Annotated in this window: 404 protein-coding genes, 17 tRNA genes and 1 riboswitch (1 of these 422 only partly in view); of the genes, 198 read left to right on the top strand and 223 right to left on the bottom strand. The window is 55.0% G+C overall.

Annotated features, from left to right (window positions below):
* Nucleotides 1–220, top strand: the 3' portion of a protein-coding gene (locus NAI64_RS02105) for a hypothetical protein (protein ID WP_269297299.1). 302 nt of this gene lie to the left of the window's left edge; the window shows 220 of its 522 coding nt (coding positions 303–522); its start codon lies off the left edge, out of view; it ends in the stop codon at nt 218–220.
* A gap of 172 nt (nt 221–392) precedes the next feature.
* Here NAI64_RS02105 and NAI64_RS02100 read toward each other — a convergent pair whose 3' ends face one another.
* Nucleotides 393–1,394, bottom strand: a complete 1,002-nt coding sequence (locus NAI64_RS02100) for a glycosyltransferase family 2 protein (RefSeq protein ID WP_269297297.1) — start codon at nt 1,392–1,394, stop codon at nt 393–395.
* Between the two features lie 279 nt (nt 1,395–1,673).
* Nucleotides 1,674–4,433 (bottom strand): autotransporter outer membrane beta-barrel domain-containing protein, encoded by a 2,760-nt coding sequence (locus NAI64_RS02095; RefSeq protein WP_269297296.1) that lies wholly within the window; start codon nt 4,431–4,433, stop codon nt 1,674–1,676.
* A 428-nt stretch (nt 4,434–4,861) separates the two neighbouring features.
* On the opposite strand from NAI64_RS02095, the gene NAI64_RS02090 reads away from it, so the two are divergent.
* The 16 genes from NAI64_RS02090 (at nt 4,862) to NAI64_RS02015 (ending at nt 20,343) form a co-directional block, all read left to right on the top strand.
* Nucleotides 4,862–6,805 carry a tetratricopeptide repeat protein gene (locus tag NAI64_RS02090; protein ID WP_269297295.1) on the top strand — a complete coding sequence of 648 codons (1,944 nt, stop codon included), beginning with the start codon at nt 4,862–4,864 and terminating at the stop codon, nt 6,803–6,805.
* Nucleotides 6,806–6,875: 70 nt separating this feature from the next.
* Complete coding sequence (locus NAI64_RS02085; RefSeq protein ID WP_269297293.1) at nt 6,876–7,709, top strand: thymidylate synthase; 834 nt, start codon at nt 6,876–6,878, stop codon at nt 7,707–7,709.
* Nucleotides 7,710–7,907: 198 nt separating this feature from the next.
* Nucleotides 7,908–8,762 (top strand): SDR family NAD(P)-dependent oxidoreductase, encoded by an 855-nt coding sequence (locus tag NAI64_RS02080; RefSeq protein ID WP_269297291.1) that lies wholly within the window; start codon nt 7,908–7,910, stop codon nt 8,760–8,762.
* Between the two features lie 150 nt (nt 8,763–8,912).
* Complete coding sequence (locus tag NAI64_RS02075) at nt 8,913–9,476, top strand: hypothetical protein (RefSeq protein WP_269297289.1); 564 nt, start codon at nt 8,913–8,915, stop codon at nt 9,474–9,476.
* A 667-nt stretch (nt 9,477–10,143) separates the two neighbouring features.
* Nucleotides 10,144–10,425, top strand: coding sequence for a DUF5334 family protein (locus NAI64_RS02070; protein WP_269297287.1), 282 nt, complete (start codon nt 10,144–10,146; stop codon nt 10,423–10,425).
* Nucleotides 10,426–10,521: 96 nt separating this feature from the next.
* Entirely contained in the window at nt 10,522–10,992 is a 471-nt protein-coding gene (locus NAI64_RS02065; RefSeq protein ID WP_269297286.1) for a cyclophilin-like fold protein, read from the top strand.
* A gap of 57 nt (nt 10,993–11,049) precedes the next feature.
* A complete protein-coding gene (locus tag NAI64_RS02060; RefSeq protein WP_269297284.1) occupies nt 11,050–11,718 on the top strand; it encodes a YdcF family protein in 669 nt (222 codons plus the stop codon).
* 34 nt (nt 11,719–11,752) lie between these two features.
* Entirely contained in the window at nt 11,753–12,166 is a 414-nt protein-coding gene (locus NAI64_RS02055; protein ID WP_269297282.1) for a rhodanese-like domain-containing protein, read from the top strand.
* Nucleotides 12,167–12,259: 93 nt separating this feature from the next.
* Nucleotides 12,260–13,624 (top strand): sensor domain-containing diguanylate cyclase, encoded by a 1,365-nt coding sequence (locus NAI64_RS02050; RefSeq protein ID WP_269297280.1) that lies wholly within the window; start codon nt 12,260–12,262, stop codon nt 13,622–13,624.
* Nucleotides 13,625–13,797: 173 nt separating this feature from the next.
* Nucleotides 13,798–14,214, top strand: coding sequence for an EamA family transporter (locus NAI64_RS02045; RefSeq protein WP_269297278.1), 417 nt, complete (start codon nt 13,798–13,800; stop codon nt 14,212–14,214).
* Between the two features lie 82 nt (nt 14,215–14,296).
* Complete coding sequence (locus tag NAI64_RS02040; protein WP_269297277.1) at nt 14,297–14,977, top strand: tetratricopeptide repeat protein; 681 nt, start codon at nt 14,297–14,299, stop codon at nt 14,975–14,977.
* 189 nt (nt 14,978–15,166) lie between these two features.
* Entirely contained in the window at nt 15,167–16,690 is a 1,524-nt protein-coding gene (locus NAI64_RS02035) for a hypothetical protein (protein ID WP_269297275.1), read from the top strand.
* Nucleotides 16,691–17,039: 349 nt separating this feature from the next.
* A complete protein-coding gene (locus NAI64_RS02030) occupies nt 17,040–17,357 on the top strand; it encodes an ArsR/SmtB family transcription factor (RefSeq protein WP_269297273.1) in 318 nt (105 codons plus the stop codon).
* Nucleotides 17,358–17,413: 56 nt separating this feature from the next.
* Nucleotides 17,414–18,493, top strand: coding sequence for a permease (locus NAI64_RS02025; protein WP_269297270.1), 1,080 nt, complete (start codon nt 17,414–17,416; stop codon nt 18,491–18,493).
* A 22-nt stretch (nt 18,494–18,515) separates the two neighbouring features.
* Entirely contained in the window at nt 18,516–18,767 is a 252-nt protein-coding gene (locus NAI64_RS02020) for a thioredoxin family protein (RefSeq protein WP_269297268.1), read from the top strand.
* A gap of 82 nt (nt 18,768–18,849) precedes the next feature.
* Nucleotides 18,850–20,343 (top strand): SEL1-like repeat protein, encoded by a 1,494-nt coding sequence (locus NAI64_RS02015; protein WP_269297266.1) that lies wholly within the window; start codon nt 18,850–18,852, stop codon nt 20,341–20,343.
* A 3-nt stretch (nt 20,344–20,346) separates the two neighbouring features.
* Here the strand turns inward: NAI64_RS02015 and NAI64_RS02010 are convergent, their stop codons facing one another.
* On the bottom strand, nt 20,347–20,616 hold the full coding sequence (locus tag NAI64_RS02010) for a hypothetical protein (protein ID WP_269297265.1): 270 nt from the start codon (nt 20,614–20,616) through the stop codon (nt 20,347–20,349).
* Between the two features lie 328 nt (nt 20,617–20,944).
* Here NAI64_RS02010 and NAI64_RS02005 point away from each other — a divergent pair, with 328 nt between their 5' ends.
* Nucleotides 20,945–21,217 carry a hypothetical protein gene (locus tag NAI64_RS02005; protein WP_269297263.1) on the top strand — a complete coding sequence of 91 codons (273 nt, stop codon included), beginning with the start codon at nt 20,945–20,947 and terminating at the stop codon, nt 21,215–21,217.
* 8 nt (nt 21,218–21,225) lie between these two features.
* Here NAI64_RS02005 and NAI64_RS02000 read toward each other — a convergent pair whose 3' ends face one another.
* The gene (locus NAI64_RS02000; protein WP_269297261.1) at nt 21,226–21,450 is read right to left on the bottom strand and encodes a hypothetical protein; all 225 of its coding nucleotides are present in this window, start codon (nt 21,448–21,450) and stop codon (nt 21,226–21,228) included.
* 1,156 nt (nt 21,451–22,606) lie between these two features.
* Between NAI64_RS02000 and NAI64_RS01995 the strand changes: the two genes are divergently transcribed.
* From NAI64_RS01995 to NAI64_RS01980, 4 genes are all read left to right on the top strand, one after another.
* Nucleotides 22,607–23,035, top strand: a complete 429-nt coding sequence (locus tag NAI64_RS01995) for an RrF2 family transcriptional regulator (protein ID WP_269297259.1) — start codon at nt 22,607–22,609, stop codon at nt 23,033–23,035.
* A gap of 185 nt (nt 23,036–23,220) precedes the next feature.
* Nucleotides 23,221–24,156, top strand: coding sequence for a cysteine synthase A (gene cysK / locus NAI64_RS01990; protein ID WP_269297257.1), 936 nt, complete (start codon nt 23,221–23,223; stop codon nt 24,154–24,156).
* Nucleotides 24,157–24,189: 33 nt separating this feature from the next.
* A complete protein-coding gene (locus tag NAI64_RS01985; RefSeq protein ID WP_269297255.1) occupies nt 24,190–26,556 on the top strand; it encodes a PatB family C-S lyase in 2,367 nt (788 codons plus the stop codon).
* Between the two features lie 120 nt (nt 26,557–26,676).
* Nucleotides 26,677–27,975 carry a KAP family P-loop NTPase fold protein gene (locus NAI64_RS01980; protein WP_269297253.1) on the top strand — a complete coding sequence of 433 codons (1,299 nt, stop codon included), beginning with the start codon at nt 26,677–26,679 and terminating at the stop codon, nt 27,973–27,975.
* A 14-nt stretch (nt 27,976–27,989) separates the two neighbouring features.
* Here NAI64_RS01980 and NAI64_RS01975 read toward each other — a convergent pair whose 3' ends face one another.
* The 4 genes from NAI64_RS01975 to NAI64_RS01960 all read right to left on the bottom strand — a co-directional run bounded on the left by NAI64_RS01975 (nt 27,990) and on the right by NAI64_RS01960 (nt 31,287).
* Nucleotides 27,990–28,595, bottom strand: a complete 606-nt coding sequence (locus NAI64_RS01975; RefSeq protein ID WP_269297252.1) for a hypothetical protein — start codon at nt 28,593–28,595, stop codon at nt 27,990–27,992.
* Between the two features lie 5 nt (nt 28,596–28,600).
* The gene (locus NAI64_RS01970; protein ID WP_269297251.1) at nt 28,601–29,920 is read right to left on the bottom strand and encodes an AAA family ATPase; all 1,320 of its coding nucleotides are present in this window, start codon (nt 29,918–29,920) and stop codon (nt 28,601–28,603) included.
* A gap of 139 nt (nt 29,921–30,059) precedes the next feature.
* Nucleotides 30,060–30,500, bottom strand: a complete 441-nt coding sequence (locus tag NAI64_RS01965) for a hypothetical protein (RefSeq protein ID WP_269297250.1) — start codon at nt 30,498–30,500, stop codon at nt 30,060–30,062.
* A 529-nt stretch (nt 30,501–31,029) separates the two neighbouring features.
* The gene (locus NAI64_RS01960; RefSeq protein WP_269297249.1) at nt 31,030–31,287 is read right to left on the bottom strand and encodes a hypothetical protein; all 258 of its coding nucleotides are present in this window, start codon (nt 31,285–31,287) and stop codon (nt 31,030–31,032) included.
* A 196-nt stretch (nt 31,288–31,483) separates the two neighbouring features.
* On the opposite strand from NAI64_RS01960, the gene NAI64_RS01955 reads away from it, so the two are divergent.
* Nucleotides 31,484–32,848 (top strand): KAP family P-loop NTPase fold protein, encoded by a 1,365-nt coding sequence (locus NAI64_RS01955; RefSeq protein WP_269297247.1) that lies wholly within the window; start codon nt 31,484–31,486, stop codon nt 32,846–32,848.
* 115 nt (nt 32,849–32,963) lie between these two features.
* On the opposite strand, the gene NAI64_RS01950 is transcribed toward NAI64_RS01955, so the two are convergent.
* Nucleotides 32,964–33,377: a hypothetical protein gene (locus tag NAI64_RS01950; protein WP_269297245.1), complete on the bottom strand. Its 414-nt coding sequence runs from the start codon at nt 33,375–33,377 to the stop codon at nt 32,964–32,966.
* A gap of 355 nt (nt 33,378–33,732) precedes the next feature.
* Between NAI64_RS01950 and NAI64_RS01945 the strand changes: the two genes are divergently transcribed.
* From NAI64_RS01945 to NAI64_RS01930, 4 genes are all read left to right on the top strand, one after another.
* Nucleotides 33,733–36,615 carry an EAL domain-containing protein gene (locus tag NAI64_RS01945; protein WP_269297243.1) on the top strand — a complete coding sequence of 961 codons (2,883 nt, stop codon included), beginning with the start codon at nt 33,733–33,735 and terminating at the stop codon, nt 36,613–36,615.
* A 101-nt stretch (nt 36,616–36,716) separates the two neighbouring features.
* Entirely contained in the window at nt 36,717–38,243 is a 1,527-nt protein-coding gene (locus NAI64_RS01940) for an LA2681 family HEPN domain-containing protein (RefSeq protein ID WP_269297241.1), read from the top strand.
* Nucleotides 38,240–38,944, top strand: coding sequence for a YjjG family noncanonical pyrimidine nucleotidase (locus tag NAI64_RS01935; RefSeq protein WP_269297239.1), 705 nt, complete (start codon nt 38,240–38,242; stop codon nt 38,942–38,944). Before NAI64_RS01940 ends, NAI64_RS01935 begins: the two co-directional genes overlap by 4 nt.
* 73 nt (nt 38,945–39,017) lie before the next feature.
* Nucleotides 39,018–40,358 carry an MATE family efflux transporter gene (locus NAI64_RS01930; RefSeq protein WP_269297237.1) on the top strand — a complete coding sequence of 447 codons (1,341 nt, stop codon included), beginning with the start codon at nt 39,018–39,020 and terminating at the stop codon, nt 40,356–40,358.
* 52 nt (nt 40,359–40,410) lie between these two features.
* Here the strand turns inward: NAI64_RS01930 and NAI64_RS01925 are convergent, their stop codons facing one another.
* From NAI64_RS01925 to NAI64_RS01915, 3 genes are all read right to left on the bottom strand, one after another.
* Nucleotides 40,411–42,423 carry an ATP-dependent DNA helicase gene (locus NAI64_RS01925; protein ID WP_269297235.1) on the bottom strand — a complete coding sequence of 671 codons (2,013 nt, stop codon included), beginning with the start codon at nt 42,421–42,423 and terminating at the stop codon, nt 40,411–40,413.
* A 282-nt stretch (nt 42,424–42,705) separates the two neighbouring features.
* Nucleotides 42,706–43,050 (bottom strand): hypothetical protein, encoded by a 345-nt coding sequence (locus NAI64_RS01920; RefSeq protein ID WP_269297233.1) that lies wholly within the window; start codon nt 43,048–43,050, stop codon nt 42,706–42,708.
* A gap of 113 nt (nt 43,051–43,163) precedes the next feature.
* On the bottom strand, nt 43,164–43,556 hold the full coding sequence (locus NAI64_RS01915; RefSeq protein ID WP_269297231.1) for a winged helix-turn-helix transcriptional regulator: 393 nt from the start codon (nt 43,554–43,556) through the stop codon (nt 43,164–43,166).
* Nucleotides 43,557–43,695: 139 nt separating this feature from the next.
* On the opposite strand from NAI64_RS01915, the gene NAI64_RS01910 reads away from it, so the two are divergent.
* The 13 genes from NAI64_RS01910 (at nt 43,696) to NAI64_RS01850 (ending at nt 67,258) form a co-directional block, all read left to right on the top strand.
* Nucleotides 43,696–46,278 (top strand): heavy metal translocating P-type ATPase, encoded by a 2,583-nt coding sequence (locus tag NAI64_RS01910; protein ID WP_269297229.1) that lies wholly within the window; start codon nt 43,696–43,698, stop codon nt 46,276–46,278.
* A gap of 12 nt (nt 46,279–46,290) precedes the next feature.
* The gene (locus tag NAI64_RS01905) at nt 46,291–46,827 is read left to right on the top strand and encodes a cysteine hydrolase family protein (RefSeq protein ID WP_269297227.1); all 537 of its coding nucleotides are present in this window, start codon (nt 46,291–46,293) and stop codon (nt 46,825–46,827) included.
* Between the two features lie 632 nt (nt 46,828–47,459).
* Nucleotides 47,460–48,563 (top strand): porin, encoded by a 1,104-nt coding sequence (locus NAI64_RS01900; protein ID WP_269297225.1) that lies wholly within the window; start codon nt 47,460–47,462, stop codon nt 48,561–48,563.
* A gap of 1,239 nt (nt 48,564–49,802) precedes the next feature.
* Nucleotides 49,803–51,092, top strand: a complete 1,290-nt coding sequence (oxlT, locus tag NAI64_RS01895) for an oxalate/formate MFS antiporter (RefSeq protein ID WP_269297223.1) — start codon at nt 49,803–49,805, stop codon at nt 51,090–51,092.
* A gap of 388 nt (nt 51,093–51,480) precedes the next feature.
* Entirely contained in the window at nt 51,481–53,088 is a 1,608-nt protein-coding gene (locus tag NAI64_RS01890) for a sigma 54-interacting transcriptional regulator (protein ID WP_269297221.1), read from the top strand.
* A gap of 153 nt (nt 53,089–53,241) precedes the next feature.
* Nucleotides 53,242–54,474 (top strand): FAD-dependent oxidoreductase, encoded by a 1,233-nt coding sequence (locus NAI64_RS01885; protein WP_269297220.1) that lies wholly within the window; start codon nt 53,242–53,244, stop codon nt 54,472–54,474.
* 11 nt (nt 54,475–54,485) lie between these two features.
* Nucleotides 54,486–55,742: an NAD-dependent dihydropyrimidine dehydrogenase subunit PreA gene (preA, locus tag NAI64_RS01880; protein ID WP_269297219.1), complete on the top strand. Its 1,257-nt coding sequence runs from the start codon at nt 54,486–54,488 to the stop codon at nt 55,740–55,742.
* A 45-nt stretch (nt 55,743–55,787) separates the two neighbouring features.
* Entirely contained in the window at nt 55,788–56,654 is an 867-nt protein-coding gene (locus NAI64_RS01875) for a hypothetical protein (RefSeq protein WP_269297218.1), read from the top strand.
* Between the two features lie 57 nt (nt 56,655–56,711).
* Complete coding sequence (locus tag NAI64_RS01870; RefSeq protein ID WP_269297216.1) at nt 56,712–57,596, top strand: hypothetical protein; 885 nt, start codon at nt 56,712–56,714, stop codon at nt 57,594–57,596.
* A gap of 403 nt (nt 57,597–57,999) precedes the next feature.
* Complete coding sequence (locus NAI64_RS01865) at nt 58,000–59,358, top strand: MdtA/MuxA family multidrug efflux RND transporter periplasmic adaptor subunit (protein WP_269297214.1); 1,359 nt, start codon at nt 58,000–58,002, stop codon at nt 59,356–59,358.
* A 12-nt stretch (nt 59,359–59,370) separates the two neighbouring features.
* Entirely contained in the window at nt 59,371–62,472 is a 3,102-nt protein-coding gene (locus tag NAI64_RS01860; protein ID WP_269297213.1) for an MdtB/MuxB family multidrug efflux RND transporter permease subunit, read from the top strand.
* Nucleotides 62,473–62,484: 12 nt separating this feature from the next.
* Nucleotides 62,485–65,586, top strand: coding sequence for a multidrug efflux RND transporter permease subunit (locus tag NAI64_RS01855; protein WP_269297212.1), 3,102 nt, complete (start codon nt 62,485–62,487; stop codon nt 65,584–65,586).
* A 19-nt stretch (nt 65,587–65,605) separates the two neighbouring features.
* Nucleotides 65,606–67,258: an efflux transporter outer membrane subunit gene (locus tag NAI64_RS01850; RefSeq protein ID WP_269297210.1), complete on the top strand. Its 1,653-nt coding sequence runs from the start codon at nt 65,606–65,608 to the stop codon at nt 67,256–67,258.
* 79 nt (nt 67,259–67,337) lie between these two features.
* On the opposite strand, the gene NAI64_RS01845 is transcribed toward NAI64_RS01850, so the two are convergent.
* From NAI64_RS01845 to NAI64_RS01835, 3 genes are all read right to left on the bottom strand, one after another.
* A complete protein-coding gene (locus NAI64_RS01845; RefSeq protein WP_269297208.1) occupies nt 67,338–68,006 on the bottom strand; it encodes a DJ-1 family glyoxalase III in 669 nt (222 codons plus the stop codon).
* A gap of 66 nt (nt 68,007–68,072) precedes the next feature.
* Entirely contained in the window at nt 68,073–68,870 is a 798-nt protein-coding gene (locus NAI64_RS01840) for a hypothetical protein (RefSeq protein WP_269297207.1), read from the bottom strand.
* A gap of 117 nt (nt 68,871–68,987) precedes the next feature.
* Nucleotides 68,988–71,123, bottom strand: a complete 2,136-nt coding sequence (locus NAI64_RS01835; protein WP_269297206.1) for an FUSC family protein — start codon at nt 71,121–71,123, stop codon at nt 68,988–68,990.
* Between the two features lie 173 nt (nt 71,124–71,296).
* Between NAI64_RS01835 and NAI64_RS01830 the strand changes: the two genes are divergently transcribed.
* Complete coding sequence (locus NAI64_RS01830) at nt 71,297–72,247, top strand: AraC family transcriptional regulator (RefSeq protein ID WP_269297204.1); 951 nt, start codon at nt 71,297–71,299, stop codon at nt 72,245–72,247.
* A 26-nt stretch (nt 72,248–72,273) separates the two neighbouring features.
* Here NAI64_RS01830 and NAI64_RS01825 read toward each other — a convergent pair whose 3' ends face one another.
* Nucleotides 72,274–73,269, bottom strand: coding sequence for a tyrosine-type recombinase/integrase (locus NAI64_RS01825; protein WP_269297202.1), 996 nt, complete (start codon nt 73,267–73,269; stop codon nt 72,274–72,276).
* Nucleotides 73,270–73,416: 147 nt separating this feature from the next.
* Here NAI64_RS01825 and NAI64_RS01820 point away from each other — a divergent pair, with 147 nt between their 5' ends.
* Nucleotides 73,417–73,749, top strand: coding sequence for a hypothetical protein (locus NAI64_RS01820; protein WP_269297200.1), 333 nt, complete (start codon nt 73,417–73,419; stop codon nt 73,747–73,749).
* Here the strand turns inward: NAI64_RS01820 and lpdA are convergent.
* From lpdA to NAI64_RS01785, 7 genes are all read right to left on the bottom strand, one after another.
* Nucleotides 73,739–75,163: a dihydrolipoyl dehydrogenase gene (gene lpdA, locus NAI64_RS01815; protein WP_269297199.1), complete on the bottom strand. Its 1,425-nt coding sequence runs from the start codon at nt 75,161–75,163 to the stop codon at nt 73,739–73,741. The two genes, NAI64_RS01820 and lpdA, sit on opposite strands and share 11 nt — an antisense overlap.
* A gap of 21 nt (nt 75,164–75,184) precedes the next feature.
* On the bottom strand, nt 75,185–76,549 hold the full coding sequence (odhB, locus tag NAI64_RS01810; protein ID WP_269297198.1) for a 2-oxoglutarate dehydrogenase complex dihydrolipoyllysine-residue succinyltransferase: 1,365 nt from the start codon (nt 76,547–76,549) through the stop codon (nt 75,185–75,187).
* A gap of 55 nt (nt 76,550–76,604) precedes the next feature.
* Complete coding sequence (locus NAI64_RS01805; protein ID WP_269297197.1) at nt 76,605–79,466, bottom strand: 2-oxoglutarate dehydrogenase E1 component; 2,862 nt, start codon at nt 79,464–79,466, stop codon at nt 76,605–76,607.
* A gap of 276 nt (nt 79,467–79,742) precedes the next feature.
* A complete protein-coding gene (locus tag NAI64_RS01800) occupies nt 79,743–81,713 on the bottom strand; it encodes a DUF2075 domain-containing protein (protein WP_269297985.1) in 1,971 nt (656 codons plus the stop codon).
* A 154-nt stretch (nt 81,714–81,867) separates the two neighbouring features.
* On the bottom strand, nt 81,868–83,172 hold the full coding sequence (gltA, locus tag NAI64_RS01795; RefSeq protein ID WP_269297196.1) for a citrate synthase: 1,305 nt from the start codon (nt 83,170–83,172) through the stop codon (nt 81,868–81,870).
* A gap of 239 nt (nt 83,173–83,411) precedes the next feature.
* Nucleotides 83,412–84,209, bottom strand: coding sequence for a Cof-type HAD-IIB family hydrolase (locus tag NAI64_RS01790; RefSeq protein ID WP_269297194.1), 798 nt, complete (start codon nt 84,207–84,209; stop codon nt 83,412–83,414).
* Nucleotides 84,210–84,274: 65 nt separating this feature from the next.
* Nucleotides 84,275–85,054 (bottom strand): helix-turn-helix domain-containing protein, encoded by a 780-nt coding sequence (locus NAI64_RS01785; protein ID WP_269297192.1) that lies wholly within the window; start codon nt 85,052–85,054, stop codon nt 84,275–84,277.
* Between the two features lie 305 nt (nt 85,055–85,359).
* Between NAI64_RS01785 and NAI64_RS01780 the strand changes: the two genes are divergently transcribed.
* Nucleotides 85,360–86,034: a transglutaminase-like domain-containing protein gene (locus NAI64_RS01780; protein ID WP_269297190.1), complete on the top strand. Its 675-nt coding sequence runs from the start codon at nt 85,360–85,362 to the stop codon at nt 86,032–86,034.
* Between the two features lie 72 nt (nt 86,035–86,106).
* Entirely contained in the window at nt 86,107–86,904 is a 798-nt protein-coding gene (locus NAI64_RS01775; RefSeq protein WP_269297188.1) for a radical SAM protein, read from the top strand.
* Nucleotides 86,905–87,059: 155 nt separating this feature from the next.
* On the opposite strand, the gene NAI64_RS01770 is transcribed toward NAI64_RS01775, so the two are convergent.
* The 5 genes from NAI64_RS01770 to NAI64_RS01750 all read right to left on the bottom strand — a co-directional run bounded on the left by NAI64_RS01770 (nt 87,060) and on the right by NAI64_RS01750 (nt 88,932).
* Entirely contained in the window at nt 87,060–87,644 is a 585-nt protein-coding gene (locus NAI64_RS01770) for a DUF2589 domain-containing protein (RefSeq protein ID WP_269297186.1), read from the bottom strand.
* A gap of 21 nt (nt 87,645–87,665) precedes the next feature.
* Nucleotides 87,666–88,172, bottom strand: coding sequence for a DUF2589 domain-containing protein (locus NAI64_RS01765; RefSeq protein WP_269297184.1), 507 nt, complete (start codon nt 88,170–88,172; stop codon nt 87,666–87,668).
* On the bottom strand, nt 88,165–88,410 hold the full coding sequence (locus NAI64_RS01760; RefSeq protein WP_269297182.1) for a hypothetical protein: 246 nt from the start codon (nt 88,408–88,410) through the stop codon (nt 88,165–88,167). Before NAI64_RS01760 ends, NAI64_RS01765 begins: the two co-directional genes overlap by 8 nt.
* Before the next feature lie 119 nt (nt 88,411–88,529).
* Complete coding sequence (locus tag NAI64_RS01755) at nt 88,530–88,745, bottom strand: response regulator transcription factor (RefSeq protein ID WP_269297180.1); 216 nt, start codon at nt 88,743–88,745, stop codon at nt 88,530–88,532.
* On the bottom strand, nt 88,723–88,932 hold the full coding sequence (locus NAI64_RS01750; protein WP_269297178.1) for a LuxR C-terminal-related transcriptional regulator: 210 nt from the start codon (nt 88,930–88,932) through the stop codon (nt 88,723–88,725). The genes NAI64_RS01755 and NAI64_RS01750 overlap by 23 nt, the downstream gene beginning before the upstream one ends.
* Before the next feature lie 215 nt (nt 88,933–89,147).
* Between NAI64_RS01750 and NAI64_RS01745 the strand changes: the two genes are divergently transcribed.
* From NAI64_RS01745 to NAI64_RS01735, 3 genes are all read left to right on the top strand, one after another.
* Nucleotides 89,148–89,582 carry a hypothetical protein gene (locus tag NAI64_RS01745; protein WP_269297176.1) on the top strand — a complete coding sequence of 145 codons (435 nt, stop codon included), beginning with the start codon at nt 89,148–89,150 and terminating at the stop codon, nt 89,580–89,582.
* Nucleotides 89,579–89,815, top strand: coding sequence for a hypothetical protein (locus tag NAI64_RS01740; protein WP_269297174.1), 237 nt, complete (start codon nt 89,579–89,581; stop codon nt 89,813–89,815). Before NAI64_RS01745 ends, NAI64_RS01740 begins: the two co-directional genes overlap by 4 nt.
* 114 nt (nt 89,816–89,929) lie before the next feature.
* On the top strand, nt 89,930–91,102 hold the full coding sequence (locus NAI64_RS01735; protein WP_269297172.1) for an MFS transporter: 1,173 nt from the start codon (nt 89,930–89,932) through the stop codon (nt 91,100–91,102).
* A gap of 102 nt (nt 91,103–91,204) precedes the next feature.
* On the opposite strand, the gene NAI64_RS01730 is transcribed toward NAI64_RS01735, so the two are convergent.
* Complete coding sequence (locus tag NAI64_RS01730; protein WP_269297171.1) at nt 91,205–91,783, bottom strand: thermonuclease family protein; 579 nt, start codon at nt 91,781–91,783, stop codon at nt 91,205–91,207.
* Between the two features lie 268 nt (nt 91,784–92,051).
* Here NAI64_RS01730 and otsB point away from each other — a divergent pair, with 268 nt between their 5' ends.
* The 3 genes from otsB to NAI64_RS01715 are packed head-to-tail and all read left to right on the top strand — an operon-like array spanning nt 92,052 to nt 95,686.
* Complete coding sequence (otsB, locus tag NAI64_RS01725) at nt 92,052–92,861, top strand: trehalose-phosphatase (protein ID WP_269297169.1); 810 nt, start codon at nt 92,052–92,054, stop codon at nt 92,859–92,861.
* Nucleotides 92,858–94,645, top strand: coding sequence for a glycoside hydrolase family 15 protein (locus NAI64_RS01720; protein WP_269297167.1), 1,788 nt, complete (start codon nt 92,858–92,860; stop codon nt 94,643–94,645). Before otsB ends, NAI64_RS01720 begins: the two co-directional genes overlap by 4 nt.
* Before the next feature lie 51 nt (nt 94,646–94,696).
* Nucleotides 94,697–95,686: an aldo/keto reductase gene (locus NAI64_RS01715; RefSeq protein ID WP_269297165.1), complete on the top strand. Its 990-nt coding sequence runs from the start codon at nt 94,697–94,699 to the stop codon at nt 95,684–95,686.
* A 69-nt stretch (nt 95,687–95,755) separates the two neighbouring features.
* On the opposite strand, the gene NAI64_RS01710 is transcribed toward NAI64_RS01715, so the two are convergent.
* From NAI64_RS01710 to pstS, 9 genes are all read right to left on the bottom strand, one after another.
* Nucleotides 95,756–96,358, bottom strand: coding sequence for a hypothetical protein (locus NAI64_RS01710; RefSeq protein ID WP_269297163.1), 603 nt, complete (start codon nt 96,356–96,358; stop codon nt 95,756–95,758).
* Between the two features lie 118 nt (nt 96,359–96,476).
* Complete coding sequence (locus tag NAI64_RS01705) at nt 96,477–97,646, bottom strand: ATP-grasp domain-containing protein (protein WP_269297161.1); 1,170 nt, start codon at nt 97,644–97,646, stop codon at nt 96,477–96,479.
* Between the two features lie 98 nt (nt 97,647–97,744).
* The gene (gene phoR / locus NAI64_RS01700; protein ID WP_269297160.1) at nt 97,745–99,040 is read right to left on the bottom strand and encodes a phosphate regulon sensor histidine kinase PhoR; all 1,296 of its coding nucleotides are present in this window, start codon (nt 99,038–99,040) and stop codon (nt 97,745–97,747) included.
* On the bottom strand, nt 99,037–99,738 hold the full coding sequence (gene phoB, locus NAI64_RS01695; protein ID WP_269297158.1) for a phosphate regulon transcriptional regulator PhoB: 702 nt from the start codon (nt 99,736–99,738) through the stop codon (nt 99,037–99,039). Before phoB ends, phoR begins: the two co-directional genes overlap by 4 nt.
* Nucleotides 99,739–99,815: 77 nt before the next feature.
* Nucleotides 99,816–100,568 carry a phosphate signaling complex protein PhoU gene (gene phoU / locus NAI64_RS01690; RefSeq protein WP_269297156.1) on the bottom strand — a complete coding sequence of 251 codons (753 nt, stop codon included), beginning with the start codon at nt 100,566–100,568 and terminating at the stop codon, nt 99,816–99,818.
* A 9-nt stretch (nt 100,569–100,577) separates the two neighbouring features.
* On the bottom strand, nt 100,578–101,381 hold the full coding sequence (gene pstB / locus NAI64_RS01685) for a phosphate ABC transporter ATP-binding protein PstB (RefSeq protein ID WP_269297983.1): 804 nt from the start codon (nt 101,379–101,381) through the stop codon (nt 100,578–100,580).
* Nucleotides 101,382–101,464: 83 nt separating this feature from the next.
* Nucleotides 101,465–102,325: a phosphate ABC transporter permease PstA gene (pstA, locus tag NAI64_RS01680; RefSeq protein WP_269297154.1), complete on the bottom strand. Its 861-nt coding sequence runs from the start codon at nt 102,323–102,325 to the stop codon at nt 101,465–101,467.
* A gap of 1 nt (nt 102,326) precedes the next feature.
* A complete protein-coding gene (gene pstC, locus NAI64_RS01675; RefSeq protein WP_269297152.1) occupies nt 102,327–103,292 on the bottom strand; it encodes a phosphate ABC transporter permease subunit PstC in 966 nt (321 codons plus the stop codon).
* A 193-nt stretch (nt 103,293–103,485) separates the two neighbouring features.
* Nucleotides 103,486–104,520, bottom strand: coding sequence for a phosphate ABC transporter substrate-binding protein PstS (pstS, locus tag NAI64_RS01670; protein ID WP_269297150.1), 1,035 nt, complete (start codon nt 104,518–104,520; stop codon nt 103,486–103,488).
* Between the two features lie 194 nt (nt 104,521–104,714).
* Between pstS and miaB the strand changes: the two genes are divergently transcribed.
* The 3 genes from miaB to ybeY all read left to right on the top strand — a co-directional run bounded on the left by miaB (nt 104,715) and on the right by ybeY (nt 107,803).
* On the top strand, nt 104,715–106,052 hold the full coding sequence (gene miaB / locus NAI64_RS01665) for a tRNA (N6-isopentenyl adenosine(37)-C2)-methylthiotransferase MiaB (protein ID WP_269297148.1): 1,338 nt from the start codon (nt 104,715–104,717) through the stop codon (nt 106,050–106,052).
* A 99-nt stretch (nt 106,053–106,151) separates the two neighbouring features.
* Nucleotides 106,152–107,267: a PhoH family protein gene (locus NAI64_RS01660; protein ID WP_269297146.1), complete on the top strand. Its 1,116-nt coding sequence runs from the start codon at nt 106,152–106,154 to the stop codon at nt 107,265–107,267.
* Entirely contained in the window at nt 107,264–107,803 is a 540-nt protein-coding gene (ybeY, locus tag NAI64_RS01655) for an rRNA maturation RNase YbeY (RefSeq protein WP_269297144.1), read from the top strand. The genes NAI64_RS01660 and ybeY overlap by 4 nt, the downstream gene beginning before the upstream one ends.
* Nucleotides 107,804–107,867: 64 nt before the next feature.
* Here ybeY and NAI64_RS01650 read toward each other — a convergent pair whose 3' ends face one another.
* Complete coding sequence (locus tag NAI64_RS01650) at nt 107,868–108,755, bottom strand: GIY-YIG nuclease family protein (RefSeq protein ID WP_269297142.1); 888 nt, start codon at nt 108,753–108,755, stop codon at nt 107,868–107,870.
* A 162-nt stretch (nt 108,756–108,917) separates the two neighbouring features.
* Here NAI64_RS01650 and NAI64_RS01645 point away from each other — a divergent pair, with 162 nt between their 5' ends.
* The 11 genes from NAI64_RS01645 to NAI64_RS01595 all read left to right on the top strand — a co-directional run bounded on the left by NAI64_RS01645 (nt 108,918) and on the right by NAI64_RS01595 (nt 120,425).
* Nucleotides 108,918–109,517 (top strand): FUSC family protein, encoded by a 600-nt coding sequence (locus tag NAI64_RS01645; RefSeq protein ID WP_269297140.1) that lies wholly within the window; start codon nt 108,918–108,920, stop codon nt 109,515–109,517.
* Between the two features lie 147 nt (nt 109,518–109,664).
* A complete protein-coding gene (locus NAI64_RS01640; protein ID WP_269297138.1) occupies nt 109,665–110,426 on the top strand; it encodes an FUSC family protein in 762 nt (253 codons plus the stop codon).
* 239 nt (nt 110,427–110,665) lie between these two features.
* Nucleotides 110,666–111,274 carry a YrbL family protein gene (locus NAI64_RS01635; RefSeq protein WP_269297136.1) on the top strand — a complete coding sequence of 203 codons (609 nt, stop codon included), beginning with the start codon at nt 110,666–110,668 and terminating at the stop codon, nt 111,272–111,274.
* A gap of 128 nt (nt 111,275–111,402) precedes the next feature.
* The gene (locus NAI64_RS01630) at nt 111,403–111,993 is read left to right on the top strand and encodes a YrbL family protein (RefSeq protein WP_269297134.1); all 591 of its coding nucleotides are present in this window, start codon (nt 111,403–111,405) and stop codon (nt 111,991–111,993) included.
* Between the two features lie 173 nt (nt 111,994–112,166).
* Nucleotides 112,167–113,081 carry a porin gene (locus tag NAI64_RS01625; protein ID WP_269297132.1) on the top strand — a complete coding sequence of 305 codons (915 nt, stop codon included), beginning with the start codon at nt 112,167–112,169 and terminating at the stop codon, nt 113,079–113,081.
* Between the two features lie 55 nt (nt 113,082–113,136).
* Entirely contained in the window at nt 113,137–113,376 is a 240-nt protein-coding gene (locus NAI64_RS01620) for an RNA-binding protein (RefSeq protein ID WP_269297130.1), read from the top strand.
* 26 nt (nt 113,377–113,402) lie between these two features.
* A complete protein-coding gene (locus NAI64_RS01615) occupies nt 113,403–113,807 on the top strand; it encodes a pyridoxamine 5'-phosphate oxidase family protein (protein ID WP_269297128.1) in 405 nt (134 codons plus the stop codon).
* A gap of 265 nt (nt 113,808–114,072) precedes the next feature.
* A complete protein-coding gene (locus NAI64_RS01610; protein ID WP_269297126.1) occupies nt 114,073–115,170 on the top strand; it encodes a porin in 1,098 nt (365 codons plus the stop codon).
* A gap of 241 nt (nt 115,171–115,411) precedes the next feature.
* Nucleotides 115,412–116,467: a porin gene (locus NAI64_RS01605; protein ID WP_269297124.1), complete on the top strand. Its 1,056-nt coding sequence runs from the start codon at nt 115,412–115,414 to the stop codon at nt 116,465–116,467.
* Nucleotides 116,468–116,765: 298 nt separating this feature from the next.
* A complete protein-coding gene (locus tag NAI64_RS01600; RefSeq protein WP_269297122.1) occupies nt 116,766–117,881 on the top strand; it encodes a porin in 1,116 nt (371 codons plus the stop codon).
* Between the two features lie 279 nt (nt 117,882–118,160).
* Nucleotides 118,161–120,425: an arginine/lysine/ornithine decarboxylase gene (locus NAI64_RS01595; RefSeq protein WP_269297120.1), complete on the top strand. Its 2,265-nt coding sequence runs from the start codon at nt 118,161–118,163 to the stop codon at nt 120,423–120,425.
* Between the two features lie 69 nt (nt 120,426–120,494).
* Here NAI64_RS01595 and NAI64_RS01590 read toward each other — a convergent pair whose 3' ends face one another.
* The 4 genes from NAI64_RS01590 to NAI64_RS01575 all read right to left on the bottom strand — a co-directional run bounded on the left by NAI64_RS01590 (nt 120,495) and on the right by NAI64_RS01575 (nt 122,238).
* Complete coding sequence (locus tag NAI64_RS01590) at nt 120,495–121,259, bottom strand: substrate-binding domain-containing protein (protein WP_269297118.1); 765 nt, start codon at nt 121,257–121,259, stop codon at nt 120,495–120,497.
* A 125-nt stretch (nt 121,260–121,384) separates the two neighbouring features.
* Nucleotides 121,385–121,618 carry a hypothetical protein gene (locus NAI64_RS01585; RefSeq protein WP_269297116.1) on the bottom strand — a complete coding sequence of 78 codons (234 nt, stop codon included), beginning with the start codon at nt 121,616–121,618 and terminating at the stop codon, nt 121,385–121,387.
* A gap of 81 nt (nt 121,619–121,699) precedes the next feature.
* Nucleotides 121,700–121,993 carry a hypothetical protein gene (locus tag NAI64_RS01580; protein WP_269297114.1) on the bottom strand — a complete coding sequence of 98 codons (294 nt, stop codon included), beginning with the start codon at nt 121,991–121,993 and terminating at the stop codon, nt 121,700–121,702.
* 89 nt (nt 121,994–122,082) lie between these two features.
* Nucleotides 122,083–122,238: a hypothetical protein gene (locus NAI64_RS01575; protein WP_269297112.1), complete on the bottom strand. Its 156-nt coding sequence runs from the start codon at nt 122,236–122,238 to the stop codon at nt 122,083–122,085.
* 303 nt (nt 122,239–122,541) lie between these two features.
* Between NAI64_RS01575 and dapC the strand changes: the two genes are divergently transcribed.
* The 5 genes from dapC to NAI64_RS01550 all read left to right on the top strand — a co-directional run bounded on the left by dapC (nt 122,542) and on the right by NAI64_RS01550 (nt 128,727).
* Complete coding sequence (dapC, locus tag NAI64_RS01570; RefSeq protein WP_269297110.1) at nt 122,542–123,738, top strand: succinyldiaminopimelate transaminase; 1,197 nt, start codon at nt 122,542–122,544, stop codon at nt 123,736–123,738.
* Nucleotides 123,739–123,765: 27 nt separating this feature from the next.
* A complete protein-coding gene (gene dapD, locus NAI64_RS01565; RefSeq protein WP_269297109.1) occupies nt 123,766–124,611 on the top strand; it encodes a 2,3,4,5-tetrahydropyridine-2,6-dicarboxylate N-succinyltransferase in 846 nt (281 codons plus the stop codon).
* 14 nt (nt 124,612–124,625) lie between these two features.
* Nucleotides 124,626–125,753, top strand: coding sequence for a succinyl-diaminopimelate desuccinylase (gene dapE / locus NAI64_RS01560; RefSeq protein WP_269297108.1), 1,128 nt, complete (start codon nt 124,626–124,628; stop codon nt 125,751–125,753).
* Between the two features lie 104 nt (nt 125,754–125,857).
* Nucleotides 125,858–126,766 carry a 50S ribosomal protein L3 N(5)-glutamine methyltransferase gene (gene prmB, locus NAI64_RS01555; RefSeq protein ID WP_269297106.1) on the top strand — a complete coding sequence of 303 codons (909 nt, stop codon included), beginning with the start codon at nt 125,858–125,860 and terminating at the stop codon, nt 126,764–126,766.
* Complete coding sequence (locus NAI64_RS01550; RefSeq protein ID WP_269297104.1) at nt 126,763–128,727, top strand: ATP-binding cassette domain-containing protein; 1,965 nt, start codon at nt 126,763–126,765, stop codon at nt 128,725–128,727. The genes prmB and NAI64_RS01550 overlap by 4 nt, the downstream gene beginning before the upstream one ends.
* 128 nt (nt 128,728–128,855) lie before the next feature.
* Here the strand turns inward: NAI64_RS01550 and NAI64_RS01545 are convergent, their stop codons facing one another.
* Together NAI64_RS01545 and rnhA are read right to left on the bottom strand one after the other, a co-directional pair.
* Entirely contained in the window at nt 128,856–129,125 is a 270-nt protein-coding gene (locus NAI64_RS01545) for a hypothetical protein (protein WP_269297102.1), read from the bottom strand.
* A 17-nt stretch (nt 129,126–129,142) separates the two neighbouring features.
* Nucleotides 129,143–129,577 (bottom strand): ribonuclease HI, encoded by a 435-nt coding sequence (gene rnhA / locus NAI64_RS01540; RefSeq protein WP_269297981.1) that lies wholly within the window; start codon nt 129,575–129,577, stop codon nt 129,143–129,145.
* A gap of 84 nt (nt 129,578–129,661) precedes the next feature.
* On the opposite strand from rnhA, the gene gloB reads away from it, so the two are divergent.
* On the top strand, nt 129,662–130,459 hold the full coding sequence (gene gloB, locus NAI64_RS01535; protein ID WP_269297101.1) for a hydroxyacylglutathione hydrolase: 798 nt from the start codon (nt 129,662–129,664) through the stop codon (nt 130,457–130,459).
* Here the strand turns inward: gloB and NAI64_RS01530 are convergent.
* Complete coding sequence (locus NAI64_RS01530) at nt 130,450–131,709, bottom strand: MFS transporter (protein ID WP_269297099.1); 1,260 nt, start codon at nt 131,707–131,709, stop codon at nt 130,450–130,452. The two genes, gloB and NAI64_RS01530, sit on opposite strands and share 10 nt — an antisense overlap.
* Nucleotides 131,710–131,941: 232 nt before the next feature.
* On the opposite strand from NAI64_RS01530, the gene NAI64_RS01525 reads away from it, so the two are divergent.
* Nucleotides 131,942–133,684 (top strand): putative bifunctional diguanylate cyclase/phosphodiesterase, encoded by a 1,743-nt coding sequence (locus tag NAI64_RS01525; protein WP_269297097.1) that lies wholly within the window; start codon nt 131,942–131,944, stop codon nt 133,682–133,684.
* Between the two features lie 54 nt (nt 133,685–133,738).
* On the opposite strand, the gene NAI64_RS01520 is transcribed toward NAI64_RS01525, so the two are convergent.
* The gene (locus NAI64_RS01520; RefSeq protein WP_269297095.1) at nt 133,739–134,191 is read right to left on the bottom strand and encodes a CBS domain-containing protein; all 453 of its coding nucleotides are present in this window, start codon (nt 134,189–134,191) and stop codon (nt 133,739–133,741) included.
* A gap of 329 nt (nt 134,192–134,520) precedes the next feature.
* On the opposite strand from NAI64_RS01520, the gene NAI64_RS01515 reads away from it, so the two are divergent.
* Nucleotides 134,521–135,372 (top strand): class I SAM-dependent methyltransferase, encoded by an 852-nt coding sequence (locus NAI64_RS01515; protein ID WP_269297093.1) that lies wholly within the window; start codon nt 134,521–134,523, stop codon nt 135,370–135,372.
* Nucleotides 135,373–135,596: 224 nt separating this feature from the next.
* The gene (locus tag NAI64_RS01510) at nt 135,597–135,974 is read left to right on the top strand and encodes a DUF4870 family protein (protein ID WP_269297091.1); all 378 of its coding nucleotides are present in this window, start codon (nt 135,597–135,599) and stop codon (nt 135,972–135,974) included.
* A gap of 55 nt (nt 135,975–136,029) precedes the next feature.
* Here the strand turns inward: NAI64_RS01510 and NAI64_RS01505 are convergent, their stop codons facing one another.
* From NAI64_RS01505 to rimP, 11 genes are all read right to left on the bottom strand, one after another.
* Nucleotides 136,030–136,494, bottom strand: coding sequence for a PaaI family thioesterase (locus tag NAI64_RS01505; RefSeq protein ID WP_269297089.1), 465 nt, complete (start codon nt 136,492–136,494; stop codon nt 136,030–136,032).
* Nucleotides 136,495–136,513: 19 nt separating this feature from the next.
* Nucleotides 136,514–138,457 carry a SurA N-terminal domain-containing protein gene (locus NAI64_RS01500; protein ID WP_269297087.1) on the bottom strand — a complete coding sequence of 648 codons (1,944 nt, stop codon included), beginning with the start codon at nt 138,455–138,457 and terminating at the stop codon, nt 136,514–136,516.
* Between the two features lie 75 nt (nt 138,458–138,532).
* Nucleotides 138,533–138,609: transfer RNA gene (locus NAI64_RS01495), tRNA-Asp, on the bottom strand.
* A 23-nt stretch (nt 138,610–138,632) separates the two neighbouring features.
* Nucleotides 138,633–138,708, bottom strand: a tRNA-Val gene (locus NAI64_RS01490).
* Nucleotides 138,709–138,856: 148 nt separating this feature from the next.
* Nucleotides 138,857–139,129 carry an HU family DNA-binding protein gene (locus tag NAI64_RS01485; RefSeq protein ID WP_269297085.1) on the bottom strand — a complete coding sequence of 91 codons (273 nt, stop codon included), beginning with the start codon at nt 139,127–139,129 and terminating at the stop codon, nt 138,857–138,859.
* A gap of 433 nt (nt 139,130–139,562) precedes the next feature.
* Nucleotides 139,563–141,395 carry a translational GTPase TypA gene (gene typA, locus NAI64_RS01480; protein ID WP_269297083.1) on the bottom strand — a complete coding sequence of 611 codons (1,833 nt, stop codon included), beginning with the start codon at nt 141,393–141,395 and terminating at the stop codon, nt 139,563–139,565.
* Nucleotides 141,396–141,490: 95 nt separating this feature from the next.
* Nucleotides 141,491–142,447, bottom strand: coding sequence for a tRNA pseudouridine(55) synthase TruB (truB, locus tag NAI64_RS01475; RefSeq protein ID WP_269297081.1), 957 nt, complete (start codon nt 142,445–142,447; stop codon nt 141,491–141,493).
* Nucleotides 142,448–142,489: 42 nt separating this feature from the next.
* A complete protein-coding gene (gene rbfA / locus NAI64_RS01470) occupies nt 142,490–142,879 on the bottom strand; it encodes a 30S ribosome-binding factor RbfA (RefSeq protein ID WP_269297079.1) in 390 nt (129 codons plus the stop codon).
* 70 nt (nt 142,880–142,949) lie between these two features.
* Complete coding sequence (gene infB / locus NAI64_RS01465; protein WP_269297077.1) at nt 142,950–145,907, bottom strand: translation initiation factor IF-2; 2,958 nt, start codon at nt 145,905–145,907, stop codon at nt 142,950–142,952.
* 56 nt (nt 145,908–145,963) lie between these two features.
* Nucleotides 145,964–147,523: a transcription termination factor NusA gene (nusA, locus tag NAI64_RS01460; RefSeq protein WP_269297075.1), complete on the bottom strand. Its 1,560-nt coding sequence runs from the start codon at nt 147,521–147,523 to the stop codon at nt 145,964–145,966.
* Nucleotides 147,520–148,038 carry a ribosome maturation factor RimP gene (rimP, locus tag NAI64_RS01455; RefSeq protein WP_269297074.1) on the bottom strand — a complete coding sequence of 173 codons (519 nt, stop codon included), beginning with the start codon at nt 148,036–148,038 and terminating at the stop codon, nt 147,520–147,522. The genes nusA and rimP overlap by 4 nt, the downstream gene beginning before the upstream one ends.
* Before the next feature lie 374 nt (nt 148,039–148,412).
* Here rimP and NAI64_RS01450 point away from each other — a divergent pair, with 374 nt between their 5' ends.
* Together NAI64_RS01450 and parC are read left to right on the top strand one after the other, a co-directional pair.
* Nucleotides 148,413–150,389: a DNA topoisomerase IV subunit B gene (locus NAI64_RS01450; protein WP_269297072.1), complete on the top strand. Its 1,977-nt coding sequence runs from the start codon at nt 148,413–148,415 to the stop codon at nt 150,387–150,389.
* Between the two features lie 27 nt (nt 150,390–150,416).
* A complete protein-coding gene (gene parC, locus NAI64_RS01445) occupies nt 150,417–152,735 on the top strand; it encodes a DNA topoisomerase IV subunit A (protein ID WP_269297070.1) in 2,319 nt (772 codons plus the stop codon).
* 68 nt (nt 152,736–152,803) lie between these two features.
* On the opposite strand, the gene NAI64_RS01440 is transcribed toward parC, so the two are convergent.
* On the bottom strand, nt 152,804–153,262 hold the full coding sequence (locus tag NAI64_RS01440; RefSeq protein WP_269297068.1) for a RidA family protein: 459 nt from the start codon (nt 153,260–153,262) through the stop codon (nt 152,804–152,806).
* Between the two features lie 143 nt (nt 153,263–153,405).
* On the opposite strand from NAI64_RS01440, the gene NAI64_RS01435 reads away from it, so the two are divergent.
* Nucleotides 153,406–153,795, top strand: a complete 390-nt coding sequence (locus tag NAI64_RS01435; protein ID WP_269297066.1) for a hypothetical protein — start codon at nt 153,406–153,408, stop codon at nt 153,793–153,795.
* Nucleotides 153,796–153,799: 4 nt separating this feature from the next.
* Here NAI64_RS01435 and NAI64_RS01430 read toward each other — a convergent pair whose 3' ends face one another.
* Nucleotides 153,800–154,579, bottom strand: coding sequence for a YaaA family protein (locus tag NAI64_RS01430; RefSeq protein ID WP_269297064.1), 780 nt, complete (start codon nt 154,577–154,579; stop codon nt 153,800–153,802).
* A gap of 29 nt (nt 154,580–154,608) precedes the next feature.
* Between NAI64_RS01430 and NAI64_RS01425 the strand changes: the two genes are divergently transcribed.
* The 10 genes from NAI64_RS01425 to gloA all read left to right on the top strand — a co-directional run bounded on the left by NAI64_RS01425 (nt 154,609) and on the right by gloA (nt 166,039).
* Nucleotides 154,609–155,061, top strand: a complete 453-nt coding sequence (locus tag NAI64_RS01425; protein WP_269297062.1) for a putative toxin-antitoxin system toxin component, PIN family — start codon at nt 154,609–154,611, stop codon at nt 155,059–155,061.
* A 258-nt stretch (nt 155,062–155,319) separates the two neighbouring features.
* Nucleotides 155,320–155,610: an H-NS histone family protein gene (locus NAI64_RS01420; RefSeq protein ID WP_269297060.1), complete on the top strand. Its 291-nt coding sequence runs from the start codon at nt 155,320–155,322 to the stop codon at nt 155,608–155,610.
* Nucleotides 155,611–156,326: 716 nt separating this feature from the next.
* Nucleotides 156,327–158,984, top strand: a complete 2,658-nt coding sequence (pepN, locus tag NAI64_RS01415; RefSeq protein ID WP_269297058.1) for an aminopeptidase N — start codon at nt 156,327–156,329, stop codon at nt 158,982–158,984.
* A gap of 27 nt (nt 158,985–159,011) precedes the next feature.
* On the top strand, nt 159,012–160,025 hold the full coding sequence (locus NAI64_RS01410; protein WP_269297056.1) for a class 1 fructose-bisphosphatase: 1,014 nt from the start codon (nt 159,012–159,014) through the stop codon (nt 160,023–160,025).
* 210 nt (nt 160,026–160,235) lie between these two features.
* A complete protein-coding gene (gene glyQ, locus NAI64_RS01405; protein WP_269297054.1) occupies nt 160,236–161,147 on the top strand; it encodes a glycine--tRNA ligase subunit alpha in 912 nt (303 codons plus the stop codon).
* Between the two features lie 74 nt (nt 161,148–161,221).
* Nucleotides 161,222–163,306 carry a glycine--tRNA ligase subunit beta gene (gene glyS / locus NAI64_RS01400; protein WP_269297052.1) on the top strand — a complete coding sequence of 695 codons (2,085 nt, stop codon included), beginning with the start codon at nt 161,222–161,224 and terminating at the stop codon, nt 163,304–163,306.
* A 15-nt stretch (nt 163,307–163,321) separates the two neighbouring features.
* Nucleotides 163,322–163,903: a D-glycero-beta-D-manno-heptose 1,7-bisphosphate 7-phosphatase gene (gene gmhB / locus NAI64_RS01395; protein WP_269297050.1), complete on the top strand. Its 582-nt coding sequence runs from the start codon at nt 163,322–163,324 to the stop codon at nt 163,901–163,903.
* A gap of 16 nt (nt 163,904–163,919) precedes the next feature.
* Nucleotides 163,920–164,714 carry a lysophospholipid acyltransferase family protein gene (locus NAI64_RS01390; RefSeq protein WP_269297048.1) on the top strand — a complete coding sequence of 265 codons (795 nt, stop codon included), beginning with the start codon at nt 163,920–163,922 and terminating at the stop codon, nt 164,712–164,714.
* 7 nt (nt 164,715–164,721) lie between these two features.
* Nucleotides 164,722–165,573: a M48 family metallopeptidase gene (locus tag NAI64_RS01385; RefSeq protein WP_269297047.1), complete on the top strand. Its 852-nt coding sequence runs from the start codon at nt 164,722–164,724 to the stop codon at nt 165,571–165,573.
* A gap of 79 nt (nt 165,574–165,652) precedes the next feature.
* A complete protein-coding gene (gene gloA / locus NAI64_RS01380; protein ID WP_269297045.1) occupies nt 165,653–166,039 on the top strand; it encodes a lactoylglutathione lyase in 387 nt (128 codons plus the stop codon).
* Nucleotides 166,040–166,115: 76 nt separating this feature from the next.
* Here gloA and NAI64_RS01375 read toward each other — a convergent pair whose 3' ends face one another.
* Nucleotides 166,116–166,580, bottom strand: coding sequence for a MerR family transcriptional regulator (locus NAI64_RS01375; RefSeq protein ID WP_269297978.1), 465 nt, complete (start codon nt 166,578–166,580; stop codon nt 166,116–166,118).
* Nucleotides 166,581–167,059: 479 nt separating this feature from the next.
* On the opposite strand from NAI64_RS01375, the gene NAI64_RS01370 reads away from it, so the two are divergent.
* The 3 genes from NAI64_RS01370 (at nt 167,060) to NAI64_RS01360 (ending at nt 170,440) form a co-directional block, all read left to right on the top strand.
* Nucleotides 167,060–167,401, top strand: a complete 342-nt coding sequence (locus tag NAI64_RS01370) for a hypothetical protein (RefSeq protein WP_269297044.1) — start codon at nt 167,060–167,062, stop codon at nt 167,399–167,401.
* 145 nt (nt 167,402–167,546) lie between these two features.
* A tRNA-Ser gene (locus tag NAI64_RS01365) sits at nt 167,547–167,640 on the top strand.
* A 322-nt stretch (nt 167,641–167,962) separates the two neighbouring features.
* Nucleotides 167,963–170,440 carry a DUF262 domain-containing protein gene (locus NAI64_RS01360; RefSeq protein WP_269297042.1) on the top strand — a complete coding sequence of 826 codons (2,478 nt, stop codon included), beginning with the start codon at nt 167,963–167,965 and terminating at the stop codon, nt 170,438–170,440.
* 97 nt (nt 170,441–170,537) lie between these two features.
* Here the strand turns inward: NAI64_RS01360 and NAI64_RS01355 are convergent, their stop codons facing one another.
* Both NAI64_RS01355 and NAI64_RS01350 read right to left on the bottom strand, forming a co-directional pair.
* Nucleotides 170,538–171,530: a helix-turn-helix transcriptional regulator gene (locus NAI64_RS01355; RefSeq protein WP_269297040.1), complete on the bottom strand. Its 993-nt coding sequence runs from the start codon at nt 171,528–171,530 to the stop codon at nt 170,538–170,540.
* Between the two features lie 300 nt (nt 171,531–171,830).
* Nucleotides 171,831–172,166 (bottom strand): hypothetical protein, encoded by a 336-nt coding sequence (locus NAI64_RS01350; protein ID WP_269297038.1) that lies wholly within the window; start codon nt 172,164–172,166, stop codon nt 171,831–171,833.
* 282 nt (nt 172,167–172,448) lie between these two features.
* Here NAI64_RS01350 and NAI64_RS01345 point away from each other — a divergent pair, with 282 nt between their 5' ends.
* The 6 genes from NAI64_RS01345 (at nt 172,449) to NAI64_RS01320 (ending at nt 180,193) form a co-directional block, all read left to right on the top strand.
* Complete coding sequence (locus NAI64_RS01345) at nt 172,449–172,904, top strand: outer membrane lipoprotein (protein ID WP_269297037.1); 456 nt, start codon at nt 172,449–172,451, stop codon at nt 172,902–172,904.
* Between the two features lie 142 nt (nt 172,905–173,046).
* Nucleotides 173,047–174,840, top strand: coding sequence for a cation:proton antiporter (locus tag NAI64_RS01340; RefSeq protein ID WP_269297035.1), 1,794 nt, complete (start codon nt 173,047–173,049; stop codon nt 174,838–174,840).
* A gap of 203 nt (nt 174,841–175,043) precedes the next feature.
* Entirely contained in the window at nt 175,044–175,730 is a 687-nt protein-coding gene (rpiA, locus tag NAI64_RS01335; RefSeq protein ID WP_269297033.1) for a ribose-5-phosphate isomerase RpiA, read from the top strand.
* Nucleotides 175,731–175,833: 103 nt separating this feature from the next.
* Nucleotides 175,834–177,519, top strand: coding sequence for a transglycosylase SLT domain-containing protein (locus NAI64_RS01330; protein WP_269297976.1), 1,686 nt, complete (start codon nt 175,834–175,836; stop codon nt 177,517–177,519).
* Nucleotides 177,520–177,713: 194 nt separating this feature from the next.
* The gene (gene fabI / locus NAI64_RS01325; protein ID WP_269297031.1) at nt 177,714–178,523 is read left to right on the top strand and encodes an enoyl-ACP reductase FabI; all 810 of its coding nucleotides are present in this window, start codon (nt 177,714–177,716) and stop codon (nt 178,521–178,523) included.
* A gap of 293 nt (nt 178,524–178,816) precedes the next feature.
* Nucleotides 178,817–180,193, top strand: coding sequence for a DEAD/DEAH box helicase (locus tag NAI64_RS01320; protein WP_269297029.1), 1,377 nt, complete (start codon nt 178,817–178,819; stop codon nt 180,191–180,193).
* Between the two features lie 75 nt (nt 180,194–180,268).
* On the opposite strand, the gene NAI64_RS01315 is transcribed toward NAI64_RS01320, so the two are convergent.
* On the bottom strand, nt 180,269–181,756 hold the full coding sequence (locus tag NAI64_RS01315; RefSeq protein ID WP_269297026.1) for a beta-barrel assembly-enhancing protease: 1,488 nt from the start codon (nt 181,754–181,756) through the stop codon (nt 180,269–180,271).
* A gap of 99 nt (nt 181,757–181,855) precedes the next feature.
* On the opposite strand from NAI64_RS01315, the gene moaC reads away from it, so the two are divergent.
* The gene (gene moaC / locus NAI64_RS01310; protein ID WP_269297023.1) at nt 181,856–182,353 is read left to right on the top strand and encodes a cyclic pyranopterin monophosphate synthase MoaC; all 498 of its coding nucleotides are present in this window, start codon (nt 181,856–181,858) and stop codon (nt 182,351–182,353) included.
* A 76-nt stretch (nt 182,354–182,429) separates the two neighbouring features.
* Here the strand turns inward: moaC and NAI64_RS01305 are convergent, their stop codons facing one another.
* The 6 genes from NAI64_RS01305 to NAI64_RS01280 all read right to left on the bottom strand — a co-directional run bounded on the left by NAI64_RS01305 (nt 182,430) and on the right by NAI64_RS01280 (nt 187,630).
* Nucleotides 182,430–183,680 (bottom strand): DUF2863 family protein, encoded by a 1,251-nt coding sequence (locus NAI64_RS01305; RefSeq protein ID WP_269297021.1) that lies wholly within the window; start codon nt 183,678–183,680, stop codon nt 182,430–182,432.
* Nucleotides 183,681–183,805: 125 nt separating this feature from the next.
* Nucleotides 183,806–183,881: transfer RNA gene (locus tag NAI64_RS01300), tRNA-Glu, on the bottom strand.
* A gap of 25 nt (nt 183,882–183,906) precedes the next feature.
* Nucleotides 183,907–183,982: transfer RNA gene (locus NAI64_RS01295), tRNA-Glu, on the bottom strand.
* 5 nt (nt 183,983–183,987) lie between these two features.
* Nucleotides 183,988–184,063 (bottom strand) — tRNA-Ala (locus tag NAI64_RS01290).
* Nucleotides 184,064–184,240: 177 nt separating this feature from the next.
* On the bottom strand, nt 184,241–185,629 hold the full coding sequence (gene gltX, locus NAI64_RS01285; RefSeq protein WP_269297019.1) for a glutamate--tRNA ligase: 1,389 nt from the start codon (nt 185,627–185,629) through the stop codon (nt 184,241–184,243).
* Between the two features lie 336 nt (nt 185,630–185,965).
* A complete protein-coding gene (locus tag NAI64_RS01280) occupies nt 185,966–187,630 on the bottom strand; it encodes an OFA family MFS transporter (RefSeq protein WP_269297017.1) in 1,665 nt (554 codons plus the stop codon).
* Between the two features lie 158 nt (nt 187,631–187,788).
* Between NAI64_RS01280 and NAI64_RS01275 the strand changes: the two genes are divergently transcribed.
* Nucleotides 187,789–188,868 (top strand): substrate-binding domain-containing protein, encoded by a 1,080-nt coding sequence (locus tag NAI64_RS01275; RefSeq protein ID WP_269297015.1) that lies wholly within the window; start codon nt 187,789–187,791, stop codon nt 188,866–188,868.
* 12 nt (nt 188,869–188,880) lie between these two features.
* On the opposite strand, the gene apbC is transcribed toward NAI64_RS01275, so the two are convergent.
* Nucleotides 188,881–189,966 carry an iron-sulfur cluster carrier protein ApbC gene (gene apbC, locus NAI64_RS01270; protein WP_269297013.1) on the bottom strand — a complete coding sequence of 362 codons (1,086 nt, stop codon included), beginning with the start codon at nt 189,964–189,966 and terminating at the stop codon, nt 188,881–188,883.
* A 111-nt stretch (nt 189,967–190,077) separates the two neighbouring features.
* On the opposite strand from apbC, the gene metG reads away from it, so the two are divergent.
* From metG to panC, 5 genes are all read left to right on the top strand, one after another.
* Entirely contained in the window at nt 190,078–192,162 is a 2,085-nt protein-coding gene (gene metG, locus NAI64_RS01265) for a methionine--tRNA ligase (protein WP_269297011.1), read from the top strand.
* Nucleotides 192,163–192,171: 9 nt separating this feature from the next.
* Entirely contained in the window at nt 192,172–192,651 is a 480-nt protein-coding gene (locus NAI64_RS01260) for a GNAT family N-acetyltransferase (RefSeq protein WP_269297009.1), read from the top strand.
* A gap of 66 nt (nt 192,652–192,717) precedes the next feature.
* Complete coding sequence (locus NAI64_RS01255; RefSeq protein ID WP_269297007.1) at nt 192,718–192,912, top strand: hypothetical protein; 195 nt, start codon at nt 192,718–192,720, stop codon at nt 192,910–192,912.
* Between the two features lie 5 nt (nt 192,913–192,917).
* Nucleotides 192,918–193,769, top strand: a complete 852-nt coding sequence (locus tag NAI64_RS01250; protein ID WP_269297005.1) for a segregation and condensation protein A — start codon at nt 192,918–192,920, stop codon at nt 193,767–193,769.
* Nucleotides 193,770–193,838: 69 nt separating this feature from the next.
* On the top strand, nt 193,839–194,678 hold the full coding sequence (gene panC / locus NAI64_RS01245; RefSeq protein ID WP_269297003.1) for a pantoate--beta-alanine ligase: 840 nt from the start codon (nt 193,839–193,841) through the stop codon (nt 194,676–194,678).
* Between the two features lie 74 nt (nt 194,679–194,752).
* Here the strand turns inward: panC and NAI64_RS01240 are convergent, their stop codons facing one another.
* Genes NAI64_RS01240 through NAI64_RS01220 form a run of 5 tightly spaced genes read right to left on the bottom strand, consistent with a single transcriptional unit; the run spans nt 194,753 to nt 201,377 of the window.
* The gene (locus tag NAI64_RS01240; protein WP_331282602.1) at nt 194,753–195,649 is read right to left on the bottom strand and encodes a cobalamin-binding protein; all 897 of its coding nucleotides are present in this window, start codon (nt 195,647–195,649) and stop codon (nt 194,753–194,755) included.
* A gap of 10 nt (nt 195,650–195,659) precedes the next feature.
* The gene (locus tag NAI64_RS01235; RefSeq protein ID WP_269297001.1) at nt 195,660–196,424 is read right to left on the bottom strand and encodes an ABC transporter ATP-binding protein; all 765 of its coding nucleotides are present in this window, start codon (nt 196,422–196,424) and stop codon (nt 195,660–195,662) included.
* Nucleotides 196,415–197,446, bottom strand: a complete 1,032-nt coding sequence (locus NAI64_RS01230) for a FecCD family ABC transporter permease (RefSeq protein ID WP_331282606.1) — start codon at nt 197,444–197,446, stop codon at nt 196,415–196,417. Before NAI64_RS01230 ends, NAI64_RS01235 begins: the two co-directional genes overlap by 10 nt.
* 41 nt (nt 197,447–197,487) lie before the next feature.
* On the bottom strand, nt 197,488–199,422 hold the full coding sequence (locus tag NAI64_RS01225; protein ID WP_269296997.1) for a TonB-dependent receptor domain-containing protein: 1,935 nt from the start codon (nt 199,420–199,422) through the stop codon (nt 197,488–197,490).
* Between the two features lie 44 nt (nt 199,423–199,466).
* Entirely contained in the window at nt 199,467–201,377 is a 1,911-nt protein-coding gene (locus tag NAI64_RS01220; RefSeq protein WP_269296995.1) for a TonB-dependent receptor plug domain-containing protein, read from the bottom strand.
* Nucleotides 201,378–201,521: 144 nt separating this feature from the next.
* Nucleotides 201,522–201,760: riboswitch (cobalamin riboswitch) on the bottom strand.
* A gap of 181 nt (nt 201,761–201,941) precedes the next feature.
* Here NAI64_RS01220 and NAI64_RS01215 point away from each other — a divergent pair.
* The gene (locus tag NAI64_RS01215; protein ID WP_269296993.1) at nt 201,942–202,871 is read left to right on the top strand and encodes an MBL fold metallo-hydrolase; all 930 of its coding nucleotides are present in this window, start codon (nt 201,942–201,944) and stop codon (nt 202,869–202,871) included.
* Between the two features lie 297 nt (nt 202,872–203,168).
* Here the strand turns inward: NAI64_RS01215 and NAI64_RS01210 are convergent, their stop codons facing one another.
* Together NAI64_RS01210 and NAI64_RS01205 are read right to left on the bottom strand one after the other, a co-directional pair.
* Nucleotides 203,169–203,996, bottom strand: coding sequence for a hypothetical protein (locus NAI64_RS01210; protein WP_269296991.1), 828 nt, complete (start codon nt 203,994–203,996; stop codon nt 203,169–203,171).
* Between the two features lie 146 nt (nt 203,997–204,142).
* Nucleotides 204,143–204,436: a KGG domain-containing protein gene (locus NAI64_RS01205; protein ID WP_269296989.1), complete on the bottom strand. Its 294-nt coding sequence runs from the start codon at nt 204,434–204,436 to the stop codon at nt 204,143–204,145.
* Between the two features lie 464 nt (nt 204,437–204,900).
* Here NAI64_RS01205 and NAI64_RS01200 point away from each other — a divergent pair, with 464 nt between their 5' ends.
* Nucleotides 204,901–205,761, top strand: coding sequence for a Crp/Fnr family transcriptional regulator (locus NAI64_RS01200; protein ID WP_269296987.1), 861 nt, complete (start codon nt 204,901–204,903; stop codon nt 205,759–205,761).
* Between the two features lie 53 nt (nt 205,762–205,814).
* On the opposite strand, the gene ybgF is transcribed toward NAI64_RS01200, so the two are convergent.
* The 7 genes from ybgF to ybgC all read right to left on the bottom strand — a co-directional run bounded on the left by ybgF (nt 205,815) and on the right by ybgC (nt 210,966).
* A complete protein-coding gene (gene ybgF / locus NAI64_RS01195) occupies nt 205,815–206,528 on the bottom strand; it encodes a tol-pal system protein YbgF (protein ID WP_269296984.1) in 714 nt (237 codons plus the stop codon).
* A gap of 26 nt (nt 206,529–206,554) precedes the next feature.
* Complete coding sequence (gene pal / locus NAI64_RS01190) at nt 206,555–207,070, bottom strand: peptidoglycan-associated lipoprotein Pal (protein ID WP_269296982.1); 516 nt, start codon at nt 207,068–207,070, stop codon at nt 206,555–206,557.
* 21 nt (nt 207,071–207,091) lie between these two features.
* Nucleotides 207,092–208,381: a Tol-Pal system beta propeller repeat protein TolB gene (gene tolB, locus NAI64_RS01185; protein WP_269296980.1), complete on the bottom strand. Its 1,290-nt coding sequence runs from the start codon at nt 208,379–208,381 to the stop codon at nt 207,092–207,094.
* Nucleotides 208,378–209,298, bottom strand: coding sequence for a cell envelope integrity protein TolA (locus tag NAI64_RS01180; protein ID WP_269296978.1), 921 nt, complete (start codon nt 209,296–209,298; stop codon nt 208,378–208,380). Before NAI64_RS01180 ends, tolB begins: the two co-directional genes overlap by 4 nt.
* A gap of 18 nt (nt 209,299–209,316) precedes the next feature.
* The gene (locus NAI64_RS01175) at nt 209,317–209,760 is read right to left on the bottom strand and encodes an ExbD/TolR family protein (RefSeq protein ID WP_269296976.1); all 444 of its coding nucleotides are present in this window, start codon (nt 209,758–209,760) and stop codon (nt 209,317–209,319) included.
* 11 nt (nt 209,761–209,771) lie between these two features.
* Nucleotides 209,772–210,455, bottom strand: coding sequence for a protein TolQ (gene tolQ / locus NAI64_RS01170; protein ID WP_269296974.1), 684 nt, complete (start codon nt 210,453–210,455; stop codon nt 209,772–209,774).
* 88 nt (nt 210,456–210,543) lie between these two features.
* Nucleotides 210,544–210,966, bottom strand: coding sequence for a tol-pal system-associated acyl-CoA thioesterase (gene ybgC, locus NAI64_RS01165; RefSeq protein ID WP_269296971.1), 423 nt, complete (start codon nt 210,964–210,966; stop codon nt 210,544–210,546).
* Nucleotides 210,967–211,526: 560 nt separating this feature from the next.
* Here ybgC and NAI64_RS01160 point away from each other — a divergent pair.
* The gene (locus tag NAI64_RS01160; RefSeq protein ID WP_269296969.1) at nt 211,527–213,278 is read left to right on the top strand and encodes a SulP family inorganic anion transporter; all 1,752 of its coding nucleotides are present in this window, start codon (nt 211,527–211,529) and stop codon (nt 213,276–213,278) included.
* A gap of 168 nt (nt 213,279–213,446) precedes the next feature.
* On the opposite strand, the gene dcd is transcribed toward NAI64_RS01160, so the two are convergent.
* Nucleotides 213,447–214,013 carry a dCTP deaminase gene (dcd, locus tag NAI64_RS01155; RefSeq protein ID WP_269296967.1) on the bottom strand — a complete coding sequence of 189 codons (567 nt, stop codon included), beginning with the start codon at nt 214,011–214,013 and terminating at the stop codon, nt 213,447–213,449.
* Between the two features lie 218 nt (nt 214,014–214,231).
* Here dcd and NAI64_RS01150 point away from each other — a divergent pair, with 218 nt between their 5' ends.
* Genes NAI64_RS01150 through NAI64_RS01125 form a run of 6 tightly spaced genes read left to right on the top strand, consistent with a single transcriptional unit; the run spans nt 214,232 to nt 218,859 of the window.
* Entirely contained in the window at nt 214,232–214,834 is a 603-nt protein-coding gene (locus NAI64_RS01150; RefSeq protein ID WP_407946899.1) for a YqgE/AlgH family protein, read from the top strand.
* 45 nt (nt 214,835–214,879) lie between these two features.
* A complete protein-coding gene (gene ruvX, locus NAI64_RS01145; RefSeq protein ID WP_269296962.1) occupies nt 214,880–215,281 on the top strand; it encodes a Holliday junction resolvase RuvX in 402 nt (133 codons plus the stop codon).
* Nucleotides 215,262–215,774 (top strand): bifunctional pyr operon transcriptional regulator/uracil phosphoribosyltransferase PyrR, encoded by a 513-nt coding sequence (gene pyrR / locus NAI64_RS01140; RefSeq protein ID WP_269296959.1) that lies wholly within the window; start codon nt 215,262–215,264, stop codon nt 215,772–215,774. The genes ruvX and pyrR overlap by 20 nt, the downstream gene beginning before the upstream one ends.
* Complete coding sequence (locus tag NAI64_RS01135; RefSeq protein ID WP_269296957.1) at nt 215,767–216,726, top strand: aspartate carbamoyltransferase catalytic subunit; 960 nt, start codon at nt 215,767–215,769, stop codon at nt 216,724–216,726. The genes pyrR and NAI64_RS01135 overlap by 8 nt, the downstream gene beginning before the upstream one ends.
* Before the next feature lie 30 nt (nt 216,727–216,756).
* Complete coding sequence (locus tag NAI64_RS01130) at nt 216,757–218,049, top strand: dihydroorotase (protein ID WP_269296955.1); 1,293 nt, start codon at nt 216,757–216,759, stop codon at nt 218,047–218,049.
* A gap of 12 nt (nt 218,050–218,061) precedes the next feature.
* The gene (locus NAI64_RS01125; protein ID WP_269296953.1) at nt 218,062–218,859 is read left to right on the top strand and encodes a lysophospholipid acyltransferase family protein; all 798 of its coding nucleotides are present in this window, start codon (nt 218,062–218,064) and stop codon (nt 218,857–218,859) included.
* On the opposite strand, the gene NAI64_RS01120 is transcribed toward NAI64_RS01125, so the two are convergent.
* A complete protein-coding gene (locus NAI64_RS01120; protein WP_269296951.1) occupies nt 218,762–219,610 on the bottom strand; it encodes a symmetrical bis(5'-nucleosyl)-tetraphosphatase in 849 nt (282 codons plus the stop codon). The two genes, NAI64_RS01125 and NAI64_RS01120, sit on opposite strands and share 98 nt — an antisense overlap.
* A 209-nt stretch (nt 219,611–219,819) precedes the next feature.
* Between NAI64_RS01120 and NAI64_RS01115 the strand changes: the two genes are divergently transcribed.
* The 4 genes from NAI64_RS01115 to dksA all read left to right on the top strand — a co-directional run bounded on the left by NAI64_RS01115 (nt 219,820) and on the right by dksA (nt 223,261).
* Nucleotides 219,820–220,500 carry a DUF484 family protein gene (locus NAI64_RS01115; RefSeq protein WP_269296949.1) on the top strand — a complete coding sequence of 227 codons (681 nt, stop codon included), beginning with the start codon at nt 219,820–219,822 and terminating at the stop codon, nt 220,498–220,500.
* Nucleotides 220,501–220,509: 9 nt separating this feature from the next.
* Complete coding sequence (gene xerC / locus NAI64_RS01110; RefSeq protein ID WP_269296947.1) at nt 220,510–221,487, top strand: tyrosine recombinase XerC; 978 nt, start codon at nt 220,510–220,512, stop codon at nt 221,485–221,487.
* 146 nt (nt 221,488–221,633) lie between these two features.
* Nucleotides 221,634–222,650 carry a CobW family GTP-binding protein gene (locus NAI64_RS01105; protein WP_269296945.1) on the top strand — a complete coding sequence of 339 codons (1,017 nt, stop codon included), beginning with the start codon at nt 221,634–221,636 and terminating at the stop codon, nt 222,648–222,650.
* A gap of 167 nt (nt 222,651–222,817) precedes the next feature.
* Nucleotides 222,818–223,261 carry an RNA polymerase-binding protein DksA gene (gene dksA, locus NAI64_RS01100; RefSeq protein ID WP_269296943.1) on the top strand — a complete coding sequence of 148 codons (444 nt, stop codon included), beginning with the start codon at nt 222,818–222,820 and terminating at the stop codon, nt 223,259–223,261.
* A gap of 96 nt (nt 223,262–223,357) precedes the next feature.
* Here the strand turns inward: dksA and NAI64_RS01095 are convergent, their stop codons facing one another.
* The 6 genes from NAI64_RS01095 to NAI64_RS01070 form a co-directional block, all read right to left on the bottom strand.
* On the bottom strand, nt 223,358–224,362 hold the full coding sequence (locus NAI64_RS01095; protein WP_269296941.1) for a septal ring lytic transglycosylase RlpA family protein: 1,005 nt from the start codon (nt 224,360–224,362) through the stop codon (nt 223,358–223,360).
* Between the two features lie 191 nt (nt 224,363–224,553).
* Nucleotides 224,554–225,663: a rod shape-determining protein RodA gene (gene rodA, locus NAI64_RS01090; RefSeq protein ID WP_269296939.1), complete on the bottom strand. Its 1,110-nt coding sequence runs from the start codon at nt 225,661–225,663 to the stop codon at nt 224,554–224,556.
* A 6-nt stretch (nt 225,664–225,669) separates the two neighbouring features.
* A complete protein-coding gene (gene mrdA, locus NAI64_RS01085; protein ID WP_269296937.1) occupies nt 225,670–227,637 on the bottom strand; it encodes a penicillin-binding protein 2 in 1,968 nt (655 codons plus the stop codon).
* Nucleotides 227,638–227,722: 85 nt separating this feature from the next.
* The gene (mreD, locus tag NAI64_RS01080; RefSeq protein WP_269296935.1) at nt 227,723–228,238 is read right to left on the bottom strand and encodes a rod shape-determining protein MreD; all 516 of its coding nucleotides are present in this window, start codon (nt 228,236–228,238) and stop codon (nt 227,723–227,725) included.
* 5 nt (nt 228,239–228,243) lie between these two features.
* Complete coding sequence (gene mreC, locus NAI64_RS01075) at nt 228,244–229,167, bottom strand: rod shape-determining protein MreC (RefSeq protein WP_269296933.1); 924 nt, start codon at nt 229,165–229,167, stop codon at nt 228,244–228,246.
* 93 nt (nt 229,168–229,260) lie between these two features.
* A complete protein-coding gene (locus NAI64_RS01070) occupies nt 229,261–230,304 on the bottom strand; it encodes a rod shape-determining protein (protein WP_269296931.1) in 1,044 nt (347 codons plus the stop codon).
* Between the two features lie 184 nt (nt 230,305–230,488).
* Between NAI64_RS01070 and gatC the strand changes: the two genes are divergently transcribed.
* The 3 genes from gatC to gatB all read left to right on the top strand — a co-directional run bounded on the left by gatC (nt 230,489) and on the right by gatB (nt 233,845).
* Nucleotides 230,489–230,791, top strand: a complete 303-nt coding sequence (gatC, locus tag NAI64_RS01065; RefSeq protein WP_269296929.1) for an Asp-tRNA(Asn)/Glu-tRNA(Gln) amidotransferase subunit GatC — start codon at nt 230,489–230,491, stop codon at nt 230,789–230,791.
* Between the two features lie 57 nt (nt 230,792–230,848).
* Nucleotides 230,849–232,300 (top strand): Asp-tRNA(Asn)/Glu-tRNA(Gln) amidotransferase subunit GatA, encoded by a 1,452-nt coding sequence (gene gatA, locus NAI64_RS01060; RefSeq protein WP_269296927.1) that lies wholly within the window; start codon nt 230,849–230,851, stop codon nt 232,298–232,300.
* Nucleotides 232,301–232,366: 66 nt separating this feature from the next.
* Complete coding sequence (gene gatB / locus NAI64_RS01055; RefSeq protein ID WP_269297973.1) at nt 232,367–233,845, top strand: Asp-tRNA(Asn)/Glu-tRNA(Gln) amidotransferase subunit GatB; 1,479 nt, start codon at nt 232,367–232,369, stop codon at nt 233,843–233,845.
* A gap of 67 nt (nt 233,846–233,912) precedes the next feature.
* Here gatB and NAI64_RS01050 read toward each other — a convergent pair whose 3' ends face one another.
* The 5 genes from NAI64_RS01050 to NAI64_RS01030 all read right to left on the bottom strand — a co-directional run bounded on the left by NAI64_RS01050 (nt 233,913) and on the right by NAI64_RS01030 (nt 241,132).
* Entirely contained in the window at nt 233,913–237,242 is a 3,330-nt protein-coding gene (locus NAI64_RS01050; protein ID WP_269296925.1) for a bifunctional diguanylate cyclase/phosphodiesterase, read from the bottom strand.
* A gap of 136 nt (nt 237,243–237,378) precedes the next feature.
* Nucleotides 237,379–237,774: a DUF192 domain-containing protein gene (locus NAI64_RS01045; protein ID WP_269296924.1), complete on the bottom strand. Its 396-nt coding sequence runs from the start codon at nt 237,772–237,774 to the stop codon at nt 237,379–237,381.
* A gap of 776 nt (nt 237,775–238,550) precedes the next feature.
* Complete coding sequence (locus tag NAI64_RS01040; protein ID WP_269296923.1) at nt 238,551–238,814, bottom strand: hypothetical protein; 264 nt, start codon at nt 238,812–238,814, stop codon at nt 238,551–238,553.
* A gap of 692 nt (nt 238,815–239,506) precedes the next feature.
* Complete coding sequence (locus NAI64_RS01035) at nt 239,507–239,866, bottom strand: hypothetical protein (protein ID WP_269296920.1); 360 nt, start codon at nt 239,864–239,866, stop codon at nt 239,507–239,509.
* 150 nt (nt 239,867–240,016) lie between these two features.
* Nucleotides 240,017–241,132: an alkene reductase gene (locus NAI64_RS01030; RefSeq protein ID WP_269296918.1), complete on the bottom strand. Its 1,116-nt coding sequence runs from the start codon at nt 241,130–241,132 to the stop codon at nt 240,017–240,019.
* Nucleotides 241,133–241,337: 205 nt separating this feature from the next.
* Here NAI64_RS01030 and NAI64_RS01025 point away from each other — a divergent pair, with 205 nt between their 5' ends.
* Entirely contained in the window at nt 241,338–241,838 is a 501-nt protein-coding gene (locus NAI64_RS01025) for an alpha/beta hydrolase (RefSeq protein ID WP_269296916.1), read from the top strand.
* A 57-nt stretch (nt 241,839–241,895) separates the two neighbouring features.
* Here the strand turns inward: NAI64_RS01025 and NAI64_RS01020 are convergent, their stop codons facing one another.
* From NAI64_RS01020 to NAI64_RS00980, 9 genes are all read right to left on the bottom strand, one after another.
* Nucleotides 241,896–242,228 carry a hypothetical protein gene (locus NAI64_RS01020; RefSeq protein WP_269296914.1) on the bottom strand — a complete coding sequence of 111 codons (333 nt, stop codon included), beginning with the start codon at nt 242,226–242,228 and terminating at the stop codon, nt 241,896–241,898.
* 383 nt (nt 242,229–242,611) lie between these two features.
* Nucleotides 242,612–243,163 (bottom strand): alpha/beta fold hydrolase, encoded by a 552-nt coding sequence (locus NAI64_RS01015; RefSeq protein WP_269296912.1) that lies wholly within the window; start codon nt 243,161–243,163, stop codon nt 242,612–242,614.
* Nucleotides 243,164–243,346: 183 nt separating this feature from the next.
* Nucleotides 243,347–243,423: transfer RNA gene (locus NAI64_RS01010), tRNA-Ile, on the bottom strand.
* 17 nt (nt 243,424–243,440) lie between these two features.
* Nucleotides 243,441–245,918, bottom strand: a complete 2,478-nt coding sequence (gene rpoD / locus NAI64_RS01005) for an RNA polymerase sigma factor RpoD (RefSeq protein WP_269296910.1) — start codon at nt 245,916–245,918, stop codon at nt 243,441–243,443.
* A gap of 170 nt (nt 245,919–246,088) precedes the next feature.
* Nucleotides 246,089–247,906 (bottom strand): DNA primase, encoded by a 1,818-nt coding sequence (dnaG, locus tag NAI64_RS01000; protein WP_269296908.1) that lies wholly within the window; start codon nt 247,904–247,906, stop codon nt 246,089–246,091.
* A gap of 54 nt (nt 247,907–247,960) precedes the next feature.
* Nucleotides 247,961–248,404: a GatB/YqeY domain-containing protein gene (locus NAI64_RS00995; RefSeq protein ID WP_269296907.1), complete on the bottom strand. Its 444-nt coding sequence runs from the start codon at nt 248,402–248,404 to the stop codon at nt 247,961–247,963.
* Between the two features lie 109 nt (nt 248,405–248,513).
* Nucleotides 248,514–248,726 carry a 30S ribosomal protein S21 gene (rpsU, locus tag NAI64_RS00990; protein WP_269296905.1) on the bottom strand — a complete coding sequence of 71 codons (213 nt, stop codon included), beginning with the start codon at nt 248,724–248,726 and terminating at the stop codon, nt 248,514–248,516.
* Between the two features lie 135 nt (nt 248,727–248,861).
* Nucleotides 248,862–249,797, bottom strand: coding sequence for a histone deacetylase family protein (locus NAI64_RS00985; protein WP_269296903.1), 936 nt, complete (start codon nt 249,795–249,797; stop codon nt 248,862–248,864).
* A gap of 249 nt (nt 249,798–250,046) precedes the next feature.
* Nucleotides 250,047–250,628, bottom strand: a complete 582-nt coding sequence (locus NAI64_RS00980; RefSeq protein WP_269296901.1) for a superoxide dismutase — start codon at nt 250,626–250,628, stop codon at nt 250,047–250,049.
* A gap of 387 nt (nt 250,629–251,015) precedes the next feature.
* Between NAI64_RS00980 and NAI64_RS00975 the strand changes: the two genes are divergently transcribed.
* Nucleotides 251,016–251,315 carry a helix-turn-helix domain-containing protein gene (locus NAI64_RS00975; protein WP_269296899.1) on the top strand — a complete coding sequence of 100 codons (300 nt, stop codon included), beginning with the start codon at nt 251,016–251,018 and terminating at the stop codon, nt 251,313–251,315.
* A 593-nt stretch (nt 251,316–251,908) separates the two neighbouring features.
* Here the strand turns inward: NAI64_RS00975 and NAI64_RS00970 are convergent.
* The 25 genes from NAI64_RS00970 to truA form a co-directional block, all read right to left on the bottom strand.
* A tRNA-Cys gene (locus NAI64_RS00970) sits at nt 251,909–251,982 on the bottom strand.
* 51 nt (nt 251,983–252,033) lie between these two features.
* A tRNA-Gly gene (locus tag NAI64_RS00965) sits at nt 252,034–252,109 on the bottom strand.
* Between the two features lie 80 nt (nt 252,110–252,189).
* Nucleotides 252,190–252,265: transfer RNA gene (locus NAI64_RS00960), tRNA-Gly, on the bottom strand.
* A gap of 57 nt (nt 252,266–252,322) precedes the next feature.
* Entirely contained in the window at nt 252,323–252,886 is a 564-nt protein-coding gene (gene pgsA / locus NAI64_RS00955; protein WP_269296898.1) for a CDP-diacylglycerol--glycerol-3-phosphate 3-phosphatidyltransferase, read from the bottom strand.
* A 77-nt stretch (nt 252,887–252,963) separates the two neighbouring features.
* The gene (uvrC, locus tag NAI64_RS00950; protein WP_407946907.1) at nt 252,964–254,820 is read right to left on the bottom strand and encodes an excinuclease ABC subunit UvrC; all 1,857 of its coding nucleotides are present in this window, start codon (nt 254,818–254,820) and stop codon (nt 252,964–252,966) included.
* 53 nt (nt 254,821–254,873) lie between these two features.
* Nucleotides 254,874–255,947, bottom strand: coding sequence for a beta-N-acetylhexosaminidase (gene nagZ, locus NAI64_RS00945; protein WP_269296897.1), 1,074 nt, complete (start codon nt 255,945–255,947; stop codon nt 254,874–254,876).
* Nucleotides 255,948–255,959: 12 nt separating this feature from the next.
* Nucleotides 255,960–256,373: a holo-ACP synthase gene (gene acpS, locus NAI64_RS00940; protein ID WP_269296895.1), complete on the bottom strand. Its 414-nt coding sequence runs from the start codon at nt 256,371–256,373 to the stop codon at nt 255,960–255,962.
* 16 nt (nt 256,374–256,389) lie between these two features.
* Entirely contained in the window at nt 256,390–257,160 is a 771-nt protein-coding gene (gene pdxJ / locus NAI64_RS00935) for a pyridoxine 5'-phosphate synthase (RefSeq protein WP_269296894.1), read from the bottom strand.
* A 47-nt stretch (nt 257,161–257,207) separates the two neighbouring features.
* Nucleotides 257,208–257,972 carry a DNA repair protein RecO gene (gene recO / locus NAI64_RS00930; protein WP_269296891.1) on the bottom strand — a complete coding sequence of 255 codons (765 nt, stop codon included), beginning with the start codon at nt 257,970–257,972 and terminating at the stop codon, nt 257,208–257,210.
* 72 nt (nt 257,973–258,044) lie between these two features.
* Nucleotides 258,045–258,944, bottom strand: coding sequence for a GTPase Era (era, locus tag NAI64_RS00925; protein ID WP_269296889.1), 900 nt, complete (start codon nt 258,942–258,944; stop codon nt 258,045–258,047).
* A gap of 10 nt (nt 258,945–258,954) precedes the next feature.
* Nucleotides 258,955–259,755, bottom strand: a complete 801-nt coding sequence (gene rnc, locus NAI64_RS00920; protein ID WP_269297970.1) for a ribonuclease III — start codon at nt 259,753–259,755, stop codon at nt 258,955–258,957.
* Between the two features lie 63 nt (nt 259,756–259,818).
* A complete protein-coding gene (gene lepB, locus NAI64_RS00915) occupies nt 259,819–260,736 on the bottom strand; it encodes a signal peptidase I (RefSeq protein ID WP_269296887.1) in 918 nt (305 codons plus the stop codon).
* Nucleotides 260,733–262,526, bottom strand: a complete 1,794-nt coding sequence (gene lepA, locus NAI64_RS00910) for a translation elongation factor 4 (protein ID WP_269296885.1) — start codon at nt 262,524–262,526, stop codon at nt 260,733–260,735. The genes lepB and lepA overlap by 4 nt, the downstream gene beginning before the upstream one ends.
* 155 nt (nt 262,527–262,681) lie before the next feature.
* Nucleotides 262,682–263,893, bottom strand: a complete 1,212-nt coding sequence (locus NAI64_RS00905; protein ID WP_269296883.1) for an MFS transporter — start codon at nt 263,891–263,893, stop codon at nt 262,682–262,684.
* Nucleotides 263,894–263,941: 48 nt separating this feature from the next.
* Entirely contained in the window at nt 263,942–266,170 is a 2,229-nt protein-coding gene (locus NAI64_RS00900; protein WP_407946906.1) for a YgiQ family radical SAM protein, read from the bottom strand.
* 98 nt (nt 266,171–266,268) lie between these two features.
* The gene (gene greB / locus NAI64_RS00895) at nt 266,269–266,823 is read right to left on the bottom strand and encodes a transcription elongation factor GreB (RefSeq protein ID WP_269297966.1); all 555 of its coding nucleotides are present in this window, start codon (nt 266,821–266,823) and stop codon (nt 266,269–266,271) included.
* A 92-nt stretch (nt 266,824–266,915) separates the two neighbouring features.
* Entirely contained in the window at nt 266,916–268,436 is a 1,521-nt protein-coding gene (gene purF, locus NAI64_RS00890; protein WP_269296881.1) for an amidophosphoribosyltransferase, read from the bottom strand.
* Nucleotides 268,437–268,495: 59 nt separating this feature from the next.
* Nucleotides 268,496–268,984, bottom strand: a complete 489-nt coding sequence (locus NAI64_RS00885) for a CvpA family protein (protein WP_269296879.1) — start codon at nt 268,982–268,984, stop codon at nt 268,496–268,498.
* Nucleotides 268,985–269,005: 21 nt separating this feature from the next.
* Nucleotides 269,006–269,917 carry an SPOR domain-containing protein gene (locus NAI64_RS00880; RefSeq protein WP_269296877.1) on the bottom strand — a complete coding sequence of 304 codons (912 nt, stop codon included), beginning with the start codon at nt 269,915–269,917 and terminating at the stop codon, nt 269,006–269,008.
* 4 nt (nt 269,918–269,921) lie between these two features.
* Nucleotides 269,922–271,250, bottom strand: coding sequence for a bifunctional tetrahydrofolate synthase/dihydrofolate synthase (gene folC / locus NAI64_RS00875; RefSeq protein ID WP_269296876.1), 1,329 nt, complete (start codon nt 271,248–271,250; stop codon nt 269,922–269,924).
* 84 nt (nt 271,251–271,334) lie between these two features.
* The gene (gene accD / locus NAI64_RS00870; protein WP_269296874.1) at nt 271,335–272,204 is read right to left on the bottom strand and encodes an acetyl-CoA carboxylase, carboxyltransferase subunit beta; all 870 of its coding nucleotides are present in this window, start codon (nt 272,202–272,204) and stop codon (nt 271,335–271,337) included.
* A 117-nt stretch (nt 272,205–272,321) separates the two neighbouring features.
* A complete protein-coding gene (gene trpA / locus NAI64_RS00865) occupies nt 272,322–273,119 on the bottom strand; it encodes a tryptophan synthase subunit alpha (RefSeq protein ID WP_269296872.1) in 798 nt (265 codons plus the stop codon).
* A 55-nt stretch (nt 273,120–273,174) separates the two neighbouring features.
* On the bottom strand, nt 273,175–274,419 hold the full coding sequence (gene trpB / locus NAI64_RS00860) for a tryptophan synthase subunit beta (protein ID WP_269296870.1): 1,245 nt from the start codon (nt 274,417–274,419) through the stop codon (nt 273,175–273,177).
* A gap of 68 nt (nt 274,420–274,487) precedes the next feature.
* Nucleotides 274,488–275,153 (bottom strand): phosphoribosylanthranilate isomerase, encoded by a 666-nt coding sequence (locus NAI64_RS00855; RefSeq protein ID WP_269296868.1) that lies wholly within the window; start codon nt 275,151–275,153, stop codon nt 274,488–274,490.
* A 39-nt stretch (nt 275,154–275,192) separates the two neighbouring features.
* Nucleotides 275,193–275,978 (bottom strand): tRNA pseudouridine(38-40) synthase TruA, encoded by a 786-nt coding sequence (gene truA, locus NAI64_RS00850; RefSeq protein ID WP_269296866.1) that lies wholly within the window; start codon nt 275,976–275,978, stop codon nt 275,193–275,195.
* Nucleotides 275,979–276,198: 220 nt separating this feature from the next.
* Between truA and NAI64_RS00845 the strand changes: the two genes are divergently transcribed.
* The 4 genes from NAI64_RS00845 to NAI64_RS00830 all read left to right on the top strand — a co-directional run bounded on the left by NAI64_RS00845 (nt 276,199) and on the right by NAI64_RS00830 (nt 279,299).
* Nucleotides 276,199–276,663: a Fur family transcriptional regulator gene (locus NAI64_RS00845; protein ID WP_269296864.1), complete on the top strand. Its 465-nt coding sequence runs from the start codon at nt 276,199–276,201 to the stop codon at nt 276,661–276,663.
* Nucleotides 276,664–276,790: 127 nt separating this feature from the next.
* Nucleotides 276,791–277,735, top strand: a complete 945-nt coding sequence (locus NAI64_RS00840) for a metal ABC transporter substrate-binding protein (RefSeq protein WP_269296862.1) — start codon at nt 276,791–276,793, stop codon at nt 277,733–277,735.
* Between the two features lie 24 nt (nt 277,736–277,759).
* A complete protein-coding gene (locus tag NAI64_RS00835; RefSeq protein ID WP_269296860.1) occupies nt 277,760–278,479 on the top strand; it encodes a metal ABC transporter ATP-binding protein in 720 nt (239 codons plus the stop codon).
* Nucleotides 278,460–279,299 carry a metal ABC transporter permease gene (locus NAI64_RS00830; protein WP_269296859.1) on the top strand — a complete coding sequence of 280 codons (840 nt, stop codon included), beginning with the start codon at nt 278,460–278,462 and terminating at the stop codon, nt 279,297–279,299. The genes NAI64_RS00835 and NAI64_RS00830 overlap by 20 nt, the downstream gene beginning before the upstream one ends.
* Nucleotides 279,300–279,405: 106 nt before the next feature.
* Here the strand turns inward: NAI64_RS00830 and NAI64_RS00825 are convergent, their stop codons facing one another.
* Nucleotides 279,406–280,083 carry a TetR/AcrR family transcriptional regulator gene (locus NAI64_RS00825; RefSeq protein WP_269296857.1) on the bottom strand — a complete coding sequence of 226 codons (678 nt, stop codon included), beginning with the start codon at nt 280,081–280,083 and terminating at the stop codon, nt 279,406–279,408.
* 91 nt (nt 280,084–280,174) lie between these two features.
* Here NAI64_RS00825 and NAI64_RS00820 point away from each other — a divergent pair, with 91 nt between their 5' ends.
* From NAI64_RS00820 to NAI64_RS00810, 3 genes are read left to right on the top strand one after another with little or no spacing between them, the layout of a single operon-like run.
* Nucleotides 280,175–281,662 (top strand): efflux transporter outer membrane subunit, encoded by a 1,488-nt coding sequence (locus NAI64_RS00820; protein WP_269296855.1) that lies wholly within the window; start codon nt 280,175–280,177, stop codon nt 281,660–281,662.
* A 33-nt stretch (nt 281,663–281,695) separates the two neighbouring features.
* Nucleotides 281,696–282,673, top strand: coding sequence for an HlyD family secretion protein (locus tag NAI64_RS00815; RefSeq protein WP_269296854.1), 978 nt, complete (start codon nt 281,696–281,698; stop codon nt 282,671–282,673).
* Between the two features lie 43 nt (nt 282,674–282,716).
* Nucleotides 282,717–284,225 (top strand): DHA2 family efflux MFS transporter permease subunit, encoded by a 1,509-nt coding sequence (locus NAI64_RS00810; RefSeq protein WP_269296852.1) that lies wholly within the window; start codon nt 282,717–282,719, stop codon nt 284,223–284,225.
* A gap of 82 nt (nt 284,226–284,307) precedes the next feature.
* Here the strand turns inward: NAI64_RS00810 and asd are convergent, their stop codons facing one another.
* The 21 genes from asd to ndhC form a co-directional block, all read right to left on the bottom strand.
* A complete protein-coding gene (gene asd, locus NAI64_RS00805) occupies nt 284,308–285,423 on the bottom strand; it encodes an aspartate-semialdehyde dehydrogenase (RefSeq protein WP_269296850.1) in 1,116 nt (371 codons plus the stop codon).
* A 33-nt stretch (nt 285,424–285,456) separates the two neighbouring features.
* Entirely contained in the window at nt 285,457–286,524 is a 1,068-nt protein-coding gene (gene leuB / locus NAI64_RS00800; protein WP_269296848.1) for a 3-isopropylmalate dehydrogenase, read from the bottom strand.
* Nucleotides 286,525–286,593: 69 nt separating this feature from the next.
* Complete coding sequence (gene leuD / locus NAI64_RS00795; protein ID WP_269296847.1) at nt 286,594–287,241, bottom strand: 3-isopropylmalate dehydratase small subunit; 648 nt, start codon at nt 287,239–287,241, stop codon at nt 286,594–286,596.
* Nucleotides 287,242–287,346: 105 nt separating this feature from the next.
* Nucleotides 287,347–287,433: an entericidin A/B family lipoprotein gene (locus NAI64_RS00790; protein ID WP_407946905.1), complete on the bottom strand. Its 87-nt coding sequence runs from the start codon at nt 287,431–287,433 to the stop codon at nt 287,347–287,349.
* 51 nt (nt 287,434–287,484) lie between these two features.
* Nucleotides 287,485–288,888 (bottom strand): 3-isopropylmalate dehydratase large subunit, encoded by a 1,404-nt coding sequence (gene leuC / locus NAI64_RS00785; protein ID WP_269296846.1) that lies wholly within the window; start codon nt 288,886–288,888, stop codon nt 287,485–287,487.
* 86 nt (nt 288,889–288,974) lie between these two features.
* Nucleotides 288,975–290,138, bottom strand: coding sequence for an MFS transporter (locus NAI64_RS00780; RefSeq protein ID WP_269296844.1), 1,164 nt, complete (start codon nt 290,136–290,138; stop codon nt 288,975–288,977).
* 21 nt (nt 290,139–290,159) lie between these two features.
* On the bottom strand, nt 290,160–291,284 hold the full coding sequence (gene aroC / locus NAI64_RS00775; RefSeq protein ID WP_269296842.1) for a chorismate synthase: 1,125 nt from the start codon (nt 291,282–291,284) through the stop codon (nt 290,160–290,162).
* 66 nt (nt 291,285–291,350) lie between these two features.
* Nucleotides 291,351–292,841, bottom strand: coding sequence for an NADH-quinone oxidoreductase subunit NuoN (nuoN, locus tag NAI64_RS00770; RefSeq protein WP_269296840.1), 1,491 nt, complete (start codon nt 292,839–292,841; stop codon nt 291,351–291,353).
* 18 nt (nt 292,842–292,859) lie between these two features.
* A complete protein-coding gene (locus NAI64_RS00765) occupies nt 292,860–294,353 on the bottom strand; it encodes an NADH-quinone oxidoreductase subunit M (RefSeq protein ID WP_269296838.1) in 1,494 nt (497 codons plus the stop codon).
* A gap of 18 nt (nt 294,354–294,371) precedes the next feature.
* On the bottom strand, nt 294,372–296,573 hold the full coding sequence (gene nuoL / locus NAI64_RS00760; protein WP_269296836.1) for an NADH-quinone oxidoreductase subunit L: 2,202 nt from the start codon (nt 296,571–296,573) through the stop codon (nt 294,372–294,374).
* A 48-nt stretch (nt 296,574–296,621) separates the two neighbouring features.
* Nucleotides 296,622–296,930, bottom strand: a complete 309-nt coding sequence (gene nuoK, locus NAI64_RS00755; protein ID WP_269296834.1) for an NADH-quinone oxidoreductase subunit NuoK — start codon at nt 296,928–296,930, stop codon at nt 296,622–296,624.
* Nucleotides 296,927–297,586, bottom strand: a complete 660-nt coding sequence (locus tag NAI64_RS00750; protein ID WP_269296833.1) for an NADH-quinone oxidoreductase subunit J — start codon at nt 297,584–297,586, stop codon at nt 296,927–296,929. Before NAI64_RS00750 ends, nuoK begins: the two co-directional genes overlap by 4 nt.
* Nucleotides 297,587–297,609: 23 nt before the next feature.
* Complete coding sequence (gene nuoI, locus NAI64_RS00745) at nt 297,610–298,098, bottom strand: NADH-quinone oxidoreductase subunit NuoI (RefSeq protein WP_269296830.1); 489 nt, start codon at nt 298,096–298,098, stop codon at nt 297,610–297,612.
* Between the two features lie 7 nt (nt 298,099–298,105).
* Nucleotides 298,106–299,179, bottom strand: a complete 1,074-nt coding sequence (nuoH, locus tag NAI64_RS00740) for an NADH-quinone oxidoreductase subunit NuoH (protein ID WP_269297962.1) — start codon at nt 299,177–299,179, stop codon at nt 298,106–298,108.
* Nucleotides 299,179–301,557: an NADH-quinone oxidoreductase subunit NuoG gene (nuoG, locus tag NAI64_RS00735; protein ID WP_269296828.1), complete on the bottom strand. Its 2,379-nt coding sequence runs from the start codon at nt 301,555–301,557 to the stop codon at nt 299,179–299,181. Before nuoG ends, nuoH begins: the two co-directional genes overlap by 1 nt.
* A 5-nt stretch (nt 301,558–301,562) precedes the next feature.
* On the bottom strand, nt 301,563–302,864 hold the full coding sequence (nuoF, locus tag NAI64_RS00730; RefSeq protein ID WP_269296826.1) for an NADH-quinone oxidoreductase subunit NuoF: 1,302 nt from the start codon (nt 302,862–302,864) through the stop codon (nt 301,563–301,565).
* The gene (gene nuoE / locus NAI64_RS00725) at nt 302,864–303,340 is read right to left on the bottom strand and encodes an NADH-quinone oxidoreductase subunit NuoE (RefSeq protein ID WP_269296824.1); all 477 of its coding nucleotides are present in this window, start codon (nt 303,338–303,340) and stop codon (nt 302,864–302,866) included. Before nuoE ends, nuoF begins: the two co-directional genes overlap by 1 nt.
* 20 nt (nt 303,341–303,360) lie before the next feature.
* A complete protein-coding gene (locus NAI64_RS00720) occupies nt 303,361–304,614 on the bottom strand; it encodes an NADH-quinone oxidoreductase subunit D (RefSeq protein WP_269296822.1) in 1,254 nt (417 codons plus the stop codon).
* Entirely contained in the window at nt 304,611–305,216 is a 606-nt protein-coding gene (locus tag NAI64_RS00715; protein ID WP_269296820.1) for an NADH-quinone oxidoreductase subunit C, read from the bottom strand. Before NAI64_RS00715 ends, NAI64_RS00720 begins: the two co-directional genes overlap by 4 nt.
* Nucleotides 305,217–305,228: 12 nt before the next feature.
* Nucleotides 305,229–305,708 carry a NuoB/complex I 20 kDa subunit family protein gene (locus tag NAI64_RS00710; RefSeq protein WP_269296819.1) on the bottom strand — a complete coding sequence of 160 codons (480 nt, stop codon included), beginning with the start codon at nt 305,706–305,708 and terminating at the stop codon, nt 305,229–305,231.
* Between the two features lie 3 nt (nt 305,709–305,711).
* Nucleotides 305,712–306,071 (bottom strand): NADH-quinone oxidoreductase subunit A, encoded by a 360-nt coding sequence (ndhC, locus tag NAI64_RS00705; RefSeq protein ID WP_269296817.1) that lies wholly within the window; start codon nt 306,069–306,071, stop codon nt 305,712–305,714.
* A 412-nt stretch (nt 306,072–306,483) separates the two neighbouring features.
* Between ndhC and NAI64_RS00700 the strand changes: the two genes are divergently transcribed.
* Entirely contained in the window at nt 306,484–306,813 is a 330-nt protein-coding gene (locus NAI64_RS00700; RefSeq protein WP_269296815.1) for a hypothetical protein, read from the top strand.
* 37 nt (nt 306,814–306,850) lie between these two features.
* Here NAI64_RS00700 and NAI64_RS00695 read toward each other — a convergent pair whose 3' ends face one another.
* The 5 genes from NAI64_RS00695 to NAI64_RS00675 all read right to left on the bottom strand — a co-directional run bounded on the left by NAI64_RS00695 (nt 306,851) and on the right by NAI64_RS00675 (nt 309,737).
* Nucleotides 306,851–307,594 (bottom strand): tyrosine-type recombinase/integrase, encoded by a 744-nt coding sequence (locus tag NAI64_RS00695; protein WP_269296813.1) that lies wholly within the window; start codon nt 307,592–307,594, stop codon nt 306,851–306,853.
* Nucleotides 307,595–307,768: 174 nt separating this feature from the next.
* Nucleotides 307,769–307,853, bottom strand: a tRNA-Leu gene (locus tag NAI64_RS00690).
* A 72-nt stretch (nt 307,854–307,925) separates the two neighbouring features.
* Complete coding sequence (gene secG, locus NAI64_RS00685; RefSeq protein WP_269296811.1) at nt 307,926–308,327, bottom strand: preprotein translocase subunit SecG; 402 nt, start codon at nt 308,325–308,327, stop codon at nt 307,926–307,928.
* A 38-nt stretch (nt 308,328–308,365) separates the two neighbouring features.
* Complete coding sequence (gene tpiA, locus NAI64_RS00680) at nt 308,366–309,118, bottom strand: triose-phosphate isomerase (protein ID WP_269296809.1); 753 nt, start codon at nt 309,116–309,118, stop codon at nt 308,366–308,368.
* An 88-nt stretch (nt 309,119–309,206) separates the two neighbouring features.
* On the bottom strand, nt 309,207–309,737 hold the full coding sequence (locus tag NAI64_RS00675; protein WP_269296807.1) for an FKBP-type peptidyl-prolyl cis-trans isomerase: 531 nt from the start codon (nt 309,735–309,737) through the stop codon (nt 309,207–309,209).
* Nucleotides 309,738–310,333: 596 nt separating this feature from the next.
* Here NAI64_RS00675 and NAI64_RS00670 point away from each other — a divergent pair.
* Nucleotides 310,334–310,627, top strand: a complete 294-nt coding sequence (locus NAI64_RS00670) for a hypothetical protein (protein WP_269296805.1) — start codon at nt 310,334–310,336, stop codon at nt 310,625–310,627.
* Between the two features lie 74 nt (nt 310,628–310,701).
* On the opposite strand, the gene NAI64_RS00665 is transcribed toward NAI64_RS00670, so the two are convergent.
* The 6 genes from NAI64_RS00665 to NAI64_RS00640 form a co-directional block, all read right to left on the bottom strand.
* Nucleotides 310,702–311,481, bottom strand: coding sequence for an MBL fold metallo-hydrolase (locus tag NAI64_RS00665; protein WP_269296803.1), 780 nt, complete (start codon nt 311,479–311,481; stop codon nt 310,702–310,704).
* Between the two features lie 27 nt (nt 311,482–311,508).
* A complete protein-coding gene (gene bamC, locus NAI64_RS00660) occupies nt 311,509–312,684 on the bottom strand; it encodes an outer membrane protein assembly factor BamC (protein WP_269296802.1) in 1,176 nt (391 codons plus the stop codon).
* A gap of 63 nt (nt 312,685–312,747) precedes the next feature.
* Complete coding sequence (gene dapA, locus NAI64_RS00655; RefSeq protein WP_269296801.1) at nt 312,748–313,629, bottom strand: 4-hydroxy-tetrahydrodipicolinate synthase; 882 nt, start codon at nt 313,627–313,629, stop codon at nt 312,748–312,750.
* Nucleotides 313,630–313,788: 159 nt separating this feature from the next.
* Nucleotides 313,789–315,243 (bottom strand): glutamate synthase subunit beta, encoded by a 1,455-nt coding sequence (locus tag NAI64_RS00650; protein WP_269296800.1) that lies wholly within the window; start codon nt 315,241–315,243, stop codon nt 313,789–313,791.
* Nucleotides 315,244–315,283: 40 nt separating this feature from the next.
* Entirely contained in the window at nt 315,284–319,978 is a 4,695-nt protein-coding gene (locus NAI64_RS00645; protein ID WP_269296799.1) for a glutamate synthase-related protein, read from the bottom strand.
* A gap of 181 nt (nt 319,979–320,159) precedes the next feature.
* Nucleotides 320,160–320,843 carry a transposase gene (locus tag NAI64_RS00640; protein WP_269296797.1) on the bottom strand — a complete coding sequence of 228 codons (684 nt, stop codon included), beginning with the start codon at nt 320,841–320,843 and terminating at the stop codon, nt 320,160–320,162.
* A gap of 240 nt (nt 320,844–321,083) precedes the next feature.
* Here NAI64_RS00640 and NAI64_RS00635 point away from each other — a divergent pair, with 240 nt between their 5' ends.
* The 3 genes from NAI64_RS00635 (at nt 321,084) to NAI64_RS00625 (ending at nt 325,940) form a co-directional block, all read left to right on the top strand.
* A complete protein-coding gene (locus NAI64_RS00635) occupies nt 321,084–321,533 on the top strand; it encodes an Hsp20/alpha crystallin family protein (protein ID WP_269296795.1) in 450 nt (149 codons plus the stop codon).
* A 173-nt stretch (nt 321,534–321,706) separates the two neighbouring features.
* The gene (ppk1, locus tag NAI64_RS00630; RefSeq protein ID WP_269297960.1) at nt 321,707–323,995 is read left to right on the top strand and encodes a polyphosphate kinase 1; all 2,289 of its coding nucleotides are present in this window, start codon (nt 321,707–321,709) and stop codon (nt 323,993–323,995) included.
* 220 nt (nt 323,996–324,215) lie between these two features.
* The gene (locus NAI64_RS00625) at nt 324,216–325,940 is read left to right on the top strand and encodes a SulP family inorganic anion transporter (protein ID WP_269296794.1); all 1,725 of its coding nucleotides are present in this window, start codon (nt 324,216–324,218) and stop codon (nt 325,938–325,940) included.
* Between the two features lie 9 nt (nt 325,941–325,949).
* Here the strand turns inward: NAI64_RS00625 and NAI64_RS00620 are convergent, their stop codons facing one another.
* Together NAI64_RS00620 and NAI64_RS00615 are read right to left on the bottom strand one after the other, a co-directional pair.
* Nucleotides 325,950–327,404, bottom strand: a complete 1,455-nt coding sequence (locus tag NAI64_RS00620; protein WP_269296793.1) for a Ppx/GppA phosphatase family protein — start codon at nt 327,402–327,404, stop codon at nt 325,950–325,952.
* A 135-nt stretch (nt 327,405–327,539) separates the two neighbouring features.
* Nucleotides 327,540–328,424 carry a ZIP family metal transporter gene (locus NAI64_RS00615; protein ID WP_269297959.1) on the bottom strand — a complete coding sequence of 295 codons (885 nt, stop codon included), beginning with the start codon at nt 328,422–328,424 and terminating at the stop codon, nt 327,540–327,542.
* 311 nt (nt 328,425–328,735) lie between these two features.
* On the opposite strand from NAI64_RS00615, the gene NAI64_RS00610 reads away from it, so the two are divergent.
* Entirely contained in the window at nt 328,736–329,992 is a 1,257-nt protein-coding gene (locus tag NAI64_RS00610; RefSeq protein WP_269296791.1) for an MFS transporter, read from the top strand.
* Nucleotides 329,993–330,026: 34 nt separating this feature from the next.
* On the opposite strand, the gene NAI64_RS00605 is transcribed toward NAI64_RS00610, so the two are convergent.
* Together NAI64_RS00605 and ssb are read right to left on the bottom strand one after the other, a co-directional pair.
* Nucleotides 330,027–331,211: an MFS transporter gene (locus NAI64_RS00605; protein WP_269296789.1), complete on the bottom strand. Its 1,185-nt coding sequence runs from the start codon at nt 331,209–331,211 to the stop codon at nt 330,027–330,029.
* A gap of 114 nt (nt 331,212–331,325) precedes the next feature.
* Complete coding sequence (ssb, locus tag NAI64_RS00600; RefSeq protein WP_269296787.1) at nt 331,326–331,790, bottom strand: single-stranded DNA-binding protein; 465 nt, start codon at nt 331,788–331,790, stop codon at nt 331,326–331,328.
* A 208-nt stretch (nt 331,791–331,998) separates the two neighbouring features.
* Here ssb and uvrA point away from each other — a divergent pair, with 208 nt between their 5' ends.
* A complete protein-coding gene (gene uvrA, locus NAI64_RS00595) occupies nt 331,999–334,872 on the top strand; it encodes an excinuclease ABC subunit UvrA (RefSeq protein WP_269296784.1) in 2,874 nt (957 codons plus the stop codon).
* 50 nt (nt 334,873–334,922) lie between these two features.
* Here uvrA and NAI64_RS00590 read toward each other — a convergent pair whose 3' ends face one another.
* Nucleotides 334,923–336,908 (bottom strand): monovalent cation:proton antiporter family protein, encoded by a 1,986-nt coding sequence (locus tag NAI64_RS00590; protein WP_269296781.1) that lies wholly within the window; start codon nt 336,906–336,908, stop codon nt 334,923–334,925.
* A gap of 286 nt (nt 336,909–337,194) precedes the next feature.
* Between NAI64_RS00590 and NAI64_RS00585 the strand changes: the two genes are divergently transcribed.
* From NAI64_RS00585 to NAI64_RS00550, 8 genes are all read left to right on the top strand, one after another.
* Complete coding sequence (locus NAI64_RS00585; RefSeq protein ID WP_269296779.1) at nt 337,195–338,211, top strand: KpsF/GutQ family sugar-phosphate isomerase; 1,017 nt, start codon at nt 337,195–337,197, stop codon at nt 338,209–338,211.
* Nucleotides 338,211–338,738: a KdsC family phosphatase gene (locus tag NAI64_RS00580; protein ID WP_269296777.1), complete on the top strand. Its 528-nt coding sequence runs from the start codon at nt 338,211–338,213 to the stop codon at nt 338,736–338,738. Before NAI64_RS00585 ends, NAI64_RS00580 begins: the two co-directional genes overlap by 1 nt.
* Nucleotides 338,735–339,340, top strand: a complete 606-nt coding sequence (gene lptC / locus NAI64_RS00575; protein WP_269296775.1) for an LPS export ABC transporter periplasmic protein LptC — start codon at nt 338,735–338,737, stop codon at nt 339,338–339,340. Before NAI64_RS00580 ends, lptC begins: the two co-directional genes overlap by 4 nt.
* Before the next feature lie 15 nt (nt 339,341–339,355).
* Entirely contained in the window at nt 339,356–339,910 is a 555-nt protein-coding gene (lptA, locus tag NAI64_RS00570) for a lipopolysaccharide transport periplasmic protein LptA (RefSeq protein ID WP_269296773.1), read from the top strand.
* Nucleotides 339,907–340,650, top strand: coding sequence for an LPS export ABC transporter ATP-binding protein (gene lptB, locus NAI64_RS00565; RefSeq protein WP_269296772.1), 744 nt, complete (start codon nt 339,907–339,909; stop codon nt 340,648–340,650). Before lptA ends, lptB begins: the two co-directional genes overlap by 4 nt.
* Nucleotides 340,651–340,664: 14 nt before the next feature.
* A complete protein-coding gene (locus NAI64_RS00560; protein ID WP_269296771.1) occupies nt 340,665–342,143 on the top strand; it encodes an RNA polymerase factor sigma-54 in 1,479 nt (492 codons plus the stop codon).
* Nucleotides 342,144–342,197: 54 nt separating this feature from the next.
* Nucleotides 342,198–342,545: a ribosome hibernation-promoting factor, HPF/YfiA family gene (gene hpf, locus NAI64_RS00555; protein ID WP_269296770.1), complete on the top strand. Its 348-nt coding sequence runs from the start codon at nt 342,198–342,200 to the stop codon at nt 342,543–342,545.
* Between the two features lie 259 nt (nt 342,546–342,804).
* Nucleotides 342,805–343,665, top strand: a complete 861-nt coding sequence (locus tag NAI64_RS00550; RefSeq protein WP_269296768.1) for an SEL1-like repeat protein — start codon at nt 342,805–342,807, stop codon at nt 343,663–343,665.
* Nucleotides 343,666–343,724: 59 nt separating this feature from the next.
* On the opposite strand, the gene NAI64_RS00545 is transcribed toward NAI64_RS00550, so the two are convergent.
* Nucleotides 343,725–343,801, bottom strand: a tRNA-Pro gene (locus tag NAI64_RS00545).
* Nucleotides 343,802–343,878: 77 nt separating this feature from the next.
* Nucleotides 343,879–344,976: a linear amide C-N hydrolase gene (locus tag NAI64_RS00540; RefSeq protein ID WP_269296766.1), complete on the bottom strand. Its 1,098-nt coding sequence runs from the start codon at nt 344,974–344,976 to the stop codon at nt 343,879–343,881.
* Nucleotides 344,977–345,250: 274 nt separating this feature from the next.
* On the opposite strand from NAI64_RS00540, the gene NAI64_RS00535 reads away from it, so the two are divergent.
* Nucleotides 345,251–345,742, top strand: coding sequence for a DUF2059 domain-containing protein (locus NAI64_RS00535; protein WP_269296764.1), 492 nt, complete (start codon nt 345,251–345,253; stop codon nt 345,740–345,742).
* Nucleotides 345,743–345,865: 123 nt separating this feature from the next.
* Here NAI64_RS00535 and NAI64_RS00530 read toward each other — a convergent pair whose 3' ends face one another.
* The 10 genes from NAI64_RS00530 to NAI64_RS00485 form a co-directional block, all read right to left on the bottom strand.
* Nucleotides 345,866–346,354, bottom strand: a complete 489-nt coding sequence (locus tag NAI64_RS00530) for a hypothetical protein (RefSeq protein ID WP_269296762.1) — start codon at nt 346,352–346,354, stop codon at nt 345,866–345,868.
* Between the two features lie 67 nt (nt 346,355–346,421).
* Nucleotides 346,422–347,069: an SAM-dependent methyltransferase gene (locus NAI64_RS00525; protein WP_269296760.1), complete on the bottom strand. Its 648-nt coding sequence runs from the start codon at nt 347,067–347,069 to the stop codon at nt 346,422–346,424.
* A gap of 54 nt (nt 347,070–347,123) precedes the next feature.
* Entirely contained in the window at nt 347,124–347,300 is a 177-nt protein-coding gene (locus tag NAI64_RS00520) for a hypothetical protein (protein ID WP_269296758.1), read from the bottom strand.
* A 69-nt stretch (nt 347,301–347,369) separates the two neighbouring features.
* A complete protein-coding gene (locus tag NAI64_RS00515) occupies nt 347,370–349,826 on the bottom strand; it encodes a glycogen/starch/alpha-glucan phosphorylase (protein ID WP_269296756.1) in 2,457 nt (818 codons plus the stop codon).
* A 221-nt stretch (nt 349,827–350,047) separates the two neighbouring features.
* Nucleotides 350,048–351,532, bottom strand: coding sequence for a glycogen synthase GlgA (glgA, locus tag NAI64_RS00510; protein ID WP_269296755.1), 1,485 nt, complete (start codon nt 351,530–351,532; stop codon nt 350,048–350,050).
* Nucleotides 351,533–352,834, bottom strand: a complete 1,302-nt coding sequence (gene glgC / locus NAI64_RS00505) for a glucose-1-phosphate adenylyltransferase (RefSeq protein WP_269296754.1) — start codon at nt 352,832–352,834, stop codon at nt 351,533–351,535.
* A 195-nt stretch (nt 352,835–353,029) separates the two neighbouring features.
* Nucleotides 353,030–354,655: an alpha-D-glucose phosphate-specific phosphoglucomutase gene (locus NAI64_RS00500; RefSeq protein ID WP_269296753.1), complete on the bottom strand. Its 1,626-nt coding sequence runs from the start codon at nt 354,653–354,655 to the stop codon at nt 353,030–353,032.
* Nucleotides 354,656–354,751: 96 nt separating this feature from the next.
* Nucleotides 354,752–356,794, bottom strand: coding sequence for a glycogen debranching protein GlgX (gene glgX / locus NAI64_RS00495; protein ID WP_269296752.1), 2,043 nt, complete (start codon nt 356,792–356,794; stop codon nt 354,752–354,754).
* Nucleotides 356,794–358,974 carry a 1,4-alpha-glucan branching protein GlgB gene (gene glgB, locus NAI64_RS00490; protein WP_269296751.1) on the bottom strand — a complete coding sequence of 727 codons (2,181 nt, stop codon included), beginning with the start codon at nt 358,972–358,974 and terminating at the stop codon, nt 356,794–356,796. The genes glgX and glgB overlap by 1 nt, the downstream gene beginning before the upstream one ends.
* Nucleotides 358,975–359,115: 141 nt before the next feature.
* Nucleotides 359,116–360,795, bottom strand: a complete 1,680-nt coding sequence (locus NAI64_RS00485; protein WP_269296750.1) for an electron transfer flavoprotein-ubiquinone oxidoreductase — start codon at nt 360,793–360,795, stop codon at nt 359,116–359,118.
* Between the two features lie 120 nt (nt 360,796–360,915).
* Between NAI64_RS00485 and NAI64_RS00480 the strand changes: the two genes are divergently transcribed.
* Both NAI64_RS00480 and NAI64_RS00475 read left to right on the top strand, forming a co-directional pair.
* Complete coding sequence (locus NAI64_RS00480; RefSeq protein WP_269296748.1) at nt 360,916–361,335, top strand: acyl-CoA thioesterase; 420 nt, start codon at nt 360,916–360,918, stop codon at nt 361,333–361,335.
* Nucleotides 361,336–361,639: 304 nt separating this feature from the next.
* The gene (locus tag NAI64_RS00475) at nt 361,640–362,857 is read left to right on the top strand and encodes an MFS transporter (RefSeq protein ID WP_269296746.1); all 1,218 of its coding nucleotides are present in this window, start codon (nt 361,640–361,642) and stop codon (nt 362,855–362,857) included.
* 176 nt (nt 362,858–363,033) lie between these two features.
* On the opposite strand, the gene NAI64_RS00470 is transcribed toward NAI64_RS00475, so the two are convergent.
* Nucleotides 363,034–363,237 carry a cold-shock protein gene (locus tag NAI64_RS00470; protein ID WP_269296744.1) on the bottom strand — a complete coding sequence of 68 codons (204 nt, stop codon included), beginning with the start codon at nt 363,235–363,237 and terminating at the stop codon, nt 363,034–363,036.
* A gap of 141 nt (nt 363,238–363,378) precedes the next feature.
* Nucleotides 363,379–363,972, bottom strand: coding sequence for an NUDIX domain-containing protein (locus tag NAI64_RS00465; RefSeq protein WP_269296742.1), 594 nt, complete (start codon nt 363,970–363,972; stop codon nt 363,379–363,381).
* Between the two features lie 208 nt (nt 363,973–364,180).
* Between NAI64_RS00465 and NAI64_RS00460 the strand changes: the two genes are divergently transcribed.
* A complete protein-coding gene (locus NAI64_RS00460) occupies nt 364,181–365,473 on the top strand; it encodes a replication-associated recombination protein A (RefSeq protein WP_269296741.1) in 1,293 nt (430 codons plus the stop codon).
* A 251-nt stretch (nt 365,474–365,724) separates the two neighbouring features.
* Here the strand turns inward: NAI64_RS00460 and NAI64_RS00455 are convergent, their stop codons facing one another.
* Entirely contained in the window at nt 365,725–370,989 is a 5,265-nt protein-coding gene (locus NAI64_RS00455; RefSeq protein WP_269296739.1) for an ESPR-type extended signal peptide-containing protein, read from the bottom strand.
* Nucleotides 370,990–371,543: 554 nt separating this feature from the next.
* Complete coding sequence (gene gdhA, locus NAI64_RS00450) at nt 371,544–372,884, bottom strand: NADP-specific glutamate dehydrogenase (protein WP_269296737.1); 1,341 nt, start codon at nt 372,882–372,884, stop codon at nt 371,544–371,546.
* 383 nt (nt 372,885–373,267) lie between these two features.
* Here gdhA and serS point away from each other — a divergent pair, with 383 nt between their 5' ends.
* A complete protein-coding gene (gene serS, locus NAI64_RS00445; RefSeq protein ID WP_269296735.1) occupies nt 373,268–374,575 on the top strand; it encodes a serine--tRNA ligase in 1,308 nt (435 codons plus the stop codon).
* A gap of 189 nt (nt 374,576–374,764) precedes the next feature.
* Here serS and ggt read toward each other — a convergent pair whose 3' ends face one another.
* Nucleotides 374,765–376,477: a gamma-glutamyltransferase gene (gene ggt / locus NAI64_RS00440; RefSeq protein ID WP_269296733.1), complete on the bottom strand. Its 1,713-nt coding sequence runs from the start codon at nt 376,475–376,477 to the stop codon at nt 374,765–374,767.
* Nucleotides 376,478–376,802: 325 nt separating this feature from the next.
* Here ggt and NAI64_RS00435 point away from each other — a divergent pair, with 325 nt between their 5' ends.
* Nucleotides 376,803–377,393: an LOG family protein gene (locus NAI64_RS00435; RefSeq protein ID WP_269296730.1), complete on the top strand. Its 591-nt coding sequence runs from the start codon at nt 376,803–376,805 to the stop codon at nt 377,391–377,393.
* Here the strand turns inward: NAI64_RS00435 and NAI64_RS00430 are convergent.
* From NAI64_RS00430 to NAI64_RS00415, 4 genes are all read right to left on the bottom strand, one after another.
* Complete coding sequence (locus NAI64_RS00430) at nt 377,390–378,562, bottom strand: cystathionine beta-lyase (protein ID WP_269296728.1); 1,173 nt, start codon at nt 378,560–378,562, stop codon at nt 377,390–377,392. The two genes, NAI64_RS00435 and NAI64_RS00430, sit on opposite strands and share 4 nt — an antisense overlap.
* A gap of 23 nt (nt 378,563–378,585) precedes the next feature.
* The gene (gene rimO / locus NAI64_RS00425) at nt 378,586–379,968 is read right to left on the bottom strand and encodes a 30S ribosomal protein S12 methylthiotransferase RimO (protein ID WP_269296726.1); all 1,383 of its coding nucleotides are present in this window, start codon (nt 379,966–379,968) and stop codon (nt 378,586–378,588) included.
* 61 nt (nt 379,969–380,029) lie between these two features.
* The gene (gene pgeF, locus NAI64_RS00420) at nt 380,030–380,797 is read right to left on the bottom strand and encodes a peptidoglycan editing factor PgeF (RefSeq protein WP_269296724.1); all 768 of its coding nucleotides are present in this window, start codon (nt 380,795–380,797) and stop codon (nt 380,030–380,032) included.
* Nucleotides 380,778–381,800 carry an RluA family pseudouridine synthase gene (locus NAI64_RS00415; protein WP_269296722.1) on the bottom strand — a complete coding sequence of 341 codons (1,023 nt, stop codon included), beginning with the start codon at nt 381,798–381,800 and terminating at the stop codon, nt 380,778–380,780. Before NAI64_RS00415 ends, pgeF begins: the two co-directional genes overlap by 20 nt.
* A gap of 68 nt (nt 381,801–381,868) precedes the next feature.
* On the opposite strand from NAI64_RS00415, the gene NAI64_RS00410 reads away from it, so the two are divergent.
* The 4 genes from NAI64_RS00410 to NAI64_RS00395 all read left to right on the top strand — a co-directional run bounded on the left by NAI64_RS00410 (nt 381,869) and on the right by NAI64_RS00395 (nt 385,939).
* Nucleotides 381,869–382,666, top strand: coding sequence for an outer membrane protein assembly factor BamD (locus NAI64_RS00410; protein WP_269296720.1), 798 nt, complete (start codon nt 381,869–381,871; stop codon nt 382,664–382,666).
* A 39-nt stretch (nt 382,667–382,705) separates the two neighbouring features.
* Nucleotides 382,706–383,359, top strand: a complete 654-nt coding sequence (gmk, locus tag NAI64_RS00405) for a guanylate kinase (RefSeq protein ID WP_269297957.1) — start codon at nt 382,706–382,708, stop codon at nt 383,357–383,359.
* Between the two features lie 33 nt (nt 383,360–383,392).
* Nucleotides 383,393–383,596, top strand: a complete 204-nt coding sequence (gene rpoZ, locus NAI64_RS00400) for a DNA-directed RNA polymerase subunit omega (RefSeq protein WP_269265052.1) — start codon at nt 383,393–383,395, stop codon at nt 383,594–383,596.
* Nucleotides 383,597–383,674: 78 nt separating this feature from the next.
* Complete coding sequence (locus NAI64_RS00395) at nt 383,675–385,939, top strand: RelA/SpoT family protein (RefSeq protein WP_407946898.1); 2,265 nt, start codon at nt 383,675–383,677, stop codon at nt 385,937–385,939.
* Nucleotides 385,940–385,962: 23 nt separating this feature from the next.
* On the opposite strand, the gene tyrS is transcribed toward NAI64_RS00395, so the two are convergent.
* On the bottom strand, nt 385,963–387,210 hold the full coding sequence (gene tyrS, locus NAI64_RS00390; RefSeq protein WP_269296717.1) for a tyrosine--tRNA ligase: 1,248 nt from the start codon (nt 387,208–387,210) through the stop codon (nt 385,963–385,965).
* Nucleotides 387,211–387,339: 129 nt separating this feature from the next.
* Here tyrS and NAI64_RS00385 point away from each other — a divergent pair, with 129 nt between their 5' ends.
* The 14 genes from NAI64_RS00385 to NAI64_RS00320 all read left to right on the top strand — a co-directional run bounded on the left by NAI64_RS00385 (nt 387,340) and on the right by NAI64_RS00320 (nt 398,201).
* Nucleotides 387,340–388,701: a M23 family metallopeptidase gene (locus NAI64_RS00385; RefSeq protein ID WP_269296715.1), complete on the top strand. Its 1,362-nt coding sequence runs from the start codon at nt 387,340–387,342 to the stop codon at nt 388,699–388,701.
* A gap of 18 nt (nt 388,702–388,719) precedes the next feature.
* Nucleotides 388,720–389,847, top strand: coding sequence for an anhydro-N-acetylmuramic acid kinase (locus NAI64_RS00380; protein WP_269296714.1), 1,128 nt, complete (start codon nt 388,720–388,722; stop codon nt 389,845–389,847).
* A 311-nt stretch (nt 389,848–390,158) separates the two neighbouring features.
* Nucleotides 390,159–390,626, top strand: coding sequence for a D-aminoacyl-tRNA deacylase (gene dtd / locus NAI64_RS00375; protein ID WP_269296713.1), 468 nt, complete (start codon nt 390,159–390,161; stop codon nt 390,624–390,626).
* A 70-nt stretch (nt 390,627–390,696) separates the two neighbouring features.
* The gene (locus tag NAI64_RS00370; protein WP_269296711.1) at nt 390,697–391,332 is read left to right on the top strand and encodes a YbhB/YbcL family Raf kinase inhibitor-like protein; all 636 of its coding nucleotides are present in this window, start codon (nt 390,697–390,699) and stop codon (nt 391,330–391,332) included.
* Nucleotides 391,333–391,340: 8 nt separating this feature from the next.
* On the top strand, nt 391,341–392,006 hold the full coding sequence (locus NAI64_RS00365; protein ID WP_269296710.1) for a histidine phosphatase family protein: 666 nt from the start codon (nt 391,341–391,343) through the stop codon (nt 392,004–392,006).
* 62 nt (nt 392,007–392,068) lie between these two features.
* On the top strand, nt 392,069–393,055 hold the full coding sequence (gene dusB / locus NAI64_RS00360) for a tRNA dihydrouridine synthase DusB (RefSeq protein ID WP_269296709.1): 987 nt from the start codon (nt 392,069–392,071) through the stop codon (nt 393,053–393,055).
* Between the two features lie 57 nt (nt 393,056–393,112).
* Nucleotides 393,113–393,346: a Fis family transcriptional regulator gene (locus NAI64_RS00355; RefSeq protein ID WP_269296707.1), complete on the top strand. Its 234-nt coding sequence runs from the start codon at nt 393,113–393,115 to the stop codon at nt 393,344–393,346.
* Between the two features lie 45 nt (nt 393,347–393,391).
* Complete coding sequence (gene purH, locus NAI64_RS00350) at nt 393,392–394,957, top strand: bifunctional phosphoribosylaminoimidazolecarboxamide formyltransferase/IMP cyclohydrolase (RefSeq protein ID WP_269296705.1); 1,566 nt, start codon at nt 393,392–393,394, stop codon at nt 394,955–394,957.
* 57 nt (nt 394,958–395,014) lie between these two features.
* Nucleotides 395,015–395,560 carry a crossover junction endodeoxyribonuclease RuvC gene (gene ruvC / locus NAI64_RS00345; protein ID WP_269297954.1) on the top strand — a complete coding sequence of 182 codons (546 nt, stop codon included), beginning with the start codon at nt 395,015–395,017 and terminating at the stop codon, nt 395,558–395,560.
* Between the two features lie 35 nt (nt 395,561–395,595).
* Nucleotides 395,596–396,177, top strand: coding sequence for a Holliday junction branch migration protein RuvA (ruvA, locus tag NAI64_RS00340; RefSeq protein ID WP_269296704.1), 582 nt, complete (start codon nt 395,596–395,598; stop codon nt 396,175–396,177).
* A gap of 24 nt (nt 396,178–396,201) precedes the next feature.
* Nucleotides 396,202–397,266 carry a Holliday junction branch migration DNA helicase RuvB gene (gene ruvB / locus NAI64_RS00335; RefSeq protein WP_269296703.1) on the top strand — a complete coding sequence of 355 codons (1,065 nt, stop codon included), beginning with the start codon at nt 396,202–396,204 and terminating at the stop codon, nt 397,264–397,266.
* Entirely contained in the window at nt 397,263–397,673 is a 411-nt protein-coding gene (mutT, locus tag NAI64_RS00330) for an 8-oxo-dGTP diphosphatase MutT (RefSeq protein WP_269296702.1), read from the top strand. The genes ruvB and mutT overlap by 4 nt, the downstream gene beginning before the upstream one ends.
* 80 nt (nt 397,674–397,753) lie before the next feature.
* Nucleotides 397,754–398,059, top strand: coding sequence for an antibiotic biosynthesis monooxygenase family protein (locus NAI64_RS00325; RefSeq protein ID WP_269296699.1), 306 nt, complete (start codon nt 397,754–397,756; stop codon nt 398,057–398,059).
* A gap of 55 nt (nt 398,060–398,114) precedes the next feature.
* Nucleotides 398,115–398,201, top strand: a tRNA-Leu gene (locus NAI64_RS00320).
* 244 nt (nt 398,202–398,445) lie between these two features.
* Here the strand turns inward: NAI64_RS00320 and NAI64_RS00315 are convergent.
* The 12 genes from NAI64_RS00315 to rquA form a co-directional block, all read right to left on the bottom strand.
* Nucleotides 398,446–400,632 carry a malate synthase G gene (locus NAI64_RS00315; protein ID WP_269296697.1) on the bottom strand — a complete coding sequence of 729 codons (2,187 nt, stop codon included), beginning with the start codon at nt 400,630–400,632 and terminating at the stop codon, nt 398,446–398,448.
* Between the two features lie 405 nt (nt 400,633–401,037).
* Nucleotides 401,038–402,348: a hypothetical protein gene (locus tag NAI64_RS00310; protein WP_269296695.1), complete on the bottom strand. Its 1,311-nt coding sequence runs from the start codon at nt 402,346–402,348 to the stop codon at nt 401,038–401,040.
* Between the two features lie 187 nt (nt 402,349–402,535).
* Complete coding sequence (locus NAI64_RS00305) at nt 402,536–402,907, bottom strand: hypothetical protein (RefSeq protein ID WP_269296693.1); 372 nt, start codon at nt 402,905–402,907, stop codon at nt 402,536–402,538.
* A 79-nt stretch (nt 402,908–402,986) separates the two neighbouring features.
* The gene (locus NAI64_RS00300) at nt 402,987–403,181 is read right to left on the bottom strand and encodes a hypothetical protein (RefSeq protein ID WP_269296691.1); all 195 of its coding nucleotides are present in this window, start codon (nt 403,179–403,181) and stop codon (nt 402,987–402,989) included.
* A gap of 135 nt (nt 403,182–403,316) precedes the next feature.
* The gene (locus NAI64_RS00295) at nt 403,317–405,557 is read right to left on the bottom strand and encodes a RelA/SpoT family protein (RefSeq protein ID WP_269296689.1); all 2,241 of its coding nucleotides are present in this window, start codon (nt 405,555–405,557) and stop codon (nt 403,317–403,319) included.
* 55 nt (nt 405,558–405,612) lie between these two features.
* Nucleotides 405,613–406,554 (bottom strand): CobD/CbiB family protein, encoded by a 942-nt coding sequence (locus NAI64_RS00290; protein WP_269296688.1) that lies wholly within the window; start codon nt 406,552–406,554, stop codon nt 405,613–405,615.
* A 134-nt stretch (nt 406,555–406,688) separates the two neighbouring features.
* Nucleotides 406,689–407,357 carry a CoA pyrophosphatase gene (locus tag NAI64_RS00285; RefSeq protein ID WP_269296686.1) on the bottom strand — a complete coding sequence of 223 codons (669 nt, stop codon included), beginning with the start codon at nt 407,355–407,357 and terminating at the stop codon, nt 406,689–406,691.
* A gap of 68 nt (nt 407,358–407,425) precedes the next feature.
* On the bottom strand, nt 407,426–407,803 hold the full coding sequence (gene rplS, locus NAI64_RS00280; protein ID WP_269296684.1) for a 50S ribosomal protein L19: 378 nt from the start codon (nt 407,801–407,803) through the stop codon (nt 407,426–407,428).
* Nucleotides 407,804–407,905: 102 nt separating this feature from the next.
* Nucleotides 407,906–408,673 carry a tRNA (guanosine(37)-N1)-methyltransferase TrmD gene (gene trmD, locus NAI64_RS00275; protein ID WP_269297953.1) on the bottom strand — a complete coding sequence of 256 codons (768 nt, stop codon included), beginning with the start codon at nt 408,671–408,673 and terminating at the stop codon, nt 407,906–407,908.
* A gap of 46 nt (nt 408,674–408,719) precedes the next feature.
* Entirely contained in the window at nt 408,720–409,265 is a 546-nt protein-coding gene (gene rimM, locus NAI64_RS00270; protein WP_269296682.1) for a ribosome maturation factor RimM, read from the bottom strand.
* Between the two features lie 14 nt (nt 409,266–409,279).
* On the bottom strand, nt 409,280–409,519 hold the full coding sequence (gene rpsP / locus NAI64_RS00265) for a 30S ribosomal protein S16 (RefSeq protein WP_269296680.1): 240 nt from the start codon (nt 409,517–409,519) through the stop codon (nt 409,280–409,282).
* Nucleotides 409,520–409,654: 135 nt separating this feature from the next.
* A complete protein-coding gene (gene rquA / locus NAI64_RS00260; protein WP_269296678.1) occupies nt 409,655–410,416 on the bottom strand; it encodes a rhodoquinone biosynthesis methyltransferase RquA in 762 nt (253 codons plus the stop codon).
* A gap of 245 nt (nt 410,417–410,661) precedes the next feature.
* Between rquA and NAI64_RS00255 the strand changes: the two genes are divergently transcribed.
* Nucleotides 410,662–411,894: an acetate/propionate family kinase gene (locus tag NAI64_RS00255; protein WP_269296676.1), complete on the top strand. Its 1,233-nt coding sequence runs from the start codon at nt 410,662–410,664 to the stop codon at nt 411,892–411,894.
* Between the two features lie 13 nt (nt 411,895–411,907).
* Here the strand turns inward: NAI64_RS00255 and tsaD are convergent, their stop codons facing one another.
* The gene (gene tsaD / locus NAI64_RS00250) at nt 411,908–412,936 is read right to left on the bottom strand and encodes a tRNA (adenosine(37)-N6)-threonylcarbamoyltransferase complex transferase subunit TsaD (RefSeq protein WP_269296674.1); all 1,029 of its coding nucleotides are present in this window, start codon (nt 412,934–412,936) and stop codon (nt 411,908–411,910) included.
* Nucleotides 412,937–413,021: 85 nt separating this feature from the next.
* On the opposite strand from tsaD, the gene NAI64_RS00245 reads away from it, so the two are divergent.
* From NAI64_RS00245 to putP, 4 genes are all read left to right on the top strand, one after another.
* A tRNA-Lys gene (locus tag NAI64_RS00245) sits at nt 413,022–413,097 on the top strand.
* A 291-nt stretch (nt 413,098–413,388) separates the two neighbouring features.
* Nucleotides 413,389–414,318 carry an NAD-dependent epimerase/dehydratase family protein gene (locus NAI64_RS00240; RefSeq protein WP_269296672.1) on the top strand — a complete coding sequence of 310 codons (930 nt, stop codon included), beginning with the start codon at nt 413,389–413,391 and terminating at the stop codon, nt 414,316–414,318.
* Nucleotides 414,319–414,508: 190 nt separating this feature from the next.
* On the top strand, nt 414,509–415,405 hold the full coding sequence (locus tag NAI64_RS00235; protein ID WP_269296670.1) for a radical SAM protein: 897 nt from the start codon (nt 414,509–414,511) through the stop codon (nt 415,403–415,405).
* Between the two features lie 210 nt (nt 415,406–415,615).
* Nucleotides 415,616–417,106: a sodium/proline symporter PutP gene (gene putP, locus NAI64_RS00230; protein ID WP_269296668.1), complete on the top strand. Its 1,491-nt coding sequence runs from the start codon at nt 415,616–415,618 to the stop codon at nt 417,104–417,106.
* 152 nt (nt 417,107–417,258) lie between these two features.
* Here putP and NAI64_RS00225 read toward each other — a convergent pair.
* Nucleotides 417,259–417,335: transfer RNA gene (locus tag NAI64_RS00225), tRNA-Met, on the bottom strand.
* A gap of 255 nt (nt 417,336–417,590) precedes the next feature.
* Between NAI64_RS00225 and NAI64_RS00220 the strand changes: the two genes are divergently transcribed.
* The 5 genes from NAI64_RS00220 (at nt 417,591) to NAI64_RS00200 (ending at nt 421,697) form a co-directional block, all read left to right on the top strand.
* Entirely contained in the window at nt 417,591–418,145 is a 555-nt protein-coding gene (locus NAI64_RS00220; protein WP_269297952.1) for an NUDIX hydrolase, read from the top strand.
* Nucleotides 418,146–418,197: 52 nt separating this feature from the next.
* The gene (locus tag NAI64_RS00215) at nt 418,198–418,641 is read left to right on the top strand and encodes a TIR domain-containing protein (protein ID WP_269296666.1); all 444 of its coding nucleotides are present in this window, start codon (nt 418,198–418,200) and stop codon (nt 418,639–418,641) included.
* Nucleotides 418,642–418,689: 48 nt separating this feature from the next.
* Nucleotides 418,690–419,445, top strand: coding sequence for a leucyl/phenylalanyl-tRNA--protein transferase (aat, locus tag NAI64_RS00210; RefSeq protein ID WP_269296664.1), 756 nt, complete (start codon nt 418,690–418,692; stop codon nt 419,443–419,445).
* A gap of 125 nt (nt 419,446–419,570) precedes the next feature.
* Nucleotides 419,571–420,611, top strand: coding sequence for a quinone-dependent dihydroorotate dehydrogenase (locus NAI64_RS00205; protein WP_269296662.1), 1,041 nt, complete (start codon nt 419,571–419,573; stop codon nt 420,609–420,611).
* 42 nt (nt 420,612–420,653) lie between these two features.
* The gene (locus tag NAI64_RS00200) at nt 420,654–421,697 is read left to right on the top strand and encodes an aldo/keto reductase (protein WP_269297950.1); all 1,044 of its coding nucleotides are present in this window, start codon (nt 420,654–420,656) and stop codon (nt 421,695–421,697) included.
* A gap of 21 nt (nt 421,698–421,718) precedes the next feature.
* Here NAI64_RS00200 and gstA read toward each other — a convergent pair whose 3' ends face one another.
* On the bottom strand, nt 421,719–422,327 hold the full coding sequence (gstA, locus tag NAI64_RS00195) for a glutathione transferase GstA (protein WP_269296660.1): 609 nt from the start codon (nt 422,325–422,327) through the stop codon (nt 421,719–421,721).
* A 230-nt stretch (nt 422,328–422,557) separates the two neighbouring features.
* On the opposite strand from gstA, the gene NAI64_RS00190 reads away from it, so the two are divergent.
* The gene (locus NAI64_RS00190; RefSeq protein WP_269296658.1) at nt 422,558–423,400 is read left to right on the top strand and encodes a M48 family metallopeptidase; all 843 of its coding nucleotides are present in this window, start codon (nt 422,558–422,560) and stop codon (nt 423,398–423,400) included.
* Between the two features lie 63 nt (nt 423,401–423,463).
* On the opposite strand, the gene NAI64_RS00185 is transcribed toward NAI64_RS00190, so the two are convergent.
* A complete protein-coding gene (locus NAI64_RS00185; protein WP_269296656.1) occupies nt 423,464–425,221 on the bottom strand; it encodes a glutamine--tRNA ligase/YqeY domain fusion protein in 1,758 nt (585 codons plus the stop codon).
* 131 nt (nt 425,222–425,352) lie between these two features.
* Between NAI64_RS00185 and NAI64_RS00180 the strand changes: the two genes are divergently transcribed.
* Complete coding sequence (locus NAI64_RS00180; protein ID WP_269296654.1) at nt 425,353–425,997, top strand: response regulator; 645 nt, start codon at nt 425,353–425,355, stop codon at nt 425,995–425,997.
* Between the two features lie 12 nt (nt 425,998–426,009).
* Here the strand turns inward: NAI64_RS00180 and plsY are convergent, their stop codons facing one another.
* Complete coding sequence (gene plsY / locus NAI64_RS00175; RefSeq protein WP_269296652.1) at nt 426,010–426,621, bottom strand: glycerol-3-phosphate 1-O-acyltransferase PlsY; 612 nt, start codon at nt 426,619–426,621, stop codon at nt 426,010–426,012.
* Nucleotides 426,622–426,753: 132 nt separating this feature from the next.
* Between plsY and NAI64_RS00170 the strand changes: the two genes are divergently transcribed.
* Entirely contained in the window at nt 426,754–427,713 is a 960-nt protein-coding gene (locus NAI64_RS00170) for an endonuclease/exonuclease/phosphatase family protein (RefSeq protein WP_269296650.1), read from the top strand.
* A gap of 16 nt (nt 427,714–427,729) precedes the next feature.
* On the opposite strand, the gene xerD is transcribed toward NAI64_RS00170, so the two are convergent.
* Together xerD and queG are read right to left on the bottom strand one after the other, a co-directional pair.
* Complete coding sequence (gene xerD, locus NAI64_RS00165) at nt 427,730–428,683, bottom strand: site-specific tyrosine recombinase XerD (protein ID WP_269296648.1); 954 nt, start codon at nt 428,681–428,683, stop codon at nt 427,730–427,732.
* A 64-nt stretch (nt 428,684–428,747) separates the two neighbouring features.
* On the bottom strand, nt 428,748–429,797 hold the full coding sequence (gene queG, locus NAI64_RS00160; protein WP_331282600.1) for a tRNA epoxyqueuosine(34) reductase QueG: 1,050 nt from the start codon (nt 429,795–429,797) through the stop codon (nt 428,748–428,750).
* 149 nt (nt 429,798–429,946) lie between these two features.
* On the opposite strand from queG, the gene tsaE reads away from it, so the two are divergent.
* The 3 genes from tsaE (at nt 429,947) to NAI64_RS00145 (ending at nt 431,944) form a co-directional block, all read left to right on the top strand.
* Nucleotides 429,947–430,432, top strand: a complete 486-nt coding sequence (tsaE, locus tag NAI64_RS00155) for a tRNA (adenosine(37)-N6)-threonylcarbamoyltransferase complex ATPase subunit type 1 TsaE (protein ID WP_269296644.1) — start codon at nt 429,947–429,949, stop codon at nt 430,430–430,432.
* 70 nt (nt 430,433–430,502) lie between these two features.
* Nucleotides 430,503–431,744 (top strand): N-acetylmuramoyl-L-alanine amidase, encoded by a 1,242-nt coding sequence (locus NAI64_RS00150; RefSeq protein WP_407946904.1) that lies wholly within the window; start codon nt 430,503–430,505, stop codon nt 431,742–431,744.
* A 124-nt stretch (nt 431,745–431,868) separates the two neighbouring features.
* Nucleotides 431,869–431,944 (top strand) — tRNA-Arg (locus NAI64_RS00145).
* Nucleotides 431,945–432,682: 738 nt separating this feature from the next.
* Here the strand turns inward: NAI64_RS00145 and oxlT (NAI64_RS00140) are convergent.
* Together oxlT (NAI64_RS00140) and purM are read right to left on the bottom strand one after the other, a co-directional pair.
* A complete protein-coding gene (oxlT, locus tag NAI64_RS00140) occupies nt 432,683–433,942 on the bottom strand; it encodes an oxalate/formate MFS antiporter (protein WP_269296641.1) in 1,260 nt (419 codons plus the stop codon).
* A gap of 590 nt (nt 433,943–434,532) precedes the next feature.
* The gene (gene purM / locus NAI64_RS00135) at nt 434,533–435,576 is read right to left on the bottom strand and encodes a phosphoribosylformylglycinamidine cyclo-ligase (protein WP_269296639.1); all 1,044 of its coding nucleotides are present in this window, start codon (nt 435,574–435,576) and stop codon (nt 434,533–434,535) included.
* A gap of 76 nt (nt 435,577–435,652) precedes the next feature.
* Here purM and NAI64_RS00130 point away from each other — a divergent pair, with 76 nt between their 5' ends.
* The 8 genes from NAI64_RS00130 (at nt 435,653) to NAI64_RS00095 (ending at nt 441,632) form a co-directional block, all read left to right on the top strand.
* Nucleotides 435,653–436,732, top strand: a complete 1,080-nt coding sequence (locus NAI64_RS00130) for an AI-2E family transporter (protein ID WP_269296638.1) — start codon at nt 435,653–435,655, stop codon at nt 436,730–436,732.
* A gap of 8 nt (nt 436,733–436,740) precedes the next feature.
* Nucleotides 436,741–437,415, top strand: a complete 675-nt coding sequence (hda, locus tag NAI64_RS00125; RefSeq protein WP_269296636.1) for a DnaA regulatory inactivator Hda — start codon at nt 436,741–436,743, stop codon at nt 437,413–437,415.
* Nucleotides 437,412–438,092, top strand: coding sequence for a histidinol-phosphatase (locus NAI64_RS00120; protein WP_269296634.1), 681 nt, complete (start codon nt 437,412–437,414; stop codon nt 438,090–438,092). Before hda ends, NAI64_RS00120 begins: the two co-directional genes overlap by 4 nt.
* Nucleotides 438,085–439,467 carry a polynucleotide adenylyltransferase PcnB gene (gene pcnB / locus NAI64_RS00115; RefSeq protein ID WP_269296632.1) on the top strand — a complete coding sequence of 461 codons (1,383 nt, stop codon included), beginning with the start codon at nt 438,085–438,087 and terminating at the stop codon, nt 439,465–439,467. Before NAI64_RS00120 ends, pcnB begins: the two co-directional genes overlap by 8 nt.
* 1 nt (nt 439,468) lies before the next feature.
* Entirely contained in the window at nt 439,469–439,948 is a 480-nt protein-coding gene (folK, locus tag NAI64_RS00110) for a 2-amino-4-hydroxy-6-hydroxymethyldihydropteridine diphosphokinase (protein ID WP_269296630.1), read from the top strand.
* Nucleotides 439,949–439,974: 26 nt separating this feature from the next.
* Nucleotides 439,975–440,325, top strand: coding sequence for a DMT family protein (locus NAI64_RS00105; protein ID WP_269296628.1), 351 nt, complete (start codon nt 439,975–439,977; stop codon nt 440,323–440,325).
* Nucleotides 440,326–440,418: 93 nt separating this feature from the next.
* The gene (panB, locus tag NAI64_RS00100) at nt 440,419–441,231 is read left to right on the top strand and encodes a 3-methyl-2-oxobutanoate hydroxymethyltransferase (protein WP_269296626.1); all 813 of its coding nucleotides are present in this window, start codon (nt 440,419–440,421) and stop codon (nt 441,229–441,231) included.
* A gap of 191 nt (nt 441,232–441,422) precedes the next feature.
* Nucleotides 441,423–441,632 (top strand): TOBE domain-containing protein, encoded by a 210-nt coding sequence (locus tag NAI64_RS00095; protein ID WP_269296624.1) that lies wholly within the window; start codon nt 441,423–441,425, stop codon nt 441,630–441,632.
* Nucleotides 441,633–441,717: 85 nt separating this feature from the next.
* Here NAI64_RS00095 and NAI64_RS00090 read toward each other — a convergent pair whose 3' ends face one another.
* The 3 genes from NAI64_RS00090 to oxc form a co-directional block, all read right to left on the bottom strand.
* Nucleotides 441,718–442,428, bottom strand: a complete 711-nt coding sequence (locus tag NAI64_RS00090) for a carbonic anhydrase (protein ID WP_269296622.1) — start codon at nt 442,426–442,428, stop codon at nt 441,718–441,720.
* A 33-nt stretch (nt 442,429–442,461) separates the two neighbouring features.
* Nucleotides 442,462–443,274: a spermine/spermidine synthase domain-containing protein gene (locus tag NAI64_RS00085; RefSeq protein WP_269296620.1), complete on the bottom strand. Its 813-nt coding sequence runs from the start codon at nt 443,272–443,274 to the stop codon at nt 442,462–442,464.
* Between the two features lie 258 nt (nt 443,275–443,532).
* Nucleotides 443,533–445,242: an oxalyl-CoA decarboxylase gene (gene oxc, locus NAI64_RS00080; protein ID WP_269296618.1), complete on the bottom strand. Its 1,710-nt coding sequence runs from the start codon at nt 445,240–445,242 to the stop codon at nt 443,533–443,535.
* A 542-nt stretch (nt 445,243–445,784) separates the two neighbouring features.
* Between oxc and NAI64_RS00075 the strand changes: the two genes are divergently transcribed.
* The gene (locus NAI64_RS00075) at nt 445,785–446,894 is read left to right on the top strand and encodes an SEL1-like repeat protein (protein WP_269296616.1); all 1,110 of its coding nucleotides are present in this window, start codon (nt 445,785–445,787) and stop codon (nt 446,892–446,894) included.
* Between the two features lie 81 nt (nt 446,895–446,975).
* Here the strand turns inward: NAI64_RS00075 and NAI64_RS00070 are convergent.
* Nucleotides 446,976–447,050 (bottom strand) — tRNA-Arg (locus NAI64_RS00070).
* 133 nt (nt 447,051–447,183) lie between these two features.
* On the opposite strand from NAI64_RS00070, the gene NAI64_RS00065 reads away from it, so the two are divergent.
* Complete coding sequence (locus NAI64_RS00065) at nt 447,184–449,091, top strand: ATP-binding cassette domain-containing protein (protein ID WP_269296614.1); 1,908 nt, start codon at nt 447,184–447,186, stop codon at nt 449,089–449,091.
* 12 nt (nt 449,092–449,103) lie between these two features.
* Here the strand turns inward: NAI64_RS00065 and murJ are convergent, their stop codons facing one another.
* Nucleotides 449,104–450,654, bottom strand: a complete 1,551-nt coding sequence (gene murJ / locus NAI64_RS00060; RefSeq protein ID WP_269296613.1) for a murein biosynthesis integral membrane protein MurJ — start codon at nt 450,652–450,654, stop codon at nt 449,104–449,106.
* Between the two features lie 185 nt (nt 450,655–450,839).
* On the opposite strand from murJ, the gene rplU reads away from it, so the two are divergent.
* From rplU to proB, 4 genes are all read left to right on the top strand, one after another.
* Complete coding sequence (gene rplU, locus NAI64_RS00055; RefSeq protein ID WP_269264976.1) at nt 450,840–451,151, top strand: 50S ribosomal protein L21; 312 nt, start codon at nt 450,840–450,842, stop codon at nt 451,149–451,151.
* Between the two features lie 63 nt (nt 451,152–451,214).
* The gene (gene rpmA / locus NAI64_RS00050; RefSeq protein WP_269296611.1) at nt 451,215–451,481 is read left to right on the top strand and encodes a 50S ribosomal protein L27; all 267 of its coding nucleotides are present in this window, start codon (nt 451,215–451,217) and stop codon (nt 451,479–451,481) included.
* Between the two features lie 93 nt (nt 451,482–451,574).
* The gene (gene cgtA, locus NAI64_RS00045) at nt 451,575–452,684 is read left to right on the top strand and encodes an Obg family GTPase CgtA (RefSeq protein ID WP_269296609.1); all 1,110 of its coding nucleotides are present in this window, start codon (nt 451,575–451,577) and stop codon (nt 452,682–452,684) included.
* 21 nt (nt 452,685–452,705) lie between these two features.
* Nucleotides 452,706–453,824 carry a glutamate 5-kinase gene (gene proB / locus NAI64_RS00040; RefSeq protein ID WP_269296606.1) on the top strand — a complete coding sequence of 373 codons (1,119 nt, stop codon included), beginning with the start codon at nt 452,706–452,708 and terminating at the stop codon, nt 453,822–453,824.
* Here the strand turns inward: proB and NAI64_RS00035 are convergent.
* Nucleotides 453,821–454,345: a CNP1-like family protein gene (locus NAI64_RS00035; protein WP_269296604.1), complete on the bottom strand. Its 525-nt coding sequence runs from the start codon at nt 454,343–454,345 to the stop codon at nt 453,821–453,823. The two genes, proB and NAI64_RS00035, sit on opposite strands and share 4 nt — an antisense overlap.
* Before the next feature lie 37 nt (nt 454,346–454,382).
* Nucleotides 454,383–455,000 carry an RNA pyrophosphohydrolase gene (locus NAI64_RS00030; protein ID WP_269296602.1) on the bottom strand — a complete coding sequence of 206 codons (618 nt, stop codon included), beginning with the start codon at nt 454,998–455,000 and terminating at the stop codon, nt 454,383–454,385.
* Nucleotides 455,001–455,196: 196 nt separating this feature from the next.
* Here NAI64_RS00030 and NAI64_RS00025 point away from each other — a divergent pair, with 196 nt between their 5' ends.
* On the top strand, nt 455,197–456,936 hold the full coding sequence (locus NAI64_RS00025) for a proline--tRNA ligase (protein WP_269297948.1): 1,740 nt from the start codon (nt 455,197–455,199) through the stop codon (nt 456,934–456,936).
* 221 nt (nt 456,937–457,157) lie between these two features.
* Here NAI64_RS00025 and NAI64_RS00020 read toward each other — a convergent pair whose 3' ends face one another.
* Together NAI64_RS00020 and ffh are read right to left on the bottom strand one after the other, a co-directional pair.
* On the bottom strand, nt 457,158–457,478 hold the full coding sequence (locus NAI64_RS00020) for an SWIB/MDM2 domain-containing protein (protein ID WP_407946897.1): 321 nt from the start codon (nt 457,476–457,478) through the stop codon (nt 457,158–457,160).
* Between the two features lie 194 nt (nt 457,479–457,672).
* Nucleotides 457,673–459,040, bottom strand: coding sequence for a signal recognition particle protein (ffh, locus tag NAI64_RS00015; RefSeq protein ID WP_269296598.1), 1,368 nt, complete (start codon nt 459,038–459,040; stop codon nt 457,673–457,675).
* 308 nt (nt 459,041–459,348) lie between these two features.
* On the opposite strand from ffh, the gene NAI64_RS00010 reads away from it, so the two are divergent.
* Nucleotides 459,349–461,022, top strand: a complete 1,674-nt coding sequence (locus tag NAI64_RS00010) for a formate--tetrahydrofolate ligase (protein ID WP_269296596.1) — start codon at nt 459,349–459,351, stop codon at nt 461,020–461,022.
* Between the two features lie 11 nt (nt 461,023–461,033).
* Here the strand turns inward: NAI64_RS00010 and NAI64_RS00005 are convergent, their stop codons facing one another.
* The gene (locus NAI64_RS00005) at nt 461,034–461,276 is read right to left on the bottom strand and encodes a hypothetical protein (RefSeq protein ID WP_269296594.1); all 243 of its coding nucleotides are present in this window, start codon (nt 461,274–461,276) and stop codon (nt 461,034–461,036) included.
* Nucleotides 461,277–461,373 lie beyond the last annotated feature (97 nt).

Below are 461,373 nucleotides of genomic sequence, written 5' to 3'. Positions count from 1 at the left end.
TGCCGCATGGAAAACCTTCGAAGCCCGCTACCCCGATACCGTCATCTGGGAAACCGTCACCCCCCTGTTTCAAGGAGCGCAACATGCATTTTTACGTGAACAAATGCGGTTTTCATATCGTGGAATGTTTCAACCGCCACCCTGCCGCCCGGAAAGGCCGCACGGCGAATCGGCTTCACCGCTCGACACGTTTTTCCGCTTCGAAAAAATCATGAAATGAACGGTCGGCATACCCGGAAACACACCCGGAACAGACAAAACGCACCCATGCCACAACCGGAGAAACCGCGCTGGCAAACCCGGTGCGGAATGACATACGCGCGACATCCTCAGGCGTCACCGCCTGCCGCCGGCAAACCGCATCCCGCATAACGGCATCGCCTGCTGGCCACCTACTCCTGCAACTTGTTTTTTCTCGCCTTGTGGCGACGCCAGACGAAGCTGCCGTAATCGTACAGACGGCACATCAGCGGACTGTGCGCCGCACTCCAGCGAAGCCAGCGGTATTTCCGTCCGATTTTCACCGTCCGTTTCCGTTCCAGATACTGTGCCAGCTCCTGACGCTGCGATGGCGTGAGCACATCATGTGCTACATCGCCCACCAGCGCGCTGACCGCGCTCTTGAGCGCACGACTTTCGGCATAGTCCGCCACATCCGACCCCATTTCCCGCGCGACGGTTTCATGTTCTTTCCATGCCGCAAACAAACCGAACTTGGTTTCGACATTGAGTTCCGGCCGGTGATTGAACACCGCCGTCAGCGCCCCCATATTCATGCAGTTGTAGTAATACCCGGCATGAGGCACATACACCACCTTTCTCGCCCGCTGGAAAAGGCGCGGCGTAATCTGCAAATCCTCGAACCCGCGTATCCGCTCATACCGGATCCCGTCGAACAGGCTGCGGCGGTAAATCTTGTTCCAGACATAACTCGGAATCCGGTCCGCCAGCACCATTTCCTGCACCTGACGCAACGGCGTATCGACCGTCATCCGGCTGTAACGGCGCGAAATCCCCGTCTCCAGAATCATGTAAAAATCGCCGATCACGATATCGGCCGATTCCCCGACAGCCGCCGCCATCAGCTGCGCATACATGTCCTGTTCGAGATAATCATCCGAATCGACGAATGCGACGAACTCCCCGCGTGCATGGTCAAGCCCGGTATTGCGCGCCCCGCTCAATCCGCGGTTTTCCTGATGAATCACCCGGATACGCCCGTCACGCGCCGCATACGCATCGCAAATCGCCCCGCACGTATCCGGCGAACCGTCATCGACCAGAATGATTTCCAGATCACGGTACGTCTGGTTCACCAGCGAATCCAGACACTTGTGCAAATACTGCTCTACCCGGTAAACCGGAACAATGACCGACAAAAGAGCGCTTGGCAACGGAAACTCCCCTGAACAAAACTGGACAAAACAGCAGAAGCATCATTCTATCAACAAGTGTTCCCGACAGAACATACCTGCCCGCAACCTGTCTTTCGGCAACCCTTGCCGGCTTGCCGCATGTCCTGCCCCGTTTTTCCGTCACCTCGTCCGACAGCGCGTCCGGCACATCCATCCGGACACCGGCATCCGCCAACCGTCACGACAGCGATGCCCATGCCCTTTCCGGCACGACCAATATGGGAAAAATACGATTTTTCCCTGCATAGTCCCTGCCCGTCAGAACGCAACACGATAACCTGCACGAACCTGAATATCCTTGCGATAGCCACTTCCCTCGGCACGGTCAAGCTGTACATACAACTTCTGCGCCTGACCGCACTGCCAGTCGATATCCAGCCCATAATAAAAAACATTGTCCGCGACATTTCCCGTAAACCGGCGGCCGTTCATATCAAGCGACTGCTCGCCATCGAATTCATGAATCCATCCGGCCCGTCCAGCGATCTGCATATAGCGTTCATCCGGACCGTTTGTTCCGCCATAACCGAATTTTTTGCCCAGTACACCGCCGATGCGCCCCGTCAGAAAATCGACATCCTTTTGCCGGACATGAATGGCATTGCTGGTATCGTAATCCCGGCCATCGACATGAAAAAAGGACAACTGGAACTGCGGCTCAAAAAACCAGTAATCGTGCCTCCGGCGGTCATCCGCCTCCCCGCCCCACCTCAACATATGCCCCGTTTCCGCGGAAACGCCATATCCCCAGTTCGAAAAATCACCATGCATGTATCCCGCACGCTCATTATGAAAACCGCTGAAATCCGTCTGGAAATGACCGACGGCACCGACGATATCCGCATAGCTGCCCTTCGCATTCATGTAGGTGCCATAAGCCTTCAGCGTATAGTGATCCATATCCGCGCTGCCGTCATAGCGCGCGGCTTTCATATCCGACTGGCCGCCACGAAACGACAGGCCGGCAAGCCAGGAATGATCCTCGCCTTTGCCGACCAGCCGATCCACACCGACATGCATGCTGTAATCGTCCGTCCTGACACGACTGTCAGCCAGCCCCTTTGCGTGATAACGGGAATAAATCACTTTTCCCCAGACACCGTCCTGCGCACCGTAACGGACTTCACCCAACCGGTGACGGAGATCCGAAATATCCGACAGCCAGCCATAATAAATATGGCTCAGGCTGCCCAGATCCTCGACAATGCCGACAGCATTGGATGCCCGCGAAGACACCATCACATAACCGTTATCGTTATCTTCCTCGACACGGGCGAACTCGAGCATCGGATTGCCGCTTAGCAGATTCACATTCTTCCATGCCGTTTCCTCATGGGAAAACCCCTGCGAGGTCATCGTCACCGCCCTGGCTGCGCGCAACATGACTTGCGGCTGCTCGTTATAGGCAACCAGATACGTCTTGCCAGGCTCGCTGTTCTTGATCGTGACATGCAACACGGCATCCTTGTCCAGTACCATACCGCCACTGGTATGGATCATGAACCCGCTATTGCCGATGGCATCCAGTGCCTTGTCCTTTCCGTTTCGTACCCCGTCGTCAAGCTCGCTGAAATGCTTGATACCCGCGGTCTGCACAAGATGTTTTTCACTGAGGGTAATATATGTGACCGTACCCGCCCCTGCATGGAAGCTGTTCTGTTGAATCTGACGATCCTGGCCCAAAACAAGGATTCCCTGATTCAGATACATCTCGCCGGAACCGGAAACCCCCTCGTTCAGTACGGTCACCACATGCTTCATGCTATCCGAACCGAAATGAAATATGCCATCGTTGCTGATATCATTGGCCAGCCCGCCAGCCGTATTGCCTGCGAAAAAACTCGAACCTGACAATACCACCTGCCCCGCCGCGCTGTTGTGGATGGCTCCGCCTGATACCTTTGCCGAATTACCGGAAAAATTCGCATCCGATATCGTCAATGAACCGCTATTGTAAATGGCGCCGCCATACACACTGGCCGAATTGCCGGAAAACCGGCCGGCAGACGCCGAGAGCGAACCACTGTTGAAAACAGCGCCACCGGAATACCCCTGATTACCGGTATAAACCGATCCCGAATCCGTCAGGATTCCTGCATTGAAAACCGCCCCGCCCCCGGTATTGGTCGCCGAATTGCCTGAAAAAACATCATTGGTGACAGAGCCGGTCGCCCCCTTGTAAATACGGAACGCCCCACCTGAATAGCTGGCCACATTACCATCATAAGTCGACCCCGTATCCGAAAACGTACCGCCGGTTACCGCAATCGCGCCGCCATGCGACGATGTATTCTGCCGGAAAACATCTCCATTGACAGTCAGCGAAGGCATCTTGCCATTGGCCACCGTCAAAACAATCGCCCCGCCCTGTGTGTTGGCGCTGTTCCCCGCATAAGTCGATCCGGAATCCGTCATCGTGCCGTAATTCATGACGGCACCACCGAATCGCGTATCCAGCCCGGCAACCCGGCCATTCCCGTCAAATGTCGAACCGGAAACCGTCATGTTCCCATCGGAATAATTGGTAATCGCACCCCCGGCAAAATTGTCTGTATTGCCCACGAAACGCGAATCATCGACCTTGAGATTACCGGCATTAAACACCGCACCGGCAGACTTGTCCCCGATAACCTTGTTGAAATAGTAATCCCTGTTTCCTGAAAATTCCGAACCGGCAATACTTGCCTGTGTCCCGCTATTGAGATAAATCACACCGGCGCCCGGCTTGACCAGCTCGCCGTTCGTCGAAGACGTTCCGTTCCGGTTATTGCGGAATACCGATCCCGAAACCTGCAATACCCCGTTGGCCGTCACCTCAACAGCGCCTTTTTCCTGCCGGTTACTCACTGTTGAAACATAATCGTTCAACCGGCTGTCCACGATGACCAGATTATTGCTTTTGAACGGAGCGTCACCGCTGATATCACTGCCGTCACTCTGGGCGTTGGCCAGATTGCACAGAAAAACGGCAGCAAACAGAAAATATTTCCGCCAATACGGTAAGTCGCCTTTTTGCATACACCTCCCAGGCCGGTTTCAAACATATGGAAATGACCATCTGCCGCCATATTCCGCACACAACGTATCCAGCCGGGAGAACAAGCGACTTTTCCCGAAGTCGCCCCATCTTCCTCGTAAAACAGACCTGCACAGCGAAAACCATCCGCCGGCAGCGATTTGTCAAACTGAACTGAAATATCGATAACGTTCCGTTTGATAAAGGCGAATCACGAAAAGTTCGCCATCGCAAAAGCCGTTTTCCCTGTATCCGGTCATACATTGACACACATCAGAAAACACCCCACCGACATTCCGGACAGCCTGCCTCCGTCCACGCCCTCCACGTCACAAAAAATCCGTGTATTGCCTTATCCTGAACACTTCCCGTTGCGAAAGAAAAACTTTCGAACTAACATGAAAACGTCATTTCCACCCTTTCCGGATTTATGTTGCGCCGATTTATCCTGCTTCTGGCCGTACTCTCCCTTTCAGCCGCCCACCTGACCAGTCACGCCGACGACAGCACACATGGCACCACAACGCCTGCCAGTGAAAACACCCCGTCCGTATTCGGCACCCTCATCGACGTCATCACATCCGGCAAGGCCGTCGATACCCGCGAGGATATCCTCAAATACGACAACAAACCCGATACCTCGCCCGGAAACCCGTTCGGCACCCTCATCGACGCCATCACATCAGGCAAAGCCGTCGATACCCGCGAAGACATCCTCAAATACGACGGACCGGAAAACCAGCCAGCACCCGAACCAGCCGCAACGGCCACACCTGCCACCGTGACACCTGCGGCACCTGCTACCGCAACGCCAACCGTACCCGCTGCCGCCGCACCATCCGCACCTGCTGCCGTCACACCATCCGCACCTGCCGCTCCGGCAAAAACCGGTGAAGAAGCGTCCGGCACACGCCCCGAACGGCAAACCGTGCAGGAAGAAGGCCGGGCCGTCGCAAACGACATGCCGGAAACGGAAGAAGCGCTGGCGGCACGCTGTGCCGGTATCGTCGCCATTTTCGAAGCCAATCCCGAAACGGCCAACCCCAATGAACAAACCGATCGCGGCATGCTTTACCGCAAGGGCATCTGTGTCGAACGCGATCCCGCCAAAGCCATCGCCCTGTTTTCGCAAGCCGCCGCAGCCGGTCATCCCGTCGCCGCATGGCAACTCGGCAGCATGACCGCCGCCGGTGAAGGCGTCGCCGCCGACGAACAAAAAGCCATGCAATGGTTCGGGCAAGCCGCCTCCGACGGCTACGCCCCCGCCATGACCGCCATCGGTATCCTGTATCTGCGAGGCAAAACCATTCCCGCCGATCCGGCGCAAGCCCGGCAATGGCTGGAAAAAGCCGCCGCGCAAAACGATGCCGCCGCATGGTTCGAACTCGGCATGATGGCGAAAAACGGCACGGGACTGCCTGCGCCGGACCATACCGCCGCATGGAAATGGTTTGAAAAAGCCGCGGCAGCCGGACACCCGCATGCCGCCTACCAGCTCGCCCTCTTGCAATTCGCGGGACATGGCGGCCCCGCCGACAAGGCGCGCGCCATCGCAAGCTTTGAAAAACTTGCCGCCAACAACTTCCATCCTGCGCAATACACCCTCGGATACCTCATGCTCAAGGGAGACGGCATGCCCGCCGACCCGGTGGCAGCCGCCGCATGGTTTGAAAAAGCCGCCTCCGGCGGGGATATCCGCTCGATGGCGTCGCTGGGCTACCTGCACCTGACGGGCATCGGCAAACCCAAAGACGACACCCGCGCCCTGTTCTGGTTCGAAAAAGCCGCCAGGGCAAACGACCCCTATGCGCAAGACCAGTACGCCCTCATGATCGCCAAGGGACGCGGCACATCACCCGACGCAGAAAAAGCCCGCCACTGGTTCCGGCAAGCCGCACAACAGGGCTACACCCCCGCGCAATACCATCTCGCACTTTCGCTGCTTGCCGGCAAACCGACCGCAGAACAGGCCGCCGAAGCCGCCGACTGGCTTAAGCAAAGCGCCGACAGCGGCTATACCGACGCCAGCTATTTTTATGGCAGCATCCTGTATGTCGGTGTCGGCGTCGAACAAAACGTCAGACAGGCCATCCGCTATTTCACCCGCGCCGCCAACGCCGGACACGCCGAATCCTGCTTTCTGCTCGGCACGATCTACGCCAACGGCAACGGCGTGGCACGCGACAACGACCGTGCACGCTTCTGGTTCGAAGCCGCCCGCACCGCAGGCCACCGCGAAGCCGGAAAAGCGCTGGCGAAACTGGACGAACTGACCGCCGCCCCCGCGAAACCCGCGACACCTGCCGCTCCTGCGCCAGCCACTGCGCCCGAATCGCCCGCAGTACCGGCGACACAGCCCGCGACACCGTCATGATGCCGGATACATCCTCGCATCCGGATACGCTACAATGCATGTTTTCCCGTTTACCCCGACAGACCGCACGATGGAACGCCAATACCTGAACCTGCTCAAAGAAATACTCGAAACCGGCATCGACAAGGGCGACCGCACCGGCACCGGCACCCGCGCCGTATTCGGCCGCATGATGCGCCACGACCTGAAAAACGGCCTGCCGCTGTTGACCACCAAGCGCCTGCACATCCGCTCCATCGTTTGCGAACTGCTCTGGTTCTTGCAGGGCGGCACGAACATCGGCTACCTGCATGACAACAAGGTCACGATCTGGGACGAATGGGCAACCGAAAACGGCGACCTCGGCCCGATCTACGGCGCACAATGGCGGGCATGGGAAGGTTCCGACGGCAAAATCTACGATCAGGTCTCCGCCGTCATCGACTCCATCCGCACCAACCCGGACAGCCGCCGCCACATCATCAGCGCATGGAACGTCGCGCTGTTGCCAAGCGAAAAAAAATCCCCGCAAGACAACGTCCGTGACGGCAAGATGGCGCTGGCACCCTGCCATGTCATGTACCAGTTCCAGGTCGCCGCCGGACGGCTTTCCTGCATGATGACCCAGCGCTCCGGCGACATCTTTCTGGGCATCCCCTACAACACCGCCTCGACCGCGTTCCTGACCCACATGATCGCCCAGCAATGCGACCTCGAACCCGGCGACATCATCCATGCCATCGGAGACTTGCACCTGTACAAAAACCACTTCGAACAGGCGAAACTCCAGCTCTCGCGCGAACCGCGGCCGCTGCCGCGCCTGACGCTCAGGCGCAAACCGTCCATCTTCGACTACACCTTCGAAGACTTCACCATCACCGGCTACGATCCGCACCCGGCCATCGCCGCCCCCATCGCCGTCTGAACCCCCTGCAGCGCCGCATCCCCGCCCGCGATGCCGTGCGACGCCCATGCCTCGCACCTGTGCATCCTGTCTGTCTTCCGGCATGTCCGCCCGTGCGAAAAAACAGGCAAGACACGCAGCAAAAGCCCCCGGACAATAGCCGAATCCGTTACACTTTCAGGAAAAATCCCTCAACCTCCACCCTGCAAGGAAACACCCATGGAAAACACCCGCCCGACTGACAAAAAAGTCTGGTTCATCACCGGTGCCTCACGCGGTTTCGGACTGGAACTGACCCGTCTGCTCCTCGAAAAAGGCTACCGTGTCGCCGCGACCACCCGCAAACTCGCCAACCTCGTCCTGGCGGCAGGCCGCGAAAGCGACCGGTTTTTGCCCCTTGAAACCGACATCGTCAACGAAGACTCCGTCCGTGACGCGCTGGCCAAAACCGTCGCCAAATTCGGCACGCTCGACGTCGTCGTCAACAACGCCGGATACGGCCAGTTCGGCTATGTGGAAGAAATCAGCGATGCGCTCGTCCGCAAGGAATTCGACGTCAACTTCTTCGGCACTTTGAACGTCATCCGCCATGCCCTGCCCTACATGCGCGCACAAGGCTCCGGCCACATCTTCAACCTCTCGTCTATGGCTGGCTTCACCGGCTTTCCGGGCAGCGGTATCTATTGCGCCTCCAAATTCGCCGTCTCCGGCCTGTCCGAATCCCTGCGCGACGAACTGGCCGACTTCGGCATCCGCGTCACCTGCGTCAAACCCGGCAACTTCCGCACCGACTTTCTGGCCGACTCCATGCGATTCGAGGATTCCGCCATCCCCGCCTACGCCGAAAAACGCGAAGCTTTCCACATGTTGCTGAAAAAAATGAACCACCAGCAGATCGGCGACCCGGTACGCGGCGCGGAAATCATCCTTTCCGTCTCCGAAATGGCCGCCCCGCCGCTGCACCTGTTTTTGGGCCCCGACGCCTACAAGGTCGCTTCCCGGCAAATCCGGAAAATACAGGCCGACATGGAAAGCATCGAACCCGTCGCCATCGACACCAACTATCCGGAATGAACCGGCCCGCGCGGCAGGCTCCACATGCGACTTCACGAACAAAGCCGAAAAGGCCTGCCCGCACACGCACAAGTTTGATAAAATAGCTTTTTTCCCCGTGCTGCCCGGTCATCCGTTGCGGCACCTTTTGTTTGTGTACGAGCCGCCACCATGCCAAAACAGCCACTGTCGTTCATCCTCTGCCTGCTTTTTTCGATCACCTTCATCGCCATCAGCCCCTTCCCGGCAGCCCATGCCGACGACCTCTCGCAAGGCATGCAACTGTACCAGGCCAAAAAATACCGCGAAGCCGTCCCCTATCTGGAAAAAGCCGCGAAAGAAGGTCATGAAGAAGCCCTGAAAGCCCTCGACGAAATCTATGCCGACGAAACACCGGCCGTCGACATGACCGACAAGGCCGACAAGACTGCCAAAGCCGGAGGCAAGACCGCAGCGAAAACCGCCGACGCCGCCAAACCGGCCGATGCAGCAACCGCCGGCGCCGAAAAAGTCCCGGCCCCCATGTACGAAAAAGCCACCGTCGCCGAAGACCCGAAAGAAGCCGCCGACCGTGCCTTCATGCGCAAGGTTCTCTTTCTCAGCACCGCCGTCATCATCGTCCTGATCTGGGTCATCCAGTACTTCCTGTTGCGCAAGCTCAGAAACCGCAACTTCCGCAAGGAAACCCCGGCCGACGCCGCCAAAACCGGCAAAACGGGCAAACCCGGCAAATAACCCCGTTTCCTGTGCCGCGCCCGCAAAGGCGCGGCACCTTCGCACCCCCCGTCACGGTTGCCCGCACAAAACCCGTATCCGACAGACGAACCGGATGCGCCGGCAAGCGCATGAACCGCCCGGTCCGCCCTGCCACGAGCACCATCCCCGCATACCGCCCAAAACGCCCTCGAACCTGTCGCCGCCCCGCATGCGTCGCCATCATGCCAGCGCGAAAAATCCCTCGAAACGCGACACCTTCCCCGCCATCCGGCCTGTTCCACACATAGGGAAACGGCAGCGGCCTTATCCCCGTTTTCTGTGGACAAGTCCGTGAACAGCGCGGTTTTTCCCTTGCCCGACAACAACTTGCCCCCATTGCCCATCCGGAAAGCAATTTCACCATTCCCGTTTATCCGGCACACCGCCATCCGGCCCCGTGCCATACCGCCACCGTTTCCGTTTTTCGCCGGCACAACACATCTTCCGTCATTTGCAGGCAAATCAGGACAAAACGCCTTCATCTCCATTTATCTGTCATCATCCACACCGATCCGGCGAATACATCCCGGACACCCCATCCTTTTCGAAAACAACACATACACAGGGAAACGGCACGATTTGTTGCTATCATAAAAACTGCCCGGAACACATCCGCAAACCCCGACATTCCGACATCATCGACATCATGAAAAAACTGCTCTTCATTCTTTTGTCGCTCCCGCTGACCACCGCGCTGGCATGGTGGGACGGCATCGAACCTTCCACCGGCACAAAAGTCGAAATCACCTCCAAGCGCAACAAAATCCGGAAAAACGGCATCATCGAAATATTCGACCACGGCAACAACGCCTACCATGAAGTCGAAATCTACCGGATCTCCAGCCAGGGCAAGGACGTGAAATTCGAAGTCTATGACATCGACACCGGCGAAGACCGCACATTCATCATGGAAAGCCTCAGCAAATAACCCCGCATGCATGCCGCCGGCATCGCATGAATGCATGCACGCCCCGCACCGCATGCGCTATCATGTCGGCCGTCGCCACACGCAAACGGCCGACATATGAGACGAACCCGGAACATCCTCATCTCCCTGTGCCTCTGGCTTGCCTGTGGCCTGCCACCGGTCGCACAGGCCAACCCGCAAGGAAACACCACCATGATCATCACCATCGGCACCACATCCTTTCCCGTCGAACTGTACGATACGCAAGCCGTGAAAAGCCTGCGCAGGCATCTGCCGCAAACCATCCGCATGCACAGCTGGGGAAACGAATACTACGGTGAACTTTCCGGACGGATCGACACGACAGGCGACGCCATGCGCGACGTGTTCGAAGTCGGCGAAGTCGCCCTCTGGCCCGCCGGCAACGCATTGTGCATCTTTTTCGGCCCGACCCCCGCCAGCATCGGCGACGAACCGAGAATGGCATCCGACGGCGTGCCGCTGGGCAAAATCACAGGCGACATCTCCGCCCTGAAAAAACTCAAGGGGTCCCTCGGACACGTCAGGATCGCCGAAGAAGTCCGGTAACACCGTCACAACGCGCCCGCGCGCACGGGAAACGCACAGGCGCGGTACAATAGCGCGATGAAAAGAAGCATCAAGATCCTGCTCGCCGCCGTGATCGTCTTTCTGGCCTATACCGCCTGCTCGATCGCCCTGTTTTCGACCGTCGACCAGAAAAAAAGCGCCGACGCCGCCATCATCCTCGGCGCTGCGGCATGGTACAAGCGCCCGTCCCCCGTCTTCGAGGAACGCATCCGCCACGGCATCTGGCTCTATGAAAACGGCTATGTCGGCAAACTGATCCTCACCGGCGGCAAATCGAAAAACGCACCGTTTTCGGAAGCCTACGTCGCACGGCGCTACGCCCTGCGTCACGCCATTCCTGAAAACGACATCCTCATCGAGGAATCCTCGCTGACCACGCGTGAAAACCTCATCAACGCGAAAGCCCTCATGGACGCCAACGGGCTGAAAACCGCCCTCATCGTCAGCGATCCCATCCACATGAAGCGCGCCATGCAAATCGCAGGCGACATCGGCATCACCGCCTGGTCGTCCCCCACCCCTTCGACACGTTACGAAAGCATGAGCGCCAAGCTCTCTTTCCTCATCCAGGAAACCTGGCACATGATCGGCTACTTCCTGTACCCGAAAGGATTGTCCGAAACGCCTCGTTCAGACAACACTTCCGCCATCACACCGCACCGGAATACGGCATTTTTCTCCATCTGCCGTTACAATAAACAGTGACGTCATTTTGTTTATCTGACCAGCCGGAGGCATTATGCAACGCACGTTAAACCGTCACGGGCTGTACGCCCTCATGATCGCCCTGTTCATCTCGCTGTGTGGTCTGGCGCACGCCGCAGACCCCCTGCCGAAATCGGGACCGCTGCTTCCGGAAAAAGCCAAGGCACTCATCGCCTCGCAGGGCAAAAAACTGGCCATCGTCGATGTGCGGACACAAAAAGAATACGACACGAACCACATCAAGGGCGCGAAACTCATTCCCGTCGAAGTCATCGAACAAAACCTCGACAAACTGCCTGAGGGCCCCGTCCTCATCGTCTGCCGTACCGGCCGGCGAGCCGGCATCGCCTACGACATCATCATGAAGGCACAGCCGCAACGCCAGAACCTGTGGTATCTGCAAGGCACACCGGTTTATCATCCGGACGGAACCTGGGAGTTCCTCTGACAAACCAGACCCGCCGCTTTCACGCTGCCTGCCGCAGTGGCGCAAAAGCGGCGAAAATCCGACAAATAACGCCAGCCTGATCCGATTACGTCTATGCCACATTCCGCCGCTTTCCCCACACCGGACGACATCTTCTCGCTGCTTGACGCCCTGCTCAAAACCAACCACGGCATCTGGCAATGGGAACCGCCAACCGGCGAATTTCATTTCAACGACACGTTCCTGACCATGCTGGGCTATCCCGCCGACGGCTACGCGCGAGACATCGCGACCTGGCACGCCCTGATCCATCCGGACGACCTGCAACCCGTCATCGCAAAACAGGATGCCCTTGCCGCCTCCCCCGCGGCCGGAGAACGCCAGATCATCCGGCTCCGGCTCAAAACCGCGACAGGAGACTATCTGCCCGTCCTGCTGTGCACCTTCGTCGTCAGCCGCGACGCCCTGGGAAAAGCCACCCGCATCACCGGCATGCATATCGACCGCAACACCGCCGACGCGCTCGTTCATGATTTCGCCATGCAACACGAACGCATGCGCCTCGCGCTTGAGGCCGCACGCGACGGCATCCTCGACTGGATACCGGCGACCGGAGAAGCCTACTTCAGCCCACGCTATCTCGCCATGTGCGGCTACATCCCCGCCGATTTCCCGCCGCATATCGACAGCTGGACAAAACGCATCCATCCCGACGACCTCGATATCGCCATCAACCGGCAGCGTGAACTCATCGAAAGTCCCGCGCACGGCGACATGTACGAATGCATCTACCGCTTCCGTACCGTCCACGGCGACTACAAATGGATGCTGGGACGCAGCAAGATCATCGCGCGCGACCGCAACGGCAAAGCCCTGCGCATCATCGGATTGCATACCGACATCACCGAACTGCGCAACCGTCAGGAATCCCTGACCCACCTCATCAACCACGACACCCTGACCGGACTGTACAGCCGCTTCTACTTCGACGACCAGCTCGCCCGCCTGCATGAAGAACACTATCCCTTAAGCATCATCTACGGCGACATGGACGGCCTCAAGCTCGTCAACGACCATCTCGGACACGCCACCGGCGACATCCTGCTGCAAACCGCCGCCACCCTCATCCGGCACGGCACCCGCGCCAACGATATCGTCGCCCGTACCGGCGGCGACGAATTCATCATCCTGCTGCTGCGCTGTCCCGAAGAAGCCGCCAGCAAGGTCCTGCAACGCATCCGGACCGTGATGAACATGCACAACAACGCGCCGGATACCATGCCGGTTTTCATCTCGTTCGGACTGGCCTGCGCACGGCAAAAAACCCCGATCAGCGCCCTGATCGCACAAGCCGACCGGCAAATGATCGAGGAAAAGGCGAAAAACCGCCCCTCGAACCTCGGCACCATCAAACACTGGATCGAATCGAAAACCGGTACGACCATCGACCTGTCCGACACCCGGCTAAGACTCCAGTAACCCCGGGAAAAGCCATTCCTGCCCCGTCATGCATGAACGGGCATTCCGTGCGCATCCCTTTCCCCTTGCGCGTCCGGAACCGCCGGTATATAACGGCAGGTGACCCTCACGACAACGCGCCGCCCATCCTGCACCGGCCGACGCATCCGATACCACCCGAAACGGATACCGCCATGTGGAAAACCTACGCCCTGCTCTCGGCGTTTTTCGCCGCCCTGACCGCCATCTTCGCCAAACTCGGCGTCAAGGACATCAACGCCGACCTCGCCACCGCCATCCGCACCCTCATCATCCTCTTTCTGACCTGGGGCATCGTACTGGCAGGCAACCATCTGGGAGAAATCCGCAGCATCGGCCGAAACACCTGGATATTCCTGCTGCTCTCCGGCGTCGCCACCGGCCTGTCCTGGCTGTTCTACTTCAAGGCGCTGCAAAACGGCAACGTCTCCTTCGTCGCCCCGATCGACAAACTGAGCGTCGTCATCACCATCATCCTCTCCTGCATCATCCTCAAGGAACCGCTCACCTGGCGCACCATCGCGGGCGGCCTCATGATCGCCGGCGGCAGCCTCGTTTTGCTGACGAAATGAAACCTCAGGAAGGCAGCAGCCGGACACACCGGAAAACGTTTTCAGGTTTACAATAACATTCTTTACCGACCACGAGAGAGCCATGTTCTTTTCTTCCGGAAAACCGGCCGCCCTGCTTGCCACCAGCCTGCTGGTGATATCGGCCATGGCTTCTCTTGCCGGCTGCCAGCGCGAACAGGCGACATCTCCCGACAAAACGGCCGCCGTCCGCCCCTCGGATCCGGCGACCGAACTCGCACGTGCCCACAACGGCGACGCGCGCGCCCAGTTCAACGTCGGATTGCTCTACCTCAAGGGCGAAGGCGTCCCGCAAGACTACAAGGAAGCCCGCTTCTGGATCGAAAAAGCCGCCCGGCGCGGACTGGCAGACGCACAAACCAGCCTCGGCGCACTCTACCGCGACGGACTCGGCACATCCGCCGACCTCACGCAAGCCATGCAATGGTTCGAAAAAGCCGCGCAACAGGGCAACGCCGATGCACAGATCAGCATGGCACGCCTGCTGCTCAACGAAAACCTCAGCCGCGAAAACATGGACAAGGCACGGCAATGGCTCGAAATGGCTTCCTCGCAAGGCACCGAAGAAGCCACCCGGCTTCTCTCCTGCTTTTCCGGCGACGGCCACCCCACCGATCTCGGCAATATCCGCACCTGGCTGGCGACCTGCCGCACCCCCGACCAGACACCGCCCGACACCCCGCCGACCGCCACACCGGCCAAAACACTCGACACCGCACCGGCAGGCAAACCCGCATCCCGCTGACCGGTCGCATCCGCTCCCGTCATCCACTTTCGTCCCATTTCCCGCACCGCCCCCGCCACGCCTGCTGGCAGGAATGACCGGCGCACTTTCCCGGTTGCACGGATTGACCCCATCCGCTGATCCCGCCTATGCTTTGCGGATACACACCGATGGCGGATCGCACCACACCAGACAAAGGAGGAGAAGAACATGAAACATTTCCTTCATTCCGGCAGTCGATGGATCCGGCTGGCAGGTCTGGCCCTGTTAACGCTCCCGATGCTTTCCCTGACCGCCGGAGACAGCACGGCCGCCGACGACACGCCCGCTGCCCTGTCGCCTCCGAAGGGCTTCATCATGGACATGACGCCGCTTCTTGACGAACGGACCGGCCGACTCCGGGCCATCGCCCCGGGATGTCGCGCCGTCACCGGCATCATCGAAAGTCAGCCCTTTGTCTGGAGCCGGGATTTCGGCATGGTTCGCATCCCGGTCCCAAGACCGGACTACGGCATGGGCGTCTTTCTGGGCGACGACGGCCGCACCATGACAGGCTTTCTCTCACGCGACGACCAAACCCATCCCGCCGGCTACAGTCAGACGTGGGCACAGGCCGGCTTTATCTGGCATTACAAGGGCAAAAAACATTTCATGTCCCGGCACGGGCTGATTGACGTGAACTGGCGCGGCCTGTCGGCCGACGGCCGCGTTGCCTTCGGCCAGGGAAAGGAACCCGTCCCCGGCGCACCCTTGCCTGACGCTCCCGGGGAAGAATGGGATCGGTTCATCGGAACACCGCAAGGCAAAAAGGCCATGGAAAGAGGCTATGTCTTCAACAGGCCGCTGTGGTTCATCCGGGAAGGAACACGCTACAGAGAACTTCCCCGATTCATGAACGAGCGAGAGCTTCCCCAGAGAATCATGAGCCGCGACGGGAAAAAAATCATACGCTTTCATGCGCGCAACAGTTCCGTTTTCAATCTCGAAACCGGCAAAAACCGACAGCTGACCTTCGGCGGCGCCGTCGCGGACGGCACTCCCGATGAAGAACGCACCATCCTCCGGGCGGGCGATCCGGACAGCCCCCTGTTCCGCTGGGGGAGAAGCAAGTATGCGATGGACAACCGCCTCTATACCGACGCGGAAATAGCCGCTTTGCAAAAGGAGAAGCGACTCTCCCCCGAAAGCCCGATGCTCCGTAACTGGCACGTCGATGAAATCAGCCACTGCGTGCCGAACTTCGACGCGCGCTATAACCTGTGTTATATCTGGCTGAAGCCATACCGGCCGGACATAAGCCGTGACAGGGCGCTGCCGAGTGGTCCCAGGTTGCTGGCCAGGCTGGACGACAAGGGCGGGGCCATCCCCATTGCCGACGATTCCGGCTATGCGGGACCGCTGCACCTGGGAGACATCAGCGACGACGGCAAGATCGTCCTTTACAATCAGGATCGCGAAATGTGCATCTGGAACGAGGACATCCCGACTCCCCGCCAGCATCGCAACGCGTGGAAACTCCGGGACTATCTGGCCTCGTTCGGGCTTGTTCTTCCTCCGGACCGGAGAATCCAGGACGCCATCATGAGCCCGGACGGACGCTGCTTTTTCGGCATGCTCTCTGCCTTAGAAGGCGAAAAGAGGTTCCCTTATCAGGAATTTCTCGCCTGCACGGGCGAGGACATCAAACCGCCGTACTGGTCCCTGAAGACAGACGTAAAAAACAAACGCCCGTAAGGCACGGCGGAAACGGAAAAAGCCCTGAAAAAAACATGCCTGCACCGCCCTTTGTCTATACTCCCTCCTGCCGCCAAGGGGTGGAACCGGCAGATACGCTATCCTGAGGGGATAGTGGCAATGGCCATGCCGGTTCGAGTCCCGTCCCCGGCCGAAACGGCAAGCCCGGCATCTCCCATCTGTGTCATCACGTATCCCGTTTGACCGGCACGTTTTCCCCGTCCACTTCCGCCCCCCTTTTCATCCACGCTTTCACCGCTTTCCGGCACATCGTCCTGTCCGAACCGCTTGACACGCCCCTGTTATTTGGCTAAATTGCCAAATAACGATACACCGACTGCATCCGTCCATGACCGAATACCGTCCCTACATCACCGAACAGGCCAAAATCTTCAAGGCACTGGGCCATCCCAGCCGCCTGACGATGGTGGACGCCCTGCGCGACGGAGAAAAATGCGTCTGCGAACTGCGCGAACTCGTCGGCGACGACATGTCAACCGTCTCCAAACACCTGTCCGTTCTCAAGTCGGCAGGTATCGTCACATCCGAAAAACGTGGCACCAACATCTACTACCGCCTTGCCATGACCTGTCTGGGCCAATTCCTGCAATGTACCGCCCAAACCATCCGGCAACGCGCAGCCGACAGACTGTACCAGCTCTCATGAAAAATTTTTACCCTTTATTTGGCTATTCAACCAAATAGAAAACAAAAGGAAACCCGATGACAGGACACACCCCCCAAGAAACATCCCACAGCAACACACTGCGCCATGCGGCAGCCGGGTTGCTCGCGGTCATATGCTGGCTGGCCGTCTATTCCTTTCTGGAAGCGGCCGCAAACCGGCTGACCTTCACGCTGGCCGGTTTCGACCCCGAATCCCCGTCAGGACAAGCCATCGCTTTCTTTCTCTACGACACCGCCAAAATCTTCATGCTGCTTGCCGCCATGGTCTATGCCGTCAGCTGGCTGCGCGCCGGGCTGGATGCCGGACGGATACGCCGCTGGCTGACCGGAAAACCGCGTATCGCCGGTTATGCGCTGGCAGCCCTGTTCGGCGCCATCACCCCGTTTTGTTCCTGCTCCAGCGTCCCGCTTTTCATCGGATTCGTCACGGGCGGCCTGCCCATCGGCCTGACCATGACCTTTCTGATCACCTCGCCGATCATCAACGAAATCGCCATCGTCATGCTTTGGGACATGATGGGCTGGCCATTCACCGCCCTATACATCCTGACCGGCCTTTTCGCCGGACTGGCAGGCGGGCTGCTCATGGACAAACTCTCGGCCGGACGCTGGCTGCAACCCTTCTTGCTGCAAGCCATCCAAAACCGCATTCTGCCATCCGACAACGACGCCCCGCAGGCACGCCTCACCCTCGCGATACGCCATGCATTCGCCATCCAGGAAACCAAAACCATTTTCCGACGAGTCTGGCTCTGGGTCATCATCGGCGTGGCCATCGGTGCCGTACTCCACGGTTACGTCCCGCAAGACTGGTTCACCGAACACCTCGGCACAGGCCAATGGTGGAGCGTGCCGGCAGCCGTCGCCGCCGGCATCCCGCTCTACGCCAACGTCACCGGCATCATCCCTGTACTGGGCAGCCTGCTTTCCAAAGGCATGCCGCCCGGCACCGCGCTGGCGCTGTGCATGAGCACCGTCGCCATCAGCCTGCCGGAAATCCTCATGCTGCGGCAAGCCATGCGCCTTCCCCTGCTCGCGTGGTTCATCGGATGGCTGCTCGCCTGTTTCACGCTGGCCGGCTGGCTGCTCAATTTTTTCTCACATCTTTTTTTCTGAACTTCAACAAAAGGAGACCATCATGCATATCCGCATCTACGGCCCGGGCTGCGCCCGCTGTCATGAAACCGAACGCGTAGTCGAAGACGTCGTGCGCGAAAGCCGAAGCGACGCCACCCTCGAAAAAATCTCCGGCCTGATGGAAATCGCCACCAGCGGCATCCTTTCCGTTCCTGCCGTGACCATCGACGGCAAAATCATGTGTCAGGGCAGAGTTCCATCCCGTGCCGAAGTCCTCGGCTGGCTGGAAACGAGGCGGCAAGACAAGTCCTGATACAAACCATTCCCAACGGGCGGCATGCCTGTCATAATGAAAGTTTCCCCGTTGGTACAACTGGACAACCCGAACGGACCCGATGCAAAACGGAATTTTCCCGCCGCTCACACGCCTTGCCGCCCTCGTTTTGATGGCGGTCGGCCTGTCCGCACACGCCGCCGAACCCGCCGGAGAAAATACCGGCGCCGTCACGACGCCCGCGGCCGAAACGGCGGAAAAAACGCCGGCTTCGCAACCCCCGGCCAGCCCGCGCGACGAAGGCCTGCGGCTCTACGGACAGCGCAAATATGAGGAGGCCCTGCCCTACCTCATGACGCCGGAAGCGCAAACCGATCCGCTCGTCCAGACCGCACTGGGCAACATGTACAACCTCGGCCTCGGTGTCGAAGCCGATCCCGAAAAGGCTCACGACTGGTACACCAAAGCCGCACGGCAAGGCAACACCGTCGCCCAGCTCTATGCAGCCTATGCACTGGAAAAAGGGCGCGGCACAAACAAAAACCTGCGCGAAGCCATCCGCTGGTACACCAAAGCCGCCAACGGCGGCTTGCCGGCCGCCCAATTCAGACTCGGCTACCTCTATGAAAAAGGCATCGGCGTGCGCGCCAGCCTCAAACAGGCCAACACCTGGTATCTCAAGGCCGCCGAGGCAGGACACCCCGGTGCGCAAACCCGTCTCGGACGCGCCTACAACGAAGGGATCGGCGTCAAACGCGACCACCTCGAAGCCGCCCGATGGTTCTACCGCGCCGCCGAACAGGGCAACGCCCTGTCCCAGACCGCGCTGGCATGGCTGTATGAAACCGGGCTGGGCGTCGGCAAGGATGAACAGCGTGCCGCACGCTGGTACACCAAAGCCGCCGAACAGGGCTATGCCCCCGCCCAAAACAATCTGGGCTACCTCTACGACACCGGCACAGGCGTCCCGCAAGACTTCGGACAAGCCATGAAATGGTATGAAGCCGCCGCACGGCAAGGCAACGTCTCCGCCATGTACAACCTTGGCCAGCTGTATTACCTCGGCCGCGGTACCCCGCAAGACTATGCACGCGCCGCCCAATGGTTTTCCAGAGCTGCCGACAAGGGACACGCCCGCGCCATCAACAACATGGGCATGGCCTATCTGGACGGCATGGGCGTCGAAATGGACCCTGTCCGGGCCGGTGAATACTTCCTGAAAGCCGCCAATATGGGCAACGCACCCGCCCAGTACAATCTGGCGACCCTCTACGTCCAGCGCCCCGACGTCCTCACCACGGCAAACCGTGCCAAAACCGACGCCCTCGCCCTGAAATGGTTCCGCAAAAGCGCGGCCAACGGCCATCCCGCCGCCATGGAATATCTGGCCGACGTCTACCGCTACGGCAAGCTAGGACAGCGACCCAACGCGAAACTCGCCGCCAGCTGGCAGGAAAAAGCCGATGCCGCGCAGGAAAAAGAACTTGCCACCCAAACCCCTGTCGCCCTGCCGCAAAGCGCACCCGACGATACCGACACCCCTGCCGCGAAACCCGCTACCGCCACGAGCGATACCAGCCAATCCAACCCCTACGAAGCGGAATACCTGCGCTGACCCTCACATCCGGTTACGCCAAACAGGACAACCACCGCCCTGCCGCATACCGCATGCCATCCGCACATCCCGCACATCCCGCTTACCGGCAGCAGAAACGGCGAATACGACCGCGACACAACCGCAATTCATCCCGATCGCAGAGACCCGCCCGATCCACCATCCTGCACCGGACACAAGCCGGTTCCGGTCTTCGGCGAACAGGCCCGTGAGCACCCCGTTTTCCCCTGCTGCAAGCGCATGCATCGCCGCATGACCGACAGGCTTTCCCATACCGGCAACCCGCCCTATCCCCTTCCCGAATGGCCATACTTTGACGCCGTCACGACAAAATCGCATGCCCGTACATAAATAATCGGCAAAACCGAAAAGAAAATCAGAAAAAACCGAAAAACAAAACGCAAACAAAAACCGAAACAACACACAAATAAAACCGAACAAAAAAAACCGGATTAAAAAAAACAGAACAGAAAATCAGTCATTCACGAAAAAAGATGCAGAAAGGAACATAAACAAAAAACGAAACGACCGGCAAATAAAACCGAAGAAAAGAAAAACCTTGACGGCATTCGGTTACATGACGGCACGTCCGGATCGGTTCATGCCAAAATACCGTCATGGCGATACGGGCAGATACCATACCGTCAACAAAAAAAGAACGGAATATCAAAAAAAACCGGAGTCTCCGGAAAAAAAGCGTGATGAATCCGTAAAAAAACGCGGAAAGGAAAATAAAAGAAAAACTGAAAAGAAGAAGAGAAATGAAAAAAGGGAACCGGAAAGGAAAAAGCGCAGGAGCCGTTCGGTCACTGGACCACGAACTCCTGCGCCTTGTTTCATACCCGCAGGGTCAGCAGCGCGGGAAACACTGTAAGTAATTGATTAACCGCGATTTGCGTCGGCGTTTACATCAACGCTGGCATGGCGGGTATTCTGGCTCTGGAATACATCGGCATCATAGACGTTGCCGAATGCATACGGCAGCGGATTGAACGATGCTTTTTCTTCGGCATTATAGGACACACCCAGAATGACACCGATTGCCATAAAGCAAATGAAAATGGACATGATAAATTCGCCGACAACATGGGATTTTTGAGTAGACATTATATTCACCTTAATCAATTAAAATTTTTGCTCTCCATCATCATTTTTGAAACATCAAATAACTACGCTCCGTAAGGTTTAATGTTGAACTCAATCTGGCGTTTCATTCACCGGAGAGATTAGTGAAGGCCACGGGTTACTTTTTAAAACAACTCCCATTTTGCAGCAATAAAGTTTTCTATACATATTCGTTCATGTTTTTTTATAAGCCTTCCGAAAATCAATTGTCCGTATTTTCATTTCCCAATCTATCATCATGATTTACCTTCGATTTTCCGGTACGGACACAACCTTGTCGCACCTTTTCCTGCCAGATCTCCGGCCATATACAAACCGGCACGATTTGCGGAAAAAATCGCTTGCAGCAAAAAAAACAACATCTTCGTCACCAGCAGAAAAAGCGGATTTCTGGCCGAAAAACACTACAAAAACGATGCAAGCCCCCCAGGAACATCCATCCCGACACCCTCCTGATACCCTTCCCATACATGAAAACAGGTCAGGCCGGACAACCGGACAACCGGACAAACAGGCAAACAGCCAGACAAACAGGCAAACAGACAGACGACGATACACGTGCGGCAAGCCGTCAGACAAATACAAGGGGAAAAACAGGTACCGAAAAAAGAAGGGAAAAAGAAAGGGGAAACGGTCAGGCGACACGTTTCGCACAAAAGAAAACGCGGCTCTGGCGAAGCCGCGTATGGGGTTTTCGATCGGTTTTTCCAGCTTCGCGAAGCTGACCATCAAGTCCCCGCAATTTCATTGTAGCCACAGTCCCGTCCGTTTTCAAGCCTTTTTCCCGGCAAATTTCACACAAAAATCCCGGTACGCCCGCCCCCGGTTTCCCGCCTGCCGTACTGCATGGTCTTATCCCCGTTTTCTGTGGACAACCTCGTGAACAAAGCGCCTTTTTCCTTCCCGATCAACGTATTGCACCCGATGCCCATCCATAAGGCATTTTCCCTGCTCGCCCTGTTCCCGCGCACTGCCGAACACACAGGCACAGGCGAAACGACACAAGGGCCGCACCGGCCGCCGCCCCTCCTGCAACACCTCACGATTTATTTCCTACCATATAAATAGGAAATAGGTATAATAGAAAAAAACGACGGCAGGCGGATTCCGCCATGCTGGTGAAACCGGAACCAACACCATGAAAATCTCGACCCGTGGACGATATGCCCTGCGCTTCATGATCGACCTTGCCCGGTATGGCAACGGTCAGTATGCCCTGCTCAGGGATATCGCCGCACGCCAGCGGATTTCGCTCAAGTATCTGGAACAGATCGCCACCGCACTGGGAAAAGCGGGACTGATCGACAGCATGCGCGGCCCGCAAGGGGGATACCGGCTCACCCGTTCGCCGCAGGAATATACCGTCGGCGACATCCTGCGCCCCATCGAAGGCCATCTGGCATGTGTGGCATGTCTGGAAACACATCCGAACCCCTGCCCGCAATACAGCCAATGCCAGACCGTCCATTTCTGGGAAGGACTCCAGCGCGTCATACTGGACTATCTCGACGGCACCACCCTGGCCACGCTCGCCGGGCAACACGAAAACACACCGTTTCCCTGCTGAAAGCTGCCAAATGGACAAAACCTTTCTATACTGCACACACGACGACAGGAACCGTCCTGCCAGCACCGGCTGCCAGACCGGCAGGTCATGCCGCGCCGGTGCGGTTCCGCCGGGAAACGCGCCATCACGCGTCCCCACCCGTTTTGACAGACTTTACCGATAAAACAGACCATCAAGGAGAACACATGTCCCATATCGCCAAAAGCGCCACCGACCTGATCGGCAACACCCCGTTACTGGAACTGGGCCGCTATTGCGCCGCCCACGCCCCCGACGCGACCATTCTGGCCAAGCTGGAATTTCTCAACCCGGCCGGCAGCGCCAAGGACCGTATCGCCAAATCCATGATCGAGGCGGCCGAAGCCGAAGGCAAACTCGGGCCGGGCGCGACCATCATCGAACCGACTTCCGGCAACACCGGTATCGGACTGGCCGCCGTCGCCGCCGCCCGTGGCTACCGTATCATCATCACCATGCCGGAAACCATGAGCGTCGAACGCCAGAAACTCATCCGCGGCTATGGTGCCGAACTGGTCCTGACCGAAGGTGCCAAAGGCATGAAAGGCGCGATCGACAAGGCGCTGGAACTGGCGAAAACCATTCCGGGCAGCTTCGTGCCGCTGCAATTCGACAACCCCGCCAACCCCGCCGCCCACAAGGCCACGACAGGCCCCGAAATCTGGCGCGACACCGATGGCAAGGTCGATATCTTCGTCGCGGGTGTCGGTACCGGCGGCACCCTGACCGGCACGGGAGCCTACCTCAAGGAACAGAATCCCGCCGTGCGCGTCGTCGCCGTCGAACCGGCCACCTCTCCGGTCCTTTCCGGTGGCAAGAGCGGCGCACACCAGATACAGGGCATCGGTGCAGGCTTCATCCCCGCCGCACTGGACACCAGCATCTATGATGAAGTCATGCCGGTCCCCAACGAAGCGGCTTTCACGACCGCCCGCGCTCTCGCCCATACCGAAGGCGTACTCGTCGGCATCTCATCCGGCGCGGCGCTCTGGGCAGCGACCGAACTGGCCAAACGGCCGGAAAACCGCGGCAAAACCATCGTCGCACTCCTGCCCGACAACGGCGAGCGTTACCTTTCCACCGCCCTGTTTCCGGACGCCTGAAACAGCCGAAAAACCTTTTTGAAACAAGACACTATGGAACAGGACACCCTCTGCATCCATGGCGGAACGACCGGCACCGACACAAGCGGTGCCATCGCCGTCCCGATTTACCAGACCGCCACATTCGCCCACCCCGCGCCGGGCGAAAGCACCGGCTACGACTACACCCGCGACACCAACCCGACCCGTGACGCGCTGGAAGCGGCCATGGCGAAACTCGACGATGGTGCGGCCGCGCTGGCCTTCACCTCCGGCATGGCCGCGGCTGCCGCCATCATGGAACTGTTTTCGCCGGGCGAGCACATCATCGCCACCGACGACCTTTACGGCGGCACCTTCCGCCTGTTCGCGCGTATATCCGCCAAAAACGGTATCGCATTCGACTGCACGGCCACCACCGACATCGACAACATCCGCGCCCTGATCCGCCCGGAAACCCGCGCGATATTCATCGAAACGCCGACCAACCCGCTCATGCATGTGAGCGACATCGCCGCCATCGCCGAACTGGCGAAACGGCACCGGCTCCTGCTGATCGTGGACAACACTTTCCTGTCCCCCGTTCTCCAGCGCCCGATCGCGCTCGGCGCGGACATCGTCCTGTACAGTGCGACAAAATACATCGCCGGCCACAACGACACCGTCGCCGGCGTACTGGTTACCCGTACCCCTGAACTCGCCGACAAACTGCGCTTCATCCGGCTGACCACCGGCGCGGCGCTCGCCCCGTTCGACAGCTGGCTGGTCATGCGCGGCCTGAAAACCCTCGCCGTGCGTATCGAGAAACAACAGGCCAGCGCCCGCGAAATCGCCGGCTGGCTGGCATCGCGCCCGGAAATCGGACGGGTTTACTACCCGGGCCTGCCCGATCATCCCGGATACGCCACCAACCGCCGTCAGGCCGACGGCCCGGGCGCCATGATCGCCTTCGAAGTCAGCGAAGCCGCCGGCGGCGAGACACTCGCCCGCGCCATCCTCGCGCGCGTCAGGCTCATCCGCTTCGCCGAAAGTCTGGGTGGTACCGAAAGTCTCATCACCTACCCGCTCACCCAGACACACGCCGCCATTCCCGAAGCCGACCGCATCGCACGCGGCATCACCAACCGCCTGCTACGCCTGTCAGTCGGACTGGAAAACGTCCGCGACCTCATCGCCGATCTGGCGCAAGCCATCACCGGCGAAACACCCGACACCGCGCACACCGGCCATGGCTTCGATGAAATCATCGACCGCAAGGGCACCGGCTCACTCAAATTCGACGCCGCCCTGTCCCGCGGCAAACCGCAAGACGTCCTGCCGATGTGGGTCGCCGACATGGATTTCCGTTGTCCACCCGCCGTCACACAAGCCCTGCACGCCATGGCGGAACACGCCATCTACGGCTACACCGAACCCCGCGACGGCTACTTCGAAGCCATCCGCGACTGGTTCGCCCGCCGCCACCACTGGCAAGTCAACAAAGACTGGCTCGTCATGACACCGGGCGTCGTATTCGCATTGTGCGCCGCCATCCGCGCCACCACGCGCGAAGGCGATGCCATCCTCATCCAGCCGCCCGTCTATTACCCATTCGCCAGCTCCGTCACCGACAACCGGCGACGCCTCGTCCACAACCCGCTGGTACTCAAAGACGGACGCTACACCGTCGATCTGGCCGACTTCGAGCGCAAAATCATCGACAACGACGTCCGGCTGTTCATCCTGTGCAACCCGCACAACCCCGTCGGGCGCGTCTGGCGCCGTGACGAACTCGCCGCCATGGCCGACATCTGTCTGGCACACGGTGTCACCGTCATCGCCGATGAAATCCACGCCGACTTCACCTTTGCCGGACACACCTTCACCCCGTTCGGCACCCTGGGCGAAGAACATCTGGCCAACGCGATCATCTGCACATCACCCGGCAAAACCTTCAACCTCGCCGGCCTGCAAAACGCCAACATCTTCATCGCCGACGAAGCGAAACGCCGCGCCTTTCGCCGTGAAATCGACGCCACCGGATACAGCCAGATGAACACCGCCGGACTGGTGGCCACACAGGCCGCCTATGAAAACGGCGAAAACTGGTTCGATGCGCTCCTTGCCTATCTGACGGCAAACCTCGCCATCCTGCGCGAGTTCACCGCCACCCGACTGCCGGGCGTGACTCTTGTCGAACCGGAAGGCACCTATCTGCCCTGGCTGGACTTCTCCGGCACCGGCCTGCGCGGCAAGGCGCTCGATGACTTCGTCACGCACAAGGCCGGACTGTGGCTCGACGACGGCGAAATCTTCGGGCCGGGCGGCGAAGGCTTCGCCCGCATCAACATCGCCTGTCCCGCCGCCACCCTCAGACGGGCACTCATCCGGCTGGAAAAAGCGCTTGCCAGCCTGAAAGGCAATCGCACATCCGCCCCCTGACGGATGCCGCAACGAAAAAGCCGGACGCAAGTCCGGCTTTTTTCATCATACCTGCATATCCCAAAACCGGCTGTTTCTCATCCGCTGTTTACGTCAAAATAATGGGAAAAAGGAATCGCCATGCACCATAATCCAGCTTTGCCTCCGCTTGCCGTCGGCAAAAACCTGACCGATATCGGCATACCATTCGAAAACGATCTTCTGGATCGTAAAAAACTGGCCGACAAACTGACCGGCTATATCGACCGTCTGGCTGCAGGTGCCGTCATCGCCATTGACGCACCATGGGGCGAAGGAAAAACATGGTTCGGCAAAAACTGGGCAAAACAACTGGAAAACGACCATCGTGTCATCTATCTCGACGCATTCAAGGGTGACTACATGGATGATCCGTTTTTGCTCATATCTGCTGAAATCACCCGTTTACTCGACAAGAACGGACAATCCGATTTCAAATTGAAAATCGCGCGTGCCATGAACCTGCTGCTGCCGATCGGCAAAACAGCCTTCCAGATAGCAGCCGGTACTCTGACCGGCATACCCGATATCACCGCAAAAACCGCCCATCTGCTCGATACTTTGCAAGCGGCTGCCAGCGATTCCACCGAAAAGCTGATTCAGAAAAAAATAGAAGAATATATCGCCGAAGAATCGTCCCTGACCGCTTTCAGAAACCGGCTGGCTTCCATCGCATCAACAGAAGAAAAACCGATCGTCTTTTTCATCGACGAACTGGATCGCTGCTCACCGGTCTTTGCCATTGCGCTGCTGGAAAGAATCAAACACTTTTTTGAAGTGCCAAATCTGGTCTTTGTCCTGCTGATTCATCGTGACCAGTTATATGAAGCCATCCGCGGCGTTTATGGACAAAATACGGATGCTGTGGCTTATCTGCACAAATTCGTCCATCTTTTCATGACGTTGCCAGTTCACAGACTTCCCCCAGGACACAAACTGCGTCTGATGCAAAAATTCATCGCTACGCTTCTGACACGACACAAAATCGACAGTAGAAACAATATCCGCTATTTGTTCGTCGAACACTTTTCGCTATGGGCATACATTGCATCCCTGACATTGCGAGACATGGAAAAAGGGGTGGCATTGTACCTGCTGGCCGATCACCTTTTTACCCATCCCGACAATTTTTTCAACATCAACCTTTTCTGCTTCCTGATCGTCCTGAAACTGCAACACCCCCAATGGCTCGACCGTATTCTGGACAGTGACGGAACGCTCTATGCCGAACTTCAGACAAACTATTTTTCAAAAACCGAACACAGCCGCCCGATTCACAAAGAAATTCAGGAACTTTTGAGCCATTGCATCGAACTGTTCCACAAGGCGCTGGTTGAATATGATCCCTCGTCCATTGAAGAATTGAAACGGTTTATCAACGAACTGGATCTGTCCGTCTGAAACCGCCCTTTTCCCTACTCCTCGATGCGCTGCTCGGCCATCAGCAAGCGTTCTTCCAGAAACTTGCCGAAGTCGCAGCCGAAGCGCACCTGTTCGCGTTTCTGGTTCGCGAACAAACGACCCAGCGTTTCGTCGTTGATCTTGAACGGCAGGCGCCCTTTTCGGTAATGCGGAAAACAGGCCACACGGTACAGCGGCAGATACATCGCGGACGGCAGCGGTTCGGAAAAATGGTTGTATTCCTCGCATACCGCCTGCCAGCGCATGAGCGTTTTCCTGTCCATATGCATGACGAGAAAATCCTCGAAATTCATCCGCGAGAACAGAAAGTCGGGAATGGTCCCGGGCTTGTTTTCATAGAGCTTTTTCTGGCTGTTCATATAGATGTCGCGGTCGACCCAGATCACGATTTCCGCATGCCGGTTTTCGCGCCGCACATCGCGGTAACGGTTCACCGCCGCCTTGTACACTCCGCTGCCGATGACGTTCGTCGCAAACGCCAGCGGAATCTTGTGTTCGCGGAAAAAACGGTTGAGCTCCTGCAAATAACCGTTTTCGGACGCGCCCTCGCAAATGACCACGACCGTATCGACCAGAGGTTTTCGTTTCTTTCGGCTCATAGCGTTCAGATATACGGAAAAGGAATCCCTGAAAAGCGTCCCGTCAGATACTGCCGCCGGAAGTTCTCGACCTTGTCGACACCGGAAAAATCCGAGATCCGCGCGATCGTCGAACCTTCCTGCAAGGTCTTGCTGATGATGCCCACCTCGGAAATGCGCAACAGATTGGCATCCAGAATATCGGTATTGTGAACCGTACAGATCAGCTGCGCCCCCCGGCTGTTGTAACGCTTGTCCTTGAACAGGCGGATCAGCTCGATGAGCAGCAACGGATGCAGTGATCTGTCCAGCTCATCGACGGCGACCACCCCGCCGGACTCCAGTGCCGCCAGAAACACACCCAAAAGCCCCGCCACGATCTGCGTGCCGCTGGACTCTTCGGTGCTGAAATCGAACTCGACTTCATTGCCCTGCGCATCCTGATGAAACGAACAAATCCTGTCCGTATTGAGCACGATACTGTCGCCCTCTTTCTCGAAACTCGTCAGCCGCCGCAAAAATTCCGGATCGACATCCAGATAATTGCGTTCATGCGTATCGCGGTCGAGCCGCATGCGCTTGCGATGCAATTCCATCCGGCAGATATGGATATCGAGATTTTCCAGCAAGGCGGTGATCCGTGCGAACGCGTTTTTCATCGGATCAGGATCGTCGGCCTTTTCCAGCACCGACGCGAACAAATCCACCCCGCGCGAAATATGAATCGTATTGTCGTTCAGGACAATGATCCCCTCGTTGAAAAAATCGAATACCGCCGTCACCAGCGGATTGAGCCCGGGATAACGCTTGCCGATGACCGACAGGAAAGACGCCGTCTGCTTGTGCTGCGGCGTGCTGCATTCGACACGGAAAATTTCCTGCAACCTTTGCTCCGGATAGGATTCGGTCGCCAGCGGCCCGAACATCTGTCCATCCTGCCCGACGGAAAACAGCAATTGGCCATCGGCAGAGAGCGATTCTTTCACGAACTCATCCCGGTCATACTCGATGGCATACACGAAACGGTGCCCCTGCCGGACAATCGTCGCAGCAAACGACGTCGTTCGCAATTCCGGATGCAACTTGTCGGGACGGAACTTGCCCTGCACCCCTGACACGGCACAATCGCGGAACGCTCCCAGCGCCATCAACACATTGGATTTGCCCGATGCATTCGAACCATACAGCGCCAGCGTCGGCACCAGCCGCACCTTCGGTGCCGGCTCGATGAAAAACACCCTGTCGGAATCCCGGAAACCTGCCGGTGCCCGCTTTTCGGCGAAAGCGAAACTGACCGTCATATCCAGAATGGAACGGAAATTGCGGATCGTCAGCGAAGACAGCATACACCCCTCCTTCAGATGTCATGCACCGGAAAACGGCACTAACAATACCATGCAGTATAACCGATGCCCGCCTGCCATCATGCCTCTTCCGCGACAGAACAGCCCCTTTGCCCCGACAAGGCCAATATCATGCGCCCAATCATTCGATAAAACAGAAGAAACCATCCCATTTTATTTGATTTATATGAAGCAAAACGTCACGTAATATGAAAACGTCGTAGAGAAAGTATGCCGTGGCCTGTAGGGGGAAAGCAGTGTATGCGGCAAGATGCTTGCTCCACGGCACAGCAACACACTCCTTCTTCATCAAGCCCCGGTAACACGGGGCTTTTTTTTTGGCCGCCGCGTCACCCGTAACCGCGATACCCGCCGCTATCCCGCAAGGCTTTTCCAAAATACCGTTTTGCGACACCACGTTACGACACATTTTCGCAACACTGCCTTTTTCGCTATCGGACAGCATCATGTCCTTGCCATCGGCCATATTCATCCGGCGAACCTTGCCGCAGACCACCGGAAAAAAACGGAATCCCGCCTGATTCCGGCAACGGAAACGGCATATCCATGCCGTCCGAACCATCCGGCATTTTCCTTTTCGCCAGGCTTTTCGGAACCTTTTCAGAGGGGAATTCAAAAACTTCGATAAAAACGAACAAATAATCCTATTTTTTGTTGTTTATTTGAAGGGTAAGGTTGCGTACAATGACAATCATTGAGACGTTGATGAATAGCCATAGATTCTGAAACGCACTCTTTATCAAAAATGCATCTACTCTCTCCGAAAAGCCCCTCTTGCCAAGGGGCTTTTGTTTTGTCCGTCCTGTTCCGTCAATCATCGCCGCCATACTCTGACAAGTCCCTGTTTCATCAGGTTTTCCGGCCGGCGGGCCTTGCCTGTGTCCGTACAGTCCGGAAGCGTTTGCCCATCGCACCGTTACCGGTTTTGGCCAGACACGCACCGGAACCGTTCCTTGCCGAAACACCCCGTCCGACGCTGCGCCGCACCGGATTCGCACCGGCTTCCGGATATTCCGTTTTTATTACGCTATCGGCCGAAAGCGCCCCAAAAAACGGAAGAGCGCAAAAAACGTTCCCCGGTGCAACGTGCATCATCCCAGACGGAAGCCTTCGCTGCTGTACAGGCCGTCGTCCTTGAGACGCTGCACCTGTTCGTCCGAGAGCGGCACTTCGATGGAATCGATCATGATCATCAATGGCCCCGGACTGTCGCCCGTATCCATCGCCTCGATATACAAGGTCTTGTCCTTCACATAAAAGCCCAGCGCATCTTCGGGCACCTCGATACCGAGGGCTTCCAGTTTCTTTTTCGATACGAACTGATCGCCGAGCTGATCCGGTTCACGCATAGTCACTCCTGTCGGTGTTGTTCAAGATGCGCTATTGTACAGGCAAATCCGCCGTTTTCCGTGACGTGCAGGGTACCCGCCCGCATGCCCGCGCCATTCATCCTGTATATACCGACGGCACATTTCCGTCATTTTGGGGTAAAGTAACCCCTGACAGAAACCCCACCTCTCTTTCCCCCATCCACGGAGGTTTTGCATGAACCGCAGTGCACGGTTGGCCGGCCGCATGCCGGAAAACGCCCTTGATGACATCGCACGCCCGTTCGCGGGCGATCTGCTGGAGCGAACCCATCTTGCCGACAGGCTCACCACCTATATCGACCGGCTGCGCGAAGGCGCCGTCATCGCCATCGACGCTTCATGGGGTGAGGGAAAAACATGGTTCGCGCGCAACTGGGCCGCCAGTCTGCAACGCACAGGCCACCCGGTCGCCTATCTGGACGCCTTTTGCCAGAACGACGAACTCGACCCGTTTTTCATCATCGCCGCCGAACTGGCGATCCTGCTGGATGACGGACAAGGTACCGGCGACACCATCCGTGGCGAAGCGGCACGTCTGATGAACGCGCTGGTTCCCCTCACCGGACGTCTTGCCGCACTCAAAACCGTCGCATTGCAGGCATCGGGAACTCCCCTGCACGATCCGGCGGCCGGAAAGGCTTCGTTCAGAACCGCCAGCGAAGATACCGAAAACTGGATCGAAAACCGGCTCAGGGCCTACCCGTCGGAAAAAGCCCTGTTCGCCAACTTCCGGCAATCGCTCGGGCGCATCGTCGCCGCCAGCGGAAAACCCGCCGTCATCGTCCTCGACGAACTCGACCGGTGCCGCCCATCGTTCGCCATCCGCTTTCTGGAACGTATCCGGCACTATTTCGACATGCCCAATCTGGTATTCGTTTTGCCGGTGACCCGCATCCAGCTCTACGAAGCCGTCAAAAGCGTGTACGGCCCCGATACCGATGCCGGTGCCTATCTGCACAAATTCGTCAATTTTTTCCTGTCCCTGCCGGCATTTCCGCAAAACGACCCGTCACGGCTGGCACACATCCGCGCATTCATTGGTGCCGTTTTCACGCGACATGGCATGGACACGACCGAAAAAAAACGGCAACGCTTCACCGAACTGATGACCGCATGGGCAGCGCTGGTTCCGCTTTCCCTTCAGGAAATCGAACGCGCCACCACCTTTTACATTTTCGCGGACGAACCGCCGGAACCCGGCATCGCCACCTTCCTGATCGTTCTGAAAATCCGCAAGCCGGAATGGCTCAAACCGCTTCTCGAAAACGACCGGCAGACACTGGCCGCCCTCTCGCAAGGCTTTCTCTCGAAAATCGTTGCGGGCAGCCGCAAGCTGCCCATGTCGCCTGACGGATACTTCAACGCACTCAAAACCTTTTTCGACAGCGAAACCAGCAATCGCATGCAGGATCGGGAAGTCATCAACCGGTTCCAGAACGATGTACTCGACCCCAATTCGTTTTATATCGAATCGCTGGAAGAAATCGCCTACCTGATCCGCATGATCGCGGGCAATCTCAATATGGACATCACGGGATAGCGTCGCCGCAAACGGCATTTTTGCCGCAAGCACACAAAAACATGAAAAAAGGCGGCACTTTCATGAAGATGCCGCCTTTTTCGATAAAGTTGTCCACAGATGGCAAACCGGATGCCTATGCCCCATCCGGCCCCAGACAATGCACCGCATAACGCGCTGCGCCGTCCGGTGCGCCGCTTTCTCTCTCCACGGCGAAGCGGTAACCGTCATGCACTCCCTCGGCTTTCCGGGCGGCTTGCAACCGTGCCGGAAAATCCGCGCCGAACACATCCGCCAGCGCCGCCTCACCTTCCAGCACGCAATCGGCATACGTCACATCGCTTTCATCGAGTTCCAGCGATTCCTGATCCCCCGTCAGGGAAAAGCACATCGAAATTTCCAGACACGGCAAGCCGCCGTGAATTTTCATCTGGCTTTCGGCCATCCCGACATAAGCCGCGATCGTCTCGTCGCTGACGCGACCGGCAAGATTTTCGCGGACAAACGCCTCGATCGTCCGTTTGCCGCTTTCACTGATGATTTTCTGCATGCTCGTCATCCCGTTCATGAATACACACGGCCGCAGCCGTCCCGAAAGGAAATCATACAATCATTTCCGCGCATCGCGCAAAAAACGGGCAACCGCGTCCGAAACCCCGTCGGCAATGGCATCCGTTCATGTTATCCACGCGGTTATCCACAGAAAAAGTGCACAAACGCACAACATCCGGCATACGCCTGTCCCGTCAGCATGAAACGGTCCCGGCCGTGAAATGAATACGATTATGTGTTTAAATGTTAAAAAAGTGTCCATTCATGCAGGGACACGGTACACTTCGCAGACCGGTCCGTACATCCGGACGCCAACCTGACCGCCCACGCGCCAGACGCGGGGCATCCGATACATGGAAAAGAAACCGGACATCCTTGCCAGACTGCTCCTTTTCCTGCTGGCCTTTCTGTTCGCCGGCTCTTTCGCCGTCGCCCAGGAAAACGCAAACCGCGCGGCACACACCATCCGCGCCGGTTTCCCCGTCATCGCCGGTTTCGGACACATCAACGAAGACGGGACATACAGCGGCTACAACTACGACTATCTCCAGAAACTCGCCCAGCATACCGGCTGGAAATACGAATTCGTTCCCTGCACCTGGGACGAATGCATCCGGATGCTCGACAACGGCGAGATCGACCTGCTGGGCGGTATCCAGCGTACACCGGCACGCGAAAAACAGTTCCGTTTCGCCGAACTGGAATCTTTCCTCAACTACAACGTCCTGCTGGCACGCGACGGCGACCAGCGCTTTCAGGACAAAAACCTGGACGAACTCGGTACGCTCACCGTCGGTGCCCTCAAAGGCCGCTATGAAACCGTCCTGTTCCGCAAATACGCGCGCCGCTACCATATCCGCTACCGCCTGATCACTTATGATTCTCCTGCCGACATGCAGCGTGCCATGGAAAACGGCGATATCGACATTCTGCTCAGCAGCTCCATCAGCAAGGTCAACGGCATGCGCATTCTGGCGACTTTCGCGCCGTCCCCATTGTTTTACGCCGTCAGAAAAGACAACAAGAAACTGCTCGACGAACTGGATATGGCGCAATCCATTCTCAAAAGCCATGATCCTTTCTTCGACTTCCGGCTCTACGAAAAGCACTACGGCTTCAACGAAACCAACTTGCCGACTTTGACCCGTGCCGAGCGCGATGCCCTGAAAAAAAATCCCGTACTGCGCGTCGGCTGTATCGAGGGCTGGCGCCCGTTTTCATACAGCGGGCATGAAGGCATCGTCACCGACATGCTCTCCTACATCGCCAGCAATACCGGTATCGACATCCAGTACATCGATCTTCCCTCGCATGAAGCGGCCTACCAGAAACTGCAAGACGGCGAAATCGACGCAGTGGGCTTCGCCGAAACCGACAGCAGCGTGATCACCCTGCGCAACCTCAAGCCCACGACCGCTTTCCTTCAGGTCCCCGTCGTACGCGTCGCCATGGCCGGAAGAGCCGCCTCGACCCCGATCGACCGTGTCGCCCTCACCCACTACGCCAACGACCACCTGCTCGATGAACTGCGCAAGCAACACCCCAACATCGAGATCGTATACAAGGATTCGCCACACCAGATATTCGATGCGCTCATCTCCGGTGAAATCGACGCCGGCTACGTCAACGTATACAGTGCAAACGCCCTCATGTCATGGCCGGAATACTCGTCGCTGGCGGTGAGCGAAACCGCGCCCCATACCGCGGAATTTTCCGTCGTGTTCGCTCCCGGCATCAACACGCAAATCATCAGCGTCTTCAACAAATACATCCGCCAGCTGCGCAACTACAAGCTGCACGAATTCACCATCACGCACATCGCCCGGCAACCCAAACGCAACCTGTTCACCCTCATCCGCGAACGGCCGGCGCTCGCCTTCTACGGATTCGCCTGTATCCTCATCCTGACCGTCGGATTCTTCACCAGCCTCATCATCATCCGGAACCGCGCCCACAGACGGATCACCGACCTGCTCTTTTTCGACCAGCTCACCGGCCTGCCCAACCTCGTGCGCTTTTCGCAGGACGCGACCCGCCTGCTCCAGCATCCGGTATCCGGCAAGCAATACAGCCTCGTCTATATCAACATCAACAACTTCAAATACATCAACGACATCCACGACTTCAGCAAAGGCAACGACCTGTTGCGCACCGTCGCCGGACGGCTCAAGACCTTCATCCATCCGGAGCGCGGCGAAATGGTCTGCCGCCAGTCAGCCGACCATTTCATTCTCTTGCTGGCCTCGCCGGATGAAACCGTGCTGCGGAAACGCATCGACGAACTGAACACGGCACTGGCCGGGCTGAACCGTGCCGCCGGCAACTATCACGTCACTTTCAGCTGCGGCATCTACCAGCTCCGGCAGGGCGATACCATCGACGCCGCCATCAACTACGCCCATTACGCCCAGTTCTCCAAGAGCAAGGCCAGCTACAACACCTACACATGGTTCGACAACCAGACCATCGCCCACATCCGCGACAACCGCCGCATCGAACAGGAAATGAACCAGGCGCTGGCCAACGGGCAATTCGTCCCCTACTTCCAGCCAAAGGTCGACATGAAAACCGGCGCCATCGTCGGTGCCGAAGCGCTGGCACGCTGGATCACCCCCGAACACGGCATCATCTCCCCCGAACGCTTCATCGATTTGTTCGAGAAAAACAACTTCATCATCCGGCTCGACCTGTCCATCTTCGAACAGACCTGCCGCATCCTGAAACAACGGCAGGACGAAGGCAAGGCCGTCATTCCGGTATCGTGCAACTTCTCGCACAACCACTTCACCGACCTGTCGCTGCCTGCAAAGCTCACCGAGATCACCAGACGCTACGGCATCACCCCCGCCCTGCTCGACATCGAAATCACGGAAACCAGCGTCATCAACGACATCGATACCGTCATCGAAGCCACACGGCAACTGCGTCACAGCGGCTTCAAAATCTCGCTGGACGACTTCGGCGTCGGCTATTCATCCGTCAACCTGCTTTGCCAGATCGATGTGGACACCATCAAGATCGACAAAAGTTTTCTGGAACACGCCTCGATACTGCCCTGCAAGCGCAACCTGATCGAGGGTATCGTCGCCATCGCCGACAGTCTGGGCATCGACATCCTGTGCGAAGGCGTGGAAACCCAGCAACAAATCGACTTCCTGACCCGTGCAGGCTGCACGCTTGCGCAAGGCTATTACTACGGACGTCCCGTCCCGTTCGACGAATTCGCGCGCCTGTGACCCCTGTTTGCCGCCATCCGCGTTTTTTTCGGCAAACCTCATGCACAACGCGCCATGACATGGCATCATAACCCACATACCGACACACACAGACCGACACCATGGCACGCCAACCGACATCCCATCGCAACCGTCCGTCCAGACAACCGGCATCATCCGCCCTTGCCAAAAAACACCCGTCGCGCAACACCGACACCCTGCTGGCCGACATCGCCGCCATCAACGATGCCGCATACGAAACCGGCGCGACCGACAAGGCGCTTGCCTGGTGCCACATCGCGGCACGGCGCAAACTCGACGACACCCGCCGCTGCCTGCTCGACTTCCATACCGCCAACGCCTTCATCTGCCGCCACCGCGAAACGCAAGGCAACGGCAGCGGCACATGGGAACATCCCGACATCGAAAACGCGATAGCCCACCTCAGGAAAGCCATCGCCAACCCGGCATTCCCGCTCCTTGACGAATTGCCGCGCTGTCGCATACTCACCCTGCTGGGCAACCAGTACGGTTACATGGGACACTTCACCGAAGCCCTTGCCTGCTGGAACCGCGCCCTCGCCATCGACAGCCGCTTCGGCATGGCGCTGGGCAACCGCGGCAAAAGCATCGCCGAATACGCCGAACTGCCCGCCATGGCCCCGCAGAAAACGGCATTTCTCAAGGTCGCCTGCGAAAATCTGGCCGACGCCACCGCCGACAATGCCCGCTATTACGGCGACGAACAGGGAAAACAATACTTCCTCGCCGAACGCGAAAAAACCGAAATGACCCTGTTGTCCGACGATGCCGCATTGCCCGACGTCGCGCCCGGCAAGAAAAACGCCAAGACCGGCAAAGACAAACCCTACCGGAAATGGTGTGCCGAAAACACCTTGTGCCTGAATCCGTACAACGACCTCGGCAAAGGCACGGCCGCATCCGGCGACCTGCCCGAATGGACAAACACCGATACCCCGGGCATCGTCACCCCCACCGCGCGCACCCTCTCGCACCTGTACCGCGAATACACCGCCATCCGGCGACTTTGCCACGATGCCATCCATGCCAGGGCATTGCGCGGCGCGGGCAAGAAAAACGCACCCGGAAACCCGTCGTCGCCCCCGTCGCCAGCAGCGATACAAGCCATCGAAACCGTCAAACTCGCCTGCCGCGCCGGCTGGGCGCTCCTGCCGAAAATCGCGCGTCTGGTCAACGACCATTTCGGAGCCAGGCTGCCCGACGGAAAATACACCCTCAAAACCGTCTGGTATACCGGCGGCAACCCCGCCGAAGGACTGGCCGCTCCCTTCGCCGAGTCGACGAACTGGCCCCTGCGCGGTCTGTTCTGGCTTTCCAAATCACTGCCGCCGGAACGGCACCTGAACACTCTCGAACCCGACAGCATCCTCTGGAAAACCGTCGCCACCACACTGGAAACCGGCAGCCTGCGCATCATCGAACACGATGGCGCGACCCCGAACATCGTCGAAGGCACCCTCTCGCGCCGCCAGCTGCAAACCTGCACCCTGGCCATCCTGCGGCTCGCCAGAAACGCGCTCGTCTATCTCACCCTCGCCATCGCGGAAGGCACTCCGGCCAGTTCCGGCAAACATACCCCCGACAGAAACGACACCATAACACCATGAGCCGACCGTACGACATCCTGCTGCTCGACGCCGACAACACCCTCCTCGACTTTTCGCGCAGCGAAAAAAACGCGCTCGACATCACCTTCAGACATTACGGGCTGACCATCACCGACGAAATCCGCGCCCTGTACCACACCATCAACCGCAGTCTGTGGGCCGCTTTCGAGCGGGGAGAAATCTCCAAGGAAACCATCACCGCCACGCGCTTCACCCGTCTTTTCGCCGAAACGGGCTATGCCGTCGACGGCGCCGCCTTCAGCCGCGACTACCAGAAAACCCTCGGCGAAGGATACGACCTCATCGACGGCGCCAAAGCACTCTGCGAGGCGCTCGCCGGAAAATACCGGCTCTATTGCGTCACCAACGGCGTGGCAGTCACCCAGTACAGCCGCCTTGCACGCAGCGGTCTGGACACCTGTTTCGACGGCATCTTCGTCTCGGAAACCATCGGCCACCAGAAACCCGACATCGCCTACTTCCGCGCCGTATTCAACGCCATCCCGCACTTTTCCCCCGACAAAACCCTGATCGTCGGCGACTCGCTCACTTCCGACATCCAGGGCGGCAAAAACGCGGGCATCGCAACCTGCTGGTATAACCCGGGCGGCCAGAAAGCCGCACCGCCCCTTGCACCCGACCACGAAATCCGTACCCTTAACGAACTGCACGCCATCCTGGAAAATCATCGTCCCCTTTGACGGCAACGCAAAACCCGGCTACGATTGCCCGTCCCGCACATGCCGGCCGATGCCGGCGAACATCCAGACACACATGAAACAGCCCGTCTCCATCTCCGACCACATCCGCCGACTGATCGTACTGGGCACTCCCATCATCATCGGCCAGATCGGCATCATCATCCTGGGATTCGCCGACACCATGATGATCGGGCACTACGACACCGAATCGCTGGGCGCCGCCAGCTTCGTCAACAACCTGTTCAGCCTCGTCATCATCGGCAGCACGGGCTTTGCCTACGGACTCACCCCCGTCATCGGCGAACTCGCCGGAACAGGCGACCGTGCAGGTATCGGCGGCAAACTCAAGAACGCGCTTGCCGTCAACGCCGCCACAGGCGTTTTTTTCACCCTCTGCATGGCCATCCTGTACTGCAACCTCGACAAACTCGGCCAGCCCCCCGAGCTCATGCCGCTCATCAGGCCGTACTATCTGACCATACTGGCGTCCCTCGTATTCGTCCTGCTGTTCAACGCCTTCAGGCAATTCGCCGACGGCATCATGGATACCCGCACATCCATGTGGATTCTGCTCGGCGGCAACCTGCTCAATATCGCCGGCAACTGGCTGCTCATCTACGGCGTGGGCGGATTTCCCGAACTGGGCCTGACCGGCGCGGGCATTTCCACACTTTTCTCGCGCATCGTCATGCTGCTCGTTTTCGCCGTCCTCTTCTTCAAACTGCCCCGCTACCGCACCTACCGAGACGGCTTCGCCCGCGCAACCGTCAACCGCACCGACTTTTACCGGCTCAATGCCCTGGGCTGGCCGCTCGCCCTGCAAATGGGTATGGAAACCGCCTCGTTCTCGCTGACCACCATCATGGTCGGCTGGATCGGCACCATCGCCCTGGCCGCCCATCAGGTCATGCTGACCATCAGCACCCTCTTTTTCATGATGTACTACGGCATGGGCGCCGCCACCGCCGTGCAGGTCAGCCATTTCAGGGGACAAAACCGTCCGACGGACGTCCGCCGCGCCGCCTTCACCGGCTTCGGCCTCATCACCGTCATGGCCATCATTTCCAATACCCTGTTCTGGCAGTTCAGACCCCATATCGGCGAATGGTTCACCGACAACCCCGACGTCATCCTCGCACTGGGCGGCCTGTTTCTGCCGATGATGCTCTACCAGTTCGGCGACAGCCTCCAGATCGCCTTCGCCAACGCCCTGCGCGGCATCCTCGACGTCAAAATCATGATGCTGTACTCCTTCATCGCCTACTTCATCATTTCCCTGTCGGCCAGCTACCTCTTCGGCTTCATCATGAACGGCGGCCTGCCCGGTATCTGGATGGCCTTCCCCCTGGGCCTGACCAGCGCCGGCATCATGTTCTGCCTGCGCTTCCTGTACAAGACACGGAAAACCGCATAAAAAACGCGCCGTCAAATGATGGCGCGCCCGGCACGACATCACGACAAATCCCTCAAGGCGTCACGTCATCTTGCTCCGGTTCGTCGAAAAACGCCCGCGCCGTCGCCTCGTCGCGCGTGCGGGCAAAAGGCGGCAGACTTTGCCAGATACGGCGACCATAAGGACGCGACACCAGCCGCGTGTCGCAAATCATCAAAACCCCGCGATCGCCGGCATCGCGTATCAGACGCCCCGCCCCCTGTTTCAGGCTCATGATCGCTTCGGGCAGCTGGAAATCCATAAATCCGTTGCCGCCGTCCTTTTCCAGCGCGCGGATACGTGCCGCCAGCACCGGATCGTCCGGCGGCGCGAACGGCAGCTTGTCCACGACCACCAGCGACAAGGCCTTGCCGCGCACGTCCACCCCTTCCCAGAAACTCTGGCTGCCGACCAGCACCCCGTTGCCCGACTTGCGGAAACGTTCCAGCAAATCCGTCTTGCCGGACTCGCCCTGCACGAACAGCGGAAACGACCATTCCCGTTCCTTGAATTCCGCCCGCAGCCGCGCCGCGATCTGCCCGACCGCCCGCAATGTCGTACACAACACGAACGTGCGTCCGCCCGCCGCCCCGATCAGCGGCAAGGCCGCATCCACTACCGCATCCGAATAATGCGGCGACTGCGGCAACGGCATCTTCTGCGGCACATACAGCAAGGCATTCTCGCCATAATCGAACGGACTCGGCCAGGTTTTCGAAACCGCGTCATCCAACCCCATGCGCGATGAAAAGTAACTGAAATCCTGCCTGATCGCCAACGTCGCCGACGTGAAAATCCATGCACGCGGCGTTCCTTCCCGCTGCTTGCGAAACACATCCGCCACCGACAGCGGCGTCAGATGCAACTGCATCGACAAACCGAAAGTCTCCACCCACAACACATCGTCGGTCTTTTCCTCGCCTTTGGCCAGCGCCAGCCACCGGCGCACAAAGGTCTCCATATCAGCGGTACGCACCTGACACGACGCCAGTACTTCCGAACGCTCCGCCTGCGCCTGCAACACCTCATCCAGCGAAGCCAGCACCCCGATGAACGTCTCCACCGCCGCCATGAACGCATCCTGCTTCGGGATCTGGTGCAAGGCCATCCGGTTCGTCCCTTCCGGCAAGGTCAGGCGCAAATCCTTCACCGCCTTGTCCAGCGCGCCGACCAGCGCCACCCAGTCCGCCCCGTCGCGCGCTTTCGACAAACCCTCCACTTGCGTATCGCGACACAATTCATGAATCCTGGACGTCGAGACGAACTCTCCGAAAAACGTCGTCGCCGTATCCGGCAACTGGTGCGCCTCGTCGAAAATCACCGTATTGGCCGTCGGCAGCAATTCCGCCACCCCCGTATCTTTCAGGACCACATCCGCGAAAAACAGATGATGATTGACCACCACCACATCGGCCTGCTGCGCCGCCTTGCGCGCCTTCATCACGAAGCAGTCCTGATAATGCGGACACTCCGTTCCCTGGCAATTCTCTTTCGTGGAAGTCACCTGATTCCAGATCGCCGCCGTCTCGGGTACCGTCGGCAAATCCGACTTGTCACCCGTTTCCGTCACCTTGGCGAAGCGGACGATCTCGCGCAGATAATAGGTATCGGCCCGCGATTCCATCCGGCCGTATTCCGCCGTGCGCGCCAGATGGAAAGGACAGACATAATTGGCACGCCCCTTGAGCAATGCCACCGTCACCGGCGCGGACAAGGCCTGCCGCACGGTCGGAATGTCGCGGAAAAAAAGCTGGTCCTGCAAATTGCGCGTCCCGGTGGACACGATCACCTTGCCGCCCCACATCAGCGCAGGCACCAGATATGCGAATGTCTTGCCCGTACCCGTTCCCGCCTCGGCGACGAATGTCTCGCAATTGACGATCGCCCGGGCGACCGCTTTTGCCATCTCCAGCTGCATCGGCCTGTCGCCATAGCCCTCGACGACCGAAGCCAGCGGCCCGTCGACAGCCATCAGACGCGCCAGATCCTCCTCATACGCCGCGAGGTTATCCGACCAGACCAGACTGGAAGACGATTCGGCATCCATGCCACACTCCGGAAAACGAACGCCCCACCGGCCCGACACGCCACCAGGACAGACCGGAAAGACAAAAACGCAGAAACGACAATTGAACAGACACGCGGTATTTTACCCCATCGTCCCGATGCCGCCCGTCACAGCCGCTGCACACGGCAACCGTACCGTCTCCCGACCGGGCATACACATCCGCCCGCGAAAACACGGAAAAGCGGCAACAGACAATGCGACAACGAAACGGCGACGCGACCGCCACAACCGCCGGGAAAAACGAAAAGCGTCAACCGCCGATCAGAGCCAGACCGCCAGCGACTTGAGCGTCATCACCGTCGTGATCAGCATGCCGAGCACCCATACCGACAGCGGAATCCAGAAAGTCCCCATGAACTGCCCCGAATACCCCGACTGCTTTTCCTTGTAACGGTAATACAGAAAAAAACCGATCCCGGCGATCAGATACCAGAACATCGACGAATTGTTTGACTGGAGAATGCGGATGATCACCGTCGTGCGTTCCTCGGCCGGCTGCTGTTGCAAATAAAACTGCGACAACTGTGCGATCAGCAGCAACACCGCATTGGCGACCACCACCCATTTGAACTGCAAACGCTTGAGATAAGGAATCAGAAACTTCATAAACACCGCACCCGTTCAACACATCGTGCCATTATAGACGGACGATACGACAAACGCCCGTCCATCCCGTCCGCACAGACCAGCACATACCATCCTGCCCCACCGACCGCGCATCATTCCCGCCCATCCGGCAAAGCCTTCATCGAACAATTCACAGACACACCCTGCCTCGCCAGATACGCGCTGCCCCAGTCATACATCGCCTCGAGAACCGGCATGATACTGCGCCCGAAAGGCGTCAGCGAATACTCCACACGTGGCGGCACCACGGCGAACACCTTGCGGCACACCAGCCCGTCCGCCTCCAGCTCACGCAACTGCTGCGTCAGCATTTTCGGTGTCGCACAAGGCACTTCCTTTCGCAGCTGCGAAAACCGCAAGGTACCGCCCGCCAGTTTCCACAGAATCAGCGACTTGTATTTGCCCCCGATCATGGCGATCGTCGCTTCGACAGGGCAATGTACCGTTTCCGGTATCGCACCGGCGTCCCTTTCAATACCGGACATGGCCATCCTTTCGCGGAAAAACAATAGTATCTTTTTGGGTACTATATACCAAAAAAGTGCATTCTTGCGAAAAAAACACCAAAAGATACAATAACAACACGACAAACGGTACCGGACGCCCCGGCGCGCCGAAAACACCATGGAAAACAAGCGATTCGACATCACCGGTATGACCTGTTCCGCCTGCTCCAGCCGGGTGGACAAAGCCGTTACCGCGCTTGACGGTATCGGAGAAGTCAGTGTCAATCTGCTGAAAAACAGCATGAGCGTGTCATTCGACCCGTCCATCACCGGCACGCAGGCCATCATCGACGCCGTCGAAAAAGCGGGTTACGGCGCGACTCTTCATGCCACAAAACCTGTTGGCGACACCGCAGCCGGCCGGAAAACGAGCGATACTGCCGACACCGAAAAACACGCCATGCAAAAGCGGCTGATCCTTTCGTTGCTTTTTACGGTACCGCTTTTTTATATCAGCATGGGCCACATGGCGGGATTGCCGCTGCCCGGCTTTCTCGCCGGAGCGGAAAACGCCCTCGTTTTCGCCCTCACCCAGTTTTTGCTGACACTGCCCGTCCTCATCGCCAACGGCGCCTGCTTCGCCAAAGGCATCCGCACCCTAATCGCACGCGCGCCGAATATGGATTCCCTCATCGCCATCGGCTCCGGCGCAGCCGTCCTCTCCGGCATCGCCAGCCTCTACGGCATGGCGCACGCACTCGGACACGGCGACACAGCCCGCGCCGCCGTCCTCGCCGGCAATCTCTACTTCGAATCCGCAGCGACCATCCTCACCCTGATCGCACTCGGACGCTACCTCGAAGCCCGCGCCAAAGGCAAAACCTCCGAAGCCATCACCCGGCTGCTCGCTCTCGCTCCCAAAACCGCGCGGCGCATCGACAACGGCACCGAAACCATCATCCCGGCCGAACAAGTCGCCGTCGGCGACATCCTTGCCGTCAAGGCCGGCGATACCGTTCCAGTGGACGGCATCATCACCGAAGGCGCGGGATATCTGGACGAATCCACCCTGACCGGTGAATCCATCCCCGCCGAAAAACAGCCCGGCGACAAGGTAACCGGTGCCACCATCAACCGCAGCGGTCATTTCCTCATGCGAGCCACCCATGTCGGCGACGATACCGCGCTGGCACAGATCATCCGGCTGGTTGACGAAGCCACTTCGTCGAAAGCTCCCGTCGCCCGACTGGCCGACACCGTCAGCGGCTACTTCGTCCCCGTCGTCATCGGGATCGCCATCCTCACCGCCGCCGTCTGGCTATGGCTCGGCCAAAGCGTCGCATTCGCCCTGTCCGCCAGCATCGCCGTACTGGTCATCTCCTGCCCCTGCGCCCTCGGGCTGGCCACACCGACCGCCATCATGGTCGGCGCAGGACGTGGCGCCGCCGCCGGCATCCTCTACAAAACCGCCGAAGCCATCGAAACCACCCAGACCATCACCACCGTCATCCTCGACAAGACCGGCACTGTCACCGAAGGCAAACCCGCCGTCACCGACATCATCCTCACCAGCGACATGGACGAAACCGCCCTGCTTTCCGTCGCCGCCTCGCTGGAAAACCTCTCCGGCCACCCGCTGGGTCAAGCCATCATCGACGAAGCCAAAAAACGCGGCATTGCGTTCTCCCTTGTCACCGGATACACCCAGACGCCCGGACAAGGTATCGGCGGCACGATCGGCGGCAGATACTGCCAAATCGGCAACCGTCGCCTGCCCGACACACTCGGCATCACGACAGGCGAACCGATCGACCACACCGCGCGCACACTGGCCGAACAGGGCAAAACCGTCCTCTACATCACCCGAGGCGACGCCCTGTGCGGCCTCATCGCCGTCGCCGACACCATCCGCCCCACCAGCGCAAGCGCCGTCGCCGAACTCAAAAACATGGGACTGGACACCCTCATGCTCACCGGCGACAACCCCATCACCGCCGAAGCTGTCCGGCGCGCCACCGGCATCGACGACGTACAAGCCGAAGTCCTGCCGCAAGACAAGGAAAACGCCATCCGCGCCCTTCAGGCAAAAGGCAAGCGCGTCGCCATGATCGGCGACGGCATCAACGACGCCCCCGCACTGGCGCGCGCCGACATCGGCATCGCCATCGGTGCAGGCACCGACATCGCCATCGAATCCGCCGACATCGTCCTGATGCGGAGCGATCTGACCGACGCCGTCACCGCCATCCGCCTAAGCCGCGCCGTCATGAAAACCATCCGGCAAAACCTGTTCTGGGCATTCTTCTACAACCTCATCGGTATTCCCGTCGCCGCAGGCATCCTCTACCCTTTCACCGGCATCACCCTGAACCCCATGATCGCCGCGGCCGCCATGAGTTTCAGCTCCGTCACCGTCGTCGCCAACGCATTGCGCCTGCGCTTTTTCCGGCCATCCGCCACCGCCGACATCATGCAATCCGCAACGGACACGCCAGCTGCCGTCAAGATTTTCCGGATACCCCTACCTGCAACCATCGAAAGGAAACACACCATGCAAAAAACCATCGGCATACAAGGCATGAACTGCAACCACTGCGCCGCCTCAGTCGAGAAAGCTCTCAAGGCCATTCCGGGCGTTTCCGCCGTCACCGTCGATCTCGCCGGCAAATCCGCCACCCTGACGGCCCAAGCCAGTGTGACAGACCAGGCACTGACCGGCGCCATCACCGAAGCAGGCTTCGAAGTCACCGGCATCCGCTGAAAAAGGCACACCATGAAAACCGCATCTGCCCCGTCCCGCGCCCTGATCGTCATCGACGTCCAGAACGATTACTTTCCAGGGGGCAAGCTGCCGCTCTGGCAGGCAAACGACACCTTGCGAAACATCCTTTCCGCCATCGAGCGCGCGAAAAAACAGGCCATCCCCATCATCATCGTCCAGCACATCGTTGATCCGGCTCTGGGATTCACCCGCTTCTTCGTCCCCGACACACCCGGCGTACAACTCCATCCTGCGCTGGTCGAAGCCCTGCCCGACGCACCTGTCATCGTCAAACATCATACCGACGCCTTTTTTGGAACCGGTCTTAACGCGCTGCTGGCCGACATGGGTATCCGCGAAGCCCTCTTCTGCGGCATGCAGACCCAAAACTGCGTGGGACTCACCGCCATTTCACACCATGCGGAAAACATCCGTACCGTCATTCTGTCGGACTGCTGCACAGCGGAAACCGAAATGGTTCACCAGCTGGCACTCTACGGATTCGGCGACATCACGACCGTCACCGACAGCATTCACGCCCTCGGCTGATCCGCTACCGGAATCAGCCACCGGCGACACGTTCCTGCCGGTCACCACCGGCAGGAACACGTCAATCCAAACCATGACCAGTCCTTCGGCATGACATAGATACCGTTTTGCCCGATCCACCCCTTTCCTGCCCCATCCATTCCGCCATAACGGACTGCAGAACACCCCCGTCATCCTTCCTTTGCCTGAATCGGCCTGCCCAGAAAAACGCGAAAAATGACCTTTCAAACAAAAAATCAAAAAATGCAAAATTTTTCATTATCTCATCATTTATAGCCAACAAACTGAAAATCCAGGCCAGTTTTATCAAGGATGCACCACCACGGTGCCGCGTGCACCATATCAATGCACATCGGAATAACCTGTTTTTTTGTTTAAAAACAACAAATTAAACAACAAAAAAACAAAGGTGCAACCAAGATATGTTGCATGATTCATGCCAACCGAAAATTCGTTGTTTGTTGGCAACAAAACACTTTCCGGAAAGAAAAAAGTCCGCCACGACACTTGCCGGCTTCCGCCACATATTTCTAAATAAAAACACATGCAGATGCCATGGAAAAGACACCTTCCCTCGACGCCCTGGCATGGTGCATTTCAAAAGCAAAACGAAAAAACGAAAGAGGACGAACATGAAAAAAACACTGATAGCACTGGCTGTACTCGGCGCCTGCACAGGCGCGGCACACGCCCAGACCAACGTCACGATATACGGTCTCGTCGATACCGGCCTCATCAAGGAAAGCGGCTCAGACGTGCGCATGGGCGGCAATGAAGACAGCCGCATCGGCTTTAAGGGAACCGAAGACCTCGGCTCCGGACTGAAAGCCACCTTCCAGCTCGAACGGCGATTCAACCTCAACAACGGCACGCGGATCGCCGGCAACAACGCGCTGGACAAACTTCAGGGCGCCGACAACGGTGAAGACGGCGTCGACTGGCAGGGAGCCGCCAACGTCGGGCTCTCAAGCGACACATGGGGCGCACTCCGGCTCGGCCGCGTCAACGACATCGCCATCGAAAACTTCGGTGCACTCGACCCGTTCATCTATTACGGTGTCGGCTCATCCTTCGGCGCATACAACCTGCTGTACTCCGAAGAACTCGCCAACACCGTCCGCTACGACAGTCCCGCATGGGCAGGCTTCAGCCTCAACCTGAGCTACACCCTCGGCAATGACACTCATCACGGCAACGGCGAAGGCATCTACGGCAACGATACGGGCGGCTATGACGACTACGGCAACGACGGCTTCGGCATCGGCCTGAAATACGATAACGGCCCCCTGATGCTGACTGCCAACTACGAACGCATCGCCGACTCCGACAACTCGCGCCTGTGGGACATCGGTGGCGCATGGACATGGCAAGGCTTCAAGGTTTCCGTCGGCTATCAGGACACCACCGTCGAACGCGCGGCGGCACGCGCCCTGGGCATCGCCGACATGAACATCGACCAGAAAGACTGGCTCGTCGGTCTGCAATACAATACCGGACCGCACACCGTCAAATTCTCGTACAACCGCGGCGAAGTCGAAAGCCACGGCGACTATGACGGCAAAGCCAACAAATACTCGTTAGGCTACACCTACGACATGTCCAAACGGACAAGCCTGTATGCCATGGTCGCCTACACCGACAGCGACAACAACTTCGTCGGTGAAATCTACAACAGCAACCATGTCGCCGACGACTCCGTCACCGGCGTCCAGCTGGGTATTGCCCATCGTTTCTGATCACCCGCCTTCCCTGACCGGGGAAACAGACGCCATCCCCTGTTTCCCCGATTTTCCCCATCCGCTTCCCCATCGCCCCCCCCTGAAAACCGCCTGATTCCGGACAGTCGCACAATATACTGGCACACACCGGCACATCCCGCCGAAATCGGCACTCCATCCGGAGCGTCACGACACGACAGGTCATCAGGACATCACCATTGCCACGGGCGACAGCATCCGAGCCGTCCGCCACAGTCCACACGCGCAAGCGACAAGCACCCGCCATTCCCCACCGTATCACGACATCGCCCCGCCAATAGCATACCCGGTCATACCATCACAGATACAATCAGGACACCCGCCTATCGTGACGGCACCGACATCAGAAGCACCGCCATATCGACGGCACCAAGACACCGCCAGATTCGATAAAATTGACGGAAATCGGCGAACCTCACCCCCTATTTATCGTGGCATCGATACCGAACCGGTCATTCATGCAACCGTTTCGTTGTTACAGAAAGTTACAGAAAAACTTCGAAAACGACCGCATCCATCCCCGACCCGCCGCACTCATGGCAGCGCCAGCACGTTTTTCAACTGTCAAAAAGCGTTAATTTGGTGTCATTGACGTGACAATTGACACGTCAATGACACCAAAAACAGCAATTTGACACCTGAAAGACACCGGCAATACAGGGGAAACCTCACCAGCCTGGGCGAAAGACGGCCAAAAGAAAAAAGGCGATTCCTGACAAAACCACCCGCTTTCCACCACGTCCGACACCCGCCGAAAGAGGCTGCGCCACAGAGAGAAACCGGTGCGCGAAGCCCGGAAAAGGCGCATACATATTGACAACAGGCTGCAAAAGGAACATCCTGTTTTTTAACGAAAAAAAAGACCGCCCCCTGTCAGTCATCCATCAGATATTTCCGGCGGGAACAATACAAAAAAAAGAGAGGACTCCCGTTCGGCGAGTCCTCTCGAAAAAAGAGAATAGATCTGATATCTCAGTCCGATCTTCATGATGCATATTCCATGCCAATTTTTCAGCACTCTTGACCAAGGTCAAAATTCGCCAGCATTTTTCCGCCCCCACCCTTGAGCTGGCACAAAAAATGCAGAATACAGTCCGATCTTTGTTTCTTTTGCAAAGAGCGGTACTGTCAGACATGTTTTCTTCTATGGCAAACCAGAAGGCGTGTTTGCAGAAAAGTATTTCCTTTCTGGAAAGTTAGATTTAGGAGAGTAGATCTATGGCTACACAAGAAAAGTACCCAAATCGGTGGGTGCAGCTAGCTCTTGGTATCATCTGTATGGCAACGATCGCGAACTGCCAGTATGGCTGGACGTTGTTCGTTGCGCCGATTGAAGACAAATATCACTGGGCCCGTACGGCCATTCAGTTGTCGTTCACCATCTTCCTGTTCTTTGAAACCTGGCTGGTTCCTCTGGAAGGATGGGGCGTCGATAAATTCGGTCCGCGTCCGGTCATTATCTTCGGTGCTATTCTGAGTACCATCGGCTGGATTCTCTGTTCCTACGCTTCCAACCTGGGCTTCCTGTATTTCGCACAGGTTCTGACGGGTGCTGGCGCCGGTGCTGTTTACGGTACCTGTTCCGGTAACTCCCTGAAATGGTTCCCGGACAAACGTGGTCTGGCTGCCGGTGCAACCGCTGCCGGTTTCGGTGCTGGTGCTGCAGTTACCGTTATTCCGGTTGCAAACATGATCAACAGCTCCGGCTATGAACAGGCATTCTTCGTCTTCGGTATCATCCAGGGCGTTATCATTACCGCTTGCGCACTGTTCATGCCTCGTGCAAAACTGCCACCGGGAACGAAAGCCATTCCGAAGGTCATTTCTTCCAAGAAGAACTATTCCCAGACCCAGATGCTGCGCGAACCTCTGTTCTGGCTCATCTACATCTGCTTCGTCGGTGTTGCTTCCGGCGGTATTATGGCAACGGCATCCTTCGGCCCGGTTTCCCGCGACTACGGTCTCGACAAGATCCCGGTCACCTGCCTGGGCGTTACCCTGCCACTGTTGACGATGGCAATGTCTATCGACAATATCTGTAACGGTGCAACCCGTCCTATCATGGGTTACCTCTCCGACCACTTCGGCCGTGAAAACCTGATGCTCGTCGTCTTCGGCGGTGAAGCTCTGGCTCTGCTGGGTCTGGTCTTCTGGGGTCGTCAGCCACTCGGCTTCATGTTCTTCGCTGCTATGACGTTCGCATGCTGGGGTGAAATCTTCTCGCTGTTCCCATCCATGTGTGCCGACACGTTCGGTTCGAAGTTCGCAGCCGGTAACGCTGGTACGCTGTACACCGCAAAAGGTACTTCTTCCCTGCTCGTTCCGCTGGCTGCCGGTCTGGCTAAAGGCGGTAACTGGAACCGTACCTTCATTCTGTCGGCATGTATCGCTGCCACCTGCTCGCTGTTGTCGTTCTTCGTCCTGAAACCATGGCGCAGACGCTTCATCGAAAACAACAACAAGGAAATCGAAGCTCAGGAAGCAGCAGCTGCCGCAGCAGCCAAGTAATCCTCTGACGGAGACGGGAAACCACTTTCCCGCTCCCAAAAACTTCAAAACGGCAATACAAACGTATTGCCGTTTTTTTTGTTCCTGCCCCGCCAGTCCGCTCCATACCGCCAAGGCACACCCCGCATCAGCCCTTTTCCTCTTTCCGCAAAAAGCCTTTGTAAAAAAAGAACCTTTGCATCACAGGAAATCCAAAACATATGGTAAAATATCAATTATGCATATCACAACATATTTCATCCTATCGAAAACAGAGTCCCACCGATACAGGCATCGCTCCATCATACTGGACAACCTGACCTGTCTGGCTGCAACCTGCTTCCGGTAATCCATAAGGAACGCTCAGGACATGACAGCATTTCCCAGCCGTCGTAACGGTTTATACAGTATGGATGACCCTCACGATCACGACTATTTCCATTTTCTGGCTGATCTGACAGACGCCGTGATGGCCGTTCGTGACATTCCGCATCTGGCCAGCGAAACCGCCGATTATCTGCATGCATTCTTCGGACTCGACTACATCAGCCTGGAAATATACGATCCGGAAGCGATCCGGCTCAATACCCATTCCGTCACGTATGACCGGCAAAATCACCGCTCATACAGCAACGTCAGTAAATCATTGCATGCCTCGACGCTGGGAAAAGCGCTGCAAAACCATGAAACCATCCTGTTCAACCGTCAGGTCATGGTTGAAAACACGGGCAAATACCCTTTTATCGATGCACTGCTCCAGCAGGGACTTCAGGTATTGCTTCATATTCCGCTGGTCGCCAACGGCATTTTGCTCGGATCGCTGGCGATCGGCAGTTTCCGGCATTCGCGCTTTTCGCCGGACATCATGGAACTGCTCGCCCGCGTCGCCCTGCGGCTTTCCGGCGCGCTGGACGTCATCCAGTCCAGAAACGGCGGTGATTTGTCCGGACACGGCAATCCCATGACGGATGAAAACGTCCTTTCCGGAAACGGTCACCCCAGTGCCTTGCATGATGTCATCGGCGACAGCCCGGCGATCCATGCCATTCTCAAGCAGATCGAAATCGTCGCATCCAGCAACGCGACCGTCCTGCTTCAGGGAGAAACCGGTACCGGCAAGGGACTGGTCGCCCAGACCATCCACAACATGTCCGACCGTCGTGACCGCGAAATGATCAAGATGAATTGCACGGCCATTCCGTCCGAACTGATGGAAAGCGAATTGTTCGGTCATGAAAAAGGCGCGTTTACCGGCGCGATGAACCGGCGCATCGGGCATTTCGAACTGGCCGACAAAAGCACCCTGTTCCTCGATGAAATCGGCGACATGCCGCTCGACTTGCAACCGAAACTGCTAAGCGTCCTTCAGGAACACCAGATCCGCCGTTTGGGCAGTACCGGCGTCATTCCCGTCGATGTCCGCTGTATCGCCGCGACGAACTGCAATCTGGCACGCAAGGTCGAGGACAAGACTTTCCGCAGCGACCTTTTTTACCGTCTCAACGTCTTTCCGATCACGATTCCGCCGCTTCGCGAACGGGCCGGAGACATTCCGCTTCTGGCCAAATTCTTCGTGCGCAAATACGCCGGCCAGATGAAACGTCACATCACGACGATCCCCCGCGAAACCCTGGCCATGATGACCCGCCTGCCATGGCCCGGCAATATCCGCGAACTCGAAAACGTCATGGAACGCGCCGTCATTCTCACCGGCGACAGCCCGGTACTGAACCTCACGCCGGAGACGCTGCTCAACTTCACCACGTCATCCATGCCATCGGCGATCTGCGTCACGGAACCCCCACCGGCTCCCGCAGCGCCTGCCGTACCGCCGACAGACCGCGATGCCATCATCGCCGCCCTTCGCGCCACCGGCGGACAGATCGGCGGAAAATCCGGTGCGGCCGCGATGCTCGGACTGAAACGCACCACCCTGCTGGCACGGCTGAAAAAACTCGGCATCGACGCGGACGCTTTCCGTGACAAGCCCGATACCGAACCGGCCATCGCCGGCTGAAAATCCTCCCTTGCCGACGGCCTCCGTTCCCGGAAAACACACTTTCGCCCGCGGATACAAACGGTTTGCCGTCAGCATGCGGTACGGTATGTCACGTGCCCCGCACTTTCCCTTATACTGACGGTATTGCCATCCGGAAAAGAAGGAAACAGTATGAGCCGCACTATCCGTGTCATGGAAAACCGTGAACTGGGAAAAGGTTTCGATGCACGTGCCGCCATCGCCGAGGCATCCCGCTGCCTGCTCTGCCATGATGCACCATGCAGCCGCGCTTGCCCCGCCGGTACGGATCCCGCCCGATTCATCCGCTCCCTGCGTCTCGGAAACATCAAAGGCGCAGCGGAAACCATCCGCGAAAACAACCCGCTGGGCGCAAGCTGTTCCCGCATCTGTCCCGCCAACGAGCTGTGCGAAGGTGCCTGCATCCGTGCCCGACTCGATGAACCCGTCAAAATCGCCAAACTCCAGCGATTCATCACCGATGAAGAACGACGTCTGGACATGCACATCCTGACCGGCGCCGACACCAACGGAAAAAAAGTCGCCTGCATCGGTGCAGGCCCCGCTTCGCTGGCCTGTGCCGTCACCCTCGCGCGCGAAGGCTGTCATGTTGACATCATGGAAGCCGCCGGACATCCGGGCGGCATGCTCTCGCTGGGCATCCCGCCTTTCCGGCTCCCGCAGGAAATCGTCGATTTCGACCTCTCCCGTCTGGACGATCTCGACATCTCCTTCTTTTGCGACACACCGATCTCCAGCCAGGACATCGACAACCTGCTGACCCGATACGACGCCGTTTTCGTCGGCACCGGCCTGTGGAAACCCAAAACCCTCGATTTGCCCGGCAAGGAACTCGACGGCGTCTGCCACGCATTAAACTGGCTCAAAACCGCACGACTCGAAAAACCGTCCGAAGCAGGCAACCGGATCGTCATCATCGGCGACGGCGACGTAGCCATGGACTGCGCCACCACCGCCGCCGCCCTCCTGGCCGCCAACGTCAAACTCGTCTATTGCCGCCCCATCGCCTTCGCATCGGCCAACATGGCCGAAACATTGCTGGCCGTCAACATGGGCATTCCGGTACTGGCCGAATTTTTCCCCAAGGCCATCCGTGGTGAAAACGGCAAAGTCACCGCCATCGACTTCACCGGTGCCGACGGCATCTCGCACATGACGCTGGCCGCCGACAAAATCATTCTCGCCGTCGGTCAGGAACAACAGCCAGACATCGCCAGCCTGCCCGTCCACCCGCGCCTGTTCGCGGGCGGCGACAGAACCAACGGCGGCGCCACCGTCGTCGCGGCGATCGCATCCGGCAAACGCGCGGCAGCCGCCATACTGGAAGCCATCGGCGAAACACCCCTGGCGGAAACCCGACTTTGAGGAGACACACCATGGCGCTGAAAAAAGACCTCTCCATCGACTTTCTGGGCGTTCACTGCGAAAACCCGTTCTTTTTGTCCTCGTCCCCCGTATCCAGCGACTACGAAATGGTCGCCCGTGCCTTCGAGGCAGGCTGGGGCGGCGTCGCCTACAAAACGCTCGGCATCTTCATCCCGGACGAATGCTCTCCGCGATTCGACACGACCGGCATGCCCGGCGGCCCCTGGACCGGCTTCAAGAACATGGAAATGATTTCCGACAAGCCGCTGGAAACCAATCTCGCCAGCATACGCCGCCTCAAACGCGAATATCCCGGAAAAGTCATCATCGCATCCATCATGGGCAGCGACGAGGATGAATGGAAGACACTGGCGAAAAAAGTCAGCGACGCCGGCGCGGACATGATCGAATGCAACTTCTCCTGCCCGCAAATGACCTCATCGGCCATGGGTTCCGACGTCGGCCAGAGTCCCGAACTCGTCGCACGCTATACAGAAGCCGTATGCAGCACCACCCGCCTGCCCGTACTGGCGAAAATGACCCCCAACATCGGCCACATGGAAGAACCGGCCATCGCTGCCGTACAGGCCGGCGCACGCGGCATCGCCGCCATCAACACCGTCAAGGCCATCACGAACATCGACACGACCCACATGACCGCCATGCCCGTCGTCAACGGCAAGTCATCCATCTCCGGTTACTCGGGCCCCGCCATCAAGCCCATCGCCCTGCGCTTCATCACCCAGATGAAACAGCACCCGCAACTGGCGAACGTCCCCGTCTCCGGCATCGGCGGCATCGTCACCTGGCGCGACGCCCTCGAATTTCTGCTCGTCGGCTCATCCACCGTCCAGATCACGACCGCCGTCATGGAATACGGCTACCGCATCATCGACGACCTGACAAGCGGCCTGTCGCACTACATGGCGGAAAACGGCATCGAACGGCTATCGGCCCTCGTCGGCAAGGCATTACCCAACATCGTGCCGGCAGACGACATCGACCGCGATTTCATGCTCATCCCGAAAATCGACGCCGCCCGCTGCATCGGCTGCGGACGCTGCTATGTCTCCTGTCAGGACGGCGGCCACCAGGCCATCGACTGGGACGACTACACACGTACCCCGACCATCGACGACGAGCGCTGCGTCGGCTGCCACCTGTGCCTGAACGTCTGTCCGGTCACCGACTGCATCCGCCCCGACCAGGCCGTATTCAAGGAAAACCGCCCGGTACACCCCCTGCTCATCAAACAACACTACCGCTAAACACGATACAATCACTCTCAAACACCAGACAACAGGACAGCCATCATGGGAAAAATGACCATCTCCAGCTTCTTCAAGGCCTACCGCAGCCACCTGTGGGGAAAAGAACGGAAAAAAAAATACTACTGGGGCTTCCTGGGCGACATCCTCGGCGAACTCATCTTGCCGACAGATGAGGAAATCATCGAATTCGCCAAACGCGACTTTTCCGAAACCGTCGCCCTGCGCTACTTCCTGCAACCCTGGATCATGCCCGACTTCTACCTCTACACCGAAGAAAGCCGGCTGCGCATCCGCGATACCCTCGCATGGTACCTGCACCAGCCCGAAAGCGAACTCGACAGCATCATCAACGCCTTCCAGGTCCCCATTCCCATCATCTCGTCCAAACAGTTCTACACCGTCATCTGGCAGGAATTCTTCCTCTCCAACTTCCCCGACCCCATCGACCCGGAAGAATACGAGGAAGACACCAGCCCGGAATTCATCAACTCCCTGTACAAGCAGGCCGAACGCCCCGACTGGTCCGACACATCCTACTACGCCAGCCCCGAACGTATCGGCACCGTCCGTACCGACCTGCTCGAATGGTATTCGCCCGAACGCAAACTCGACGAACTCAAACGCTGGGCCACCACCGGCATCCGCCCCAACAACATCCGTGGCCTCATGTCCGACGCCACCAAATGGCTCAGCTACGACGACATGTACTACGGCAACGACCTGGCACTGCGCCAATTCCAGCAGCTCCAGGAAAACGGCCTGTACGTCGACCGCCTGACCCTGACCTTCGACAACGATATCGGCATCGGCTTTTTCAAGGGAACGACCATCCCCACCAAAACCCGCCGTGCCCGTTTCCTGTTCGACAAACTCGGCAACCTGCTGGCGAACTACCCCATCCTCAAATAACCGTCACACGCCGCCGCATACCCCCTGCGGCGGCATCCATCACCCGACGGTGCGACCATGCCCGGCATCATCCGAAACACACTGGCACGCCTCATCCAATGGCTGGACATCCCGCCGCCAGCACCGGCACCCGGCACACAGGAAACCCACTGGGAATTTCTGGGCGACCTGCTGGGTGAACTGGCAAGCCTGACCGACACCGAAACCGAAGCCTTCGCCGCATGTGACTATCGCGACCCCGACGCCATCGCACATCTTGCCGACGAATGGATACGCCCCGTCTGGGCGCGCTTCACCCCGACATCCCGCGACAAAATCCTCGCCACACTCGACAGCTACCTCGCTACCGGCAGCGAAAAAACCGGCTGGATACTCCCATCGTACAGCATCCCCATCAATACCGACGTCCGCCTGTTCTTCAGCATCATCCGCCGTGAACTGACCGGCAGCGCCCCGCCAGACACCATCGACACCGCCCGCTACCGCGAAAACGACCGACAGGCCTTCGCCAACACCCTCTTTTCACACATCGGCACCGAAACCGGCGAAAACGGCGAATCGTTGCCCGAACTGCCCGTGCGACACGGCATCAACCTGCCCCGCGAACTCGCGCGCCATGACGCCAGCCAGCCGCTTCAAGCCATGCGCCGCTGGGCCACCACCGGCATCACCCCCGACGGCATCCGGGGCCTGCCCTGCGACGCCGCCCGCTGGACGGAAAAAACAGACCCCGACACCATCCGCGCCATGGCCGCATCCCGCTTCGCCCGGCAACAAGGCACCCGCCTCGGCGTACACCGCCTCACCCTCACCTTTTCCCACCCCGTCGGCGAAGGCTACCTCGCCGGAGCCCCCGACACCCTCGTCACCACCCGCAAGGCCCGCTGCCTCATCGACCGCATGGGCTACCTCGTGCGCTGCTACCCTGTATTGCGGGGATAAGGCGGCATCCATAATGCCTTGCCCCTTCGCCGGATTCTGCCTTGCCGCCTCCCTTGTCCCCGTTTTCTGTGGAAAAGTCTGTTCAAAGGCACGAAATCGCCTTGTGTTTCAGGGATTTGCCGCCACTGCACGGAAAACGGGCAGGAAAACGCTACATGATCGTCCCTGCATATGGCTGTCGGCTTTTTTCAACACATGAATAACGGTTGACAGCTATTTTGTAACGCCTTGTAACAGCTCTTGGTCCGCCCCTGTTCGCATACGGGGGATGGAATTACAATGCGATGAAACTTGTCCGACCTGCGCCATGCCGCCGGAGTGCTTCCGATGATCCTGTGCATATCGGCCGTGACGGGATGTATGCCGGTCAGGACGTTTACCAACCGGTCATCACGGTGTCTTTATGCTGAAGAAAGTCAAACTCCGCCGTCCTTTTCTGATTGCCATCGTCTGTCTGTTCGCCATCGTCGTGATCTGGGGCATTTACTGGATCGTCGCGAAAAACCGGGGAACGCCACCGCGTGGCGGTGCGGCCGCCGTCCGGGTGGCGACTGTCGTACAGGAAGATGCACCGCTTCAAATCCTTGCGCTGGGAACCGTCGATTCCACCTACACCACGACGGTACGCAGCCGTGTCGATGGGGAACTCGTCAAACTGCATTTCACGGAAGGCCAGCTGGTGAAAGCGGGCCAGCTGCTCGCCGAACTCGATCCGCGCCCGTTCAAGGCGGAACTGATGCAGGCCGAAGGGCAGCTCATGCGAGATCAGGCATTGCTGGAAAACGCACGGCTCGATCTGAAACGCTACCGCCAGCTGCTGGAGCAGAATTCCATCGCCAAACAACAGGTCGATACACAGGCAGCGCTGGTCAAACAGTACGAAGGCACGGTCAAGCTCGATCAGGGTGCCGTGGACAATGCGCGACTCCAGCTCACATACAGCCGGATCACCGCGCCGATTTCCGGGCGTGTCGGTCTGCGACAGGTCGATCTGGGCAATATCGTCCATGCAACCGATACCAACGGGATCGTCACCATTACGCAGGAACAGCCCATCAATGTCTTTTTCTCGATTCCGGAAGTCGATCTGACCCAGCTCTTGCAAGCCTATACCGGCAATCCGAAACTGGCGGTTTCGGCATGGGATCGTGAAAACCGCAATCTGCTTTCCGAAGGAACATTGCTGGCGATCGACAACCAGCTCAATACCGATACCGGCACCATCGGCATCAAGGCCAAATTCGCCAATACGGACAACCGGCTGTTCCCGAACCAGTTCGTCAATGTCCGCCTGCATCTGGGGTCCCGTCCGCAAGCGATTCTCGTGCCGACGGTCGCCATCCAGCTGGGCAAGCTCGGTCATACGGTTTACCGCGTCAACGACAACGGCACGGTCAGTCTGGTTCAGGTCAAAACCGGACCGGTTTCCGGCGAAAACACGATCATCGAGGAAGGACTGGAACCGGGACAGATCGTCGTGACCGACGGCGTGGACAAGCTGCGCGACGGCTCGAAAATCCGGATCATCCGTCCGAAGACAGCCGATACCAACGAACCGGCCGCATCGCCTGAAGCTGCCCGAAAGGATGGCAAGGCACCTGAAACCGCCGCACCGGACAAAACCGCCGCACCGCAAGACGCTTCCGCTACTGGCCAGGCGGCATCCACCCCGTCCGTGGCCGCCGGAAACGATGGCAGGCAAGATGGCAAGGCGTCCGGAAACGCCGCTCCCGCACCATCGGGCGACAGTGCGAAGAAGTAATCGGGTGCCGGCATGAATCCTTCCCGCCCGTTCATTCTCCGTCCGGTGGCTACCATTTTGTTCATGGTGGCTATCCTGCTTTCCGGGCTGGTAGCCTGGAAGCTGTTGCCCGTATCGGCGTTGCCGGAAGTCGATTACCCGACGATTCAGGTCGTGACGTATTATCCGGGCGCAAGTCCCGAAGTGGTGGCATCGACGATCACGGCACCGCTTGAACGGCAATTCGGGCAGATGTCGGGGCTGGAACAGATGTCGTCCGCCAGCTCCGAGGGCGTCTCGGTGGTGACGCTGCAATTCACGCTGTCGCAGACGCTGGATGTGGCGGAACAGGAAGTGCAGGCGGCGATCAATGCGGCGAACAATCTCTTGCCGACGGATTTGCCCAATCCTCCGATTTACAACAAGGTCAACCCGGCCGATACGCCGATTCTGACGATCGCGGTCACCTCGCCGACGATGACGATCACGAAACTGGAAGACCTCGCCGATACGCGCATCGCGCAAAAACTCTCGCAGGTTCCCGGTGTCGGGCTGGTCTCGATCAGCGGCGGCCAGCGCCCGGCCGTCCGGATACAGGCCAATTCGCGGGCGCTGGCAGCTCGCGGCATCACACTGGAAAACGTCCGTTCCGCCGTGGCCAATGCCAACGTCAATCAGGCCAAGGGAAGTTTCGACGGACCGTTGCAGGCTTCGACGGTGGACGGCAACGACCAGCTCAAGTCGGCCGCCGAATTCGAGAACATCATCATCGCCTACCGTGATGGCACACCGGTGCGCCTCAAGGATATCGCCACCGTCATCGACGGCGCGGAAAATGCACGTCTGGCTGCATGGGCGAACGACAAACCGGCGGTCATCCTGACGGTGCAGCGCCAGCCTGGCGCCAACGTCATCGCGGTGGCCGACCGTATCAAGGAACTGTTGCCGCAACTGCAGGCCAGCCTGCCTGCCGCCATCGACGTGGAAATCCTCTCTGACAGGACGGTGACGATCCGCGCATCCGTGGCCGATGTGGAACACGAACTGGTCATGTCGGTGGCGCTGGTCGTACTGGTCGTGTTCGTGTTTCTGCGTAATCTGACCGCGACGATCATTCCGGCGGTCGCCGTGCCGCTGTCGTTGATCGGCACGTTCGGGGTGATGTATCTGTCGGGCTTTTCGATCAACAATCTTTCGCTCATGGCGCTGACGATTGCGACCGGCTTCGTCGTGGATGATGCCATCGTCATGATCGAAAACATCGCGCGCTATATCGAGGAAGGCGAAAACCCGATGGAAGCGGCCCTGAAAGGCTCGAAACAGATCGGTTTCACCATCATTTCGCTGACGGTTTCCCTGATTGCCGTGCTGATTCCGCTGCTCTTTATGGGTGACGTCATCGGGCGGCTGTTCCGCGAATTCGCGGTCACGCTGGCGGTGGCGATCCTGATTTCCGCCCTGATTTCGCTGACCCTGACGCCGATGATGAGCGCACGGCTCCTCAAGCATATTCCCGAAGAAAAACAGGGGCGTTTTTTCCATGCCAGCGGGCGTTTTTTCGACCGCATCATCGAGGAATACGCCAAAGGCCTGCGCTGGGTGCTCGACCATCAGAAACTGACGCTTGCCGTCGCGCTGGGTACAATCGTCCTGACGGGGCTTTTGTACATCGTCATTCCGAAAGGCTTTTTCCCGGTACAGGATACCGGCGTCATCCAGGGCGTCTCCGAAGCGTCGCAGTCCATTTCGTTTTCCGCAATGGGCCGCCAGCAGGAAAAACTGATCGACAAGATCCTTGAAGATCCGGCCGTCGTCAGCCTGTCGTCGTTCATCGGGGTGGACGGCACGAATGCCGCGCCCAACAACGGCAAAATGCTCATCAACCTCAAACCGAAGGGCGAACGCGACGACATCCATACGGTGATGAACCGTCTCTCGGAAGCGGCCTCGGAGATCGCCGGCATGACGCTTTACCTGCAACCGGTACAGGATATCAGCATCGACAGCCGTTCCAGCCGCACGCAATACCAGTTCACGCTTCAGGCCACGACACAGGACGATTTGTCCCGATGGGTACCGCGCCTGATCGACCGCCTTCGCGAATTGCCGGAACTGACCGATGTCGCGACAGATTTTCAGGAAAACGGCCAGATGGCCTATGTCAATATCGACCGCGATACGGCCTCCCGTCTGGGTGTCTCGACGCGCGATGTCGCCGACGCGCTGTACAATGCGTTCGGCCAGCGACTGATCTCGACGATTTACACGCAGACCAACCAGTACCGTGTCGTGCTGGAAGTGCAGGAACACGAACGGCAAAACCCGTCGGCCATCAAGGGGATTTACGTCGCCACATCCTCCGGCACGCTCGTGCCGCTGGACGCCGTCGCCTCGATCGAATACCGTCCCTCGATTCTGGTCATCAACCATATGGGACAATTCCCGACCGCGACGATTTCGTTCAACCTGACGCCGGGTTCATCGCTCTCCGAAGCGGTGGAAGCCATCCTCGAGACGGAACGGGACATGCGTATCCCGCCGGATATCCAGACGCAATTCCAGGGCGCAGCGATGGCCTTCCAGTCTTCGCTGTCCTCGACATTGTGGCTGATCGTCGCGGCGCTGATCACCATGTACATCGTGCTGGGTATCCTCTATGAAAGCTATATCCACCCGATCACCATTTTGTCCACCCTGCCTTCCGCCGGTATCGGTGCGTTGCTGGCGCTGATGATGACGGGCAACGACCTGTCGGTCATCGGCATCATCGGGATCATCCTGCTGATCGGTATCGTCAAGAAAAACGCGATCATGATGATCGACTTCGCGCTCGTGGCCGAACGCGATCACGGCATGTCCCCGCGCGAGGCGATTTATCAGGCTTGCCTGCTGCGTTTCCGTCCGATCATGATGACGACGATGGCGGCGCTGCTGGGCGCGGTGCCGATGATGCTCGCCACCGGTATCGGTTCGGAAATGCGCAACCCGCTGGGCCTGACGATGGTCGGCGGCCTGCTGGTCAGCCAGGTGCTGACGCTTTTCACCACGCCGGTCATCTATCTGTACTTCGACAGGCTCGCCAGACGGGTTGAAAAAACGGCGACCCATGCCATCGACGGCTCTGCCGGATTGTGACGGAGGCTTCCGGTGAAATTTTCCGAAATTTTCATCCGCCGCCCTGTCGCCACCGTTCTGGTCACGCTGGCGATCATGCTGGCCGGTATCGTCGCCTTCAACTGGTTGCCGGTCTCGCCGCTGCCGCAAGTCGATTTTCCGACGATCCGCGTCAGGGCCAAGCTGCCGGGCGCCAGCCCCGAGACGATGGCGGCGACTGTCGCCACACCGCTGGAACGCACCCTCGGCCGTATCGCCGGTATCAGTGAAATCACCTCCGTCAGCACGCTCGGTTCGACAGACATCACGCTCCAGTTCGCGCTGGAGCGCAATATCGACGGCGCGGCACGCGACGTGCAATCCGCGATCAATGCGGCACACGCCCTCTTGCCGACAGGCATGCCATCGAACCCGACTTACCGCAAGATCAATCCGGCGGACGCGCCGATCATGATTTTGTCGATGACATCCGAATCGCTGACCCGCGGCCAGATGTACGACGCCGCCGATACCATCGTCGCCCAGAAACTCATGCAACTCGAAGGCGTCGGCGACGTGTTCGTCGGTGGCGGCTCGCAACCCGCCGTGCGTATCGAACTGCATCCGAAGCAGCTCTCCAGCTACGGCATCAGCATGGAAAAAATCAGCGACCTGATCAACGATACGAACGTCAACCGTCCCAAGGGTTTCGTCGGCAATGACGATGTGAAATGGAAAATCGAAGCCAACGATCAGGCGAAGACCGCCAGCGACTACATGCCGCTCATCATCCATCATACGGACAACCGCGCCATCCGCATTTCCGATGTGGCCGATGTCACCGATTCGGTCCAGGATGTCCGCAACATGGGGATGGTCAACGGTGAACCCTGCATCATGATCATCATTTTCCGCGAACCGGGCGCGAACATCATCGAAACGGTGGACCGGATTTACGACGCCATTCCGATGCTCTCGGCCGCGATTCCGGAAGCCATCGACGTCAATGTCGTCATGGACCGTACCCCGACGATCCGCAGCTCGCTGGCCGATGTCGAATTCACCCTCATCATTTCGGTGGCGCTGGTCATTCTGGTGGTCTTTCTGTTTTTGCGGAATTTCCGCGCCACCGCCATTTCCGCCATTTCCGTCCCCGTCTCGCTGGTAGGGACTTTCACCGTCATGTATCTGGCGGGCTTTTCGCTGAACAATCTCTCGCTCATGGCGCTGACCATCGCCAGCGGGTTCGTGGTGGACGATACGATCGTCGTGCTGGAAAACATCATGCGGCATGTCGAGGCGGGAATGAAACCGTTCGAGGCGGCGCTCAAAGGCGCGCGCGAAGTCGGCTTCACCGTCATGTCGATCAGTATCTCCCTGATCGCCGTGTTCATCCCGATCCTGCTTATGGGTGGCATCATCGGGCGACTGTTCCGCGAATTCGCCGTGACGCTTTCGGCAACGATTCTGGTCTCGCTTTTCATCTCGCTGACGACCACCCCGATGCTGTGCGCCCTCTGGCTCAAACGCAAGGACAAGACACCGAAACCCGGACGCCTGAACCGCCTGTTCAATTCCAGCGAACACCTGTTCACGAACATGCAGCTCGCCTACGGGCGCACGCTCAAATGGGCCATCGACCACCGCCGCATCACCCTGCTGATTCTTGTCGCCACGGTCTGTTTCAACATCTTTCTGTACATCATCGTACCGAAGGGCTTTTTCCCGCAACAGGATACCGGCCAGATGTTCGGCGTCATCCGCGCCGACCAGAGCATTTCGTTCCAGGCCATGCAGGCGAAGATGAAAACCTTCATGGAAAAGATCAAGGAAGATCCTGCCATCGACAAGGTCACCGGCTATACCGGCAGCAGCCAGACCAATACCTCGCGCATGTTCATCAGCCTCAAGCCGCTCTCCGAACGCAAGATCAGCGCGGACGAAGTCATCGGCCGCCTGAGGAAAAAACTCGCCAACGAACCCGGCGCGACGCTCTTTTTGCAATCCGTCCAGGATATCCGCATGGGCGGACGCCAGAGCAATGCGCAATACCAGTACACCCTGCAAGGCGACAATCTCGACGAATTGCGCGAATGGACGCCCAAGGCTTTCCGCGCACTCGCCAAACTGCCGATGCTGGCCGACCTCAATACCGACCAGGAACTGAAAGGCCGGCAGACGATGCTCGCTTTCGACCGGGATGCGATGTCGCGGCTGGGTCTGACGCAACAGGATGTCGATGACGTGCTGTACAACGCCTTCGGCCAGCGGCAGGTTTCCACCATCTATAACGAACTCAACCAGTACAAGGTCGTCATGGAAGTCGCGCCGCAATACTGGCAAAATCCCGAATCGCTCAAGGACATCTATATCCAGACCCCGACGGCCGGCCCGACGCCCCTGTCGGCGATCGCCAGCTGGGAGCCGACGAACACCTCGCTGTCGGTCAACCATCAGGGCCAGTTCGCCGCCTCGACTTTGTCGTTCAACCTGCCGCCAGGCAACTCCCTGTCGGATGCCACCGTCGCCATCGAACAGACGCTTGCCGATATCGGCATGCCATCTTCCATCGTCGGCAGTTTCCAGGGTACCGCCAAGACCTTCCAGGAATCGCTGGAAAACCAGCCGCTGCTGATCGCGCTGGCGCTCGTTGCCGTCTATATCGTGCTGGGCATGCTCTATGAAAGTTTCATCCATCCGGTCACGATTCTGTCCACGCTGCCCTCAGCCGGTGTCGGCGCCTTGCTCGCGCTGATCATCGCCGGTACGGAATTTTCGGTCATCGCCCTGATCGGCGTGCTGCTTCTGATCGGTATCGTGAAAAAGAACGCCATCATGATGATCGACTTCGCGCTGGTTGCAGAACGCGAAAACGGTCTCTCGCCTGAAAACGCCATTTATCAGGCCTGCCTGCTGCGCTTCCGCCCGATCATGATGACCACGACCGCCGCCCTGTTCGGCGCCCTGCCGCTGGCGCTGGGTCACGGCGATGGTGCGGAAATGCGCACTCCGCTGGGGATTTCCATCGTCGGCGGCCTGATTCTGAGCCAGTTGCTCACACTGTACACGACACCGATCGTCTATCTGTATCTTGACCGCTTCCGCAAGCGCGCCGCCGACAAGAAAGCCGCCCGCGCCAAAGGGGAAACGGCCTGAAACGACACAGGATAATGCCATGACTACCGATTTGCCATCCCGCACGCTCTTGTCGAAAACACGACTTGCCATGCCGAAAACCGTAAGGCTTGTGCTCCCGCTCGCGCTGGCCGCCGTCCTGCTGGGCGGTTGCACCGTCGGTCCTGACTATGTCCGCCCCGACACCGACGTCCCGACGGCCTACAAGGAAGACAGCTTGTGGAAAACCGCCAAACCGGCCGACGAATATCCGCGCGGACAATGGTGGCGGGTTTTTCATGACCCGGAACTGGATCGCCTGATGGAACTGCACAACCGGCAAAACCTGACCATCGCCCAGTCCGAAGCGCAATACCGGCAGGCACAAGCCATGCTGCGTCAGGCAGAATCGGCCCTGTTCCCGACACTCTCGATGGATGCCAACCGCTCACGTGGCGTCCTGTCGAACAATTCGATGAAAGTCTCCAACGAAAACCAGCTTGTCGGCACCCTGAGCTGGGAAGTCGATCTTTGGGGCGGCATCCGCCGCAATATCGAGGCGGGCGAAGCCAGTGAACAGGCCAGCAAGGCGCAACTGGAAGCGGTAAAACTGTCGTCGCAGGCACAGCTGGCGACCGCCTATCTGGAACTGATCGTCACGGACCGGCAAATCATCCGGCTGGAAGAAAGTGAAAAACTGCTCGCCGAATCGCTGAAACTGACAATCAACCAGTACAACGCCGGTCTGGTGTCCGATGCCAGCGTGGCACAGGCCGAAAGCCAGCTCAAGAGCGCACAGGCTTCGACTATCGACTCGAAACTGGCACGCGCCCAGCTCGAACACGCCATCGCCGTGTCCATCGGTCAGCCGCCCGCCACCTTTTCGCTGCCTGCTGCGAAAGCCGATCCGTACCTGCCGCAAATTCCGGCCGGCGTACCGTCCCTTCTGCTCCAGCGCCGTCCCGACATCGCCGCTGCCGAACGCCGCGTCGCCGAAGCCAATGCATTGATCGGCGTGGCGAAGTCCGCCTTTTTCCCGTCGCTGACGCTCTCTGCCACCGGCGGCTGGAACGGCCCGTCTTTCGGCGACCTCTTTACCGTACCGAACCGCATCTGGTCGATCGGCCCGGCCATCGCCCTCACGATCTTCGATGCCGGATTGCGCAGCGCACAGACAGACGAAGCGATAGCCGCCTATGACGAAACCGTCGCCGCCTACCGCCAGCAAGTACTGACCGCTTTTCAGGAAGTGGAAGACTATCTCGCGGCACAAGCCATGCTCGGCGATGAATCCGACATGCAAAGCGCAGCCGTCGCCGCCGCCATCCGCTCGGAGACGATCACGCGCAACCAATACCGTGCAGGCGTCGTCAGCTATCTGGATCTGCTCGTCGCCGAAAACAACCGTATTTCCGCCGAAAACACTCTCTGGGATATCCGCAAGCGCCAGTTCACCAGCAGCGTTGGCCTGATCGCCGCCATCGGCGGCCAGTGGGATACCCCCGCGACCGATACGCCGGCAACCGGGACCGCAACCCCGCCCGCGACGGCTCCCGCGTCGCAAACCACCGGCAGTGCGGCTATCCCTTCCAATACGACACAACCGGCGGAAAAAGCGCCGGCACAACAACCGGCGACATCCACCGTACCCTCTGCACCTGCTGTACCGGCGACGCCTGCCACCCCGGCAGCAACCGTACCGGTTCGCTCCTGAAACGCCCGACATCACACAGGGAAGAAAAAACGGGGAAGGCGGCAAGCCTTCCCCGTTGCAATTGTCCGTAATTTTACCGTCACTTCGCCGGTGCATTCGCCAGTCCGTCCGGCCATGCCTTCATTTCGTCATAGAGAAACGAACGTTTGATTGCCGCGCTGTCGCCGCCCAGTGCATCGACCAGCGCGAAAGCGAAAGGCAATGCCGTTCCAGGCCCGCGGCTCGTAATCAGCTTGCCGTCACGCACCACGGTATCGGAAAGATATGTTGCATCGTGGTAAAACGGTTCCGTCCGGTCACCGGGATAGGCCGTCATCTTCCGCCCCGCCAGAATACCGGCTTTCGCCAGCACATTGGGGCCGGCGCACATGGCCGCCACGAATTTGCCGGAACGGTCATAATGCCGGACCAGCTCCAGCACCCGCGTATCGTCCTGCAAATGGGCCACACCATCCCAGCCGCCCGGCAAAACGATCATGTCGTAATGCAGGAAATCGCCGTTATCCCGGCCGAGTACCTTGTCGGCGCGTATCGTGATCGCATGCCCGCCGGTCACCCATTCGCCCGCCGTACTCACGGCATCGACCGAAAAGCCGCCACGTCGCAACACATCCAGAATCTCGACCGTTTCGCCTTCCTCGAATCCGGGTGCCAGCAACACCATGACCGCCGGTTTGTCCATCGCCATCGCCATTCCTCCCGCAAAAACACTCCATGCCAGAACCAGCAACGCCAGTATCCGTTTCATATTTCCCTCCTTTCGGCACTCATCCCGTCAGGCAGGCATACCTGCCGTCGCAGGGTTCGGCAAACGCTATTGTGCATCCTGTGCTTCTTCGGCGGCTTTCTTGTCGCGTTTTTTCTGCGTTTCCGCGCGCTTGCGTTCCACTCTTTCCAGACGTCTTGCCGATTCTTCCTGTTTGGCCTCGTACTCGCGGACGTTTTCCGCCTTTTCAGCCGGAGTCATCAGGTTGCCAGAATGACGTTCGTCCGGTGTATCGGTCACGCCACGTGCGGCCGCCTCACGCTTCGCCTCGCGTTCCTGAACCCGTCTGACCCGTTCTTCATGCGCCCTCAGGCTCTCGGCCCGCTGCGTGGCATCGGCCTCTTCCTTGAGTTCACGCCGATCGAGCGCCAGATCACGCTGCCTGATCTTGTCGCTGCGCTTGAAACGCTTGGCTTCGAGTTCCAGCATATATAACGCCTGCCAATCGATCCGGCGCCGTTCTTCCGCCTCGTCATAGCACATGTAAACGAAAAACTTTTCGTTGCACAACAGTTTTTCGTTATACAAACGTGCATTGATGTTCTGTTTCTCGATACGGATGATCTCCAGTACCTGATCGGCCTTTTTGACCGAATCGATCGAACCGGCAGGATAATGCGCCAGAATGGCCGCAACGTCAGGGCCGACCTTTTGCTGCACCCACAGAGATTCCTGGACGCGTTCTTTATCGTGATCATCCTCGAAAACTTCCGCATGGACAGGCAAAACCGCCTGCCACAACAACATCACGCCGGCAACCGCGCACAACAGGCGACGGCCAATGCCTGTCCGAAGAGACGTCGCTTTTTCGCACGGCAACTTTTCCGAAACTTCCGAAGGTTTCAACTCGCACTCCTGTCCATATGGCATCATGACTCCGGACGCCTGCCGCGCCGGATGCGTCATTTTACCATTAAAATTTTTGCCTTCCGCCTGACATCGAGACGTGTTTCCCGTCATCGCTCACTGTCCGCCCGCCGCCAGCATACGCCCCCGGCCATCCCCGGCTTGTCCCGGCATATCGGGAACGATGTCCTCATGCAAAAACAGGTCACGCCATATCCCCGACAAAGCCGAAACCGCCATTTTTTGCAGGGAACCGCCCGTCATATCCGCCGTTTGCGCCAGCAAATCATCCAGCATGCCGCGTATCCGTTCACGTGCGACAGGCCGTCCGGCGGCTTTTTCACGGTAATACGACGCCAGTTCGCCCAGCAGCGGTCTGACGCGCACCCCGCTTGTCGCCAGCCTTCTTTCAAGCCGGAGCAACCTTGCCATATTCAGCCCGATGCACAAATCGGAAAGAATACCGTTGGCCGACAGGCCATCGGAAACGGCAAGATGCCGGGGTTTTTCCAGCTGCGTCAGCCTCGGCACCAAAAAGCTGATACCATCGACCATCTTCACCGACATCGCGATCATGGACGGCACGCGGGAAGCATCACCCAACTGCGCGATATCGCCCCACATATGCCGCGCCAGCCGCCGCGTCACTGCCGTGACATTGACGACGCGGAACATCCAGGTGCAAAACAGGGACATGCCGATACCGATGGACTGGCTCAGCTTGGTATTGATGAACGTGGTCATGTCCGCCGTACCGGTGTCGAACATGGTCATGGAACAAATCGTCAGTATCATGAACGGTGTGGCACGCATGGCGGTCGCCGGCTTGACCATCAATATATTCATCAACAGCAAAAACGGCGCGAACACCAGCATCAGCATCTCGAAACTGTGCGCCGAAGGCAAGAGCAGCAAAAGATACAGCCCCGCCGTCAATGTGGACAAGGTGATATAGATGAATTGCAGCCGGATGGCCGGCAAGGGATTGTCCAGCGAAGCGAAAAACATGCAATAGATCCCCGCATTGACCGGAACGCTCACTCCATTTGGCCAGCCCGAAACCATCCAGAACAGGCATGAAAGCCCTTGCGCCAGTCCGGCGGCCAGCGCCGAAACCAGCGCGATACGACGATCGACGAACAGCGATACGGCAGATGTCTTGACCGGACGACGGGCGATCGGGGGCGTTTTTCCCGCCATTCCCTCATCGATCTGGCGACGCAAATCGAAACAGCGTTCCCCCTCGTTGAGCAGACGCTGCAATTCCATCCCCAGATTGACGTACATCATTTCCCGCATACCGGCTCCCGGACGGATCACCGGCATGATCCGGTCGATTTCCTTTTGCAAAACCACGACACGCCCCATGTCGCCGCTATCACCCGTTCCGATCCAGTCGCGCATGGCGAGCAACATTTTTTGCCATGCTTCGGGCAAAACGCCGTTTTCTTCGCGCCGGATCACTTCCAGCCTGTCCCTGACCGTCGCCAGCACTGGCAACAGGGTGGAAAACCGGTTTTGCAATTCGGTCACCAGCCCGACGATCCAGCGAATATTGGAGGTATCGAACGACAAATGAGTCACCAGCGTCCGCAATTCCGATATCGTCTGCGACAGCCGGTGCAATTCCACCTTGCTGTTTCCGGAATTGTCCGACAGGATATCCCACACCCATTGCCTGACATCCCTGAGGACGACATCGAGCCGTTCCAGCGCCGTCCGGTCGATTCCCTTGGGCAATACCAGACTGTGCACCAGTGCGGAACAGACGATACCCAGCACGATTTCTTCCACCCGTGCCAGCGACGCCTCGAACAACATGGCCTCACTGAACTGTGACACATCCGCCAGAATCGGCAAGGCGATGATCGGAACGGAATACCCCGCCAGCATGAACGCATAGGCACGCGGCGTCCTGTCCAGCAGGGAAACATACAGGCACACGCCGATCCACGCACTGAAAATCAGCGCCAGCAATACGGGATATCCGACGAAACGCGGTACCACCAGCACCGTCAGCACCGCTCCGGCGACGGTCCCCGCCACACGGTAAACCGCCTTGGAACGTGTCGTTCCGGAAAACGGCTGTGAAACGACATAGGCCGAAATCAGCGACCAGAACGGGCGCGGCAACCCCAGACGGAAGGCCAGATACAAGGCCAGCATCGCCGCCGCGAAGCTCTTGAGTGAAAAAAGGATATCGTCCCGTGTAATCCGGTTTTGCATGACAGGCCTAGGCAGATCGTTTTCCATACGGCAGACTGCATGACTGGAGCGACCCTGCCGCCACGGGGGAAAACTATAGGAGCGATCCTGCCCGAACGGGACACACGATCGTACCCATTGGGTGCACATTCCTGCCATGACGTCCCGCAACGCACGGATTTCTGATAAAACGTCATTATCCCGAACTGTATGCCCCTGTCATGACCGCCACCGACACTTCACGGCAACGTATCGCCGAACTGAACCGCCTGATCGCGGAAAAAATCCTGCCGCGCATGCCCGAACCCGGCAACTGGCCCACGGCGATCAAGGGACTGATGCTCTACCGGCGCGACTGGGACTACCTGTCGGAAAACTGCTTTTATCCCCCCGCCATCACCGCCGTCATTCAGGGACAACGCAATTCTTTTCTGGGCGACCGCGAATACCATTACGAAGAGGGCGACTGTCTGGTTCACAGCGTGGAAGTCCCAAGCGTCAACTACTTCACGAAAGCCAGCCCGGAAAAACCCTTCCTGTCGGTCTCGCTGGAAGTGGATCGTTATCTCGCCGCGCGTTTCGCACGGGAAATCGCGCCTGACGGCACGATCACGCCCGAGACCTCGGAAAACATTTCCGTCGCCGATATCGACATCGACGTACTCGACGCCTTCGCCCGTCTGGTCGCGTTACTCGACAAACCGGAATACATCCCCCATCTGGCACCGCTCATCATCGAGGAAATCCATTGCCGGATGCTGATGGGACACCAGGGAAAACTGCTGCGGCAAGTCAATACCGCCGGCACACGCGGCAACCAGATCGCCCGTGCCGTCAGCTGGCTGCGCGAACATTACCGCGACCCCTTGCGTATCGACGATCTGGCACGGCAGGTGAATATGGCACCCTCGACGTTTTACCGTCATTTCCGTGAAATCACCCTGCTTTCCCCCCTGCAATACCAGAAACAGCTTCGCCTGCATGAAGCCCAGCGACTCATGCTCGTCGAAAAACAGTACGTCTCCAGCGCCGCCCTTGCCGTCGGCTATGAAAACGTCAAGCAGTTCAGCCGGGAATACAAACGCTTTTTCGGCGAATCACCCTCCCGCGACGCGCAAAAGGCCAGAAAAACGTTTTTCACACCGGGAGGTACAACCGGCATTTCCGGGTAATCCCGCCGGAAACACCGGTTCTGCCGTCAGTCTTTCGTCATTTCCGCAGTCCATTCATCCTCGTAGCGATACCGGTTTCTGGTACGGCCGGAACGGGCGCTTTGCATGATCTGGCTGACGATCTTGGCCGAACAGGGATTGCGACACTGCTCCAGATTGTGCGCATAAATCTGCGTCGTCACGATCAGACTGTGCCGTGCAAACTGTTGCACCTGCTGAAGCGTCGCACCTGCCGTCAGCGAAATCGTCACCGCCGTATGGCGCAACGAATGCGCCGTAATCCGGCTGTCTTTGAATCCGGAACGTTCCAGAAGTTTTTTCACGATACGGCTGACGCTGCGTACCGACAAACGTCCATCGTGATTGTTGTGGCTGACCGAGACAAACAACGGGGAATGCATCGTCAGCCCGGATCGCGATGCCAGATACCGGCTGAGCGCGGAAGCCACCTGTTTCGGGACATTGACCAGATCCGTCTTGCCGTCCCGTCCCTTGCCGTGGATATAAAGGACGGTTCCGCCGCCGGAATTCCTGATATCCCCCACATCGGCACGCGCGACTTCCGAAACCCGCAAACCGCATGTCACCATCAACAGGATCATCGTATAGTCACGCAATGCGAACGGACCGGACTGTGCGGTTTTCAACAATTTCAGCACCTGTTCCGGCAGCAGAAAATCCCGTTTGGGAAGATGCCCTACCCTGACGTTTTTCACGGATGCGGCGATATCGGCATACATCCCCTGTTGTGCGGTCCATTTGAAAAACAGGCGTATGGATGCCAGGTATGTCTGCACCGTGGACAGGGAATGACGTTCCCTGAGATACATTTTCCAGGATATGACATGATCTTTTCCCGGCACCTCGATACCTGAATCAGCCAGCCAGCCGAAAAACGTCTTGAGTGCCGTCCGGTATGTCCGCACCGTCGTCGGACTGAACTCCGACGAATGCAGAAAACGGAAAACCAGCTCCTCGAAAAAAGCGGCGTTGACGGAAACAGATGCGATTGATGTACCCATTCTCGATAATCCTTTCATGGCAATGAAAACGGCAAGGACAAATTTCCGGAAAACCCTTTTGCCCATCACCGTTATCATCGTTGTCGATTCAAAACCTGCCGCTGTCCAAAAACAAACATCCGTTAATACGCAGCATTAACGGATGTCATGATTGCAGGACAAATCGGCAAAACCTCGCCCGCACACATGCCGCCGGCACTTGCACCGTACCGGAAACGACAAACCACCCGCCTGTCAGAAACAGGCGGCATGCACGGGCATGCCGAGTATGTCAGGAAAACGGAAAGAGAAAAGAAAACACGAGAAATATCTGATGCCGGCCGAAAAGTTTTCACGGCGGCCATGCCGTGCCTGTCGCCGCATCTGGCGATGACAAAGACAGGCTTGCCGATATTCACCGGCATGCCTGTTCCGGAAAGCGGCCATCCGGCAGGAAAAACGTCGCCACCTGCCAGACGGAAAACGCACGTCACATATTGAGCGCCCTGCCATCGACGGCCAGCGCCGCTTCATGCACCGTTTCGGAAAGCGTCGGATGGGCATGGCAAATACGGGCGATGTCTTCGGACGTCGCCTTGAACGTCATCGCCATGACCGCCTCGGCGATCAGTTCGGAAACCATCGGTCCGATCATGTGGACGCCCAGCACTTCATCGGTCGAGGCATCGGCGATGATCTTGACGAAACCTTCGGTCGAACCCATCGTCCGTGCCCGCCCGTTGGCCATGAACGGGAACATCCCGGTGCGGAAAGCTGTCCCCTGCGCCGCCAGTTCTTCCTCGGTCTTGCCAGCCCATGCGATTTCCGGATGGGTATAGACCACCCAGGGAATGTTGCGGTAATCGACATGCCCGTACTTGCCGGCGATACGTTCGGCCACGGCCACGCCTTCTTCCTCGGCCTTGTGCGCCAGCATCGGCCCGCGCACCACGTCGCCGATGGCCCAGACGTTTTTCAGGTTCGTACGGCACATGCCATCCACTTTGACGAAGCCGCGCTCGTCCAGTGCCAGCCCGACGTTTTCCGCGCCCAGTCCGTCCGTATAGGGCGTTCTGCCGATGGAAACCAGCAATTTGTCGAATACTGCCTTTTTCACCTGGCCCTGCGCGTCGTCGTATTCGATGGCGACGCCGCCGTTGACCGGTTTGACCTTCCGTACCATCGCGCCGGTATAAATCGTCAGTCCCTGCCGGGTCAGCTGTTTTTGCGCTTCCTGCGCGATTTGCCGGTCAGCTCCGGCCAAAAGCGTCGGCTGTGCCTCGAACAGCGTCACGGCAGACCCCAGCCGCCGCCAGACGGAACCCATTTCCAGTCCGACGACACCCGCCCCGATGATCGCCAGCGTCTCCGGAACGGCATCCATCGCCAGCACACCGGTATTGGACAATACCCGCTTTTCATCGAACGGCACGCCCGGCCAGGGACGCGGCTTCGAGCCGGTCGCGACGATGACATGCGTGCAAGTGAACTGCCGCACCTCGTCACCCGTCACACCGATCCGGTATTCCCCGTCACGGCACCCCGCGAACGTGGCGGTACCGTTGAAAAACGTGACCTTGTTCTTGCGGAACAGAAAAGCGATGCCATCGTTGCTTTGCCGCACGATGGAAGCACGCCGTGCCTGCATGCGCGCCATATCCAGCCCGACACCACGGATATCGACACCGAAATGCCCCAGTCCGTCACGGGCCATTTCGTAATGCGCCGACGCTTCCAGAAGCGCCTTGGACGGAATGCATCCCACATTGGTGCACGTACCGCCAGGCGCCGGTTTGCCATCCGTTTTCCAGTCGTCGATACACACCGTTTTCATGCCCAGCTGCGCGGCGCGGATCGCTGCGATATATCCGCCCGGCCCGCCACCGATCACAGCCACATCGAAGTCCACACTCATTTCCTGTCCTTTCGCCAGTCCTTACAAATCCAGCAACAGGCGTGCCGGGTCTTCCAGCGTTTCCTTGATCGTCCGCAAAGCCTGTACCGCCTCACGTCCATCGATCAGACGGTGATCGTAGGAAAGCGCCAGATAATTCATCGGACGAATGACGATTTGCCCGTTTTCCACGACCGGACGTTCCTTCGTGGCATGGATGCCCAGAATCGCGGATTGCGGCGGATTGATGATCGGCGTGGAAAGCATCGAGCCGAAAATGCCGCCGTTCGAGATGGAGAACGTTCCGCCCGTCAAATCTTCCAGCGTCAACTGGCCTTCACGCGCACGAATCGACAACTCGTTGATTTTTTTCTCGATTTCCGCAATCGTCATCAAATCGGCATCCCGCATGATCGGCACGACCAGCCCACGCGGCGAACTGATGGCGATACCGATATCGTAATAACCGTGATAGACGATATCGTTGCCGTCGATCGAGGCATTGACCACCGGAAAACGTTTGAGCGCGGCAATGGACGCCTTCACGAAAAACGACATCAGCCCCAGCCGGACACCGTGTTCCTTTTCGAACTGTTCGCCGAATTTCTTGCGCAAATCCAGTACCGGCTGCATGTTCACTTCGTTGAACGTCGTCAGCGATGCCGTCGTCTGCTGCGACTGGATCAGCCGTTCGGCCACGCGGGCACGCAAGCGGCTCATCGGCACGCGGTTTTCCGTGCGGTTGGCCGCGCCGTACACCGTCTGTTGCCCCGTCGAACCCGACGGCGCATAAGGTGTCTGCACAACAGGGGCCGGACGGCGGACGGCCTGTTCCGCCGCTTTTTCGTCCTCGGCCTGTTCCGCACCGCGTGCCGCCCAGGCGCGTTCCACATCCTGCTTGGTTACCCGTCCGTCCTTGCCGGTACCGACGACTTCAGCCTCGTCCATCCCTAGTTCCGCCAGCATGCGGGCCGCGGCAGGCATGACGATACCGGAAGGATAGTCCGCCGGATCAGGCATGTCGCGCTCGCTGTCGAACCCGACGGACGACGACGCAGCCGCCGGTGCGACCGGTTCGGGTTGTACCGCGACAGCGGGTTTTTCCGGTTCGGCCGGTACCGCAACCTGCTGTGCGACGGGAACGGCGGCAGGTGCCGCGGCGACGGCCGCTGTATCGACAGTCGCGATCACTTCTCCTGCGACCACAGTCGCACCGTCGCCCTTCAATACCGACACCAGCACCCCGGCGCCCGGAGAAGGCAACTCCAGCACAACCTTGTCCGTTTCGATATCGACCAGATTTTCATCCAGCGCGACGGCCTCACCCGCCTTTTTGTGCCACTGCAACAACGTGGCTTCCGTTACCGATTCCGATAACTGTGGAACTTTCACTTCAAGTACCGCCATATATTTCTCCACTCAATATTCCGGCGCCGGTTCACGCACCGGCGCCTTGTTGTCCCTACCTGACGACGACCATGTCCGGCATGGCGCCGAAAGCGGCGTTGACCAGCTCTTTCTGTTGTGCCGTATGTTTCTGGAAATACCCCACGGCCGGCGAAGACGACGCGGGCCGCGAAGAATACGACAGTTTCTGTCCGGGCTGCATGCAATCGAAAATCGGCCGCAGCAACTGGAGCCATCCCCCCTGGTTTTCCGGTTCGTCCTGTACCCACATCACTTCTTTCAGTGCCGGATAACCCGCCAGCACCGCCGACAGTTCCTCATGCGGGAACGGATACATCTGTTCCAGCCGGACGATCGCCACATCGCGTCGTCCCAGTTCAGAGCGACGATGCGCCAGATCATAATAGACGCGCCCCGTGCAGATCAGCAAACGCGTGACCTGTGCAGCGTCGATCGTATCATCCGTTTCCTTCAGCACCGGCCTGAACGCGCCGCCTGCCAGCTCGGACAGCGGCGATGCGGCATCCTTGTGACGCAACAACGACTTCGGCGTCATCACGATCAGCGGTTTGCGCTGCATCCTGAGCATCTGCCGACGCAGGACATGAAAAATCTGCGCCGCCGTCGTCGGCTGCACGACTTCCATATTGTTGTCCGCACACAGATGCAGATACCGTTCCAGACGGGCCGAGGAATGCTCCGGTCCCTGCCCTTCGAATCCGTGCGGCAGCAGCATGACCAGCCCGCATGCGCGTCCCCATTTGGCTTCGCCGGAACTGATGAACTGGTCGATCACGACTTGAGCGCCGTTGGCGAAATCGCCGAACTGCGCTTCCCACAGCGTCAAGGTATTGGGTGCGGAAGTGGCGAACCCGTATTCGAACGCCAGCGCCGCTTCTTCCGACAGCGGAGAATTGATGACCGTAAAGTTCGCCTGATTCTTCGAAACATGCTGGAGCGGAATATAGACCCCTGCATCCCAGCGTTCGCGGTTCTGGTCATGCAGCTCGGCATGACGGTGCACGAAAGTCCCGCGCCCGGAATCCTCACCGGCCAGCCGCACCGAAAAACCGGCCGAAACCAGCGAGGCATACGCCAGATGCTCTGCCATGCCCCAGTCCACCGGCATCTCGCCGCGTCCCATCGCGGCACGGTCATGGATGACACGCTCGACCAGCGGATGCAGCTTGAGCCATTCCGGCATCGTCGTAATCCGTTCCGAGAGCCGTTTGAGTTCTTCCACCGGCATGGCCGTCACGGCTTCTTCCTTCTCGCCCTGTTGCTTGAGAATCGGTTGCCATTGCAATGCCGACTGGCTCTTCACATTCGTCATGACCGGCGAGACGATCGGCGTACCGGCATCCATTCTGGCACGATACCCCGTCACCAGCGCATCCACATCCGCCGGCGTGACGATACCCTGGCTGACCAGGCGTTCCGCATACAGGCTGCGCACACCCGGATGCACCGCGATCTTCTTGTACATCAGTGGTTGCGTCATCGCCGGCGTATCCTGTTCGTTATGGCCGAGCTTGCGGTAGCAGACGATATCGACCACCACATCCTTGCGGAATTCCATCCGGAAATCCAGCGCGATTTGTGTGGCCAGCACCACCGCTTCCGGATCGTCGCCATTCACATGCAGAATCGGTGCCTCGATCATCTTGGCAACATCGGTACAGTAAAGCGATGAACGCGCGTCGCGCAAATCCGACGTCGTGAACCCGATCTGGTTGTTCAGCACGATATGCACCGTTCCGCCGGTACTGTACCCGCGCGTCTGCGCCATATTGAGCGTTTCCTGCACGACACCCTGCCCGGAAAACGAGGCATCGCCGTGCACCAGCACCGGCATGACCTGCGAACCGTCGGTATCGCCGCGATGCATCATCCGCGCCTTGGTGGAACCCTCGACCACCGGATTGACGATTTCCAGATGGGACGGATTGAATGCCAGCGACAGATGCACCGGCCCGCCCGGCGTGGAAATATCGCGCACGAAACCCTGATGGTACTTCACGTCGCCTGCCGGCAATTCCTTCTCGGGCAGACTGCCTTCGAACTCGGCGAACAGATCGGCGGGCATCTTGCCCATGATATTGACCAGCACATTGAGCCGTCCGCGGTGCGCCATGCCCAGCACGATTTCCTGAATGCCTTTTGTCCCCGCACGCTGGATCACCTCGTCCAGCGACACGATGAAACTTTCCCCGCCTTCCAGCGAAAAACGCTTCTGGCCGACATACTTCGTATGCAGATAGCGTTCCATGCATTCCGCCGACGTCACACGTTCCAGAATGCGGCGCTTTTTCTCAGGCGAAAAATCGGGTGTGGCCTGTATCGACTCCAGACGTTCCTGCATCCAGCGCTTTTGCGCATGATCGGTGATATACATGAATTCCGCGCCGATCGAACGGCAATACGTCTCGCGCAACAAGTCGAGCAACTCGCGCAGCGTCGCCGTTTCACGGCCGAAATAGGTATTGCTGATATTGAACACCAGATCCATATCCGTATCGGTGAACCCGTAGAAAGACGGGTCCAGTTCCGGAATATAGGGGCGTTCATGCCGCTCCAGCGGATCGAGTTTCGCGCGATAAGTCCCCAGAAAACGGTAAGCTGCCGTCATCTGTTGCGCGGCGATACGCTTGCGTTCCAGTTCGGCATTGCCTTTCGGCACCAGAATCTTGAAGGGAGAATGCCGCGCCCGCTCAGCATAAGCCGCCAGTACCGGGCCATGCCGCACGTCCGAACGGTTGCTGCCATCGACGGCCGGCACATTCTGCATCGAATTGAAATAAGCCCGCCAGTTCTCCGGAACCGAAGCGGGATCGTCGAGATACGATTCGTAAAGATCTTCCACATAAGGCGCATTGCCCGCGAACAGATACGAATTGTCCTGGTATTCCTGCATCATGATGCTCACCTTTTCCTTTGCGGAAACGACGGAAATCCCTTCCCGCCCGGCTTCCGCCAGCACGCCTGCTTCCCGCACAGGCCGGATACCCGTGACCGCACGGACACCGCCGCAGCGTTCACGACCAGATATGAAGATTATACCTGTTAAATTTTCGACAGTAGCTTAAAAAATTGAAACATCTATCAGATAGCTATCGTCCCATAAGAAGAGCCAAAAACATTGACCATCAGCAAAACTTTATCTATATAAATTTTAATATAGGATAACCCTATATTAAGGCAACTCCTTAATACCTATTTGCCTTAAATAATTAAAGGTATTGTCATAATATTTACTTAATCTCGTTTGATCAGCATCCGTACCATAAGGTACAAATACTACCATACCTTGCCTTGCACGCGTCAAAAGTACCCGGTATGCATTTTTAATATACATACGATTTTCGTTTTTTCTCACGTCATGCCAGCTACTACCAGAAAATTTCCTATAAACCCACGTGTTATTATCAAAATAAAAATCTGCATCCCACGCTACGACGGTATAATCTAACTCTAAACCCTGTATATCAAACTCAGTAACAACATCCTCTAATGCATAACTAGATCTCACATCTTCCTTGCCATTTAAGAACCAATCTGCAATAGAAATTTCATTTTTTACAAATATTCCTTCAGGCTTCAACCTTAACGCACCACTACTAGCTAGCAAACCAAAACGTACCGTACCACGCGACTTCATCCTAATCCACTCTTTTGCCTTTTTAAGATCACGTGTGACAAATATAGGAAATTTTTGAAAAATCCTTACATACAGGGATCGCGCCAATGTAATATCACAATCCAATATAGATTTAACAAATTTTGGAACTTCTGGCGTACGGAATGAACGAACAGAATTTGCCAAATGCAATCCATTACATATTTTCACATTTAACTTAGCTATCAGATCACCCCATGATCTTCCAAAACGATATTCCTCATCATCAAGCTGCGGTGCAATATACACTTCCCAATTAAGAAATGATCTTCTTAATGAATCAAACCATTCTGGCAGCCCTGCTTCACCAGTATTGATTTCCTGACCTCCGCCAATAAGACAAACAATTACGGCCCAATCCTTATGCCGATCCATTGTGCTAATCAAAAATTCAGGTTCACTATATAAAAAATTATCAATACCTTTTTTAGTGGACATAAATTTTCTAATCATTTCATGAGTCCACGCACGTTGTGCCTCATCAAAAATGACAACATGTTCCGGCGGCATATTGTCATTCCCAACAAACGAATCCCTGTATTTATGAATAATCTGGATAAAAGCCGAAGTCGCACGCAACGAATCTGTCTTTGTAAGACGGTTTCCCTTATTTTTTTCTTGCTCTATTTTGTCTCTCGCTAATGCTTCCTGAAGAACTGTTACCAGTGGATAATTACCTGATAGAAAAACGGCATGTTCCCCCATTCTTGCATTAGAGCGCTGAATGGCAATATTCAGTCCTGCTAACGTCTTACCTGCACCTGGCACACCCGTTACAAAACATATCGATTTTCTATTATTTAATTTACTATATTCAATAATCTTATTGATAGCATCTGCAGTAACAGATAAATTTTCCACACCGGCATCATTTCTAGTAATATCTTCTACATGATGCCCTTGATACAAAGCCTGAGCTGCTTCAACAATGGTGGGTGTTGGATAATATTCTGAATTTTCCCATTCAGCATAATCAAAGTAGGATTCTTTATACTTTCCCACAATCAAACTAATGGCACTCGATATATTACCTTCATTACATTTAATAGGCTCAATAATTCTATCAATTTCACAAACATTAAATGGAACGCTACCTGCTTTCGTTGCCACTACCATCGGTACCAGAAGTTTATTATGACTTTCTTTTTGAAAATTACGGAGGTCTAACGCGTAATCATAAACCTGATCATATGCAGACGCCTTGTAATCAACATCACCACATTTGAACTCCAATAAAAATACTATATTCTTATATAATACAACAACATCAATACGTTTCCCCATACGTGGAATTACATATTCAAAAAGCACTCTTCCATCACAAAAATTCCTTAGCTGCTCTTTAAGAATCTTAATTTCTGCTTCCCATGCATTTTGCTGCTGTATTGTTGTACTCGCTGAACTACTATTAGAGCAAATATCACCCAAAATCTCAGATAATGAATGAGACAAAAATTCTTTTATTGGTGCTGAATAATATGCTCTCATCTTATTCACAACCGTTCCTACCTTACCTTGTCAATAAATATATAAAATTTTGTTCAATCAGAACTAATACATAAAAAATAGCAAAATTTCCCTTTTAACCCAACAAAAAACCGCGCATGAAGCGCGGTTTTCACAGGCTGGCCGAATGCGGTGATCATCCGCGTTTGTCCATCGGGACGACGTCGCGGCGCGGTTCGCCGATATAAAGCTGGCGCGGACGACCGATACGCTGTTCCGGATCGGAAATCATTTCTTTCCACTGGGCGACCCAGCCGACGGTTCTGGCCAGCGCGAAGATACCGGTAAACAGCGAGGACGGAATGCCCAGTGCCGACTGGACGATGCCGGAATAGAAATCGACGTTCGGATACAGCTTGCGGGAAACGAAATAATCGTCTTCCAGCGCGACCCGTTCGATTTCCAGTGCGATCTTGAACAGCGGATCGTCTTTCAGACCGAGTTCTTCCAGCACTTCGTGGCAGGTTTCGCGCATGAGTGTCGCACGCGGATCGAAATTCTTGTACACGCGATGGCCGAAACCCATCAGACGCATGCCGGCCGTACCGTCCTTGACGGACTTCACGAAAGAGGCGACCTTGTCGACCGAACCGATCTTCTTGATCATCGCCAGGGACGCTTCGTTGGCGCCGCCGTGTGCCGGTCCCCACAGGCAGGCGATACCGGCCGCGATGCAAGCGAACGGGTTGGCACCGGAAGAACCGGCCAGACGGACCGTCGAGGTCGATGCATTCTGTTCGTGGTCTGCATGCAAAATCAGGATACGGTCCAGCGCACGCACCAAAACGTCGTTGATCCGGTAATCTTCCGCCGGGGTGGCGAACATCATGCGCATGAAGTTCGCGGTGTAGTACAAATCCTTGCGCGGATAGACGAAAGGCTGGCCGACATTGTATTTGTAGGACATGGCCACCAGCGTCGGCATCTTTGCCAGCAAACGGATAGCCGACAGTTCGCGGTGTGCCGGGTCGGTGATGTCCAGCGAATCGTGGTAGAACGACGAGAGCGCGCCGACAGTCGCGACCAGAAGCGACATCGGATGGGAATCGCGGCGGAACCCGCGGAAAAAGAACTGCATCTGTTCGTGGACCATCGAATAGTCGGCGATACTGCGGACATATTCGTCATACTGTTCCTTGGTCGGCAATTCGCCCTTGAGCAGCAGGTAACAGGTTTCCATGAAGTTGCATTTCATGGCCAGCTGCTCGATCGGATAGCCGCGGTAGAGCAGTTCGCCCTTGTCGCCGTCGATATACGAAATCGCGGAGCGACAGGATGCCGTCGCCAGGAATCCGGGGTCATAGGAAAGCTTTCCGGTCGTGCTGTACAACTTCCGGATATCGATGCTGTCCGGGCCGATCGTGCCCTTGTAAACCGGCAATTCGACGGCGGGTGTGCCATCGTCAAACGACAATTTCGCTTTCTTCACAGAATCGTTCATTTTCTTCCAATTCTTCCAATGTCTCTCAGTTCAACAACACAGAATGCCGAGGCCCCCTGCAAAATCCATAAAAAAAGAAAGCATTATAAATGCTTCCGTTTGCATATTGCATTTTTTAACACAAATTTCATGAAATCCCAAATTCCGGAAACAACCGGCCCGACGGCTTGCCGCGGAAAGCACTGTGTTCCCCGAACCCGCAAGAGCGCCGCCACTCTGGCGTCACGTCGCCTGTACGCTCAGGGCAAGACGCCGAAATGCCGCAATGCATGCAAAATACCGTCATCATCGACACTTTTCGTCACAAAATCGGCTTTTTGCTTGACCGGATCATGCGCATTGCCCATCGCCACGCCGATGCCGGCATAGGAGAGCATCCCCATGTCGTTGAAACCGTCGCCGAACGCCATGGTTTCTTCCGGCGAAATCCCGGCCTGACGCAACACCGCTTCCATTCCGACATCCTTGCCGCCACCGGCCGGCAGCACATCGAAACAGTACGGAACCGAGCGCGTCATCTCGACCTGTGTGAGCGCTTCGGCCAGAAACCCTTCTTCACCGTCTTTCAGAAAAGGGACGAACTGGAGAATTTCGTCGTTTCCGATACGGTCTACCGACGTAACGGAAGGCACCGGATGATCGATCAGGCGACACAGCGCCTCGACCGACTCGTCGGCGTAATTGAGGAACATATCGTCTTCCCGGACGAACAGGCAGGGGAACGGTCTTTCCGCCAGCAGGGACTTCAGGGTGGCGATGACCGGTGCATCGATCGTTTTCTTGCGGATGACGCCCGTATCGCCATAGCAATACTGTCCGTTCAGTGTCAGATAGGCATCGAAACGGAAATATTTGTCCATGAACGGCATCATCATTTTCGAGCGGCCGGTCGCCACATAGAGCCTGATGCCCCGTTCACGCAAGGCATGCAAGGCCCGCCGCGTCGATTCGGGCATGGTATGGTTTCTGAAGCTGATCAATGTTCCGTCGATATCGAAAAAGACGGCCCTGACCGCATTTCCCGGTCTGTCGTTCATATCGTTTCCCGTTGCACTCGCTGTCGAAAAGGCAATTATAGACTGCAAACGCGCCTGTCATGCCCTCAGACGAACTGTTGCCTGAAATGCGACGGCGTTTGCCCGTAGAGCTTCCTGAAAGACGCGATGAAGGCACTGACGTTTTCATAGCCGACTCGCTGGGAAACCTGCTGGACGCTTTCGCCCTGGGCCAGCCATTTCCGCGCCATCATCAGGCTGGCGCACTGACGCCACTGGGCAAAGGTCATGCCGGTTTCACGGGAGAAATGGCGGCTGATGCTGCGCGAGCTGATTTTCATGCGCTGTGCCCATTCCTCGATGCTTTTGCGACGTACCGGATTGGCAAGGATTTCGCGCGCCATCTCGTTAAGCGGCCTGCTTTTTGGCAACACCAGACGTCCCTTTTGCTGTGAAGCGGCATGCAATTCGTCGAGAAACACCAGAAGCAGTCTTTCCTGTCGTGCCGCCAGCGGCTGGAAAACCCCGTCGATCCCCCCCTGCTGCCAGGTGACTGCCCGTTCCAGAATCATGGGCACCAGATCCGAGACATTGAGTACACAAGGCGTTTCGGGCAAACCGGTACACAATGCCGGCGCGAGCGAAGCGACGACACCGGAAGACTGTCCGAACTCCTGTACCGAATAATGGAAATGCGGCGGAAACCATGCCATCTGACCGAAAGACGTGCTCCAGAATCCGCGTTCGTCTTCCACGACCAGCAACCCCCTGTGCAAATAGACAAGCCGTGTTTCATTGGCGGCATGTGCAGGCTGAACGATGCCGCCCGGCGCGGCAAAAGCCGACAGGGAAAAACGCTGGCCATGTAACAGAAAATAGGAAGACATGCGCCTCCTCCAATACAGTCATCCGGTCAGGCCGCGCGCACGCCGCCTTTTTGCGTCGCCGGCCGAAATACCTGTTTTCAATGCCGTGTTTCTATATTATCGCAAACTTTTCCTTCAACGCGCACCTTGCGTATCCCCCGGCATACACGCATGTTGCATGCGATACGACTTGAAATCGTGGCAAACATCACCATATGGGCGCCAGCGCATGTCGCCGACGATACCGCCTCCGCAAGGTTAGCGGTAAAATCGGTGTTTCAGGCGGCAGCGCCGTTCATTCATTCACCGAAACGAGTATCACGAACATGAGCGTCGATATTTTTTTGCAGGAAACCCCCTATATCGATTTTTCCACACCGATCGTGCGCGACCAGTCAAAAGCCCTGTTCAAGGGCGTGAAAAGCGAACTGGAAAAAGTGCGGATCGCCTTTGAATTCGTCCGCGACGAGATTTCCCATTCTTTCGACGTCAACGCCACCGTCGTCACGGCCAAGGCATCCGACGTCCTCAAGCACAAGACCGGCATCTCGCACGCGAAGGCGAACCTGCTGGCCGCCCTGTTGCGCTCCCAGAAAATCCCTGCCGGCATGTGCTACCAGCACCTGACGCGCAACAAGGACAATGATTCGGAAGGCCATATCGTTTACTGCTTCAACGCGGTCCATATCGGCAACCGCTGGATCAAGCTCGACGCCCGCGGCAACAACAGCCGTGTCGACGTCCGTTTTTCCATGCATGAACCGGCGCTGGCTTTCGCCAATCGCCCGCAATACAAGGAATTTTTCTGGCCCGGCATTTTCGCGCGTCCGCATCGTGCCAGCATGAACGCGCTGGAAAGCGCCACCAGCATGGAAGAATTGCTGAAAAAGCTGCCGGATCACATGCTCGAAGACCCGGATATCGTCGAAGTCGAGGCCGAAGACTTCAGGGCCGAAACGCACAACAGCCGTGCCGGCAGCGGCAGCTGGTTCTGGTTCTGAAATGACGAAAACACGTGCCGCCGAACCATCCGGCATGGGACATCCCCGTGCCGCACACGTTCCGCATTTGCCATGATCGCCTGCCGGACGGTCAGGGTCAAAAATCTGTTGACCCCCTCGAAGCTGCCCGGCGTCGATTACGTCATCAACCCTTACGTCGGCTGTCCGCACAAATGCCTGTATTGCTATGCCGAATTCATGAAGCGTTTTTCCGACCATACGGAAGACTGGGGTGACTTCACCGACGTCAAGATACCCGACACCCCTATCCCGCTGCGGCGACTGACCGGAAAACGGCTGGTCATCAGCTCCGTCACCGACCCGTACAACGCATTTGAAAAACGCCACGGCATCACCCGCAGCGTACTGGAACAACTGGCCGGCGTGCCCGTCGCCATCACCCTCATCACCAAATCCGATCTTATCGTGCGCGACATGGAACTGATCGCCGGACTGGAAAACGCCGAAGTCGCCTTTTCCCTCAATTCGCTCGACGACGGCTTCCGCCGCCTGTTCGAGCCGCGCGCACCCGATGCGAAACGGCGGCTTGCCGCCATGCGACGACTGCATGACGCGGGTATCCGCACCATCCTGTTCATGTCCCCGATATTTCCGGGTATCACCGACTTCACCGACATCATCCGCGCTTCGTCGGATTTCACCGACGAATACTGGTTCGAAAACCTCAATCTGGACAACCTGGCGCACAACCGGGTCGCTCGCGCCATCGGACGCCACTACCCCGGACTGGTACCGCTGTACCGCGCCATTTACCGCGACGGCGACAACACCTTCTGGAAAGAACTGGCACACGACATCGCCGACTATTGCACACAACACGGCATCGCTTTTCGCGACCTCTTTCACTGATACCGCATTCTGCCGCTCTCGCATGACAAACGTCCCGACTGACGACGTACACCGTCCATGCGCCATTGCCGCGACACCGGCATACCGTTCGCCCATTATGGAAAGACGGCGACAAGTCGCGAAACCCTTTCAGGTTCCGCAAGCTTTCATCACGATCAACTGCCGCTGCCGCCACCGCCGCTGCCGACCGCAATCGGTTCGATCGCCGAAGCGAAAACCGCCGAGAGTTTCGCCATCCCTTCGGCAGGTGCCTGCTGTGCGGCACGCGCATAGATTTCATATTTTGCCGACTGGTCGGACTGGCGAGTATGATCGGCGGAAGTAGTGACGCTGCCCGAAATCTGGGCATGGAACCCCCAGAACGACATTCCGGAATCGACCTTGCTTTCTGTTCCGGTATGACTCTTGTCCACCGTTTGTTCTTTCACTTCCATCGTAAAGCGCACCGTCGCCTCGTCCATCGTGAACGCCGGTACCGGTACCAGCGAAATCAGCGGGGCAACGACCTGCACCTGCTGTTGGGAAATATTGCCGCTGCCATCCGTCACCGGACGGGTCAGATTGAACGTCAGGGTCTTGGTTCCCTTTGTCGGGTCGCCGTCGATGAACGCCAGTCGGTACACATAATCCAGATAGACACGGCACAACTCCGATTGTCCCTTGGCCACTTCGATGATCGGCGTACAGACCAACAACCCCAGCGGCAACCCCGCGAACTTGTCACTCAAATTCTCCGGCATGATGTCCCCTCCTTTCTTTCCTCAAAGAAGCTTGATCGCTTCGGTTGTAATCCGGGAAATGCCCTCGGCAGGCGCTTCCCGCCTGAAAACCAGCTCGATTTCCTGCGCCGTATCCGGCACGGCATCCTGCCCGTCTGTCGCCTGAAGCGTTTCATCCCGGCGCCGTGCAGGCAAAACGGATACTTTCAGGGGGCCGCCCGCTTCATCGACAGACGCGGCGACCCGCATCTTCAGCGTGACTTGCTCCAGACTGAAACTGCCATGGTTGACCAGAGACACCAGCGGCACCGACAATTCCGAGGCCACGCCCTTGCCGTTTGGCGCGGGAATGACGATTTTGCGCATCAGCGGCACCAGCGCTTCCCCTTCGGCCACGCCCGCTTGCCCGGCAAGCGAAGCCCGCAGCCCGTCCGCCGGCCGAAAATAATTCCAGTACTGGTTGACGCTGGCCTGTGAGACGGCCTGCTGTGCATCGAGCATCGCACGGCTGATCGCGGAAAACAGATCGGACAGACTGACATCAGCCATGGGTGCACCCCGTCATTTCAAGACGCAACACCCGTTCGGCGGGAACACCGTACTTTTTCATCAATACCCCGCAATCACGTCCGACCTCGACGACACGATGATGCGATCCCCCCGGCGCAGGCGCCCAGACGGCATAACGCCCGACGACAGTCTCTTTCCCGTCTATTTCCGCCATCCTGTCGATACCGATATCGGAAATAAAAACCCTGTTTTTGGTCAGTTTCGTCCATTCGTCCATGGCAGCTCCTTCATCTCGGCTGTGGTTTCACACGACAACCATTGTGCGGTTTTCATGCACGAAAAAAAGGCTACCGATCACGTATTGACAAAACCGCACTGCCTGCCGTCCGGCCGTTTTCACACGTCCGAACCGCAGAGCCAGCACGCCAGCGACAAGGCGCTGTCCACCCCCAGACGGGCATACAGGTTTTCACGGTGTTTCATCACCGTCGTGTAATGGATATCGAGTTCGCGGGCGATTTCCTTGCTGCTCTTGCCTGCGGCGACGAGCAGCGCAACCTGACGCTGTCTGCCGGTCAACTGTTGCCATTCAGGCGGCCTGTTTTTTTTCACCGGCCATCCGGCCTGCCAGTTCCACCATATTGCCGGCATCTGCCTTTTGCATCAGGCGGGAACGGTACTTCTTGACGGTATTGGGACTGATACCCAGTTCGGACGCGATCTGCTTGCATCCCATCCCTTTCACGGAAAGAACATAGATTTCTTTTTCGCGCGCGGTAAAAAGCGATAATGCATTCATGGTCTGTCCTTCATGAAAACGACACGCGCAACCCGTTGCGTGCCGGTATCGCCATTATGCAACAAGCTTTTTCTCCGGCATCCCCAAACTGCACCACGACATGTCGTTCATCAAACAAACGGCCGACAGAACAAGACAAACCTTAAATGGATTGATCGAAAATATTGTCCCATCCAGAATAGCCATAAATGGACTAACATGGCATGGAGGCAATCATGCACTATCGAAAATTCCGTCATGACTATGGCAAACCCGGCTACGGCGATTCCTGCACCTGGGGAAAAGCCGTCGGCCATCCCGGCGATCCGCGAACGGATCACGAACAAATCCGGCGCAGACTCGACATGCTCACCGATACGTTCGGCAAACAAATCCGTGCAAGACTATCCCGTGACGACGATGACGACACCACTGTACAAGTCGCCGACCGGTTCATCCGTTACCTCAACGACAGCGAAGTCGTCGATATCATCCGCGATGCCCAGCGCGGCCGGAAAGAAAACGTGTTCAGAACCATCACCCGCCTGATCGGCGAATCGGTGGACGCACTGGCGGAAACCCGTGCGATGGAACAGCTCGACGCCGCACAACAGCCGTTTTCCTGTCCGACATTCCGCGACTGCAGACACGACATCGGCGGCAGAGCATGAATATCCCAGGCCACCCCCGAAAAGTCAGACACTATCCGGTCTGGCTTCGCCAATATACCATCACCGGCACGCCATCCGCGCAGCCGGTCCCGACGCGCATCCATCCGGCACATGCCCTCCGCACCCTGCCGGTAACGCGCGCGCAATGTCGCCGTCCCGCGCAACGGCTTTCCACCCTGTCGCTTTGCCATCAACTCGTCGCGCTTTCCAGAAAAAAAACGGACAAGGCCTAGGCTGACCATACCGCCCGTGAAATCCGCTCGTGCGGCACGCTTTCACGGGCGGCGCTACAATAGCGCCTTTCGTTTAAAACCGCCTATCCATCCGCACTGAAAAAACGACACGGTATGAAAAAAAGTCTTGTCGCACTGGCTGCCGGCACTTTCGCGCTGGGCATCGCCGAATTCGTCATGATGGGCATGCTGCCTGATGTGGCGACCGATCTCGGCGTTTCCATCCCGGCCGCCGGCCATTTCATCGCCGCCTATGCCCTGGGTGTCTGTGCCGGCGCACCGCTTCTGGTCCTGATCGCACGCACCCGGCCGCTCAAACAAATCCTGCTGGGGCTGGCAGCCCTGATCGCGCTGGGAAATCTCTGCACGGCCTTCGCGCCGGAATACTGGTCCATGCTGGCGACCCGCTTCATATCCGGCCTGCCGCACGGCGCATTTTTCGGTGTCGGTTCCATCGTCGCAGACAAACTCTCCGACCGCGACAAGGTCGCACAGGCCATCGCCATCATGACCGCCGGCATGACGCTGGCCAATGTACTGGGCGTACCCGCCGGCACCTGGATCAGCCACAACGTTTCATGGCGCATCACGTTCGCGGGCGTCGGCCTCTGGGCACTGGTACTGTTCTGGCTGATCCGTCGCTGGATACCGTATCTCGCACCGCTTCCCGATACCGGTATCCTCGGCCAGTTCCGCTTCTTCCGCCATTTGCCGCCCTGGCTGATTCTGTTCGCCACCGCGCTGGGCAACGGTGGTGCGTTTTGCTGGTTCAGCTACGTCAATCCGTTGCTGACCCGTGTCTCCGGTATCGCCCCGTCCGACATGACGGCAGTCATGGTACTGGCAGGCATGGGCATGCTGGTCGGCAATCTGGCGGGCGGCCGTCTCTCCGACCGGTTCGGCCCCGGCAAAATTGCCTTCATGGCGCAAGGCGTCATGTGTTGCGCCCTGTTCGCCACGTTTTTTCTCGCGCCCCATCCGGTATGCGCCCTGATGCTCATGACCGTCTGCACGACCTGCCTGTTCACCGTCTCGGCACCCCAGCAACTTTTGCTGATACGCCATGCAAAAGGCGGCGAAATGCTGGGGGCTGCCAGCGTCCAGATCGCTTTCAACCTCGGCAACGCACTCGGTGCGTGGCTGGGCGGTCTGCCCGTCTCCGCGGGATACCGTTACGAATACACGACCCTGCCGGCCAGCGCACTCGCCCTGACCGGATGCCTGCTGCTGCTCTTGTTCTGGCTGCGTTTCGAGGCACCCGCACGTACGGTGCGAACTGCCGCATGAACGGTGAAAACCGGAAATCGCCCTTTCGGCCAGAAAAAACACCTGTGTCCCGATATGAAAAAACCCCGTCGATGACGGGGTTTTTTCATGCAAGCCGCAAGACTAGTCGTTCTGCATTTCTGCCGAAATGTCGGCAGGCGCCTTTTTGCGCACCGTCGTCTTTTTGCGCTGGACGGTACGGCGTTTTTTGACAACCGGTTTTGTGGTCGCATGACTTTGTTCTCGCCACTTCCAGGGCGGCACCGGATGCGGATCGATCCACAGGCCACGGTTGGCGGCTTTGGCCTGTTGCTGCATCGAACGCCACTGGTTGCATATCTTCAGATCGCAATGCCCGTCATAAACCCATGCCAGCCCCGATCCGACCAGAAACGCCTGAAGACTGTACTGGTCGTTGATCGAAACGACCGCAATCGTCGTGCCGTTTGGATCGACGTTGATGACCTGCACTTCCACCGCCTTGCCATCGACCAGTTTCCGCGCCGCATCACGCGCTTCATGCCCGTTGGTCTGCGGCAGTTCGGGTGCATCCACGCCATACAGTCTGACATCATAAACACGACCCGATTCATGCCGTATCCTGAGCGAGTCGCCGTCGATGACCTTGTCGACCACGCCATGCCAGGCCAATGCCAGAGGTGCCTGCAAAGCCAGCAGGCAAAAAAGTACCAACGATCTCACGAAAACGCTCGCTTTCCGGTAAAAACGGTTTATGAACAGAAAACCTTTACTGTATAAGTATGGCCTGATCGTATGGCCATGTACAGAGTGCATTATCCGGGTTTGCAACAATTTTCCGACTTTTCTTTTCTGCCGGAAGCGATATGGCGAAAAAGGCCGATGTTGCTGAAACCGCACCCTGAAATACACGGTTTCCAGTCACAGGTCATGAACTGCGACAGACAAGCTCGGTTATACTGATGCCATCACCCACTGACAAAGAGGTGCCATGATGATTCCGTTCTTTTCAGAACAGGGCCGTATCCAGGCCGCCCGGATTCTCCGGGAAGGCATGCTCTGCGCCTTTGACTTCGACGGCACGCTGTCCCCGTTCATGGGATACGAAAACGCCCGTCTGCCGGCTGACGTCTGCGAAAGACTCGTCCGGCTCCAGTCCATGACACCCGTGGCCATCGTCACCGGCCGTGCCCTTTCCGACATCCGCACCCGTCTGCCTTTCAAGCCGGACTATCTCGTCGCCAATCACGGTCAGGAAGGGGTTCCGGGCCGCAACAAGGACAGCGAACAATATCGGCGGACGGTCGATTGCTGGGCAGACGCGCTGAAAAAAGCCCTTTCAGACGCTTCACGCTACGACCGTGGCGTCAGTCTGGACAACAAACGCTATTCGCTCGCGGTACATTACCGCAAGGCCGCCGATTACGAAGCGACCGAACACAGACTGACCCGCCTGTTCGCCGAAGTCGCGCCGCAAGCCCACATCCTGCCCGGCAAATTCGTCTATAACCTGATACCGCCTGGCGCACCGGACAAGGGCGACGCACTGCTCTCGCTCATGAAAGCCGCCGGTGCGCCGACGGCGCTTTATATCGGCGACGACGAAACGGACGAAGACGTCTTCGCGCTGGATTCGTCATCGATTCTGACCGTTCGTATCGAAAAAAGCGCGCACAGCCATGCACGCTGTTATCTGGATTCACAGAAAGACATCATTTCCCTGCTCGATTTCGTGATCGGCACGCTGGAAACATCCCGAAAAGCCGGTGACATCACGACCGGCGAAAGGAAACCGACATGAACACACTGGAACTCGGCCTGATCGGCAATTCGCGCACCAGCGCCCTGATCGACAAAAACGCACGTATCGTCTGGTGGTGTTATCCCACTTTCGACAGCGACCCCGTCTGCTGCCGGCTGATGCAACCTGACGACACCGCACCGGCATACGGCTATATCGACGTCGGTTTCGACAAAATCCGCCAGGCGGACCAGTATTACGAACGCAATTCCGCCGTTCTGGTCACCCGTTTCGGCGACAACGCGCACAATGTCATCGAAATCATCGACTTCGCGCCGTGTTTTCCGATGCACGACAGGCTGTTCACCCCTTCGACGATCATCCGCATCATCCGCCGCGTCGCGGGACGTCCGCGCATCACGCTGCGTATCCGTCCTGCGGCGAACTACGGCAGCGACGCTCCGCAAGTGCTGGCCGGCGCACACCATATTTCCTACAAGGGTTCCGAACAAACCCTGCGGGTGACGACCGATGCATCCATCAGTTCCATACTCGATGAAAAGCCGTTTTTCCTCAACGATTCCGTCACCCTGATTCTCGGCCCGGACCAGGCGGTGGAATCCGCGCCGCAAGACATCGGCCGCGCCTATTACGAAGCGACCGTCAGGTACTGGCAAAACTGGATACACAACATTTCCCTGCCGTTCGAATGGCAGGACGCCGTCATCCGTGCCGCCATCACGCTGCGCATGAACACGTTTTACGATACCGGCGCGATCATCGCCGCCGTCACGACATCCATTCCGGGTTCCAGTGCGGCACGCCACAACCGCGACTACCGCTACAGCTGGGTGCGCGACTCGTACTTCGTCGTCAGCGCCCTGAACCGGCTCGGCGCGACCGGCACGATGGAACGGTATCTGCAATATATCCTCAACATCATCGCCGATTCGAAGGGCCTGCCCTTCCAGCCGGTGTACGGCATCCACCGAAACGCCGATCTGACGGAACGCACGGCCGACTCGCTGGGCGGCTACAACGGGCGCGGACCGGTCCGCATCGGCAACAACGCCTGCCACGAAACGCAAAACGACGTGTACGGCTCTGCCGTGCTGGCGTGTACACAAGCCTTTTTCGACAAGCGCCTGCACCGCCCCGCCGACCGCAACGTCTTTGCCGATCTGGAACGTCTGGGAGAAGAAGCCCTCGCCCGCTACAACCAGCCGGACGTGGATATCTGGCACCGGGAAGGGCATGAACACATCCATACGTTCTCCAGCGTCATGTGCTGGGCGGCATGCGACCGGCTTGCCGCGATCGCGCGGGAACTGAACATGAAAACCCGCGCCCTGCAGTGGGAAACGCATGCCAAAACCATCCGCGACGACATCCTCGCCCACGCATGGAACGAGACGATCGGCAGCTTCACCACCACATGGGACGGCGACGAGGTCAATGCCAGCCTTCTGCTGATGGCGGAACTGCGTTTCACGGAACCGGACGACCCCCGTTTCACCGGCACGGTCGCCAGAATCGGCGAACGGCTCCTGCGCGGGGATTTCCTGCTGCGCTACGAAGGCGAGGATACCGATGGCGTACCGGACACGGCGCTGCTGGTCTGCACGTTCTGGTGGATTCTGGCACTGGCCTATATCGGCGAGAAAGACAAGGCACGTGCCGCATTCGAAAAAATCCTTTCCCGCCGCAACCGGCTCGGCCTGCTTTCTGCAGACGTCTCGCGCGAGGGAAACGAACTGTGGGGAAATTTTCCGCAAACATACAGTATGGTCGGTCTGATCCAGTGTGCCGTCAGACTGTCCATACCGTGGGAAAACGCCTTTTGAGTAACCGCTTGCCACCGGAAAACCCGGCGGCAACCAACGAGGGGAAAAAAAATGGAAACCAGAAAAATACCCAACACCGACCTGAATCTTTCCGTTATCGCTTTCGGTTCCTATGCATCCGGTAACGGCTGGGCGCCCTCCGAACGGAAAGCGGCTATCGAAGCCATCCGCGCCAGTTACCAGATGGGCGTCACCACATTCGACACGGCGCCGATCTACGGACTGGGTGACACCGAAGCCATCATCGGCGAGGCCCTGTCATGCTTCCCGCGCGACAAGGTACAGATTCTGACGAAATTCGGCTTGCGCTGGATTTACAACTACGGTACGCATTTCCGTACCGTACGCAATTTCCAGGGCAAAAACATCGACATCTACCGCTATGCCAGCCGTGACAGTATCATCGAGGAATGCGAAAACAGCCTCAAACGCCTGAAAACCGACTACATCGACCTTTACCAGCTGCACTGGCCGGACGATATCACCCCGTTTGAAGAAACCTTCGGCGCTATCGAAAAGCTGGTCCGCCAGGGCAAGGTCCGCTATGTCGGCGTCAGTAACGTCACACCGGAGCAAATGGACGAAATCGGCAAGATCGTACCGATCGTCTCGTTGCAGATGCCCTACAACATGCTCGACCGCTCCATCGAAAAAGAAATCGTTCCATACTGCATCGACACGAAAAAAGCCATTCTGGCTTACCGTCCGCTGGAAGCCGGTCTGCTTTCGGGCAAAATCCATCCGGGCGACACCTGGCCGCAAAACGATTCACGCAACGTCAACCCGCATTTCACCTACGACAGCATCCGCAAGACCAATGCTTTTCTTGAATTGCTCAAACCGTTGGCCAATGAGAAAAAAGTCACGCTCGCCCAGCTCGCGCTGCGTTGGGCACTGGATCGTCCGGGCATCACCTGCGTACTGGCCGGTTCGCTCAATTCCGCCCAGGCGATCGAAAACGCCCGCGCCGCCAATATCATGCTGAGCAAAAAGGACATGAACACCATCAGTAGCGCACTGATGCGCCTTGAAGTCCGCTAGGCTTGTCCGCCGCCGTGCTCCGTCCGCTGTCGGGAGTCGGCGGCATATGCTGACCACGCTTGCCCCCTTTCAAGGCAGGTACTGCGCGATATTGGCCGCATCGTAGGTTCCATCCAGAAACATCTGGCGATCCCCGCGCGATGACGACACCAGCAGCTGGGTTTTCCGTATCAGATAAGGGCCGACACGAATGGCGAACTCCACTGACCGTGCCAGATTGCGCGGAGAACCCGGGGTACGCTGATTTCGCGGATTGTTCATGCCGGGATTGTCATAGACCCTGATCGACCAGCCCAACCCGTTTTGCGCAATCAGACTCTCCGCCTGCGCATTGGACGGATTGCGTGGCCAGTTGCGCGGCCAGTTCGGATCATCGACCGCATTGGCATACCGATCCCGCCAGAAATTCGCCGTATTGTTGTTACCCTGCGCCTGATCCACCGGCCCTGTCACCTGTCCTCTCACCCATTGCGTCCCGGCTGCATTCAATGTCCAGTGCGTGATCGTCTCCCACCATGAAAACGGCGACGCCTCGATACGGCTGGCAAATCGCCCGCCTGCCGGAACTGTCGCCCGAATGACCAGTTCCAGCGTATGCCCCAAAACAGGCCCATGTTGCGAATAAGGTTGTACATTCAGAACCGGTTCCCGGATATGCATCCGACACGACATGGCAACACTCCTTTCACCGAAAAACATCCATGCCAGTCTGCATTGAAAACACTTCCGGCAAAAGGCTACCGGTAACGTATTGACTTTCGTGGAAAACCGTCCTGCCGGCAGCCGTTTTTCAGGCAGGCACCAGAAATTCCGTCAGATCGGACTTCACAATGGCATCCAGTTCACCGCGATCGTTTTCCGGCGTTTCGGTAAAAAGAAACCCGAATACCGGATAGTGCGGGTTCCGCGACAGATTCCTGAAATGCAAGACCTTGCCGAAAACGGCGCACAATCTGTTGTCATCGAACCGGTATGGCACTTGCAAACCCGCCGGCTTGTCCAGCACGATCAGGGTATAAAGCCGCCCGTCCCTGTCTTTCAATATCCGGTCCCAATCCGGCTTTTGCCCGTTCAGGAAATATTCATACGTCCTGAATCCCCATGCGAACCAGCTCAGATCGGTACAGCACCAGCCGGCGAAACGCAAGGGATTGAATTCGACCGGCACGATCGTTCCGTCGTGTGCGATCCGGACTTCCACATGCACCGGAAAGCGTTTCGCCCCGCAATACCGGTTCACGGCATCAAGCCATTGCGAAAAATCCGCCAGATGCTCCCGTATCACGGCAACCGACGTGTAATAAAGCCGGTCTCGCACATCGTCTTGCGAGGCGAACTCGTGCCGGAAAATATTGAGGATGACGGCGTGCCCCGTTTCGTCATAACAGGCGTCGATGGCATACTCGTCCCCCTCGATATATTCCTCGATGATACAGACGGTACTGCCCACGACGCTTTCCGGATAAGCCTTGCGCCACTGGCCTGCCTGTTTCCGGATGGCATCCACCGCCGCATGCCATTCTTGCGGAGAAGCGACGATATGCACGCCAATACTGAAAAAGCCGGTCGCCGGTTTCAGCACACAAGGAAACGGCAAACTCGCAGGATCCACGCTGTCGAGCGCATCCAGCGCGACTTCGCGGAAAAAGAAATCCGGATACAGCGGCGCAAGACGCCGCCTGAACGCGGCCTTGTCTTTCATCAATGCAATCGCATCCTTCATGGCGGTATCCCGGGAATGGCGCATCACCCACTCCAGCGAGTTTTCCGAAACCGTCAGCAACCGCAATGTCTCTCCGGACGCCGCCATCCGTGCCGAAAAAGCCGCCTCGTCCACCCGGTTGAAACGGTAGCCGTCGCCGGCACGCGCCGCAAAGGCATTGTCCAGCACCGGAACCTGCGACTGTTCCAGAAAAACTTTCACTTCTTCCGAAACGAACGGTTCATCGAGTATCACCATGCTGCGCCCTCTTGATTGCTGAAAAAAAGTTATTGTCCTCCCGCTTCGCCGAAAAAAAAAGCGGGCGACAATCGCCCGCCTCATGCATCCGTCTTCTTTCAGGGTACCAGTATGCGCCGTGAAAACTGTGCGGAAAACGTGCTGCCCTTGCCGGGTTCGGACTCGATATCGAGTCTGCCTTCATGCCGCAACAGAATATGCCGGACGATGGAAAGCCCCAGTCCCGTCCCGTTGACCTGGCGGCTGCGGCTCTTGTCCACCTGATAAAAACGCTGAGTCAAACGCGGAATATGCTTGGCCTCGATTCCGATACCGGTATCCGTTACCGAAAAACGCGGCCCTTCCTCGGCGTTTTTCCATGAAAGCGTGATGCTTCCGCCGTCAGGCGTATAGCGGATCGCGTTGGTCACCAGATTGGTGAACGCCGTGCGGACTTCGTCAGCGCTGCCGTAAAGCGTCTGCGGCCCGTCCATTTCCAGCGAAACCGTATGCCGTCCGCCTGACAAGGCTTGTGCGGCATGGAAAATCCCCTCGATCAGTTCCGGTGCATCGAAGGCCTCCCGTTTCAGGGGATAATCGTTCGATTCCAGATTGGTCAGCATCAACATGTCTTCCACCAGCAACTGCATCCGCTGCCCCTGTTCCTTCATCATCTGCAAATGCGCCAGCCGTGTTTCCCTGTCCAGATCGGGCTGTGCAAGCGCCACTTCCAGAAAACCGTTGATGACCGTCAGCGGTGTCCGCAGCTCATGCGATGCATTCGCGACGAAATCACGGCGGATTTTTTCGGTTCTGACCAGATCGGTCCGGTCATGCGTGACCAGAATCTGCCGCCGGTTGCCGAAAGGCACGATCTGAAGCACCAGATAACGGTCATTGAACTTCATTTCCAGCGGCTTGTCATAACGCCCCAGAATGATATAGTCGATAAACGCCGGAACCCTTACCAGATTGGTGATACGCATATCCTTGTCGCGTTCCAGATCGAGACCGAGATGCTTTTCCGCCACCGGATTGCACCATTCCAGAAACAGGACATTGTCCATGATCGCCACTCCGTCCGGCAAAAAACTCATCGCCTCGCGGAAACGGGTCAACCATTCGGTCAGTTCCTTCTTGCTTTTCTCCTCATCGTGGTTGAGCCGGTACAGATGGGCATACACGGCATGCCATGCGCCCCAGCCGTCAGGCAGCCGGTCGCTTCTGGGCGAATCGAGCCAGATATCGAGTGCCGACAGATAATAAAGCTGCACGACCGTCATGGCGGTCGTCAGCGCCAGTCCGGCCAGAAGGCCGACGATCGGCCCGAAGAAATACCACAATACCGCAGAACCGGTCCAGATCAGCACCAGCCGCAACGCGGCCGGAATCCAGAACAAGACATGGGGATTCATTCACTTTTGTCCTTTTCCGAGAGCATATAGCCCATCCCGCGCACCGTCCGTATCAGGTTTTCCTGACCTTTCAACGCCTTCCTCAGACGCAAAACGTGCACGTCAACCGTTCTTTCCTCGATATCCAGCTGGTTGCTCCATACCTTGTCGAGCAGCTGGCCTCTTGAAAAGACCCTGTCCGGGTTTGCCATCAGAAACTTCAAAAGCCTGTATTCGGAATTGCCGATTTTCACCTCGTTTTCGCCGATACACACACGGCAACTTTCCGGATCGAGCGTCACTGAACCGGCACGCAACAGGCTTTTGGCCCGTTCCGGCGCTTTCCGGCGCAACAGCGCATTGATCCTGGCAACCAGTTCCTTCGGTGAAAACGGCTTGGTGATATAGTCGTCCGCCCCCTCATCGAGACCGGTGACCTTGTCTTCTTCCAGCGTTTTCGCCGTCAGCATGATGACAGGCAAGGTTTTCATTTCACGATGCTCACGAATCCGCTTGAGAAGCTGCAGGCCTGACAAGTCCGGCAACATCCAGTCCAGAAGCACCACATCCGGACGAAAACGCTGCAATGCCGTCCATGCTTCCGTTCCCGAATAGACCTTGACCGGTGTCCATCCGGCGGTTTTCACGGAAAAGGAAACCAGTTCCGCAATCGCGGGTTCATCTTCCACTACCAGAATAGAAATGCTTTCGCTTGCCATGTTCCGCACGCCATTGAAAGTTTTCAGTCAGCCAAACATTCCGTCCTGCCGGACGGAATCCGCCAGACACGACTAGATTAACGCATCGTACCATCTGCGGGCAATCGGTAATCGGTATGGCGGATGTCTTTTCCTTCCACCACATAAATGATGAATTCGGCAATATTGGTCGCATGATCCCCGATCCGTTCGATCGCCTTGGCCGCACGCAACAAATCGATGCCCGCTTCCACGGCATCCGGTTTGCGCCGCATATATTCGACAAGCCCGCAAACGATATCGTGGAACTGCGCATCCACCGTATCGTCCATCGCCATCAGTTCCAGTGCCGTTACCGTATCCATTCTGGCATAGGCATCCAGCGCGCTGCGCATCATGCGTCTGGCGCTGTGGGACATCCCGATGACGGCATTGCGATGTTCCGGCAAGAGCACATCGCCCGCCCAGATACTGCCGACCGCACGCGCGATCTTGGTCGCCTCATCGCCCATTCGTTCCAGATCGGAAATCACTTTCACTGTCGCCATCACATTGCGCAAATCGTTGGCTGCCGGCTGGCGCCGGACGATCAGCTGTGCACAGGCATGATCGAGTTCGACTTCCTGACGATTCACCTGAGCGTCTCCCGCCCGTACCTGTTCGGCCAGCGACAGATCGTTTCTTTCCAGCGCCAGCATCGCGTCGCGGAACTGGTTTTCGACCAGACCGCCCATAAGCAACACCTTCGAGCGGATCCACTCCAGATCCTGATCGTACTGCTTCGAGGAATGCAGCCCCGAAAGCACGGTATTGTCCTGCCCTGCCATTCCGTTCGTTTTCATCTGTTCCATCATCGTGCCCTAACCGAAACGTCCCGTAATATAGTCCTGGGTTTCCTTCCTGTCCGGCTGCATGAAAATCTTTTCCGTCTTGCCGAATTCCACCAGCTGACCCAGATACATGTATGCCGTGTAATCCGAACAGCGTGCACCCTGCTGCATGTTGTGCGTCACGATCGCGATCGTGTACTCGTCTTTCAGTTCGGCGATCAGTTCTTCCACCTTCGCCGTCGAAATCGGGTCCAGCGCAGACGTCGGTTCATCCAGCAAGAGCACTTCCGGTTTCACCGCCACGCACCGCGCGATACACAAACGTTGCTGTTGCCCGCCGGACAAGCTCTGACCGCTTTTGCCCAGCTTGTCTTTCACCTCGTTCCACAACGCCGCCTTTTTCAGCGCCCATTCCACCCGTTCATCCATCTCGCCCCTGGACAAGTCCTCATAAAGGCGCACCCCGAACGCGATGTTTTCGTAAATGGTCATCGGAAATGGCGTCGGTTTCTGGAATACCATCCCGATCCGCGCGCGCAGCATGTTCACATCCACATCGCTGTCGAGAATGTTCTTGTCGCGGAACATGATCCGGCCTTCTGCACGCTGTTTCGGATACAGGTCGTACATCCGGTTCATCGTCCGCAGCAATGTCGATTTTCCGCAGCCGGACGGCCCGATGAAAGCCGTGACCTTCTTGTCATAAATCGGCAGATTCACGTTTTTCAGCCCCTGAAAATCACCGTAATAAAAATTCAGGTTCCGGATATCGATACACGGCTTTTCCACCGCTTCCTGTTTCACTGTCGTCTGTTCTTCCACGATCGTATCCATCAGTGACATGACCATCTGTGCGCTGTCGCCGCCTGTTGCCTGTCTGTCCAAATTGCATTTCATCTTGTGTACTCCCTGATTGCTCAGCCCGCAGCCTTGCGTGCGAAAACGACGCGGGACAGAATATTCAGTCCCAATACGCCCAGTGTGATAATGAATGCGCCACCCCATGCCAGTTCGCGCCAGTTTTCATACGGACTCATGGCGAACTGGTAAATCACGACCGGCAGATTGGCCATCGGCGCGTTCATGTTGGCCGAGAAAAACTGATTGTTCAGCGCGGTGAAAAGCAGCGGCGCCGTTTCGCCGGAAATACGGGCCACCGCCAGCAATACACCGGTCAGCACACCCGCTTTCACCGCCTTCAGACGCACCATGAGCGCAACACGCCAGCGTGGAGCGCCCAGTGCGAAAGCCGCTTCCCTGAGGCTTTCGGGCACCAGATTGAGAAAATTGTCCGTCGTTCTGACAATGACCGGCAGCGCGATCAGCGACAAGGCGAAACTGCCAGCCCAGCCGGAAAAGTGGCCGATATTGGCGACATAAACGGCATAAATGAACAGGCCGATCACAATCGACGGTGCAGAAAGCATGATATCGACCGTAAAGCGGGTGCATTTGCCAAACCAGCTTTTGTCACCATATTCCGCCAGATAGATACCGGCCATAATGCCGACCGGCGCAGTGATCGCCGTCGTCGCCACCACCATCATGACGGTACCGACCAGCGCATTCATCAAACCGCCTCCGTCATTGCCGGGAGCCGGCGTCGTTTCCGTAAAAATCGCCCAGTCGATCGCACCGATACCGTTGACCGCCAGGGTATACAAAATCCAGAACAGAAAAAAAATACCGGATACCATCGCAGAAACCGACAGGAACATGCCCAGCCGGTGGCGCAGATTGCGCCTTGCGACGATGGATGCCGTGGTTTTGCGTCTCATCTTACAAACCTTCCTTTCTCGCCATGCGCAACAGCATCAGTTTCGATGCCGACAGCACGATAAAAGTGATGACGAACAGAATCAGCCCCAACGCGAACAGCGACGACACATGCAATTCCGAACTCGCTTCGGCGAATTCGTTGGCCAACGTCGAAGCGATACTGTTGCCGGGAGCGAAAAGCGAAGCGGACAGGCGGTTTGCGTTGCCGATCACGAAAGTGACCGCCATCGTTTCACCCAGCGCGCGTCCCAGTCCCAGCATGATGCCGCCGACCACCCCGTTGCGCGTGTAATGCAACACGATGTTTTTCATCACTTCCCAGCGGGTGCAACCCAGGGCATAGGCGGATTCCTTCAGAACCGGCGGCACGGTTTCGAACACATCCCGCATGACCGAGGCGATGAACGGAATGATCATGATCGCCAGAATCACCCCGGCCGTCAGCACGCCGATCCCCATCATCGGACCGGTAAACAACAGCGACAGTCCCGGAACAGCGCCCAGCGTCGATTCCAGAAACGGCTGGACATAGTCCGCGAACACCGGTGCCAGAACGAAGAGACCCCACATCCCGAAAATGATGCTGGGAACACCGGCAAGCAATTCGATCGCCGTACCCATCGAACGGCGCAGCCAGACCGGGCACAATTCCGTCAGAAACAGCGCGATACCGAAACTCAACGGTACCGCGATCAGCAATGCGATCAGCGATGTGACCAAGGTGCCGAAAATCGCGATCGCCGCGCCGTACACTTCATTGACCGGGTCCCATTCCACCATCGTCACGAAACCCGGCCCGAATTCACGGAAAGCCGGAACGGCGCTGATCAGCAACGATACGATGATGCCCGCCAACACCATCAGAACCGTCAGCGCGAAAAGAAACGTCAGGCCATGGAAGACCCCGTCCTGCCAGCGCTGACGCCGGCCGATAGCCAGCATCCGTTCCGATACGGAACCCGTCATGCTTTCCCCGTTTTCCGCGGTGGTCGCGGAAACTTCCTTTTTCATTGCAGAAACCGGCATACTCATCGGATTTTGCCTTTTCATTTCATCGTTTCCCGTTTGAAAACCGCTTCCGTATGAGAACGGAAGCGGTTACCCGCAACATCCATGTCTTTCACCGTGAACATCGCTGTGCAAACGTCCTCTTGCTGATTCACTTCCATACCGGCTGTCCGCTTGTACCGGACAAATCCGTTTTCCAGGATTTTTCAACCATCTGGACAACCGCCGACGGCAAGGCGACATAGTCCAGACCGGATGCCATTGCGCCACCGTTTTTGAAAGACCAGTCGAAGAATTTCAGCACTTCCGCACCCTTGGCCGGATCATCCTGGACTTTTTGCATCAGAATGAAAGACGCGCCGGTGATCGGCCAGCCGGACTGGTTCGTCAGGATCACGCCGAAACCCGGTGCCGACTTCCATGGCGCACCGGCGGCCGCCTGTTTGAACGAGGCGTCGTCCGGCATGACGAACTGGCCGTTTTTGCCTTTCAACTGCGTATAGGCGATATTGTTCTTTTTTGCATAGGCGTATTCCACATAACCGATCGCACCGCGGATACGCTGGACATTGGCGGCGACGCCTTCGTTACCCTTGCCACCGACACCGGTCGGCCATTTCACCGCCGTTCCCGCACCGACTGTCTGTTTGAATTCCGGGCTGACTTTCGAAAGATAGTCCGTCCACAAAAACGAAGTGCCCGAACCGTCGGCACGATGTACGACCGTAATGGACGAAGCCGGCAGATTCAGACCCGGATTCATCGCCGAAATTTTCGCATCGTTCCACTTCGTGATTTTTCCCAGATAAATGTCCGCCAGCACATCGCCTGACATCTTGAGCTGGCCAGCCTTGACGCCATCCAGATTGACGATCGGCACCACCCCCCCCAGAATGGCCGGGAACTGTACCAGACCGGCAGCCTTGAGATCATCGGCTTTCAGCGGCATATCCGATGCACCGAAATCGACGGTTTTCGCCTTGATCTGTTTGATACCGCCACCGGAACCGATCGCCTGATAATTCAGCCGGGTACCGGTTTTCGCCTTGTAGGCTTCGGCCCACTTGGCGTAAATCGGATAAGGGAAGGTCGCACCGGCCCCCGTGATATCGGCGGCCGATACGCTGGCACAAATGAAAGCGGATGCTGCCATCAGGGATAATTTGCCCAGAAAAGAAACTCTCATACAATTCCTCACATGTTTGAAAAAATCGGTACGATCACACTGTAAACAGCCAATATGACCGTTTTGTTACAAACAGGTAAAAACGCCCGGCATACCCACCGCGATTTCCGGCCGGTATTTGGGCCACGCGCGCAAATCGGTTAAACTGCCGCATCCATCAGACAATCCATCCGCCGACGGCGGGACGCACCACCATGTCCAAAAAAGTATTCATCAAGACTTTCGGCTGCCAGATGAACGAGTACGACTCCGGCAAGATGGCCGATCTGTTGCAGGCCGAGGAAAACTACACCCGCACCGACAATCCCGAAGAGGCCGACCTGATTCTGCTAAACACCTGTTCCGTGCGCGAAAAGGCACAGGAAAAAGTTTTTTCCGATCTGGGACGTTTCAGAAAACTGCGCCAGAACAACCGCGATCTGGTCATCGGCGTTTCCGGTTGCGTGGCCTCTCAGGAAGGCGAGGCGCTCATCAAACGCGCTCCGTACGTCAATCTCGTTTTCGGCCCGCAAACCCTGCACCGTCTGCCGAAAATGCTTCATGACTTCGAAAAAACGGGCCAGCCGCAAATCGATATCAGTTTTCCGGAAATCGAAAAATTCGATTACCTGCCGCCCGCCCGCGTCGAAGTGCCGACCGCCTATGTATCCATCATGGAAGGATGCAGCAAATATTGCAGTTACTGCATCGTCCCCTACACCCGCGGCGCCGAAGTCTCGCGCCGTTTCGAGGATGTCCTGACCGAAGTCGCCTCGCTGGCCGAACAGGGCGTAAAAGAAATCACGCTGCTGGGCCAGAATGTCAATGCCTACCGTGGCGCCATGGAAGACGGCAGCATCGCCGACTTCGCCATGCTCATCGAATACATCGCCGAAATCCCCGGCATCGAGCGCATCCGTTTCGTGACCAGCCATCCCAGGGAATTCACCCAGCGTCTGATCGACGTCTATGAACGGGTACCGCAACTGGTCGATCACCTCTACCTGCCGGCACAACACGGTTCCGACAGGATTCTGGCCGCCATGAAACGCGGCTATACCGCACTGGAATACAAATCCATCATCCGGCGGCTGAAAGCCATCCGTCCCGATCTGCTGGTTTCCAGCGACTTCATCGTCGGCTTCCCCGGCGAAACGGATGCCGACTTCGACGCCATGATGAAACTGATCGACGACATCGGCTTCGACAACAGTTTCAGCTTCCTTTACAGTCCGCGCCCCGGCACACCGGCCGCGTCGCTCCCGATGGACATCCCGCTGGACGTGCGCAAGGACCGCCTGCAACGGCTTCAGGAAAAAATCGACGGCCAGACCCGCCATTACAACCGCCTGATGGTCGGCAGCGTCCAGAAAGTGCTGATCGAATCCGTATCGCACAAGGGCGGCTCGCAAGTACAGGGAAAAACCGGCAACAACCGGGTCGTGCATATCCCTGTGGAAGGCGATCCGGCGGCACTGATCGGCCAGATGAGAGATGTGCGCATCACCGAAGCGGCCAATTTTTCCCTGCGCGGTGAACTGGCCGATGCCTGACCGCACTGACCTGAAACACACACCGGCACGAAAAACCGGAACAAAATCCGAACATGCGCCTACAATAGATATATTTTCCGTATCAAGAACGGAGCGATCGTGAAAAACAAGAACAAGGACAATCCGAACATCCTGTATTACACGCCGGAACCGGTCGATAACGACAGGCTGGCCAATCTGTGCGGCCCGCTGGATGAAAACCTGCGCCAGATACAGGCGGCACTGGATATCGAAATCGTGCGCCGTGGCGGCAATTTCATCATCAGCGGCAAAAACGCGGGAACCGGACTCCAGATCATCGAAGATTTCTACGCCGTCGCCGACAAGCCCGTCATGGTCAACGACATCCAGCTGGCGCTGGTCGAACAGCGCGCCATCAACAACAATCTGGCGGCCGGCATGCCCGCCGCCACGCTGGCCGAAGCGGAAATGACCAATCCGGTACTCAAGACGCGACGCAGCGATTTGCGCGGACGCACGCCACGGCAAGTCGATTACCTCAAGGCCATTCTGGAACACGACATCACGTTCGGCATCGGTCCTGCCGGTACCGGCAAGACCTATCTGGCTGTCGCCTGCGCCGTCGATGCCATGGAACGCGATGCCATCTCCAGGATCATCCTGACCCGTCCGGCCGTCGAAGCCGGCGAACGGCTGGGCTTTCTGCCGGGCGACCTGGCACAGAAAGTCGATCCGTACCTGCGCCCCCTGTACGACGCGCTTTACGATCTGCTCGGATTCGAGCGGACGCAAAAGTGCTTTGAAAAACAGACTATCGAAATCGCGCCGCTGGCCTACATGCGTGGCCGGACGCTCAATCATGCTTTCATCATTCTGGACGAGGCGCAAAACACCACGCCTGAACAGATGAAAATGTTTCTGACCCGTATCGGGTTCGGCAGCAAGGCTGTCATCACGGGCGACATCACCCAGATCGACTTGCAGCGCAACCAGAAAAGCGGTTTGGTCGATGCACTGAACGTCCTGAAAGACGTGCGCGGCATCGCCTTTTCGCAATTCACCAGCGCCGATGTCGTCCGTCACCCGCTGGTCGCCCGCATCGTCGATGCCTACGAAACGGCCGACAAACGTCAGCGAACCGCGAAAGCGGCTGCTGACGCAGCGCCTGATACATCAGGTTCCGGTGAAGAAACCGTACCCGAACCGAAAGAAACATCCCGAAAGAAAACCGCCAGCAAGACCGAAACAAAATGACTACACGCCCACGCCTGTCCCTGTCCGTCCAGTATCCCGATGCGCGTCTGAAAGACATCATCACGCGCCAGAAATTGCGCCGTTGGGTCACCGCCGCGCTGCAAATGCCGGCTGAAATCACCCTGCGCTTCGTCGATGCCGAAGAAGGACAGGCCCTGAACCGCGATTACCGTGGCAAGGATTACGCCACCAACGTACTGACCTTCCCGTACGATGAACCCGAAATTTCCGGACCGGATGCCTTTGCCGCCGATGAAGAAACCGACGACGAGGCCACCGTCACCCAGGACGACATGCCGCCTGCGGAAGCAGCACAGCAAACCGCACGTGCCGACATCGTGCTCTGTACCGACGTGCTGGAACGTGAAGCGCAGGAACAGGCCAAATCGCTGGACGCCCATGCCGCCCATCTCGTCGTCCACGGCACCCTGCACGCGCAGGGATACGACCACATCACCGACGAAGAAGCACAGGAAATGGAAACGCTGGAAACGAAAATACTGGCGAAACTGGGTTACCCCGATCCATACAAATAAACCGCCGCGCCGTTTCCCATCCGTTTTTATCAGATACCGCAAGGTCCCATACCTTGCGGTGTTTTCACGATACCTGACCTTTTCCGGATTCTTCAACAGTATCGGCAAGCGCCGACAATGCCTTGAGCGAGAGATTGTCGGCATTTTTCCACTCGTCCAGCCCGTTGGCATTGCGTCCCAGAATCACGGAAGCGGCATAGCTTGGCGAAGTGAAGCGCACATCCTCGGTAAACACGGCGAAATCGCCCTCACGCTTCAAAACGCCGTTTTCCAGCAGGGCCGCACGCCGCCGTTTCCATGAATCCGGCAAATAATCCGCTTCATCCATGGATGCCTGCGATCCCGCAAGAACCACGAAACCTTCCGAAGTCTGGACGGCTTCGGCATCGATCTTGCGGCTGCGCAAATGCAACCGGTTGGCTTGCGTACGCTTGCCGACATTCGGCTTTTCAAAAATATCCAGGCCCGCCAACGGCAGGATACTGCGCAAATACCCCAGAAAAAGTTCCGTATCCGCCTGGTCGGATTCCGCCAGAGAAGGCAACTGCGGCATATTGCCGTTTTCCAGACGACACAGTTTCCGTTCTTTCGCCAGCGACACCAGCCGGCTTTCCAGATACTGGATATGCGCCTTGTTCAGACTCTTGTCCTTGGCGGAAAACACGACGGCGAATTCCCAGAAAGCCTTTTTCGGGTCGCTGTAATGCGACTTCAGCCGCTCGGAAACCGGATCGCCTTCCCCGATATAAACCGTCGGCAACGAACCGTCTTCCGGCCTGTCGAACAGCAGATAGACGCCTGCCTGAGCCAGTTCGCCTCGCCGGATGGCTTCCTGAAAACCGCTCCTGCTGAACACCACCCCGACGCCGGTCCAGTTCGCACGCTCCATGATACGCAACCCGTTCGGCTCTCCCGAAGGCAAAAAAATCCTGATCGAATAAGGTGTTGCCATGCCTCGCTTCCTGTCTTGTCCACCGCCTGACGTTCCGATCTTTCGCCACGCCACGAACACTTCAAAAAATCCGAACCAACCTTCCGATGATCTTCCGTTTCATTCGCTGTTACACTTGCCTTACGATACTGCAAGACCAACACAGCCAAATACGTTCATTGTATGGGAAAACTGATCGTCAAGGCGGCACTGTCTGTCTTCATCTGCTGTCTGATCTATGAATTTTGCGACATCGGTACGGGGGTTCCCTTTTACTCCGGTATTGCAGCCATCATCTGTCTGCAACCGGAAATCAGAAACACCTTCCGGGTCGGCCTGAATCGTACCATCGGTACCCTGATCGGCGGTTTCACCGGCATGGCGGCGCTCTTCGTCATCCGTGCCTTCAGTATTTTCCGTCTGCCGTCCCTGCAATATCTGCTGATCTCGCTGTGCATTGTCCCGTTGATGTATATCGCCAAAGCCATCAAGAAAAACCCGCTTTCTGCCGTTTTGCGGAAAAACGACCAGCGAAGACTGCTTTCGATCGCCCCGCTTGTTTTCTTTGCGGACTTCATGCGCAAAAGCGCCCTGACCAACATCACCTGCGTCGCTTTCCTGTCGGTCACCATCACACACGGTGCCGACACCAGTATTTCCGGTTTTGCCATGAACCGTATTCTCGATACCCTGATCGGCGTATTCGTCTCGTTCTTCATCAATCTCCTGCCCATGGGACATCAGGTCACCACCGTGCATCACGACGACATCCAGGTTGAATGATACCGCTCCCTCCCCTTTATCGCCTTGCCTGCCTGCAAATGAAAACGCAGGCGGCCATCCGGAAATTTTCAAAACAAAAACACAGATCAAGAGATTTGAAAAAACTTTTGGCTAATATAGGAAGACCACGTACAGAACCTGACCATTATGGGAATCGTCATAATCAAGGCGGCTGTATCCGTTTTCATTTGCTGCCTGATTTACCTGTTTTTCAATATCGGTACCGGGGCGCCCTTCTATTCGGCGATCGCGGCGGTCATCTGTGTTCAGCCTGAAATCAAAAGCACCTTCCGTATCGGCCTGAACCGCACTATCGGCACCCTGATCGGCGGTTTCACGGGTATGCTGGCGCTGTTCGTCATCCGCGGCATATCGCTGGAATCGCATCCGGTCTGGGCCAACCTGTTGATTTCCGCCTGCATCATCCCCCTGATGTATATGGCCGAGATCGTCAAGCGCAAGCCGCGCATCCCCTTTACCGGCGTATCCGAGCAGAAAATCCCGCTGCCGATCGCACCGTTCAAATACCTGGCCGATTTCATGCGGAAAAACGCCCTGACCAACATCACTTGCATCGCCTTTTTGTCCGTCACGATCACGCATGGTGCCGACACCAGCATCTCCGGATTCGCCATCAACCGCATGATCGACACCCTGATCGGCGTGTTCGTTTCCTTTTTCATCAACATCATTCCGTTCAGACCGGCACATGAAATGAAAGACAACGATATCGGGGCCACCGAACATTCCTGCGGCTGTCATCGCTGTCACCACAGCACGCCGCCTGCCCCCGGTCGCGATCCGCGCAGCCGCTATATCCATCTTTCCATCCGTTCGCACACGGATACCGGCGACAAGGCAAATCCGGGCGGCAACCGCACACGCGACAAAAACGACAACGCAGACTGAAGAACTTCCCCTTCCATCGCCCCGCCTGGCAAACCTTCGTGCATCCTGCCTTTTCGCTTCACGACAGTGGCATGTTGACAGTTCGTGCCCGACTCCAGAAACCCGCATGGCAAATCCGAGACAATGCCGCAAGACCTGCATTTGGTCTTGTCGTGTCCGGATGCTAGAATCGTATTTTGCCGGTTTCCACGGACAATCCCGATCCGTGCACGGCGAATCCTATTGTTTTGCAGGTATCCATGACCGACTACACTTCCTGGCAAATTATCGGACGGGGTACGGAACGTACCTGTTACCGCCATCCAGAAGACGCGACACGATGCGTCAAGATCGCACGCAGCGACCGTACCAAGCAGACGTTGCGCGAGATCGGCTACTTCAGTTATCTCTCCGGAAAAGGTGTACCCTTCGAGCATATTCCCAGGTTTTACGGAAAAGTCCGCACTTCCGACAGCGTCGGCATCGAACAGGAACTGGTCGTCGACCGGATCGCGACCGACGCTTCTGGCCAGGCCATGGAAACTTCGCCGAGCAAAACCATAGACCAGTATTTTTCATCGCCGAGAACCCCTGACGAAATCGCCGCTTTCTGGCAGGCGATCGGCGAACTGAAAGAATGGCTGCTGAAATACAATGTTCTCGCGCTGGGCATCGACCACAACAATGTCGTCGTCAACCGTGCAGCCGATGGTGGCATTCGCCTCATCCTGATAGACGGCGTCTATGACACAGAATGGTTTCCAGTCTCGAAATACATCCCCTTTTTCGGGCGCAAAAAAATCCTGCGACGCTGGGCACGTTTCATGGAAAAATTGCACGACCGGTATCCACAACTGTTCGCTGCCTGAAGCGCATATTTTACGTATTCATCACCTGCCGTTACAATAATGGCATTTGTATCCCATTTCCGTGCAGCGATACCTCTCTGGAAAAACCGCCGTCGATACCGACGATAACCTCACCAGCATCTCACATCATGATCGACTACACCACCTGGCCCGTTGTCGGAAAAGGGATGGAACGAACCTGTTACCTGAACCCTGATGACCCGTCACGTCTGGTCAAGATCAGTCTGGCTGGCAATACCCGGCAAACACAACGAGAAATCCGGTATTTCCGCTTTCTGCTCGATCGTGGCGTTCCGTTCGACCATATCCCGAAATTCTATGGTGAAATACACGGCGACGGATTCATAGGCTTCGAACAGGAATATGTGCGTGATTTTCCCTGCCAGAAAACAGGAAACGCTCCCGCCATCTCCCTGCTGCAATATCTGTCTTCCGCGCTGTCGCAGGAACAGATACAGGAACTTCAGGTGGCACTCGATGAACTGAAAGCCTATCTGCTGTGCTACAACATCATCCCCAATGATCTGGGTGCCGACAACATCGTCGTCAAACGCATGCCGTCCGGCATCCGTCTCGTTCTCATCGACGGATTCGGCAGTACGGAACTGATTCCCGCCTCGATTTTCATCCGCTTCATCGGCAACCGGAAAATCATCCGGAAATGGGAAAAATTCCTCCGGAGAACGCGCGAACGGTTTCCGAAAATCAATATCCGGTAACTGCCATTCCGACGGAAATGCGCCGAAAATCCATGGAACTTCGGCCAAATCTTTAAAAATTGTTACAACACATACATCCCGTTTTTTTATGTGCTAGATTGGATCATAAAGGAAGTGAGCATACGCCAGACCGCCCCTGTCCGGGCGGATTGCTGACAACTGGAGGATCTGCCATGAAAAAAACGCCCTTTTTCCATTCGGCCTCTTCCGCCCGTTTTCTTTCCGGAACGGCGGCGCCGGTTGCGTTTGTCTTGGCCGGCTGCATTTTCGGCACCTCCTGTATCGCCGGAACCCCGGTCTCTGACGATACGCCGTCTGCCACCACCGCACAAACCGGTCATTTTGCCGCATTCGACTGGCAAAACCGTACGCCTTTTATCGCAACCGCCGCACAAACCGTCCAGAAGGCACCGGTATCCGGCAAAACCGGCCGGAAAACGGCACATCGCAAGACAGCCCGTCAGGCCAGTCCTGCTGTCATACACGCCGCCATGCAGACATCCGGCACGACACAGGTCTCCCCCGGAATGTTCAGCGATGAGACCGTACCCGTACAGTCACTGAAAAACGACGCCTTGCCGGCCATCCGTATGAACACAACGGAAAATCCGGCGGATGCCGCAAGCTACGCCACGCCCATGCAAAAAGGCTACGCCGTCGGCCCGGCGCGCTTTTCGGTCAATTACGAAAAAGCCAATGACAAAAGCCGTGAACGCACCACAGAGCTTCTGAACGGCAAGGCGACATACGACATCGCAAACAGCGATCTCATCGAAACACCGGCGGAACGCGACAACCTGCATCTCGGCATGGAATACGATACCGGCAACGGTCGCGTCAATGCCGCCATGAATCTTGTCCGCATCAGGGATCCGAAAAGCGGCGCTCCATCCGGAAACGATGATGACTCGGCCGATTTGAGAACCTTCACTATCGGTTATACCTACGATGCATCGGATACCACCTCGTTTTACGGCATGGTGGCACATACCGATTACGACAGCGACGCCTTGCGCGGATACGGACGTGGCGATACCGAAAACGACAGCGTCACCGGTTTTCAGGTCGGTGTGACGCACCGTTTCTAGCCGGCCGTCGGCATGCCGACGGCATCCGCTCGCCAGATCATTGACCGCCCTTTCCATGACGGCCATGCCGGATCGTGCCGCTTCCATTCGCCTGCAATACGTGTTTTCCCGCTTGCCGCCTGTCCTGTCACCCCGTTTCTGTCGGCAAAAAGAAACGGGAAAGCCCTGCGTTCAGGGCTTTCAGGATATCGGCCTAGCCGCCGGTATCCTGACGGAGTACCATAAGGACAAGTGTGGCACCCGTATGGCGAACAAGCCCGGTCTGCCTCCGCAAGCGGCCGTGATGGCCTTGTGACCGAACTTTTCACAGGAGAACACCAAATGGAAATCGTCATCCGGTTCTTGCAGGAAAATCCCGTCCAGTTCCTCGCCACCATCGGTATGGACGGAAAACCCAGAGTACGGCCATTCAAGTTCCGCCTCGAATCCGACGACAGGCTCTGGTTTTGCACCAGCAACCGAAAAGATGTCTACAAGGAACTGATACACCATCCGTCTGTCGAACTGACGACCGCCTCCCCCGAAGAAGCATGGATCCGATTGAGCGGAGATGTCGTCTTCGAGAACAACATTTCCATCAAGCAGAAAATGCTCGATAACGACGAAAGTCTCCGCGAAGAATACCGCAGTGCCGACAATCCGGTTTTCGAAGTGTTTTATCTCGATCACGCAGTCGCCACCATCGCTGCCTTTTCCGGTTTGCCTCCCAAAAAGTTTTTCCTCTGAATTGAAAACGCATACCCGGTCATATCGCCTCCTGCACCTGCTGTTTTGTGCAGCGCTCCTGCACACACCATAACCGGCCCTTACACGGAAAAATTATGCAGACAACAGTAACATATTGATTTTCAATAAAAAATATATTGAAAAAAGCTGGCACGCAATATGCTTTATCACGAGCATGAGCAGTTGCCGGTAACAGTGTGTCTCATGTGAGTCCCCAAAATCCCGTCAACTGACCATTCAGGCATTATGTTTTCAGGAGACGATCATGAACAAAACACTTTGCTCGCTGGCAGTCATGACAACACTGTGCGGTATGGCACACGCCCAGTCGAATGTCACCCTATACGGTTTGCTCGATACCGGACTGGTCAAGGAAACCGGCTCTGATCTCAATATGTCGCAATGGAACAGCAGCCGTATCGGCTTTAAAGGAACCGAAGATCTCGGTAACGGCTACCAGGCGACCTTCCAGCTCGAAAAACGCTATTTCGTCAACAACGGCACCATCAACGGAACCGAATGGGAAGGTGCATCCAATGTCGGTTTGTCTGGTCCCTTCGGTTCCGTCCGGCTTGGGCGCGTCAATGAACTGGAAACCGAAAGTTTCCGCCGACTTGACCCATTCAACGAAGAAGGCATCGCCAGTATGTTGTTAAGCACCCTGCACTTCAACCGGATCAGCAACACCATCCGTTACGACTCTCCGGTTTACCGGAATTTTTCCGTCAATGCCAGCTATACACTCGGTACCAATACCGACCGTGACTCACGGGACAGCTACGGCAACCTGCTCAAGACCAACGGTGCGGACAACGACGGATTCGCCGTCAGTCTCAATTACGACAACGGTCCGATACTATTGCTTGCCAACTTCAGCCGCCTGTCCGATTCCGACAACTCCTTCATCTGGAGTCTGGGCGGCCAATACCGGTTCGGCCCCTTCAAGACCTCGCTGGGCTACGAACAGACACGCGACAACGGCTGGAAACCCCATGCCACCGGCTCATCCTACGCCAACAAATACGAAGGTGTCCGTTCACGTCAAGACAACTACATCCTGTCAGGCGAATATGCAACCGGCCCACACAAAGTCGCAGCCGCTTTCAACTACATGAAGATCCGGGACATACGTCGTGAAAGCGGCAGTTCGGACGACAGCCTGTTTCTGGGCAACTATGATTCCGGCGATGCCCGCAAATACAGCATCGGTTATTTTTACAGCCTCTCCAAACGGACCACCCTGTATGGACAACTGGCATATACCGACTTCGAGGACAAAACCCTGGCACGCTTTTTCCGTGGCGAAACCTTCAGCGGCGACAGCGTCACCGGCATATCCCTCGGTATCAACCATCTTTTCTGACGCATAAACAGTGCGGGTTCTCCGTAACCCGCGCTCCTGTGCGTTTTCATTCCCCCCATCGCTCCGCCAACGGCATGCGGTTTACCGGCAACATTTCCCCCCACTTTGCGTTTGCCGGAACAAAAAAACAGCATCGACGGCCATCCTGTCATGATGCCGTCACAGAAAACCGTTGAGATAGGCACAGGCGCAAAAAACGCCTGAAAACACAACAATCACTCATGATTATCTGGAGCGAACAATGAAAAAAACATGGCTTGCCCTCTCGCTGGCAACGGTTTTCACTGGCACTGCCTGTGCGCAGAGCAACGTCACCATCTACGGGGTGCTCGATACCGGCTATATCAAGGAAACCGGTTCCGATTTGCAAATGGGCGAATGGAACGACAGCCGGATCGGTTTCAAGGGAACCGAAGATCTCGGCGGCGGTTACAAAGCGACATTCCAGCTGGAACAACGGCTTGATCTGTGGGATGGCAAAGGCAGCGATCCTGAATGGGAAGGCGCCTCCAACCTCGGGTTGTCCGGTCCGTTCGGTCGTGTCCGCTTCGGCCGCATGAACGAAATCGAAACGGAAAGTTTCCGGCGGCTCGACCCGTTCAACCAGGAAGGCGTCGGCAGTATGATGAAAGGTACGCAACGTACCAGCCGTATCGGCAATGTCGCCCGTTACGATTCGCCGAGCCTTTCGGGTTTCCGCGTTTCGCTGGGCTACTATCTCGGCCAGAACACCCAGCATGTCGATGACGACGTTACCCGCAACCGTGCAGACAACGACGGCTACGCCATCGGTCTGAACTATGACAACGGCCCGCTGTTGCTGCTGGCGAACTACAGCCGTCTGTCCGACTCAAACGATTCCTGGGTCTGGAGTCTGGGCGGATCTTACCGCTTCGGTCCCGTCAAGATCGGTCTGGGCTATGAAAGAACCGAAGACAAGGGCTGGAAAATGGGCGAAGCCAGCAACAAGCTCGACGCCTCGGAATCCAGACAGGACAACTGGATTCTCTCCGGTGACTACCAGAGTGGCCCGCACCGCATCGGCGCTTCGCTGAACTGGATGAAAGTCAGGGACGTCAGGAACTCCGGTCTGGCTTACTGGGACAATCATGACTCAGGCGATGTCAAGAAATACAGTGTCGGTTATTTTTACAGTCTGTCCAAACGTACCACCCTGTACGGCCAGCTGGCCTATTCCGATTTCGAGGATGAGGCCGTCGCACAGTTCTTCCGCGGAAGAAGTTTCGAAGAAGACGGCGTAACCGGTGTCCAGATCGGTATCAACCACAAATTCTGACCGGCCATCACGGCATGAACGGCGCCGAAAACCTGTTTTTTCCGGACATCGTCCACCGCAGCGGATATGGCACGGACGACAGGCAAAGCCCGTTCATCTCCCCATGCGTCCTTGCCGCCATGATACCGATACACGGCAGCGACGCATAAAAACAACATCCCTTCCCGCAAATATTCTCCAGTTGGTATTTTCTCAAACCGGCACATCCCTTGATTGACGATCATGACAGACAAAAAGTGATATACGCTGTAATCGCCCCATGCACTGCCGCCCGACTTTCACACCATCCGGAGAAACCATGAAAAAAACCTCACTTGCATTGCTTCTGGCCGCCCTGTCGGCCACGACATCCGCCATGGCACAATCGCACCTGACCATTTACGGCGTCGTCGATACCGGTATTGCCAGACAGACCGGCAAAGATACCTACATGACGCACAATTACGAAAGCAGTCTCGGCTTTATGGGTACGGAAGATCTTGGCGGAGGCTACAAAGCCATGTTCCAGCTGGAACACCGGCTCAATCTCAACGACGGAACGGTCTATGGCGGCAACCCTGACGTCGACTGGTACGGCGGCGCCAACGTCGGCATCGGCACCCCATTCGGAACATTCCGTATCGGTCGTGTGGACGAATTGCCGACAGAAACCCTGCGTACCTTCGACCCGTTCAACCAGGACAGTATCGCCAGCATGACCCTGTCCACCCAGCGTTCATCACAGATCGACAATACGCTGCGCTACGACAGTCCCAACCTGTCCGGATTCCAGATCGGTGCGACATACAGTCTGGGCAAAAACACAAAAGGCAACGATAACAGTGCCTTTGCGCTGGCAGGCGCCGACAACGACGGCTATGCCGGTTCCGTTCTGTACGACAACGGTGTCGTCGCCCTGCTCGGCAACTGGAGCCGGCTGGCCGATTCCAACCGATCTTTCGTCTGGAATCTGGGCGGCGCCTATACCTGGGGCGACCTCAGAATTTCGCTGGCCTATGAAAAAACGCACGACAGGGGCTGGTACAACGCCGAACGCTCGCTTTCCGAAAACAGCGGTGTGGCGGAATCCACGCTCATCAACGGCGTGGCCTCCAAAATGGACAACTGGATTCTCGGCCTGAACTACAAGGTCGGCCCCGGCACGTTCAAGGCCGCCTTCAACTACGTCAAGGTCAAGGACGTACACGGCATGAGTGCGGCCGACGGCGGTGCCTACTGGGACAGCAACAGTTCGGCAGACCTGAAAAAATATGCACTCGGTTACACCTACGATCTTTCCAAACGGACTTCGCTTTACGGTATGGTGGCCTATACCGACTATGAAAACGGCGCCATTTCCGCTTTCTTCAACGGCAGCGGCTACGATGAAGAACACGTCACCGGCATCCAGCTTGGCATGACACACACTTTCTGATTTCATTCGCCGGATGGTTCGCCGTCCCTTGCGGCATGCCATCCGGCAAAAACATCCACCCCGCATCGCCGTTTGCGACGCGAAAAATTCCCGCCAGGTCACCGAACTGTTGTTTTACGGTTTCATAATGCCTGCCGAAAGCCGATCGGAAATGCAAAACAGCGCAGATCACGTATAATTCCGGTCACAATTTCCGGCATGTCCGAATATTCTGAAAACCGTGTCATAACAACAGGATAGCAGCTGCCTTTTCCCTACCGTACACACTTGGAGATCGCGATGAAATTTCGCTTTCCTATCGTCATCATCGACGAAGACTACCGTTCCGAAAATTCTTCCGGACTGGGTATCCGTGCCCTTGCCAAGGCCATGGAAGACGAAGGCATGGAAGTGCTGGGTGTCACCAGTTATGGCGACCTGTCGCAATTCGCGCAACAACAGTCGCGTGCATCGGCATTCGTGCTTTCCATCGACGACGAGGAATTCGGCAGCGGCACCCGTGAGGAAATCGACCAGGCGCTCAAACCCTTGCGTTCTTTCGTCACCGAAATCCGCAGCAAAAACGCCGACATTCCGATTTACCTGTACGGCGAAACCCGCACATCCCGACATATTCCGAACGATCTGCTGCGCGAACTGCACGGCTTCATCCACATGTTCGAGGACACGCCGGAATTCGTCGCACGACACATCATCCGAGAAGCGAAAACCTACCTTGACGGACTGGCTCCGCCATTCTTCCGCGCCCTGATGCACTACGCGCAAGACGGTTCCTACTCCTGGCACTGCCCCGGACACTCCGGCGGTGTGGCTTTTCTGAAATCGCCGATCGGCCAGATGTTCCACCAGTTTTTCGGTGAAAACATGCTGCGTGCCGACGTCTGCAATGCCGTCGAGGAACTGGGCCAGCTGCTGGACCATACCGGCCCCGTCGCGCAAAGCGAACGCAATGCCGCCCGCATTTTCAACGCCGACCATTGCTACTTCGTCACGAACGGCACGTCCACGTCCAACAAGATCGTCTGGCATTCCACCATCGCCAGCGGCGACATCGTCGTCGTGGACCGAAACTGCCACAAATCGATTCTGCATGCCATCATCATGACCGGCGCCATTCCGGTTTTCCTGATGCCGACACGCAACCATTACGGCATCATCGGCCCGATTCCGAAAGACGAATTCAGACCGGAAAACATCAAAAAGAAAATCGAGGCCAACCCGTTCGCACGCGATGCCGTCAACAAGAAACCGCGTATCCTCACGATCACGCAATCGACCTACGACGGCATCATCTATAACGTCGAAACGATCAAGACCATGCTCGACGGGGAAATCGACACCCTGCATTTCGATGAAGCCTGGCTGCCGCACGCCGCGTTCCACGATTTCTATCGCGACATGCACGCCATCGGGCCATATACTCCGCGTGCACGCAAATCCGTGATCTTCTCGACCCAGTCCACGCACAAACTGCTGGCCGGTCTGTCGCAGGCGTCCCAGATTCTCGTCAAGGAATCCGAAGAGGTCAAACTCGACCAGAACATCTTCAACGAATCCTTTTTGATGCACACGTCCACTTCGCCGCAATACGCGATCATCGCATCCTGCGATGTGGCGGCCGCCATGATGGAACCGCCGGGCGGAACCGCACTGGTCGAGGAATCCATCCTCGAGGCGCTGGACTTCCGACGCGCCATGAAAAAGATCGAAAAGGAATGGGGCAAAGACTGGTGGTTCGAAGTCTGGGGACCGGAAGATTTCGCCGAGAACGGCATCGGCCAGCGCGAAGACTGGATCCTCAAGGCCGAGGACAACTGGCACGGCTTCGGCGACATCGCGCCGGGATTCAACATGCTCGACCCGATCAAGGCCACCGTCATCACGCCCGGACTGTCTCTGGCGGGTGAATTCGAGGCGACCGGCATCCCCGCTTCCATCGTCAAGATGTATCTGGCGGAAAACGGCATCATCGTCGAAAAATGCGGCCTGTACAGCTTCTTCATCATGTTCACCATCGGCATCACCAAGGGCCGCTGGAACACACTGGTCACCGCGCTCCAGCAATTCAAGGACGACTACGACAAGAACCAGCCGATCTGGCGTATCCTGCCGGAATTTTCCGCTGCACATCCGCGTTACGAACAATTCGGCCTGCGCGATCTCTGCCAGAAAATCCACGATTTCTACCGTGAAAACGACGTGGCCCACCTGACCACCGACATGTATCTGTCGAACATGGTACCGGCCATGAAACCGTCGGACGCCTACGCCAAGATGGCGCACCGCGAAATCGAACGGGTACCGATCGACGAACTCGAAGGCCGTGTCACCGCCATCCTGCTCACCCCCTATCCGCCGGGTATTCCGCTGCTGATTCCGGGTGAACGGTTCAACCGGACGATCGTCGATTATCTGAAATTCGCACGCGATTTCAACGACCGCTTCCCGGGTTTCGAAACCGACGTTCACGGACTGATCCGCCAGCAAAACAGCAACGGCAAATGGGAATATTTCGTCGATTGCGTCAAAAAGGAATGTGTCTGACCTGAAAACGGCAACCGAACAAAAAAGACGGGGTTTCCCCGTCTTTTTTTTGCGACCGTCACACCTGTCTTACCGCCGGTTCGTTGCGGCATTCTCCATCCAGCCGTATTTTTCGAAAATCGCGCGGCCCTCTTCCGATGTGATGAAACGGTAAAAACCTGCCGCAGCGTCGTTTTTCTGTCCTTCGCGCGTCAACGCGATATCCATCGGCCGATAGACGCGATATTCCGGTTCCACCGGTACGATCTCACCGTCACCGGGATTACTGATTCCCCAGATATTGAATACCAGCCAGGCATCGAAACTGCGGTCATCCAGCCATGTCTGTCTGGCGGCTCCGGTATTGGGCGCGAAAAAACCGATATTTTCACGAACGGCCCTGACCGTGGCGATATTGCCCAGACGTCCCGCAATATCTTCCCACATACCGACCTGACCGGCTCCGTGTGTCACCAGAATCTTCACCTTCTTGCCGGCCAGATCCGCCAGACCCTGAATATTCCGTGGATTGCCCTGACGCACCAGAATGGCCGCCGGACGCAGATAAACCGGCATCACCGTTTCCGGCACGATCTGTTCACCGAACAACTTGCAGAAATCCGACATCATGGCCTCGGAACCGGAATAAATCATATCCGCATTCTGTCTTGCGCCGTTTTCCCATTTCGGCGTCGGCCCGGCCTGAACGACTACCTGCACACCGTTCTTCTTTCCGTATTCCGCAGCGGCGGCCTTCATGGCCGGCGCCGGACCACCCGGACCATAAACATGCACAACCGGTGCCGCCATCGCACCGGTAACGAAAAACAATAAAGCGAAAGCCCATTTCTTCATAAACCCTCCGTCATAAAAACGCTTCAGGAATTTTGTTTTATTTTACGAAAAGTCAATGAATCCTGCACACGAGCAAACATCTTGTGCGGAAGACACACCTGTCGTGATGTCGCTGAAAACGTCGCTTATCTGACAACGGATTTCCGGATACGCCGTCCCGTATAACGGCTGCCGCGTTCGGTCACCGGCAACGGCATGCTGATCGCACGACTGCGGTTGATGAAACGGTTGGCGCCCCCCGGCATATCATGTGTGGGCTGATCGCTCGACGGGTCGCGGAACAACACCATCGCCACCATGCATGCCGGCAAACTGCCCAGCAACATGAACTGGTGGATTTTATGAGAGATAACATGCATATGATCGAATCCTTCCGTAAAACATCCATCACATCCGGCCCTGCATCGTCTTGTGGACAACGCCAGGCCAAGTCGCGCCGATTATATACCGGATTTCACAGACGCGTTTGCGGCCGATACGCTTGCCTTGTGCCGGTGCATGATCTTCTTGCCCGTTTTTTCGCCGGGATGCAAACCACCGTCGTCGAATATGCCTGCATGTTTCAGCACCAGCGGTTCCAGGGGGCTTTCACTTGCCGTATCGCCCGGCATGCGCAAATACGCCAGAAATTCATGCACCGGAACACGGTAAAGCGCAACAGCAGCCAGACAGGCCGGAATACTCGCCGCCAGCACGGCCCGTCGCACCAACCGGTTTTTCATCGCATCATCCATTTCCGTTCCTTTCATTCTTGCAGACGGCCCTGACGGGCCGCCATCCCGCACGATTGTGATGCCGCGTCATACAACCGTATTGAAAAAAATCACACGATCCGTTCACGCACTACCGCAAGATGTCCCGCCGGCTTTTGCCGTTGTCCGCCAAACACGGAACCGATCCGGATCGCCTGATTCCGGCTGCACGATGCGACCGGTGCGACGGCATTGCGGATTTTCTTGCGGTTGATTTTCACATCCATCCCTGTTTCCTTTCATGGCTGTCTTTGACCTGTCCGGAAAACCGTTTTCCGGATACCCGTCCTGCTGTTTCATATTAGGCAAACGGCATGACCGGCCTGTGACAAAACAGCGCAACAGCCTACCCGTTTCCCTGATGTTTCATTCCTGCACCGTTTTCGTGCCATACTGCATCGTATTGGCACGGATTATGCATGCATTCGGTGTATCGACCGGAAACAACCGCTTGCCATCGATTCCGAAAAAGCGATTATCATTTCCGGCAGGAAACTTATGATTTCAGGCACTATCCGCGAGACCGACTTATGAATCCGTTACTCGACCGACTGCAATCCTATCCATTCGAAAAACTGCGCAAACTGTTTTCCGGTGTAACGCCCGATCCGGCATACAACCCTATCAATCTGGGCATCGGCGAACCGCGGCATCCCGCACCGGCCTTCATCCGGCAGACGCTGGCCGACCATCCCGAAGGACTTTCGCGCTATCCGGCGACCGTCGGCACGCTCGCACTCCGTGAAACGATCGCACGCTGGCTGGCAAACCGCTACGGCATCGCCGCACCCGACCCGGCCACCATCCTGCCGACACTGGGCTCGCGCGAAGCCCTGTTCGCACTGGCGCAAACCGTACTCGATCCGTCAGAACATGGCATCGTGGTCTGCCCCAATCCGTTTTACCAGATCTACGAAGGCGCGGCCCTGCTCGGCGGCGCGACACCGTATTTCGTCAATGCCGATCCGGCGATGAACTTCGCCTGCGACTACGACAGCGTACCGGAACATATCTGGGCGAAAACGAAACTGCTGTACACCTGTTCGCCCGCCAACCCGACTGGCGCCGTCATGACCCTGGCGCAATGGAAAAAACTCTTCGAACTGTCCGACCGTTACGGATTCGTGATCGCATCCGACGAATGCTATTCGGAAATCTATTTCGACACCCCGCCGCTGGGCGGACTGGAAGCGGCGCACCGGCTTGGACGCGACGGCTATCCCCGCCTGATCATGCTCTCGTCGCTGTCCAAACGCTCCAATGTTCCCGGCCTGCGCTCCGGCTTCGTCGCCGGCGACGCGAGCATCATCCGGAAATTTCTGCTGTATCGCACCTACCACGGTACCGCCATGAGTGAAACGGTACAGGCCGCCTCGATCGCAGCATGGAACGACGAAGCACACGTCATCGAAAACCGTGAAAAATACACTGCAAAATTCCGGCAGGCCCTGCCCGTGCTGCAATCGGCACTGAACGTTTCGATGCCGGACGCCAGTTTCTATCTCTGGGCGGAAGTCCATGAAAAAACAGGCCTTTCCGACACGGAATTCGCCCGCCGCCTCTACGAAAGCCGCCATGTCACCGTCTTGCCGGGCAGTTATCTCGCACGCGAAGCCCATGGCGAAAATCCGGGAAGAAACCGCATCCGTATCGCGCTGGTCGCCGAACCCGCCGAATGTCTGGAAGGCATACAGCGTATCGCCGCTTTCGTCCGGACACTGCCCTGACCGCATACCAACAAAAGAGGAACCATCATGACACAACAGGAACAGCTCAAACAGATCATCGAAGACGCATGGGAAAACCGCGACAGTTTCACCGCGACCGATGCCTCCCCCATTCTCCGTGCAGCCATCGCCGAAGTCATCCGGCAACTGGACTGCGGTCTTTTACGCGTGGCCGAAAAGAAAAACGGCGAATGGGTCGTCAACCAGTGGACCAAAAAAGCCGTCCTGCTTTCTTTCCGCCTTCAGGAAAATTTCGCCATGCCGGTCGGCTCCGACGGCTCGCCCGCCCTGCATTTTTATGACAAGGTCAGCAGCAAGTTCGCCAACTACACGCAGGAAGACTTCGCCCGAGGCGGATTCCGTGTCGTACCGCCCGCCGTCGCCCGTCTGGGCAGCTATATCGGCAAAAACGTCGTCATGATGCCGTCTTTCGTCAATATCGGCGCCTATGTCGATGAAGGTACGATGATCGACACCTGGGCGACCGTCGGCTCCTGCGCACAAATCGGCAAACACGTCCATCTCTCCGGCGGTGTGGGCATCGGCGGCGTACTCGAACCGATGCAAGCCAATCCGACCATCATCGAGGACAACTGCTTCATCGGCGCGCGCTCCGAAATCGTCGAAGGTGTCATCGTCGAGGAAAACAGCGTCATTTCCATGGGCGTGTACATCGGCCAGTCCACCCGCATCTACGATCGCGAAAACGACCGCATCCTCTACGGGCGTGTCCCGTCCGGCTCCGTCGTCGTACCCGGCAATCTGCCCGACCCCAGCGGCAAATACAGTTTATACTGTGCTGTCATCGTCAAGCGTGTGGATGCACAGACACGCGCCAAAACGGCGATCAACGACCTTTTACGCGACAACTGACAAGAGATGCCACGATGAACGCCACTTTCGACCTCGCCTGTTCCCTGATCGCACAAGCGTCCGTCACGCCGGACGACAAGGATTGCCAGCGCCTCATCCGCTCCGTACTGACTCCGCTGGGATTTGCATGCGAAACGATTGTCAGCGGCAACGTCACCAACCTCTGGGCTCGCCATGGCGATGCCGCTCCGCTGATCGTTTTCGCAGGCCATACCGATGTCGTACCGCCGGGACCGCTCGATAAATGGACATCCGATCCCTTCACGCCGACAGTCCGTGACGGCCGTCTGTACGGACGAGGCGCCGCCGACATGAAAACATCGGTCGCCGCCATGGTGATCGCCGCACGGGACTTCATCACGTCCCATCCCGATTATGCCGGTTCCATCGGTTTCATCATCACCAGCGATGAGGAAGGCATCGCCGTGGACGGTACCGATGCGGTCGTCAAAATACTGGAACAACGCGGCATCCGTCCGGATTACTGCATCGTCGGCGAACCGAGTTCCCTGAAAAAAATGGGCGACACGATCAAGAATGGCCGACGCGGTTCGCTGTGCGGACAACTGACCGTCTTCGGCAAGCAGGGACATATCGCCTACCCCAAACGCGCTGCCAACCCCATCCATCTGGCCGCACCCGCGCTGGCCGAACTCGCCGCCGAAGTCTGGGACAACGGCAACGAATACTATGAACCGACCACCTGGCAAATGTCGAACATCCATGCGGGAACCGGTGCGAACAACGTCATCCCGGGCGAGCTGTTCGTCGAATTCAACTTCCGTTTCTGCACCGCCAGCACGGTCGAAAGCCTGAAAAAACGGGTACACGCCATTCTGGACAAATACGGATTCCGTTACCGGCTAGACTGGAACTATTCCGGTGTACCGTTCCTGACGCCACGTGGCTCCCTGTGCGACGCACTTGCCGAAGCGATCACAGCCGAAACCGGTCTGACGCCGGAACTCTCCACATCCGGTGGCACATCCGACGGCCGTTTCATCGCCCGTATCTGTCCGCAAGTCGTCGAATTCGGTCCCGTGACGGAAAGCATCCACCAGATCGACGAAAACGTCCTCGTCGCCGACATCGAACCGCTGACGGCCATTTACCGGCGTACACTGGAGAAACTCTTCCTGTAAAATACCGGTTTGACCTTCGCGTGCCGGTACGCGATACAGACAATCAGACCGATACATGGCGAACCCGGCCCCTGCCGGGTTCGCTTTCATCAATGGACGAGGCCATGAACACACAGCAAACCACCCCGTTTTCCACCGTGCGCGACCTGTTGCGCTATGCCGTCACCCGCTTCACGCGCGAAAAACTCTTTTTCGGACACGGCAGCGAAAACGCTTTCGATGAGGCAGCCTACCTGATTCTGCATACCCTCTCGCTGCCCATCGACCGTCTGGAACCCTTTCTGGACGCACGCCTGCTGCCCGAAGAAATCGCCTCCGTCATGGACATCATCGAACGACGTGTCACCGACCGCATTCCGGCCGCCTATCTGACCGGTGAAGCCTGGTTGCAGGGCTATTCGTTCCATGTCGAACGCGGCGTCATCATCCCGCGCTCTTTTCTGGCGGAACTGATCGTCGAACAGTTCGCCCCATGGGTTCCCGATCCCGACGGCATCACGGACATTCTGGAGCTGTGTACCGGTTCAGGCTGTCTGGCGATCATGCTGGCCGACCAGTTCCCCAACGCCACCGTCGATGCCGTGGAACTTTCCCCGGCGGCACTGGGCGTCGCCCAGATGAATATCGACCGTTACGGGATGAGGGACCGCATCCAGCTCCACCATGCCGACCTTTACGACGGCATTCCCGACAAGCGTTATCAGCTGATCGTGACCAACCCGCCATACGTGAACCAGTCCTCGATGGAAAACCTGCCGCCTGAATATTTGCATGAACCGCAAATGGCGCTGGCAGGCGGCTTCGACGGTATGGATATCGTCCGCCGTATCGTCCGTACCGCCGGCGAACGCCTGACCGACGACGGACTGCTGATCGTGGAAATCGGCAACGAAGCCGAACACGCCATCGCCGCCTTTCCGGAACTGGAACTGACCTGGCTGTCCACTTCCGGCGGCGACGACCGTGTCTTTTTGCTGACCGCCGAACAACTCAAAAACCTGAAAACAGCATGATCCGGTTTTCGCAGTTTTCCCTGATGCGCGGCACGAAGCCGCTGTTCGACAAGGCGGACGCCACCGTCAATCCGGGCGAGAAAGTCGGCCTCGTCGGTCCCAACGGCGCCGGTAAAACCAGTCTGTTTTCCCTGCTGCTGGGTGAGCTGCATCCCGACGGCGGCGACATCGACTTTCCGGCAGGCTGGCGCGTATCCCATGTCGCACAGGAAACGCCAGCGCTGGACAGACCCGCCATCGAATACGCCATGGACGGCGACACCCACCTGCGCGCATTGCAGGCCGAACTGGCGGAACTCGAAGCTTCCCCGCAGACCGCCGCATCCGGCATGCGTATCGCCGAACTGCATACGGCGCTGGCCGACGCAGGGGCCTATACCGTGCGTTCACGCGCCGAACAGCTTTTGCTCGGACTTGGCTTTTCCATGGAAGACATGCAGCACAGCGTGGCGACCTTTTCCGGCGGCTGGCGCATGCGTCTGAATCTGGCACAAGCACTGATGTGCCCGTCCGATCTGCTGTTGCTGGATGAACCGACGAACCACCTCGATCTGGATGCCATCTTGTGGCTTGAAGACTGGCTCAAACGTTACAGTGGCACCCTGATCGTCATTTCCCACGACAGGGATTTTCTGGACGGCATCGCCAACGTCATCCTGCATATCGACGACGGCAAGCTCAGACGCTATGCGGGCAATTATTCCGCCTTCGAACGCCAGCGAGCCGAACAGGTCACCGTCATGCAAAGCATGATCGAAAAACAGGCGCGCCGCCGTGCCCATCTCGAAGCGTATATCAACCGCTTCCGATACAAGGCCACCAAGGCACGACAGGCACAAAGCCGCCTGAAGGCGCTGGAAAAAATGGAAGCCCTTGCACCGCTGCGTGTGGCGACCGGATTTTCCTTCGATTTTCCCGAACCGGAATCCTCGCCGAACCCGCTTCTGGTCATGGACGACGTCACCGCCGGTTATACACAACAAAACGAACTTGGCGATACGATCGGAACGACACCCATCGTTTCCGTCGCCCGTTTTGCGTTGCAAACCGGCGAACGTATCGGCCTTCTGGGCGTCAACGGCGCGGGCAAATCGACCTTCATCAAGACCGTCGCCGGCGAACTGCCGCCGCTATCGGGCGTTTTCACCACGGGAAAAGGCCTGAAAATCGGATACTTCGCCCAGCATCAGGTGGAAATGTTGCGTAACGACGAATCGCCGTTGTGGCACCTCTCGAAAATCGCGCCGGATACCCGTGAACAGGAATTGCGCAATTTTCTGGGCGGTTTCCATTTTCAGGGCGACATGGCCACCAGCCCGGTCGCCCCTTTTTCGGGCGGCGAAAAAGCGCGGCTGGCGCTGGCGCTGATCGTCTGGCAGCGCCCCAACCTCTTGCTGTTGGACGAACCGACGAACCATCTCGATCTGGACATGCGCGAAGCGCTGACCGAAGCGCTGGCGCAATATGAAGGTACCCTGCTGTTAGTCTCGCACGACCGGCACCTGTTGCGCGCCACCACCGACCGGTTCTATATTGTGGCGGACCATCGCCTGCGCGAATTCGACGGCGATCTGGACGATTACCGGAACTGGTTGTTCACCACACGGCTGGCGAAAGCGGAAACGGACGGCGAAACCCTTGCCGCCCCCAAAACGAACAAACCGTCTATCGACCGCAAGGAACAAAAAAGGCAGGAAGCCGAAGAACGGCAACGGCTTTCCGCACTGAAAAAACCGCTGGAAAAACGGATCGCATGGCTGGAAAATGAAATCGCCAGGTTGAACGAACAGAAAGCGGCGATCGACAACCGGCTCGCCGATACGGGGCTTTACGAACCTGCACAGCGCGAGACCCTGAAAAAAACACTGGCCGATCAGGCTGCCTGTTCCAGACAGCTTTCCGCCCTTGAAGAAGAATGGCTGGAAAAACAGGACGAACTGGAAAAAGTGCTGTCATCCTGACCCTGCCGGATCACGCATCGGCAATTTTCCGCACCGGAATTCATGCACCTTGACGGTGCAATGCACCCTGACGGTGCACATTCGTGCATCATGCCGGTTCACCGGCCGGCAAGCCACACGATGGCATATCACTTGCCTGCCTTGGCCGTTCCCGCCTTGACCGGTTCACGCTTGACGATGGCGACCGCGCCCGAAACATCGCGCACGATGATGTACTGTTCCTTGCCATCCGGGCCGGTCAGCAAATACAAATTGCCGTAACGATAGGCATCGTCGTCCTTGTTGATCTTCTCGATCCGGAAGCCGTACACTTCCGGCGACATCGTCGCCGCCGTCGCCAGACCGGAAAAGCCGGCAAACGCCAGTGCGGCAACCATCCATCCTGCCTTTTTCAACATGATTTCCCCCTTTTCGCTCACAACACCGAATCGACCCCCTTGTTGGCGAGCCTGTCGGCGCGTTCATTGCCCTCATGACCGGCATGCCCCTTGACCCAGCGCCACTGGATATCATGACGGCGCGTGGCTTCATCGAGTTCCTGCCACAAATCGGCGTTTTTCACCGGCTTTTTGTCTGCCGTCCGCCAGCCCCGTGCTTTCCAGCCGACGATCCACTCGCTGATCCCTTTCTGGACATACTGACTGTCGGTATGCAGGATCACACGGCAGGGTCGCCTGAGCGCACGCAATGCCGTAATGACCGCCGTCAGTTCCATGCGATTGTTCGTGGTATTCAATTCCCCGCCGAAAAGTTCCTTTTCATGCGGACCGGACACCATCCAGACGCCCCAGCCTCCCGGCCCCGGATTGCCGCGGCACGCGCCATCGGTATAAATCTCGACTTCCGTCATTTTTTCGCTGTTCATCGGCCAATCCCAAACACTTGCGCAAAACTCTGGTTATAATGAATTTTTTGTTCAGGGAGATACGATACCATGTCATCTGTGACCGCCTCCGGCATTGCCGTCAGTCCGATTCCGGCCTTCCGGGACAACTACATCTGGATGATCGCCAGCCAAACCCATGCCGTCGTGATCGACCCCGGCGAGGCGGCTCCCGTTCTCGACACACTGCGAAAACGCTCCCTGCAACTGTCCGCCATTTTACTGACACATCGGCATGAAGACCACACCGCCGGTGTGGACGATCTGCTGGCGAAATACCCCGTTCCCGTTTACGGTCCGAAAAACGACGGCATCGCATCCGTCACCGTACCGTTGCAGGAAGGCGATACCGTCACGTTGCCCGATCTGGGCGACCTGTCGCTGGCGGTACTTGACGTTCCGGGACATACGCGCGGCCATATCGCCTATTATGCAGCCGCTGAAAAATGGCTGTTTTGCGGTGACATGCTTTTCGGTGCCGGTTGCGGACGGATGTTCGAAGGCACACCGGACCAAATGCTCGCCTCACTGTCCAAACTGGCGGCGCTTCCTGAAGACACCGCCGTTTTCGCCGGCCACGAATACACCCTTTCCAACCTCAAATTCGCCCGTGAAATCGAGCCGGACAATACCGCCATCGACGCGCGCGCCCGCGACGATCAGGCGCTGCTGAATCGCCGGCAACCGACCTTGCCCTCGACTATCGGCATCGAAAAGGCAACCAATCCTTTCCTGCGTGCCGACCGTGCAAACGTCATGGCCCGTCTCAAGGCACTGGGTCGTCTGCAAAACGAAACGCCTGTCGATGCGTTCGCCGCAATGCGCGAATGGAAAAACACCTATTCCTGAACATCATCTTCCGTCTTTTTGCCGGTCAGTCCCGATGCCTGTGCTTCGGGACCGACCAGCCTGCCGCCGAGGCACGTCCCTGCATACAGCGCCAGCACAAACAGCATGACGGCAGCTGAGCTCCATAACAGGCCATACCCGCCTTGCGTCAGACACCAGCCACCCGCGACCGTTCCGGCACCGCCTCCGCCGAACAATCCCAGTCCAACAAGAGCGGATGGCAATCCCTTGTTGTCTTCGGCGACATAAAAAGCCTGCGTCGCCAGTGTGGATTGCAGGAAAATATAGCCGGTTCCCATCAGCAACGCGGCCGACACACCGATCCATATCGACGGACAACATGCCAGAAGTACCGCTGCCACGCCAGCCAGTACGGCTCCCGCCATCAACAGGCCATGCGGCGGCACACGTAACGAAAGCCATCCAAGCATCCAGCCGGCAGCCAGTGACGCGATCCCGAACCCCATGACGACCAGCCCCACGACGGGATATGAGGCATGTGCCTGATCGTGCAGACAGCTTCCCAGATAACTGTACGCTCCGAGCAAGAGAAATCCCGTCGCGAACGCCATCGGAAAAACGTAACGTCCCCGTTCCGAGCACATCATGCCGACCGCTTCCTGCAAGAACGGCCTTCCTGCCGGTTTCCTTTTTCCGGACGGCAATTTCCGGTAACACCACAGGGTCGCCAATGCGACTCCGATCAGGCAGACGAACATCATGCGCCAGTCAAGCCAATCCGCCAGAAAACCGCCGATACCGGCAGAAAAACCCTGTCCCAGAAAAACCATCCCCATGAACATGCCGACGCCTTGCGGTCTTCTGGACGGTGCGGTCTCATCACCGATCATCGCCAGCGAAACCGCAATGATTCCGGCCGCGAAAAAACCGGCCACAAAACGGCAAACCATCAGCCAGCCCAATGCTGGCGCCAGGACACAACCGGCCGTGGCCAGCGTCAACCCTGCCAGAATACATCTGAGAACGGATGCCTTGCCGAACCGGTCTGCAAGATGCCCGTACACTGGCTGCATGACGCCATAAGGTACCAGATAAGCCGTCAGCACACCGGCAGCCGTCGCGATACCGGTACCGAAATCGGCCGCCACAGCCGGCAACAGGGCCGATACCACCCAGTTATCGGCTGCCGAGACGAACCCGGCCATTCCCAAAACGAGGATCAGCCCTACCGGCAATCCTGAATCGCCTTGCATTGCCCTTCCTGTTTCACCGTTGTCCTTTCTCTGCATGCATCCCCCTGTCAGCACGGAATCAGGCCCGTTGTTTGCGTACCTGTTCCGTCATTCACACGATAATCCCGTGATATCCGGCTGGCAATGCCGTCATGCATTTTTGACAATCCTTGATACAGATGAAAACCATGCTTCCAGACGACCTGTACACTGTCTGCATCCGTCAATCCCGAATACACACGACGATACCTCGTACACATACCGGCAACCTTTCATCCGCAAAATACCCATGTCCCATTACACGACCACAACCGATACGCCAACGCATCATGCCGCGGCAAACCCGCACTGTCATACCATACGCGAAGCGTCCTGCCGCTTACTGCTGGATGAGCTGCCAGTCGGCGTCCTGCAAATCGGCGACGATGAAACCATCCGTTTCGCCAATGCCCGTTTCGCCGGCATGCTGGGCTATACGCCAGCCGCCTTCCCTGCCTCGCTGCACGAGCTGATCCATCCGGACACGCATTTCCACAGCCGGCACACCTGGAAAGATCTCTGGCATACCATGCGCAAGTTCGAGGTTCCCATCCGTTTCCGTTGCAAAAACGGTCATTACATTGCGACCGACAATCTCGTCCAGCTTATGCTCGATGAAAACGGCCAACCGGATTTCGCACTTCTGGTATCGCGCCCGGCACCGTCCGACTGCAAACAGGAATCCATCATGCATCTGTCCCTGTCGGATCCGCTCACGTCCCTGCCGACACGCAACTATCTCGACAGTTTTCTGCCCGAAGCAATCGCACGTTCACGAAAAAACGGCAAAATGCTTGCCCTGCTCGAACTCAACATCAACCGTTTCCGTATCGTCAACGAAAGCCTCGGTTACGATGCAGGCGACGCCCTGTTGCGCCAAATCGCACGCCGGCTGGTTCATGCCGTTCATGAAGGCGATACCGTCATCCGTGCCGGCGGAGACGAATTCATTGTCGTACTCGAAAATATCGGCACACCTGCCGATACGGCAGCCATCGCTTCCCGCCTGATGCAAACCGTCACCGAACCCATGACGCTGGCAGGACATGCGTTTTCCGTAACGGTTTCCATCGGCGCGAGCCTCTGCCCGCGCGACGCCTCCGACAGCCGAACTCTCTTGCGTTACGCCGACATCGCGCTGGCCGAAGCCCGCAAAAAACCTACCGGCAATATCCGTTTTTTCCATCCCGGCATGCACATCGCGCCCCCCGTCAAACTGAAACTGGAATCGGAATTGCGCCGCGCACTGGAAAAAAACGAATTCGTCCTGTTTTACCAGCCCAGACTGTCGCTGAAAACCGGAGAAATCGCCGGTCTGGAAGCACTCATCCGGTGGCGACATCCCGAAAAAGGTTTGCTCTCGCCCGATACCTTCATTCCGTTCGCGGAAGAAATCGGACTGATCGGCAAAATCGGCCATATCGTGCGCCACAATCTGACCCGCCAGCTGGCCCAATGGCGCAACCGTCCCGGCATGGTATGGCCTGTCGCCGTCAATGTCTCCACTTGCGAGCTTTGTACCGGCCGTCTGCCGGAATCGCTTAAAAACATGCTGAAGGAAACTGGACTGCGGCCCGGTATGCTGGAACTGGAAATCACGGAAAGCTGCCTGATCGAAAACATGCATGCAGTCCGCACCAGCCTCGCTAGCATCCGGAAAATGGGCATCACCATTTCCATCGACGATTTCGGAAGCGGCTATTCGTCCCTGCGCTACCTTTCTTCCCTGCCGATCGATCTGCTGAAAATCGACGCGTCATTCATCGACGGCCTGACTGAAAGCGACGGCATGCAATCCATCGTGAAATCGACCATCGGCATGGCGCACTCCCTGAACATGGCCGTCATCGCCGAAGGTGTATCGACACGCGAGCAGCTCGATATCCTCAAGGCATGGGAATGCGACCAGATACAGGGCTATCTGTGCAGCCCGCCGCTGCCCCCCGAAAAACTGGAAATTTTCCTGCAAAACCACCATTCCGTCCTGTCGTAACGGCAAAAAAGAAGGCTGCACATGTGCAGCCTTCCGTCATGACAAAACCACCCGTCAACGCCGGCGCGCGACCTTTTCGCGCGTCTGCTGGCGTGTCGTCACATCGGCCAGTTCGCTGATTTCCTTGGACAGGAATTTCCAGATATCGTCGACGCTGACGATACCGACCAGTCCGCCCATCTTGTCCACGATGGGAATACGGCGAACACCCTTGAAGCGCATCCGTTCGACCGTCTCGAACACATCTTCCGTCTCGACAGCCGTCATCAGTTCGACTTTCATGATATCGATGACCTTGATGCTTTTCGGATCCAGTCCTTCCGCCAGCACCACGACGACGATATCACGATCCGTTACGATACCCTGCGGCACCATCATGCCGTTGATTTCCTCGATCACGATCAGTGTTCCGACATGGTTTCGCCGCATCAGCTGCGCCGCTTCCAGCACAGTCGTATTCGAGCTGCATGTCACGACGTTGTTCGAACAAATATGTCCAATCTGCATCTTCTTTCTCCTTTTTTCTGTCAAAGACAAGAACCAAACGGCAGCGAATTTACGGCAATCCGACTGAACCTTTCGATGACAGGATACCTTATAAATGTCCGGTGGCAAAAAATAATTTGCCGTCAATCCGGCATGCGTCAAGAACCACAGCGGCAAACTGTTTTTTTATGCACGATTATTGCAAAAGACAATGGTTTTCATCGGCATGAACCAGTACAATGAATCTGTTTCAGGGGGTCGCCCCGGTCTTTTTCCAGCCCTTTTTACCGTCCATCATTTTCACCCGAGACAGGTTTTTTCCGAAATCGTGGCCTTGCGGCAGAACCGGCATGAAAAAATCCCGTACCAAAATGAAAATCCAGACCATGCACGACTGGCTGATGACGCCGGTAGGGCAATATATCCTCAACTGGGAAGAAACCCTGTTCCAGACGCTTTCTGCCGACATTTTCGGATTCAATGCCCTGCAAATCGGTTTTTCCGAAATCAATGCCCTGAAAGAAAACCGGATGGTCAACCGCTGGTACACCAATCCGTTCATGCCTGAGTCCGAAGTGAAACAAATGATCGAAACAGGCCATACGGCCGAAACAAACGGTCATTCGGTGCCCATCTCGCTGGTACACGATATCGACGAACTGCCTTTTGCGACCGAATCGATCGACCTGATCGTTTTGCCGCACGCCTTTGAATTCGCACAGTCCCCCCACCAGATCCTGCGCGAGGTCAACCGGGTGCTGATTCCTGAGGGACAAGTCATCATCAGCGGATTCAACCCGACCAGTCTCTGGGGGATCCGCCAGCGTTTCAGCCGCTTTTCCGGCAACCATTTCCTGCCCGAATACGCCGAATTTCTCAGTCTGTCGCGTCTGAAAGACTGGCTCAAGCTCCTGAACTTCGAAATCAGCCGCGGCTATTTCGGATGTTACCGCCCACCCTGCCTCACCCGTCGCTGGCTCAGACGCTTTGCTTTCATGGAAAAAACAGGAAACCGCTGGTGGCCCTACCTCGGTGCGGTCTATCTCATCGGCGCCATCAAACGGGTACAAGGCATGCACCTGATCGGCCCTGCTTTCCGCAAAAATCCGGGACGTCTTTTCCAGACCGTCACGGCCAACCAGAAAACCGGCGAAAAACAGCCCACCGCATCCACATGCGGTATCGCAAACGAAACCCCCTGACCGTATTCCGGCCATCTCCAGGTTCGATACGCATCCAAAACGATGCCATGCCGAACGATCCCTGCAAAATGCATACCGATCGCACTTTTTTTGCGTCGTCTCAAGGGAAAAAACCGCTGGTGACATAACGTCGATACCAGGGCGAAATACATCGCATGCCCAAACCGGACGGCATGCCATCATCCGCCTTGTCCCACCCGACTGACAAAATAGAAAGGAACAAGATGATACCGGACACACTGACAGCGGATACCCGTAACATTCACACCCTGCAAACTACCGCATGGTGGCTGTATCTCTTCCATGCCGTCTGCTTTCTGCTGACGCTGGGCATACTCTCTTTCGTCCCCCTTGTCCTGAACTATCTGGCACGACCGAAAGCGGCGCATACCTTCGTCTATTCCCACCATACCTGGCAAATCCGGTCATTCTGGTGGTATTTCGTATGGGGTTGCATCGGCTCCGTTCTGTACATCACATTCATCGGTATCCCCGGCGCCCTGATCGTCTGGATACTGGCCTGGGGATGGTATGCATACCGCCTGATTGCCGGTTTCACAACGCTCGACAAACACCTTCCCATGCCATTTCCGGATCACTAACCGATACAAAAAAGGCATGTCGTGCGACATGCCTTTTCTTTGTCCCGCCACCGGCTCACGACATCTTTTTATCCGCGGAATCGACCTGAAGATGCTTCGAGGACGTCATTTTCAGACGACGTGCGATATCGTTGCGACGAAATACCTTGAAAGTCCCCATCGACTTGGCGATCAGCGCATCGCCGTTCCATATCTCGCCCTCGCAATAATACATGGTCGTCGAACGGTGCAGCACTCGTCCACGGGCGATGATATGCTGGCTGATCTTGCCACCCGGCTGGAAAAAACTCGTCTTCATTTCCACCGTGGCCGCCGACGTCAGTTCCGGAACCAGCGAACGGGCAGCGCGCGCCATGCAGGCATCCAGAAGCGTCATGATGATGCCGCCATGCATCACCTGCCAGCTGTTCATATGCTCTTCACGCAAACGGATGCCGACTTCCGCCGTTCCGTTTTCCATGCTGAGCAATTCCAGTCCCAGATCTTTGAGATACGGATTGTCACTGATCTGCTGTGCCATGTCGCAATCCCTTCATGGTTCAACCGGCATTGCCCGGTACCGCTTCGGCCGGTTCGTCTTCCGGATTCTTGACCAGAATTTCGACATCGGCCTGTTCTTTCAGGTATTCGAGATAAGCGCCCAGTTCCTGCTGTGCCATGACATTCGTCATCTGGCGCCCCATCATTTCACGCAGATTCTTGTCCGCCTTCTGCGGCGTGACCACCTTCGTGATACGGTAGATCACATAACCGTTCGGCGCGATCGCCACACCGGTATAGGCCGGCAGTTTCGACACATCCGCCTTCATGATCGGTGCCATATCGGCACGTCCTGCCATGGAAATCTTCTGGCGCGATACCATGATACCCTGCGAGAATCCGGACGGCGCACCGCCTTCTTTCAGGCGTGCCAGCTCGGCTTCCCCGGCGGCTTTGGCCATTTCCATCGCCTTTTCGCTCGTGACCTGTGCCGTCACGGCCTGTCTGACTTTTTCAAACGGCATCAGTTCGGCCGGATAGTGCTTGACGATACGAGCCGATACGAAAACCTGCGGTGCGACTTCAATGGCTTCGGTATTGTGCTTGCCCTTGATCGCGTCGTCGGAAAAAACCGCCTGAAGAAGTTTCGGATTGGACAACAGCGGATTTTGCCGTGCCGCCACCGCCGGATCACGTGCCAGATTCTGGAAAGAATGGATCGTCAGTTTCAGCGCATCGGCCACCGGCTTGAGGCTGTCCGGTTTTTCGTAAACCATATTGGAGAACGTTTCCGACATTTCCGCGAACTTGCGGTTGGTCTGCTGGCGTTTCAGTTCCTGCATCACGCTGTCTTTCACCTGTGCCAGCGGTTTGGCGACTGCCGGCTTGATATCGGTCACCACAATGATGTGATAACCGAAATCGGTTTCGACCAGATCGCTGATATCGCCCTTTTTCATGCCGAAAACAGCATCGTTGAACGGCTTGACCATCTTGCCGCGCGTAAAGTATCCGAGATCGCCTCCCTTGCCTGCCGAACCCGGATCATCCGAATTGGCCTTGGCCAGCTCGGCGAAACGCGACGGATCGGCTTTCAACTGGGCCAGAATCCCTTCCGCCTTCTTTCGTGCTTCTTCCTTTTCGGATTCCGGCGCGTTCTTGGCGGCAGCGATCAGAATATGCTGGGCGCGTCTTTCTTCAGGAATCGAAAAACGTTCCTTGTTCTGGGTATAGTAGCTTTGCAAATCGGCATCGCTGATCGTCACGCTTTTGGCGACGGTCGGCATATCCAGCACGACCAGTTCCACGTCGGCATGTTCGGGAATCGTGAACTGCGCTTCATGTGCCTTGTAAAAAGCGTTCAGGTCTTCATCGGTCACCTTGACCTTGCCTCGGTAAGCGGCAGCATCGAATACCAGACGCTGCACTTCGCGTTCCTGCTCGAACAGATTCCAGACACGCGAAATCACGGCTTTGGGTTCGAACGAGGAAAATTCCACCGGTGCGGCGATCTGCTGCATGGCCATATCCTGTCCCATCAGGGCGAAATGTCCTTCCGGCGTCAGGCCCTGGGCTGCCAGCGCTTCCTTGTAGCGTGCTTCATTGAGCTTGCCGTCAGGGCCGATCAGGCCCGGAATTTCACGGATTTTCTGCAGGACGACCTGTTCGGGAACCGTCAGGTTTTCCTTGGCAAGCGTCGCGACAAGCACTCTTTTGGTAATCATGTTCTGCAGAACCGTCCATTTGAAGCGCGGCGATTCGATCCATTTGGAATCGAAAGGCTGGCCCTGCATCGCGGCACGCTGGCGAAGCCGTTCGGCCTGTTCGCGCTGTGCATTGTCCCATTCCTGCTGCGTAATGGACTTGCCTGCAACCTTGGCGACCGCGTCGCCGTCACCCAGACGCTTGTAGCCTTCGACGCCGACGAAAATAAAGGAAGGAATGATGAAAACCAGAAGAATGATCTGGGTCAGACGTTTGTGATTGCGTATAAATTCGAGCATGGCAGCCTCTGCCCATCCGGAAATGATTGCAAATCAATAAAAAAAAAGGCGAACATAATGTTCGCCTTCGGTTTGTGGCGGAGTGGACGGGACTCGAACCCGCGACCCCCGGCGTGACAGGCCGATATTCTAACCAACTGAACTACCACTCCTAAAACTTTTTCGTTTGACTGTTTGGTGGGTGCTGAGAGCCTCGAACTCCCGACCTACGCCTTGTAAGGGCGCCGCTCTACCAACTGAGCTAAGCACCCATATTCATCACCTAGCCAGTCAAACTCGACATTCATCATGTCGCGAAAGAACGCTATTATAAACTGCTTTTTTCAAAATTGCCAGAAAAATTTTCAACTTCTTTTTTCCGGAATTTCACAACGTTTTTTCGCGCTGTCGAAAGAAGCATTAGTTTACCGCATCTTTCAGCAATTTGCCAGCCTTAAATTTAGGAATTCTGGCAGATTTGATCTTTATTTCTTCGCCGGTACGCGGATTGCGACCAGAACGGGCGGCACGTTCGCCGACACTGAACGTTCCGAAGCCCACCAGCGTCACACTACCGTTGTTTTTCAGTGTTTCCGTAATCGCATCCATCACTGCATCCAGCGAACGAGCCGCAGCGGCCTTGGAAATATCAGCCGTTTTGGCGATATGTTCGATAAGTTCAGTCTTATTCACGCAACAACTCCCACATTTAATTAGTCATTAATCGGTACAACAAAGAATGCTTGCATTAAACAAGCGCGTCACGAAAGTGTCAAGAAGAAAAGCCGGCGCCTCCACCCTGCCATTTGCCGGGAAATCCGGTGCATGCACCCGGATTTCGGCGTCAACAGAGATATTCAGGCCGTTTATGGATAAAATCAATCGAAAATCAGGAAAAACCGTCTTTATCGTACCGTTTTTTGAACTTGAGCAATCGACGGCAACCTGTACGCATCGACTTGCACGCCGACCGTCCGTACTGTCGCGCCAATACAACTTCCGCATATTTTTCGCTTGCCGGACTTCCGGGCGTTCGTTTCCCCTTTTTCGTCACATCCTGATGCATCATGAAATGGCATATACAAAAAAAGGAGCCTGCGGCTCCTTTTTCCGGTTCGATACGCCATCACGACGTGCGATTGGCGCGACGACGGTCGATATCCGTCAGATACCGTTTGCGCAGACGGATACTCTTGGGCGTGACTTCAACCAGTTCGTCATCCTCGATGAATTCGACGGCATATTCCAGCGACATCTGGATGGGCGGAACCAGCCGGACAGCTTCATCGGTACCGGCGGCACGAATATTGGTCAACTGTTTTCCCTTGATCGGATTGACGACGATATCGTTTTCTCGCGAGTGGATACCGATGATCATGCCTTCGTAAACGGGATCGTTGTGGCTGACGAACATACGGCCGCGATCCTGGAGTTTCCAGAGCGCATAGGCAACCGCAGCGCCATCTTCCTGTGAAATCAGCACGCCGTTTCTGCGTCCCCCGTTATCGGGCCGGTTCGGGTCCACCGGATAATAATCGTCGAACACATGGCTCATGATGCCGGTTCCGCGCGTCAATGTCATGAATTCGCTCTGGAACCCGATCAGGCCACGCGCCGGAATCCGGTATTCCAGACGCACCCTGCCCTTGGAATCGGGCTGCATGTCCTGCAATTCCCCGCGGCGGCGTCCCAGTTCTTCCATGACACCCCCCTGATGGGCTTCGTCCACATCGACCGTCAGCGCTTCATACGGTTCATGCTTGACACCGTCGATCATTTTGTAGACTACACGCGGACGGGATACTGCCAGTTCATAGCCTTCACGGCGCATGTTTTCGATCAGGATGGTCAGATGCAATTCACCGCGCCCGGATACCTCGAAAACGGTATCGTCATCGGTCGGCGCGACCCGCAAGGCCACATTGGATTTCAGCTCGCGTTCCAGCCGTTCGCGCAACTGGCGGCTGGTGACGAACTTGCCTTCACGACCGGCGAAAGGCGAGGTATTGACCATGAAATTCATCGTCAGCGTCGGTTCGTCAACCGTCAGCATCGGCAAGGCATCGGGATGTTCCGGGTCGCAAACCGTCGAACCGATGTCGATATCCTCGATACCGTTGATGAGGACGATATCGCCTGCGGAGGCTTCGTCGATCACTTTGCGTTCCAGTCCCTTGAACGAAAGTACCTGATTGATACGTGCGCGGATCGGCGTCGATTCCGGCCCGTTCATGACCACGACATCCTGCAAGCCCTTCACGCGGCCGCGGTTGATCCGTCCGATACCGATTTTGCCGACATAGGACGAATAATCCAGCGAGGAAATCTGCATCTGGAACGGACCGTCCGGATCGGCATCCCTGACCGGCACATATTCCAGAATGGCATCAAAAAGCGGACGCATGTCGCCGGAACGGATATTTTCATCAAGACCGGCATAACCGTTCAGGCCGGATGCATAAATCACAGGAAAATCCAGCTGTTCTTCCGTCGCGCCGAGTTTGTCGAACAACTCGAACGTGGCATTGATGACCCAGTCGGGACGTGCGCCCGGACGGTCGATCTTGTTGATGACCACGATCGGTTTCAGACCGAGCGCCAGTGCCTTGCGCGTCACGAAGCGGGTCTGGGGCATCGGTCCTTCCACGGCATCGACCAGCAGCAAAACGCCATCGACCATCGACAGCACCCGTTCCACTTCGCCGCCGAAGTCGGCATGTCCCGGTGTATCGACGATATTGATATGCGTACCCTGATATTCCACGGCACAGTTTTTGGCGAGAATGGTAATCCCGCGTTCCTTTTCCAGATCGTTGGAATCCATCACCCGTTCACTGACGGCCTGGTTTTCACGGAACGTTCCGGATTGCCGCAACAACTGGTCGACCAGCGTGGTTTTGCCATGGTCGACATGCGCGATAATCGCGACGTTGCGGATTGCGCGTTTGGTTTCAGACATAAAATTAGAAAAATTGAAAAAAAGATAACTGGTTATTTTAGCACGCCCGTATCAGGCCGCTGAAAACACCAGAAAAATACAACAGGCAGGAAGTGTCACACCGGCGGGCGCGACAGCGATACCAGACGCTCCGGCGCCAGAATGCCATCGCCGCGCAACTGCGCCGTTCCGAGAAAAACGCCCCGCGCGGCGTCATAGACCCGGCGGCGGCCTGGTTTTGCGGATGTCGCAATCCGTTCTTTCACAACAGACAGGCGCTGGCCGTTGACAAACCGTCCGGCCAGTGCGGCATCGAGCATCACCGCCGGAAACGACGAGAGCAGAAAATCGGCCGGTTCGAGCGGCAGTTCCGACGGCGCTTGCCCGTCGGCAAAACGGCTTTCCAGGTCGTCAAGGCTTATGGATTGACCGATTTCCAGCGTACCGACACGGGTACGCCGCAAGGATTCCAGATGCGCGCCGCATCCCAGCGCCACTCCGATATCCTCGCCCAGCACCCGGATATAGGTTCCCTTGCTGCATGTGACACGCAAACGCAGGCGGGGTGCCGTATAGTCGAGCAGCGCCAGTTCGTGGATCGTCACTTCCCGCGCCTCGCGTTCCAGTTCAATACCGGCACGCGCATATTCATACAGTGGTTTGCCATCCCGTTTCAGTGCCGAATACATCGGCGGCACTTGCCGGATCGTTCCCGTAAACCGTGGCAATATCCGGCTGATTTCTTCAGCCGAAGGCAACGGCGACGACGTCGTTTCAAGAACCGCGCCTTCCGTATCGCCCGTTTCCGTTTTCACTCCCAGATAGACGACGGTCTCGTACGTCTTGTCCGCATCGAGCAAATCCTGTGAAAACTTGGTCGCCTCACCGAAACAGATGGGCAACAGACCGGTCGCGAACGGATCGAGCGTACCGGTATGCCCCGCTTTTTTCGCATTGACGATCCGTTTGGCGCGTATCAATGCATCGTTGCTGGACAAACCGGCCGGCTTGTCCAATAGCAGCACACCACTGATGTCGAGACGTTTTCTTTTGGCGGACGACGGAGCTTTCATGAATCAGTCACATTCCCGCAAACGGATACCGCAAGGCATCCGTCAGTTTTCTTCATCGTCCCTGGCACGTTGCGAATTGGCGACGTCGATCAGATGCGACAGGGCGATCCCCTCGGCAATCGAATTGTCATACACGAAGGTCAGCTGCGGCAGGGTATGGATATGCAACCGTTTGCCCAGCTGCATCCTGATGAAACCCGAAGCACGCTGCAGACTGTCCAGCGTCTTTTGCACCGTATCCGGATTGTCGTCCAGCATCGTGACATAAACCCGTGCATTGGCGTAATCGGGCGTGACTTTCACTTCCGTGATCGTCACCATCCCGACATTCGGGTCTTTCAGCTCCGAAAAAATGATATCGGACAGATCGCGCTGGATCTGGTCAGCCACACGCAAGCTGCGGCCGGGAATCGATTTGCTGTGTCTTGCCATGATCCACTCCCTTCAATGAATAACCACAGACATTACCATACCCCAAATAACAGCCATCGTACGAGAAAAATCACAGGGTACGTGCGATTTCCTGGATTTCATAGACCTCGATCTGGTCGCCGACCTTGATGTCATTGTAATTCTTGAGCGTCAGACCGCATTCGAAACCGGCTTTCACTTCACGGACATCATCCTTGAAGCGTTTGAGCGAATCGATTTCACCCGACCAGATGACTACATTGTCGCGCAACAGGTGTACCGGCGAACCCCGCCGTACCAGCCCTTCGGTGACGAAACAGCCGGCGATCGCGCCGACACGGCTGACCATAATGACCTGACGGATTTCGACAAGACCCAGCGCATGTTCGCGTTTTTCAGGTGCCAGCATACCGGACATCGCGGCTTTCACATCGTCGATCGCATCGTAGATGATGTTGTAGTAACGGATATCGACACCGCCCGTTTCCGCCAGATGGCGTGCCTGTGCATCGGCACGGGTATTGAAGCCGATAATGACTGCCTTGGAGGCCAGCGCCAGATTGACGTCCGTTTCGGTAATGCCCCCGACGGCGGCATGAATGACCTGGACACGCACTTCGTCGTTGGAGAGTTTGAGCAACGAAGCGGCCAACGCTTCCTGGGAGCCCTGAACGTCGGTCTTGATGATGAGCGGCAAGGTCTTGACTTCGCCTTCGGCGATCTGGTCGAACATGTTTTCCAGTTTCGCAGCCTGCTGTTTCGCCAGCTTGACGTCGCGGAATTTGCCCTGGCGGAACAGACCGATTTCACGTGCCTTGCGTTCGTCATTCAACACGATGATTTCCTCACCGGCGGACGGTACACCCGTCAGCCCCTGGATTTCCACCGGAATGCTCGGCCCTGCCTCGGTAATCGCCTTGCCGTTTTCATCGAGCATGGCACGGACACGACCATATTCCGGTCCGGCCAGCACGACATCGCCACGATGCAACGTACCGGACTGGACGAGCACCGTCGCGACCGGGCCGCGTCCCTTGTCCAGACGGGCCTCGATCACGATGCCCTTGGCCATGGTATCGACCGGCGCTTTCAATTCCAGGATTTCCGCCTGCAACAACACGTTTTCCAGCAATGAATCGATCCCCTGTCCCGTCTTGGCCGATACCGGCACGAACGGGGAATCGCCACCGTATTCTTCCGGAACGACCTGTTCTGCGATCAGTTCCTGCGTCACACGATTGACGTTGGCCCCCTGCTTGTCCACCTTGTTGATGGCCACGACAATCGGCACGCCGGCCGCCTTGGCATGCGCGATCGCTTCCTTGGTCTGCGGCATGACGCCATCGTCGGCAGCGACAACCAGAATGACGATATCGGTCGCCTTGGCACCACGGGCACGCATGGCGGTAAACGCCTCATGGCCCGGTGTATCGAGGAAAGTCACGATACCGCGCGCCGTCTTGACGTGATATGCGCCGATATGCTGCGTGATGCCGCCGGCTTCACCCGAAGCGATCTTGGTACGGCGGATATAGTCCAGCAGCGACGTCTTGCCGTGGTCGACATGTCCCATGACCGTAACGACCGGAGCACGTGGCAACAGTTCGGCGTTTTCGTTCTTGCCCATTTCTTCCAGCTGTGATTCCACATCCTGAATCTTGGCGGCAAAGGCACGATGCCCCATTTCCTCGACCAGAATCATGGCCGTTTCCTGATCCAGCACCTGATTGATCGTCACCATCTGTCCCAGCTTCATAAGCTGCTTGATGACTTCAGAAGCCTTGACTGCCATCTTGTGCGCCAGTTCGGCCACGGTAATGGTTTCCGGCACATAGACATCATGGACGATCGCCTCGGTCGGCTGATGGAAATTGCTTTCGCGTTCGATCACCGGTGCATGACGGCGTCCTTTCGGACCGCCGGAACTGCTGCGCCAGCCCCCTTCGCGACCACCGGCATCGCCGCCGCGGGTCTTCATGCCGGAGCCGCGTTTTCTGCCGGATTCTTCCTGCCATGCAGCCGCCTTGGCCGCTTTCTTGTCTGCGGAAGATTTCTTGTCAGGTTTGCCAGATGCGGATTTCTTGTCCGACGGTCTGGACGCTGCCGGCTGCTGTTGTGCCGGTCTGGAAGCGGGAGCGGCCTTTCTGGCGGCATCGCCACGGTTTTCCACCGGTGCCGCAGCCTGTGTGGCAGCCGGAGCAGCAGCCTGTGCCGGTTTGGCCTGCTGTCGAACGACCTTGCGTGTCGCACCGCTCATCATGGCCTTGATCTGCGCGACTTCATCCTCGACCGCCTTGCGTGCCCGTTCCGCTTCTTCCGCACGTCTGATCCGTTCCGCTTCCGCCTCTTTCCGTGCCTTTTCCGCACGGGCGGCTTCTTCAGCCATCCTTGCCATTTCCGCCTTCTTCGCCATTTCGGCAGCCGCCTTTTCTTCGGCCGCATGCTGCTGCCTTTCCTTTTCCTTCCGTTCAGCTTCAAGTCGCATCTTTTCAGCCGCTTCACGCTGTTCGGCTTCTTTCCTGCGGATCGCTTCCGCTTCCGCACGCGCCTGTTCCTCGGCCTTGAGGCGCGCCTGTTTTTCCGCTTCCATCTTCGCCTGCTGCGCCTGTCTTTCACGCAACTCGGCTTCCTGGCGCGCGATCAGTTCTGCCTGACGACGCGATTCCTCTGCCCGACGCTGTTTTTCCGCCTCGTCAATCACAGAAGTAGCCGCCTTTCTCTGTTCGATTTCGGAACGTAATGCCTGTTCATCGCGTTTGACAAACGTCCGTTTTTTTCTGACTTCGACCTGAATCGTTCTGGATTTGCCGGTCGCATCGGCCTGCTTGATTTCGCTCGTTTCCTTGCGAGTCAGCGAAATCTTGCGTTTTTCGCCGCTCTGCGCACCATGCACACTGCGCAAATAGTTCAGCAACTTGTCCTTGTCTTCCTTGCTCAGGACATCATTGACCGATCGTTTTTCCACGCCGGCATCGCGCAGCTGTTTCAACAGCACGTCCGAAGGCATATTCAGTTCGGCAGCAAATTGGGCTACATTGTTAATCGCCATTCCTTCCTCTTTCTTCCAATAGATGCGGCAAATCCGGTAACGGGAGCGTGAAAATCCTATCGGGATTCCATCAGTTTCCAGGCACGTGCCTGCAATTCCTTCGCTTCGTCGTCATACTTGGCATCGATCAGTTTCATTTCCTCATCCGTCACATCGGCAAATTCATTTTCCAGCAACTGGCGTGCCCGTTCGGTCGGCAATGCCAGAATCGCGCCGAATTCGTCATAAGCCAGCCCGGCAAAACGTTCCAGCGTCTTGACCCCGGCCAGGCCCAGCTTGCCAGCAACACTGCGGCTCATGCCTTCCAGTCCGGACAGCGCTTCTTCCATACCGGACATGCCTTCTTCCGACACGATCGCTTCGGTAATCAGTGCATCGCGCGCTCTCTGACGGATTTCGTTGACCGTTTCCTCGTCGAAAGCCTCGATTTCCAGCATTTCGCTGATCGGCACATAAGCGATTTCTTCCAGAGACGTAAAGCCTTCGTCGATCAGCACGTCGGCGACTTCCTGATCCAGATCGAGCCTTTCCATGAACAGTTTTTGCAATTCGGCCTTTTCCATCGCCGTCTTGTCGGCCGATTCTTCCGCCGTCATGATATTGATCTTCCAGCCGGTCAATTCCGTCGCCAGACGGACGTTCTGCCCGCTGCGACCGATGGCGATCGCCAGATTTTCCTCGTCAACGATCACATCCATCGCATGCTTGTCTTCATCGACCACGATCGACGTGACATTGGCCGGCGCCAGCGCGCCGATCACGAACTGTGCCGGGTCTTCCGACCACAAGACGATATCGACCCGTTCGCCGCCCAGTTCGCCGGTCACTGCCTGTACACGCGAACCGCGCATGCCCACGCAGGTACCGATCGGATCGATCCGCTTGTCATGGGTATGCACCGCGATCTTGGCGCGGACACCCGGATCACGGGCAGCCGACTTGATTTCCAGAAGTCCCTGTTCGATTTCGGGCACTTCGAGTTCGAAAAGCTTGACGATGAATTCCGGCGCAGTACGCGACAAAATGACCTGCGGACCACGCGGGCCCCGTTCCACACGCAGGATATAGGCACGGACACGATCGCCCACACGCAGATTTTCCTTCGGGATCATCTGGTCGCGCGGCAAGCGTGCCTCGACCTTGCCGGACTCGACGATGGCATCGCCCCGTTCCATGCGCTTGATCGTACCGGTTACCAGCGCATCCCCGCGATCGAGGAAGTCCTGGAGAATCTGCTCACGTTCAGCATCGCGGATACGCTGCAAGACGATCTGCTTGGTATCCTGCGCGAAACGGCGACCGAGATCGACCGATTCGACATGATCCTCGATGTAGTCGCCGACTTCGATATCGGGGAACTGTTCCTTCGCCTCGAAATACAGCATTTCCTGATCGGGCTGCTGGAGTCCGGCCTCATCGGGCACGACATGCCACCGGCGGAAAGTTTCCACCTCACCGGTCTGCCGGTCGATTGCGACTCGGATATCAACATCACCCGGATAACGTTTCTTCGTGGCCAGTGCCAACGCATGTTCGAGCGCACCCAGAACGATTTCCTTGTCCACGTTTTTTTCGCGCGCCAGCGCGTCAACCAATTGCAGAATTTCGAGACTCATGCCTTGCGACTCCTAAAATTCACCTGCGGCACCAAACGTGCCTTGTCTATATCAGCGATCGTAAAATGTAAAACCGAATTGTTTTCCCTGTCGTTTCCCTCGAATTCCAGCGAGAGCTCATCCCCTTCGGGCGGCAACAGAATTCCCTGAAACGTTTTCCGGTTTCCCATACCGGTTACCGGTCTGCGCAGTTTCACATGCGCCTCCATCCCCGCGAAACGGACAAAGTCCTGCAGCTTTTTCAGCGGACGATCAAGCCCGGGAGACGACACTTCCAGCCGGTCATAATCGACATCCTCGACCATCAGCACACGGGAAAGCTGATGGCTGACCGTTTCACAATCGTTCACCGTAATGCTTTTGTCTCCGGCATCTTCCGGCAAGAAATCGATATATACGCGCAAAATGCCGCCTGGCGCCCTTTCCAGATCGACCAGATCGTACCCGCAGCCATTGACTGTCTTTTCAACCAGTTCCTGCAACAAAACCCTGCTCCCGTTCAATTTCCGTTTCACCTCTCATCCGTTTGCGACGAGAGGCACACGGTCCGCCCTGGCAACCGGGGTGCGCAATGAAAAAAAAATGGGCGCAAGCCCATATCCTGATTTCAACCCCTGTGCCATCCAAAAAAATGGACGAAACCGTAACAAGCTCCTTATTATATACGCGAAAAGCGCGATCCGCAATGTAAGCGGGCAGGAATACCAATAATATCAACAGGTAAGACTTTTACGGATGCATTTGTCCGCTCATGATGGCGGCCCGGGGCCAAAACAGTCCGCTTTCGTTACGAAATTGCCTTATACTTTCGCTTTTTCGGGCCAATCCGGCATATGTCCGGTACAAAAGACGGCTTGCCCGTCATAAAACGGCACACCGCGACACCATCATGGCAGAGAAAAAACCCGCATACAGTGAAGAGTCGATCAGAGTTCTGAAGGGACTCGAACCGGTCCGGCAACGTCCGGGCATGTACACCCGCACGGAAAATCCGCTGCATATCGTGACCGAAGTGATCGACAACGCTTCCGATGAAGCCATTGGGGGCTACTGCCACAACATTTCCGTCACCATCAACGCCGACGGCAGCATCAGTGTGGAAGACGACGGACGCGGCATTCCGGTCGGCATCCATCCTGAAGAAAAGGTGCCGACCGTCGAAATCGTTTTCACCCGTCTGCATTCGGGTGGCAAATTCGCCAAGGGCGGCGACAACGCCTATGCCTTTTCCGGCGGGTTGCACGGCGTGGGTGTCTCCGTGACCAATGCGCTGTCCAGACGGATCGAAGTCACCGTCTGGCGCGAAAAACAGCAACACAAAATCGCCTTCACCGATGGTGAAGTCTCCGAACCGCTGACATCGCGCCCACTGACACGCGGCGAAAAAAAATCGGGCACCAAAGTCACCATCTGGCCCGACGCGCGTTATTTCGACAGCATGGACATCCCGCTGGCCGAACTCAAACACCTGTTGCAATCGAAGGCCATCCTGCTGCCTGGCGTACAGGTACGCCTCGAAAACCGGATCACAGGCAAAACCGATATCTGGCAGTATCATGACGGCTTGCGTGGCTACCTGTCCGAAGCGCTGGATTTGGCCACCGGAGAAGAAACCGTCATCCCGCTCTTTGATGGTTCACGGTACGCAAGCCGTGACGAAGGTTTTGCCGAAGGCGAAGGCGCTGCATGGGTCGTCGCATGGACGACTGAAGGGACACCTGTGCGTGAATCGTTCGTCAACCTCATTCCGACACCTGCCGGCGGCACGCATGAAAGCGGTCTGCGCGACGGTCTGTTCAATGCCGTCAGAAGTTTTGCAGAAATCCACTCCCTGCTGCCAAAAGGCGTTCGTCTGCTGCCAGAAGACGTTTTCGCACGCACTTCCTTCGTTTTGTCGGCACGTGTACTCGATCCGCAATTCCAGGGCCAGATCAAGGAGCGCCTGAACTCACGCGATGCCGTACGTCTCGTTTCCCATTTCGTGCGCCCCGCTTTTGAAAACTGGCTCCACCAGAACGTCGAATACGGTCGCAAGCTCACCGATCTGGTCATCCGGCAGGCCCAGTCCCGCATGCGGCAACAGCAAAAAGTCGAAAAGAAAAAATCCTCGGCCGTCGCCGTCCTGCCCGGCAAGCTCACCGATTGCGAATCGCACGACATCCGTCGCAACGAACTGTTCCTTGTCGAAGGCGATTCCGCAGGCGGTTCGGCGAAAATGGGACGCAACAAGGAATTCCAGGCCATCCTGCCCTTGCGCGGCAAAGTCCTCAATTCATGGGAAACCGAAAAAGACCGACTGTTCGCCAATCAGGAAATCCACGACATCGCTGTTGCCATCGGTGTCGATCCGCATGGCGCCAACGACAATCCCGACCTGTCCGGACTGCGTTACGGAAAAATCTGCATCCTCTCCGATGCCGACGTGGACGGTTCGCATATCCAGGTCTTGCTATTGACCCTGTTTTTCCGTCATTTCCCCCGTCTGATCGAAAACGGCCACATCTATGTCGCCCGCCCGCCGCTGTATCGTATCGATGCACCGGCACGCGGCAAGAAACCGATCCAGAAACTGTACGCACTCGATGACGCGGAACTGAACGGCATTCTCGAAAAACTCCGGAGCGAAGGCGTCAGGGACAATGCACTCGGCATCTCCCGTTTCAAGGGGCTTGGCGAAATGAATGCCGAACAACTCTGGGAAACGACCCTGAATCCGGATACCCGCCGCCTGTTGCCCGTCACCTTCGGAAACATCACGCCGAAAGAATCGGCCGAACGCTTCCAGATGCTCATGGGCAAAGGCGAAGCCGCAGCCCGTCGGAGCTGGATGGAAGAACACGGCAACGAAGCCGAAGCCGACATCTAGCTGCATCTTCTTAATGGACATTGCATCATGAGCTTTCAACCCACATTGTTCGATGACCCACCGGCCGACGAAGTCCCGCACGAAACCCTGATGCTCGCCAGTTTCGCCGAAAGGGCTTATCTCGATTACGCCATTTCCGTCGTCAAGGGACGTGCCCTGCCGGACGTTTGCGACGGTCAGAAACCCGTCCAGCGCCGTATCCTCTATGCCATGAACGAACTGAAACTGGCCTCCGACGCCAAACCGCGCAAGTCGGCTGCCGTCGTCGGCGATGTACTGGGCAAACTGCACCCGCACGGCGACCAGTCGGTCTATGATGCACTGGTGAGGATGGCGCAAGACTTTTCCATGCGCTATCCCCTGATCGACGGCCATGGCAACTTCGGATCACGTGACGGAGACGGTGCGGCTGCCATGCGCTACACCGAAGCCCGTCTGACTCCGATCGCCGCCCTTTTGCTTGATGAAATCGGCCAGGGTACCGTCGAATTCCAGGACAACTACGACGGTTCCGCCAAGGAACCGCGCCTGCTCCCGGCACGCCTGCCGTTCACCCTGCTCAACGGTGCATCCGGCATCGCCGTCGGTCTGGCGACCGAAATCCCGTCGCACAATCTCGACGAAGTGGCACGTGCCGCCATCGCCATGATCCGCAATCCGGACATCACACATGACGAACTGATGACGATCATCCCCGGCCCCGACTTTCCGGGCGGCGGCCAGATCATCACGCCGGCATCGGCCATCGCCGACATCTATGCCGGCGGACGCGGCAGCCTGAAAGTGCGCGCACGCTGGAAAATCGAGGAACTGGCGCGTGGACAATGGCAAGCCGTCGTCACCGAACTGCCGCCCGGCACATCCGCGCAAAAAGTGCTGGAAGAAATCGAGGAACTCACCAATCCGAAAGTCAAAAGCGGCAAAAAAGCCCTTTCGTCCGAACAGACCGCCATGCGCCAGCACATACTGGGCATACTGGATACCGTCCGCGATGAATCCAGCCGCGAAGCGCCAGTACGCATCGTGTTCGAACCGAAAACCCGGCGTATCGCCCCCGACGAGTTCATGCAAACCCTGCTTGCGCATACATCACTGGAAGGCAACGCCCCCGTCAATCTGGTCATGATCGGCATCGACGGGCGACCGGGACAGAAAAACCTTGCCGGCATCCTCAGGGAATGGATCGAATTCCGGTTCGTGACCGTCCGCCACCGCACCGGTTGGCGACTCGGTCGTGTCGATGAACGGATCCATATACTGGAAGGACGCGAAACCGTTCTGCTCAATATCGACGAAGTCATCCGGATCATCCGCGAATCCGACGATCCGAAAACCGCACTGATCGCCACCTTCCACCTTTCCGAAAGGCAGGCAGACGACATTCTGGAAATCCGGTTGCGCCAACTCGCCAGGATGGAAAAAATCCGTATCGAACAGGAACTGGCCGAACTGCGCAAGGAAAAAGACACCCTGCAAGACCTTCTGGCACACCCGGCTTCGATGAAACGGCTCGTCATCCGTGAAATCGAAAGCGACCGCAAAAAATACGGCGACAAGCGGCGCACCCTGATCGAGGAAGCGCAAAAAGCGACGGCGGAACAGAAAATCGCCGACGAACCGGTAACGGTCGTCATCTCGCAAAACGGCTGGCTACGCCAGCGTACAGGACACGGACTTAACCTCTCGGGACTGTCTTTCAAGTCCGGCGACGGCATGCTGCTTTCGCGCGAATGCCGCAACACCGACCTGCTTCTGGCTTTTTCATCGACGGGGCGCGTCTATACCGTCCCCGTTCACCAGCTGCCCGGCGGCCGTGGCGACGGCATGCCGCTGACCACCTTTGCCGAAACCGGCACGGACGAAACCATCATCCGGTATTTCATCGGATCGCCTGAAACCACCGTCCTGATCGCCATCGATTCCGGTTGCGGCTTTTTCGCCCGCGTCTCCGACATGGCCAGCCGGGTACGCAACGGCAAATCGTTCGTCAATCTGGAAAACGGAGAAACGCTGCTGCCACCGGTCGCCGTATCAACGGACGACAAATGGATCGCCGCCCTTTCCGAAAAAGGCAGGCTGTTGCTGTTTGAAACCGGCGAACTGCGCACCCTCTCATCCGGCGGGCGCGGCGTCATCCTGATGGGACTCGATACCGGCGAAAAACTCAAGGCAGCCATTGCAGTCGGCGAAACCGGCTGCCTCGTCGTCTGTCAGGCCAAAAACGAAAAACGCTACGAAGTCCGCATCACCGGCAACGCCCTCGCAGCCCATACCGGCAAACGCGCACGCAAAGGCAAAGCTGTCGAATCGCGCTTCACGCCAGTCGCACTCGAAACGCTCCCATAGGTTCTGGCAGGAACGCGCGTGAAAACCATGCGCTTGCCTTGCATGCCGCAAGCGCATGCAAGGCGGTATCAGGCGATTTCGGCGATCAGTTCGATTTCCAGACAGGCACCTGTCGGAATCTGCGCCACACCGAAAGCGGAACGGGCATGACGTCCTGCATCGCCGAACACTTCGACGAACAATTCCGACGCGCCGTTCGTCACCAGATGATGTTCGGTGAAATCGTCCGTGGAATTGACCAGCGAAACCATCTTGACGATCCTGCGAACGCGATTCAGATCCCCGTCGCAGGCATCCTGCAAGGTCGCCAGCAAATCGATCGCCGTCCGGCGTGCGGCTTGTTTGCCTTCCTCGACCGAGATATTGCGGCCGAACTGTGCCACCAGCGGTTTGCCATCCTTTTTGGCAATATGGCCGGAAAGATAAACCAGATTGCCGGATTTGACATACATCACATAAGCCGCCACCGGTTTGGCCACCGCCGGCAGCGTAATATTCAACGCTTTCAGATTTTCATATACAGACATCGTGCAATTCCTGTCGGTTAACCCGGCCGGAACCCGCTCCGGCCGACCGGCTCATTATAAGCCACCCGCGCTTTCAAGCATACCGGCACGCCGGCGGCCCATTGTCCGTTACAATCGTACTTTTCCCATCACGAAAGACAGCCATGAGCGACACCCGAAACGAAACGCCATCCGACAATCCGGACGATCTGCTGGCAGGCCATCTCTACAAACTGGTCGGCAAAAAACCGGTACCCTGCACACTGGAAGAATACGTCACCGGCATGAAATCGGCGGCCAACCGCATCATCGAACAGAATCAGGTCGGACAATGGCTGGTCTCGACCATCTTCACCGGCATCGACCACGCATTCGGTAACGGAGAAAAACAACTGTTCGAAACGAAAATATTCGGCCTGCCCGACGAACTCGAACCCCGCTGGCGCTTCGCAAGCTGGAACCAGGCCGTCCGCCATCACCGCAAGCTGGTCATCCGGCTCGAAACCGAAGGCGCGGACTCCCTGATCGCAGAAATCCGGCAACACCAGTCATAAATAACTAGCGCCGGAAAACCCAGACAGTATCATCCGATGCCGCCGCATCGAAACGATACCCCCCTTCATCGAACCGTCTGAGTTCTCCGGCATCGGTGATTGCGTGTACGGCGGCATACCGCATCATCAGTCCTCTTGCCTGCTTGGCATACAGACTCACCACACGCGCCTTTCCCTGCCGTATATCCTGAAACACCGGCGTCACCATCTTCCCCGCCAACGCACGTCTGTCGATCACCCGCGAAAACTCGGCCGACGCCAGATTCACCAGCATATCGTCGCCCGTTTCTTCCATCGCCCGGTTCAGCGATTGCGTTACCGTATCGCGCCAGTAATCATACAATCCCATCCCATCCGGACGCACGGCAGTCGCATCGAAACCGACACGCGACGGCACCACACAATCGAACGGCTTCATCACCCCGTACAATGCCGACAAAATCCGCATATGCCGGTTCAGATACAACCAGTTCTCCACCGACATCGTCACGGCATCCAGCGTCCGGTAGGCATCCCCATCATACGCCAGCACAGCCGGGACAACCTGCGGATAACGGGCATCGGCATCCCAGTCATCGAACAGTGCCGCCTCGCGTACCGCCAGCGTGTCGGAAACATGCAAATGACGCGCCATTTCGTGCGGTGCCCAGGACTTGAGTACGGCAGCGACCTTTTCCGCCTTGCCAAGCCACTGCGGATAACCGAACAATTTTTCCCGCAACGCCTCATCCACCGTAATCCCCGGAAAGCGCTGCCGTTTCGAGGGTGATAAAATCGCAAGCATCATTTTCTCCCGTACCGATGAATGACAACATGAAATCCGAACTGGCCGTTCTGGACACCAATATTTGTCTGGATCTTTTCGTTTTCCACGACGCACTCTCTGCCGATCTGTTAAAAGCCATCGAAGAACACAACCTGATCGCCATCACGCGGGAAGATTGCCGCTGTGAATGGCTGCGCGTTCTCGATTATCCGAAACTGGCGCTGGACGACACGGAAAAAACACGATCCAGACAGGCATTCGACCGCTACATCCGGATAATCGATCCCGAAAAACGCGATTATCGCACCCTTCCTGTCTGCCGCGACAAGGATGACCAGAAATTCATGGAACTGGCTTATGACGCCCATGCATCCTGCCTGATAACAAAAGACAAGGCATTATTGAAACTGGCCGGAAAAAACCGGAAAAACGGCTATTTCGCCATTATTACACCGGACCAATGGATTGCAGGAAAACACCGTTCCGCCATTTCCGCCTGAAAAAAACGCAAGACATTAACACCATCCGCGCATTATCCGATTACCGGATACCCGATTTCGGCACACCGATGTCAAAACCTTGTTACAAATAGAAACAAATAAAACATACCTTGCGATAATCTTTTAAAAATCCACTTTATTTATTGCAAAGGTAAATATAGAATATACAGTGTTTCGATAAAACATCGTTTTCATTATTCTAAAACCATCCGGAAGACCCAAAGCCACAAGATTCCGGCATTCGATCAGGAAAAAATCATGGCAACCTACAAACAGTTACAGGACCAGATCAGACAGCTTCAGCATGAAGCGGAAGAATTACGCAAAAACGAAATTTCCAACGCCATTGCGCAAATCAAGATGACCATGGCCGAATACGGCATCACCCTGGCCGATCTCGGTTATGCCGGCAAGAAGAAAAGCGGCACGGTACGCGCTCCGCTCGCACCGAAATACCGCAATCCGGAAACCGGAGAAACCTGGTCCGGTCGCGGAAAAGCCCCACGCTGGATCGACCCGTCAAACAAGGAAAAATTCCTTATCAAGTAATCCATGGCCGTCATTCCTTCCGCCGTTTTCGGAACATGGGCGGAAAACACGACAAACCGTCGTTTTACGGCAAATCATTTATGACGACAGACCCGTTAAACGGGTCTGTATGTTTTATTTTCAGCGTACATCCGGATAACATCCGGCAGAACACAAAATATCCCCGTCGCCAACGACGTCACACGGCATATATTCATTTCCATACGGAAACAAACTGTATCGGCCATTTACATGTAAATCATCTCCGTCGATCCCTGTACTGAAAACGGTAAACGACATAACATATTCTTTTTCATTTGCCTGCAAAACATCCTGAAAAAGAACCGAAATTTCCCGGACGTACCGCCCCGATTCCATACCATTGCCGTTGAAAACCGGTATTTTCGCCATAAACCATCCGAATAACCGGAAAGACTGCCGGTCAATCCGGATCATCCATTATCAGCACCGGTAAAAACCCGCCATTGCAAAAAAGAATACCGGCATTTTCTTCACGATGACATGAATCCGCGAATATCCGTCCGTAAAACAAACCACGCATGACAATCGCCCAAAAAACAGCACGCATTCGGCATTTGCCTGTGCCCACTCCATCCGATTCTGGAGGATAATGCACCCTGTAAAGCAAAGGATGACGCAAAGGACGCCGGCCGGATAAAACCGCCCGTCCCTTTCATCTTATTCACACCACCAACCGAACACGAAACAGACACAAAATGACCGACACCCCATCCAGCACCGTCTATCGGCTCGATTACACCGTTCCCGCATTCCTTGTCAGCCACATCGACCTCACATTCGATCTGGATCCATCCGCCACACAGGTCAGCGCCACCACGACACTGCACCACAATCCGGAATCCGGCCTGCACGATCTCATCCTGTACGGTGAAGCACTCGAACTGGTACGGGTCGTCATGAACGGCAAGACACTGGACAAACAGGACTACATACTGGAAAACGGCAATCTGCGCATTCCCGGGGCGCCAGATGACGTCACGCTGACCATCGACACCCTGATCCATCCCGACAAGAACACATCCCTCATGGGGCTGTACCTGTCCAACGGCAACTTCTTCACCCAGTGCGAAGCCGAAGGCTTCCGCAAAATCACCTATTACCCGGACCGTCCGGACGTCATGGCGACCTACACCGTCACCATCAAGGCAGACCGCCAAAGCTGTCCCGTACTGCTTTCCAACGGCAACCTCGTCGAAACCGGCGAACTGCCAGACGGACGGCATTACGCCAAATGGGACGATCCGTTCCGCAAACCGTCCTACCTCTTCGCACTGGTCGCCGGCAAGCTCGTTTGCCGTGAAGAAACCTTCCGGCTTGCCGACGGACGCGATGTCCTCTTGCAAGTCTGGGTCGAACAGGGCAACCTCGACAAGACCGCCCACGCCATGGAATCGCTCAAACACAGCATCCGCTGGGACGAAACACGCTTCGGTCTCGAACTCGACCTCGACCGCTTCATGATCGTGGCGGTCAGCGACTTCAACATGGGTGCGATGGAAAACAAGGGGCTCAACATCTTCAACACCCGCTACGTACTGGCCAACCCGCGCATCGCCACCGACGTGGATTACGCCAACATCGAATCCGTCGTCGGACATGAATATTTCCACAACTGGACAGGCGACCGCGTCACCTGCCGCGACTGGTTCCAGCTCTCCCTGAAAGAAGGATTGACCGTATTTCGCGACCAGGAATTTTCAGCCGACCTGACCGGCAGCGACTCCGGTCGCGCCGTCAAGCGCATCGAAGACGTCCGCACCCTGCGACAACTCCAGTTTCCCGAAGACGCCGGCCCCATGGCCCATCCGGTACGCCCCGATTCCTATCAGGAAATCAATAACTTCTACACCGTCACCGTCTATGAAAAAGGCGCAGAAGTCGTCCGTATGTACCAGACCCTGCTCGGACGAGACGGCTTCAGAAAAGGCATGGACCTGTACTTCAAACGGCACGACGGACAAGCCGTCACCTGCAACGACTTTCTGGCCGCCATGGCGGACGCCAACGGGCGCGACCTCTCCCAGTTCGAACGCTGGTACAGCCAGGCAGGCACCCCACGCGTCAAACTCGAAAGCCATTACGACGCCGCGGCAGGCGCCGTCACCCTGAAACTCTCGCAACATTGCCCGGAAACCCCGGGACAGGCGGAAAAACACCCCTTCCTGATACCGGTCGCCGTCGGACTGCTTGACCGGCAAGGCAACGACATGCCCCTGCACCAGCCCGGAAAAGACGGAACACAAACCACCGCCATACTGGAACTGACACAAGAAAGCCAGACTTTCACCTTCACCGGCATCACGGAAAAACCCGTCGTTTCCGCACTGCGCAACTTCTCCGCCCCCGTCATCCTCGAATACGACCAGTCCGACGACGAACTGCTGCATCTGCTCTCGCACGACAGTGACCACTTCAACCGCTGGGAAGCCGGACAGCGGCTGGCATCGCGCCGTCTCGTCGCTCTGACCAAAGCCGTACAAACCGGTGCTCCCCTTTCACTGGACGATGCCTTCATCGACGCATACCGCACCGTTCTGACCGACACCCGGCTGGACGCCGCACTGCGCGAACTGGCGCTGACCTTGCCCAGTGAAATGATGATCGCCGAACGCATGGACGAAATCGACCCGCAAGCCATCCGCAGCGCCCGCCAGTACATGCGTGGCGCACTGGCGAAACGCCTCGAAAAGGAATGGCTCGCCGCACTGGAGGCCAACCGTACCGAAGGCGCCTACCGGCCGACGCCTCAGGACGCCGGAAAACGCGCCCTGAAAAACCTCGCGCTGTCATACCTGCTCACGCTGGATGACACCCGCTATGCGCAAATCGCCATCGACCAGTACCATCAGGCCGACAACATGACCGACCGGCTTGCCGCGCTGACCTCGCTGGTACATGCCGGTTACACCACCGGATTGCCGGAAACGAAAGCCCTGCTCGAACACTTCTACCGCGAATTTGAAAACGAAGCGCTCGTCATCGACAAATGGTTCTCCCTGCAAGCCACATCGCCCTGCGCAGACATACAAACCATCCGGACGCTCATGACACACCCGGCTTTCACCATCCGCAACCCCAACCGCGCACGCAGCCTCATCTTTGGCTTTTGCCACAACAATATGGCACAATTCCACGCGACAGACGGCAGCGGTTACGCATTCTGGAGCGAAAACCTGATCGAACTGGACAAAATCAACCCGCAAGTGGCCGCCCGGCTGGCACGATGCATGGACCAGTGGAAACGATACATTCCATCCCTGCGCGAACTGGCCGGAGACGCCCTGCGACACGTATCGCAACAAACCCTGTCCCGCGACACGCGCGAAATCATCGGAAAGACCCTGTCTGCCTGACATAACACCCAAGGAAAAGAAAACATCATGAGACCAAAACGCATCAGCCTGACACAACACCTGATAGAGGAAAACCGCCGGTACGGCACCGTTCCTGAAGAATTGCGTTTATTGCTGGAAGTCGTCTGCCGCGCCTGCAAGATCATCAGCAACTCCGTAGGCAAAGGCGCCCTCGGCAACATACTGGGCAGCAACGAAACCCAAAACGTACAGGGCGAAGTCCAGAAAAAACTCGACGTCCTCTCCAACGAAATCCTGCTGGAATCCAACGAATGGGGCGGCTATCTCGCCGCGGTGGCATCCGAAGAAATGGAAACCATCCACCCCATCTCCAAGACCTATCCGCACGGCAAATACCTGCTGCTTTTCGACCCGCTCGACGGCTCCAGCAACATCGACGTCAACGTCTCCATCGGCACCATCTTCTCCGTACTGTCCCTGCCGGATGGCCGAACCGACGCCACCGAAGCCGATTTTCTCCAGCCCGGACGCCAGCAAATCGCGGCCGGATACGCCCTCTACGGCCCGCAAACCCTGCTGGTACTGACCACCGGACGCGGTACCAACGGCTTCACCCTTGACCGTGAAATGGGTTCCTGGGTACTGACGCACCCCAACATGCGCATTCCGGAAAACACCAGCGAATACGCCATCAACGCATCCAACCAACGGCGCTGGTTCCCGCCGGTCAAACGCTACTTCGAAGAAATGCAGGCTGGCAAAGAAGGGCCGCTCGGACGCGACTTCAACATGCGCTGGGTCGCATCCATGGTCACCGACATGCACCGCATCCTCACGCGCGGCGGCATCTTCATGTACCCGGCAGACGAACGCAACATCGAAGCCGGCGGCCGTATCCGTCTCCTGTACGAAGCCAACCCCATGGCCATGATCGTCGAACAGGCGGGAGGTGCTGCCACCAACGGCCTCATCCCGATGCTCGACGTCATTCCGGAACGGTTGCACCAGCGCGTCCCCGTCTTCATGGGCTCCAGAAACGAAGTCGAGCGCATCACCCGTTACCACAAGGAAAGCCAGTAAAACCATCCCGCTTGCGCCGTAGAAAACCCGACATCTCCGGCGCAAGCCGCTTTCCCTCACTCGAACAACTCATGCCGCGCCGTCACACGGCACAACACCCCGGGTTCCCCCTATCCCCAAACATTCCCCTTCACGCATAAAACCGCTAGAATTTCCCCTTATGCACAAAAACCCCCACAACAACAGGAAAACGGGGCAAGGGAAACAGACATGATCACTTTTCAGCAAATAATCTTCACCCTTCAACAATACTGGAGCCAACAGGGATGCGCCCTGCTCCAGTCCTACGACATGGAAGTCGGGGCGGGCACCTCGCACACCGCCACCTTCCTGCGCGCCATCGGCCCCGAACCCTGGCGAGCCGCCTACGTACAGCCGTCGCGCCGCCCCAAAGACGGCCGCTATGGCGAAAACCCGAACCGCATGCAACACTACTACCAGTTCCAGGTCGTCCTGAAACCGGCACCGGAAGACATCCTCGACCTTTATCTGGGATCACTTGCCGCACTCGGACTTGACCTGAAACAAAACGACGTCCGTTTCGTGGAAGACGACTGGGAAAACCCGACACTGGGCGCATGGGGACTGGGCTGGGAAGTCTGGCTCAACGGCATGGAAGTCACCCAGTTCACCTACTTCCAGCAAGTCGGCGGCATCGACTGCAAACCGATTCTGGGCGAAATCACCTACGGGCTGGAACGTCTTGCCATGTATCTGCAAGGCGTGGAAAACGTCTATGACCTCATCTGGACCCAATGGACCGATCGCGGCGTCAAGAAATACCTGACATACGGCGACGTCTATCACCAGAACGAAGTCGAACAGTCCGCCTACAACTTCGAACAGGCCAACGCACCGCTTCTGTTTTCCCTGTTCTCCAGCTTCGAATCCGAAGCCAAACGCCTGATCGGTGAAAAACTCACCCTGCCGGCCTACGAAATGATCCTCAAGGCCGCGCACACCTTCAACCTGCTTGACGCACGGGGTGCACTCTCGGTCACGGAACGCGCCGCCTACATCGGACGCATCCGCACCCTTTCCAGGCTCGTCGCACAGGCCTACTACGACTCACGCGAGGCACTGGGATTCCCGATGTGCGGCGATACGCGCAAAATCGCATGACACCCGGAAGGCAACATTGAACTGACAGATATGCCGGAACATACCCGCCGGCAAAGAACGTAAAAAGGCTAACCATGAACCAGACACTGCTTGTCGAACTGCTGACCGAAGAACTGCCACCCAAGGCGCTGACCAGGCTGGCCGAATCCTTCGCAGGCACCATCGAAACAAGCCTCCGACAGGACGACTTCCTCACCGCCGAATCGAAAAAAACCGTTTATGCCACCCCGCGCCGCCTGGCCGTGACCATCACACAGGTCCGTGACGTCTCGCCGGACAAGCCGATCCGCCAGAAAGTCCTGCCGGTCACCGTCGCCTTCGATGCCGATGGCAACCCCACCGCACCGCTGAAGAAAAAACTGGCGGCCATGAACATCGCCGACATCGACATCTCCACACTGGAAGTCGCCAGAGACGGCAAAAACGACTGCCTGTTCTACAACTTCACCGCCAGCGGCATCCCGCTTGCCCGCGCGCTGCAAAAGGCCGTCGAAAAAGCCGCGCACGACCTGCCCGTCCCCAAGATGATGACCTACCAGCGTCCGGACGGCGAAACCGTCGAATTCGTCCGCCCGGTTCATGAAATCGTCGCCATGCACGGCGAAAACGTCATCCCGATCGCATTGCTGGGCCTCTCCGCCGGCCGTACCACACACGGCCACCGTTTCCTCTCGCAAGGCGAAATCGGCATCCTGGCGGCCGACTATTATGCCGTGACACTCGAAACCCGTGGCAAAGTCATTCCGGGATTCGATGCACGAAAAGAACGCATCCGCGCCATGCTCAACGAAAAAGCCAAGGGCGACCGCGTTCTCATGCCGGAATCCCTCCTTGACGAAGTCACCGCACTGGTCGAATGGCCGATCGTCTATGAATGCCACTTCGAGGAATCCTTCCTGGAAGTCCCGCAGGAATGCCTGATCCTGACCATGCAGACCAACCAGAAATATTTTGCCCTGACCGATCTCGAAGGAAAACTGCGTTCCCGTTTCCTCATCGTCTCCAACGTGGAAACCAACACCCCGCAACGCATCATCAGCGGCAACGAACGCGTCATCCGGCCACGCCTTTCCGACGCGCGCTTCTTCTTCGAACAGGACAAGAAAAAACGGCTGGAAGACCGCCTGCCCGGACTGGCCAACGTCGTCTATCACAACAAACTCGGCACACTGGCGCAACGTATGGCGCGGGTACGCCTGCTCGCCGTCTTCATCGCCGGCAAGATGGGCATCGACACCGCACTGGTCGACCGTGCCGCACGCCTTGTCAAAGCCGACCTGCTCACCGAAATGGTCGGCGAATTCCCTGAACTGCAAGGCATCATGGGTACCTACTACGCCCGTCATGACGGCGAACCCGAAGAAGTCGCCATGGCATGCACCGAACACTACCAGCCCCGCTTCGCGGGCGACGCATTGCCCGTCACCCCGACCGGAACCGCCGTCGCGCTGGCCGACAAACTCGAAACCCTCGCCGGCATCTGGGGCATCGGCCTGCAACCAACCGGCGACAGGGACCCCTTCGCGCTGCGCCGTCACGCACTGGGCATCCTGCGCATCCTGATCGAGAAAAAACTGCCGCTCTCCCTGCGCGCCATGCTCGCCGAAGCCGTCGGCATCCTCTCGACCAACGCCACCCTGACCGATCCGACAAAAGGCGTCCTCGCCTTCGTCATGGACCGTCTCAGAGGCCTGTTGCGCGACCGTGGTTACTCCCCGGCAGAAATCGAGGCCGTACTGGCACAAAACCCCGACCGCTTCGACAACCTCATCGACAAACTCGAAGCCGTCCGGACTTTCGCCGCCATGGCCGAATCCGCCTCGCTGGCAGCCGCCAACAAACGCATCACCAATATCCTCAAGAAATCCGACATCAATGCCGGCAATGTCCATACCGACATCCTTGTCGAAGACAGCGAAAAGAAACTCTATGAGGATATGAGCGCCATCCGTCCGGAAGCAGACCGGCAATTCGCATCCGGCGACTATACCGGCACCCTCAAAACGCTGGCGAAACTGCACGACGACGTCGACGCCTTCTTCACCAACGTCATGGTCATGGCCGAAGATACACGGCTGCGCAACAACCGCATCGCCCTGCTGAAAGAACTGCACGCCATGATGAACCAGGTCGCCGACATCTCCAAACTGGCAGGCTGACACGGAAAACAGACCATGAAACTCATCATCCTGGACCGCGATGGCGTCATCAACGAAGACTCCGATGCCTTCATCAAGACACCGGACGAATGGATACCCCTGCCCGGCTCGCTCGACGCCATCGCCCGGCTCACCAAGGCCGGGTATACCATCGTCGTCGCGACCAACCAGTCGGGACTGGGGCGTGGCTACTTCGACATCATGACCCTGAACGCCATTCACCAGAAAATGCAAAACGCCGTCAAGGCCGCCGGCGGCCAGATCGAAGCCATCTTCTTCTGCCCGCACACCGCCAGCGACAATTGCGACTGCCGCAAACCCCGGCAAGGCATGTTCAGCACCATTTCCGAACGCTTCGACACCCCGCTGGAAGACGTCCCATCCGTCGGCGACTCCCTGCGCGATTTGCAGGCCGCGTTTCTGGCCGGATGTACCCCCATACTCGTATTAAGCGGCAAAGGCAAAAAAACCCTTGAAAATGGCGGCCTGCCCCCCAAAACCATCATCTTCGACGACCTTTCGGCCGTAGCCGACCACCTGCTCGAAGCCGATCAGAAAAACAGCGCCAGCCGGGACAAAAACACCGAAACCCCATAACCCGCCCGCACGCCACATGACGGAACAAAGCCCAGCTCCCCTTGCCGCTTTACCCGACATCCCCGGCAAACCGGCATCAGGCCACACCGAACAACTGCTGCGCTCCCTTACCTTCATCGCCATCTGGAGCCTGTTCACCCTCCTGTGGGCCTGTTTGTGTCTCATACTGTGCTGGCTGCCCTATCCCGGTCGCTACTACCTCATCTCGCGCTGGAACATCGTCACCATCTGGCTGCTCGAAACCGTCTGCCACATCCGCTACCGCATCAAAGGCCTTGAAAACATCCCCGACGGACGCGTCATCATTCTGGCCAAACACCAGTCCGCATGGGAAACCATCTTCATGCTCGCCCACCTCAAGCGCCCCGTCGCCTTCGTCCTCAAAAAAGAGCTGCTTTTCATCCCCTTCTTCGGCTGGACACTCGGACTCCTGCGCATGATCCCCATCGACCGCAGCAACAAAACCCGCGCATTCCGGCAACTCGTCGCCCTCGGCAACAGGCGACTGAAACAAGGACTGTGCATCATCATCTTCCCGGAAGGCACCCGCATCGCCCCCGGCAAAAAAGGCACCTACCAGCAAGGCGGCACCCTTCTTGCCGTCAAAACCGGTGCACACATCGTCCCCGTCGCCCACAACGCCGGCGAATACTGGCCCAAAAACACCTTCATCAAAAAACCCGGCCAGATCACCCTCTCCATCGGAACAGCCATCGCACCGGACAACCGCACCCCCGGCGAACTCATTCGACAAGTCGAAAACTGGATCGAAACCGAAATGCGCAACATCTCACCCCACCATTACCGCTGAATACGCCATGCCAGCCAGAGAACCACACACCATCCAGGGCGACCTGTTCGACACACTCGCACGCCTGTTTACCGGCAAACCCCGCACACGGCGCAGCACCCCCAAAAAACCCGCAACAGGCGACAACAGCATCCTGCGCACCATCACACTTGACGGCACCCCGCTCACCTACCGCCTGCGCCGCTCCGCACGGCGCACCATCGGCTTCGTCATCGACGAAACCGGCCTGACCGTCACCGCACCGACACGCTGCACCATCGCCATCATCGAAGACGCCATCCAGCGCAAACGCCGCTGGATACAAAACAAAATCGCCCTGTACCGGCAACAAAACCTCACAAAACCGATCCCGCCGCACTGGGAAAACGGCAGCACCCTGCCCTACCTCGGCAAAGACATCACCATCGTCATCGAAACCGCCGCCACACGGCGCATCACCATCCATGCCGAAACAGACCGCCTCTGCATCCGGATACCCGCAACAGCCACACAACCGCCCGAACTCGGCACACACCTGAAAAAATGGCTCAAGACACAGGCGCACACCCTGCTCGCCCAGCGCCTTGAACACTACGCCGCCCAAATGAACGTCAGCTACGACACCTTCCGCCTCAGTGGCGCACGCACCCGCTGGGGCTCCTGCTCCGCCAAGCGCCACATCCGGCTCAACTGGCGACTCATCCACTGCGACATCACCCTCATCGACTACGTCGCCATTCATGAACTGGCACACCTCACGGAAATGAACCACAGCCCCCGCTTCTGGGCCATCGTCCGGCAATGGTACCCGACCCCGGAACAGGCACGCCAGCGCCTGCGCGAACAATCCGCCCGACTGTTCAACCTCTTCGGCGAATGAACACAACCGGCAATCCCCGTTTTCCGGCCGGGTCACTTCGATTTACAATAACCGCCATTACGACAACACAGGAGACACCATGCGATTTCTGCACACCATGCTCAGAGTCGGAGACCTCAACCGCTCCATCGACTTCTACACCCGCGTCATGGGAATGAAACTCATCCGCACCAGCGACAACACCGAATACAAATACACCCTGGCCTACCTCGGCTACGCCGCCAACCCCGAACAGGCCGAACTCGAACTCACCTACAACTACGGCGTTTCACAGTACGACATGGGAACCGCCTACGGCCACATCGCCCTCTCCACCGACGACATCGTCGCCACCTGCAACCGCATCCGCGAAGCCGGCGGCAAAATCACCCGTGAACCCGGCCCCGTCAAAGGCGGCACCACCGTCATCGCCTTCATCGAAGACCCCGACGGCTACAAAATCGAACTCATCGAACAAAAAGACTGACGCCTGCGGCACACAAAAAAGCCCCCGACCTGCCAGACAGGTCGGAGGCACGGACACAACCGGCACGACAACCGATTCAAACGTTCGAACCGTCCCTGACCACCCGCGTCACCGCCGCCAGCAACGCAGACAAATCCCCCGAAACGGCCCCATCGGCCAGCATCTTGTAACACAACGCAATCAGACGTCCCTTCACATCGGCAGACAAACCGACACCCTCATCCAGATCCCACTTCTCCAGAATCTGCGCCGCCTCCGCCAGCATTCCGGCATCGAGCGCAGCCGCATCCTTGCCGGCATCATCATGCCGAACCAGATAGCGCCCCGTATTCTGGCTCACCATCCTGCCCGCCATCGCACCATGCGCAGCTACCAGATAACGATCCGGAATCTCGAACACCCGCCTGATACCGCCGATACCATACTGTTCCTCATAACGCCAACCCTCCCGTGCAGCCCGCGACAAAATACTCGACTTCGTCGTCGGCAAACCCGGCAAACGCATCCGCGCTATCTCAGCGGCAGTAAACAAAATCTTCATCAAGACACTTATCTCTTGCGAACAAAAACGACAAAACACTCAAAACAGAACACGGTATCCCCTTTACCGGAAAACCGCCTGCAAAACGGAAAACAAAACACTTTACAAAACACTTGCGAAACACTACAATACACTTGTAATATCCGCAAGAGTGCATTCATTACAGACGAACCAGCACCCCATCCAGCGGCACACGACACTATGCCAACCACAGCATAACCGCCGACAGACACCCGTCATCCATTCCGGTCAATCATATATTGAAAAGCACCTCTTGTGTGCTTTCCTTGCGGTACCGAAACAACACTCCACAACCACCCCTCACCCCGACACCTTGCAACACCTGCGCCACCTTCCGATACACACCCGTACACCCGCCACATTTCCCAATGGCGGACCCATCCTCTGACTATTGTCAAAATAACATCTTCCTGAACGTCGACAATACATAAAACCAACCGACCAACCCAGGAGTCACCATGAAAGACGACCAGACCAGAAGCTACCGGAAACGCTACGAAACCCACACCGACAAACCCGGCACATACGACCCGAACAACCTATTGAGCAGCCTCATCAACACCCTCAACCTCAAAAACGACGCCGCCCTCTCGCGCGCCCTCGAAGTCGCGCCCCCGGTCATCAGCAAAATCCGCCACGGCCGCCTGCCCGTCGGCGCATCCCTGCTCATCCGCATGCAAGAAGTCAGCAACATGAGCATCCAGCAACTGCGCACGCTGATGGGCGACCGCCGCCGCAAATTCCGCATCAGCGACAAACAATACAAACCCGGACGGGAAAACAGCGGGCCGCAAGCCTGACCGAACACCCGAAAAACCACACCTCACCCCTGCACCGGCCTGCACAACGAAAAAAGCCACACAACAGCCGCCATTTATTATTGACCGCAAGCCGGCAACCCGCTATTATCATGCATTCCACTGCTTTTGAAAAAACAGGCAGAACGGAGATGTGGCCGAGAGGTCGAAGGCACTCCCCTGCTAAGGGAGCATACGGGCCAAAACTCGTATCAAGGGTTCGAATCCCTTCATCTCCGCCATCCAGTGATGGAAACGGAACGAACAGACAAGCCGTGTCAAACCCGAGTTGGCGCGGCTTTTTTGTTGCCTGAAATACCGTATATGACACGTCACGCGGCAAATTGTCGTACTTTTCCGGAAAACCGTCTGCCCCCGTTCCCGTTACCATAGCGCATCTGCAAAACACACTTTTGTCAGACATCCTTTTCCGTGCATAACCTGCCGGGCATCGACTGTCGAACCTATACCCCGTTGTATCAGACTGTATTACACTGATCTCTGTCGAAAAGTCGCATGACGGGCAAATGCCTTGCCAACCAGACTGTCCCTCGAGGTAATCACATGCCAAAAGATATATCTTGCAACGAACCGTATTCAGGCAATACTGCCGACCAGCACATCTTCGCTCTGACCTTATGGGATATCGCATCCTGGCAAATTACGGATAAAACACTGTCGGAACAGAAAGCGTCCTTCAGGCCGGAAAGCCTGAAGGGGCAAACCGGCATTCATGCCGGTTTGCCCACCTTGCAGCGCGGCGCTGTCTGGCGCGCCCGTCAGATCGAACTGTTCTGGGACTCTTTGCTTCGCTCGTTTCCGGTCGGTTCACTGCTTCTGGCAAAAAAAATTACGGGACAGGATACACGCCCTTCTCCGGTAACCGGTTCAGCGCCCGAAGCGTCATACCATATTCTGGATGGACAGCAGCGCAGCAATGCCATTGCATGGGGTTTTTATTTGCCTGAACAACCGGAAAAAAACGGCAAGGGGAAATATACCTTTCCCCCGACTGAGGACACGGCGGGAAAAAACAAGGCGGCAAAAAGTATGTTATGGCTCGATTTGATGCCATTCGATGATGACCATCCGAACAGACCCTCCAGAACCAGCCGCAAATACCTGTTCCGGCTGACGACGACAGCCCATCCATGGGGGTATTCTGTCGATGACAATGCCTCTCGGCTTCCTTATCACGATATCGAAAATTTCAGGAAGACCTACGACGAGGTCGTTTCATCTTCAAATGAAGGTTCCGGTAACAAGACGTACCATGTCCATGCCAGTGTGCCGCAACAAGCCGTCCAGCCCATTCCCATGGGATTGTTGATGAAATATGCGAAAAACAGTACGAATGGCATCTCCATCGACTGGAAAAACCTGCTCGAAAATCCATGGATCGCTTTCATAGACGACTGGCTGACTTGCCGCAATAAAATTGCCGGAACGGCAGATAAGGATTCATCCGTGACATTAAGCAAATGGCTCGAAGATCACCAGGAGAAGATCATAAAATGGCTCTCGCCACTGCCGCATATAATCATTCCCGCCATCAATTGTTCAACCGGTTTTTACGATGAAAATAACGAAAACAGCAATGTGGACAATGCAGCCCTGATTTTCGAGCGTATCAACAATCAGGGATCGCCCATCAGTCAGGAAGAATTGCAATACTCGTTGATAAAGGCTTATTTCCCTGCTGTGGAAAAAACGATCAATCACATCGAGGAAAAACAAAAGGGTTTGCCTACCGGAGAAGCCAGACTGGTCCGGCTTGGTGTCAGGGCGGCACTGCTGACGGTCAAACCGGCAAACAACCCGGACAGAGAAATACTGCCCTATAAGGAAAAACCACCGTTCACCCATATCGAGACAGAAACCATTCGTTCATGGTTTAAAGGCAATGACAAGGAACAGAATGTCATCAAGGAACAGAATGTCATCAGGGCATATTTCAATAAGAATGACGCTTCCAATGATTCCAATGATTGCCTTTTCAAAGCAATCGAATGGATCGAAAACCAACTTGTATACCGGCACAACGGCAAAAAAGAACCATATACCCTGCATCCCTATTTGCGCAGCAGTATTGCATGGAGCAGTCCCGATGTTTATTTATGGTGGATGTTGCTGGCTGAAGCGTTCAATTACGGCGAACTGGATGCCAGTGAAAAGAAACGCATTCTTGCCATCTCTACCGTCATACACTGGTTCGGTTACAAAAACAAAAAGTCCGATCTGGCCAACGACCTGATCAAGGAAATCCGGAGAAAACAGAACGATAACACGCCCGTCGAAATCGATGCATTCAAGCTGCCGCAACCCGGTACCGACAATAACCTGATGGCTTTCCTTGCTCCCCCCGATGCCTTGCTGGATGCACTTGGCAAGGGACTGAATGCCCGCTTCAGGGAAGCCTCTGAAGGAAAATCGCCCCTCCTCGCATACAATCCTGCTTCTCTCCTGACCGATGAAAAGGCGCAATCGTACCGCGATATCGTTTCCATACTGTCCCAAAAAACCGAGCTTCTGGTTTATGTCCAGCGCGACTATCTTGCCGAACTGGCTGTCGGTTACGATCCATCACAACGTTCCCTGTGGGAAAACCATAACCGTCCATGGGATTATGATCATATCGTGCCCAGCAATTTTTTCGATGGCACCGGTTCCTCGAAATCAGACTTCATCAAGGCTTACTATCTGTGCAAATGCCTGCAACAAAGTATCGGCAATCAGACTGCACTCTCTTTTTCGGAAAACCGCAGCAAAAACGATAAATCGCCATCTTCCCTATCCGACGAATACTGGTCCAATGCCTTTTGTTACACGAAGAAGTCGCCGGATGAATTGAAAACATTGAAAGCCGGTTTTACTTGCGAAAAAAACGATTTCCGGACCTCACCGAAAAACAGCGGAAATGCGGCAAATGACAAGGCCAAAGCATTCGCGGAGGCGGCACTGAATCGTATGATCGGAATTTACAGAAAATGGTATGACGACCTGGGCGTCAGGGATGTATTTGATACATCATCCGGTTCCTGAAACCGTTTCAGGTGACGATCTCCCGTCCTGAAGCCCTACCGCTTCAGAACGGCATTCTGCATCCATTTCCCCGTCAGAACGCCCGCACGGCCGCGCCCTACCGCGCTGCCGGTTCCGGCGTTTTTCCGACCGGTTCTTTCGTCACGTTCCAGACATCCCCGCCGAAGCTGTTGAGCCAGCGTTGCAGCCTGCCGGAATCGACGACGGTGGCGGTAAAGACGTAATGCGTTTCGTGTTCCTCACAGGTCTGGTCATCCGACAGGGGGGATTCCAGAATGTAGTAAGCGCAGGCTTTCGTCATATGAAAGCACAACCGGATACGGACACCGTCACCGACGCCGAAATGGCCTTCCTCGTTGTATTTCGCCAAATCGAAGTCGGCGGGACGTGTGAAGGTGAACGCCGTCACTGTCGCCGACCGGATACGGTGCAACGCCAGAATCCGCTCGTTGTCGTATCGTTTGAAACGGCATACCAGATACAGGCGTTGTCCCTGCTGTGCCAGTCCCAGCGGCATGACGTCGTCCTGCCGTTCATAACCGCTTGCATTGCGGTAGGTCACCGACAGCCAGCGGTTTTCATACAATGCCGTGCTGACCGCTTCCATGACGTCACTGTCGATCTTCGGAGGAATGAGCGGCTGTGAATCGCTGATGACCAGCACCTTGTCGAGCCATTCTTTCTGTTTTTGCGTATCCTGTCCGAACGGTGAAAGCTGCGAACGTGCCGTTTTGAAAAAACTGTCCAGGGATTTCACGATATTGGCCGGCAAGAGATAGCGCAAATGCTGTTCCGCCAGCAGCAGCATCAACGATTCATCCGGTTTCAATGCCGACAGTGACAGTCCGGATGCCTCGGGTTTCCATGAATAGCCGTAGGGTCTGCTGCGGTCGTCCCGCTCGATATACTGGCTGAAACCGTCGCTTATCGCGTCAAGTTGCCGTTGCACGGTGCGCAAGTCCCGTTCCCATCCGGCATCCCTGAGTTCCTGATGCAATTCGGATGCCGTTACTTTCCGGTTGCGCGGAATACGGCGCAACAGTTCGATCACCAGCATGACGGTATCGAGTTTCCCTTGTTGTTTTGGCATGTTCCCTCCGGTGAGGCTGGTCTGGCATGGTACGGTACGGCTGCTGGTACAGACAAAAAATGTTGCTGTATTGCAAGATTACGGCTTGTATGCCGTACTGTCAAAACACTTGTCGTACAGATGCCATACGGCATGACATGAGATGCTGTCCTCTTCAGGGCAGGCCATAACCGGCCGGAATGTGCAAGGCAACCAGCCACGGAATTCAAGAAGCGGACGAAATCGGAAACAGACCGGCTCGCGCTGCGAAAAACGCAAGCCGAAAAGGCGCCATGCCGGATTGCACGGCATGAAAATCTCTTACAGATCGAGCAGTTTGAAAAGGCCGTACACGATTCCGGCCCCGACAAGCATGGTCACGGTCACCATGATCAGGTAAATCTTGCGTGCACCGGGCGGCACGACGGCGGTACATCCTGCCGACATGTATTCCTGAAACTCTTCGTCAGGCTGCACGATCGGGCCGCCGCTGATAATGGGCCCCGATCCGGCAGTATTGCCGGCATTGATGATCGGCCCTGCATTGATGATCGGGTTGGCGTTGACGATCGGATTCTCCGAGACGGAGGCGGCAACGGCCGGATCGGTTTGCGATCCTTTGGCTTTTTCCGGGTTGTCTTGAACAGGTACGGACATGGACTGGCTCTTCGCAAAAATGGACAAAGGTGTTCCTGTCGGGGGAATTACAGTAACACGCTGTTTTTATTATACTAAAATAATTTTCCCGTGATAATTGACCCGACACGGCAAATTGCCGGATATTTTCGTCGTCCAATCGTTTTGCCGATGCGGTCACGCAAATGCTTTCATGCACTTTTTACAGTATCATTAGCAAATAACCTGTTTTTATGATCGGTATTCCGTTCGGCGAAACATCTTGATCCAACACTGAATTTCATACAGCCTGAAAGGATGATAATGAAGAAACTGCAATGTGGCGTCATTCTGGCAATGGCGCTGATGATGGCTGCCTGTACCACCAATATCAGCCCGGACACCTATTCCGTCGATGCCGTCGGCGACGTCACCCGCAGCGTGCCCGGTGTCGTCATCAGTGCACGTCCGGTCAATGTCGAGGGCACCCAGAAAATCGGTGGGCTGACCGGTGCGGTAGCCGGCGGTGTGGCGGGTTCGGCCATCGGCGGCAATGATCGCATGCATGCGCTTGGTGCCATCGGCGGCGCAGTGATCGGCGCGCTGGCAGGCTCCGCCATCGAAAAAGGCGTCACGAACCAGACCGGTATCGAATACGTCGTCAAGACCGACAACGGTGAAACCCTCACGCTGGTTCAGGGACCGTCCCCGGCTTTTGTGGTCGGCCAGAAAGTCATGGTGCTCTACGGCAAGCGTGCCCGTATCATCGCCGCCCAATAACCGCGCTTGCGAAAAGCCCGTGGATACGGGCTTTTCATCTTTTCTGTCACGTTGCGGCCGATCGGCGGCAAATTGCCGGCCGGCCATTTTCGATCCGGTATGCCAGTGCCGGCTTTCTTTTTATCCGTAAGCGGGTTGGATTATGCACGACAGCGTCATCACATTCATTCAGGATCTGGCCGTCATCATGATCGTGGCTGCGGTCGTCACCGTCATTTTCCACCGTCTGAAACAGCCTGTCGTGCTGGGTTACATCGCCGCCGGCGTACTGGTCGGCCCGCATACCCCTCCGTTTTCACTGATCAATGACGAACATACCATCAAGGTACTGGCCGAGCTGGGCGTCATTTTCCTCATGTTTTCGCTGGGGCTCGAATTTTCGTTCCGAAGGTTGCTGCGTGTCGGTGCAACGGCCCTGATCGCAGCCGTACTGGAAATCGTGGTCATGATCTGGATAGGCTACCAGATCGGCCTGTGGCTCGGCTGGAACAACAATCTCGACGCGCTGTTCCTCGGCGCCATCCTTGCCATTTCCTCCACGACGATCATCGTCAAGGCGCTAAACGACCTGAAGATGAAAAACGAGCGTTTCGCCCAGCTGATTTTCGGTGTCCTGATCGTGGAAGACATCCTCGGTATCGGCCTGATCGCCCTGCTTTCCGGTGTCGCGATTTCCGGCAGTGTCAGCGGCAGTGACGTGGCACTGACCATCTCCAAACTGACGCTTTTCATGGTCGTCGCCATGCTGGTCGGCATTCTGCTCGTTCCGCGTATCCTGTCTTACATCAGCCAGTTCAGAAGCGATGAAATGCTGCTGGTGACGGTTCTGGGTCTGTGTTTCGGCTTTTGCCTGCTCGTTGTCAAGCTCGAATACAGCATGGTGCTGGGCGCTTTCGTGATCGGTGCCATCATGGCCGAAGCCCGCGAGTTGCATCGGATCGAACAATTGATCGCTCCGGTGCGCGATATGTTTTCCGCTATCTTTTTCGTCGCTGTCGGTCTGCTGCTCGATCCACACATCATGGTCCGGTATGCCACGCCGATTCTCGTCATAGCCGGTGCGGTCATCATCGGCAAAGTCGTCAGCTGTACCATCGGCGCGATGATCGCCGGCAACGACGGACGCACTTCGCTGCGCATGGGAATGGGCATGTCGCAAATCGGTGAATTTTCGTTCATCATCGCCTCTCTCGGCATGGCCTACAAGGTCACCAGCGATTTCCTTTATCCGATCGCCGTCGCCGTATCGGCCATCACCACGCTGACGACCCCCTATCTCATCCGCGCCGCCGACCCGCTGGCGAAACGGGTGGCAAGACTCACGCCTCGCCCTCTTTCGCGCATTGTCTCACTGTACGGCGAATGGCTGAACAATCTGCATCCGCATGGCAACAGTGCAGTGATCTGGAACATGGTAAAACGTATCCTGATCCAGATCGGCATCAATATGGCTGTCGTCATCGCCATTTTCCTGTGCAGCGCCTATCTGACCATCAATCTGGGCGATGACTTTCTCGCTTCATGGATTGATGACGCTGACTGGCGCAAGTCCCTGATCTGGGGTTCGACGCTGGTGGTCTCCCTGCCGTTTCTGATCGCCGCGTTCCGGAAATTCAAGGCGCTGTCGATGATGCTGGCGGAAATGAGTGTCCGCGAAAGCGTCACGGGCCGTCACACCCAGCCGGTACGCCGTATCATCAGCGAAATCCTTCCCCTGCTGTTTCTGACCGGCACGATGCTTTTCCTTTCGGCTTTAAGCGCCAGTATCCTGCCGAAAAGGGAGTCGCTGATACTGGTCATTTTCTGCATCATCGCCATCGTATTCGTCCTGCGCCGCTGGTTCGTCCGCATCCATTCAAGGCTGCAAATCGCCCTGTACGAAACGCTGGATCATGAAGAAGAAAACGAGCAGGAAAAAAACGCCAAACCTCACTGAACCTGTCAACCGTTTCGTCCCCTGACCCGTTATCGGCCATACCCGGAAAAATCGTTGACCTGACACAAGATTGCCGTTTTTTCTCCGGATAAAAATTGACTTATCCACACCTTACAGGCTAAACTGACACGATCTGACGTTAAAACCGGTCAAAATATCGTATTTTGCCGTTTTGCAACCCGGTATTACCCTATTCGATAACCATGTCCCAGGATGAACTGAAACTTTCCGTCGCACGTGCAGCCATCGACTACGTTCCCGACGGAAAAATCATTGGCGTTGGAACCGGTTCCACCGCCAATTTTTTTATTGATGAACTGGCGAAAATCAGGGATCGCATTCCTGCCACGGTCGCTTCATCGAAAGCCACCGCAGAACGGCTCGAATCGCACGGTATCCGGGTACTTGATCTCAACGAGGTCGATTCCATTCCGGTCTATATCGACGGTGCCGACGAAATTTCGGATTCCGGTGCCATGATCAAGGGTGGCGGCGGTGCGCTGACACGTGAAAAAATCATCGCCTCGGCAGCAGACCGTTTCATCTGCATCGCAGACGAATCCAAACAGGTCGCCATGCTTGGCCGTTTTCCGCTCCCCGTCGAAGTCATCCCGATGGCCCATCGCCTGATCGCCCGCAAGCTCGATGCGCTGGGCGGCAGCGCCAGACTGCGCATGAAAAACGATGCTCCTTTCGTCACGGACAACGGCAATTACATACTGGATGTCTCGGGTCTGCAAATCGCCGATCCGGAAGCGCTGGAAGCGGAAATCAACCATTACCCCGGAGTCGTCACCGTCGGTCTTTTCGCACGGCGCGGCGCCGATGTTTGTCTGCTGGGAAGCCCTGCAGGCGTGAAAACCTTGACGTTCGGGCGCGGCAAACCGTGACGGGCCCGGCGAAAGTGCACTGTCCATGACGGTATTTCCCCGTTTCACGCCATGGACAATGACCGGATGCTGTATTTCAGAATAACGAACCGACTTGACTAAAATGACGTATAAAAACCGCATCAAGTTTCTGGTACTCGCCATAGCGGGCTGCTTCATCACGACAGCACCTGCACTGGTTACCGCCAGCGACATTTCCCTTCCGAAATACAGCAAGGATGCACAACTTGCTGCCTTCCACTCCGCCTCCGATCTCGACATCGCCGACGACCTGTTACTGGAAGAAGACGATCCGCTCACGGAAATCCTTGCCATCAACGAAGTCGATATCTGGGGACGTATCCGTTCCGGCTTTGCCATTGCCGATCTGGACAACCCGCTGGTCAAAAATCACGAAAACTATTTTTCCAGACGGCCGGAATATTTCGAACGCACTACCCAACGCGGTTCCAAGTATCTGTTCCATATCGTTCAGGAACTGGAAAAACGCAACATGCCGACGGAACTGGCACTGTTGCCGTTCATCGAATCAGCCTACAACCCCTATGCCCGCTCGATCGCCAAGGCCGAGGGCCTGTGGCAATTCATTCCGAGCACGGGTCGTCACTACGATCTGGCGCAAAACGCTTTCCGTGACGAAAGACGCGACATCATTTCCTCGACAGACGCTGCACTCACCTATCTGCAACGGCTTTACAACATGTTCGGCGACTGGCAGCTGGCGCTGGCTTCCTACAACTGGGGCGAAGGTTCCGTCATGCGAGCCATCAAGAAAGCCGAACGCGCAGGAAAACCCATCACGTTCAACGGCATCGCCGCCTATATGCCGGCTGAAACCCGCAATTACGTTCCGAAACTTCAGGCCGTCAAGAACCTGATCGCAAGCCCCGGCAGATACGGGGTGGACTTGCCACCGGTGGAAAACCAGCCTTATTTCGTCACCATCGGCAAGACCCGCGACATCGACGTGAAAGTCGCTGCAAAACTCGCGGAAATGTCTCTTGACGATTTCCGCGCACTGAATCCGCAATTCGGGCCATACGTCATCGCAGGGGGCAACGAAGTCAAAATCCTGCTGCCGAAAGAAAACGTCGAAAAATTCCAGAAAAATCTTGCACGCTGGCATCATCCGCTTTCTTCATGGACAGCCTATCAGGTCACGGGTACACGCGAGAAAATCGAGGACATTGCCGCCCGCTTCAACACGACGGCCGACGTCATCCGGCAAGCCAACAATATCCCGCCCAGAAGCGTGCTGAAATTCGGCTCCGCCATTCTGGTTCCCAAACCGACAGGCTATAACAAGGACATCGCACCCGAACTCGTCGAAAACGCGAAACTCGCCTGGGAAAGAGACCTGCCTGCCACCCGTCTGGTTCGCGTACCTGTCAGAAAACCGGTCAGACTGGCCTCGATCGCCAAACGCTACCGCGTCAGTGTCGCCGAGCTGAAGTCCTGGAACCGTATCAGCGGCGATACCGTCGGCAAGGGCACGATCCTGAAGGTACACGTACCATATGGCAGGGCCGCTTCCCGTCAGGAAGGCCGTGTCATCCGTGCCGCCGAAGTCAGACCGTTGCGTAATGCGAGAGCTTCCCGCGTCAAAGTGGTCATGGATGCACGCAAGGACAAAACCGCAAGAAAAGGGCTGGTCAAATCCGGAAACAGCCGGTCTGCCGCCAAAGCGGCACCCTCGCGCAAGCAGGCGGCTTCTCCAGTCAAAAAACAGGTTTCCGCGCGGAAAGCGCCTGCAGCCGGAAAGGCCGCGAAAAACCGCAAAAAAGCCTGAAAATGACATTTAACGGTTAAAAATGGAGTGATCAAGGCACAACAGTTGCCGCAATCTGTTTGAAGAACTACAATCTTGCCAGACAGATTCCGCCAGACCGCCAATGAAATATTGCGTTTGACGGATTTTTATTACCAGAAATTTCCCGTCGACAGACGGCTATCTATTTCACAAGTTTAGTTTTGGAGTCATGCATGGCTTTCTTGCAAGGTAAAAAAATACTTATCACCGGTCTGTTATCGAACCGTTCCATTGCCCTTGGCATCGCAGAAGCGTGCAGGCGTGAAGGCGCCGAACTGGCATTCACCTATGTCGGAGAGCGTTTCAAGGATCGCATTACCGCCTTTGCAAAGGAGCTGGGCAGCGATATGGTGTATGAATGCGACGTCAGCAAGGATGAACACATCACCAACGTCTTTTCCGAAATCGAAAAATCCTGGGGCCGTCTTGACGGCCTCGTCCATTCCATCGGTTTTGCCCCCCGTGAAGCGATCGCCGGTGATTTTTTCGATGGATTGAGCCGTGACAACTTCCGTATCGCACACGACATCTCCGCGTACAGCTATCCTGCACTGGTCAAGGCAGCACGTCATCTGATGGGTCCGGGTTCCGCCGCACTGGCGCTGACCTATCTGGGTTCCAGCCGCGCCATCCCCTATTACAACACCATGGGACTGGCCAAGGCATCGCTGGAAGCCAGCGTACGCTACATGGCAGAATCCCTCGGCAAACATGGTGTCCGCGTCAATGCCATCTCGGCAGGCCCGGTCAAGACGATCGCCGCCAGCGGTATCCGCGATTTCAACATCCTGCTCAATTTCGTCGCGAAAAACGCACCGTTGCGCCGCAATGTCACGATCGAGGAAATCGGCAATGCCGCCGCCTTCCTGCTTTCCGATCTGGCATCCGGCATCACCGGTGAAATCACTTATGTCGACGGCGGTTTCTCGCACGTCATGGGTCTGAACACCGACGGTGTCATTGCCCAGAAAGACAACGCATAAGTGCCGTCTGGCACAATAAATCCGGATATCCGGCACGACAAGTCGGATATCTGGTATAATTCACCTATCGGGCGGGCAATACCCGCCCGATAACGTTAATGGCATTGCCCGCCTGTTGCATGATCTGTTCATACGCTTCATAAAGCCCTTCCGCCTTTTGTGTTTCCGACACTGTTCCGGCGCAAAGCTTTTGTGCCGGTAGTCTCTTCACGCTATCTTGCCGCGTAAGCCGTGCATTGCTGTTGCTTCACATTCCCGCAAGGGAAACCACCGTTTTACATCTGAGAGAACAAATGACATTTGAAACACTGGGATTGCATCCATCGATCCTCAAGGCGCTGTCCGACATCCATTACGATGCGCCGACTACGGTACAGACACGTGCCATCCCGTCTGCCATGCAAGGCAAAGACTTGCTGGTATCCTCACAAACCGGCTCCGGCAAAACCGCCGCTTTCATGTTGCCGGCACTGCATCGCTTCGCCTCGTCCGGAACGGAAAAAAACCGCAAGACAGCACGCCAGACACCACGCGGCGCAAAAAACGGTACCGTCCGCCAGCTGGCAGCCAGCCCCAAAATGCTGGTTCTCACGCCAACACGTGAACTGGCACAGCAAATCGTCTCATCGACAGAGCAATACTGCGCATACCTCAAACATATCCGCACCGTCGCCATTCTCGGTGGCATGCCCTATTACAGACAAATGCAGCTTCTGGGCCGTCAGCCGGACATTCTGGTGGCAACACCGGGACGCCTGATCGACTACATGCAATCCGGAAAAATCGTGCTGGAACATCTCGAAATCCTGGTACTCGACGAAGCCGACCGCATGCTCGACATGGGCTTTGTCGAAGATATCGAAGCCATCATCGACGCCACACCAGAGACCCGCCAGACCCTGCTGTTTTCAGCGACGCTGGACGGGATCGTCGGCGACATGGCGCAACGCATCACACACGATGCCGAACAGGTACACATCGCCTCGTCATCCACTCGCCACGAGCACATCGACCAAATGCTCCACTTCGTGGACAATACCGATCACAAAAACCGCCTGCTCGACCACTGGCTGAAAGACCGCTCGCTCAAACAGGCACTTGTCTTCACCGCGACCAAGCGCGAAGCCGATCAGGTCGCCGACCGACTCGCCATCGCCGGTTTTCCGGCAGCCGCCCTGCATGGCGACATGCCGCAACGCATGCGCAACCGCACGCTGGAACGCCTGCGCACCGGAAAAATCCGGATTCTGGTCGCCACCGACGTTGCCGCACGCGGCATCGATATCCCGACCATCACGCATGTTTTCAATTACGACTTGCCGAAATTCGCGGAAGACTACGTCCACCGGATCGGACGCACCGGTCGTGCCGGACGTCGCGGACTGGCCATCTCGCTGGTTTGTCCTGAAGACCGTATCCATATCCGCCGTATAGAACGCTTCATCAAACAAGCCATTCCGGTCAATGTCATCGCCGGCTTCGAACCGGCCATCCTGCCAAAACCGTCACCTTCACGACGCAAACCCGGCTGGAAACCCGCAGACAGAAAACACGCCGCCAAAGCCGGACAGCGTCATTTCGGACAACCGGCCGTGCCGATCCACCGCAAAACGCAGCGTACCCACTCCGGGCGAAAGCACGCCAACGACCGCGCCACCCAACACGTATAACCTGGTGCAGCGACAGACATATACAAAAAAACAGCCGGATATTCCGGCTGTTTTTTCGCATACCTGCAAGACCTTTCAACGTTTTTTCATCTCTTCCTTGACGATGGCTTTCCACTCCCGTTCATACGCATCGATCACAGACTGATCGTAAAACGTGACATCCTTGCACTTTCTCGCCAGTTCGAGCTGTTCCAGCGCTGCCGAATAGGCGCCATCCAGACTGTACGATTCCGCCATCGCGATATGCATCAACGCCTTCTTCCCCTGCGCGTCATACACCTTGGCCAGCTGACGCCGCAGGGTCGCATCTTCCTTGTACATCTGTACCTGCTTTCTCAGGTAACGCACCACGTCGTTATATTGGCGTGCAACGAACATCGCATTGGCATACTGATACGCCAGTGCCCTGGACGATGGAAAACGGGAAACGGCTTCACGGGCATCGCGAACGGCCTCGGTCGCCTGACCTGCCGCCAGCTTGGTTTCGATGGCTAGACTGTTCAACGCAAGGCTCTGCGTGGCCGCCTTTTCCCCCACCACTTTTCTCACTTCCTGCAAATGCTGCCTTGCCTTTTCAGGATTTTTTTGCATCAATGCCGCCAGCGCCAGTCCATAATTGCCTGCCGCCATATACAGTTTGCTTCCGCTTTTGACCTGTTCGTTAAAGACCGCCTCGGCGTTGATGATACCCTGTGTGCTGTCATCCTGGAGCAACCTCGCCTTGGCACGTATCAGATAAAAATCCAGATCGTCCGCATGCTGCCGGTACGGCTCACGGCGGACCCTGGCCTCGATATCGGCGATACGTTCGGAAGTCAGCGGGTGTGTCCGCAAATAGGGAGACGGTGCATCGTTGTAAGTACGGGTCGCCACCTGCAACCGTTCGAAAAACGACGTCATGCCGTTCGTATCGAAACCGGCACCTTTGAGAATCGTGAAACCGACACGATCCGCTTCCTTTTCGGCATCCCGCGTGAAATTGATCTGTCTCTGGATGGCATAGCCCTGCCCCCCCACCATGACCGCGCCAAGCGCATCGCCACCGGCCTGCGCCGCCAGAATCGCCAGCGCGGTCGTCGCGATCGGAATCAGGATATCCTGATTCCGCTGGGTCAACATACGTGCGATATGACGCTGAGAGACATGTCCGATTTCGTGGGAAAGTACTGAGGCCAGTTCCGATTCACTCTGCGCCGCGAGCAACAATCCCGTATGCACCCCGATGAATCCGCCCGGAAAGGCAAATGCATTCAATGTTGGATCACGAACGGCAAAAAACGTGAAATCATTGACCAGCTCACCCCGTGTCTGCGGATCGGCAGACACCAGCCTGTTACCCAAATTGCTCAGATACTCCGTCAGAACCGGATCGTTGACATAAGCCGGATCACGCCTGACCTGCGCCATGATTTCCTTGCCAAGCTGATACTCCGCCACCGGACTCAACTCGCTTCGCGCCGTATCGCCCAGGCTCGGAATTTCCGATTCGGCCAGCGCGACCGGAGACTGAAGACAACAAACAGCCAGCAACGATGCAGCAAGCGTTCTGAAATATCGGTTCATGCAGTTATCTTGTTATAAAATCGGAAATACGATCAAAACCATATCATACAGACAGTTTGCCATCATTTCATACTGTCCCCATCTGCTGCCGCATTCTTTATGTCACAAAACAAACCTGCCGAAAACAGTAACCGCTCACTGACCCACTTCGACACTTCCGGCCAGGCACACATGGTCGATGTCGGAGACAAGGCAGACACACACCGTGTCGCCATTGCCAGCGGATACATCCGCATGCATCCCGAAACACTGGCCGTCGTCAGGGATGGTACGGCAGGCAAAGGCGACGTACTGGGCATCGCCCGTATCGCTGCCATCATGGGCGCAAAACGGACATCCGATCTGGTTCCGCTATGCCACCCGATCGCCCTGACCCGCATCACTGTCGATTTTTCATTGCATGACGACGGCATTTCCTGCCATGTCCGGACGGAGACCGTCGGCAAAACCGGCGTTGAAATGGAAGCGCTCACTGCTGTCCAGACCGGCCTCCTGACCATTTACGATATGCTGAAAGCCATCGACCGTGGCATGGTCATGACCGACATCAGACTCCTTGAAAAAAGCGGGGGACGTTCAGGCGTATGGCGGGCATGAACCGCCGGACAAAAAGCCGCACGACGGCATATCCGCAACCGGAAAAACGCCGCACAACACCCGGCTCATCCGTCATTCAGTGCAGGCGCGTTTCCTTTTTCGCGTCTTCCGGCATTTCCGCATGCACCAGTTCACCATTCGTATCGGCGAAAAGCGGCGCGCCGCAATCCTCGCAAAACTCCATGGCGAAACGCTCGACGGCCGTTTTCTCGAAAGAAATCCCCATTTCGCGCAACAGCTGGAAAATCTGCAACAACTGCTTTCCGCCACGGCGTGAAGACGCCGATGCATGCCCTTCCAGCTGCGCCGGAAAATTCACACCCTCGACTTCTTCCGTTCCATATACCGGCCAGACAATGCCGTAAATGATCCGCGGGTCATCCTTGAGATAGAAACTGATACGGTATTCCTCGACCTGTACTCCATCGAGATCCTTCCCGAACCCGCCGATCACGGCACACAGACTATCCGGCTGGATATCCAGCGCATGTACCAGATAATGCACTGCGGCCTTGATCGTCGAAGGACGGATTCCCTGATCCGCCTTGCGACATGTATTGAAAAAACCACCAGGCAACAGCAGTTCAAGATTGCAACCAGGCAACACATCAGCCATAATCGGCGTGACTTCATGCTGCCAAAGCTTCAGGCATTCCTCTTTGACCGTCTCGAAACCAGCCGGATCGGAACAGGCCTGCCAGCGGAAAAGCGGTTGGCCAGCCTCGGCCATGACACCCGCCAGCAAATAACGTCCGTCAGCCAGAAACGGTACCGTTTCCTGACGTGAGGACAACTCGAAATGCGCCCCCTGCACGATCGCTTCGACCAGCCCTTGCGTCACCGCCATCACATCGATATGCGAATACGGCAACTGATCCACGGCATAAAGACCCGGCGCCATCGCGAAACGTACACCATTGGCCAGAATCAGGCGTGAAAAACGGTCTGAGACCGCATCGATTACATCCTGCGGCAACGGACCCGACGCAATCGAAAAACGCGTCCATGCCAGAACAGGAATGGCGACCAGCAATATCTGATACTGCCGTCCATCCAACTCGACAGTTCCCGACTCGCTCAAGGCTTCAGCCACTTCCAGCAAACAGTTATATGCTTCCATATCCGTTCCGAACAGATATTCGATAGCATCGTTCAGGACAGACTGTTTTCTGGCATGTAACAGCTTCGAGACCAGTCCTTCAAGCTTCTTACGGCAAAATTCGCTCTCCAGTGAACTGGATGCATAAAACATCTCCAGCGCAAGCGAAACCAGACGCTGACTGTCGGCACTGAGCCTGGATGACCCCGTTTTGGTAAACCGTCGCATGATCGATCAAAAAGAAAAAGGAACCTGTTATTGTAGTGGATTTTCCGGAATACGGCACATTGAAACGGCTGGATTTTCCGTCCCGACAAAAAAGGGGAACCGGCAGCGTGTACAGGAAGGGAAGATGGCATCTCCAAGGGGATTCGAACCCCTGTTCCCACCGTGAAAGGGTGGTGTCCTAGGCCTCTAGACGATGGAGACACAACACACCGGAAAACCGGTCAACTGGCATCTCCAAGGGGATTCGAACCCCTGTTCCCACCGTGAAAGGGTGGTGTCCTAGGCCTCTAGACGATGGAGACACATCTGGTGGAGGTAAGCGGGATCGAACCGCTGACCTCTTGCATGCCATGCAAGCGCTCTCCCAGCTGAGCTATACCCCCGAAACAGAAATAAAATTATAGCAGAACTTTTCGAATTTTTACAATTTTCATTTGCAAAATTGCACAGATCATACACATGCCGGACATTTCGGTAAATGACAACAGTCAAAACAGCCGGCTGCATACATGTTCCGGTCGGAATTGTATGCCAACCGACCGGATTTTTCCATGCCGTTTTTACAACCCTTTCAGGCGTGACAATACCGTTTCTCGTCCGAACAGGCATACCACGGCATCAATCGACGGCGTATGCAACTGCCCGGTCAGCAGCAAACGCAACGGCATCGCCACCTGAGGCATTTTCATCTTGTTCTGCTTCAGCAGTCCTTTCATCATGGCCGACAAGGCCTCGCGTTTCCACTCGATTGTTTCGACTTCGGCTGCATACGCTTTCAATGCGGCGCGAGCGGCATCCGTCAAATGCTGTTTGAGCAATTCCGGATCGGGATCCGGCTCACGGTAAAACATCAGCGAGGCATTCGCCAGTTCATTGACCGTATTGACGCGATCTTTCATCAGCGCGATCACATCCTGCAAGGCAGGTCCGTTTTCGAGCTTGACGCCCATCTTTTCCAGCTGTGGACGAACCAGCGCTTCCAGTCTGGCGTTGTCAGCCTCACGAATATAATGATTGTTCAGCCAGTTCAGTTTTTCCGTATTGAACTGTGCTGCCGATGAAGACAGATGATCGAAATCGAACCATTCACAGAACTGTTTCATCGAAAAGATTTCATCATCACCGTGGCTCCAGCCTAGCCGTGCCAGATAATTGAGCATCGCTTCCGGCAAATAACCGGCTGCAGGATACTCCATCACCGATACGGCACCATGCCGCTTGGACAATTTTTCACCGTCGTCACCCAGAATCATCGGCAAATGGGCATATTCGGGTACAGGCGCGTTGAGCGCTTTCAGAATATTGATCTGGCGTGGTGTATTGTTGACATGATCGTCGCCGCGAATCACATGTGTGATCCCCATATCCCAGTCATCGACCACCACGCAGAAATTGTATGTCGGCGTACCGTCCGAACGCGCGATGATCAGATCGTCGAGCTGGCTGTTGGAAATCGTGATCTTGCCCTTGACCCGGTCGTTCCATGTCACTTCGCCTTCCAGCGGATTTTTGAAACGCACCACCGGGTTGACACCTTCCGGAACCGGCGGCAAGGTTTTGCCGGGTTCAGGACGCCATGTCCCGTCATAACGCGGACTTTCACCGGCGGCTTTCTGGCGTTCACGCATCGCATTGAGCTCTTCCGGCGTGCAATAACAATAATAGGCAGTCCCATCCTTGAGCATCTGCGCGATCACTTCACGATAACGATCCATCCTTTTCATCTGGTAAAAAGGACCTTCGTCATGCGTCAGATTCAGCCACTTCATACCATCCAGAATAGCCTGCACGGCCTCGGGTGTGGAACGTTCCAGATCGGTATCCTCGATTCGCAGGATGAACTGGCCGCCATGATGACGGGCATACGCCCAGGAATACAATGCCGTACGTGCGCCGCCCAGATGCAGAAAACCGGTCGGGCTCGGAGCAAAACGAGTTCTTACAGTCATGATGAAATCGGAATGAATAAACGAAATTTCTATTTTACCGCGTCGTCATCGGCATAGCGCAATTATGTCCGCATTATCGGCACTGCACACACATCGATGTCTCTTTCAGGATTTCCGGAACACACTCGTATACGACAAACCGGACCTGCATCACGGTCCAGTCCCGGCATTGTCCGCACTGACCGGCAAACCGCCCTGTCGGCGAACAAAACACCACGAATAAACGATCTGACAACGCATTAAACAAAATATCGGATATAAAAATGTCCGCATGGCTTGCGCACATGCGGACAAGGATTTGATGGACAGCCCGGGTGCTAAGGCTGTCGCGGATTATCAAGCAAACATCTTGGCTGTTTGCAGAGCCACCTGATAAACGCCCCAGACCAGCGGGATACCTACGATCAACCAGCAGATAACCAGCGTACCGGCGGAAGTCGGTTTGGCAGGCGGAACGACACCGGATGCCTGTGCCTTGGCAACCTTGTCTTCCAATGCAGCCTTGACGGCCTTGACTTCTTCTTCGGTCATATAGTACTTGCTGCTGACCGGACGGATCATGATAGCGAAGAAGAATTCAATGACCAGGAAGCAAGCCATGATGTACAGCGTGACAGAATATGCCTGTGCCTTGGCAACACCTGCATTCAGCTGCATATCGCGGATGATGTTGATCAGCAACGGAGACAGCAAACCAGCCGTGGACCATGCCGTCAGCAGACGACCGTGAATAGCACCGACGAACTGGGTACCGAACAGGTCGGCCAGATAGGCAGGAATCGTCGAGAAGCCGCCGCCGTAGAAAGAAATACATACGCAGACTGCGCACAGGAACAGAACCAGGTTCAGGGACGAAGCCAGGGTCGGAATCGAGGCATACAGAACGGCGCCGACGATGGAATAGATGAAGTAAACCGTCTTGCGGCCCAGTTTGTCGGAGAGAGATGCCCATACGACACGACCACCGATGTTAAAGAGTGAAAGCAGACCGGTGAAACCTGCCGCAATCATGGCCACCTGACCTTTCTGTGCATCGGTCAACTGGTCGAACGGAACACCCGGCATACCGATCAGGTTACCGGCGAACACTTCCTGAAGCAGCGGGGATGCCATAGCCAGAACGCCAATACCCGCAGCGATGTTCAGGAACAACATGAACCAGCAGAACCAGAACTGAGGCGTTCTGACAGCCTTGCTGGTGGAAACGTTGAAGGAAGAAGCTTCGATCAGGCCACCGTGACCGTCGTCGACCATGTTACCGGTGTTCTTGGGTACCCAGCCTGCCGGTTTGTATCCGGACGGAGCGACCTTGATGGTGAAGCAGCCCAGCAGCATCATGACGGTATAGCAGCATGCCATGACGAAGAAAGCCTGCCACAGACCGACGGAAGTGGAGGTACCGAAAAAGCCGATCAGTTTCTGTGCCAGAGGACCACCGACCATAGCGCCGCCGCCGAAACCGCCGACAGCCATACCGGTTGCCATACCGACACGATCAGGGAACCATTTGATCAGAGTCGAAACCGGCGTGATGTAACCCAGCCCCAGACCGATACCGCCGATGATGGCGGACAGCCATGCGATCCACAGCTGGTGGGTGAAGGTGGCCAGAGCCAGCATGAAGAAGAAGAAACAGAAGCAGCAGCAGGAAGCCAGACCGCATTTACGTGGGCCGACGTGTTCCAGCCAGTTACCGAGAATAGCGGTCGTTGTACCGAGCATGAAGAACAGGATACTGAAAATAACCGCACACATCACGACTTTCCAGTCGCATTCAGTGGTAAACAATTGAGTGAAAATACTCATGTCCGCAGGACATGCCAGAGCTTTGCCAAGGCCTTTCGATACACCGACCAGCTTCGACATTGGCAACCAGAACACGGACATACCGTAACCCATACCTACGCATAGGTGAATCATCAATGCGGAAGTAGGTACCAGCCAGCGATTGAAGCCTTCGCCAGCAACGGTATATTCCTTACCTAGCTTCAAAAAAGACATACCATTCTCTCCTTACACCCTATGAAAAAAAATTGAAAAATATATTCGAGAAAAAATGATACCATCGCTGAATTTAAGAGGCTATAAGCTATTTTTTGCATATATGTAAATTCAGAGTAATATGAAATACAATACAAAATGTGTATAATTTTCACTATATGTACAAAGTTTCCATAGAGCCACACTGGCGAATCGCCTACGGCAAGAAGCCGTCCATCGATACGGCAATGCTGTTGCGCTTACTTGACTCGATACAGACCGAAGGCGCCATTTTGCAGGCGGCCAAGGGATTGGGCTTGTCTTACCGGCATGCCTGGGGACTTTTGCGCGAGGCGGAATCCGTTTTCGGAACGCCGCTGCTTGAAAAACACCGTGGGCGCGGCACAACACTGACGCGTTTCGCCACCACTTTGCTCTGGGCAGAAAAGCGTATCGCGGCACGTCTGTCCCCTACACTGGAAACCCTTTCATCCGAGCTGGAAACCGAACTGGCCAAAAGTGTGCTGGGCAATAACCGGACGATCCGGTTGTGTGCAAGCCACGGATTCGCGATTTCCACGCTGATGGAACATATCAACCGTCTTGAACTGCCCATCAAGCTGCGTTACCAGAACAGCATGGAAGCACTCGCCACCCTGGCGCAGGGAGACTGCGAGATCGCCGGCTTCCACCTGCCGGTCAATGTCTATGAAGACAGTGTTCTGCAACTTTACCTGCGATTCCTTTCGCGTGAAGACCATTGCCTCATCCATCTTGCGAACCTCAAGCAGGGGCTTCTGATCGCCAAAGGCAACCCGAAACGTATCCTGTCCTTCAAGGATCTGACACGCAACGATATCCGTTTCGTCAACCGCCAGATCGGTTCGGGCACACGACAGGTACTTGAAACCCTGCTGTCAAAAAACAAGATCGATTCCTCGCACATCAACGGATTCGAAACGACCGAATTCACCCATGCGGCCGTTGCGGCCTACATCGCCAGCAACATGGCCGATGTCGGGTTCGGTGTCGAAACAGCAGCACACCGTTTCGGGCTGGATTTCGTTCCCCTGGTCGAGGAACGCTATTTCTTCGCCATCGCACGTGACACGCTGGAAAGCAACACCATCCGCGAAATGCTTTCTATCATGCGCAGTGGCGAATTCATACAGGAAATCAATCAGCTGGGCGGTTACGACGCGACGGAAACCGGAAAAATACACACCGTCAGCGACGTGTTCCGGCTGGCCGACGTATAACCGCCCCCTGCATCACGGAACGACTTTCACCGGCGGGAACATCCCGGTCATGTCCTTCGGCTTTTTCGCCACACATGCCGCCAGTTCGCATGCGATATCCCTGAACACCCGTCCGATCAGCCCGTCCGGTTCCGCCAGCACGATCGGCCGTCCCGCATCGGTCTGTTCACGCACCGCAATATTGAGCGGTATGCTGCCCAGTGAATCCACGCCATACATCTCGCTCATCACCTTGCCGCCGTCCTTGCCGAAAATATGCTCTATCTGTCCGCAATGCGAGCAGACATACGACCCCATATTTTCGACGATACCCAGAATATCCACACCCATTTTCTGGAACATCATCAACCCCTTGCGTGCATCGAGCACCGCGACATCCTGTGGCGTCGTCACGACAACGGCACCCGTCAACGGCGCTTTCTGAGACAAGGTCATCTGGATATCCCCGGTTCCCGGTGGCATATCGATCAGCAAATAATCGAGATCGTCCCACCGGGTCTGCTGCAACAACTGCATGAGCGCCTGCGTCATCATCGGCGCACGCCATGCCAGCGGCTGGACCGAGTCCATCATGAAACCGATCGACATCAGTTGCAGACCATACTGGCAAACCGGATCGAAATGTTCACCGTCGGAGGACGTCGGTTTTTCGGAAATCCCCATGATCGTCGGCTGTGAAGGCCCGTAAATATCGGCATCGAGAACGCCGACACGTGCCCCCTGCGCCGCAAGCGCCAGCGCCACATTGGCCGTTACCGTCGATTTGCCGACCCCCCCTTTTCCGGAAGAAACGGCAATGATGTTTTTCACACCCGGCATGGGTTTGGCGCCATGCTGGACGGCATGGGTGATGATTTTCGTCGTGACATCGACCGTTATCCTGCCGATTCCGGGAACCTGTTGCAATGCCGCCGTCACACGGTTCCGGATGAATGCATGCATGCTCGCGACAGGATAGCCCAGCTCGATGACCAGCGAGACATCATTTCCCGCAATACTGATATCACGAACCCATTTCGCGCTGACATAATCGGTTTTCAGATACTCATCCACAACCGCCGAAAGCGCGTTGCAGACCGTTTCCGTCGTAATGGACATGTTTTCTCCTTTCAATGGAAAGTGAAGTCTAACGCAAATGCACAAAAGATGCGCGTATCGCATCACAGGACTGGTAAAATGGTGTTTTATCGTCTATTTCCATTATTCATCATGTCACGAAAGCTGTTTGTCACCACTGCACTGCCATACGCCAACGCACCGTTTCATATCGGCCACATCATGGAATATATCCAGGCCGACATCTGGGTCCGTTTCCAGCGAATGCAGGAAGATGAAGGGAAACCGCGCGAAGTCCATTTCGTCGGTGCCGACGACGTCCACGGCGCGCCCATCATGATCGCAGCCGAAAAAGCCGGCAAAACCCCCCGTGAATTCGTGGCGGAAATCGCCGCCGGACGCGCCGCTCCGTTAAACGGCTTTCTGATCAGTTTCGACAACTGGCACTCGACCGACGGCCCGGAAAACCATGAGCTTTCTTGCGAAATCTACCGCCGTCTCAAGGCCAAGGGTCTGATCGCCACACGCACGATCGAACAATTCTTCGATCCGGTCAAACAAATGTTCCTGCCGGACCGTTACATCAAGGGCGAATGTCCGAAATGCGGCGCAAAAGACCAGTATGGCGATACCTGCGAAGTCTGCAGCAGCGTCTATACGCCGACGGAGCTGAAAAATCCCTATTCCGTCCTCACCGGCGCGACCCCCGTCATGAAACAGTCCGAACACTTCTTTTTCAAACTCTCGGACCCGCAATGCACGGCATTCCTCAAGGAATGGACACTGGGACAAGTCGACGGACATCCTCGCCTGCAAACGGAGGTCGCCAACAAGGCACGTGAATGGCTCGAAGGCAAAGACGGTGACGACAATGCACTGACCGACTGGGACATCAGCCGCGACGCCCCCTATTTCGGTATCGAAATACCGGATGCTCCCGGCAAATATTTCTATGTCTGGCTCGATGCGCCTGTCGGCTATCTGGCTTCGCTGAAAAACTACTTTTCCAAAAAAGGCATCGACTACGACGCCTTCATGGCCGATCCGGACACGGAACAATACCACTTCATCGGCAAGGACATCATTTACTTCCACACCCTGTTCTGGCCGGCCATGCTGCATTTCGCCGACATGCGCGTTCCTAACAACGTATTCGTCCACGGTTTCATCACCGTCGGCGGCGAAAAGATGTCCAAATCCCGCGGTACCGGCATTTCCCCGCTGCGCTATCTCGACATCGGCATGAATCCGGAATGGCTGCGCTACTATCTCGCAGCGAAACTCTCCGACCGTGTCGAAGACATCGACTTCACCGGTGACGACTTCATCGCGCGCGTCAATTCCGATCTGATCGGCAAATACGTCAACATCGCCAGCCGTGCCGCCGGTTTCATCACCAAACGTTTCGGCGGCAAACTGGCTCATGGCTGGACAAGCACACCGGCACCGGTACTCGACACACTGCGCACCGCCTCCGCGGAAATCGCAGACCTGTACGAAAAACGGGAATATGGCCGGGCACTCCGACAGATCATGCATCTGGCCGACGAAGTCAATGCCTACGTCGACGAACACAAACCCTGGGTACTGGCGAAAGACCCGGAAAAAAGCGAAGAACTGCATCAGGTCTGCACCCGACTGCTGGAAGCCTTCCGCATCCTGACGATATATCTCAAGCCCGTCCTTCCCGCAATCGCACAAAAAGTCGAAGCCTTTCTGGACATCGCTCCGTTGCAGTGGACGGACGTATCGCATCCCCTGGCTGACGGCCACGCCATCCGTCCCTACGAACACCTCATGCAACGTGTCGAACAGAAAATGCTCGACGCCCTGTTCGATGCACCGGCGCAGGCTGCGCCAGCGGAAAAAGACACGGCAAGCACACCGGCCATCGAACCGCTTGCAGAACAGATCACCATCGACGACTTCGCCAAAGTCGATATGCGTATCGCGAAAATCGTCGATTGCAGTCTGGTCGAAGGTGCCGACCGTCTCCTCAGACTGACCGTCGATGCCGGAGAAGGCCGTCTGCGCAACATCTTCGCCGGTATCCGTTCGGCCTACCGTCCGGAAGACCTCACCGGCAAACTGACCGTCATCGTCGCCAATCTGGCGCCGCGAAAGATGAAATTCGGCATTTCCGAAGGCATGGTCATGGCCGCTTCCGGCAAAGACGATGCAGGCATCTACATCCTCCAGCCATGGCCGGGCGCCAAACCGGGCATGCGGTTGCGCTAGGACTTTGCCATGAAAATCGTTGTACGCGAAGCATCGCTTGAAGACGCGCCGTTAATCGCGGAACTGACACGAAAAGCATGGGCGGACAAATGTCCGCCCATCTCCGGGGGGCATCACGACACCTGGCAAAAGGTCAATGAAGACCTGCATGCAGGCGGCGCTTTCATCCTGATGGCAGACGATATTCCGGCCGGCTCGCTGCGATGGGCGCCGCTGGATGAAGATGACCATATCTGGAAAATCCGTCGGCTTGGCGTCATACCCGCCTTTTGCGGACAAAATCTCTCCCAGCATCTGATCGAAGCCGTCATTCACCATGCACAGCTGAGTGAAATCGACGAGCTCCGGCTTTTTCTTCACCGATATCTGGAACCGCTGACCAGCCTCTATGAAGCCTATGGTTTCGAGCTGGCGCCCGAAATCGAATTTTCGGCACGGGACTCGATGGACATCTCACCTATCATGATGCGCAGGGTACTGAACCAGTAATCTTCATCGTTATACCGGACAAACATCGACTTGCAAACCGTATCACACGCAAACGAGAATAACGCCATGATTCAATTCAGACTGGACCATCGCTACATTTCCGAACTGGATCGCCTGCTGGCACGCGAACGTGAGAACCGGCCGGATCAACCGACGACCGTCAACGTGCAACAAGAGACGACTTTGCGCAAGCGCCCTGCGGACACCATCGCTTTCAGGCTGGAAAAACGCCGTCCCGAAACGGCACCTCAGGACAAATAACCGTCATGTCCGAATCCAGCCAGACATCCACGTCACCGGCAGCAATCACACAACCGCCCGCCGAAGCGAAAGACACACCCGATATCATCGCCCGGCTATACGGTGAAACCGTCACCGAAATTCCCGATGACCTCTACATTCCGCCCGAAGCGCTGGAAATCTTCCTGGAAGCCTTCGAAGGACCGCTTGATTTGCTGCTCTACCTGATCCGGCGCCAGAATTTCAATATTCTGGACATCCCGATGGCGCAACTCACCTTGCAATACCTGCACTATGTAGATCGCATTCGCGAACGGAAACTGGAACTGGCCGCCGAATATCTGCTCATGGCCGCCATGCTGGTCGAAATCAAGTCTCGCCTGTTGCTGCCGAAAATGAAAACGGAAACCGACGGCGAAGCTGAAGACCCGCGTGCCGAACTGGTACGCCGCCTGCTGGAATACGAACGCATGAAACTGGCCGCCGGCACACTCGACGGTCTGCCCAAATGCGGCAGCGACTTTTTCCTGCCGCAAGCCGCCATTCTCAAAACCGCCGAAAAAAAATGGCCCGCGGTTTCGCCGCATGAACTGCAACTGGCCTTTGCCGAAATCATCCGACGCGCCAAGCTGTCGGCCAGCCATACCGTCGGCAAACAGGAACTCTCCGTCAGGGAACACATGGCCGCCATTCTGCGCAGGCTGCGTGATGTCCGGTTCATCGAGTTTTACGACCTGTTCGACGCGACAACCGGCGTGGCCATGGTCGTCGTCCACTTTCTGGCGCTACTGGAACTCGCCAAAGAGACACTGATCGAAATCACACAAGTCGAGTCAGGCGCACCGATTTATATAAGGTTGACCCGAAACAATAATTGAGCACAGAATACGGCTTTCGACCTTTTTCGTTTTTTTAACCATTATCTTTTCCCGGACTGCCGGCACATCATGAAAGTAGTTACCACCATCGAAGAGCTCCGCAACCAGCTGCGGGGACAATTGCGTACCGCCTTTGTGCCCACCATGGGCAATCTCCACGACGGCCATCTGTCGCTGATGCGGCTTGCCAAAAAACACGGCGATCCTGTTGTCGCCTCCATTTTCGTCAACCGCCTGCAATTCGGGCCGAACGAGGATTTCGACACCTATCCGCGCACTTTCCGCGCCGATGTCGAAAAACTGGAAAAAGAAGGCGTCTATGTCCTGTTCGCTCCGACAGAAAAAGACATGTATCCGGTTCCGCAGGAATTCCGTGTCCAGCCGCCGCAGGAACTGGCCGACATACTCGAAGGCAAATTCCGTCCAGGCTTTTTCAACGGTGTCACCACCGTCTTGCTCAAACTCTTTTCCTGTGTCAATCCGGCCGTCGCCATCTTCGGCAAGAAAGACTACCAGCAGCTGATGGTCGTACGCAGCATGGCACAACAATTCGCCTTGCCGACCAAAATCATCGCCGCCGAAACCTGGCGTGCCGATGATGGCCTGGCCCTGTCGTCACGCAACACCTATCTGACGAAAGAACAGCGAAAAGAAGCGCCGACACTGTACAAAACCCTGCAAAACATCGCCGACAAAATGCATGGCGGCTATCTCGATATCTACAAGCTCGAACAGCATGCCATGGAAGAACTTCGCCAGCGCGGTTGGGTACCGGACTATATCTCCATCCGCAAACAGTCCAACCTGCAACCGCCGACGGCAGGCGAACTGGCTGAAAAAGAACCGCTAGTCGTTCTGGCAGCAGCCAAACTGGGGGAAACCCGTCTGATCGACAATCTGGAAATCTGACCGGCGTCACCGACGACAAAAAGGCAGCCTTCAGGCTGCCTTTTTCATATCCCCATACCCTGTTAAACCCTGCGCTATTTCGCTGCCTGCCTGTTCGCACGTGCCTCATCAAGCGCCTTGCACATCATCTCTGTGCCTGTAATCATCCTCGGCCCGGGACGATCCAGCCAGTCCGGATGAATGGCGAACAGATTGCCGTACCGTACCGCCGAGAGCATCGTATAACGCCGCCAGCCCGCCAACCCGTCATGCGCTCCCATTCCGCGGGTACTGACGATCACTTCCGGATCGGCCGCCAGCACCGCTTCCGTACTGACATGAGGAGCCAGCACTGACAAACCGGCAAACACATTGCGCCCGCCGCACAACCCGATCACTTCATTGACGATATGCTTCCCGTTCAGGGTGAACAACGGGACATCGGATACCTGATAAAACACCCTGACCGGCATCCGGTCGCGATACCGCTTCTTCAAGACTTCCAGCTGTGCCAGCCACCGCCGTGAAACCTGTCGTGCCGCCGCTTCCTTTCCCGCAAGCACACCCAGCCTGACCATATTGTCCGGAATATCCGCCAAACGTTCGGGACGGCTGTGAAAAACCGGAATCCCCGCCTGCCGGAATTTCTCGACCTGTGGCGGCAAACTGCCGCCGCTCCAGACCACCAGCAAATCCGGTTTCAACGTCAGCACCCGCTCCATATCGATTTGCCGGAAATCACCCACCACCGGCAAGGCACGCGCCTGTTCCGGATAATCACTGTGTGATGTCACAGCCACCAGACGATCTCCCGCCCCGATGGCATACACCATCTCAGTGGCATGCGGTGACAGCGACACGATACGTTGCGCCGGATGCGACAGCGTCACGGTATACCCCTCGTCATCGGTGACGCTGACCGCAGCCGTTACCTGCGACACCCACAACAGGAAACATACCCCTGCCATCATCTTGCGCATCATCTGCCACATACGCTTTCCGTCAGAACGTCATAAAAACCTGCCTGCCGTCACACACTGCCGAGCGGACAGGATGACGCAGACAACGCGACAATTTTTCCGTCGTCATCATCGCGGTACAAGTACCCGCTTCCCACTGCCCATCCCCATACAGCAACAACACGTGCGTGGCCACCTGCCACGCCAGATTCAAGTCATGCACTACCGTCACGACCGCCTTCCCGCATTCCCGGCACCATACCGCCATCTGTTGCATCAGCGTGGCCTGATACGCCAGATCCAGCGCAGTAGCCGGTTCATCGAGCAACATCAGCGGCGTATCCTGCGCCAGCAAGGCGGCAATCGCCACACGTTGCCGCTCACCGCCCGACAATGTCCGGACATCACGATCCGCCAGCGCCAGCGCATCCATCTGTTTCAGGGCTGCCACAACCGGCACACAATCCGCTTCCGATTCCCAGATCCTGCCGCCATGCCAAGGAAAACGCGCCGATAAAACCAGATCGAAAACGGAAAAACCGAACGCATCCCGCTGTTTTTGCGGCAAATATCCCCGCATGCGCGCCAGCTCGTCAAACGGCCACGCCGAAAGCATCCTGCCATCAAGCAATACACTGCCCCCATCCGGCACCCGCAACCCCGCCAGCGTCTGCAACAGCGTCGTCTTTCCCGCACCGTTTCGCCCATAGACGAACCAGCATTGTCCCGACGTCACCGTCAGCTCCAGCCCGGAAACCAGCTTTTTCCCGCCTGCCGCCACATCCAGCGAATCGGTTTTCAGTTCCATACCGTCCGGCTCCGGTAAAGCTGATACAGGAAAACGGGTACCCCGATCAGCGATGTCACGACACCGACAGGCAACTGGACAGGCGCGCACAGCGTCCGTGCGAGCGTATCGGCCAGCACCAGAAAAAAACCACCACTTAACAAGGCGGCCGGCAACAGAAAACGGTGATCCGGTCCCCACATCATCCGGCAGGCATGCGGCACGATCAGCCCGACGAAGCCAACATTGCCCGCCATCGTCACCGCCGCTGCCGTCAGCAACGCCCCACCGGCAAACAGTTCCCGTCTGAGCGAAGATGTCCTGACCCCCAGCGTTTGCGCCATATCGGCATGCAAGGCCAGCAAATCGATAGCCGGTGACACCTGCCATGCCCTGCAAAACACCAGCGCGACCAGCAAGGCCAACGCAACATTGAACGTCGCACCCGACAAATCGCCGACCAGCCAGAAAACCATCCCGCGCAAATCATGATCCGGCGCAACCGTCAGCAAAAGCGTCACCACCGCCCCGCAACCGAATGCCAGAATCACCCCGGTCAACAGCAAACGGGACGAACCATCTTCCGATGCGAAATCCCGTCTGGTCAACGCATACAACACCATCGCAACCGCCAGCGCACCGCAAAAAGCCACCACACTGACCGTCCACAACAACGCCGACACGAACAGCATCGCCAGCGCCCCAACAGAAGCGCCGCCTGAGACCCCCAATATATACGGATCGGCCAATGGATTGCGCAGCAGCGCCTGCATCAGACACCCGGAAAGCGCCAGTGCGGCGCCCGTCAGAAAAGCACACGACGCACGTTCCAGCCGCAAGCCCAGTATCACCGCCGCCAGTGATTCACGCCTGCCGGATACAAGCTCCATCAAAGCTTCCGGCAAAACGCGAAACGACAAATCCGCCGAACCCAGCAGACAGGAAAACAACATAACCGCAACCGACAGGCATAACAAAACCGGCAGCCAGACTATCGGCGACCGCCGTGCGTTCACTAAATGGGAAGCGCCATATCCCGGCATCATCCGGCCTCCGGAAAATTCGAAAACACCATTTTACATCCCTACATCTTCAGGCTCACGCCGACATAAACGCCTCTGCCGGGCTGGTTATAGCCATATACTGTCTCATAATCCCGGTCGAACAGATTCTCGATCCGTCCGTACAGGGACACTTCCTGCGATATCCGGTAGCGTACATCCAGACTCGCCAGCCAGTACGACGGCAAATCATGACCGCTGTCGGTACGTTCTCCCGTATATTGCACACTGCCGCCTGCATACCATCGTCCCGACGTCCGAGACACATTGACAGACGCCAGCCGCCGCGCCCGACGCAACAGGGTTTCCCCTGTCGAACAATCTTCCGGATCCTGAAGCGTCACGGCCCCATCCACATCCAGTCCCGCCAGTACCGTCCGTCCGGTCAACTCCAGCCCGCGATTGCGCGCCTTGCCGATATTCATGTAGCGCAAATCCGAATCGAAGTCGATCAGATCACGCGTGTACCATGCAAATGCCGTCAGCCGTACCCGCGTCACCCCTGCGGCATATTCGATACCGACATCGCCCGCACGGGACGTTTCCGCCTTCAACTGCGTATTGCCGTACATCGGGTTATACAACTGGTACAGGCTTGGCGCGAGAAACGAAGACGAAACCGACGTCGTCAGTTTCCAATCCTGCGCCAACCGCCATGCATACCCCAGATACCCCGCCCATTCCGAACCGGCATCGTCGACCTGATCGTAACGGACATTCGCCTGCCAGTCGTGCATCCCTGTCTTGCCCGATACACCGCCGTACAGACTGTACCGGTTGCGGCTCGACACACTGTCCATCCCGTTCTTGCCGGACTCGGAACGCTCATGTGCCACATCGGCGCCAGCTGTCGCGCTCCAGTCACCGGACAAGGCCACATCGTTTTGCCACTGCAACAACGTATGTTCCGTCCTGGAATCCGAAGTCCCGTTCGGGTCATACGCTGGCAACATCGTCCCGCCCCATTGCACGGGCGGTCTGACCAGACCGTTTTTCGTCTCATAATGCCGGTCGATCTCCATGCGTGAGAGCGTCACGCTCGACAACCAGTCCGCCGTCATGCGCTTTTTGCCATACAGCGCGCCGACCCACTGCCGGTTTTCGCCCGTATTGATTTCATCCGGCCCGCTGCCGACATCGTAATCATAGCGAGCGTCGCTGAAATACCACCTCGCGCCGATCTCGCCATCCGTACCGAAACGGTGCGACAGACTGCTGCTGATCGTATCGAGCCGGTCGCCGTCCCTGTCGTCATTGACCAGCGGATTTTTCGAGGACGACATCGTGGAAAAACCGTCCGTCTCCGAATGAACGGCCGAGAGCGAAAACCGCGTATCGTTCACCCTGCCGGAAACACCCGCTCCCATTCGGGACGTATCGCGGCTGCCATATTCCCCGAACAGGCGTACCGAAGGCTTGCCCTCGCCCTGCTTCGTGAAAATCCGGATCACACCGCCGGACGCACCGCCCCCGTAAATGGCGGTCACATCGCCTCGCACCACCTCGATACGCTCGATCTGGTCCGGCTGGAGATGACTGAGCAAGGCCGCAGACCCCATCACGGAACCGTCGTTGACCGGCACCCCGTCGATCTGCACCAGCACACGGTTGGCATTGCTGCCCCGCATATAAACCGACGTGACCATCCCGGGACCACCCATCCGGTCGAACTCGACACCCGCTTCACTGCGCAAAATGGACGGCAAATCGGCCAGCCGCCTGTTTTGAATAGCCTCCGCGGTAATGACCGTCGTCGAAGCAATTGCGTTTTCTTCCAGCCGTTCGCCACGCGAAGCCGTCACCACCACCGGCGAGAGCATCACATCTTCTTCACGGCTTTCCTGCGCAAGCGCATCCGGCGTCACACCGCCTGCCAGAAACGGCAACAAGACACAGAAAAAACCGGTTCGCCGGCCAAAGCCGACAAACCGGTTTTCGTATCGGTGTGTACCAGACATTTCCCCTGCCGCTTTCCATTTTCCGAACAGGGGCATATTCTATCCTACATCTTCACATTCACACCGACATAGGCCGCACGGTCCATTTCGTTATATCCCCAAGTTGTCTCATATTCACGGTCAAACAGATTTTCGATACGGGCATACAACGACACGTTTTTGTTGATGTTATAACGTGCATCGAGATTGACCAACCAATAAGATGACAACTCATATCGCCCCGCATAATCATAGCGATGTGTATTGTATTGAACATCACCACCGAAATACCATGAACCGATTGTCTTGGATACATTCAGTGAACCGAACCATCTGGATCGTTTGGGAAGCTGTTTATCTTCTTCCCTGTCTTTTGGATTTTGCCACGTCAAATTGGCAGCTACATCCATCCCCAGAATATCCGTCATCATGTTCAATTCCACACCTGTGCTTTTAGCTCGACCAATATTGGTATACCGATTATTTACCGAACTGATCAAATTGCGTGTATGCCATTCAAAAACGGTTAAACGAACCAGATCTTTTCCCTGAGCATATTGAATTCCTGCTTCGTAATTGGTCGAATGTTCCGACTCAAGATTTTCATTATTGCTACCCCATTGCGGGTTATAAAGTTGATCGAGTGTCGGTGCCAGAAATGATGTGGATACACTGGCCAATAATTTCCATGAAGGTGTCAGATTGTAACCATATCCAAGAAACCCTGTTGTATCAGAATCCGTGTCTTCTACATGATCATAGCGAACGTTGGCCTGCAAACTGTGTGCGCCGATATTTCCAAGCACTCCTGCATAGGCACTATACCTGTCACGATCCACATTGAAACTCGATGAACCGCCATAACCAATTCTTGCTTCATCTGAGCCAACATCCACGCCTGCCGTCAACGTCCAGTCCGAAGAAAGTGCAATCCTGTTTTCCCATTGCAACAACTTTGAATCACTTTCATACTTGTTACGATAGCCCATATCATATCCCCACAGTTTGTCATTATCTATCACATCATAATGACGTTCTACATTCGTATATGAAAATGTCAAAGTAGACAACCAGTCCTGCGTAAAGCGGTTCTTGCTATACAGTGCCGTTGTTAATGCCTTTGCTTTTCCTGAAGCCTCTTCATTCGGTCCGTTTTGTGCATCATAATCAAACTTGGCATCATACATATATAATCTGGCACCGATTTCATGATCTTTATTCAGGCGCTGTGATACTGCAGCATTGACACTAACATTTCTGTCATAATCATCATCCGAATTAACAGTCGAATCTTTTGAGGCATTCATGGCAGAAAAACCGTCAGTCCGGTAACGTGTCGCCGACAATGCAAAACTCGTTCCGCCCTCCGTTTTTCCTGAAATACCTGCACCGATCTTGGTCGTATCATGCGAGCCGTATTCCGCAAACACATTAGCCGTCGGTTTACCCGTACCTTGCTTGGTAAAAATCTGGATCACACCGCCTATAGCGCCCGAGCCATAAATAGCGGAAACATTGCCGCGAACCACTTCGATATGGTCGATCTGGTCAGGCTGGATATGTGACAATATTCCTGCTGTTCCCGCATCTGTTGTGTCCCTTATAGGAATTCCGTCAAGCAATACGAGAACATGTCTGGATTCAGTCCCCCTCATAAACAGAGATACAGGCTGTCCAGCACCACCCGTTCTGGCGAACTCAATCCCTGCCTCGCTTCTCAGCAATGACGGCAAATCGGCGAGTTTCTTGTTCTGGATCGTCTCGGACGAAATCACGGTCGTGCTGGGAATGGCATCCTTTTGCAGCTGTTCGACACGCGAGGCCGTCACGACGACAGGTTCAAGCGTTTTTTCTTCGGATTCAACGATTTCCTGCGCATAGGCGGAACCTGCAAAACAGCAGGCCAGCGCGGAAACGAGCAAAAGCGGTCTGATCGCCATACGACGACGGCGACGATCTGAAACGTGGGGATACATGAATTGTTTATTCCATTTGCATACTTCGAGCCGGCGACCCCGCCGGACTCTCGTCCATCAACGTGCCACGGGAAGCGGAAAAAAGAAAAACACCGGAGAAATGAAAAACTGACGGTACGTCTTGCGGCATTCCCCGTCCGCGGCACAACCTTTTTCGTTCGGGCCGGTATCCGGGCTACAGGTTTTCGGTATCTCACCGAAACCGGCCGTCCTGCCTTCCCATGCACAAGGCACAGTGGCGCGGATGGACGGCGTGTTCCCTCATCGGAACACCTGCTTACCGTTGCGGGGGCAGCACACGTTGGCCGAAACTTGCGGCTTCGTGTTTCCCGTTTAACTGCACATCAGACAGATATGCGAGCACCAGAACGGCGACATTGTAAACGCGACCTTTAAAACCGTGCGAAATCCGGTCATACAAAGCGCGTTTTTTTGGCGGACTGCGTCAAAAAACATACACTATCGAACTGTAAACCACCGAAACACCTTTCTGCGGCACAAATGCATCCCGACGCCATCCTCAGCCATACAAGGTAAAATAGCGGCGACAAGGAGTTTCCGGACATGCATTTTTCCAACCTCAAAGGTAATTTCCGCAAGCCCGCAGGAAGCCAGACACTCAAATGGCTCCTCGGCTGGCATGATGAAAAACGCCCGAAATCGCCTGCCACCGGTGTGGCGATTCCTTATGTGGCAAACGACGGTCGTGCGCTCAGACGCTCGGTTTCCGATACCCTGACCTGGATCGGACAGGCATCCTTTCTCATCCAGCTCGGCGGCAAAAACCTGCTGATCGACCCGGTCCTTTCCCGCTCCCTCGGTTTCATCAAGCGCAATTCTCCACCCGGACTGGACTGGCCGGCCATGCCGAAAATCGATGTGGTATTCATCACCCACAACCACCGCGACCATATGGATGCACCGACACTCAAGCGTATCGGCCCCGCTCCGGTCTATGTCGTCCCGAAAGGACTGGGCAAATGGTTTTTGCACAACGGTTTTCCGCGCGTCGTCGAAATGGGCTGGTGGCAAGAAGAATCCATCGAGGGACTGGACGTGACCTTCGTCCCGGCGGAACACTGGAGCCGCCGCTCCCTGACGGATATCAACACCAGCTGGTGGGGCGGCTATGTCATCGCGCGCAACGGACTGCGCATCTACCATTGCGGCGATACCGGCTGGTTCGACGGCTTTTCGCAAATCGCACAACGCTTTCCCGACATTCATGCCGCCATGATGCCGACAGGCGCCTATGCTCCGCGCTGGTTCATGCGCGCCCAGCATATCGACCCTGAAGAAGCCGTCAAGGCATTCAAAATCATCGGTGCAAGACAATTCGTCGGCATGCACTGGGGAACCTTCAAACTCTCGGACGAACCGCTGGACGAACCGATGCACGTTCTGCCGGAAATCTGGGAAAAAGAAGAACTGGAACGCTCACGCCTCGAAACCGGCACGCTTGGCAAGATAGTGCGTCTTGATACACTGGCATAACCCTGGCATCCGGCCTTTCACGCACCTGAAGGCCTGCATGCCGTCAACTGCCGCAATGTCTGCCATTGCGGCGCTTCAGTATCCGAACGGACTGCCCTTCATTGACGAATCGCACCGTAACGGTCTTCTCGTCAGGCAAGGGCATTCCATACGATTCATGTGCAGTGCCAACACTTCCGGTCCCGCCTCGGAAGCATCGTTTCCGAGCCGCTGCCGCAGAGTCACCCGTCTGTACAACGTATCGTGACTCGCGACAAGACAGACATCGGCACTCTCCTGCCTGAATACCCGATCTTGTCAGGCCATGCGGGAGTACCCTTTTTTGTACGGCATGCGACGGGCGACATACCGCGCCCCCATCACCCCGCCACACACACTGACGATCAGTGAAAACGCCACACCGACGAACACCATCCATGCAGCCGCCGTCACAGCTTTGACCAGCTGTTCAGGTGAAAGCAGCGGTTCGGCCGCAATGACAGTCGAACTGCCAATCTGATCCATGGCATCGTCGACAATAGTTGATGCACGTGATGCCGTGATACCGTGCGAAGTCAAATAGGCCTCCGCTTCCTTTCGCTGTCCCGCCAGCAAATACTGTTGCAACTGCTGCAAACCTGCGGCATCCAGCTCATTGCCCAGTTCCTGTTGCAAACCGGAAACCACAACAGGTGGCACGTTCACCACCGTACCGGAATACACGATCGTCGTATTGGCTGCGGCAAACATACCATTGAGTATCGTACCGGCTGTCGTCGACAATATCAGCGCAAACAGCAACACCGAAACCGCCCAGTTGACTGCACCGTACAAGGCGCCATCCCCCCTTCTTCTCGATCCCGAAAAACGGGCGGCAAAAAACCCTCCGGCAAATGCCGAAACCAGCAGGGAAACCATCGCCCACAACATCGGACCGAACGATGCGCTTTCACCCGAATACACACCGCTCATGGAAGAAAGACCACCGGCAAATCCCAACAGCCCCAGCATTGCCTGAACGGCAATACCGACTACCACACCCGCAAAAATGGCACTCCACCTTATCCCGTAAAATACCATCTGTTTCGTTTCATTAACCGTCATACGGTCGTCAATTGTCTGTTCCTCGATTCTGACTGCAGTCATTTCGCTCTCCTTTTGCGGCTCGCCTGTTATCGCGACCATTCGGAACATGCAATATCCGACATGCCCTGCCCCTGACTGGCACGATATCTGTTCGACGTTGTGCTCACTCATTGCGACGACAAAAAGCAACGACACACGGCCGCTGCTCAATCCGTCGTCACCACGGTTTCCTGCAAAGCCTGACGGATACCATTGGTACCACCCTTGCGGCCGATTTCCGCCATATGCTTGCGATCCCGACTGACAGCCGCACCTCCCTTGCGACCTGCCGCACGCGCTTCTTCCGAGGTGAACTGATGTGCCGTTCCCTTGGCATGAGCTGCCTTGCCCCCCATACTGGCGATAGCACGCTGCTTTTCCGGATCCATGGCGGCAAAACCGCGTTTGGACGGCCTGCCGCCTCGTGCAACTTCCCTTCGGTTTTTCGATGGTGAAACCATAATGACCTCCTGTTGTAAAACCTGCTGCATTCGTAAACGAACCGGATAAATACCCAACCGCTCGCCTGCCGATAAGCCTTTCACTTGCCGGCAAAGCGACCATGAGGATTTTGAGAGAGGTCACCCGCAAAAGTTCCTGCCCGGATGAAAATTTAGTTTTTTCAATAAAAACAACAATATAAAGGTATATTGCACATCAAGCGATCCTGTTTTTCCCCAAAAAATTTCCGATACCGCACTGCCGTGACCGCCCCCTTCATCAATCTGTCGGAATATTCCTACATACCGCTCATTTTTCCGACAGCGAGATTCAGCTTTCACCGATATTCACTCATCCGTCAAATTGACATAATGCAAACAGCATCATGAATGTCATACGGAAACAATCATCATGCAAACCGTTGTTTGGCCAGCCTTTTTGCTGAACGACACCCGTCCATCATATCCAATCGGGAGTATCTGCCATGTTTGCAACCCACCCAACCCCATCCTTCCAGGAATCCGCCAATTCCCTCTCACGTGAAGCCGGCCGGCAAAAAAACGGAAAACTCTGGTCAAATCTTGCTGAAGTCTGTTCGCTTCTGCGTATTCCGGCACCAGCCGGCACACCGTCTGCCGGTGAAGACGTTCTGTTCCAGCACGTCCAATTCAAGACCGGCCAACGGATACACACCATCGGCCAGCCGTTCGAAATGCTTTACATCGTCAATTCAGGATTTCTCAAAACCGTCATGATCGACGAACTGGGCAACGAACAGGTGCTTTCCTTCCCGATGAAATCCGATTTGCTGGGTGTCGACGGTATCCACAACCGTTTCCATACCTCCGAAGCCGTTGCCTTGTCCGATTGCGACCTGATTCTGGTCCCGTTCAAGAAACTGACTTCGCTTGGCAAAACCTATCCTGAACTGGAACATGCCATGTATGGCGTCATGAGCCGCGAACTGATCCGTGAACAAGCGATGATCTGCATGCTCGGTACCCTCTCGGCAGAAGGTCGTGTCGCACGTTTTCTGGTCTCCCTGTCCGACCGTTTCGCACAAATGGGCTATTCACACCGTATCTTCAACCTGCGCATGACACGGCATGAAATAGGAAGCTATATCGGCCTGACTCTGGAAACCGTCAGCCGCACACTCTCGGCACTCCACGATATCGGCTGGATCAGCGTCGATCAGAAAACCATCGAAATCCGGGACCTGAATGCCCTTCGCCTTCTGCGTCGCCTGCCGACAGCCCGTGTACGCAAGGAAAAGAAAACGACAGATACCGCTGTCGCCGTCCATGCCAGGCATACCCGTGCAGGCCAGTACGCCACCGTATAAACAAAAAAAGGGGATCGACCGATCCCCTTTTCCAGATACGTACCTTCCTGTTTTCAACCCAGTTTGGCCAACCGCTCTTTCGCTCCCTTGGCTGCCTCCGACTTGGGATACTTCTTAACAAGTTCCGACAGGGTCTTTTTTGCCGCATCGATATCCTGCAAACCGAGCTGGCAACTTGCCATATTGAGCATAGCATCCGGGGTTATCACATTTTTCGGATAACGCCTGACCACAGCTGACTGGTTCTTCAGCGCATTCTTGTAATCTCCCTGCAAATAATAGGCATTGCCCAGCTGGTACTGGGCCTTGGCCAGCAAATGGGACTTGGGGAAATTCTTCATGAATTCGCCATACGCCGTAACTGCGCCCTTGTAATTTCCTGCTGCAAACAATTCCTCAGCCTTGTTGAAAGACTGAACCTCATCCGCCTCGACCGTAACCGCCTGACCGTTCACCGTCATTTGTTGCGGTTCCAGCTTTTTCAGACGGGTATCCAGATCCAGATAAAAATCCTTCTGCCGGTTTTCCAGCGTCGTGATCTGATTGGTCAACACTTCGATCTGGCCACGCAATTTCGCGATTTCATCACGCAACGCTTCATTCTGGTTCGCGACGACAAGCAGGCTGGCCTTGTCTGCCTTTTCCTGCTCGACTTCCTTCATCTTGTCACGCATATCCAGAATATGACGGCGAGCCTCGTCATCCTCGAACAGGCCGGCGCTGGCCTGTTGCACAGGCAATACCGCGCAACAGGCAAACAAAGCCATCAAAAAACAGGATGTTTTTTTCATAATCACTGATAGACAATATCGGCACGACGATTTTCAGCCCATGCCGCTTCATTGTTGCCCAGAGCCTTCGGTTTTTCCTTGCCGAACGAAACCGCTTCCATCTGGCTGTCAGGAACACCCATCAGGGACATTGCCTTGCGAACGGCTTCGGCACGTTTCTGGCCCAGCGCCAGATTGTATTCACTGCCGCCACGATCGTCGGTATTGCCCTGGATAATGACCTTGCGATTGCCGTGACTGTTCAGATAACGTGCATGTGCATCGACAACCGGCTCGTATTCGCTCTTGACGACATAGCTGTCGAAGTCGAAGTAAACGCTACGCTGTGCCAGTTCGCTATTCGGATCATTGAGCGGATCCGAGGAAACGGCATCGACCGTACCGACCTGGCGTGCATCGGCAGACGAACCCGTCCTGTCCTCGATCGGCGCCGATTCATCCAGCTTGACAGACGAACCGCAAGCAGTCAGCGCCAGTACACCGGATACAATCACAACCAGTTTCTTCAGTTCAAACATGACTCTTCCTCTTTATCAATGTTATTTCATGAAAGGACCCCATGAGGGTTCACGAACATCGGCTGCCTTCATGGTCAGACGCTGTTTGACACGTCCATCCACCGACACCACCGACAACACACCCCGACTGCCAGCACCCGTTGCATACATAATGAACTGGCCATTCGGAGAAAAACTCGGTGACTCGTCACGCGACGTATCGGACAACCGCTGTTCCTGACCGTTTTCCAGATCCATCAGATACAACTGGTATCCGCCGCCCCTGCGCGAAATATACGCCAGCGACTTGCCATCCGGCGACACCCGCGGACTGATATTGTAGCTGCCCGCGAACGTCACACGTTTCGCTTCACCACCATTGACACCAATCCGGTAAATCTGCGGCCCTCCGCTGCGATCGCTGGTAAAGTAGATCCAGCGGCCATCGGCCGAAAATTGCGGTTCCGTATTGATGCTGCGGGTATTGGTCAACTGTTGCAAGCCACCACCACTGGAATTGACAGTATAAATCTGCGTATAACCGTTCTTCGAGAGAGCCACCGCCAGTTTGCTACCGTCAGGCGACCATGCCGGCGCCGAATTGTTGCCCTTGTAATTGGCGACGACCGTACGCTGGCGCGTCACCAGATTCTGTACATAGACAACCGGCTTTTTGGCCTCGAACGATACATAGGCGACCCGCGTACCGTCCGGCGACCATGACGGGGAAATGATCGGTTCGCTCGATCTCAAGGCCACCTGCCGGCCTTCGCCGTCGGAATCGGCGATTTCCAGACGGTATTCCCTGCCCGACTTGACCACATAAGCAATCCGGGTGCTGAACATCCCCTTGATACCGGTCAGTTTCTCATAAATATCGTCCGCGATCTTGTGTGCCGTCACCCGCGTCATGTTCGCAGGCGCGACCATTGACAGGGCCGACAACTGGGAAGCCTTGCCCAGATCGTAAAGACGGTAACGAACATCGATTTTTCCGTTCGCCGTTTTTTGTACCGTACCGGTCACCAGCGCATCGGCGCCATTGGCTTTCCATTGTTTGTAATCGATACTGGCCGACTCCGGCACGACGGCATCGGTTCCGACCAGCCGGAAAAGACCGGTGCGTGCCAGATCTGCCTTGATGATATCCGTGATTTTCTGCGGTGTGCCCGTATCGTTGGCAAAACCTGCGATCGTCACAGGAATCTGGCTGGCGCCCACACCGGAAATCTGGATATTCAGATGATCCTGGGCCAGCGCGGAAGCAGCCATCAGCCATGACAACCCCAGCGCCCATAAAAAACGGCATAACGATTTTGTATTCACATTCATCCCTTCGGCTTGTGCGTCAGTGTAAACCCGGACGGTACACGTCCCGACCGGTCTTTGGGATACGGAGCGGATTTTTCAATAGCCCTCAACACCGCTTCATCAAACCCTGCAATACCCGACGATTTCCGTTTGCGTATATTACGCAAAGTTCCGTCCGGTAGCAATTCGACGTCATAAATGACCGGCGGATTGCCTTCCAGCGAAGCCGGCACATTAAACGATGTATTCGACTTGATTTTCGCCGCCACTTTCTGGATATAACCACCGTCTGCCTTGCCTGGGCCGGTTGAATACGGTGACGTACCGGTACCACCGCTGCCCGTCGGACCATGCGTGGCCGTTCCGCCTCCACCGGAACCCTTGCCCTTGCCGCCGCCGCTGCCGCCTCCGGCAATCCGGCGTGCTTCCTGATCAAGCAAGGCACGTGCACGTTTGGCGGCCGCCGCATCGGCTTTCTGTTTCTTTTTGGCATCATCCGCTTCTTTCTTGCGACGTGCCTGTTCTTCCTGCTGCCTGAGCTGTTCAGCCTGTTTCTGTTCGGCAAGTTTCTTTTGTTCTGCCTGACGTTGCGCCTTTTTGCGTTCCTGTTCCAGCGCGATATCGGGCGGCGTATCCCGAACCGGTTCGGGCTCGGCCTGATGACGCTGTGCAGGCGGCGGTGGAGCGGGTTCATTGACGGCTGCCTGTTCCGGTACCGGTTCCGCAGCTGCCAACTCGGAACGTTCACCTGCCGCCAGCGGTGCCGCTTCACGAACCTTGATATCCCAGACTTCCGCTTCGACCATATCGCCGGTATCGGCTTGCCAGCTCACACCGACCCACAAAAAAGCCACCAGTGCAAGATGCACCGCCAAAGCCAGCACAAACGCCGGCTTCATTTTCTTTTCCTTGGGAATGGACAACAGACCGTTTTCCATGGCGCGACAACTATCCTCTTACCGCGTTGCCAGACCAACCCGACGGATACCCATCTTCTTCGCGTCGGATATCACCTGGATGACCTCGTTGTAGATAATATTCTTGTCCGCTGCGATCAGTACCGGCAAATCCGGATTTTCGGCATGCAAAATCTGAAGGTTTTTCATCAATGCATCCCTGTCGGGCACCGATTCGAACACATCCCTTCCCTTGCCGGGACGATGAATACCGATTTCCGCAGACACATCCGGTCTGAGCGAAATCTGGATATAGTCAGAAGGTGGCAAGGCCGTCCGTTCAGCCGAAGGCAAATCGACGACACCGGGATTGGTCACAGGTGCCACCACCATGAAAATGACCAGCAGCACCAGCATGACATCGATATACGGCACCACGTTGATCTCGGACTTGAACTTGTTTTTCCGCGTCCCTCGCAATGAACCTGAAAACTGTTCGGACATAATGGCACCTGTTATGACTGTCTCTGGAGAATATTGGAAAATTCTTCGACGAACGTTTCAAAACGGATGGACAGACGGTCGATATCGTGAGAATAACGGTTATAGGCGACCACTGCCGGAATCGCGGCGAACAGACCGATCGCCGTGGCGATCAATGCTTCGGCGATCCCCGGTGCGACAGTGGCCAACGTGGCCTGATGGACATTGGCCAAACCGCGAAATGCATTCATGATCCCCCAGACCGTACCGAACAACCCGACGTATGGGGAAACGGAACCGACCGAAGCCAGAAACGACAGATGGGATTCCAGGCTGTCCATTTCACGCTGATATGCCGCACGCATCGCACGGCGTGCCCCGTCGAGAAGCGCCACGGTATCCTGGGTCGAATGTCCGGCGATGGTATTTTTGCCCTTGATATATTCTCCCATTCCGGCATAGAAAATCCGTTCCAGCGCACCGGTCTTGTTATTGCTGCCTGCACGCTGGTAAAGGCTTTGCAGATTGCCACCCGACCAGAAAGCGTGTTCGAAATTCTCGGTTTCGACCCGTGCATTCTTGATGGCGAACATTTTCTGGAAAATAAACGTCCAGCTCAAAAGCGAAACGACAAGCAGCAACGCCATAATCAGCTGCACAAGCAGCGAAGCATTGGATATCAGCGAAATGAACGATAAATCCTGGGAAACTGTCATTTTTCAGTGTTAACAATAAGTTGAACTTCAAACCGTCTCCATGTGAAACGGTTCATCCTTTACTTTTTCCGGTAATTCGCCGGTTCTCTCACTCACCTGTTTCCCGGCGTACCGCAACCATCTTTTCCGCCACATCACCGGGAATCGGCACCGGACGCATCGTCTGCCTGTCCACACAGACAATCGTCACCTTCGCACTGGAAAGCAGGGTATCACCGCGCCAGACTCCCTGTTCGAACCCCAGCGAAGCCCCCTTCATCCATGCCACCTCACTGGTCACCTGCAAGGCATCGTCCAGAACGGCAGAACGCCGGTAATCGACCGATACGTTTTTCACGACGAACAAAATACCGTATGCTTCTTTCAGAAACTGCTGGCCGATACCGAGCGAACGCAGCCACTCGGTGCGCGCACGCTCGTAAAATTTCAGATAATTGCCGTAAAAAACGACCCCACCCGCGTCGGTGTCTTCAAAATACACCCTGACGGGCCATGTAAACCGTGATGACATCTTTTTTTCCGAAATCGGGAATGCACATAAGCTATCGCTTAATAGAATAACAATCAAGCCTTATTTTCCCTCAGGTACGGCACGACCGGCGCCCCCTGCCTCGATGCATGCCGAAGCCCCTGCAATCCGCCACACCACACAACTGCATACCATCCACCGGATATCGGCAAAGCGACCTGTATGCCACCGCCCTTTCCTGCAACCGTATTCGCCATATTATCCGTGCGACGTTCCCGTCACACTGCTTTTCAATCCAATCGTTTCAACTGAAAAACACCGTATAAAAAAGTATATCAGCACCGCTCAAATATGAAAACGACAAAGGTATTTATATAAAAAAATAATAAGAATATCGTTCCGTCGCCATTTCAGAAAATCATTATCCAGAGACACCATGAAAACAGGCGTCAGATACTGACGAAACAGGAACGTTTGTATTATCATTTAACAGGTTTTTATCCTCGTATTCTTAATGGTTTTTCCACCATTTATACATGTTTCCGGACAAAGAGGGTCATAAATCGCACAGTCAGTATCATCCCACCCAGGAAGTAAAAAACATGAGCGTAAAACAGCATATTTCTACTGCCTTGCGTAAATTTCCGATCGCACGCTTTTATCCGGCGACCATGTCGCTGCTCAAAGGTTATTCCGTCGGCAATTTCACCAGCGACCTTTCCGCAGGCCTGACCGTCGGCATTGTAGCTCTGCCACTGGCCATGGCTTTCGCCATCGCTTCCGGCCTGACACCTGAAGCTGGTATCTACACCGCCATTTTCGCCGGTTTCCTGATATCCCTGTTCGGTGGCTGCAAAGTCCAGATCGGCGGCCCGGCAGGCGCGTTCATCGTCATCGTGTATGGCATCATCGCCCAGTACGGTGTACAAAACCTGCTGATCGCAACCTTCATGTCCGGCATTTTCCTTTTCCTGATGGGGCTGTTCAAAATCGGCAGCTTCATCCGTTTTATTCCGGTATCTACCGTCATCGGGTTCACCAACGGTATCGCCGTCCTGATCGGCCTGTCACAGGTCAAGGATTTTCTCGGACTGGAAATCCAGAAAATGCCTGCCGATTTCTTCTCGCAGATCAAGGCACTGTACGGCGCCATCAACACCATCAACCCATATTCGATCGGCCTTGGTGCCGCTTCGCTCCTGATCGTCTTTCTGTGGCCACGCACCTGGACAGCCAGCAGTTCGGCACTGAGACGCTGGATGGCCCATATCCCCAGCACCATTATCGTGCTGGTCATCATGACATCCCTGGTCACCTTCTTCCATCTGCCTGTCGAAACCATCGGCAGCCGCTTCGGTGGCATTCCGCAATCGCTGCCGACATTCGTGGTTCCTGAACTTTCCCTGGAATCGTTTGAACAGCTGATCCGTCCGGCACTGACGCTGGCACTGCTCGGCGCCATCGAATCACTGCTTTGCGCCCGTGTGGCAGATTCCATCATCCATGACCGGCATGATCCCAACCAGGAACTGATGGGACAAGGCATCGCCAACTGTGTCGTTCCTTTCTTCGGTTGCATGCCATCGACCGGTACCATCGCACGTACCGTCACGAACATCAAGAGCGGTGCCGTATCGCCGGTAGCAGGCATCATCCATGCCCTGACACTGCTGGTCATCGTTCTGGCAGCCGCTCCTCTGGCGGCCAATGTCCCGCTATGCTGTCTGTCGGCCATCCTGCTTTTCATGGCTTTCAACATGGGCAACTGGTACGAATTCATCCGCCTGCGCCAGTTCACCATGTCCTACAAGGCCACGCTTTTGGCCACCTTTTTCCTGACCGTCATTTTCGATCTGACCGTCGCTGTGGAAGTCGGTCTGGCCGTCGCATCCCTTTTCTTCATGTACCGCATGAACACGCTGACCCGTGTGCTGCCTATCACCCTGCCACCCGATGTTCCTGAAAAGGTTCAGGCATGGCTGATGGAAGGCGCGCTGTTTTTCGGTTCCATTTCAAAACTGGAAGCGGCGACAGACCCCAAGGTCATCACCTCGCCGGATGCCCCTGACGTCATTATTTTCGACTTCCGTGAACTCATTTCCCTGGACAACAGCGCCGGCGATATCATCGAGGGTTTCCAGCGCAATCTGGCCGCCAATCACAAGGTTCTGATCATCGCCAATGCGACAGACCATCCATTGCAGCAACTCAAACGTCTGCGACTTGATACCGTTCTCGGCAAGTATCTGGCTCCCGATATGGAAAGTGCCCTGTTACTGGCACGCGAAGCACTGGAAGAAATCCGTGTTTTCCGTGAAAAAGTTGCACAAAACAACCCGACGGCAAAACACTGATTCATGACAGGCCGGTTCCGACCGGCCGCTTCCGCAAAAAAAAAACGGCTCATTCAGAGCCGTTTTTTTTGATTCATCCACGAAAACCAGCTTTTACCCAGCGTCAGGCCTGAAACTTCGGGACCATCGCAGCATGACAAAACCTGCGTTCGACAGACAAGCCCGTTCCTACGCCTTAGGCAAGGTCACGCCGACCTGTCCCTGATATTTGCCGTTTCTGTCACGGTACGATGTTTCGCACACTTCGTCGCTTTCGAAAAACAGCACTTGTGCGCAACCTTCCCACGCATAGATCTTGGCAGGCAACGGTGTCGTATTGGAAAATTCCAGCGTGACATAACCTTCCCATTCAGGCTCGAAAGGCGTCACGTTGACGATAATGCCGCAACGGGCATACGTCGATTTTCCCAGACAGACCGTCAGCACATTACGCGGAATACGGAAATACTCGACCGTTCTGGCCAGCGCAAATGAATTGGGCGGAATGATGCAGACGTCGCTTTTGACATCGACGAACGAATTTTCATCGAAATTCTTGGGATCGACGATCGTGCTGTTGATATTCGTGAAAATCTTGAACTCATCGGCACACCGGATATCGTAACCGTACGAGGAAACACCGTAAGACACGATCTTCCTGTCGTCGATGGAACGGACCTGACGAGGCTCGAACGGCTCGATCATTCCATATTCCTCAGCCATGCGCCGGATCCATTTATCAGACTTGATACTCATTTTGACTGGCAGAATAAATTTTGTCGCAATAGCGAAAACCAATCCTGTTTTCGCTGCAAATTTTGCATATTCTACCCTGCTTTGCGCCCAGAAAGCCATTCTCCGATCCCCCGAACGGTCATAAAACGGCAAAGCAAGACTTCCGTGGCAAACACGCAGCCGAAAATCCTCAAGACATGAGTGGAACATGCGAACACTGATACAATATCAAAAGGCAAATGCAACAGCGAAAAACCGCTGCCGGATTATCAACCATACGACAAACAGCCATGAACCTATCGAACCATTTTCTGATCGCCATGCCATCGATGCACGATCCGATCTTCGGTGGCAGTGTCGTATATCTGTGCGAACACAACGAGCGTGGCGCACTCGGCGTCGTCATCAACAAACCGATGGACATCACCATCGATCATCTGCTGGAACGGCTGAACATGAAACTGGAAATCCCGGCACCGATCCGGAAACCCGTCATGTTCGGAGGTCCCGTGCAGGAAGATCGCGGATTCGTCCTGCACTCTCCCGATGCCGAATTCACCTCAATGCTTAAAATATCGGATCAGGTCGCTTTCACGACATCGCGCGATGTACTCGAAGCCATCGCATCCGGAACCGGTCCTGAAAGAATGCTGGTAAGCATCGGTTATGCCGGATGGAGCGCCGGCCAGCTTGAAGACGAAATCAGCCACAACGGCTGGCTGACTGTCGCTGCCGATCCGGCCATCATGTTCGACTTGCCCATCCATGAACGATACAATGCGGCGGTCCGTCTCCTGGGCTTCGATCCGTCACGACTGGCAAGCGAGGTAGGACATGCATGATCCCTTTTTACCGTCCGTTGCCGGCATAACAGGTACAAAACAGCCATGAATACCGGTTCCGCAGTCATACTCGCCTTCGATTTCGGACTGAAGCGTATCGGATGCGCCATCGGCAACGACCTGTCAAAAAGCGCGCGCCCGCTGACCGTCATCCACGCCGAATCCAACGACAGGCGTTTTGCCGAAATCGGGAAACTCATCAGCGAATGGCAACCGGCGAAACTGGTCGTCGGTCTGCCTTTTTACCCCGACGGCACGGAACATGAAATGACGAAACGCTGCCGTCGTTTTGCCAACCAGCTGCACGGCAGGTTCTCACTGGATACAATACTGGTCGATGAGCGGTATACTTCATCCGTTCTGAATTTCAAACCCGGCGAAGCGGACGATGCCCATGCCGCCGCCCTTATTTTGCAACAATACCTCGATGAACCCATCCATAACTGAACTGAATGCGGAAACGCTTTACCGCAAACTGCTGACCCAGGTACGTCAGGCACTCTCGGACGAACCGAAAGTCGCCATCGTCGGCATCCGTTCCGGCGGCGCATGGATCGCCGAACGCATCGTATCCGACCTGCAACTGGAAAACCCGCCCGGTTTTATCGACGTTTCCTTTTACCGGGACGACTACGCAGAAAAGGGACTGCCTGCCGAAGTGAAACCGACACAGATTCCCTTCGATGTGGATGGCGCCACCATCTTGCTGATCGACGACGTGCTGTATACCGGACGAACGACCCGCGCCGCCATCAACGAACTGTTCGACTACGGACGCCCTGCACGCATTCTGCTGGCCGCCCTGATCGACCGTGGCGGACGGGAATTGCCGATCGCTGCCGATTTCGTCGCTGCAAACGTCTCGCTGGACAAAAACGAGAAACTGGTTTTGCAACAATCCGATGACAACTCTTTTTCTCTGACGGTGGAAAATGCCTAATCCTCAACTAAACAGCAACGGCGAGCTGCGGCACCTGTTGGCCCTGAACGGTTTGCCGAAAGATATTCTCACCTACATTCTGGACACCGCTTCCTCATTCGTCAGCGTCTCGGATCGGGAAGTCAAAAAAGTGCCCCTGATGCGCGGCAAAAGCGTATTCAATCTCTTTTTCGAAAATTCGACCCGTACCCGGACGACTTTCGAAATCGCGGCCAAACGCCTGTCCGCCGACGTCATCAACCTCAATATCGCATCGTCCTCGACCAGCAAGGGGGAATCCCTGCTCGACACCGTGGACAACCTGACCGCCATGAGCGCCGACATGTTCGTCGTCCGTCATGCCCAGTCCGGGGCACCGTTCCTGATCGCCCGCCATCTCAATGAAAACGGACTGGATCATATCCATGTCGTCAATGCCGGCGACGGACGTCACGCCCACCCGACACAGGGACTTCTGGACATGTACACGATCCGGCACTACAAAAAGGACTTTTCGAACCTGACGGTCGCCATCGTCGGCGACGTACTGCACAGCCGTGTCGCACGTTCGGATATCCACGCCATGAAAACGCTGGGCGTTCCCGAAATCCGCGTCATCGGCCCGACCACCTTGCTTGCACCGGCCATGAAAGACATGGGCATCCGCATGTTCAACGACATGAACGAAGGGCTCAAAGGCGTCGACGTCATCATCATGCTGCGCGTACAAAACGAACGTATCAACGGCGCCCTGCTGCCGTCGGCACAGGAATTTTTCAAAAGCTACGGGCTGACCCCCGAACGACTTGCACTGGCAAAACCGGACGCTATCGTCATGCACCCCGGCCCGATGAACCGTGGTGTCGAAATCGACTCTGCCGTTGCAGACGGCGATCAGGCCGTCATCCTGTCGCAGGTAACCTACGGCATTGCCGTCAGAATGGCCGTCATGAGCATTCTGGCAGGCAACTGACAACAGGACAGTTTTTGAGGACATACCGAAATGAAACTTCTTATCGAAAACGGACGGCTGGTCGATCCCGCCAACAAGACCGACGGCATCCGCAACATCGCCATCGCCGACGGGAAAATTTTCGCTATTGCCGAAGGGGGACAACCGGTACCCGGCTTCACCCCTGACAGAACGATTGACGCCGATGGACTGGTCGTCGCCCCTGGCCTTGTCGATCTGGCGGCACGCCTTCGCGAACCCGGATACGAACACAAGGCAACCCTGGAATCCGAAATGCAAGCCGCCATCGCCGGCGGCGTCACCAGTCTGGTCTGTCCGCCCGATACCGACCCGGTACTGGACGAACCCGGACTGGTCGAAATGCTGAAATACCGTGCAGCCGCCAGAAACCAGGCGCACGTCTACCCGCTGGGTGCATTGACCGTCGGCCTCAAGGGTGAAAAACTGACGGAAATGGCCGAACTGACCGATGCCGGTTGCGTCGGCTTTTCCCATGCCAACGAACCCATACCCGATACCGAAGTCTTGCTGCGCGCCCTGCAATATGCCAATTCATTCCAGTATTGCTCCTGGCTGCAACCGGAAGATCCGTTTCTGGCGAAAAACGGCATGGCGCACTCCGGTCGCGTTGCCGCAGGTCTCGGACTTATCGGCATCCCGTCCATTGCCGAAACCATCAGCCTGCATGCGATATTCGAACTGATGCGTGTCACCGGTGCACGGGTACACCTGTGCCGCCTGTCCACAGCCAAAGGCATCGAACTGGTGCGGCAAGCCAAAAAAGAAGGCTTGCCCGTCACCTGCGACGTCGGCATCCATCACCTGCACCTGACCGAAGACGACATCGACTATTTCGACAGCAACGCCCGTCTGACGCCCCCCCTTCGCTCGGAGGCAGACCGTGATGCGATCACGCAAGGCCTGCTCGACGGAACCATCGACGCCATCTGCTCGGATCACACGCCGGTGGATGATGACGAAAAACTCCTGCCGTTCGGCGAAGCCTCACCGGGCGCAACCGGGTTGGAACTACTCTTGCCGCTTACCCTGAAATGGGCCATGGAACACTGCGACAGTTCCGACATGCTCAGTCAGGCCATCGCCAGAATCACCGCCGAACCTGCACGCATACTCAAGCTGCCATGCGGTCGCATCAACGTCGGCGAGGCAGCCGACATCTGTATTTTCGACCCTTCGGCACGCTGGACAGTCAGCGCTTCGGAACTGGCCAGCCAGGGCAAACATACTCCGTTTCTCGGAAAGGAAATTCCGGGACGCGTCCGCATGACCATCATCGGCGGACGCATCGCCTACGAACGATAAACACCTGCTGCCATGAGATCGTTTTTCTGTTTTTTCCGCCTGCTGCTCCATACACTGGGCGCTTTTGTATACGGCACTGTCGTCTATCCGTTCATCGACAACGACGCGAAAAACCGCTATGTCCAGAAATGGTCTAAAAAACTGCTGGACATCTGCGGTGTGACCGTAAAAATCGTCAATCCGGAACTGCTGTCATCACGGGCGCTCATCGTCGCCAACCATGTTTCCTGGCTCGATATTTTCCTGATCTATTCAGTCGTATCGGGACATTTCATCGCCAAGGCGGACATGGCGAACTGGCCCATGGTCGGTTGGCTCTCGCGCAAGACCGGCACCCTTTTTCTGGAACGCAGCAGCGCGCGAAACCTCAAGAGCACACTGGAGACACTGGTCAAGAACCTTCAGGCACGGGAACGCTGTATTTTCTTTCCGGAAGGCACGACCGGCCGACAGGGAAAAATGCTGCCTTTTCACCCCAATCTGTTCGAAGGTGCGATCCATGCCGGTCTGCCTGTCCAGCCGTTCGCATTGCGCTACATCGACCGTAACGGACAATACGAACAGGCCGTCGATTCCAGCGGCGACATCAGTCTGGCACAAAGCATGAAAAACGTATTCAATTCCGATTACATCCTGGCCGAACTGACCGTCCTGCCGGTCATGGACACTGCCGGCATGCATCGCAAGACACTGTCCCAGCAGGCACGTGAAGTCATTGTTTCCGTTCTGCCGCAGGAACAGTCCCAGGCTCCAGAAAACCGGGGCAATCCACCTGAAACAGCGCGCGATCGTCAAGACGCACAGCCGTAAGTTTCCCGCCCCAGACACAACCGGTATCCAGCGCAAGCAGATTGTCGCGCAGCATAAGACCCAGCGTGGACCAGTGACCGAACACCACGGTATCATGCCGGGTCTTTCTGTCTGGCACTTCAAACCACGGCATATAGCCTTCAGGTGCCGTATCCGTTCCCATCTTGCTGGCGAATTCCATCTGTCCGTCAGCCGTACAGAAACGCAGGCGCGTCAAACCGTTCACGATGCAGCGCAGGCGTGCGCTGCCCGTCAATGCATCATCCCATTTGTCCGGCGAATTGCCATACATCTCCGCCAGAAAATCCTTCCAGTCCGGACCACGCAATACCGTTTCGACCTCATGCGCCAGCGCCAGCGTTTTTTCCATATCCCATTGCGGCAATACCCCGGCATGCACCATCAGCATTCCCTCACCGATGGCATATGCCATCGGTCGATGCCGCACCCAGTCGATCAACGCATCTCTGTCCGGTGCATCCAGAATCGGCTGGATCGAATCTCCTGCCTTCATCGGACGGATACCACAAGCGATCGCCAGCAAATGCAAATCGTGATTTCCCAATACCGATACCGCCCGGTCCCCCAATGCCTTCACCTGCCGCAATGCCTCGAGAGAAGCCGGCCCACGATTGACCAGGTCACCGGCAAACAACAATCCGGCATCCGGCGTTTCACGTTCGATCATCGCCAGCAACTGTTGCAACTGCGGCTGGCACCCCTGAATATCACCCAAAGCATACGTCGTCATTGTATTTTCAGCTCAAAACAAAAAATTCCAGTTTAAACGAGATTGCCAGAATCGCCCTCTGAAACGTTGCCCTGCAGGCACAACGACATCTTTTCGCCGATCTGGCAAACAAGCACAATACAGATTTGCACACCAGCCAAACCATCCCGACTTCGGCTCGGTTAAAATGGCGTTTTCAACTGACCCCATCGTTAAAAACCGGAACGACCATGACGCAGGCTATCGACTCACAGACCGTTGTCCAATATCTCCTTGAACACCCCGATTTTTTCGAACACCATGCAGACATCCTGCCGGAACTGAAACTGACCAGTCCGGTCATCGGCAAAGCCATCTCACTGCATGAACGCCAGATCGAGGTACTGCGAAGCCGCAACAAGGCACAGGAACTGAAACTGTCCAGCCTGATGCACAACGCACGCGAAAACCGTCAACTCATGGACAAGATTCTGGACTGGGCCTGCCGCCTGATGCAATATCGCCATAATGACGACATGCCACGTGTCGTCATCGACACGCTCAAGGCCACATTCAACGTTCCGGACGCCAACCTGCGGCTGTGGGATACCCTGCCGGAACATGCACAACGCTGGTTTGCACAACCTGTCGACGAAACGATCAGACAATACGCCAATAACATGGAGACCCCTTTTTGCGGCAGGGTCACCCAGCAAAACCACGATATCATCCAATGGCTCGCCAACCCCGCCGGCATCCGCTCCGCTGCCATCATCGTCTTGTCCTGCAACGAAGCCGCCACGCCCGACGGCCTGCTGGTTCTCGGTTCGCCGGATGCCACACGCTTCCAGAATGCGATGGCGACCGATTTTCTGAGCCTCATCGGCAAACTGGCCAGCGCAACGCTGACAGACCTGTTCGCGGCCGTCTGACCATAGACCATGACCGACAAACCGTACACTGCCGGTTTCATATCCCGCTATCTGGACATGCTCGCCGGACAGCGACAACTGTCGGATCACACGCTGGAAGGCTACCGACGCGATCTAAAAGAACTGTCAGCGATGGCAGAACCGCTCACCTTGCCAGAAATCCGCCCAGCCGATCTGCGCCGTTTCATAACACGCCTGCATGCCGGCGGCCTTTCACCACGCTCCATCAGCCGGAAACTCTCGGCATGGCGCGGTTTCTTCCTGTGGCTGCTTGAAGAAAACATCATCACCGCCAATCCGGCCGAAGACATCCACGCCCCCCGCAAGGACAAACCGCTGCCCAAGGCACTGCCGGTCGATGAGGCCGTCCGGCTGGTCGCGACCGTTACCGGTGACGATGACGACACGCCGGACAGCAAAAGCCGTGCGCTTTGCGACCATGCCATGTTCGAACTGCTTTATTCAAGCGGATTGCGCGTCTCCGAGCTGGCAGGACTCGACATCCATGCCGTCCGGCAACCCGGGTACATCTCCGCAGGCTGGATCGATCTGGACGAAAAAGAAGTCACCGTCACCGGCAAAGGCAACAAGACCCGCACTGTTCCTGTCGGCGATGCCGCCATCAATGCCATCCGCAACTGGCTCACCGTCCGCCCCACGTCCGATACCGAAAGCGACATCCGGCATGCTCACGCCCTCTTTCTCAATTCCCGCAGACGACGCATGTCCCCCCGTCTTATCCAGTCCCGACTGAATGAACACGCACGCCGTCTGGGATTGCCAGTCCATGTCCATCCGCACGTCTTGCGGCATTCATTCGCCTCGCACCTGCTCCAGTCATCCGGCGATCTGCGCGCCGTACAGGAATTGCTTGGACACGCATCCATCGCATCCACACAAGTCTATACGGCACTGGACTTCCAGCATCTTGCCAGCGTTTACGACGCGACCCACCCGAGAGCGCACAAGAAAAAAAACACGCCATAAACAGGACCGCTGTCTTCTCATGAAGCCCTCACAGGCAACAGGCTTGATTTCAGGGCGCTAAAAAAGCATACTTTTACCGGATACCGACGCCGGTACCATACGGCAACCGGCCAACCGGACGACTAGAAAAAACTGCATTCGATGCCATGTCACTGATACCCGTTACCATCATCACCGGCTTTCTCGGCGCCGGAAAAACCACCCTGCTCAACCGAATCCTCAGGGACAACCAGCACAAACAACGTATCGCCGTCATCGAAAACGAATTCGGCGAAGAAAACATCGACAGCGACATCCTCGTACAGGACGATGCCGAACAAATCGTCGAAATGAGCAATGGCTGCATCTGCTGCACTGTCCGCAGCGATCTTGTCACCGCCCTGACGAGGCTGGCCGACAAACGCCGAAACGGAGATATCCGTTTCGACCGTGTCGTGATCGAAACCACTGGCCTGGCGGATCCCGGACCAGTCGCGCAAACCTTTTTTCTGGAAGACGATGTCGCCAAGGACTACATGATCGACGGTATCGTCACCCTGATGGATGCCGTATTCGCCATGCGGCAACTCGACGAATACGAACAGGCACGCCAGCAAGTCGGTTATGCCGACAGGCTGTTGATATCGAAAACCGATCTGGTCAGCGCCGACGATGTCGAACTGCTGACTTTGCGTTTGCGCCGGATCAACCCCCATGCGACTATCCACACCGTCGATTTCGGGCGCATTCCTGTCGCCGAAGTCCTCGATCTGCGCGGATTCAATCTCAGCTCGAAAATCGATCTGGATCATGACGGACACGACCACGACCATCACCACCACGACCATGTTTGCGGTGCGGATTGCGACTGTTCCCACCACCTCGACGACATCAACTCCTTTGTCTTCCACAGCAAAAAACCGTTCGATCCCGACAAGCTCAACGACTTTTTCGATCGGATGATCACCCTGTTCGGCCCACAAATGCTCCGTTACAAAGGCGTGCTCTATATGAAAGACGCCGACCGGAAAGTGGTATTCCAGGGCGTACAACAACTGATGGGAACGGATGTGGTGGAAAAATGGGACGACAAGCACCCGCCTGAAAGCAAACTGGTTTTTATTGGCAAAAACCTGCCCAGGACAATTTTTATCGAGGGACTTCATGATAGTCTTGCACAATGAAAAATACCGGAAAAAAATTTCCCCGTTTATTGCCATGAGCTTTTGACAGATATCATCTTGTCGATTAAATTTCATTGCATGGTATTTCAAACCATAGTGCAATACATGCCGCAATAAACTGCCGGTTATTTATTCATTGATCTATTGAGGCAAAGGAAACAAAACAAGTGAATACCAAAACCAGAAAGCCGACTCAGACCGTTCCTCTGCTCACCGAGGAAGAAATCCTCAAGATGAGCGATGACGACTACATGAATCCTGCACAACTGGCCTTTTTCAAGAACCGTTTGCAGCAAATGGAACGCGATCTCATCAGAAACGCGGGCCAGACCACCGAAAACCTGAGAGAAACGACTCTGGTTCCCGATCCGGCCGACCGCGCCACGATCGAGGAAGAACATGCGCTTGAATTGAGAACACGCGACCGTGAACGCAAACTGCTGAAAAAAGTGAAACAGTCTCTGGCCAGCATCGAATCCGGCGACTATGGCTGGTGTATCGAAACCGGAGAGCCGATCGGCATCGCACGGCTCCTGGCCCGTCCTACCGCCACCCTGTCCCTGGAAGCACAACAACGGCGTGAACTGAAACAGAAACTGTACGGCGACTGAGCAACCGATCCGGCAAAAAAGGCAGGTGATGCACCTGCCTTTTTCCGTTTGTACATGCCAGCGCGACACCTCCGCATCGCGCGCAACCGTTCATCCCTAACGACGAACGACAAAAGAACTGGTTCCCATACTCTTCATTTCTTCCACAACCTGTGTCGCCTCGGCCAGTGTATTGAACGGTCCTGCAAACAGCTTGTAATAGTTCCCCGACTGCACCACTTCCAGCGACGGCAGACGATGTGCCCAGTTCAGCGAAAAACTGGCCTGATACGATTGCGCATTGCTGGCCTCCTGATAAGCGCCCAGCTGCAGATAATAGGCCTGTCCGCCGGAAACCGTTTCCTGTTTCGCTGGGGCCGGTGTATCAGCCTGTGCGACGACCGTCGCGGGTGGTGCGGCAGTTTCCTGTTTTTCCGTCACGACGGGAGCAGCAGCCACCTGTGGCTCACCGATCGGCGATCCAGCATTCTGTCTGGCCAGATTGATCCGTTCGATCTCATCGGGCAACAACAACTCCACTTCCACCCTGCCGCTACCCTTTTCCAGATACCCCAGCTTGTATGCCGCCGTATAGGAAAGATCGATAATACGATTGGACAGGAAAGGACCACGATCATTGACCTTGACGATCACCTGTTTCCCGGTTTCCAGACTGGTGACCCGCGCATAGCTGGGAATCGGCAAGGTCGGATGAGCAGCCGTCATCTTGAACATGTCATACGGTTCGCCCGATGAGGTTTTCTGTCCGTGGAACTTTTTGCCATACCAGCTGCCTACCCCCTGTTTCCGGTAAGCGCTCAGCTGCGTCATGGGTGTATACGTCTGACCGAACACAACATAAGGCTTGTTGGGTCCGCTGGCCAATTTCTCGACCTTCGGCTCTGCATCCGGAATTTCCAGAAGATTGTCCGGCACCTCGTCCATCGGGCCGTCATCCAGATAATAGCCCCCTCCTTTTTTGACCTTGACCTTGCCTGCCTTCTTGGATGCAACCTTGCCGGACGACTTTTGCGTAGTACCGCAACCGGTCAGCGTCAACGCACAAACCGATGCCAGTATCGCCGTCAAAACCAGACCATTGCGACTTTTTTCAGACAACATTTCACTACCCCGTTTGATCCCTTCAACCCGCATGAAACATCATGGCTTCAAAACCGGTTAAAAAAGAAAGCACTAGCGACAAAATCTCAGTCAATACTCAAAGTATAACCCAACTTGACGCTTTTGTTCATTCAGCAGGAATCCGCCAGGTTTTCGCCGGCCGGCTGAAAAACGGTCCGTACATAACCATCTCAGGTCTGCACCAGTTTGCGATGTCGCTGGATACTCATCAGAATGCCGGTTCCCAATCCCAGTGTCACCATCGCCGTCCCGCCATAACTCATGAATGGCAAAGGCACACCGACAACCGGCAAAATCCCGCTGACCATGCCCATATTGACGAAGGCATACATGAAAAACATCATGGTGATCGCCCCTGCCAAAAGTCGTGAAAACACCGACGAGGCATGCAACGCGATCACAAGTCCCCGCGCGATCAGCAGCAAATACAACACCATCAGCACGATATTGCCGATCAAACCGAATTCTTCGGAAAAAACGGCGAAAATGAAGTCCGTCGTACGTTCCGGAATGAAATGCAAATACGCCTGTGTTCCCTGCAACCATCCCTTTCCGGTGACACCGCCCGAACCGATAGCGATAACCGACTGAATGATATGAAATCCCTTGCCAAGCGGATCGGAAGTCGGATCGATCAGCATCATGACACGATGCCGCTGGTAATCATGGAGCAATGTCCAGATAATCGGCATACATGCCAGTGCACCCACCACCATGGCAGCAATGGCTTTCCAGGCCAGTCCGGCCAGAAAAATGACATAAAAACCGGTTGCAGCCACCAAAAGTGCCGTTCCCAGATCGGGCTGTTTCATGATCAGTCCGGCAGGAATGGCCAACAACAACATTGCCATGGCATATTCCTTCCAGCCGATATGCCCTTCCCGTTTCTGGAAAAACCATGCCAGCATCAGCGGCAACGCGATTTTCATGATTTCCGAAGGCTGGATGATGATACCGAGATTGAGCCAGCGACGCGCCCCTTTCCTGATCAGCCCAAACATCGCCACGGCCAGCAGCAAGGCAATCCCCACCGTATAAATCGGAACGGCAAATCGCATCAGCGTCTGCGGCGGTACACTGGCTGCGATCCACATAATGACGAAACAGATCAGGATATTGCGAAGCTGATCTTCGACACGTCCCGGAAAATCGATACCGGCCGAATACAGCGTGATAATCCCGACCGACATGATAAGAAAAACGATCAGTGCCAGCGGTCCATCGAACACGTTCATCCACATCCTGATCCGGTTGCGTATCACATCCTGGTATCCATTCATGATCTGTCACTCTTCATCCGTACTGTCTTCATCGGGAATCGCCGGCGTTATCATCGGCTGGACATCCTCATCCGGCATATCGGGATATTCCGCTGAATCCGTCACTGCCGGCACAACAGGCGTCGGTGACGACTTCTTGCCGAGCAGGAAATAATCCATCGCCTTTCTGGCGATCGGCGCCGCCGCCGTCCCGCCGAAACCGGCATTTTCGACAATCAGCGCAATGACGATTCTGGGATTGTCCACGGGCGCAAATGCGGTATAAAGCGCATGATCCCGCTTGTGTTCCGCCAGCACCGCCGCATTGTACTTTTCGTTCTTGCCGATACCGATCACCTGTGCTGTCCCCGTTTTGCCGCCGGAAATATAACCGGCGCCACCGAAAACCCTGGCAGCCGTCCCTTCCGTCGTCACACCGACCATCGCACGCTTGACGACATTGATATTTTCCTGTTTAAGATCAAGTTTGACCGTTTCCGTCACGACAGGCCGGCGCTCGTGCGTCACACCATCCTCGATTTCTTTCACCAGATGGGGGCGTGCGGCCGAACCGTTATTGACCAGCAATGCTGTCGCAAAAGCGAGCTGAACCGGTGTAAACGTGTTATAGCCCTGCCCGATCCCCAGCGAAATCGTTTCACCGGCATACCATTTCTTCTGCGCCGGATTGCGATAAGCGGACTGTTTCCATTGCGTCGAAGGCAAAATCCCCTTCCGTTCATGCGGCAAATCGATACCCGTCTTTTCACCGAAACCGAACTGTTTCATGAAATCATGCATGGTATCGACACCCATTTCCGAAGCCAGCACATAGTAATACGTATCGCATGACTGCACGATCGATTTGTACATATCGACGATCCCATGTCCACCGACCTTGTCATCCCGGAAACGGTGATTGCCATAATTGAAATATCCCGGATCATTGATGGCCGCCTGCGGCGTGCGGTATCCCAATTCCAGTGCTGCCAGGGCCATGAAAGGCTTGTAAGTCGAACCGGGAGGATATGCACCACGAACCGGCCGGTTGATCAGCGGCCGGTTGATCGACGTATTCAGCGCATCCCAGTTCTGCTGGTCGATACCATCGACAAACAGGTTCGGATCGAAAGTCGGTTTGGACACATAAGCGAGAATCTCGCCAGTCGACGGATCCATCGCCACCAGCGCACCACGCCGTTTGCCGAACGCTTCTTCAACCACCTTCTGCAACTCGATATCGATCGAGAGAATCAGATTGCTTCCGGGTACCGTCGAACGGGTGGAAAGCGTGCGGACAGCCCGACCGCTGGCCGAAACCTCCATTTCCTCGTATCCCGTCACACCGTGCAGGATACTTTCATAATTTTTTTCGATCCCTTCCTTGCCATAATGCGTCGTCCCCTGATAATTGGTTTCCTCTTCCTCAGGCAAACGATCCATATCTTTCTGGCTGATTCTCCCGATATATCCGATCGCATGAGACGCCACCTCGCCCAGCGGATATTGCCGGAACATCCTGGCCTGGACTTCGACCCCCGGAAAACGGTAACGCTGTACCGTAAAACGCGCCACTTCCGCATCGGTCAGCTTGGACTTGAGGACAACACTTTCAAAACGTTTCGTTTCTTCCATACGCCTTTTGAAACGTTTGATCTCGAAAGGCGAAATTTCGACAAGCTCCGACAGTTCACCGATCACTTCATCGACTTTTCCCTGTATCTTGGCAGGCGTGATCTCCAGCGTATAGGCCGAGTAATTGTCGGCCAGCACCACCCCGTTACGATCGGTAATCACGCCCCGGGCCGGCATGGTCGGCACAATCGAAATCCGGTTTTCGTCAGCCTGCGCCGCATAATTGCTGTGACGTATGATCTGCAACCACACGAACCGCAACAACAACAGAAAAAAACAGAACAAAACGAAAATGGCAAGCGCCATGATCCGTTTCCTGAAACGGTGCAATTCACCATCGGTATCATTCAGATGCGACATCGCCTTACCCCGTCCCAAAAGCACTGACCAGACAAGCCGGACATCGATTCAGCCAAAAAGTCCGCCTGCAAAAGACGTAACGGCATCATATGGAACGATCCATGTCCGTATCGACGGAACGACGCTGCGGTGCCAGAAGAATCATGGTCACCACCGGCCACAGCATGGCACCGACGCAACTGTCTATCAGATACAACCAGCTTGAAATGTGATGGCCGACGATATGCTGCACCAGAATCTGTATCAGCTGGGTGGCCAGCAACAGCATGAGAATATACCAGACCTGTTTTTTCAACGGAAACCAGAGAACCCGCCGGTGCAATGTGATCGCGAAATAGCTCAGCAAAGTATAAGCCAGCGCATTTTCGCCAAGCAGGGTAGCGTCATTGACATCCATGAGCAGACCCATACAAAACGCAATACCGATCCCTACACGCTGAGGCTGGTGTATACCCCAGAAAACCAGAACCAGCGCAACGAAATCCGGCACGCCGATCCAGTGTCCCCATGGCTGGAGATTGAGCATGAACGCAACAAACAGGCTGAATGCGATAAAAACCGGGCTGACAGGCAGCAAAATCCTTTCCGGAGTCCGTTTCATGCCGATCATTTTCCCTTTCCTGCATCACTTTGTTGCGGAGTTTCACGCTTGCGGGTCGTAACCGTCCGTTCGCTGGTCGTCGGACGCGGCGTAACGTTCGTATCGGAGAGCAAAACCAATACCTGCCGATTCCTGTTGATCCCTGCCGACGGCTCGCAAATGATACCCCTGAACGAATCATCGCCATTGTCATGCATCATGGCGACCCGGCCCACGGCCAGTCCGGGCGGATATACCCCGTCGATTCCCGACGTAACCAGCAAATCGCCTTGCTCGATATCGGCATTGGCCATCATGAAACGCAATTCCAGATACCCCTGTTGCCCTTTCCCGTAAGCGACGCTGCGTTCCCCGCTGCGTGCATTCAATACCGGAATAGCCTGATCCTTGTCGGTCAACAGTGTCACTTCACAAGTCGTCAGATAGACTTCCGTCACTTGCCCGATCACACCGTTTTCATCGATAACCGGCTGTCCCGGAAGCACACCATCACGTGATCCGCGATTCAACACCACCTTGCGCACAAAAGCATTGCGCGCGTCATAGAGAATTTCGGCAGGAACGGACTTGACCTTGAGTTGCTGGCTCATACCCAGCAATTCACGCAAGTGCCGGTTTTCGTTTTCCAGAAACGCGACGCGCTCAAGCACTTGCGCATCCTGTATTTCCTTCTCGCGCAACCTGTCGACTTCATCATGCAATTCGCTTACCGACGTCAGATATTCGCCAGTCAGCTCAAACAGGTCGCGCGGCACCATGGCCATGCGCTGGACGGGATAAATCACCATACCGATCACATGGCGCACCTTGCCCAGCATTTGCAAACGGGCATCGACAAGAAGCAGCACAATGGCAGCCACCACGAAAATGATGACTTTCACTCGTGCAGGAGTACCCTGTTTGAAAAGAGAAGGCGGGCCGTATTGCATGGGAACATTCGCTGCCGGACAGCTGAAACCGGCGTCATCAGCATGGTGCCGGTCATCGCACAAAAGCACATGACCGGGCACATCGCTATTTATTTATTCATAGGAAAAAACCGTTTCGAATTCGTCGATTTTTTCAAGCGCGATACCGCAACCACGTACCACGCAAGTCAACGGATCCTCTGCGATCAGTACCGGCAAACCGGTTTCTTCCATCAACAGACGGTCGATATCGTGCAGCAGTGCGCCACCACCGGTCAGCATCATGCCTCTTTCGGCGATATCAGCGCCCAGCTCCGGCGGAATCTGTTCCAGTGCGTTCTTGACTGCGGAAACGATATTGTTCAGCGGATCGGTCAAGGCTTCCAGAATTTCGTTGCTGGAAACCGTAAACGCCCGTGGGATACCTTCTGACAGGTTACGGCCCTTGACTTCCATTTCCTTGATTTCCGTACCCGGAAAAGCGGAACCGATCGTCTTTTTGATCGCTTCGGCAGTCTGTTCGCCGATCAGCATGCCGTAATTGCGCCGGATGTAATTGACGATCGCTTCATCGAACCGGTCGCCGCCGACACGAACCGACCCCTTGTACACCATGCCACCCAGCGAAATGATACCGACTTCCGTCGTACCGCCACCGATATCGACCACCATCGAACCGGTCGCTTCGGAAATCGGCAATCCGGCACCCAGCGCTGCCGCCATCGGTTCCTCGATCAGATACACCTTGGATGCCCCCGCTCCCAGTGCCGATTCACGGATGGCACGGCGTTCGACCTGTGTCGAACCGCAGGGAACACAAATGATAATGCGCGGCGACGGACGGAAAAACTTGGAATTATGCACCATCCGGATAAACTGCTTGAGCATCTGCTCCGTTACGGTGAAGTCCGCAATCACCCCGTCTTTCATCGGCCGGATCGCTTCGATATTGCCAGGCACCTTCCCCAGCATCTGCTTGGCTTCCTTGCCGACTGCCTGAATGCTTTTCTTGGACCCCGAATGCCCGTCGTGCCTTATCGCAACGACCGAAGGTTCATCCAGAATGATGCCGGCATTCCTGACATAAATCAGCGTATTGGCCGTACCCAGATCAATCGCCAGATCATTTGAAAAATAACCGCGTAAAAATCCAAACATGAACAATCCCGATATCTAAAAAACCGTATGGCAAAACCGCCGAATCCACCTGAGCAGGCAAATCGCGAATTCAGGTGCAACTATGCAATAACCGCACATTCTACCTTATAATTTACGGGATATATCCGATGTTCGGCACCGAATTGCCGATCACTCCGAATTTTTTTGTAACAGTCAAATCATTATGCCTCTTGAACTCTCCGATGTGGAACGCATCGCCCGGCTGGCACAGCTGGAAGTCTCCGACACACAGTTAAGAAAAACGGCCGAACAGCTAAACGACATCCTCGCCATGGTGGAACAGCTGCGCTCCGTCGACACCACCGGTATCGAACCGCTGGCACATCCCGTCTCTGCATACAGGGATGACGTTTCCCTGAGATTGCGGGACGACGCCGTCACGGAAGAAAACCACCGTACCGAATACCAGGCCTGTGCACCCGCTGTCGAAAACGGGCTGTACCTCGTTCCCAAAGTCATTGAATAAGACCGCGGGCGGCTCGTACCGCATTCCGCGACTTCAGCGATTCCATTGCCATTTACCATGCATACAAAAACTCTATCGGAACTGTCTGCCATGTTGCAGACCAAACAGATTTCCGCAACCGAACTGGCCAAACTGTTTCTGAAACGGATCGGCGAAAGCGACCTGAACGCTTTTTTGCATGTCGATGAAGCCCTGACGCTCAAACAGGCCGCAGCCGCCGATGAACGGATCGCGCGTAACGAAGCGCATCCCCTGACCGGCGTCCCGATCGCACACAAGGACATTTTCGTCACGAAAGACTGGCGCTCCACCGCCGGCTCGAAAATACTGGCCAACTACACCAGCCCTTTCAACGCTACCGTCGTCCAGAAACTGCTGGATGCAGGGATGGTCAATCTGGGCAAGCTCAACTGTGATGAATTCGCCATGGGCTCAGCCAATGAAAATTCGTATTTCGGTCCGGTTCGCAATCCCTGGGATACCGCTGCCGTTCCTGGCGGTTCGTCCGGCGGTTCCGCAGCTGCAGTGGCCGCACGCCTGACGCCTGCAGCCACTGCAACCGATACCGGCGGCTCTATCCGCCAACCATCGGCCTTTTGCGGCGTGACCGGTATCAAGCCGACCTACGGCCGCGTCTCGCGCTTCGGCATGATCGCTTACGCCTCGTCGCTCGATCAGGGTGGTCCTATCGCAAAAACCGCCGAAGACTGCGCATTACTGCTCAACGAAATGACCGGTTTCGATCCCAAGGATTCCACGAGCATCGAACGCCAGCCTGAAGATTTCACACGAACCCTCAATGAACCGCTCAACGGATTGCGCATCGGTGTACCGGGTGAATATTTTGGCGAAGGGCTGGCCGACGAAGTCGCACAACCGATCCGCACAGCACTTGCCGAATTCGAAAAACTGGGCGCGAAACTCGTCGATATTTCCCTGAAAAACACGCCGCTTTGCATTCCTGCCTACTACGTCATCGCACCGGCGGAAGCCTCGTCGAACCTCAGCCGTTTCGATGGTGTCCGTTACGGTTTCAGGGCGGAAAACTATACCGACATCCAGGACATGTACCGCAAAACCCGTTCGGAAGGCTTCGGAGACGAAGTCCAGCGCCGCATTCTGGTCGGCACCTACGTTCTGAGCCATGGTTACTATGACGCCTACTACATTCAGGCACAGAAAGTCCGCCGCCTGATCGCACAGGACTACAAGGACGCTTTTGCACAATGCGACGTCATCATGGGACCGGTTTCCCCGACCGTCGCATGGAACCTCGGCGACAAGGCCGACGATCCGGTCGCCAACTATCTGGGTGACATCTTCACCCTGTCGACGAACCTTGCCGGCCTGCCGGGCATGTCGATTCCATGTGGCTTCGGTCAAGGCGAACACGCGAAACGTCCTGTCGGATTGCAACTGACCGGCAACTATTTCGACGAGGCACGCCTGCTCAACATCGCCCATCAATACCAGCAGGCGACAGACTGGCACATGAAGTCTCCGGTCTGATCGGCACGAAGCGGGCCGTGAACACGGCCTGCAAAATAAATATTCCGGCGGTCTATCCGTCACACCATCAAAGGAAACACTATGCAGTGGGAAGTAGTCATCGGTCTTGAAACACATGTACAACTTTCGACCGTATCCAAAATCTTCAGCGGCGCATCGACACACTTCGGCGCCGAACCCAACACCCAGGCATGCCCGGTCGATCTGGCGCTACCCGGGGTTCTGCCTGTCATGAACCGTGGTGCCGTCGAAAAAGCCATCCAGTTCGGGCTGGCTATCGGTGCGCACGTCGCCCCCCTTTCGGTTTTCGCACGCAAAAACTATTTCTATCCAGACCTGCCAAAGGGTTACCAGATCAGCCAGTTCGAAAAACCGGTCGTCCAGGGCGGAAAAATCAATTGTGTCGTCGAACAAAAAGGCAAGGACAGCTATATCAAGACCGTCAACCTCACACGTGCCCATCTGGAAGAAGATGCAGGCAAATCCCTGCACGAGGAATTCGCCGACATGACCGGTATCGACCTGAACCGTGCCGGGACTCCCCTGCTGGAAATCGTGACCGAACCAGACATGCGCAGCGCCGCCGAAGCGGTCGCCTATGCCAAGGCCCTGCACTCGCTGGTTACATGGCTCGGCATGTCCGACGGCAACATGCAGGAAGGCTCTTTCCGCTGCGACGCCAATGTCTCCGTCCGCCCTGCCGGATCGGACGTACTGGGCACGCGCTGCGAAGTCAAGAATCTCAACTCCTTCCGCAATCTTGAAGAAGCCATCAATTACGAGGTCGAACGCCAGATCGAACTGATCGAAAGCGGTGGACAAGTCGTCCAGGCCACACGCCTCTACGACCCGGACAAACGCGAAACCCGTGAAATGCGCACCAAGGAAGACTCCGATGACTACCGCTATTTCCCGGATCCCGATCTGCCGCCGCTGGTCATTTCGCAGGAATGGATCGAACGAGTCAAAAGCGCCATGCCCGAACTGCCGGACGCCATGCGCCAGCGTTTCGTCACCGACTACGGCTTGCCGGAATACGATGCGACTGTGCTGACGCAATCGAAAGCCATGGCGGCCTACTATGAACAGCTGGTCGCTCTGACCGGAAAACAGCTCGCCAAGCAAAATGCCAACTGGCTGATGGGTGATGTCTCGTCCGCACTCAACCGTGAAGGCATCGACATTGCCGACGTACCGGTCAGCTCCGAACAACTGTCGCTGCTGATGAAACGTATCGCTGACAACACGATCTCCAACAAAATCGCCAAGGAAATTTTCGGCGTACTGTGGGAAACGCACCCGGCCGAAGCCGACGCCGTCGACCGCATCATCGACGCCAGGGGACTGAAACAGATTTCGGATACCGGCGCCATCGAAAAAATCATCGATGAAGTCCTTGCCAACAACACCCGTTCCGTCGAGGAATTCCGTGCCGGCAAGCAAAAAGCCTTCAACTCGCTGGTCGGACAAGTCATGAAAGCCACCCGCGGCAAGGCCAATCCTGCGCAAGTCAACGAACTCTTGCGCAAAAAACTCGCCGGCTGACGATAATCTTCACCTCATGAAAAAGGCCTGCTTTTGCAGGCCTTTTTTCTTGCATACCGTGCGCCCCTCATGACACTTCACGATCACGCTTTTCCAGCCATACTTCAAACTCTGCCGCCGGCAGCGGTTTCGAGAACAGATACCCCTGACCGAAATCGCATCCCGCATCCGCCAAAAGCTGTTTCTGTTCCCCGTTCTGGACACCTTCGGCGATTACCTGCATATCCATCTTGTGCGCCATCACGATCATCGTCTCGCACAACGCCATATCCTTCGGTTCGTTTTCGATATTCCGGACAAATGCCTGATCGATCTTGAGATAATCGATATCGAATTTTTTCAGATACGACAGCGACGCATAACCGGTACCGAAATCATCCAGTGCGATTTCCATGCCACGCCGGTGGAACTCGGCAAGCTGCGTCATGACATGCTGGTTCGACACCAGCAACACCCCTTCCGTAATTTCGATGACCAGTGCATTGCCAGGCAAACCGAGACGATCCAGTTCACCGAACCAGTCCGAATAATCCGCCTTGCTCTGGAACAGTACTGGCGAGACATTGATACTGATCTGGAAACCGGCATGGTACCGGCTGCGCCACCGAACAGCCTGCGCCGCCACCTCACGGAATACCCAGTCAGATATCGCGCCGATCAGCCCGTTTTCTTCGGCAATCGCAATGAATTCGCCTGGACTGACCAGACCACGCAAGGGATGATGCCAGCGGATCAGCGCCTCGGCCTTGCGTACCCGTCCGGAAGAAAGATCGACAATCGGCTGGTAAAGCATTTCGAACTGGCATTCCTCGATCGCCACACGCAAATCGTTGGCCAGCCTGATCCGCTTTTGCGCCGCCTCCTGCATGGACGCCGTAAAATACCGCATCCGGTTGCGTCCCGCCTGTTTCGCGGCATACAAGGCCTGATCTGCATTTTTCAGCAAGGTGTCGATATCGACACCGTCATCGGGATAAATCGTCATTCCCACACTGGCCGAAAGATACGCCACTTCGTCATTGAGGCTGAAAGGCCGCGCCAGCGACCGCAAGATCTTTTGCGCGATCTTTTCAGCCGCCGGCAAACCGGGCAGATCCGTCAGAATGACGGCAAACTCGTCACCTCCCAGCCTCGAGACCGTATCGACATTACGCACACATTCCGCAAGCCGTCCCGCCACATCGGTCAACAACACATCGCCCACATCATGACCCAGCGTGTCATTGATATCCTTGAAATTGTCCAGATCGAGAAACAGCAACGCCAGTTTCCTGCCCGACTGGCCGACCTTGACCGCTTCCTGGTGGAGACGATCCAGGAGCATCCGGCGATTGGGCAGCCCCGTCAGGAAATCGAAATTGGCCTGTCGCCAGATCATGTCTTCCGCCTCTTTCTTTTCGGTGAAATCCTCGGAAAGCACGACATAGTAACGAACGGCTCCATCCTCGTTATAAATGACATTGATCGTCAGCCAGGCCGCATACAATTCCCCGTTCTTTTTCCGGTTCCACAATTCGCCACGCCAGACACCCTTTTCACGAAGCTCACGCCACATCGCCTTGTAAAACGCCTTGTCCTGACGACCCGAGCTCAAGATACCGGGATTTTTACCCAGCACTTCATCCGACGTATAACCGGTGATCCGTTCAAATGCCGGATTGACTGCCAAAATCTCGTTTTGGGCATTCGAAATCAGAATGGCTTCACTGGAATTTTTGTATACCAGTGCACCCAGCTGCAATCGTTCCTCGTCTTCCTTGCGACGTGTCATGTCACGCGCGATCCCCAGTACACCGACCAGACGGCCGTCCTGAGTTCTGACCGGCGCCTTGATCACATCAAAGAAAACCTGTTTTCCGGTTTTGACATCCTTGATCCATTGCTCCATCATGCCAGGTTTGTCTTCCCTGATGATGCGTTCATCCTCCGCGCGGACCATATCAGCAGACAATTTATGCGGCAAATCGTCATCTGTCTTGCCGACGATCCGTTCCGTATCCAGGCCGAAAAAACGCTCGAATGCCTGATTGCACGCCAGATAAACCCCTTTCGTATCCTTGAGCCATATCAGATCGGGAATGTTCTCGAACACACTCTTTAAACGCGCCTCGCTCTGCGTCAGAACGGCATTGAGCGTATGAAGATCCTCTGTCCGCTTCTCCACCAGTTTTTCCAGGTTGAGCAGCAGCAATGTCCGCATTTCCTGAAGTCTGACCATCGAAACGACACCCAGAAAAAACAGAACCAGCAACACCAGTGAAATAGCGATGATTTTCGTTCCCAGATAGAACAGATCGGCGTTATACACATTCATCGGCAACAGCGTAACGACCTTCCACTTGTAGGAACTCACGTCATGCGAGCCCAGACCACCGGAAAAAATCTCGCTACTGCCCTGACTGGTCTTGACCCCCTTTTTCAGCGGCGACATGGTATTGAAAGACCACAAACCTTCCGCCGTCACGAATTGCCCTTCATCGGCCTGCCGGATCCGATCCCATGCCTGCGGATAACGCTGTGCCATACTCAGTTCGGGTTTGTTGAACATAAACCCGAATTCGTCTCCTGCCGAAGGCCCCTTGAGCCAGTATCCTTCCTGATTGACCATCCATGCCGCATTGCCGCGCATACTCGTGAGTTGTTCAAAACGTCCGAGCATCGAACCGGCATAATAATTCAGCAGCAAAATACCCCGTTTCCGCCCATGGTCGTCAAACACCGGCATACCGAAACGGATAGTCGGAACGTAAGGCTTCTCGATATGATCGTTCTCGATATTCAGATCAAGCGGAGAAACATACATCTCCCCCTCGTTCAGGACATTGGTATCCTCGAAAAAATAGCGTTCCCGCCGATCCTGCAACTTGTCTTTCGGGATAACGGATGCCTTGTTGTCCACATAATTGATACGCAACCGCTCGATACCGTTCTCGTCGATCCAGCGGATTTTCTGGTAAACCTGTTTTGCCTCTGCAAACGCTATCCAGTCAGCAGCGACATTGTCCAGATTGGCCTTGTCCGGACGATTCACCATTTTCCGGAAGTCTGAACTGGAATACAGCACTCTGACATCCTGCATGACATACTCGAGACTGCGATTGATCGATACCACGCCGACCATCACCGTTTCGTGTTCCATCTTCCGGTTTTCTTCGTGGATGAAATGCAGCTGGGAACGATAATACAAATAACCGCCGCCACAAATAAGCAGGGCGACCGGCAAAAAAATCAGCAGCAGCCGTAAAACGGGATGCCCGCCTCTGACCGGTTTCTCCAGCCACTTTGTCAACGCCTGCTTCATCGTCAGTACATCCCTGAAACTGTTCGTTTGCGGCAATGGTGCCGCATCACCTGACATGGGCGCGACATGCCGCATGCCGGATACAGCATCTGTCACGGAAAATCGCGTCCTCCCGATCCGATGTCACGTCATTTATGACGAGCTTGCCACCGTGACGACCTTGCCGTCCATATGGAAATATTAACGTCTTTTCAACAAGACCGGTACCCTGCACTTCACGGGATACAGGCCGTTATTGCGGCAATCCCGAAATACGGCTGCCCGGTTTCAGACCGTTTTTCCGGAACCACCCGGCATTCATTTCAAGCGCATAACGAATCCAGCCTGCACTGCAATGGGAATCCGTCGTCAGCGGTGCCATTTCCTCGATATTGACGATGGTTCCGTCATAGTCGATAAAAGCCACTGACAGTGGAATCAACGTATTCTTCATCCACATACAGGAACGTGCCGGCCTGTCGAAGACAAACAGCATACCGTTGTTTTCCGGCAAGGATTTTCTGTGCATCAGACCCTGTTCACGCTGTGCATCTGTTGCCGCCACTTCGGCATGAATCATTTTCTTGCCTGCACGCAGCGTCACTGTATCGAAACGGACATCGCCCTGACCGGCCGCATACCCGTTCATGAAAGGAAATCCTGCCAAAACAGCCGCAAACACAAAACTACAGAATCTGTACATCATCCCCCCCTGACAGAAAAAGGCATTCTACCTGACAACATAAAAAAAGCGGGATAAATCCCGCTTTTTTGCAACTGTATACCGTCTTACCGCCCCGGTCTGCCATGAGGCCCTGGTCTTCTGTCAGGACCCGGTCTTGCATGAGGACCTCTTCTGTCAGGACCCGGTCTTGCATGAGGACCTCTTCTGTCAGGACCCGGTCTTGCGTGAGACCCTCTTCTGTCAGGCCCCGGTCTTGCATGCGGTCCCCTTCTGTCAGGCCCTGGTCTTGCATGAGATCCTCTCCTGTCAGGACCTGGTCTTGCATGCGGCCCCCTTCTGTCATGGCCCGGCTTGGCATGCGGTCTCTGTTTGGCATGCGGCGCCGGCCGATTATGAGGTCCCGGTTTGCCATGCGGGGGCGGCGCAGCGAAAGCTGCACAGGCAAACAGGGCCGCTACCAGAGCAGCAACAATCTTCTTCATGTACGGACTCCTTCTCTCTGTCAGTGTTATCAAATATTTTTCTTGTCAAAACCAGGCTGAACAAGCTACTACTTGTAAATAACGCAATATTTCCGGTTAAGTTGACATGACAAATGTAACAAATGTAACAAGCCCATCTGTTCCGACACACCATGGACACCCATCACAATAACACCCGAATCATCCATGCCATCCACTATACGAAACGGCATAAAAAAAGCGGGATGATTCCCGCTTTTTCATAACCGCGAAAAACGATTATTTGGCAGCCGGTGCCGGAGCATCAGCCTTGTCTGCAGCCGGTGCGGCATCTTTCTTTACCTGTTTTTTGGCAGTCGTAGCCTTTTTGGATTTTTTGACCGGTGCAGCTTTCTTGGCATTCATGGCCGGAGCGGCTTTTTCGGCAGCAGGTGCTGCTTTTTCAACAGCAGGTGCGTCGGCCTTGTCGGCAGCTGCCGGAGCAGCAGCGAAAGCAGCGGAAGCAAACAAACCCGAAATTACAACAGCAACCAATTTTTTCATTTTCAAAATTCCTTAAAGAGAGTGGAAAAATTACCAATCCGTTTGGATCATCCGCATTAACGACACTGGCATCACAACGGTTGACACCTTTTTCCCGGTTATTTCACGTATCTGCACGATGCTTGCGAAAAATCATGAAATTTCGCAATTACCATTCAGAATCAACAAATTAGAAAAATCATGCACAAGCGGGCCAATAAATACCCTGCCTTTCATACAAACCGGAAAAATCATTTTCCGATTCATATCCTTTACAGAGGTCGCTTTTTCGCCGTCACGCTTGTTGTCTTGCCCATTTCCGGCGCCTTTTCTTTCCCATCCCGGCCGATACAACCGGTGGTTTCCAAAACCCAAATACCATCCCGGAAACCGTGGGAAACTGGCAAGTCCAAAACCGCGACAGCGATCATCTTTTCATGCGTTATCCTTTCACTTGATCAAACACGAAACATCCGGATGAACTGTTTGTACTAACGAATATGTGTCCGTGACAGTTGACGATTCTTGCCGGAAAAATCGTAACATTTGTAACTCTATCGCCCATCAAGACACCCTCGTTCCGTCGCCACCACATACCCCTTTGTCCGGCAAGACATGTCCTATACGAAATACCACCGGAACGTGGTACCTTTCCCTTTCGACAAACAACAAAAGGCAGGAACATGTCCTGCCTTTTTACCGAAACCGGAAAATTATTTCCCGATAATTGCATCTTTCGACGGCAACAGCTTGCCTGCTTCGGCAGGTGCCATCTTCAGCGCATCACCGGAACCGGGTTTTCCGGCATCTGCCGGAGCAGCGTCTGACATACCCGCCGGAGCGGCTTTGTCTGCCTGCACAGGAGTCGCATCAAGTGCATCCGCCGGTGCTGCTTTATCTGCTTCGACAGGTGCAGCCTTGAGTGCATCTGCAGGTTCGATCTTGCCCGCTTCGGCCGGCGCAGCCAGTTCGGCCTTTTCAGGTATAACCGATGCCTTTTCGACGACAGGTGCAGCAGCGAAGGCGGCGGATGCGAACAGTCCGGAGACCAGGATAGCAATAACTTTCTTCATTCGTATTTCCTTCTGTTTTTCAGTGAAACAATAATCCTGACGGATTACCTGTTTTAACGAATGTCCTATCCTGACGGTTGACGAATGACATGTAAGAATTCGTAACAAATGTAACAAACGTCGCTTAACACGCATTATCTGCTGTCATCTTCACACTTTATGCGATGCACTGTCTTTCAGTGACGGATAATCCGTATAGCCTTTGGGCCCTTCGGTATAAAACGTGGCGCGATCCGGAACATTGTAGGGACCGTTTTGCCGGATACGATCCACCAGATCGGGATTCGCAATATAGAGTCTGCCGAATCCGATCGCATCCGCCAATCCATCTTGCAAGGCCGCCTCGGCTTTTTCGCGCGTATATTCGCCGGCATAAATCAGTGCGCCAGAAAAAGTCTGCCGAATTTTCTTTTTGAATGTATCCGTCAACGAAATACCTCCTACCCAGCTCGGCTCGGCAACACTCAGATACGCGATATCGCGTTTGCCGAATTCTGACGCAAGATACAAAGCCATCTCTTCCGGTTCGGAATCATCGATCCCGTTGATATTGAAGTAAGGAGAAATCCGCACACCGAGCCTGTCGCAAGGCACCACTTCCAGCATGGCATCCAGCACTTCAAGCGTCAGTCTGGCACGGTTTTCCAGCGAGCCACCATACCGGTCGGTGCGACGATTGGTATTTGTCGCCTGAAATTGCTGGAGAAGATAACCGTTTGCCGCGTGTTCCTCGACAAAATCGAAACCTGCGCGAACCGCGCGTGCGGCAGCATCGCGATATTGCCTGACAATCCGGCCGATTTCTTCAACGGAGAGGGCCCTGGGAGGATCACACGGCACAAAAGCATGCTCTCCGTTTTCCAGCACGATATGGCATTTCGTACCTTCTGCAGCGATAGCCGATGGTGCGACCGGCGCTCCGCCGTTCTGGAAATACGCATGAGACACCCTGCCGACATGCCATAGCTGTGCAGAAATTCTGCCGCCATTGGCGTGTACGGCTTCAACCACCTTTTTCCAGCCTGCTTCCTGAGCATCGGTATACATTCCCGCCGAACCGGCATACCCCTGCGCTGAACGCGAAATCTGAGCCGCTTCGGAAATAATCAGGCCCGCGGAAGCACGCTGTGCATAATATTCGGCATTGAGCGCCGTCGGTACATTATCGGGTTCCGCCGTCCTGCAACGTGTCAGCGGCGCCATCACGACACGATTCGCCAACTCCGTATGACCGATCTTCACTGGTGTCAGCAACTTCAATTCCATCACGATCTCCTTTCATTTTCCGAACAACGGCACATACCGGCCGGCATCCATTTTGCATCCGATTCCGTACAGTCTGCCACAGAAACGGATATCCGCACATACAGACCTGTCTATCATGACTTTTCGGCATCATCTTGTCGCACCCGACGAACAATTCCGCATACAATCACCAATGCATCTTTCGCAACCCTCAAACAGACGACATATGAAACCACTGATTCACTTCGTTCACGGAAAAGAAAGCGGCCCATGGGGCACGAAAATACGGTATCTCGCAAACATCGCAGAAAAAATGGGCTACGATGTGGAAAGCCTGAACTACTCATCGACTACCGACCCGGAAATCCGTGTCGGCATGCTCGTGGATGCCTGCCGCAAGCGACCGGCAGATTATCTGGTCGGCTCCAGCATGGGCGGATGGGTTGCCATGACTGCCAGCGCATCGATTCCCGTCAAGGGACTGTTCCTGCTGGCACCGGCCATCGATATCCCTGGCTATCCGCCATACCGGCTGGGTTGTCCGGGCAATGCCATCGAAATCGTCCACGGATGGCGCGACAGCCTGATTCCCGCAGCCAACGTCATCCGCTTCAGCCAGAACACCCTGTGCACGCTCCATCTGGTCGACGACGAACACCGCCTCAAGAATCGTCTTGCGCAAACCGGCCACTATCTGACGTCGTTTCTGGAAAGAATGAAAGAATAGGCTCCGCACCATAAAAAAACGGGAACGATGTTCCCGTTTTTTTATGTCCTGATACATTCACTGTTTCGGCTTGTTCACCGGAGGGGGAGACGCCTTGCTGCCATCCTGTGGAATCGGACGCGTCGTCAGATACAACAACATCGCGATGGCAATCGCGAAAATCACCCACAATCCGACCAGTGACCCCGTGGAAGGCGGTTCCATGTCAGGTGGAGGAAATGTCGCGAAACAGGCATAAAAGAAAAACAGCGCAGGGAAAATACCGATCAGCACACCAAATGTGTGCGCGACTCCCTTGCGTGCCCCCTTGCGCATATTGTGCTTGTACAAACGATGCCATCCCCACGCAAAAATCAGGACTGCCGCAACAAAAGCGAAAATGGTAATCATGGTAATATCCCCGCCATTATCGAATGACTCCGAAAACATTGCCTGCCTTCACGGCACAGCCGCCCTCCGGGAAAATCTGCTTTCCTGTCCCGCCGGCAGCATTCCCGGCTATTGTGTTTATATAACCCATCTTTTCCCGTTTCGCAACTGCACACCACACAAACCACGCCGGTTTCATCATAAAAAAGGAACTTGCAAAAACCGCATTCCTTCGTTATCTGACACGCTCACGGAAACCAGAACCGGCAACCCCAAAAAACATAAGAGCATCCACCAGAATAAACGCCATTAAATCAGGGAATTAAAACAAAGCCACATAGGCATGCCGCAAAGTATGCATACAAGCTGGCTGATTTTTGACCCAAAACATACACATGTCCCATTTACACAATCAATTTGTCGAGCAATTGACCGACAAACACTTTTGGCAACATATGACCGGCATCAGGCACAATCGTCACCGTTGCACCTGTATGCCGAAACAACTTGCTGACACTCGCAGGATTGCTCTGCCAATCATCCTGTCCCACGTATATTTCCAACCGATCAGGAACGACGAATCGCCCTTCCCGTGCCAAAACAAACAATTTGTCAGCACGTGGCGGACTGAAATACATCATGATTTCAGAATCACAGAATTCACCGACGATTGGCGATAACAAAACGACCCGGCCCACATATTTTGGCAACTGCAACTGCGCGTGAAGAAAAAGATATGCACCAAACGAATTCGCGATAACCAGACTCTCTTCCGTCCAGTGTCGAGCCATAAGATCCTCAGAAACAAGATCAATCTGATTTTGAAAATCAAGTCTTCTGAATTCGCCTGATAACTCTCGCCCATCCAGCTGTACTTGTCTGGCCAAAAGGGCAGCTCCCAGGCCTTCAACAAGGCGACCACCCATACCCGTCAGATAATAAACAGATCTGGACACAATAACACCAAATCGATTGGCGCCGAAATTGTGGCGCACTCCGCCTGACTTTCAGCGATTTTCACTCACGGACTGAACCGCGATCCCAATCCTGCCCGACAATGAAAAATGTGAACGATCCCGGTATGTGTACATACCGTCAAAAAAACAGGACTGCTGTTACAAGCAGTCCTGTACGTTGTATGGTGGGCCCACCAGGACTTGAACCTGGGACCAAAGGATTATGAGTCCTCTGCTCTAACCAACTGAGCTATAGGCCCTGTTGCTACCTAACCTGTCAATTGCTTTCCAGGAAACTTTTAAGTTTATCCGATCGTGACGGATGACGCAATTTCCGCAGAGCCTTTGCCTCGATCTGGCGAATACGTTCGCGGGTCACGTCAAACTGTTTGCCAACTTCTTCCAGCGTATGATCCGTCGACATTTCGACGCCGAATCGCATCCTGAGCACTTTCGCTTCCCGTGGCGTCAACGAATCCAGCACATCCTTGACCACACTGCGCATCGAGGCATGCAATGCCGCATCGGCCGGCGCCAGCGTATTGTTGTCCTCAATGAAGTCCCCCAGATGCGAATCATCGTCATCCCCAATCGGCGTTTCCATCGAAATCGGTTCTTTCGCGATCTTCATGATCTTGCGGATCTTGTCTTCAGGCATATCCATTTTCGCCGCCAGCGTTGCCGGATCCGGTTCCGAACCGGTTTCCTGAAGAATCTGCCGCGAAATACGATTCATCTTGTTGATCGTTTCGATCATATGCACCGGAATACGGATGGTACGTGCCTGATCGGCGATCGAACGGGTGATCGCCTGACGAATCCACCATGTCGCATATGTCGAAAACTTGTAACCACGACGATATTCGAACTTGTCGACCGCTTTCATCAAACCGATATTGCCTTCCTGAATCAGATCCAGGAACTGCAAACCACGATTGGTATATTTCTTGGCGATCGAAATGACCAGACGCAGGTTCGCTTCCGTCATTTCCTTTTTCGCCTTGCGCGCACGCATTTCACCGGCAACCATCTTGCGATTGATTTCACGCAAATCCGTCAGCGGCATACCGATCCGGTTTTCGATATCGACCAGTTTCTGCTGCAATTCCTTGATCATCGGTACATTGCGGGACAAAATCTCGCTGTACGGATGATTGGCGCCGACTTCCTCGTCGACCCATTCCATATTCGTTTCATTGCCCGGGAAGGTCTTGATAAAATGGGCACGCGGCACACCGCACTTGTTGACCGCCACATTCAGGATTTCGCGCTCGATCTGCCGGACTTCCTCCATCTGCTCGCGCAGGGTATCGCACAGCTTCTCGATAAAACGCGCGGTAAACCGCATACCCAGCAATTCTTCCGAAATGCTGTCATGTGCCTTTATATAGGCCGGCGAATTGTACCCATCCTGCTCGAAAGCACGCTGCATCTTCTTGAAATGCTTCTCGATCAGCGCAAATCTTGCCAGTGCTTCCTCTTTCAGTTTTTCAAGCTGCTCGGCCGAAAAACCGGCAGCCGCACCGCTGGCCGAACCGCTGTCGCTATCGTCCTCGTCAGAATCGTCGTCTCCTTCGCCATCCTCATCGTCATCGGTATCATCGGCATCGTCCTGATCGTTGTCGGAAGCAGCGACCATCGGAGGCGTATTATCCTCTTCATCCGCCATGCCATCGACCACTTCATCGATCTTCACTTCATCCTTGCGGATTTTTTCAGCCTGCTCGATGATTTCCAGAATGGTTGTCGGACAGGAAGAAATCGCCTGGATCATGTCCTTCAGACCTTCCTCGATCCGCTTGGCGATCTCGATTTCCCCTTCACGTGTCAACAGTTCGACCGATCCCATTTCACGCATGTACATGCGAACCGGATCGGTGGTTCGTCCGAAATCTGAATCGACGGTCGAAAGCGCCGCTTCAGCTGCCGCTTCGGCTTCCTCATCGCTCGTCACCGTCACAACATTGTCGGTCAGCAGCAAATCTTCCGCATCCGGCGCATGCTCATACACCGAAATACCCATGTCGTTGAACGTGCTGATGATCCCCTCGATCGCATCGGGATCGATCACATTGTCCGGCAGATGGTCGTTGATTTCCGCATAAGTCAAAAACGAACGTTCCTTGCCCAGCTTGATGAGCATTTTCAGGCGTTCGCGCCGACGTTCCAGTTCTTCTTCCGTCGCCTCCGAATCACCCGCCAGCGCATCTTTCAGCAAAGCCTTTTCCTTGGCCTTGCGATCCTTGGCGCGCGCCTTGTCCGCCGCCTTCATTTCGGCACGTTCCACGGCATTCAGTGCCGCCACTTCCTCGTTTTCCGGCTGGAAATCCTTCGGTTTGCGTCCACGCCGTCCCGGCACCTTCACGGCCGGCAATACATAACCCGACGTATCGATTGCCGCCAGTTGCGCGGCATCGGTCGTGACCACCGTCGCAGAGCCATTTCCCTTGTCGGAAACCGACTCAGCCTCCTGCACAACAGCCTGCCGCGGTTTTCTGCCACGCGTACTTTTGACCTTGACAACAACACCTTCCGGCGTCACCGTTTCGCTGGCGACAGCTTTTTTGCGCCCTCTTTTCGGGGCTGCGTCATCGGAAACCGGTTCAGCGGACACCTCGGATGGATGCGCCTGGTCTGCCGCATTCATACCGGATGCAGTATCCTCGCTCTGTTTGCGCCGGCCACGCCGTTTGACGGTAATAGTCGTACTGTTCGTTTCATCTGTCCCTGACCGGGATTTATCTGATTTATCCATGTCGTCCGTTGTCCGCTCGAAAATCCATCACACCGGAAACCACCGGTATTACTCAGACGATACCGGGCATGTTGCATCTATGAGCATATATGCAACACATCCCGAATGTAAAGTCTTATATTATAACATTTTCCGTGTTTTTATACGTTCTGTTTCTTGCCGGAAACACTTCACTTCACATTTTCCTGCGTCATTTCTTTTTGCAAGGCCTCCTGCCGCTCTCGCAATTCCAGATAACGTCGCTTTTTCTCATCGGCATCCATCGACATGGATACCAGTTTTTCCATTTCGGAAGCCAGCACACGCAAACGAATCTGCCGCACTGCACCAAGCAATTCCATCCGCGCCGGTTCTTCCTCATACTCCCTGTCCAGCGTATCCCGGACCAGTTGCTCACACTCCACCCCATCGGCACGCAACTGTTCGACAAGCGAAGCATAACCAAGCCGTTCGCCCAGCTCAGCGATCGCACCCAGCACGGCATGCAACAATCCCCCCTTGTCCGGAGAAAAAGCGGAAATCGCCCCGACAGCCTCTTCATCCAGCAACGCAGCAAATTCCGGATACAACAGCAACAGACGCATCACCTGCCTTTCAAGCCCGACGACAGGCGGGCGGGGAGAACGAGGAAAACGCGTACGCACCCGTTTTTCGTGCTGCCCGGACGATCCGGATGCAGCAAACGCCAAAAACGTTTTCATTTCATCTTCCGGCATCTGCGTGATCTGTTCCAGCCTTTTCAGAATCTGAATGCGCAAGGCGGAAGGCGCCATCGCGACACACCATGGCCGAGCCTTGTGCAAGGCACGGGCACGCCCCTCCATCGTATCCATATCATTGCCTGAAACGATTTCCTGCATCAGGAATTCCGACATCGGCATCGCACGTTCCACCTGCTCTTCAAAAGCCTCTCGCCCGTATTCCCTGACATAACTGTCCGGATCGTGTTCGGGCGGCAAAAACAGAAACGCCACACTTTTCGTATCGGACACCAGCGGCAAGCTGGCCTCCAGTGCACGTCTGGCCGCACCACGCCCTGCATTGTCGCCATCGAATGAAAAAACGATCCGATCGGTATGACGCATCAGTTTCTGCACCTGTGTCGGCGTACAGGCAGTTCCCAATGTCGCCACGGCTTGCGGAAATCCCGTCTGCGCCAGCGCCACAACATCCATATAGCCTTCCACGACCAGCACATAACCGGCGTCCCGTATCGCCTGACGCGCCTCGAACAGGCCATACAACTCGTTTCCCTTCTGAAATAGGGGTGTTTCCGGGGAATTCAAGTATTTGGGTTCCCCCCTTTCCAGAATCCGCCCGCCGAACGCGATCACCTGCCCGCGTGTATTGCGGATCGGAAACATGATCCGATCACGAAAACGGTCATACCGTCTGGCATCCGGACCGACTCCGTCCGGCGCATCATCCTTGACGATGACCAGTCCCGCTTCAACCAGTTCTTTCGCCTGATAATCGTCAAAGCCGCCCTTGAGCCCATCGCGTGACGACGGCGCATATCCCAGACCGAAACGCAAGGCGATTTCACCGCTGACCCCACGTTTTTTCAGATAGGCGATCGCATTTTGCGACTGTTTGAGCTGCTGCCGGTAATACCGGCTTGCCACCGCCATCACTTCGGTCAGTGCCAGTGTCCTGGCTTGCTGGCGCGCACGCTGTTGCGGCGAAATTCGCGAATCATCCTTGGGCACCGTCATACCGGCACTTTGCGCCAGCTCCTCAACAGCTTCGACAAAGGAAAGACCCGAATGTTCCATCAGGAAAGTAATGGCCGAGCCATGCCGCCCACAACCGAAACAGTGATAAAACTGCTTGACTGGACTGACGGTAAAACTGGGGGTCTTTTCAGTATGAAACGGGCACAAACCCAAAAAGTTTGCGCCCGCTTTTTTCAGTTGCACGCGATTGCCCACCACCTCGACAATGTCAATGCGGTTAAGCAAATCCTGAATGAATGACTGGGGTATCACGAATTCAACAAACCTCTTTCATTCGAGAAACGTTTTCGCGTATTGATCAACGGATCAGGCTTTGGCTAGCGCTTTCTTGACCAGCGCGGATACGGTCGACATATCGGCACGTCCGGCAAGACGCGTTTTCAAAACTCCCATTACCTTGCCCATATCCTGCGGGCCAGCTGCATCTTTCACAGCCTCCGCAACTGCCTTTTCTATTTCTTCCATCGGCAACGCTTCCGGCATATAGGCAGACAGGACTTCGACTTCCGCCCGCTCTCCTTCAGCCAGATCAGGACGGCCGCCCGCCTCGAACTGTGCAATCGAGTCCTTGCGCTGCTTGATCATTTTTTCGATGATCCCCAGAATCTGCCGGTCATCCAGCTCGATCCGTTCGTCGACTTCTTTCTGCTTCATGGCCGCCGTCAGCATACGAATGGTTCCAAGCCGTTTCGTATCCTTGGCGCGCATGGCGTTTTTCATGTCATTGACAATCTGCTCTTTCAAACTCACGTCGCACTCCGATAAGCAAAAACAATGAACAGCAAAACCCGCCGCGGCTTTGACCGGAGCGGGCAACTGAATTCAGGTTTCCGAAATCCGCCTGAAATGGCGGAAAAGATCAGTACATCTTTTTCGGCAACTGCTGACTACGGATTCGCTTGTAGTGACGTTTGACGGCCGCTGCCAGTTTTCTCTTGCGTGCAGCAGTCGGTTTTTCGTAAAACTCGCGGGCACGCAATTCGGTCAGAAGACCGGTTTTTTCGATAGCACGTTTGAATCGCCGCATGGCGACTTCGAATGGTTCGTTTTCTTTAAGGCGAATAGTGGTCATGAATGTATTTCAGGTTAAGCCAATTTTGGAAAATGAAAATTCTATCAGGTAATTCTTTTTCTGGGAAGCCATCTTCCGGTTTTGCCGAACTGCTTGGCAATTATACAACGGCCTTTGCCCGGCATATCACGCACGTCAGTTCCCCATCAAAGCACGGACATGAGCCGCCGTTCCGGTCGCCAGTCCTTCAAGACTGTACCCGCCTTCCAGCACGGAGACGATCTTTCCGTCACAACATTCATCAGCCACCTTCATCAGCTCTTTCGTGACCCAGTAAAAGTCATCGTCCGTAAAACTCAGCCCGCCAAGTGGATCCTTGCGATGTGCGTCGAAACCGGCTGAAATAATCAGGAAAGACGGATTGAATTTCTTTAATGCAGGCAAAATTTCGAACGTCATGCAATTGCGGAACTTCTCGGATCCTGCACCGCGTGTCAGCGGTACATTGACAACATTGTGATCGATACCCGTTTCATAGCGTGCGCCGCTGCCCGGATAAAAAGGCGACTGGTGACAGGACGCATAAAAGATTTCCGGACGGTGGTAAAAAGCATCCTGCGTACCGTTTCCGTGATGCACGTCGAAATCGACGATTGCGACACGCTCCAGCTTGTATTTCTTGTAGGCATACGCCGCGCCGATAGCCGCGTGGTTGAACACACAAAATCCCATGGCCCTGTCCGGTTCGGCATGATGTCCACACGGACGGGTCGCACAAAACACATTGTCCGCCTCGCCTTTCATCACCAGATCGACCCCCATGCAGGCCGCACCGACGCAACTCATCACACAATCCCAGGTACCCGGCGACATGATCGTATCCCCGCCATCAAGCGGCACATACCCAACTTTTGGCCGGATAGTCTCGATCCGGCGGACATACTCAGGCGTATGCACAAGCAACAGCTGTTCTTTCGTTCCCAGCGGGGCATGACGCCACGGGACCGACTCGAACTCAGGCGCCATCAACGCTTCCCGTACAGCGATCAGACGGTCGGGACACTCCGGATGCTCCGGACCGGGGACATGGCCGAGACAGGCATCGGAAGAAAGAATGACAGTATTGTTCATGATGACGCCTCCATACAGAAAGATTGGTTGGTATTATAGGACAACATTCTGTCACACCCGGGATTGCTGCGCCACACCTGTCATCACGCCCTGCATCGCCGTTCACCGGCTACCGCAACCCAATCGCACCTTCACTGTTTTCCGAAAAAACAACGTTTCCGGAAAACCGGCACCCGATGTGCAAAAAAAAAGCCTCGCATACAGCGAGGCTTTTTGCCTGTACAGGCTTGAAAACGGCCAACGCATGCATTACGAGGCGAAATTGGCCATGACGAAATCCCAGTTGACGACATTCCAGAATTCCTCGGCATATTTTGCACGTGCATTCCGGTAATCGATATAGTAGGCATGTTCCCATACATCACAGGTCAGAAGCGGCTTGTCTTCCCCAGTGAGCGGCGTTGCGGCATTCGAGGTATTGACGATATCGACAGAACCATCCGGTTTCTTGACCAGCCAGGTCCATCCGGAACCGAAGTTTGCGCCGCATGCAGCTGAAAAGGCCTTGCGGAATTCGGCAAACGACCCCCATTTCGCCTCGATAGCCTTCATGAGAGCACCCGTCGGTTCTCCGCCACCATTGGGTTTCATGCCGTTCCAGTAAAACGTATGATTCCAGGTTTGCGCCGCATTATTGAAAATACCACCAGAAGCATTCCGCACAATGTCTTCCAGCGACATGTTTTCAAACGCCGTACCGACGATCTGTTTGTTCAGATTATCGACATACGTCTTGTGATGACGTCCATAGTGATATTCCAGCGTTTCTTTCGAAATGTAGGGAGCCAGCGCATCCATCGGATAAGGCAGTGTCGGCAATTCATGTTTCATAGGATTTCCTTTCTTTTGTAAGGGGCAATTGAAGAACCGCTTCCTGAATTATAAGATGAACACGGATTTGCTGCTTGACACACACCAGCCTTCAGAACTTCCCCCATATACAGACAATGCGACGTGCAATCCGCACAAAAATGACACACCAAACGATCTACAGCCTCACGTTTCGCCAAACAACATCAAACCATATCGACAATATCCGGACAGTTCGCCATGACTTCTGTTAAAATGGCCCATTTCAGGATGCAGGCATGATTCAGCCTGCAACACCGTACACACGCATTCAATCCGGTTATTCCGGAACATGATGCCGCGACAAAACCGCATAAACAACCGTTCTGCAACAGGTAACCGCAATACTGCAGTCACGAGGAGTACACCATGGATATAGGCAATGCCATCAAGACTTGCCGCATACGAAGAGGCCTTTCACAAACAAAGCTCGCCGAGCTGTCCGAATGTTCGGTTTCCTATCTTTCGCTGATCGAACACAACCAGCGCGACATCACCATATCGACCCTGCAACGGATTTGCCATGCGCTGAACGTTCCCATGGGCATCCTGCTCTTTCTGGGATCGTCACAAGACGAATTCGGCAACATCAGCAAGGAACTGGAAGCCGAACTCGCAAAAAACACCCTTTTCCTGCTCAGTGAAGCCTCCAACGAAAAAGCGGACTGAACATCCCGTCCGCTATCCCGTACTTCTCCCATACATCATTGCAAAACGACGCCGTTTCATGGCACAAAAGAAAAATGCCAGATCGATTTCGATCTGGCATTGCTATTCAGGATGGGCAAGGTATTTTACCAGTTGCCGCGCGCTCTCTGAACCACTGCGCCGATTGCGCCCAAGATCAGCAAAGCACCGCAAAATACGATTCCAAAGGTTTCCATAATTTCTCTCCTCGCAAAGTTGGTAAAGTTGGTACTGCACGTATCAGCTTCATCAGCTCAGGAAAGGAACTTGCTTGCTAGCGGCCAAACCAAGTGACCCTTATCCATGGCCTCCATTAAACCAGAAGACGTTACTTCTGTCAACTATTTTTTTACTTAAAGTAAAAAAATTTATCGAAAAAGAAAAATAAACCTTTTGTCAGAAAAGTTCAAAAAATTCCTGCCGACGCTTCCTGGCGTCATCCACCACACACCAAACCGGACAAAACATATATCAAGGACAGAACCGCCGTTTCTTCAAGGATCGCTGTATGGCAAAGCGCCACCTGCACAGGACAGGTCATACTTTCATGACGATATCTGTATGGGGAAAAAGGATGGAGGCAGGAGACGGAATCGAACCGACGTCTACGGCTTTGCAGGCCGCTGCATAACCACTTTGCTATCCTGCCATCGGGCTGCAAAACCGAAAAAACGCAGAACCGGAATCACCCGAAAACGAATGGAGCGGGAGAAGAGTCTCGAACTCTCGACCTCAACCTTGGCAAGGTTGCGCTCTACCAACTGAGCTACTCCCGCATTACGTTCTTCCGACTACCGGACGAAACAAACAACCTGTCGTCCAACCGGTTCCAATTCTCCAGAATGCAATGAAGATTTGGAGCGGGAGAAGAGTCTCGAACTCTCGACCTCAACCTTGGCAAGGTTGCGCTCTACCAACTGAGCTACTCCCGCGTTAGAGATGTGCATTCTAGCACTTCATATGATTCTGTCAATACCCCTGTTGGAAATTTACTTCATCAAGGGCAATGCCTTGCGCAAATAATACAACATCGACACAACCGTGAGAATGGCTGCGATCACCAGCAAGTACGTACCGATAAACGCCGTATCGATAAAATAGAACAGCTTGTTGTAAAACAAAAGCATCGGAATGGCGATCATCTGTGCAATGGTCTTGACCTTGCCCAGCGAACTGACGGCTACGGATTTCGATTCCCCGATTTTCGCCATCCATTCACGCAACGCCGAAATGGCGATTTCCCGTCCGATGATGATAAAACCCAAAATCGCACTGACGCGTCCCAGCTGTACCAGGACAAGCAGCGAACCGGCAACAATCAGCTTGTCGGCAACAGGATCCAGAAAGGCACCGAAGGCCGAAGTCTGGTTCCATTTTCTTGCCAGATAGCCATCGATCCAGTCCGTAATCGCTGCCACAATGAATATGATCGCTGCGGTAAGACTTTGTGCATACAGTGAAATCCAGTGTTCCGGCAAATAGAAAATCCCCACCAGCAAAGGGACGAGCGCAACCCTAAGCCAGGTCAGGAAAATAGGCAAATTGAACGGCATAGCTTGATTTTTGCAGGTTCCACTAATGGTCTGTACTTTCATATCACAAAGAACATCAAAAAATACAAGGCGTTATTCTAATGCAACTGGTCATATATCTGTTGCGCGAGATGACGCGATATTCCCTCGACGGTAGCCAGATCGTCCACCGAAGCGTCTGCCACGCCCCGCACACTGCCGAAACGTGCCAGCAACCGCTGGCGCCTTCTTGCACCGACTCCCTCGATTTCTTCCAGACGCGATGCATGACGTTTCTTGTCACGTTTGGCACGCATGCCGGTAATGGCAAAGCGGTGCGCCTCGTCACGAATCTGTGCGATCAGCATCAGGACGCCGGAATCCTTGCCCAGTTCGTCAGGCAATCGTCCATCGGCATATACCAGCGTTTCCAGACCGACCTTGCGCCCTTCTCCCTTGGCAACCCCGACGATCCTTCCAAGATCGTGTCCGAGCTCGGCAAAGACTTTCGACGCCATCGCCACCTGTCCCTTGCCGCCATCAACCAGAACGATATGCGGCATCATCTCTTCATGCCCCACCAGTTTTTCATACCGCCGCGTCAATACCTGCTTCATGGCGGCATAATCATCCCCTGGCGTAATGCCGGTGATATTGTAACGCCTGTATTCGCCATTTTGCATGACACAATGATGAAAAACGACACAGGAAGCCTGTTCCGCCTCGCCCTGTGTATGACTGATATCAAACGCCTCGATACGCAAGTTGTCCGGGTCGTCGATATCCAGCCCCATGAGTTCTATCAGTGCCCTGACCCTGGACAGTTGCAATTCCGAGCGGTCAAGCACCCTTTCCAGTGCGATTTCGGCATTCTTTTTCGCCATTTCCAGCCATAACCGCCGTTGCCCCTGTGGTTGTGATACCAGATGAACCCTGTGTCCGCACTGCGCCGACAAGGCAGCCACCAGCGCCGGATCGTCCGGCTCCACATTCACGATGATGTTGGCAGGAATCTGTCCGTCGATATAATGCTGCGCCATAAAAGCTTGCAGAACCTGTTCTTCCAGCGTTTGGCCATCGCGTTCGTCGACATTGCCCATATTGCCCGGAAACACAGCCTTGTCGCCCAGATGACGACCGCCGCGCACCATCGCCAGATTCACGCAAGCCCGGTTTTCACGAACAACAACGGCGATGATATCCGCATCCTGCCCGCTGTCCGTTTCCATGCTTTGCTGTTGCAACACACGTGAAAGCGCCGAAATCCTGTCCCTGACGGAAGCGGCTTCCTCGAATTCCAGCCTTTCGGCATGAGCGGCCATCTTGTCCTGCAACTCGGCCAGCACATCATTCTGGCCGCCACGCAAAAAACGTGCGGCATCCTCGACATCCTTGCGGTACTCATCGGCATCGATCAGACCTGCACAAGGTCCGCTGCAACGTTCGATCTGGTACAAGAGACAAGGGCGCGTCCTGTTTTTGAAAACACTGTCCTCGCACGTACGCAACCGGAAAACCTTTTGCAATATCTGGATCGTCTCACGAACGGCAGAAGCATTCGGAAACGGCCCGAAAAACCGGTTCTTGCGATCCACCGAACCCCGGTAATACACCACTCTCGGCACCGGCTGACCGGTGATTTTCAGATAGGGATAAGACTTGTCGTCCCGGAAAATGATGTTGTAATGAGGATGCAGCGTCTTGATCAGATTGCTTTCGAGCAACAAGGCTTCCACCTCGCTGCGCGTAACCGTCGTTTCCAAACGAGCGATCTTCGATACCATCATGGCGATACGCGGCGAAGGTGCCGTTTTCTGGAAATACGAACTGACCCGCTTGACGAGATCACGAGCCTTGCCGACATAAAGCAACTTGTCGTTACTGTCGAAAAACCGGTACACCCCAGGCAAATGCGGCAGCTGTCTGACCGCCTCGGCGACGGCCGCCTTTTCAGACGCCGATGCGGACGAAGACACACTACCCGCAACCGCTACCGGATCGTCCGGTTTTTCTTCCTGCATATCCTGCATCAGTCCTGTTTCGCAATACGCTCGACAAGCGCACGCGCCTGCCGGTACCGTACTTCCGACTGGAGCGTTTCCCAGTCCGGTGCGGGCGTTTTGGGAACCAGACTGCCGATACGTGTCGTACACAAACGCAGGGCTTCTTCCGGCAACGGCGGCAGATTGGCCAGCAATTCATCGGCCATGGCTGGCGAATTGCAAACCAGAATCATGTCGCAACCGGCATCAAGCGCAGCCTGCGCACGTTCGACGATACCACCGGCGACACTGGCACCTTCCATACTGAGATCATCACTGAAAACGACACCATCGAAACCGAGATCGTTTTTCAGGATGGAAAGCCACTTTTTCGAGAAACCGGCCGGCATGGCATCCACTTGCGGATAAATCACATGCGCCGGCATGACGCTGGCCAGACTCATACCCAGTCCGCGATACGGCACCATATCTGCCGCCATGATGGCTTCCAGCGGACGATCATCCACCGGAATTTCCGTATGGGAATCTCCTCTGGCATAGCCGTGCCCCGGATAATGCTTGCCACAGTTGGCCATACCGGCTTGCGCCAGACCATAATTGAGACTTTTCGCCAGAAGCGTCACTGCGACCGGATCGCGATGGAACGAACGGTCGCCGATCACCGACGAAACGCCGTAATCCAGATCCAGTACAGGCGTGAACGAAAAATCGATACCGCACGTACGCAATTCGGAAGCCAGTACATACCCGACCGCCATGGCAACACGTGCCGCCTCGACCGGATCATCGTCCCACATTTTTCCCAGCACCCCCATGGCTGGCAAGCGTGTGAACCCGTCGAAACGGAAACGCTGGACACGTCCCCCTTCATGATCGACGGCGATCAGAATATCCGGCCTTTCCTTGCGAATGGCGCTGGTCAACGCCATGAGCTGTTCACGATTCTGGTAATTGCGCGCGAACAAAATGACCCCGCCCGTCAGAGGATGACGTATCCTGCGGATATCCTCTTCCAGCAACCGCAAGCCGATCACATCGAGCATGACAGGCCCGTAACTGTTTCTTTTTCCGCTTAACAAAATACTCTTGGCAGCCTGCATATTCCCACCCTGTCAGTTGATATTTCCAGTCGTTTCCACACGTTCGATCACGACGAACGCCACGGCGAAATCTGCCTCGTCCGTCACCGACACCTGCGCCTTCAGCCCCAGTTTTTCCATATGCTCTTTCAACTTGCCGCTGCAAACCGCTTCCGGCTTGCCACTTTTCGCGTTCAACAGCTGCATGGCACGCCATGTCATCGGCATACGCATTCCCAGCCCCAGCGCCTTGGAAAACGCTTCCTTGGCCGCAAAACGGGTCGCCAGATAACGAAGCCCCCGCAATTCGACTTTTGTCTTGCGATGCCGGTAACGCAACATTTCTTCCGGCCCCAAAATTTTTTCCGCAAAACGGTCGCCATGCCGTTCCAGCGCAGCCCTGATACGCGAAATCAGGGTCATATCGGTTCCGATACCGTAAATCATGTCGCCATCTCCAGCATCACGCGCCGCTTCCGGCCGGACGTCTCGCACCGACGATGAGCGCCTTCATATCGGATACCGCCTTTTTCCAGCCCGAAAAAACAGCGCGTGCCACAATGGAATGGCCGATATTCAGTTCGGATATCCCGTCGATACGGGCGATCGGCACCACATTTTCATAATGCAGGCCATGCCCCGCATTGACTTTCAGACCATGCCGGATACCTTCCGTCACCCCTTCGCGTATCCGGTCCAGTTCGTATTCCAGCGAAGCGGCATCGAATGCATTGGCATAGCGTCCCGTATGCAGTTCGATGACCGGCGCACCGCTTTCATGAGCCGCGATGATCTGCTCTTCATCCGGATCGATGAACAGACTGACGCGAATACCCGCACTGGTCAGCCGTTCGACAGCCGACTGAACAATATCGAAATAACGCACGACATCAAGACCGCCTTCCGTCGTCAGCTCCTCACGCCGTTCGGGAACCAGACAGACATCCGCCGGCCTGATTTCACAGGCGAAATCGATCATTTCCGAAGTAATGGCTGATTCCAGATTCATCCGTGTCACCAGCATGGGACGAATGGCACGGACATCCGCATCCTTGATATGGCGACGATCTTCGCGCAAATGCAGGGTGATGGCATCCGCGCCCGCCTCTTCAGCCATCAGCGCGGCCACCAACGGATCGGGATAAGTCGTGCCCCTGGCGTTGCGCAAGGTGGCGATATGGTCGATATTGACGCCCAGTTCGATGCCGGCGCCACTCGTTTCAATCATGCTCATAGACTCAAGAAAAAAAGGACATACATAAAACTAGTTTAACCCTTTTGTCACAGCTGACGCAGGTCTATCAGTATTTTCCGTGTCTGCAATGGCACACCGTTAAGATGATGTGCCAGCAGAAAACGCATCAGCAACTTGCTTTGCTGTTGCGTTTGCGGATCGGAATAATCTTCGCTGACCATATCCAGCAATGTCTTGCCGAGCACTCGCGGTGCCGTATCGGCCAACATCGCGGGACGCGGACCGCTTTCCGGATCGACGACATACACCCCTTCCGGATCGACTGGACAATTGTTTCTGACATCAAGCGACAGATCGGCCCCCACCCCCGTCTCACGCAACAACGCCAGCTCGAACACACGCAATACCGTCTGTGCCGACTCCGAAGTCGCCAGACGTGTCAGTGCACGGACATAATGCTCGAAAAGTCCCTGATGCGGGTCTTCCCGCGCCAGCAAGCGCAGCAAAAGTTCATTGAGATAAAACCCGTAGAGCAGTGCGGAATTTTCCAGCGGAATCATGCCGCCGACCCACTCAGCCGACGTCAATGTCCTCAATTCGGACTTGCCACTCCAGCCGATGGACAAGGGCTGGAAAGTCTGCAAGACACCGCGCAACCGTGAAGACGGACGCTTCGCCCCCTTGGCAACGAGCGCCACCCTGCCGTAATCGCGTGTGAACACATCGATGACCAGACTGCTTTCGCGATACATATGGCTATGCAGGACAAAGCCCGGTTGCTCGGCAATCCGGTGATTTTCCGCAGACAAGGCACGCTTTTTCTCGCGTACAGACGCCTGTATTTCCTCCATGTCAGCATTCACTGCGTCCGACTCACCGGTTTTGTCCTGAAACCTCGACATGCAAGCCTGTTACGTAATCCGTTATTCGTAGCCATATGCACGGAGACCCGCTTCATTGTCGGCCCAGCCGGACTTGACCTTGACCCAGATTTCAAGATACACAGGAACGCCGAACATCTTTTCCATATCGCGCCGCGCTTCCGTGGAAATTTCTTTCAGCTTGTCCCCCTTGTGACCGATGATCATCGCCTTGTGCGCATCGCGATCCACCAGCACGGCTGCAAACACCCGGCATATCTTTTCTTTTCGTTCGAACTGTTCGATCACCACCGTACTCGTATAGGGCAACTCGTCACCGGTATAACGGAAAATCTTTTCGCGGATGATTTCCGCCGCCATGAAACGCTCGCTTCTGTCCGTCACATCATCCGGAGAGAAAAAAGGTGGATTTTCCGGCAACAGCTTCCGGATTTCCTCTTCCAGTTCATTGAGCTGGAAACGCTGTCGCGCAGATACCGGAACGATCGCCGCAAATTCACGCAAACCCGCGATTTTCTGCGCAAACGGAATCAGCTCAGCCTTTTCGCGAATCTTGTCCGTTTTGTTGATCGTCAGAATCACCGGAACGTTTTCAGGCAACAACGCGAGAACCTGTTCGTCCGCCTGTCCGAAAACGCCGGCATCCACCACAAAAACAATCACATCCGCAGCCGAAAGCGTATCCCTGACGGTACGGTTCAGATTCTTGTTCAGCGCATTGTTGTAACGAGTCTGGAACCCCGGGGTATCGATATAGACGAACTGGGCATCATCATCCGTCTGGATACCCATAATGCGGTGACGTGTCGTTTGCGCCTTGCGGGATGTAATACTGACCTTGGCGCCGATCAGCTCATTCATCAACGTGGATTTGCCGACATTGGGCCGCCCGACGATCGCGATATACCCGCAACGGAAATGATCGTTTTTCTGGTCTGTCATGATTTCAGCCTCATCTGCTAGAAGATCGCGCCGCCTTGCCGTCAGTCAACGCATGTGACACATCTGCCATTTTCGCGTTTTCCGACAACACCGCTGCTGCCTGTTTGCCTTTGCCGGATGTCCGCATACTGCGGCTTCTCATCGCATCCGTCACCGCGACAAGCGCTTTTCGGGCAGCCTCCTGCTCGGCAGCACGACGACTGGTCCCCGTTCCGCCCACATGAATACCGAATTTTCCGATCACACACTCGACTTCGAATTCCTGATTGTGTGCCGCACCGCGTGTCGCAACTACATGATATTCCGGCAATGCCATTCTGTGGCCCTGCAAATACTCCTGCAATTGCGTTTTGGCATCCTTGCCATATGTTTCCGGATCGAGTTCGCTCATCATGCCTGCAAACAGCCCGGTAATGACCCGCCTGACCGCCTCGAACCCTGCATCCAGAAAAATGGCGCCGAACAAGGCTTCCATCGCATCGGCCAGAATGGAAGGACGTCTGGCGCCGCCTGCCTTGATTTCGCCTTCGCCCAGCCGCAAAAAACGCGACAATTCCAGTTTCTGCGCGATTTCATACAAGGCTTGCTGCCTGACCAGACTCGAACGCAATCGCGAGAGCGTTCCTTCGTTCAGTCCGGTAAAACGTTCATAAAGATTGATCGCCGTCACACAATTGAGCAGCGAATCGCCGAGAAATTCAAGCCGCTCGTTGTGCTGACTGCTGTAACTGCGGTGCGTCATGGCCTGCTGGAGCAAATCCGCCCGGTCGAATGTATAACCGATCCTGTCCTGCAGAATTTTCAGATTCATCATCGTTCGTCCCGACATTGTCCTGTCATGCAACATTGCGGCGCACACTGCGCGCGCCGTCCATTACCGGATACCACCGATCCGCGTCATGTCGCCCAGATTCATCCAGACCATAAACGCTTTACCGACAATATATTCGTCCGGCACGAACCCCCAGTAACGGCTGTCCAGACTGTTGTCGCGGTTGTCACCCATCATGAAATAATATCCTTGCGGAACCGTACAGATAAAACCTTCCGCATTGTAGGTACACATATGCCGGTTCTTGAACCGGTCGGGATGCGGCACATAAGCCGGCGCACGATTATCGTTCAGGATATGGTGATGAACATCCGTACCCGCAAGATCTTCCTCGAACTCCTTGGAATAGGTCAGGGTTTCCGTATCGAGATAATCGCCCAGCGGCTGGTATTTCGATTCCACACCGTTGATGATGAGCTTCTTGTTGCGGTATTCCACGCGATCGCCACCAACGCCGACCACCCGCTTGATATAGTCAAGCGAGGTATCTTTCGGAAACTTGAATACGACCACATCACCTTTTTGCGGATCGCCCAGATCGATGATTTTCTGGTTCAGCACCGGCAGACGGATACCGTAACTGTATTTGCTGACCAGAATCATGTCGCCGATCTGGAGCGTCGGCACCATCGAACTCGACGGAATGCGGAAAGGTTCCCACAAAAAAGAACGGACAAGGAATACAGCAGCGATAACCGGGAAAAAACTGCCCGAATATTCCACCCACATCGGCCGTTTCAGCAATTTCTCACGCAAGGTATCACGCCCCGATTCATCCACCTTGATACCCTGCGCTTTCAATCTTGCATTGCGTTCATCGAAAGCCGCAAGCGCCGCTTCGGCCGCCGCTTTCCGTTTTTTGGCCAAAACCAGCCTGTCATAAAACCAGATAACCCCCGATACCACCATCAGTATGAAAAGGATCAGGGCAAAATTACCCAGCAAGGACTGCACGTTCATTTTTCATCCACTTGTAAAATCGCCAGGAAGGCTTCCTGTGGCACTTCCACAGAACCGACCTGTTTCATCCGTTTCTTGCCCGCCTTCTGTTTTTCAAGCAACTTGCGCTTGCGGGTAATATCACCGCCATAACATTTCGCCAGCACATTCTTGCGCAAGGCTTTCACGTTTTCACGCGAAATGATCGTCGAACCGATCGCGGCCTGAATGGCGACATCGAACATTTGTCGTGGAATCAGCTCACGCATCTTCGCCGCTACCGCACGTCCCCGGAACTGACTGTTGCTGCGATGCACGATAATGGCCAGCGCATCCACCTTGTCGCCATTGATAAGCATATCGACCTTGACCACATCGGAAGCACGGTATTCCTTGAACTCGTATTCCATCGAAGCATATCCGCGCGAGATGGACTTCATCCTGTCGAAGAAATCGAGCACGATTTCCGCCATGGGCAATTCATATGTCAAGCGAACCTGTTTGCCGTGATAATGCATATCCATCTGGATACCGCGCTTCTGGTTGCAAAGCGTCATGACAGGGCCGACATATTCCTGTGGCATATACAGATTCACCGTCACGATCGGCTCACGAATTTCCTCGATCCTTGCCGGATCGGGCATCTTCGACGGATTGTCCACCTTGAGCAATTCGCCGTTTTTGAGCAACACTTCATACACGACCGTCGGTGCAGTCGTAATCAGATCCATCCCGAATTCCCGTTCAAGCCTTTCCTGCACGATCTCCATGTGCAAAAGCCCGAGGAAACCACAACGGAAACCGAATCCGAGCGCCTGGGAAACTTCCGGCTCATATTGCAACGAAGCATCGTTGAGCTTGAGTTTCTCCAGCGAATCGCGCAAGGCATCGTACTGGTTTGCCTCGACCGGAAACAAACCGGCGAAAACCTGCGGCTGCACTTCCTTGAACCCCGGAAGCGGTTTGTCTGCAGGACGTGAAGCCAATGTAATCGTATCGCCCACCTGCGCCGCTTTCAGTTCCTTGATGCCGGCGATGACGAAACCGACCTGCCCGGCCGACAAGGATTCTCTCGGCTGGGAACGTGGCGAAAAAACACCGACATTTTCCACCAGATACTCCGATCCGGTCGCCATCAGGCGGATCTTCTCTTTTGGTTTGAGCGTACCGTTCTTGATACGCACCAGCATGACCACACCCACGTAATTATCGAACCATGAATCGATAATCAATGCCTGCAACGGAGCATCCGGATCGCCTTGCGGCGGCGGCACCTTCGCGATGATCGCTTCCAGAATATCTTCGACACCTTCTCCGGTTTTGGCGGAACACAGAATAGCGTCCGATGCATCGATCCCGATCACATCCTCGATCTCTGCCTTGGCATTGTCCGGATCGGCCGACGGCAAATCGATCTTGTTCAACACAGGAACCACTTCCACATCCAGATCCAGCGCCGTATAACAATTCGCGACCGTCTGCGCCTCGACTCCCTGTGAAGCATCCACCACCAGCAATGCCCCCTCGCATGCGGAAAGGGAACGGCTGACCTCATAACTGAAGTCGACATGTCCCGGCGTATCGATCAGATTCAGGTTGTAAATCTGTCCGTCTCTGGCCTTGTAGTTCAGCGCCGCAGTCTGCGCCTTGATCGTAATCCCCCGTTCCCGTTCCAGATCCATGGAATCGAGCACCTGCGCTTCCATTTCACGATCCGACAGGCCTCCGCACAACTGGATAATCCGGTCGGCAAGCGTCGATTTGCCATGGTCGATATGGGCGATAATGGAAAAATTGCGGATGTTTTTCATTAGTTTGCAGAAAAGGACAGGTAAGACGGAAAACGAAACACTATAAACCGGAAAAGCCGGTAAAAAGATACATTTTACTCAATTTCATCAAAAACTCGCACTATTACGCCCACATGGCATCACGGTTTACGATGAAACGTTGCGATATGGCAGACTTATCGAACCAGCTCGCGCCTGAAAGCGGGCAACCACTTCCGTGCCCCCAGAAACAACACTACGGCACAACATGCGGCAACCGTCAGTGCCAGAAAAGCGGCGCTGTATCCGGCATGGTGCGCGAACAAGCCGCCCAGCGTACTGCTTGAAGCCGCACCGATCCCCTGCAAGGTCATCACGACACCGAGCCCCAGATTGACGTGCCCGGTTCCACGCAATATCCGCGCGACGATCCCCGGTGTCGCCACACCGATCAGCCCGGCCCCCACACCATCGAGAATCTGCACCGGCAAAATACTCCATGGACTATGCCAGAAACCGGCCACCAGCCCCCTGACCGGCAACGCCAGAAGGGCCAGCAGAATAACCAGACCATACCCCCGTTTGTCAGCGATTTTCGCAGCCCACAATGCCATCGGTACCATCGTCAGCTGGGCAAGAATGACTGTCGCCGCCGTATAGACGGCCGGATTGACCCTGAAAGTCGCGACAGCCGACTGCCCAAGCAACGGCAAAAGCGCGGCATTGCCCAGATGGAAAAAGAACAGGATCATACCGACCACGAAAATCGATGGCGTCGCCAGCATCCGCATGACCGGCATGGGTTCAGCATCCTTTTTTTCTTCCAGTCCGCGCGCGACATCATGATCGATATGCGCCGGATTGACCATCATCACGAACAGTACGGAAAACAACCCCATCGCCAGCATCACGGCAAACACGCCGGGAATACCGTAAAAATACCCGACAAGGCCACCCAGCGCAGCCGTGGAAAAATTGCCGAAATGATTCCAGGCCTCGTTTTGCCCGAGACGATGCGCCAACCCTTTCTGACCGACGACACCCAGCGATATACTGGTGAGCAACGGTGCGATGGCGGCCGCCATGATCCCCTGAACGACCTGCATCCCGGCCACCAGCACGAAAGACTGGCACAGAAAAACCGCCATGACCGACAACACGATCAACACGGTCGCGACAGCCATGGCAAACCGTTTGTGCCGCGTACTGTCCGTAAGCGCACCCAGCGGAGTCGTAAACAGCATGCCTGCCAACCCGCCCGCCGTCATGACATACCCGATTTCATCCGGCATCCAACCCTTCCCCTGAAGATAGACACCAAGAAACGGCCCCAGGCCATCACGGACATCAGCCAGCGCAAAGCTGAGCAGAGACAAAGCCATCAATGAAACGTTTTTTGCTGGAGCCATGTGAAAAAACGGATCGAAACACTGCTGATTGTACTGAAAACACTGCCGCTAACGTCGGCCCGAGCGTACCGCGACACCCTTTCTGTAGCTTGCACCACCGGCGAACTGTCCTTTTCTGCCATCCCCCTGTTTCGGGCGCGGCGATACACGGGAAGACCGTTCCGGATACTCCGTTTTCTGCTTCACCGGTTTGGCAGGCCCTGAAAACCGGTTTTTGACGGAAACGGGGGCCGATTTCCACGCAGGCACCAGCTGATCCGGTCCATTGCCGATCAGGTCGCTCCTGCCATGACGCCGCAACCATTCCCTGAGCAACTGCCAGTTCTCCGGATCATGGTAGCGCAAAAAAGCCTTGTGCAAACGCCTGACCTGCCCCTTGCGCGCCGTTTCAACCGTTTCCGAATCGGCCGACACCGGCTCCAGCGGATTCTTGCCGGTATGGTACATGGTGGACGCCAGCGCCATCGGCGTCGGCATGAAAGTCTGTACCTGATCCGGCCTGAAATGGTTTCTTTTCAGCCACAATGCCAGATTGAGCATATCCTCGTCCGTCGCACCGGGATGCGCTGCAATGAAATAAGGTACAAGATACTGTTCCTTGCCAGCCTCTTTCGAATACTTGTCGAACAGTTTTCTGAACTCGTCATATGTCCCGATCCCTGGTTTCATCATCTTCGAAAGGACATTCGGTTCGGTATGTTCCGGTGCGATTTTCAGCAAACCGCCTACATGATATGTCGCCAGTTCGCGGATATATTCCGGCGAACGTACCGCCAGATCGTAACGCACACCGGAACCGATCAGGATTTTTTTGATTCCGGGCAAGGCCCTTGCCTTGCGATACAACGAAATCAGCTTGCTGTGATCGGTATCGAGGTTCTTGCAGATTTCCGGATAGACACAGGACAGGCGACGACACACCTGCTGCGCCTTCTCGTTCTTGCATCCCAGCCGGTACATATTCGCCGACGGCCCGCCCAGATCGGAAATCACACCGGTAAAACCCTCGACATGATCGCGGATTTCCTCGATCTCCCGCAAAATGGACGGTTCCGAACGACTCTGGATAATCCGGCCTTCATGTTCGGTAATCGAGCAAAAGGTGCAGCCGCCGAAACAGCCACGCATGATATTGACGGAAAAACGGATCATTTCACATGCCGGAATCCGCGCCTTTCCATAGGCAGGATGCGGCGCACGGGCATAAGGCAATCCATAGACACCGTCCATTTCTTCCATCGTCAGCGGCAACGGCGGCGGATTGATCCAGACATCGCGTTCGCCATGTGCCTGCACCAGCGCACGCGCATTGCCGGGATTGGACTCCAGATGCATCACCCGCGAAGCATGCGCATACAAAACCGGATCATCGCGTACCTGCTCGAACGATGGCAACCTCACTACCGACCGGCTGTTGGCTTTCAGGCGCAGACTGATCCGGCTTTCGCGAACAGACTGCCCCGCCGCACCCGCTGCCTGCTGTTTCGCCAGCGCACCACATGCTTCCTGTTCCGGATAATACGGATTGGGATGCTTTTTGACCGGCCCCGGCGTATCCAGATGCGACGAATCCACCTCTGTCCAGTCCTCGGACGGTACCCAGCCATGCGGTACCATGAAAGCCGTTCCACGTATGTCACGGATCGAACCGATCTTCTCTCCTGCCGCCATCCGGTGAGACAATTCGACAATCGCCCGCTCGGCATTGCCATACACCAGTATATCGGCCTTGGAATCGGGCAATACCGACCGTCGCACCGTATCCGACCAGTAATCATAATGCGCAAGACGCCTGAGACTGGCCTCGATGGAACCTATCACCACCGGTATGCCGGGATAGGCTTCTTTCGCGCGTTGCGCATACACCAGCAATGCCCTGTCCGGCCGTTTGCCTGCCACACCGCCCGGTGTATAGGCGTCGTCGGAACGGATCTTTCGGTCGGCGGTATAGCGGTTGACCATCGAATCCATATTGCCGGACGTCACACCGAAATACAGACGCGGCTTGCCCAGCGAACGGAAATCAGCAGCCGATTTCCAGTCAGGCTGCGCGATAATGCCGACCCGAAACCCCTGTGCTTCCAGCACACGCCCGATAATCGACGCACCGAAACTGGGATGATCGATATAGGCATCCCCTGATACGATGATGATATCGCACGCATCCCAGCCGAGAATATCCATTTCCTTTTTCGACATCGGCAAAAAAGGAGCGGCACCTGCGCGTTTGACCTTGCGCGGTACATAGGAAAAGATATTTTTGGGAACAACCGTCATATCGGCAGCCAGGGAAAAGACAAACAACACATCCAGTATACGGATGCACACGACAAAGACAACATCCCGGCGACATGCCGGTCAGGATACCTGCGACATCATGCCGGTTTCGGATAACTGACTTCCAGAATGACCAGTTCCTCGACACCGTTTGGCGTATGCAGGGTCACGGTATCACCCTCGCGTGCCTTGATCAGCGTTCTCGCCATCGGCGAAATCCAGCTGATCTTCCCCTGCAACGGATCGAATTCGTCGATCCCGACAATGGTCACAGTATTTTCCTCGCCATCCTCGCGTTCATAAGTGACGGTCGCGCCGAAAAAGATCTGGTCGTTGCCGTAATGGATACTGGGATCGAACTCTTCAGCAGCCTCGATCCGCTTGATCAGGAAACGGATACGCCGGTCGATCTCTCTGAGACGACGCTTCCCGTAAATATAATCGCCGTTCTCCGAGCGGTCGCCGTTCGAGGCCGCCCATGACACCGTCTGGACGACCTGTGGGCGTTCCTTGTCGATCAGCTGCAACAACTCGTCTTTCAGCCTTTTCAGCCCGGCAGGTGTAATGTAGTTCTTGAACCCCGTCGGAAGCGCAGGCGCAGCCGGTTCCAGATCGTCATCCGTATCCGTTTCTTTCGTAAAGGCCTTGTTCATCGCTTGTTCGTTCAACAGAAAAAATCACCGTCGGCAAACGGCAAAACCCGGCACGGCGCACACCGTACCGGGACATGACAGAAAGCGGCAGTTTATTCGGCCGGTGCCAGCGAGAGATTCAACTGGTTCTTGACCGCATCTTCCGGAACCGGCGCCGAATGCTTGCGTTCATATTCCAGTCTGGAAAGATAATCGGACGAAACATCGCCGGTAATGTACAAACCGTCGAAACACGATGCCTCGAAATGCCGCAAGGCCGGATTCACGTCCGTCACCGACTGTTTCAGCGCATCCAGATCCTGATAGACCAGTGCATCGGCGGTCATTTCACGACGGACTTCCTCATCGGTACGACCATAGGCGATCAGTTCTTCCCTTGTCGGCATATCGATTCCATACACATTCGGGAACTTGACCGGTGGCGCTGCCGATGCGAAAACGACTTTCGATGCACCGGCATCACGAACCATCTGGACGATTTCCTTGCAGGTCGTTCCGCGAACGATCGAGTCATCGACCAGCAACACGCTTTTTCCCTTGAATTCCGAACCGATGGTATTGAGCTTCTGGCGGACGGAACGCTTGCGCACAGCCTGTCCCGGCATGATGAAAGTCCGGCCGATATAACGATTCTTGATCAGGCCTTCGCGGTATTCGATTCCCAGTTTCAATGCCAGCTGAATCGCCGCCGGACGAGAAGAATCCGGAATCGGCATGACCACATCGATATCTCCGGTCGGTATTTCACGCCGGATTTTTTCCGCCAGATGTTCGCCCATCTTCAGACGAGTCGCATATACCGAAGCGCCGTCGATCAGGGAATCCGGACGTGCCAGATAGACATATTCGAAAATACACGGATTCAGGCTCGGATTGTCCGCACACTGCTGGCTGTACAGATTGCTGTCGACATCGATGAAAATGGCTTCACCTGGCATCACGTCACGCATGAACCGGAAACCAAGACCTTCCAGCGCGACCGATTCACTGGCGATCATGTACTCCGTACCCGTTTCCGTTTCGGCAGAACCAATACACAACGGACGGATGCCATAAGGATCGCGGAAAGCCAGAATACCGTAGCCCGCAATATGGGCCACAGCGGCATACGCGCCGCGAACCCGTTTGTGCAAGACGGAAACCGCACGGAAAAGCGCGGCAGGATCGAGAGAATAGCCGCTCGTCGCTTCCTGAATTTCATGTGCCAGCACATTGAGCAACACTTCCGAATCCGAATTGGTGTTGATATGGCGGCGATCGTTCTTGAACATCTCGCCCTTGAGCTGCTGGCAATTGGTCAGGTTGCCGTTATGGGCGAAAGTGATACCGAAAGGCGCATTCACGTAAAACGGCTGCGCTTCTTCCTCATTCTTGGCGGAACCGGCTGTCGGATAACGGACATGTCCGATTCCGCAGCTTCCCGGAAGCGCGCGCATATTGCGTGTACGGAACACATCCCTGACCAGACCGTTCGCCTTGAACATGGCGAACTTGCCGTTATTGCATGTCGCGATACCGGCTGCATCCTGCCCACGATGCTGGAGCAGTTGCAACGCATCATAAATCAGTTGGTTGACTGGTGTCTGTGAAACAATACCAACGATGCCACACATGGTGACTCCTCAATCAAAAAATTAAGAAAAAACGAAATCCTGCCGGCATACATACGCTATCAGTAATGAATGTATGCCACAAAATAGTCCGGCAAATACGGCATGGTCATCCTTGCCGCCGATTCGGCCGCCGGCGAAAACATCGCATTTTGCCAGAAAGGCTGCTGCGGTATTCTCGTCATGCCACATACCAGAACCAGTGCCAGTGCAATGAGCGCACCTCTTGCCAGTCCGAACAATGCCCCCAGCAAACGATCCATGAAAGTCAATCCCGTCGCCTGCAATACCAGACTGACCAGTTTGGCAAGAAACATCATGGCAATTCTCGTCGCCAGGAACAACACGACAAAAGCGACTATGATTCTCGCCGTTTCGCTGGAAATCAGCCCCGACAGCCAGGGCGCGAGCATCTCGCCGTAATTGATCGCCACATAAAACGCCACAATCCAGCTCGCCAGCGAAATGACTTCCCTGACCAGACCACGCGTCAGGCTGATCAGCATGGAGCCGATCAGCAACACAAGCAGCACATAGTCGAAAGCCGTCAAAACCCGACTCCTGCCATGACATCAGTTCGATACCAGCGTGCAGGACAGTCCCATTGACTTGAGCTTGGAACAAGTACTGTCCACCTCACGCTTGCCTGACAGCGGTCCGATCCTGACACGTATCCTTTCCTCGCCGTTTTTGGTCTTCACTTTCTGCGTATGGGAACGGATCCCCGCCTTGGAAAGGCGCGCCTGCAATTCATTCGCCTTTTGCTGCGACCCCAGTGCAGCAACCTGTATCATCTGTTTGCCAGCCCCTGCGGCAGCCGCATTCTTGTCGGCGATCATTTTTCCGATCGGATCATCCGCTTCGACTTTCGCTTTCTCCTGCCGTGCCTTTTCAGCCTGTTGCTGTTTTTCCTTGTCTGCCTGCGTCTGCTTGTCCACTACAGCCTGTGACTGGCCAGAATCAGTTCCCTGTGCGACAGCGGCCGTTTTCTCAGTCGTACCCGCAGAAACAACCGTTCCACCGGATTCCGGTGTCACAACCGCAGTACCTGCCTGCTGCACACCTTCCGCGGTACCGTCCGCGATCCGTGCCGGCGTTGTTTCGGAAACGGTTTCCTCATCCGTCTGCTCCATCGCCGCTTCCTCGCCGGGAGCGGCAGATGTCGGCGAGGGCTGTGCAATACCCGCCGTTTGCAAAGGCTTGTCTTTGGAAGGAATATCGATGACGAGATTGGGCGCCGACTGTTTCGGTTTCGATTCGAAAACCATCGGCAAAATCACGATGGCGGCAAGCACCAAGGCAATGGAACCGACAAGACGTCTGCGTGCCCTCTTCTTTTCCGGCAAATGCGGATCATCTACACCGTTTTGCGCAGAATCTTTCTTTCGGTCGATACGGTCTGCGACAAACCGGTCGTTGTTGCCGGACGCGTCGTCGGTATCGGACTTCGACTTGCCCCAGCGAAAAAAGGAAAAACGGCTCATGCGATCAATGGTGGTTGGTGGAAGAATCCCGATCAGGATCCTGAGTGACGCCTGTTACGACCCAAAACGATCCGAATGCGACTATTCTATCATTTTTCCGCGCATTGTTTTTCGCACCCGTCAACGCATCGGCGGCACGATGATAGACGGAAATACGCTGTCCGGTTCCGTCGTCCTGAATTCCCGCGGCCATCAGTTTCTGCTTCAGCGCTTCCGCACTGGCGGCTCGCGGCAACGGCAAATCAGTCAGATACCAGCGATCGACACAATCTTTCATCAGCGCGATGACACCATCGATATCCTTGTCGGCCATGGCGCCGAATACGGCATGCGTCATCCCATGGCACCCCATTTCCCTCAGATTCCGCGCAAGAACCGCAGCCGCATGCGGATTGTGCGCGACATCGAGAATGATGGATGGTTCTTGCTGCACGATCTGGAAGCGTCCCGGCAATTCCGTCTTCACCAGACCACGCCCTATCGCATCCGGACCGACCGGAAGACGGGCCTGCAGGGCTTCGACGACGGCAACTACCGTTGTGGCATTGTGAATCTGGTTGTCTCCGTACAAGGAAGGCTGTGCCAGTCCTGTCAACACCGTCTTGCCGCAATAATCCCAACCTCCGGCATACATCCTGCATGAATAGTCACGCCCGAAAACCTTCAGATCGGCGCCGATCGCACGGGCATGTCCGACCAGTGAATCAGGTGGATCGATATCACCGTAAAACGCGACCTTGCCGCTTCGGTAAATCCCGGCTTTCTCAAAACCGATCTTCTCGCGGGTATCGCCGAGAAACTCGACATGATCGATCGCGACATTCGTTACGACGGCGACATCCGCATCGATCAGATTGACCGCATCGAGGCGACCGCCGAGACCGACCTCCAGTACGACCACATCAAGCCGCGCATCCGCGAACATCTTCAGCGCCACCAGTGTCGTGAATTCGAAAAAAGTCAGCGCGATATCGCCCCGTGCAGCTTCGACCTGTTCGAAATAATCGACCAGTTTCCCGTCATCGACCATTTCGCCGTCGATTCGCATCCGCTCGTTGAAACGATGGATATGGGGCGACGTGTAAAGACCGACCTTGTAGCCGGCTTCCTTCCAGATCGTCTGGAGCATGGCACAGGTTGACCCCTTGCCGTTCGTCCCGCCGACGATGACAACAGGACAATCGAAACGGATCGCCAGACGTTCCTTCACGACACGGATACGACCCAGTCCCATTTCGATATTTTTCGGATGGAGACTTTCCACCAGACGGGTCCATTCCGCGAGAGAACGTCGCGCGCCCTTGTGCTCGCTCACTTGTTCAGACGTCATCATGAAAAACGATTGATGAATACAATAAAAAAACCCGGCGTCTCCCCATTGCTGAAAAGACGCCTGCGGAATAAGGGATACAGACCGTCAGGAAGCCTGTTCAAGCGATTTGCCCTGCAACATGGCCAGCAAATCGAAAAGTTCCTTGCGCAATTCACGGCGATCCACAATCCGGTCGATAGCGCCTTTTTTCATCAGGAATTCCGAACGCTGGAAACCTTCCGGCAATTTTTCGCGAACGGTATTTTCGATCACACGAGGCCCCGCGAAACCGACCAGCGCTTTCGGCTCGGCCAGCACGACATCGCCCATAAAGGCAAAAGACGCGGAAACGCCCCCCATGGTCGGATCGGTCAACACGGAAACGAAAGGCAAACCTGCCTCGGCCAGTCTGGTCAGAATCATATTCGTCTTGGCCATTTGCATCAGCGAGAGCAAACCTTCCTGCATGCGCGCACCGCCACTGGCGGTAATGCAGATGAACGGAACTTTCTTTTCGATCGCTTCCCTGACACCGCGCACGAACCGTTCGCCGACGACCGACCCCATGGAACCGCCCATGAACTCGAACTCGAAACAGGCCACGACGACCGGCAACGACATGATCTTTCCGCCGACGACGATCAAGGCATCCGTTTCGCCGGTGGCTTTTTCGGCGGCACTCAGACGATCCGGATATTTTTTGCTGTCCTTGAATTTCAGGGAATCATACGGCAACACCGTACGGGCGACATCGTAACGCCCCTCTTCATCCAGCAATACATTCAGACGGTCCCTTGCACGGATACGCATATGGTGGCCGCATTTCGGACAGACATGCGAATTCGTCTCCAGATCGGTCCGGTACAATACCGCCTCGCACGATGGGCATTTGACCCAAAGCCCTTCCGGCACGACACGCCGTGGGTTCGTCTGATGCTGGATTCTCGGGGGCAGCAACTTGTCAAGCCAACTCATAGATTCTCCTGATTAAACAGGCCATCGTCCTGAAAAACGATGGCCTGCTTTCGTCCTTTCATGCAGTAAAACCGACAGGCAATCCCTGTACAGGACGACTTTATAACCTTTATGGCGTCATTCGTCCAGTGCCTTTCGGATATCGGCAATGAATGCCCTGACGGCATCGACCGCCTTTTCAGGCGCTGTTTTTTCCAGTTCCTGTATGATACGGCTTCCGATCACCACGGCATCCGCCACGGAACCGAGCGCTCTGGCTGTCGCCGCATCGCGAATGCCGAAACCGACGCCAACCGGAATGGTAACGTATTTTCTGATTTTTTCAATGCGTGACGTGACTTCGCCGATATCCAGATTCCCGGAACCCGTCACTCCTTTCAGGGAAACATAATACAGATATCCTCCCGCTATCCTGCCGACTTTCCGGATACGTTCGTCCGTCGAGGTAGGCGCAAGCAGAAAAATCATATCCATGCCGGCATCCCTGAGTCTGGCTGCGAAATCCGTCGCTTCTTCCGGCGGATAATCGACCACCAGCACGCCATCCACCCCTTTTGTCGCGGCCTTGCGGACAAACACATCCGTCCCCATCCGCTCGATCGGATTGGCATATCCCATCAATACGACCGGAGTCAACGCATCACGCTTGCGGAATGCCTCGACAATATCGAGCACTTTCTCCAGCGTCATACCCCTGGCCAGCGCGACTTCGGATGCATGCTGGATCACGGGACCATCGGCCATCGGGTCGGAAAACGGCACGCCAAGCTCGATGATATCCGCCCCGCCCTCGACCAGTGCATGCATCAGCGAGACCGTCAGTTTCGGCTCCGGAAACCCTGCCGTAATGAAAGGAATCAGACCTTTTCTGTTCTGTTTTTTCAGATTATCGAGTGTTTGTTGTATACGAGACATAATCGATCCTGTTCTTCAAATCCGGTTACTGTTCATTCTTCTGGCGGAATACGGATTACCACCTGATACCCGCACGCAAGGCGACGGTATGCATATCCTTGTCGCCCCTTCCCGAAAGATTGACCAGAATGATTTTGTCCTTGTCCAGCGTCGGCGCCAGTTTCGCTGCATAAGCCAGCGCATGACTGGATTCCAGGGCGGGAATAATGCCTTCGATACGGCAACAGTCATGAAAAGCGGCCAGTGCCTCGTCATCCGTGACCGGCACATACGACGCCCGTCCGGAATCTTTCAGCCATGCATGTTCCGGTCCGACGCCCGGATAATCCAGACCGGCAGAAACGGAACAGGTATCGATGATCTGTCCGTCGCCGTTCTGAAGCAGATAAGTCCGATTGCCATGCAGGACACCCGGCGCTCCACCATTGAGCGAAGCGGCATGCCGTCCTGTTTCGATACCTTCGCCGGCTGCCTCGACACCGACGAGCGTCACTTCAGCACGATCGATATAAGGATAAAAAATACCCATCGCATTGGAGCCGCCGCCCACACAGGCGACAACGATATCCGGCTGGCGCCCCGTCAGTTCCGGCATCTGGACAAGACATTCCTCACCGATCACCGACTGGAAATCGCGCACCATCATCGGATAGGGATGCGGCCCCGCCACCGTGCCGATGATATAAAACGTCGTTCCGACATTGGCAACCCAATCGCGCATGGCCTCGTTCAATGCATCTTTCAGCGTTTTCGAACCGGACTCGACCGGTACGACGGACGCACCCAGCAATTTCATCCGGTACACATTCTGCGCCTGCCGCTCGACATCCTCGCTACCCATATAGACATGACATTCCAGACCGAAACGGGCACAAATCGTCGCCGTCGCCACGCCATGCTGACCGGCTCCCGTCTCGGCGATGATCCTCGTCTTGCCCATCCGCTTCGCCAGCAAAGCCTGACCGATCACATTATTGATCTTGTGGGCACCGGTATGGTTGAGGTCTTCCCTTTTCAGATAAATTTGCGCGCCGCCGAGCATTTCTGACCAGCGCGATGCGTGATAGACCGGCGAAGGCCGGCCGACAAAATGTTTCAGTTCATAGCGGAATTCCGCCAGAAAACCGGGATCATGCTTGTAACGCGCATAAGCCTGTTTCAGCTCGTCCAGCGCGTGGATCAGTGTTTCGGAAACGAAAATGCCGCCATAGGGGCCGAAATGACCGTTTTCATCCGGCAAATGATAGCCGGATGCCTCGAACAGCGCATCGGACGCGCTGCAATATGCTTTCTGATTCATGGATAAATCTCTCTTGAATGCGATGGCATCGCCACCTGCACGAAACGGAAACGTGCCGAAAAATCCTGCTATACCGTTTCATCGGCCTTGCGTACCGCCTGGATGAAAGCATGGATTTTCACGGCGTCCTTGATGCCGCGTGCCGCTTCCACGCCACTGCTGACGTCAACGGCAAACGGGCGCAACCGCGCAATCGCACCAGCGACATTTTGCACGCTCAAGCCACCACTCAAAACGACCCGAGGCCCGATTTCTTTTGACACGAGAGACCAATCGAATACCCTTCCCGCACCGCCGTAGGCATCCGTCCAGGTATCCAGAAGCAAACCCTTGAAAAACGGACTGGCGTTGCGATAAATCCGCTCATATTGTAGCAAATCATCGGGCGTTGTATCCGGTTTGACGCGAAAAACGCGAATAAAAGGCAAACCGGCCGCAAACGCCGCTTCATGACAGGCCTGCGGCGATTCATCGCCATGGAATTGCAACAGCGACAAATGCGCCAGCCGGGCGGCCTTTTCCACATCCCGGCAATCCGCATTGACGAACAGACCAACCGTCGAGACGAAAGCGGGCACATGCGCCGAGAGGGCAGCAGCTTTCTCCGGTGTGATGAAACGCGGACTGGCCGGATAAAAAACAAACCCGAGCGCGTCCGCACCGGCACAAACGACAGCCTTGACATCTTCCTCGCGTGTCAGACCGCAAATCTTGATTCGCGTACGATAAGTCATGATTCAGTATGCAATGAAGAAACATCCTGCAAACCGCTATCAGGGAAAAACATCATCCCTCTGCGGCAACCCCCACTTGCTGTCATAAAACACCCGTGACAGATACAGCCCGTCCGGCGCGAAAGTCGGTGCTGCCAGCGACCGGTTCCGGCTTTCCAGCAGGATTTTCATCCACTGCGGCGGCTGGTTCTGCTTGCCGACCACAATCAGGGAACCGACGATATTGCGGATCATATGATGCAAAAAGGCATTCGCCTCGAACGTGAACACAATCAGATTTCCCTGACGTGCAATGGAAATATCATGCATCGTCTTCACCGGCGTGATCGACTGGCATTCCGCTGCACGAAATGCCGAGAAATCGTGTTCCCCTAGCAAAAAGGCCGCCCCCTGCCGCATTTTGTCCAGATCAAGCGGCCTGAAAACCCAGCCCGCACGGTTCTTCCACAGCGGCGAACGAACCGGACTGTTGTATATCAGATAACGATACCGGCGCGCCACCGCGCTGGAACGGGCATGAAAACCGTCCTTGCCGCCCGGCACTTCGCACGCCCAGCGCACCGCGATGGACGACGGCAAATAGGAATTGATCCCGCGCACCCAAGACACCGGCAAGCGCTCCAGCTCTGTATCGAGATGTACGACCTGTTCCGTGGCATGCACCCCCGCATCGGTCCGTCCGGCACACGTCGTCGCGATTTCAGTCTGTGCAAACTGCCTGATCGCCGCTTCCAGCCGATCCTGTACCGTCATGCCGTCCGGCTGCGTCTGCCAGCCGCGCCAGTCGGTGCCGTCATATTCGATACCCAAAGCAATCCGTTTCATTTCATCCTGTCCGATCCATTCCGGAAGGCCCCTATTTTACCGTACAAATCCCGGGCATCCGCGACACTCCGTTTTCCGGACTGATACCGGACACCTGCAACCTGCCATAACCCCCACCCACCATAGCCTTCACCGGTACATCAAACGTCACCCGACACCACTTCAATATGAAAACAGGAATCATTTTCATATTGAAGTTTCATTTTGCCAGGAATAGAATATGAAAACAGTTTTCGGATTCATGCAGGAAATCATCTTGGGCCGTTCCACGTCATATCAGACCAGACATCGCAAGGCACTACTTTCCTTTCTGGAATCAGCACAGGGAAGGCATGTCACAGCCAGCGACATCCATCACCATTTCCGGCAACTCGGCATGACGATCGGTATTTCCACCATTTACCGTCATCTCGAACGGATGGTCGATGAAGGGCTGGTCAACCAGTACCTTCTGGACAAGGCCGACGCCGCCTGTTTCGAATATGTCGGCCCCCATGTCGAGGATCACACCTCCCCATGTTTTCATCTCAAATGCGAATCGTGCGGCAAGCTGATCCATGTACATTGCGACGAGCTGAACCAGATACACAACCATATGCGCCAGAAACACGGGTTCGACATCAATACGATGCGAACGGTTTTTTACGGTCAGTGCGACCAGTGCAAAAACCCGTCGCACCGCTAGCGCCTGTTCATCCGGATAAGATCATGGTCACATGTTTTCACAGCATGCAATCCCTATCTGTTTTATTGCCACCGTTTACCAGAGCATGCCACAACGCCGCATGCCAACAACATACGAGATCCTGTCGATGAAACGCCTATTTTCATTTCTGGCCATAACCGTGCTGGCCATCTCCTGTCTGACGGCATGCAATTCCCGCACACAGGAAACGCCTGCCGCAACAAACCGGTTGCGCATCGTGACCACCATTTTCCCGCAATACGACTTCGCCAGGGAAATAGCCGGCGGCAAGGCCGATATCACCATGCTGCTCAAACCCGGCATGGAAAGCCATTCCTACGAGCCGTCGCCACGGGATATCCAGTCCATCCAGAACAGCGACCTGTTCATCTATACCGGTGGCGAAAATGACGCATGGGTAGAAAATATCCTGAACTCCATGGGCGAAAAAAAACCCGCCACCATCAAACTGCTCGATACCGTCAAAACCGTTGAAGAAGAAACCGCAAACGGCATGGAACACGGTCATGACGGCCACCGGCACGATATCGACGAACATGTCTGGACATCACCGAAAAACGCCATCGCAATCGTTGACCGGATAGCCGCGGCCATGTCGGAAAAAGATCCCGACAATGCCACTTTGTACGAACAGAACAGGCAACGTTATGTCGGACAACTTCAGCAAATGGACGCCACATTCCGTGACGTCATCGGCCATGCCAAACGCAAAACCCTGCTTTTCGGCGACCGATTTCCGTTCCGCTACTTCGCCGATGAATACGGTCTGAAATATTATGCCGCATTCACCGGCTGCTCCGTGGAAACCGAAGCCAGTGCCGCCACACTCGCCTTTTTGATCGACCGCGCGAAAAAAGAACATATTCCCGTCGTATTCACCATCGAATTTTCAAACGGGAAAATCGCCGACGCCATCAGCGACGCGACCGGCGCGCGGAAAATGACCCTGTACTCTTACCACAACCTGACCCGCGACCAGCTTGAAGCGGGAGAAACCGTACTGGGCCTGATGCAGAAAAACATCGACAGTCTGAAAACCGCACTGTACTGACAAAATAGTACCGCACGACAAAAAATGAATCTGATTACCTGCCAGAACGTGTCTTTCGCCTACAACGGAACCGTCGCCGTGAAAGACCTCAACTTCACGGTGACAACCGGCGACTACCTTTGTATCGCCGGTGAAAACGGTGCCGGGAAAAGCACACTGGTCAAGGGACTGTTGAACCTGATTCGGCCGTCAGGGGGTACCATCCGCATGGCAGACGGTTTCATCGCCAGCGAAATAGGTTATCTTCCGCAGCAAAACCCAATCCAGAAAGACTTCCCGGCCAGTGTGCACGAAGTCGTACTTTCAGGCTGTCTGAACCGGCTCGGATGGCTGCCTTTTTACCGTGCCGACGAAAAACGTCTTGCCCAAAAAAACATGGAACGGCTTGGCATCGCCCATCTCAGAAACCGCTGCTATGCCGAACTTTCAGGCGGTCAGCAACAACGTGTCCTGCTGGCACGCGCCCTGTGCGCCGCGAAAAAGGCGATTCTGCTTGACGAACCGGCAGCCGGTCTCGACCCCGTCGTTTCACAGGAACTCTACGAACTGATACAGTCCATCAATCAGGACGGCATGACCGTCATTATGGTCACCCATGATATCGCCGCCACCCTGAAATACGCACGGCATATCCTGCATCTGCAGCATACCCAATTGTTTTTCGGAACGACCGGTGACTATATCCACAGTGACATCGGCCGTATCTTCACCGGAGGAAACATATATGGTCGGCTTTCTGCATGACATGCTTTCCTATCCATTCATGGTGCGCGCCCTGATCGTCGGTACCGTCGTGGCTTTGTGCGCCTCGCTGCTCGGTGTCAGTCTGGTACTGAAACGCTATTCCATGATTGGTGACGGCCTTTCCCACGTCGGCTTCGGAGCGCTCGCGCTGGCGACCGCCATGAACGCCGCACCGCTGACGATAGCCATTCCCGTCGTCGTCACCGCATCCTTTCTGCTGCTGCGTCTGAGCGCCAACAGCAAAATCAAGGGAGACGCCGCCATCGCTCTCATATCGACCGGTGCACTGGCGACCGGTGTCATGATCGTCTCGATGACCACCGGCATGAATACCGACGTCAACAATTACCTTTTCGGCAGCATCCTCGGCATGTCGTCTTCGGATGTGAACCTCAGCCTTGTCCTGTCCGCCGTCGTACTGCTACTGTTCGTCGTATTGTACAACCGGATTTTCGCCATCACCTTCGACGAAACATTCGCACGCGCCACAGGAACCCGTTCGGGGCTGTTCAACATGCTCATCGCTCTTATGTCCGCCCTGATCATCGTACTGGGCATGCGGATGATGGGTGCGTTGCTGATTTCCAGCCTGATCGTTTTCCCTGCCCTGACTTCCATGCGACTGTGCCGCACATTCCGTTCCGTCATCATCCATGCCGCCATGATTTCCGTGGCATGCCTGTGGATCGGCATCATGATTTCCTACTGTTATGCGACACCTACCGGCGCCAGCATCGTTTTGTGCCATATGGCGGCCTTTGGGCTGTACTGGCTGGCGAGCCTGCTCATCCGGACAGGTCTGTCCGGCAAAAGGGGATAATAGCGATACCGCCAGTCGCATCGCACCTTTTATCACACAGCGCAATACGACATCTTGTCACGACATGACCATGCGATAACGCATATACCGCATGCCGATATGACCTTCAAGGTTTGTCCGCACGGTAAATCATCAGAAAAGCATCGACTGCGGCTCCGATTTTCTGCCGGAACGTATCCGTATCGAACGGTTCGCCATAACGGAAAAGATAACGTTCAAACAATTCCGCCCTCAGCAACGCGAACAACTGTGCGGCTGCGACATCGGCATCGGCCTGACGCAACTGGCCACGCTTCATGAACAATTCCAGAAAAGCGGCGATCCGCTTGCGCCCGGTCAATGGCCCGATTTCGTAAAACACACTCCCCGTTTGAGAACGCCCCGATTCCTCGACAGCAAGACGATACAACTCCTGGAACTCCGGCAGACAAATCATCGACATGAACTTCTCACCGAAATTTTTCAGGATCGCTGCAATATCCATCGGAGAATTTTCCACTTCGGAAAACACCGCTTCCATCCGGTGCCTGTACCCCTCCGGAATCACCTCGACCGACTGGTCCAGATACGTGACGATTTCGTCGCGGTTACGATTCGCCGCAGCACTCATTACTTCCTGAAAAAGCAGTTTTTTGGAAGGGAAATAACCATATAACGTCGTTTTCGAACCACCGAGACGCGCAGCGATTTCATTCATCGAGGTCTTTTCATACCCCATTTCACAAAACACCTCATGTGCCACTCTCAAAATGGCATTGCGTTTCATTTCGGTCTTTCTTCTCATTTTTCTGTACCAACCTGTATCGTTTTTATTGACAACGCGGAACGCCCGCTCGATAATTGCACCGAGCTGTACAGTTTTAACGAATGAATTTATGATCCTGCTTTCCTATTTTCGCACATACCGGCACGTCACACGGATTTCATATCTGTTTCCTGCGTGTCTTGTCGCATTTCTGTGTGGTTGCGCCCCGATTCCACCCAAAGGCACCTCACCGGAAATGAAACCGGTCGAACAATACGAAACTTCACAATCCCTTGCAGGGCCCGAACGCGACTGGCCCGACGAAAAATGGTGGACGTCCTACAACGATCCACAGCTCGATACGCTGATCGGAGAAGCGCTGGTTCATGCACCATCCATGACGATCGCGGAAGCGCGCTTCCGGCAAGCCGTCGCTATCGCGAAGCAGGCCGGCGCGATTCTGCAGCCGCAAGTCAGTATGGATGCCTCGGCCACTGTCCAGAAACTGAGCTACAACTATGACCTCCCTCCCGATCTGACACCACGCGGTACGCATGGATACGGTTCGATGGCCTTGAATTTCAGCTGGGAACTGGATTTCTGGGGCAAAAACCGTGCTGCCTTGATGGCGGCCACATCAGCCCGTGAAGCGGCTGCCGCCGATGCGGCACAGGCACGCCTGCTTCTGTCGGCTTCCATCGCTTCGGAATACGGCGAACTGGCACGCCTGTACGACACACTCGATACGGTCAACGCCATTGCAAGTGTCCAGAAAAAAAACCTGGAGCTGTTTACGGAACGCAACCGGCACGGGCTGGAAAATCTCGCCAGCGTCGAACATGCCAAATCGCTTTTGGCACGTACCGAGGAAGAAGTCCTCTCGCTGGACAAGCAGATCGGATTGCAACGCAACAAACTGGCTGCGCTCGTGGGGGCAGGTCCCGACAGAGGGTTGTCGATCACAAGACCGCAACTGCATCTGACGGCGAATTATGCCGTTCCTGCCGAATTGCCGCTGAATTTGCTGGGACGTCGTCCCGATATTGTCGCTGCACGTCTGCAAGTCGAGGCCGCAACAAGCATGATCGAAAAACAGAAAGCCGAGTTCTATCCGAATGTCAATCTTTCGGCCTTTCTCGGCTACCAGGCACTCGGATTCGACAAGATACTGAAATCCGGTTCCGACTTCGGCGGTATCGGTCCTGCCATTTCCTTGCCGATTTTCACCGGCGGACGCTTAAGCGCAGAGCTTGAAGAAGCCAGAGCCGGACGGGATGAAGCTGTCGGCATTTACAACCAGACCGTTTCCGTAGCCTTGCAGGAAGTCGGAGACGCCATACTGAACCAGAAGCAGCTGATCCGGCAACTTGAAAAAATCCGCACGGCCGTCGCCTCTGCCCGTGAAGCGCATCGCATCATCAGCGACCGTTACCGCGGCGGCCTGGCCAACTATCTCGAAGTGCTGGCGGCAGAGGAAACCTGGCTTGAAACCTCTCGTACAGAAAAAGATCTGCAATCCAGAATATTCACCTACGACGTGGCGCTCATCAAGGCACTCGGCGGAGGCTACAACATGCCGGCATCGGCCGATACCGGTCATCCAGTCACCGAAAACTGAAGGCAACGTCACAAGGACTGACAAGGAACACCCATGAGCAATCAGACAAACACCATCACCCCGGAAGAACATCCTGCGCCAGACAAAAACCATACCCGGCGCAAACGGCTTTTCATCGGACTTTTCGCTGTCATCATCGCAAGCGCCATCGGCTACGGCGCCTACTGGTACCTGTATGCCTCGCGTTTCGTCTCGACCGACAATGCCTATACTGCGACCGAAGTGGCACAAGTCACACCTTCCGTCTCCGGTACGATACAAGCCGTCAACGTCGTGGATACCCAGGAAGTCAAGGCAGGCGACATTCTGGTCGTCATCGACGAAATCGATGCACGACTGGCACTGAATCAGGCCATTGCTGACGAAAGTCAGGCGCATGCCCAGCTTGCCGCCGCACAGGCAGACCTGAAAAAAGCGAAAATCGATCTGCAACGCAGAAAAGCGCTGATCGCTTCCGGTTCCGTATCGGGAGACGAACTGACGGCTGCGCAAAACGCCTATGAATCGGCCAACGCTCACATCGATCAGGCCAAAGCCGCCATCGCACAGGCACAGGCACGAGCCGAACAGGCACGAGTCGATCTGTCTCGTACCGTTTTGCGCGCACCGGTCGACGGCGTCATTTCCAAGCGAACCGTTCAGGTCGGCCAGAAAGTCCAGGCGGGTATCCCGCTGATGGCCGTCGTTCCGATTCAGGACATCCACGTGGATGCCAACTTCAAGGAAGGGCAGCTCACCCATGTCCGGACGGGACAGAGTGCGGAAGTGGTTTCCGACATCCACGGATCTTCAGTTGTATATCACGGCGTCGTGGATGGATTTTCCGGCGGTACCGGTTCCGCCTTCGCCCTGATCCCGGCGCAAAACGCGACCGGCAACTGGATCAAGGTTGTCCAGCGTCTTCCCATCCGTATCCGGCTTGATCCGGAAGAACTGAAAGCCAACCCCTTGCAGGTCGGACTCTCCATGACCGTGACGGTCGATACAGCCAGCGGAAAGCAACACGAGTGATTCGCAAATATCTTGTTCAACGTATCTCTTCGAATACCCGATCATGAAGCAGGAATCACACACCGCCTTTCAGGGACCGATGCTCTGGATAACGGCTCTGGTACTGACCGCAGGCAACTTCGTCGCCATTCTGGACTCGACAATCGCCAACGTATCCGTCGCCCATATCGCCGGCGGTCTGGGCGCCAGCAACAGCCAGGGCACATGGGTCATTACCTCCTATGCCGTGGCCGAGGCCATCACCGTCCCGCTTACCGGCTGGCTGTCCAAACGTTTCGGCGCCACGCGTGTCTTCTGTTATGCGCTTGTTTCATTCGGCATCGGTTCAGCGCTGTGCGGGCTGGCCCATTCCCTGAGCTTTCTGATTTTCGCCCGCGTCTTGCAAGGATTTGCAGGCGGTCCGCTCATGCCGTTGTCGCTGACGTTGCTGTTACGTATTTTTCCTAAAGACAAGGCGACAGTGGCCAACGGCTTGTGGTCCACGACGACCCTTGTCGCGCCTGTCATCGGCCCTATTCTGGGGGGATGGCTTTGCGACGAATACAGCTGGCCATGGATTTTCTACATCAATGTACCGATCGCCATCATTTGCGGGTCATTCCTCTTCGTCATTTTCCACAATCACCGTGAAGACTTGCAAAAACACCCCATCGACAAAGTCGGTCTGCTCCTGTTGATCATCTGGGTCAGTGCCTTGCAAATCATGATGGACGAAGGCAAGGACAAGGACTGGTTCGCATCCAACTACATCATCACGCTGGCGATTATCGCAGCCATCGGATTCGCCGCCTTCATGATCTGGGAAATCACACAGAAAAAAGACCCTATCGTGGATCTGACCGTTTTCCGGCACCGCGGTTTTTCCGCAAGCGTATTGACACTGACACTGGGATTCGGCGCCTTTTTCGGCATCAATGTCCTGACACCGCTATGGTTGCAAACCAATATGGGCTATACCGCTACATGGGCAGGACTGGCAACCGTATGGACCGGTGTTTCGGCGCTCGTCATCTCGCCTCTCGTCACATCGCTTTCCAGCAGAATAGATGGACGCAAACTGGTCTTCGGCGGCGTTTTGTGGATGGGAGGTGTCACATTCATCCGCAGCTTTCTCAATACCGACGTGGATTACTGGACCATCGCCATGCCCTTGCTCGTCATGGGCATCGGCATGCCGTTTTTCATGATCCCGATATCGGCACAAGCCATGATGAGCGTCAAACCCGAAGAAATGGAATCTGCAGCCGGGCTGATGAATTTCCTGCGTACCATCTCGGGTGCTTTCGCGACCTCGCTGGTCAATACCGTCTGGGAAAACCAGACGAACTACAAGCATGAACAGCTGTCCGTCCTGCTCGATTCAACCGGCAACATTTTCAGGGAACTGGTGGCATCCGGTTTCGATACCGAAATGGCGCGTGGCATCATCAACCAGCTTACGACCAGCCAAAGTGTCATGCTGGCGACCAACGACATCATGCTCTACAGCAGCGTCGCCTTCGCCATCGCCGCCTTCGCCATCTGGCTGGGTCCCAGTACCAAAAAACTTTAATTCGTGCGGACATCAAAAACGGGCAGGATAACCTGCCCGTTTTTGTTTCACTGACGACAAAATCGTTACCGGTTGCCGCCTTTCATTCCAGAATGATACGCAACATGCGGCGCAACGGTTCGGCGGCGCCCCACAACAACTGGTCGCCGACCGTAAAGGCAGACAGGTATTCGCCCCCCATGCCCAGCTTGCGCAAACGGCCCACAGGCACCGTCAGACTGCCCGAAACCGCAGCCGGCGTCAGATCACGCATGGAATCGGCACGGGTATTGGGAACGACCTTCGCCCATGGATTGTGGCTTCTGATCATATCCTCGATTTCGTCAAGCGGCACATCCTTTTTCAGCTTGATGGTCAATGCCTGGGAATGGCAACGCATCGCACCGATCCGGACACACAGCCCGTCGACCACGATCCGGTTGCCGTCATCCTTGCCCAGAATCTTGTTCGTTTCCGCACCGCCTTTCCATTCCTCGCGCGACATGCCGTTACCCAGATCGGTATCGATCCAGGGAATCAGGTTGCCTGCCAGCGGAACACCGAACTGTTTCGTTTCATCCGCTGTCATGCCGCGCTGGCGTGCCAGTACCTGACGGTCGATTTCCAGAATGGCAGATGCAGGATCTTCCAGATTCATTCTGACTTCGGTATGAATCGAGCCGAACTGCGTCAGCAATTCACGCATATGCTGCGCACCGCCACCGGATGCCGCCTGATAAGTCATGGAAGTCATCCATTCGACCAGATCGTTGGCAAACAGGCCGCCCAACCCCATCAGCATGCACGAAACCGTACAATTGCCGCCGATGAAGTTTTTGATGCCCTTTGCCAGCGCCTCGTCGATCACCTTGCGGTTGACCGGGTCGAGAATGATGATGGCGTCGTCGTTCATCCGCAATTTGGAAGCGGCATCGATCCAGTAACCGTTCCAGCCTGCTGCACGCAGCTTCGGAAACATGTCGGCCGTATAGTCGCCACCCTGGCAGGAAATCAGGATATCGCACGTCTTCAGTTCATCCGTGCTGAACGCATCTTTCAGCACCGTTTCGTTTTTCGCCATCGCCGGAGCCTTGCCGCCGACGTTGGATGTCGTAAAGAAAACCGGCTCGAACAAACCGAAATCGTTTTCCTCCTGCATGCGCTGCATCAGCACGGAACCGACCATGCCGCGCCAGCCAATCAATCCTACCCGTTTCATCTCATTCACCCGATTCTGTCACTTGCGCGTGTCTTACAGTGCCGCGACAACGGCATCTCCCATTTCCTTCGTACCGACGCGTTTGGTACCCGCTTCGTAAATGTCGCCGGTACGCAGACCGTCAGCCAGCACTTTCTTGACCGCTTTTTCGATACGATCCGCCTGTTCGCCCATATTCAGCGAATAACGCAGCATCATGGCGGCAGACAGGATTTGCGCCAGCGGATTGGCGATACCCTTGCCGGCGATATCCGGAGCGGAACCATGTGACGGTTCATACAGCCCCTTGTTGTTTTCATCCAGCGAAGCAGACGGCAACATGCCGATGGATCCTGTCAGCATGGCGGCTGCATCCGACAAAATGTCGCCGAAAATGTTGCCGGTCAGAATGACGTCGAGTTCCTTCGGCGCACGGACCAGCTGCATGGCGGCATTATCCACATACATATGATCGAGTTTGACGTCCGGATATTCCTTCGACACATCGATCACGATCTCACGCCAGAGCTGGGACGTTTCCAGCACATTGGCCTTGTCCACGGAAGTCAGACGTTTGCTGCGTTTCTGTGCGGTCTGGAAACCGACATGGGCGATACGACGGATTTCCGGTTCGGAATAACGCATCGTATCGAAGCCTTCACGTGCACCCTTGAACGGGCCGTCCGGTGCTTCGCGGTGGCCGCGCGGCTGACCGAAATAAATATCCCCCGTCAGTTCACGGACGATCAGAAGATCAAGTCCCGAAACAACTTCCGGTTTCAGTGTGGAAGCGCCTGCCAGTTCCGGATACAGAATGGCAGGACGGAGATTGGCAAACAGTTTGAGATTCTTGCGCAAACCCAGAATCGCCTGTTCAGGACGCAAGGCACGTTCCAGCGTATCGTATTTGAAATCGCCGACCGCACCGAACAGAATCGCATCGGCTTCTTTCGCCAGTTTGAGCGTACTTTCCGGCAGCGGATGACCATGTGCCGCATATCCGGCACCGCCGACGTCCGCCCATTCCATTTCGAAATTTTCACCCAGCGCATTCAGAACCCGAACGGCTTCATTCATGATTTCCGGGCCGATACCGTCACCCGGCAAAATTGCAATCTTCACGTTTATCCTCTCTCTTGTCGGCACATGCCGCAACCGGATGCACCTTCTCCTGTTGATATGAAACCAGCATCAAATCGTATTGGCCAACCAGGGCTGTTCGGCGATATGGCGTTTTTCGTATTCCCGAATCTTGTCAGCTTTCTGCAAGGTCAGGCCAATATCGTCCAGTCCGTTCATCAGACAATACTGGCGGAACGGATCGATAGCGAAGGTAAAGACCAGCTTGTTGTCCTCACTCGTGACCACCATCTTTTCCAGATCGATCGTCAGCTTGTAACCCGGCTGCGCCTGAACCGCCGTAAAAAGCTGATCCACCTGTTCTTCCGACAGGGTGATCGGCAAAAAACCGTTCTTGAAACAGTTGTTGAAGAAAATATCGGCAAAACTCGGCGCGATGACGGCCTTGAAGCCATACTGTTGCAAAGCCCATGGCGCATGTTCGCGGGAAGAACCACATCCGAAATTCTTGCGGGCCAGCAAAATCGAGGCCCCCTGGTAACGTGGCTGGTTCAGCACGAAATCCGGATTCAGCGGCCGTTTGGAATTATCCATACCCGGTTCGCCATGATCAAGATAGCGCCATTCATCAAACAAATTCGGTCCGAACCCCGTCCGTTTGATCGATTTCAGAAACTGTTTCGGGATAATCGCATCCGTATCCACGTTGACGCGATCAAGCGGGACAACCAGCCCGGTATGTACGGTAAATTTTTCCATGATTTCAAATCAGTCCGTTCGTCTTTCGCCAATCGGCAAAAAGCAACGGTTTCATGGCCTGTTCGCCACAAAACCGGAAATAACACAAAAAACGTCCAGGCCGCGTTACCTTGCGGCGTTTTCAACCGCAGAACCGGCTTTCTGCACGTCCTTGCCGATACCCTGGACAGTATTGCATGCAGCAAGAAACATGACGGCGGAAAAAACAGCAACCAGCATTCTCATCTTTTATCTCTCCATGTTTTAGTGATTTTCTCGTACATCCACAAAATGTCCTGCGATACCGGCAGCGGCGGCCATGGCCGGTGAAACCAGATGGGTTCTGCCGCCCTGTCCCTGCCGACCTTCGAAATTCCGGTTCGATGTGGAAGCGCACCGTTCCCCAGGAGCCAGCCTGTCGTCATTCATCGCCAGACACATGGAACATCCCGGTTCACGCCATTCAAATCCGGCATCCATGAAAATCTTGTCCAGTCCTTCCTTTTCCGCCTGTTCCTTGACCAGACCGGAACCCGGCACCACGAGTGCCAGTTTGACGTTCGCCGCACGTTTTTTTCCCTTGACCACCGCGGCGGCGGCTCTCAAATCCTCGATCCGCGAATTGGTGCACGAGCCGATAAACACCTTGTCGATCGCAATGGACGTAATCGGCATATCGGGTTTCAGATCCATATATTCGAGCGCACGGATGATCGCATTGCGGCGAACCGGATCGGCCTCGTTTGCCGGATCGGGAACTTTCCCGTCGATGGAAGTCACCATTTCCGGAGACGTTCCCCATGTCACTTGCGGCATGATTTCGGACGCATCGAGCGACACGACCGCATCGAATACCGCACCCGGATCGGAGTGCAGCGTTTTCCAATAGGCGACCGCCTTGTCCCACTGTTCGCCTTTCGGAGAAAAAGGACGACCGCGGACATAGTCGATCGTCGTATCGTCGACCGCCACCATACCGGCACGTGCGCCTGCCTCGATCGCCATGTTGCACAGTGTCATGCGGCCTTCCATCGACAGGGCGCGAATCGCGGACCCGGCGAATTCGATGGCATAGCCCGTTCCGCCCGCTGTACCGATTTTTCCGATCACGGCCAGTACGATATCCTTGGCCGTCACCCCGTCCTGCAACGTGCCGTTCACTTCCACCAGCATGGCTTTCGATTTTTTCGCAAGCAAAGTCTGCGTCGCCAGCACATGTTCCACTTCCGACGTACCGATACCGTGTGCCAGACAACCGAACGCGCCATGCGTCGAAGTATGCGAATCGCCACAAACGACCGTCATGCCGGGCAGCGTCGCACCCTGTTCCGGGCCGATGACATGCACGATCCCTTGCCGTTTGTCCGCCATATTGAAGTAGGTCAGGCCGTACGTTTTCGCATTCATATCCAGCGTTTCCACCTGAAGACGCGAAATGGGGTCGGCGATCGGCCCCTTGCGGTTCTGCGTCGATACGTTATGGTCGGCCACCAGCAGGTTGGCGGAAACTCTCCATGGCTTGCGTCCCGCCATTCTCAGACCTTCGAAAGCCTGAGGGCTGGTCACTTCGTGCAGGAGATGACGGTCGATATACAAAATCGTCGTGCCGTCCTTTTCCGTATCCACCACATGGGATTCCCAAAGTTTGTCATAGAGAGTCTTTGCCATGATGCCAAATCACATTTTCTGTTAACCAATTTTTTATTATGCCACATTCGCCGTCAAACCTGACAGGCCGCATGGTTATTGCCTTGTTATTTCGTTGTCTGCCACCTGAATGACAGCCATGCGGCGAAAAGCGCCACCAAAGCAAAGGCACTCGCCACCCAGTACACCGATTCAGGCATGAAAAAATCCCATACCCACGACAACAGAAAACCGCCCGCCGTTCCGCCGATACCGTATGACGCACTGATGAAAAGCGCCTGTCCCCTTGCCTGAAGCGGACCGGAGAACCATTTCTGGATCGACAGGATGGAAGCGACATGATGCGCACCGAATGTCGCTGCATGCAAAAGTTGCGCGAAAAGCAAAATGGCGAACGATTCTGCGCCGACGCCGATCAGCGCGAAACGGACGACGGCAAGAAACAAACTGGCGAGCATCACCGACTTGATGCCGAAACGCCGGATCACCGGCGACTGGTAAATGAAAAACACGATTTCCGCCGTCGCGCCAATAGCCCACATCAGACCGATCGTCACGCTACTGTATCCCAGATTCGACAGATACAGCGAATAGAAAGCATACAGCGCCGAATGCGCCGCGAGCATGAAACAGCCAGATACCATGAAGGCCACCACATCACGCTGCCGGACGACATGCCAGAGCGACACCCGTTTTTTTTCCGCAGCAGGCCGCGGTGTCTGGTACAGCCGGAGGCTGACCAGCAAGACTGCGCCCAGAATAACCGCACCGACCCATGGCATCAAACCGATACCCGTCCAGTCCAGCACAAACCCGGAAGCCGCCGTCATGACGACATAGCCGACCGACCCCCACAAACGCAACTGCCCGTAACGGGACATGTTGCCCTGCATTTCCGAGAGGATCAGGGCGTCCGACAACGGTCCCTGCGCACTCGTGAACAGATTGACCGCCACCATGAAAAAGGCGAAATACCAGAACCCGCCACCGAAGAAAAATCCGATGAACGCGACAAGCGCAGCCGCCGCTGTCATCTGGAGCACACGGGCTCGCTGCCCTGTCCAGTCCGCCAGCCACCCCCAGAGATTCGGCCCGACGATACGCATGGCCTGCATCAGCGACATCAGGATGCCGATTTCGAATGCGCCGATTTCCCTGAACGCCAGATACAGCGTGATATATGTCGGGAAAACACCGACGAAGCTGTAATAGCTGAAATAGAAAGCGCCGAAACCGAACGACTGTTTCGGCCAGGAAGATTTGTCCGACACCGCCAGACCCGTCTGCCGTTGCTATTTTCCGGATACCGTACCGGGCAGGCTGCCGGCGACTGGCGCGACGGAAAGCGCAACATCGGCACATTGCGCACGGTACTGCAAAACGGCATCCATCAGCACCAGCGCCAGCATCGCTTCGGCGACCGGCACGGCGCGAATACCGACACAGGGATCATGACGACCGTTCGTTTCCACCACGACCGGATTGCCTCGACTATCGACGGAATGACGCGGCAAGCGAATCGATGGCGTCGGTTTGACGGCGATACTGACCCGGATATCCTGCCCCGTCGAAATACCGCCCAGCACACCACCGGCATGATTGCTTGAAAACCCATGTGGCGTGATTTCATCGCCATGTTCGGAACCCTTTTGCGTCACGACAGCAAAACCGTCGCCGATTTCGACCCCCTTGACGGCATTGATCCCCATCATGGCAGCTGCGATTTCCGCATCCAGCTTTTCAAACAGCGGATTGCCCAGACCGACCGGCACACCACTCGCCACGACCTCGACTTTCGCGCCGATGGAGTCGCCTGCCTTGCGCAAGGCATCGAGCTTTTGTTCCAGCGACGACAACAGCGCGGCATCTTCAGTCGCGGCGAAAAAGGGATTGCCGGCAGTGAACGCCCATGAAACGAAAGGAATGACCGTGTCGCCCATCTGGCTCATGCAGCCCATGATTTCAGTACCGCAATGCATTCTCAACCATTTTTTCGCAATGGCCGCCGCAGCGACTGTCGCCGCCGTCAGGCGAGCCGACGAACGTCCACCGCCGCGCGGATCGCGGATACCGTACTTCATGAAATAGGTATAGTCACCATGACCGGGACGGAATACCTCGGCGATATCGCTGTAATCCCGGCTGCGCTGGTCCTGATTCTCGATCAGCAGCGCAATGGGAGTACCTGTCGTTTTTCCCTGATAAACGCCCGAAAGGATCCGCACGGCATCGGGCTCGCGCCGTTGCGTGACGAAGCGCGACGAACCGGGACGCCTGCGATCCAGTTCCGGCTGGATATCCGCTTCGGAAAGTGCCATCCCCGGCGGGCAACCGTCAACAACACATCCCAGCGCCGGGCCGTGCGACTCGCCGAACGTCGTTACCGAAAAAAGCTTTCCGAAAGTATTGCCTGCCATCGTATCCTATCCCTATTGCCAGAAAAGGCGGATTTTAACACTCCGCTCCGAAAAAAATCGCGATCATCACGATATCAGGAACGCATGATGCACCGCGCTCAGGCACCAGTCCATCAGGGGCCCCGGGAAAACGCCCAGCACCAGTACCAGCACGCCATTGATACCGAGGCAGACCGCCATATCCCATGGCACGCCGATTTTCCCGGTATCCTGAGGTACATCGAAATACATGATCTTGACGACACGAAGATAATAAACCGCACCGACGACGGCAAAGAAAATGCCGACGACAGCCAGCCAGAACAGATCGACATTGATGACCGCCTGAAATACCGCGACCTTGCCGTAGAAACCGACAAGCGGCGGAACGCCCGCAAACGAAAACATGCACAACAGCATGATGAGCGCATACCAGGGATTCCGGCGGTTCAGTCCACGGAAATCAGACAGTTTTTCGGCCTCGATCCCTTTTTGCGACATCATGATGATGACGCCGAATGCGCCCAGCGTCGCCAGTACATAAACGATCGTGTAGTACATCGACGCGCCGTAAGCGAAAACGAAAGTCGTTCCGAGTTCACCCGCTTTCACCCCGGCAAGCATCCCCAGCAGCATGTACCCCATTTGCGAAATGGTCGAATACGCCAGCATACGCTTGATATTCGACTGCATGATCGCCATCACGTTGCCCAGCGCCATCGACAGCACGGAAACCACGATCAGCATCTGTTGCCAGTCGACCGCCATCGGCAACAGGCCATCGACCAGAATCCGCATGCAAACGGCAAACCCCGCCAGCTTGGGTGCCCCGCCGACCAGAAGCGTCACCGCGGTCGGTGCTCCCTCGAATACGTCCGGCACCCACATATGGAACGGCACCGCTCCGAGTTTGAACGCAATGCCCGCCACCACGAAAACGATACCGAATACCATGATCAGCCGGTTCGTACCTGTCTGCGCAGCCATTTTCGCCACTTCCGCAAACCCCAGCGAACCGGTCGCGCCATAGAGCATGGAAATGCCGTAGAGCAGTAATCCCGAGCCGAGTGCACCCAGAATGAAAAACTTCGTGGCAGCCTCGACGGCCTTTCCGTCATCACGCTTCAACGCCACCAGCGCATACAACGGAAAAGACATCAGTTCGATTCCCAGAAACATGACCAGAAAATCGGCGGCTGAAATGACAACGAACTGGCCCAGCATCGAAAACAGCGCCAGCGTATAAAACTCGCCGCCGAGATGCCCGGATGTCATCTGACGTTCACTGACATAACGCCGCGCATAGACGAGCGTCAGCAACATCGCGAAACAGGTACACAGCTTGAGCAGGTTCGACACGGCATCCGACACGAACGAACCACCGAAAGCATATACCACCGTCTTGTCCTGCATGAAAACGGCGCTGGCCGTCGCACAGGCGAGAATCACCAGCGACGACAGGACAAACGTGACATCACGCCTGCCCTGTGGCAAAAACAGATCGGCCAGCAGAATCAGCGGAACCGATACGACCAGTATCAGCTCCGGCATGGCAGAAATCAGGTTCATGGCATCCATACCGTCCGCATCCGCCCCTTACAGTTTCGATTGGGCCACATGGACCAGCAAATCGGCGACCGACACTTGCATGGCATCGGTTATCCATGCCGGATAAATCCCGATCGACAACACGAAACCTGCCATGATCGCCAGAATCAGGAATTCACGCGCACTGATATCCTTCAGTGCAGCCACATGGTCGTTCGCGACCGGTCCGAACAGCACACGCTTGATCATCCAAAGGGTATAGGATGCACCGAGCACCAGCGCAAGCGCGCCGACAAGCGCGATCCAGACATTGACCTTGACCGCCCCGATAATGACCATCACTTCGCCGACGAAACCGGATGTCCCCGGCAAACCGCAATTGGCAAAGGCAAACAGCACGAAAAAGGCGGCGAAACGCGGCATGACATGCACCACGCCGCCATAATCGGCGATCTGGCGGGTATGCATCCGGTCATACAGCACACCGACACACAGGAACATGGCCGCCGAAACGAAACCGTGCGAAATCATCTGGACCAGCGCACCGTCGACCGTAATGGTCTCGAACAAGAAAAAGCCCAGCGTGACGAATCCCATATGCGCGATCGAGGAATAGGCGATCAGTTTCTTCATGTCTTTCTGCACCAGCGCGACCAGACCGATATAGATCACCGCGACCAGCGACAGCGCGATCATGAGCCATTCCATATACCGGCTGGCATCCGGCAGAATCGGCAAGGTGAAGCGGATGAAACCGTATGCACCGAGCTTGAGCATGATGGCCGCCAGAATGACGGAACCGCCAGTCGGCGCTTCCACGTGCGCATCAGGCAACCAGGTATGCACCGGCCACATCGGCACCTTGACGGCGAACGCCGTCAGCATGCCGATGAACAGCCATATCTGGACAGCCAGCGGTATCGGCGCCTTGTACCATTCGAAAATATTGAAACTGTCCGTCTGGAGATACAGGTACAAAATGGCGATGAGCATCGGCAACGAACCGAAGAACGTATAAAGAAAGAACTTGAACGCCGCATAAACCCGCCGTTCACCGCCCCAGACGCCGATGATGACGAACATCGGAATCAGCGTCGCTTCGAAAAAGACGTAGAACAGCAAACCGTCGAACGTGGCAAACGCACCGATCATCAAACCGGAAAGCACCAGAAAAGCTCCCATGTACTGGGCAATCTGTTTTTCGACATTGTTCCAGCCGGCGATCACCACGACCAGCGTCATCAATGCGGTCAATACGACCAGCCACATCGAGATACCGTCGACACCCAAGGCATATTCCACATGAAACAGCCTGATCCAGGCATGCCGTTCGACAAACTGCATGCCATGCGCGCTCCTGTCGAAAAAAAACACCAGCGGCAGCGTTACAGCCAGACTGACTGCCGCGCCCAGAAGGGACAGATACCGTACGAAAACGGCTCTTTCATCCTTTCCGACAGCCAGCACCAGCAGACCGAAAAACACCGGACACCAGATCGCCAGTGAAAGAATGGGAACAGGATAATATGACAACGTAGGCATGTTTTTCCGAACTCGTTTTTATTTCAGACTGAAAGGCACAAACCATAACAGCAGGCACAACAATCCGACAATCATGACAAATACATACTGGTACAGATACCCTGACTGGAAATACCGGGCTGCCGCGACGAACCAGCCTGCCAGTCCCTCATATCCCGTCGCGTTTCTGTCAGGCGTTACCGCACTGCCGGCAGAATCCGATCCGCTTTTCTGACGCGACGCTCCTTTCAGAAGCGCGCGCACCATTGCGCCCACATCGAACACTTTCGACACGACATACGCCAGCCCTCTGCCTCCCCCGACAAAGAAACGCGAAATGATCCAGTCGTCGATCAGGGTGACATCTATCCATTTCCACAACACGTCGCCCACCCGCAATGCGGTACCGGCAAACCCGCGAAGATACAGACTGTCCAGATAATACTGTTCGACCAGCATGCGGTAGAGGAAACGCATTCTCCTGCGCAACCGGATCGGCATGATCGGGTTGACCAAATAGAAATACCATGCCGTCCCGACACCCGCGATCGCCAGCCAGAACGTCGGCGTCATGATTTCATGCAGTGTCATCGACAAGGCGCTGGCGAAATGTCCCGCCATGACCGACATGGCCGGATGACGCGCATGATCGACCACGATCACGCCATCGAAAAACGTCCCGTAAAGCATGGCGTCGATCGCCATATAGCCGATCAGCACCGAAGGAATCGCCAGCAACAGCAACGGCATCCTGATGATCCACGGGGATTCATGCGGTTTTTCGCCGGGCAGCAAACCGATCAGATTGCCCTGCGGCACTTTTTCCTTTTCAGCCGTCTTGAGGTTGACCAGCTGTTGCCGCTGGAAACGTTCACGGCCGTGGAACACATAGAAAAACAGGCGGAACGTGTAATAACCCGTCACGAACAGACCGGCCGTCACCGCCAGCATGGCAAACGTCGAACCCGGCACGGACGATGTACGGATCGCCCCGATGATGGATTCCTTGGAATAGAAACCGGAAAAGAACGGTACGCCGACCAGCGCCAGCGATCCGACGAGCGCCGTCGCATACGTCCAGGGCATGTATTTCCGCAATCCCCCCATGTTCCGGATATCCTGGTCATGATGCATGCCCAGAATGACGGAACCGATCGCCAGAAACAGCAGGGCCTTGAAAAAGGCATGCGTCATCAAATGGAAGACCGCGACCGAATAGGCGGAAGCGCCCAGCGCCACGACCATATACCCCAGCTGCGACAGCGTCGAATACGCCACGATGCGTTTGATATCGGTCTGCACCATCGCCACCAGCCCAAGAAACAGCGCGGAAATCGCGCCGACGATGACCATGACCGACAAGGCGACTTCGGAAAGCTCGTAAAGCGGCGACAGGCGTGCCACCATGAAAATGCCGGCCGTCACCATCGTGGCCGCATGAATCAGCGCCGAAATCGGCGTCGGGCCTTCCATCGAATCCGGCAGCCAGACATGCAACGGGAACTGTGCGGATTTGCCCATGGCCCCCACAAAGAGAAACAGACAGATCGCGGTAATGACCAGCCAGCCCGTACCCGGCACGGTCATGGCCGCCAGTTGCTCGCGCACACCGAACACATCACGATAGTTGAGCGACCCGGCAAACGCGAAAACCAGTCCGATGCCGATCATGAAACCGAAATCGCCCACGCGGTTGACCAGAAACGCCTTCAGGCCGGCCGAGACGGCAGTCGGTTTTTCCAGCCAGAAACCGATCAGCAGGTATGACATGACGCCGACCGCTTCCCATCCGAAAAAGAGCTGGATGAAATTGTTTCCCATTACCAGCGACAGCATGGCGAACGTAAAGAGGGAAATATACGAAAAGAAACGGCTGACATTGTCGTCGTTTTCCATATATCCCATGGAATAGATATGCACCAGCAGGGAAATGAACGTGACCAGCGCCATCATCATGGCGGAAAGCGAATCGATCATGAAACCGATCCCGAACGTCGTCTCGCCCACCGTCATCCAGGTATAGATATCACCGTCGAAACGCGCGCCGTTCATGACATCGGCCAACGTCAACAGAGAACAGACGAACGACACCGCGACACCGGTGACGGTCACAGCCTTGGACGTACGCCGCCGGATCATGTGCCCGCCGAACAGCGACCCCATCAGCCCGGCAACAAGCGCACCGGCCAGCGGCGCGAACAGCGCAACCAGCAGCAAGTGGATATTCAGTTGATCGGGCATATCAGTTCTTTCCGTAATCTTTCCGTCATACGACAAATCCGGTTGGCATCATCCCTTCAGACTGTCCATGTCATCAGCCCGGACCGAATGTATTTTCCGGAACAGAATGACCAGAATCCCCAGCCCGATCGCCGTTTCGGACGCGGCGACCGTCAGAATGAAAAACACGAACACCTGACCGGCCACATCTCCCAGATAATGGGAAAATGCGATGAAATTCATATTGATTGCCAGAAGCATCAGTTCGATCGACATCAACAGCACCAGCAAATTGCGCCGGTTCATGAAAATTCCCATCACGGCGATCGAAAACAGGATCGCGCCGAGAATCAGATAATGGACAAGCGTCACATTCATCGTCCATCCCCCCGTGTTTCATGTTCCCGCCCTGTTCCGGTCTCACTTTCCGGCATTTCCGCGACCGTTTCCGCCTTCATGTCGACGATCCGCAACCGTTCCTTCGGATCGACACGCACCGCGGTGGCGGCCGACGTATATTTGGCGTCACGCCGGTAACGCAAGGTCAGCGTCACCGCAGCGACCAGCGCAACCAGCAGAATCATGGCAGCGATTTCCACGCTGAACAGATAATCCGTAAACAAGGCCTTGCCGATCGACGCAGTCAGCCCGACTTGCGACGCGCTTTCCGGCGCATGCAAGTCTTGCGTATAAAATCCCCTGAACAGGACGGCCGACATTTCCAGCACGATAACGACACCGACGAACGAGGCGACCGCCATATTCTTTTTCGCGACCTTTTTCAGTTCCGGCATATCCATATCCATCATCATCACGACGAACAGGAACAGCACCATGACGGCGCCGACATAGACCAGCACCAGAATCCATGCCAGAAATTCCGCCTTGAGCAATATCCAAAGCGCAGCACCCGTAAAAAACGACAGCACCAGATACAGTACGGCATGCACCGGATTGCCCGATGTCACCACACGCAGCGCCGACATGACGAGAATGGCGGCGAAAACATAAAACAGGACGGTTTCAAATTCCATATTTTTCCACAGGCCAAACACCCTCAGCGATAAGGTGCGTCCGCCGATTTGGCCTCCCTGATTTCCTTTTCATACGCCTTGCCGACAGCCAGCAAAACGTCCTTGCCGAACACGAGATCGCCCCGTTTATCGGAACTATATTCAAACATCGGTATCTCGACAATGGCGTCGACCGGACACGCTTCCTCGCACAATCCGCAAAAAATACACTTGCTCTGGTCGATTTCATAACGTGTCGTGCGCCGCGAGCCATCCCCGCTTTCCGCGATATCGATCGTGATGGCTTTGGCTGGACAGGCCGATTCGCACAATTTGCAGCCGATACACCGCTCCTTGCCGTTTTCATCGCACATCAAGGCATGCATCCCGCGAAAACGCGGGGAAAGCGGCGTTTTTTCTTCCGGATACCTGACGGTCGCTTTCCTGCGGAACATGATCCGCAAGGTCAACGCGAGTCCCTGTACCAGCTCGGCCAGCGCAAACGTTTTGAGAAAATGCCTGATCGCTCCCATCATCCCCTCAATGCCAGATATTCAGCGGCGTCTGCATCCAGCAGGCGACAATCACAAGATACGCCAGCGTCACCGGAATGAACACTTTCCAGCCCAGCCGCATGGTATGGTCGTAACGGTAACGCGGAAACGTCGCGCGCACCCAGATGAACACGAACACGATCAGAGACGTTTTCGCGCCCAGCCATATCCACCCCGGCACCCATGCCAGAAACGCCCAGTCCACCGGCGCGAGCCATCCCCCCAGAAACATGATCGACGCCATGGCCGACAGCAAAATGATATTGGCGTATTCCGCCATAAAAAACATGGCGAACGCCATACCGGAATATTCGACCATATGCCCGGCCACGATTTCCGATTCTCCCTCGACCGCGTCGAACGGATGACGTGCCGTTTCGGCAATCGCGCACACGATATAAATGATGAACAGGGGAAACAGCGGAATCCAGTTCCAGGACAGGAAATTCAGTCCGTGCGAAGCGAAGAACCCGTGATTCTGCACGGTCACGATATCCGACAGATTCAGACTACCCGACACCAGCAGCACCGTCACCAGAACGAACCCCAGCGGGATGCCGAAAGAAATCATCTGCGCCGAGGCACGCACGGCGCCCAGAAGCGCGTATTTGGAATTGGAAGCCCATCCGGCGACGATGACGCCATACACACCGATCGACGTGATCGCCATGACGAACAACAATCCCGCATTCACATCGGCCAGCACGATATCCGCGCCGAACGGAATCACAGCCCATGCCGCCAGTGCAGGCCCGATCGTCAATACCGGCGCGAGCCAGAACAGAAAACGGTCGGCACGCTCCGGCACGATGATTTCCTTCAGCAGCAACTTGAAGGCATCGGCAATCGGTTGTATCAGTCCCAGCGGGCCGACACGGTTCGGCCCCAGACGCGCATGCATCCAGCCGATCACCTTGCGTTCCCACAGGGTCAGAAATGTCACCAACCCCAGAAGCGGCAACAGAATCACATGAATCTTGACCAGTATCCAAACCAGCGGCCACCATGAGCCGAACACCATCCGGCCATAATGATGCGCGAGCGACAGAATTTCAGCCATCATATGCGTTCCACCCTGATCTCGCCGTCAAGCGGCCCCAGCATGGCTGTCGCAGCATGACCTGTCGCCAGTCTGACCGTACCGACCGCCAGTGTCTTGTCACAATACGCAGGCAAAACGGTTTCACCATCCGGCTGCACCACACGAACATTCTCGCCGTCAGCCAGTTCCAGTTTATCGAAAAGCGTCTCCGGCAAATACACGACCGGACTTTTCGCTGCGGCTGTTTTCTGCAACGACGGCGCACGGCGCACCAGCACATCCGAAAAATACAGCGGCACATCGGCAACACGCCGGCAAGATGCTGCCTCCTGCGAAACGAACAGGGGCGCCTCTCCACTGATATTGTTCAATACTGTATCGGTTCGCCGTCCGGCAAGACATTCCTGACAGATGTCATCCGCACTGTCGTAGCCGAACCCGTCCAGTTCAAGGAAATTGCCCAATACCCGCAACACTTTCCATGCCGGCCGCGCCTGTCCTACCGGAGCGGCAGCTGCGCCGAAAGACTGCACGCGTCCCTCGAAACTGACAAACGTCCCCGCCGTTTCGGCAAACGCCGCAACCGGCAACAGGACATCCGCATAATCCATACTCTGTTTGAAAGGCGAAATCGCCACCACCATTTCCGCCTGTTTCAGTGCCGCCATCATACGCGGCGGATTGGCCGCTTCCAGTTCCGGCTCCGTATGCAACAGCAAAAACGCCTTGCTCGAATCCGAAGCAATGTCATTCATGGAAACCCCGGAAGCCGTGCCCGGACAAGCGCCAGCCAGCATCGCCCCCGTGGCATTGGCGCCTTCCGTCAGGCAACCCAGTACCGCACCGGTCTGAGCTGCAATCCATTCCGCCGCACGGTGCAACAGGGATGCCTGCTCATGACGCAAGGCCAGGGCACCGAGGAATACCGCCTTTTTACCGTCGGCAAGCAGCGAACCCGCGATTTTTTCCATACTGGCACCCCATCCGTTTGGATCGTCTGCCGATCCGTCAAGTACCATCTTTGCACGCAATATCGTAACGACATCCTTGAACCCGTCAGGCAGCGGCACACCTTTTTTGTGAGCGATCACTTCCATGATACCGGCCAGCATCGTGAGCCATTTGTCCGGCGAAGCCACCAGCCGCGCCGCGACCGGCATCAGCCAGTCGTCATCGAGCGCATGCACCATACCGATTTGCGCGCCACGCTGCGCCGTTTTCCGGAAACGTGTCGCCAGAAGCGGCGCTTCCTGACGCAGAAAAGACCCGATCACCAGTATATGATCGAGTGTTTCGATATCCGCAACAGGCATCCCGAGCCATGGAGCGACCTTGCCGTCCAGCGAAAAATCGGACTGTGCGAGCCGGTACTCGATTTTTTCCGAACCCATGCCACGCATCAGCTTTTGCAACAGATAACATTCTTCCAGTGTCGCCTGTGGCGAAACCAGCGCCGCCAGCGACATCGCCCCATGGTCGCGCCGGATGCTTGTCAGACCATGCGCGACATAACTCAGCGCCGTTTCCCAGTCCGTCTCGATCCAGCGGTTATCCTGCTTGACCATCGGCACCGTCAGCCGTTCCGGTGTATCCAGCGCTTCATAGGAAAAACGGTCGCGGTCGGACAACCAGCATTCGTTGACCGCCTCGTTTTCGGCGGGCAATACCCGCATGACCTTGCCGCGCAAGGTCTGTACATTCAGATTCGAGCCAAGTCCGTCATGCGGAGAAACCCCGCGATGGCTTGCCAGCTCCCAGCCACGCGCCTTGTAACGGAAAGGCAGCGAAGTGAGCGCTCCCACCGGACAGACATCGACCAGATTGCCCGACAGTTCGGAATCGATTTTTTTGCCCGGAAACGTCGTCACTTCGGCACGCTCCCCGCGCTGCACCATCCCCAGTTCCGCGCGACCGGCGATTTCCTCGCCGAAACGGATGCAGCGTGTACACTGGATACAGCGGCTCATACCCTGCATCGATACCAGCGGTCCGGCATCCTTGACCAGCACCACCCGCTTTTCCTCACGGTAGCGCGAAGCGCCCGCCCCATACGCCATCGAATAATCCTGCAAACGGCATTCCCCGCCCTGATCGCACACCGGACAATCCAGCGGATGATTGATAAGCAGGAACTCCATCACCGCCTTGCGGGCAGCTGCGACCTTTTCGGTATCGGTATGCACCACCATGCCATCAGTCACCTGCGTGGCACATGCAGGCATCAGTCTGGGCGCTTTTTCGACCTCGACAAGGCACATCCGGCAGCTGGCCGTTACCGACAGTTTTTTGTGATAGCAGAAATGCGGGATCGGCTTGCCCGCATCCAGCGCCACTTCCAGAAGTGGGCGCCCTTCTTCCGCCTTTATTTTTTCACCGTCAATCTCGACTTCAACCATATCGCCTAAACCCGCTCACCCGCTGCGACCGGACACCGCTTGTGTTCGATGTGATACTCGAACTCGCTCCGGAAATGCCTCAGAAACGACCTGACCGGCATGGCTGCCGCATCACCCAGCGCACACACCGTCCTGCCCTGTATGTTGGACGCGACGGAATCGAGCAAATCCAGATCGGACAGCGCGGCATCGCCCTGTTCGATCCGTTCGAGCAACCTCACCAGCCAGCCGGTACCCTCACGGCATGGCGTACACTGCCCGCAAGACTCGTTCCGGTAAAACCGCGCCAGATTCAGAAGCGCCCTGACCATGCAACGCGTTTCGTCCAGCACGATCACGCCGCCCGTTCCCAGCATGGAACCGGCTTTCGCGATCGCATCGTAATCCATATCCAGCGAAAGCATCGTCTCGCCCGGAATCACCGGAGAAGACGAACCGCCCGGAATCACTGCCCTGATCTTCCTGCCGTCTTTCGTGCCGCCCGCCAGCGCCAGCAATTCGGCAAACGGTATTCCCAGCGGCACTTCATAATTGCCGGGATACTTCACATCACCGGATACGGAAAAAATCTTCGTACCCCGTCCGCTGCCCTGTCCCAGCGCGGCCCATGCTTTTCCACCCATCGCCATAATGAACGGCACGTATGCCAGCGTTTCGACATTGTTGATCGTCGTCGGCTGTCCATACAGACCATTGGCCGCCGGAAAGGGCGGCTTGAAACGCGGATTGCCGCGCTTGCCTTCCATGGACTCCAGCAGCGCCGTCTCTTCCCCGCAAATATACGCGCCATATCCATGGACGGCATGCAAATCGAAAGCGACCCCCGATCCCAGCAGGTTTTCGCCAAGCCAGCCTGCCTCACGCGCCTGCGCGATCGCTTCTTCGAACCGCTCATAAACCGACCAGATTTCGCCGTGGATATAGATATACCCTTTCGAAATCCCCATGGCATATGCCGCGATCAACATGCCCTCGATCACGGCATGCGGATTGTACCGGAGAATGTCGCGGTCCTTGAATGTCCCCGGCTCACTCTCGTCCGCATTGCAGACCAGATACATCTGCCCCTTGTAGCCTTTCGGCATGAACCCCCATTTCAGCGCCGCCGGAAAACCGGCGCCGCCCCGTCCGCGCAATCCCGCATCCCGCACTTCGGCGACGATTTCCTCCGGAGGCATCCGTTCGGAAAGGATACGCCGTATCTGGCGGTATCCACCCCGTTGCAGATAATCGGCCAGCGACCAGTTGTCGCCCGTCAGTCCTTTCAACAGCACCGGCTCGGCATGACGGTCATGCAGGCAGGTCATTATTTCAGTTCCTCCAGCAGCTTGTCGATCTTGTCTTTGGTCATGCGCATATACATCTGCTTGTTGTTCACCAGAACGACCGGCCCGTCCCCGCATGCCCCCATGCATTCGCTCTCGACCAGCGTGTAAAGACCATCCGGCGTCGTTTCGCCGAAACCGATATTGAGTTTTTCTTTCAGATACTGCGCCGTCACGTCGCTTCCCGTCATCTCGCAAGGCAGATTGCAGCATACGGCGATTTTGTACTTGCCGACCGGCCGGGTATTGAACATGCTGTAAAACGTCGCGACTTCCTCGATCGCCACCGCCGGCACACCGAGATAATCCGCGATTTCCTGCATCACTTCCGGCGACAGCCACCCTTTTTCATCCTGCGCGATCGTCAGCGCGGCAATCGCCGCCGAACGTTTTTTCGTCGGCGGAAATTTCGCCAGCTCCTTCTCGATTTTCCGGTATGCCTCGTCACTCAACAACATATCTCACCCGTTCGCTTTCCCTAGCGGTCCACTTCGCCAAACACAATATCGATACTGCCGATGACCGCCACGGCATCCGGTATCAGATGCCCGCGGATCAACTGTTCCAGTCCCTGCAAATGCACAAAGGAAGGCGCGCGTATCTTCATCCGGAACGGCTTGTTCGCACCGTCAGACACCAGATAAATGCCGAATTCCCCCTTCGGTGCCTCGACCGCCGAATACACCTCGCCGACCGGCAAATGGAATCCTTCCGAAAACAGCTTGAAATGATGAATCAACTCTTCCATACCCGTTTTCATCTTTTCGCGCGGCGGCGTCGAAACCCGGTAATCATCCGACTTCACCGGTCCCGGATTTCTCTTGAGCCAGTCCACGCATTGCCGGATAATCCGGTTCGACTGGCGCATTTCCTCGACGCGCACCAGATAGCGGTCGTAACAATCCCCTTCCTTGCCGACGGGCACTGCAAAATCCACACGATCATAAACGGCATAAGGCTGCTTCTTGCGCAAATCCCATTCCACACCGGAACCGCGCAACATCGGACCGGTAAACCCGGCAGCCAGCGCATCTTCCGGAGAAATGACCCCCACGCCGACCAGACGCTGTTTCCAGATACGGTTATCCGTCAGCAACGTTTCATATTCATCCACACACTTCGGGAACCGGTTCGTGAAATCCTCGATAAAATCCAGCAACGATCCCTGACGGTTGGCATTGAGCTCCCTGACCCGTTTTTCACTCTGGAAACGGGTCTTTTTGAACTGCGGCATGGAATCCGGCAAATCGCGGTTGACCCCGCCGGGCCGGTAATACGCCGCATGCATTCGTGCTCCGCTGGCAGCTTCATAGCAATCCATCAGATCTTCCCGCTCGCGGAACGCATACAGAAAAACCGCCATGGCGCCCATATCCAGCGCCTGTGAACCGATCCAGAGCAAATGGCTCATGATCCGCGTGATCTCGTCGAACATCACCCGGATATACTGCGCCCGCACAGGAATTTCCAGACCCAGCAACTTTTCGACAGCCATCACATAGGCATGCTCGCTGCACATCATCGACACATAATCGAGACGGTCCATATACGGCAATGCCTGAAGATACGTCCGCTGTTCCGCCAGCTTTTCCGTGGCGCGGTGCAACATGCCGATATGCGGATCGGCACGGACGATCGTTTCGCCATCCAGCTCGAGAATCAGCCGCAACACACCATGCGCGGAAGGATGCTGCGGTCCGAAATTGACCGTGTAATTGCGGATATCCGTCATCGTCCGTCGCCTCCGTCAGGATCGCGTACCACACGAGGCGTGATTTCCCGCGGCTCGATCGTCACCGGCTGGTAAACCACCCGTTTTTCCTTCTCGTCATAACGCATCTCGACATAGCCCTGTACCGGAAAATCCTTTCGGAACGGATGTCCGACAAAACCGTAATCCGTCAGAATGCGCCGCAAATCGGGATGCCCGGAAAAAAGAATACCGTACAGATCGAACGCTTCCCGTTCAAACCAGTTCGCAGACGGCCAGATATCCGAGACCGAAGGCACTTCCGGCATTTTTTCATCCTCAGCGAACACACGGACCCGAAGCCGGCCATTGAACGTCAGCGACAACAGATGCACCACCACGGCAAACCGCTTGTCCGGGACCTCCATGCCGGAATTGCCGTAACCTGCATAATCCACACCGCACAAGTCGATCAGTTCCTCGAAACGCCATTCAGGATCGTCACGCAAGGCCAGCATGACTTCACGATAAGAAGATAACGGAACGACTGCCGTCACTTCCCCGAAAGCCAGGGAAACATCCTGAAGATCGGTGCCGAATTTCTCACGCAGCTTTTCAGCCAGTTCAAACGGATTTCTCTGCATGCTTTCCCCGTTTTACTGGCGTGCGATCGTCGAAGTCCGCTTGATCTTGCCACGCAACTGCATCAGCGCATACAGCAAGGCTTCCGCAGTCGGCGGACATCCCGGCACATAAATATCGACCGGCACGATTCGGTCGCATCCACGCACCACCGAATAGGAATCATGATAATAGCCGCCACCATTCGCACAAGACCCCATCGACACCACCCAGCGCGGTTCCGCCATCTGGTCGTAAACCTTGCGCAAGGCCGGCGCCATCTTGTTGCACAACGTCCCTGCGACGATCATCAAGTCGGACTGGCGTGGAGACGCACGGAAAAACGTGCCAAACCGGTCCATATCGTAGCGGGACGCACTGCTGTGCATCATCTCGATCGCGCAACATGCCAGACCGAACGACACCGGCCAGATCGATCCGGTACGCAACCAGTTGATCGCCGTATCCAGCGTCGTCGTGACAAACCCCTTGTTCAGCAAACCGTCAATGGCCACACATCACTCCCAGTTGAGCGCACCCTTTTTCCATATGTACCAGAAACCGGCCGCCAGTTCGGCCAGAAACACCATGGCCGCGACAAAAGCCTGCCATCCCAGCTCATGCATGGCCGCAGCCCAGGGAAACAGAAATGCCGTTTCCAGATCGAACAGGATGAACAAAATGGCGATCAGATAAAACCTGACGTCGAACTTCATGCGCGCATTCTCAAAAGGAGCCATCCCGCATTCATAAGGCGACACCTTCTCGGCATCCGGCTTGTGCGGCCCGAGAATACGCCCCAACAAAAGGGAAGAACCACCGAAAAACAGAGCGACCAGAAGAAAAAGCAGAACGGGGAAGTAATTTTCTAGATTCACGTTCGACGCTTGCACACAGGAAATGTTGAAAGACGGGACCAGCGGCCCACCCATATGGCATACATTTCCAAAGGACGATTCCGGCCCATATGAAACCCCTGACGCAGAAAACCGGAACAACGACTTAAGAAACGCTTGGCAGACATACTAAAACTATATGATACACCCAAACACGATTTTCCCCAAAAGCGGCAAAGACTCCGCATATAACGTCCCTTGCATATCTCCGCTTTCCGTCACCCGCGCAACCCCGCACCCCGCGTTTATCCAACTTGCGACAAAACCGGAAAACCGCTCAAACCATGAGAACATTTTTTTGCATGATGCTGTCAACCGAATACACGCCCGAACGTTAACTGAACTGGCATGTCCACTTTTTATTCGTTTTTATCTCTCTTTAAGGAAACCGAAAATGAAAAAACTGCTTGCTGTTCTCGTCGCAGGTCTGTTCGCCTCCGCTGCTTTCGCCGCTCCTCCGGGAGGTCCGGCTCCTGACAGAAATCATGCTCCTGCTGCAAAACATGGTCCTGACGGCAAACGTGGTCCTGACAGCAAACGTGGTCCTGACGCAAAACGTGGTCCGGATGGCAAACGTGGCCCGGACGCAAAACGTGGTCCTGAAGGCAAACGTGGCCACGATGCAAAACGTGGTCCTGACGGCAAACGTGGTCCCGACGCAAAACGTGGTCCGGATGGCAGACACGGCCCGGACGGAAAACGTGGCCCGGACGGCAGAAGATAAAGACCACAAAAAAGAGCGGGAAAATTCCCGCTCTTTTTTATTCCGCTCTTCGGCCGCAAATCGCTTTCGCTGCGTCCCGCAAAAACCGCGATCCCATCAGTACAGATTTTATCTGTTTGCTTTCATGTTTCGTCAAAAACTTGATGATCGATCGGCAAGGATTATTCAGATTGAAACTGCTGTTTTCCACATTGGCAAGGTCGAAAACTTCCGCCGTCCACTGGCACAGCTTCTTTGCCATGTATGTCATTGGCTTGCCTTCCTTGTTCTTTTTTTCGGCAACACCTTTGAATATATCGGCCAATTCCCTGCCTTCTATATCCCTGATGTTTTTATCACCGACAAACGGAAAGAGATGTAATTCAAGCTGCCGTATCATTTTGTTGCGGTAATAGTCCGTTGTTCTGCCCGCTTTGCTTGCGTACAGGCGTAAAGCAATCTTTCTGAAGGTGTTTTCTTCATCCGCTGCTTTTGCCGCCTCTGCCGCTTTCTCTGCCTCTATACGCGCTTTCTTTTCTTCCCGTGGGCCTATCCCTTCGGCAATCAGTTTGCGCGCCTCATCCCGTTTCTTTCTAGCCTGTGCCAGCGATATATCAGGATATTTCCCGAATGGCATTTGTATGGCCTTGCCATTCAATTTTGCCTTCATACGCCATAACTTGGAACCTGTCGGTGCTATTTCCAGATACAGGCCGCAGCCGTCAAAAAGCGCGTATTTCTTTTCTTTCGGTTTAGCATTGTCGATTTGTTTTGGTGCAAGAGGGGGGATACGTTTTGTCATATGGGTAGACGATTTGCAGATAAAAAATAGGTCGAGAAAATATCTACTCCAAAACCCACCCAAAAATGTCAGCTTCGGCAATACCGCATTAGACCGCATAAAACAGAAAACCCGCGTAAAAGCCAGGTTTCACACGGGTTCATCGTCTGTATCAGACTGCCTTGGATTGTTCGTTGGTGCCGACGGCGAGACTTGAACTCGCACGACTTTCGCCACTACCCCCTCAAGATAGCGTGTCTACCAATTCCACCACGTCGGCGCAAGAGTTTAATTATCGCAGCAACTCGCTTTTTCTTCAAGCACTATGCGTGAAAAATGCACGATGCCGTATTTATTTCGAGGCGTTTTCGCCCGGATTGCCCGGTACGGTCGCTGCGCCCGGAATTGCTGCCGCACCGGAGGCATCCTTGCCTGCGGTCGACTCTGCCGGAGCTTCCTGTTCCGGAGCAGAGGTCGTTACCGACTGCAATTTTTCGATCACGCTGCTTTGCGCCGGTGCGCGGTAAGGCCCCAGGTATGCCATAGCCAATGTCGAAACGAAAAAGATGATGGCGGCAACAGCCGTCGACTTCGACATGAAATTCGACGAACCGCTCGCACCGAAAATGCTGCCGGAAGAACCCGCTCCGAATGCCGCACCCATGTCAGCGCCCTTGCCATGCTGCATCAGAACCAGCACGATGATAGCCAGAGCGGACAAAACCTGAATAATAATGATAATGTTGTACAGCATGTTATTTCAGCATTCCTTTTTCGTTTGATCAAATATTCCTACTTCGAAGCAAGATATGCGATCTTGAGAAAATCGCTTGCCTTGAGTGCGGCACCACCGATCAGTCCACCATCGATATCCCGCATCTTCAAAAATTCTTCCGCATTCGACGGCTTCATACTGCCGCCATACAATATCCTTACACGCTCCGCCGCATCCGGATTTTTCCGGATCATCAGTTCACGCATCAGCGCATGAACATCCTTGACCATTTCAGGCGTCGGCGTCTTGCCCGTCCCGATAGCCCAGACCGGTTCGTAGGCAACGACGATGTCGCAGACTTCCCGTTCTTCGAGAACGGACAATACCGTATTGATCTGTCTGCTGACCACCGCTTCCGTCAGACCCGCGTCTTTTTCTTTCAGCGACTCGCCGACACAGACGATCGGTGTCAACCCACCCGCCAGTGCACGCTGAACCTTGTTGGCGACCAGTTCATCCGACTCGTTGCAGTACTCGCGTCGTTCCGAATGTCCGACAATCGCATACTTGCAATCGAAATCCAGCAACATGCGCGTCGATACCTGCCCGGTATAGGCTCCTACGGCATGTGCCGATACATCTTCAGCACCCAGCGCGATACCGGTTCCTTCCAGCGCATGCTGACACTGTGCCAGATACGGAAACGGAACACAGACTGCCAGATCGCAATCGACACCCGCCAGCCCCGCCTTGATGCCTTCGAGCAATTCGGCATTCATGGCGAGACTGCCATTCATTTTCCAGTTTCCGACAATCAGCTTACGCGCCATACTGATCCCTGAATTCAAGCAATCAATTATTTTATCGTGACAAATCAATTATGGTCAATCATTTGGCGAAAAGCATATCGTCTCGCATTCAATGCAGCAGGATGCTTCTGAACTGCCCGTCGCCTTCGTCATCCTCGTCGAAACCGTCCGGATCGTTGACATATCCACGTTCGATTTCCTTGTCGGTGGCGGCACGGACATCCGTTACCGTCAACTCGAAACGCAGTGCAATTCCCGCAAGAGGATGATTGCCATCCAGAATCACCTTGCCGTCTGCAATATCCGTCACGACATAAATGGGCGCATTTTCCGTCGGATCGGCATTTTCCGGTATACCCTCGAACTGCATACCGACTTCAAGTGGTGTCGGAAAGAGCTCACGATCTTCAACCCTGACCAGTAACGGATCGTATTCGCCAAAAGCCTCTTCCGGTTCGACCTGTATCATGGTTTTGTAACCTACTTCCTTGCCGTCCAGCGCCTTTTCCAGCGCAGGCAACGTATCATCGTAGCCACCATGCAGGTATACAATGGGTTCCTGCCCATCTTCCAGCAGATTGTTCTGCGCATCCGACAATTTGTAATGCACGGTAACGACCGTATTTTTGGCAATTTTCATTTTTCCGTCAGCCTTTCTGTTTTGAATCCCGGAAATTATACCCGCTTCACACGGCTTTAAACATTCGTTCATCGGCATCCGCATATTATGAATAACAATAACTTATACTGCTTTCAGCTATCGCACCCCTTGACCGGCAGGCGCTTTCGACCCGCTTTTTTGCCATTGCCAAATTCTTCATCATTGAAAAATTGACTGAAAGAAACAAGAAAGGGACCTGTCAATCCGGCACACGGAACGCTTTACAACACGTTGAATAACGTGAAATACAACCTGTTGTTTTTAATTGAAAATTTTTACATTCATGCCAATCCTCCGCGTTTTTTCGTTTCCTGACTCGTACAATGTCTTTCACAACTTTCCCGAGAAGCGGCAGATGACTGTTTGCGGGGTGGCACGAACCTGTTGCGCGATTGCAAAACAGATATAAAAACACTTGTAACGGGGGTTACAACGACAAAAAAATAGCTATAATCGGTTCCATTAGGAGATTGTCAGGATGACACCTACGTCAGTAATGGCATCCGGCAGTTTTCTATTTACAGTAGTATCCAATTACCGGTAATTAACCTAGTTTTTTTAATTAAGGATTGCAAATGAAAAAGTCTTTATTGCTCGTTGGCCTGATGGCTCTGGCTCTGACCGCATGTAAAGTTGGCGAAAAACCAGCTGATAAGAAAGATGCTGCTGCTCCTGCCGCTACCGCTCCAGCTAAAGACGCTGCTGCTCCAGCCGCTAAAGACGCTGCTGCTCCGGCTGCCAAAGACGCTGCTGCTCCAGCTGCTAAAGACGCTGCCGCTCCAGCTGCCAAAGACGCTGCTGCTCCAGCCAAGGACGCTGCTCCTGCCAAAGACGCTGCTGCTCCGGCCAAAGACGCTGCCAAGAAATAATTCTTGTCTTGTCTGAAAAAAAAGCCGATCATCCGATCGGCTTTTTTATTGAAGGTTTTACCTGAAACCACACATTATCCGGAAATCTCCGTCCATCCAAAACCGTCGACCTGACTTGCCACCATCACGGCAACCCTGCCCGTATCGACGACATCGTGCAACGACCTGAACGCAAGATCGGGAAGATTGTTCGTTTCACTCAAATGTGCACCGATAACTTTGGTCAGATGCACGCTATCGAATTCCGACAGAAAATCTGCCGCGCAACGATTGGAAAGATGCCCGAAAACACTACCGATACGCTTGCGAACGACAAACGGATAAGATGATCGTTTCAGCATATCGTCATCATAATTGCATTCAAGCATCAGGACATTGCAACCTGAAAGCGCCTGACGGATTGGCACCGTTACCTGACCGGTATCGGTCAGCATGCCGAACTTGACAGCACCGTCTGTCACATGAAATTGCAACGGTTCACGTGCATCATGCGAAACGGCAAAAGCCGACACCTGCAAATCCCGTACCGTGAAGCTGTCGCCATCACGACACAAGTGCAAATCGACTCCCGAAAAATCCTTTCCGATCGCACGAAAAGTTCCTTCACTCATCCAGACAGGAACACGATAACGGTGAAGAAACGGCAGTACACCCCTAGCATGATCCCCATGCTCATGGGTCACGACCAGCGCAGACACCTGTTCCGGGAGACAATGCACACGTTCCAGACGACGTTTTATTTCACGGATACCGAAACCGCAATCGAACATAACAGTCGTTTCCGTCTGGCCATTCCTGACGGAAACAAGCAATGCATTACCCTTGCTGCCACTCCCCAGACTGGTTGCTTTCACAACAGGAACCAATTTGATAGGCGCATGTTATCTCAACTGTTCATACAGAAGATTCATGATCTTGCGGCCCGTGGATGTCGTTTCGGGTATCCCTCTGCTGTCCAGAACGACAATTTCGCTCTTGCCACCGGTTTCCTGTATGGAAATCTGGTAACGTTCGATCTGCTTTTCACTGCTCGAGAAAGAGAACAGATTCGAGAAGAAACCTTTCTCGTTTTCCGGCGTACTTTTGGCTTCGCTGTCCTGATCGACATAGCGGACGAAATACAACCCCTTCGAGCGGTCACGATCCTCAACCGTGAAACCGACACGATCCAGCGCCAGGCCAACGCGACGCCATGTTCTGTCGAACGTTTCATCCACAACGACCTTGTAACTGTCGCTTCCCTTGACGAGGGTCGCCCTGGAAGGCAAAACCACTGTCTTGCGTTCTGCAATCGCTCTGGCCCTGGCTTTTTCCTTCTGGTTCATATCGCTTAGCTGAACCATCAGGCGAGAGAGAAATTCCGCTTCCAGTTCCGGATCGGATGCACGTGCGGTCCACATGGTCGTATCACGGTTCACACCGACGATTTCTTCCTGTGCGCCACGATGGCTGATGAAAATATCGGTCGTACCGTCGGCATTGCGCTCAAGTCGCGTTCTGAACTTGTCCCGTTCTCCGGTCGAATACAATGCATCGAAAACCTTGCCGATCGTCCTGCGGATAATATCCTGTGGCAATTTAGCCCTGTTTTCCGCCCAGTCGGTTTCCATGATACCGGTATCGGGCGAATCGATATTGATCAGGAAGCCGTTATCCTGCCAGAAATCCCTGATCTGTGGCCACAACACTTCCGGAGAACGGTTCACGACCAGCCAACGCTGGCTACCATCCCGTTCGATACGGATATCCGTCGCTTCATTGGGTGCCACGACACCGCCGACAGCACCGACCGCCACACCGGGTCTGGCCTCCTGACGCTGCTGGTTGTAGTCTGATGCCGTCACCGTTCCTGTTTCCGGAATGGCATACCGGTTATCTCGCTGCAACTGTGTCAGATCGGGCGGAATTTCCAGTCGTTGCCCCTGTGTCTTGGATGCTTCGCTTTTATAATCAATACGATCCGCTTCAAGCATGCTGTCGATCGAACTGCACGACGACAACGCGAGAACCGCCAACGATCCGATCAAAACAGGACCGACTTTCTTGTTCAACACCATACGTTCAGCTTCCTGGCTTCACTATTTTCAGGGAGGCTAACTGCCAATTTTTCAAGTTTCGGATCAGGCAAGTACACCCGCATCCTTCAGCGCTTTTCTGACACCTTCCTTGCATCCTTCGGACAGCGGAACCAGTGGCAACCGGATGCCAGGCGGAATCATGCCCATTTCGGACAAGGCCCACTTGACCGGAATCGGATTCGATTCCACAAACAGCTGCTGGCTCAACGGCACCATCAGATTGTTGAGCTTGCGTGCCGTTGCGACATCACCCCTGATCGCTGCCGCACACATCAGGTGCATGGTTTTCGGAGCGACATTGGCGACAACGGAAATATTGCCTTTTGCGCCACACAGCATCAGTGCCAGCGCGGTCGAGTCGTCACCGGAATAAACCGAAAAACCCTCCGGCACACGACGAAGCAGATCGATTCCCCGTGCGATATTGCCGGTGGCATCCTTGACACCGATGATATTCGGTATTTCCGCCAGTCTCAGAATCGTTTCATTGGACAAATCGGCGACCGTTCTGCCCGGAACGTTATACAGAATCATCGGCAAATCGACCGCTTCGGCCACGCTCTTGAAATGCTGGTACAACCCTTCCTGGGTCGGCTTGTTGTAATAGGGAACGACTTGCAGTGATGCATCGGCACCGGCCATTTGTGCATAGCGCGTCAGCGCAATGGCTTCGGCGGTGGAATTGCCCCCCGCTCCGGCAATGACCGGAATCCGCTTGCCGGAGTGTTCCACGGCAACACGGATCATTTCGGCATGTTCATCAACATTCACAGTCGGCGATTCGCCGGTCGTACCGACGACGGACAATGCATCGGTTCCTTCGGCGATCTGCCAGTCCATCAGACGGCGAGCGCTATCGAGATCGACACTGCCATCCGCATTCATTGGGGTAACCAATGCAACTATACTGCCTTCGATTTTCATCATGATCTAACTGTCAAAAAAGATTGTAACCGGTACCGCCGCTGGCGGTACCGGGATTAAATTCATGCGCAATAGCAATAATACTACCTCAACTCAGGCAATATATCAGCACAGGCAGGTGAAATATCGTCAATCATGCCATAAATTTGTTTCAGATTGTTAAAGCATTTCGCCTGTCAGGAAACGATCGACAGCCTGCGCACATTCCCTGCCTTCGTGCAATGCCCAGACCACCAGCGACTGCCCGCGTCGTACGTCTCCGGCAGCAAATACCTTGGCGACAGACGTCTTGAACCGGTCGTCACCATCCAGTAAGGCTCGCGCATTGCCTGCACCATCCTTTTCAACACCGAAAGCGTCCAGGACCGGTGCCGCTGGTCCTGCAAACCCCATGGCCAGGATGACCATATCCGCCGGAATCTCGAATTCGCTGCCAGGTATTTCGACATATTTTCCGCCCACCTGTTCGACTCGGCAGACAATCAGTTTTTCAACCTTGCCGCGCTTGCCTTCAATACGCTTGGTCATGACGCCGAAGTCACGATCACAACCCTCTTCCTGGGACGATGACGTCCTGAACTGTTTCGGCCAGTACGGCCAGACCATGGCCTTGTCCACCGAGTCGGGCAAACGTGCGTTGCGATCGAACTGGAGAATGCTGGCCGCCCCCTGCCGGTTGGCGATGCCGACACAATCGGACCCCGTATCCCCGCCACCGATGATGACGACACGTTTGCCCTCTGCATTCAGGCGATTGCGCGACTTGTCGCCTGCATCCTTTTTGTTTTGCGCGCACAGATATTCCATGGCGAAACAGACACCTTGCAAATCGGCACCCGGCACATCGAGTTCACGGGGTTGCTCGGCACCGCACGCGAGAACAACTGCATCGAACGACTGGATCAGGCTTTCCGGATCCAAGGTTTCCGTAGCCATATTCTGAATGCATGACGGTACATTCTTGCCGACCAGCACGCCGGTTTTGAATACAACGCCTTCGGCCTTCATCTGCTCCAGCCGCCGGTCGATAATCTGTTTTTCCAGCTTGAAGTCCGGAATACCATAACGCAACAACCCACCGATCTTGTCGTTCTTCTCGAAAACTGTCACATCGTGTCCGGCACGCGCCAGCTGCTGCGCTGCCGCCAGACCGGCAGGACCTGAACCGACGATCGCGACGGTCTTGCCGGTCTTGTGTACTGCCGGACGCGGAACGACCCAACCGTTTTCCCAGCCCTTTTCGATGATGAAACGCTCGATCGAGCGGATACCGACCGGTTCCTTGATTAGTCCCAGCGAACAGGCCGGTTCACATAATGCAGGACAGACTCGTCCGGTAATTTCCGGAAAATTGTTCGTCGCATGCAGTTTTTCCAGCGCATCCGCATCATTGCCGTGATAAACCTGATCGTTGAAATCAGGAATCAGATTGCCCAGCGGACAGGCATTGTTGCAAAACGCAATACCGCAATCCATGCAACGCGCCCCTTGAAGGCGAGCCTGATCATCCGCCAATGTCAGCGTGAATTCCCGGTAATTCCTGACTCGCTCCTTGGGCTCCAGATGCACTTCCTCAATGCGGTCAAATTCCATGAAACCCGTTACTTTTCCCATTTTCCACCTCTATCCGGTTACTGTTGACATGGCATCCGCATCAAGCGGCAACCACGGCCACGTTGTCTTCTGCGCTTTTTTCCTCGGCATACAAATCCTGCAATGCACGACGATATTCCATCGGAAACACCTTGACGAAACACGACCGGCAATTCGACCAGTCTTCCAGCAACCTGCGCGCTGTCATGCTGCCGGTATAGGTGAAATGGTTTTCGATCAAATGTTTCAGGATCGCTTCATCCGTTTGAGGCTGTCCGTGGCGTGACAGACGATGCCATACCGCCTTTTCCACGGAGGCTTCCTGTTCGAAACAGGACAATACCGGCTCCAGCGTGACCATGGACAGATTGCACCGGCGTTCAAACGTTTTGTCCGGATCGTATACATAGGCCACACCGCCGGACATCCCGGCCGCGAAATTGCGTCCGGTTTCACCCAGAATCACAACTGTACCGCCTGTCATGTACTCGCAACCATGATCGCCACAGCCTTCGGCGACAGCCAGTGCACCTGAATTGCGTACGGCAAACCGTTCGCCCGCGATACCGTAGAAATAAGCCTCACCCGAAATCGCGCCATACAAAACTGTATTGCCGGCAATCATGTTGCGTTCCGGCTGTCCGCGGAACTGTGCATGCGGTCTGACGATAATGCGCCCGCCGGAAAGGCTCTTGCCGACATAGTCGTTCGCCTCTCCCACCAAATCCAGCGTAATGCCATGCGCCAGGAAAGAACCGACCGACTGGCCTGCCGTCCCCTGCAACTGGATATGGATCGTATCGTCGGGCAACCCTTCGTGTCCGAATCGGCGCGCGACCTCGCCGGAGAGCATCGCCCCCACACTGCGGTTCGCATTCTTGATCGGATAGATAAACGAAATTTTTTCCTTTTTTTCCAGTGCGATGGCAGACTGGAGAATCAGCCGGTGATCGATAGCCTTTTCCAGACCGTGATCCTGTTCTTCCTGATGCCGTTTGTGGACATCCTGATCCACGACCGGATCGTAAAACAGACGGCTGAAATCCAGACCAGCTTCCTTCCAGTTAGCGATTGCTTTCGATTTTTCCAGCAAATCGACACGTCCGATCAGATCGTCATATTTTCGGATACCGAGCTGTGCCATGATCTGCCGCATTTCCTCGGCCACGAAAAACAGGTAATTGACGATATATTCCGGCTTGCCGCTGAATTTCTTTCTCAATTCCGGATCTTGCGTCGCCACGCCGACCGGACAGGTATTCAAATGGCATTTGCGCATCATGATACAGCCCTGCGTAACCAGCGGCGCCGTGGCAAATCCCACTTCATCGGCACCCAGAATTGCTGCGATCACGACATCCCGTCCTGTCTTCATCTGCCCATCGGCCTGAATCCGTACACGTCCACGCAAATTGTTCAGCACCAGTGTCTGCTGTGCTTCAGCCAGACCGATTTCCCACGGCGAGCCGGTATGCTTGATAGACGATAAGGGCGATGCACCGGTACCGCCGTCATGTCCGGCGATCACGATATGGTCTGCCTTGGCCTTGGCGACACCGGCAGCGATGGTACCGACGCCCACTTCGGAAACCAGCTTGACCGAGATCGTCGCCCTTGGATTGACGTTTTTCAGATCGTGAATCAGCTGTGCCAGATCCTCGATGGAATAAATGTCATGATGCGGGGGCGGCGAAATCAGACCGACACCCGGGACTGAAAAACGCATGCTGGCGATATATTCGGAGACCTTGCCACCCGGCAGCTGTCCCCCTTCACCCGGCTTGGCGCCCTGCGCCATCTTGATCTGGATTTCATCGGCTGAATTCAGATACTCTGCCGTCACACCGAAACGGCCTGATGCGACCTGTTTGATACGTGAACGCAGCGAGTCGCCTTCCTGCAATTCGATATCGGATACGATCCGGTCTTTGCCCAGAATGGAAGAAAGCGTTTCTCCTTTTTTGATCGGAATACCTGCCAGTTCGTTTTCATAGCGGCGCGGATCCTCGCCCCCTTCGCCGGTATTGGATTTACCGCCGATCCGGTTCATGGCGATTGCCAAAGACGCATGCGCTTCGGCGCTGATAGACCCCAGAGACATCGCACCGGTCGCAAAGCGTTTGACGATTTCCTTGGCCGGTTCGACTTCGTCGATCGCAATGGCACGTGCCGGATCGAACCGGAATTCGAACAGACCGCGCAAGGTCATCTGGCGACGTGACTGGTCATTGATGATCTGCGCATATTCCTTGTAGGTCGCATAACTGTTGGCACGCGTCGAATGCTGCAACTTCGCGATCGCATCCGGCGTGAACATATGTTCCTCGCCCTGCTTGCGGAAAGCGTATTCCCCACCGACATCCAGAAAACGTACCGGCTGCTGGCGTGCGCCGAATGCCATCCGGTGCAGACGCAGCGATTCTTCTGCCACTTCAAAGACACCGATACCGCCGACACTGGACACTGTTCCCCTGAAATATTTTTCTACCAGCGCATCGGACAAACCGATCGCCTCGAAAATCTGCGCACCGCAATAGGATCGGTATGTCGAAATCCCCATTTTCGACATGATCTTCATCAGCCCCTTGTTGATCGCCTTGATGAAATTGGCCTGTGCCTTTTCCGGTGTCAGCTCTGCCGACAATCTCGGTGCCAGCTCGGAGAGCGTTTCCAGCACCAGATACGGATGGACCGCTTCGGCGCCATACCCCGCCAGCAGCGCGAAATGATGTGTTTCCTTGGCCGAACCCGTTTCGACAACCAGACCGGTCGAAGCGCGCAACCCCTTGGCGACCAGATCCTGATGGATGGCAGAAGTCGCCAAAAGGGCGGGAATCGCCAGACGATCCGGACCGATCTTCCTGTCGGAAACGATCAGGATATTGTGTCCCGATTTGACGGCATCGACAGCCTCGGCGCACAGCGACGCCAGATGCGCTTCGATACCTTCCTTGCCCCAGGCGACCGGATAACAGATATCGAGCTCATAAGATCGGAATTTGCCGCTCGTATAGGCATCGATATTGCGGATGCTGGCCATTTCAGCAAATCCCAGAATCGGCTGCGACGCTTCCAGACGCATTTGAGGATTGACATTGTTTGTGTCCAGTACATTGGGCTTCGGCCCGATATAGGACAGCAACGACATGATGATTTCCTCGCGAATCGGATCGACAGGCGGATTGGTGACCTGCGCGAAAGACTGGCGGAAATAGTTGTAAAGCGGTTTCGGACGGTGCGACAAAACGGCCAGTGGTGCATCGTTACCCATCGAGCCGATCGCTTCCTCACCGTTTTGCGCCATCGGCGGCAAAATGATTTTCAGGTCTTCCTGCGTATAGCCGAACGCTTCCTGCCGCAAGGTCAGCGGTACATCCGAATGCACGACTTCATGCGCATGTTCCTTCAGTTCGTGCAGCTTGATGCAAACCGAATTCGTCCATGCACGATACGGACGGGCATTGGCATAGATATCCTTGATTTCCTTGTCGTCGATAATCCGGCCTGCGTCCAGATCGATCAGGAACATCTTGCCGGGCTGCAGACGCCATTTCCGGATAATATGTGTTTCCGGAATCGGCAATACACCCGTTTCGGACGCCATGACGACCAGATCGTCATCCGTCACGACATAACGTGCAGGACGCAAACCGTTCCTGTCCAGGACGCCGCCGATCTGGCGCCCGTCGGTAAAGGCGATCGCCGCCGGACCATCCCAGGGTTCCATCATGGCGGCATGGTATTCATAGAATGCGCGGCGATTGTCATCCATCAGCTGATGGTTTTCCCATGCTTCCGGGATCATCATCATCATGGCATGAGCCAGCGGATAACCCGACATGACCAGCAATTCCAGCGCATTGTCGAAACAGGCCGTATCGGACTGGCCTTCATACATCAGTGGATACAGTTTTTGCAGATCATCGCCCAGCACGGCGGAACGCATCATTTCCTCACGCGCACGGAACCAGTTGAAATTCCCCTTGACGGTATTGATTTCGCCGTTATGTGCGACAAGGCGATACGGGTGAGCGAGCGGCCACTCCGGAAACGTGTTCGTCGAGAAACGCTGATGCACCATCGCCAGCGCTGACACGCAGCGTTCATCCTGCAAATCCAGATAATAGTCCTGTACCTGATCGGCCAGAAGCAGCCCCTTGTACACAATCGTTCTGGCCGACATGGACGGCACGAAAAATTCCTTGCAATGCTTCAGGTCGAGTGCCTGGATGGCATGCCCCGCCGCCTTGCGGATGACGAACAGTTTTCTTTCCAGCGCATCGGTCACCATGATATCCGGACCACGACCGATAAAAATCTGGCGGATCACCGGTTCTTTTTCACGCGCCTTGGGCGACATCGGCATCTCGCGATTCACCGGCACATCACGCCACCCCAACACCACCTGTTTTTCGGCGCGTACCGCACGTTCGATTTCTTTCTCACATGCCAGTCGCGAAGCATGTTCCTTCGGCAGGAAAATCATGCCGACACCATATTCACCCGGCGGCGGCAGCACGACATTTTGCTTCGCCATTTCTTCACGGTAAAAACGATCCGGGATCTGTATCAGAATACCGGCGCCGTCGCCCATCATCTTGTCCGCTCCCACGGCACCGCGGTGGTCGAGATTTTTCAGTATCAACAAGCCCTGCTCGATGATGGAATGGCTTTTGACACCCTTGATATGGGCAACGAACCCGACGCCACAAGCGTCATGCTCAAACGATGGATGATACAAACCTTGCGCACACATATAGACCCCCGAAAATTAACTGTCCGAAACAGGATAAATCCTTTTCGCAATCGGCACAACAAAAATAAAAGGGGTCAGAGTTATTATTATGTTTTCGAAAAATATTTTATATTTTTAAGGGGACATAGTGATAATACAAATAAAAACAATATGTTGTGATTTTTTCATTCAAAAAAAACGGTTATTTCGACACGAATTTTTCAGGACGGCCCCGTTTTCCCATACGAAACTGGCGTTGCGTCGATACTTCGAGTTGTCTGATGAATGCCTCCGATCCCAGCGGCCACCCCATCGTCAGGATATTTTCCAGCCTGTCATCGATACCGGCACGAAAAAATTGTTCACGATAAGCCATTTCACGCCCGAATGGTGTATTGCCAAGTTCCCAGTAAACAGCATGATCGCGTATCAGCGGACTGGGCGCGATACCGGCATGATGCCGGTAACTGGACCATTCGTAGGCTTCAGGCGTAGCGGCAAACCCGCTTGTAACAGGCATCATTTCCATATAACGGCAACAGTCCATCAAACACCCCGTTTCCACCACGGATGTCTTGAACCGTCCCTCCCACAATGTTCCGCTCCGAAGGTACTTCTTGTTGAAGTAAGGCACATAATGACGCCCGATCCATTGCATCATGCGCGCCAGTCCCGACTGGTCCGACGGCGTCCCCAGAAGATAAACCCGGTTTTTCAGCAAGGCATAGGCATGGATATCGACACCATACTGGCGCGCTGCTTCCCTGAGCCAGTCCAGATAACAACGATAATCTTCTTCATCACCGAACACATCTTGCCTGTTATTGCCCTGTAAATAGATATGATGCGGCATGCCTGGTATCACCAGTCTTGCGCTTCTTGCCATTGTTTCACTCCGACAAATGCAGCTTCCATCACTATGTCCCCAATAGTATCACATGATTTCAAATTTTCTTATTACATTGTCCCCTTTATTTGAAAAACCCTTCCGAAATTATCGCTGCCTCCTGTTGATCACCCTCAAAAACACGTTTTGAAAAAACGCTAACTTGAAAGTGCAACATACGATATTCCATCAACCCGAAAGACAACGTTACAGTCCGTCTTTTCCCTCAGGGAGAAAAACATGTCCAACATGCTTTCCAATTTCAATCCGTTCAATGAAATCAGCAGATTCGAACCTTTGCGCAATCTGGATGAATTTCTCAGCAACTACCGTCTGGCCTCGCCATGGAACAACTGGGAAACCGAACCGCGCATCAAAATCGACGTATCCGAAACAGATGAAGCCTACTTCATCAAGGCAGATGCGCCAGGTGTAGCCAAGGAAGACATCAAAGTCACTGTGGAAGGAAATTTGGTCACGATCGAATTTGAAATCAAAAAAGAGGCAGAAGAAAAGGTATACGGCAAGCCGATACGCAACGAACGTTATCACGGCATCCAGAGCCGCAGCTTCGCACTGGCACAGGATGTCAACAGCGCCCTGTCAAGCGCAACCTATCATGATGGCGTACTCGAATTGCGACTGCCCAAAAAAACCGGCTCGACACGCACCCAATTGACCATCAACTGAGCACCTCTGAAAATCCGTTCATAAACGTCGCGACTATCGCCATATCCGGTCAGTAACCGGGCAAAAACACCGGGCTATTGCCCGGTGTCATCATTTTGTCACCTCTTTTTGCTATGATAGGACTATAAACAAATCCAACAGTCAGGATATATATCGTGTCCGAAAGCGCATCCATGGTGACCAAACCCGTCCAGAACCTGCCTGTCGGTTCACTGGAACCGAATCTGTATCTCAACCGTGATCTTTCCCTGCTCGAATTCAATCGTCGCGTACTGGCACAGGCCGAAGATGAAAGCCTGCCGCTTCTGGAACGGTTGCGCTACCTGTGTATCGGAAGCAGCAATCTCGATGAATTTTTCGAAATCCGTGTTTCCAGCCTGCATGCCCGGCAAAGCGCTGACAAAACCACGCTGACTCATGCCGGAAACCTGCTGCACCAGATCAGTGTCCGCTGTCATGCGCTGGTGGAACACCAGTACTCCCTTCTGAACCGGAAAATCCTGCCGCAACTGGCAAAAAACGGCATTCACCTGTTAAGCCACAACGATCGCAACGAAGCACAACGTGCATGGGTCAAATCCTATTTCGATAGCCAGATCCGTCCGTTGCTGACACCGATCGTCCTCGATCCGGCACATCCGTTTCCGCAAGTCGCCAACAAAAGTCTCAATTTCATCATTTCACTGGCAGGAAAAGACGCTTTTGGGCGAGGCAGCGCAATCGCCATCGTCAAGGCACCCCGCGTACTTCCACGCGTCATCAAGCTGCCCGACGAACTCTCTGACGACGGTATCACCTTCTGTCTGCTTTCATCGGTCATCCACGCTCATATCTCCGAGCTGTTCCCCGAAAGAAAAGTGATTGCCTACTCACAATTCCGGGTAACACGAGACAGCGATCTTTGGGTTGACGAAGAAGAAGTCAAAAATCTCAGGCAGGCACTGAAAATCAGTTTGCAAAACCGTCACTTCGGCGCTGCGGTCCGACTGGAAGTCGCCAAGAATTGCCCGGACGATCTCGCCGCTTTCCTGCTCAATGAATTCGGTCTGGATGAAGATTACCTTTACCGCGTCAATGGCCCGGTCAATATGGTAAGGCTTTCCGAAATCTTCAATTTCGTCAAAACGCCTTCCCTTTATTTCCGTCCCTATCAGGCTTCGGTCAATCCAGATGCAGAAAATGACGGCAACCTCTTCGATACCCTGAAAAAAAAGGATATCCTGCTGCACCATCCATTCCAGACATTCAAAACCGTCATCGACTTCATCCGCAATGCCGCCGACGATCCTGATGTCGTGGTCATCAAACAGACGATCTATCGCGTCGGCATGACATCCGAACTGATGCAGGCACTGATTTCCGCGGCCAGCAAGGGAAAAGAAGTCATCGTGATCGTCGAGCTGAAAGCGCGTTTCGATGAAGAACAGAATATCGACTGGGCACAACAGCTCGAACAGGCCGGTGCACAAGTCGTCTATGGTGTGATGGGACTGAAAACCCATGCCAAACTTGCGCTGGTCATCCGCCGTGAACAGGGTGCCTACCGCTATTATTGTCATCTCGGCACAGGCAATTATCACCCGACGACGACAAAGCTTTATACCGACTTCGGTTTGTTGACGGCACATCCGCAAATCACCAGCGAAGTCAACGAAGTGTTTTTGCACCTGACCAGCCTGACACGCCCCAAAAAACTGGATTATCTCTGGCTGGCACCCTTTACCCTGCACCGTCATCTGATACGTGCCATTCTCAATGAAATCAGAATCGCCCGACAGGGCAGACCGGCACGAATCGTCGCCAAGATGAATTCCCTCATCGACGAATCCGTCATCCGTGCGCTTTATCTGGCATCCTCGTCGGGGGTGAAAATCGATTTGATCGTCCGGGGTGCCTGTGCATTGCGCCCGGGCGTACCGGGTCTGTCGGAAAACATTCGCGTCCGCTCGATCATCGGCCGTTTTCTCGAACACGAACGGATCTATTACTTCCGCAACGATCTCAAACATGATCTGTATCTTTCCAGTGCGGACTGGATGGCACGCAACCTTTTCCGCCGCATCGAAGTCGCCTACCCTGTACTTGACCCGACACTGAAAAAACGGGTGATCGCCGAAGGACTCAAATATTATTTGAGAGACAATACCAATTCATGGGAACTCTTGCCAAACGGTACCTACCGCCGACGCAAACAACGCAAGAAACAGACGCCCTTCGGCGCACAACAATATCTGGCGGGAATTTACGATGCACAGGTACACAAGGAACTGGTCGGTCCGACGCCATCGGATGTCATCGCAGTCTCTCAGGATGCTTCCCTGTCAGAAACGCCGGATAAAAAAACCGTCATCCCGGACGATTCGCCACTGACAGAGACCATGCCGGACACGATGCAACCACAGCCGGATACCGCTTCCCCTGAAGCGCATACCGACATTCCTGCCGAAACTGCCGACCGCTAGCCCACCCTTCCCGCTCTACGATATCCTGCCGGACGCCTGCGTCCGGCAAACGTGTTTGCGGTACAGTGCTTTTTTGCCGGCATTTTTGAGCACCGGACAATATCGCTTCGCCAAATCTGTATACAATACCGGAAATACCCGTTTGCATCGCACCTTCTCCCGGAGATGAAGCGAAACGTGCGACGACCGTACCAAACATATCGTCAACCCAACCGATCCCATGAAGCTGCCGGCAAAAGAAGCATTGCGGAAAATACGTACCCGATACGTCGGCTATCTGAACTGGCAAGACATTATCGCCGGCCTGTCCATCGCCGGATTGCTGTTGCCGCAGGCGCTGGCCTATTCCAGCATCGGCAATCTGCCGGCACAAGCCGGCATCATCGGCCTGTTCGCGGGACTATTGTGCTATGGTTTGCTGGGTTCCAGCCGTTTCGCGCTGGTTTCTCCGACTTCGTCTTCTGCGGTCGTTCTTGCGGCCACAACCATGACCATGGCGGAAGACAATGCCGGACTGCGTCTGATCCTGGCGTCCGGTCTGGTCATCATGACCGGCATCATTTTCCTGCTGGCAGCAGCCACCCGCATGGGCAACGTCACCGACTTCATCGCCAAACCTGTTCTTCGCGGATTCACGTTCGGACTGGCGATCGTCATCATCATCAAGCAATCCACCTCCGTACTGAACATCAGCGTCCAGAAAGACAACCTTTTTCTTTTCATTCTGGATGTCTTGCGACAATTTCGTTCATGGAACTATGCCTGCCTTGCCGCCACGGTGCTGGCTCTGGTTTTTCTGGCTTTGATGGAATGGCTTCGCCGGATCAGAAATGGCCAGTTCAGGAATATTCCCAGCGGAACCCTTGTCATCATCGCCGGTATCGTCGCCGGAAAAGTGTTCGACTTGCCCTCATACGGCATTCCCGACGTCGGCAGTATCGAACTCAACCTCAACAACCCGATCCTGCCCGATTTGAGCTATCCGGAATGGATGCAACTTTTTGAAATTGGCATCGCGCTGGTCTTTATCCTGTATGCCGAATCATACGGTTCCATCCGCAGTTTCGCGATGAAACATCATGACACCATCTATCCGAACCGTGACCTTTTCGCTCTGGGAATTTCCAACCTCGTCTCCGGCATCTTCCAGGGCATGCCTGTCGGCGCAGGTTATTCAGCCACAGCCGCCAACGAAGCCTACGGTGCGAAAACCCGTCTGGCGGGCCTGTATGCCATGGCCATCACCCTGGTCATCATCCTGACCGTATTGCCTTTCATCGAATGGATTCCCGTCCCTGTACTGGCGGCGATCGTCATTTCCACGATGGCGACGACGTTGTCGCTTTCCAGTTTCAGACTGTATTTCAACTGGAAAATCGACCGCATGCTCATCGTCGCATCCGTTCTGTCCGTCCTGTTGCTGGGGGTCTTGCAGGGACTGATGATCGCCATCGCCATCAGCCTGCTGATGATGTTGCGCCAGAACTCGAAATCGACGGTATCCGTACTGGGACGTCTCGGCCAGAGCCATGACTTCGTCAGCCTGTCGGTTTTCCCGGAAGCGCAACCGGTCGCCGGCATCCTGATCCTGCGTCCGGATCAGAGTATGTTTTTCGCCAATGCCGACCGTATCCTGCTGCAAGCCAGATATATCGTTTCGGCAGACAGCCAGCCTGTCCATACCGTCATTTTAAGTCTGGAACAAACCACGGATCTGGATGCGACCAGTGTCGAGGCGCTGCGTGACTTTTTCGTGGAAATGCGCAAGGAAAACAAGAAACTGATTCTGGCACGCCTGAAAAATCCCGTTCACCGGATATTGCAATCCACTCTCGGACGCCAGTTTCCGGAAGTCTCGCTTTCCCGTCTGAGTGTCGAGCGCGCCGTCCGGCTGGCCCATATCAAGGCCAACCCCCAAAAAAGCGTTTACAGCCTGTTCAAATAAAACGCTTCCTCAGGTCGTACGCACCGTCAGCGCCATACCGACATCTTCCCACCAGTCGCACTCGCGCTCCAGCCAGTACAACAGGGTCGGATACAGATTCAGCCATTCTTTCGGTATGGTCACATCCAGCCGCGACTTGACGCGTACCCTGATTTTTTCGGGTTTGAAACTGACCTTGGCATGTTGGAACATGACCGCCAGCCTCAAGGCCAATACCGCCTTGGTGGCATCTGGCATCGTCATGATGCCGTTCAGTTTTTTCAGATTCCCCTTCTGTCCGAGTACAAAGCGACTCATCTGTCGCTGTTCACGCGAAGTGAAACCTGCCATATCGGCATGCTCGATCAGATAGGCGCCATGTTTGTGATAATTGGTCGGTGAAATGAACATGCCGATTTCATGCAACAGCGCACTCCAGTAAAGGAGCTTCAGAAAACGGTCAGCGTCGGGATCCATTTGCTTGTAGATCGCCAGCGCATAATTGGCGACCCGCAAGGCACGCTGTTCATCGACATGGTAACGCTTGAGCATATTCCGTATCGCTTCCTCACGGCGATCCTTCTGCGTGGACATCAGATAGATGTCCCACATGATTCCCATACGCAAGCCCGCCTCGACCGGTTTGAGTATTTCGATACCGAAATCCTTCATCAGCACGATCAAAATCGTCAGCCCGCCCAGAATCGACGAGGCACGCTCCGACTTGATGCCATCAAGTTTCAGACGGTTCAAATGTCCGGCCTCGATCATTCTCGCCTTGAGCAACTCCAGATTTTCCAGTGTGAAACGACCGTCGCCTATCCGGTTGATCGCCAGAATTTCCGCAGTCGCCCGGATGGTTCCTGACGACCCGTATACCGCCGTCCAGCCGCTGCTGCGGTAATAATCCACGGCGTCCTCGAACTGGCTGCGAGCCGACAATATCGCCGCCTCGAACGATGCCTCGTCAATGATTCCGCCATGAAAAAATGCCAGACTCTGGCGTACCGTACCGACGCTGAACGATTCCACCCGTTCGATATCCTGTCCCAGACCGCAGATCAGTTCCGTCGAACCGCCGCCGATATCGATCACCAGTCTTTTTTCTTCGGGTTTTGCCAGCACATTGGCCACTCCCAGATAAATCAGGCGCCCTTCTTCCTCGCCGGAAATCACCTCGATCGGATATCCGAGAACCTTTTCGGCTTCCTGCAGAAAATCCTGTGCATTGACGGCGATACGAAGCGTATTGGTGGCGACCACCTTGACGTCCGACAGAGGATAAGCCACCAGAATGGCACGAAGCCTTTTGAGTGCATCCAGCCCACGATCCATCGCTTCCCTGGAAAGCACATTATTCTTGTCGAGTCCGGCTGCCAGTCTGTTAGGTTCTCTGGCGCTCTTGACCACACATATCGCACCATTGACATATTCGCCGATATGCAAACGAAAACTGTTGGAACCAAGATCTATCGCAGCAAACATTCACATGCCTTCTCTCAAACCGACCAAATACCCATTCCGACTCTCGAAGCCGGACCGATTATTCCGGAAACATATTACCATCGTATGACATAAAACCAGAACCTGAAATAATGTACCTTGCCGGCGAGTACGAATTCAACCCAATGTCGTATCCAGCACCATCATGAGAGCAAAACCCGCCATCAATCCAACTGTCGCCGGTGTCTGATGTCCGTTGCGATGCGTCTCCGGAATCACCTCATGAGACACGACAAACAGCATGGCGCCTGCCGCGAATCCCAGCCCGATCGGATACGACAACGCCAGACCGCTGGACAAACCGATCCCCAACAGCGAGCCCAGCGGCTCGAACAGCCCGGACGCACCGGCAATCAGAACGGCCTTCAAACGGCTGACACCTGCACTTCGCAACGCCAGCGCGACGGCAAGCCCTTCCGGAATATCCTGCAACACGATGGCGATCGTCAACGGCAAGCCGATCGCCAGATCGGCATGCGAGAATCCGACACCGATCGCCATGCCTTCCGGCAAATTGTGCAGTGAAATCGCGAACACAAACAACCAAACCTTGTTGAAACGGTCATTGCCAGGGCCGAACGATCCGATCGTTTCATGCTCATGCGGCGTGAATTTGTCCAGACTCAGCATCAACACAACGCCCAGCGCCATGCCCAGAACGACAATACCGGCGCCGTAAACCTTGTTCCCCGTCATGGATGCCCCGGCGTCAAGTCCCGGCAAAATCAGCGAAAACGCACTGGCCGACATCATCATGCCGGCTGCAAAACCCAACATGGTATCCTCGACATAGGCAGGCAACCGTTTCAGCACCAGTGCCGGGACGGCGCCCAGTGCAGTCCCGGCGAACCCCGCCAAACCACCTGCAACCGCATATTGCATCGCCAGTCCGACACCGTCGGATACGAGATGAAACAGGCTCTGGATGAACAGTACCAGTATGGTCAACAAAGAGAGCAAAAGAAAAGCGGCATAGAACCAGTGCTTGCCTGAATAACGCATACAGGCCAGCCACCAGCTACCGGCCCGGTTCTTGTCCTGCGGTTTCATTTGTCCCTGTTCCATATGTTGTCCAAAATCCATTCGCCAGTCGCATGCCAGACATTATCGTCAGCATGGTTCAACCCCCACAACGCGGTATCCGAAAATACCGGCATGCAAAAACGGCATCTTGCCTTCCGCCATCACCGATCGAGTATATCCCAGTTACCAAATCCCCGTACGATACGACCGACCTTGCCGTCATGTTCCGACATTTATTCAGAAAACGTATAAATCGAAAACAAAAAAAGTATTTTTGTTCATACCCGTGCTTGGGTATATTGCCAGACGAAAAGCCAGCCTGTACGCTTGTCGCCCTTTCGCTACTGGCCAGTTACTGTTACACCGCATACACCATGTTTTCGATCATCTGGTTTCCCGCCATCATCAGTATCAGCGCAGGATATTTTTTCATGAGTGTCGCGCCGCTCAGCACGCAATTCATGTCCCTGTTCGGTATCGGTTATGCCGGCCTTTCCCTCTTTTTGAGCGGCCTGCTCTGGTCACACAGCTTGGTCCAGCTTCCGGCCGGCCTGATTCTCGACAAAATCGGCGTATACCGTGGCTTTCTGATCGCCATCGCCATCGCTGTCGTCGCCAATTGCCTGCCATTTGTCGCCCCAGACAACCCGATGCTCGCGACCGGATTGCGTTTCATGGCCGGATTGAGTTCCGGCACCCTGTTTCTGGCAGGCGTCAAGGTGACCGGCATGCTGGCCCCTCCCGAAAAAGTCGCACAGGCACAAGGCATACAAGGCGCCGCTTTCTGTCTGGGCACCATGCTGCCCTTCGTCACACTGCCCTATCTCGGCGATCAGGCATGGCGTTTCTCTTATCTCATCCCGGCTGCACTGGCTGTAACCGTTACCGTTTTGTCACTGTTCCTGCCGGCCCATATCCGTAAAAACGCCAGCACATCATCCGGTTCGCTGGGCAACCTGCTTCAGGCACTCCGTACCGTTTCTACCTCCGTTCCGATCTGGGCGCTTGGCATGTTCCACGGTTTGTCTTACGGCACATTGAACAATCTCGGCCAATGGCTCCCGTCCATTCTGGCAGATATGGATGAAACCAGCACAGCCATGACATGGAGTCTGGCTACCGGTTTCGTTCTGCTAGCCGGCACACTGGGCCGTGCCTACGGCAGCACATTATTGCGCTGGTTTTCACGCAGCTGGATCACCAACACCGCCGTTTTGGCAATCGGCATTCTCTATATCGTACTGGGATTGACCGGTCATCCAGGCATCGGGCTGGCAGTCGGCATATTGCTCGCCATTCTCGGCGGTTCCAATTACGGCTCCATCTTCAGCCTGACAGGCAGTGTCATGTCGCCGGTTTATCTGGCTACCGCCGCCGGATTCATGAACATGATCGCCAATATCGCCAACGTCATGCTGACCCTGGTACTGGGTACCGTCAGAGAATACACCGGCAGCTTCAGTATGGCACTGTGCGCCACAGGTATTTTTGCCCTGGTGGTCTGGCTGGCCGGAAAACGGATCATTACCGGCTTGCAGAAAAAATGAACTGTCCCCGGGACAGGGCAACCGATCCATCCAGCTAGCGCACTCCGGGATGACGGAAAAAACTGACGGCAACAGTCACGCATAGCGCCATCATGAACGAACAAAACACGGTCAATGCACAGTCCATACCCCAACGGTCGGCCATCCAGCCCATCAAAAGCAAGGGCAGCATACTGCCGATATACCCGATCATCAGATAAGTCGAAATCATGCCGGAACGGTTATGCGTATCGGCCAGCCGGTTGACCATCGTGATACCCGCCAGGGTCGACATACCATGTCCGGTCGCAGTGACCAGCACACTCAGTATGAATACCGGTACAGAATGCAACCACATATCGGAAAGCAACAGCGCCAGCCCGGACGCCAGAAGCAGCAAGCCGGCAAAACCGCTCCACCGTGTCGGCAGTCGGCCGGCAAACAATTGCACACCGGCGGACAGAAACAGGATCATGGCGATCGACGTCCCGCTTACGAACGGGCCATGCCAGGGCAACATGTCACGCAGGAAAACCGGCACCATCGACGCATACAAACCGAATATGCCGAATGCGATAAAGGCACACAAACTCGACAAAAAGAAAACCAGTGAGCGCGGCCGGTCCGCCCATACCAGTTTCGGAAGAAAATCGCGAAAATCCGGTCTTCCTTTCCGACCATCTTCGATATCGAGACGGCCCAGTGCAACGACGGCAAACAGCCCGAGCAACAAGGTCGGTATATAAGTCGTCCTCAGTGGGGAAGGCAGCCACTGCCCCATGATACCGCCGACCAGCGGCCCCAGCCCGAAGCCGAAAGCGATCAACAGACTGGTGATCGTCGCGGCACGCTGGAGGTTCCCGTTTTTCACCGAAAGCTGAACCAGACCGACAGAAGCACTCGTCGTCAACATACTCGACGCGATTCCGACCATAAAACGCCCGCCATCGAGTATCAGGACATTACTGGCCAGCATGCTTGCCAGCGTCCCGATCCCCATGAGCATCAGTCCTTTTTTCATGACCGACAAAAAACCCATCTTGTCCGGCAAACGCCCCAGACACATCAATCCGAAAAAAGCACCTCCCATATACGCCGTGTAAACCAGCGTAACATCACTGTTGGACAGTTGCCACCCCTGCTTGTACAACGCATACAATGGACTGATAAGTGCCGTTCCCATCACGCCGACGCACATCGAGAAACAGACCCATGCGAAAGGGGTTATCCTGATTTTCATACCCATAACTGTAGTGAAAAAGCGGCTTACCGGCCGATACCGCACATTCCAGACAGACAACAAAAAGGCCGGCTCGGGAACCCGAAGCCGGCTCATTGCGTTTTCACTTCGTTTTCAGAACGGAATATCGTCATCCATGTCTGACAATCCCGGCGCACGGCTTGCGGGCTGGCGGGCGGCATTACCCTGGGTCTGACGAGCGGCGGGCTGGTAACCACGATCTTCCGGCGGATCACCGGCACCCTGACGGCTGCCCAGCATCTGCATGGTATCCCCGATAATTTCGGTAGCATAACGTTCGATTCCTTCGCGGTCAGTATATTTGCGTGTCCGGATACGCCCTTCGACATAAACCTGCGATCCCTTCTTCAGATACTGGCCGGCGATTTCGGCAAGTTTGCCGAAAAAGGAAATGCGGTGCCATTCGGTCTGTTCCTTCATGTCACCGGTCGCCTTGTCGCGCCAGCGATCAGTCGTGGCAACAGCAATACTGGTAACCTGTTCGCCGCTCGGCATATATCGGTTTTCCGGATCGCGGCCGAGATTGCCGACGATAATGACCTTGTTGATCGATGCCATGACTCTCTCCTGATGGGAATGAATGGTGATAATGTAAACAAAACTGCATTATATGACACAGTCGGCGACCAGACGCAAAAATCCTCGACATTCCTGCCATTGCGCACAAGATACCGGCACTCTGTGAAAGACTGTCAAATACGTTATGATAATGGATTAACCTGTATGCATTCACAGTCTGCCATTCATTAACGGGACTGCTTTTTCAATGTCGGAAAATCAAGAAAAAATCGTTATCCGCGGCGCAAGAACACACAATCTGAAAAATATCGCAATTGACCTGCCGCGCAATAAACTGATCGTCATTACCGGCCTCTCTGGGTCCGGAAAATCATCGCTGGCTTTCGATACCCTGTATGCTGAAGGCCAGCGGCGTTATGTCGAATCACTCTCTGCCTATGCACGCCAGTTTCTCCAACTGATGGAAAAACCGGATGTAGACCTGATCGAGGGTCTGTCCCCGGCTATCGCCATCGATCAGAAAGCCACTTCGCATAATCCGCGATCGACCATCGGCACCGTCACCGAAATCTACGACTATCTGCGGCTGCTGTTCGCCCGCGTCGGCACGCCGCATTGTCCGCAGCATCCGGAAAACCCGCTGACCGCCCAGTCCGTATCCCAGATGGTCGATACGGTTCTGGCCATGCCTGAAGGCACGCGACTGATGATTCTGGCACCGGTCGTCGCAAACCGCAAAGGTGAACACGCCGATCTGTTCGAACAGATGCAGGCACAGGGTTTCATCCGTTTCCGCGTCAAAAGCGGTACCCGCCCGGCAACCGTCGTCGATGTGGATGAATTGCCCGCACTGAAAAAAAACGAAAAACACACCATCGACGTCGTAGTCGACCGCGTCAGAATCAACCCGGACATCAAGCAACGTCTGGCGGAAAGTTTCGAGACAGCATTGCGCATAGCAGAAGGTCGTGCGCTGGCCGTCAATATGGACACCGGCGAAGAACAGGTTTTTTCCAACCAGTTCGCCTGTCCTGAATGCGGCTACTCGCTGCACGAACTGGAACCGAGACTGTTTTCGTTCAACAATCCGATGGGGGCATGTCCTGAATGCGACGGTCTTGGACACATCGAATTTTTCGACCCGGCACGTGTCGTCCTCTTTCCAGGCCTGTCGCTGGCGGCAGGCGCAGTCAAGGGCTGGGACCGGCGCAATCCGTTTTATTTCCAGATGTTGCAAAACCTGGCGGATCACTACCATTTCGATATCAATACGCCTTACGAAGAACTGCCGGAAAATATCCGTCATATCGTACTGTACGGTTCCGGAAAAGAAAAAATACCATTCACTTATCTGAACAGCCACGGCCGTCCGTGGATACGCGAACACAGCTTTGAAGGCATTCTGAACAATCTGGAACGCCGCTATCGCGAAACCGATTCCATGGCAGTTCGTGAAGACCTTGCCAAACTCATCAACGAACGTGCCTGCCCCGCATGTCATGGCGCACGTCTCAGGACCGAAGCACGCTTCGTCATGGTTGGCGAAGGCGAGCAAAAACATGCCATTCACGAACTGACCCGCCTGCCGTTGGACGAAGCACTGACCTATTTCGAAAATCTGTCGCTGACCGGCGCAAAAAAAGACATCGCCAAACGCATCATCAACGAAATCGTCTCGCGTTTGCATTTCCTGAACAATGTCGGTCTGGACTATCTGTCGCTGGACCGCAGCGCGGAAACGCTCTCCGGCGGCGAATCCCAGCGTATCCGTCTTGCCTCGCAGATCGGCAGCGGGTTGACCGGCGTCATGTATGTGCTGGACGAACCGTCTATCGGATTGCACCAGCGCGACAACGACCGGTTGATCGCCACACTCAAGCACTTGCGCGACATCGGCAATACCGTCATCGTCGTGGAACACGATGAAGACGCCATCCGGACGGCGGATTTCATCGTCGATATGGGACCAGGCGCCGGGGTACATGGCGGCAACGTCGTGGCCAGTGGTTCACCTGAGGAAATCCTGCAATCCGGACAATCGCTGACCGCAAAATATCTCAACGGGACACTGTCCATCGATGTACCGTCGAAACGGGTCAAACCCGACAAGGAACGGCAACTGGTCATCCGCGGCGCTTCCGGCAACAATCTGAAAAACGTCACGCTGGAACTCCCTGTCGGCCTGCTGACCTGCGTGACCGGCGTTTCGGGATCGGGAAAATCGACCCTTATCAACGACACACTCTATGCAGCCGTCTCACACCATCTGTACGGTTCGCAAACCGAGCCCGCACCTTACGAAGCGATCGAGGGACTGGAACATTTCGACAAGGTCATTTCCGTCAATCAGGCACCGATCGGCCGGACACCGCGTTCGAATCCGGCGACTTACACCGGTCTTTTCACTCCGATCCGGGAACTGTTCGCCGGTGTTCCTCAAGCCCGCGAGAGAGGCTATACCGCCGGACGTTTCTCTTTCAACGTCAAGGGAGGCCGCTGCGAATCCTGTCAGGGCGACGGTGTCATCAAGGTGGAAATGCATTTCCTGCCGGACATGTACGTCCCCTGCGACGTCTGCCACGGCAAACGCTACAATCGCGAAACGCTGGAAATCGCTTACAAGGACAAGAATATTTCCGACGTGCTGAACATGACCGTCGAGGAAGCGTTCGAATTCTTCCGGCCGGTTCCCGCCATCGCGAGACGGCTGCAAACCCTGCTCGACGTCGGGCTGGGATATATCCGTCTGGGACAGAGCGCCACCACACTCTCTGGCGGCGAAGCACAGCGCGTCAAACTCTCACTGGAACTGTCGAAACGGGATACGGGACGTACCCTCTATATTCTGGACGAACCGACGACCGGCCTGCATTTCCAGGATATCGACATGCTGCTGAAAGTCATTCACCGTCTGCGCGACCAGGGCAATACCGTCGTCGTCATCGAACACAATCTCGATGTCATCAAGACCGCCGACTGGATAGTCGATCTGGGGCCGGAAGGCGGCGCGGGCGGCGGCAGAATCATCGCTACCGGAACACCGGAAGAAATCGCACGCAAATCCGCCAGCATAACCGGACGCTATTTGAAAGGCATGCTCAAACCGCGCAAAAAACCATAAGTCACATACCCTGCATGACCGGCACACCGAAAAAAGGCCGGTCATGCACATCATTTCAGCAATAAATCCTCGACGATCGCGATACCTTCGGATGTCCCTCGCAATACCAGCACATCGTTTTCACAAAACACCAGATCGTCTTTTACGGTCAGTTTCTCCGTACCTCGCCGGATAGCGGTAATCTCGACATGGTTTGCTGGCAAATCCAGCTCGCCGACGGTCTTGCCGATCGCCGATGCTCCGGCAGGCAAACGCAAGGCATGCAGGCGCCAGTATGATTCGGTATCCGTCGGCACGGCATCGGTTTCACCGTGGAAATATTCCCTCAGTCTGGCATAACGCGACGCTCTGGCGGCCTGTGCGCGTTTGACGATACGTTTTGTCGGAATACCGTATACCATGAAAGCGTGTGATGTCAGTACCAGACTGCTTTCGATGACTTCCGGAACCACTTCATCGGCCCCGGCTGCCTTGAGCTTGTCGAAATCGGAATCATCGTAACTGCGCACGATCACCGGCAAATTCGGCGCCAACTCCTTGGCGTAATAAAGCACCCGCAAAGCCGCATGGATATTGGCGAACGTGATGATCAGGGAAGAGGCCCGGTGAATACCGGCCGCAACCAGACTTTCCCTGCGCGTCGCGTCGGCATAGGACACATTGGCACCGGCAGCCTCCGCTTTCCTGACTCTCTCCAGATCCAGATCGAGTGCGCGATAAGGCACCTGCTCTTCCTCGAGCAAGGTCGCGATATTCTGTCCGGTTCTGCCGAAACCGGCGAGAATGACATGCCGCTGCAATGCCATCGAACTACTGGCGATTTTCGTGAGTTCCAGCGATTGCTGTATCCATTCATTGGCCGAAAAACGCATGACGATCTTGTCGGCATTGAGAATGATGAACGGAGCCGCCAGCATCGACAACACCATGGATGCCATCGTAACCTGCACGACCCATGGTTCCACCATTTGCAGTCCGGATATCTGGTTGACCAGAACGAAACTGAATTCACCCGCCTGAGCCAGTGCCAACCCGGTTTTGAGACTGACCCCGCGCGACGCGCCGAACAGGCGCGTCAGCCATGCAGCCAGCGCAAACTTGTACAAGAACGCGGAAACGATAATGAGCAGGACAAACCACCAGTAGTGGAGTACCAGACTCATATCGAGCATCATGCCGATCGTGATGAAGAAAAGGCCAAGCAATACGTCACGGAACGACTTGATATCGACATCCACCTCGTTTTTGTAACGCGTCTCGGAAATCAGCATACCGGCGATGAAAGCGCCGAGTTCCATGGAAAGGCCTGCCTGTTCCGTGATCCATGCCGCACCCAGCGTCATCAGAAGCAGGTTCAGCATGAACAATTCCTGAGAATTGCGCCTTGCCACGATCTCGAGCCACTTGTTCATGAACTTTTTGCCGACAAACAGCAAAAGCACCAGCACCACCGCAGTCTTGCCCAGCGCCATACCGATGATCAGCAAAATATCGCCGGTTCCATGCGCCAGCGTCGGCACGATGATGAGCAGCAACACGACCGCCAGATCCTGAAACAGGAGAATGCCGATGACACGGCGCCCGTAATCCGTTTCAAGTTCCATGCGTTCCGCGAGCATCTTCGATACGATCGCCGTCGAAGACATCGCCCATGCGCCCCCCAGAGCCAGTGCCGCCTGCCATGTCGTCGTTCCCAGCTGCGGCAAAACGAAAACGATGGCAAACGTTAAAATGATGGAACCCACCATCGAAATCGATACCTGAGCCAGTCCCAGCCCGAAAACGATTTTGCGCATGGCCAGCAACTGTGACAGGGAAAATTCCAGCCCGACGGTAAACATCAGGAAAACCACCCCGAATTCGGCCAGCCCTTCAAGAGATTGCGTATCGCTGACCAGCCCTGTCGAATGCGGACCAATTGCGACACCGACGGCAAGATACCCCAGAATCGAAGGCAGCTGAAGATAGCGGAAAATGACCACGCCGATCACGGCGGCGCCCAGCATCAGCAAAACAAATTCTAGGGATGATTGCATGAAATGGAATAACTGCGCTTTATTTAACAGACAAAAACGACCGTCCGCTTTTATGCGGAACGCACTTTTACATCATACGTTCCCATGGACATACCCGTTTATGCAGATGCTATTGTATCCAAATTCGTCTTTGCCCGATGTTCCCCATTTGTGACGAAGTGTTACATCCGCGCCACCGGCAAACATCGGTAAAATACCCCATACGACAGACATGCCTGAATTTCCGGCATATCATTTTGCCGTACAAGCAGGATTCATGCCCGGATAATTCGTTTATACTTTCATCATGAACAAAGAAGTCACCCAAAACAAACCGTCCATCGATACGGATCGCCTGCTCAAACTCGCAGACGATACACTTCAGATCGAGGCACACGCACTGGAAACCCTCAGAAAACGTTTTCTCCAGGAAGATGCCGGGCATTTCGTCCAGTCCGTCTCGCTGCTCCTTAACTGCAAGGGACGCGTGGTCGTCTCCGGCATCGGCAAATCCGGCCATATTGGCCGCAAAATCGCGGCAACACTGGCTTCGACCGGGACTCCTGCCATGTTCGTCCATCCCGCAGAAGCTGCACATGGTGATCTGGGCATGATCACCCATGACGATGTATTCATTGCGATTTCCTATTCCGGAGAGGCCGGCGAACTGATGGCGATCGCACCGATCATCAAGCGAATGGGTACCCGGCTCATCGCCATGACAGGAAACCCGGCATCCGGCCTTGCGAAACTGGCCGATGTACACCTGAATGTCCACGTCGAAAAGGAAGCCTGCCCGCTGAATCTGGCACCGACGGCCAGCACAACCACCACACTGGCACTGGGCGATGCCATCGCCGTCGCGTTGCTCGATGCTCGCGGATTCCGCGAAGACGATTTTGCCCGCTCGCATCCGGGCGGTGCACTGGGACGTCGGCTGCTGACCATGGTATCGGACATCATGCGCAAGGGCGACGACATCCCTGTCGTGACGGCAGACACTCTCCTGCGCGATGCACTGTTCGAAATCACCAAAAAAGGCATCGCCATGACTTCCGTCGTCGATCATGAAGGACATGCCATCGGGGTATTCACAGACGGCGATTTGCGGCGCCTCATCGAAAAACGTCAGGATTTTTCCGATATCGTCATCCGTGACGTCATGTCGAAAAATCCGCGTACGATCGCAGCGGACAAACTGGCTGCCGAAGCGGTCAGCATCATGGAAAAATTCCGCATCAACCAGCTTCTGGTCACCGACGATAACGGCAAGCTCATCGGTGCATTGCATATTCACGACCTGACTGTGGCGAAGGTGATCTGATGAATGCCCACCTGCTTGAAAAACTGTCGCATATCCGGCTGATGATTTTCGATGTGGACGGCGTACTGACCGACGGGAAAATGCATTACGGCGAAAACGGAGAATTGTTCAAAAGTTTCAATGTACTGGACGGACACGGCATCAAGCTGCTGAAAAGAGCCGATGTCGCAACCGCCATCATCAGTGCGCGCAATTCCCCCATCGTCAACCGCCGTGCCGCCGATCTGGAAATCGATCATGTCATCCAGGGAGCGGGCCAGAAACAGAAAGCCTTTGCGCAGCTTCTGGAGAAGACCGGTCTGACGGCTGACCTGTGCGCTTTCGTCGGCGACGATATCATCGACCTGCCCGTTCTGACCCGTGTCGGCGTCTCTTTCGGCGTTCCGAACGGTCATGCCGAGGTACTCTCGCGTGTCGATTACGTCACACATCATGAAGGCGGCAATGGTGCCGTCCGCGAAATCTGCGACATGATTTTGCACGCCAAAGGTTGTTATACCGCTGTTGTGGAGAGCTTTCTCAAATGATTCAGGGTCCGAAATCGGTAGTGCGTGTACGGCTTGCCATCATCTTCACCGTCGTCCTGATACTGGCATTGTGCAGTCTGTGGGTCAACATGGTCATCAGAAAGAGTGCATCCGACTCCGACGCGCTGGTACAGCGTACCGAACCGGATTACATCGTGGAAAACTTCCGTTACTACCGTATCAATCCGGACGGATCGCCACAATACGAGGCGATCGGCACCAAACTGACACATTTTCCGGTCGAGGACTCCTATCTGATCGACAATCCTGTCATCTACTCGTTAAGCGACCATAACCAGCTGCAGACGATCCGTTCCGATACTGCCTATGTGGAAGATTTCAATACCAAAATCCATATGCATGACAATGTCGTCATGGATCGTGAGCCATCCGCACGCAAAGGCCCCGTGCGCCTGACTTCAGAATATGTCCTGATCTATCCGGATGACGAGATCATGACCAGCGACCGTGAAGTGACCATATCCGACGCGCATTCCGTCATGACCGGCGTCGGCATGCAGGCCAACAATGCCACCAGCGAACTGCAAATATTCAACCGCGCCAGAATCACTTACAATCCCCCCGGCACATCCAAACACTAACCGACCGAAAACGACATGAAAAAGATCATTTACCATTTTGTGGCTGTCCTGTGCTGTGCCGGTCTTCCGCTTCTGGCATCGGCTGAAAAAGCGGACGCGAACAAACCGACCGACATCGAAGCGGACCAGATGCATTCCGATGACGTCAAACAGGTCACGACATTCACCGGCAATGTCGTCGTCACGAAAGGCACCCTGCTTATCAAGGCCGGCAAGGCCGTCATCGTCGAAGATCCGGAAGGCTATCAGTACATCACCCTTTATGCCGCTCCCGACAGGCTGGCATCCCTCAGGCAAAAACAGGACGGCGGTCCGAATATATGGATGGAGGGATACGGCAAGAAAATCGAATACGACAACAAGGATGAAATCATCAAGTTTTTCACACAGGCCAGAGTGAGACGCCTGCAAGGCAATCAGGTCACCGATGACGTATCGGGTGAATACATCTCCTATAACGCACGTACCGAATATTACAGTGTTTACAACACCAGTGAAGGGGTATCGAAACCAGGTGCAGGACGTGTCAAGGCCGTTATCCAACCTCGTGAAAAGAAGGCCACGAAATGAGCAACAGCAAACTGATCGTTCGCCATCTGCAAAAAACCTATGGCAAAAGGACTGTCGTTTCCAATGTCTCGCTTGACGTATCGAGCGGTGAAGTCGTCGGTCTGCTTGGGCCAAACGGTGCAGGCAAAACCACATCGTTTTACATGATCGTGGGACTGGTACCCGCCGATGATGGCGTGATCGAACTGGACGGTGTCGATCTCACACGATTGCCCATACACAAGCGTGCATCCATGGGGCTGTCCTATCTGCCTCAGGAAGCATCCGTTTTCCGCAAACTCAATGTCGAGGACAACATACGCGCTGTGCTTGAATTGCAGAAAAAAGACGGAAAACCCTTGCCGAAAGATGAAGTCGAGCAAAAGCTGGACAGTCTGCTGGCAGAACTGCAAATCGAAAAATTGCGAACCAACTCCGCCCTTTCCCTCTCTGGTGGCGAACGTCGCCGTGTCGAAATCGCACGTGCGCTTGCCACCGATCCACGCTTCATCCTGCTTGACGAACCGTTTGCAGGTATCGACCCGATTGCCGTTATCGAAATCCAGAGGATCGTCCGTTTCCTGAAAGATCGCGGCATCGGCGTATTGATTACCGACCATAATGTCCGTGAAACGCTGGGCATTTGCGACCACGCTTACATCATCAATCAGGGCACCGTACTGGCAAGCGGCCATCCGGACGAAATCATCGAAAACGAATCCGTCAGACGCGTTTATCTTGGTGAACACTTCCGTATGTAAGAAGCGGCAAGGTTATGAAACAGAAACTGCAAACACGTCTTGCGCAGCATTTCGCGCTGACTCCGCAACTCCAGCAGTCGATCAAGCTCTTGCAATTGTCCAGCCTTGAACTGAACGAGGAAATCGAACGCGCGCTGCTGGACAATCCACTGCTGGAAAGACTGGACGACCCGCTGGCCAATACGACCCGTTTTCAGGCCGACGGTTCCATCATCCGGCCAGTCGCCCCGCCGGGCCCCGATGCAGCCGGCATCGGATCATCGCCTGCCCAATCGACCGAACATCATGACGAACCGAATGCCTTCGACAACCTTTCAGGCGCCGCCGAAACCGAACATCTGATATGGGATTCCGCAAAGCAGTCCGACCGCCATCCCGATGACGAACGCTTCCAGCCACAACTCGAGGCACCGCCCGAATCACTCAAGGAACACCTGTTGTCCCAGATGCGTCTGACTGTCCGCGACCAGCGGCAACGCGCACTGGTCGAACTGATGATAGACGCACTCGATACCAACGGCTATCTTCAGGAAACATTGGGTGAAATGCTGGAATGGCTTCCGCCCGAACTGAATATCGATTATGCCGAACTGGAAGATGCACTTGCCTGCATCCAGAATTTCGATCCCCCCGGTGTCGGCTCACGAAACAGTGCCGAATGTCTTGCCATCCAGATCCGCCTGATGCAAAACATCCCGTATATCGTCAGGAAACGGGCGCTGAACATCGTGGAAAATCACCTGAAACTGTTCGCGCAGCGTGATTTCAACCGTCTGAAAAAGGCCCTGTCGTGCGACGATGAGGATTTGCTCGAGGCACAGGCTGTCATACAGCGTTGCAATCCCCACCCGGGTGCCGCTTTCGCCAATGATGCGGCAGACATGATCGTGCCTGAAATCATCGCCGTCAAAAAAGACGGCGTCTGGCATGCCGAACTCAATATGGATGCCGTTCCAAAAATCCGCATCAACCAGATGTATGGCGATATCCTGAAAACCACATCGAACAAAACCAGCCTGAACACCCGTTTTCAGGAAGCCAAGTGGTTGATCCGGAACATAAACCAGCGGTTCGATACCATTCTCAAGGTATCTGAAGCCATTATCGAGCGACAGCAGAATTTCTTCTCTTTGGGCCCGAGTGCCATGCGCCCTCTTGTTTTGCGTGAAATAGCTGATACACTAGGACTGCACGAGAGCACAATTTCCCGTGTGACAACCCAGAAATTCATGCTGACACCGCTTGGTATTTTTGAGTTGAAATATTTTTTCGGCAGTCACATCGCCACAGAAGGAGGAGGAGAAGCATCTTCAACCGCGATTCGCGAAAAAATCAGACAGCTGATCGCACAGGAAGACAGCAAAAAACCGTATTCCGATAACAAAATCGCTCAGTTGCTGGAAAAGGAAGGTCTGGTCATCGCGCGACGGACAATCGCAAAATACCGTGACATACTGAAAATTCCGCCAGCCAGCCTGCGCAAAACATTGTAGTAACAAGTGTCGCAGACACTTGAAAATTTGGGTGACATCATCAAGGAGAAATGTATGAACCTTACGATCAGTGGACATCATCTCGAGATCACGCCTGCGATCCGCAGCCATGTAGAAAGCAAACTTGACCGAATGAAACGGAATTTTGATGGCGTCATCGATATTTCAGTTTTATTGGCTGTTGACAACGTTTCCGACAAGGAAAAAAGCCAACGTGCCGAAATCAAACTGAACCTTTCCGGCAAAACCCTGCATGCAGAAAGTGTTGCGCAGGATCTGTATGCCGCCATCGACATTCTGATGGACAAGCTTGACCGCCAGCTGGTCAAGGCAAAGACAAAATCCAAGGAACATTCCCGCGAATCCGTCAAGAACATGCCTTTGGATGATTCCGCATCATAAAAGGCGATCTGACTGGCAAAAAGGCGCTTTTAGCGCCTTTTTTATTGACTTCATGCCCGACATCCATCGCACCGTACGCCTCTTTCTTGTCTCGCCTGACGCCATGCCCATCGGTCACACCGATTCCATACCGGCCGTTGTATGAAACCGTTTCCGCCATACGGCCTCGCTTTCTGCATCACGCCCACAGGCGGCACACATGCCTTTCACGCAGAAATTCGGTAAGATAGCCACAAACCCGTTTCTGACAGGAAATACCATGTTGTCCAAAACCGTTCTGTCCGTTATGGCCGCCCTGATGTTTTTCGGGCTGTCCATTTCCAGCGCATCCGCCGATAACGTACAGGCACTGCTCCAGCGCGCCCGACAGGGCGACATAAAAGTCCAGTTCTATCTGGGAGACGTCTATGCCAACGGCATCGGCGTCAAGCGCAACCCGGTACAGGCAGCCTACTGGTATCGGCAGGCTGCCGAAAAAGGCAATCCGGGAGCGCAATACAATCTCGGCCTGCTCTATGCCAAAGGAGAAGGTGTACCGCAAAGCGACGAACTGGCGGTTTACTGGTGGAGAAAGGCGGCAGAACAGAATCTGGCCAACGCACAGAGCAACCTCGGAACCGCATACTATACCGGCAAAGGCATCCGGCAAGACAACCAGTTGGCCATACACTGGTGGAAGAAAGCGGCAGAACAGGGTTATGCTGAAGCACAATACAATCTCGGAACCGCCTATCATGCCGGCAAGGGCGTCCTGCAAAACAGTCAGACCGCTCTTGAATGGTACAGAAAAGCCGCCCGGCAAGGTAACGCACACGCCCAGTACAGTCTGGGCTTCGCCTATTACAGCGGCAACGGCGTCTCACGCAACCTCCGTCAGGCCGTACTCTGGTTCCGTGAAGCGGCATTACAGGGATTGCCTGAAGCGTTGATGGCACTCGGAACGGCTTACACCTACGGACAAGGCGTCCCGCAGAACCCTATCGCAGCCTACGCCTTGTTCAGTCAGGCTGCCGCTCGCGGTCTGGATACGCAAAATGCCCTGAATACGCTTTCCGGCGCCATGACACCCGAGCAAATCAGCCAGGCCAAAGCGCTCGGCATTGAAGACATCCTGAAATAACCGCGTAACGGTGAACAAAAAAGGGATACGGTTTTTTGCCGTATCCCTTTTGTATTCTTTGGTCGGGGCGAGAAGATTCGAACTTCCGACCCCTTGCACCCCATGCAAGTGCGCTACCAGGCTGCGCTACGCCCCGAACAGTCTTTCATTATAGCAGTCCTGACACTGATTTGGCATGTTTGACGCACAATTTTGTATGCGGTTTTGACATCATCAGGATGCTTCCATGAATTTCAGCGGTTTTGAAACCCGGAAAAAACCGGATACTTCACCGGAATAGACCTCTCCGTTCTGGATGGTCAGCTTTTTGACAGGTGCCGTCTCGCTGAAATCTAGCTTGTCGAAGGCAACCCAGAAAGTATTGGGACGTGTCGCTGAATCGAAATAGTAAATCCTGTTTTTCTGGTCGGATACCGTCCGCCATATCGTCGAGGCGATATTGGGTTTGTCGGGCGTGCTGATACCGAGCGGCACACTGACCGCGCGCGCAACGCTCATGACCTCTGCAATGGCCTGATAATCGTACCGTTGTCCCGGAACGCCGCGCATATATTCCGGTGCCGGTTTCTTGGGAATGGCGTCCAGAAAGAACGATGCACGCGCGAATCTGTCTGCCGACCGGATCGTCCCCGGCAAGAACGCCGTTCCACCGACCGATTCCCAGTAGGCGTTGATCGCGAGCTGCTGGCTGTATACCGGCGAATTGGTCATGACCTTGTCGTTTCGGCCATGATGGATGACCAGTTTGCCATCGATATACTCCAGAATCGCAGAATCACCCGTCGCATCCGAAATCGACAGATGCAATCTCGGCTGCGCCCCTCCGGCAACGCCACGTGAGGGCACCAGACGCAACGGTTCGGCACGCTGCGCACGAACCGCCTCATCCACCGTGGCATACTGGTCCAGAAAATATTGCAACCACAAACTCAACGAGAGAATTTTTTCGCCAGATACCGGTTGTCCGTAATCCGACTCCGCGAGAAACAGCAAATTGGCAACAAACCCTTTTTCATTCATTCCATCGGTACTGCCGGCCTCGTATCCTGAAACGACCACGCTGCCATAGCGCGAACGCCATTGAATCGAGGAAGGTCCCGCCAGCCCGTTTCGTTGTATTCCGCGCGGAAACACCCAGAGATTGGACATCATGTCCTCATTCCAGTCCATATTGCGTCCTGTCGCGACCATATTTTGTTCGCCAACATACAATATCCTGGTACAGGCAACAGTCTCCGGCGCCACCGTCATGGCACTCCCCATCGCCAGCCAACAACATACTTGCGCCAGCTTTTTCATTCCTGTTTTCATGTTTTTCCTTTCATATCCGCTATTCCACGCTCCCGTACACCACTCCCGCCACACCGGCAAACGCCTCTTCATCCATACTGAACGAATGTCGTTTCATGTTTTTTACCGACGTCAAGAAAAGACATGAATTCCTGCAAACGGAGCATTTCCTGCCTGCTACAATATGACTACGCCGCAAACGACATCCATCGTACCGCAAACGAAACGACTTTTCCCGCATCGACGAATGGTACGGGATGGCGACGGCTATTTTGACCATTGAAAGGCGATCCCCATGAAACGACTCTTGTTCATCCTGCTGTTTGCAGCCTTTTCCCTTCCCGTACACGCAGAACCCGCACAGGAAACCTCAATCGAAAAACTGCTGGTGCTGACCGATGCCCGGAAACTGTGTGATTCTGCCCTTGCCGACACGGATGCGATTATCGAAACGACCCTGAGACCGCTGTTGAAAACCGAAGGCATCACTGCAGAAAAACGCCAGATGCTGGAATCGTTCCTGAACCAATACAAGACAATCGTCCGTGAAGAATTCAGCTGGCAAAAAACATTGCCCGATTACATCCGTATCTACCGGGAAATCTTCACCGAGGAAGAAATACAAAGCCTGATCGCTTTTTACGAATCGCCGACCGGGCAAATGTTCGTCCGCAAAACACCGTTGATCATGGACAAAATGAACGATGTCCTGAGCATGAAAATGACGGTAATCATCAACCGTATGCAAGCGGCGCTGATCGAAACCATGGGGACACCGTCCCGGTAAATGTGAAACACGACGAACACCCCGCACGAAAACAGTTCACCGTTCACTCTCACGTATCATCCGAAAAAAACGCGCCTGAACCGTTTCCGGTTCAGGCGCGTTTATGTTGTAGCCCCCACGCTATCAGAACGTATTACCCTTGACTGTAATCGGACGCATGGACTTGCCGACACAAAAGAGCTTCCACCCCGCAGGCGTCCGGTCCAGTTCACCATCGACAAACGCCGCACGCGATTTCTTCGTGACACCGGAAGCATCCGTCTCGGTAAACTCGAAACACAATACCGACCCATCCTCATTGGAAATTGAATTTTCCAGTTTCATGGATTCCGGATTGTCCAGACGGCTTCTCAGCAAAAGCACTGCGGTCAGACCTCGCTGCGAGAGCTTGTCGTCGAGTTTTTCCTTCAACACTTCCTCGTACGGCTTCTCGACTTCATCCATCTGCAAGTAATATCCCAGACCGAAAAAGGCGATAATCACCACCATCACACACAACAGAATCAGCCGGATTCTTTTACCTCTTTTCGGACCCAGCGAATCGCAACGCGGACACTTAAGAACGGTTTCCTCGATTTCTTCGCCACAAACCTTGCATTTCACAATCGCCATAACAATACAACCCGCCTTACAGTAGAATCGAAACGATTAGTATAGCAATTATTTTCCGCAAAAATGCCTATTCGGACTTTTTACGTGCCACCATACCGATCAGTGCCGACAATCCGCTATGGCGTTCTCCCTCACTGATATATGCGTCATAGCTTTTCAGTTCCAGAATGTCCATGGCAGAGAAATAATCGCGCAGCATCTCTTCGGTATAAAGATGTTCCACACGTGAAGGACCGCCTGTTCCCATCTCCAGCTGTCGTGGTGTATAACCCTGAAGAATCAGGATCCCACCCGGTTTCAGGGTCCTGATACAGTTGGCAAACAGGCGTGTCCGCATATTGGGCGTCGCAAACTGGACAAAAATCACGACAACGGCATCATATTGCCCCTCAACCCAATCCCATTCGTCGATACCGCAAACGGTATAACGAACATCGACACCTCTTTCCGCAGCCAGTTTCCTTGCCTTGGCAACCGCTTTCTCCGACAAATCGAACGCATCGGCCTGTATGCCCAGTTCTGCCGCACACCAGACACTGTTACGACCTTCGCCATCCGCGACAAAAAGCACTTTCTGCCCCTTTTTCAGACAGGCCTTTTTTTCAACCAGATAATCATTGGGCTGTGTACCGAACAAATATCCGGGACCGTCAAACAGCGCATTCCAGACTTGTGCAGGTTTGCTGCGATCTTTCGGCACATCATTCATATCCATCTTCTCCCCCAAAAAAACAAACGCCGTGACACGGCGTTTGGTCAGTCATCATGACTAGTGGAGCAGCCGTTTCGCCAACGTATCGCCCGGGCTTTCCTGACCGGCTTCCTCTGTCTTGCGCCGTCGATCCGGCGTACCACGCGGCCTGGAACGCCGCTCGGCAATCCGCCTTTCCCGAAATTCGTTCAATTCCTGACTGGCCCGTTCATAAGGCGTTTTCGGTTTTTCCATACCGTTTCCTCTGCCAAAATTTCCGTCTCCCCCATGACGTCACATCGCCACATGACAGGAAACGGTAACTCACAAGTCGATCGGATCGACTTTCCATATATCTTTTGCATATTCCCCGATGGCACGATCCGACGAGAAATAGCCGATGCCGGAGACATTGGCGATGGCTTTCACATCCCAGCGGACAACCTGCCGATACAGGGTATCGACCTGCTTTTGCGTCGCGACATAACTTTCGTAATCGGCCAGCACCAGATAACGGTCTCCGTAATTGATCAGCGAATCATAAATACTACGGAAACGTCCCGGTTCATCCGGCGAAAAGAAACCATCCCGAATCTGGTCCAGTGCCTGTTTCAGTTCCGGAATCCGTTCGTAATATTCACGTGGCTGATAATTGCCGTTCTTGATTTCCGCCACCTGTTCCGCCGTATTGCCGAAAATGAAAATATTGTCGGAACCGACACGCTCCATAATCTCGATATTCGCGCCGTCAAGCGTCCCGATCGTCAGTGCACCATTCGCAGCCAGCTTCATGTTACCGGTACCGGAGGCTTCCGTTCCCGCCATGGAAATCTGCTCGGACAAGTCCGCCGCCGGGATAATCATTTCAGCCAGACTGACACCGTAATTCGGAATGAACACCACCTTCAGCCGATTGCCGATATCCTTGTCGTTATTGACTTTCACGGCAACATCGTTGATCAGCTTGATGATGTCTTTCGCCATCTGGTAAGCCGAAGCCGCCTTGCCTGCAAAAATGACCGAACGTGGCACCCAGTTCACTTCCGGGTTGGCCTTGATCTGGTTATACCGCGTAATGACATGCAATACATTGAGCAACTGCCGCTTGTATTCATGAATCCGCTTGATCTGGACATCAAACAGTGAATCGGGATTGAGCGATATGTTCAGATTGTTGCGCACCCAGCGTCCCAGCTTTTGCTTGTTCTGCCGCTTGATCGCACGGAAACTGCCCAGAAAAGCCGGATCGCTCGCATAGGGTTTGAGTTTTGCGATTTCCTCAAAATGCAAACGCCAGTTTCTGCCAATCCGGTCGTCAATCAATTCGGAAAGCAACGGGTTGGCCTGTGAAAGCCAGCGCCGTGGCGTAATGCCGTTGGTCACATTGGTGAAGCGTTCGGGGAAAATCCTTGCGAAATCCGCAAAAATCGACTGTTTCATCAACTCGGAATGCAATGCGGACACGCCATTGATCTTGTGGCTGGCGACGACGGCCAGATAAGCCATCCTGACACGACGCTCACCTGTTTCGTCGATCAGTGAAATCCGGCGCATCAAATCATTGTCGCTACCGTACTTCTGCGCGACCATCGTCAGAAACTCGTTATTGATATCGAATATGATCATCAAATGACGTGGCAACACACGTCCCATCAGATCGACTGGCCAGGTTTCCAGTGCCTCGCTCATCAGGGTGTGGTTGGTATAGGAGAAAATCCGCTGTGCCAGCGACCATGCCTGCGCCCACGGAACCCCCTGGATATCGACCAGCAGACGGATCAGCTCGGGAACCGCCAGAACGGGATGCGTATCGTTGAGATGGATCGAAATCTTCTCTGCCAGATCATCGAAACTCGGATTGTTGAGCTGATGCCGACGGATCAGATCCTGAAGACTTGCCGACACGAAAAAATATTCCTGCATCAGACGCAACTCGCGCCCCAATGGTGTGGAATCGTCCGGATACAGCACCCGTGTGACATTTTCCGACATGTTTTTCGCTTCGACGGCACCGGCATAATTGCCCTTGTTGAAAGCGGACAGATTGATTTCCGAAGTCGCCTTGGCCGACCACAGACGCAATGTCGTCGCACATTCGGTGCCGTACCCCGGGATGATCGTATCATAGGCCATTGCCAGCACACTGTGCGTATCGACCCAGCGTGCCCTGCCACTTGACTGGTCGATATGTCCGCCATAACGGACATGGTACTGGAGTTCAGGACGCGGGAATTCCCATGGATTGCCACGCGTCAGCAACCAGTAGTCAGGCGTTTCGACCTGATAACCGTCGACGATTTCCTGCTTGAACATGCCGTATTCATACCGGATACCATACCCGATGTTGGCGATATTCAACGTCGCCATCGAATCCAGGTAACAGGCTGCCAGTCTCCCCAGACCACCGTTTCCCAACGCGGCATCCGGTTCATAATTGATGATTTCTTCCATATCGACGGCCAGATCGCGCAAGGCTTCCCGCATATCGTCGGTAATATCAAGAGACTCCAGCGCATTCTGGAAAGTGCGCCCGATCAGAAACTCCATCGAAAGATAATAAACGACCTTGCTGCCCTGCTCGTAATAGGCCGTATTCGATTTCAGCCAGCGTTCAACCAGACGGTTGCGAACAGCCAGCTCGGCAGCCAGAAGCCAGTCACCGCGTGTGGCAGTCAACGGAATTTTTCCGGAACGGTAACGCAGATTGTTTGAAATGGAACGCTTGAGCGCTTCCACATCACTGGCGAGGAAGCCCTCCTGTTTCGGTTGATCCAGACTCATTTCCGTTCTCCTTGGCAAAGGGGAAAAATCTCATTGGGCGGCATCCGACCATTTTTGGAAAATCAGGAAAAATCAATGTCATACGCCGATCGTTCGTGCCACGATACCGCAGCACATCATCAGAAAATATAACCGTTCACCAAGCGCTTTGGCAAGTCATGCCGCACCTCATGATTTCCATACATGACCGAACGCATTTCACCGCTTCGACACCCTTGCAATCATGCGACGACACGTATCAGCCGGTACAACTGTGCATACCGCTCGGCCGAATTTTCCCAGCCGAAAGACAACTTCATTCCACGTTTCTGAACCTTTTTCCAGTCCGTCTGTTTGTCGAACAAGGCAAAAGCCCTGTGCACGGCGGATTCGAAAGACGGATAATCGAAATGTTCGAAACAAAAACCGGTCGCCCGATTCTCGGCCAGATTTTCCAGCGAACAATCAACCACCGTATCGGCCAGTCCTCCGACACGATGCACCAGTGGCAAAGTACCATACAGTGAGCCGTACATCTGGACCAGACCGCATGGTTCATAACGGGAGGGCACCATCACGACATCACTGCCGGCAAACACCCGGTGCGCACGGTCTTCATCGTAACCGATACGTACCGCGACCTGCCCCGGAAAAGTCTGCTCGAAATGCCTGAATGCGTCTTCCAGCCAGCGTTCGCCATTGCCCATGACGACAACCTGACCACCGTTACCGACAATGGCGTTGATGCCATCGACAACCAGATGCAAGCCTTTTTGTGCTGCGAAACGGCTGACGACGCAAAAAACCGGCTTGTCATTCTGCTCGACAAGCCCCATTTCTTTTTGCAACGCAAGACGGCATTTTTTCTTGCCCGTCATGGAACGCACATGGTAATTCGCCTCGATACGCTTGTCGGTACGCGGGTTCCATGTAGCGGTATCGACACCGTTGAGAATACCGACCAGATCGGCCTGACGTTGCTGAACCACGCCACCCAGTCCGCAAGACTGTTCGCCATCTCTTATTTCCCTGGCATAGGTCGGACTGACCGTGGTTACCTTGTCGGCATAATAAAAACCGGACTTGAGAAAGGAAACCTGTCCGTAAAATTCGATGCCGTCGGCATTGAACATCGAAAACGGCAAATCCAGCTCGCTGAACATATAAGCCGGAAAGTTGCCCTGATATGCCATATTGTGCACGGTAAAGACCGTCCCGACCATACGTTTTCCGGTATGCCATTCCAGTGCCTTGATATAGGCGAACGCCAGTCCTGCATGCCAGTCGTGACCGTGAACAATATCCGGCTTCCAGAAATAATCGAACCCTTCCGCCAACCGTGCGGCACACCAGCCCAGCAAGGCAAACCGGAGATGATTGTCACGATAGGGTTGCCCGTCACTGTCGTTATAGGGATTGCCCGGACGATCATACAAATCGGGAGCATCGACATAATAGACAGGCACACCGGTTTTCGGCATCTTTCCGTACATCAGCCGGATTTTGCGTGCACCGAAACGTGACGGCAGCTCCGTGACGAGGTGCTGGTCCTCGATACCATTGACAAAAGCTGGGAATCCCGGCACCAGCATACGGACTTCACACCCCTGTTTTTCCAGTTCGGGCGGCAATGCCGCCGTCACATCGGCCAATCCGCCGGTTTTGAGCAATGGAAAAACTTCGGAACAGACATGCAACACACGTAGCGGAGATGGATTCTGGCTCACTTATTCAACCTTCGGTATATGCTCAAAATTGTACAAACGCGCAAACATTTCCTGCGTGACGAGTACGACACCGTTCGGACTGCGGTAAAAACGTTGCGCATCCAGTTCAGGGTCTTCGCCGATGATCGTTCCTTCAGGAATACGGCATCCCCGATCGATCACCACCTTTTTCAGGCGTGACCCCTGGCCGATCTCGCAATCGGGCAACACGACGACCTGATCGAGATTGCAGAACGCCTGAACCCGCACTTTCGAAAACAAAATGGTATTGGACATTTTGGAACCGCAAATGATACATCCGCCCGACACCATCGTATTGGAAATCACGCCATCCATACCATGCGGATCAGGCACGAATTTCGCCGGCGGTTCCTGCTCCTGATACGTCCAGATCGGCCAATCCTCGTCATAGATATTGAGCTGCGGCATGTTCGACGTCAGATCGAGATTGGTCGACCAGAATGAATCGACCGTTCCGACATCTCGCCAGTACGGTGGCACGAATTGTGCCGGCGGGATACATGACATGCTGAAATAATGCGCCATCGCGTTCCCCTGGCCGACCACCTTGGGGATGATATCCTTTCCGAAATCATGGGAAGACGAATTGTCCGCACAATCCTCATCAAGCAACCTGTACAGATAATCCGCGTTGAACACATAAATCCCCATACTGGCCAGCGCCTTGTCGGGACGATCGGGGATACCCGGCGGATCGGCAGGCTTTTCCAGAAAACGGGTAATCCGACGATTCTCATCCACGTCCATGACACCGAAGCCGGTCGCATCCATGCGTGGCACTTCGATACAAGCTACCGTACACTGGGATTTCCGCTCCACATGATCAAGCAAAAGCAGCGAATAATCCATTTTGTAAATATGGTCGCCTGCCAGTACAAGAATATATTCAGGCCCGTAGGAACGCAAAATCCCCTTGTTCTGCGCCACGGCATCGGCCGTACCGCGATACCACAGACCTTCTTCCATCTGCTGTCCTGCGGGCATCAGATCGATGAATTCGTTCTGTTCACCACGCAGGAAACTCCAGCCTCGCTGCAAATGGCGTATCAGGGAATGCGGACGATATTGCGTAATGACACCGACACGCCGAATACCGGAATTGATGCAATTGGACAGCGCGAAATCAATGATCCGGAACTTGCCCCCGAAATAAACCGCCGGTTTCGCACGATTATCGGTTAGCTGATGCAACCGCGTTCCCCGTCCCCCGGCCAGAACAAGTGCAATGGTACGTTTTGGCAGCTGGCTGGCTGCCAGCATTTTATCCTCGACAAACTTCATTCAGTCTCCCCCCGAACGAATATTTCTACATTGATCCGACAACCTTGCCTTATCCTTTTAATTTAACATACATTCATGTTTGTATGTTACGATGCCTTGCAAATCCGTTGTGTCACGAACACTGCCTCCCGCTTCAGGCCATCCCGTTTTCAGCCGGCGATCACCCGGCCTTGCAATAACGGACAAACCTTGCATTCAGGTCACAACCGTCGGTTCCGTCATGCCGGTGAATCCTGCGATATCGGCGACTTCCGATGCAATCGCGATCAATTCGCCCAGTGCATCCTGCACGGCCATATCCAGCCTGTCTTTTTCATACCGGTCAAAATAAACCCGCAATGTCGCTCCCACCGTCCCGGTCCCAGACAGACGGAACACAATACGGGAGCCATCGGTGAAGAAAATCCGGATACCCTGCCGTTCGGAAACGGAACCATCGACCGGATCGGTATAGGAAAACTCATCGGCCTTTTCCACCGTACAGGAACCGAAAACCTGGCCTGACAAACCCGATAACTTCGCACGCAGATGATCCATCAGCGCGGCGGCACGCTGGCTGTCGATACTGACATAATCGTGACGCGAATAATAATTTCGGCCATATTTCCGCCAGTGTTCATGGACGATTTGACCGACCGTTTTGCCAGTCGCCGCCAACAGGTTCAGCCAGAACAGAATCGCCCAGATACCGTCTTTCTCACGTATATGACTGGAGCTGGTACCGTAACTTTCCTCACCGCACAGGGTGATCTTGCCGTCATCAAGCAAATCGCCGAAAAATTTCCAGCCTGTCGGCGTTTCATAACAGGCGATCCCCAACGCGGCCGCCACCCTGTCGGCTGCCGTCGATGTCGGCATGGAACGCGCGATACCGGCGATTCCGGCCGCATATCCCGGAACGGCCCTGGCATTGGCTGCCAGTATCGCCAGACTGTCTGATGGCGTCACGGCGATATGCCGCCCGACGATCATGTTGCGGTCACCGTCGCCATCCGTAGCGGCCCCCATATCGGCACCTTGCGGACCGTTCATGAACGCAATCAGTTCCGTCGCATTGACGGGATTGGGATCGGGATGATGTCCGCCGAAATCTTCTTTCGGCACGGCATTGACGACAGTACCTTGCGGTGCGCCGAGCATATCTTCCACGATCTTTTTCGCATAAGGACCACATACGGCATGCATGGCATCGAAACGGAAAACGAAACCGTTTGCGAACAGTTTGCGTATCGCGCTGAAATCGAACAGGGATTGCATCAGTTCCGCATAATCGGCCACGGAATCGATGACTTCGACGGTCATCCCGTCCATGTCGTACAATCCGATCCGGCTCAAGTCGATATCCGGTGCATCGGAAATACGGTACTGGCGAATGGTTTGCGACAGGGCATGAATGTGATTGGTCACTTTCTCCGGCGCGGGACCGCCGTTACCGATATTGTATTTGATACCGAAATCACCATTCGGACCGCCCGGGTTATGGCTGGCGGACAACACGATACCGCCGAATGTCTTGTACTTCCGGATAATGCAACTGACCGCGGGGGTGGAAAGAATACCGTTTTGTCCCACCATTACCTTGCCGAAACCGTTGGCGGCTGCCATTTTCAGAATCGTCTGGATGGCGACCGCGTTGAAAAAACGCCCGTCACCGCCAAGAACCAGCGTCTGGCCACGGAAACCTTCCTGCGAATCGAAAATGGACTGGACGAAATTTTCCAGATAATGCGGCTGGCGGAAAACGGATACCGTTTTTCGCAATCCGGAGGTTCCCGGATTCTGGCCTTCGAAAGGCGTCGTACTAACGGTCTGGATTGACATGCTTGCTCCCGTAAATGGTTAAACGACCTGCCATCAGATACCACGGTACCGGCCCGCTTCCCTCATGCAGGCGCTACTTTCATCTTATCAAGATTGTCATGGGACTGCCACCATCATGGTATGCCCTTGCAACAGAACCTGAAACTCGAGATTGGCTCCCTTGTCGAAAGAGCCGCTGCTGTCTGACAGTACCTTCCAGCGTCCCGGAGGCAAACGGAAAATGACGGACTGGATCGCGGCATTGAGCAATACCAGGCAGGGACGCGAAGTATCGCCGGCACGCATCAGCATCCCGAGACTGAACATGCGCTTGTTGCTCCAGAGACTGCCCAGTTTGTCGCCTCCGTTAGGCGAAAGCCACCGGATACCTGCTTCCGGTACCGCGAAGTCCGCATTTTCGGCAGCGAACCAGCGATTCTGCCCGATTGCCGGGTTCGTTTTGCGCAAGGTGATCAGATTCGCGACAAAATCCTGCAAGGACGTATCCGCTTCCTTCCAGTTCAACCATGTCAGTTCGTTATCCTGGCAATACGGATTGTTGTTGCCATGTTGCGTCTGACCGAATTCGTCACCGGCGACCAGCATCGGCGTTCCCTGCGACAGCAACAATGTCGTCAGCAAGGAGCGGCGCAACCGGTTGCGCCGCAAAATCACTTCCTGCAACGTCGCCTCACCTTCCTCGCCGCAATTCCAGCTCAGATTGTGATCGGTACCGTCGCGGTTATGTTCGCCGTTGGCTTCGTTATGTTTGTGGTTGTAACTGACAAGATCGCGCAGCGTGAAACCGTCATGTGAAGTCACATAATTGATGCTTGAGGCCGGCAGCCGTTCGCGGGTGCCGAACAAATCCTTCGAACCGGCGAAACGTTGCGCGAATTCGCTCAGCGACGGTCCCTGATGCAGCCAGAAAGAGCGCATGGTATCGCGGAACCTGTCGTTCCATTCGCTCCATCCGAACGGGAAATTGCCCAACTGGTAACCATCCGGCCCCAGATCCCACGGTTCAGCGATCAGCTTGACACGCGAAAGCACCGGATCGGCGGCAACCGCCCTGAAAAAACCGGCATTGATCGAATAGTCCCGTTTCTCCCGCGCAAGCGTCGTCGTCAAATCGAAGCGGAAACCGTCGACATGCATTTCATCGACCCAGTAGCGCATCGAATCCAATACCATTTCCAGCACGACCGGATGACCGAGATTCAGACTGTTTCCACAGCCTGACCAGTTTTCATACCGTGACGGATTGTCCGGCTGAAGATGGTAATACATGTCATTGCCGATCCCCTTGAAACTGAGCATCGGTCCGTCCTCGTTGCCTTCCGCCGTATGGTTGTACACTACATCCAGAATGACCTCGATACCACGGCTGTGGAAAGCGCGAACCATATCCCTGAACTCGGATACCGGCGTGGTCCCCGGACGCCCCGACCAGTACCGGTTTTCCGGTGCGAAAAAACCGATCGGATTGTATCCCCAATAATTGCTTTTTCCCGCCCGCTTGAGCCTGGCTTCATCGGCCATGGCGAAAACCGGCAGCAGCTCCACTGATGTGATCCCGAGCTTTTCCAGATAGTCCAAAACCACCGGTTCGGCAAGTGCCGCATACGTTCCCCGCAATGGTTCCGGCACGTCCGGATGCAACCGTGTAAACCCGGCAGGATGCAATTCATAAAGAATCGTCCGGCTCATCGGAATGCGGGGCCATGCATCATCACCCCAGTCATATGCCTCATGCACCACTTTTCCCTTGAGCGCGATCGCTCCCGTATCGACACCGGACGCATCGGAAAACTCATCCTGTCCTTCATAGCGCCCGACCACCTGACGTGCATACGGATCAAGCAATACTTTCCGGTCATTGAAGCGCTGCCCGCTGCGCGGCGCATGTGTCCCCGAAACACGGTAGCCATACACGAGCCCTGGTTTCGCTCCGCGCAAATAAGCGCACCAGACACCGTTTTCCGACAGGCTCATCGGCAACTTCGCCAGTTCCTCTTTCCCCGTTTCATCGAACAGACACAACGTCACGGCGGAAGCACCGGGCGACACCAGTGAAAAATTCACGCCCTGTCCGTCCCAGTGCGCGCCACGCGGCAAGGGCTTTCCGGCTTCCATCCTGATTTCCGTTTCAAATTCCATCAGTCATCCTTTCTGATCAACATACAGGTCGCCAGCGGAGAAGCCGTCGCGACAATCGACCATGGCATCCCGTTGGAAGGAACAGGCTGTGCCAGCAATTCATGATTGTGAATGCCGCTGCCACCGTATATCACGGCATCGGTATTGATGATTTCACGATACCAGCCAGGTTCCGGCACGCCGATACGGTAACCATACCGCGGCACCGGCGTGAAATTGCTGATGACTACCACAAACTGCCTGTCGCCATCGCGCCGCATGAAACTGAAAACCGACTCATCCGCATCGTCATGGATGATCCATTCGAAACCGGCCGGGTCATAATCGAGTCTGGATAGTGCAGGAAAATCACGGTATATCGTATTGAGGTCACGAACCAGCCGTTGCACACCAGCATGCGACGGATAACGAAGCAAATCCCAGTCCAGACTGCCGTTTGCATTCCATTCGCGATACTGTGCGAACTCACCGCCCATAAACAGCAATTTCTTGCCGGGATACCCCCACATGAACCCGAAATAGGCACGCAAATTGGCAAACCGCTGCCAGTCGTCCCCGGACATCTTGCCGATCAGCGAGCCCTTGCAATGCACGACTTCATCATGCGACAGCGGCAAAATGAAATTTTCTGAATACGCATACATCAGGCCGAAACGCATCTTGTCATGATGGTATTTGCGATAAACGGGATCTTCCCCCATGTAAGACAAGGTATCGTGCATCCAGCCCATATTCCACTTGTAGTGGAATCCCAGCCCGCCATCCCATACCGGATGGGTCACGCCCGGAAAACTCGTTGACTCTTCCGCCATCGTCACGGCTTCCGGCCGCTCCGTTCCTATCGTTTCGTTGAGCCGTCGCAGGAAAGCGATCGCTTCGAGATTCTCGCGCCCACCATACTTGTTCGGAACCCACTCGCCGGGCGCACGGCTGTAATCACGGTAAAGCATGGACGCCACGGCATCGACCCGCAAGCCATCGACACCGTATCGTTCAATCCAGTAAAGCGCATTGCCGACCAGATAATTGCCGACTTCGGTACGCCCGTAGTTATAGATCACACTGCCCCAGTCCTGATGAATCCCTTCTTTCGGATCGGCATGTTCATACAACGCCGTCCCGTCAAAACGGACAAGACCATGCGCATCTGCCGGAAAATGGGCAGGCACCCAATCCAGAATCACTCCGATACCGGCCTCGTGAGCCACCGAAACGAAATGACGGAAATCATCCGGCGAGCCGTAACGCGCGGTCGGCGCATAAATCCCTGTCGACTGGTAGCCCCATGAATCGTCCAGCGGATGCTCGTTGACCGGCATCAGCTCGATATGGGTGAACCCCAGATTTTTGACATACGGAATCAGTTGCTGCGCCAGCTCGCGATAGGTCAGCCAGCGCCGTCCGTCATCCGGCAAACGCCATGAGCCGAGATGCACCTCGTAAATGCTGACCGGAGCATCCAGCGCATTGGCCTTTTTGCGTACTTCGTCTGAAGGAATCACCGGTGGCAAGTGATGCACGATGGAAGCCGTATCCGGGCGCAGCTGCGAACGGAAAGCATATGGATCCGCTTTCAGCCTGATTTCCCCATCGACATCCTTGATTTCATACTTGTACAGATCGCCCTCTGTGACATGAGGAATGAATATTTCCCAGACACCGCATTCGTAACGGTAGCGCATCATGTGACGGCGGCCGTCCCAGCTGTTGAAATCACCGACGACCGATACCCGCCGCGCATTCGGCGCCCATACCGCGAAACTGACACCGGAAACGCCATCCATGACGACAGGATGGGCACCCAGCCGTTCATAGGGACGATGATGGGTCCCTTCGGAAAGCAGCCAGACATCCATATCGCCCAGCACACATGCAAAGCGGTAAGCATCTTCCAGTACCTGACGGTGGCTTCCCCAGTCGACCTCGAAGCGGTAGGGAAACGGTTCATGAAAGGTCTCGATTTCCACGGCAAACAGTGCCGTATCGCCTACCCGCCGCATGGGAAACACCGGGATATCCGGCACACTACCGACTACCGAAACGGCAGCGGCACCCGGCAACAATGCCCTGACCACCAACCTGCCGCTTTCGGCATGCATTCCGAGAACGGAAAACGGATCGTGACAATCTCCGGAAATGACCTGTTCCAGCATCCCGTCAGGTGTTACCGTATCGTGCATCGCGCCTCCTTGAAAAACCGAATGTCCGCATCGCAAGGCAATGATCGTTTTATCTTACATCATCCCTCGCGACACCACCCCAGTCCGGTCATAAAAACCGCGCAAAAGACACAAAAACGGTTTTATTTTTCCGTAAATACCTCACATATCGGGATAGTTGGGACCGCCACCGCCTTCAGGAGCCATCCAGATGATATTCTGCCCCGGATCCTTGACGTCGCATGTCTTGCAATGCATGCAGTTCGCCGCATTGATCTGGAGGCGAACCTTGCCGTCGGCATCCTGAAGATATTCATACACACCGGCGGGACAATAGCGCGATTCGGGACCTGCATAGACCGGCCAGTTGACGTTCAGTGGCGCTTCGCGATCCCTGAGCACCAGATGCACCGGCTGGTTCTCCTCGTGCATCGTTCCCGACAGATAAACCGAAGACGGAATATCGAACGTCAGTTTGCCATCGGGTTTGGGGTAATCGATCGGTTTGCAGACTGAAGCGGGCAACAGATATTCATGATCGGCTTTCTTGCGATGCAGTGTCCATGGCGCCCTTCCACGGAAAATCACCTGATCGATACCGAACATCAAAGTCCCCCAGTACAAATTCTTGCCCATCCATGGCTTGAAATTGCGAACCCTGACCAGTTCGTCATACAACCATGAACGCCTGAACCCGTCGGGATACGCCAGCAAAACATCGCGGCTTCTGCCTTCCGAGAGGGCATCGCAAAGCGCGTCGGCAGCGAGCATGCCCGACTTGATCGCTGTATGAATTCCCTTGAGCCGCCCGCCATTCATGAAGCCGGCATCGCAACCGACAAGCGCACCGCCCGGAAACACCACCTCCGGCAAGGCCTGAATGCCACCTGCCGCAATGACACGCGCCCCGTAGGCAATCCGTTCGCCGCCTTCCAGAAAACGCCGGATGGCCGGATGGGTCTTGTAACGCTGGAACTCGCCGAACGGCGACATATACGGATTGCGATACCCCAACCCCAGTGTGAAACCGACAGCGACTTCATGATTATCCATGTGATACATGAACGATCCGCCATACGTTCCCGCATCCAGTGGCCATCCGGCGGTATGGACGACCAGACCGGGCTGGTGAACGGACGGTTTCACCTTCCAGATTTCCTTGATACCGATGGCATAGCTCTGGGGATCGCGCCCCTTGTCCAGACCGAACCGGGCGATAACCTGACGTCCGAGATGTCCTCTGGCGCCTTCCGCAAACAGCGTATAACGCGCATGCAACTCCATCCCCGGCTGGAAAGCATCCGTCGGCTTGCCGTCACGACCGACCCCCATATTGCCGGTGGCGACCCCCTTGACCGCCCCCGTTTCGTCATACAACACCTCTGCGGCCGCGAATCCCGGGAAAATATCGACACCCAGCTCTTCCGCCTGCTGCGCCAGCCAGCGCACCAGATTGGCCAGAGAAACCACATAATTTCCCTTGTTATGCAACACTTCCGGCAACATCCAGCCCGGCGTCTTGCTGGCGCTTTTCTCACAGAGAAACAGGAAACGATCCTCGGATACGGCAACGGACACCGGTGCACCTTTGGCCTGCCAGTCCGGAACCAGTTCCGTCAGCGCCACGGGATCCATCACGGCCCCCGAAAGGATATGCGCCCCTGCTTCCGATCCCTTTTCAAGCACGCACACCGAAAAATCCTGTCCCTGCCGCTGCGCCAGCTGCTTGAGCCTGATAGCGGCCGACAGACCGGAAGGCCCTGCACCGACAATCACGACATCGTATTCCATCGCCTCGCGCGGACCGAAATCATCCGTACCGGGCCATTCTTGTTGCATCATCTTTTCAGTCACTCACACAAATTCAGTCTATGCAAACCCACAGTAATGGAGATTACCGCAAAATCATGACATGATATCGGTAAACCGTTCAATTCAAAACCATATGGGAGATCACCTGCCATGACCAGCGATCCATTATCCGGCAAAAAACTGGTTTTCACTTCACGCATTCCCATCCGCTGGGGCGATATGGATGCCATGGGTCATGTCAACAATGTCGTTTTCTTCCGGTATCTCGAGCAGGCACGCATCGAATGGTACTCTCATATCGGTCGTGGCGAAAAAGCCGGATCGGAAACTGTCGTCGTCCATTGCTACTGTACCTACTATGCCCCCCTTGTCTATCCCGGCGACATCGAAGTCAGGACATATGCCGGTTCTCCAGGACGTTCGAGTTTCGAAATCGTACAGGAAATCCGGCGCTGCGACGATCCGAAAACCGTCTGCGCCATCGGCGGCTCCAAAGTCGTCTGGATCGATCAGGCGACCGGCAAATCGACACCGCTTCCCGATGTCATACGACAGCTGATCACACCGTAACCGCCAGACGTGACATTTCGCGTCATATATCTGTCGCACGACAAACCAATCCCCGTCATGCCAGAAAATCGTTTACCGTTATCCTGTAACAATTTGATACGGCATGATGGCAAAACTTTATTTACACTGTGCATCCGGCGCCATCACTTGACCATGCACCGGTACTGTCTTCACGGGACCGCTATAATGTACGCCTTCATGGCCGGCTGCCGTGCAGAAAACCGCGAAAAAACCGTGCAGCAGCCAAAAAGCATCTCTTGCCATCACGCACGAGTGCCAGACATCAACCACACCGGACACGATTATGTTGCAGGAAGAAAACGACGCATTACGCCCAGGAGTATTTCCGTTCGGTGCCAAAGGGCTGATCATTTTTCTGGCATTTCTGAGTGCTTTCGTCCCGCTTTCGGTCGATTTGTATCTCCCCGCCATGCCGCGCATGGTCGATTTTTTCTCGACCACCCCTGAGCTGACGAACTTCACTCTCAGCTTTTTCATGCTGTTCTTTGCCATCTCCATGCTGTTGTGGGGACCGTTCACCGACAAATACGGCAGAAAACCGATCCTTTATCTGGGACTTGCACTTTACATAACAGGCAGTGTCGTATGCTTCATGGCGACCAGCATTTATCTGCTGATCGCCGGACGTGTCATCCAGGCCATCGGCAGCGGCGCCATCCAGTCTGTTTCCATGGCCATCGTCAAGGACAATTTCCGTGGACTGGTCATGGAACGCGTACTGGTCTGGATACAGACACTCACCATCTTATGTCCCATGCTGGCCCCCGTCGTCGGCGCGTTCCTGCTCAAATTCGTTTCATGGCGTGGTCTGTTTGTCGTACTGGCATCTTGCGGAATACTCGCGCTGATCATTTCCCTGTTTCTGAAAGAAACCCTGGAAAACCCGACGGCAGGTTCCGCATTCCAGTCCCTCGGACGGATCGGATTCGTCCTGGGCAACAAAGGCTATCTGGTTTTGCTCATCGTCTTTTCGCTCATGGTCATGCCGGTCATGTCGTTCCTGTCCACTTCCTCGTTCATCTACATCGACATGTTCGGCCTGAGCGCCGAAAAATACAGCTATTTCTTTGCCTTCAACGGCTGTTTCGCCATGCTTGCGCCACTTCTTTACATGCGTTTCCTGCGTCGCATTCCACGGGTGTTTTTCCTGACTCTCTGTTTCGTCTGCGTCGCCTTATCCGGCCTGATGATACTGTTTTTCGGCGCATGCAATCCGTTCGCTTTCGCACTGCTTTATGTGCCGGTCACTTTTTTCGGCAGTGCCTGCCGTCCTGCCGGCACCATGCTCATCATGAACCAGATGGATACCGACAACGGGACCGTCGGCTCCCTCTGGGGATGTGTCGCCCTGCTTTTCGGCAGCCTGTCCATGATGCTGTGTTCGCTCGACTGGCCGAATCTGACCATGGCGGTCGGCACCATCAGCCTGTGTGCCGGCACCTTGTGTACCCTCGTCTGGCTGGTAGCTGTCCTGCGCAAAATGTTCAGGATGCCATCCTGACATTTTCCTGCATGACATGGCCTGTTTTCGCAAGATACCCCGCTACGCAATGACACAAAAATACGAGACACAAAAAAACGGAAACATGATGTCATGTTTCCGTTCTGCGGCAAAAAACCCCACTCATTTGCCAAAAGCAAATGACCTTGAAAAAAACGTACCTGCCAATTGTCCGGTCAGATTACGGTGATATTGGAAGCCTGCTTGCCTTTCGGACCGGTCGTGATATCGAAAGAAACACGCTGGTTTTCTTTCAGGGATTTGAAACCGTCCGCCTTGATCGCCGAGAAATGGGCGAAAACATCTTCGCCGCCTTCATCGGGAGTGATGAATCCGAAGCCCTTGGCATCGTTAAACCATTTTACAGTACCTGTTGCCATTACATATTTCCTATTTCAATTAAACCCGGCTTGCGCCCTTACCATCGTCTGAAGCAAAAACAGAAATGACAGTCTTAGATACCGCACCGCTACCCGTACCTCAAAAACGACGTATTCCATCATAAACCATAATTCAAGACGTTACAGCACTTTTTCCGCATCCCATTGACCGCTGACAATTTTTTCCAGCCAAAAAGTGCCGATGACGGTTTTGACGTCGCTCACTTTCCCTTCTTTTACCCACCGCATCAGTTCATCCAGCGGTATTCTGCATGTCTGGATGAACTCTTCTTCATCGCAATGCGCCATCCCGGCTTTCAATCCTTGCGCCAGATAAACCACCAACCGTTCGTCAGAATACCCGATCGCATTATGAATCGTCGTCACGTACCGCCAGTCAGACGCCGTATAACCCGTTTCTTCTTCCAGCTCGCGCATCGCACTGGCCAGTGTATCTTCCCCCTTGTCGATTTTGCCGGCCGGGAACTCGACGAACACACGATGCAATGGATAACGGAACTGCCTCTCCACCAGCACGGTCTTGTCCTCGAACAACGGCAATATCACCACCGCACCGGGATGCCTGATATATTCACGCGTCGCCTCACCACCATCGGGCAAGCGGATTCTGTCCTTGCTCACATCGAAAAAACCGCCCTTGTAAACAACCCGACTGTCCAGCATCGTCTCTGTCAGCTCGTCATCCCGCCAATCATCCATCCCTTTTTCTTTCATGATTTTTCTTTCCTGCAAAATCCTCGCGAACCATCCGGCATCTTAATCCACCCATCCGTACCGTGAAACCGTTTCCCGCAAAAAACCTGTCGCCAGTTGCCGTATTCACCAGAAAATGCCGGCAAGGATACACTTGGCTGGACAGACTTTTGCCATACCGGCACCCGATCATATAGACTGTTTCTTTCACCAATTGCAAAACCGCATCATGTCCCAAGCACCTCTGGCCGAACGCATGCGTCCCAAAACACTCGACGATGTCGTCGGGCAACAGCATCTTCTTGGTGCAGGCAAGCCCCTGCGCACCGCCTTTGAATCCGGCGAACCGCACTCGATGATCCTGTGGGGCCCCCCCGGTGTCGGCAAAACGACACTGGCACGCCTGATGGCCGATGGCTTCAATGCGGAATTCATGGCACTCTCGGCGGTACTCTCCGGTGTGAAAGACATCCGCGATGCCGTCGAACGTGCCACCCTGATCCGCTCGAATTCCGGCCGACGTACCATCTTGTTCGTCGATGAAGTCCACCGCTTCAACAAAAGCCAGCAAGACGCCTTTTTGCCACACGTCGAAAGCGGCCTGTTCACTTTCATCGGCGCCACCACGGAAAACCCGTCCTTCGAAGTCAACAACGCCCTGCTTTCACGCGCCGCCGTTTACGTCCTCAAAGCGCTGGACGATACCGACCTCAAAACACTCATCACGCGTGCGCTGGAAAAAGAACTGCATGGCCTGTCGGTCTCTCCCGAAGCACAGGACATGCTCGTCATGAGCGCCGACGGCGATGCACGCCGTCTGCTCAACAATCTGGAAATCGCCGCACAAGCCGCCCTGGCGGCCGGAGAACAAACCGTCGATATACACCGCCTGCGAGAAACCCTCGGAGACGTCATGCGTCGCTTCGACAACAAGGGCGACAATTTCTACGACCAGATTTCCGCGCTCCACAAATCCGTCCGTGGTTCCAACCCCGACGCAGCCCTCTACTGGCTGGCACGAATGCTCGACGGCGGTGTCGATCCGCGCTATCTGGCACGGAGAATCATCCGCATGTCATGGGAAGACATCGGTCTGGCCGACCCGCGCGCCATCCAGATCGCCAACGATGCCGCCACTACCTACGAAAGACTTGGCAGCCCGGAAGGCGAACTGGCACTGGCACAAGCCGTCATTTACCTTTCCGTCGCCGCAAAAAGCAACGCCGGATACACCGCCTACAATCAGGCACGCGCCTTTGTCCGGAAAGACAAAAGCCGCGACGTCCCGATCCATTTGCGCAATGCTCCGACGAAACTCATGAAAGAACTGGGATACGGACACGAATACCGGTACGCGCACGACGAACCCAACGCCTATGCCGCAGGAGAAACCTACTTTCCGGACGACATGCCCGAAATGCGCTGGTACCGTCCGACACCCTACGGACTGGAAAAAAAGATCGGCGAAAAGCTGGACTGGCTGGCGGAACTGGACAGGAAAGCCGGCAAAAAAACACGGTGATACCGGCATATGGCATGATGCAAATCCCTGCCACCACGACAATCGAAAACCCGGCACGCTCACAAAATCACCGGTACAACCGTCAGCCAGTCATATCGCCTGCCTGTATCCTTCCATAATGGATAACGGCGCAACAGGAAATCCGTCCCGCAAACAGCGAAAAATCGCATCTGTTCAATAAAAACAAAAAGGGCATTCCCTGCGGAATGCCCTTTCAGGATAGAAGGCCGTGATGCCCGTCTCACACCCGTTTATTCAAACTGGTGTCCGAAGGTCACCATCACGCCTCTGGACTTCGCGTCATCCGATTTCCGGTAACCCGCTTGCAGGCCAAAGCTTGTGGCTTCTTTCTGCACTTCCAGTCCCAGCGTACCCTGCCAGGAAACGCTGTCCATCATGTCGGCTGTGGCACTGTCGGTCACACCCATACCCGGTACGCCGACCGTCGTGGAAACATCCTTGTCTCCGGCAGCCGGAATAACAGACAAATCGAATTTCGGTTTGACCGTCCAGCCGCTGGTCGAAACATAATCGCGACTCAGGGTCACACCGATCGGGAATTGCCACAGGTTCTGGCTGTCGCTGTCGGTATGGAATACCGTACCCAGTCCGTTATGCGTGCTGAACGAATCGGTTTCCAGATGCATGTACCGGATACCGATGTGTGGCGTAACATCCAGCGCTGTCGTTTTGAACTGGTATTCGCCACGGATACCGGCTGTCCAGATTTCCGTATCGACATCGGCTTTCAGGTTGCCGCCCAGTGCCTGCGACATATGCTGCTTCAGGTCATGGTCGCCCTTCATATAACCGACATCTGCAACAACATTGATGTTGTCGTTGTTCCAGCCGCCATACAGACTCAAACCATAGGTATCGTAGTCATTGTCCGTGTAGTTGAAGTTACCGTTGGAATTGCTGTCGCCTTTTCCGATATTCAGCGCACCGCCGATACGGAAGTAACCGTCAACAGCACCCTTCCAGGTGTAATCGGTACCGACCATGATGCCACCGAAGTTGTTTTCATAGTCGCTCGAGAACCCGCCGGCCTTCAGTCCACCGCTGTCACCATCACGATACAGCATGGAAACCCACAGATCCGCACCCTCCTTGTGCAGCGACGGCGCCCCCTTCTGGCTGACGTTGCTCGTCAGGGACAAATGTTCCTGCAAGGTATCGTTGACGGCATCCATGGCCTGGATGCTGGCCGCCTGGACACCGGCAGCCACTGCGATCTGCGCTGCACCGTTGATCTGACGGACGGCATCGGCATGGTTTACATACCGGCTGTCTGCCGCTCTGGACAGGAACGCGATGCCACCATTGGCGGAATTCACATCATTCACGCCGTTCTGCCAGATCCGGTTCATTCCGTTGACCGGTACGACTCCGGCAAACACATCGGCCGCATTGTTGGCGGTCGCAGCAACGGTATAGTTGCCGTTGGAGCCATTTTCCTTGACAGTCAGGGAAATCATGGCGTCGCCAGACGTCAGGTTCGTTCCCTGCCAGCCATCGCCATCCACGGTAACTGTCTGGAAGTCGTTCAGAATACCTACTTCCTGTCCGTTCTTGGCATTGACCACATGCAAAGCAGCTTTGTCAGCGACCGTTGCCGTACTGCTGCCGTCACCACTGATCGCCGCCTGATCGCCGGTACCGATACCGGTTGCATCGACTATCAGCATCGAATTGTCGGCAAATGTCGCAGTATTGGGTTGCATACTGACTGAACTGATCGTATCCGGCGTCTGCGAGCCATCGATGTAAATGGCTCCCAGAGCAGCATCCAGTTTCTGCGGTGCAGCGATTGCCAACGCAGCGGTGATGTCATTGGGTCCCCAGACTCTTCCGGAACTTGCAAAGGCCTGCTGCGCCCAGTCTGTCGTATCGGTACCCAATACATACATCGAATTCCGTATACCGGCGAGCTTGCCGTCAATAGCCCCATTTGTCCAGGAAGCAATTGCCGTCTTCGACGCGCCTTCGATACCGACCCCGTCAACCCAGTCCGGATCCAGAATCATCGTGCCGCCGCCGAGGCTCAGCGAACCGATCGACATATTGCCGGCAGACTGGTCGTTACCGACATTGATGACCGAGGTGGCACTGCCCGTCAGGGTATCGACATTCATGTCACCTGCCACATTGACCTGGGATGCACCAGTCAGCGTCACATCGTTGGCATTCAGTGTCGCGCCATCGTTGACATTGACTTTACCGCCGTCCACATTGACAGCACCAGTGACGCCGTATTCCGCGCCATTGACGTTGACCGTTCCGGTTTCGCCGACCGTTACCGTGCCATTGAGCGTTCCGCCATTGGCTGCCACATCGCTACCCAGATTCAGGGTTCCGCCACCCATCGGGCCATGACCGACATCGATATTGGCTGTTCCGGTATCGGTCTTGACAAGATCACTGCCGTCACCGGTCAGCGTCAGCGATTTGCCCCCCGTCACCAGTACGGCTTCGCCACCGTTATCCAGCGTCAGGGTCTGCGCACCCAGCGAATTGTTGTGCGTTTCGGCATCGGTGTAATCATTGCCGTTCACGTCTCCCGTCGGCACCGTATTGGCACCGACGACCAGGCCGGTACCGTTATCTGCAACGACGTCCACCGTCGCCAGTCCCAGTCCGGCTCCATCCAGATCGCCGACACTGACCGGACCGGTCTGGCCGACCAGTTCACCCAGCATGGTTACGTTAGTCGCATTATTGTTGTTGATGGCATTGGCGACCGACTTGGCGTAATCCAGATTGTATTTCGCATCGGTCAGCGCCAGTTCACCGCCGGTGTACGTAACGCCTGCTTCCGTTTTCAGACCGACGGCATCGGTCACCGTACCATCGGCATCCAGCGCGGCTTGCATGACCTGATCCGAACCGGTCTGCAATGTACCGGTCTTCAGATTGATGGCGTTGGCATTGGCATGAATGGTTGCTGCGACCAGTTTGCCGCCATCGATATCAACTGTACCTTTACCGGTAATGCCGCCGTCGAGTACCGTTTCACCGGAAGCGACAGTGACCGTACCGTCATTGTAGATATCGTTGGCGACACCGTTGGCGGTATTGCCGCTGAACGTATTCGTTCCGTTGAAGACGATTTCGCTACCTTTGGTATTGTAGATCGCGCCGCCTTCTGCCGTTGCCGAGTTGCCGGTGAACGTCGAGTCGGAAATCGCGATACGTGCTGCAGCGGTCGTAGTTGCCGCTACCTTGCCGCTATACTCGTTATAGATGGCGCCGCCATAAATCGCCTTGTTGTTTTCGAACTGCGTACCGGCAACCGTGACACGTACCGGATCGGTCTTGCTGCCGTAGAACGCATTGCGGATCGCGCCGCCTTTTCCGGTATATTCCTGCTGCTGTGCTTCCGTCAGTGATGCCACATCGACGCCCAGCGCTTCGTTGTTTTTGAATACGGAATTGCTGATTTCCAGTTTGGCGGCCTTGTTGTTGCCCAGATCGCCTTTTCGGGTATCGATCGCGCCACCGGACGATGTCAGCGACTTGTTGCCGTCGAACGTCGTGCGATCGATCACCGTATCGCTTTCCGCACCGATGAACATGGCGCCGCCGCCATCCGTATCGCTGACTGCCGTATTGCCGTTAAAGGACGAATCGGAGATCGTCACGGTACGCATGGCGGAAATCGCACCGCCGGCATTGGCCATATTGTCCGTGAATTCCGAATTCGTGATATTGAGCTCATCGGTTTTATCCGTCTGTGCAGTAGGAACATGCAACTGGCTGATCGCACCACCCTGTCCGGCCGAGTTCGACACGAACTGCGTATTGTCGATATTCAGGACACCGCCACCATATGCAATGGCACCGCCCTGGCTCCATAAGATTTCGTTCGGCGCACTGACATTGTTGCCGATATAACCTGCAGTGTTGTTCGTAAAGGTCGAATCCTTGATCGTGGCGTCGGTTTCACCGCTGTTATTGATATACATCGCACCGCCGCGATTTTCCATGCCATCGACTGCGACCGTATTGCTATCGAAAGTCGTGCCGGTGATGGACAACCCTGCATTTTCAGCATAAATGGCGCCGCCGATTTCACCGGCTGCATTGCCATTGAACGCGGAATTTTCGATGGTTGCCGATCCTGCATAATCCGCACCGCTGGCATCGCCCTGAACATATACTGCACCACCCTGCAAACCGGCTTTGTTGCCGCTGAACGTGGTGTCGGCGACATTCAGCGCCGTGTACTGCGACGCGATCGCGCCACCATAATTTCCGGCTTCATTGCCGTTGAACTGCGAGCCGGAAATCGTCACGCCGTGACCATCGAGCGCATAGTACTGGCCTGCGAAGATCGCACCGCCCCAGCTGCCTGCCTTGTTGTTTTCAAACGTCGTACCCGTGATTTCCGTTCTGGAATCACCGGCATAAATCGCGCCGCCCAGCGAACCGGCCACGTTACCCGAGAAACGGGTACCGGAGCCGATGGTCATTTCCGCTACGTTTTTCGTATCCGTATCCAGATAAATGGCGCCACCTGACGACCATGCAACATCACCGGACGCATTGTAGCCATTGTTTTCAAAAACGACGTTTTCGCCGATATTCAGCGAACCGCCGTTCCAGGACGCAATCGCACCGCCAGCCGAACGCATCTCGCGATCAGTCGAATCACTGACCGGCTGATCCAGCTTGTTGCCGACGAACTGCACACCGTTTCCGATGGTTACATCACCACCGTCGTTGTAAATCGCGCCACCGCCGTAGTTTTGCGCGGTGGAAACGTTATCCCTGAATACGGCGCCTTCCCCGACATTCAGATCACCCTTGTCGTTATAGATGGCGCCGCCGTTCTGTGCGGTATTGCCGACAAAGGACGAATTGCCTTCTATGGACAGATCATACTGTTCCGAATAAACAGCGCCGCCTTTGGCAGCATTGTTTCCGGAAAAGCTCACATTGTTCAGTGTTGCACTACCCTGCACATCAAAGGCATTCTGGTTCATCAGGGAAAGCGCACCACCCTGGTTGACCGCTGTATTTCCGGTAAATTCAGTATCAGACACCAAGTGTTGGTTCGCCGCAGTTCCCAGATTTCCGTCGTTCCATAATGTCATCGCACCGCCTGCGTTGGTGCTGGAATTACCTTCAAAACGACTGTTGGAAACATTGACGCCGGACTTGCTGATATATTCAAGACCGCTTGCTTCCTTGTACAGGTTCGAAACGACACCATAAAAATTGTCTGTCTGTCCGGTTGCAGATACCGTTATCACTCCGTTTTGCAGTGAATACTGGAGATTGTCCCCCTGCGCAGCCTGCGTCAACAATTGATTGCCGTCATAACTGATTTGTGTCCGTTCGCTGGCTAATGGCTCCGCCATCGTCACGCCTGACAATCCCATCATGGCAGCGACAGAAGCTGCAAGAACTGCTGTCTTGACGCTCTTGGGTTTTCCTCGCGTCATGCTGTTCTCATCGCACACCATGTATGATGCACGCACCTCGTTCCAAACCACTTTGAATACCTTGTTCATTGACTCTCCTTGATTCGGTATATCCACCGTCTGATTCCGTAACCGGACTCAATAATAAACCAAATACGCTAAAATTTTTCTAATTATTTTGCATATTACGTCTAATTCTAATCTGAAAAGTTACTCGATCACAATATTCAAACGGTCATTGGTTGTAGCGAAGAAACATCCGGAAAACACCGTAAACGGTCACGGCAACCAGAAAAATCCGTGCTTTACGGCCGGGAAAGAGAGAAATAAAAAAGGGAAAAGCAGCAAGGCTGCTTCATATCGAAAAAGTATATTGATAAAAAAAACCGGCGCCATACGCCTTATTGTTCTTTTTACCGACATAAATGACGCCATGTCCGAAAAGGTCGTGCCATGCTTGTGAACTGACGTTGTCTTTCCGGGCAATCAAGGCCTGACATGCCGGTATGATTGGCATAACCTCTGCGGTCGTCAATGCGATGCTGACGGATCGTCCATCCGGTACCACACCATATGCCGCATTCAGGCAAAAAAAAAGGACCCGGAATCCTTTTCCCGGGTCCCCTTCTTCAGGTGCATCTGGTTTAAATAACACCCTGTGCCAGCATTGCATCCGCAACTTTGACAAAACCGGCGATGTTGGCGCCGCTGATATAACTGACCGTTCCGTCAGGACGAGTACCGTATTTGACACATGCATTGTGAATGTTTTTCATGATTTCGTTCAAATGCCGATCCACTTCTTCGCGCGTCCAGGACAGGCGAATGGCGTTTTGCGACATTTCCAGACCCGACGTCGCGACACCGCCTGCATTGCTTGCCTTGCCGGGAGCGTACAGAATGCGTGCTTCTTCGAACAGCTTGGCTGCTTCGATGGTGGAAGGCATGTTGGCACCTTCTGCGACGCAGATCACACCATTCTTGATCAATGCCTTGGCATCGTTTTCGTCCAGTTCGTTCTGCGTTGCGCATGGCAAAGCGATATCGACAGGAACGTACCACGGTCTTGCTTTCGGGAAGAACTGTGCACCGATCTGTTCTGCATATTCGCTGCAACGTCCATACTGGACATTCTTGATTTCCATCAGTTTTGCCAGTTTTTCCGGCGTAAAGCCTGCTTCATCGACAACCGTACCACCCGAGTCGGAAACCGTGACGACCTTGGCGCCCAGCTGCATGGCTTTTTCAACCGCATACTGTGCGACATTGCCGGATCCCGAAACGGAAACACGCATACCCTTGATATCCTTGCCGGCACGTTTGAGCATTTCTTCCACGAAATAGACAGTACCGTATCCGGTTGCTTCCGGACGGATCAGGGAACCGCCGAAAGAGAGGCCTTTACCGGTGAATACACAGTCTGTACGGTTTGCCAGTTTCTTGTACATACCTGCCATGAAACCGACTTCACGTCCACCGACGCCGATGTCACCTGCCGGAACGTCCGTATCGGCTCCGACGTGACGATACAGTTCGGATACGAAAGCCTGGCAGAAACGCATGATTTCGTTGTCGCTCTTGCCCTTCGGATCGAAATCGGAACCGCCCTTGCCGGCACCCATCGGCAGTGTCGTCAGCGCATTCTTGAACGTCTGTTCGAACGCCAGGAATTTCAGGATGGACAGGTTGACGGAAGGATGGAAGCGCAAACCGCCCTTGTACGGACCGATCGCGGAACTGTGCTGGATACGGTAACCACGATTGACCTGTACTTCTCCCTTGTCATCGACCCAGGAAACACGGAACTGGATGATACGTTCCGGTTCTACCAGACGACGCAGCAGATTCTGGTCTGCATACTTCGGATTTTTTTCAATGAAGGGCCACAGGCTTTCCATGACTTCCGTGACTGCCTGATGGAATTCAGGCTGGTTGGGATCGCGCTGTCTGACGCCTTCCAAAAACTCTTCAAGACTCTGTTTCATTGAAACATCCAATCAAAAAATTAACAATCAAAGAATGCTGCGGCAAAACACCACCCTGCCATTCTCATGGCATCACAGGCGTACCACTCTGTTTGCCGACGCTTTTCCCATTATGGGCTGTTTATTTTGCCTTTTACGGGACGTTAATTATTGCAAGATAATGCACGCAAGTAAATGCGGGAAAAAGCATTATCTTGTTTTGACGAACCGTTTTACCGTCTTTTCCGTCGGCAACGCCAGAACCCGCACTGCATGCATTCGGCACGTCTTCCGCCCGTAACGACGATCATCCGCATACGGCCGTTATGGCATGCACACCATTAAATTTATCCAAAGAAGCGGCAAGTTGTTACAATGTATTTTTTGTCACTACCATTCTTACCATGATCGACATTCAGCTCCTTCGCAAGGATATTGATGCTGTCGCGGCCAGACTGAAAACCCGCAATTTCGAACTGGACGTTGCCACCTTCAACACACTGGAAGCAAAACGCCGCCAGTTGCAAACCCAAACGGAAGAAATGCAGGCACGCCGCAATGCGCTTTCCAAACAGATCGGCATTCTCAAAAGCAAAAAGGAAGACACTTCCGCTGTGATGGCCGAGGTAGGCAGTATCGGCAACCAGCTCAAGGCCAATGAAACGGCACTTTCCGAATTGCAGGCACGTCTGTCCGAATTCATGCTGTCCATTCCGAATCTGCCGCATGAATCCGTTCCCGTCGGCCCTGATGAATCCGCCAATGTGGAAGTCCGTCGTGTCGGGACGCCACGCACTTTCGATTTCGAAATCCGGGATCATGTGGATATCGGCGCACCGCTCGGACTGGACTTCGAAACCGCCGGCAAACTGACCGGCGCACGGTTTTGCGTCATGCGCGGCAACATGGCCCGCCTGCATCGCGCGCTTGCACAGTTCATGCTGGATGTCCAGACGACGGAACATGGTTATACCGAATGCTACACCCCGTATATCGTCAATGCCGACAGTCTTTACGGTACTGGCCAGTTGCCGAAGTTCGCCGATGACCTGTTCGCTGCCAGAAAAGGCGGCCAGAACGGCGAAAATGAAAACCTGTATCTGATTCCGACCGCCGAAGTCACACTGACCAATACGGTACGCGGCGAAATCATTTCTGCAGACCAGCTGCCGATCAAACTGACGGCACATACTCCCTGCTTTCGTTCGGAAGCCGGCAGCTATGGTCGCGACACCCGCGGCATGATCCGGCAACACCAGTTCGACAAGGTTGAAATGGTACAAATCGTCCATCCGGAAAAATCCTATGAAACGCTGGAAGAAATGGTGAAAAACGCCGGACGGATTCTCGAAAAACTGGGACTGCCTTATCGTGTCGTCGCCCTTTCGACCGGGGATATGGGTTTTTCCGCAGCAAAAACCTACGATCTGGAAGTCTGGCTGCCCGCACAAAACACTTATCGTGAAATTTCGTCCGTTTCAAACTGCGAGGCATTTCAGGCTCGCCGCATGCAGGCCCGTTTCCGCAACGACAAGGGACGCCCCGAACTGGTGCATACCCTGAACGGATCGGGGCTTGCCGTAGGACGGACACTGGTAGCGCTGCTGGAAAACTTCCAGCAGGCCGACGGCAGCGTGACGATTCCGACCGCATTGCAACCCTATATGGGCGGTCTGACCCGGCTGACGCCTCCTGCCGCCGCGAAAAAATAACCGAAGGCTTACGATTGCCATATTGGCTGGCATCCTCACAAAAAAGCCATCCTGCTATACAGGATGGCTTTTCTTTTGACGTCTTACCGCGACATATCCCGCATACGGCAACTCCCGTAAAATGCCCGAACCTGCGGCGACGTCATGCCATCATCCGTGGATGACAGCAATCACGGCTTCCTTTTCCGCTCAGTAACCGACTGCCAGTCCGTCGCCGCGCGGATCGGTCGCACTGTAACGCAAGCCGGTTTCCGGATCGATCATGATCGCTCCGGCATGCCCCATGGCATCGGTATAATCATCGACACGTGCGACCGGATGACCTCGCCGTTTCATATCGTCCAGCACCTCTTGCGGAATACGACCTTCCATCTTCAGATCATTGGATGCTGCCCCCCATGTCCGGCCATGCAGCCAGCGGGGTGCCGCTACGGCATCTTGCGGGAACATACCGAAATCGACGATACGGGTCGCAATCGCCGCCTGAGTTTGCGGCTGCCCTTCCCCCCCCATGGTGCCATAGACCAGGAAGGGCTTGCCATCCTTAAGCAACATCGCGGCATTCAGTGTATGGAAAGTCCGTTTGCCGGGTTCCAGATGATTGACGTGTGCCGGATCAAGCGAGAAGAAACTGCCGCGGTTCTGCAACAACACGCCGGTTCCCCCGGCAACGATACCGGAACCGAAATCATGGTAAATGCTCTGGATGAGTGAAACAGCATTGCCATCCTTGTCCACGACACCGATCCAGACGGTATCGCCTTTGGGATCAAGCGGTTTGACGGTGGCAGCCGCCCTGTTCATATCGATACGCGCAGCCTGATCCTTGCCGTGCTGGACAGACAACAGATAATCCAGCGGAATCGGAGAAAACTTCGGATCGGTCAGATATTTGTCACGATCGGCGAAAGCCTGCTTGGTGGCTTCGACCATGACATGATAATAGTCCGCCGTTCCTTCACCAAGTTTGGCGACATCGATATTGTTCAGGATATTGAGAATTTCCAGCGATGCCATACCCTGTGTATTGGGCGGCAGATTGTAGGCTGTATAGCCACGGTATTGAACCTTCAGCGGATCAACCCAGTCCGCCGTATGGCTGGCGAAATCTTTCAGCGTCAGCACCCCGCCGTTTTTCTCCAGATCCGCCACGATCTTTTCTGCGATCTCGCCACGATAAAAAACATCGGCACCCTTCTGTGCGATCAGTTCGTAAGTCCCGGCCAATTCAGGCAACTTCATGACTTCGCCGACCTTGTAGGGAGAACCGTCAGGTTTCAGATAAGTCTGTCTGAAACCGTCGAAACGCTGTAGATTCCTGAATTCGGAATCGGCCGGATCGACATTGATGGCTTCCCATCGTGCCAGCGACGGTGTGACGGGAAAACCGTCACGCGCATAGAGAATGGCGCTGTCGAAAAGCGATTTCCATGGCAAGCCGGGATTGCTCATGGTTTCATGTGCATACCGGTAAGCGGCATCCCATCCGGATACCGTACCTGGTACCGTATTGGCAGCCAGATACCCTCTTGACGGAATCTTGTCGTAGCCTTTTTGCCTGTAAAACCCGATGCTGGCTTTCTCACCCGCCCTGCCGCTGGCATTGAGTGCCCTGACTTCTTTCGTCTTCGCATTGTAGATCAGCCAGAAATTGTCCCCGCCCAGCGTGGTCATCTGCGGATAGACCACATTCATCGTGGATGCCACGGCAATCGCCGCATCGACGGCATTGCCGCCTTTTTTCAGGACATCCAGACCGGAAACCGACGCCAGATAATTGGGAGATGTCACCGCACCATACCGGGTAACGGGATTGATGCACCGCGACGGGGTATCGCAATATTTCCCCGGAGATTTTTCGGCGGATACCGTATTGGCCGCCAACAAACAGGATAACGCCATAACCGACACCATAAAAATTTTCAATCGTTTTCGCATGAAACGCCTCCAATGATAGATGAAAACTGTGAAGATTTCCCGTCGAAAACGCCATGCATGATTCATGCCAGATCATTACCCTGCCATCACGACACCAACCACATACCGGCAAACCACCCTATTGCCTGCTGCGTTCCGCGCCCTATCATATTCCCTGCCAATACACGGACATTTTTTCTGTCATGCCGCTTATTGCTCCATCCAAAATGGTTTATAGTAACCGCTTTCCGTTTCGGCCTTTATGTTGCCTGCCGGAACATACCTTCCAACCGGATATCGAAAAACATCCATGCTGAAATCAATCTGTATTTACTGCGGCTCATCGATGGGCGCCTCCGAATTGTATGCAGACGCAATGCGCCAGCTGGCCCGTGAAATGATCAACGAAAACATCGCGCTGGTCTATGGCGGCGGCAAGGTGGGGCTGATGGGCATTCTTGCCGATGAAATGATCCATCTCGGTGGCGAAGTCACCGGTGTCATTCCGAAAGATCTGATGGACAAGGAACTGGCTCACGAAGAGCTGACGCGACTTTACATCGTCAAGGACATGCACGAGCGCAAAGCCCTGATGGCGGATCTGGCAAACGGTTTCATCGCCGCTCCCGGCGGTATCGGTACGATGGAAGAGTTGTTCGAGACATCCGCATGGTTCCAGTTGGGATTGCATGACAAACCGATCGGCATTTTCAACGTCAACAATTACTACGACTGCCTCATCGATCTGGTCAACCATTTCGCCAGCGAAGGTTTCGCGCAGGAAAAATACTCCGAATCGCTGGTGATCGAATCCGATCCGAAAGAATTGCTGAACCGTCTCCGAATCGCTGCGACCCCGAAAGAAAAACCGGCCCGCGCACCGGGCCGGTTCCTGATCTAGCCAAGCACCCGCATTGCCTGTTCCAGATCGGCGATCAGGTCTTGCGGGTCTTCCAGCCCGATATAGAACCGGATCAGCTGATGTTGCCTGTCCGTCCAGTCGCGCCTGTCAGGACGGATACGGTACGGAACGGCCAGGCTGTGCGTTCCGCCCCAACTGAATCCCAGACCGAACAGTTTCAACGATTCGAGAAACCGGTCGGTCTGTGCTTCGGAATAACGTTCATCGAACAATACCGAAAACAGACCGCTGGCTCCCGTGAAATCCCGCAGGAAACAATCGTGTCCCGGACAATCCGGAAAAGCCGGGTGCAATACCCTGCTGATTTCGGGACGTTCCTTGAGCCAGCGTGCAACCTGCATTGCGGATTCACCACTCTTTTCAAAACGTACTTTCATCGACGACAGGCTGCGCAACACCATATAGGCATCGTCGGCACCGACCCCCATCCCGAGACGCATATGCGCCATGCTGATACGGCGAAACAATTCTTCATCACGCGTGATGACGGCCCCCATCAGCAAATCGGAAGCTCCGCCCTGATATTTTGTCACGGCCTGCACAACGATATCGGCACCATGTCCGAACGCGTCGAACGCCAGCCCGGCCGACCAGGTATTATCCAGCACGACAAGTGCTTCCCTGTCGTGTGCTGCACGGCAAATCGCCGGAATATCCGGCACTTCCATCGTGACCGAACCCGGTGTTTCCGTCCAGACAAGACGGGTGTTTTCTCGCAACATGCCGGCGATACCCTCACCCGCCATCGGATCGTAATACCGCACACTGACCCCGAAATCCCGTGCCAGCCAGTCACCCAGCTCCCGGTTCGGGTTATAGATGTTTTCCGGTATCAGCACATCGTCACCACTTTTGAGAAAGGCGAAATCGACGATCGTGATCGCCGCCAGACCGCTCGGTGCCAGAACGGCATGTTTCCCGCCCTCGATTTCGGCCAGTTGTGCTTCCAGCGTGAAAGTGGTCGGCGTGCCATGCAATCCGTAGGTATAGGAATCCCGTCCGATCCACTGACGTGAACGCAAGGCATCCACACTGTCGAACAATACCGTCGAAGCACGGTATGTCGGCTCCGGAAAAGCGCGAAATCCTGACGGTGCGACATAGTCACTGTGATTGATTCGTGTATCTTTTGAAAAGAGTTTGCTCATGACATCCTCACTTGTTTTTTGTGCTATCGCCCCGCCTTGCGTCTGGCTGAAGAAGGCTGCATTTCCCCCCACAAATCGTGGGCATCCGCGTCCTGAACGAGTACATCGACAAATTCGCCAGGCAACAGTTTGCGCCGCATTCCCTTCGGCTTGCGGACATATACGACCCCATCGATTTCCGGTGCATCGGCAAACGACCGGCCGACCGCGCCACCCCTGACGGTTTCATCGACCAACACTCGCACGGTTTTCCCGATTTTCGCCTGCAAGCGTTCGTGCGATATGCTTTCCTGCAATTGCATCAGGCGTGTACGTCTTTCTTCCCTGATTCCATCAGGTAGCGCACCCGGCAAATCGTTGGCCTGTGCGCCTTCCACCGGTGAATAGGCAAAACATCCCAGCCGATCGATTTGCGCTTCCCTGAGAAAATCCAGCAGGTATTCGAATTCCGCTTCCGTCTCACCCGGGAAACCGGTGATGAATGTGGAGCGGATAGTGATATCCGGACACATTCTCCGCCATGATGCGATCTGTTCAAGATGTCTTTCCCCGCTGGCCGGCCGTTTCATGCGCCTGAGGACATCGGGATGGGCATGCTGGAACGGCACATCCAGATACGGCACGATACCGCCATCGTTCATCAATTCCAGCAAATCATCGACATGCGGATAGGGATAAATATAGTGCAGGCGTACCCATGCATCATATTTTCGCGCCAGCTTGCCAAGCTGCCTTGCCAGATCCGTAATATGCGTTTTGACAGGGCGTCCCTTCCAGAACCCTGTCCTGAACCGGATATCCAGACCATACGCACCAGTATCCTGCGAGATGACCAGCAACTCTTTCACACCCGAGGCAAAGAGCATTTCAGCCTCATCGAGTACCTTGCCGACAGGATACGATACCAGCGGCCCGCGCAAGTCGGGAATGATGCAAAACGTACAGTGATGCGCACACCCCTCGGAAATTTTCAGATAGGCATAATGCCGTGGCGTCAGCTTGATACCTTGTGGCGGCACAAGATCGACGAAAGGTTCATGCGGACGCGGCAGATAACGATGCACGGCATCCATGACTTCTTCTACCGAATCCGGCCCTGTCACGGCAAGTACATCCGGCAACAGCTGTTTGACAAGCCTGTTTCCCTGCGGGTCTCTTTTTGCGCCAAGACAACCTGTCACGATAACCTTGCCGTTTTCGCTCAACGCTTCCGAAATCGCTTCCAGCGACTCTTCCTGTGCCGCGGTGATGAAACCGCAGGTATTGACGATGACCAGTCCGGCATCTTCATAGGTTTCCGCCGTCTCATATCCTTCCGCACGCAACCGTGTCAGAATCCTTTCCGAATCGACCAGCGCTTTCGGGCATCCCAGCGACACGAATCCGATCGTTTTCTGTTTATCCATTTTCACTCACTGAAGTACCGCGCCATCGTCTGCCATCAACGATGGCGACATTCCACACTTTTTATCTGCCGACCGATTTGTCGATCCAGATACCGGTCGCCATTCTGCCTGTCACTCCGTCGCGCCGGTAAGAATAAAAACGCGATTCGTCGGAGAGCGTACAAAAACCGCCACCATAAACTTGCATGACGCCTGCATGACGCAAGGACAACCGTGCCAGCGCATAAATATCGGCCAGATATTTTCCATCCTTTTCCGTACGTCTTTCAAACGCGACCGACAACCGTCCGTCTTTTTGCAAAAAGGCTTCCCGCACATCCTCACCGACCTCAAAGGCATCCGGACCGATGGCAGGTCCCAGCCATGCCATGATATCCGCACCGTTTTTTTCGCTGATAGCCCCTACTGCATTTTCCAGCACACCGGCAGCCAGTCCGCGCCAGCCTGCATGTGCGGCCGCGACGGCTTTCCCGTCATGACGGCAAAGCAATACCGGAAGACAATCCGCCGTCATAATGACACACACCACACCCGGGCAGCATGCAAACGAGGCATCCGCATCCGGTACATCGCCGGCAAGGGAAGCATCGACGACACGGTTGCCATGCACCTGATTGAGCCAGACCGGTTCGGAGGGAAGGAAACGCCTTAGCCGTGCCCTGTTTTCCAGCACAATGCGTGCGTCATCTCCCACATGCAGTCCCAGATTGAGCCCACCATCCTTTTTTTCACGTCCATGGTACGGCGCCATGCTCAATCCGCCGGAACGCAAGGTGGAAAAAGCCCTGACACAGGCAGGTGCCGGCCAGTCAGGAATAATCGGATTCATACCATTGATCCTTTTCGGAAATCATCGCCTGTTTCAGCAACTCGCGCATGTCGTCCGGCAATCGCGCGACCCACTCGCACAGCCTGTTTTCTTCCGGATGTATCAGTCCAAGCCGGAAAGCATGCAGCGCCTGACGATGAAAAACCACCGGGGCACGCGCCTTGCCATACAGCGGATCGCCGACCAGCGGAAATCCCGCAAACTGCATATGCACCCTGATTTGATGGGTTCTTCCCGTTTCCAGCCGGCATTTTATCAAGCTGACCGGACTGCCGTGACAAAGACCGGTTTCCAGACACCTGAAATGCGTCACGGCCGGCTTGCCGGACGCGGTCTGCACGACAGCCATTCGCACCCTGTCTCTCGGATGTCGCCCAACAGGCTGGTCGACCGTACCCGATGCCGGCGCTTCTCCCCACACCAGTGCAAAATATTCCCGCCTGACATCCCGTGCCTGCAACTGCCGGACAAGATGTGTTTGTGCTTCCAGTGTTTTCGCCACCACCATCAATCCGCTGGTTTCCTTGTCGAGCCGGTGTACGATACCGGCTCTGGGTATGGTGGCATTCCCCGGAAAACGATGCAATATGCCGTTCAAAAGTGTTTTCGACCAGTTTCCCGCTGCCGGATGGACAACCAATCCGGCTGGCTTGTCGACGACGACAAGCGCCTTGTCCTCGAACACCACAGGAAAATCGACAGGTTCCGGCGTAAACGCCAGTTCTTCTTCCGCCAGCTGTGGCCATACCATAACGGTTTCATCGCCGACCATATTCTGTCTGGCCACAGCTGGCTTGCCATCGACCGTAACATGTCCGTCGGCAATCCACTTCTGGATACGGCTTCGCGAATATCGGGAAAGCCGTCTGGCAAGAATCTTGTCCAGCCGCTCACCTCCTTCTTTCAGTGATAAAACAAACCTGACCGGTTCCTGTTCTGTTAATATCTCATCTTCGTCCGTTACCAGCAGGTTTTCAGGCGAACGATCCGTTTTTTCGATCACAGTAAATCCTATCGGCTATAATTCTGAAATTAAACGTTTTTCCGGCCTATTTGCCATCTGCCAACATCATGCGAAAGAATCTGTTAAAGCTGTTTGCCGTATTTCTGGCCATTTCACTTTCGGCCTGCGGCATGCTTCCTGACAAAATCGACGAAACAGCATCCTGGCCCGCAGGCAAATTGTATCGCGAAGCAAAAGAAGAAATGCGTGGCGGCAATTACGAAAAAGCCATCGAATACTACGAAAAACTCGAATCCCGTTATCCCTTCGGCGTTTTCGCGCAACAGGCACAAATCGATATCGCCTATGCCTATTACCGCGACAACGAACCGGCACAGGCACTGGCAGCGGTCGAACGTTTCATCAAACTGCACCCGAACCACCCGAACATCGATTATATGTATTATCTGCGCGGTCTGATCAACTTCAACGACCGTGTCGGCCTGATGAACTTCGCCTTCCGGCAGGATCTCTCCGAACGTGACCCGAAAGCCGCACAGGACGCTTTCGACTCGTTCAAACTGCTGGTGACACGCTACCCGGACAGTGTTTACTCAAAAGATGCGATTTACCGCATGCGTTATCTTGTCACCATGCTGGCGAAATACGAAGTGCATGTGGCGAAATACTATTTCAGACGTGGGGCTTATCTCGCTGCGGCAAACCGTGCACAACGCACCATCACCAATTATCCTGATTCTGCCGTCGTCGAGGAAGCACTCTATATCCTGGCCGAATCGTACAAGAAACTGGGTCTGTACGACCTGAGCAACGATGCCAACCGGATTTTCCAGCAGAATTTCCCGAACAGCAAGATTCCATACGGCGGCGAGGCCGAGGATAACCCATGGTGGCAGTTCTGGTAATACTTGAACAAAAATCTTCGCTACCCGGAATTTATCGACATGACCCAAAAGGTATCATCCATGACAGGCAGTTCGCTGTTTACCGTCACCGCGCCGTCCGGTGCGGGAAAATCATCGCTGCTCGCAGCGCTGATCCGCAATGACCCGACACTGCGTTTGTCCATATCCCACACGACCCGTCCTCCACGCCCAGGAGAAGAAAACGGCCGCGAATATCACTTCACGACCGTCGACGATTTCAGGAAACGGCTTGACGCAGACGAATTTCTCGAATACGCCATCGTTCACGGAAACTACTATGGCACATCGAAACTGTCCGTTCTCGACCAGATCGGTGCAGGTCATGACACCTTGCTGGAAATCGACTGGCAGGGTGCGCGACAAATCCGTCGCCTGTTTCCCGAAACGGTCAGCATTTTCATCTTGCCGCCATCGATCGCGGCACTGGAACACCGCCTCAACAAGCGTGGACAGGACTCTCCCGAAATCATCCGGCAACGTATCGAGGCGGCCGACGAAGAAATCCGGCATGCCTGCGAAGCCGATTATGTTATCATCAACACCGATTTCGATCTGGCTTTGTCGAAACTGGCTGCTATCGTCGAAACGGCACGCTGCCGGACAGCACTGCAGGCCGTCCGCAACCGTGAATTGTTTTCACAGTTCGGCATCGTTTTCCCCGACAGTCACTAGGTCGGCATTCCGATCTGTTTTGAAAGAATAAAAATGGCACGTATTACGATTGAAGATTGCTTGAAAGAAATTCCCAACCGCTTCGAACTGACGCTGTGCGCGACTTACCGTGCACGGCAGTTGCTGCAGGGACACACTCCCAAAGTCGAAGCCAAGGATAAAATGACGGTTTTGGCATTGCGCGAAATCGCTGCTGGTAAAATTGGTCTTGAAATGCTGAAAAAGGTGCCGAGCTAAACGCTGGTATTCCTGTAAGCCCCAAGAGGGCGCGTTTTGCCGGGTGGTCATCTCATTCACAAGACTGAGGGAGCGATTATGATGTCAACCGAAACCGCACTATCCACCGATCAGGCTCAACATACCATCGCTGATCCAGCCACGCTGCCTGCCCTGCCGCAGGAAGGCGGGGATGTGATCGTACCTGCTTTTTCCAGACCGAAAGTCGTCACTTTTTCCCACCTGGCGCAAAAACTGGAAAAATACATTTCGCCGGCCGACATGAAGCGGATTCTGGAAGCCTTCCGTTTTGCCGACGAAAAGCATCTGGGACAGATTCGCAAGTCCGGCGAGCCCTATATCTCCCATCCGTTGGCAGTCGCCGAAATCTGCGCCGACTGGAAACTCGATGCACAGGCCATCATGGCAGCTCTTCTGCATGATGTGGTCGAGGATCAAGGGGTTACGCTGGAAGAACTGATAGAACGCTTCGGCGCGCCGGTCGCTGCCATGGTGGACGGGCTGTCGAAACTGGAAAAACTCCAGTTCAAGACACATGTGGACGCTCAGGGCGAAAACTTCCGCAAAATGCTGCTTGCCATGGCACGTGATGTACGCGTCATCCTGATCAAGCTGGCCGACCGTTTGCACAACATGCGGACACTGGACGTGATGAACCGTCCCAAACGCTACCGTATCGCACGCGAAACGATGGAAGTCTATGTTCCCATCGCGCACCGCCTCGGGATCAACAACCTCTATCGTGAAATGCAGGATCTGGCATTTCACAACATGTATCCGTTCCGCTACGAGACCCTTTCCAAGGCCATCAAATCTTCACGCGGCAATCGCAGGACACTGATCGGAAAAGTGCACGATGCCGTCAGCAGCGCGTTGGAAAAAAACGGCATTCATGCAGAAATATACGGACGAGAAAAAACCCTGTACGGTATTTATCGCAAAATGCGCAACCAGAATCTGTCATTTTCCCAGGTTCTGGATATTTACGGATTCCGCATTGTCGTCGACACCCTTGCGCAGTGCTACATGACGCTTGGCATACTCCATGCGCTCTACAAACCTATTCCTGGCAAGGTGCAGGACTATATCGCCATCCCGAAACTGAACAATTACCAGTCCCTGCATACCAGCCTGGTCGGTCCTTACGGCACTCCGGTCGAATTCCAGATCAGAACCCATGAAATGCATCATGTCGCCGAAACCGGTGTGGCGGCACACTGGCTGTACAAGACGGAAAACGAAACGCTGACCGATCTGCAAAAACACAGTCTCGGCTGGCTCCAGTCCCTGCTGGACATCCAGCAACAGACCGGCAATTCCGCCGAATTCATCGAACACGTCAAGGTTGACCTGTTTCCGGATTCGGTCTATGTGTTCACACCGAAGGCCAAGATCATCGCACTGCCGCGTGCGGCCACCGCACTGGATTTCGCCTATAACATCCATTCCGATATCGGTGACCATACTGCTTCGGTCAAGATCAACAACAGCGTGGTACCGCTCCGAACCGAGCTGCAAAACGGCGACATCGTCGAAATCATCACCTCGCCGAATGCCCATCCGACCCCCTCATGGCTGGAATTTGTCCGTACAGGCAAGGCGCGTTCGCGTATCAGAAGCTATCTGCGTTCCATCAATCTGGCCGATTCGATCAAACTGGGACAACGTCTGCTGCAACAATCCCTCAAATCCATCCATCTTGACGAGGCCGGCATCCCGAAACCGGTATTCGACAAACTGTTATACGAGACCGGCGCAAAAACGATGGACGATATCTATGCCGATATCGGTACCGGCAAACGACTGGCTGTCCTTGTCGCACGCCGCATCGCCAGCCTGATCGATGAAATCAGCCGCAAACATGGCAACTCCGTCAAGGATGAAGAACCGCAAAAAATCGAACCGGTCATCATCTACGGCAGTGAAGGGATCAATGTCCAGCTGGCGACATGCTGCCTGCCGATTCCTGGCGATACCATCATCGGCGAACTCAACATGACACGCGGTCTCGTCGTCCACAACGCCGAATGCCAGCAGGCCAAAAAACTGATCGCACGCGAACCGGACAAGTGGATCAATGTCGATTGGGGAGAAGATCTCAATCGCAGTTTCGACTGCTACCTGCGTGTTCTGGTTGTGGAGGAAAAAGGAATATTGGCCCGCGTTACCGCCGAAATCAGCGGATCGGATGCCAACATCACCGCTGTCGAAATGGAAACGCAAGGAGAGTTCAACCTGCTGAAATTCACGGTACAGGTCGAAAACCGGATACATCTGGCCCGCTTGCTCCGCCGCGTCCGGCATGTTCCGGGTGTGAAGAAAATCGGCCGGGATCGTATCTGAGAAACGACCCCGGCGACAAGAAATCAACTCAGTGTCACTCTGGCAAATTTGCGTTTGCCGACCTGAACGACGAATGTACCGGCCTGGAGTTTCAGGCCACGGTCGCTCACCTGAGTGCTGTCGACACGAACCCCCCCCTGATCGACCAGTCTCAAGGCTTCCGACGTGGAAGCGCACAGGCCCGCCTGTTTCAGCAACTGCCCGATCCCCAAGGGTGCCCCCGAGAGCGAAACCGAAGGAATATCGTCCGGTATGCCGCCACGCGAACGCGCGACGAAATCTTCCAGCGCCGCATCGGCAACCGCCTTCGAATGGAAACGGGTGACGATTTCCTTGCCCAGTTCGACCTTGACGTCCCGCGGATTACGTCCATTGGCGACTTCTTCTTTCAGACGGGCGATTTCCTGAATGGAACGGAACGACAGCAAATCGTAATACCGCCACATCATTTCGTCGGAAATGCTCATCAGTTTCCCGAACATGACATTGCCGGGTTCGGTAATCCCGACGTAATTGCCTTTGGATTTGGACATTTTTTCCACACCGTCCAGCCCTTCCAGCAGCGGCATGGTCAGAATGCATTGCGGTTCCTGTCCGTACAGGCGCTGAAGTTCGCGACCGACCAGCAAATTGAATTTCTGATCCGTTCCACCCAGCTCCAGATCGGATTTCAGCGCGACTGAATCGTATCCCTGCATCAGCGGATAGAGCAATTCATGCACGGAAATGGGATAACCGTTCTTGAAACGCTTGGCGAAATCGTCACGTTCCATAATCCGTGCCAGCGTATATTGCGATGCCAGCTGGATCATGCCACGTGCTCCCAGTTCGTCACTCCATTCGGAGTTGTAACGAATCTCCGTTTTTTCCGGATCAAGCACCAGACTTGCCTGAGCGAAATAAGTCATGGCATTTTCCTTGACCTGTTCACGGGTCAACGGTGGCCGTGTCACGTTGCGTCCGCTTGGATCGCCGATCATCGAAGTGAAATCGCCGATCAGAAAAATCACCACATGCCCCAGATCCTGAAGCTGGCGCATCTTGTTCAGGACAACGGTATGTCCAAGATGGAGATCCGGCGCCGTGGGATCCAGTCCCAGTTTGATTCGCAGCGGTTTGCCCGTCTTTTCGGAACGGGCAAGTTTCTGTGCAAATTCGGATTCGATCAACAGTTCGTCACAACCTCTCAGAGTAATTGCCATCGCTTCCTTGACAGCATCGGACAAGGGCAATTCCTCCACGGGTTCGGACGCGGAAATTTTTTCGTTCATTTGGCTTATTTACGACAGTTTGTATTGATATAATGCTTGCTTAGGCAATTTTGCCACAGGCCAATAACAAGAAAAGCATCCTGCGCAAAAAAGTCCATTCTAACTGATTGCAGCGACAAGAGGAATTTAATGCGATTTATCGACCGGGCGAAACGTGCCTTGCTGGGTACATCACAAAAAACACGCGTTGTCTCACTGGTTTCCCTCTGTTTCGCCTTTATCGCATTCGGTGCCGCCGCCGTTGCGCCGGGAACACCTCCTGATACCCGCGATATCGCTTTCCGCATGATCGAGGAAGAAATCACGCTCCCTTCGCTTGACAGGCAACTTGACCGGATCAGCAAGGAACAGCAGTTCTATACCCGTGAAGAACGTATTCGCGCAGGCGATTCCATCAATACCCTCTTTTCCCGTCTCGGCATCAACGACAAGGCAGCCGCCGATTTCATCCGTTCAGACGAACAGGCAAATGCCTTTTTGCACCTGAAAGCCGGTCAGGTCATCCATTCGCAAACCGACAATCGCGGACAACTTTACATGCTTTCCGCCACCTTGCCTGAACCCGGCGATCATTCCCATTCGACAAATATCGTCCTGACACGTACCGACTCGGGCTTTTCCGCTTTCCGTGAAACGGAACGTATGGAACGCACCGTTGAAATGCGCTCCGGTATCATCCAGTCATCCCTCTTCGCAGCAACAGATGCCGCCGGTGTACCGGATGCCGTCACACGCCAGTTCATCGAACTGTTTTCGACCGATATCAACTTCAATTCCGACCTCAAACGGGGAGACCGTTTCAATATCGTGTACGAAACGTTCTGGCAAAACGGCAAATTCCTGAAAACCGGCAATATTCTTGCCGCTGAGCTGACCAACGACGGAACGCCCTACCAGTCCATCTGGTTCGAGCGTCATCCCGGAAAAGGCGGATATTACGATTTCAATGGCAAATCGCAGAAAAAAGCCTTTCTCAAATATCCGCTGGAATTTTCACGCATGTCTTCCGGTTTCTCGATGCGTGTCCACCCTGTCACCGGCCAGGTTCGCCAGCACAAAGGTATCGACTTTGCCGCACCGACCGGCACACCCATCCGTGCTGCAGCCGATGGCGTCATCAATTTCTCGGGCTGGCAAAACGGTTACGGCAATTTCATCGTCCTCAAACACTGGGGTCCCTATTCGACGGCATACGGACACATGAGCCGGATCGCTGCCGGCATGACCAAAGGCAAGAAGGTCAATCAGGGCGATATCATCGGCTATGTCGGTTCCACCGGCATGAGTACCGGACCGCATTTGCATTACGAGTTCCGCGTCAACAATGTCCAGCAAAATCCGGCAACCGTGGATATGCCGAATGCACGCCCGTTGACCTCACGTGAAATGGTCCGTTTCAAAACGACGCTGGCCGGCATGAAACACCGCTTCGCGTTGATGGATGCCGCTTCCGCCACTCGCCAGCTCGCCTACAACCGGCATCGGCAGTAACCGCACGACAGACAGGATATGGCTTTGTTCATCGGCATGATGTCCGGCACCAGTCTTGATGGTGTCGATGGTATTCTGGTTTCGTTTCCGGACGATTATCGTGGCGGCGAACTGGATATTCTGGCATCAGCCCATATCCCTTTCGACCTTTCCCTGCGCCAACAACTGATGGCGCTGCAACTTTCGGGTGAAAACGAAATCGAACGTGAAGCGCTGGCTGCCAACAGACTGGCAACCCTGTATGCAGAAAATGTACTGAAACTGCTCGAAAAAAGCGGTCTGTCACGTCAGGATATCCGCGCTATCGGCGTTCATGGACAAACCATTCGTCATCGGCCTGATCTCGGATTCACACGGCAGACCAACAATCCCGCCTTGCTTGCCGAACTGACCGGCATCGACGTCGTCGCTGACTTCCGCAGCCGCGATATCGCGGCAGGCGGTCAGGGAGCACCACTGGTACCTGCTTTTCATCAGGCTGTATTCGGAGACGATACCGTTTGCAGAACCGTCGTCAATATCGGCGGCATCGCCAATATCAGCATCCTGGATCCCTCCGGGTTCGTATCGGGTTTTGATACCGGACCTGGCAACATGCTGCTCGACGCATGGATACAATCCTGCCAAAACCAGCCTTATGACACCGACGGTTTGTGGGGGAAAAGCGGCCGATATTCGGAAACGCTGCTGGATGCGATGCTCGCCGAACCGTTTTTCCGCCAGCTGCCGCCGAAAAGTACCGGACGAGATCTGTTCAATCCGGCATGGCTGCGAGACAAACTGTTCCAGTCGTCCATGGCCGACAAACTGTCACCGGAAGATGTGCAAGCCACGCTGGTCATGTTGACTGCGACTTCGATTGCGCGCGCCATTCACAATTACGCCCCCCAAACCCGACAGGTTTATGTTTGCGGCGGCGGTGCAAAAAACCGTTTTCTGATGGAAGTTCTCGAAAACAGATTGCTGGATGGCGGACATTCGATATCACTGGCCACAAGCGAAACGCTGGGTATCGACCCCATGCACGTCGAATCGCTGGCTTTTGCATGGCTGGCCTACCGTTTCACTCACAGGCGAACGGGCAATCTGCCATCGGTGACCGGTGCCGCTTCCGGCCGGATTCTGGGAGCGCTCTACCCGGCCTGAGCGAGCATCCGTTACAACCCAACCGCACTCACAGGTATCCACCCGTCAGGTATATCACATGATATTCTGCCGCATACGGTATTCCGGACAAGGTTTTCTCGTCCGTTGCAAAATCCGAACGATCCATGCTTTTCATCCAGCATGCATCCCATCCCCACACATTGGGCAGTCATGGACTTTGAATGACCGCCTCCCTGAACCTTGATTTTCCCGACGTATATCTTTCGTCTTCATCCCGGCAATATCCCTTAAAATATGACTTTTGACTGTTTCACCTGCTGTTTGCATCAACCACATACAAGGAAATTCGCATGATCGCCCTTTTGCAACGCGTCACGCAAGCCAGTGTTACTGTCGACCGGAAAATCATCGGCCAGATCGGTAAAGGACTGCTCATCCTTTTATGCGCCGAACGGGGAGATACCGAAAAAGAGGCTGACCAATTGCTCGGAAAATTGTTGAACTACCGTGTTTTTTCCGACGAAAACGGCAAGATGAATCTTTCTGTCACAACGACCGGTGGCAGTATGCTGATCGTTCCCCAGTTCACACTGGCTGCAGATACACGTTCCGGCACCCGTCCGTCTTTTTCACCGGCTGCCCCGCCCGACATCGGCAAAAAACTGTTCGATTATTTTGTGGAAAAAGCACGTGGCAAACTCGACGTCATCCAGACCGGACAGTTCGGCGCCGATATGCAGGTCTCCCTGACAAACGACGGCCCGGTTACATTCTGGCTGGATACATCCGGTCGAAAAACACAGGCATCCCATCCGTAAAGAGGCTGTGAAAACCGCCGGTATCTGGCAAAATAACGCTATTGTTTTCATTTACTTTTCAGGAGCCGTCATGAAAATCTGGAGCGATTCTTTTAAGGACGGGGCGAAAATCCCGGCACCGTTGGCGTTTTGCAAAATCGATGCTGGCACGCATGCCGCCATGTCAGACAACCGTAATCCGCATCTGGCATGGAGCGATCTGCCTGAAAACACCCGTTCTCTCGTGGTGATCTGCCATGACTACGATGTCCCGTCACGTGGCGACGACGTCAATCAGGAAGGCAAAACCGTTCCGGCAGATCTGCCGCGTGTGGATTTCTATCACTGGGTACTGGTCGATCTCCCTGCGAACCTGACCTCGATCGCCGAAGGAGAATTCTCCAGCGGTATTACGGCAAGAGGCAAAAACGGCCCTGACGCCCTTCACGGTGCAAGACAGGGCATCAACGACTATACGGCATGGTTTGCCGGCGACAAGGATATGGAAGGCGACTACTACGGTTACGACGGCCCTTGCCCGCCATGGAACGACGCCATCCCGCACCATTATGTCTTCACACTGTATGCGCTGGATACCGACAAGCTCGCCGTTACCGGACGTTTCACCGGTCAGGATGTCATGGCCGCCATGCAAGGCCATATTCTCGGAAAAGCCAGCATCACCGGTGTCTATTCCCTGAATCCGGCAGTCGCATCCACACTTTGAGACTTCAAGTGAACCAGCCTACCGACATTCTCATCATCCGGCATGGCCAAACAGCCTGGAACCAGCTCAAACGTTTGCAGGGACACAGCGATATCCCGCTCAACGAAAAAGGCCGGCTGCAGGCCGTCACGCTTGCCGGAATCCTGCGCGACGAGCCACTGGATGCGATTTTTTCCAGCGACTTGCAACGTGCCTACCAGACAGCGCATGAAATCGCCCGTATGCACCATTTGCCGGTTCTGGCGGACAAAATGTTCCGCGAGCGCTGCTACGGAGCCTGCGAAGGCATGCGAGACGAAGAAATCCGCGATGCCTACCCGCAATCCTACGCGGCATGGTATGCCGCCGATCCCGACCATTTTTTTCCCGACGGCGAACGCAAAACCGAAAGTCCGCGCCAGTTCCATCATCGTGCCCTGAATGCCATCAAACATGCAGCGACGCGTTATGCCGGCAAGCGCATCGCGATCGTCACGCACTTCGGCGTCATCGAAACAGCATACCGCACCGCATGCGGCATCCCGCTCGGCACGCGTTGCAAAATGCCGGTTTTGAATACCAGCATCAACCGCTTCCGCTGGCATGACGGTACCTTGCAATTACTCCAATGGGGAGAAGCTTCCCATCTTGAAGAAGCCAAAAAACCGCCGGTCGACTATTACCAGCATTACTGATACATGCTCCCGCCGGTCTTGCCGGCATTTCACGGGTAACCTCTTTTCGTTTTGTTTCCATCATGCAAATCGGCCCCTATGCCCTTTCCAACAATCTCATCCTTGCACCGATGGCAGGCATCACTGACCGTCCATTCCGCCAATTGTGCAAACGGCTGGGCGCAGGCTATGCAGTATCCGAAATGGCAGCAGCCAACCCGATGTTGCGCGACACCCTCAAAAGCCGGAAACGGATCGTACATGCCGGCGAACAGGAACCGCGCGCCGTCCAGATCGTCGGTTCCGACCCGACCATCATGGCGGATGCCGCCCGTTACAACGTCGATCAGGGAGCGCAAATCATCGACATCAACATGGGATGCCCCGCGAAGAAGGTTTGCAACAACTGGTGCGGTTCAGCCCTTTTGCAAGACGAACGGCTGGTCGGCAAAATTCTCGATGCGGTCATACAAGCCGTTGACGTTCCCGTCACACTCAAATTCCGTACCGGCTGGGATCGCGACCATATCAATGCACCTGCCATCGCATCAATTGCGGAATCGGCCGGTATCGCCATGCTCACACTGCATGGACGCACCCGTGCCGACGGCTATCGGGGACATGCGGAATACGATACGATCGCCGAAGTAAAATCACGCGTATCCATTCCCGTCGTCGCCAATGGCGACATCGGTTCGCCGCACAAGGCAAAAGCCGTACTGGAATACACGAAAGCCGATGCCGTCATGATCGGACGCGCCGCGCAGGGAAATCCATGGATTTTTCGCGATATCGGCTGTTTTCTTGAACACGGCACCCTGCCTGATCAACCTTCATGGCGTGAAATCTGGCAGATTCTGCGTGAACACCTGATGGAACATTACGATTTTTACGGCGAGGCTATCGGCGTTCGCAATGCCCGAAAACATATCGGATGGTATGCACGGAATCTGCCAGACGGCGAACGACTGCGGCAAAAAACCAACATCGCCGTTACCTGTGAACAGCAAATAAATGAGATCGATCGCTTCTTTATATCTCTACTTGAACACGGTGAACGGGTACAATAACAATTTGTAATTCAGATTGACCGGCATGCCATACACGGCAGCCATTGGAAATGCAAGATGAGCAAAGAGCATATTCAGGATGTTATCCTGCAAAGCCTGCAGGAATACTTCGATGATCTCGACGGCCAGAAACCAACCGATGTCTATAACATGATTATGCGTACGGTTGAAAAACCTGTCCTGATGGCTGTCATGGCCCATGCCAAAAACAACCAGTCCCATGCAGCAGAAATGCTGGGCATCAACCGCAATACCCTGCGGAAAAAACTGCTGGAACACGGCCTTTTGTAACCAGCGCTCTCTTTTTACCTTTTATTGACTGCAATTTCTTCTATCATGACTCGATTTGCCCTGATCTCCGTCTCCGACAAAACAGGTATTGTCGATTTCGCCAGAGAACTGGCTTCCATGAACATGGTGATCCTCTCTACCGGCGGAACAGCAGAACTGCTTGAAAAAAACGGCGTACCCGTAACCGAAGTCGCCGACTACACCGGTTTTCCGGAAATGCTTGACGGCCGCGTCAAGACGCTGCACCCCAAGATTCATGGCGGCATTCTTGCAAGACGCGACTTGCCATCGCATATTTCCGCGATCGAACAACAGGGAATCCATACCATCGACATGGTCGTCGTCAACCTGTATCCGTTCCAGCAAACCATCGCCCGTGAAAACTGCACGCTGGAAGACGCTATCGAAAACATCGATATCGGCGGCCCTGCCATGCTGCGCTCCGCGGCGAAGAACTACCGCGATGTCGCCGTCGTCTGCGATCCATCCGACTATGGCGACATCATCGCCGAAATGAAAAAGAACGACGGTTCGCTTTCCATGGACACACGTTTCGAGCTGTCCAAGAAAACGTTCGCCCATACCGCACAGTACGACGGCGCGATCGCCAACTACATGTCCAGTCTGAAAGCGGACAAGAAGCACCAGAACCGCCAGACCTATCCGGAAATCCTGAACCTTCAATTCGAAAAAGTGCAGGATATGCGTTACGGTGAAAACCCGCACCAGTCCGCCGCTTTCTATCGTGAAAGAAACATCGCGCCAGGTACACTGGCCAGCTATCGTCAGCTGCAAGGCAAGGAACTGTCCTACAACAATATCAGCGATGCCGACGCCGCATGGGAATGCGTCAAGAATTTCAACGAACCTGCCTGTGTCATCATCAAACATGCCAATCCTTGCGGCGTCGCGACCGGCAAGGACTTGCTGGAAGCCTACAAAAAAGCGCTGCAAACCGATCCGGAAGCGGCATTTGGCGGCATCATCGCTTTCAATGGCGAACTTGATGCCCGTACTTCCGAAGAAGTCGCCAAACTGTTCGTCGAAGTATTGATCGCACCATCCTTTACCGAAGAAGCCAAGAGCATCTTCAACCGCAAGAAAAACCTGCGTCTGTTGCAGATCGCACTGGGAACCAATACCAATACATTCGACCTCAAACGCGTCGGCGGCGGCCTGCTCGTCCAGTCTCCCGACATCGTGGATATCATTGCAGGCGATCTGAAAGTCGTCACGAAAAAACAACCGACTCCCCAACAGATGCAAGACATGCTGTTCGCATCGAAAGTCGTCAAGTTCGTCAAATCGAACGCGATCGTCTTCTGCGGAAACGGCATGGCACTGGGCATCGGCGCCGGCCAGATGAGCCGTGTGGACGCTGCGCGTACTGCCACCATGAAAGCTGCCAACGCCGGGCTGTCCCTCAAAGGCTCCGTCGTCGCTTCGGACGCTTTCATTCCGTTCCGTGACGGCCTTGACATCGTCGCCAATGCCGGCGCGACTGCCGTTATCCAGCCAGGCGGTTCCGTCCGCGATCCCGAAGTGATCGCCGCCGCCGATGAACACGGCATCGCCATGGTCTTCACCTCGGTACGCCACTTCCGTCACTGACGGGAAACGGGGGTTTTCATGGCCGGCACATCCACATTGCCTGCAACAGGCACCGCCATGAAAATCCTCGGTATCGATCCAGGTCTGAGAACCACCGGTTTCGGTCTGATCCACAAACAGGGCATGACCCTGCGCTATATCGCATCCGGCACCGTCAAAACGCCATCTGATGCAAGCCTGCCGTTACGTCTGAAAACCATTTTCGACGGTGTCAGCGAAATCATCGCCCGATATCAACCCGACTGCGCAGCCATCGAAAAAGTTTTCGTCAATGTCAATCCGCAATCCACACTGCTTCTGGGACAAGCACGCGGTGCGGCTATCAGTGCGCTGGTTGCATCCGGACTGACCGTTCACGAATTCACGGCATTGCAGATCAAGCAAGCTGTCGTCGGACATGGCAAGGCACAAAAAAAACAGGTTCAGGAAATGGTACAACGCCTGCTGTCGCTTCCGGGAGCGCCCGCCAGCGATGCTGCCGACGCACTGGGCGCCGCCATCTGCCACGCGCATGGCTTCGATGCAGTACAGGCACTGGAAAAAGCCGCTGTACTCGGCAATCTGACGTCATTCCGTATCCGGCGCGGCAGACTTATCCGGTAATATACTTACGATTTCCCATTATCTGATTGCATAACATGATCGGTCGCATACACGGTATCCTGTTGCAGAAAAACCCGCCACAGCTGCTGGTTGACTGCCATGGCGTCGGTTACGAAATCGACGTCCCCATGAGCACGTTTTACAATCTTCCTGCCATCGGCGAAAAAGTCACGCTGTTTACCCACCTCGCTATCCGCGAGGACGCCCATATTCTGTACGGATTCGGCAACCTTGAGGAAAGAGCGTTGTTCCGTCAGCTGATCCGTATTACAGGCATCGGCGCACGAACCGCACTGGCACTTTTGTCCGGACTGTCCGTCACGGATATGGCTCAGGCTGTCGCCATGCAGGACACGTCACGACTGACGAGTATCCCCGGTATCGGCAAGAAAACCGCCGAACGGCTGTTGCTGGAACTGAAAGGAAAACTCGATAGCGGGACACTCGCCGCCGCCACACGCCCGTCACCTGACGATCCGCGCTCCGATATACAAAACGCCTTGCTGGCACTGGGTTATTCTGAAAAAGAAACGCTGCTCGCCATGAAACAGCTGCCGAACGACTGCAATGTGCCAGACGGTATTAAAATGGCCCTGAAAGCCTTGTCCAGAGGTTAGGCAACGACATACAACGGATTCGACATGAGCATCCAGACCGACGATTTCAGCGAAAAACGACTTATCGACGCAAAAACCGCGTCTCCCAATGAAGAAGCGATCGAACGTGCCTTGCGTCCAAAATTCCTGAACGAATACGTCGGCCAGCACAAAACTCGTGAGCAACTGGAAATTTTCATCGCTGCTGCAAAAAAACGTGGGGAAGCGCTTGATCATACCTTGCTGTTCGGCCCGCCTGGTCTCGGCAAAACGACGCTGGCACACATCATCGCCCGCGAAATGGGCGTCAATCTGCGCCAGACTTCCGGCCCTGTGCTGGAGCGCGCAGGCGATCTGGCCGCCATCCTGACCAATCTGGAAGCCAACGATGTCCTGTTCATCGACGAAATACACCGGATGTCGCCTGTCGTTGAGGAAATCCTTTATCCTGCCCTGGAAGATTACCAGATCGACATCCTGATTGGCGAAGGTCCCGCAGCCCGTTCGGTCAAGCTCGACTTGCAACCGTTCACCCTGATCGGCGCCACCACACGGGCTGGCATGCTGACCAACCCGCTACGCGACCGTTTCGGCGTCGTCGCACGACTGGAATTTTACGACATCGACGATCTGACCCGTATCGTAACGCGCAGCGCCATGCTGCTGAAAGCACCGATCGTACAGGATGGCGCCCGCGAAATCGCGCGCCGTGCACGAGGAACACCACGTATCGCCAACCGACTGCTTCGCCGCGTACGCGACTATGCCGAAGTCAAGGGCACCGGAAAAATCACCCGTGACATCGCCGATGCCGCCCTGAAAATGCTGGATGTCGATCCGGTTGGATTTGACCTGATGGATCGCAAATTGCTTGAAGCGGTACTCTTCAAGTTCAGCGGCGGTCCGGTCGGTATCGCCAATCTGGCTGCCGCCATCGGCGAGGAAATCGATACCATCGAAGATGTACTGGAACCTTATTTGATACAACAGGGTTATTTGCAACGCACACCACGCGGCCGTATCGCTACCACAGCGACTTATCGTCATTTCGGTATCGCGGCCCCTTCATCAAGCCAAACCGGCGATCTGTGGGACGAGACAACGAAATGACTTCAGCAAAACACTCTCCAGTCGATGTCGCCGTCGGGATTCTCATGCAGGAAAACGGCGATGTCCTGCTGGCCCAAAGACCGGCAGGCAAACCATATGCAGGTTACTGGGAATTTCCGGGCGGCAAGGTCGAAACCGGTGAAACCGTTGAAAACGCACTCAAACGCGAATTCATGGAAGAACTGGGCATTACCATTTTGTCGGCTTCCCCATGGTGCTGTGTCGAATACGTCTATCCGCATGCCCACGTCCGCCTGCATTTTTTCATCAGTCGCCACTGGCACGGTATACCGCAAAGTCGCGAAGGACAGGCTTTTTGCTGGCAAGGCGACATCCATGTCGAACCGTTGCTGCCTGCAACGATTCCCCTGCTCCACTGGCTGGATGAATACCGTTACCCGCACTGACCGGAACCTTCGCTCCTTCACCAAATCCGCTCCACGCCGATCGATGGTACAATCTCCGTCTTTATCCGACAGGAAACAACATGATCATCGAACTCGTCGATATTCTGATCCAGCCTGGCAAACAGGCTGAATTCGACCAGGCTATCCAGCATGGCATTCAGACATACATCGCGCCCTCAAAAGGTTTCATCGGCTACCGCATCAACAAATGCATTGAAACTCCCGAACGCTACGTCCTGATGAACTATTGGGAAACCCTTGAAAACCATACTGTCGATTTTCGCGGTTCGCCCGCTTTCACCCAATGGCGTGGCGTCGTCGGGCCGTTTTTCGCCCGTCCGCCCATCGTTGAACACTTTACGATTTTCGCGACAAAAAATGCCTGAAAAACGGCGTTTTTGTTGCCCTTCGGAGGCAAATCAGCGATAATGCACAGGCGTCGCCGGGGTGGCGAAATTGGTAGACGCAGCAGACTCAAAATCTGCCGGTGGAAACACCGTGCCGGTTCGATTCCGGCTCCCGGCACCAGACGATCGCAATTTGCAACTTTACCCGCTGGCCTTGAGACACGCTTCGTTTCAGGGCTTTTTTATTTGCCTTCCTCCCGAAACAGCAACGGCAACCGTTTTGCCCTATACCGCGATCCGCAGGCCAGTCGGCATTTCCGTATTCCGTCATCAGCCCCATTCCACGTCTTATACCTTTTGCATACGCTTCAAAAACAAAAAACCGGGAGTATCTCCCGGTTTTTTGCGTGCTCGATAAACACCTGTCACGAACAACAGGAACACTTGAACTGTTCCTTGGCTCTCTGACGCCACGTCTGCAACAGCGGATCGGTATAACCCGACGGCTGCGACAGCCCTCTGAATACCAGATCGCAAGCGGCACGGAATCCGGGAGAATGAGTGAAATCATCCGTCATCCTGCGATAGGTCGGATCGCCCGCGTTTTGCTGATCGACCACAGCAGCCATTCTCTTCAAGGTACTCATGACCTGCGGAACTGTAGCGATGCCATGACGCAACCAGTTCGCGATATGCTGGCTGGAAATACGCAACGTGGCACGGTCTTCCATCAGGGCGATATCACGAATATCCGGCACCTTGGAGCAACCGATACCCTGATTGACCCAGCGAACCACATAGCCGAGAATGCCCTGCGCATTGTTGTCGAGTTCCTGCTGGATTTCTTCCGGAGACCAGTTCGGCGTATCGGTTACCGGAATCGTCAGCAAATCATCGAGAACATCGACGAAAGGCTGTTTTTCCATCGCAGCCTGTGTTTCCTCGATATTGACCTGATGATAATGCATCGCATGCAAAACGGCAGCTGTCGGAGACGGAACCCATGCCGTATTGGCACCGGCACGCAAGTGATCTCCCTTCTGGGCGATCATATCGGCCATCAGATCCGGAGCGGCCCACATGCCCTTGCCGATCTGTGCACGGCCTCTCATGCCGCATTCCAGACCGACCTGAACATTATTGACTTCATAGGCGTTGATCCATGGCGTTTTCTTCATATCGCCCTTGCGGATCATCGGACCGGCTTCCATCGACGTATGGATTTCATCGCCGGTACGGTCAAGGAACCCGGTATTGATGAAGGCCAGACGATTCGGTACTTCAGCCACACAAGCTTTCAGGTTGGCACTGGTACGACGTTCTTCGTCCATGATACCCAGCTTGACGGTATTTTGCGGCAATCCGAGCAAAGCCTCGACCTTGTTGAACAGCTCGTTGGTGAAAGCCACTTCTTTCGGTCCATGCAGCTTCGGTTTCACAACATAGATGGAACCACGACGGGAACTGATTCTGTTTTGCAGATCACGTTTGACGATCAGCGTCGTGACGACGGCATCCATGATGCCTTCGAAAATATCGTTTTCGTCACAATCCAGAATAGCCGGGTTCTGCATCAGCAGGCCGACATTGCGGACGAAAATCAGGCTGCGGCCCGGCAGAGAAAATTTTTCGCCGTTTGCGACGGAGAGATACTCACGGTCACCGTTCATCTTGCGCACGAAGGTCGTACCGTTCTTGGTGACGTTTTCTTCCAGATCCCCCTTCATGACACCCAGAAGGTTCCGGTAAACCAGTACCTTGTCGTCGGCATCGACTGCCGCGACGGCATCTTCGCAGTCCAGAATGGTCGTTGTGGCAGCTTCCATGATGATGTCACGTACCCCGGCCGGATCGCTTGCGCAAATCGGATCGTTCTTGTCGAAAAGCAGATCGAAATGCATGTGATTCTGAACGAACAGCAGGGAAGACGGATTTTCCGGATCGCCATTGTAACCAACCAGCCATTCCGGCTGTTTCAGCGTCGTTTCGCTGCCATCTTTCAATACGGCGGCAAGCTGTTTGTTTTTGAGATAGTATCTGACGACATCGCCATGCGAACCTTTTGCCAGCGGGATGAATTCATCGAGCATGGCACGTGCATAAGCGATGACTTTCTGGCCTCTGACCGCATTGTACGGACCGCTCTTTCCTGCACCACCCTCTTCACTGATGGCATCCGATCCATACAGGGCATCATACAGGCTGGCCCAGCGTGCATTGACCGCATTGAGAACATAACGGGCATTCGTCAGCGGCACCACAAGCTGCGGTCCGCCCTGTACAGATACTTCGTCATCGATATTTTGCGGATCAATCCTGACATTTTCCGGAACAGGAACCAGATAACCGATTTCTTTCAGGAACTGCTTGTAGGCGTTCATGTCCTTGACAGGACCGGGATTCAGACGATGCCAGCAGTCCACTTCTTCCTGAAGACTTGCGCGTTCTGCCAGCAAATCGCGGTTTTTCTGCGTCATTTCATCGACAATTGCATCAAAACCGCGCCAAAAAGTATCACTGTCGATGCCGGTACCCGGCAATGCTTCCTCTTCGATAAAACGATACAGATTTTCAGCGACCTGTAAACGATAACATTTTTTACGTTCTGTCATATAACGTTTCTCTTGTATCCAAACCTGTGCGAATTGACAACTAAGTGACGTCACCGCATGCCATGCCGGTTGGCAGACAAGCGATGGCGCGAATGTTTTCTCATTCTTTGCCGCGCAATAGCAGGAGCGGACGCTTACCGCCATCCTGTCCGGATAAACACCATCATGCGTTGTCAGATACAGCTGTCTGATTACCCGTTTGTAACACGTATTCTTGTGTGAACACGACTTGTGCGCATGGAGAAGGGTTGCTTCTTTTTTTCACGGGTATATATGTTAGCAATAAAGTCTGTCCATGACACACAATTTTTTGTATAACACCCCGTACGTCTTATACAAAAAGCGTCTTATCCGGTCATTTTCCGCAAAAACCGTTTCCTTTCGGGCATATTTCATCATCCGCGACTAGAATCCCGACAACCACTTTCTGTGCTGCATGTACTGCCAGCATGCAACGATAATCAGTATGGGCAACAGGCATTCCAGAAATTCTTCCTGCGAAACCTGCAAGGCAACCAGCCAGTCCGAAAAATGCATTTTGTAAAGCTCCGTCAATACATTCAGCGACCGGTCGATGCACTTCGAAACCCCCAGTACAACGAAAAACACCAGTATGGTAATCGCGTGCCCTTCCTTGTTGAACAATTCACGGAAAAATGTACCCGCACAATGCCTGATGAAATAAAACAGCATCCAGAGAACCGGCAGCAAAATCAGTATGGCCAGCAATTTGTCCGTCACCGGAATATGGCTGCCCAGCCAGAAACGGCTTTTCAGGATGCTCTCGCTGCTGACAGACTTGTGCAAGTCCATCTCGCGCATGCACATATATGCCAGCATGATGACAACCGCACATTTCGTTGATCCCTTCATCTGTGTGCCGGCGAATATGACAACCACAATGGCGACGACATAAAAAACCAGCGTCATGGTCTCTATCATGCCGTTTTCCGACACGAATTCCAGCATATCCACCGGTGGCAATATCCACCAGCACACCAGTGCCGCCAGCGAGGTCAGCAAGGCCATATAGACCGATATCCAGGGAGATGCCTGCATCATCATGACCGTTTTGTGCCGTTCACGATACTGATAAAAAGAGACAGTTATCAGAAGCGGCAAAATGCATTCGAGATATTCTTCCTGCCCGGTCACCAGCGCTTCCACCCACATCGGAAAGCGCCATCCCCACATTTCGGTCATCATGTTCAGCGAGCGGTCGAAAATCTTGGAAATGACCAGCACTGCGAAAAACACGAAAATACCCACGGCATAACCGTCTTTCAAACACAAATCGGACCACCAGCGCCGCGTATAACCACGGATAAAATAAAACAGCGCCCACAACACCGGCAACAGAATGGCCAGCGCCATCAATTTGTCCGTAACGGGAAACTGGCTGCCCAGCCAGAACTTGATTTTCAGGATACTGGTACCGCTCAACGACTTGTGCAAATCCGCTTCCCGCATGAACATATACACCAGCAATATCACGATCGCCGCCCTGGTCTTTACCGTCAGAACTGTACGCCCGCTGTACAAAATGAGCGCGATGGCAACGATATAGACGACAAGCGTCAGATTTTCGATCGGTCCGTTCTCACGGACGAAACGGATCATCGATTCGCTCGACATGGCCATCCAGCTGACCAGAGCGGCAAGTGAAGCGGCGACGGAAATATAGACCGTCATCCATGGAGATCTTGATAAAGTCATACTTGCGGCACAACAACTCGGTACTGCAGATACGCCACCGGGTTAAAAAAAGGTTAAAACTCGTGAAAAAAAAGTTATTCTAGAGAAAGACCGCAAGCAATTCAATTCAGACAATACCGTACCACCGCGGCACAGCACCACGGTTCATCGTTATTGCGGTATTGAAAAGAAGGGAAAAATCCTGCTATCAGGTTGGATCGTGTTCACCGGTATCGTCCTTGCAGACGTTCTTGTCCGGTGGCACAGGCACCCGATTGTTCCAGGTATAGACGGACCAAGCCGTTGCACCGCACTGGTCACATGCCGGCCCGGTAGCACCACCATTGGCTCGCCACCCGTCAGGATTGGCCTTGCCGCCACAGAAAGGACAAGGCAAGAGTTTTTGTTCCTCGACATTGCCTCGCCAGACGGCACGAAAGACTTCATTGAAATCGGCAAACGTCAATTCCACACATCGTCCGACCCGGATGCCGAAAACGATCAGAAAATAAAAAGGCGTCACCAGAAACAGTAAAAAACGCCGCAATCCGGCTGACTTGATATGTATGAGCGGTGGCATGATATGACTTCGTTTCGGACAGTACCCTGCAAGACAAGATGTAAAAACGCCTGCATGACAACTGTACGACGAAAACCTCCTAATCCAGCTTGCCTTTCCGTTTGAGCCACTTGACGGCGATAAACCCTATGATCGCCGCAAGAAACAGGGAATCCAGTGCCCATTCATGAATGCTTTCTGTAGAAAAATTGCCATCGAACAGACGAAAGGACATGATCGCTCCACCCAGCAGAAGCGTCACCAGAAAGACGTGTAATTTACGCAGTTTTTTCATTGATTTTGATCGTACATTAACCATTTGCCATGCGTAAAAAATTTTTCGCATGCAGATAATAGTTTAACAGCTAAAACCGTACCCTATGCATTCTTTCATGCGGTGGCAAGCCGGCAAACCCGGTGAACCGTCCCGTCAATGCCGTTTCACCTGCATGACACCGCCGACTTCGCTGATCAGCTGCATCGCCTTCCCGAGACTTTCTGTCGATGCGATTTCCACCGTAAAAGACATTCTCGCCTGTCCCTTGTTGCTCTGTGTCCGTACACCGATCACATTGATCTTTTCGCGCATGAACACGTCGGAAATATCCCTTAACAAGCCTTGCCTGTCTCCTGCCAGCACATAAATATCGACAGGATATACCGTATCCGGCCCCGGCGTCCCCCAGTTCGTCTGGATAACCCGTTCCGGTGCTTTTTTCTCCATTTCCAGAAAATTCTTGCAATCCTGACGATGGATGGAGACTCCCTTACCACGCGTGACAAATCCGACGATCGGATCAGGTGGCGCCGGTTTGCAACACTTGGCCATCTGTGTCAGCAGTCCTTCCGTACCGACAACCAGAATACCCGATTTCGCGCCGCTGGCGACGCTGGATGCCTTGCTCTTGCGGATAATGTCGTCATTATTACCCGTATCCCGAACGGTTTCCTGACCATGAAGCGCCATCTCGATCGTTCGCATGTTGAGCTTTTCCTTGCCGGCGGCGAAAAACATTTCGTCCACCTTGGAAAACGCCAGTTTCCGCGCCAATTCCTCAAGATTGACCGCCGTCTTGCCTTCACGTTGCAAGAGTTTTTCGATCATGGTTCTGCCGCTGGCCACCGTTTCCTGATACTCGATCCCGTTGAACCATGACCGTATCTTGGCATGCGTACGCGGATTGACCGCAAATCCGGGACTTAACCAGTCACGTGACGGTCCGATATTGCCCGCAGCGCCCTTGGCTGTGATGATCTCGACCGTCTGTCCGCTTTTCAACGGCGTATTGAGCGGCACCATGACACCGTCCACGCGCGCGCCGCGGCAGCGGTGGCCCACATCGCTGTGAACCTGATAGGCGAAATCGATCGGCGTCGCGCCTTGAGGCAAATCGATCACCCGCGCTTGCGGCGTCAAGGCATAAATCCTGTCATCAAGCGTGGTCGCCTTGATTTTTTCCACCCACTCTTTATGAGAATCTTCTTCGGCCACCGCATCATCGACATCCGTCTTCCAGGACAACAGCTGACGCAAGAACGAAATCTTTTCATCATACTGCTGCGCGACAAACGTCGAGCCACCCGTTTCCTTGTAACGCCAATGCGCAGCCACACCGAACTCGGCCAAACGATGCATTTCCTGCGTCCTGATCTGTACTTCGAACGGTTGTCCGTTTTCCGCCACCACAACCGTATGCAGCGACTGGTAACCGTTCGGCTTCGGACGTGAAATATAGTCGTCGAATTCCTTGAGAATCGGTGTCCAGAGCCGGTGAATCATATCAAGCACCGTAAAACAGGTCTTGATATCGGAAACGATGACACGAAATGCGCGCAAATCATACATTTGCGAAAAATCGAGCGATTTGCCGCGCATCTTGTTATAAATACTGTAGATATGTTTCGGTCGTCCGGTCACATCGGCCTTGATACCGGCAGCATCCAGTTCCTGACGCAACCGTGCCATGATTTTCCGGATGAATTCTTCACGCTCGGTACGCTTTTCTTCCAGACTTTTCGCGATACGGCGATAGGCTTCCGGGTCAATGAACCTGAACGACAGATCCTCCAGCTCCCACTTCACCTGCCAGATACCCAGCCGGTTGGCCAGTGGCGCATAAATCTCAAGCGTTTCCTTGGCATAATGACGGCTGGCATCGTTATCTTCCTTTTTCTTTGCCAGATAACGCAACGCAGCCATCCGTGCGGCCAGCCGGATCATGACGACCCGCATATCGGCAGCCATCGCCAGCAACATCTTGCGCAACGTCTCTGCCTGAGCTTTTCTGATCTGCGCGGCATTTTTGCCATGCCCGATTTCGTCGAGACTGCCTGTCAGATCGCGCAATCTGAACAATTTTCTGGCACTGTCCACAAGATTGTCGACTTCCACACCGAACCGTGCTTCCAGCTGCGCGCCGGCTTCAGGGTTGTGTTCGGGCAAAACCGCCAGCAAACCGGCAATACGCGTCTGTGCATCGCTGTTCAATTCGGCCAGAATCAGGCCGATACTTTTCGAGAATTCGATCGCAGGCTGACCGCTGCGCATGCTGTGATCCGCATAGGCCTCCCGCGCAAAAGCATAAGCATCCATGACCTGCTTGCCATCCGCGCTGGAAAGACCTTCCGTCAAATTTTCGACTGCATCCGAAATCAGTACCGAAGAAACCATAATTCAATCCACCGTTACCATAACTATCGCCAAAGTTTTCTGTACCTGCGACACATCACAGTGCCATTGTAAGAAGAAAAAGCATGACAAGCCACAACAGCAACGTCCGCCATATCAATCCCAGTGCGCTCTGCAAAAACCGGATGGTCGGCAACTCTCCGGTACCGCCACCTGCCTCGTCGGCTGTCATCTCGCCAGATACCGGATCCCGATACACCCCCGAACCGCCATCATGAGCGATTCCCAACCGGATTCCCATCGCTCCTCCCGCAGAAGCCATCAACACGCCGACATTGCTGTTTTTCCAGCGTGCCGAAAAATGTTTCCACTCATAAAGGGTCGCCTCGAAATTACCGATCAGCGCAAACGAAACGGCCATCAATCTGACCGGAATCCAGTTGATCCAGTACGACATCCGTTCTGCAAAACGGCTGAACGCATCCTCGCCATCCCACCGGTTTTCATCATCCTTGTACAGGCATGCCGCAATACGATAAAACACGGCTCCGGCCGGTCCCAGGGGCATGACAAACCAGAAAATGACGCCGAACACATCTTTCAGAACGGTCAACAACGATTTTTCGATGACAAGATCCGGCACATCCGGATCAGTGGCACAAACGATCCTGCCATGACACCATTCAGAGAGCAAATCCCGTGCCTGTACATTTTCACCGTTTAGCAACGCCATCTGTATCGACGTAAAGCAACGATTGTAGTGTCTGAATCCCATGCACATATACAGAACCAGAATATTCCACAGCAATCCGAGAAACGGATGCACTGCCAGACATAGCCAGTAAACGGCCAGCACGGGAAGTACGAAACAGGAAGCCGCCATGACCCATCCTGCCCTGACATGATGCGCCATGGGTGCATCGCACCATTTTCTGACACGACATGCAACCGATTGCATCAGCCCGATAAAAAGATTATCCGCACGCGAGGGCCTGAAATGATCAATCAGCAACGCACAAAGAATCGAGAAAAAAATCATTGAAATTCCGGTCGAGCCGCCTCTTTCATACAATATCTCATGCAGACACATAATCGCATGGCCTCCGGCGCACGGCTTAACCGTCTTGCGCCGGCAATTGCGCTTGCATGAACCGGATGGTACCGGTCAAACCATTACGCTTTCAGGAAATGGTACAGATTGCGCAACATCCCTGCTGTCGCCCCCCAGACGAAGCGGTTACGATACGGCACCGTATAAAACGACCGCCTGCCGGCACCATTGGGAAATTCTGCCGACCTGATCTGGTAATTGGAACCGTTCATGAAAAACGGGAACGGCACCTCGAAAACTTCCGCCACTTCATCCGGATTGGTATGTATCACGAAAGGTGGCGTCACGATGGAAACAACGGGCGTGACCCGATACCCGCTGCCGGTACGGTATTCGGGCAACGTTCCCAGAATGTCGACATGACTGCGGTCGATACCGACTTCTTCTTCCATTTCTCGCAATGCCGTTTCGATACGGGTACTGTCGGTCAGATCGACACGTCCGCCCGGAAAGCTGATCTGCCCCGGATGATCATGCATATGCAAGGCACGCTGTGTCAGCATCAGTGACAAACCATCCTGCCGGTTGACCAGCGGCACCAGAACGGCTGCCGGAATCCAGCGGTCACGATGGACAAACGCCGGCTCTGCATTGATTTCCGGCGTCCATGCCGGTGGATTGGAAAAACGTTTCCTGATCCATTCCGGATTCAGACGTTCTTGTGGCACAGCCTCTCCGCTGCCGATCGAATCGACAGGCAATTTTTCCGGATCAAAACCCAATTTGGCCATGTTCTCTCCCGACAATGCAAAAAGGGGGCATCACAGATGCCCCCTTCACAATCGAACCATTCGTTCAATCATTCAGCGCTTTTTGCGCTCCGGCTGGGCAATTTTTCCTTGATACGTGCGGACTTGCCGGAACGTTCACGCAAATAGTACAACTTGGCGCGACGGACATCACCGCGACGTTTGACTTCAATGGAAGCGATCAGCGGGGAATACAGCTGGAAAGTACGTTCCACACCTTCGCCGGAAGAAATCTTGCGAACGATGAAATTGGAATTCAGGCCACGATTGCGGCGGGAAATGACCACACCTTCGTAAGCCTGCGCACGTTTGCGGTTACCTTCAACCACCATCACGTTAACGACGACCGTGTCGCCCGGTGCGAAATCCGGGATGTTTTTCCCCAGACGTTCGATTTCTTCTTTTTCTAACTGCTCAATCAGATTCATTTCTACTCCTAAAGCCATCTTGCCGGCGTACTGGAATATTCCTTTTTTGTCATTTTGACGATACCCGGTATAGGATGACGGTTAATAAACGTGAACAGACGTTCACGACGCTACTATACACCAACTGCTACGACTTAAAAACTCTTTGTCCTCAGGGGACAATTTTCCGGCTTCATCGGCCTTGCGAAGCAAATCCGGCCTTTTATGCAATGTCATCAACAAGGCCTGCCGACGACGCCAGCGTGCGATTTCCGCATGATTGCCCGTCATCAGGACATCGGGAACCGCGACGCCATCATATTGCGGCGGTCGCGTAAAATGCGGACAGTCCAGAATCCCCGATACGAAACTGTCTTCTACCGCCGACAGCTCATCATGCAACACACCCGGTAACTGACGGATGACAGCATCCATCAATGCCATGGCCGGAATCTCGCCTCCGGACAACACGAAGTCACCGAGACTGATTTCCTCATCGACATGCTTCTCGATCAGACGCTGATCGACCGCTTCATACCTTCCGCACAACAAGATCATGCCGGAAACAGACGATAACGCCATGACCTTTTCGTGATCCAGCGGCCTCCCCTGTGGAGACAGATAAATGACCGGTGCGCCTTCGATTCCGGTCCGGGACAACCTGTCTTTTGCGGCGACGATCGCGGCATCGAGCGGCTGCGCCATCATGACCATGCCTGGACCACCGCCATACGGACGATCATCCACCGTGCGATGTCTGTCATGTGTGAAATCACGTGGATTCCACAAGGTCAGGGAACAGCGTTTTTCTTCAAATGCCCTTCGGGTAATACCGGAGCCCGTCAGTACGGAAAACATTTCCGGAAACAGGGTAATCACATCGAACTGCATCGCCGCCCTTTCCGTAAAGTCACCACCTGACTGATCGCTTTCGCCATCAGTAATCGCGTTCCCAGTCAACCGTTATCTTCCGGTCTTCACGCGAAACCGCAGTTACATACTGGCTGACAAACGGGATCAGCAACTCCTTGTTGCGCCCGTCCGGCATGACGGTATCCACCCGTAAAACAGGATGCGCACCGTTATCCATGAGTCCCTTGACGATTCCCAAAGACTCCCCGCGCAAATTGAAAACGGACAGACCGATCAGATCGACCCAGTAATATTCGTTTTCTTCCAGCGAAGGAAAATGGCCTCTCGAAATACGGACAACGGCACCGCGCAGCGCTTCTGCCGCATTGCGATCATTCACCCCGTCGAAACGGGCAACGACTTCATCGCCCTGCCATCGTGCCTGAACGACACGAATCTCATGGCACACAGGCAAATCCAGCCACCACGTCCTGACCGTCAGCAGCGCTTCCGCCTCGGCGGAATAGGGATGCACCCTGACCCAGCCACGGATTCCATATGCACCGCTGACATGACCGACTTCGACCAGATCGCCGGGAATCGGCAACTGAACGTTTTCCAACGCTTTCAAACGTGAGACAGAAATTACTTGGCGGCTGCAACCAGACGTGCGACCGTCGGGGACAATTTGGCGCCGACGCTCTGCCAGTAGGTCAGACGATCGGTTGCGATACGGATACCCTGTTCATGTTCTGCCGCAAACGGATTGTAGGTACCCAGACGTTCGATGAAACGTCCATCACGACGGTTACGGGAATCGGCTGCAACGATTTGATAAAAAGGACGCTTTTTGGCGCCACCACGAGCTAAACGAATAACGACCATGAGTCTTCCAAAAAAAAGTTCAAACGGAAAAATCTTGAGATTATATCCGAATTCGTGTCAAAGCAATAGCTTATTTGCGACAAAGTCCGGCTGCTGCGACCAGAAAATCATCCTGTCGCAAGAGCATACCGTCTGTCAGTCATTCCGGACCAATACCAGCTTCTGGTACAGACCTCCGAAATAGGTTTCATGCCTTTCGACAGTGCAGGCAGGAGACTCCGGCAGATAATACGCCAGTTCATGGCGCCACATATCCGTGGCGAACGGCTCGAACAACAAAAACACCAGACGTTGCCATAATCGCAAGGGATGCCACCATGTCGGTTTGTGGAACTCGACGAAAATGACTTTTCCGCCCGGCTTGACCACACGCAGCGCTTCCGACATCGCCATGCGTCGCCGGTCTTCCGGCAATTCATGCGGCAGAAAAAACATCAACGCCTGGTCATATGATGCATCCGGACAATCCAGATGCGTTGCATCGCACTGGATCAGCCTGACCCGCTCATCAGGCCATTTCAGTTTTTTCCGGACATTTTCCAGCTGGACATTCAGGACATCGATGACATCGAGCCGTGCACCGTCGTTCAGCCTGCCTTCCAGCCGGGGGGTAAGCTTTCCGTAAGCACACGAAATTTGCAGGGTATCTCCCGAAAGCCCATTTTCGAATTCATCCAGAACCGCATCGACCAGACGATCGTAATTGCCCAGCAAAATGAAATTGATCAAAAAACCGTGATCCCAGAAGCGCACAGCCAGCGGATGCTCATATGCCCACCAGTATATCTTGTGCAAATACCCCGGCGTTTCAACCGGTACGACCGATTGCACGAACGCAACCGCCGGTTTGTCGACCGGTCTTTCTGTATTGTCTGGAATTGGATCCGATACCTTCATGCACCATCCGGCAGCCGCATTCGATGCCAGCCACACTGTACTTTAAATCATAATGTGCCGATTTTATCCCATTTCAGCCAATGCTAGACAAAACCGTGCAGGTCTTCGCCGTCCTTTTACACATGGAAAAATCCGCACTTTTCCGAAAAACCGGACGGATACCGGCAATCTCGGGCTATTATTGCAATCAGTATCAACACCATACCGCATGACGCTTTCGCCAACTTCCGTGCAGGAGAAAACCGATGAATGATGCACACCACCTTTCCGGACAGCGTTTTTTCGCCGTCATCAATGCCGGCTCATCCAGTCTGAAATACTCCCTGTTCGCCGAAACAGATGACGGACGTCTTGAACGCAAAACCGATGGTGGCATCGAAGGCATCGGCAGCGACAAGCCATACTTCATCGCCTACGACGACGACAAATACAAAATGGACGAACACCGGTGGACGACCTGCGAACCGCTGGAAACGCTGCTGGCATTCCTGATCGAATGGATCGAAAATTTCCTCGCGCCCAACCACCTGAGCGCAGTCGGCCACCGGATGCTCCATGGCGGTACGCTTTATGACGAACCGATCATCGTCACGCCGGAAATTCTGGAAAATCTGCGAACCCTCGTTCCTCTGGCGCCACTGCACCAGCCGCGCATCCTCAAGGTCATCGACACGCTGGCAGCGCGCTACCCCGGCCTGTGCCAGATCGTCTGCTTCGACACGTCTTTTCATAAAACCAACCCGCCCATCTCGCGACTGTATGGTCTGCCGCAATCCCTGACAGACAAGGGACTGCAACGCTACGGTTTTCACGGATTGTCCTTTGAATATGTCAGCATGGAACTGAAACATATCGACATGCATGCTGCCATGGGGAAAACCATCATCGCCCATCTGGGCAGCGGTGCCAGCATGTGCGCGATGGTCGGCGGCAAAAGCGTCGCCAGCACCATGGGATTTTCCGCTCTGGACGGTCTGGTGATGGGAACACGATGCGGCCAGCTCGATCCTGGTGTCATCCTGTATTTGCTGCAATACGAAAACATGAACGCCCATGATCTGGAAACACTGCTTTATCAGGAATCCGGCCTCCTCGGCGTATCCGGCATCAGCAACGATGTCCGCGACCTCATGGCCAGCGACGATCCCGCCGCAAAAACAGCTCTCGAACTTTTCGTTTACCGCGTCGTCCGCGAAACCGGTTCACTGGCTGCGGCCTGCGGTGGTCTGGACGCCTTTGTATTCACAGCAGGCATCGGTGAACGTTCTCCGGAAATCCGTGCCGCCATCTGCGAACAACTCGACTGGCTGGGACTCGAACTGGATGAACGCGCCAACAGGCTGGGAGAACTGAAAATCAGTACCGACACCAGCCCCGTTTCCATCTGGATTCTGCCGACATTCGAGGAACTGATGATCGCCCGTCACGGTGCACGGCTGTCGGCCCAATACGAACGGGAACGGCAAAAAAAGGCATAACCCGAAGTATCGGTCAGGCCGCCGTCAATTCTTCCAGCGGCCATCTCGGTTTGACGGTAAAGCCATATCCCATATGGGCGGCATCCGGATTGCGCAGCAAACGCATGGCGCCGGCAAAGGCAATCATCGCACCGTTATCTGTACAAAACTCCAGTTCCGGATAAAACACTCGATACCGACGTCGCGCCGCCATATTGTCCAGTGCTGCACGCAACTGTCTGTTGGCGCCGACGCCGCCCGCCACGACCAGCTGTCTGAGCTTTGTTTGTCGCAATGCCTGCGCACATTTGGCTGCCAGTACATCGACAATCGCATCGACAAAAGCACGTGCGATATCGGCACGTACCTGATCATCTTCCGGATGCACTTCTTTTTTCAGCGTCGTCAACACCGCCGTCTTCAAACCCGAAAAGCTGAAATTCAAATCCCCCGAATGCAACATGGGGCGCGGCAAATGGAAAACATCCGGTCTGCCGCGTTCTGCCAGCCTTGATATTTCCGGTCCGCCCGGATAAGCCAGCCCCAGCAATTTGGCGGATTTGTCGAATGCCTCGCCAGCCGCATCGTCAAGCGTCTCGCCCAACAATTCATACCGTCCGACTTCGTCCACTCGCATCAACTGGGTATGTCCGCCGGACACCAGCAGGGCGACGAAAGGAAAAACCGGCGGATTTTTCGCCAGCAACGGTGAAAGCAGATGGCCTTCCAAATGATGCACCCCGATCAGCGGTTTCCCGAGCGCCATCCCCAGACTGGCCGCCATCGAGCTGCCGACCAGCAAGGCGCCCGCCAGTCCGGGTCCCTGGGTATAGGCGATCGCATCGATCGCATCCGGTTTCAGGCCAGCCTTTTCAAAAGCCTGTTCGACCAGCGGAACGATACGGCGTATATGGTCACGCGAGGCCAGTTCCGGCACCACACCGCCATATTCGGCGTGCAAGGCGATTTGTGAATACAGCGCATGAGACAGAAGTCCCTTTTCCGTATCGTATATCGCGATACCCGTTTCGTCGCAGGACGACTCAATACCCAGAACGATCATGAGAAATTTTTGTACAAAAATAAAGACATTATTTTATCAACATATTGACAGGTTCATCCATCTATCGCTATAATGCAGTTCTTTCGGGTCGTTAGCTCAGTTGGTAGAGCAGCGGACTTTTAATCCGTTGGTCGGGCGTTCGAGCCGCCCACGGCCTACCAGAACATGAAAATCCACCGACAATGTCGGTGGATTTTTTTTTTGCATTCTTTTGCATCCGAGCCGCGCACCATACCGGCCTTCGCCCATCCTCCTGTTTCCACGTAAATACCGGCATATCGCCGGAATCCGCACAAACCGTTATCCTTCCAAGCATTGCCCCATTTTCCCGTTTTCCGAAAACCCTGCATCCATTAAAATGAAAACGCGCCGTCAGACCGGACGGAACGCCATCGCACACCGGCACCCTTTGTGCCGACCGGACTCAACCACACTTTCAAAAAAGGAACATCATGAAAATTCTTGTCACCGGTGGTTGCGGAAACATGGGACCGCACATTATCCGCAAGCTTGTTTCATTCGGCCATGAAATACGCGTACTGGATCGCGACAACGACGGTCTGGCGCAATTCAGCGAAAACGGCATCGAAACCTGTTGCGGCGATCTGGCCGACAAGGAATTCGTCCGATCCGCCGTCAAGGGAGTCGATGCGATCATCCATCTGGCATGGAGCTTCGCCGACAATCTGCCAGACCTGCTCGATACCGATGTCAAAGGCTACCAGTATTTGCTTGACGCCGCCGTCGAATACGGCGTCAGGCACGTCGTCAACACCACGACCGCCGTTTCCTATGGCAAACCGCTTTCCCACCCGGTCAGGGAAGATCAGGCACATCTGGTTGCCATCTCTCGCAATCCGGTTTATGCACTTGCCAAACTGGCTACTGAAGAATTGAGCAAAATCTATGCAGTCCAGCACAATCTTCAGGTCAACAACATCATGGTCTGGTACGCCTATGGCGACGTCATCGGCGGCAGAAACATCCGTGCCATGATCCGTGACGCCATCGAAAAAGGCCGCATCGAAGTCCCGGGCGGCAGCGGCGGCAGCTTCCTGCAACTCGACGATTTCGTTTCCCTCGTGCTGGCGATCTTCTTCAGCGACATCAAGGGTGAACTGTTCAATGCCGCCAGCATTTACCTGACATGGGAAGATGTGGCGAAACTGATCACGCAACTCGTCAACCCCGATGCAAAAGTCGTCGCCATCGATCCGTCACAGTGGCAAGGCAGCGCCTTTCTGACGGACGACTGGCCATTGTCCATCGAAAAAGCGGAAAAACTGCTGAACTTCAAAACCAATCTTTCCCGACAGGATGCCATCGCCAACTTGTCGGCGGCCCTGAACATCTCGGCCGACAAGGTCCGCGCCCAGCTGTAAACCGCCATTCTTCCGGTACGGCAAGCGGCCGTACCGGAACTGTCTTTTCGCCTGCATCACATCACCCCCACCACAACCTGTACTTGCCTGCACACAATGCCGGCGACGGGACAAACCGTTTCCCGCATCATGCGCCGGACAAAAAAACACAGTGATACAATGAGGCCCGTTTCAATCCGTCATTCATGTCATGCAATACATTCCCGTCAGTTATATCGATCCCGTTTTCAGACCGCCAAGCGAAGCCAATTCACTCATCCTGCAAGTCACCAACGGATGCAGCTGGAACAAATGTACCTATTGCGATATGTACACCCAGCCCCAGAAACGCTTTTCGGTCAAACCCGAAGAAGACGTCAAAAAGGAAATCGAATGGTTCAGCCGGCATTATTCCGGCATCCAGCGGGTATTTCTGGCTGACGGTGACGTCGTCGCATTGCCCGCCAAAAGGCTGTTGACCATCCTCGACACCATTCGCGAATACTTGCCGGAAGTCACGCGGGTCGCTTCCTACTGTTCGCCGCGCAACGTCACCCGCAAAACGGACGAAGAACTCAGGGCTCTGCGTGCGGCAGGTCTGAAACAAGTCTATGTCGGCGCCGAATCCGGTGACGATTACGTTCTCAAATGTATCAACAAGGGAGAAACGCACCAGTCGACCGTCGACGCACTCAACCGGCTTGCCGATGCCGGCATCCGGCGTTCCGTCATGATCATCAACGGCGTCGGCGGCACCCGTTTCAGCGAACAACATGCCCTGAATTCTGCATTACTCGCCAACAAAACCCAACCCGAATTTCTGGCGGCACTGGTTCTGAACCTGCCGCATGGCGAGGAACGTTTCCAGAAAGGATACAACGGCCAATTCATCAAGATGAACCAGCATGAACGCTTCAAGGAAATCCGGCAATTTGTCGGCGCACTCGAACTGAAATCGACCATTTTCAGAAGCGATCATGCATCCAACCAGCTTGTCCTGAGAGGCACTCTCGGCAAAGACAAGGAACGTCTGTTGCAGGAAATCGATCTGGCCATCGAGCATCCCGAACAAGCTCATCTCCGTCCGGAATGGATCAGACCATTCTAGACTGACCGCTGGCACTGGCCATTTCGCCAGCCGAAACCGGTATCGCCGGAATCCCGACACCCGTCCGCGATACCGTTTGTCGGCAAAAAACGGAAATCTGCCGTATTGTCCGGTCATGCAGCGGCACGCAAAACCTTCACAGGACTGGCATATTGCCGAATAATTTGTTTTAATGTGCCGTTTTATTCGACCATTACCGGATCATCTGGCATGACTGTGGATACCCCCCTTCTTGTAACCTTCATCGTTTATATCGTCGCGACAACCCTCATCGGGTTCATCGCCTATCGTGCGACACGCAATCTGTCCGACTATATTCTGGGCGGTCGGCGCCTCGGCAGTTTCGTCACCGCCATGTCCGCCGGCGCATCCGACATGAGCGGATGGCTGCTCATGGGATTGCCGGGCGCTGTCTTTCTGTCCGGTCTTTCGGAAAGCTGGATCGCCATCGGCCTGATCGTCGGTGCATGGTTCAACTGGCTTCTGGTCGCCGGACGCCTGCGTGTCCATACCGAATATTGCGGCAACGCCCAGACATTGCCCGACTACCTGACCAACCGTTTTGAAGACACCAGCCGTATCCTGCGCATACTTTCCGCTTTCGTCATCCTGATTTTCTTCACCATTTACTGCTCTTCCGGGATGGTCGCCGGCGCGCGCCTGTTCGAAAGCACCTTCGGCCTGCCTTACACTACCGCACTCTGGATCGGCGCTTTCGCCACGATCACCTATGTATTCATCGGGGGATTTCTGGCTGTCAGCTGGACCGATACGGTTCAGGCGACCCTGATGATTTTCGCCCTGCTCATCACACCGATCTTTTCCATGCTGGCCGTAGGCGACCTTTCAACCGTCGTGGCGACCATCCAGTCGGAAGCACCCACCAAACTCGACATGTTCAAGGGACTGGACTTCGTGGCGATCATTTCCCTGCTGGGATGGGGATTGGGTTATTTCGGGCAACCGCACATCCTGGTCCGCTTCATGGCAGCCGATTCCGTCCGTTCGATACCGAAGGCACGCCGTATCAGTATGACATGGATGATTCTCTGTCTGGCTGGCGCCATAGCGACCGGTTTCTTCGGCATCGCCTATTTCTTTCACAATCCCGCACTGGCAGGCGGCGTCATGCAAAACAATGAAGCCGTATTCATGGAACTGACAAAAATCCTGTTCAATCCATGGATCGCCGGTATCATTCTGTCCGCCATCATGGCCGCCGTCATGAGTACATTAAGCTGCCAGCTGCTGGTATGCTCCAGCGCCCTGACAGAAGACTTTTACCGCGCCTTTTTGCGACCGAAAGCATCGCAAACCGAACTGGTCTGGACCGGTCGTCTCATGGTCATGCTGATTTCGCTTGTCGCCATCGTCATCGCCTTCAATCCGGACAACAAGGTACTGAGCCTTGTCGCCTATGCATGGGCCGGTTTCGGCGCTGCATTCGGCCCGGTCATCCTGCTGTCGCTGATCTGGAAACGTATGACCCGAAACGGCGCTTTTGCCGGTATTTTCGTCGGCGCCGCCACCATCATCCTGTGGAAAACCTGTCTGGATCACCTTGGCCTGTACGAAATCATCCCGGGATTCATTTTCGGTACTTGTGCCATCATCATCACCAGTCTGCTCGACAAACCGCCGTCCGCTTCCATGCAGTCCCAGTTCGAAAAAGCGGACAAGGCATATCACTCCGAAACATAAGCCGTCGAAACGTAAAAAGACCGCAGTTTCGCAACAACTTTACGTCTGCCGGATAGCCCGATACGCTACAAAACGGGCGCCGGCATCGGGTTAGCTTGCGTGTCATACGGACAAAACAAAAACGCCGCTGAAAATTCAGCGGCGTATCAAACTGGTTGCGGGGGCAGGATTTGAACCTACGACCTTCGGGTTATGAGCCCGACGAGCTGCCAGACTGCTCCACCCCGCGTCTGTAAAAACAAAATTATAATCTTGCTTTTTTAAAAATTCAATACTTTTTCAAAAAAACTGTCATATCCCTGGCAGGGACAGCATGTTTTTCCTTTCATGACAACACATCATGACCATACAGATACCTTTGTACAGCGCCCGAAACGGGATAACATCCCATTCGCTTGTATAATGTGCATTGCCGGATTTTTCAATGATATCTGCCGGACTGGCTGTTTTGACCGGTTCCGGCATAACTGCGCGTAACATGTCCATGAAATTCTGTTCCCATTGCGGCCATCCACTGATTGTCGGCATCCCGCCACTGGACAACATGCCGCGACATATCTGTCCGAACTGCCACATGATCCATTACGAAAATCCGAAAATCGTGGTATGCAGCATCCCGACCTGGGAAACGGAAAAGGGAACATCCATCCTGCTCTGTCGTCGTGCCATCACACCACGACATGGTTTCTGGACACTACCCGGCGGATTCATGGAAAATGACGAAACGACGGAACAGGCAGCCCGTCGCGAAACAAAGGAAGAAGCGGGTGCGGATGTCACGATTTCCAACCTGTTTTCCCTGATGAATCTGCCCGTCTATCATCAGGTACATCTTTTTTATCTGGCGCATCTGGAAAACACGAATTTCGCGCCGGGAGAAGAAAGTCTGGAAACACGACTGTTCACGGAAAAGGAAATTCCCTGGGATCAACTGGCTTTTTCAACGATAAAATACGCTCTCAAGTTCTATTTCGAGGATAAAAAGAAAATACAGCGTGGTGGCCAATTCGGTTTCCACACACTGGATCTGACAAAATAAACCGACACGACCATCCCTGTCGTTCGTCGGCAATATCTGGAGATTTCAATTTATGGCAACGTATCCCGTTTTCCTCAGCCACAGCTGGGTCGAACAAGATGGTGTCGAACGCATCACGAGTCTGATGGAAACCTATCGTCTCAAGACGGAAGACTTCGCTTATGAATATTACAGCGTCTCGAAAGACGACCCTGCCCAATTCCTGCCATCGAACAAGGCACTGTCGCTGTCAATCGAAAAACAGATGGAACCCTGCTGCTGCCTCATCATTCTGGCAGGTGTTTTCGAGGAATTCAAACGCTGGACCAATCTGGAACTCGACGCTGCCAAAAAGCTGGGGTTGCCCGTCATTCTGGTGGAAGCAGTCGATCCGAAACATACCTCGCACAAGGAAAAACGGGCTGCCGCAGAAATCGTGAAATGGGATGCCATGCAACTGGGGGACGCCATCGTCAAACACGCTCGCCCCGGCAAAGTCCTGAAGCAGACCACCTGACGACACGCATGCCATATCGTTCACCGGAAAAGGTTACATCGCATATCCATGATTCCCTGGCTCAAACGGGATGATCCCTTTCCCGATGTCTCCACCGCGCTGACAGCAAAAAGCGGCTTTCCCGGTCTTCTGGCAGCTGGCGCGGATCTTTCGCCATCACGTCTCGTCATGGCATACCGGCACGGCATTTTTCCCTGGTTCTGCGACAATCAGCCCATATTGTGGTGGAGTACCGACCCGCGTATGGTATTGCCGACAGACCGTTTCGTCATCTCGCACAGCCTGAAGAAAAAACTCCGGCAAATTCACAAAAGCATTCACGAAAGCAACAGTCCATGGCGGCTGTGTTTCGATACGGACTTCGCGCAAGTCATCCGTGAATGCGCTGCACCGCGCAAAAAAGAATCCGGTACATGGATCACGAGCGGCATCATCGACAGTTACCGGAAACTGCACGACATGGGCATCGCCCATTCATCCGAACTCTGGTACGAAAACCGTCTTGTCGGCGGTGCCTATGGTATCTGTCTGGGAAAAATGTTTTTCGGGGAATCCATGTTCGCACGCATTCCCGATGCCTCCAAGATCGCGCTGGCATACCTGGTGTTTTTTCTGAAGCAAAACGGCGTGACGTTGATCGACTGCCAACAGGAAACTGCCCATCTGGCTTCGCTGGGTGCCAGTCCAATCAGCCGGTCGGACTTCAATGACCATCTCAGGCGCGTCGTCGATCTGCCTGCGATCACTTCATGGAAAACTCTCGCAGACTGCCCGCTCTGCCAGTTCCACACGCTGGCAGGCTAAAACAAATCACGGACTTACGTTACAATTACGATATAACGATTTTTTATATCTGATCCGGAATGGTCCGGAAAACCATACCTGCTTTCCGACCTGCCTCCGGCACATCGCGACATTATTTGAATTCCATGATTCCTAATTTCATGTATGCCCTGATCCGGCCCTGTCTCTTCGCCATGGATCCGGAAAATGCACACCATTTCACCCTCTCGTCCATGAGAATGGCATCGGCGATGGGGCTGACCGCTCTGGCGCCATCTGTCAGTCCCTCTCCGCGTGAAGTCATGGGGTTGACCTTTCCCAATCCGGTCGGACTGGCTGCAGGACTGGACAAGAACGGCTCGTGTATCGACGGCCTGGCATCGCTCGGTTTCGGTTTTCTGGAACTGGGGACCGTCACGCCACGCCCCCAGCCCGGCAACCCGAAACCGCGCATGTTCCGGCTGCCTGATGTCGAGGGTCTGATCAACCGGATGGGCTTCAACAACGACGGCGTCGACGTTCTCGTCGCTAATGTCAAGGCATCCCGCTTCTATCGGGAAAAGAAAGGCATTCTGGGGCTCAATATCGGCAAAAATGCCGTCACGCCCATCGAAAAAGCGGTCGATGATTATCTGATCTGTCTTGAAAAAGTCTATCCTGTCGCCGATTACATCGCCATCAACATTTCCTCACCCAATACCAAAAACCTGCGCCAGCTTCAGGGGGAATCGGAGCTGGACAATCTGCTCTCGCAATTGAAAGCAGCACAGGATCGTCTGGCGCAACAATATGGACGATATGTACCGCTGGCCCTGAAAATCGCACCGGATATCGACGACAACCAGATCCGGAACATTGCGGATGCCTTGTTGCGCCATCACATCGACGGTGTCATCGCCACCAATACCACCATTTCACGCGACGCCGTCAATTATCTTCCGTATGGCAGTGAAACCGGAGGACTTTCCGGCGCACCGGTAAAAGATATGTCAACCGCGGTCATTCGCAAGCTCAAGGCAGAACTCGGCGATACCATTCCCATCATCGGTGTCGGTGGTATTCTTTCTGGCGACGATGCCAGGGAAAAAATCGAAGCAGGCGCATCACTGGTCCAGGTCCTGACCGGCATGATCTATTCCGGTCCCGGACTGGTGCGCGAATGCGTCAACGCACTGAGACAACCCTGATCGTGCGACATGATCCGCATCGACGCAAAAGGAACGGGAAACATGCAGAAAATACCACTCGGTACCAGCAACCTGCTCGTGTCGAAAGTCTGTCTGGGTACCATGACCTTCGGCGACCAGAACAGCGAAAGCGAAGCGTTCGGCCTGCTCGATTACGCTGTTGAACGGGGTATCAATTTCATCGACACAGCGGAAATCTACCCGGTCAAGCCGCAGGCGGCGACTCAGGGGCTCAGCGAAACTATCATCGGTAACTGGCTCAAGAAGAGAGGACTGCGCGACAAGATCGTACTGGCAACGAAGGTTGCCGGTCCGTCGCGCCTCATTCCGTGGCTGCGCAATGGAAAAAACGACCTGAACGAAGCCAATATCCGTCTCGCGGTCGAAGGAAGCCTCAGACGACTGAAAACGGACTGCATCGATCTTTACCAGCTGCACTGGCCAAGCCGCAATGTTCCGTTCTTCGGCAAAACCGTGTTCAATCCGAGAGACGAACGTCCACACATCCCGATCGAGGAAACGCTCTCGGTACTGGGAAAACTGATCGAAGAAGGCAAAATCCGGTACATCGGCATTTCCAACGAATCCGCATGGGGACTGATGGAATTCGTCCGACTCGCGGAAATGAAAGGCTTGCCAAGGATCGTATCCATACAAAACGCCTATAACCTGACTGATCGCCATTTCGAAATCGGCATGGACGAAATCTGTTTCAGGGAAAATATCGGGCTGCTTGCCTACAGTCCCCTGGCATTCGGTCAACTGACCGGAAAATATATCGACAATCCCAAAACGCACGGTCGCCTGACGCTGTTTTACTCAGACTGGAACGCACACTACCGGCGTCCCGCCGTTCTGGAAGCCACACGACAATACATGCAACTGGCCAGAGACCATGGCATCACACCCGCACAACTGGCGCTGGCATGGTGCTATTCACGCTGGTTCATCGATGCCACCATCATCGGCGGCACACGGCCGGAACACCTCAAGGAAAACATTGATGCCATCTCCATCTCACTGAGCGATGAAGTCATTGACCACATCAATGAAATCCACGCCATGATCACCAATCCGGCCCTGTAAGTCTGCCGACGACCGGTTACGTTATCCCTGTATCAATCCTTCCGATATCATGGCGCGACGAACCGCCGGACGTTGCGCCACATTTTCACGATAGGCCGACAACGCCTTCCATTGTGCCGTTTCCAGACCGGCTACTCCTATCCAGCTGGCAATGGTAAAGAGATAGGCATCGACCACCGTGAACTGCTCGCCGGTCACATACCGGTTTTTTCCCAACTGTCTGTCCACGTAATCGAACTGTCTGAGCAAGTTTTTTTTCGCTTCTTCCCGGCAAGCGGCATATGCTGGATTGAAGATCGGCGTAAAACTTTTTTGCAATTCCGTCGCAATATAATTAAGCCATTCCATCGCCCGATAACGCGCCATCGTACCCGGCAACGGCATCAATCCTTTTTCAGGTACCTGATCCGCCAGATACTGGACGATTACCGCACCTTCAGTCAGTATCTGGCCGTCGTCCAGTTCCAGCGCCGGAACGGAACCCTTGGTATTGACCAGATAAAAGTCATGACCGGACTCCGTTTCCTTGAGTTGCAAATCCACTTTTTCCAGTTCAAACGGCAATCCGGATTCTTCCAGAACGATATGCGGAGACAGTGAACAGGCTCCCGGGGTGTAATACAGTTTCATCATATGCTCCTTTCATTGAATACCGGCGGAACACGCCATGCATCGAAAACCATGCCTGTGAAATGACAGCATCATACCCTTTCTGCCCGTGAAATGTCGCCGGGAAACCGTATATCTCCAGCCAGTCCCTGTGATTTCTGGGAAAATAATTGAAAATTTGCGCATCTTGATAAAAAATGATTTCATTGCCTGTACCGACAGATCCGACCATCACTCAACAGATACCGCCCATGAAACGCTTTCTTTTTTTACTGCTCGTTCTGATCACCGGTCCACTGCTGGTTGCCGGCTGCCAAAGTACCACGGCCGGTGGCGCAACCGACTCGTCAAGAAGCCAACTGCTTCTGATTTCATCAGAGGATATCAACCAGGGCGCAGCTACAGCCTATCAACGTACACTGAGTCAGGCACGCTCGGCCAAGGCACTGAACACCAGCTCCACATCGACCAAACGCGTGCGCAACATCGCCAATCGCCTCATCGCACAGGTCGGCGTATTCAGGCCGGATGCCCTCAAATGGAACTGGGAAATCAATGTCATCGACAGTGAAGAAGTGAACGCTTACTGCATGCCAGGTGGCAAAATCGCCGTTTACAGCGGCATTATCAGTTCATTGAATCTGACGGACGATGAGCTGGCAGCCGTCATCGGACATGAAATGGCGCATGCATTGCGCGAGCACAGCCGCGAACAGGTTTCACAGCAAATCGCGGCCGATCAGGCCTTGTCGCTCATCAGCGCACTGGCAGGTTTCAGCTCGACACAGGAATCCCTCGCCGGCATGGCCAGCCAACTGGTCATGACACTTCCGTTTTCCAGAACCATGGAAACAGAAGCGGATATCATGGGAATGGAACTGATGGCCCGAGCCGGCTATAACCCGGAAGCCGCCATCAACGTCTGGAAGAAGATGGAAAAACTCGGCGGCGACGCACCGCCGGAATTGCTGTCGACCCACCCCAGCGACGAATCGCGTATTGCACGTTTGCAGGCCGAACTGCCGAAAGTCATGCCCCTTTATCAGGCAACCGCCACGAAAGGCAAGACAAAGAGCGCTTCGTCACGCAAATGATCTGCTGTTCCCAATAAAAAACGCGCTGCAAAGCGCGTTTTTTATTGATTGCATACTGGATGTTTATTTTTTCTTTCCCCAGGAATCACGCAATGTGACGGAACGGTTGAACACTGGTTTGCCAGGCTGCGAGTCCTTGATGTCCGCGACAAAATAGCCGTGCCGTTCGAACTGGTAAATATCCCCCGGAAGCGCCGCTGCAAGACCGGGTTCCAGATAGGCTCGCACCACTTCCTTGGACGCCGGATTCAACGCAAGCCTGAAATCCTTGTTGTTGGCGTCCGGAGCCGGATCTGCGAACAGTCTGTCATACAGTCTGACTTCCGCCTCGACGGCATGCGCACAGCTGACCCAGTGGATATTGCCCTTGACCTTGTAAGTCGCGCTGCCTTCCGTACCGCTGCGGCTGTCCGGAAAATACTGGCAGTGTACTGCCGTCACATTGCCATTTTCATCCTGGTCATATCCCGTACATTCGACCACATAGCCATAACGCAAACGGACACGATTGCCCGGGAAAAGCCGGAAATATCCCTTGACCGGATCAATCATGAAATCCTCACGTTCGATCCACAGTTCACGGGTAATCGGGAAGCGTCGCAAGCCACGTTCCGGATAATGCGGATGAACCGGGGATGTGCATTCTTCCTCAAGATGTTCGGGGAAATTGTCGATGATCAGTTTCAGCGGATGCAGCACGGCAGCGGCTCTCGGTGCTTTCGGGTCCAGATCGTCTCGCAGACTGCCTTCCAGCGTTCCCATATCGATCCAGCCGTCTGCCTTGGCCACGCCGATCCGTTCGCAAAACAGCTGGATCGACTCCGGCGTATAACCACGACGCCGTATCCCGACGATAGTCGGCATGCGTGGGTCATCCCATCCATCGACGATTTTTTCCTCGACCAGCTGCAACAGCTTGCGTTTGCTGGTGATGGTATAAGTCAGATTCAGACGGGCGAATTCATACTGGTGCGGTAACGGTTTTTGCAGAAAGCCCCCGATCACCCGGCCATCGGGCAAAGTGACCGTTTCCGTCAGGCGTTCAAGAATCCAGTCATAAAACGGACGGTGATCCTGAAATTCCAGTGTACAGATCGAATGGGTGATGTTTTCCAGCGCATCCGAAATCGGGTGCGTATAGTCGTACATCGGATAAATATTCCATTTATCCCCGGTACGATGATGGTGCGCATGACGAATCCGGTAAATCACCGGGTCTCGCATGTTCATGTTCGGCGACGCCATATCGATTTTCGCACGCAGCACATGCGCGCCATCCGGAAATTCACCAGCCTTCATCCGACGGAAAAGATCCAGCGATTCGGCTGCCGGACGATCGCGGTACGGCGAATTTTTGCCGGGTTCGGAAAAACTGCCCCGGTTCTTGGCGATTTCTTCCGGTGTCTGGCTGTCCACATAGGCATAGCCTGCCTCGATCAGATACTCGGCCATCATATACAGGGTATCGAAATAATCGCTGGCGTAATGCAAATAGGCTGTACCACCCTGTTCCCAGGAAAAACCGAGCCACTGGACACTGTCCTTGATCGTATCGACAAATTCCTGGTCTTCCTTGGTCGGATTGGTATCGTCGAAACGCAAATGGCAACGTCCATGATAATCCCTTGCCAACCCGAAATTCAGGCAAATCGACTTGGCGTGTCCGATATGCAGGTAACCGTTCGGTTCCGGCGGAAAGCGTGTGATGACATCGGGCATGCCGGGACGCTGATACGTTCCCTTTTCGTTGTCGGCCTCGATGATGGCACGCAAAAAATTGGAAGAAGGGGTGGAAGTGCTGTTTTTGTTATCTGCGTTCATGACTTGTATCTAAAAAACGAGTAAGCTACATTTTACCGCGACAATGCATTGTATAGTGTATTGGTATCAACTCTTTGAAAAGCATTCCCGTCCCGGGCCATTGACAGGTAATACATTCCGTCTGACAGCTTATGATCAGGATTGTCATCGCAGACGACCACACCCTGATGCGCGAAGGGTTAAAACGTATTCTGGAGAGCACTGACGATATCGAAGTCGTCGGTGAAGCTACCGACGGCTTCGGGGTACTGGCACATGTCCGAAAGGGAGGCTTCGATCTGTTGTTGCTCGACCTTTCCATGCCGGGACGCAGCGGTATCGACCTGATTCGCCAGATCCGCACCGAATCGCAGAAACTGCCGGTACTGGTACTGACCATGTACGAGGAAGAACAATACGCCATCCGTTCCATCCGTGCAGGCGCACAGGGTTATCTGACCAAGGAAAGCGCCGGAACCCAGCTGGTTCATGCCATCCGGAAAGTGGCCTCAGGCAAACCCTACATCAGCATGGAAGTCGCTGAACAGCTTGCGCTCGATATCATGACACCGGAAAAACCACTGCCGCACAGTCAGCTGTCGAACCGAGAATTCGAGATTTTCAACCTGTTGGCACAAGGCAAAACCGTCACCGACATCGGCCAGCAACTCCACCTGAGCGTCAAGACAGTAAGCACTCACAAATCGCGCATCCTGAACAAGATGGGCATGCACTCCATCTCGGAAATCGTCCGCTACGCGGTCGCGCACAACCTGCTGGCCCCTTTCGAAAAATAGGACACGACACCATCATCCCGCTTTTTTCTTGGCGCCGATCTTGCTTTCCTTGCCGGTCATCAGGTTACCGATATTCTGACGATGGCGTGCAATCAGAAATGCGCTGATGACGACAATCGCCGCGAAATAGAGATTGAATCCGAACAACAACCCGTAATATATCGGTGCCAGCACGGCGGAAATCAGGGCTGACAGCGACGAATAGCGTGACAGTACCGCCACACACAACCAGGTCACCAGCACCAGCAATCCCAGTAACGGGCTGATCCCCAGCAAGACACCCAGTGCTGTCGCCACACCCTTTCCACCCTTGAATTGCGCGAATACGGGAAACAGATGGCCGAGAAAGACAGCCACGCAAACACAGGCCAACCCGATTTCACCGACCTGATACTGCGCACCGAAATGAAATGCCAGCCAGACGGCCAGCCATCCTTTGGCGGCATCGCCCACCAGCGTAAGCAAGGCTGCCAGTTTGTTGCCGCTGCGCAGTACATTGGTCGCGCCGGGATTTTTGGAGCCATACGTTCTGGGATCTGCCAGACCGAAAAGTTTGCTGCTCACCAGCGCAAATGAAATAGAGCCGAGAAGATAGGCCACTACGACGAATAAAACCGTATACATACTTTCACATTCCTGTTTTCCTGTTTGATTACGGGAAAACTGTCGTACATTCCCAAAAACCGTCGATCCGTTTGTTAAGATACTGCGACAGGAAACGACACATGTCTGCATTGTAGTGGCGAAAGGAAAAATATGCAGCAGGAAATTCGACTGGCGACTTTCAATGTCCGCAATCTGTCCTTGCCGGGTACGATTTGTTATCCGGATCTTCCACCATGCACTGCTGCGGAATACGAGGCGAAAATCGCCTGGATCGGCGGCCTGATCGACCGTTTCCTTCCCGATATCATCGCTTTTGAAGAAATTTTTTCGGCACAGGCCGTCGCGGATATCATGGCCTGTTCGCGACAACTTCGCAACGCCACTCCCGTCTTTACCGAAGTGCCTTTCCGACCTTCCAAACCCGTTCCTGAAGTCGCGCTCGTCACACGACTGCCGCTGGCGGGTACGCCGAAGACTCACTGCCATTTTCCTGAAAATTTCCGGATATCGCTACCCGGAACAGATACCCTCCTGGACCGTTTTTCACGTCCGGTACTGGAAATTCCGGTGTTGTTGCCAAACGGCCGGATACTTAATCTTTATGCGGTACATTTCAAATCGAGACGACCTGACCCTGTCCCGGGTACTGGACTTGCCGATCCGTTACAACATGGGCTGGCCATGTTCCGTTCGCTCTCACGCCGTGCTGCCGATGCAGTTGGTGTCCATACGCTGATCGCCCGCTTCCGGCAAAAAACGGGAACACCGGTCATATTGCTGGGAGATTTCAACGATACGGCCAAAGCTGTGACCACTGGCATCGCCACCGGCGCGCAACACGAAAGTGAGCAACCGCTTCCTTCCATGTATCGTCTGCACAACACTCTGGATGTCCAGTCGCCCCACGCTTCCATACAGGAAAATACCCGGTATATCCGGGGCATGGATACCGGATACATCGATCATATTTTCATTTCCGATGAATTTACGGAACTGGCCGGATTTAGCGCAGGCCGTGTCACCGACATACTTTACCGGATGCCTGACGACGCAGACAGACCGGATCGCTCCGACCATCCCTTCGTCATGACGACCATCGCGCTTTCCTGATTTCGTCCGTATAGCTTCAGCAGCCCCCTGTCGTTTCTTCGTGACGGCTGCCTCGCGGATGGTGCTGTGCATGCAACTGTTTGAGACGCTGTTGCGCTACATGAGTATATATCTGGGTCGTCGAAATATCCGCATGTCCCAGCAATAACTGGACAACCCGCAAATCGGCACCATGATTGAGCAAATGCGTGGCAAAGGCATGTCTTAACGTATGGGGCGACAACGGATCATGAATGCCGGATTGCACGGCATATTTTTTTATCAGCGTCCAGAACATTTGCCGGGTCATCCCTGTTCCGCGCGCCGTGACGAACAGATGATCGGACAGCTTTCCGGATAAAATCACGGGACGGCTTTCCCGCAAATAACGTTCCAGCCATCCTCTTGCCTCTTCGCCGAACGGAACCAGCCGGGTTTTGCTGCCCTTGCCCAGTATACGCAACACACCTTCGTTCATTCCCGTTTCGACCAGTTTCAGCGCAACAAGTTCGGAAACCCGCAAACCGCTGGCATACATCAGTTCGATCATCGTCCGGTCTCGCAAGCCTAATGGTTTTTGCACATCCGGCGCCGACAATAATGCCTCCACCTGCCGCTCGGAGAGGGCATGCGGAAACCGTGCCGGTTGTTTTGCCGCACGCATTCGCTGGCATGGGCTGACCGCGAGCCGTCCCATCCGTATCTGCAACCGGTAGAACCGCTTGAAAACCGTCAGCCTCCGATTGGCAGATGTCGCTTTGGACTCGGCATGGCGGGCCAGAAAATAACGGTTCAGATGCTCCGGCGTTACCGCCAGCAAATCATGCGCCGCCCCATTTTTTTCCAGCCACTGCGCAAACAGCTGCAAGTCGCTTCGGTAAGCTTCCAGCGTATTTCTGGACAAACCATCCTCAAGCCATACGGTATCGCAAAATTCGTCGATCAACGAACGGTTCCCGGGCGTAAGGTGAACACTGGCAACATCTTCCATAAACAACCGTTTTCTCCAATTACTGACAAGACATATTTTATCCCGTACCTGAAGACTGCCGTTTTCAAGGCTTCTGTGCCAGCGCCCAATCGATATGTTCATCCACCATATCCGACACCGTCTGACGTTTGTCACGCAAGGCAGCGACTATACGCGAGATTTCCGTTGCATCGCTCACTTCACGAAGCGCATTGCCCAATGCCACTGCAATATTGCGACACCAGCAGACATATCCGATACGCCGTACCGGACTGCCTTGCATCTTCTGCAAAAACTCCGTTTCCGTCCAGCCGAACAATTCCAGAAGGGTGGCGCGATCCATATCATGTCGTACTGCGAAATCCGGCACGTCACTCACCTTCGCAAACCGGTTCCATGGACAACACAGCTGGCAGTCGTCACATCCATATATCCTGTTGCCCATCAACGGGCGCAATGTTACGGGAATACTGCCCTTGAATTCGATCGTCAGATAGGAAACGCAACGCCGTGCATCGAGACGATACGGCGCGACGAGCGCACCTGTCGGGCAAGCCTGCATGCAACGTGTACAGTTACCGCAATGGTCATCTTCCCCGGAATCGACTGGCAACGGCAAATCGACCAGCATTTCCCCGAGAAAGAAAAACGATCCGCCGTCACGGCACAACAACAAATTGTTCTTGCCCTGCCATCCCATACCGGCTTTTCCGGCAAACGCCACTTCCATGACCGGTGCAGAATCGGCAAAAACACGATATGAAAAAGGTCCGATGGCATCCTGCATTTTGTCGGCCAGTTTCTGCAATCGTGAACGCAATACCTTGTGATAATCGCGTCCGCGGGCATACAGCGATATACGTGCTGCCAGCGGATCGGCATGATGCACACCGGCCTTCGCTTGTGAAAGCGCTTTTGTATCCGGAAGATAATCCATGCGCACGGAAACGACTCTGACCGTACCCGGCAACAATTCATCCGGACGGCAGCGCTTCATGCCATGCGCCGCCATATAATGCATTTCACCGTGAAAATCTTGCGCAAGCCACTGTTGCAGCCTTTTTTCCGCCTCATCCAGACGAATGTCGGCAATCCGCAAATCCGAAAAGCCCAGCTCTTTGGCCCAGGCTCTCATTTTTAAAACAAAATCAGTGAATTGCCCTTCAATTTTCATCAAAAACAACAAAAGATATTGCCTAAAAAGGAATGATTATTGATACTATATGCGAAATCGTTCCGTTATATCACATCACGTACGATGCGCGATCTGTACCATTCCGACCGATGCTGCAAAAAACATTCTATCTGAACGACGAGACCGATACATGCGCACTTGGCAAGGCGCTGGCGCATGTGCTGGAACGCGGGCTCACCATTTATCTGCACGGCGATCTGGGCGCCGGCAAAACAACGCTCACGCGCGCCCTGATCCGGGAAGCGGGTCATACGGGAAAAGTCAAAAGCCCGACCTACACGCTTATGGAGCCCTATGTCATCAACCTGAACGGACAGGCGGTCGAGCTGCTGCATTTCGATTTGTACAGGATGGGATGCCCGGAAGAATTTCTGGAAGCGGGTTTTCGGGAACATTTCAACGGGACGACCATTTGCATCATCGAATGGGCCGAAAATGCCGGCTCCGAATTACCCGCCCCCGATATCGCCGTCACGCTCGACATCACGGGAGATGGGCGAACGGCACACATGAGCGCCTCATCCGGCAAAGGCATACATTGCCTTGAAACCCTGCGTTTTTCGCCTCACTGCTGAATCGAAGATGAAACATTCATTTTACAAATACTGGCAAACCGCCCTTGCATTTCTCGTCTTTCTCGCCGGTATGACTGCCGTCTCAACGGTTCATGCAGGCAATATCGTCGCCGTCCGTGCATGGCCTGCCGATGACTATACACGTATCACACTGGAACATGACGGCAAGATTCAGGCGAAACACTTTATTCTGACCAACCCGGAACGCCTCGTCGTCGATATACAAGGTGTCGAACTGAACGCGACCCTGAAAGAACTGATCTCCAAAATCCAGCCGGACGATCCCTACATCCAGCACGTCCGCGTCGGCCAGCTCAATCCTGAAACCGTCCGTCTGGTTTTTGACCTGAAAACAGCCGTCAATCCGCAGGTCTTTTCGCTGGCGCCTATCGACAAATACAAGCATCGTCTTGTCATGGATCTGTACCCGAAAGAACCTCTTGATCCGATCGCGGCACTCATCCTCAAGGGAGAATGGAAGCACGATCCGGAACCGGAACAAGTCGCGGCCAACGAATCGAAAAACACCGATCCTGAACCGGCATCAACCGGTACCTCCAGCCGCAAGAGCCTTGCGGGCGATACCGGAAAAATGCAGCTCAAACGCATGGTCACGATCGTGATCGATCCGGGACATGGCGGTGAAGATTCCGGCGCGATCGGCGCGCGTGGCAGCAAGGAAAAAGACGTCGTGCTCTCTATCGGCAAACGCCTGCGAGCAAAAATCGAACAACAGCCCAATATGCGTGTCGTCATGACCCGCAATGCCGATTTCTTCGTACCGTTGGGAACACGTGTCCAGAAAGCACGCGCGGTCCAGGCCGATCTGTTCATTTCCATCCACGCGGACGCTTTTATCAAACCGAGTGCATGTGGTTCTTCCGTTTTCGTCCTGTCCGAAAAAGGTGCCTCCTCGACTGCGGCACGCTGGCTGGCCAGACGCGAAAACGCGGCCGACCTGATCGGCGGGGTCAATATCAAGAAACACGACCGTCAACTGGCCAGTGTTTTGCTTGACCTTTCCACAACTGCACAGATCAAGAACAGCCTGAAACTCGGCAATGCCGTACTCAATGAAATGGGAGGCATCAACCGTCTTCACAAGGGATCTGTCGAACAGGCCGCGTTTGCCGTCCTGAAAGCCCCTGACATTCCCAGCATTCTGGTGGAAACGGCCTTCATCTCGAACCCCGAAGAAGAAGCCAAGCTCAATAATGCCGCACATCAGGAAAATATCGCAAACGCCATCCTCAACGGCATCAAGAAATATTTCGCCAAAAACCCGCCACGTGCCCGCAACGGCATGATCTGATACGCACTGCAGTTTTGGCAAACTTCTTTGCCAAAACTGCGTACCAGACCAGACAAATGAGGTAGAATACTGCCTGCGTTGTTTTCTGAATCAGCTATCGCCCTGAAAACATCGTCATCCCAGCGCGCTCGTAGCTCAATGGATAGAGTACTGCCCTCCGAAGGCAGGGGTTGTGGGTTCGATCCCCGCCGAGCGCGCCATTCCTGTCTTTTTCTTTACGCCCGTGTTCCTGTTGCCAGCCACAGGCAGCCCTGCCCTCTTGTGCGCACGTCACTCTTCTGTCTGCCCCTTTACCGTCAGAAATTCAGAACCCTCGGCCAGCATTCCGATACCACACAACGACGGCAAATTTTCCCGTACCGCCACATGGGTACTTATTCCCACTTGTCGACAAACTTCAGATATGCCGGAATTACGCGTTTCCTGCACAACGTCCCTTCCTTCACACGGATCTGCTGTTCACACAAAGGCATGACGATGCTTACCGGCAGGATCTTTCGAACACCAGTCATTTCGATTTTCCGGCATTCCTTGTGTTAAATCACGCTAAAACGTGTTCCACTTCCGGATATATTTTCTGAATGGCTACGACCTGTTCTGTACGCTGGCAACCAGATCAGCCGACAACAATTTACTTGCAGATCAAGCGGCATATGAACGCGTTTCCATACCCTTTCTGTATCTCAGGGACATTCCGGAACACAGAAGAATTCACCCGGAACACCATGTACATATTGTTTTCCATCCGTTCAGACGAAACACTTGCATTCACACAATGGCTGAAACAGCCCCGCGATTTTCAGAAACAATTGTGGCGACCGCAAAGGTCGCCACCCCATATCACCGATATATCTTCGTCTGTCACGCATAAATAAAAAATGGCCGGAATTTCTTCCGGCCATTTTTCGTTGACGATCTTGCGTCAGCCTGTCAAGCCATTACTGTGCAGCCTGAACCTGAACTGCTTTGTTTTTCTTGACCGGACGGCCCATTCTCGGAACAACGAACGTTGCCAGAGCGAATGCTACGAAAGACGTGAAAGCAGTGATCGCGAAAGCGGTGTTCCAGCCCAGTGCGGTTGCAACTGCTGCACCCAGACCACCACCGAAAATTGCTGCAACTGCTTTTGCTGCCCAGAAGAAACCATAGTTTCTTGCGGAGTATGCCGTACCGAACAGGTCACTGTTGGTTGCCGGGAACAGTGCATAGCTACCACCCCAGGTGAAGAAGGCCAGTGCCAGAGCGATCATGAATGCGGTTTCGCCCATTCTTGCTACGTACGGGAAGGCCAGCAATACCAGGCAGTTGATACCGAAAACTACGGACATGGTTTTGTAACGGCCGATCTTGTCGGATACGAAACCCCAGAACGGACGGCAACCACCGTTGAACAGGTTCTGAACCGTAACTGCAATCGTCAGGAAACCTGCGGCATAGCCAAGGCTACGGCCATATGGAACGCTGTTTGCAACCAGCAGCAGACCACCGAAGTTGACGGAGAAGAACGACGTCCACAGAATCCAGAATTGCGGGGTCTTGAGCATTTCGTTCGAGTTGAAGTCTTTTTCGGTCGGAACGATGACTTTCTTCTTGCCTGCAGGACCTGCCGGGAATCTTACGAAGAAAGCGATCAGCACGATGACGGCACCCATGATAACACCGGTGTACATGAAGGCTGCGCCGACACCTTCAAATTTCAGCACGTTGCTGATCAGTGGCAGGAACGGCAGAACGCCCAGACCATAACCTGCTGCCGTGAAGCCGGAACACATACCTCTCTTGTCCGGGAACCATCTGTTGGCGATGTTCATTGCCGTACCGTAAACGATACCAACACCAGCACCAGCCAGCGTGTACAGAACATACAGCATCAGAACGTTTGGAGCCATACCCATCAGGATCCAGCCTGCGCCGACCATGATACCGGCTACAATCAACGGAACCTTGGGACCGAATTTGTCAACGAAATAACCACCGCCAGGCTGGGAACCTGCCTGAATGACCTGAGACAATGTGAACGATGTCTGAACGGCTGCAAGGGAAACACCCAACAGATCTTTCACCGGATTTGCATACAGTGTCCAGGAGTACTGAACACCCGAAATCATACACATTAGCAAAACTGCTAAGATTAAGTAGAACCAACGAAGACCGCCTACCTTGGTCGGATCTTCTGCTACTGCGGCTGGATTATTCATCTTACCAATCCCTAATCAAGTTAACACAAAAGGGAATCCCGGAATTTGCCGGTCACTGAAATCAACGACTTGGGTACTGTTTCTGTCAGTGACACATTCCTGAAACCTCGACATGTCTTGTGTATATGCATGCAAATATCATATTACACGAGACTACATATGTAATGTTATTGCATAACTTTCTCTGCATCAAATAAATATTATTCATATTTACGCCTGACGAATATGAAATAATTTCATATCATGTACGGGTTCATATGAGGTACAATCTCAAATTTTTTTATCTTCCATATGAATTGAAATCTCATATTTAGCCGCCAAAACCCTCTCTTCTCGCTACGCTTCTTTCTGCTTCCGCGATGTGCCTATACTTGTCTTCTCCCGATCCTGGCTCGCCAGCACCCTTCCGTCCGCACTACCGTGCCACCTCTCCGATTCCGCACTTTATGTATCTCCACTCTCCCATTCATGGAATCTTTCGCGCCAATTTTGTGGTGCCAAGAACCAGTGGACGACTAAAAAAGGGCGGTGCATTCCTGTAACAGGAATGCACCGCCCGAAGATGCGTGTATGAATAGAATATAAAGGCGCTATTCGACGATTGTCTGGGGTTCGTCCCCTGTTCTCTGACGGATTTCGCCTATGCGATAAACCGTTTCTCCTGCCGCCCTGAGATGCGCCATTGCCTGTTCGGCCTGTTCACGTGACACGATCACGGCCATACCGATTCCGCAATTGAATACGCGATGCATTTCTTCGCTGGCGACATTGCCGTGCTTCTGGAGCCAGGAAAACAAGGGCGGCATCGTCCATGCTTCTTTTTTCAGTACGGCCGTCAGATGTTCCTGCAATATGCGCGGAATGTTTTCCACCAGCCCGCCGCCGGTGATGTGCGCCATTCCCTTGACCTCCACCGATGCCATCAGCGACAGCAACGGTTTGACATAGATTCTTGTCGGCGCCATCAGGGCATCCGCCAGCGTTCTTCCGTCAAAGTCTGCATTCAGGTCAGGCTTGACCATTTCGATGATCCGGCGAACCAGTGAATATCCGTTGGAGTGGATACCGGAGGATGCCAGACCGAGCACGACATCTCCCGGTACGATTTTCCGGCCGTCGATGATTTCCGATTTTTCGACGGCACCCACGGCAAATCCGGCCAGATCGTATTCCCCTTCCGGATACATTCCCGGCATTTCCGCTGTTTCACCGCCGATCAGCGCACAACCGGCCTGTTCGCAACCGGCTGCGATTCCCTTGACCACTCTGGATGCCGTTGCAACATCGAGTTTTCCGCAGGCGAAATAATCGAGAAAAAACAACGGCTCAGCACCCTGGACCAGAATGTCGTTCACGCTCATTGCCACAAGGTCGATACCGACCGTATCATGTCGGTTAAGTTCAAAGGCAAGTCTGAGTTTTGTGCCGACGCCATCGGTACCCGATACCAGTACCGGTTCGCGATATTTTCGACCGATTTCGAAAAGTGCGCCGAAACCGCCGATACCGCCCAATACGCCTTCGCGCATGGTTCGTTTGGCAAACGGTTTGATGGCATCGACGAGCGCGTCGCCGGCATCGATATCGACTCCTGCGTCACGATAGGAAAGAGACTGTTTGGTGGATGAACTCATAATGTAAACGCGCCACTGGGCGTAAAATAACAATAATTTTCATATTTTAACAAACTGGTTCCGCAAGTACGACTGAATGGCATTATTTACACCACAACAAAGACAAACCGCCCTGTGGACGGGTATCGGCATTTTGCTGGTCGTCATTCTTTTATTGCTTGGTCCGATCCTGACCCCGTTTATCGCCGGTTCCATTCTGGCCTATGCGCTAAACCCGATCGTGGACTGGCTGCGCGCCCAGCATTTCGGCAATTTCCGCATGCCGCGACTTATTGCCGTCATCATCGTCATGATGTTGCTTTTTGCACTTGTCACCGCTTTTGCCCTGATCATGATTCCCATGCTGATTCGTGAATGGCCGATGCTTTACGAACAGATTCCGGCCTTCATCGCCAAGGTCAACAATCGGTTAAGTCCTATCCTGAACGAATTCGGCATCCAGATTCCGGCAGACAACGCCAGCATCAAACGTATCCTGACCGAACAATTCGTTCCCAAGGGTGACGGCGTCTGGAAATCATTGATCGCCTCGGCCAAATTCGGTGGCACCGCAGTCCTGACATGGGCATGGAATCTGATTCTGATTCCCGTCGTGTTGTTTTACCTGCTCAAGGACTGGCACATCATGATGCGCAAGCTGCGGGATATGATCCCCCGCCGCTGGGTGACAAAGGCCGTCAATTTTTCGCATGAGGTCAACGGTATGCTAGCGCAATATTTGCGCGGCCAGCTTCTGGTCATGGTCATTTTGTCCATTTATTACTCGATCGCGCTCGCACTGGCAGGCTACAACGTTGCTCTTCCGGTCGGTATCATGACCGGCATGCTCGCATTCATTCCCTATCTCGGTATCTGTTTCGGACTGGCACTGGCCATTACAGCTACCCTTTTGCAATTCTCGGGCATGGAAGCCTGGATCACACTTGGCATCATTTACGGTTTCGGTTATTCATTCGACGGCTTGCTGATGACCCCGAAACTCGTCGGCGACCGTATCCAGCTGCACCCGCTGATCGTCATTTTCGCCTTGCTGGCATTCGGCCAGCTTTTCGGATTCGTCGGCATTTTGCTGGCCCTTCCTTCTTCCGCTATCCTCTCCGTCGCCTACAAGCATTTGCGCAGTTACTATTTCAACAGTAACTTTTACAAACACTGAACGTCATCATGCAGCAACTGTTGTTAAATCTCGATACGGCTTCCGTCCCGACACTGGAAACGTTTGTACCTGGCCAGAATGCCGAAGTACTGCATCTGTTCCGGCAAATGGCCGCCGGAAATTCCAGTGACCGTTTCGTTTACATATGGGGAGACACCGCCGTCGGCAAAACACATCTTCTTCGTGCCATGTCACAACTGCGTCCTGCACGTTTTCTCGACCCGGCATCTCCCGTCGCGGATTTCACATGGACGCCCGATACCGCCTTGTATCTGGTCGATGATTGTGAGCGGCTCACGGATGAACAGCAAATCGCGACATTCAATCTTTTCAACCAGATCAGGGAACATGGTACCGCCTGCATGATTGCAAGCGGCGCAACTTCTCCGCTTGCATTGCCGTTGCGCGACGACCTGAAAAGCCGACTCTGCTGGGGGCTGGTTTACCAGATTCATGGACTGACCGATGAAGAAAAGATCGATGCCCTGACCGAACATGCACGGTCACGGGGGTTCACGCTGTCCCAAGGTGTGTTACCCTATCTTATTACCCATTACCGGCGCGATATGCACTCGCTTTCCAGTATGCTTGATGCACTGGACCGCTATTCGCTCCAGACAAAACGGATCATTACGTTACCTTTGCTGCATGATCTGTTGCAAAAAAGACATGAACCGATATGAAGACTGATACGCTGGCATTATTCGATCTCGACAATACCCTGTTGCCTATCGATTCGGACTATGAATGGGGAGAATTCATGGTACGTATCGGCGCTGTCGATAAAGCGTTTTACGAGAAACGGAACGCCGAATTTTTTGAACAGTACCAGTCCGGAACGCTCGATCCTGCCGAATTCCTGGCTTTTGTTCTGGGGACCCTTGCCAAATTTCCACGCGTCCAGCTCAACCGCTGGCGCCAACAGTTTATGGACGAGGTCATTCATCCCGCCATCAGACCGGCAGCACGCAATCTCCTCAAGAAGCACCAGGACAATAACGATCTGGTCGCCATCGTCACAGCGACCAACCGTTTCATTACGGAACCGATTGCCCATGCACTCGGTGTCGAACATCTGATCGCAGCCATACCGGAAGAAACACCCGAAGGCGAAATCACCGGAAAACTTGTCGGCATTCCGACTTCAGGCGCCGGCAAGATCGTGCATACCGAAAACTGGCTGCAAACCATGAATCTGTCTTTCGACAGTTTTCGGCATACTTACTTCTACAGCGATTCGGATCGCGACCTTCCGCTTCTCTCACGTGTCAACCATCCGGTTGCGGTCAATCCGAACAACCGACTGAAAGCATATGCCGAAAAGCAGGGCTGGCCTTTACTGCAATTATTCGATGATTAACAAACTGATTCGCAAGATTTTCGGAATCGGGACCAAAAAGTCTCCTTCCGCCGACAAACCTGCCACACTGAATTCCGCACAGCACGGCATCGATCCGAGACTGGTATCCAACAGTGCCATCCGGGTCGTCCGCATTTTGCAAAATGCAGGATATGAAGCCTACATCGTCGGAGGTGCTGTGCGCGATCTGTTGCTGGGCGTCAAGCCGAAAGACTTCGATGTCGCCACGAATGCGACACCAGAACAGGTCAAACGACTGTTCCGTCGGGCTTTTCTGATCGGCCGACGTTTCCAGATCGTGCATGTCCTTTTGGGACAGGACCTGATCGAAGTGACCACGTTTCGGGGAGCATCCACAAAACCGGCGCTGAAAGATGAAGCCGGACGTCTGCTACGAGACAACAATTTCGGTTCACAAGCAGAAGACGCATCGCGACGCGATTTCACCATCAATGCCATGTACTACAATCCGGCCAACCAGTTGTTGCTGGACTACCACGGCGGTATGGATGACCTGCGCCGGAAAACGCTCCGTATCATCGGTAATCCCGAACAGCGATACCGTGAAGATCCGGTCCGCATGCTGCGTATTGTCCGGTTTGCCGCAAAACTGGGATTCTCCATCGATGCAGCGACTCTCGCACCGATTGCATCACTCGCGCCGCTGATAAACAACGTACCATCCGCCCGTCTTTTCGACGAAATGCTCAAGCTCCTGATGAGCGGGCATGCCATGTCCTGCCTGAAAGAATTGCGCGCCCGCGGATTGCACAAAGGCTTGCTTCCCTTGCTGGACGTCGCGCTGGAACAACCGCAAGCAGCCCATTTCATTGAAATCGCCCTGAACAAAACCGATTTGCGCATCAGGGACGACAAGCGAATCTCTCCCGGTTTCCTGTTCGCTTCCCTGTTATGGACCCAGGTCGAGGAAAGATGGGCGCATTATCGTGCCAATGGAGAATATCCGATTCCGGCTTTGGTGGCCGCTGCCAACGATATCCTCGATGCACAAACAGAAAAGCTGGCGATACAACGCAGAATCGCCAGCGACATGAAAGATATCTGGCTCATGCAACCGAGACTTGAACGCAGAACAGGCAAGTCACCCTATCGTCTGCTTGAAAACGACCGTTTCCGTGCCGCTTACGACTTTTTGCTGATTCGTTGCGAATCCGGAGAACTCGCCCCCGAAATCGGGCAGTGGTGGACCCGGTTCATCGATGCGACGGGAGAAGAACGCCAGCGCATGATCGATGAACAGACCAGATCGCTTGCCGAAACACCGTCTGGACACAAACGTCACAGACGTTCACGACGCCGCCGCAAGACAAGCTCTGTATCGACAATATCACAGGCAGAAAACACTCAACCCTGATATGTCCGGAAATATCGTTTATATCGGCATCGGCTCCAATCTCGGCAATGCCCTCGAAAATGTTACAGGCGCCATGGATTTGCTTGGCAAGCTGCCGGATACGCGACTTCAAAAAACCTCGTCACTTTACCGCACTGCGCCAGTCGATGCAGACGGCGATGACTACGTCAACGCCGTTGCCATGCTATCGACCACTCTGGCGCCCGAACCGTTACTCGAAGCGCTCTGGCAAATCGAAAATGCATTCGGTCGCAAACGTCCCTACCGTAATGCACCGAGAACGCTCGATCTGGATATGCTGCTATACAATACCGACTGTATATCGACAGAACGCCTGACCATTCCGCATCCGCGCTTGACCGAGCGTGCCTTTGTACTGGTGCCCCTCGCGGAAATCGCGCCGGAAATTGTCATTCCGAAGCAAGAACCGCTTTCCATCCTGCTTGAACGCGTCAAAAATCAGAAAATCCACCGCATTTGATTTCAGTCTTTCCAAGGAGTCGCCCCATGTTCCATATTCCCGTTTTCGTCCAGACTGCCGGTCTGCTCATCTTGTCCAACATTTTCATGACTTTCGCATGGTATGGACACCTGCGCCACCTTTCCTCGAAATCCTGGCTGGTCGCTGCCCTTATCAGCTGGGGAATCGCATTGTTCGAATATCTGTTGCAGGTTCCTGCCAACCGGATCGGTTTTTCGCAGTTCAGTCTGGCGCAGCTGAAAATCCTTCAGGAAACCATCACCCTGAGCGTTTTCGTACCGTTTGCCATCTACTATATGGGCCAGCCATTCAAAATGGACTATATCTGGGCAGCATTGTGCCTGGTCGGTGCCGTTTATTTCATATTTCGTTCATAATTGACCCCGTATCGTGACACCGCCTGATGCATCGGGCTATGGTTACGGTTTTATGCAATCTCAACTTCGTAGTTCTTCATCAAAGGATTTGTCATGGCAACCTATCTTCAGGAACGCAAATCGGTCACAAGCCACACCCTGACAGCACTGTATAACCGGCATGAAAAAATCACCATGCTGACGTGTTACGATGCCAGTTTCGCATCCCTTATGGATCAATGCGGCGTCGAGATTCTCCTGATCGGAGACTCTCTCGGCATGGTATGCCAGGGCAAGGATTCCACACTGCCAGTCTCCATCGAGGAAGTCGCCTACCATACGGAATGCGTCGCACGCGGCAACAAAACCGCGATGATCGTCTCAGACATGCCATTCGGCACCTATGCCACACCGGAATCCGCCTATGACAACGCCGCCGAGCTTGTCAAGGCTGGCGCACACATGGTCAAGATCGAAGGCGGACGCTGGCTTGAAGAAACTGTTCGTTTTCTGACGGAACGCGCCATTCAGGTTTGCGCACATCTGGGTTTGACCCCACAATCGGTTCACCAGTTCGGCGGCTACCGTGTCCAGGGCAAAAATGCCGAAGACGCACGACGCATTCTGGAAGACGCCCGTATCCTGCAAAATGCCGGTGCCTCGCTGTTCGTACTCGAAGCCATTCCGGCAACACTGGGAAAAGACGTCACCGCAGCACTGTCTGTCCCGACCATCGGTATCGGCGCTGGCCCGGACTGTTCCGGCCAGGTACTGGTCATGCATGACATGCTCAATGTTTTCCCCGGACGAAAAGCACGTTTCGTCCGCAATTTCATGGAGGGACAAAACAGTATCGAAGCGGCGATCAGGGCCTATGTCAGCGCCGTCAAAGACGGCTCTTTCCCTGCACAGGAACATTGCTTCTGACAAGCTGAATCGCATCTATCCGGATTCAGGCATAACGCACATAAACCGGTTCGACAAACCGGTTCTCTTGCATGACATCAAAACCGGTCGATATACCGACCGGTTTTTTTCATTCAGGTCTTATAATCTTTATCTGATACGACGGCATTCCGAAACATTCATTCCATTACTATCTGACAACGGAGAATCCCATGCAAATCAGCGCCAGAAACCAGCTTCAGGGCATCATTCGCGAAATCAACGAAGGACCGATCAATTCCGAAATCACGCTTGAAATCGCACCTGAAATCATGGTCACTGCCCAAATCACGACGGCTTCCGTCAGACGCCTTCAACTGGCTGTCGGAAAAGTCGCCTACGCCATCATCAAAGCCGATTCCGTCATGGTCGGTGTTGACTGATTTCCGCTATACCACACATAAAAAACGGGTATGTTTTCCATACCCGTTTTTTATGACATCCACCATGGCGGCATACCATGCTGCATCAAAAACATTGACGGCATGTGACATCGTCTCCCTTTTCATAACGTTCCAGGCTTTGCTCCTTCCTGATCGGCAGCTCGTCAAGGGAACTGATCGTCATGCCCAGGTCACGGATCAATCCGTCATGCACACCATATACCCACCCATGAACGGTCAATTCCTGTCCACGACTCCATGCATCCTGAACGATCGTTGTCTGGCAGACATTGGCGACCGATTCAATGACATTCAATTCACAAAGCCGGTCATAGCAAACCCTCTCTGACAAGCTAACCCGAAGGTATTTGCCGTGCTTGTGATGCACTTCCTGTACATGACGCAACCAGTTGTCCGCCAGACCGACACGTTCTCCCGATATGGCGGCATGGACGCCGGAACAATCGTAGTGCCCTGTTACGATAATATGGCGTACCCTGAGAATATCCACAGCAAATTGCATGACCGACAGGCAACTCAAATCGGAATAGGATACGACATTGGCGATATTGCGATGGACAAAAATATCACCCGGTAACAAATTGGTAATCTGGGTAGATGGCACCCTGCTGTCCGAGCAACCTATCCACAAATATTTCGGCAACTGTTGTGCGACAAGGCGAGAAAAATAATCGGTGTCTTCATATACCATCTGCTCCGCCCATGCCCTGTTGCGCTCGAGCAAATGCACAAGCTCGATATCCGATGGATCATATTCTGTATATTTATCCGTCATCGTTCTTTATGTCACATATCATCCGCCACCAACCTATAACGCCAATGCTCTGCGGATATCTTTCAACCATTTTTTCGCAGGCAATCCCGTTTTTTCCCTGATATCGGCTGCGCGTGATTTGAGCGTATCGTAATCTGTTTCGGGCAATATCGTGAATGCCAGAGCGATCACATTACCTTCTGGCGTCGGAGAAAGACAGATCACCTTTTCGAATACACGTGACATGGCCGATATATTCCGTGCAAAACTCGGGTGGTCACCGAACAAATTGACTGTCATCATCCCGCCCGGAACCAGACACCGCTTGCATGCCGCATAAAATTCCGGTGTATCCAGTACCGGTCCCCGCGCCGTCGCGTCATACAAATCGCTGTGCAATACGTCGAATACCCCTGCATTCCGTTCATCATTCACGAAATCCATCGCATCCATCTCAACGATATGCAAACGTTCGTCTTCATCCGGTAATGCGAACATGGAATGGCACACCGAGATAACATCCGGATTCAGTTCGACGGCAACCGTTTTGCAATCGGCAAATTGCCAGTAACAAAACTTTGTCAGCGCGCCTGCGCCAAGTCCCAGCTGGCAAATCATGCGAGGTTGTTCCCTGAACAACAACCATGACATCATTTTGCGGCTGTATTCCAGCTCCAGCCAATTCGGTTTGCGCAACCGCATGGCACCTTGTATCCACTCGGTACCGAAATGAAGATAGCGGACACCCCCCTGTTCGGAAAGGGTTACAGGAGCATACTGTATCCGACGTCTTTCCTCCTTCTTTACAGGTAACACCGACGGACGTAGCGATTCCTCTTTTTCAATCGATTTACGTTTCAACAACATAAGCGAACCGGAAACGGACAATATTCAAAACGGCCTGATTATCCTGTTTCAACCGTGAAAAAGCCAGCTTTTTCTCACGAAAGCACTTGCCGGTATCGCAAACTGCATCTTTCTCGCCCATACCGCTTCTTCCGTAATTGCCGGCAGTGTTTTCAGGCTGATCAACACAGACAAAAAAATACCCCTCGGAAAATTCCTGAGGGGTATTCGGAACATTCGCGAAACCGGTCCGAAAACCGGTTTCCAAAGCCGGACTAATTATTTCTTGCCAACTTTACTTACGATGTTCAGGCTCTTGATACGGCCGGATTCGACACCTGCGTCTGGGTCGATCATGGCGTTGATCAGGCATGGTTTCTTGGAAGCAACTGCTTCTTCCAGAGCTGCCTTCAGTTCAGCCGGGGTTTCTACCAGATAGCCCTTGCCGCCGAAAGCTTCCATCATCTGATCGTAACGACCACGAACCAGACGGGTACAGGATACCAGACCATTGCCCGGATCTGCTTCGTTACCCTTGTAGATACCACCGTTGTTCATGACGATGATGGTAACCGGCAGGTTGTAACGGCAGATGGTTTCAACTTCCATACCGGAGAAGCCGAATGCGGAGTCACCTTCAACAGCGATAACCGGGTCGCCCGTTACGCTTGCGGCACCAACGCAGTAGCCCATACCGATACCCATAACGCCCCAGGTACCGGAGTCCAGACGACGGCGTGGTTCGAGCATGTCAACGATCATACGGGTGTTATCCAGAGCGTTTGCACCTTCGTTAACCAGGTTGATGCTCGGGTTAGCCAGCATGAATTCTTTCAGAACACCCAGGGAGTTGGAGTAGTTCATACCGGTCGGAGCGACAGGAGCTGCCATCTTGGTAGCCAGTTTGCCCTTGTTGGTATCAACTTTTTCTTTCAGAGCGCCAACCCAGTCAGCCGGAGCCTTCGGAGCACCCTTCAGAGCTTCATTCAGGAGAGCCAGGCAGGACTTGACGTCACCGACAACCGGAGCAGCGATCGGCTGGTTGGAATCCATTTCGTTAGCCTGGATATCGATCTGAACGAATTTCTTCAGTTCGTTACCCCAGGTCTTGCCTTTACCATGCTGCATCAGCCAGTTCAGACGTGCACCTACCAGGATACATACGTCACACTGTGCCAGAGCGAAAGCACGGGTAGCAGCAGCAGACTGCGGATGATTGTCAGGCATCAGGCCTTTAGCCATACCCATCGGCAGGAACGGGATGCCGGTCTGTTCAACGAACTGTTTGACTTCTGCTTCAGCCTTGGCCATTGCAGCGCCTTTACCCAGCATGACAACCGGACGTTTTGCGCTCTTGATGACTTCAGCGGCACGAGCGATTGCGTCAGCAGCCGGAATCTGTGCAGGAGCGACATCGATCGGTTTGAAGATCAGTTTCTGAGCTTCTTCAACCGGCAGGGTCTGGCCGAACAGTTTAGCCGGCAGGTCAACATAAACACCACCCGGACGGCCGGATACAGCGGTACGGATAGCACGAGCGATACCGATCGGAATGTCCTTGATGCTGTTGATACGATAGGAAGCTTTGCAATGCGGACGAGCGATGTTCATCTGGTCCATTTCTTCGTAATCGCCCTGCATCAGGTCAACGATTTCACGTTCACTGGAACCGCTCATCAGAATCATCGGGAAGCAGTTGGTGGTTGCGTGTGCCAACGCCGTCAAACCATTCAGGAAGCCAGGTGCGGAAACGGTCAAGCATACACCTGGTTTGTCGCCCTGGATGTAACCAGCGATGGAAGCAGCGTAGCCAGCATGTTGCTCGTGGCGGAAGCTGTAGAACTTCTGACCATCCTGTTCCCACAGACGAGCCAGGTTGGTGATAGGAATGCCGACAACACCATACATGGTATCAATGCCATTTACTTTCAGCACATCCTTCAGCACATGAAAGCCATCAGTCAACTCTACATTGTCTTCGTTACTCATGAGTAATACCTTTCTTTCGGTTGGTTTTGATAAACGTTGTTCAACGTCATTCCCGAGTATGCCGCATTCCCCCTGAAAAGACCGTTGACCTAGGTCAATTTGCCCTGACTGACTCAGGTCAATTCGCTATCATTGATCCAGATCAATTTTCATTTATTGACCCAGATCAATTCGGATGATTTTTCCGGATTTTCAGCTTCAAAAAACACCCCTCGATATACCGGTACAAATTGCACAAAAAACGGTCAAAAAATCCCCTTTCACAAACGGTGCGCCACTTCTCAGCCGAACCGTTCGGAAGACTCTCCACATCCCCCACAGACAAACGTCATCCCGACTCGTACAGAAAATTCGCCTAAGATTTTCCGCATGGCATGCTGAAACACATGAGACCATTCAGCCACCATATCCACGCCTCCTTTTGTCGCTTGCCGTACTGTACGATGCATCGTGTTTTTCCATGAAGATGACCGGCACATTCGATCTTTCCGAAAATACTGGTATGCTTTTTCATTTCAGACAATTTCCGCAGGAGAACAGGTATGCTCAAAAAAGGGCTTTCTTCCATCATCGTGGCATATTTCGCCTGCTTTGGCTGGTCACATGTACAGGCGGCAGAAACTGTTTTCCCGTCATCCGGCATCCTCGACAAACCCGTCAGCACGCTGTCCGTCCTTGCCAAAAACGGCGACACCCGCGCACAACTCTCTCTGGCAATTGCATACTATTACGGCAAAGGTGTCACGCAAAACGATGGAAAAGCGGCCTTCTGGGCCACAAAGGCTGCAGAAAAAGGATCTGCGGATGCCCAATACGTACTGGGTACACTGTATTACCATGGCAGAGGTGTCGCGCCCGATCGCGGGAAAGCGGAATACTGGTACCGCAAGGCTGCCATGCAAAAGCACCCCGCTGCCCAATATGCCCTGGGTGCCATGTACAGTTATGGTGACGGCGTCACACAGGATTACCAGCGTGCTGCACAGCTATTCGGACAGGCCGCCGAACAAGGCAATGCGGATGCACAGCACGCACTCGGCATCATGTATGATTGGGGAAAAGGTGTCGCACAGGATTACAAAAAAGCCGTTTACTGGTATGAGCAGGCAGCCAAACAGGGAAACGCGGGCGCACAATACAATCTGGGCATGATGTACGCACGTGGCGAAGGGGTCGTTCGTGATAGCAAAAAAGCATTCGGGCTGTTCCGGACAGCCGCTGAACACGGTTTACCGGAAGCCCAATACAGTCTGGGCGACATGTACTTCAATGGCGAAAGCATCCCGCAAAGCAAGAAAGAAGCTGCATTCTGGTATCGCAAAGCCGCAACACAAGGTAACGCACTGGCACAAAATGCCCTTGGCATCATGTACATGCGCGGTGACGGCATTTCGCGTAATGACCGTCAAGCCTTCGATCTGTTTAACCAGGCCGCCCGCAAGAGAATTCCGGAAGCCATCGCCAATCTGGGACTGATGTACGCCAAAGGTCAGGGAACCGACAAAAACTATGCGTATGCCTACACGCTGGCCCATCATGCCGCCCTGAATATCAAAAGCGCTGCACGACTGGAAAACGAGCTGAAGAAAATCATGTCGCCGGACGATCGTACGCGTGCCGCATCCCTGACGATAGACGAGATATTGAAATAGTCCACAGGCCTTTCATGGCAATGACATGAAGCCGGGACACCGCTCCGAAAAACTGTGCCGCAGAAAAGCCGCGGGAAAATATGGTCCCGCCGACAGGGATCGAACCTGTATCCCACGCTTAGGAGGCATGTGCACTATCCATTGTGCTACGGCGAGACGCACCGCGATGAGTCGGGCGACGCCATTGTACAGCATCCCAGCTTTCTGTACGAGTGCAGATGACGCATCCATCCGGACTTGCCGTTACAATAGATGCCCTGTTGGCAATGTATTTCGTTTTCGGTTCATTATGGCAATCATTACCCTTGTTGACGCGCAGCTGGCCTTCGGCCATTTCCCCATGCTCGATCACGCCGAATTTTCACTTGAAGCTGGTGAAAAAGTCGGTCTGATCGGTCGCAACGGCACCGGCAAATCATCGCTGTTGCAGGTACTGGCCGGTAAGGCGAAACTCGACGACGGCCTGGTGACCGTACAGCAAAACCTGAAAATCGCCTATGTCGAACAGGAGCCTGTCTTTCCTGCAGAACAGACGGTTTATGAGGCGGTCGCTTCAGGTCTGCACGATATACAGGCATGGCTGAACGAGTATGAACAGCTGACCGCAGAACTCGGTCACAAAAACGACAGCCAGCTGCTCGAACGTCTCAATGAATTGCAAATGCGTCTGGACAGCGCCGACGCATGGAACCTCAACAATCGTGTCGAAACCTTGCTGGAACGTCTGTCGCTGGAAAAAGACGCGCGCATCGGCACCTTGTCGGGCGGTCTTTACAAACGGGTCGCGCTGGCACACGGGCTGATCAGTGCGCCGGACGTCCTGATGCTGGACGAGCCGACCAACCATCTGGACTTCGAATCGATCATCTGGCTGGAAAACATTCTGAAAGAATTTCGCGGAAGCATCGTATTTATCACGCATGACCGGCGTTTTCTGGATCATATCGCCACCCGTATCGTCGAACTCGACCGCGGCCGGCTGCTCTCTTTCCCGGGCAATTTCAGCGCATACCGCACTGCCAAAAACGAACAGCTGGCCAACGAAGCCGTCGAAAACGCGAAATTCGACAAGTTTCTGGCACAGGAAGAAGTCTGGATACGGAAAGGCATCGAGGCACGACGCACCCGAAACGAAGGCCGTGTCAGACGGCTTGAGGCACTCCGTGCCACCCGTGCCGCGAGACGGGAACGGCAGGGACTGGTTCGCATGGACGTTTCATCCGGAGAACGTTCCGGGAAACTGGTCGCGGAATTGACGGATGTTTCCAAGTCTTTCGGCGACAAGACAGTCATCCGTTCTTTTTCGGATATCATCCTGCGTGGAGACAAGATCGGCCTGATCGGCCCGAACGGCGCGGGCAAGACGACCATGCTGAAACTCATTTTGGGCGAACTGGCACCGGACAGCGGCAATATCCGCCTGGGGACACGATTGCAAATTGCTTATTTCGACCAGATGCGCGCACAACTCGACGACAACGCCAGCCTGGCGGATACCATCTCGCCGGGCAGCGAGTGGGTGGAAATCGGAGGCCAGAAAAAACATGTCATGAGTTATCTCTCCGATTTCCTGTTCACTCCGGAACGCGCCCGCTCCCCTGTCAAATCTCTGTCGGGCGGCGAAAGAAACCGACTTCTGCTGGCACGTCTTTTCGCGCGCCCCGCCAATGTACTGGTACTGGACGAACCGACCAACGATCTGGATATCGAAACGCTGGAACTGCTTGAAGAACTGCTTCAGGATTACGATGGCACTGTCTTTCTGGTCAGCCATGACCGTGCCTTTCTGGACAATGTCGTCACACAGGTGATCGCAGCCGAGGGGAACGGTTTGTGGCGTGAATATATCGGTGGTTACAGCGACTGGGAACGCACCCGTCCCGCACCACAGGAAACGGTCAACGAAAAAAAGGTGTCCCGTGATGCGGCACCTTCCCAACGCAAGGAATCTGCCGGAACGCCACGGCGCAAGAAACTGAGTTACAAGGAACAACGCGAACTGGATGAGCTGCCATCCAGAATCGCCGCACTGGAAAGCGAACAGGCACAGATTTCATCACGTCTGAACGACCCGAACCTGTACAAGGGCGATTCCACAGAAGGTATTCGTCTGAACCAGCGTTTTGTCGAAATCGAGGAAGAACTGATGAACTGCATTACCCGATGGGATGAACTGGAATCAAAAACGAAAGAATGATGGCCGAACGGCTTATGACGCAATACGTCTGAAGTCCCGCAACCGGAAACCCAGTGCGAACAACGTGCCGAAATACACGATGCCGCATACGATCATGACCAGCGCCATGGCTCCCACCCGCAACAGCGGATGTGCCTGCATACCGATCCAGTCGAAACAGCTGGCGACCCACATCGAGGCAATGGCAAGCAAGACAAGTGCCACACCGACTTTCAGGAAAAACATCCGCCAGCCGGCCTGCGGCCGATATATCCCGCGGCGACGCAACATGACATACAGAATGGCCGCATTGCCGCACGCGCCGATCCCGATGGACAAGGCCAAACCTGCATGGTCATAGATGGGAACGAAAACCAGATTCATGAGCTGTGTCAGCACCAGCACCAGCACCGCGATCTTGACCGGCGTCCTGATATCTTGCTTGGCATAAAATCCGGGCGCCAGAATGCGCACCACGATCAACCCGATCAGCCCCACGCCATAGGCAATCAGCGCATGGGAAGTCATCACCACATCATGCGCACTGAACTTGCCGTAATGAAACAGTGTCGCCGTAAACGGAACAGGCAAGGTCATCAGCATGACCGATGCCGGCAATGCCAGCAGGAAAGTGAGACGCAAGCCCCAGTCCAGCAACGATGAATATTCCTTTTCATCATTATTGGCGTTGGCCCTGGACAAGCTGGGCAACAGAATCGTCCCCAACGCAACACCAAGCAAGGCATTGGGAAATTCCATCAACCGGTCCGCGTAAGATATCCACGAGACGCTGCCATGCGCCAGCCGCGATGCGATATTGGTATTGATCATCAGGCTGATCTGTGCCACCGATACGGCGAATATCGCCGGAATCATCTGCCGGATAATCCGCCGTACGCCGGCATCCTGAAAAGCACGAACGACATGGATGGAGATACGTGGCAACATGCCGATTTTGACAAGCGCCGGTATCTGGATACCCAGTTGCAACAGACCGCCGACAAACACGGCAAACGCCAGCGCCAGCACCGGCTGTTCCAGACAGGGAGCGACAAAAAGCGAAGCGACGATAAACGATACATTGAGCAGTACCGGCGTAAAGGCCGGGACACGGAATTCACGCCAGGTATTGAGTACCCCGCCTGCCAGCGCAACCAGCGACATGAACAGGATGTAGGGGAACATGATCCGGGTCATCAGTACGGACAAATCGAAAACATCCCTGTTGTTCCCGAATCCGGTAGCGATCAGATATACCACGACGGGAGCGGCGACGATTCCGGCAACGCAGACCAAAACGAGTATCCACACCAGCGCTGTCGCCACCTTGTCCACCAGTTCACGCGCCGGTTTTTCGCCTTTCTGGTTGACGTATTCTGCAAGAATGGGAACGAAAGCCTGCGAGAAGGCACCCTCAGCGAACAATCTTCTCAACAGATTGGGAATGCGGAACGCGACGAAAAAGGCATCGGTAAAACCGGATGCGCCAAACGCCCGCGCGATCAGCAATTCGCGTACCAGCCCTGTGATACGAGAAAGCATGGTCATGCCTGAGATGGTCAGCAGTGTCTTTAGCAGATTCATGGTGCGGCATTATAGCGCCCATCCCGGCACAATATGACGTTGCACGATGACAGGGATGAAACAGTCCGTCACAAAAAACGCGACAAGTCTTTGACGCAGCGGGCAACCCACTGTATAATTTGACGTTTTCCAGTTTTCCCTGCTCATGCAGGTTTTATCAACACTCAATTTTCGATGGAGTTTCCATGTACGCGGTCATAAAAACCGGCGGCAAGCAGTACAAGGTTGTCGCAGGCAAAAAATATAAAGTAGAACAGATACCGGCTGACATTGGATCCGAAATCACTCTTGACCAGGTTCTGGCCGTAGGCGAAGGCGAGTCCATTCGTTTCGGTACCCCACTGGTCGAAGGTGCTCAGGTTCAGGCAACGGTTGTGGCGCAGGGCCGTCATAAAAAGGTCAAGATTTTCAAGATGCGCCGGCGTAAACATTATCAGAAACGTCAGGGACATCGTCAGAACTATACTGAACTGCAAATCGTTTCGATCAACGCTTAAAGCACCTGCAGGCAAGGTTCGTAAAAAATCGTGTCTTAAGGCAAATCATTCTGGAGTATTAACATGGCACACAAAAAAGGCGGCGGTACCACCCGTAACGGTCGTGAATCGGAATCGAAACGGCTGGGCGTGAAAGTTTACGGCGGACAAGCCATCAATGCCGGCAGCATCATCATGCGTCAGCGCGGTACGACCATTCACCCTGGTGAAAACGTCGGTATGGGCAAGGATCATACCCTGTTCGCACTGGTCGACGGCACCGTCAAATTCGTCGTCAAAGGCGAAGCGAAAAAACATTTTGCAACGGTCGTTCCTGCCACCACGGCATAAACCGTATGCAATCGGGCTTGTTATGCGAGCCTTTTCAAATCAGGAGAAGGCTCTGCCGCTGGCAGAGCCTTTTCATATTGACCGGATACGTTCATGAAATTCATTGACGAAGCAAAAATCGAGGTAATCGCCGGAAACGGAGGCAACGGTGTTGCTTCGTTCAATCGCGAGAAATTCAGACCGTTCGGTGGTCCGGACGGTGGTGACGGCGGCAAGGGAGGCAGCATCTGGGCGATTGCCGACAATAACGTCAACACCCTGATCGACTATCACTACACCAAAATGTTCCGCGCAAAAAACGGCGAAAACGGTCGTGGTTCGGACTGTTACGGCAAAGGCGCTGACGATATCGTCCTGCGCATGCCTGTCGGCACGATCATCACCGACCGTGAAACCGGACAAGTTATCGCAGACCTTGTCGAACACGGACAAAAACAGCTTCTGGCACGTGGCGGCGAAGGTGGATGGGGCAATATCCATTTCAAAAGTTCGACGAACCGCGCACCACGACAAAAGACAGACGGAAAACCGGGCGAACGACTTGAACTTCAGCTTGAACTGAAGGTGCTGGCCGACGTCGGTCTTCTTGGCATGCCAAATGCCGGTAAATCGACCCTGATTTCGGCCGTTTCCAACGCACGTCCGAAAATCGCCGATTATCCCTTCACCACATTGCAACCCAATCTCGGCGTCGTCCGTATCGGTCATGAAAAAAGCTTCGTTATCGCCGATATTCCGGGGCTGATCGAAGGCGCTGCCGAAGGTGCCGGTCTTGGGCACCAGTTCCTGAGACACTTGCAACGCACACGGTTGTTGCTGCACCTGATCGATCTGTCGCCTTTTGACGAAACCGCAGATCCGGTCGCGCAAGCGCGCGCGCTGATCGCGGAACTGGAAAAATACGATCCCGAACTGGCCAGAAAACCGAGATGGCTGGTTTTGAACAAGCTGGATCTGGTTCCGGAAAACGAACGTGCGGAAAAGGTTCGCGATCTGGTATCTCGTCTGCAATGGGATGGTCCCGTTTTCGAAATTTCGGCTTATACTAAAACCGGCTGTCATGAATTGATGGAAGCCATTTACCGACATTTCGAACAGCAACGCCGCATGGACGAACTGGCTGCGAAAACCGCCCTTGTCCAGGAAGCGCGCCATATCGATTCCATCGACTCGGACGACCCCCGCTTCAAATCCGTTGAATAACCCACAGCTCCGGCCACTGACATGAACTCGGTCATACAAAACGCAAAACGCCTCATCATCAAAGTCGGTTCCTCACTGGTCACCAACGACGGACACGGACTTGACCATGACGCCATCGCAAAATGGTCCGAACAAATCGCACGACTGCGCCATCAGGGCAAGGAAATCATTCTGGTCAGCTCCGGCGCGATTGCCGAGGGTATGTTGCAGCTGGGATTCAGCAAGCGTCCGGTGGATATTCATGAATTGCAGGCTTGTGCCGCAGTCGGACAAATGGGGCTGGTACAAATCTACCAGACCAGTTTCGAGACACATGGTCTTCATACCGCACAGGTTTTGCTCACACACGCCGACCTTGCCGACCGTGAACGCTACCTGAATGCACGTTCCACGCTGCTTACGCTGTTGCGCTTCGGCGTGATTCCGATCATCAACGAAAACGATACCGTCGTCACCGATGAAATCAAGTTCGGCGATAACGATACGCTGGGCGCTCTGGTAGCCAATCTGGTCGAGGCAGACGCCTTGATCATTCTGACTGACCAAAAGGGACTGTTCACCGCCGACCCGCGCAAGGACCCCGATGCCGAACTGGTCTCAAACGCACAGGCCGGCGATCCGAAACTGGAAAGTATGGCTGGCGGCGCAGGAACGGGTATCGGACGGGGTGGCATGCTCACCAAGGTACTGGCAGCGAAACGTGCCGCCAGTTCCGGAGCTCATACTGTCATCGCATGGGGACGTGAAAACGACGTTTTGCTGCGTCTGGCTGAAGGCGAAATGATCGGTTCGCAACTGGTCGCGCCAAACAATCACCTTCAGGCACGCAAACAGTGGATCGCAGATCACCTTCAGACAGCGGGAAATGCGATACTGGATGCCGGCGCTGTACAGAAAGTCCGTGACGAAGGCAAGTCCTTGCTGCCCATCGGCGTCATCGGCATCACCGGCGAATTCGGGCGTGGTGAAATCATTTCCTGCCTGGACGAATCCGGCAAGGAAATCGCACGTGGCCTGACGAACTATTCGAGTACGGAAGCCCAACTGATCTCTCGACACAAATCATCGGATTTCACTGACATCCTGGGATATGAAGGTGCACCGGAACTGATTCACCGGGACAACTTGCTGGTATTTTAATACTCGAACGAACTGCCGGTGTAATTGTTCCGGTTGATCGGACGGTTGTAACGTACTCGGAATATGATGTCTTCGGCAGAACCGGCAATCGCTTTTCCATCGCAGAAAAACTCCTGTACCAGTACGGCACGCGGGCGGTTGGCCGCGTAAAAATTGATCGGCCGCCAATCCTCGTTTTTCGCCATGACCCACTTGTTGTTACGATGTCCGTAGGCATAGCGCCTGAATTCGAACGTCCCGCAACGGACGCCTTCGTAACTGACGTTTTTCGCGCCCGCATTGCTTTTCGTCACCATCGTATAACGGATTTCATCGGGGCTGACCGACACGGATGCCGGATCAATAAAAAAAGATTGGGTCTGTGTCGGTCCGATTTCAAACTCCAGCAATTTCTCCTCATCCGGGAAAGCAGGTAAATTCACCGGCAATACCTTGTATTCCCGTGGCTTTTCGTCCTCGTCATCACTGTATTCGCCGAAAATGATTTCTGCGGAAGCATGAACCGAGACAAGAAGCAACATGAGCCCCCCCGTCCATCTGATCCAGCCCGCAAAAACATCAAGCCATTTTTTTCGCATCCGATATCCTGTCCGATTCTGCCGTTTCCGTTTTTTTCCGTTCAACCGGCATTTTTCCCTTGCCGGTCGCTGCAGGCAAACCGCCCGTATAGAGTCTGAAATATTGCTGGTTGTCCGGTTTCGGCGGAGGATTCAGAAAACGCGACAGTTCCTGGAGTGCCTTCAGATAGACATCCCGTTTGAATTCGATCACGACATCAAGCGGCACCCAGTATTTATGCCAGCGCCATGCATCGAATTCAGGGGTATTGGTCAATCGCAGATTGATGTCGGTATCCCTGCCAAGCATCCGCAGCAGGAACCATATCTGCTTCTGTCCACGATAATGCCCCCTGACTTCACGCCGGATAAAATGGGCAGGGACTTCATAACGCAACCAGTTCCGTGTTCTTCCGACTACCTTGACATGTTCCTGCCGCAAACCGGTTTCTTCCTGCAATTCGCGATACATGGCCTGTTCCGGCGTTTCACCATATTTGATGCCGCCCTGCGGAAACTGCCACGACTGCTCACGGACACGTTTTCCCCACCACACCTCGTTGTTGGTATTGAGCAAAATAATACCGACGTTGGGGCGGTAACCTTCACGGTCCAACATGTTTCACCTCAAAGTCTTTGCAAAATGCCTTTTTCACCGTTCGCTTTCCGCCATTTCGACCTGAAAAATTTACGATAGTTACAACAAACCGCCATCTATTTCAGGCGTTCGGGCAAACTGTGAACGCATCTGCCAGCTAATCCTTTAGAATCATATGGATTATAACCCTGTTATGTTCATAAAAGAATTCACTGCCATGCGTGCATCACAATTTTTTATTTCGACGCTGAAAGAAGCGCCCGCCGATGCGGAAATCATCAGTCATAAACTTATGGTCAGGGCCGGGATGATCCGGCGTCTGGGGTCGGGCATTTATGCCTATATGCCGATGGGACTTCGCGTCATCCACAAAATCGAGAATATCATCCGTGAAGAAATGAACCGTTCCGGTGCCGTTGAATTGCTCATGCCGATTGTACAGCCCGCCGAGCTGTGGCAGGAAACCGGCCGTTGGCAAAAATACGGTCCTGAACTGCTGCGCATCAAGGATCGTCATGATCGCGATTTCATCATTCAGCCGACTTCCGAAGAAGTGATTACGGATATCGCCCGCAACGTGATCAAGTCCTATCGCCAGCTGCCAGTCAATTTCTATCACATCCAGACGAAGTTCCGCGACGAACGTCGGCCCCGTTTCGGTCTGATGCGTGGTCGTGAATTTACGATGAAAGACGCCTATTCATTCGATCGTGACATCGAAGGATTGAAAAAATCCTACCAGATCATGTTCGATGCCTATATCCGCATTTTCACCCGTTTCGGTTTGAAATTCCGTCCGGTTGCGGCGGATAACGGCGCCATCGGCGGTTCAGGTTCCCATGAATTCCATGTCATTGCCGAAACGGGTGAAGATGCGCTGGTTTATTCCCTGGAATCGGATTACGCGGCCAATATGGAAGCCGCCGTCGCACTGCCGCCTTCCGGTACCCGTCCGGCACCGACCCGGGAAATGCAGAAAGTACCGACTCCGGGACAGAAAGCCTGCGAGGATGTCACCGCTTTCCTGAAACAGCCATTGACCAGCTCGCTGAAGGTCATTGCTGTCATCCGTACCGAAATCCCGGAAGACGCACCTGGCCATTTCGCCGTCATTCTGATGCGTGGCGACCACGAACTCAACGAAGTCAAAACCCAGAAAAATATCGGTGATTTCCGTTTCGCCAGCGAAAGTGAAATCGTGCATTATTTCGGTTGCCCTTCCGGCTATCTTGGCCCGGTCGGCCTGACTGATCGCTCCGACATCGCGTTTTACGCCGACCATGCCGTGACTATCATGAGCGACTTCATTTGTGGCGCCAATGAAAAGGATATGCACTATACCGGTGTCAACTGGGAGCGCGATGTACCGTTACCCGACGTCATCGCAGACTTCCGCAACGTGGTCGAAGGCGATCCGTCTCCCGACGGAAAAGGTACGCTGGCCATCCAGCGAGGTATCGAAGTCGGACACGTTTTCCAGCTGGGTACGCGTTACTCCAACGACATGAACGCCACCTATCTCGATGAAAACGGCAAGCCGCAACTGATGCAAATGGGTTGCTACGGTATCGGCGTCACCCGAATCGTCGGCGCCGCCATCGAACAAAACAATGACGACCGTGGCATCATTTGGCCGATATCCATCGCACCGTTCGAAGTCGTCCTCTGCCCGTTAGGTTACGATCGCAGCGAGAGTGTCAGAAATACGGCGGACAACCTGTATGAAACACTGAAGGCATCGGGTATCGATGTCATTCTGGATGACCGTGGCGAAAGGCCGGGCGTCATGTTCTCGGATTGGGAACTGATCGGTATACCGCATCGTATCGTCATCGGCGAACGTGGCCTCAAAAAGGGCGAACTCGAATATCAGGGACGACGCGACGAGCAGGCCACTGCCGTCGCCGCCGACAGTATGGCTGACTTTATCCGCAACAAACTTGCAAGTGAGCGATAACACGAAATGGGCGCCGGATTTTCCACACAAAATATCCGGAGCGGACCATTCGGAAAGCCATAAAAAAACGCCAGAATGATCTGGCGTTTTTTTATGGTCACATGAGGTGATCTCGCATATTGTGGCAGACAACCCACCCTGCCGACGCTTTGGCACGAAAACAGCAACACCACCGACCTTGCCGGTATCTGTCAGGCACTTCAGCTGCAAAGCGTTTCCGTTTATTTGAGCTGTGCCGATACCAGCTTGGTCATTTCAAACATCGAAACCTGTGCCTTTCCTCCGAAAACAGGTTTCAGTTTGTCATCTGCATTGATCATCCTGCGATTGTTCTTGTCTTGCAGGTTGTTTTGCTTGATATAGTCCCAGATTTTCTTGGTCACTTCAGTACGCGGCATGGGCGTCGCACCGATCACGGCCGCCAGTACGGCACTCGGCGTAACCGGTTTCATGAAAGCTGCGTTGGGTGTACGTTTAGCCGGCTCGTTCTTTATGGATGCGGAAGTTTTGGTAGATTTTGCTGCAGGTTTTTTTGTTGCCATAACGATACCTCATATACAAAGTACGAAGGGGAATTTATGTAACTTACTGCATGAACAAATATAGGTGCTAAATCTCGTAAAACGCAAGCATTTTTTCCCACTGGACGAATAAAGTGTGGTTAATATGCTTTTCTCATCCCCTTTCAAAAACGTCTGGCACAAATTCATTGATTTTCAAGGACGTTTCGCGAGCCTTACCGCATACCCGGCATCATTCCTTTCAGACCACGCATCAGCTTCATCATGCCGCCGTTTCTCATTTTTTTCATCATCGACTGCATTTGTTCGAACTGCGAAAGCAAGCGGTTGACTTCCTGAACCTGTACGCCGGCACCTGCCGCTATCCGCCGTTTGCGCGATGCCTTGATCAGTTCCGGTTTCGCACGCTCCTGCGGAGTCATCGAATTGATGATACCTGCCATTCTGCCGACATGCCGGTTGGCCTGTTCCATATTGGTGCCTTGTGCAGCCTGCCGGAACTGGGCAGGCATTTTGTCCAGCATGCCGGACAGCCCCCCCATGTTTTTCATTTGTTCAAGCTGAGCCTTGAAATCATTCAGGTCGAAGCGTCCACCGACCTTCAGTTTCTTTTCCAGTTCCTGAGCCGCCTTGAGATCGACATTCTTGCGTGCCTCTTCCACCAGCGCCAGGATATCGCCCATACCCAATATCCTGTTCGCCATCCTGACCGGATCGAACGGTTCCAGTCCGTCAAGTTTTTCCGAAACACCGACGAACTTGACCGGTTTCCCTGTGATATGCCGTACCGACAAAGCCGCACCGCCACGTGCATCACCATCGAGTTTGGTCAGTACGATACCCGTCAACGGCAAAGCATCGTTAAAGCTCCGGGCGACATTGATGGCATCCTGCCCCAGCATCGCATCCACGACGAACAGCGTTTCTATCGGCGACAATGCACGGTGCAAACCGGATATTTCCTGCATCATGTCCTCGTCGATTCCCAAACGGCCCGCGGTATCGACGATCAGCACATCGTAAAAATGCCGTTTGGCATAATCCAGTGCCGCCTGCGCAATAGCAACCGGTTGTTGTGACGCATCGGTTCCGAAAAAATCGGCACCGCTCTGCGCGGAAACCGTTTCAAGCTGTTTGATCGCCGCAGGCCGGTACACGTCCGTCGATACCGTCAACACCTTCTTTTTCTTTTCCTGACGCAAATATCTGGCCAGTTTGCCCACCGTCGTGGTTTTGCCGACCCCTTGCAGACCTGCCATGAGAATGATCGCCGGTGGCTGCGTGGCAAAATTGAGCTGTGAAGCCTTTTCTCCCAGGTCGGCTCCCATGACACTGGCCAGCTCCTGCTGAACCACACCGACCAATGCCTGTCCCGGCGAAAGCGAATCCATCACTTCCTTGCCCATCGCCTTTTCACGCACCTTGCCGATAAAATTCTTGACGACAGGCAACGCGACATCGGCCTCCAGTAACGCCAGTCTTACTTCCCTCAGCATTTCAGCTGTATTGGCTTCCGTTAAACGTGCCTCGCCACGAATCGTCTTGACGACTTTGGCCAGACGTTGAGTCAGGTTATCCAGCATAGCAATCCAGTAAAAAGTAAATTTCAGAAAAAGACCCGTTCGGGTCACAGCATTGCGTTCTTATTGTAATCGCATTTCCCACACAGCCCCCAAACCACGGAAAATGGCAAGCCTCCTCGTGCAGCGCTTCTGACATCCGTACCGTGAAACGATTTGCCCCATTTTCGTTCCGATTTGAAATCGATAACAGGCAATATCTGTCTCCCGAAGGCTTTTTTAGTTGCGAACCGTACTTTGTATATTCTACAATGACCTTTAACTTTGAATTAGTGTAACCTTTTTTCCTGCAGAGAAAGCGAGACCCAAATATGACATCAGATATTGCCATTGCTCAAAGTGCGAAAATGCTTCGCATCAGTCAAGTTGCGCAACGCTATGATATCGAGGAAGAATACCTGGAACCCTACGGTCACTACAAAGCCAAGATTTCACTGGATTTCCTCGACACTCTGAAGGATAAACCGGATGGCAAACTGATCATGGTCACAGCCATCAATCCGACTCCGGCCGGTGAAGGCAAAACCACAACCACGATCGGCCTGGGCGACGCACTCAATCGCATCGGCAAAAAAGCCATTATCTGTCTTCGCGAACCGTCCATGGGACCGGTATTCGGCATGAAAGGCGGCGCTGCCGGCGGTGGTTACTCGCAAGTCATCCCGATGGAAGACATCAATCTCCATTTCACCGGCGACATCAGCGCCGTTGCCATGGCAAACAACCTGTTGTCCGCACTGATTGACAACCATATCCATCATGGCAACGAGCTGGGCATTGATGCACGTCGTATCGTGTGGAAACGCGTCATCGACATGAACGACCGTTCCCTGCGCAACATCACCGTCGGTCTGGGTGGGCCTGCCAACGGTTTCCCGCGTGCTGACGGTTTCAATATCGCCGTCGCTTCCGAAGTCATGGCTATCTTCTGTCTGGCCACCAGTCTGCAGGATCTGAAAGAACGCCTCGGCAAAATCGTGGTCGCCTATACCCGTGACCTGAAACCGATTTTCGCCAGCGACCTCAAGGCACATGGCGCCATGGCCGCACTGCTCAAGGATGCCATCAAGCCCAACATGGTCCAGACACTGGAAAACAATCTGGCATTTATCCATGGCGGTCCGTTCGCCAACATCGCGACCGGCAGCAACTCGGTCATCGCGACCAAATCCGCACTGAAACTGGCTGACTATGTCGTCACCGAAAGCGGTTTCGGTGCTGATCTCGGTGCTGAAAAATTCGTCGATATCGTCTGCCGCAAATCGGGACTTCGTCCGGATTGCGCAGTTATCGTCGTCACCATCCGCGCACTGAAATATCACGGTGGCGTCAACCTGCCTGACCTGGGCAAGGAAAATCTGGCTGCCCTTGAAAAGGGTATTGCACACCTTGAACGTCACGTCAACAACATCCGCAACCATTACGGTTTGCCATGTGTCATCTGCATCAACCACTTCACGCTGGATACCGATGCCGAAATCCAGCTGCTCAAGGACAAAATGGCAAGCCGTGGTGCACCGATCGTCGTTTCCAAACACTGGAGCGAAGGCGGAAAGGGTGCAGAGGAACTGGCACAAACCGTCGTCAACGTCATCGAAACCACACCGAGCAACTTCAAGTTCGTCTATGACGAAACGGATTCGCTGTGGAACAAGATGGCCACACTGGCAACCAAACTGTATGGCGCACGTGATATCGTCGCCGACAGCAAGGTCAAGGCACAGATCCGCAAGCTGGAAGAAGACGGATACAAGAACTATCCGATTTGTGTGGCCAAGACACAATATTCCTTTGCGACCGACCCTGCATTGCGCGGCGCGCCATCCGGCCACTCCGTCAATATCCGCGAAGTCCAGCTGGCATCGGGTGCCGAATTCATCGTGATGTTGTGCGGCGATGTCATGACCATGCCGGGTCTGCCGAAAGTCCCTTCATCCAACATGATCGACATCGATGCTGAAGGACGGATAGTCGGATTATTCTGATTTTCGACGCCTCATCCGGTCTTGTCGCCGGATGAGGCAACAAGGTAAATGAGCCATTCTGCGTCATAAACGCAGGATTCATTTTTTATTTGAATTTCATGATTAGAAGGCAGGCTCACAGCATCTGCTTCGAGCCTGACAACACCGCCCTGCAATGCGTTATCTATCAGATAACGTAAAGTACCTTTTGTTACCGGCAAGGTTCTATCGTGACGGGCATGGGTTTTTCTCATATGTACGAGAACTTCATACATACATAAAAACGGAATTGATAAAAACAGTCCGACAAACAGGTCATACCGTAATGCGATCATGCTGAAACGGCAAATCGCCTGTCAGTCGAGGACGAAG

The organism is Oxalobacter paeniformigenes (assembly GCF_027158465.1).
Classification (GTDB): Bacteria; Pseudomonadota; Gammaproteobacteria; order Burkholderiales; family Burkholderiaceae_D; genus Oxalobacter; species Oxalobacter paeniformigenes.
This window is presented reverse-complemented; position numbering and strand designations above follow the sequence as displayed.

Bases quoted from the DNA above. Each gene is read 5' to 3' on its own strand.
- NAI64_RS02095 (WP_269297296.1), bottom strand. From the start codon at position 4,433: ATGCAAAAAGGCGACTTACCGTATTGGCGGAAATATTTTCTGTTTGCT.
- NAI64_RS02090 (WP_269297295.1), top strand. From the start codon at position 4,862: ATGTTGCGCCGATTTATCCTGCTTCTGGCCGTACTCTCCCTTTCAGCC.
- NAI64_RS02085 (WP_269297293.1), top strand. From the start codon at position 6,876: ATGGAACGCCAATACCTGAACCTGCTCAAAGAAATACTCGAAACCGGC.
- NAI64_RS02080 (WP_269297291.1), top strand. From the start codon at position 7,908: ATGGAAAACACCCGCCCGACTGACAAAAAAGTCTGGTTCATCACCGGT.
- NAI64_RS02075 (WP_269297289.1), top strand. From the start codon at position 8,913: ATGCCAAAACAGCCACTGTCGTTCATCCTCTGCCTGCTTTTTTCGATC.
- NAI64_RS02070 (WP_269297287.1), top strand. From the start codon at position 10,144: ATGAAAAAACTGCTCTTCATTCTTTTGTCGCTCCCGCTGACCACCGCG.
- NAI64_RS02065 (WP_269297286.1), top strand. From the start codon at position 10,522: ATGAGACGAACCCGGAACATCCTCATCTCCCTGTGCCTCTGGCTTGCC.
- NAI64_RS02060 (WP_269297284.1), top strand. From the start codon at position 11,050: ATGAAAAGAAGCATCAAGATCCTGCTCGCCGCCGTGATCGTCTTTCTG.
- NAI64_RS02055 (WP_269297282.1), top strand. From the start codon at position 11,753: ATGCAACGCACGTTAAACCGTCACGGGCTGTACGCCCTCATGATCGCC.
- NAI64_RS02050 (WP_269297280.1), top strand. From the start codon at position 12,260: ATGCCACATTCCGCCGCTTTCCCCACACCGGACGACATCTTCTCGCTG.
- NAI64_RS02045 (WP_269297278.1), top strand. From the start codon at position 13,798: ATGTGGAAAACCTACGCCCTGCTCTCGGCGTTTTTCGCCGCCCTGACC.
- NAI64_RS02040 (WP_269297277.1), top strand. From the start codon at position 14,297: ATGTTCTTTTCTTCCGGAAAACCGGCCGCCCTGCTTGCCACCAGCCTG.
- NAI64_RS02035 (WP_269297275.1), top strand. From the start codon at position 15,167: ATGAAACATTTCCTTCATTCCGGCAGTCGATGGATCCGGCTGGCAGGT.
- NAI64_RS02030 (WP_269297273.1), top strand. From the start codon at position 17,040: ATGACCGAATACCGTCCCTACATCACCGAACAGGCCAAAATCTTCAAG.
- NAI64_RS02025 (WP_269297270.1), top strand. From the start codon at position 17,414: ATGACAGGACACACCCCCCAAGAAACATCCCACAGCAACACACTGCGC.
- NAI64_RS02020 (WP_269297268.1), top strand. From the start codon at position 18,516: ATGCATATCCGCATCTACGGCCCGGGCTGCGCCCGCTGTCATGAAACC.
- NAI64_RS02015 (WP_269297266.1), top strand. From the start codon at position 18,850: ATGCAAAACGGAATTTTCCCGCCGCTCACACGCCTTGCCGCCCTCGTT.
- NAI64_RS02010 (WP_269297265.1), bottom strand. From the start codon at position 20,616: ATGGGAAAGCCTGTCGGTCATGCGGCGATGCATGCGCTTGCAGCAGGG.
- NAI64_RS02005 (WP_269297263.1), top strand. From the start codon at position 20,945: ATGCCAAAATACCGTCATGGCGATACGGGCAGATACCATACCGTCAAC.
- NAI64_RS02000 (WP_269297261.1), bottom strand. From the start codon at position 21,450: ATGTCTACTCAAAAATCCCATGTTGTCGGCGAATTTATCATGTCCATT.
- NAI64_RS01995 (WP_269297259.1), top strand. From the start codon at position 22,607: ATGAAAATCTCGACCCGTGGACGATATGCCCTGCGCTTCATGATCGAC.
- cysK (WP_269297257.1), top strand. From the start codon at position 23,221: ATGTCCCATATCGCCAAAAGCGCCACCGACCTGATCGGCAACACCCCG.
- NAI64_RS01985 (WP_269297255.1), top strand. From the start codon at position 24,190: ATGGAACAGGACACCCTCTGCATCCATGGCGGAACGACCGGCACCGAC.
- NAI64_RS01980 (WP_269297253.1), top strand. From the start codon at position 26,677: ATGCACCATAATCCAGCTTTGCCTCCGCTTGCCGTCGGCAAAAACCTG.
- NAI64_RS01975 (WP_269297252.1), bottom strand. From the start codon at position 28,595: ATGAGCCGAAAGAAACGAAAACCTCTGGTCGATACGGTCGTGGTCATT.
- NAI64_RS01970 (WP_269297251.1), bottom strand. From the start codon at position 29,920: ATGCTGTCTTCGCTGACGATCCGCAATTTCCGTTCCATTCTGGATATG.
- NAI64_RS01965 (WP_269297250.1), bottom strand. From the start codon at position 30,500: ATGGTTCGGACGGCATGGATATGCCGTTTCCGTTGCCGGAATCAGGCG.
- NAI64_RS01960 (WP_269297249.1), bottom strand. From the start codon at position 31,287: ATGCGTGAACCGGATCAGCTCGGCGATCAGTTCGTATCGAAAAAGAAA.
- NAI64_RS01955 (WP_269297247.1), top strand. From the start codon at position 31,484: ATGAACCGCAGTGCACGGTTGGCCGGCCGCATGCCGGAAAACGCCCTT.
- NAI64_RS01950 (WP_269297245.1), bottom strand. From the start codon at position 33,377: ATGCAGAAAATCATCAGTGAAAGCGGCAAACGGACGATCGAGGCGTTT.
- NAI64_RS01945 (WP_269297243.1), top strand. From the start codon at position 33,733: ATGGAAAAGAAACCGGACATCCTTGCCAGACTGCTCCTTTTCCTGCTG.
- NAI64_RS01940 (WP_269297241.1), top strand. From the start codon at position 36,717: ATGGCACGCCAACCGACATCCCATCGCAACCGTCCGTCCAGACAACCG.
- NAI64_RS01935 (WP_269297239.1), top strand. From the start codon at position 38,240: ATGAGCCGACCGTACGACATCCTGCTGCTCGACGCCGACAACACCCTC.
- NAI64_RS01930 (WP_269297237.1), top strand. From the start codon at position 39,018: ATGAAACAGCCCGTCTCCATCTCCGACCACATCCGCCGACTGATCGTA.
- NAI64_RS01925 (WP_269297235.1), bottom strand. From the start codon at position 42,423: ATGGATGCCGAATCGTCTTCCAGTCTGGTCTGGTCGGATAACCTCGCG.
- NAI64_RS01920 (WP_269297233.1), bottom strand. From the start codon at position 43,050: ATGAAGTTTCTGATTCCTTATCTCAAGCGTTTGCAGTTCAAATGGGTG.
- NAI64_RS01915 (WP_269297231.1), bottom strand. From the start codon at position 43,556: ATGTCCGGTATTGAAAGGGACGCCGGTGCGATACCGGAAACGGTACAT.
- NAI64_RS01910 (WP_269297229.1), top strand. From the start codon at position 43,696: ATGGAAAACAAGCGATTCGACATCACCGGTATGACCTGTTCCGCCTGC.
- NAI64_RS01905 (WP_269297227.1), top strand. From the start codon at position 46,291: ATGAAAACCGCATCTGCCCCGTCCCGCGCCCTGATCGTCATCGACGTC.
- NAI64_RS01900 (WP_269297225.1), top strand. From the start codon at position 47,460: ATGAAAAAAACACTGATAGCACTGGCTGTACTCGGCGCCTGCACAGGC.
- oxlT (WP_269297223.1), top strand. From the start codon at position 49,803: ATGGCTACACAAGAAAAGTACCCAAATCGGTGGGTGCAGCTAGCTCTT.
- NAI64_RS01890 (WP_269297221.1), top strand. From the start codon at position 51,481: ATGGATGACCCTCACGATCACGACTATTTCCATTTTCTGGCTGATCTG.
- NAI64_RS01885 (WP_269297220.1), top strand. From the start codon at position 53,242: ATGAGCCGCACTATCCGTGTCATGGAAAACCGTGAACTGGGAAAAGGT.
- preA (WP_269297219.1), top strand. From the start codon at position 54,486: ATGGCGCTGAAAAAAGACCTCTCCATCGACTTTCTGGGCGTTCACTGC.
- NAI64_RS01875 (WP_269297218.1), top strand. From the start codon at position 55,788: ATGGGAAAAATGACCATCTCCAGCTTCTTCAAGGCCTACCGCAGCCAC.
- NAI64_RS01870 (WP_269297216.1), top strand. From the start codon at position 56,712: ATGCCCGGCATCATCCGAAACACACTGGCACGCCTCATCCAATGGCTG.
- NAI64_RS01865 (WP_269297214.1), top strand. From the start codon at position 58,000: ATGCTGAAGAAAGTCAAACTCCGCCGTCCTTTTCTGATTGCCATCGTC.
- NAI64_RS01860 (WP_269297213.1), top strand. From the start codon at position 59,371: ATGAATCCTTCCCGCCCGTTCATTCTCCGTCCGGTGGCTACCATTTTG.
- NAI64_RS01850 (WP_269297210.1), top strand. From the start codon at position 65,606: ATGACTACCGATTTGCCATCCCGCACGCTCTTGTCGAAAACACGACTT.
- NAI64_RS01845 (WP_269297208.1), bottom strand. From the start codon at position 68,006: ATGAAACGGATACTGGCGTTGCTGGTTCTGGCATGGAGTGTTTTTGCG.
- NAI64_RS01835 (WP_269297206.1), bottom strand. From the start codon at position 71,123: ATGGAAAACGATCTGCCTAGGCCTGTCATGCAAAACCGGATTACACGG.
- NAI64_RS01830 (WP_269297204.1), top strand. From the start codon at position 71,297: ATGACCGCCACCGACACTTCACGGCAACGTATCGCCGAACTGAACCGC.
- NAI64_RS01825 (WP_269297202.1), bottom strand. From the start codon at position 73,269: ATGGGTACATCAATCGCATCTGTTTCCGTCAACGCCGCTTTTTTCGAG.
- NAI64_RS01820 (WP_269297200.1), top strand. From the start codon at position 73,417: ATGATTGCAGGACAAATCGGCAAAACCTCGCCCGCACACATGCCGCCG.
- lpdA (WP_269297199.1), bottom strand. From the start codon at position 75,163: ATGAGTGTGGACTTCGATGTGGCTGTGATCGGTGGCGGGCCGGGCGGA.
- odhB (WP_269297198.1), bottom strand. From the start codon at position 76,549: ATGGCGGTACTTGAAGTGAAAGTTCCACAGTTATCGGAATCGGTAACG.
- NAI64_RS01805 (WP_269297197.1), bottom strand. From the start codon at position 79,466: ATGATGCAGGAATACCAGGACAATTCGTATCTGTTCGCGGGCAATGCG.
- NAI64_RS01800 (WP_269297985.1), bottom strand. From the start codon at position 81,713: ATGAGAGCATATTATTCAGCACCAATAAAAGAATTTTTGTCTCATTCA.
- gltA (WP_269297196.1), bottom strand. From the start codon at position 83,172: ATGAACGATTCTGTGAAGAAAGCGAAATTGTCGTTTGACGATGGCACA.
- NAI64_RS01790 (WP_269297194.1), bottom strand. From the start codon at position 84,209: ATGAACGACAGACCGGGAAATGCGGTCAGGGCCGTCTTTTTCGATATC.
- NAI64_RS01785 (WP_269297192.1), bottom strand. From the start codon at position 85,054: ATGTCTTCCTATTTTCTGTTACATGGCCAGCGTTTTTCCCTGTCGGCT.
- NAI64_RS01780 (WP_269297190.1), top strand. From the start codon at position 85,360: ATGAGCGTCGATATTTTTTTGCAGGAAACCCCCTATATCGATTTTTCC.
- NAI64_RS01775 (WP_269297188.1), top strand. From the start codon at position 86,107: ATGATCGCCTGCCGGACGGTCAGGGTCAAAAATCTGTTGACCCCCTCG.
- NAI64_RS01770 (WP_269297186.1), bottom strand. From the start codon at position 87,644: ATGCCGGAGAATTTGAGTGACAAGTTCGCGGGGTTGCCGCTGGGGTTG.
- NAI64_RS01765 (WP_269297184.1), bottom strand. From the start codon at position 88,172: ATGGCTGATGTCAGTCTGTCCGATCTGTTTTCCGCGATCAGCCGTGCG.
- NAI64_RS01760 (WP_269297182.1), bottom strand. From the start codon at position 88,410: ATGGACGAATGGACGAAACTGACCAAAAACAGGGTTTTTATTTCCGAT.
- NAI64_RS01750 (WP_269297178.1), bottom strand. From the start codon at position 88,932: ATGAATGCATTATCGCTTTTTACCGCGCGCGAAAAAGAAATCTATGTT.
- NAI64_RS01745 (WP_269297176.1), top strand. From the start codon at position 89,148: ATGCACTATCGAAAATTCCGTCATGACTATGGCAAACCCGGCTACGGC.
- NAI64_RS01740 (WP_269297174.1), top strand. From the start codon at position 89,579: ATGAATATCCCAGGCCACCCCCGAAAAGTCAGACACTATCCGGTCTGG.
- NAI64_RS01735 (WP_269297172.1), top strand. From the start codon at position 89,930: ATGAAAAAAAGTCTTGTCGCACTGGCTGCCGGCACTTTCGCGCTGGGC.
- otsB (WP_269297169.1), top strand. From the start codon at position 92,052: ATGATGATTCCGTTCTTTTCAGAACAGGGCCGTATCCAGGCCGCCCGG.
- NAI64_RS01720 (WP_269297167.1), top strand. From the start codon at position 92,858: ATGAACACACTGGAACTCGGCCTGATCGGCAATTCGCGCACCAGCGCC.
- NAI64_RS01715 (WP_269297165.1), top strand. From the start codon at position 94,697: ATGGAAACCAGAAAAATACCCAACACCGACCTGAATCTTTCCGTTATC.
- NAI64_RS01710 (WP_269297163.1), bottom strand. From the start codon at position 96,358: ATGTCGTGTCGGATGCATATCCGGGAACCGGTTCTGAATGTACAACCT.
- NAI64_RS01705 (WP_269297161.1), bottom strand. From the start codon at position 97,646: ATGGTGATACTCGATGAACCGTTCGTTTCGGAAGAAGTGAAAGTTTTT.
- phoR (WP_269297160.1), bottom strand. From the start codon at position 99,040: ATGAATCCCCATGTCTTGTTCTGGATTCCGGCCGCGTTGCGGCTGGTG.
- phoB (WP_269297158.1), bottom strand. From the start codon at position 99,738: ATGGCAAGCGAAAGCATTTCTATTCTGGTAGTGGAAGATGAACCCGCG.
- phoU (WP_269297156.1), bottom strand. From the start codon at position 100,568: ATGGAACAGATGAAAACGAACGGAATGGCAGGGCAGGACAATACCGTG.
- pstB (WP_269297983.1), bottom strand. From the start codon at position 101,381: ATGGATACGATCGTGGAAGAACAGACGACAGTGAAACAGGAAGCGGTG.
- pstA (WP_269297154.1), bottom strand. From the start codon at position 102,325: ATGAGACGCAAAACCACGGCATCCATCGTCGCAAGGCGCAATCTGCGC.
- pstC (WP_269297152.1), bottom strand. From the start codon at position 103,292: ATGACGGGTTCCGTATCGGAACGGATGCTGGCTATCGGCCGGCGTCAG.
- pstS (WP_269297150.1), bottom strand. From the start codon at position 104,520: ATGAGAGTTTCTTTTCTGGGCAAATTATCCCTGATGGCAGCATCCGCT.
- miaB (WP_269297148.1), top strand. From the start codon at position 104,715: ATGTCCAAAAAAGTATTCATCAAGACTTTCGGCTGCCAGATGAACGAG.
- ybeY (WP_269297144.1), top strand. From the start codon at position 107,264: ATGACTACACGCCCACGCCTGTCCCTGTCCGTCCAGTATCCCGATGCG.
- NAI64_RS01650 (WP_269297142.1), bottom strand. From the start codon at position 108,755: ATGGCAACACCTTATTCGATCAGGATTTTTTTGCCTTCGGGAGAGCCG.
- NAI64_RS01645 (WP_269297140.1), top strand. From the start codon at position 108,918: ATGGGAAAACTGATCGTCAAGGCGGCACTGTCTGTCTTCATCTGCTGT.
- NAI64_RS01640 (WP_269297138.1), top strand. From the start codon at position 109,665: ATGGGAATCGTCATAATCAAGGCGGCTGTATCCGTTTTCATTTGCTGC.
- NAI64_RS01635 (WP_269297136.1), top strand. From the start codon at position 110,666: ATGACCGACTACACTTCCTGGCAAATTATCGGACGGGGTACGGAACGT.
- NAI64_RS01630 (WP_269297134.1), top strand. From the start codon at position 111,403: ATGATCGACTACACCACCTGGCCCGTTGTCGGAAAAGGGATGGAACGA.
- NAI64_RS01625 (WP_269297132.1), top strand. From the start codon at position 112,167: ATGAAAAAAACGCCCTTTTTCCATTCGGCCTCTTCCGCCCGTTTTCTT.
- NAI64_RS01620 (WP_269297130.1), top strand. From the start codon at position 113,137: ATGACGGCCATGCCGGATCGTGCCGCTTCCATTCGCCTGCAATACGTG.
- NAI64_RS01615 (WP_269297128.1), top strand. From the start codon at position 113,403: ATGGAAATCGTCATCCGGTTCTTGCAGGAAAATCCCGTCCAGTTCCTC.
- NAI64_RS01610 (WP_269297126.1), top strand. From the start codon at position 114,073: ATGAACAAAACACTTTGCTCGCTGGCAGTCATGACAACACTGTGCGGT.
- NAI64_RS01605 (WP_269297124.1), top strand. From the start codon at position 115,412: ATGAAAAAAACATGGCTTGCCCTCTCGCTGGCAACGGTTTTCACTGGC.
- NAI64_RS01600 (WP_269297122.1), top strand. From the start codon at position 116,766: ATGAAAAAAACCTCACTTGCATTGCTTCTGGCCGCCCTGTCGGCCACG.
- NAI64_RS01595 (WP_269297120.1), top strand. From the start codon at position 118,161: ATGAAATTTCGCTTTCCTATCGTCATCATCGACGAAGACTACCGTTCC.
- NAI64_RS01590 (WP_269297118.1), bottom strand. From the start codon at position 121,259: ATGAAGAAATGGGCTTTCGCTTTATTGTTTTTCGTTACCGGTGCGATG.
- NAI64_RS01585 (WP_269297116.1), bottom strand. From the start codon at position 121,618: ATGCATGTTATCTCTCATAAAATCCACCAGTTCATGTTGCTGGGCAGT.
- NAI64_RS01580 (WP_269297114.1), bottom strand. From the start codon at position 121,993: ATGGATGATGCGATGAAAAACCGGTTGGTGCGACGGGCCGTGCTGGCG.
- NAI64_RS01575 (WP_269297112.1), bottom strand. From the start codon at position 122,238: ATGGATGTGAAAATCAACCGCAAGAAAATCCGCAATGCCGTCGCACCG.
- dapC (WP_269297110.1), top strand. From the start codon at position 122,542: ATGAATCCGTTACTCGACCGACTGCAATCCTATCCATTCGAAAAACTG.
- dapD (WP_269297109.1), top strand. From the start codon at position 123,766: ATGACACAACAGGAACAGCTCAAACAGATCATCGAAGACGCATGGGAA.
- dapE (WP_269297108.1), top strand. From the start codon at position 124,626: ATGAACGCCACTTTCGACCTCGCCTGTTCCCTGATCGCACAAGCGTCC.
- prmB (WP_269297106.1), top strand. From the start codon at position 125,858: ATGAACACACAGCAAACCACCCCGTTTTCCACCGTGCGCGACCTGTTG.
- NAI64_RS01550 (WP_269297104.1), top strand. From the start codon at position 126,763: ATGATCCGGTTTTCGCAGTTTTCCCTGATGCGCGGCACGAAGCCGCTG.
- NAI64_RS01545 (WP_269297102.1), bottom strand. From the start codon at position 129,125: ATGTTGAAAAAGGCAGGATGGATGGTTGCCGCACTGGCGTTTGCCGGC.
- rnhA (WP_269297981.1), bottom strand. From the start codon at position 129,577: ATGACGGAAGTCGAGATTTATACCGATGGCGCGTGCCGCGGCAATCCG.
- gloB (WP_269297101.1), top strand. From the start codon at position 129,662: ATGTCATCTGTGACCGCCTCCGGCATTGCCGTCAGTCCGATTCCGGCC.
- NAI64_RS01530 (WP_269297099.1), bottom strand. From the start codon at position 131,709: ATGCAGAGAAAGGACAACGGTGAAACAGGAAGGGCAATGCAAGGCGAT.
- NAI64_RS01525 (WP_269297097.1), top strand. From the start codon at position 131,942: ATGTCCCATTACACGACCACAACCGATACGCCAACGCATCATGCCGCG.
- NAI64_RS01520 (WP_269297095.1), bottom strand. From the start codon at position 134,191: ATGCAGATTGGACATATTTGTTCGAACAACGTCGTGACATGCAGCTCG.
- NAI64_RS01515 (WP_269297093.1), top strand. From the start codon at position 134,521: ATGAAAAAATCCCGTACCAAAATGAAAATCCAGACCATGCACGACTGG.
- NAI64_RS01510 (WP_269297091.1), top strand. From the start codon at position 135,597: ATGATACCGGACACACTGACAGCGGATACCCGTAACATTCACACCCTG.
- NAI64_RS01505 (WP_269297089.1), bottom strand. From the start codon at position 136,494: ATGGCACAGCAGATCAGTGACAATCCGTATCTCAAAGATCTGGGACTG.
- NAI64_RS01500 (WP_269297087.1), bottom strand. From the start codon at position 138,457: ATGCTCGAATTTATACGCAATCACAAACGTCTGACCCAGATCATTCTT.
- typA (WP_269297083.1), bottom strand. From the start codon at position 141,395: ATGTCTGAAACCAAACGCGCAATCCGCAACGTCGCGATTATCGCGCAT.
- truB (WP_269297081.1), bottom strand. From the start codon at position 142,447: ATGAAAGCTCCGTCGTCCGCCAAAAGAAAACGTCTCGACATCAGTGGT.
- rbfA (WP_269297079.1), bottom strand. From the start codon at position 142,879: ATGGCAAGACACAGCAAATCGATTCCCGGCCGCAGCTTGCGTGTGGCT.
- infB (WP_269297077.1), bottom strand. From the start codon at position 145,907: ATGGCGATTAACAATGTAGCCCAATTTGCTGCCGAACTGAATATGCCT.
- nusA (WP_269297075.1), bottom strand. From the start codon at position 147,523: ATGAGTCTCGAAATTCTGCAATTGGTTGACGCGCTGGCGCGCGAAAAA.
- NAI64_RS01450 (WP_269297072.1), top strand. From the start codon at position 148,413: ATGGCAGAGAAAAAACCCGCATACAGTGAAGAGTCGATCAGAGTTCTG.
- parC (WP_269297070.1), top strand. From the start codon at position 150,417: ATGAGCTTTCAACCCACATTGTTCGATGACCCACCGGCCGACGAAGTC.
- NAI64_RS01440 (WP_269297068.1), bottom strand. From the start codon at position 153,262: ATGTCTGTATATGAAAATCTGAAAGCGTTGAATATTACGCTGCCGGCG.
- NAI64_RS01435 (WP_269297066.1), top strand. From the start codon at position 153,406: ATGAGCGACACCCGAAACGAAACGCCATCCGACAATCCGGACGATCTG.
- NAI64_RS01430 (WP_269297064.1), bottom strand. From the start codon at position 154,579: ATGCTTGCGATTTTATCACCCTCGAAACGGCAGCGCTTTCCGGGGATT.
- NAI64_RS01425 (WP_269297062.1), top strand. From the start codon at position 154,609: ATGAAATCCGAACTGGCCGTTCTGGACACCAATATTTGTCTGGATCTT.
- NAI64_RS01420 (WP_269297060.1), top strand. From the start codon at position 155,320: ATGGCAACCTACAAACAGTTACAGGACCAGATCAGACAGCTTCAGCAT.
- pepN (WP_269297058.1), top strand. From the start codon at position 156,327: ATGACCGACACCCCATCCAGCACCGTCTATCGGCTCGATTACACCGTT.
- NAI64_RS01410 (WP_269297056.1), top strand. From the start codon at position 159,012: ATGAGACCAAAACGCATCAGCCTGACACAACACCTGATAGAGGAAAAC.
- glyQ (WP_269297054.1), top strand. From the start codon at position 160,236: ATGATCACTTTTCAGCAAATAATCTTCACCCTTCAACAATACTGGAGC.
- glyS (WP_269297052.1), top strand. From the start codon at position 161,222: ATGAACCAGACACTGCTTGTCGAACTGCTGACCGAAGAACTGCCACCC.
- gmhB (WP_269297050.1), top strand. From the start codon at position 163,322: ATGAAACTCATCATCCTGGACCGCGATGGCGTCATCAACGAAGACTCC.
- NAI64_RS01390 (WP_269297048.1), top strand. From the start codon at position 163,920: ATGACGGAACAAAGCCCAGCTCCCCTTGCCGCTTTACCCGACATCCCC.
- NAI64_RS01385 (WP_269297047.1), top strand. From the start codon at position 164,722: ATGCCAGCCAGAGAACCACACACCATCCAGGGCGACCTGTTCGACACA.
- gloA (WP_269297045.1), top strand. From the start codon at position 165,653: ATGCGATTTCTGCACACCATGCTCAGAGTCGGAGACCTCAACCGCTCC.
- NAI64_RS01375 (WP_269297978.1), bottom strand. From the start codon at position 166,580: ATGAAGATTTTGTTTACTGCCGCTGAGATAGCGCGGATGCGTTTGCCG.
- NAI64_RS01370 (WP_269297044.1), top strand. From the start codon at position 167,060: ATGAAAGACGACCAGACCAGAAGCTACCGGAAACGCTACGAAACCCAC.
- NAI64_RS01360 (WP_269297042.1), top strand. From the start codon at position 167,963: ATGCCAAAAGATATATCTTGCAACGAACCGTATTCAGGCAATACTGCC.
- NAI64_RS01355 (WP_269297040.1), bottom strand. From the start codon at position 171,530: ATGCCAAAACAACAAGGGAAACTCGATACCGTCATGCTGGTGATCGAA.
- NAI64_RS01350 (WP_269297038.1), bottom strand. From the start codon at position 172,166: ATGTCCGTACCTGTTCAAGACAACCCGGAAAAAGCCAAAGGATCGCAA.
- NAI64_RS01345 (WP_269297037.1), top strand. From the start codon at position 172,449: ATGAAGAAACTGCAATGTGGCGTCATTCTGGCAATGGCGCTGATGATG.
- NAI64_RS01340 (WP_269297035.1), top strand. From the start codon at position 173,047: ATGCACGACAGCGTCATCACATTCATTCAGGATCTGGCCGTCATCATG.
- rpiA (WP_269297033.1), top strand. From the start codon at position 175,044: ATGTCCCAGGATGAACTGAAACTTTCCGTCGCACGTGCAGCCATCGAC.
- NAI64_RS01330 (WP_269297976.1), top strand. From the start codon at position 175,834: ATGACGTATAAAAACCGCATCAAGTTTCTGGTACTCGCCATAGCGGGC.
- fabI (WP_269297031.1), top strand. From the start codon at position 177,714: ATGGCTTTCTTGCAAGGTAAAAAAATACTTATCACCGGTCTGTTATCG.
- NAI64_RS01320 (WP_269297029.1), top strand. From the start codon at position 178,817: ATGACATTTGAAACACTGGGATTGCATCCATCGATCCTCAAGGCGCTG.
- NAI64_RS01315 (WP_269297026.1), bottom strand. From the start codon at position 181,756: ATGAACCGATATTTCAGAACGCTTGCTGCATCGTTGCTGGCTGTTTGT.
- moaC (WP_269297023.1), top strand. From the start codon at position 181,856: ATGTCACAAAACAAACCTGCCGAAAACAGTAACCGCTCACTGACCCAC.
- NAI64_RS01305 (WP_269297021.1), bottom strand. From the start codon at position 183,680: ATGCGACGGTTTACCAAAACGGGGTCATCCAGGCTCAGTGCCGACAGT.
- gltX (WP_269297019.1), bottom strand. From the start codon at position 185,629: ATGACTGTAAGAACTCGTTTTGCTCCGAGCCCGACCGGTTTTCTGCAT.
- NAI64_RS01280 (WP_269297017.1), bottom strand. From the start codon at position 187,630: ATGTCTTTTTTGAAGCTAGGTAAGGAATATACCGTTGCTGGCGAAGGC.
- NAI64_RS01275 (WP_269297015.1), top strand. From the start codon at position 187,789: ATGTACAAAGTTTCCATAGAGCCACACTGGCGAATCGCCTACGGCAAG.
- apbC (WP_269297013.1), bottom strand. From the start codon at position 189,966: ATGTCCATTACGACGGAAACGGTCTGCAACGCGCTTTCGGCGGTTGTG.
- metG (WP_269297011.1), top strand. From the start codon at position 190,078: ATGTCACGAAAGCTGTTTGTCACCACTGCACTGCCATACGCCAACGCA.
- NAI64_RS01260 (WP_269297009.1), top strand. From the start codon at position 192,172: ATGAAAATCGTTGTACGCGAAGCATCGCTTGAAGACGCGCCGTTAATC.
- NAI64_RS01255 (WP_269297007.1), top strand. From the start codon at position 192,718: ATGATTCAATTCAGACTGGACCATCGCTACATTTCCGAACTGGATCGC.
- NAI64_RS01250 (WP_269297005.1), top strand. From the start codon at position 192,918: ATGTCCGAATCCAGCCAGACATCCACGTCACCGGCAGCAATCACACAA.
- panC (WP_269297003.1), top strand. From the start codon at position 193,839: ATGAAAGTAGTTACCACCATCGAAGAGCTCCGCAACCAGCTGCGGGGA.
- NAI64_RS01240 (WP_331282602.1), bottom strand. From the start codon at position 195,649: ATGTGGCAGATGATGCGCAAGATGATGGCAGGGGTATGTTTCCTGTTG.
- NAI64_RS01235 (WP_269297001.1), bottom strand. From the start codon at position 196,424: ATGGAACTGAAAACCGATTCGCTGGATGTGGCGGCAGGCGGGAAAAAG.
- NAI64_RS01230 (WP_331282606.1), bottom strand. From the start codon at position 197,446: ATGCCGGGATATGGCGCTTCCCATTTAGTGAACGCACGGCGGTCGCCG.
- NAI64_RS01225 (WP_269296997.1), bottom strand. From the start codon at position 199,422: ATGTCTGGTACACACCGATACGAAAACCGGTTTGTCGGCTTTGGCCGG.
- NAI64_RS01220 (WP_269296995.1), bottom strand. From the start codon at position 201,377: ATGTATCCCCACGTTTCAGATCGTCGCCGTCGTCGTATGGCGATCAGA.
- NAI64_RS01215 (WP_269296993.1), top strand. From the start codon at position 201,942: ATGCATTTTTCCAACCTCAAAGGTAATTTCCGCAAGCCCGCAGGAAGC.
- NAI64_RS01210 (WP_269296991.1), bottom strand. From the start codon at position 203,996: ATGACTGCAGTCAGAATCGAGGAACAGACAATTGACGACCGTATGACG.
- NAI64_RS01205 (WP_269296989.1), bottom strand. From the start codon at position 204,436: ATGGTTTCACCATCGAAAAACCGAAGGGAAGTTGCACGAGGCGGCAGG.
- NAI64_RS01200 (WP_269296987.1), top strand. From the start codon at position 204,901: ATGTTTGCAACCCACCCAACCCCATCCTTCCAGGAATCCGCCAATTCC.
- ybgF (WP_269296984.1), bottom strand. From the start codon at position 206,528: ATGGCTTTGTTTGCCTGTTGCGCGGTATTGCCTGTGCAACAGGCCAGC.
- pal (WP_269296982.1), bottom strand. From the start codon at position 207,070: ATGTTTGAACTGAAGAAACTGGTTGTGATTGTATCCGGTGTACTGGCG.
- tolB (WP_269296980.1), bottom strand. From the start codon at position 208,381: ATGAATGTGAATACAAAATCGTTATGCCGTTTTTTATGGGCGCTGGGG.
- NAI64_RS01180 (WP_269296978.1), bottom strand. From the start codon at position 209,298: ATGGAAAACGGTCTGTTGTCCATTCCCAAGGAAAAGAAAATGAAGCCG.
- NAI64_RS01175 (WP_269296976.1), bottom strand. From the start codon at position 209,760: ATGTCCGAACAGTTTTCAGGTTCATTGCGAGGGACGCGGAAAAACAAG.
- tolQ (WP_269296974.1), bottom strand. From the start codon at position 210,455: ATGACAGTTTCCCAGGATTTATCGTTCATTTCGCTGATATCCAATGCT.
- ybgC (WP_269296971.1), bottom strand. From the start codon at position 210,966: ATGTCATCACGGTTTACATGGCCCGTCAGGGTGTATTTTGAAGACACC.
- NAI64_RS01160 (WP_269296969.1), top strand. From the start codon at position 211,527: ATGAGCGTAAAACAGCATATTTCTACTGCCTTGCGTAAATTTCCGATC.
- dcd (WP_269296967.1), bottom strand. From the start codon at position 214,013: ATGAGTATCAAGTCTGATAAATGGATCCGGCGCATGGCTGAGGAATAT.
- NAI64_RS01150 (WP_407946899.1), top strand. From the start codon at position 214,232: ATGCAACAGCGAAAAACCGCTGCCGGATTATCAACCATACGACAAACA.
- ruvX (WP_269296962.1), top strand. From the start codon at position 214,880: ATGAATACCGGTTCCGCAGTCATACTCGCCTTCGATTTCGGACTGAAG.
- pyrR (WP_269296959.1), top strand. From the start codon at position 215,262: ATGAACCCATCCATAACTGAACTGAATGCGGAAACGCTTTACCGCAAA.
- NAI64_RS01135 (WP_269296957.1), top strand. From the start codon at position 215,767: ATGCCTAATCCTCAACTAAACAGCAACGGCGAGCTGCGGCACCTGTTG.
- NAI64_RS01130 (WP_269296955.1), top strand. From the start codon at position 216,757: ATGAAACTTCTTATCGAAAACGGACGGCTGGTCGATCCCGCCAACAAG.
- NAI64_RS01125 (WP_269296953.1), top strand. From the start codon at position 218,062: ATGAGATCGTTTTTCTGTTTTTTCCGCCTGCTGCTCCATACACTGGGC.
- NAI64_RS01120 (WP_269296951.1), bottom strand. From the start codon at position 219,610: ATGACGACGTATGCTTTGGGTGATATTCAGGGGTGCCAGCCGCAGTTG.
- NAI64_RS01115 (WP_269296949.1), top strand. From the start codon at position 219,820: ATGACGCAGGCTATCGACTCACAGACCGTTGTCCAATATCTCCTTGAA.
- xerC (WP_269296947.1), top strand. From the start codon at position 220,510: ATGACCGACAAACCGTACACTGCCGGTTTCATATCCCGCTATCTGGAC.
- NAI64_RS01105 (WP_269296945.1), top strand. From the start codon at position 221,634: ATGTCACTGATACCCGTTACCATCATCACCGGCTTTCTCGGCGCCGGA.
- NAI64_RS01095 (WP_269296941.1), bottom strand. From the start codon at position 224,362: ATGTTGTCTGAAAAAAGTCGCAATGGTCTGGTTTTGACGGCGATACTG.
- rodA (WP_269296939.1), bottom strand. From the start codon at position 225,663: ATGAATGGATACCAGGATGTGATACGCAACCGGATCAGGATGTGGATG.
- mrdA (WP_269296937.1), bottom strand. From the start codon at position 227,637: ATGTCGCATCTGAATGATACCGATGGTGAATTGCACCGTTTCAGGAAA.
- mreD (WP_269296935.1), bottom strand. From the start codon at position 228,238: ATGAAACGGACTCCGGAAAGGATTTTGCTGCCTGTCAGCCCGGTTTTT.
- mreC (WP_269296933.1), bottom strand. From the start codon at position 229,167: ATGCAATACGGCCCGCCTTCTCTTTTCAAACAGGGTACTCCTGCACGA.
- NAI64_RS01070 (WP_269296931.1), bottom strand. From the start codon at position 230,304: ATGTTTGGATTTTTACGCGGTTATTTTTCAAATGATCTGGCGATTGAT.
- gatC (WP_269296929.1), top strand. From the start codon at position 230,489: ATGCCTCTTGAACTCTCCGATGTGGAACGCATCGCCCGGCTGGCACAG.
- gatA (WP_269296927.1), top strand. From the start codon at position 230,849: ATGCATACAAAAACTCTATCGGAACTGTCTGCCATGTTGCAGACCAAA.
- NAI64_RS01045 (WP_269296924.1), bottom strand. From the start codon at position 237,774: ATGAACGGGTATGCGGCCGGTCAGGGCGATGTCCGTTTCGATACAGTG.
- NAI64_RS01040 (WP_269296923.1), bottom strand. From the start codon at position 238,814: ATGAAAAAATTGGTTGCTGTTGTAATTTCGGGTTTGTTTGCTTCCGCT.
- NAI64_RS01035 (WP_269296920.1), bottom strand. From the start codon at position 239,866: ATGAAGAAAGTTATTGCTATCCTGGTCTCCGGACTGTTCGCATCCGCC.
- NAI64_RS01030 (WP_269296918.1), bottom strand. From the start codon at position 241,132: ATGGAATTGAAGTTGCTGACACCAGTGAAGATCGGTCATACGGAGTTG.
- NAI64_RS01025 (WP_269296916.1), top strand. From the start codon at position 241,338: ATGAAACCACTGATTCACTTCGTTCACGGAAAAGAAAGCGGCCCATGG.
- NAI64_RS01020 (WP_269296914.1), bottom strand. From the start codon at position 242,228: ATGATTACCATTTTCGCTTTTGTTGCGGCAGTCCTGATTTTTGCGTGG.
- rpoD (WP_269296910.1), bottom strand. From the start codon at position 245,918: ATGGATAAATCAGATAAATCCCGGTCAGGGACAGATGAAACGAACAGT.
- rpsU (WP_269296905.1), bottom strand. From the start codon at position 248,726: ATGACCACTATTCGCCTTAAAGAAAACGAACCATTCGAAGTCGCCATG.
- NAI64_RS00985 (WP_269296903.1), bottom strand. From the start codon at position 249,797: ATGAACAATACTGTCATTCTTTCTTCCGATGCCTGTCTCGGCCATGTC.
- NAI64_RS00980 (WP_269296901.1), bottom strand. From the start codon at position 250,628: ATGAAACATGAATTGCCGACACTGCCTTATCCGATGGATGCGCTGGCT.
- NAI64_RS00975 (WP_269296899.1), top strand. From the start codon at position 251,016: ATGGATATAGGCAATGCCATCAAGACTTGCCGCATACGAAGAGGCCTT.
- pgsA (WP_269296898.1), bottom strand. From the start codon at position 252,886: ATGCCGTTCAATTTGCCTATTTTCCTGACCTGGCTTAGGGTTGCGCTC.
- nagZ (WP_269296897.1), bottom strand. From the start codon at position 255,947: ATGCAGGCTGCCAAGAGTATTTTGTTAAGCGGAAAAAGAAACAGTTAC.
- acpS (WP_269296895.1), bottom strand. From the start codon at position 256,373: ATGATTTACGGTATCGGAACCGATATGACCCTGATTTCGCGTATCAGG.
- pdxJ (WP_269296894.1), bottom strand. From the start codon at position 257,160: ATGAGCATGATTGAAACGAGTGGCGCCGGCATCGAACTGGGCGTCAAT.
- recO (WP_269296891.1), bottom strand. From the start codon at position 257,972: ATGGAGGAAATACAGGCGTCTGTACGCGAGAAAAAGCGTGCCTTGTCT.
- era (WP_269296889.1), bottom strand. From the start codon at position 258,944: ATGACAGACCAGAAAAACGATCATTTCCGTTGCGGGTATATCGCGATC.
- rnc (WP_269297970.1), bottom strand. From the start codon at position 259,755: ATGAATCTGAAAATTCTGCAGGACAGGATCGGTTATACATTCGACCGG.
- lepB (WP_269296887.1), bottom strand. From the start codon at position 260,736: ATGAACGTGCAGTCCTTGCTGGGTAATTTTGCCCTGATCCTTTTCATA.
- lepA (WP_269296885.1), bottom strand. From the start codon at position 262,526: ATGAAAAACATCCGCAATTTTTCCATTATCGCCCATATCGACCATGGC.
- NAI64_RS00905 (WP_269296883.1), bottom strand. From the start codon at position 263,893: ATGGCTCCAGCAAAAAACGTTTCATTGATGGCTTTGTCTCTGCTCAGC.
- NAI64_RS00900 (WP_407946906.1), bottom strand. From the start codon at position 266,170: ATGACGGTTGTTCCCAAAAATATCTTTTCCTATGTACCGCGCAAGGTC.
- greB (WP_269297966.1), bottom strand. From the start codon at position 266,823: ATGAACAAGGCCTTTACGAAAGAAACGGATACGGATGACGATCTGGAA.
- purF (WP_269296881.1), bottom strand. From the start codon at position 268,436: ATGTGTGGCATCGTTGGTATTGTTTCACAGACACCAGTCAACCAACTG.
- NAI64_RS00880 (WP_269296877.1), bottom strand. From the start codon at position 269,917: ATGAGCCGTTTTTCCTTTTTTCGCTGGGGCAAGTCGAAGTCCGATACC.
- folC (WP_269296876.1), bottom strand. From the start codon at position 271,250: ATGATGACGTCTGAACAAGTGAGCGAGCACAAGGGCGCGCGACGTTCT.
- accD (WP_269296874.1), bottom strand. From the start codon at position 272,204: ATGAGTTGGCTTGACAAGTTGCTGCCCCCGAGAATCCAGCATCAGACG.
- trpA (WP_269296872.1), bottom strand. From the start codon at position 273,119: ATGTCTCGTATACAACAAACACTCGATAATCTGAAAAAACAGAACAGA.
- trpB (WP_269296870.1), bottom strand. From the start codon at position 274,419: ATGAATCAGAAAGCATATTGCAGCGCGTCCGATGCGCTGTTCGAGGCA.
- NAI64_RS00855 (WP_269296868.1), bottom strand. From the start codon at position 275,153: ATGACTTATCGTACGCGAATCAAGATTTGCGGTCTGACACGCGAGGAA.
- truA (WP_269296866.1), bottom strand. From the start codon at position 275,978: ATGAAACGGATTGCTTTGGGTATCGAATATGACGGCACCGACTGGCGC.
- NAI64_RS00845 (WP_269296864.1), top strand. From the start codon at position 276,199: ATGAAAACAGTTTTCGGATTCATGCAGGAAATCATCTTGGGCCGTTCC.
- NAI64_RS00840 (WP_269296862.1), top strand. From the start codon at position 276,791: ATGAAACGCCTATTTTCATTTCTGGCCATAACCGTGCTGGCCATCTCC.
- NAI64_RS00835 (WP_269296860.1), top strand. From the start codon at position 277,760: ATGAATCTGATTACCTGCCAGAACGTGTCTTTCGCCTACAACGGAACC.
- NAI64_RS00830 (WP_269296859.1), top strand. From the start codon at position 278,460: ATGGTCGGCTTTCTGCATGACATGCTTTCCTATCCATTCATGGTGCGC.
- NAI64_RS00825 (WP_269296857.1), bottom strand. From the start codon at position 280,083: ATGAGAAGAAAGACCGAAATGAAACGCAATGCCATTTTGAGAGTGGCA.
- NAI64_RS00820 (WP_269296855.1), top strand. From the start codon at position 280,175: ATGATCCTGCTTTCCTATTTTCGCACATACCGGCACGTCACACGGATT.
- NAI64_RS00815 (WP_269296854.1), top strand. From the start codon at position 281,696: ATGAGCAATCAGACAAACACCATCACCCCGGAAGAACATCCTGCGCCA.
- NAI64_RS00810 (WP_269296852.1), top strand. From the start codon at position 282,717: ATGAAGCAGGAATCACACACCGCCTTTCAGGGACCGATGCTCTGGATA.
- asd (WP_269296850.1), bottom strand. From the start codon at position 285,423: ATGAAACGGGTAGGATTGATTGGCTGGCGCGGCATGGTCGGTTCCGTG.
- leuD (WP_269296847.1), bottom strand. From the start codon at position 287,241: ATGGAAAAATTTACCGTACATACCGGGCTGGTTGTCCCGCTTGATCGC.
- NAI64_RS00790 (WP_407946905.1), bottom strand. From the start codon at position 287,433: ATGTTTCTTGCTGCATGCAATACTGTCCAGGGTATCGGCAAGGACGTG.
- leuC (WP_269296846.1), bottom strand. From the start codon at position 288,888: ATGGCAAAGACTCTCTATGACAAACTTTGGGAATCCCATGTGGTGGAT.
- aroC (WP_269296842.1), bottom strand. From the start codon at position 291,284: ATGGCAGGCAATACTTTCGGAAAGCTTTTTTCGGTAACGACGTTCGGC.
- nuoN (WP_269296840.1), bottom strand. From the start codon at position 292,841: ATGGATGCCATGAACCTGATTTCTGCCATGCCGGAGCTGATACTGGTC.
- NAI64_RS00765 (WP_269296838.1), bottom strand. From the start codon at position 294,353: ATGCCTACGTTGTCATATTATCCTGTTCCCATTCTTTCACTGGCGATC.
- nuoL (WP_269296836.1), bottom strand. From the start codon at position 296,573: ATGCCCGATCAACTGAATATCCACTTGCTGCTGGTTGCGCTGTTCGCG.
- nuoK (WP_269296834.1), bottom strand. From the start codon at position 296,930: ATGAATGTGACGCTTGTCCATTATCTGATTCTCGGCGCGATCCTGTTT.
- NAI64_RS00750 (WP_269296833.1), bottom strand. From the start codon at position 297,586: ATGGAATTTGAAACCGTCCTGTTTTATGTTTTCGCCGCCATTCTCGTC.
- nuoI (WP_269296830.1), bottom strand. From the start codon at position 298,098: ATGGGAGCGATCAGGCATTTTCTCAAAACGTTTGCGCTGGCCGAGCTG.
- nuoH (WP_269297962.1), bottom strand. From the start codon at position 299,179: ATGGCTGAAATTCTGTCGCTCGCGCATCATTATGGCCGGATGGTGTTC.
- nuoG (WP_269296828.1), bottom strand. From the start codon at position 301,557: ATGGTTGAAGTCGAGATTGACGGTGAAAAAATAAAGGCGGAAGAAGGG.
- nuoF (WP_269296826.1), bottom strand. From the start codon at position 302,864: ATGACCTGCCTGCATGACCGTCATGCCGAGCCGGTGCTGTTGAAAGGA.
- nuoE (WP_269296824.1), bottom strand. From the start codon at position 303,340: ATGTTGTTGAGTGACGAGGCATACCGGAAAATCGAGAAGGAGCTGGCG.
- NAI64_RS00720 (WP_269296822.1), bottom strand. From the start codon at position 304,614: ATGACGGATATCCGCAATTACACGGTCAATTTCGGACCGCAGCATCCT.
- NAI64_RS00715 (WP_269296820.1), bottom strand. From the start codon at position 305,216: ATGCAGAGAAATCCGTTTGAACTGGCTGAAAAGCTGCGTGAGAAATTC.
- NAI64_RS00700 (WP_269296815.1), top strand. From the start codon at position 306,484: ATGAAAAAACTGCTTGCTGTTCTCGTCGCAGGTCTGTTCGCCTCCGCT.
- NAI64_RS00695 (WP_269296813.1), bottom strand. From the start codon at position 307,594: ATGACAAAACGTATCCCCCCTCTTGCACCAAAACAAATCGACAATGCT.
- secG (WP_269296811.1), bottom strand. From the start codon at position 308,327: ATGCTGTACAACATTATCATTATTATTCAGGTTTTGTCCGCTCTGGCT.
- tpiA (WP_269296809.1), bottom strand. From the start codon at position 309,118: ATGGCGCGTAAGCTGATTGTCGGAAACTGGAAAATGAATGGCAGTCTC.
- NAI64_RS00675 (WP_269296807.1), bottom strand. From the start codon at position 309,737: ATGAAAATTGCCAAAAATACGGTCGTTACCGTGCATTACAAATTGTCG.
- NAI64_RS00670 (WP_269296805.1), top strand. From the start codon at position 310,334: ATGAAAAAGTCTTTATTGCTCGTTGGCCTGATGGCTCTGGCTCTGACC.
- bamC (WP_269296802.1), bottom strand. From the start codon at position 312,684: ATGGTGTTGAACAAGAAAGTCGGTCCTGTTTTGATCGGATCGTTGGCG.
- dapA (WP_269296801.1), bottom strand. From the start codon at position 313,629: ATGAAAATCGAAGGCAGTATAGTTGCATTGGTTACCCCAATGAATGCG.
- NAI64_RS00650 (WP_269296800.1), bottom strand. From the start codon at position 315,243: ATGGGAAAAGTAACGGGTTTCATGGAATTTGACCGCATTGAGGAAGTG.
- NAI64_RS00645 (WP_269296799.1), bottom strand. From the start codon at position 319,978: ATGTGTGCGCAAGGTTTGTATCATCCATCGTTTGAGCATGACGCTTGT.
- NAI64_RS00640 (WP_269296797.1), bottom strand. From the start codon at position 320,843: ATGGCAAGAAGCGCAAGACTGGTGATACCAGGCATGCCGCATCATATC.
- NAI64_RS00635 (WP_269296795.1), top strand. From the start codon at position 321,084: ATGTCCAACATGCTTTCCAATTTCAATCCGTTCAATGAAATCAGCAGA.
- ppk1 (WP_269297960.1), top strand. From the start codon at position 321,707: ATGGTGACCAAACCCGTCCAGAACCTGCCTGTCGGTTCACTGGAACCG.
- NAI64_RS00625 (WP_269296794.1), top strand. From the start codon at position 324,216: ATGAAGCTGCCGGCAAAAGAAGCATTGCGGAAAATACGTACCCGATAC.
- NAI64_RS00620 (WP_269296793.1), bottom strand. From the start codon at position 327,404: ATGTTTGCTGCGATAGATCTTGGTTCCAACAGTTTTCGTTTGCATATC.
- NAI64_RS00615 (WP_269297959.1), bottom strand. From the start codon at position 328,424: ATGCGTTATTCAGGCAAGCACTGGTTCTATGCCGCTTTTCTTTTGCTC.
- NAI64_RS00605 (WP_269296789.1), bottom strand. From the start codon at position 331,211: ATGAAAATCAGGATAACCCCTTTCGCATGGGTCTGTTTCTCGATGTGC.
- ssb (WP_269296787.1), bottom strand. From the start codon at position 331,790: ATGGCATCGATCAACAAGGTCATTATCGTCGGCAATCTCGGCCGCGAT.
- uvrA (WP_269296784.1), top strand. From the start codon at position 331,999: ATGTCGGAAAATCAAGAAAAAATCGTTATCCGCGGCGCAAGAACACAC.
- NAI64_RS00590 (WP_269296781.1), bottom strand. From the start codon at position 336,908: ATGCAATCATCCCTAGAATTTGTTTTGCTGATGCTGGGCGCCGCCGTG.
- NAI64_RS00585 (WP_269296779.1), top strand. From the start codon at position 337,195: ATGAACAAAGAAGTCACCCAAAACAAACCGTCCATCGATACGGATCGC.
- NAI64_RS00580 (WP_269296777.1), top strand. From the start codon at position 338,211: ATGAATGCCCACCTGCTTGAAAAACTGTCGCATATCCGGCTGATGATT.
- lptC (WP_269296775.1), top strand. From the start codon at position 338,735: ATGATTCAGGGTCCGAAATCGGTAGTGCGTGTACGGCTTGCCATCATC.
- lptA (WP_269296773.1), top strand. From the start codon at position 339,356: ATGAAAAAGATCATTTACCATTTTGTGGCTGTCCTGTGCTGTGCCGGT.
- lptB (WP_269296772.1), top strand. From the start codon at position 339,907: ATGAGCAACAGCAAACTGATCGTTCGCCATCTGCAAAAAACCTATGGC.
- NAI64_RS00560 (WP_269296771.1), top strand. From the start codon at position 340,665: ATGAAACAGAAACTGCAAACACGTCTTGCGCAGCATTTCGCGCTGACT.
- hpf (WP_269296770.1), top strand. From the start codon at position 342,198: ATGAACCTTACGATCAGTGGACATCATCTCGAGATCACGCCTGCGATC.
- NAI64_RS00550 (WP_269296768.1), top strand. From the start codon at position 342,805: ATGTTGTCCAAAACCGTTCTGTCCGTTATGGCCGCCCTGATGTTTTTC.
- NAI64_RS00540 (WP_269296766.1), bottom strand. From the start codon at position 344,976: ATGAAAACAGGAATGAAAAAGCTGGCGCAAGTATGTTGTTGGCTGGCG.
- NAI64_RS00535 (WP_269296764.1), top strand. From the start codon at position 345,251: ATGAAACGACTCTTGTTCATCCTGCTGTTTGCAGCCTTTTCCCTTCCC.
- NAI64_RS00530 (WP_269296762.1), bottom strand. From the start codon at position 346,354: ATGGCGATTGTGAAATGCAAGGTTTGTGGCGAAGAAATCGAGGAAACC.
- NAI64_RS00525 (WP_269296760.1), bottom strand. From the start codon at position 347,069: ATGGATATGAATGATGTGCCGAAAGATCGCAGCAAACCTGCACAAGTC.
- NAI64_RS00520 (WP_269296758.1), bottom strand. From the start codon at position 347,300: ATGGAAAAACCGAAAACGCCTTATGAACGGGCCAGTCAGGAATTGAAC.
- NAI64_RS00515 (WP_269296756.1), bottom strand. From the start codon at position 349,826: ATGAGTCTGGATCAACCGAAACAGGAGGGCTTCCTCGCCAGTGATGTG.
- glgC (WP_269296754.1), bottom strand. From the start codon at position 352,834: ATGAAGTTTGTCGAGGATAAAATGCTGGCAGCCAGCCAGCTGCCAAAA.
- NAI64_RS00500 (WP_269296753.1), bottom strand. From the start codon at position 354,655: ATGTCAATCCAGACCGTTAGTACGACGCCTTTCGAAGGCCAGAATCCG.
- glgX (WP_269296752.1), bottom strand. From the start codon at position 356,794: ATGGAATTTGAAACGGAAATCAGGATGGAAGCCGGAAAGCCCTTGCCG.
- glgB (WP_269296751.1), bottom strand. From the start codon at position 358,974: ATGCACGATACGGTAACACCTGACGGGATGCTGGAACAGGTCATTTCC.
- NAI64_RS00485 (WP_269296750.1), bottom strand. From the start codon at position 360,795: ATGATGCAACAAGAATGGCCCGGTACGGATGATTTCGGTCCGCGCGAG.
- NAI64_RS00480 (WP_269296748.1), top strand. From the start codon at position 360,916: ATGACCAGCGATCCATTATCCGGCAAAAAACTGGTTTTCACTTCACGC.
- NAI64_RS00475 (WP_269296746.1), top strand. From the start codon at position 361,640: ATGTTGCAGGAAGAAAACGACGCATTACGCCCAGGAGTATTTCCGTTC.
- NAI64_RS00470 (WP_269296744.1), bottom strand. From the start codon at position 363,237: ATGGCAACAGGTACTGTAAAATGGTTTAACGATGCCAAGGGCTTCGGA.
- NAI64_RS00465 (WP_269296742.1), bottom strand. From the start codon at position 363,972: ATGAAAGAAAAAGGGATGGATGATTGGCGGGATGACGAGCTGACAGAG.
- NAI64_RS00460 (WP_269296741.1), top strand. From the start codon at position 364,181: ATGTCCCAAGCACCTCTGGCCGAACGCATGCGTCCCAAAACACTCGAC.
- NAI64_RS00455 (WP_269296739.1), bottom strand. From the start codon at position 370,989: ATGAACAAGGTATTCAAAGTGGTTTGGAACGAGGTGCGTGCATCATAC.
- gdhA (WP_269296737.1), bottom strand. From the start codon at position 372,884: ATGAAACAGAGTCTTGAAGAGTTTTTGGAAGGCGTCAGACAGCGCGAT.
- serS (WP_269296735.1), top strand. From the start codon at position 373,268: ATGATCGACATTCAGCTCCTTCGCAAGGATATTGATGCTGTCGCGGCC.
- ggt (WP_269296733.1), bottom strand. From the start codon at position 376,477: ATGGCGTTATCCTGTTTGTTGGCGGCCAATACGGTATCCGCCGAAAAA.
- NAI64_RS00435 (WP_269296730.1), top strand. From the start codon at position 376,803: ATGCTGAAATCAATCTGTATTTACTGCGGCTCATCGATGGGCGCCTCC.
- NAI64_RS00430 (WP_269296728.1), bottom strand. From the start codon at position 378,562: ATGAGCAAACTCTTTTCAAAAGATACACGAATCAATCACAGTGACTAT.
- rimO (WP_269296726.1), bottom strand. From the start codon at position 379,968: ATGGATAAACAGAAAACGATCGGATTCGTGTCGCTGGGATGCCCGAAA.
- pgeF (WP_269296724.1), bottom strand. From the start codon at position 380,797: ATGAATCCGATTATTCCTGACTGGCCGGCACCTGCCTGTGTCAGGGCT.
- NAI64_RS00410 (WP_269296720.1), top strand. From the start codon at position 381,869: ATGCGAAAGAATCTGTTAAAGCTGTTTGCCGTATTTCTGGCCATTTCA.
- gmk (WP_269297957.1), top strand. From the start codon at position 382,706: ATGACCCAAAAGGTATCATCCATGACAGGCAGTTCGCTGTTTACCGTC.
- rpoZ (WP_269265052.1), top strand. From the start codon at position 383,393: ATGGCACGTATTACGATTGAAGATTGCTTGAAAGAAATTCCCAACCGC.
- NAI64_RS00395 (WP_407946898.1), top strand. From the start codon at position 383,675: ATGATGTCAACCGAAACCGCACTATCCACCGATCAGGCTCAACATACC.
- tyrS (WP_269296717.1), bottom strand. From the start codon at position 387,210: ATGAACGAAAAAATTTCCGCGTCCGAACCCGTGGAGGAATTGCCCTTG.
- NAI64_RS00385 (WP_269296715.1), top strand. From the start codon at position 387,340: ATGCGATTTATCGACCGGGCGAAACGTGCCTTGCTGGGTACATCACAA.
- NAI64_RS00380 (WP_269296714.1), top strand. From the start codon at position 388,720: ATGGCTTTGTTCATCGGCATGATGTCCGGCACCAGTCTTGATGGTGTC.
- dtd (WP_269296713.1), top strand. From the start codon at position 390,159: ATGATCGCCCTTTTGCAACGCGTCACGCAAGCCAGTGTTACTGTCGAC.
- NAI64_RS00370 (WP_269296711.1), top strand. From the start codon at position 390,697: ATGAAAATCTGGAGCGATTCTTTTAAGGACGGGGCGAAAATCCCGGCA.
- dusB (WP_269296709.1), top strand. From the start codon at position 392,069: ATGCAAATCGGCCCCTATGCCCTTTCCAACAATCTCATCCTTGCACCG.
- NAI64_RS00355 (WP_269296707.1), top strand. From the start codon at position 393,113: ATGAGCAAAGAGCATATTCAGGATGTTATCCTGCAAAGCCTGCAGGAA.
- purH (WP_269296705.1), top strand. From the start codon at position 393,392: ATGACTCGATTTGCCCTGATCTCCGTCTCCGACAAAACAGGTATTGTC.
- ruvC (WP_269297954.1), top strand. From the start codon at position 395,015: ATGAAAATCCTCGGTATCGATCCAGGTCTGAGAACCACCGGTTTCGGT.
- ruvA (WP_269296704.1), top strand. From the start codon at position 395,596: ATGATCGGTCGCATACACGGTATCCTGTTGCAGAAAAACCCGCCACAG.
- ruvB (WP_269296703.1), top strand. From the start codon at position 396,202: ATGAGCATCCAGACCGACGATTTCAGCGAAAAACGACTTATCGACGCA.
- mutT (WP_269296702.1), top strand. From the start codon at position 397,263: ATGACTTCAGCAAAACACTCTCCAGTCGATGTCGCCGTCGGGATTCTC.
- NAI64_RS00325 (WP_269296699.1), top strand. From the start codon at position 397,754: ATGATCATCGAACTCGTCGATATTCTGATCCAGCCTGGCAAACAGGCT.
- NAI64_RS00315 (WP_269296697.1), bottom strand. From the start codon at position 400,632: ATGACAGAACGTAAAAAATGTTATCGTTTACAGGTCGCTGAAAATCTG.
- NAI64_RS00310 (WP_269296695.1), bottom strand. From the start codon at position 402,348: ATGACTTTATCAAGATCTCCATGGATGACGGTCTATATTTCCGTCGCC.
- NAI64_RS00305 (WP_269296693.1), bottom strand. From the start codon at position 402,907: ATGCCACCGCTCATACATATCAAGTCAGCCGGATTGCGGCGTTTTTTA.
- NAI64_RS00300 (WP_269296691.1), bottom strand. From the start codon at position 403,181: ATGAAAAAACTGCGTAAATTACACGTCTTTCTGGTGACGCTTCTGCTG.
- NAI64_RS00295 (WP_269296689.1), bottom strand. From the start codon at position 405,557: ATGGTTTCTTCGGTACTGATTTCGGATGCAGTCGAAAATTTGACGGAA.
- NAI64_RS00290 (WP_269296688.1), bottom strand. From the start codon at position 406,554: ATGATTTTTTTCTCGATTCTTTGTGCGTTGCTGATTGATCATTTCAGG.
- NAI64_RS00285 (WP_269296686.1), bottom strand. From the start codon at position 407,357: ATGGCCAAATTGGGTTTTGATCCGGAAAAATTGCCTGTCGATTCGATC.
- rplS (WP_269296684.1), bottom strand. From the start codon at position 407,803: ATGAATCTGATTGAGCAGTTAGAAAAAGAAGAAATCGAACGTCTGGGG.
- trmD (WP_269297953.1), bottom strand. From the start codon at position 408,673: ATGCAGTTCGATGTGATTACCCTGTTTCCGGAAATGTTTTCCGTACTG.
- rpsP (WP_269296680.1), bottom strand. From the start codon at position 409,519: ATGGTCGTTATTCGTTTAGCTCGTGGTGGCGCCAAAAAGCGTCCTTTT.
- rquA (WP_269296678.1), bottom strand. From the start codon at position 410,416: ATGAAGGTATCGGATCCAATTCCAGACAATACAGAAAGACCGGTCGAC.
- NAI64_RS00255 (WP_269296676.1), top strand. From the start codon at position 410,662: ATGAATGATGCACACCACCTTTCCGGACAGCGTTTTTTCGCCGTCATC.
- tsaD (WP_269296674.1), bottom strand. From the start codon at position 412,936: ATGATCGTTCTGGGTATTGAGTCGTCCTGCGACGAAACGGGTATCGCG.
- NAI64_RS00240 (WP_269296672.1), top strand. From the start codon at position 413,389: ATGAAAATTCTTGTCACCGGTGGTTGCGGAAACATGGGACCGCACATT.
- NAI64_RS00235 (WP_269296670.1), top strand. From the start codon at position 414,509: ATGCAATACATTCCCGTCAGTTATATCGATCCCGTTTTCAGACCGCCA.
- putP (WP_269296668.1), top strand. From the start codon at position 415,616: ATGACTGTGGATACCCCCCTTCTTGTAACCTTCATCGTTTATATCGTC.
- NAI64_RS00220 (WP_269297952.1), top strand. From the start codon at position 417,591: ATGAAATTCTGTTCCCATTGCGGCCATCCACTGATTGTCGGCATCCCG.
- NAI64_RS00215 (WP_269296666.1), top strand. From the start codon at position 418,198: ATGGCAACGTATCCCGTTTTCCTCAGCCACAGCTGGGTCGAACAAGAT.
- aat (WP_269296664.1), top strand. From the start codon at position 418,690: ATGATTCCCTGGCTCAAACGGGATGATCCCTTTCCCGATGTCTCCACC.
- NAI64_RS00205 (WP_269296662.1), top strand. From the start codon at position 419,571: ATGATTCCTAATTTCATGTATGCCCTGATCCGGCCCTGTCTCTTCGCC.
- NAI64_RS00200 (WP_269297950.1), top strand. From the start codon at position 420,654: ATGCAGAAAATACCACTCGGTACCAGCAACCTGCTCGTGTCGAAAGTC.
- gstA (WP_269296660.1), bottom strand. From the start codon at position 422,327: ATGAAACTGTATTACACCCCGGGAGCCTGTTCACTGTCTCCGCATATC.
- NAI64_RS00190 (WP_269296658.1), top strand. From the start codon at position 422,558: ATGAAACGCTTTCTTTTTTTACTGCTCGTTCTGATCACCGGTCCACTG.
- NAI64_RS00185 (WP_269296656.1), bottom strand. From the start codon at position 425,221: ATGAACGCAGATAACAAAAACAGCACTTCCACCCCTTCTTCCAATTTT.
- NAI64_RS00180 (WP_269296654.1), top strand. From the start codon at position 425,353: ATGATCAGGATTGTCATCGCAGACGACCACACCCTGATGCGCGAAGGG.
- plsY (WP_269296652.1), bottom strand. From the start codon at position 426,621: ATGTATACGGTTTTATTCGTCGTAGTGGCCTATCTTCTCGGCTCTATT.
- NAI64_RS00170 (WP_269296650.1), top strand. From the start codon at position 426,754: ATGCAGCAGGAAATTCGACTGGCGACTTTCAATGTCCGCAATCTGTCC.
- xerD (WP_269296648.1), bottom strand. From the start codon at position 428,683: ATGGAAGATGTTGCCAGTGTTCACCTTACGCCCGGGAACCGTTCGTTG.
- queG (WP_331282600.1), bottom strand. From the start codon at position 429,797: ATGAGAGCCTGGGCCAAAGAGCTGGGCTTTTCGGATTTGCGGATTGCC.
- tsaE (WP_269296644.1), top strand. From the start codon at position 429,947: ATGCTGCAAAAAACATTCTATCTGAACGACGAGACCGATACATGCGCA.
- NAI64_RS00150 (WP_407946904.1), top strand. From the start codon at position 430,503: ATGACTGCCGTCTCAACGGTTCATGCAGGCAATATCGTCGCCGTCCGT.
- oxlT (WP_269296641.1), bottom strand. From the start codon at position 433,942: ATGAATAATCCAGCCGCAGTAGCAGAAGATCCGACCAAGGTAGGCGGT.
- purM (WP_269296639.1), bottom strand. From the start codon at position 435,576: ATGAGTTCATCCACCAAACAGTCTCTTTCCTATCGTGACGCAGGAGTC.
- NAI64_RS00130 (WP_269296638.1), top strand. From the start codon at position 435,653: ATGGCATTATTTACACCACAACAAAGACAAACCGCCCTGTGGACGGGT.
- hda (WP_269296636.1), top strand. From the start codon at position 436,741: ATGCAGCAACTGTTGTTAAATCTCGATACGGCTTCCGTCCCGACACTG.
- NAI64_RS00120 (WP_269296634.1), top strand. From the start codon at position 437,412: ATGAAGACTGATACGCTGGCATTATTCGATCTCGACAATACCCTGTTG.
- pcnB (WP_269296632.1), top strand. From the start codon at position 438,085: ATGATTAACAAACTGATTCGCAAGATTTTCGGAATCGGGACCAAAAAG.
- folK (WP_269296630.1), top strand. From the start codon at position 439,469: ATGTCCGGAAATATCGTTTATATCGGCATCGGCTCCAATCTCGGCAAT.
- NAI64_RS00105 (WP_269296628.1), top strand. From the start codon at position 439,975: ATGTTCCATATTCCCGTTTTCGTCCAGACTGCCGGTCTGCTCATCTTG.
- panB (WP_269296626.1), top strand. From the start codon at position 440,419: ATGGCAACCTATCTTCAGGAACGCAAATCGGTCACAAGCCACACCCTG.
- NAI64_RS00095 (WP_269296624.1), top strand. From the start codon at position 441,423: ATGCAAATCAGCGCCAGAAACCAGCTTCAGGGCATCATTCGCGAAATC.
- NAI64_RS00090 (WP_269296622.1), bottom strand. From the start codon at position 442,428: ATGACGGATAAATATACAGAATATGATCCATCGGATATCGAGCTTGTG.
- NAI64_RS00085 (WP_269296620.1), bottom strand. From the start codon at position 443,274: ATGTTGTTGAAACGTAAATCGATTGAAAAAGAGGAATCGCTACGTCCG.
- oxc (WP_269296618.1), bottom strand. From the start codon at position 445,242: ATGAGTAACGAAGACAATGTAGAGTTGACTGATGGCTTTCATGTGCTG.
- NAI64_RS00075 (WP_269296616.1), top strand. From the start codon at position 445,785: ATGCTCAAAAAAGGGCTTTCTTCCATCATCGTGGCATATTTCGCCTGC.
- NAI64_RS00065 (WP_269296614.1), top strand. From the start codon at position 447,184: ATGGCAATCATTACCCTTGTTGACGCGCAGCTGGCCTTCGGCCATTTC.
- murJ (WP_269296613.1), bottom strand. From the start codon at position 450,654: ATGAATCTGCTAAAGACACTGCTGACCATCTCAGGCATGACCATGCTT.
- rplU (WP_269264976.1), top strand. From the start codon at position 450,840: ATGTACGCGGTCATAAAAACCGGCGGCAAGCAGTACAAGGTTGTCGCA.
- rpmA (WP_269296611.1), top strand. From the start codon at position 451,215: ATGGCACACAAAAAAGGCGGCGGTACCACCCGTAACGGTCGTGAATCG.
- cgtA (WP_269296609.1), top strand. From the start codon at position 451,575: ATGAAATTCATTGACGAAGCAAAAATCGAGGTAATCGCCGGAAACGGA.
- proB (WP_269296606.1), top strand. From the start codon at position 452,706: ATGAACTCGGTCATACAAAACGCAAAACGCCTCATCATCAAAGTCGGT.
- NAI64_RS00035 (WP_269296604.1), bottom strand. From the start codon at position 454,345: ATGTTGCTTCTTGTCTCGGTTCATGCTTCCGCAGAAATCATTTTCGGC.
- NAI64_RS00030 (WP_269296602.1), bottom strand. From the start codon at position 455,000: ATGTTGGACCGTGAAGGTTACCGCCCCAACGTCGGTATTATTTTGCTC.
- NAI64_RS00025 (WP_269297948.1), top strand. From the start codon at position 455,197: ATGCGTGCATCACAATTTTTTATTTCGACGCTGAAAGAAGCGCCCGCC.
- NAI64_RS00020 (WP_407946897.1), bottom strand. From the start codon at position 457,478: ATGGCAACAAAAAAACCTGCAGCAAAATCTACCAAAACTTCCGCATCC.
- ffh (WP_269296598.1), bottom strand. From the start codon at position 459,040: ATGCTGGATAACCTGACTCAACGTCTGGCCAAAGTCGTCAAGACGATT.
- NAI64_RS00010 (WP_269296596.1), top strand. From the start codon at position 459,349: ATGACATCAGATATTGCCATTGCTCAAAGTGCGAAAATGCTTCGCATC.
- NAI64_RS00005 (WP_269296594.1), bottom strand. From the start codon at position 461,276: ATGTATGAAGTTCTCGTACATATGAGAAAAACCCATGCCCGTCACGAT.